Origin of the sequence: Desulfomicrobium baculatum DSM 4028 (assembly GCF_000023225.1) — a bacterium.
In the GTDB taxonomy this organism is placed as follows: domain Bacteria; phylum Desulfobacterota; class Desulfovibrionia; order Desulfovibrionales; family Desulfomicrobiaceae; genus Desulfomicrobium; species Desulfomicrobium baculatum.
Window position 1 is genome coordinate 764,785 of the sequence record NC_013173.1, and the last position, 455,268, is coordinate 1,220,052.

Sequence of the window (455,268 nt, forward strand, 5' to 3'; positions counted from 1 at the left end):
CCTTTGATGTGCCGGGCCAGTTCCAGGGAATCTCCCAGTATGTCGGCGTGCCGGACAACGTCGTCGGCCTGGTAGTGATGGGCGAGGATGCACAGCTTTTTGCCGAGCCTGGCCCTGATGGCGGAAATTTCTTTGTTCATGCATTCTCCCGGGGGCTTTGTGTCAGGCGCATGGAGAAGTCCGCAACGGGGGCGGAGTGGGTGATGGCGCCGGTTGAGATGAACGTCGGACGCAGTTCGGCCAGGGCGCGGATGTTTGCAAGCGTGACATTGCCGCTGATTTCCGACTCGATATGGGCGGGAATGAGCTTCAAGGCTGCGGCCGCGGTCTCCACCGGCATGTTGTCGAGCATGATGCGCTGGGGAGCGAGGCTGACGGCCTCGCGCACATGCTCAAGCGTGCGGCATTCCACTTCCAGGGGCGGGCAGACCTCGTAGGCGTTTCTGAGTGCCTCCACGGCGGCGGTGATGGAGCCTGCCTGGTCGATGTGATTGTCCTTGAGCATGAGCATTTCTTCGAGGTTGACCCTGTGGTTGTGTCCTCCTCCCATGCGCACCGCGTATTTCTCCAGATAGCGCTGGCCGGGCGTGGTCTTGCGGGTATCGAGCACCCGCACTCCAGTCCCTTCCACCGCCTGCACGAAGCGTCTGGTCGCGTTGGCCACGCCGGAGAGGTGGCAGATGAAATTCATGATGACCCGTTCAGCCTTGAGCAAGATGGGTGCCGAACCCTGGATGCGGGCGACCTCCTGGCCGCGGCCGACCGCATCCGCGTCCGAGGAAAGGAGGGTCACGCAGGGCCTCGGGCAGCGCATGCGTTCAAAGACGATGTCGATGAGCGGCAGGCCCGCGACCAGGGTCTCTTCCTTGGCCACGATGGACGCATGCAGCAGCGAGGAGGAGGGGAACAGGGCTTCGGAGGTCAGATCGCGCCCGTCTTCTTCCAGGGCGAGGTCCACGAGGCGGTGCAACAGGGCCAGTCGGTCGTCATTGAAATAGAGAGAAAACATGCCGGATTCCTTGCGGGGCGCGTGGTTGGTTTGGCTGTTGACTAGGAAAAGGACCACCCGTCGTCAAGCCGTAACTGGACTATATCCGGGTTGCGCTTACGAGTGCTGCGTGTCATGTTGGCGCATATGCTGTATCCAAAAGAACCAGTTGCTTTAAGCGTGCGCGAATGGGGAGTGAAATGACCTGTATCGAGCCTCTCCTGGCAAAGGTGACAAAGCCCGTCGCGCCCAGACTGCTGTGCAATGGCTTCGTCTGCTGGCTGGCTCATTCCCAGCCTCTGCCCGTCAGTTTTCTGCAGACCCTGACGGATATAGGCGGCTGGTCCTTGGCGGAAGAAAATTCGCAGACCCTGTGGTTTTTTCCGTCCTCCGAAGTCATGCTCGGCTTGGCCCGGCTTTATAACTGGGCCAGGCTTCATCCCATGGGCACGAGCGTGACCGTCTTCGAGGGCAGCCTCATTGTGGACGACAAGCTCGGGCAGTCCCTCAAGGTCAAGTCGGAGCTGCACTCTCTTTGCGTGGAATTCCCCAAGCGGCTCGTTGTGCGCGTCAGCGCGCGCATGCGGGAACTCGGACGAACCTTGACCGGCCTCTCCTTCAAGCATGTGCAGAACCCGGACGGGCTGGCCGGCGAATGGTTCGAGCTGGAAGGCAGCGAGCAGGTCAGCGTATCCTACAAGCTGAACTGGCTTTGGGTCATCCGCCCCCTGGGCGCCCGGCAGGACAAGACCTTCACCAAGGGCTGGCGGGCCTACTACGACCGTCTGGAAGCGATCTTCCAGCAGTACAAGGTTTCCTATCTGCTGGCCGAGGATCAAAATCTGGTCCTGCGCGTGGCGTCGCCGCGCGTCATGGGCGCCCTGACCTCGGAGTTGCTGGCCATGATCGACGACAAGGGATCTCCGGCCTGGCCATGCAAATACATGGCCGTGGAGATGGGCGATCAGCCCTTTACTCCGGAATTCGCGAGCAAGGTCCGCTACGTCATGGATTCCCTTGAATCCAATGCCCTGCACCTGCCCCTGGCCACGATCTTCCAGATCGCCGATTCCAGGATCATGCCGGTGGACTCGCGCGCCTCCATGGATAATTCCAAGTTGACCGACCTCTTTCAGGTCCGCTTTCATTCCAGCAAGAGCGGGCGGCGGCGCGGCAGCCTGAATATTTTTCTGCCCTCAAGCCTGATTTCCGGCGGCGAGAGTCCCTGTTTTTATTGCGGGCTGCGTTCGCACCAGCCGAGAAAATGTCCCTCACGAATGCTGCAGCCCGGGAACGTGCAGGTCACGGACATGTCCCGTTTTGCCCGCACGGATCTCAATGCCTTGCCTGCGATCCTGGCAGGGCTTGAAAAGCAGGTCGCGCCGGACATCATTCGCGGGCTGACCGGGTTGCTGGGGGAAAAGACCGACTCGGGCCTTGTTGTCCGGTCCATGTTCGAGGTCAACATGGTCTGCCAACTGCGCACCATGGCCTCTGTCTGGCGCGCCAAGGGCAAGGAGTGGCCGCGCGGCATAGAAGAGCAGCGGCCGCAAAGCGATGCGCAACTGTGGGAGGCGTTGGAGGCCATGCGCACGGGGAGTCTGGAGCGGGCCATGGAGAAGGTCGACCATGTCGTGCTCAGTTCGCCCAAGAATTATCAGCCACGGGTGCTGCTGGGCTTCATGGCCATGGAGCGCGACGAGTTCAAGCGGGCCCTCGGGTTCTGGGATGAAGCCGAGAGCCTGGCCTATACCAGCCTGCAGCGCTCCTACATTCAGCTCCTTCAAGGCCGCCTGCGGGAGGTCACGGGCGATTTTTCCGAAGCCATCCGCCTTTACGGACGGGCGCTCGGAGAATCCCCGAGGTTCAGTCAGGCGCGCTACAGACAGGCCGTCTGCCTGATCAAGTCCGGATACCTCAACGAGGCCCAGGCGCTCATCCGCGAACTGATCAAGGACAATCCCGATTACTTCAGCACCGTGCTGCTCGACACCGAACTCGAAGGAGGGCGTTCCCACCTGCTGAGCGATTTGTGGGAGATCTGGGACGATGCCAAGACCAGGTCCGCAGAGGTTATCGGCGCGGTGGAGCATCTGCCGGACCTCTTGGCCAAATGGCTGCCCTCGGATCACGATGCCTACAACATGTTCCATGTGCGTATCGAGGATCTGAACACCTACGCCGGAGTCAACAATTATGCCTCCATTGCCAAACTGCTGCGTGGCACCATCGCCATCCGCGCGGACATCCAGGCCCGGGTCAAGAAGGATATCCAGGAGCTGGCCAACCGCCGAACGGCCATTCGGGAGCGGCTCAAGAAAATTCAGCGGGAGGCGTCCTGGTTTCCTTTTCCCTCGATGCTCGGGTCTTTCAACAAACTTTTCAATTCATGCGGTGAAGGGGTGAGCCTCATCGGTCATCTTGACCTCTACGTTCCGGAAAAATTTCGGCAGGGCCACGAAGCCATGCGCCAGGCCGAACAGAACCTGGACAAACTTGAAAAAAAGCTCCTGCTGCTGCAAGGCGTGCGAAACGGCATTCTTTTCCTGCTGCTGTCCGGCAAATATCTGCTCATCTTCGAGATCATCGCCCTCATATTGGCCGGGGGCGTGTCCGTCGGGCTCTACTATCTGGCTCCGGATCAGGTCATCATGGGCCGCAACCTGCGTCAGGAACGGTGGCTGATCCTCAATATCACGCTCATCTTCTTTTCCTTTCTCGCCTTTGTGGCAACGGCCATCAAGGCCGCGTCCAACTTCGAAACCTACAAGAACGAGATTCTGGACAAGGGGGATTGATGCCCTTTGCCCGCACTCCTCATGCGTCCGTCGCCGTGTCCGCAGTGCGCAGCCCCGTGTTTTTGGCACGGCTTTTGTTCATTGCCTAGGATGCATACTCTGGTCATCAATTTGACCCGCTTCGGCGATCTGCTGCAGACCCAGCCTGTCTTCAGCGGATTGCGACGGCGGGGCGGCAGCGCGGGGCTGGTCTGTCTGGACTCTTTCAAGGGTGCGGCCGATCTCTTGCGCGATGTGGAGCAGGTCCGGGTTCTGCCCGGAGCGCGTCTTCTGGCGCAGTTGGACCGGGGCTGGCCTCTGGCCGTGGAGGAATTGACCTCCTGGCTGGACCACACGCCGCACACGCCCTTTGACCAGATCGTGAACCTCACCCCGACCCTGTCCGCCCGCCTCTTGAGCCGCGCCATGCACGACGGAGGGATAGAGGGCTTTGGACTCGATGACCATGGCTTTGGCGAGTATTCCACTCCCTGGGCGACTTTTCTGCAGGCGGCCTCCGCTCATCGCGGGTGCAGTCCTTTCAATCTGGTCGATCTGTTTCAGCGCGTGGCCGGTCTTGACCCCGGAGAATTCCGGCTGCAAACGCCGAAGGCTCCGGCGCTGGCCTGCGCGGATGCGTTGCTTGGAGACCGGGCCGAAAGGCGGGTCGCCTTTCAGCTCGGGGCCAGCCAGGATTACAGGCGCTGGCCCGTGGCCTCCTTCGTGCGGGCCGGGCGCGTGTTGTGGGCAAAGACCGGCCGCATGCCCGTGCTCCTGGGCACAGCCTCCGAGAGCCATCTGGCGCGGGAATTCATGGATCTGGCCGACTACCCCTGCACGGACCTGACCGGCCGGACAGACCTGACGACTCTGGCAGCGGTGCTGACGCGCATGGACCTCTTGCTGACCAACGACACGGGCACCATGCATCTGGCGGCAGGGCTTGGCGTGCCGGTGGCGGCGGTGTTCCTGGCCACGGCCCAGCCCTTCGACACCGGGCCGTATCTGGAGGGCAGCCTCAGCCTGGAGCCGGATCTGCCCTGCCATCCGTGCTCCTTTGGGGAGAAGTGCCCCCATGGGCTGGTTTGTCGCGATTCCATCGAAGGCGGGGCCGTCGGGGACATGCTGGCCGGGTATCTGGATCTGAAATCCTGGAACGTCGCACCAGGCTTCAAGGGAAGGGTCTGGCAGGCCCGGCGCGACGAAGCCGGATTCATGGATCTTTTTTCCGTGTCCGGTCATGAGGGGCAGGATCGCAGCCGATGGATCAGGATCCAGCGCGAGGTCTATCGTCAATTTCTTGACCAGAAACCGGGGGTGGGAAATTTTTCCTGGCACGCGTCCGATTCCGACTTCCGGGACGCCCTTGTGCGCGATCTTGAGCGCGGCGCCCTCATGCTGACCCTGGTCGAAGAGCAGGGCCGTGTTCTGGCGCTCCGTCCGGATGCGCCCATGAAGCCGAAATTTCTCGTCAACTGTCAGAATTTAGAGGACTTTTTTTCCAGTAGCCCGTCTTTTGGGATACTTGGCCCCATGTGGCGATTTCAGTCCAGAGCCGAGTCCGTGAGCATGACGGCCTTCCTGGAATTGTGCGTCCGGTATCGCGGTCTGCTCGATGTTTTCAAGCGTCGGCTCATGCTGGCATGAATGTTGATTAGTCCAGGCATACGGTAAAATTATTCCCAGTAGGCGGAGGACAGGAAAATGATCATTATAGACGGCCAGCAGAGTCCACTAGAGGTTCGGCATTTCGACAACCTCGAGCAGATCATCGAAAAAGTCATGGAAGACGTACGCATGAACAGTCGTATCGTGACCGATGTTCTGGTTAACGATGAGGCCTTTTCGGAGATCTACCCTCATCAGGCCGAGGACATGGACGCCTCGCATATCAATCGGGTGGAAATCGTTTCCGTACCCACTTCGGAAATGGCGCAGGACATCACCCGCGAACTGTACAAGGTCGTGACCCTGATGGGCAAGGCCGGTCGGCAGGTGGCGGATTTCTTCCGTCAGGCCGATGACGATCAGGCTCTGGAGCTTTACGGAGACTTGCTGGAAGTGAACCGCGATTTTCTGAACATGGTCGGCGTGCTCCGCAATGAGTTCGCCACGGACACGTCCGCGGAATTCGAAGCGTCGCTGTCGGACCTTTCGTCCCTCTTCTCGGAGATGATCGAGATTCAGGAGAACGAGGACTGGATTCTGCTCGCGGACCTGCTCGAGTATGAATACCTGCCCGTGGTCGAGAAGACCAAGAACATGGTCGCCCGCTTGCGCGAGTCGGTCAGGGCTTCGGTCAGGAAGGAAAAAAATGGCTGAGTCACGCGACACCTACGAGCACATCATGGCCCTTGGCCAGGAAGAGCTGGGGCTGATCGCAAGCCAGGATGCCGATCGTCTCGGGACGGCGGTGCGGGAGCGGGAGACAGCCATCATGGCCTTCATGAACATCGACATGGGTGAGCAGGACAAGGTTTTTCTGGAAAAGCTCAAAAACATTCAGGAAATGAATACGCACCTGCGCCATGAGGCCAGGGCCTTGCATCAGTCCTTGAAGGAAGAGCTTTTGAAGGTGCGCCAGGAGAACAAGCGGATCGGGGGGTATAAAAACGGCGCCCTGATCACGCCCCTGGGACGCCATGCCTTGAGCCGCAAGGGTTGAGCCGAGTGAGCCGCTCCATCGAAGGGGCGGCTTACCTTATCCAGATGACGCCCACCTGACGGCCGGTGACCTTGTCCCTGCGGTAGGAAAAGAACTGCGGGGACGAAGCCGTGCACAGGTCCAGGGAAAAGATGTTGCAGGCGCGGATGCCCGCGCTACGAAGCTGCTCGCGGGTCAGGCTCCAGAGATCCATGCAGCGGGTGGCCGGGTTGAAGCAGGGTTTGAAGCCGGGGTCCCACTCGGCTTCGAAATTTACGAATTCGCTCCTGCCCGGGCCAAGGCTCGGGCCGCGCACGGCCAGAACATCGGATGGATCAAGGCCGTAGGCCGCGCAGAAGTCACGCACTCCGGCAGCGGGAAAGTTGACGGCGTTCCCCCTCCATCCGCAGTGCAGTGCGCCCACATGCCGTCCGCTGCTGTCCGCCAGCAGAATGGGCTGACAGTCCGCGGTCTTGATGATCAGGGCATGGCCCGGCCGGCTGGTGCACAGCCCATCACCCTCCAGTTTTACTCCGTCAAAAAAATCATCCTCCAGATTCATGTGCATTGTCTGTCCGTGCACCTGCCTGAGTTCCTGCCAGACCTGAAAGCCCAGAGCGTTGCGCAGTTCCGCGCGGTTGGCCCGCACGGTTTGTTCATCATCGCCAACCTCCAGCGACATGTTGGATGCGGCGTAGGCGCCCGCGCCGTGACCGCCCAGGCGGGTGGTGAAGGCGCAGCGCACGTTGTCAAGGCCAGGAAAATGAAAATCAAGGTACTTCAAAGGCATTTTTACGGCTCCGCAGGGATGTGCAGGATGGATTCCGGGGTGACGACCATTTCCACGGGCCTGTCCCATGGTTCGACTGGAAGGCTTTCCAGAACCTGGAAGGCGTAGGCCGGTCCGACCAGCAAAGGGGCGCAGCCGAGGGTGGGCAAGAATCTGTCATAATAGCCGCCTCCGAAACCAAGGCGGTATCCGCGCTGGTCAAAGGCCAGGGCAGGGACAATGATGACTTCGGGCTGCGGGGCCGGGACCAGCAGCGCGCGCTGCGCTCGCGGCTCGATCAGCCCGAAGCAGCCGGGCCCCAGGTCCTCGCGGGAGGTCACGGCGTAAACATCCATGATGCCGGGGCTGCCGTCGCAGCAGCGCGGCAGCAGGATTTCGCTGCCGCGTGCCCAGAAATGGTCCAGCAGCGGCCACGTATCGACTTCGCCCCGGGCCGGCAGATACAGCATGACGCTGCAGGCGGCGCGGATGCGCTCCAGGGACAACAGGTTATCCCGGATGCGGGCGCTGTCTTCCTGCACCAGATTCAGGGGCAGATTTTGCCGACGCGTGCGCAGGGCAATCCGCAGAAGTTTTTTGCTGGGCTCTTGCATGACGTGGTGTGCTCCTTTACCATGCCGTGAAAACAGGACAATTACTCAAAGAGGGGATGACAGGCAAATGGCAAACCGCTTTTGGATAGTTTTTGGGGACATTCACGAACGCATCACAGCCGTGGAACGAATCGACAACCTTGCTCTCGCCGACGGGGTATTCCTGTCCGGAGACCTGACCAATCTGGGCTCGCGGGAGAGCGCGGGGCGCATCGTGTCCGCCGTGACGAAGATCAACCCGCGCGTCTACGCCCAGATCGGGAACATGGACACCCCGGCCGTCGAGCGGGTGCTCACCGAGCAGGGGATCAACGCGCACGGCCGGGTCGTGGACCTGGGTGATGGGGTCTGTCTGGCCGCCGTGGGCTTCTCCACTCCCACCCCGTTCGGCACCCCGTCCGAGGTCGACGAGAGTCAGATCTGCCAGTGGACCCATGACGTGCTGGAGCGGGCGGGAGCCTTTGCGCATGTCATCCTCATGGTCCACACCCCGCCCCGGGCGGACGTGGTCGACAAGCTGCCCTCGGGCGCCCATGTCGGCAGTCCGGGGGTGCGCGCGCTGATCGAGAAATACCAGCCCGCCATCGTCGTCACCGGCCATATTCATGAAGGGGTCGGAGAGGAAAGGATCGGGCGATCGCATGTGCTGAATCCCGGCGCTTTCGCCCAGGGCGGGTATGTGCGCATCGATGAGACCCCGTCCGGCCTGATGGCGGTTTTGCGGAGCGTGGCATGATCCTGCGCATGCATTCCTGGAATGTGAATGGATTTCGGGCCGTCCTCGGCAAGGGTTTTCGCGACTGGCTCGAGCGGGCCGCACCCGACGTGCTCGGGCTGCAGGAGGTCAAGGCCGAGGAGGGACAGGTCGGCGGGGATCGCCTCTTTGACGGCTATCACTGCTACTGGAACGCGGCGCGCAGCAAGAAGGGCTATTCCGGCACGGCTTGCTACAGCCGCCTTGAGCCCTTGGCCGTGCAGCGGGGCCTGCCCGACACCCGCTTTCAGGGCGAGGGGCGGGTCATTCGCCTTGAGTTCGAGAAATTCCACTATTTCAACGTCTATTTTCCCAACGGCCAGATGAGTCCGGATCGTCTGGACTACAAGCTGGGCTTCTACGACGCATTTCTGGCCTACGCCCAGGAACTGCGGCGGGACAAGCCCATCGTTGTCTGCGGGGATTTCAACACCGCCCACCGCGAAATCGACCTCAAGAACGCCAAGGCCAACGAGAAGACCTCCGGCTTTCTGCCCATCGAGCGGGCCTGGATGGATCGTTTCGTGGCGCACGGTTACGTGGACACGTTTCGCCGCTGCCATGGGGATGTGGAGGACGCCTACTCGTGGTGGACGTACCGTTTCGGAGCCAGATCACGAAATGTGGGCTGGCGTATCGATTATTTTTTTGTTTCCGAGGAACTGAGCAGCGCGGTCAGGGACGCATGGATCGAGGCCGATGTGCCCGGTTCCGATCATTGCCCGGTGGGGCTTGCGCTTGAATTGCCGTAACATGATGGACAGCTCTTACGAGAAGGATGGACGCAGGTGAGTAAACGTGACGAGATTTTGGCGGCGGCCCAGGCCCTTTTTGCCGAGTACGGCTACGCCGGCACGACCATGCGCATGATCGCCGAGCGCGCGGGGGTGGCGTTCGGGCTTGTGTCCCATTACTTCGGAAACAAGGAGAAGCTGTTTCTGGTGGCCGGGCACGAGATGATCGACGCCATGCTGCTGGGTATCAGGCGGGATATGGAGGTGGCCAAAAACGGGCTGCAGGCCGTGGATATTTTCGTGAATTCCTATCTCTCCTACACCCTGGCCAACCGGGCGACCTTTCCCACCCTGATCCGCTGCTCGCCGTTCAGTGACGACAATCCGCATCTGGATCGCCAGAAGATCGGCGTGAAGTTCGAGGAATTGATCAGGGAAATCGAGGTCAATCTGGAGCGCGGCATCGCCGACGGGACCATCGTCCAGGTTCCGGTCAAGGACTGCGCCCTCATGATCTACGCGGCCATGGTCGGGGCGGTGCGTACGGTTTTTCTCAGTCCTTTCGGACAGCCGGGACTTTTCGAGGAGACCAGGCGCTTTATCCAGCGGTCGTTACGGAGATAGGCCGTCACCGGTCTTTCTAGAAATTGAAGACCCTGGATTCGGCGGCCAGGTCGATGAGGTGCGGAGCTCCGTCGAGCTGCATGTTCGGGAAGAAGCGGGCTTCATCCATTCCCCGGTTCGTGGCGCAGGGCGTGCAGATCCCGATCCCGACCTCTTTCTGGACAAGATAGGGCAGATAGTCCCCCGGACAATCGCCGGTCACGGTCCTTTGTCCGAGATCCCTGGCCGTGTCCGCCCAGCGCACCCCTTCGTCGATGAAGAACAGGTTCACATGGTGTCCCTTGGAGTGGGCGATGCGCGCGAACTGGAAACAGCGGGTCGCCGCTTCGTTGTCGTCCTTGCCGAGAATAAACAGGAATTTGGCCATTTCATCCCCCCTTGTTTCGAATGCGCTTCACTAGAATGCTTTATTCACAAAATCAATGTTTTCAGAGAAGGACTGTTTGGAAATTGTGGTTGATTGCGTGAGTCATTCGGTGTTTCGTGGAGACGTGGTTGGTATTTCCAAACAGCTTTTCTTGGAGAAATGTCAAAAAACGGATACGCCATTTTCATGTCCATGAACAGCGGGAAAATGAAAGACAGACTGCCGTTTCGTCTGACGGCTCTAGGCATCCCCGAGCGCCTTCTGCCCGTGGTCCGTCTTTGCGTGCGGCAAATGGAAGAGGATGGGGTGCGCGGCAAGGCGTTGCGCCGTCTTTTCGGCCGTTTGGCGCAAGAGCCGGGGGCGTTCGCCGATCATCCGGTTTTGGGCGGCCTGGCCGGGATGCTTGGCGGCGAGTCGAAGCAAGGCGTGGCCGGTTCCGTGCGGGAAGTTCCCTGGCGGGTCTGGGGTGAAGGGCTGGACCCCAAGGCGGTGCAGCAACTCCGTGACGGCTGCAGCCTGCCGGTGGCCGTGGGCGGGGCGCTCATGCCCGATGCCCATGTCGGCTACGGCCTGCCCATCGGCGGGGTCCTGGCCGTGGACAATGCCGTCATCCCTTACGGCGTGGGCATGGATATCGCCTGCCGCATGAAGATGAGCGTCTTTGCCGTGTCCCCGGACCTGGTCGATTCCCATGGCGATGAGCTGGCGCGGGCCATCGAGCAGGAGACCTGCTTTGGCGTGGGCGGACAGTTCCGGGCGCGCCGGGACCATGCTGTCATGCGCGAGGACTGGGGTTTCTCGCCGGTGACGCGGCGCATGCAGGACACGGCCTGGGCGCAGCTCGGCACCAGCGGTGCTGGGAACCATTTTGTCGAGTGGGGCGTGCTGGATGTGACCCAGGCCATGCCCGGTCTGGCCGAAGGGACGTATCTGGCCCTGTTGTCTCACAGCGGCAGCCGGGGCACGGGCGGGGAGGTGGCCAAGCACTACAGCGCGCTGGCCGGGCGAATGCACCCGGAACTGCCACGCGCTCTGGGGCACCTGGCCTGGCTTGGGCTCGACACGGACGAGGGCCGTGAATACTGGGACGCCATGGAACTCATGGGCCGATACAGCGCGGCCAACCACGCCATCATCCACGCTGCCGTGGCCGGGCATCTGGGCCTGAACCCCCTCACAAGCATCGAGAACCACCACAATTTCGCCTGGAAGGAGACCTTTGACGGACGGCGGGTCATTGTGCATCGCAAGGGCGCGACACCTGCCGGCGCGGGATTTTTCGGGATCATACCAGGCACCATGGTTGATCCGGCCTTCGTGGTCGAGGGCCTTGGCAACCCGATGTCCCTGAATTCGGCGGCCCACGGCGCGGGACGGGTCATGAGCCGCAAGGAAGCCTTGAAGCGGTTTCGCAGGTCCGATGTGGAGCATGTCCTGCGTGAGCGCGGTGTGCGCCTCCTGTCGGGAGGGCTTGACGAGGCGCCCATGGCCTACAAGAACATAAGGGACGTCATGGCCGCGCAGGCCGATCTGGTGCGTATTCGCGGTACTTTTTGGCCGCGCATCGTGAAAATGGCGAAATAAGGAGAAAAGCATGGCTCTGGTCGTTCAGAAATACGGTGGCAGCAGCGTGGCCACTCCGGACAAGATCCGGGATCTGGCGCGGCGCATCGTGGCCCGGCACGAGAGCGGCGACAAGGTGGTCGTGGTGGTCTCGGCCATGGGCAAGAGCACCGACGCGCTGGTCAGCCAGGCCCGGGAGCTGGCCCAGATCCCTGATCCGCGCGAAATGGACATGCTCGTGTCGGCAGGGGAGCGCATTTCCATAGCCATGATGAGCATCGCCATAAACGGTATCAGGCCCGGCCTGGCAATGTCCTTCACCGGCTCGCAGATCGGACTGATCACCGACTGCAATCACGGGGACGCACGGGTTCTGGAGGTCAAGGGCGACCGCCTGCGCGAAGCCCTGGATCAGGGCCGCATCGCCGTGGTGGCCGGTTTCCAGGGCGTGTCCACGACACGGGAGATCACCACCCTTGGCCGGGGCGGCTCAGACACCACGGCCGTGGCGGTGGCGGCGGCCTTGGCGGCCGATGTGTGCGAGATCTATTCGGATGTGGACGGGGTCTACACCTCGGACCCGCGCCTTGCGCCCTCGGCCCGCCTTCTGGACACCGTGGACTACGAGACCATGCTCGAGATGTCCGCCGCCGGAGCCAAGGTCTTGAAGGACGACGCCGTGGAGTATGCCCGCCGTCTGGGAGTGCGCATCGCCGCCGGGTCGAGCAGTTCCGGTCTGATCGGAACCATCGTTTCCAGCGAGAACCTGAACCGCGACACCCTGCAGGCCATGGTCTACAATGACCGGCTACGCTGGGTCGCGTTCGGGGCCGGCGTGCCGCTGCCGCCGGACTGTCGCCTGTGCCAGTCCGTGGAGGGACGAAGCGTAGTGGTCGTGGACGAAAAGCACGCCGGGGCCATGGAAGGAGTCCCGTGCGTAAGTCTGTCTCTCATCGGTGCGCGCGTGGCTGCCCAGCGTGAGCGGGTCGGCGAGGTTCTGGCGCGGCTGGAGGAAGTGGGAAACCGCGTCCTGGCCATCAGCAGCACGTCCTCGAAGTATGAGATTTTTCTTGAAGATCCGCTTCCACCTGCCCAGGTTTCCGCTATTCACGACATGCTTTTCGTCTGAAGTCAGAGGGGTAGATAAGGAATTTGACCCCGCGTCCAAATTTGGTCGCGGGGTCGTTTGCTTTTAATGGCAGATCCACAAGGTCGCGGATTCGAGGTGCTTGAGCAGGTTCATGCTGACCGAGCCCAGGAGGTGCAAGGTCCTGCTTTCTCCCCGCCCCGTGCGTCCGGTGGCCAGGACTCCATATTCGCCTTCGCGGGCCACGCGCAGGATGGCCTCCGCGATGTTGCTACATGTGATGATCTTCTGATGAATGCGGCGGCTGGCAACGCCGTTTTCTTCAAGCATGCGCCGGGCCTGGGCGATGGCGTCTTCCGGGACTGCCGGAGACGAGCCGCAGGCCACGTGCAGCAAGGTGATTTCGTGTTCGGGGGCGTTTGCGAGCATGAAGCCGACATGGTCGGCACAGCGCAGGCTGGCGGGAGAACCGTCGGTGCAGAGCAGCACGCTGGATGCGGGTTTCTCGTGACTGCGGCAGATCCACAGGGGGATTTCCATGGGCGTGGTGAAGACCTGCTTGCTTACGCTGTCGTCGATCAATTCTTCCAGACGCGACAATCCCCTGCGTCCCAGGGCGATGGCGTCGTAAATGCCGGTGATGCCTTCCTGGATGATGTCGTTGGCCGTGCCGAGTTGTTTGAAGGTGATCTTCTTGTGGATGTTGGCTTTGGGGAAATGCTTGCTCACCAATAGTTCTTCGGCTCTGTCGAGGGCGGTCTGCGCCAGACTCTTGATCTGGGCTTCCCTGCGGCTTAAGTTTCCGTAATCCTGGATGATCTCCGATTCGGTCAATCCGGCCTTGGGATTGGGGGCGACGTAGAGCAGGGTCAGGTGCGGTTTCTCTTGGCCGGCAAAGAAACCGGCGACGAAGCGCACGGCTTGCAGTGAGCTGGAGTCGTCGCTAACGATCAGCAGAATATGTCTGTCCATATGTGATCCTCGCGCAGTGGGTTTAATACGCTGTAATGTAGAGCAAAGCACGGGGTCTTGCAATCGTGCGGACTTAATTTGCGTCTTTCTTGCTACTCCGCCCCGATTTGAACGACCGTTGTCTCTTTGTCCGCGACGTTGAAAGGAATCAGGCGCACCAATACCCCGTCGTTCTCGCGCTTGGGTTCAAGCAGCAGGTAGTTGCCAGGCTGCATGGCGCAAGTCAGGACGCCCTGGGTTTCCTTCCAGGGCAGGTCGTCGAGGGCGCGCAGATGCCCGTCCTCGATTCTGGTCACGCCAAAATCCTTCAAGGGCTGCACGTCGTTGCCGCCCGTGACGTGCAGAGCGCCGCTGGCCGGTGCGGCGGTCTGCATTTCCCAGAATTGCCAATCCGTCCCGTCAAAATACTCCACGCCGCCAAAATCGATTTCGCAGCGGGCCGGAACGCCCATGGTGCGCAAGGCTGCCGTGGCCAGCACCGCTTTGTCCGAATTCGAGGCGCAGAAGCCGCCCTGAAGAGTCTGCAGCGGGGTCAGGGGCGGGCCGAAGAGGGTCTGCGGCAGAATGGGGAGTTTGTCTATATCTTCCCGGATGGATTGCACTTTTCTGGCAAGGGGCAGGGCGATGGATTTCTTCACCCATGGGTGCAGCTGAGCGCGCCAGGACGACCAGGGTTCAAGGTGCAGGCGAGGTGAGAGCACGAAGCGAGTGAAGGTCTCGTCATCATAGGAAAGTCCGGCCTTGGCCGAAGCCTCTCTGGCGTCGACGGCAAGTTCGATGTCTCGGGGCAGGGTCTCGGGGTCGGCCTGTAAGAGGTCCTTGTCGTCGAGACCGGTCATCAGGGGCAAAATCCAGGGCGTGGCCGGGCCTTGCGGCTGCCGCAGCAGACGCAGCCAAAGTGGCGCGCGTTCGCCCGCCAGGGGCAGGCTTTCCTGCAGTGCGGACGGCAGGTCGCGCAGGAATGGTTCCCAGCGCCGGGCCCGCTCTTTGCGCAGCCGCGCGAGCTTTGGGCTGGTGGTGGCCTTGAAGGCGTTTTGGGCTGGGCCTGGATGAGAAAACCTGACGGACTCGGGGAGCGCGCGGGGAGAGCCTGCCTGGAGGCGGACGCGCGTTTCGTCCATGTCCCGGGTGTCGAGCAGGGTCCAGGCGAGTCCGTCTTCAGCGGCGCATGACGCGAAAAAGATGCCGGGGCCGAGGATGACCCTGGCCATGCCGTCGTCGTTGGTGACGGCCTTGGTCACGGGCCTGAATCCGCCCAGGGAATAGACGCTGAAGAAGACGTCTCGCCCGGGAGCTGGCTGATCGTCCGCCAGACGCACGCTGACCTGAACCGTCGTGCCTCGTGTATAGGCGGCCGTGTTGTCGAGCAGGGCGAAGCCGGTGCCCGTACGGTAGACTGACGGGTCCTCAGGCTGGCCAAAGGCATAGGCCACGACCTTGGCCATGCGGGGGGCTTGGGCCGCGAACCAGGTCTGGTTCAGGGCGGAGAATTCAGTCCCGCTTTCCAGGAATTTCCAGCCGTCTTTTGTCCAGGCTTCGACCCAGGCATGGTTGCCGTCGGTGTGCTGCCACCACGGAACCATGGCTTGGCGCACGGGCAGACCCACGGCGCGGGCTGCCGCCAGGAAGAGGATGTTGGTCTCCTCGCAGCGTCCGTATCCGGCGTCGAGGATGGACATGACGCCGAGGTCGCGGCGGGAGGTGGAACGATATTCAGCCCTTTGCGCGCACCACTCTCCCACGAGCGCAAGCGCTTCTTCCATGCTCCCGGCTGTGGCGCACAGCGGGGCCAGCTCCTTGAAAAGCATGGCCCGGTGGGGCTCGAAAGGCTCCTGGCTGGCGCGGTGAGGCAGGACATAGTGCAGAAATGTGTCCCAAGGCACGGTTTCGCCCCAGGGCATGGATGCACGCGCCAGGAAGGCGTAGTCCAGATTTTCGCTTAACTCGTCGGCGCTCATGGACAATCTGTCGGCCGGGGGCAGGTTGTCGAGCAGAAACCGGGCGGCGAGGGATTTGTCTGTGTCCCCGGCATACATCTGCTCGAAAGCGTTCAACTCACCGGAGTTGGGATTGGCGGCGTCGGTGATGGAGAGCGGCGTGGTGATGCCCGGACCAGGCTGCCGCCCGGCGCAGCCCCCGAGAATGGCCAGAAGGACGAGAAATGTGAGAAGTCGTGCGGTGTTCATGGGCGCAGTGTAGCGGCTAAGCAAAGGCCATGTCCAGAACGTCTTGGCTTCGTTGTGGATTTTCAGGGTTTGAGGGCCGAGGACTGTTTTTTCAAGGACCGCGGCGGTTGATGGGCGGATGGTTCCGACACGCTGAAAAATAAGGAGGCTTCATGATTTTCCCTCGTAAATCCTGGTAGACGCGCATGGGCGCGGCGGATACACAAAGGCGTTTCATAGAGGATCCACCCCAATTTCTTCAGCATTCCGGAAAATTTTCGTGTCCACCAACCGAACCATCGCCAAGAACGCCTCCATCGTCTCCGGGGCCACCATGCTCAGTCGGGTGCTTGGGCTCGTGCGCGATTTGATCATGGCCTACGCCCTGGGCGCGTCCGTGCTGGCCGACGCCTTTTTTGTCGCCTTCCGCGTGCCCAACCTGCTCAGAAGCCTCTTCGCCGAAGGGTCCCTGACCATGGCCTTCGTGCCCACCTTCGTCAAAATCCGGCAGAGCGAGGGGGACACGGCCGCCTTCACCCTGGCCCGTTCCATCCAGTTCTGGCTGCTGATCATCCTGGGCCTGCTTACGATCTTTGTTCTGCTTTTTCCCAAGGCCGTGACCCTGCTCATCGCCTCCGGTTTCGCGGCCAAGCGGCCCGAGCTTTTCGAACTGACCGCGAGCCTGGTCCAGATCTGTTTTCCCTATATCCTGTTCATTTCCGGCGTGGCCCTGTGCATGGGCATTTTAAACAGCATGGGCCATTTTCTCATCCCCGCCCTGGCCCCGTGCATCCTCAATATCGTGCTCATCGCCGCGAGTCTCCTGGCCATCAATGTCGGCGGGAACGTGGCCGTGTACCTGGCCTGGGGCGTGCTCGTGGCCGGGATCGGGCAGTGGCTTCTGCAGCAGCCCATGCTGCGCTCCAAAGGCTTTTCCTGGGTCGGGCCGGTGGAACCGACCGGCCCCGGCGTGCGCCGCATCGGCACGCTCATGCTGCCCACCATTCTGGGTTCGGCCGTATACCAGATCAATATCCTCATCAGTACGGGCATGGCCTCCTTTCTGCCCGAGGGTTCCGTGTCGTATCTCTATTACGCGGACCGGCTGTTCCAGTTCCCTCTGGGCGTCTTCGGCGTGGCCGTGGGCGTGGCCACTCTGCCGTCGCTCTCCCTTTTGGCCGCGCCGGAGAAGCGCGCCGAGTTCAAGGACACCCTGGCCACATCCCTCGGCCTGACCCTGTTCGTGAACCTGCCCGCCGCCGCCGGCCTGGCCGGATTGTCACTGCCACTGGTCGATCTGCTCTTCGGGCGCGGGGCGTTCTCCGATGCCGCCGTGCACGGCACGGCCATGGCCCTGCTAGGCTATGTCATCGGCCTGCCCGCGTTTTCCAGCGTCCGCTCCCTGGCTTCGGCCTATTATGCGCTGGGCGACACCAGGACTCCCGTGCGCGCGGCCGTGGGCAGCCTGTGCGTTTTCGTGGTCGCGGGGTACTCAGGCATGCAGGTGCTGGGGCATGTGGGGCTGGCCCTGGCCTCGTCCGTTTCGGCCTGGTTCAACGTCGTGCTGCTGGGATTTTTTCTGCGGCGGCATTGCGGAGCGTGGTTCAGGCTCAACCGCGACCTGGCCATCTCTTTTTTCCTGAGCCTCGTCCTGCTCGCGGGATGCTGGCTGAGCACCCGTTTGGGGCCCGTCTGCCTGCTTTTCATCCCCGTCTGGGTAGCCCTGTACATGGGCGCGGGGTTGCTATTGAACGTAAGCCAGGCAAGGCTTTTCGCCGACGTGCTGGGGCGGCGGTTATGGCGCAAAAGGGCCTGACTTGAACTGCGCGCTCTTTGGCGTTAGGCTTTTCGCTTCCATCCAACACACAAAAAAACAGCAGTGAGGACCACATATGATCCGCATCAATGAAAATTATACGAAACTTAAAGCCTCCTATCTTTTCGCCGACATCGCCCGCCGCGTGAATGCCTTCCAGCAGGCAAGCCCCGACAAGAAGGTCATCCGCCTCGGTATCGGGGACGTGACCGAACCTTTGCCCGAAGCCGTGGTCGCGGCCTTTCATCAGGGCGTGGACGAGATGGCCAGCGCCGGAACCTTTCGCGGGTACGGCCCAGAGCAGGGTTATGACTTTTTGCGCGAACTTATCGCCAAAGAGGATTTCCAGTCTCGCGGGGCGGATATCGCCGGGGACGAGATCTTCGTCAGCGACGGAGCCAAATGCGACACGGGCAACATCCAGGAGCTCTTTGCCGGGGACACCCGCATCGCCATCCCGGATCCGGTCTATCCGGTCTACGTCGACACCAACGTCATGGCCGGCCGTACCGGTGCCAACGTGGACGGCCGCTACGAGGGGCTCGTCTATCTCGATGGGACCATGGAGAACGGGTTCATCCCTGCCCTGCCGCAGGAGCCCGTGGACCTGATCTACCTGTGTTACCCCAACAACCCCACGGGCGCGACCATCACCAAGGCCCAGCTCAAGGCCTGGGTGGATTATGCCCGCGAGAACAAGGCGCTGATCCTCTTTGACGCCGCCTACGAGGCCTTCATCCGCGACCCCGAGCTGCCCAGGTCCATCTACGAGATCGAAGGCGCGCGCGAGGTGGCCATCGAGTTCCGTTCCCTGTCCAAGACCGCCGGCTTCACGGGCACGCGCCTAGCCTTCACCGTGGTGCCCAAGACCTGCATGGCCTACGACAGCCAGGGTAACGCGCACAGCCTGCATGCCATGTGGAACCGCCGCCACACCACCAAGTTCAACGGCGTGTCCTATCCGGTGCAAAAAGCCGCGGCGGCCGTCTATTCGCCCGAGGGCAAGGCGCAGGCCAAGGCGCTGGTGGACCATTACCTGAACAACGCGGCCATCATCCGCAAGGAAATGACCGCGCTTGGCTATGATTGCGTGGGCGGGGAGAATTCTCCGTATGTCTGGATCGACGGCAAGATGGGTTCGTGGGAGTTTTTCGACATGCTGCTGACCAAGGCCGCCGTGGTCTGCACGCCGGGCGCGGGCTTCGGAACCTGCGGGGAAGGCTACATCCGTATCTCCGCGTTCAACAGTCTGGCCAACGTCCAGGAAGCCATGGAGCGGCTGCGCTCCGTTCTGAAGTAGGATGACAGCTGCGGCCGTGGATCAGGCCCGGCGGAATTTTCCGCGCGGGCTCTCCCAGCCGGAGTCGGGTTTCCGTTTTTCCATGGACGCGCTGTTGCTGGCCGCTTTTGCCGGACGGGAGCAGGTGCGCGGCAGGGTCCTTGATCTGGGAACCGGATGCGGGGTGGTGGGGCTTGGCTTGGCCCTTGACCACCCCGATTTTTTTGGGATCGGCTTGGACCTTAATCCGGACATGCTGTGCCATGCCCGCGAAAATGCCTGTCGTCTGGGTTTCGCGGAGCGCTTCGCCCTGCTTCGGGCCGACGCGTGCGGGCCATGGGGATTTGCGCCCGAAAGCATGGATCTGGTGCTCTCGAATCCGCCGTACCGTGATCCGGGCCGGGGGCGGATCTGTCCGGACGCGGCCAGGACTTTGGCGCGTTTCGAACGCCGGGCCGAGCTTAAGGATTTTGTTCGCGCCGCCGCGTATCTGCTGCGCAACCGCAAGAGCTGCGTCTTCATTCATCTGGCCGAGCGGGTCGATGAGTTGCTGGATTTGCTGCGCGCCTCCCGGCTTCAGCCCAAGGAGGTGCTGTTCGTGCATCAGCGTCAGGATACAACGGCCCGGCTGGTGCTTGTGCGCAGCCTCAAGAACGGCGGGCCGGGCCTGACGGTGCAGCCGCCCTTGATCCTGCACGAGGGCCGGGGCGGCGAGACGCGCCTGAGCGCAGCGGCACTGTCTTTTTGTCCGCGTCTGGCTTGCAACGCAGGCTCCACAAACAGGAATTCCCGCACAAATGGCGGGAATTCCGAAAGCTCTGGAACCTGACGGGGCGCAGACCTTATTTGCTCATGCGGCCGATAATGAAGGAAATGAGGGCCGTCGCGAAAAGCAGGCCAAGGACATATTCCGTATCGAAGGCCGCCTGCAGGGTGTTGGTGATTTCGACGAAAGTGTCCTTGATGGGATAATGCTCTTCCATGGGGGTGCTCCTGCCTACATAGGCAAGACCCGTGAAGACTCCACGGGTCTTGGGTAAAGGCGGTCCGGTTTAGTTGATGTTGTCCCGGACCCAGAAGGTCAGGTTGTATTTTTCGGTCAATTCTTTCTGCAGCTCGTTCAGCGCGGACTTGTCCATGTCCATGATGCGAATGAAGACCTGGCGATAGCCCTTCTCGACCTTGTCGTAGGAGGTGAGGATGGAACTGATGCGGGCCTTGTGTCCGCGGATGCAGTCAAGCACTTCCTTCAGGCTGCCGCGCTCGTCGGTCAGTTTGATGCCGATCTGCACGCCGCCGTGGTAGATGCCGGTGATGCTTAAGAGCACGCTGTAGACCTCGTTCTGGGTCATGATGCCGACCAGTTCGTCCTTGTCGTTCAACACGGGCAGGCCGGAGATTTTCTTGTCGTGCATGATGGCCGCGCACTTCACCACCGTGTCCGTTTCCCTGATGGTCAGGGGGCTTGGGGTCATGATGTTTTTGACCTTGATTTCGGAGAGCAGGTAGTAAAGCTCGTGTACGTCAAGGGTCGTGGCCTTGGAGGGCGAGGCTTCCTTCACGTCGCGGTCGCTGAGCATCCCGAGCACCTTGCCTTTGTCGTCGACCACGGGCAGGCGGCGGATGCCTTTTTCCTTCATCAGCTTGGCCGCTCTCATCATGGAGGTTTCGGGATCCACGGTGATAACGTCCTTGGTCATCCAATCTTTTATGATCATGTTATTTCTCCTTGGAGGCGGGATGTCCGCCTTGAAGCCGTGTTGCTTTCAAGGCAGTGAAAATTGCATGTAAGTTGCTCATGCTATAATATCTTTTCGGCATTCCGTCAAAGGCTCTCTGTCGAATTGTCCACGACTTTGGCATAGAGCTCGGGGCGGCGATGAGCCAGGGCCGGGATGTTTTGACGGATGGCGGCAAGTTCGGCCAGGTCGACCGTGCCTGTGATCACACCTTCTTGATCCGCGCTTGCCAGCGTGATTTCGCCGCCAGGCGTGACGAAAAGGGAACGGCCGCCGAAGGGGAAGGCCCCCTGGTCGCCGATCCGGTTTGCTCCCAGGAGAAAGCATTGGTTTTCCAGCGCCCGGGCCGCGCAGAGCGTCTGCCAGATGTCGATGCGCCTCTTCGGCCAGGCCGAAGCCAGCAGCATGGCCTGGCAACCGTGTAGGGCCTGCACCCGGTACAGTTCGGGAAAGCGCAGGTCGTAGCACACGGAGAGGCCGAAACGGACTCCCTCGAAATCGAAACAGACGATTTCGCTGCCGGGGCTGAAGACTTCGGTTTCGTCGGCATCCGTGGCCGTGAAGAGATGGATTTTGCGGTACCGGGCCAGTATGTCGCCGGTTGGTCCGAAGGCGACCAGCGCGTTGGCCAGTCCATCCGGCCCGGGCAGGCACACGCCGCAGACCAGGCAGATGTCATGTTCCCGCGCCAGAGCCATGAGCCTGTCCCGGACCCGCGGCCACCAGTCGCGGCCGGCCAGGGCGATGGACGGCATGTCGTAGCCGAGGTCCGAGATTTCAGGGAAAAGCAGCAGGCGGCAGGAGGCTTTGGCCCCCGTCTGGACCGCAGCGCTGATCTTGTCCAGATTGCCGCTGACATCTCCTGGAAGTCCGGACAGTTGAACTGCGGCGATTTTCATGTGATACCCCTTGTTCCAACACGTCACGAATTGTGAGGAAACACATGCCCGAGTTGCATCTTGATTGTCCAGCCGGGATCGCCGGCGACATGTTCCTGGCGGCCATGGCCGATCTGGGAGTGGATCTGGCCCCGTTGCGCGCAGCCTTCGCCAAGGCCGAAGTTGATGTCGAAATCACGGCCCTGGACGCCCAGGACAAGGGCATACGGGGCAAGCGCCTGGAGATTCTCGCTCCTCATGCCCAGCCCATGCGCCATCTGGCCGAGCTGACCGCGATTGTCCGCGCGCTACCGTTTTCGGAGCGGGTCCGGGAGCGGTCCGAGGACGCCCTGATACGCCTGGCCGAAGTGGAAGCCGGGGTGCATGGCTGCGCGGTGGCGGATGTTCATTTTCACGAGGTCGGGGCCGTGGACACCCTGGTCGACGTGGTCGGGGGGTTCTGGGCTCTGGAGACGCTGGGCATACGCCGCGTGACCTGCTCCCGCCTGCCCTGGTTTTCCGGCACGGTGCGCTGCGCCCACGGGCTCATGCCCCTGCCCGCCCCGGCGACCACGGTTCTTTTGCAGGGCAAACCCGTGTACCCGACGCAGTTTGAAGGGGAGCTGATCACGCCCACCGGGGCCTTGCTCCTGGACAGGATGGTCGATGAATTCACGTCGGGTCCGGCCGGGCACCTTGAACGGACCGGGCTGGGGCTTGGGACCATGGAACTGCCCACGGTCAATGGTCTGCGACTTTTGCTTTTGGCGGGGGATGGGCCCGGGCTGGAGCGGATCATGGTGCTGGAGACCAATGTCGACCACCTCACCGGCGAGGAGATAGGCGGGGTTTTCGGAGTCTTGCTTGATGCCGGGGCGCTGGATGTGCTGTTCCTGCCCGGAGTGATGAAGAAGAACCGGCCCGGCGGGCTGTTGCAGGTGCTCTGCAAACCCGAGGACCTGGCCCGTATCCGCGACCTGACCTTTGCCCAGACCATGACCCTTGGCCTGCGCATGACCGAGACAACCCGCGCCGTGCTGCCCCGCGCCGCGTCCGTTCGGGCCACGCCCTGGGGAGAGGTGAACGCCAAGGAGACGGAAATCGAAGGGCAGCGCTACGCCCGTCCCGAATTCGAGGCCTTGCAGGCCCTGGCCAAACGTACGGGCCGGTCCGTGGCCCAGCTGCGCTACCTGCTGGGCGAGGAGTAGGCGTCAGTCTGTCCGGCCCATGACGTTCTTTTATCCTGTCGCCAACGTCCTGATCAGTATCCCCGCCCGGTGAGCAGCCGGTCCAACTGGTTGGCGAACTCCTGCCGATCCCTGGCGCCAAGGGCGGATGGCCCGCCGGTCATGACTCCACTGCCGCGCATCTCGTCCAGAAAATCGCGCATGGTCAGGCGGCTGCGGATATTGTCCGGCGTGAACAGTTCGCCCCGGGGGCTCAGGCCGAGGCCCCCCTTCTCGATGACCCCGGCGGCCAGCGGGATGTCGGTGGTGATGACCAGATCTCCGCTTCGCGCCTGCTCCACGATGGCCAGGTCCGCCTTGTCGAAGCCCGCGCCGACCTGCATGAAATCTATGAATTCCGATTTGGGGACAGGGAAGCGCGAGTTGGCCACCAGAATCAGGCGGATTTTGCGCCGTTCGGCCGCGCGGTAGAGGATGTCTTTTATGACTCTGGGGCAGGCGTCGGCGTCGACCCAGATGCGTAGTGGTGTCTCGGCCATGGGTCAGCCGGCCTGACTGTTGTAGACGCCGGGGTGGTGGGCGCGCAGGAACATGCCCGCTTCAAGGCCCGGATAGGCGCAGCGCAGCACTACCCGCATCCCGCCGTGGACCGTGGGCAGAAGCTCGCCCTCGGCGTTTTCCACGCCGTAGTCGTCCGCGCCCAGAACCGGGCGGCGCAGGCCGGGGAACAGGATTTCAAGGGGCGATCCGGTCTCGAAGCGGTGCTTGACGTCCATGACCCAGCGGTCATCTCCGGTGGGCTCGACCAGTCTGCCGACAATGTTCTTGGTCAGGGATCTGGACAGGGCCGGGAGCAGGGTCACGGGCTGGGGCGTGAAGAAGGCCGAGGTCAGGGGGCGGGTGGCCAGCTGCTGCAACTCCTCCAGGTAGAGTCCGGGGCGGAAGGTTCCGGCGGCCAGGTCGTCCAGGGCCGTGCGGTACACGTCCGTGACCTGGGCCAGGTAGGAGGGCGTCTTCATGCGGCCTTCGATCTTGAGGCTGGCCACGCCGTTGTTGCGGAACCAGTTCAGGTACTTGATGAGGCAAAGGTCCTCGGCGGCCATGACCTGGCTGAACTCCCCGCCGCACTGGATCTCCCAGGTGTCCTCGCCGGGGCGCAGGCGCTCTTCCAGACGCACGGCGGTGACCTTGTAGTCGAAGCGGCAGGGGTGGGTGCATTGGCCCAGGTTGCCCGAGCGCCTGGTCAGGTGGGAGGAGAGCAGGCAGCGCCCCGACACGGCCATGCACATGGCTCCGTGCACGAAGACTTCGAACTCCAGGTCAGGGACGTTTCGCACCATGGCCCGGATGCGGGCGGCCCCCAGTTCGCGGGCCACGTTGATGCGGCGCGCGCCCAGGTCGCGCCAGAACGCGGCCGTGGCGGAATTGGAGGTGCTTACCTGGGTCGAGACGTGGATCGGGATGTGCGGGACGCGTTTCATGGCCATGCTCATGATGCCGGGATCGGCGATGATGAGCCCGTCGACGTCGATGCCGGCAAGCTCCTCCAGATAGGCTTCCACGCCGGGCAGATGCTCCTCCCAGGCCAGCAGGTTCATGGCGAAATAGACTTTTGTTCCGCCTGCGTGAGCCAGGTTCACGGCATCGCGGAGCTGGGAGAAGGAGAAACCGTCGGTCTTGGCGCGCAGGCTAAGGGCCTGACCGCCCAGATACACGGCGTCGGCTCCGTAGCGCAGGGCCGTGGCCAGTTTATCCGGGCTTCCGACAGGGACGAGGAGTTCGGGTATTACGTGCATGGTTCAGGAGCAGAGCGGAAGTTGAAGACCGAGCTTGCTGCGCGCTTCTTTCATGCGCAGCACCAGTTCGTAGGATGGCCGCAGTCCGCCCTTGCCCCGGCCCAGGGCGATGCCCCGCTTGTTGTCGCCATGGAAGTCCGAGCCCGCGCTCTGGAGCAGGTCCAGCGTGCGACAGAGGTTCGCGTAGAAATTTGTCTGGGCCTGAGTGTGCATGGAATAGAAGACCTCCACGCCGTCGAGTCCGTAGTCCTTGAGCTCGCGCAGCACATTTTCGGTCTCGTCTTTTTCGAGTTTCAACGTGCAGGGGTGGGCCAGGATGACCGTGGCCTGCTCGTCTTTGAGGAGCTCGATGGCCTGGCGGGGCGAGAGCTTTTCCTTGGGCGCGTAGCCCTTGGTTCCCGGCCGCAACCAGTTCATGAATGCGTCCTGGAAATTGACGGCGAACCCTTTTTGCACCAGCAGTTGCGCGAAATGGGGCCGGCCGATGGACCCGCCGGTGGTGATGTCTTCCAGTTCGGCGCGGGTGATGTCCACGCCGTAGGCGTTCAGGTTCGCAATGATGTTTTCGTTGCGCGCCGTGCGCAGGTCGCTCAGGTAATCTAAGGTGGCCTGCAGGCGCAGCGGGTGCTGAGGCAGCCAGAGACCCAGCAGATGCATGCTGCCGCGTTCGAATTCAACGCTCAGTTCGCATCCCCCGATGACTTCCAGGCCGAGTTCGCGTCCGGCGGCGCAGGCTTCGGGCAGCCCGATGACCGTGTCGTGGTCGGTCAGGGCGATGGCTTTGAGGCGTGCCGCCACGGCCGCAGCAACGAGTTCCGCAGGACTCAAGGTGCCATCGGAAGCGGTGGAGTGGGTGTGCAGATCTATTTCCGGCATAAGCTCATGGGTACGGCAGGGGCCGGGTGATGACAAGGTTATTTGCCCGGCCGGATCCGGCAATAAAAAACGGCACGCGTTTAAAGACGCGTGCCGGGAATTCTCGACAGGGGGGATTATTTGAAGCGGTAGGTGATTCTGCCGCGGGTCAGGTCATAGGGAGAAAGCTCCAGCTTGACCCTGTCACCGGGCAGGATGCGGATGTAAAACTTGCGCATCTTTCCGGAGATATGTCCGAGCACCTGATGGCCATTTTCCAGACGAACCAGAAACATGGCATTGGGCATGGCTTCCTCGACGACACCTTCAACTTCGATAGACTCTTCCTTGGCCATATAAAACGAATACCTTCTCTGTTTACAGTAGTTTTTTGTTTAAAGACAGAACTCCTTACCCGCTTGATTCATAAATGACAAGGCCGGATATCCTGTTGCACTGGATGTGGCCTCGCGCAGGGCGATCGACACGTTTGTCCAGCAGTCAAAATTTTGAGGCCGGACGCGAAAGTGTGAGGAATATTTTCCTCGAAAGATGAGCGTCTTTGCGATACTGAAAAGTACGTAACCAGCTTTGTTTCGTAACGACATGGTTGTCTTTTCAAAAGGAACGGTCCCCGCATGGCTCCCAGGAAATCCCTCTTCAGGCGGCTCTCTCTTTCTCTTGGTCTCTTGAGCACGGTCATCATCCTTGTCGTTTCGACGCTGGTTTTCTTATTTCTTTCGTGGCGGGTGGGCAATCAGATGCAGGAACGGGCCGAGGACACCATCACGTTTTTGGCTCAGGCCCTGGAGACGCCGTTCTGGGCCCTGGACCGGGAAAGCGCGGCCGCAGTGGCAAAGGCCACGAGCATGGACGTCAACGTCGGCCTTCTGGAATTGCGGGACTCCCGGGGCGAAGAATGGTTCGGCTACAACACCGGCAATTCCCTCTTCATCATCCGCGAGGCCGAGGTCAGCCATGAAGGGCAAGTTATCGGCTCTATCCGCCTGGGCCTGGAGGATTCCGTTCGACAAAAGTCGTTGGCCGGCATTGGTCTTGTCGGCGGCGGCATAGCGCTGCTTGTCATTCTTGCGCAGTATTGCCTGGCCAAAAGGCTCCTGCGCCATTATTTCCAGCAGCCCTTTGCGGCTTTGGATTCCCTGGTCGGAGCCTATGCGCGCGGGAATTACACCCAGGTCGACCCCGGTGTTTACTATACGGAGTTCGAGCCGCTGGTGAATGCATTTCTGGGCATGGGGCAAACCATCGAACGGCAGGTCAGCACCCTGGCCGAGAGCGAAGAGAAATACCGGGTGATTTTCAACAATTCCCCTGTCGGAATCTTCCGCTCGACCCTGGATGGTGAGTTGCTGGAAGGCAATGCCGCCTTGGGGAACATGTTCGGCTACGCTTCACGGGACGATTTCTTGGTCTCCAGCGGGCTTCGAGTCGAACCTGTCTATGCGGATTCTTCGGCTCGCGAGGCATATTTGCGGGAGCTTTTGGCCGCTTCGGGGGCGCTGAGCAGTGAAATGAAGTTTGTGCGCAAGGACGGCACGCATTTCGAGGGGGTGCTGACCGCGTCGATTCAGCAGGACGCGGAAGGCCGTCCGGTTTTTCTGAACGGCGTGGTCGAGGATGTCAGCGCCCGCAAGAAGGCCGAGAAGCGTCTGCGGCAGTCGGAAGAGAAGTTTTCGCGTCTGTTCAGGCTTTCGCCCGACGTCATCGTTGTCATGAACATGACCGAAGGGCGGATCATCGACGTCAACGAGGCCTTCAGCCGCCTGACGGGCTTCGCCTACCACGAGGCCGTGGGCAAGACCGCACAGGAGCTTGGCCTGTACGCAGATCCTGCCATGCGCGAGTTGGTGCGGCGGCGTATGCAGACCAGTGGGCAGATCGACAACGTCGATTTTTCTCTTGGCTGCAAGGATGGAAGAACCATCTCCTGCGTGCTGTCGAGCCAGTTGCTGACAGTGGGTGACGAGTCCTGCGTCATGGCCGTGTTGCGTGACGTGACGGAATTCAAGCGCATGCAGGAGCTCATGATCCAGAGCGAGAAGATGATCTCGGTCGGCGGCATCGCGGCGGGCGTGGCCCACGAGATCAACAACCCGCTCGGCATCATCATGGTCAGCAGCCAGAATCTGGTGCAAAGGACCCGGCCGGATTTTTCCAAGAATATCGAGGCGGCCGAAAATATCGGTCTCGATATGAATCTATTCGACCGGTACATGCGGGTCAGGGGCCTGTATGACTTCGTCAAAAATATCCAGGACGCCGCTGTGCGAGCCGCGGACATCATCCGTCACATGCTTGATTTCAGCCGCCGCAGCGAATCGAGGCGCACGATTTGCGATCTGCGCACCGTCATCGAACGGGCCGCGCATTTGGCGGGGAATGATTTCGAACTCAAAAAAAGCTATGATTTCAAAAAAATAGATATTCAGTGGGAATGTGCTGAAAATTTTCCCCCCGTCAGTTGCACGGAAACCGAAATCGAGCAGGTGTTTTTGAACCTGTTTCGAAATGCGGCCCAGGCCATGGCCTCGGCCCAGCCTCAGATCATGGCGCCGCGCATCGTGGTGCGCATGAAGGCCGAGGCCGATCGCGTGGTGCTGGAGGTGGAGGACAACGGACCCGGCATGCCGCCCGAAGTGCAGCGCCGGGCCTTTGAACCGTTTTTTACGACCAAGCCGCCGGGAGTGGGGACAGGTCTTGGCCTTTCCGTGTCCTACTTCATCATTACCCGCAGCCACGATGGGCAGATGCGGCTGGAATCGCGTCCGGGTCAGGGCACGCACTTTACCATCGAACTCCCGGTCCCTGAGCCCGGTGGGCAAAAGGAGGACGAGTGCATTCACGACTCATGATCATCGACGACGAAGAGCATATCCGCAGCGCCTTGGCCTGTTTTCTGGAGGACTTTGAAGATTTTCACGTCCGTTCGGCGCATTCGGCGGAATTGGCCCTGCAGGAGTTGCGGCGGGAACAGGCGGACCTCTGCATTGTCGACATCCGCCTGCCGGCCATGAACGGGCCGGAGTTCATTCGAGTTTGCCGGGAGCAGGGGCTCTGCCGTCACCATATCCTGCACACCGGCTCCACGGACTTCCGCCTTTATGTCGACATCGAAACGCTGGGAATGTGCGATGCCGACGTGTTCCAGAAACCCTGCGACAGCATGGTCATGCTGGAGCGGATTCGCAAGGTGCTGCGCGATAGGTGAACGTGAACCCTCTTTTTTTGCATTTTTTCATTATTCCAAACAAATGCGTCATGTGCCGCAGAACGTCCGGTAGCCCGCGTCGAGCAGGCCCGGTGCGCGGTAGGACGCGTGCTCAGGCCGGTCTTCATAGGGGCTCGATAGGGCGTCCAGAAGCCGTTTCACGGGCTCGAAGTCATTTTTGAGGGTCGCCGCTTCCAGCGCCTCCTCCACGTGGCGGTTGCGCGGTATGACTGCCGGGTTGTGCGCGCGCATGAGGCTGCGCGACTGCTCAGGCGTCTCATGCTGTCGCGCCAGTCGCGCTTTCCATTGCTCCTGCCAGCGCAGAAAGCCGGGGTCGCGGAAGAATGCACCCTCGGGAGTTTCCACGGTGAGGCCGCGCAGGGTCAGGGTATAGTCCGCGCCGTTGTCCTGCATGAGTTTCAGAAGATTCTGCGCCAGCGCCGCGTCTTCGTCTTCAGCCGTGAAGAGGCCAAGCTTGTCCCGCATGCCCCGGATCCAGTGCCGTCTGAACAATGCCGGGAATTCTTCCAGGGCCTCCTGTGCCATCTGTGTGGCCTCTTCCTCTTTTTCGTGCAGCAGCGGGAGCAGGGTTTCGGCCAGGCGGGTCAGGTTCCATTGGGTGATGGAGGGCTGGTTGCCGTAGGCATAGCGGCCGTCGCGGTCGATGGAACTGAACACCGTGGCCGGGTCGTATGCGTCCATGAAGGCGCACGGTCCATAGTCGATGCTTTCGCCGCACAGGGCCATGTTGTCGGTGTTCATGACCCCGTGGATGAAGCCGACGTGCAGCCAGCTGGTCACGAGTGCGGCCTGACGCTCCATGACCGCGCGCAGCAGTTCAAGGAAGGGGTTTTCGGCCTCGGCAAGTTCCGGATAATGGCGGCGGATGGTGTATTCGGCCAGGATGCGCAGGTCGTCTGTCTTGCTGCGCGCCGCAAGGTACTCGAAGGTTCCGACGCGGATGTGGCTGCTCGCTACGCGGGTCAGCACGGCTCCCGTCTGGGTCGTTTCGCGGTACACGGGTTCGCCGGTGGTCGCCACCGCGAGGCTGCGCGTGGTCGGGATGCCGAGGGCGTGCATGGCCTCGCTGATGATGTATTCGCGCAGCATGGGACCAAGGGCCGCGCGCCCGTCGCCGCGACGGGAAAAGGGGGTCTGGCCCGAACCCTTGAGCTGGATGTCGAAACGCTCACCGCCGGGCGTGATGTGTTCGCCCAGTAAAATGGCGCGGCCGTCGCCGAGCATGGTGAAGTGCCCGAACTGATGTCCCGCGTAGGCCTGGGCGATGGGGTCCGCGCCTGTAGGGAGGCGGTTACCGGTAAAAATGGCGGCACCGTCCGGGCCATCAAGGCTGGCCGCATCAAGGCCCAGGGACGCTGCCAGTTCGGGATTAAAGAGTGCAAGACCGGGTTTTTTCACCGGAGTGGGCCTTTGGCGCACGAAGAGCGATTCCGGCAGCAGGGCGTAGGTATTGTCGAAGTTCCAGCCTTGGCCGGTGAATGAATTGTGATCTTGAGGAAACATGGCGCTCCAGTGGGCTTGGATGCAAAAATGGGGGATGCTTTTGAGAGTGATTACTGTTTTTGGCCGCCTATCGCAATGGCGACATGGCGGTGCGGGCTGGCATGGACCTTGGGAGGACGGATTTACGGCAACGGCGCAGGTCCGTCGTGATCGAAAGCGTGGATGATTGCGAAGCGAAAAAAGGGCTGGCCGGGGGTTTCGGCCGTAGCGGCCCAGGCGTTTTCCTGCCCGGGAAGAGATGTCGCCTGTGTCCGGATCCGGGCAGGGCGTTAGCCGTCCGGCCTAGTCGAAACAGAACTCCAGGGTGAATTTCCCGGCCTGACAGGAGAATGGAATGGCGATGGCCTGAGCCGAGGCGCGGTAGGAGATGGAGTGGTTGTCTCCCATGATGACCGACGGGGTAGAGCCTTGCAGCTTGAGGCCCATGCTCACCATGCCGACTCGGGCATGACCGGAGATCATGTTCGTGATTTCGCCCATGGCATCCTGCACGTCCTGTACGACATCCTCGATGGCGTCTCCGAGCATGTGCCTGACTATGTGAACGGCGGTATTTTTGTCGAAAGAGATGCAAAATGTCCCTTTTTTGTCTCCGGTGATGCCGATCAGCGCAGAGACACAACCGCAGGCGATTTTGTCTTTTTTCACATAGGGAGGCCCGGCTACAACCTCAAGAGCCGCAGTGGCGGAGAGTACATGCTTGGTTGCATTGATGAAAGGTTTGGCCAGGTCGGGGCTCATTGATCACTCCTTGGGTGATGAGAAATAGAAAATACTGTTTTGCAGGCTGCGAAATATTCTACCTTGACCAGCAGCCCTTTGTGCATCGTGTGTGAAGACCAGCATTTCAACATTCAAAATTAAAATCTTAATACTGGTGAATGTCAATAAGTCTTTCTGTAAGACAATCGAATCGTAACATGGCTCTTTGTGCTGTGGGGGATCGAGGCGTCATACGGGAGGGCGAATCGTTGCAAAAACGTTCATGGTTTTTTGCAGGGCCGATTTGATATGCCTTCGGCGAGCTGCGCATTTTTACGGTCTCGGTCTTGCGCATAAGAGAATTCAGCGGCGATCGCGAAATTCGAATGTCCCTAAGCCTCAATCTTATGAGAAAGTACTGCGAAAAGTCCTGAGGCATGATGAAAAGTCATGAGCAGGTGCCCGTTTGGGCAGAGGGCTTGTAGCGCCGGGGGCTTTTTTTCGCGGAGTTGGGACAGCCTTTGGCCCCCAAATTTCAGGGGGCGCCTTTTGCGGTGAAGCGTATCATTTGCTGAAGGTCATTGAATATGAATCAGGTTTGACTATTTCTCCCGAAGCGCTGTAAGAAGTGAATATGATTCCCCACGTTTGTCGCCGTCAGACAGTTGCTCTCGCTGTTTGCCAGGGAATCGCGGTGCTTGTGAGCAATAATTATGGAGGTTTACAGCATGAATAGCCAAAAGTGGTTTTTCAGAACTCAGGTGTGTTGGCCGATTCTGGTCGCCTATCTCTTCCTCGCGCTCATTCCTTCCAACGCCGATGCCTTCCTGGCGCAAAGCCGCCTGTCTTCGGGCGAGATCATTTCCGAGCGAAGCGCCGATATCGCTTCCATCCAGACCGCTCTGGAGAATAAGGTCGTGACCCAGCGACTGGCGGATTACGGATTGACCCCGGATGAGGTGAACGCGAAACTCGGTTCGCTTTCCGATGAGCAGCTGCACCAGCTGGCCAGCCTGTCAGGTGACGTGGGCGGCGGTATTGTCGGTGCGGTCGTCGCGGTGCTGGTGGTCATTTTGCTGGTGGTCCTCATTCTGCACTTCAGCGGTAAGCGCATTGTCGTCAACTAGGCAGCGTTGTCTGCTGGGACTGATGGCGGTGCTTGTGATGGTGGGGTGCGTGCAGCGCCCCGCTTTTCAGCCGGATCGGGAAATAACCGCCCGCACGGTGCGCCTGGAAGTGCCCTTTATCCCCCAGACCCAAAACAACGACTGCGGTCCGTCAGCCTTGGCCGCCGTGCTGGCGTTCCATGGCCGGGACGTGTCCCTGGATGAGGTGACGCGACGCGTCTTCACCCCGGTGCTGGAGCGGACGCTGCTTCCGGACATGGAGAACTACGCCAGGTCGCTGGGCTTCTCGACCCGCTCCGGTCGCGGGGATCCGGTCCTGCTCCGGGACTGGATCAACGCAGGCAATCCCGTTATCCTTATGCTCAACATGGGCGGAAGGATGTTCAGCCAAGGCCATTACGTGGTGGTGTATGGTCATGATCCGGACGGATTCCTGATGCATATCGGGACCAGAGCGGAGATGTACCTGCCGGACCAGGCGCTGCTTGAGGGCTGGGAGCCCATGAACCGTCTTTACCTTGTCGTGGAGTGAACCGTGCGTCGTGCATTCTTTCTTGTCTTCTTTTTGGTCCTTGCGCTGGCCGGTTGCGCCACGCCCAGGATCGTCGTGCTTTCCGACCCGCTGGACGCCCGCGAACACAACGATCTGGGTGCCTCTTACGAGACCTCCGGAGAACTGGACCTGGCCCTCAAAGCCTATGAAACGGCCGCGGCCAAGGATCGTTCCTGGGACCAGCCGCTTATCAATCTGGGTAACGTGCATTCGGCCCAGGCTGATTGGACGCAGGCTGCGGCCAGTTACCGGCAGGCCCTGAAACGCAATCCCGAAAACTCCGAGGCCATGAATAATCTGGCTTATGCGCTCGTGAACCTGGATGAGCCGCGCGAGGCCCTGGAATGGTCCTCCAAGGCAGTGCAGGCCGAGCCCGGCAACCCGCTCTTCCGGGCGACCCTGGCCCAGGCCTTGGCGGGAACCGGCGAGAGGGAGAAGGCGCTCGCGCTCCTTGACGAAACCCTGCAAACCCTTCCTTCCGATGATCCCCTGCGTGAGAAGATAGCCGCTCTGCGCGACCAGATCGAAAACTCCGCCCCCTGAGGCTGCGTCATGGGCGTTGCTGCCTGTGCCGGGCTGTATCTTTGATGGTTATACGAAAACGCCGCCTTCCATTTGCAAAGAGAAGGCGGCGTTTTCTCGTCTTTGTCATGCCTAAAAGACTAGAATGGCAGCTTGCCAAATCCGATGAGGTCATACGCGGGTACGAGCAGGCCGAGGAATGAAAGAACAATAAGGAGTGCGCCCAATACCTTGGGTGACAGTTTTCCATACGTCACGGCCCAGACCGCGACCGTCAGCACCACAAAGGCAATCATCATGCAGCCAAGGTAAAGACTCTTGCCGATGAATGACGTTCCGTCGGGCTTGATGCCCCCGCCGGTGAAGTAAAAATACGCGGCGATGGCCAAAATGAATGCCATCATCAAGCTCAGGTTGCCCAGAGAGCGCAGGTCTTCGATTCCGTTCAGCATGCAGTACGAGATTGTAAGATACACAATGCCGAAGGGAATCAGCAATGTCGCCGTAAAAGCGTCGCTCCCAAACAGAGGCGTTGCATGAATTATCCCGCCGATACACGTTATTATGCCCACGAACCCGGCAATCGCGCCGCAGGTTTTTGCATCCCCTTGGCCAAAGTAAAAGAGTCCGATCGGAAACCACAACATGGCAATTGTCACAAGCAGTACCAAAGTCATTACTTTTTCCTCCGTCTGAGATAAATTTCTCCAATCAAGACATGCTTGAAATTGAAAAAACATGAAAACGGCCTGATCATCGCAAGAGTGTAGTAGCCCTCCTTGTTGATTTTGAAGTAAAAACCTATAATGAGTAGAATAATGCTAACATGCCATTACTATTCAATTAAATGGATTGAGCCAAAGAAGTCACCAATGAGCATGTCTGATTATGGTACTCTGAAACATAATCAAAGCTCATATTGAGCAAAATTGAGACCATAAAAAATAATATTGCATCATATTGTGTGAATTTAAATAATATTAATGTGTAATAAGTGTGCGAATATGAAATTTTTTTGAATTTAACCAGTATTGATAAGAACTTAGTAGATGGAAAATATGTTTAAAATAATGAGGAATTATTTAATTATCGGTGCCGGTGCTTAGGATAATAGGTATAGTGATGGGTCATAATGTCTCGCGGGCGTGTCATTATTATACAAGGAGTATGAATTGTGAATCGCCCCAAATTTTTTGGGACGTTGGAGCGTGCACCTTGGTGATGGCATCCACGGGCAGGTTGTCCTTTACTCGTTGGGGCATGATCCTTTGGATTTTGCCCTTTGAACCTGATTGGAAAATTTCAGCGCAGGAAAAGCGAAAAACAGAGTGTGTCTAATGTGCCTCAAATTGATTGAGCACGTTATAAATGCGCCCCGCGCCCTGGCTTTCCCGAGGACGGGGGGCAGGACGCGGGACGTTTTGCAGGGATGGCGAATCAGTTTTGCGCGCTGCTGATCAGGCGCGGCGAGGCTGAAGGCCGCGTAGGCGACGATCTCGCCGTATGGCGCGGCGTCTCCGAGTTGCAGAGCCGGGACGTACTGTGGGGGCACGCCCGCGTAAGTCACGCCTAGGTATTTTTTGCACCCGAGTCGGGTGTAGGAGCCGGGGTCGCCAACGAGGAAGATGCCTGCCGCCCCCTGCTTGCGCATCCGGTCGGCGGCTTCGCGAACACGGGCGGAGCCGATGCCCTGTTCCTGCCTGTGCGGCGGCACGCCCACCGGACGGAGCGGAAACTAGCCGCTCGCTTTGACTCTTTCGTTAAATAACGGCGCTTTATATTTCAAAAAAGTAAATGCGGGTTTCAGACCGCCTGTTGGTGGCGGGCCAGTTCGACGAGGCGACCAAGGTCCACATCGGCGCCGAGCACTCCGAGGAGCGCGCCGGAGGTGTCGAGGATGGGCGCGGAGACCGTGAGGCAATAGGCGTCGGTGGCGGCGGATCGGTAGAAGTCCGAGACATAGGTTTCCCGCTGTCCGGCAGGGTGGCGGAACCAGGGACGCTGGGACCAGTCCTTGCCGAGCCCGGTGTCGCCGTAGGCCGTCTTCACCTGACCCACGTTGTCCACGATCTGTCTGCCTTTGGCGTCGGTCACGTAGAGCAGTTCAAAGAGTCCCTGGCCCAGGGCGCGGCGCAGGGCGATTTCCACCCGGCGGCGCTCCATGGCGCTGACGTCGGCGTCGCGCACCAGAGTCTCCACGGCGCTCTTGGCCCGCTCATGGGCGGCGAAGCGCAGCCTGCCCACGGCCGCGAGCTGGCTCTCGGAAGTCTCGCTGACCTGCCGGGCATGGACGGCCAGAGTCTCGGCTTCTTTGGCCTGAGAGGCGCTGCCGTCGTGCAGGGCTACGAGGCTCTCCTGCACCGCGGCCACGTCCCGGACGATGCTCTGGCTTTCGCCGCGCAGGTCCGCGGCCAGCATGCCTCCTTCCTCGACGCATGGCCGGGCTACCCGCGCATCTTCGAGGCAGGCGCTCATGGACGCCTGCATCCGCCCCACAAAACCCTCGACCCGGCGCACGGCCTCCACCATGGCGGTGACATTCCTTCCGATTTCGTCGTTCTGTCCATCGACCCGCGTGGTGGCGTCCACGGTCTGGTGGGAGAGGGTCCGAATCTCGTTGGCGATGACGCCGAATCCTTTCCCTGCCGCCCCGGCATGGGCCGCCTCGATGGTGGCATTGAGGGCGAGCATGTTGGTGTTGGCGGCGATGTCGCGGATGGCGTGGGCAATGGAGCCGATGCCCTTGATGCGCGTCTCCACCGTGCCGACGAAGCCGAGCAGTTCGCCCATGGCGGCGGAGAGCTCATCCATGCGCAGCTCCACCTCGCCCAGACGGGCTTCCAGGCGGGCCATGTGCCCCACGGCCGCCTGCGCCATCTCGGCCTGGCGCAACGCGTGGCCGTTCACGGTGTCGGCCCGGTTGACCACTGCGGCCGTATGTTCCTCGATGACCGCAACCTGCCGCAGCCCGACCTCGGTAGTGGCCTTGAGCCGCTCCCCGAGGGCGTCAAGGGGCGATGATAAACGCTGCAAGGCGATGGCCCCGGCCACGGCGTCAAGCAACGCGGCATCGGTGCGCGTATCGGCGGCGGGTTCATGTTCTGCGGATGAATCAGCGCCCGCTTTTTGTTTTTTTTTCCAAAATTGTAAGAAAAGCATGGTCTTACCTCCTGTTGGAGCTAAGAAAGCAAGCGGTGTGCCGGAGAAATGTGGAGGTCCTGCAATGAGTGTGTGACGGGATTTGCACTCTGGGTGAAGAGATTCGGCGAATACGCAGTCTGCATCGAAAGGTGATGCAGGCAGGCGTGCTCAGGCCTGACCAAAAGTTCCATGAGCAGTGGAAAAAGGAAAAGGCCGCACGCGGCGGCCCTCCAGTTGCGAATGATTGCGATGAACGGCTTCGGCGACAGTTTCGGGTCTCAGACCTTGAAATGTCCGACCAGTGTCTGCAACTGTCCCGCCAGGTTGGTCAGATCCTCGACGTTGGTCCGGAGTTCGTGGCAACCGGACCGGATGTCCGAGGCCACCGCATCCACCCCGGCAATGTCGGTCGCGATTTTTCCGGAGGCGGAGGACATTTCCGAGGCCAGGGCGGTTGTGTCCTGGACTCCGCCAGTGGCTTCGGCGATGTTGGCGGCCAGTTCGCGGGTCACGGCGGATTGTTGCTCAATGGCCGCCGCGATGGTGGACACGAAGGTGCTCAATTCGCGGATGGCCAGCACGATCTTGTCCATGTCTGCCACGGCATTGCCCGCAGCGTTCTGGATGCCGCCGATTTTGGCCCGGATATCGTCGGTGGCGTCGGCGGTCTGTTTGGCCAGTTCCTTGATTTCATTGGCGACAACCGCGAAACCGCGCCCGGCTTCACCGGCCCGGGCGGCCTCGATGGTCGCATTGAGGGCCAGCAGATTGGTTTGGGATGAGATGCCGGAGATGGCCTCGGTGACCTTGCCGATATCCTGGGCGGAAGCGCCAAGGTCGCGCAGCAGGGCGGCGAAATTTTCGACCTGGCCCGAAAACTGGTCCGTGGTGGTGCGGGCGTGTTCGGTGTTTTCCGCGATCTCGGTGATGGTCGAGGTCATTTCTTCCGTGGCCGCCGCCACGCTGTCCAGGTTGGCGGAGGTCTGCCGCATGCTGGAAGCAACGGCGACGGTGTCCTTGCTCAACTCGTCCGCCGCCGTCGTCGCGGTGGAACTCTTTTCGGCCAGGGTATGCACGCTGCGCGTCGATGCCTCGCTGAAAGCGGTGAGGCTGCCCACGGACGCCGAGACCGTCTGTATCCCGGTGTTCAGGCTCTGGATAAGGTCGCGGGTGTTGCCGATCATGGTTTGGTACGAGCGCGCCAGGTCGCCCAGTTCGTCGCCCCGGCGACGCATTTCTTCAGGCACTTGGCGGGAAAAGTCGCCTTGAGCCAGATGGTCCGTGAAGGCAGCGCAGTCCTTGATGGGGCGGACCATGCCACGGGCGAAAAAGAGGATTCCGGGGATCATGGCCAGAGTGATGATGCCAAAGGACATTGCCATGCGCCAGAGCAACTCACGGGACATGGTGTTGACCTTGTCCACGGAGATATCGACGCCCAGCACACCGTCCTGTCGCCCGTCGGCAGTGACGATGGGCGCGTAGGCGCTGAGGAACGTTCCCCATTGGTCCTCGTAGAATTCGTTTTCAACGGACGGTTCCGTCAGCCCAAGTACGGCCTGCTGCATCAGCGGCGACACATCCTCGTAGACTTCGCCGATATGCGACTTGTCCTCCTCGCTTTCCTCCGCATCGCCGACAAAAATGACCGACCCGTCCTCCCCCTTTCGCACCGTATAGACAAAGTGGAGGTCCGAACTGTTGTCGCGAACGCGGCGCAATGCGCCAACCACCCGCGCATACGCTTCCGAGTTTTCATCCTCGGGATTGGCCAGTGCGGCGTGATCTTCCACCGGGAGGCTCATGGCCCCAAGCGCCGCATAATCGCGCACCCGAGTGCGGATGCTTTCCAATTGCTGATTGTTGGCTGTGTGATAAGAGAGCAGGACCAATAACGCAGATCCGGCAACCCACAAGGAAAAGACGATGAGGACGAGCTTGTTTCTGATGTTCATGTGTGTATTGATTGCGTTGTTGAAGTGGGTATGAGGTATTGTCTGCTTGGAAATGTATTGTAGCTGCCATGAATTGCGATTCTTGGATTATTGAGACGCATTCTTTTTTTTGATGCTTCATTTCAGTGCTCAATTTTGACGAGTATCAATTTTTAACGCTTTCATACACAGGAGAACTGAGTAAGGCAATTGTTTGTTAACAATGTATGACATGAAGTGGGTGCGAAATAATTTTTTGCGATCGTGTATGACCTCGGAGCTGTGACCGGCTGGCGCTGTCGTTATATTTATGTCGTGGTGCTGCGCCGGAAGATGAGTTCGCTTCAAGATTGGAGGAATTCTTCTCGCTTTTTCCTGTCGAGATCATCAAGGACAATGGATGACTTGGAATTGCCACAGGATGTCACGGGAAAGACGGCATCCGGGAATTTTCTGCGGAAGGGTCTGGGTAAGGAGGGGCGATGCTCTAAAAATACAAGATTCTCGATTGACGCTCGTTTCTTGGCCCTCGTCTAGTTCAGGTCGATCACTTGGTTTTGGCCGGAGATGCTGACGTCTTTTTGCGACACAAACCCGTCACCCACGATTTTCACGGAATATTCGCCGCAGGGCAGGGACGTGTTCGCAAGGTCATGGGGCAAGACGTTCTTCATGAGAACCAGCCTGCCGGACCTGCGGTTCCGCACGGTCACGCAGACGGGCCGCATGGAGGAGAAGAGGACGCTGGACACCTCGCCCGAGGTTTTCGTCTTGATGGGGAAGCATTGTGGCGGGCCGCTTTCCGGCATGTCTCCGGGCACGGAGGGATACTGCGCGGCCACATGGGGCAGGGTTTTTGATTGCGTCTTTTGACGCTGGATTTCGGCCGGGTCCGCCCCGAGGACCTCGATCTGGATGATCTGCCACTGCCGGGAACGCTTCGTGGCCCTGAACCCGCCTTCGAATGTCTCGCCCTGACCGGAAAAAGCGGTTTTGCGGATGGTCACCCGGTGTGTTTTGCCTTCATCGTTCTGCACATGAATGACCGCCTGGAAGGGTGTCCTGACCGGCCCGCCGCTGACTCTCCCGCTGACCCGCACATCCGTCCCTTTCTGCCATGCATGGACATTGGAAAAAGCATGCCCTTTGACCCGCCAGACGCCCTCGGCAGCGGCGACGGAGCAAAGAAGAAGGAAAAGGAGGGTGAAGCCGGCATGTTTCATCGGTGTCGATCCCGGTGTTGATGTTGTGCGGAAGGGCGGATCCAGAGACATTTTTGTTCGGGCTAAAAGAAGGTAGCGTGTTTCCTTCTTCGTGCATATCCGGACAGACCGGAGTTTCGTCATTTTTTGGGCGAGAATATATTAAGTGACAGGGTGTGTCATGTAGGCATTGTTACGAATCCGATCGTGCCATCCTGCGATGATGTATTCATTGCTGCGAGCATTCAGGAGTTTTTCGAGCGCGTTTTCCGGCAGAACGTGCTGGGTCCCGATGGCGAGCGCATTGCCGAAGGAGGCGGAAAGGCGGGCGGTATTTCGATACGCCCGTGGTGATAGCGACCGCGTTGTGAAGGGCTGCTTGCCATGGGACGCAAAATTGAAGGAGGGGGTTTGGCTCTATGAAGGCCGGCAGCTCAAGCCGCCAGCCCTTTTTTCAAGCAAACATGCGGCCTGTTTTCTTGCGCTGCATGCGGCCCAGAGCCAGACCGAGGAGCAGGCTGGCGCCGACGACGCCCGCGCCGGTGAGGAACCATCGGAACTGCGTGTCACCGCTCAGATCCCTGTTCTTCATCTCCAGGGCTTCCGCACGCTGCGCCGTTTCCGCCTGGAGCGCGAGGAGTTCGTCATGCGCTCTCTTCAAGTCCACATAGGCTTTTGATCCCTGTTCCAGCTCGGCATACCGCTGCTGCAAGGATGCCAGTTCCGTTTCGGCGCGGTTCAGGCGGTCCAGCAGGGCCTGGTTCTCTCCGGCCGTGGCGGAAGTCTTCTCGGTCATCTCGGCCATCTTGGCACGCAGGGTTTCAGTCTCCTTGGCAAACCGCTCCACTTGCAGGGCTGCCGGGGTCGTCCTGGTCAGATACCGCGCCAGCACCCATCCTTCCACGCCGTCGGCCCGCACAAGGGACCAGTCCTTGTCGGTCCTGAGCACTTCCACAGGTGTGCTGGACGGCAGCATCTTCAGTATCTTGTTGCTGTTGGTCGGTCCCGAGCGCAGCGTTATCTCGAAAACGTCGGTCACGTAGGCGGACTGCGCGTGAGCTACGCCCACGACCAGCAACACCGCAATTATAACCAGCATCACACATCTTCTCATATCATCCCCTTTCAGTTCACGGCCCGACAAGGCCACCTCTTTTATTGCCGTATAAGGTGACACGACTGTTCATCCCTGCCAGATCAGGCATACCGAGTCAAAAGGCATGAAAGCGATTCATCAGCAGGATCGAGGTCTGGAGAAGTTCTTTAGCGCCTAGAAAAATCAGGTTGTTACAGCCTTGGACATCCCTTCTGGCCAGCCGATGCGTTTTTGTGTTTTCGAGTTGTGTTTCTGCTGGATCAACTGCGCGGACCTGACAAACGTTTCACCGGATTGCCCATCACCAGGAACTCTTTGAACTCCTGAGATAGCCTGCTGTCCTGGGCGACGCCGTCCCAGAAATGTTCGGCTGCACGCCGCACAGCGTCATATTCTTCCTCTGTTACGACGCGCCGCTCCGGATGCTTCGGTACGAACGCATATGGAGTCAGCTCGCCGCCGCTTTTCGGAGCAAAGCCCATGGCGCACATGTCGTAGGCCGGCAGCAGGTTGAACCTGGCGCCATCAATGGCGAAGCTCAGATTGCCCAGGTGCATGTCCGTGTTGTTGATCAGTTTGCCGAAGCACCACAGGCGTTCTGCGGTGGCGAAGTGTTCGCGTGCAATTCGCCCCGCGTCGCAGAGTCGTTGCAGAACGAGGGGCCAGTTGGAGCCCGCGCCGACAAACTCCGCGTCGATTGCTGCCAGCGAGACCATGGACGTGCGTCCGTGCTCGCCTGTCCGGTCAAAACGCCGGGACTCCAGAAACAACCTGTCGCCCACTTCGAGGAGTCGTGCTTTCGCAGCCGGGAGGCCATGTTTGCGCAACGTCTCCAGCGCATGGAATTCCGTGATCATGATGTCGCGCCAGCGTCGTGCGATTTCTGTGTCGCCGGGAGGTGAAAATTTGACGATGACGTGTTCGTTGCCGTGCTTGCTGAACACCGCGAATTTCGGCTGTTCGCCCCCGGCGGAGGATCCGGGAATGTCACCGGCCATGACTTTCTCCGCCATGTGGGCATACTCCGACTCATCAACGGCTGGCGGCTTTTTGCGTACGCGCAGCGCCGACTGCTCGCCGAATATCAGGTTGCCCGGTGGGTCATCCCCATTGGAGAGGAGAAACCTGCCGATATGCTCGGTGGTCCACCACTTCGGATCGGGCGGAAAGTCTGCGAAACGTTTATGCACTTCCCGGGCGATCTGCCGCCCCAGAAAACCCTGTGGCGCCATGTCGTAGAGAAAATAGGGGAGATCGTCGTGGAGTCCGTCGCCGGATTCGCCCAGCAAGAGTGTGGGCGCGCCGGGAAGAGCTTCAACATAAAACCGCCCGCTGACCAGCGGCCGAATGTGCGCAGTTGTCGTGATGTTTCCATCGGCGTCGACCGTGAACAAGGGCAGCCTGTCGCCCCCGCCGAAAGCGTTTTTGGCCAGGTGATATATGGGCGTCCGGCCAGCGCGAACCGTGACTAGCCTGTCTGCCAGTTTCTGGAGCTGACGGGATACGGCAGCCTGCGACATCCCTGTCGCGGCTTGAATCTCCCTGGAGGACGCGGCTCCCTGTTCGAGAATTTCCGTCAGCGACAAGGGCATGTGGTTGCCTCGTATTCAGATTTGGATAAAATCATGAATAGAATAATGAATATTATAAATATAAAAAAATGTTTTAAATTGAATAGATATAATTTTTATGAATGATAATATAGATAGGGCATTGAATAATAAATATGGATGAATAGTGCTGTTGTCAAATGCGACTGATCGCAAAGGGAGAAAGGGTGGGTTTGGCCGGGCGAGAGTGATGGGTGTGCCATCATCTTTCTTGGTGCAGGTTGGAGTTGAGGGGGCTTGCCGTTACACCCGTTCATCAAGAGATGATTATTTTGTTTTTTCCACCAAGGTCAAAGGGAGATTTATTTACAACGTTTCCGAACGTACCCGAAAAATGAACGATTGGGGGAGGAATTCAGATAAGGAGTAATCAAGGATTGGGACGCTTAGCCACGTCGGCTTCCAGTAGCATGCGCACGTAGCGCGTATACGGAATCCCTTTGGCCTTGGCCTTGGCTTTTACCGCTTCCAGTAGCCCTACAGGTATGCGCATGTTCAGCGCCGCAGCCTTCGGTTCTATTTCAAATTGCATCGGCTTGAAGCCGGAAAGGTCATACTGTGACAGGTCAGCCTGTGCGACGAACTCTTCGGCCTCTGCATCGTTACGCAGGGATGGCATCTGTTTAGATTTGGTTTTCATAGTGGCAGATCTCCTTCTTGTGCATGTAGCGGGCGCTGACAGGGCGCAGTTTTGTCCATCCGTCGATTTCCCTCAGCATGAAAACGAGGAAAACATAGCGTCCAGCTTGTGTTTTCCCGATGGCCCGCATGCGCGGCTCATCGGGGCAAGGATCGGGCATTACGGCAGGTTCACCGAGCAACACCTGCTCAATTTCTTCGCGGGACACGCCGTGCTTGCCACACTTTGGCCAGTTGCCGCTATCCCAATCGAAGCCTGCGATTTTCATTTTTTAAGTATAGTCATTTGTGTAGACGGATGCAACCCAATCAGGGATTTTTTATAATCCTTGTCCATCGATATGACCTGCCGGGAAACTTCGGACCACCCAATTCTTGAGGGTTTCCCCACGGTTCAGGTTTTTCCCATACTGCCGACAGAAATGTTCTGGCGTCATGTTGTTCAGGCTTGAATGCGGACGAATGGAGTTGTAGTGCCGCCTCCATTCATCGATCACAACCCGCGCCTCGGACCGACACCGGAACCATTCCATCGACAGACACTCATCGCGAAATTTGCCGTTAAAACTCTCGTTCAAACCGTTCTGCCATGGCTTCCCAGGCTCAATCAGCGCCAGATTCAGAGACTCCCGAGCCGCCCATTTGAGCAGCGCCTTCGACACGAACTCCGGTCCGTTGTCAGAACGCAGGCTCAGAGGGACTCCACGTTCGCTGATCAGGCGGGACAGCACCTCGATCACCCGGCCCGATCTGATACTGCCGTCAAAGGACGCCTTGATTGAAACGAGCAGGCGCCGGTCTTCACGCTGCCGTTTGCTCCCTCCTGAGTTGAGTTGAGCATAATAACGGCTCCGAGACACTCCCAACACGCGGCACATCTCCTTCACTCCGTACATGGAGCGGTGCTCGGTTATGAACCCGAATATCGATGCGGGTCCGTCGAGAAGATGGCCACTGCTTTTTTTAAAATGTCACGCTCTCGCTGAAGTCGTTCGTTCTCTTTACGAAGACGCTTCAGTTCGGCTTCTGGTGATTCCGGCGCATGACTGCCCACGAAGGCTGCGTCTTGATGGTCTCGATGTTTCTGCACCCAGCCCTTTAAGACGCCATACGTGATGCCCAGACTGCGCTCGACCTCGCGGATTCCCATGCCGTCCTCGATAACCAGACGGACTGCCTCTCGCTTGAAATTAGGATCGTACTTGCGATGACTCCTCATGAACACACCTCTCGTTCCCATTAGGGTAGTTGGTGTGTCCGCTAAAGTGAAGATAGCTCACTTCGCTCTGCCCCTTCCTGATCTCCATACGGACCACCTCGGCGTTCTTGGTGGAGAGGGCAGTGGTTTTGGCGCTGGGGCAATATATCAGCAAAAGGGACCTGTTCCCGTAGCTGTCTGGAGCCGGGGGCGAATACGGGCGTCCGGACAGCGGATTCGTCAACATGACGCTTGGGGAGCTGGAGCGGCAGGTCATCCTCGACGCCATGGACGCAGTCGGCGGGAACAAGAGCGAAGCAGCCAAGCGCCTTGGCATCACGCGCAAGACGCTGCACGCAAAGATGACCACGTATGGAGAGTGAAAATTCTTCGTGCGTTACCTAAACAGGCGACCAGCCAGGATCATAAATCCTTTTCCATGTCGGTAATTATGAGTGTTCCCCCCTCTTCGACAGCTCGGAAACGGACCTTGTCCCCGGTGCGCACCCTGTCCAGCAGCGCAGCGTCCCTGACCTGAAAAACCATGGTCATGGGCGGCATGTTCAGGTCCCTGATTTCCTCGTGCCGGATGGTTATCTTCTTGTTCTCCTTGTCGATCCTTCTGACCTCGCCCCGCGTCATATCGCTTTGCGCCACCACAAGGACAGGCTCTTGCAGCACTTGGGAGGACGCGAATTTGACGGGCATAAAGAACGAAAAAACGCACAAAATCATAAGTATGAAGCACACATATCTACGCATGGCATTCCTCCTGGATCAGAGAATTTGAAAACAGGTCATTTCCCGACAACACGGATGACTCCGATCATGCCCGCCTGATAATGCCCGGCGATGAGGCAGGCAAACTCGAACTCTCCGGGCCGGTTGAAATGCCAGACGACCTCGCCTTCCCCGCCCGGCGCGACATGCGCCATGTACGCCGCTTCATGCTCCATGTTCGGGTATCTGAGCATGAGCGCCGCGTGGGCCTTGTTGTCGGCCTGCGTGCCGATGACGAACTCGTGCATCATGAGGCCTTCGTTCCTGACGACAAAACGCACGGTCTCTCCCAGCCGCACTTCGATTTCATCCGGCACGAAGCGCATGGTGTCGAGCATGCGCACCTCCACGGTCCGGGTCACGGCGGACGCGTCGCCCGCGATTCCCCATTCCTGCTGTTCGCGCAGGTCGGGCGTGGGCGATTTGTGCTCCGATTCGTGACTCCATGCCGTGCCCGCACAGAACAGCAGGATCAAGGCCGCTCGCAACATAATCATGGTCGCCTCCTTATTCGTGCCCGGCGTGGCCGGGTTTGCGCACCTTAAGCTCGATCCCGTCGCCGGGTTCCTGCGCCCTGGGCATGGATGTGCCGCCTGGCGAAAAGTCCCTCGCCGGCTCGGCCAATGCACCGCCGAATTCATAGGCCTGCGTTCCGGGCGGGTGCCTGAACCACTCGGGATTTGAATAATCGCCGCGCTTCTGGTTCCGGCGCACCTTGACCACGCTGAACATGCCGCCCATCTCGACGCTCCCGAAAGGCCCGCGGCCGGTCATCATGGGGATGGAATTGTCCGGCAGCGGCATCTCCATCTCGGTCATGTCGGCCATGCCGCGCTCGCCCATGACCATGTAGTCCGGGATCAGTGACGTGATCTTGCGCGCAAGGCCGGTGTGGTCGACGCCGATCATGGTCGGCACGTCGTGCCCCATGGCGTTCATGGTGTGGTGGCTCTTGTGGCAATGGAAGGCCCAGTCGCCCTCCTCGTCGGCCACGAATTCGATCTGCCGCATCTGGCCCACGGCCACATCCGTGGTGACCTCGTACCAGCGCGTGCCCTTGGGGGTAGGGCCGCCGTCCGTGCCCGTGACCAGGAATTCGTGCCCATGCAGATGCATCGGGTGGTTGGTCATGGTCAGGTTGCCGATGCGGACGCGGACCTTGTCATTCAGGCGCACGTTCAGGGAGTCGATGCCCGGAAAAATCCGGCTGTTCCAGCTCCACAGGTTGAAGTCGAGCATGGTCATGATCCTGGGCGTATAGCTCCCCGGATCGATGTCGTAGGCGTTCAGAAGAAAGACGAAATCACGGTCCACCTCGTCGATCAGAGGGTGCTTCGCCTTGGGGTGCGTGACCCAGGATCCCATCATGCCCATGGCCATCTGCGTCATCTCGTCGGCGTGCGGGTGATACATGAAGGTGCCGGGCCGACGGGCCACGAATTCGTACACGAAGGTCTTGCCCGGCTGGATCGCGGGCTGGGTCAGGCCAGAGACGCCGTCCATGCCGTTTGGCAGGCGCTGTCCGTGCCAGTGGATGCTGGTGTGCTCGGGCAGCCTGTTGGTCACGAAAATGCGCAGCCGGTCGCCTTCTACCACCTCGATGGTCGGCCCCGGGCTCTGTCCGTTGTACCCCCACAGATGGGCCTTGAGCCCCGGAGCAAGCTCGCGCACCACGGGCTCGGCCACGAGGTGGAACTCCTTGACGCCCTTGTTCATGCGCCAGGGCAGGGTCCAGCCGTTCAAGGTCACCACCGGATTGTAGGGACGCCCCGTCGGAGGGTGCAAGGGCGGCATGGTCTCCGGGGAGGTCTGAACAACAGCCTCCGGCAGCCCGGCCAGGGCGACGCGGGTCACGGCCGACGCGGCCAGGGCTCCGCCCGCCAGTCCCGCCGCCTGCAAAAATCGTCTTCTGGAATTCATGTTGACCTCGCTGTCTCGTCCGCAAAAAACTCAGTGTCCTGCATCGCGGGCCTCCCCTTGCGGCGCGGGGCCTGCAAGTTCGCCGCCGCCCTCGGTGCCCATGATCACGGCCTCAAGGGCCGCGTCGGCCAGCCAGAATCCCTCCAGGGCGTCAATGCCGGCCTGCACCACGCGGATCCGTTCCCTGGCGTCGGCCAGCAATTCGAAAACCCCGATGAGCATGGCGTTGTAACGGTACACGTTCTCCTCGGCCATAACTTGCTGCAGGGGGATGATCTCCTCCCGGTAGTGACGGGCGATGTCGTGGGCGGTGCGGTACGCTGAGTAGCCTTCCCGCAGCCGGGACCCGGACCCGCGCAGGGCGACTTCGAGCTCATGGCCGGCGGCCAGGGTGCGCGCGTTCATGACCTCGCGTTTCATGCCGCCCCAGTCGAACAGAGGCAGGGTCACGTCCAGCTCGTAACCGCGTCCGGTGGCCCGGTCCCCGGAGTCGTTGTCAAACACCGTGTTGTGACGCAGCCCCGCCTCCACATCGACCAGGCTGGTCACGCGGCTGAGCCCCTGGGCCTTGGCCGCGGCCTCGAATTCGGCCTGCGCCAGACGCACATCGAGGTTGCCCGCCCGCGCCGCCGAACTCACGTCCTCCGGTTGGCGCGCGGACTCCGGCAGATCGGGGAGGCGAGCAGGCAGCATGAGCAGGGGGATCTGGGATTCGGAGAGGCCCAGCTGGCGGATAAGTTCCTCCTGGCGGGCAGTCATGGCGTGTCGGGCCAGGGCGAGCTGCGTGGCCGCGTCGGCGTAGAAGCCCTGCTGCCTGACCCGCTCGATGGTGTTGAAATTGCCGGCCTGTTGCATGCGGCGAGCCAGCTCGGCAGAAGCCTCGGCAGCAGCAAAGACCTGCCGCGCATAGCCGAGGCGCTCGTTTGCGGCCACGGCCCGCACCCAGGCACCGCGCACCTCGGTGACCTGCCGCACCACATCGCGGGTCAGCCTGTGTTCTGCGGCCGCAACGCGCGATTTCGCCACGCCCTGACGCATCGGAAAGGTCAGCAGATCGAGCAGCCCGACGCTCAGAAGCCGGCCGAACTCGACCTCATCCAGAATATGGAGACGCTCGAAGGAGAAGACAGGGTTTGCCAAGCGTCCCGACTGGGCCGCATCGGCCGCGCTTGCCCAATTCCGGGCCAGCAGGGCTTGAAATGAGGGGCTGTTCACCAGGGCCAGCTGCACTGCGGCCGGTTCGCTAAGCGGCCTGGACAGCAGTTCGGACGCCCGCAGGGCCATGGCGTCGCGCTGTGCGGCGTCGCGGCCCAGTGCGAGCTGGCCGTGGGTGAAGCCTGCGGCCTGGGTGTTGGTCCTGGCCACGGACTGATCGAAGTCCACCGTGGCGCAACCGGCCAGGCCGCCCAGCAGGACAAGAAGCGCACATCCCTTGCACAGGGCTGTCATCATGTTCATGGCGCGCTCCCGTGATCATGCGCCGGTTGCGAAGCGTCAGGGCCGGATCGCGGGGCAGTTTCGGCACCTTCAGACTCCGCCGCTTCCCGCGCGTATGTTCGCCATCCGCCCACTTCCCCTACTCGTTTGTTGGACTGCTGCCAGGGAGCTACTGGTTGATGGCGGTAAGGCTGATAACTCTCGAAAACAGATTCGAAGTTCAGGGAAGAATTCCGGTTCCTGTCATCTGCATGCGTCTTCGTCACCTGACCAGCGTGCGCCGGCAAGGCCGTAATGAACAAAAACACAAGGGTCTTCGTGAATAGGGTCATGAATTCCTCCAAGGTTGCGTTTTGCTCTTCGCAATCATTACCTTCTAAAAGGAAAAATCCCAACGTCAAGGAAAGTCTTCTATTAATGCGGCTCAATGCATTCAAAAAGGCCTGTCCAACTCGTTCCGGCAAAGTAAGCCGCGCAGCTATTCAAAGGCACATGAGGTTATCGAGCACGAACACGACCATGGCCACGACGAACTCCACGTCGCCTCTGATAAATCAGCCACCAGACATCGTCACAAGCAACTTTCTCACTCCCATCCCCACTCCCCGGACGTTCACCATCAGTATAGCTATTGAGACCGCCATCAAGTTGGCCTGCTGGGGACTTTGGTTGGTAAAGCCTTGGGTAGCCGGCCTTGATTTTCCAAAGGAGCACAGCTAGGAACCATAACCATTGATTGTCGGCCCTATTTGAGAATCTTTTGCTTAACAATATGCCTTGTAATATAACTGGTTCAAATGTTTTTTCGCTTCCAGGTTAAAGTATCATGTCTGATTGTGATTGTCGTGTTTATGATGCAGCTCACCGCTGTTGGTCATCAGCATGATAATGACGTGCATTTTGTGACTACACATTCGCATTTTGGAGATTCAAGTCATGTTCATTTTGATCATTTTGGAAGATCTTCAGATCGTCTGACTGTCAATTCTTTTTTTGGATCACTTCAATTTTTCACATCCGACGGCTACATTTCTTTTTATAAGTCAGCTCCTATTTCTTCGATAGACCGCCCTCCGGAATTTTGTATTTAGTTCAAATTTCTTAGTGAATTTTAGAATTTTAACTTTAATACAGGATTTTTTATGTATCATATCTTTGCTTTTGGCAGAGATGTGTTGCTGCGCAAATTGAAAAATGTGCGGCTGCCATTTCTGGCCTTATTGTGTCTGACGCTTGTCGGTACGGATGTTCTTGCCCATGGCGTCACAACGGGGGACAAGGGGTACATCCAGGCGATCAGCGGGGTGCAGCTCTTGCCGTTCATATATCTCGGCGCCAAGCACATGGTCACGGGGTACGACCATCTTCTGTTTCTGGTCGGAGTTATTTTCTTCCTCTATCGCCTCAAGGATATCGGAATATATGTCAGCCTGTTCGCCATTGGGCATTCTTCAACATTGCTGGCCGGGGTATTCATGGGCGTGAACGTGAACGCTTATCTCATCGACGCAATCATCGGCTTGTCGGTGGTGTACAAGGCGCTGGACAACCTCGGCGCTTTTCGACGCTGGTTCGGATTTCAGCCGAATACCAAGCTCGCAACAGTCGTGTTCGGTTTGTTTCACGGGTTTGGCCTAGCGACGAAGATTCAGGATTTCGAGGTGTCGCCGGACGGCCTGCTGGCCAATCTCGTCGCGTTCAATGTCGGCGTTGAGATAGGGCAACTGTTGGCCTTGAGCGGGATACTCATTGTCATGGGATATTGGCGAGGAACATCCAGTTTCACCAGACACGCCTATTTAGCCAATGTTGCGTTGATGACTGCCGGCTTCATGCTTGTCGGATACCAGATGACAGGTTTTTTCTTCGTCGCATAAATAAGGAGTTGATGCATGTATAACACGAATATGCCCGGCAGAAATGACTTGCCGACATCAAGACAGTTGATTCGCTCTACAGTTGTTGCAATGATTGTTGCGACACTGCTGCTTATAACCACAGTTTTGCCTGCTGAATACGGCATCGACCCTACAGGTGCAGGTGAAGTGCTGGGATTGACCGACATGGGGCGAGTCAAGATGGCGTTAGCCGAGGAAATGAGGGCGGAAAAAGAAATCGTGGCGGCCATGGAAAATGCGCCTGTCATGTCTGATTATGAAGTCGAAGCGGCCCAGGATTCTTTTGCGAGCGAGGAGGATGTCAGCGCACAGGAACAGTCAGAATCGGCTCTTGTTTTAGTAGACCCCATCATCACGAAGGATGAGATCAGTATAATCCTTGATCCGGGGCAAGGCGCTGAGATAAAATTGACGATGAATAAAGGGGCTTCTGTTTCATACAGGTGGCAGTCAGATGGCCCTGTCAATGTCGATGTGCATGGAGATCCAGTTAACGCTCCGAAAGATTTTTACCATGGATACGGTAAAGGAAAGAACATCGCAAAGTCTGAAGGAACAATCACTGCTGCTTTCGATGGAAAACATGGATGGTTTTGGCGTAACCGATCTGATAAAACGGTTAAGGTCGTGTTGGAGACTGAAGGAGACTATTCCGAGTTTAAGAGAGTTATGTAGCAGAAGTATTTAGCCTAAAGCTTAAAAATTAGATAATATAAATGCCACTGAATCCAAGAGTTTCAGTGGCATTTATATTTTTATGTTGCCGAAATAAATTAATGACGTCTTTTTTGTCAGTTCTGCACGCATTCCTTGGCATGGAGCGTTGCGGAGCACGGAAATACGACCAGATCTTCAAGGTCGGCTCGGATGCCTAACCAGTGTCCGACCGGATGATCATGATGACTCGGAATCTGCACGAGAACCACTTCCCCCGTGATGAGTTTCAACGAGTACAGAATAGTCGAACCGCGGAAGGCGCGTCCGACGACTTGCGCCTTCAATGGACTGGCGTCGTCGTGCAGGATGTCTTCGGGGCGCACGAGAACTTTGACGGCGGAGTCGGCAAGGTTTTTTGCGGCGAACTCTCCGAGGGCGCAGGTGAGCGTGTGTCCGAAGACCTTTCCGTCGATGAGGGAGCCCTCGCCAACGAAGCCTGCGACCTCAGCGGACGCGGGACGGTGATAAACGGCGTGGGGCGTATCCCACTGGTGCATGGTGCCGCAGGAGATGACACCGACCCTGTCCGCCATGGCGTAGGCTTCTTGCTGGTTGTGGGTGACCAGCAGAGCCGTCGTGCCGCGCTGCTTGAGGATGGAGCGGACTTCCATGGACAGGGATTCACGCAGGGATACATCGAGGTTCGAGAATGGTTCGTCCATGAGCAGCAGCCGAGGCTCGGGGGCCAGGGCGCGGGCCAGGGCGACTCGTTGCTGCTGGCCGCCGGAGAGTTCGTGGGGGTATTTTGAGCCTGCGTCGGGCAGTCCTACGGTTTCCAGCAGGGAATCGACGGTCCGGGCTATTTGCGCGGCGTTCAAATTTGAAAGGCCGAAGGCCACGTTCCGCGCCACGGTCAGGTGCGGGAATAGGGCGTAATCCTGGAAGACCATGCCGATGCGACGGTGCTCAGCAGGTACGAAACGCGGTCCCGAGACAACCTCGCCGTCAAGGACAATGCTGCCGAACTCGATGTTCTCAAAACCCGCGATGCTGCGAAGCAGAGTCGTTTTGCCGCACCCGCTGGGGCCAAGCAGGCAACCGATCTCCCCGCGATTCAGGGAAAACGTGATGTTGTCGACCACCGGACTGGTCCCATAGCTCTTGGACAGCGCTTCCACGCGCAGGAAAGTCGTCATGATTTGTTCCGTGTTTCGGTTTTTCCGGTCAGGAGCATGATGGGTACAAGACCCGCCGCGATCAGCACCAGAGCCGGTGTCGCCGCCATTTTCCATTCTCCTTCCGATGTGAATTCGTAGATTTTCACCGCCAGCGTGTCCCACCCGAAAGGCCGCATCATGAGGGTTACGGGAAGTTCCTTCATGACGTCGACGAGCACAAGGATTGCGGCCGTGAGGATGCCGGTGCGGGTCATGGGCAGATGGACACGCCTGACGAGCGCCGCACCGTGGCAGCCCATGGTTCTGGCCGCTTCGACGACCGAGGGCGTGATGCGTTGCATGGCGCTGTCGATGGATCCAAAGCCTGCCGCCAGGAAACGGACCGTGTATGCAATGACGAGCAGGGCCAGCGAACCCTGGATAAACGGGCTCATCGGCACCCCGGTAGTCGAGGCAATGAAATCGAGCATGGTGTTGTCGATAAAGGCGGCCGGAATGAAGATGCCCACGGCGAGGATTGTCCCAGGCATGGCATAGCCGAGAGTCGCAATGCGGATGATCCAGCCCGTTCCGGGGTTGCTGCGTCTGGCGAAAGCCAGCAGGAGAGAGACGGCGGAAGTGGCCACAGCCGTCATCAAGCCGAGTATCAGCGTGTCCTTGCCAAGCTGAAGATAACTCGCGGTGTTCGGCCCCGTGGCTTTCCAGGCCCAGAGCAGGAGTTGCAGACAGGGAACGGCGAAGGCGAAGACAAAAATCAGTGACGAAAGGGCAAAGGCAAGCCATTTAGCCGCACCGGTCAGGCGCAGGTGCAGCGCAGGCGTGCCCGACCTTCCGGCTTCGGTAAAACGGAGTCGGGCTCGGAAACGTTGCTCCAAGGCCAGCATGACAAGGACGAAGGCGACGAGCACTGCGGAGAGTTGGGAAGCGGCCTTGAGTGAAAACAGGCCGAACCAGGCCTTGTAGATCGCGGTGGTGAAGGTGTCGTAGTTGAAGATTGAAACTGCCCCGAAATCGGCCAGGGTTTCCATGCAGACGAGCGTCACGCCGGCCGCGATCCAGGGCCGGGCCATGGGGATGGCCACCCGGAAAAACGCTCTTGACGGAGAGAGGCCGAGTGTCCTGGCCGCTTCCATCGCGGTTCTGCCCTGGGTCAGGAAAGCGCTGCGGCAAAGCAGGTAAACGTAAGGATAGAAAGCCATCGAGAGGATGGCCGCCACCCCGAAGACATTGCGGATGTCCACGAAGCCCACGCCGGGCAAGACTTGCCTGATCGTCGTCTGCACGGGGCCGGCGAAGTCGAGCAGGCCAAGATACACGAAGGCGTAAACATACGGCGGCACTGCAAGGGGAAGCGTCAATGCCCACGAGAAGAATTTTCTGCCCGGGTAGTCGCAAACGGTCGTGAGCCACGCAAGGCCGACGCCGAGGATTGCGGTCATGGGGATGACCAGGGCCAGCAGGGCGATGGTGTTACCCACGAGATCGGGCAGGACATGTTCGGCCAGGTGTCGCCATATGTCCTGTTCCGGGGTCAGGAAGGAATACAGGAGAACCGCGACCGGGGTTACGGCCATGGCCGCGAACACGGATGCAGCCAGGAGCGTGCCGGGAGACTGCATGCGGAAGGTGCGGAGGCGGAGGGAGAGTCCCCCCGCCTTCGTTCTCATGTTCCGATGAGGGAATGCCATGTTATTTGTAGCCGACCCGGTCCATGAGCTTGATGGCCTGGGTCTGATACTCGCCGTATTTGGCCACGTTCAGGGTGCTGGCCTTGAAGTCGCCCCATGCGGCCACTGCGGAATCGGCGGGCACGGAGGGGTTTGCAGGGTATTCCATGTTCAGTGCGGCGAACATGGATTGCGCCTCGCCGGAGGAGAGCCATTCGAGAAATTTTACGGCCTCTTCCCTGTGCTTGGCGTGGGTGGTGATACCGGCCCCTGAGACGTTGACATGGACGCCGGTCCCGGCCTGATCGGGCCAGAAAAGAGCCAGCGGAGCATCGGGTTTCTCTTTCATCAACTTTCCGAAATAATAGGTGTTTACGATGGTTACGTCGCCTACGCCGGCAGCCACGGCCTCCATGGCCTGGTTGTCATTGGCGAAGGGTGCGACGGGGGTGTTTGCGACCCAGCCGGCGACGACGCGTTCCGCTTCGGCCTCGCCGAGTTCGGCAATCAGGGCCGCCACGAGGGACTGGTTGTAGACCTTTTTGGATGTGCGCAGCAGCAGCCTGCCCTTCCATTCCGGACCTGCCAGGGCGGCGTAGGTACTCAGGTCGGCGGGCTTCACCTTTCCGGTGTTGTAGACAATGGTCCTGGCGCGTAGCGACAAGCCAAACCACTTGTTGCCCGGGTCGCGCAGGTGGTCGGGAATGTTGGCTGCAAGGGTTTCGGATTGCACGGGCGAAATTACGCCGGCCTCGCCCGCCAGCCAGAGGTTGCCGGCATCGACGGTGATCAGCATGTCGGCCGGGGTGCGTTCGCCCTCGGCTTTGAGCCGCTCAAGGAGCACCGGTTCCTTGTCGGTCACGTACTGGATCTTCACGCCCGTCTTGGCCGTGTACGCATCGAAAAGAGGCTTGATGAGCTGCTCCGCGCGAGCGGAGTAAACCACCAATTCGCTCGCCGTGGCAGGGAGGGCGGTCAAGAGGGTCAGGGCAAGGGTCAGCAGGGAGGCAATTTTTTTGTTCACGGTAACTCCATTCGGCGCTCTGCGCCTTGATTTTTGCTGTTTAGTCAAACTAATCTAAATGGTTAAAAATTAATAAAATATTTTTTTTCAATTAAATTGTTTAGCATGTTTAACTTTTATGACGCGGAAATGTCGTCATGCCATGCGTGCTTGAGGTTTATTTGTAAAAAAAGTTAGGCGATGTCAACTTTTTTAATTGCCGACAAGAATGATTTGAATCAAGCGATCTGAATTAATTCGATATTGTCAATTTGAGCGCAGCGTTAGCTGTGAGACAAGTGGCGTCGCGGCAATAAGTGCAGCGTGCTGGCAGGGTTGCGGACTCTAATCTTTTCGGTGACACCGGACCTGCGGTCATTGGCTGGCCTGAGGGTGTCAAAAGAAGCGCTGACTTTTTTTTGAGTGAAGGCATCCAGATCTTTGAAAAATGACAATAATGCACGCTTTATTTCATTTCTTATCTCAGGGAATTTGAATGTAAATAACTCCACTGAAACATTCTTTTTTACGCAATCAGTAAATTGAAATCAAAAAGTTGGTATTTTATCCGGCTCTTCAATAATATCCAGCTTGGTTTTCACTGGTTAACTTCTCCTTTTTTCGTAATAAAAAAACTACTGCACTTCGCCCTTCCCCAACTTCTGTGCCCGCTCCAACGCCTTCTTGAGTTCTACGACCTGCACCGGCTTAGCGATGTAGTCGTTCATGCCAGCATCCAAGAATTTTTCCCGGTCTCCGGCCATGGCATAAGCGGTCAGAGCGATAATGGGGATGCTTCGCTTCGCCTCCGGGGTAGCGGAACTGCGGATGAGGCGGGTGGCTTCGATCCCACCCATCACCGGCATCTGGATGTCCATGAGGACTGCGTCGAAGTCGTGCGCGCCGAGCAGATCCAACGCCTCTTCGCCGTTCCTGGCTATCGACACCGTGTACCCCGCTTTTTCCAGCAGTTTACGGACAGCGAATTGTGTCACCTCGTCGTCTTCAGCCAACAGTACCCGGCCATTGGCCGTGGCAGATGCCCCGATTTCTGCAGGGGCTTTTACGACAGCAACGCCGAGGGCCTTTCCTACGGTCACGCAGAAGCTGAAGGTCGTCCCCACTCCAGTCTCGCTTTCGACGGCCATATTCCCGCCCATGAGGGTCACGAGATGCTTGCAGATGGAGAGGCCCAGCCCAGCGCCCTGATGGCTCTTGGCGTACCCTTGGCTGACCTGAGTGAATGGGGTGAACAGGTTCTTGAGATCCTTGTCGGAAATACCGCACCCGGTGTCCGAAACCGAGAAGAAGATACGAAGCTGGCCTGGGTGTTTCGCGGGCAGGGGGTAGGCCTCGACATTGACGTAGCCGGTCGTGGTGAACTTGAAGGCGTTGCCGATGAGGTTGCCCAGCACCTGCTGCAGGCGAATGGGGTCCCCGACGATGGAGTTCGGCAGGCCCGGATCGACGTGATGCCTGAGTTCCACCCCTGACTGGACTGCCGTGGGCACGAAAAGGTCCAACACCTGGACAAGAGTTTCATGCAATCTGAAGGGTTCGGACTGGATATGCAGTTTTCCAGCCTCTACCCGCGACAGGTCGAGAATATCCGAAAGGAGCCGGTTCAAACGATTGGCTGATTGCAGGGCGAGCGTGCAGAACTGTTTTTGTTCCTGGCCTTCGGCCGAGGTTTCCAGCAACTGGAGAATTCCCATTACGCCGTTCAGAGGGGTTCGGATTTCATGGCTCATGTTGGCCAGGAATTCCGATTTGGCCTGGCTGGCCGACTCGGCGGCCTCCTTGGCTCTCTCCAACGCTTGTTCCGCATTCTTGCGGTCGGTGATGTCCTGCACCATGCCGACGGAGCGGATGACCGTGCCTAGGGCATCCCGCTCATGGACGCAGCGTTCGATCACAAAACGGATTTCTTCATCGTCCCTGCGCACGATGCGGTGCTCGATTTCGTAGCTTTCCCTGCTTTCCTCGATGGAGGAGGCATAAGCATGTTCAACGGCGGCGCGGTCGTCGGGGTGCACGATGGCCAGGAACCGCTCGTAACTAGGCTCAAAGTCTTCCTGCGTCGCGCCAAAGATGCGGTAGGCCTCGTCCGACCATGTCAGGCGGTTGTCGGTCAGGTCCAGCTGCCAGCTGCCCATGTGGCCTATATTTTGGGCCTGCTCCAGGATGGCCTGGCTTGTGCGCAGCCGTGCTTGACTCTCCAGGATGGCCGAAATGGCCTGACGGAATTCCCGTTCGATGAGGCCCAGTTCCTGGAAGGGAGCCGGCTCAGGCGGGGCGGGCTGTTGCGAGGCAGCCAGTCCGGTCATGGACTTTGAGAACTCCACGATCGGGCGTATGATCCGCAGATTCAGGGTCCGCCTTACCGAGAGGAAGAGGATCAAGAAGTAGGCGACCAGAAGGATCTCGATGGTCGCCACGATCTTGAGGGTGTCGGACATGGCCTGCCATAGGCTCGTGGACAGGATGACCTTCCACTGGTGTCCGGGCAATTGGGCGACGGTGTCGGACACGAAGCTGCGGTCCCTGAAGGCTAGGGCGCTGAACGTCTCTGCTTCGGAAGCCTCCTTGAATATGCGCCAGTCTCCTATGTTGGTCTGCTGGCGCACTAGGGCCATGTCCGGGTGCGCGATGAGGTTGCCGAATCCGTCGGTGACTGCCACCACTGTTCCGTGAAGGTCCAACGAAAAATGTTGCAGATGTTCAAGCAGGGCGTCAAGATTGAGCTCCCCGGCTATCATTTTCCCCGAAACGGTTTTCGCCCGCATGAGGATAGTCAGACTGCCCGTAGCAGAAGAATAGAGCGGCCGGGACATGGTCGAGTTCGATTCCGAAGGAAAGAGGACAGGGAAGTCCACTCCCACGAACCCAGGCGGGTGTGTGAACCGCACGATGCCGTCCGCATCGACCAGGACGATGCGCTGGAAACGGGTCAGGGATTCCTGCGTCTGCCTGATGGCTGCGTGGAAGTGGTCGGGATCGCTCCTGCCCTCAAGCCGTGCAAGTGAGGCGAGGTTCGAATGAGCATCCGAAACGAAGATGTCGAGGTAGCGGCAGAGCGCGGTCGCCAAGTGTTCGTTGGTTTCTCTGGCATTATTGACGCCTTCCGCGAGCAGGGCGAGTCCGAGAGCGAAGACGACAATGATGCATGGGACCAGCAACCATACGGCCAAGGTCCCGCGCAACAGGGAAACTGCTGGTACAGGCGCTTCAGCGGATCGTTTCATGGGTTCGGAAGTCTCTTCCGGTGAATTCGATGATGTAGTGGTCCCGGATGACATCGCCGAATTCGTCCAGGCGGAAAGGCGCGATGACGCCCGGGAGTTCCGGGAGGGTCTCCATGGCGGCCGGAAGGCCGTTGGGATTCCCTGCGGCCTTGAGCATCCCCTGCAAAAAGACCTGGGTCGCCTCGTAGGATAGGGCTGCGGCAAAATTCGAGGCATAACCGAAGCGTTGCCGGTAACGCTGCTGGAAAGACAGGTGCTCGGGCCTCGTGTTGTCTTCACTGTATCCCATGCCGAAAATCCATCCGCCACAGGCTTGACCGCAATCCACCACGAGTTCCCGGGTGGCCGCCCACATGGTGCTATAGACAGGGATCTTCAGGCTGCGAGATACGAAGGTTTTGGCCAATTTGGAGGCGTCCCGGGAGGAGAGGCTGACGAAGATCGCATCTGGAGCGAGTCGCTCGATTTCTGCGGTGATGGTTTCCCAGGATTCCAGGGAAGAGGAATGGATATTCCAATCCTTGAGCAGCGTCCCCCCGAGTCGCACGAATTCGGAACGAAAAGCATCCCTGTAAGGGCCTGAAAAAGCATCGTTGTCCATGTCGGCGACGATTATCACCGTGCGCAGCCCGGCTTTTTCAGTACCATAGCGGGCGAGGGCTCTGGCCCATTGGGCGTTTTCGCTGAGGACCCTGAAGAAGAGGTCCTTTTTTCCCGTCAGCAAGGGCGTGCTCACGGTAGGCGAGATAAGTGGCAAGCGGTGTCCCGAGGCTTGTTCGAGGGCGGCTTTGGCCACGCCGCTGGTCATGGGGCCGATGATCGCCACGGCTTTGACTGCGGCCAGCCTGTCCACGGCCTGGCGGGCGCCGTCGGGCGTATTGAGGTCGTCCTCGGCCATCAGCCGGAATGTTACTCCCGGGACTAACTCCCGGGCGTTTGCTTCTTCCAGGGCCAACTGTGCCCCGTTGCGCCCCTGGACCCCAAGGTCGGAATACTTCCCTTCCAAAGGGCCGAGAAACCCGACTGTCACTTCCGAATGGTCCGAGCAGGCCTGCAGGAGCAGGCAGAGGAGCAACACTGCGAGGCGTATGCGGGTGATGATTCCTTGTGATAGTGAGCAGGGGTACATTTTAGTTTGCTGGCTGATTGTTTCGTTGAGTTGCGGGTGTATCAGACGCTTTCAGTTCTCGTGCTTTTAAGCAGTTAACTTGGGCAAGACGATGATGTTGCTTCATACAGGGAACTATCCACCTTGAAGAGCTCTGTGCCTTTTAACTATCTTAATGGACAGGATTAATCCTGGCGAGTGAACGAACTATCGGTCTTTTGCAGCCTTTTTTGCAGTGGTGCAATAGTAGGCGTTAGGCTGAACTTATCAACTATTCTATCATCTCCGGATTTACAAACGATATTCTGTAACTCCTCTGGGATAGACCCAGGATTCTTGACTTTTTGTGCTGTTTGAGAAGATCGGGGCGAATGGAGCGATTCTCGCGTCGGGGCATGAGTGCCGACATGTCTTCCGTGGCCTGTGCAGAGGGGAATCCTTCAAAGTCGTTCTGTCCCGAGGACGAGGCCAAACTGACTCTGAAATATTTCCTGGCAACCGAAAGCGAGTTTGCGCACGCGTTGGGCTATGGCGATCATCAACGTCTTTGCGGCGTGCATAAGAATACCAGGCAGATGCATCTGCATGGTGCATACAATATGATCCATCCGGAAAAGTTGACGAGATATGAGCCGTACCGGGACTATCACAAGCGGGACAAGGTTTGCCGGGAGCTGGAGCGTCGTTTTGACCCCGGCAGGGTTCCTTATGAGAAATTCACCCAAGGAAATCCCTACGTTTGGATGGCACTAACTTGGGGAGGTTTACAATCTGAACTGAACATGGGTGTACTGGGCGCTAGGCCCTTGGACGGTGAGCGAAACCAAGGTGCCGCGTCGGGTGGCGCGGGAAAAAAGAAAGGTTTCGGGTAGTCTGTAACTACGCGAAACCTTTTTCAGATCTGGTGCCCCCACCATGACTCGAACATGGGCAAACCAGGATTAGGAACCGGTAAAAGCTCCGGGAGTTAGCCAGACACCGATCGGATTATGTTGGATTACAGGTATGTTATCATTGGAAAGGTGGCGTTTTTTCTTATAGGAATCGAACGTCCGACGTCTTGATTACGAATAAAATAAAATCAGGAAATCAGATTCTTCACTAATTGATCATTCACCTGTATATTTCACTGATTGTCCTCCCCGTCCTACACAATTACGTGTGCATTTGGTGTGCAGAATTATGAAGTGTTTAATGTGACGGATAGTGGTTGCGCACTAACACGAAGATCTTTGTCTGTGTATTCACTAGGCTTGATGGCAAGGCATTTCAGATGACGCCAAAGCTTTAGATTTGAAATTTTTTTATAGTTCGTTTCGGCCAAGCCTTCCTGTTTAAAAATTCCGGCCTCATTTCTTTTTTGCCGGTCGCTTCTTCACTTCATTCTTTTCATCAAGAATTTTCTTTAGCTCAGTAATACTTTTTGTCATATCATTCATTTTGCTTAATGATGAGGATATATCATCTTTGTTTCGCTTGATATCGTCGCTTAACATTTTGATTTTATTGGGAACATAGTAAAGTTGTATAAAAAAAATTGCTATAGAGACAAAAAGTGATATATTTAAATATGCCTTATATTCTTCTATAGGAAATGGAGAAAAAATTATAATTAATAGAGTAATTATTAATATTAGTGGAACAGTGCTAAAAAGATAAACAATTCTTTTATTGTGCAGGTCGCTATATGCATCGCACAATTTTTGCGTAACATTGTATATCTTTTCACATTCATCCAGTCTTTGTTTTATTTGTTGAATATTTGTAGCTTGAATAGATAATCCCAGGAAAAGCTCATGGGTTTGTCCGTATGTTGGAACATCCGCCAACGATGATGAATCAACGGCTTTAATCTGCGTCACGTTAAGTCTCCAACACTCATTTCTGCTACAGCCTGAATTTTAGACTTCACGATGTTAGCTATTTTTGATGTGCTAGTACGCTTTGTATAATTTTGTGCTGAATTTATATCCAACAAAACGTGCACTTTTTTCTTTTCAATACCATTCTCTGAAATCAGCGCCTCTTGGAATTGAGTTAAATTGTTTATTTGAATTCCATCAAAGACTTCTTTTTTGTTGAATTTAACAACAATTTCCTCTAATACGCCGTACTCATTTCGTAAAAATTTTTCACAAATCCATCGAGGAGGGTTTTCTGACTCTATAGAATATTGAGATATAAGCCCAATACGCCCTATTCCTGTATTTTTGAATTTCTCAATAATCTTTAATGCATATTTTGAAAATTCATCTATGCGATATTTATCAACCTTGTTTGACATGAAATCAACTCTATTTCGTGTCATATTTATTCCATATCCACATTCAGGATCAAAAGATTGAATTACGGGAACCTCTGGAGGAGCATTTTTATCATTAATAAAAGGTAAAATTGTCGGGAGTATTTTTATTTTATCATCGATTAATTTTTTCAATTCCATGTATTCGGTTAATGGGTCTCCTTCTAATACAATATCTATCAAAGCTAGTTGCAAATGCAATAATTCCATTCCATTCCCCTTTTTTTGTTCGCAATTTTGATCAATAAATTTTTTACTGATCATTTTTTCCATATGCTAACGGTAATCTACTTGCCAATTGACGCCTGGTTAATTGATCATCATGGGGCTGACGATTCATTCTGTGTTCATTTTGGTAATTTTTCCAAAGTTGAACCCAGAAACGTCTTCAATTTTAATTCGTGTATAAACGCCACCATTACTTGGTATAGAGGATCTTCCATCGCTAAAATATTGAGCATCGCGTAAGTGTATAAATTCATATTTTGATGCTGGTTCATCGGCGACTGATTTTTCATCTTTTATTAATTTTTTATCGTCTTCTGTGCTTGTATCTTTCGCACTTTCGTACAGTATTCTTGTAATTTCGTTATGTTCAAAGAATTTTTTACCACTAATTATATAGCCAGATACAACGAATCCGCCGACAATTAAGGTGATGTCAACCTCTGGAAAAGCCTCTTTTTCAGCCATATCAATTATAATGCCAAGCAAAATATCTTTCATTGAATTGCTCCTTTTTGTAGTTTTGTCGGGTTCTTATTGAAGATTTATGCGGGCAGTACGTACCGTTTTTAAATTTCCATCAATTGCTTTGAGCTTTACGATATTTCCTGAAGTCCCTCTTTCTGTTTTTTCAAAGGATATTATTTTTTGTCCGTCTAAATATGTTGTTCCAAGCCCGAAATGCTCTTTTTCGCTCAACCATGTTTCGCCTTGTATCATTTGAAACATATAGTCTCCTGGTGGAACTTTTAGTTCAATGTCATCGCCTTTTTTCACATAGATGATAACTTTCATTTTTCTTGATGCTTGGTCTAACAGAATAAACACAGTGTTTGGCGCGTCATTTGATATGACCTTGAAAGAGCATTCGCCCGCTTCTTTTGTTCTCATTTCGTATTTTGTATGAAAATTTGAAATGTTTGATTTTGGGGTTGAAGGAGTACTTGTTGTCGGGAAAGCTGGTCTGACATGATCGACTGTGGCCACATTCCGCTGGATATTGATCCCGGAAATGATGGCCACCACGGCCATGAGTCCGGCCCAGATCCAAAAGGTTGAGAGGGCTTTCTCGGGTGCTCGTTTGATTTTATTCCACGTTTTATCGAAATTGCGTTCATTGCTTGCAATTTTTTCTCTGTTGATATCATCAATTACCTTGGAGTAAATAACGCCGCACATAGGGCACTCATAATTTGGGCCGTTCTTTTCGTGGTCCAAATAACGACATTTAGGGCAAATTTTCATAGCGTTCAGTTCTGTTCAATGTAGCTGGATAGTTTCCTCTTCTTCATCAATTAAAAAATCTTGCTTTTTGTTTATCCCGTCGCCAATTATTTTTGTATTATATTCACCATACGGAAAATCAACCACAACTAAATCGTGCGGAGATATACTTTTCATCATAACTAATTTATTAGTTTTTTTATTTCGTATTACTACTGAAATTGTATTAAACGAAGTAAATAGAACTCTGCTAATTTTGCCTTCTACATTGTGTTTTTTCGGATATGATTTTTGCTCGTAACTAGTATTTACTACGTATTTATTACTCTTTTCATATTGATTTAGTTCTAGAAAACCAGTGTCTTTATTTTAAAATTCTGTTTTGATATTGTTCACTTGTTCATTTACTGCATTCCCAATAATATCAATTTGTTCAATATTCCAAATTCTTGATTTTGTGTAATATTTAAATTGACATTCAAAAAGTTCTCCTTTTCCTGAAAACCTTTGTAGTGATGTTTCGGCCCATTTTCTATATCCATTATCATTGGAAACTAATATGCGTATTTTTAAATAATCTGCATATTTACCACCTTGAATTCTTCCACTTACATGCACTGTGTTTAATTTATGAAGAACATTTACATTTGAGAGGTGGTAACCGTTTACACTCCAAATACCTTCCGCTTGGACATCATTGATCCAAATTGTCAGGAATATCAGGATCAATAATATTTGTTTCACGTTTTAGCATCCTCTCTAGGCGCAATTCGCGTTTCATGAGAGTTAAATAAATTTTTTAGCAGCAAGGGGGGGGCAAGTCTGCCTTTGGCTTTTTTCAAGGACGCGCATGGCAAATTTTATTGCTAGGTATTCTCTGTTTCTCCTAATTACAAGCCCATTGACTCTCAGGCATTGCGTCGGTCGAAAATCAAAACTCCAGTACACCAGCATTTCCAATAAAACTCACCGTCGAAACCTCTCTCTTCCCAGTCTGCAGAATTTCCGCCTTGTAAGCCCCTTTCCTGATCTCAATCTCTTCGCTTTGCCCCTTCCTGATCTCCATGCGGACCACTTCGACATTTTTTGTATCGTAAAGCGTCACGTACGTGTCCTTTTTGGCCGAAAGCGTCAGTATCCCGTATTCATCTGAGCGTGGGACTTTTTTTGTTTTTGGAAGTTCGTGGCGCTGAAAAATTTCTGGAGCTGCGGGAGTCGCGGGGGCCGTGGGCACCGGCGAGGAAACTGGTATCGATACAGATGCGCCTGGTTTATGCGTGGGCGATTTTGGTGAATTAAGGAGAACGGCCACAATCAGAAAAATCCCGATTATACCTGCCATCTTCAGCAGATCGAGTTGCCGTTCCCTGTCCGTCTCGTCCGCGCTGTTCCCGAATTTTCTGTTGAGGTTGTGAACGTGCTGTCTGGATGTCTCTCTGGATCGTTCCAGCATGGTGCCGTTTATCTTGAGCAGGATGCGCTGCACGTCGCTTTCCGTCATGAGGGGAGTGTTTTTGGTGTGGATATACCTTGGCAGCCGGCCGCTGTGGATGACGTTGTCCGGCATGTCCGTCTTGAACTCGGCGCCTCCGGTGAAAACGACCACGGGAAAGAGCTTGTCCTCTCCGATCTGGAGGAGGGATTCGAGTTCCTTGATGTGTTTATAGTTCTGTCTGAGCGGGTTCTGGAACGAATTTTTGCTCTTGCCAAATGTCTGCGTCCATTTTGGATGGTCCGGGTTCCCGAATATCCATCCGCTCATGTTTTTGGTTTCGATCACGAAGATACCATATATTGAGACGATGATGTGGTCGATCTGCGTGGTGCCGTCTGTCGTGGGAAGGGTGACGTCGTGGAATTGGCGGTATCGTTCTGTTTCGAGTTGGGTAGCGAGAGTCTGTCTGACACGAAATTCGCCAAACCATCCTTTGAAGGATTTTGATTTCAGTACCGTTTTGACAATCACGGCACTGATGATCAAAAAGAACAGCCACCCCATGTTTACCACGGCCTCACGTTCATGGTCGGAGCGGCCAAAACGGTGCTTGGCAGGAAGAGAAGTGCTGCGGGGATTTCGTATTTATTCATATGAACGGGCTGTGCACATACAAATTATTATGCATACAGAATCTGCGAATACAGTTGATTAGCAGCACATTTTAGAAGGATCAAGGGGGGATGCTGTATGACATTGAAGATAAGTCAGTACTTATTTTTGTCCCGATGTGAGACAAGATTGAATCTTCCGCAGGGATTGCGCCTGAATTGATTCAAAAAATGGGGAAAGATGCGCAGCACAAAAAAAGGTTCCGAACTGAAGTTCGGAACCTAGAGGTCCTTGGTGCCCCCACCATGACTCGAACATGGGCAAACCAGGATTAGGAAGCACTAAAGCGCTTGTTGGTGGTCCGTGCGTCGCCGAATTTGCATCGTTTCGAGAAGAGCCAAACAGCACGCTTAATCACTAAAGGTGAGTCTTTTTGCGTGTGTGAAATGAAATACTACCTGTCAAAAGTTCCTGCATAATTGCCTGCTTGAGCATACGGTTTTTTTCCCGCCGTTGCGTAAGTGTCGATATTTCTGCGTCCGAGTCCGAGAGGATTTCGACGAAGTCGGTTTGTTCGGTGCGGGGTTTGGAGTGGCGTGGCTTATGCGGGTTGATTGAGCGTTGGCGGGATGAAACCTTCCTCGGACAGCGCGCTGATGATGCCGCGCAACAGAAAACTGTTGCTGAAGCCCAGGGTGTACTGTCGTGCACCTTCCTTGATCGGCAATAACATTTTGCGTTCGACCAGCTTCCTGATCTGATACGTGCGTTGTGCCGATGTCATGCCCGGCATGGCAGGGCTCAGGTCCAAGGCCTTGGTGATGCCCGTTTGCGCTCCAATCTGAAGAATACGCGCTTCGGCCATGGTGATCAGTTCGCGTTCACGGGCAAAGGCAATGGCGGGCAGCAGTATGTTATCGGCCAGGTAGGTGAAATCAGTCAGCCGATCCACCTTGCGCAATTCATCAAGAATGCCCTGCAACACATAGATGCACCACGTTTCCAGACCGGTCGGAGTCCCGGCATCGGCTTTTTCCAGCATGGCGTAATAGCGGTCGCGGTCATTGCAGAACACGGCAGTCGGATTGAGTACCCGCCCTCCGGCCTGGACGTTGAAGCCGTATTTGATCAGCAGCGAGTATGTCAGCAGGCGCACCACACGTCCGTTGCCGTTGCCAAAGGGGTGTATCCAGCCGAAACGATGATGGGCCAGCGCCACCTTGATCAGATCGTATTTGGGAGGATGGTTTTCGTTGATGAAGGCCACCAGTTCCTGCATGTACTGCGGCACCAGCAGGAACTCTGGAGGCAGATGTTCCGACCGTGCGATTGTGACCTGTTGACGTCGGTATGCACCGGGCGAGGCGTCGCCCTCGCGTTCCAGACTGCCGACCGTGATGGCATGCAGTTCGCGGACGAAATGTTCCGTCAGCAAATGGCCTTGTTGGACGCTTTCTTCGATGTAGGCCATGGCGGCCTCGATGTTGCCCATTTCCCGCAGCTGGTCGGACGGAAGTTCCCGGGAACCTTCCAGCTTGCTTTCCACGTAATCGGCCAGGGTGGTGTGATTGCCCTCGATGCGTGCCGAACCCAGACTTTCGAGCATGTGGAAGACATGCTTGAGCTGAAAAAACATCGGAGCAGGCGTGGTGCCGACTAAGTGAAGACGGCGCAGGTGTTCCAGCTCCGTCAGCACGTCCACCAGCGGGGAATCAAACGCCGGGTTGAGCAGGCTCAAATCATAATGGCGAAATGTAGGCATGTTGAAGTACTCACGCTGCTATCTTGAATTTTCTGTTTTTCTTATAAAGAAAACAAAATGTTAACTCAAGTATTAGGTTCGAGTATCTTTAATGACGAATTTCGGTATGTTGAATCCATGCCGAAAAAACACTGGCAGAAGTTGACCTGCCGGGAAATTTCGAGCCACGCAAAACAAAAGCGGTTTACAGTTCTCGGGTGTATCCGAAAAACTGCAAACCGCTGTTTGTGCTGGTGCCCCCACCATGACTCGAACATGGGCAAACCAGGATTAGGAATCCTGTGCTCTATCCACCTGAGCTATGGGGGCAGTCCGTTGTGGAGCAAACTCATTAGGCGAGGAGGGGGGTAAAATCAAGCATATTTCATTCTTGAAAATGCTCTTCCGGGCGATTTCCTTCAAGGCGGGGCTGTCTCTTTCTTGGGGGAGGGCAGGAACGCGTTGAACATCCCTGCGGCTTTGTGTATTCTTGTTATGTTGCCTGGTTTCTCATTTCGGGAAAGGCGCGCCAACGAATCAAAACGGGTGAAAATCGATGGGTACATACGTTGCTGCTTCTGAGCCGGGTCAGGATACCTACGGGGCCACGATCTTCGATTACGCCCTGGCCGGGGGCAAATTCGTGGCTTTGACCGACGACACGGTCTTTGTGGAGTTGATCAAGTCGGTTCTGTATCACAGCATGGGGTTGTCGCGAAAATCCTTCCATCATTTCACCCGGCTCGACGACCTCTTCGAGCTCCTGCACCAGGACTCCCAGGCCCGTTTCATCATCTGTCTTGAGCGTCGCGCGGCGGAGGCGGACATGTCGCAGGTCATGGAACGCATCATGCGCCTGTGCCCCGGCGCGGGGATCATCGTCCTGACCCAGGAGGTGGACCAGTACACCACGGCGCTCCTGGTGGAGCAGGGCGCGCACAACATCATCACCAAGCCCATTTCCGTAGTCTCATTCAGCGAGAAGCTGGCCTTCACCATCGCCCCCCAGGGCAAGCTCAGCAAGCTCATCGAAAAGGGCAAGAAACTGCTCGAAGCAGGTGGATGGGGCGAGGCCCTGCTTGCGGCCGAGGATATCCTGCAGCAGAAGCCGGACAGCGCGGTGGGTTTCATGATCAAGGGCGACGCCTACCTGGGTCTCGGCATGACTTCCCGGGCCGAAGAGATGTACCAGCGGGCCGTGAAGGGCGCGGAATTGTACCTGGCCCCGCTCAAGCGTCTGGCCGTGCTCTATGAGCAGGCCGGGGACGCCGGAAAGCAGCTTGAATGTTTGCGCCGCCTGAACGAGATCAGCCCCCTCAACACGCAACGCATCCTGCACATCGGGGAACTTGAGATAGCCCGCGGCAATACCGCTGTGGCGGAGGAGATGTTCCAGAACGTGATGCGTCTGGCGCAGCGGGAGGCGGATGAATTTCTCTCCAACCTGTCGAGCAGGATCGCTGACATCTGCGCCAGTCGCGACCCGGACATGGCCATCCATTATTCCAAAAAAGCCCTTGATTTGCGGGGCGACAATATCACTGCGGCGGACATGGCCACCGTCAACATCCTCGGCATTTCGCTGCGAAAGCAGGGTAAATGGCGAGAGGCCATTGCCGAGTACCTGCGCGTGCTGGCCGTAGTGCCCGGCAGCGCGAGCCTGCTCTATAACATGGCCATGGCTTATAGCGAAGGCGGAGAAACCAAGAAGGCCCTGAACGCTCTGCAGAAAGCCCTGAAGATCGATCCCGAACTGCCCGCTTCGGGCAAGAACGTGGCCTTCAACATCGGCACCATATTTCAGAAGGCTGGTCAAAACGGGACGCAGTTTTTCAAAAAGGCCTACGAACAGGACCCCAACGACAAGGTTCTCTGGGCGGCGCTGAAGCGCTCCCAGGCCCTGCACGAGCGCAACTGACCGGTCGTTTCGGGTCCTTTGGGCAGGCTGTCTTTTTCCACACACAAGGAGTATTCATGGCTGTCCATCCTCTTGCCGGCGCATCCGTGCCGGAATCCATGCGCATAAATGTCCCCCGACTCATATCCGACTACTACACCCTGGCTCCGGACCCCTCGCAGGCGGATCAGCTTGTGGCCTTCGGCACTTCCGGGCATCGGGGCTGCGCCTTCAAGGCATCCTTCAACGAGCCCCATATTCTGGCCATCACCCAGGCCGTGTGCGAGTACCGAGCCTCCAAGGGCATCGACGGGCCACTGTTCGTGGGCATGGACCCCCACGCCCTGTCCGAACCGGCCCTGCGCACGGTGCTGGAGGTTCTGGCGGCGGCCGGCGCGGACTGCCGTTTTCAGCAGGGCTTCGGCTATACTCCGACGCCGGTCATCTCCCACGCCATACTGACCTACAATCGCGGCCGCGCCTCCGGATTGGCCGACGGCCTGGTCATCACCCCTTCGCACAACCCGCCCGAGGACGGGGGCATCAAGTACAACCCGCCCCACGGCGGTCCGGCCGGCACGGACGTCACCGGCTGGATCGAGCAGCGGGCCAACGCCCTGCTCGAAAATCCCGGCTCGGTGCCGCGCATCCCGCTGGCCCGGGCGCTGCGGCAGGGGTTGTGCCGGGAGCATGATTTCATCCGCCCCTATGTCCTTGATCTGGAAAACGCCATCGACATGCAGGCCATCCGCTCTGCCGGCATCAGCATCGGCGTGGACCCGCTGGGCGGGGCGGGGCTGCCGTTCTGGGAGCCCATCGCCGAGCACTACGGGCTCGATATCAAGGTGGTCAGCACGGTCGTCGATCCGACCTTCATGTTCATGAGCCTGGACAAGGACGGCAAGATCCGCATGGACTGTTCTTCTGCCTATGCCATGGCCAAGCTCATCGCCATGAAGGATTCCTTTTCCATTGCTTTCGCCAACGACCCCGACGCCGACCGGCACGGCATCGTCACCGCCGGGCATGGGCTCATGAACCCCAATCATTATATTTCCGTGGCCATCGACTACCTGCTCGCGCACCGTCCGGGCTGGCCGGTTGCGGCGCAGGTCGGCAAGACCCTGGTCACCAGTTCCATGGTCGACCGCGTGGTGGCGGCGCATGGACGCGGCGTGCGGGAAGTGCCGGTGGGCTTCAAATGGTTCGTGGATGATCTTTTGGCCGGGACGTGCTGTTTCGGCGGCGAGGAGAGCGCGGGCGCGTCCTTCCTGCGTCGCAATGGCGAGGCCTGGACCACGGACAAGGACGGGATTCTTTTGAATCTGCTCGCCGCCGAGATCACCGCCGTGACCGGCAAGGACCCCGGAGACATCTACAAGAAGCTGGAGTCGCGCCACGGCAGCCCGATTTACGAGCGTATGCAGGCTCCGGCCGGCATGGCCCAGAAGAAGCTGCTCTCGTCGCTTTCGCCTGAACAGGTGACTTCCTCCGAGCTTGCGGGCGAGCCCATCCTGGCCAAGATCACCCATGCCCCGGGCAATGGCGCGGCCATCGGCGGCCTGAAGGTGGTCACCAAAAACGGCTGGTTCGCAGCCCGGCCCTCGGGCACGGAGGACATGTACAAGATCTACGTGGAAAGCTTTCTGGGCCGGGACCATCTGGAGCGCATCAAGACCGAGGCTCAGGACATGGTCGACGGGGTTCTGCGGGACGTCTAACCGACCAGACAATGAACGCGAAAAAAGCCCACCTTCCGGCATGGAGGGTGGGCTTCGTTTTTTTGCGCGGGGCTACTTTTTCTTCTTGGCCCGTTCCCGGCGCAGCCAGTCGTACCAGGCATCCATGCCCTGGCCGGTAGTGGCGGAGAGGGCGAATATCTCGATGTCCTTGTTGATGGAGCGGGCAAATCCGCTGGCGCGGTCCAGGTCGAAATTGACGTAGGGCAGCAGATCGATCTTATTTAAAATCATGACCTTGGATTCGGCAAAGATGAAGGGATATTTTTCGGGCTTGTCGTCGCCCTCGGTCACGCTCAGGATGGTGACCTTGTAGTCTTCGCCCACGCTGAATTCCGCCGGACAGACCAGGTTGCCCACGTTTTCGACGACGAGGATGTCGATGCCGTCCACGCCCATCTTTTCCGTGGCGTCACGGACCATGGTGCTGTCGAGGTGGCAGCCGCCCGCGGTGTTGATCTGTACGGCCCGGGCCCCGGTGGCGGCCACGCGGCGGGCGTCGTTCTCGGTCTGGCAGTCGCCTTCGATGACGGCCATGTTGAATTCTTCCTTCAGGTCGGTCAGCGTGCGCTCCAGCAGGGAGGTCTTGCCCGATCCCGGCGAACTCATCAGATTGAGGGTCAGGATGCCTTGCGCGCTGAGCCGGGCGTTCAGTTCGGCCGCGACGGCGTCGTTGGCCTCAAGGATGTTTCGTACCACATCGACTTTCATGCTTTCCTCCACGTTATTCGGCTTCGATGTTATCTATGTAGAGTTCACGGCCGGAGATGATCTCATGTCCCAATTCGGTCGTACACTTTGGGCAGGGCATGATGACGCGTTCTTCCAGGCTGGGGCTGAATTCGTGGCCGCACTGGCGGCAGCGCACGACCATGGGCATGACCTGCGTCTCCATCTTCGCTCCGGCAAAGGGGGTGTTCATGGTCAGCATTTCAAAGCAGGTTTCAAGAGCTTCGGGAACGATGGCCGAGATCTGGCCATAAACAATCTTGAACGAGTGCAGTTTCGTAAGGCCATGTTTGGCCATTTCTTCGCCGATGATCTTGATCAGGCTTTCGGCGATGGACAGTTCATGCATGGTGACTCCGTTGGGCTTATGAGCGGCGCTCCGATGCGTAAGCCGTGTCCAGGGCATTGTCCAGAGCAATGCTTGATCGCGTCAGTGCTCCGCCTGCAAGAGTGCAGCGGAACATTTCCCAGTCCTGGTGGTTGATGATGTCGATGACGCCGCGCACATCCGGGCCGACGAGGCGCAACAGACATTCAAGATCGCTGTCCACGTCAATGAAGACGCCTTCATGCACGAAGTCCAGCACCTGTCCGCTGACCTCGCATTCATAGGCGGACAAAAACGTACGGCAATTCTTTAATTCATTCTCATCCAGTCCGGCCAGATGGCCGTAAACGCGAAAGTCATGGGGCATGGGATAGTCCTTAAGGGTCAGTCGGGAAGAATAAAGCAGGTGTAGCCTTCATGAGAGAGGACGGATACGAGGAACGGATCAGAAAATCGCCGGTCCAATATGGCGATCTTGCCTGTTCCGCCGGACACGGTCCAGGCCGGAACCTGCACCGCGATGCGGTTTTGCGCCCCTTCGTGCCAGGCGGCCTGGATCATTCCCTGGCGCAGCAAATCCTTGTCGCGCAAGAGCTGCAGCAGGGAACTGAGCGTGTCGGGCATGGCCTGGCCGAAGATCTCTTCGGGATTGCCCGGGTTCATGGCCCGGATGATTTCCAAGTGCGTGGCCACGGGAACGTAGATGGATTCGCGAGCCCGTGACGGCAGGCGGGAAAGTTCGTTGTATGCATCCAGTTCGATGATCTTGACCTGCGCCTCATCAAGCACTTCGTGCAGCCCCTGGGGCAAAGGCGGTGAGTCCGGAGTCTGTCTGGACCAGATCATGTGAATGCGTTTTTGGCCACCGCGCTCTATGATGGCCATTTGTGGAGACAAGAGGGTCACGCCGACGCCATTGCGGGAAAGCACCAGCTCTTTGCCGGCGCCCCAGAGCCGAAAATGTTTCGGAAAAGTGGAGGAGAGTTTTTCCAGCACTTCCTGCAAGCTCCAGCGGGGCGAGATGGTGCAGACCTTCATGCCCAATTTGTTGGCGTTTGCGATCCACTGGGCGTTTTTGGGCACGGGACAGAAGAGGATCTTGTCTCCCCAGGGCGCATCCAGGAGCGGGGTTTCGGACATTTTGACGACCAGCCATTCCGAGCCTGGCAGGGGGAACATGCTTTCGTCCCCCGGCAAGAATTTGAAACGCATTTGTTCCAGCACGGTTTTGACGAACGGCAGGCCGGATACGGGCGTGCGTTTTTTTTCTGCGGTGGCGTTTGTTGCGTCGGATTGACCGAAACTGTCCGCGTCGCCCGCGCTGTCCGGAGCAGTCGGGGGCGTTTTGGGCAGCACGGCCGCTGGCGCTTGCGCAGGCTCTGGCGCTGAAGGCTCAGGCTGCTTTTGCAGGGGCTGGATCGGGCCGGGGGCGCCCAGGACGGAGGCGCCCCGCGCGGAAGCGCTCCGGACGGAGGCAGCCTGGCTGGGCGCGGTGGCCTGCGTCACGACAATTTGCTCAGGTTTTGGGGACCGCTGCGCAGCAGGCGCACGGGGCGGGGCAGGCGCCATGACTTTTTCAGTCTGGTTTGTGACCGGCAGGATGATCTCCTGTCCGACGCGCAAGGTGTTGGTGTTCGGAATCTCTGGGTTGAGTTCGAGGAACAGGTCGAGATACTGGCTGTAGATCAAGCTGTTTGGCACCCCTTGCGCCTTGAGGATCTGGATCAGCGTATCTCCCGTGCGCACGACGTAGGGCGTTTTTTCGTATGATTTCGTCGCCGCCAAGGGCGGGGGGCGTCTGATGCCGGTGTCGGCTGCGGAGGACGCTTCTGGGATCTGGATGACCTGCCCCGGCATCAGCCGGTTGATGTCCGGGATGTGTGGGTTCAGAGCCGTGATGTCCGGCAGGATGCGCTGAATTTGCGTGGCGGAGTAGCCTTTTGATTCCAGTATCTTGTAGAGCCATTCGCCCTGCTTGACGATGTGCTCGTCGCCGGGTTTTTGCTCAACGCGGATATTTTTTTCAAAGAAAAGGCGCAGCGGTTTTTCTGAAAATCCCGGCTTGGTTATGCTTGTCAGGAAGCATAGAGCAAGAATAAGAAGAACTGCACGTCTCATAGTTTTCAAGCGGACCTGGTTTTAGGGACGGTTATTTCCGGTAATGGAACCAAGGATATAGCAAAAAGGATGAAGGCTGTCACTGCACTTTACGTAAAGGGATTCACCCCAGCGACTCAAAGGAGAATATCATGTATGTAGGCCTTGCCATGGACAGACACGTCCCCACCATCACTTCCGATACGCTGATTATCAAAGCGGATCGCATGATGGAGGAGAATAGACTATGGATTTTACTTGTTGTTGAAGACGGCAAGCTCAAGGGATATGTGGCCAAGGAAGATATCCGGGCTGCATTGCCATCTGGAGCGACAACATTCAGCAAACATGAAATTAATTATCTTTTATCCAGGATGACGGTAAAAGAGCTGGTGCGAAGCTCAATGCCCACTGTGACGCCTGAAACGGAAATCGAAGTCGCGGCCAAGATTATGCACGACAAGGATCTGGCCGGTCTGGCCGTGGTCGACACGAAAAACCAGCTTCGGGGCTATATCAGCCGGGGTTCCATGCTGGCCGTGCTGGTGGAGGAAATGGGCCTGGAGCTTGGCGGCAACCGTATCGTCATCGAAGCCGAGGATCGCAAGGGCCTTATGGCCGAGATCAGCAGGCTTTTTTTCGATCTGGGCGTGAACATTCTGTCCACGTCAACCTTTTTTCGCGGCAACCAGCGCTTGCTGGTCTTCCGTGTGCGCACCGACGATTCCGAAGGCCTTGAGCGCGTGCTGACGGACAAGGGATACAAGATCGCAGGGCCGGAGCGTTTTGAACAGGAATGGGCGTAGCTCCATTTTTTTTCGCCGATATTTGATTCGAACTAAAGCGAAACCGGCCACGAACAGGATGTTCGTGGCCGGTTTCGCTTTTTTGGGTACGGAGGACGGAGCTGTTATTTGATGTAGGAGCAGCAGTAGTCGGTCACTGCCAGGATTTTGAGGGAAAACCTGGCGTTGGCCGGAACTTCGAAAGCCATGCCGCCGCTGATGCGTTTCCAGGCCGTTTCGCCGGGCAGGAGTATTTCCAGTTCGCCGGACAGGATCTCCATCAGTTCCTTTTCGGCAGTCCCGAATTCGTAGTCTCCGGGCAGCATGACGCCTAGGGTTTTTTTGGATCCGTCGGGAAAAACGAGGGTGCGGCTGGTGACCTTGCCGTCAAAATAGACGTTGGCGTTCTTGAGCACGGTGACGTTTGCAAATTCAGTCATGAGTGTTCTCGCTGCGGGGTTGGGGTGTGTGTTCGATGCTGCCTTGCAGCGCATCGCTTCCTGGGTTGCGTCATCTCTGCGGCCGGGCGCGCATGATTGAAAAGGCCCGCGCGGGCCTTTCCTCACTCCAGCTTGGAGGTGATGTTGTGGTCGATCCACTGCGGGTCCCACCATTCGATGGGCTGCACCTCAATGCCGGAAACCAGCATGCCGAAGTGCAGGTGGTCTCCGCCGGCCATGCCCGTGGCGCCGGTCTTGCCGAGAACCTGTCCGCGCTGGATCATATCCCCTTTCTGCACATGGATTTCGCTCAGGTGCGAATACAGGGATTGCAGTCCGAATCCGTGGTCGATGACGACCACGTTGCCATAGATGCCCATGAATTCGGCCAGGATGATGCGCCCGGTGTTGCCGGCCGGAACGGGGGAGGCCGCGAGGGAGGCGAGGTCCACTCCGAGATGGGTCTGGTTGTCCACGGCCTTGCCGTCATACTTGTAGGTGCGGTTGTCGGCGAAAGCCGCCATGGGCGCACTGTTGGGCAGGCGGATGAACGTGTCGTCCCAGAGCTTCTGGGGCACGGTGTCCTTGCCGAGCTGGATCAGGGAGGCAACGTTTTTGGCGCGAAGCTCGGAGTTGACTTTGAGGAAAATGTCTATGGGCGACGTGGCATCGGGGTAGAGGTCCGCGAACTGCCCCATTTTGGATTGCAGAAAATTGTCGGAGATATTGATGTCGTCATGTCTGAATTTCTTCATGAGAGGTCGAAAATTGAAACCCACCGTGGATTCGTTGCCGGCCAGATCGCTGGCCACCAGGATCGGGGTGACGGCCTTGGGGTCGACGTTGAAGGGCAGGGCGAAGAAGCACAGAAATTTTCCGGGCTGATAGGGGTAGCCGGGGAAAAAGTGATCTCCCAGCCTCACGCCGCTCGTGGCCAGTTCTTCGTTGGTGCTGTAAACCACCAGGCCGGTTCCGCCATGATTGACGTTATGCTGCCCGGAAAGAACGGAAATGACGGGCGGCTTGGAGTCGATATCCAGCTGGCGCACGATCTGAGCCCGGTTGCCACGCCCCAGGCGGTGCCAGGAGGTGTCCTTGACCGTGATCGTCAAGGTCAGGGCTTCGTTCCTGAGCCCGGCTTTGGGAAGAGAGAATTCTTCGCGCAGCTCCCTGGTTCCGGCGGGCAGGGTCGTATTCATGATGTCGATGCTGTTGGTGCCCTGGGTGGCGACAACATGCAGGCTGCGCAATGCGGAATCCTTGTCCGCGGCCGTGATGGTGAACACGGTTCTGGTGCTGGCCGTGGTTTGTTCCGGGGTCAGGGAAAGAGTCGGCGGAGTCCACTCCGCCTTGACGTAATACATGGCTCCAAGGGCTCCCAGAAGAAGCAGGATGACAAGAAAGAAGGCTGAAGAGATACGGTTTTTCATACCAATGCTCGTTGTTTGAGGTCTTGTATGTGGGGATGGCGGGCTAAAGGCCGCGCAGGTCCGGATGTCAGGCGCGAAAAGGGGCGCAAAAGAACGCCGCAAGCATGATCATGCTACGGAGGCGGTTCGATTTTGGCAAGTTTCGAGGTTTTTAAATTTTGATGAGCTGATTTCCCATTTGTTTCAGCATGTTGCTGCGGGCCAGGCTTTGCCGCCAGACTTGAGGGATCTGGTTCCGGCCATACCATGCGCCGGCCAGTTGGCCGTATGCGGCCAAGGCGCGCGGGCCATGCGGGAAGCATTGAATGCTGCCCGCGGCAAAGGAATCGCTGTCGCGAAATGCGCTCATGGCCGCCTGCAGGGAGGCGGCGGCTCCAGATTCGGCTGGCCGGGGGGCATCCGAACACAGGTCGGCGATTTCGGGGCTGAGGTCTGGAAGCTGTGGCCGCAAAACCAGCGATTTGTCCGTGGAGTGCAGGGCCTCGAAAATCATGGCCGCCAGAAGCCGGCAGGCGTCCAGGCTCTGGCGGGATGAATGCGTGGTGGCGGTGGAGTTGACGCAGGCATCAAGCATTGTTTCCCGGGAATCCGTGAAATACATGACCACCGGCGCCACCCGGGCCAGACAGGCATCGCCCTGGGCCTGGCTCTCGTCCAGTGGATTCCAGGTGCGCTCGAAGCGCAGTATGGCCTGTTTGACGGTTTCGTCTATGAAGTCGCAGGTCTCGGTGGAACTCAGGTAGCCGTAGCGCAGCCAGCTCGTGTAGCGGACCATCTGATCGCGCTGGTCGACGCCGCCGATTTCGAGCAGGCTCTCGACTAGGCTGAGCGCCATGGACGTCCCATCGCCCCAAAGACCTGGAATGAGCGGCGCATTTTCGGATACACTGGCGGGGTTTGATCCTGCCAGCGCCTCGCAAACCGCGAGGCCGACCAGACTGCCGAGGGCCTTGTCCGAATCAGGCCTTGGCACGGTCAAGCTCCTCCTGCTCGTATTTGCGCTGCACTTCATCGTAGGCGTCGGCCAGTTCGCGCAGAATGGCCAGGGATTGCTGCGCCTCCAGCAGATCGAGCTTGCGGAGGGCGAACCCGGCGTGGATGATGACGTAATCGCCAAGGGCCGCCTCTCCGTCGAGGAGCATGAGGGAGGCTGTGACGAAGGTTTCGCCTTCGCCGACGCGGCATTGGGCGACGCCGTTTTCGATGGATTCAATTTTGGCAGGAATGGCCAGACACATGATGACTCCTTAGTTCGGGGTGCAGGTTCCGCCGACGGATTCGATTTCGCGGATGACGGACTCTATCATTACGGGCATGGACGAGACAGCCGCCGGCGAAAGTTCCAGGGCCATGGAATCGTAGTCGAAGGGCTCCATGCCGATGACCACGGCTTCGGGACGGTTTCCGACAATTTCGCACATGCCCAAGGTGTCGACAAGGTCGGTCTGATGCATGGAGTCGCGAAAGGCCAGGCTTTTACGCAGATCTTCGCCCAGGAGCCGGTAGACGGAGCCGGGCTTGTCGTCGCAGAGGACCGCGTCGCAGACGATCAGGTAGTCCGATTCGAGGATCGGCCCCATCAGTTTGGTGCCCAGGGTGCCGCCATCCATGAGGGTGACGTTGCTTGAGAATTTGAATTTTTCCTGCATCTGTTCAATGCAGCGCACCCCGATGCCCTCATCGGTGAAAAGAATATTGCCCACGCCAAGAACGAGAATGCGTTTTTCTGTCATGAACGTATCCATGTTTGAAGAATTAAAAAGAAATGCTACGCAAATTTGTGGGTTGCTTCAAGACAGGAAAGGGCCCCGATTTCGGGGCCCTTCATTTTTTTACAGGATCTTGAACTTGCGGACCTGATTGGTCTTGGAGTCGATGACGTGCACGCCGCAGGCGATACACGGGTCAAAGGAGTGCACGGTGCGCAGAATTTCCACCGGGCGTTCGGCATCGGCGATAGGCGTCCCGATGAGCGCTTCTTCCACTGCGGACATTTTGTTGTTGGAGCAGCGCGGTCCGAAGTTCCAGGTCGAGGGTACGACGAGTTGGAAGTTTTCGATCTTGCCGCCCTTGATCTTGATCCAGTGACTGAGCGCACCACGGGGAGCATTGACATAGCCCACGCCTTCGGCTTCGTCGGGCATGGTCCAGTCCTGGTAGATCTTGGTGTTGCCGCTCTTCACGTTCTCGGCCAGTTCGTTGACCCAGTCCATGAGCTTGTCGGCGATGACCTTGGTCTCGATGCCGCGAGCGGCCGTGCGTCCAAGGGTGGAGAAGAGAGCCGGGGCGCCGACGCCAAGATGACCGAGCACATAATCGACCAGCTTCTTCACTTCCGGATGTCCCTTGCCGTAGGCGATCAGAACCGTGGCCAGGGGGCCGGTTTCCATGGATTCGCCATTGTAGCGGGGGGCCTTCATCCAGGAATAGCGGTCGCGGTCCTCGTAGCTGGTGTACTGCGGCTCGGTCACGCCCGTGTATGGGTGGTGGGCCTTGTCGCCCTGATACCAGCTGTGGCGGACATGTTCCTCGATCAGCTTGGGATCGAAATTGCCGACTCCGGCGATGTTGCGGTTCATGATCACGCCCTGGGGAATCCAGCGGCTGTTCATGTCGCTGTCGACGGCGGGGAATTCGCCGAAGCTCAGGAAGTTGGTGGTGCCGCCGATGCCTGCCCAGTCCTTGTAGTAGGACGCCACGGCCAGCAGGTCCGGGATGTAGCATTCGTCGATGAACTGCTTGGTTTCCTGGAACAGGCCGACGAATTCGGCGATGCGTTCATCGGTGAGGCTTTCGTAACAGGTCACGCCGCCGACCACGGTGAACTGGGTGTGCGGGTTCTTGGCGCCGAAAACGGCCATGGCGCGGGCGGCCTTGACCTGCAGGTGCAGGGCCTCAAGGTAGTGCGCGGTGGCGATGAGGTTGACTTCCGCCGGCAGATAATAGGCTTTGTGTCCGCCCAGGAAGTAGGCGTTGGTGAAGATGCCGAGCTGGCCGGAATCGACCAGACCCTTGACCTTGTCCTGTACGGCTTTCAAATCTTCGGCCTTGGTCACGCGGGTCGAGATGGAGTTGGCGATGGACGCGGCCTTTTTGGGGTCGGCGGTCAGCGCGCCGGTGACATCCACCCAGTCCAGGGCGTGCAGGTGATAGAAATGCACGATGTGGTCATGCAGAAACTGGGCTGCCAGCACCAGGTTGCGGATAAGACGCGCGTTGTCGGGCAGATTCTTGTCCACGCCAACGGCATTGTCCACGCAACGGGTGGAAGCCAGGGCATGGGTGTAGGTGCAGACGCCGCAGGAGCGCTGGGTGAAATGCTGCGCATCGCGGGGATCGCGGCCTTTGAGGATCAATTCCAGTCCACGGAAAAGCTGGGAGCTGGACCAGACGTTGGTGACCTTGCCCTGGTCCACTTCGACTTCGATTTTGAGGTGCCCTTCGATGCGGGTAACGGGATCCACGATGATGGGTCCCTTGAAGGTTGTATCCATTGGGGTGGCGATAACACCCGGGGCTTGGTTGGGTTTGCAACCGGACATATGTACTCTCCTCTGATTTCAGTAAATGTTGAGCCTTGAGCAACAGCCTTCTTATGCTTCTTCGTAGAAGGGGGAAGCGGCGTCCCAGAAATCGGGTTCACTGCAGCCGATACATGGGTGGCCAGCCTGAACCGGCCAGTTCGTCTGGTTGAACTTGACCTTGGGGCAGTTGTTGTAGGTCATGGGGCCTTTGCAGCCGAGCTGGTACAGACACCAGCCCTTGCGGGCCTCTTCCGAATCAAAGGAGGGCGCGAACTCGCCGGCTTCGTAGTGGGGCAGGCGCTCGCACTGTTCGTGCACGGTTTCGCCGAAGAACATGATCGGCCGGTTGATGGAGTCCATTTCCGGGATGGCCAGGTTGTGGGTCAGGAGATGAACGATGGTTCCAACCAGGTTGTAGGGATTGGGCGGACAGCCGGGGACGTTGACGGCGTTGACGCCCAGATGCTTGAGTGCGTCGTTGACGCCCTTGGCTTCGGTCGGATTGGGGCTTGCGGCCTGAACGCCGCCGTAAGTGGCGCAGGTTCCGTAGGCGATGGTGGCGAGGGCTTTGGGCACGATTTCGGAGTTGATTTCAAGCATGGTGCGGCCACCTACCATACCGTAGATTCCGTTGTCCTTGGTCGGAATGCCGCCTTCAACGACACACAGGAAGCCGTTCGGGTTGTTTACGGCCTGATGCAATGCTTCTTCAGCTTTGTGACCAGAGGCAGCCATGAGGGTTTCATGGTAATCAAGGCTGATAGTGTCCAGAATCAGGTCGTCGATAAAGGGACGAACAGCGCGGAGAATGGATTCGGAGCAGCCTGTGCATTCCGCGTTATGCAGCCAGACCACGGAAGGACGCGTGGGAGAAGTCAGCGCCAGGGCGATTTTGTTGGCAAATGACGCCTCCATACCCATGACCGCAGCGATTGTGGTGCAGAACTTCATGAAATCTCGGCGGGAGACCCCACTTTTTTCCAACCGCTCTACGGCCCCGGGTTTGCCTAAACCTACAGAAACCTTCATAACACACCTCCATCAGTGTATGAATAAAAGACAGGTAACAATTGTTGTTGACCTGTCATGTCCACAATCAGCAAGGATGTTCGTCGAATTCGTGTTGTTGACCCGTGGTGTCCACAATCAGCAAGGATGTCCGGTGAATATTTCCTTTTCTTTCCCGTTACATGGCTCTGTATGGGAGGTCAATACGTAGTCTAAAAAAAATGATGTAGTATCACAGTTTTAGATATAGAAGGCGCCACGCATCACCGTGGCTGATTTGAATCCGTTGATGTTATTATTTCGATATGCGTGTTACCCGCGAGCAAGGAGTTCTCTCACGAAAGACGTGCGGATTACATTTTTTTATTTTCGTTATTTCGGCAGGTTGAGAGATTCTGTCCGGGCACGGGGGCGAAGGGATGGTCTTGGAATTGCCGGGAAAGGCTTTTCCCATTCTTGAACTTAGGCAAAAGCCTGCGTAGGGATATGATTGTCGTGCCACGATGGACCCCGCGCGCGTCCGTCAATCCCGTCGGAAGGAGTTGCCGTATGGACAAGCAGATCATTCTTGATGCCTTCATGTTTCGCCATGCATGCAAGGAATTTGACCCGGATATCAAGATTTCCGAAGAGGATTTTCTGTTTATCCTGGAAACCGCGCGTCTGTCTCCGAGCTCCTTCGGGTTTGAGCCGTGGCAGTTTCTGGTTGTCCAGGACATGAACTTTCGCATGAAACTCCTGCCCCACACCTGGGGTGGCAAGGGGCAGATTCCTACGGCGAGTCACTTCCTGGTTTGCCTGGCCATGAAAACGCCCCTGCTCAAGTTCGACAGCCTCGGCATCGCGGATTTCATGCGTCAGATCCAGGAATTGCCCGAGGATCGCATCACCGCGCGCACGGAATATTACGCCACGTTTCAGCAGTCGGATTTTCGTCTGCTGGACAACGACCGGGCCATGTTCGATTGGGCCGGCAAGCAGTGTTACATCGCCCAGGCCAATATGATGACGGCTGCGGCATTGATAGGAATCGACTCCTGTCCCATCGAAGGTTTTGCTCAGGACAAGGTGGACGAGGTGCTGGCTGAGGATTTCGGCGTGGATTTGAACGAGTTCGGGGTGGCCTACATGCTCGCGTTCGGGTATCGGGCCAAGCCTCCGAAGCGAAAGACGCGCAGGCCTCTGGAACAGATGGTCCGCTGGTTCTAGGTATACACTACATGTTGAAAGAAGAGAGCACAGTGGCTGAAGACTACAGCATCGCGGATGTTTCAAAATACTGCATGGCCACGGACCTGGGGCTTGAGTGCGTCTGCTCGAAGCGGTCCACGGTCAAGGTGGGCACGGGCAACACGGTCAAGAAGGAAGACAGCACCCTCTATTACTACGCCAAGCAGATTGATGACGAGCTCCTGGCCCTGCAGTCGCTCAATTCCAATTGGGCGCCTTCGGGTCCGGCTCTGGAAGTGACCATGCTTGAGCTGATCACCCAGTATCAGCCGGAAGTGGACATGTTTCTGAAGCAGGTCAAACCCGTCATCCAGAAAATCGCCAAGGCCGTGGCCAGGGGCGACCGGCACCGCAATAACGGGGAGCCCTATTCGGCCGCCATGGAGTACAACAACGCCCTGGGTCTGGATGAAAAAAACGTCCGGGCCTTGTTCGGTCTCGGGCTTACCTATCTGCAATACAATCAGCACGACAAGGCCCAGGCGGTTTTCGAGCAGCTCATCGCCCTGGACGGGTTTGCCTCGGCCGAATACAAACACCTCTTCAACCAGTTCGGAATAGAGCTGCGCAAGCAGGACATGCTGGATCAGGCCTGCCGTTATTATTCCCGGGCCATAGAGGTCTGCGCCACGGACGAAAACCTGTATTTCAACTTGGCCAGGGCCTTTGTTCATGGCGGCCGGGTCGGGGAGGCGGAAAATGCCCTGGAGAAGTGCCTGCGCATCAATCCCGGGCATGAGGAAGGGCGGAAGTTCAAAAAGTATCTTTGTTCCTTGTCGCTCAGTTGATCAGTGTCCCGTGCGGAGCTCGTAAACACCCACGCCCAGCAGCAGCGAGAGCATGATCAGGCCCGAGCCGGTCACGCCCATCCATCCGAAATGCTTGAACCCATGTCCCATGACCGTGATTCCCGCCGACCCGCCAAGATAATACCATAATATATAGAGCGAATTGGCCCTGCCTCGGCTGCAGGAGAGCTTGCGGTTCATGCTTCCCACCGCTGCGGCATGGATGGCGAAAAATCCGGCGCAGGCCATCCCAAGGCTCAGGCAGATCGTGACCAGGCTGGGCACATGGCTGAGCAGAAGCCCCGCCGCAAGGATGAGCGAGCCCAGGATCATGGTCAGGCCGTTGCCGAAGCGGTTGCTGAACGTGCCGGACAGGGGCGCGATGATCACGCCGACGATGTAGGTCAGGTACAAGAGGGTGATGAGGTTGGTGCCGGCCGAAAATGGCGGGGCGCTCAGGTAGAAGGGCAGATAATTGAAGGTGGCCCCGAAAACGAAGAGCGCCCCAAAGCCGACGGCAAAGGTGCGCAGCATGTCGGCCCGGCGCATGAGCTCAAGATAGCCCGGCCCGGTCCGGGTCACCTCGCCCGGCCGTTCTTCCCGGGGTAAGAGCAGAACCGCCGCCAGCGCCGTGGCCAGGACCATGACCGAGGCGGTGACGAAGGCGTAGCGCCAGTGCAGGGGCGGGTGCAGCCATCCGCCCAGCAGGCGGCCGCCCAGACCTCCGACCACGGTGGCGGAAACATAGGAGCCCATGACCACGTTCAGGCGCTCCACCGGCAGATTTCTGGCCAGATAGGTGGCCAGGCAGGTGGTCAGGGCCGGAATGAAGAGCCCTTGCAGCAGGCGCAAGGCGATGATGACATCGATGTTGTCGACCACGGCGCAGGCAATACCCGCTCCGGCGACCACGGTTCCGCCCAGGACGATGAAGGGTTTGACCGGGTACATGTCGGCCAGGCGTCCGAAGACCAGGGTCGAGAACGCCACGCCGAGGATGACCATGGACACGGTTTGGGCCGCCTTGGCGATGGAAATGCCGAACTCGGCCTGCAGCACCGGCAACACGGGCTGCACCAGATAGATGGTGGTGAAGCTGGCCGAAACCAGGGCGAAAACGAGAGCTTGCAAAGCCAGGGGCGAGATGCGCTTCAAGGCCAGGGTCATTGCGGTGCCGGGTCTCGCAGCCACATGTGCACGTGGGGGATGCCCGCTTCTTCAAACTCCTCTCCGCAGGCGGTGAAGCCGTGCCTGCGGTAGAAACCCGTGGCCCTGGTCTGGGCATGAAGCTCGAATCTGGAAAAGCCGTCTTTGCGGCACTGGTCCAGCATGAATTGCAGGAGCTTTGCGCCCACTCCCCGGCCTCGCCAGGCGCGGCGCACGGCCAGACGTTGAAGGAAGGCCCGGTCGCCCTGGTAGCGGATGCGGCCGCAGGCCACGGGCTCGCCGTCTATTTCCCCGATAACGTGCACGGCCGCAAGATCGTTCCCGTCCATTTCATCGGCATGCGCGATGCCCTGTTCCTCCATGAAAACGATGGCCCGGACCATGAACACCTGGAGCAGGCCGTCTAGTGTGTGTACGCGTTTGAACATGAACTTTCCTGAGCGCCGGGCTGCTCTGCCCGGCGCGGTATCGGCTATTTATCCGGCGCGGTCGTCTGGTTTGCCGGGAGCTGCGTTTGCGCCGGGGCTTCCAGCGTGGCATTGCTTTGCTGGCTTGAGAAAAGCGGGAATGCGTTAACAAATATCCGCTGGATGTAGCCCTTGTCCCAGGCCATCCCGAGAGCCATGAAAAGGGCCAGCACCACGGCCCATTTCTTCCACGGCGTCTTTTTTTCCGCAAAGGGGTCGACCGTTGACCGCTTGGCGCCCACGGGCAATTCGGCCAGCGTGGTCAGGGTGGCTCCGAAGGGGATGTTGATGCGCGCCTTGGTGTTCACGGCCCATCCGCCGGCATCGAGTATGGGGGCCAGATTGCGCTGGCGGAGTTTCAAATAGGCGATGATCATGGACGGACCCGAAATCATGAGGATGATTCCGCCGATGACCAGCGGCATCTGCCATATGGCCATGTTCAGAAATCCGCTCATGACCGAGGCCATGGCCGTGCCGATGGCACCCAGGGCCAGGCCGATAGCTGCGAAAATGCCGGCGAATTTGCCCACGTCGAAAGGCGTCGGGGGCTTGGCAGGATCGGCGCCTGTCCCGATGCCGGACAGTTTCGATCCGGCGGCCGCATCCACTGCGCTGTCCTTGGCCGCGGCGAATTTCGCGATCTGCTCCCCGATCATGCGGCCGAAGCGCTTGTAGGGGGAAAGGAACGCCTGGCGCACGCTGATGGGGTGTTCGATGATCTTGATGATGGTCGCATCCCAGTCTTCGCCGGTGCGGTCATAGAAAATGCCGTTGCGGCCGACCATGAGGTTGTCGGAGTCGCCGCCGGTGAAGGCCGCCGCGATGTGCATCTGTTCCGTGCTGCCTCGCCGCGTGCAGCGGCAATAGGTGAGATAGGTCTGGCTCAGGACGGCCAGGGTGGCATGCGTGTCGGGATTGGCCACGCGCACGCAGAGTTCGCAGGCCCGGCCGTCCAGATACAGGGTGCCCGCCTGGAAGATGGCCTTGCGGTCTCGGGCGTAGAAATCGCGGAACGCTACGAAGTTGTTGAGCAAAACAACAAGATCTCGGGTGAAGTGCACAAGGCGCGTCACCCCTTCAAAACTCTCCACCTGTTCGGCCAGGCTCAAATCCTCGGCGATGATTTTTTCCAGTTCCTTGCGGCTGTCGCCATCAAGAAGGTCCTGAAGACGCCGGCTATCCAGGCTTTCCACCTCTGCCCCGGCCTTGGCGGCCAGCCAGGCCTCGTGCGCCTCAAGAGTCGATTTGATCCTCTCCCACTGAGACTGCTCCAGGGTATCCACATCGCCGAAAAGCGGGATAACCACCAGGGTCTTGAATGTCGCCAGGGCCTGCGCCCAGGCGGGATTGACGCCTGTCTCAAGGGGCAGCGGGCGACCCGCCTCGATTCGCGCCAGCGGGAAGTGCTCCAGATCCGTGTCCAGACGCAGTTCATGGGGCGATATGGCCTCGTAGGCGAGCAGCGCGGGGTTCAGGGCGTCCTCGGCCTTGGGATCGAAGGCGGCCAGATCGCAGCGGATGAAATAATCACCGAGCTTGACCCGCAAGCTGTTGACGATCTCCCGCGCCGCCGTGGTGTTTTCCCCGAAGGGCAGGATCGTCTGCGCATTTTCCTGCGCCTGGCGCAGCCACTCCACGTAGAGGGCGGCGGCCTGATAGAACGCCTCGACCTGCTCTGCCGAGATGCCTGGCGCGCCGCCGCGATCCTGCACGCTGCCTACGCAGGTCATGATTTCTTCGATGAGAATTTGCGTGGCCTGATCGCGAGCCGAAATGGGCGTGATCACCCCGTCGCCGTTGAAGGGGGATTCGTGCAGCAGGGCCTCTGTGCCGGCCACGTGCTCGATGGTGATGGCCTCCGCTCCTTCCTGCCCCAGAAAATTCTGGATCTGCCTGGCTGAGGCCAAAAGCCGCCGACCTTCAGGGATGGAATCGTCGATGGCTGCGAGCGGCAAGGAGGAGCTTCCGGCCATAACCGGACGAAGGTCGCGCAGCATCGTACAGACCCAGTCCACGGCATCCAGGATCTCGGGGACCCTGACCCGCCCGTCGTCATTGGTGTCGAGCATGGCCAGGGTGCGCGGATCGAATTCAAGCCCGTCGACCGGACAACTTAAGGCCGCCCACAGCTTCTGATCCAGTTCGCGCAGATGTAAAAGGTCTTCGGCGGTGTCGAGCCGGACCTGGTCAAAACCGCCGAGGCGGAAAAAACGCCAGCGGTGAGAGGAAGGCGATCCTGTGTCCATGCAGTGCTCCTTGCGTGACGACATTCGGGGTGCGACGGTGCGGATATTTCTTACGCTCAACACGGAGCCGATATCAAGGACGAAGTCCGTCATACGAGGAGCGTATACCCCTGTCGTGAAGTTTGAGGCCCGTGGCCGACAGCCTGTTTTCGCGGGTGCGGATTCAACCGTGAAGAATGCGTGTCAGTGCGGCTATCTTGCCCCGGATATCGGCGGCGGCCGTGATTTCGGTGACCAGCGCCATGCAGCGGGCGCCGTGGGCGGCCACCTCGGCGAGGTTGTGCTCCTTGATTCCGCCGATGGCGACAAAGGGCAGGTTCAGATTGCCCGCAACGAAATCCAGGTATGCAAAGCCCACGGGCGCGCACACGTCTTCCTTGGTCTGGGTCGCGAATATCGGTCCTACGCCGATGTAATCCGCCCCCCGGGCTTCGGCCGCAAGGCCCTGTTCCGGGGAATGGGTCGAGAGGCCGATGGCCATGTTTTCGCCCACCAGGCTCCGCACGGCCTCAAGCGGCAGATCCTCCTGCCCCACATGCACCCCGTCGGCTCCGACCAGCAGCGCCAGATCTATGTCGTCATTGACGATGAAGGCCGCGCCCGCCTCGCGGGTCATGGCGCGCAAGTGCAGGCATTCCTCGTATTTGAGTCCCATCTTTTTCGTCTTCTCGCGGTATTGGATGATGCGTATTCCGCCGTCCAGCATGGCCTGGACCACGTCCGCGTTGCGGCGTCCAAGGGAGAATTTCTCAGCTGTCAGGCCGTACAGGCCGCCGATCCGCATCAAGCTGGTCACAAGCTCGCGTCCGTTCATGTCCGATCCTTATAAAGAGTGTGAAAATGCTTTAGAATCAGGTCGGCCTGCATGGCCGCCGCCATGCCCACGCCGGGGGACATGGGCGGATTCGGGATGTCGCACGGCGTCCTGTGGTCGCCGACAATGACGAGGCCCGGCCGCACGGTCCTGACCGTCATGCTCCCGGCGCGGCCGAACCCGCCGATCCCCGATGCGCCGACCACCAGCCGGACTAAGCCCGTCATGGTCTCGACGATGAGCTTCTTGGCGCGCGGGTCGTCCACGGCCTCGACCACGGCGTCGCAGGATCCGAAAAGGGCGGGCATGTTCTCGGCGTTCACGTGAAGATGATGGGCCGTGATCCTGGCCGCCGGATTTATGGCCAGCAGGTTGTCCCGCAGGGCCAGGGCCTTGGGGCGTCCGACCTGCGCCAGGACGAAATGCTGGCGGTTCAGATTCGAGGGTTCCACCGAGTCCGCGTCGGCCAGAATCAGATTCGCGAATCCGCAGCGGACCAGATGCACGGCGCAGTTGGAACCGAGCCCCCCAGCTCCGATGATTCCAATCGTTACGGAGCGCAGGAACGTCAGGAAGTCCTCGTCCAGATAGCGCCCAAGGCCGTGCTCGAAGGTGTTCACGCGCTCCCCTCCAGCGGCTCCCAGTCTTTGAAGACGGCCTGGTATCCGCGAGCGCGCAACGACTCCTTCATCTCGTCCACGCTGCGCGCATCGGAGATCTCGAACTGCCCGGTTTCGGCGGGTTTGGCGTGCCCGCCCACGGCGGTGCTGACTCCCGCCGACATGCGCGTCACGCCCAGCGGCAGGATGTTGTCGCGAAAATCCGGCGCTTCACGGGTGGAGATGGTGATGGACAGGCGCGGCAGGAAGATGCGCAGGGCGGTCATGGCCTGCACCAGTTCCCGGTCGGAAACAATGCACGCCGGTTGAAACGCTCCGGCATGGGGGCGCATGCGCGGCAGGGACACGGCCACATCCACGCCGGGGTAGCGCTTTTGCAGCCAGGCCGCGTGCAGGCCGGTGGCGTAAATTTCCTGCCGCCAGTCGGTCAGGCCCAGCAGCGCGCCGATGTTGACCACGCGCATGCCCGCCTCGGCTCCGCGTTGCGGGGTGTTCAGGCGGAAGGCATAGTCCCGCTTGGGTCCGGCCGGGTGCAGCTGGGCATAAAGGACCGGGTCGTAGGTTTCCTGAAACACGGTCAGGCCGTCCACGCCCGCCTGCACCAGCCTCGCGTAATCAGCCGTTTCCATGGGATAGACTTCCAAGGAAATGGACGGAAACAAGGGGCGCAGGACCCGCACGCACGCTTCCAGATACTCAACGCCCGCCTTGCGCGGGGCCTCGCCGGTCAAAAGGAGCAGATGCTTCAGGCCCGTGGCGGCGATGGCCTGTCCTTCCGCCCGGACTTCATCGAGGCTGAGCTGGGTGCGCGGGATCGTGTTCGGGGCCGCGAACCCGCAGTAGCGGCAGTGGTTGGCGCAGTGGTTGGAGACGTAAAGGGGAGTGAAGAGGCTGATGGTGCGGCCGAAATTGCGCAGGGTCAGCGCATGGGCGCGTCTGCCCATGGCCTCCAGATGCGGGGCCGCCGCCGGGGAGAGCAGGGCCAGGAATCCGGACGCGTCGACGCGCTCCTGGCCGACAACGCGGCGCACGTCATTCCCGCGCACGGCCTCGAAATGCGGCTGCAGGGGCGTTTGGCTCAGGCGCAGGGCCTCGGGCAGGAAGCTCATGATGCGCCTTCCGTCTGGTCCAGAAATCCGGTCAGGGGCGAGGAAGCCTGCGCCAGGGTGGCGACGGCTCCGGGCCCGGCCAGCCAGGCTTCGCGGCCCGCGGCCACTGCCCGCCCGAAAGCCCGTCCCATGAGCACGGGGTCCGCAGCCGTGGCGATGGCCGTGTTGACCAGGCAGGCCGCCGCCCCCATCTCCATGGCCTGGCACGCCTGGCTGGGAGTGCCGATCCCTGCGTCGACAATGATGGGCAGCTCCATCTCCTCGATGAGGATGCGGATCATCTCTTCGGTTCGAAGGCCCCGGTTGGTGCCGATGGGCGCGCCCAGAGGCATGATCGCCGCCGCTCCGGCGTCTGCGAGGGAGCGGGCCACATAGAGGTCGGGGTTCATGTACGGCAGGACCACGAATCCCTCATTGGCCAGGATTTCCGTAGCCTTGGCAGTCTCATAGCCGTCGGGCAGGAGGTAGCGGTTGTCGGAGATGACTTCGATCTTGACCCAGTTCCCGCAGCCCATGGCCCTGGCCAGACGGGCAATGCGCACGGCCTCGTCGGCGTTGCGCGCCCCGGAGGTGTTGGGCAACAGGGTCATGTGGGGCGGGATGTGGCGCATGACGTTGTCGGCCTTGCCATCCAGGTCCACCCGGCGCAGGGCCACGGTGATGACCTCGGAGCAGGAGGCTTCGCACACCGGCGCGATGAGCGCGTCGTTTCCGTACTTGCCCGTGCCGGTGAAGAGGCGGCTGCCAAGGCGCTTGCCGCCGATTTCGAAAATATCGGTATGATTCATGTTGGTTCTCGCTGTTTGCGGTGTGAAGGATGTGCAGCTCGCCAAGGCCGGGACAGGGTCAGCCTCCGCCGACAAAGCTCAGCAGTTCGAGCCGGTCGCCGGCGCTCAGGCTGGTGGACTCGAATGTATCGCCGGGTACGATGTTCTGGTTCAGTTCGGCTACGACCACGGATGGATCGAGGTTCATGGAAAGGAGCAGCTCGTGCAGGGTCCGGCCGGGCTCGATATCCTGCGTGCGTCCGTTGACGGTGATGTGCATGGTTGCCTCCGCGTTGTGGTGCAAGCGGGAGGGGGGGCGCAAAAAGAAAACCGCGCCGGGGAGGGCGCGGTTCGATGAATGGGTGTTTTCCGGAACCAGCTTCCCTACGGCAGCATGATCTGCGTCAGGTCGTAAGGGTCGGGAACGTGTCCCCTCTCAGCCCATCGGGCTCCCCCAGCTTGTGAGGTCGGACGATATGCGGATTGGGCGGGGTTGTAAAGGTGGCGGGGGAGGCGGACAAAGCCGAGATAGTTTGTTGCGAAGACAGATCAGGCAGGCCAGGCAGGTCAGGCGTGGCGTTGCGGGGTGTTTCGGACAAGGGCCGCCGAAACTCCCTCTCCGGCCTCGTAGAGTTCAGCCGTCGCCCCTCTGAACAGCGGTCCGTGCTTCGGGCGGGACGCGACGACTGAACAAACGAGGCCTGGATCGGTCAGACAGTCGGCGGCCCTTGCCCGAAACACCCCGCAACGCTGCCGTACGTTTGAGGCTCCGTCGTTGCGTTGTAAAGACAGGACTGTTTTGGTGTGAAGCGGGAGCGGGGTGACCGGGCAGAGGCGGAGCCTCGGCCCGGTACCGATTACTTGGCGTATTCGTAGCGCTTGGTCACGCGGTCTGAGAGTTGGGCGTAGGCGAATCCGGCCTGGCGGGATTTGGTGAAACGTTCTTCGGCTTCCTGACTGCACATGTCGCAGCCCTGGACCGGGACGTGCAAGCCTAGAGATTTTGGCGTCTTGGCGGTTTCGCTCTCGACGACGAGGAGGCCCGGACAGTGCGGACAGTCCTTCAGGCGCTCGACCTGGGTCTCGGTGATGTCATCGGTGTCGTAGTAGATGGAGCGGCGGCGCACGAAATATCCGCTTTCACGCACGGCCTCCGAGGGCCGGGGGTTGAAGTAGACCTCGGGCAGCTGGTCGCACAGGGCCGCGAGATAGTCGATGGTGGATTTCTGTTCGCGGATTTTTTCGCGGTCCAGGTCAGGTTCCTGCACGGCGGAGAAATCCACCCCGGCCAGGGCCAGGCTGATGCCCAGATTGACGTAGGGCAGCGCTCCCTTGATGGCGTACCCGCCTTCGAGCACGGCGATGTCCGGTTTGAGCATCTGAGTCAGCTTCGCATACCCCTGGGCCGTGAAGTTCATGTTGGTGATGGGGTCGGAGAAGTGGTTGTCCTGTCCGGCGGAGTTGATGATCAGGTCCGGCTTGAAGTGATCGAGGATGGGCATGACGATGCGTTCCACGGTCATGAGATACCCTTCGTCCGAGGTGCGCGGGGGCATGGGCACGTTGATGGTCCGGCCCAGGGCCTTGGGGCCTCCGGATTCCGAAGGGAAGCCCGTGCCGGGGTAGATGGTGCGGCCGTCCTGGTGCAGCGAGATGAAAAGCACGTCCGGGTCATGCCAGTAGATGTCCTGGGTGCCGTCGCCGTGGTGGCAGTCCGTGTCGATGACGGCCACGCGCAGGTTGCCGTAGTGCTCGCGGATCCACTCGATCATGACCGCTTCGATGTTGATGTTGCAGAAACCCCTGCTGCCGTGGACCGTACGCATGGCGTGGTGTCCGGGAGGGCGGACCACCGCGAAGGCGCGTTGCCTTTCCTTTTGCATGACCAACTGGGCGGCGCGGATCACGCCCCCGGCGGAGATGAAATGGGAGTCGGTGCAGACCGACTGCACGCTGGGGAAACAGAAGTGGGCGCGCATGATGTCTTTTTCCTCGGCCACCAGGGGGCGGTATTCGCGGATGCCCTCGATGTCGAAGATGCCCTCTTCCCGGAACTGGTCCTGGGTGTAGAGCAGACGCTCCTCCCGCTCGGGGTGGGTGGGGGAGATGGCCCAGTCGAAGGCCGGGAAGAATATGATGCCGAGGCTTGATTGTGCGGTGAGCATGGTCCCTCCGTTCAGGATGCCAGGGTGGTGATGACGCCGGGGCGCATCTGGCAACGGACGCGGATGTTGCGGCCGATGGTGTAGTGTCCTTCGACCATGTTGAAGGCGTCGGCCTGGATGACCTGGATGTCGCCGTCCTCGGCCGGAATGCCCTGGCGGTCCAGTTCGGCCCGCAGCAAGGTGGTGGCGTCGTGCACGGCCTCTTCCAGGGTGTAGGTGCGCTTGACGGTCTTGTGAATGCCAAGGCCCGGCACCGTGAAGCTGCCGCGCGAGGTGTCCACGGTCAGGACCAGGGACTGGGTCGGCCGGGTCAGGCACGCGCCGATGGCGTTGGCCACCTCGGCGTGCCTGGGGGCCACCACGGGCAGGCCGAAAGTTTCTTCCAGGAGCGGGGCCATGGCCACGGCCGGCCCGCCGATGACCAGGATGCTTGCGGGGCGCACCACCCGGTCCTCCAGAATTTCCTGGATGGTGTAGACCGGACGGGCATTGATGGCCGTCAGGAAAGCGGAAACCCTTTTCTTCAGGATGTCCATGGCCAGGCTGACAGCCTGTTCGGCGCACTCGCGGGCGGAGAGGCCCTGGATCATGGCCACTTCCTTGATGCCCTTGGCCGAACGTTCGCGGTCGCCGAAGGAGGCGTGGCCGAGGACGTTCATGGCGTCCATGAGCGCCGGGGCGGGGCCGCCGGCAGCCATGCACGGGCCGTGGCGATCGGGTCCGACCCGCAATTGGCCATCGCGGGAGCTGATGAACGAGTCTCCGCCGATGCCGATGGATTCGACCTTGAGTGCCCGCACCAGGGTCGGGTGTTCGCCGATGGAGATGCCGTCGCGCTCAAGCAGGGGCACGCCGTCGAGCAGTACGGCCATGTCCGTGGTCGTGCCGCCGATGTCGAGGATCAGCGCGTCCTCGGTCACCGGAGAGGTGCTGAGGATACCCATGACCGAGGCTGCCGGGCCGGAAAAGATGGATTGCACCGGAATTTCCCGGGCCAGCTTGAGCGGCATGGTCCCGCCGTCGGCCTTGACGATGTTGATGTCGGCCTGAATGTTCAAGTCTTTGAGGCTTTGCTCCAGGGCGTCGGCAAAGGCGTTGAAGGTGCGCCATACGGCGGAATTGTAATAGACGGTGCTGATGCGCCGCCCGAAATTCAGCGATTCGGACACGCGGTGTCCCTGGGTCACGAAATCGCCTTGAGGGGCGAGGGCCTCGGCAATAACCGTTTCCTGTTCCGGGTTGCGGGTGCAGAACTTGCCCACCACCCCGTAGACGCGGATGCCTTCTTCGCGGCAGCGCGCGGCCATGGGTTTGATCTGATCCACCCGGGCCTTGGCGGAGATGGCTCCGCGATGGTCAACGCAACCGGACAGGATATGGTACTGACTGCCCAGCGCGTAAGCGTTCGCGTCTATTCCCGGTCCGGGAATGACGAACATGCCCACTTTCTCGGTGTGGCCGGTGACGATGGAGTTGGTGGACAGGGTAGTGCTCAGGTTGATGGTGCGGATTTCCGCGCCTTTGCAATCTTTCAGGATGGCGCACAACGCCTCGGTGATGGTCGCGAGCAGGTTGTCGTGATCCGTGGGGACCTTGGCCATGGCTTCCACCCGGCCGTCCCGGATGCAGACGCCGTCCGTGTGGGTTCCTCCGACATCGATTCCGATAAGCATAAGTCCCATCCTTGGGCTGACTGTTGGCTGCGACGGTTGCTGCGGCTCCCGGAGGTCTCAGCGGTTCTTCAATGATCTTGAGGCTGAGGCTTCGGGCTTGTGTTTTTTCCAGGTCTGTCGCACCCCCGGAGCGGGAACAAAAAGGCGGGGCGCAGGCAAGAAACACAAGTTGCTTTTTCAAGTTGCATATTTACCGGACTGAAGACGAAGCGCAAGCAGAATTCAGTAAAAGGAGGGAAATCATGGATAAACAGTTGGTGAACGGTTTTTTGGCCTGTGTCCGGCAGGCAGGCGGCGTGGTGCGTACGCAGTGGAACGACGCCAAGGAGATCACCTTCAAGGGGCGCATCGACCTGGTCACCCAGACCGACCTGGCCGTGGAGAAGCTGCTGCTCGCGGGCTTGCCGGCATTGCTTCCCGGGTCCACTGTCCTGGCCGAGGAATCGCATGAGTCCCTTGATCCCGGCGCGTTGACCTGGATCGTGGATCCGGTGGACGGCACCACCAACTACGCCCACGGTCTGCCCATCGTGGCCGTGTCCGTGGCCCTGTGGAAGGATGGGCAGGTTGCCCTTGGCGCGGTCTATGTGCCTATGCTTGAAGAACTTTTTTGGGCCGTGCGCGGCCAGGGTGCGTTTTTGAACGGAACGCGCATCGGCGTCAGCACGGAAGGGAATATGCAGAATTCCCTCATCGCCACTGGGTTTCCGTATTCCTTCTATACCGAGGTGGATCAGATCTGCCTGCGGCTGCGGCGGGTGCTGCTGGCCTCCCAGGGCATCAGGCGTCTGGGTTCGGCGGCCGTGGATCTGGCCTATACGGCCTGCGGACGGTTCGAGGGTTACTACGAGACCGGGCTCAAACCCTGGGACACGGCGGCCGGATGGCTCTTGGTGGAAGAAGCAGGAGGGACGGTCAGCGGACTGGACGGCGACTACGGTCTTGGCGGCCACATGATCGTGGCCACCAACGGCTCCATTCATAATGAACTGCTGGCCTTGCTCCGGCTTGAGGGCGCAGCGGACTGCGCCTGCTGATCAGATGCCGACTTTCAGGGAAGAGGAAAGCGGGATGAGGTCTCCCTTGGAGTTGTAGAGCGATTCGTTTTCCGCACCTTCGCCGAACGTATCGTTGTCCTGGGCCGGGTTCCTCTGTTGTCTCTTCTTCTGGTGTCCCGTGTCCCAGGACAGCTGGCCTTCCCGCCATCTTCCCTGAGCTTCGGGTTTATCCACGCGTAAACTCATCTTCGCCTCCTCGGCCTTCCTTGGCCACGGGTATTGCGTCAAAAGGGGCGTCCATGCCCTGTATGAGGTATCGGACGATTGGCGAAAAACTTGAATATCGGGCGCAAAAGAATGCAAAAGGCCCCGGATGCAGGCATCCGGGGCCGGATTGCGGGGATTCCCCGCAATGAGCGTCATGTTCCATGCCTCATCCCAGATCATCAAGGATGGTGCCCCGGCCCGTATAGGTGGGCATGAGCACATCCTTTTGAAATGAGTATGAGTCCTGATTCCTGTTCTGATGACGGTGAGTGTTTGCGTTCATGGTGTCGAGCGTCTTGGTGACCACGGCCGCCCCGAATGTTTCCTTGTCAAAGGGCTGGGCATTCGAGGCGCTGCCGCCGTTCATGTAGTCGAGGGTCTTCCCGACCACGGCGGCTCCGAAGGCCTGCTTTGCGTAGCCCCGGGAATTGCCCCCGGAGATCCCATCTATGTCCATAACTCCTCCCTTTATTTCAGAACATGACGCCTGATCAAATCTATCGGTAGAAATACATGAAAACTTGAGGTCGGGAAAGGGGAGAGTGAAAAGGGGTGGATGCCTGCTGACCGCAAAGTCCCTGCTGGACCTTGGCCCTGAGGCGGCTGATAAGAAATAGTCAGGGAGATTTCGAGCAGAATTCGGACAGGGACTCCTGCTCATTCACGAACGTTCCGTCCACCGCAGAGTCATCGCCGCGAAGCCGGGAATCTCTCTTGTTTCAGCCCGTGAACCAGCGCAGTCCCGGCATGCCGGGCAAGAGGCCCTGGCGGGTGCAGTGTTCGCCGAAGAGGGCGAGCCCGGCCTGTTCCCGGGGGCCCAAGCCGTAGCCCATGGCCCGCCAGTAACGCAGCAGGTCCGGGCTGGTCAGCCAGTCGGGTCGGTCGGGCAGGCGGGACAGGGTTTCGAAATGGCTGTCCAGTTCGGCGGTTATGTCCCCGATATGTTTCTGCAGGAGGGCCAGAAGTGCGCGGGTGGAAGCAGGCAGGCCCCGGCGCACGATCCAGACCGCGAAGACAAAGGGCAGCCCGGTCCAGGTCGACCACTCGGTGGCCAGATCGTAAATGTGGTAGCCTGCGGGCGGATGCACGAAATGGCGCAGGGCCAGGTTGCCGATCTCAAGGAACGGCCGCCCTCTGGCCAGGCCAGCGCCGGGTTCGACCTCCTGCCACTGCGTTTCGGGCAGCCCCCATTTTTGGGACCAGAGAACTTTCAAGAGGGCCGTGGACGTGGCCGAGGCCCCGGTCAGGCAGACCGGGCCGGGATGGCGGGCCAGCCATGCGGGCAATTCGTCCAGGGGGGCCGGGGAAAGAAAGAGGACGCTTTGGACTTCGGCCTGCGCGCAGATGGAGGCGCCGGGCAGCAGTTCATAGCGCTCGGCATGGAGCAGATACTCGAACGAAGAGGACGGGGAAATGTCCAGTCCGCCTGTGGCCAGGGCATCGTTCAGCTGGCTGGGGTGGCCGGGCTGATAATGAAAATCGGGACCTTCCGGGCACATGTCCGCCAAGAGTTGGAAGATATGCCACATGTTGAGATAGTCGATTCTGCCGATTTGAAGTGTCATGATGCATAAAAAAGGCGGGGTCGTCCCCGCCTTGATGGTCTTGAGATGAACGCCTGGCTTACAGCTGAGCCATGAGGGTGGCGCGGATGTCGTCGATGGAGCCTTCGCCGTCAAGTTCAATGTACTTGAAGCCGAACTCCTTGGACAGGTTCTTGTAATAGTAGGATGCCGCCAAGGTGCCGGTGGTGGCGTCGTAGTAGATGTTGTGGCGCTTGTCGATGGCATCTTCGTCCTGGTCGTCGGCGCGGGCGGTGAGCTCGCCGCCGCAGACGCGGCATACATCGCCGTTGGGCTTGATGGCGTCGATGAAGATGTTGTTGGGGTGGTTGTTGTCGTTCTTGCAGAGGCGGCGACCCATGATGCGGTTCTTGGCCACTTCGCGGGGCAGGAGGATTTCAATGACGAAGTCCAGCTTAACGCCGTCGGCCTGCAGTGCTTCCCACAACTTCTGGGCCTGCACGATGGAGCGGGGGAAGCCGTCCAGCAGCCAGCCGTTGGGGCTGGAATTCTTCAGTACGTCGAGAACCATGGGGATGGTGATGTCGTCAGGAACGAGTTCGCCACGATCGATGAAAGCCTTGGCCTTCATACCCAGTTCCGTGCCGCCGCCGATGTGCTTGCGGAAAATCGCACCGGACTCGATGTGGTCCAGATCGTACTTCTTCTTCGCCAGGGAGCCCTGGGTTCCCTTGCCGCTGCCGTTGGGTCCGAAAATCAGAATATTCAAGGCGTAAACCTCCTGTAAAAAATTTCACAAAATACTATAGCCAGCCCTTGAGGCTGTCAATGAAAGATCGGAAGCGTGCTTGTCAGGACTCATCGGCGTGCGTAGAGTCTGTATATATTCGTAGCTAACGGGGGACGCATGGGACTTTTGGATGAATGGGGAGACGCTTTGGTGGAAGAGGGGCTGCGCGAGGCGGCGGACACTTTTTTCGGGGCCAGGACGGCTCTTGATGAAGAGATCGCTTTTTTCGAGTCTCAGGTCGCCAGGCTCAAGACCCAGGCTGAGGACATCCGCTCCTGGTTCGCGGGACTCAATTGCCTGCTTGGGTCCGAGTCTGGAACTCGGCTTGTTTTTGATTCCCTGGGCGTTACCCTTGACGATCCTGCTCTCTACACGCACCAGGTTTGCAGCCTGCAATTCCGCAGGCCGCGCAGCTTCACCCGCAAGGGCCTTTTTGCCAAAACCGTGTGGGAAATCTACGAACCTCTGGCGCGTATGATCGAATCCTACATGCACGGGACCCCCTATTCCGACTCGCTTCATCCCGGCCGGGTCATGATAACCGTAAACCACGACCATCTGCGCAAGTTCTGCGACGAGATCAACACCCGCATTGCAAGCGTCAACGAATCCAACCGCCCGTCCGAATCCCTGGCATTTGCCAAACGCATGGATCAGACCCAGATGTTCAAGGAGTCCGTGACCGGCGGCGGAGGGCAGGCCTGGACCCTGGATCGCGATCTGGCATACGTGCCCATGGTGTTCGAGGACTTCGGTCTGCCCGCGTTTCCGGATCTGCCTCTGGACTCCAAATCCCGCGCGGTGCTCGAAGAATGCTGCGCGAAGATTTTCAGCACTCGGCGAGACCATGTGGACGCCATCCTGGACGAAGTCTTCGACCCGCAGGATAAGACGGTCTGCGTGCTTGACCGGAGCGGTCAGTAGTCCGGGACGGTCCCTGATCATTTTGTTCAGCATCGCCCTGTGTAACCCGTAAAATTTGGTCCGTAATTGTGTTTTCGTCTAAAGTCTGACAAGTGATGCTATGACTTGTGATTCTTTTAACTGTTCGGACCGCGAAATAGAGGAGGCGGCAATGCAGGTGAAAGCGAGCGAACTCTTGGCGAGGATCAGGGAAATGTATCCGGAGATCGAGAAGAACGGCATCCAGACATCGTGTTTTTACGACGAAAAGACCGAAGCTTGGTTGGTGGAATTCACGCACGACGAACACTCCCTGGAAACCCATCTGGACAAGAAGGATGTCGAGGACTGTCTGGCCGGGAAAAAATGCATTCACATGGGTGTTCAGATCGGTCGATTCGTGGAAAGCTATTGTCTCAAAGATGACGTCTGCCCGACCGGCATCCAAAAATAATTTAGCGTCTGGTTTTTTGAGGCGTCGGCGTGATTCATGAGGCTGGCGTGGCGGGAGACTGGGGCAGAAGGATTGGTCCAGGGCAAAATGGGTCGCGATCCTTGGCGATGTCCAGGCCCAGGCCTGAAACTACCGCCGGGCAACCGCCGCATGTCGCCACGATGGCGCATTCCCGGCAGGCTTCGCTTCGGGTGCGGTAGCTGACGGCTGCTTGCCCGTCGTAAATTTCGCCAAGAGACGCGGCGGCAATGTTTCCGATAAGTGAAGGGAATTTTCGGCAGGCATGCACTTCTCCGTCCGGAAGCAAGGCCATGAAATTAAAAGCCGCTCCACAGCCGAATCCGGTGCAGCCCCCGAAGAGTGGTTGTCCTGTGGCGGCCAGATGCGCGTTGAGCATGTTGTCCTTGAAAGATAAGACACTGAGTCGTGAGGCGGACTCGCAATACCGTGCCGCAAAGTCTTGAAATTCAGCGGGACTTGGCAGGGCAAGAGCCGCTCCTCTTCCCACCGGGGAGAGCCGGTTGAAGGCCAGACCCCAGACTTTCACTTCCAATAATTCCGCCAAGGGCAGCACCTGGTTCATGTTATCCCGCGTCAGAGTAAGCATGATCTGTCCTTGGACATGGACAGCCCGCAGTATCTCAAGAAAGTTCATGACGCGCTGGAAATGCCCGTGGCCACGGATGGAATCGTTGTGTGCGGGCAATCCTTCCAGGCTGACCTGAAAGTATTCCGGCCGGGCGATTTTTAAGATCGAGTCCATCGTTTCCCTGGTGGTCGGATTCCCGAGGATGGCCACGGCGAAACCCTTCCGGGCTGCACGTTCGTAGACTTCCAGAAATCCGGGGTAGAGCAGGGGATTTCCTCCGGAAAAACTTATCTGGCCGCGAACGTGTCGATCCCGGCAAAAGGAATGGAAATCATCGATCACATCCAAAGCTTTGTCCACGGCCATATTCGCTCGGGCGCTGCGGTCGTAGCAATGACGGCAAAACAGGTCGCAATCCTGGGTGATATGCCACTGCAGGGTGAAGACTTCCGCGCTGAGATGTTCTTCCGGGATGGAAAGGCTGTCGGAAAAATCCTGGCGTTTGCGTCGTATGAGTGATGCGGGAGAAAGGAGAATGCCTTTGTCGACGGCTTTTCCGAGAAGAATGTCGACAAGGCCGGGCGTAACGTTGGCTTCTGTTTCCGCGCTCGAGGGATCCACCCCGTCTGTGATAATTTTGATTGCGGCGAGATCTTCAGGCTTTGCCACGGCAACAGTAACTTTTTGCATGCCTCTATTTTTCCACACCATGATCATTTCTTGACCATGCACCGGACATCTCTCTGTGCTCAGTCCGTGAATAACGTCAACACATCCCGAAGTATGCAGCACGCATAATTCAAGGCTCGGATTCACAATAATGCCATCAGCCGGTCCTGGCTGGTCAACCGTCTTCGACGCGACCTTCTCCATTGCAAGTTCCAAAGCACAGATGTCCGGGAGAAAAAAAGGGGCCAAGCCTTCCCGCGAAATCTCCGCAATAGCCGTGAGGAGCGTTCCTGCACTCTTGCTGTGGGCTGCCTCAAGATTTGAGAGTGTTTCCGCATCGAGAAATGATGCTGTCACTGGATAAAGCGTATGCAGTGCCGCTTGGTTCATGGTCTTTCCTGTTCTGTGAATAGTGCCAGCAGAGTTTCCGGGCTAACTGGTTTATTTGGATTTCATCAATAAATGACAGGGGGAGCCATGCAGCTCCCCCTTATTTTCCAAGTGATACGGTGTTACTGTTTTTTGGGTGTATCGGTGCTCCCGGCACCGGTTTTTGCTCCACCACCGCAGCCACTTCCACCGGGAACGGTTTTCGTGGAATTTCCGTCCGATTCATTTCCATCACTGCCACCGGCAGCGGGTTTTGAACTCCCACCTCAGCCACTCCCGGAAGCCACTGCGTTGACCACGCCTGCCGAGGCACTGGCCAAGAGTGCCGCAAGGCAGCAACCGGCCAGAACTTTTTTCAAATCATTTGCGTCCATTTTCCCTCCTTTGTGAACAATAGCTCACGGTTGGCATTGCAAACACCGATGACTCTTGAGGAGTTTTATAGATAACAGCTATCCGAACTGCGCCAGAAGCGTCAACACTTGGTACAAAATAGAGTTGAAAAGAGCATCTTCTAGCTGACTTTTCCTGTTTTACTGATAATTATGAGCTTGTTAGCAGTTTTTATCAAGAAAATGAGAACTGGCGGGTTCGTTCACGGAAATTTGGCAAGCGCTCAACCCTTTTTTAAGGTCAGGGCTGATCTGTGAGGGTGACCTGCTTGCACAACCGCCTACCGCATCCACCGCTTGCGGTGGTACCTGTACAGTCCCAGTTCCAGCACGATGAAGAGGACGATGGGCACGGCCAGGAAGACCAGGGTGATAAGCGCCCCGAGGCCGCGGTTGGAGGACGTTATGAGCGGGAAGAGATAGCCCGTGAAGGACGCGACGCTTCCGCCTCCGATCAGGAAGACCAGGAAATATTCGGAAAACGCCACCAGAAAGACCACGCTCGCGCCCGCCGCCATGGCCGGGAGGAGCTGCGGCATCTCCACTTCCAGAAAGACTCGCCATTTCGACGCGCCCAGGTTGCGGGCGCAGACTGCGTACTCGCGGCCCATGAGGGTGTAGCCCGTGGTCAGGGCGCGCAGCATGTACGGGTAGCTGATCATGGACAGGACCAGGATCACGCCGGGCGTGGTGTCGGCCAGGCCGATCTTGATGAAGATGAAGTGCAGGCCCATGGAAAAGGTCATGGCCGGAACCAGGGCCGGGAGCAGGAGCAGGCCTTCGAGCAGGTTTTTGCCGGGGAATGAACGGAAGGCCAGCACCTGTGCGGGCAGGATGGTCATGGCCAGGGTCACGGCCACGGTCGTCAGCGAATAGCCGAGCGAGCTGGCCAGCGCCGTCAGAAACGGTTCCGGGCGGGCTGCGAGGAAGCGAAATCCGTCAAAAGTCAGCTCCGGCCAGAGATCCGGAAAGCGCCAGCCCGGCGCACCGGCCTGCAGGATCAGCACGACGACCGGCAGCAGGAAGAGAAGCGCCAGAACGATGATGGTCGGCGCGTGTTTCACAGTTTGCGCCTCCAGCCGTCGAGGTAGGCGGCGAAGCGGTTGTAGAGCATGGCGAAGAGGGCGGCGAAGACGAACATGAGCGTCAGGATGGCCATGGCTTGGGGGCGCTGGCTCAGGTCGCGCTGGAAGAAGATGTCGAACACCCTGATGGAGAGCATACCGGGGTGCGACTCCCCGAGCACGAAGGGGATGTCGAAGGAGCCGAAGGCGTACAGGAAAAGGATGATGAAGGCGCTGTGCATGGCCGGCAAGAGGCGCGGCAGGGTCACGGACCAGAAGGTGCGTAAGGGGCCGGCCCCGAGCATGCGCGCGGTCTGGATCAGCCGGATGTCGAAGCCGAAGAGCACGGCACCGATCAGGAGCAGGGCGAAGGGCACGCCCTTGAGCAGAAAGGCCAGGATCATGCCCAGGCCGCTGCCGGTGTGCAGGATGCTGGGAAATTCCTCCGGCGAGGAGATGATCCCTGTCTGGAAGAGAACCGAGGCCACAAGGCCGGTCCGGCTGAGCAGCAGCAGGACCAGGAAGGCCACCGCCACGTGGGGCAGGATGAGCCCGACTTTCGAAACCACACCCACCCTGCGCAGGCCGGGCGGCATGCGCCATAGTGCCAGTGCCAGGACGGTGCCGCCCAGGACCGAGCCCGCCGCCGAAAAAAAGGCCACGGACAGGGACAGACCAAGAGATTGCCGTATGCCCTGATCCTGAATCAGGGTCTGGTAGTGTTCAAGAGTGCCTTCCCCTGATCCCAGCGGCAGGAAAAGGCCCAGGCTCTGGGCCAGGGTCAGGGCCAGACCCGCGCAGAAGAGGGCGCAGTAGGGCAGCAGCAGGGGGAGAAGACCGTGGACGATCCCGCGTTTCATGAGCAATGCCTGCTAGTGCCCGAGGATGATCGTGTCCCAGTCCCGCTCCAGAAGTTCCAGATATTCGGAAGCGATCTCCGGCACGGCGACCGCCGACAGCGCATCCGCGCCGAGGGTGGCCGCGCCCAGGTCCACCGCGTCGAAGGCCTGGCGCTGCGCCTCGTCCAGCTTCCCGATCTCCAGGGCGGGCAGGTCGCCCCAGTTTTCGGGCTTGAACTTGGAGAGCTGGGCTTCGGGGCTCATCAGGAAATTGGCCAGGACCATGGCTCCGGCCTTGTTCGGGGCGTTGAAGGGAATGGCCGTGAAGTGGGTGTTGAAGATGGCCCCCTCGGCCAGGACAAAGGTCTTCGCCGTGTCCGGATAGGTCTTTTCCAGGATTTTCATCTGGGCGTGGGCCGGGTGATAGGACATGGCCATGTCGATCTCGCCGCGTGCAAACAGGGTGTCCAGGGCGGCAGCGTCTTTGGGATAGGTCCGGCCTTCCTGCCACAGATAGGGTCCAAGCTCACTGAGCCAGGCAAAGGTGAGGGGAGCGTTTTTGGCGTAGAGGTCGGGGTTGAAGCCGTCCATATATTGTTCGTGGCCGCCGGTGGTGGCGTAGAAGATCTGGCGCAGAAAGGCCGAGCCCGTGAAGTCCGGTGGCTGCGGGTAGGTGAAACGTCCCGGATTGGCCCTGATCCAGTCCGCAAGCTCGGCCAGCGTGGCCGGCGGGGTGGGCGTGCGCTCCGTGTCGTACTCGAACACGAACTGGGCCCGGCCATAGGGCGCTTCAAACCCGTTCACGGGGAAACCGAAATCATGGGCCGATTTCTGCGGGTCGTACCAGGCCGTGAAATTGGGCAGCCTGTCCGTGAAGGGGCCGAAAAGCACCCCGGCCTGCATGGAGTTCTTGAAGTTTTCGCCGTTGATCCACAAGAGGTCCATGGTCCCCGTGTCCTTGCCCGCGACCTTTTCGGTCAAGAGCTTGTTGACGAAGACCGGCGCGTCCATGGGCACGCGCACCACGTTTATGTCGAACAGGCGTTTCATTTCCCCGGCCACATAGGTGTCGACCCACTGGTTGATCTGGGCGCTGCCGCCCCACATGTGCCAGCGCACCTCCGTGCCGCGCGCGAGGTTTTCCAGACTCGCGTAGTCCTGCCGGAGCACGGACTCCTCGGTCGGAGCCTCGGAACACCCGGCGGTCAGGGCCAGGAAGAGGGAGAGAAAAAATATTACGCGCATGAATCCTCCGGGAAAGAGTCGCCCATGATCGGCGGATATTGGTTTGAGACGTGGACGCGCACCCTGTCGCCGGGCTGGGCCATGGGTTCCAGGGCGTAGATCACAAGCTCCTGATCCAGGACGCGCACGGTGTAGGAGAGATAGTGGCCCGCGAAGTGCGCGGCGGTGACGGTGCCGGGTCCGTCCGCATCCCTTTGCAGGCGCAGGGCTTCCGGTCGCAGCCAGCAGGTTGCAAGGCCCAGGTGCCGGGCCAGGGAATGGCCGATGGTGTTGACCGGACCCAGAAAGCGGGCCGTGTCCATGTCCACGGGCCGCCGGTAGACCTCCAGCGGCGGAGCGAATTGCCGCAACCTGCCCCCGAGCATGACCCCGATGCGGTCGGACATGGCCAGGGCCTCCTGCAGATCATGGGTCACGCAGATCGTGGTGATGCCGAAAGCGCGCTGGGTGGAGCGGATGAAGAGGGCCGTCTCCATTTTCAGGTTTCGGTCCAGGTTGGCGAAGGGCTCGTCCAGGAGCAGCAAGGATGGTTCCAGGACCATGGCCCGGGCGATGGCCACACGCTGCTTCTGCCCGCCCGAGAGCTGTGCCGGGTAGGCGCCGGCCCGGTCCTCAAGGTGAAAATAGCCAAGCAAAGGCATGACCTTGTCCCGGATGGCGGCCTTGGACAGTCCGCGCGTTTTCAGGCCGAAGGCGATGTTCTGGAACACCGTCATGTTCGGGAAGAGCACGTAGTCCTGAAAGACGAGGATGGCCTGTGGCTTTTCCCCTCCGCCCAGATGTCCGACCGTTCCGCTGTCTGGGGCCTGCAGCCCCGCGATGATATGCAGCAGTGTGGTCTTGCCTGCGCCCGAGGGGCCGACCAGGGAGACGAGGCTGCCCCGTTCCACGTCGAAGCTCACGCCTTCAAAGACCGTGTCCGTGCCGAAACGTTTGCCCAGGGCCTTTACCCGTAGCAGGACATCCATGGGTCCGTCAGCGTCCAAGAGCCTGGAAATGACGCATGAAGCGGCGATCGATGTAGTCTTTAAGTAAAAATCCCAGCCAGTTGCAGAAGATGAATCCCCCTTTGCTGAAGATGGCCGTGTCGTCGCCCATGTTGAACAGAAGCAGATATTTTCCGCCGGGATCGAAGCGCTGCATCCTGGTCCCGTTCAAGGCGGCGCGCACGTTGCGCAGCAGGACCGGGTTTTCGCGCACCGCATAGACGCCGACCTTGTCCAGGGCTTTGGGCTCGAAGTCGATGCAGTCGCCGCCGCCGAAAATTTCGGGGTGCTCCACGCTTTGCAACCATTCGTTGACCAGGAGCCCGCCCGTGATGCCGGTGGGCAGCCCGGAGTCGGCGAAGATGCGCGAGGGCCTCACACCCGTGGCCACGAAGATGAGGTCGGGGTGGTGGTGCTTTTGGCCCTGGACGATGACGCCATTACTGATTTCGTCCACATAGCCGTCTTCGTTGATCTCGATGTTCTGGCGGGCAAAGGATTCGCGGGCCAGTTTTCCGATTTTTTCCGGAAAGCGGCCAAGCAGTTTCCGGCCGGCGAAAAGGGTGATGCGCGGCTCGTGCCGCCCTTTGAGTTTGGCCAGCTTGCGCACGTTGCCGGCGATTTCAAGGGCGGCCGGACCGCCTCCGACCACGGCCACATGAGGCCGGGTGCGCGTGGCGCAAAGCGAGATCACGGCCCGCTGCGCCTCCTGCAGGCGTTCGATGGGCTTGACCGTGAACACGTTCGAGGTGTCGCCGTGGATAGTGTCGAAGGGGATGAAGCTGCCCGCGTTGCAGGACAGCACATCGTAGTCCATGATCTGGCCGGAAGCCAGGGTGACCTGGCGTTGGTCGGCGTTTATGCGCACGACTTTGTCCCGTACGAAGCTCCCGCCCATGCCCTCGACCACATGGCGGGTCGCGAAACGGATTTCGGCCGGGGTGTAGGTCGTGCCGAGCATGCCCGGCCCCATGCCGGAGTAGTAGTGGTAATCGGAGGGCTGGACGACGGTGACTTCGTGTCCTTCCCGGATCAGATCGCGCATGTGGGCCAGGATGGTCATATGTGCATGGCCGCCGCCGGCCAGAAGCAGTTTCTTACCCATGGTCTTCTCCCGTGGTGATATTTCGGAACAGGCAGGTCGCTTGCCCATGTTTAACCATAATCCCTAGGCGGATGCAATGATCTGACGGGGTTTCCCCTGCCGTTATCGGGCGCGAAGATGAGGGCCGCGCTTCAATCCCGGACTGACTCGCCAGGCGAGTACCAGGCGTCGAAGAGCTGGCGGGCGATGGTCTCGGTAGAGGGCAGGGCGAACTCTCCCGAGGCCAACAAGGCCGGGATTTTATGGCGGGCAAACCAGCGGGCGTCCTCGAGTTCGGTTTTATCGATATGAATATCCGTGGTCGTGGCGCGGGCATGAAAGCCGAGCATGAGCGATCCGGAAAACGGCCAGGGCTGGGAGGAAAAATAGCGCACATCGCAAATCTTTATGCCGGTTTCCTCCATGACCTCGCGCAGGACCGCGTCCTCGGCGCTTTCGCCTGGCTCCACATAGCCGGAGAGGGCCGAATAGACCCGGGGTTTCCAGGTGCTCTGGCGGCCGAGCAGGCATTTGTCGCCATGGATGCCCGCGTGGTGCACCAGCACGATCATGGCCGGATTGACGCGCGGGAAATGCTGCGCGCCGCACTGGGGGTTTGTGCAGGTCTGCGCCAGGGAGCCGGGCCTGATCGCGGTCGGGTGGCCGCAAAGACTGCAGAAACGCGCCAGGCTGTGCCAGCCCGCGACGGCGCGGGCGTAACCGAGCAGGGCGGCCATCTGATTAGGCAGCGCCGCCGCGTGCTGACGCAGCGGCACGAAGACGCCCAGGCTGCCCAGACACTGCGTAGTGCTCGCCGGCAGTCGCTCGATGTTGATGGCGAAGTAACGGCTGCTCCCGTCTTCGCCCAGCAGCATGGCCTGCAGGTGTCCCTGGTCGCATTCTCCCAGCATTTGCGCGGCGAGCAGCAGCGGTTCATTCCGGGCCGCGTCGAAAAGGATTTCGTCTCCCCTGACCACGACATAGAGGGCGCGGCCCGAGGTCAGGCCCCAGTCCGGCGCGTCGGGGCAGGGCAAGGGTTTGCGGTTCAGGATCAGCCCGGCAAAGGTGTTGAGGGCAGAGCGGGAGTAATTATCCATGAGGCACTCGGATGGGCGGCTTTGTGTTCGGCGCGGGTTGTGCGCGGGGCGTGTTCAGCGTTGTGCCCTGCTTTTGAACCTGCGGCAATAGGTGCAGTGGCGGCAGACCTCCTCCACCAACTGCCCGGCCGCGAACCCTGCGGCCATGGCGCGGGCTCTGGGCGAATCCAGGATGTCGGCCAGGGGGGCGTCATGGAGATTGCCGAGCGCGATGCTGCCGTCCGCGTCCAGGCAGCACGGGCAGACCGTGCCGTCGGCCAGGATGGCGCAGTGCGTGGACAGGGCGTGGCAGAAACCGTGTTCACGCTTCTGCGTGGTCAGGTCGCCCGGCCAGTCAAAGATCGTATCCAGGTGCAGATAGGCGCGGCCCGCGAGCCTGGCGCTCTTGCGTCCCGGCGGGAGGTGCGGAGTTTCGCAGCCAAGGCTTGCCGCGATGCGTGCCAGTACCGCCGAGTTGAAATCGCTGCGCGCGGGAGCGTGAAGGTTGTTCAGGGTCCAGAGACGAAAATTGATGTAGAGTTCGGGCCGCAGGCTGAGCGCCTGTCTGCTGAACTCCAGGATCGCCTCCAGGGTGTCGTGATCGAGGCCATCGACCCGGCGCAGGGACTGCATGGAGAAGTTGATCTGCCGCAGAGCCCGGTTTTGCAGCAGGCCCGATTTTTCGGGCAGCAGGGTGGCGTTGGTGGTCAGGTTGACCTGTATCCCGGCGTTCGCGCACAGGTCCATGATTGTCCCGAAATGCGGATGCAGGAGCGGTTCGCCGAGAACGTGCAGGCAGACCTGCCCTGTCAGCGGGGCGATCTGCCGCAGGACCTGCTCGAAAAAGGCCGGATCCATGCTCGCGGGGCGCCGCGTGGTTCCGGCGCAGAAATCGCAGCGCAGGTTGCAGATGTTTGTGATCTCCACATAGACCCGCTGGAAACGCAAGGCAGGATCGTTGGTCATATGGTCCTTCGGCTCCACCCGGATGACGGGGATTTGCGGCTGTACGCGCCACTCCTTCGGGACAAAAAAGCCCCCGTCGCGAAACGGGGGCCAGGAGTGACGGCATGAACCCGCCCAGCTTTGGGCGCGGCGCGGTTGTCTTTACAGGGTGTAGAGTTCGTCTCCCGAAAGGATGCGCACGCTGTTCTTCTGCAGCACTTCGATGGCCTGGTCCGTGCGGTCGAAGCGGAAGATGAGGATGGCGTTGCGTCCGCTTTGGGTCACGAAGGCGTACATGTACTCCACGTTTACGCCGCCGGCGTTGAGCATCTCCAGGATGGTGTGCAGCCCGCCGGGACGGTCGCCCACCTCGGCGGCCACGACGTTGGTGCGGCCTACGGTGAACCCCTTGGCTTTGAGAACTTCCTTGGCCTTTTCGTTGTCGGTCACGATGAGGCGTAGGATGCCGAAATCGGAGGTGTCGGCCAGGGACAGGGCGCGGATATTGATCTGGTTTTCGGCCAGGGTCTTGGTCACTTCGGCCAGGCGGCCGGCTCTGTTTTCCAGAAAAACGGAAATCTGTTCAACTTTCATGATTCCTCCCGGTCTGGGGTGGGGGCGCGGGATTGGCGCCAGCCCTCTTGTTTACGAGTTGCGCAGGTCGATGATGCGCTTGGCCTTCCCCTCGGAGCGTTCAATGCTCTGCGGTTCGGACAGGGTCACCTTGGCGGTGACGCCCAGGAATTCCTTGATATTTTTTTGTATCTTGGCTTCGATACGCTGTAAATGCCTGATCTCGTCCGAGAAGAGTTTTTCGTCCACTTCCACCTTAACCTCAAGCATATCGAGGCTGCCCTGGCGGGTCAGGATGAGCTGGTAATGCGGGGCCACGCCCTGGGTTTCAAGCAGGATGGTCTCGATCTGCTGCGGGAACACGTTCACGCCGCGAATGATGAGCATGTCGTCGCTGCGGCCCTGGATGCGGGAGATGCGCCGGTGCGTGCGGCCGCAGCGGCAGGGGATGGCCTCGATGCGCGTGATGTCGCGGGTGCGGTAACGGATGAGCGGTTGGGCTTCCTTGGTGATGGTGGTGATGACCAGTTCGCCGGATTCGCCCAGGGGGAGCTGCTCGCCCGTTTCAGGGTCGATGATCTCGATGAGGAAATGGTCTTCCCAGATGTGCAGCCCGTCCTGGGCGTCGCAGCACTCCATGCCCACGCCCGGACCCATGATCTCGGACAGGCCGTAGATGTCGAGGGCTTTGATCTGGAGCTTCGATTCGATCTCCGAGCGCATCTTTTCGCTCCAGGGTTCGGCCCCGAAGATGCCCGTGTGCAGCTTCAGGTCTTCGATGCTCATGCCCGCCGCGAGGATGGATTCGTACAGAAAGAGGGCGTAGGACGGGGTGCTGCACAGGATGGTCGAGCCGAAGTCGCGCATGAGCATGACCTGGCGCCGAGTGCCGCCGCCGGAGATGGGCAGGATGGTCGCGCCCAGGCGCTCCACGCCGTAATGCATGCCGAGGCCCCCGGTGAAGAGGCCGTAGCCGTAGGCATTGTGCACGATGTCGCGGCGGCTGGCTCCCGCGCACATGAGCGAACGGGCCATCAGCTCGGCCCAGGTATTCACGTCGCGCTGGGTGTAACCGACCACGGTGGCCTTGCCCGTGGTGCCGGAGGAGGCGTGCACGCGCACGACGTTGTCGCGGGGCACGGCGAAGAGGCCGAAGGGGTAGTTGTTGCGCAGGTCCTGTTTCTCGGTGAAGGGCAGGTACTTGAGGTCGTCCAGGGAGCGGATCTGCTCCGGCCGGATGTCCATCTCGTTGAACCTGTTCTGGTAGAACGGTACGTTGTAATAGACTTTTTCAACCATGGCCTTGAGCCGCGTGAGCTGCAGGGCCTCCAGTTCTTCCCGGGGCATGGTTTCGTTGGAAACGTCGTAAAGCATGGTTCGACCTCCAGGTAAAAAAATAAAAAAAGCCGCGAACAAGGGGCTGTTCACGGCAGTTGAATCATTCGCGCGGTTGGCGCTACACCGTGGCCCCTTCTAAGGGGCTTCTAAATATCGGGAAAAGGGCTGAATCGATAATATACTGCATTGCAGATCTATGCCTTGACCCGTCGCATTCGTCAAGGTTTGCCTCATTGCCCTGCATGGAGAATTGACGTAGAAAATATGAGTTTGAGCGATAAAATAGCATATGGAGTGTAAGCGAACCTTATGGAAGAAAAGATTGAACAGATAGTGACCTGGCTTTCGGACAAGAAGGGAACCAACATCAAGGCCCTTGACGTGCGGGGGTTTTCTCCGCTGACCGAGACCATGATATTTGTCACGGCCAGATCGGCCAAGCATGCCCAGTCCCTGGCGGACGAGGTCATGCAGAAGCTGGCGGAAAAGAAATGGGAGTTTTTCGGCGTCGAGGGCATGCAGGCCGGCCAGTGGGTGCTGGTCGATTGCAACGACGTCATCGTGCATGTTTTCCAGGACGAGATGCGTTCCATGTATAATGTCGAGGGGCTCTACTCCAAGGCAGAGGCCATGGAATTGCCGGCAAGCGTCACGGCCGGGGAAGGAAAATGAAAAAGCCCTGCGTGCTGCTCATCCTCGACGGCTGGGGCAAAGCCGCTCCAGGCCCGGGCAACGCGGTCAGCCTGGCCCATACCCCGCGCATGGACGCCCTGCTCTTTGGTCGCCCCAAAGGGGAACTCAAGTGCATGGGCCGGGACGTGGGTCTGCCTGACGGCCAGATGGGCAACTCCGAGGTCGGCCACCTGAACCTCGGAGCCGGGCGCATCGTCTACCAGGACATCATGCGTATCAATCTGGCCATCGAGGACGGTTCCCTGGCCGTCAATCCGGTGCTGGCCGATCTTGCAGCCAAGACCAAAAAAGCCTCCGGCCGGGTGCATCTCATGGGCCTGGTCTCCGACGGCGGGGTACACAGCATGCAGAGCCATCTCGTGGCTCTGATTCAGGCCTTGAGTAATCAGGGCGTTGCGGACATCTGCGTGCACGCCTTTCTGGATGGCCGGGACACCCCGCCGCGCAGCGGACTGGGCTACATCGAGGAACTGGAGGTCGATCTGGCCCGCATGGGTGCGGGACGCATCGCCACGGTCTCGGGGCGCTACTACGCCATGGACCGCGATCAGCGTTGGGAGCGGGTCGAACTGGCCTATGCGGCCCTGACCGAAGGGCGGGGCCTGCCGGCGGCGAGCGCCGCCGAGGCTGTGAGAGACGCCTACGCGAGCGGCGAGAACGACGAGTTTGTCAAACCGCGCGTGGTGATCGCTGACGGTCAGCCTTTGGGCCTGATCCGGGACGGCGACGCCGTGCTCTTTTTCAATTTCCGGGCGGACCGGGCGCGCGAACTGACCAGAGCGCTGACCGAGGACGAGTTCACCGGTTTTAGCCGGCCGCGAAAACCCATCGTGTCGGCCTTCGCGACCATGACCCGCTACGACAAGAATCTTGACCTGCCCGCACTTTTTCCGCCCGTCAGCCTAGACCGCATCCTGGGCCAGCTTGTTTCAGAGCGGGGCATGCGCCAGTTGCGCACGGCGGAAACGGAAAAATACGCCCATGTGACCTATTTTTTCAACGGCGGCCAGGAAACGCCTTTTCCCGGCGAAGACCGCGAGCTGCTGCCCTCGCCCAAGGATGTGCCCACCTACGACTTCAAGCCGGAGATGAGCGTGTACAAGGTCACGGACACTCTCGTCGGCGCTCTGGAATCGGGAGAATATGATCTGGTGGTGTGTAATTTCGCCAACCTGGACATGGTCGGCCATACCGGAGTCATCCCGGCGGCGGTCAAGGCCTGCGAAGCCGTGGACCAGTGCCTGGGGCGGGTCATGGACTGCGTGGCACGGCTGGGCGGCACGCTCCTGGTCACGGCGGACCACGGTAACGCCGAAGACATGCTGGACGAGCAGGGCAACGTGAAGACCTCCCACAGTTTGAATCCTGTGCCTTTCGTCTACGTCGGACCGGGAAACTTCAGGGTGCGCGACGGTCGCCTGGCCGACGTGGCGCCGACCATCCTGGGTATTCTGGGGATTGAGAAGCCTGCGGAGATGACCGGGGAGAGCCTGTTGCTGCCGCTCTGATCTGGAATTGCGTGTAAGAACAAGCCCTGCAAAACGGGAAGCGAACCGCCGGGAAACCGGCGGTTTTTTTTGGGGAAAAGGCGCGGTTTTTGTTTGTTTGGAGTGGAGGGGCGGGTCGGTCCGGGCAGGCCGCTTCGAAACTCCCTCGCGGGCCTCGTAGGGCTGAATCGTTGCGTGCAGGACGTGAATGGGGTGCAATGCGAGCGGCAACGATTCCGCCAACGATGCCTGGCTCGGTCAAACAGTCGAATCGGCCTGCCCGGACCGACCCGCCCCTCCATGGCACTTTGGTGGAGCTTAAAGATCCGCCAAAAGCCACTCAAACTCCCCTCCTGCCAAGGAGGGGTGCCCGAAGGGCGGGGTGGTTGCTTCTTCAGAAGGTAGGGGTTCTGCGAAATATCAATGAAGAAATGGTATTGGAGTTGGGTCATCCCCGCGAAGGCGGGGAGCTTTCTCATTTTTTTTCAGTAGCTTTCTCTCACTCTTCCAGGGCGATGTAGTTTTTCGGGTCAAAGCGCGGGGTGCAGACGGCCAGGAAGATGAGGTCGAAGGCGCCGGTGCAGGTGATGCGCTGTCTGCACCCGGCAGGAATGACGACCACGTCGCCGGGGGCAACGTCTTGCGGCGGCAGGTCGCCGATTTCCACCAACCCCGTACCTTCAAGGATCACGTAGCGCTCCAGCGTATCGCGCAGGGCGTGCCAGGCCGTGGTGCGCCCCGGTTCGACCCGGGCGCGGGCCAGGGACGCGGCCGGGTCATGGTCGCCGTTGGAGAGTTCGGTGATGAAACACCCTTCCCGGAAGTAGTATTCGCTCTGTGGAGCGTGCTTCAGAATGCATGGCTGCATGGCTCACCTCAATATGAAGCCGCTGATTTTGAGGTCTTTGGCCCAGGTTTTCCATGGCCCGCTCAGGAAGCTGGCGGTCATGGTCTTGGGGTTGAACAAAACTTTCGCGTCAAGGTCCAGGTGGCATTTGCGGTCAAAGTTGGTGTGACTGAAGCGCAGGGTCCAGGTGCCGTCGGCGTTGGGGCAGGCTTCTTCCACGTAGCCAAGGTGGCCGGTGGGCATCTTGCGGCGCGTGTTGACGCCAATGACCATGATGGATCCGGCCTTGGGGATGGACGTGGTGGCTTTGCTCTTGCGCGCGCACTCGAACCATTCCACGGGGCCGGTGTCGCCCAGGCGGCAGGTCATGATGCCGCTGCGGCAGCGGGCGTAGGGCACGCATTGCGGCTGGCAGCGGCCGGTCACGGTCTTGCCCTTTGAATTTTTGGCCGTCTTGCCGGGCTGGAGCTTGAAGCAATCCGCACGGTCCTGGTCGGAACTCACTGTCTCGCATTCACGACAAGGGGGCGCTTCGGCGGACTCAGGCTTGGGCTGGGGTTTGGCCTGCGGCGTCACGGACGGTTTGGGGATTTTCGCAGCCGGCGGAGCTTGGGGGATATTCTTCACGCTGTCGCCGTGCATCCGGGCGGGTTGCGAAGGCTGGGGGACGGTCTTTGCGCAGCCAAAGAGCATCGACAGGAAAAAGACGAGGAAAAGCGGAACCGCTTTGGCGGAAAAAGGCATCGGAAACTCCTGAGGCGGGGGTGTGATTGTCGGGCCTGATTATGCGCAAGGCAGAACCGCGTCAATCGGGTTCCGGTCAGGTTCCGGGAGGATTTTGGACAAAAAAAAGCCCGTCGGTGACGGGCTTCCTCATGATCGAACAGTCCGCTTAGTAGCGGGGGCGGCTCTCACGGGGCTGAGATTCGTTGACTTTCAGGGTGCGGCCCTGAAGATCGGTGCCGTTCACTGCCTGGATGGCCTTGCGGGCGCCTTCGTCATCCATCTCGACAAAACCGAAACCGCGGGAGCGGCCGGTGGCGCGATCTTCGATGACGTGAGCAGAGGTGACTTCGCCGTACTGGGAAAACAGGGACTTCAGGTCGGCATCGGTGGTCGACCAGGACAGATTTCCAACATAGATGTTCATAGACTAGACTATAACTCCGAAAAAAAAAGGTAAGAAAAATGCGGATATTTCGGCTGGAAACAGCTACCAGCTGGTCCGCACCAGCGCCACGTTCACTTCCCATGAAATGGCATGACGCTTCAAGACTGTTTGATTAGTTAGTAGTGAGCTGTTCGCCTGTCAATATTTTTTTAGGATTGCAACGTGTGTGGCCGGACTCAAAGAGGGCCCATGATTGAACCCCGGGTCATTCCGGGCGGGTGCGAAGGGAGAAAAGGCTGAAGCAAACGCGGCCCTTGCGTGCGCAAAAAGAATCGCCGGGAAGGGAACTCTTTGTTTTTTCAGCTTGATTCGTGTGCATCCGCGAATTTTTGCACCACGGTGCCGACCAGGATGAAGGCCAACCCGACCAGGGTGGAAGCGTAGATGGTCTCGCCAACCAGGAAATGAATTATGAAGAGCGACAAAAACGGAGCCAGATAAATCAGGTTGCTGACCTGCGCCGTAGTCCGCGACAGGCGCAGGGCCGACATCCAGAGTACGAAGGTCACGCCCATCTCGAAGACGCCGATATAGACCGCGCCCAGAAACCCCGGTCCGTTGGGGATCAGCGAAATGCCGGACAGGAGCGCCCACGCCCCGGTGTAGATCGTACCGCAGCAGAAATTGAGCAGCAGGCGCAAGGTCGGGTCCAGGGTATCCCTGACTCCGAAAATCCAGAACAGGGCCCAGATCACCGTGCTGCCCATGGCCAGGGCAAAGCCCAAGGGGCTTTCCATCTCAAATCCCAGCAGGTCGCCGTGGGTGGAGATGATGAGCGCTCCGAGATAACCGAGGCCCATGGCCAGAATCTGCAGGCCGCGCAGGCGCTGCCCAAGGAGCGGTATGGCCAAGAGGCTCATGGTGATGGCCCAGGTGTAGTTGATGGCCTGGGCTTCCTGGGCGCGGAGCAGGTCGTAGGCGCGGATCAGCACGAGGTAGTAGAGGAAGGGGTTGAGGCCGCCCAGGAACAGCGAGAAGCGGGCTTTCTTGAATGTCAGCCGTGACAGTTCTCCCATCCTTCCCTGGAGGACCAGGATCAGGAGCAGGACCAGCACCGAGGTCAGACTGGCGTAGAAGAGCAGCGGCTCCGGCCCGAGGTGGCGTAGCGACAGCTTGAAGGCCGTGGCCACGGTCGACCACAGGCAGACCGCTGCAAGTCCGCAAATATACGCTTTCTTCTGGTTCTTCTGCATTTCCATGGGGGCCGGTGATGTGTTGCGGTTTTTGAAAAATGAATATACCGGTGTACATGTCACAATGCTGCAAATCATTCGGCATTTGGAAGTGTTGTGCCGCACAATGAACTGGTTTTGACCCACTTGAAAAAACAGGTCGGTCTGGGCGGTTCATGGTTACTTGTGGGGGAACCTGAATTTTTGTCAAACGTTTTCATGAGGATGAACAACATGCTGAAACGCGCTGCTTTTGTGATCGCCTGCCTCCTGTGCATGGCTGCCGGTCCGGCCCTGGCCGAGGAAAAAGTCCTGTTGAACGGCATCGACGCCAACTATCCTCCGTTCGCCTACGTCGATCAGAGCGGCAAGCCCAGCGGCTTCGACGTGGACGCGGTGGACTGGATCGCGGCCAAGATGGGCTTCAAGGTCAAGCACGTGCCCGTGGACTGGGATGGCATCATTCCCAACCTGCTGGCCAAGAAGATCGACTTCATCTGCTCCGGCATGACCATCACCGCCGAGCGTTCCGAAAAGGTCAACTTCACCGCACCCTACTGGGAAGTGAAGAACGTGTTCGTGACCAAGAAGGATTCCGCGCTCAAGGCGGAGGAAATCTATGGCAAGGAAGTGACCGTGGGCATGCAGGCCGGCACCTCCGAAGCCAAGTGGATGGCCGACGAGAAGGAAAAGCAGGGCTGGAAGTTCACCATCAAGCTGTATGATTCCGCTCCCATGGCCATCGAAGACCTGGTCAACGGCCGCCTTGATGCCGCCGCCATGAACTATCCCCCGGCCCGCGACGCCGAGAAGAAACGCCCCGTGCAGATCGTCGGCATTTTCGGCGAGGTCGAGCCTTTTGGCGCTGCCGTGCGCAAGGAAGACAAGGAACTGCTCGACACGCTGAACAAGGGCTTCGAACTGCTCAAAGCCGATCCCTACTGGGAAGAGCTCATCGCCAAGCACCTGAACAAGTAGTCCGACCGTTTTTTGAAACCTCGGGAAGGCCTGGCAATGCCCCGGCCTTCCCGTTTTTTTGCCAAGCCACGCCAAGGATTCAGCCCTGATCATGAACGAAACCGTCACCGTCCTGCTGGACGCCATGCCATATGTGCTGCAGGGCGCGACCGTCACTGTGATCGCAGTGGTCGGCGCAATGTTTTTGGGCCTTTTTATCGGCGTGCCTCTGGCCGTGGGGCAGGTTTACGGCCCGTGGGCGGTGCGGACGTTGTGCGGCCTTTACGTATGGTTTTTTCGCGGCGTGCCGATTCTGGTACTGCTTTTTCTTTTCTACTTCGGGCTCTTCAACCTTGTGGGGCTCAATCTGAACGCAGTGGCGGCGGCCATCATCGTGCTCGGCATGACCAGCGGAGCCTATCAGTCACAAATTTTTCGCGGCTCCATCCTGTCCCTGTCCAAAGGCCAGCTGAAAGCGGCTCGGGCCCTTGGCATGTCGGACGGCCTGGCCATCCGTTCCATCATCCTGCCGCAGGCCTTGCGCCTGTCCATCCCCGGCTGGTCCAACGAGTATTCCATCATATTGAAGGATTCGGCCCTGGCCTTTGTGCTCGGGGCGAGCGAGATCATGGCGCGGACGCACTTCGTGGCTTCGCGGACCTATCAGCACCTGCCTATGTACGTCAGCGCGGCAGTGCTTTATTTCTTATTGACCTGGGCCGGGGTCATTGCCCTGCGCGCCCTTGAAAAACGTTTCAGAATAAAGGGTTATGTGCATTAATGGTGAATACGAACACAAGAAATCCGCTCATGCGGGTGCAGGGCATCTCCAAGGTTCTGGGCGGGCGCGAGATACTCAAATCCGTGAGTCTTGATCTTTATGAAGGCGAAATGAAGGTGCTCATCGGTCCCTCGGGGGGCGGCAAGAGTACGCTCTTGCAATGCATGAACTATCTTATCGTGCCCGACCGGGGCGAAATCGAGCTGGACGGCAGGCGCGTGGATCCGCGCAAAGCGCGCGAGCTGTGCGAATTTCGTCAGCAGGTGGGCATGATCTTCCAGGATTTCAATCTTTTCGACCACCTGACCGCCTCGGAAAACGTCAGCATCGCCCTGCGCAAGGTCAAGGGCATGAGCCGCGCCCGGGCCAAGGCCCGTGCCAAGGCCGAGCTGGAGCGCGTCGGCCTGGCCGACAAGGGGCATCTCTATCCGGCGGAGTTGTCCGGCGGGCAGAAGCAGCGCGTGTCCATCGCCCGCGCCCTGGCCATGGATCCCAAGGTCATGCTGCTGGACGAGCCGACCTCGGCCCTGGATCCGGAATTGGTCAGCGAGGTGCTGACCGTCATTCGCGGGCTGGCCCAGAACGGCATGACCATGGTCATGGCCACGCACCAGATGGGGTTCACCCGCTCCCTGGCCGACGAGGTGCTTTTCATGCAGGAAGGCAGGATCATCGAGCAGGGCAGCCCCAAGGATCTTTTGGCCGAGGGGTCGGGCACCCGCACCCTTGATTTCTGCTCCCAGATTCTCGATGTCGAGGGCGCCTGCGCATGAACGAGGAGTTCATCTTTCTGCTGGAGCGCCTGGTGCCCGCACTGAACAAGGGGGTGCTGGTCAGCCTGCAACTCATCGTGCCTTCGGCCATTCTGGGCATTTTTTTCGGAGTGGTGGTGGGCGCGTGTCGGGCTTTCGGCGGCGGCGTGCTGCGCGCCCTGGCCAACGGTTACGCCGCGCTTTTCCGGGGTACGCCGCTGGTCATCCAGCTTTTCATCCTCTATTTCGGCCTGCCGAACGTGGGTATCTATTTTCAGCCCTACACGGCGGCCGTGCTCGGCTTCACCCTGTGCAGCGCGGCCTACCATTCGGAGTACATCCGCGGCGGGCTGCTTTCCATCAAGCGTGGTCAGGTGCTGGCGGCCCAGGCGCTTGGTTTCTCAACCTTCACGACCCTGATCTGGATCATCATCCCCCAGGCCTTTCGCCGGGCGTTGCCCGGTTGCGGGAACGAGATCGTGTATCTGATCAAGTATTCGTCCCTGGCCTACGTCATCACCTGCTTCGAGCTGACCGGCCAGGCCAAGATCGTGGCCAGCGAAAGCTTTCGCTTCAGCGAGGTCTTCATGGTCGTGGGCGTCTATTATCTGATTCTGGTCAGCGTGGCTTCCTATGGTCTGCGCAGGCTGGAAAAGAGACTGGAAATTCCCGGCTTCGGCCATTAGTCTGCCTCACGTCCCGGCGTCATTTCTCGCGGTCGGCCTTTGTCGACCGCTTCCGTTCCCGGCCCGTGCATGGCCGGGAAGAAAGCATACAATCTATCCATATTCGAGGTTATTATCATGAGCGACGAACCAAATAAGATTATCTATTCCATGCTGAAGGTGTCCCGGTTTTACGACAAGAAGCCGGTCATAAAAGACATCTCCCTGTCCTTTTTCTACGGAGCCAAGATCGGCGTGCTGGGTCTGAACGGCTCGGGCAAGAGCTCGCTCCTCAAGATCATGGCCGGCGTGGACAAGGAGTACAACGGGCAGATAGTCATCTCCCCCGGCTATTCCGTGGGCTACCTGGAGCAGGAACCGAAGCTGGATCCGGAGCGGACCGTGCGCGAGATCGTGCAGGAGGCGGTGCAGGAAACCGTCGACCTCATGCAGGAGTTCGAAGACATCAACGCCAAGTTCGCAGAGCCCATGAGCGACGACGAGATGGACGCGCTCATCGCCCGTCAGGCCGACGTGCAGGAAAAGCTCGACGCTCAGGACGCCTGGGAACTTGATTCCAAACTGGAAATGGCCATGGAGGCTCTGCGCTGCCCGGAACCCGAGACAAAGATCGGCGTTTTGTCCGGCGGCGAGAAGCGCCGCGTGGCCCTGTGCCGCCTGCTGCTGCAAAAGCCCGACATCCTGCTGCTGGACGAACCCACCAACCATCTCGACGCCGAGACCATCGCCTGGCTTGAGCATCACCTCCAGCAGTACCAGGGCACCATCATCGCCGTGACCCATGACCGTTATTTCCTGGACAACGTCGCAGGCTGGATTCTGGAACTGGACCGTGGCGTGGGCATCCCGTGGAAGGGCAACTATTCGTCCTGGCTCGAGCAGAAGCAGAACCGCCTGGCCCAGGAGGAAAAGGAGGAGAGCGCCCGCCAGCGAACCCTGAAGCACGAGCTTGAGTGGATCAACATGTCTCCCAAGGGCCGTCATGCCAAGGCCAAGGCCAGAATTTCGTCCTACGAGAACCTGCTCAACCAGGAGACCAAAGACAAGATCAAGACGCTGGAACTCTTCATTCCTTCAGGTCCGCGTCTGGGCGACGTGGTCATCGAAGCCGATCATGTGAAGAAGGCGTACGAGGACAAGCTGCTCATCGAAGACATGAGCTTTGCCCTGCCTCCGGGCGGCATTGTCGGCGTCATCGGTCCCAACGGCGCGGGCAAGACCACGCTTTTTCGCATGATCTCCGGCCAGGAGAAGCCCGACAGCGGGGAGATCCGTCTCGGTCAGACCGTGAAGCTGGCCCATGTGGAGCAGGACCGCGATGTGCTGGACCCGAAGAAATCCGTCTGGGAAATGGTTTCCGGCGGCTACGACACCATCAATATCGGAGGCCGCGACATCAATTCGAGGGCCTATGTCAGCAAGTTCAACTTTGCCGGGCCGGATCAGCAGAAGACCGTCGGCATGCTCTCCGGCGGCGAGCGCAACCGTCTGCACTTGGCGCTGATGCTCAAAAAAGAGGCCAACGTACTGCTCCTCGACGAACCGACCAACGACCTGGACGTGAACACCATGCGCGCCCTGGAAGAGGCTCTGGAGAATTTTGCCGGATGCGCGGTGGTCATTTCCCATGATCGCTGGTTCTTGGACCGCATCGCGACCCACATCCTGGCCTTCGAGGGCGACAGCCAGGTGGTCTGGTTCGAGGGCAACTATTCGGAATATGAGAAGGATCTGAAGCGCCGCACCGGAAACACCCTGACGGTGCCGCGCCGCATCCGCTACCGTCAGTTGACTCGCTAGCATGACGTGATGAACCCGGCCCGGAATAATTCGGCCCGGGTTCTTTTCAATTGTGGCGGGTAGTGGTACTTATGTGAACCAGTGATGGCATACTCAATTTTGTCCATGAGGAGAATATGATGAATACACAAAGTCTTGCCTGTAAAGTGCTAATGCCTGCATACGGCATCATCGTGGCCGGCAGTATTTTAGAGAATCTGCTCCTTGGCACTGACTGGTTTTTGCTCGGTTCGGTGATTGGATTTTTATGGCTTGCGGCGGGCTTGGTCGGTCTGACGCTGGCCGTGCGCGAGTTGAGAAAAGGCGAGGGCTACATGCTGGTCGAGTCCGGTCCCTTCGCCTGGAGCCGCAACCCGATCCTGGCCGCCAATCTGCTTGGCATAATGCCTGGGCTTTGCCTGGTCCTGAACACCAATTTGGGGATTCTGGGCATTGCTGTCGGAATTTTCCTTTTTTTCAAAAACGTTGGAGCCGAAGAATTGGAACTCGAAGACCAGTTCGGCGAGACCTATCAGGCTTACCGCGAACGGGTCAGCCGTCTGCTTCCCCTTCCGTCCTGTCCGGAAAATTGATCCCTGCACGTTAACGGCAGCCTTCGGGTTGCCTTTTTTTTCAAGAAAAAAGCGCCCTCGGGGGGCGCTTCGTCAGGATCATGTCTGCTTTTTCTCAGCGGGATAGAACCAGCTGCATTGTGCTGATCTTCTGGATCTGTTTTCCGTATTCCCTGATTTCCTGCAGATCATAGCTGTCGTCCTGCACAGCGGATGCGACATGTGCATTGGCTTTTTGCAAAGTGGCCATGGCCTCATGAATCCGTGCGCCAATGGCGTGGACGCGGACACGAGATTCCTGCGCCAGCACGAAAGCTTTCACCGCCTTGCTCCTTTCGAGCAGGGAGTACGTGTCTTGGCTGTCGATAATGGCCGCAGAGATGATTTCAAGTTTCATGGCCGTGTCTGCATAGGCTTGCAAATAGCTGAGGGAAGATTCGCCCAGGGAAAAGTCGGCCTGCAGTCTGTTTGTAAGAGACGTTACGGAATCCGCAAAGGCCAGTACAATACCCTTGATGGTTTCGGACTTTCTGCGTGCTGTCCACGGGGCATCAAGTCCCCGTGTGACGTTTTGCACGGCTTCTTCCTGGGCGCGGGTCAGTTCCGGCCCCAATGTCTCGGTGATGTTGTCCAGAAAAACCCGTGCTGACCTGCGTACCATCTCGGTGCGATCATCCGCTGCAAGGCGTATGAGCAGGTCGCCGTACATGCGCAGCGATTTGCAAGCGGCAACGCGCATGGCCGTTGTTTCGGCAAGGGCCGATTCGTCGTAGGCCCAGTTGTCTGTATTTTTTGATGTGTCGAGGAGCACGAGCAGCGAGTTCATTTCGATGACTTCGCTACGCATGGAGAGGAACTCGGATTCGCTCATGCGCCCGACTCTCTCCGTGGCCAGGCCGAAGCTCTCCATGGCGTTGCGTTGTGTCGCGTTTGTGGCGCAACCGGAAAGGAATGCGCAAACAGTGATGCACGCGATCAGCATATATTTCATGTTACGATCCCTTGAGCGGTAAGGCTGTCTTTAAAGGCATAATTTGCCAGATAAACAGCAGTTCTCATATACATGGTGTGTGCGCTTGAATCAAGGGTGTAATCAAAATAAATGTTGTCATACATTTTTTTATGATCTGAATTTGATTGAAATCTCTCTGAGCTTATATCAAGGACGTGCCCGGTTCATTTGCATGCAGCGTTACAAATTCCGCGATTTTATGGGATGTGGATGTGTAATATATTCGTATTACATAGCGCAGGAGACCGTTGTCGGATGTAGATTTGCAATGGAAGTCACGGTGGGGCTTCGCTTGACGTGACGAAATGCCCGCGATCAGGTTTCAATGATGAATTGCACACGCTCGGACGCAAAGCGCGTTTCACAGAACTCTATGGGCCATTCTCTGGGGTCGACGTTCACGCTCTCCGTGACGAGTACAGGTCGGGTTTTGGCCTGGCGCAGCATGCGGGCTTCTCTGGCCGTGGGCAGGCGGCTTGAGATGTGCGTGCTTTTGCGGCGGTAGTCCATGACCCCGTAATGGCGCAGCGCCTGGGTCACGGAACCTGTCTCGCGAAAATGTTCTGCCAGACCCGGAAAGCGGGCTTGAGGGAAATGAGCGCTGGCCAGGCAGATGCGCGCCCCGTCGGCCTCGCCGAGGGTTTCGAGCACGACGACGGGCTCGCCTTTTTCCAGTTCCAGCGCCCTGGCAACCTCAGTCGTGGCAGGAATGACGCCGGACGAGATAAGCTCCCCGCGCGGTTTTCGTTCCTGGCGAAGCAGGTTCTCGTGGAAACGGGTGCGCGCGCCCACCGCGTAGTCGATGACCTGTTCGCGCACGAAGCTGCCGCTGCCCTGTTCCGTGCGAATCAGCTCCTTTTCCGCGAGGAGCGTCAGCGCCCGCCGCACCGTGTGGCGGTTGACCCCGAAGCGTTCGGCCAGTTCCTGCTCTGTGGGGAGTTTGCTGCCGGGCGGCAACTCGCCCTCCTTGATCCTGAACTCCAGCCAGTCCTGAATCTGCCGCCACAGGGCCACCCCGTTTCTGCGTTGTAACTCCATCGCCGCCTCCCCGAATGCAAATTGTCACAGAATGCTGAGACTTCAATCCCAGTCGAAAGACATAGATGTCTATACAAATTTTCATATTGTGGAGTTTTCGTGATGTCAACTGAAGAGACAACGCGGCAGGAGTGGATGGCCGCCCTGGCCCTGGCCCCGGAAGCCCGGTTGCGGGATGCCTGGAACGGTCTGGACGCGCAGCCGCAGTACAAAATCGTGCGCGGGCCGGAAACGGGACTGGTCATGGTCAGGGCCCGGACCGGCAACACCGGGGAGCGGTTCAACCTGGGCGAGATGAGCGTGACCCGCTGTACGGTGGCCCTGGACCAGGGAGTCATGGGCCACGCCTTCATCGGCGGTCTCTGCCATGAACGCGCCCGTCTGGCGGCGGTGTTCGACGCCTTGCTGCAACTTCCTGAGAGGTGCGAGGAACTGCGCCGCACGCTGATCAGTCCGTTGCGACAGGAACGGCAGGCGCATCTGGCCAGGCGGCGGGACGAGGTGCGTCCGAGCAGGGTCGATTTCTTCACCCTCGTGCGGGGGGAGGAATGATGCTGCAATCCATTCCCGCCGGTTTTGCCCGCCCGGTTTATGAAAGCCAGGGCACGTTCCGCGCCATCCTCGAAGCCATGTCCCGGCCAGGCAGCCTCGTGCCACTTCCCGTTCAGGCCGACGGGCCGCGTGGCTGGAGCGGCGGCATGGCCTCCGTGGTCCTGACCTTGTGCGACATGGACACCCCGGTCTGGCTCGACGCCCAGGCAGCCACCGACGACGCCCGGCGTTTTCTGCGCTTTCACTGCGCGTGCCCGCTGACCGACGCTCCGGCAAAGGCTTCCTTCGCCGTGGTCTTGAGCCACGCGCTCATGCCGTCGCTGGACGTGTTATCCTTGGGCAGTTCCGAATATCCCGAACAATCGACCACCGTGCTGCTGGCCACGGATTTTGATGCCGCCCCGGGCGAAAGCATCAGCGTCATGGGGCCGGGAGTGGACGGGGAGGAGCGTCTGCCCCTTTCCTGGCTTCCTCCCGGGTTCGTTGCCGACTGGCGCGGCAACGGCCGTCTTTTTCCCCGGGGCGTGGATTTGATCCTTGTCGGCCAGGCCCATGTCGTGGGCTTGCCCCGGACCCTTAAAATGGAGGACCGGCCATGTATGTAGCTGTCAAGGGCGGCGAGAAGGCCATTGCCGCCGCGCACAGGCTGCTGGCCCGGGAGCGGCGCGGCGACGAGTCCGTGCCGGAAATTTCCCTGGAGCAGATCCGCCAGCAGCTGTCCCTGTCGGTGGACCGGGTCATGAGCGAGGGCTCCCTTTACGATCCGCACCTTGCGGCCCTGGCCGTGAAGCAGGCGAGGGGCGACCTGATGGAGGCCATCTTTCTGCTGCGCGCCTACCGCACGACCTTGCCGCGCTTTGGCTACGCCCTGCCCATGGACACGTCACGGATGCATGTTCGCCGCCGCATTTCCGCGACGTTCAAGGACGTCCCTGGCGGTCAGCTGCTCGGACCGACCTTCGACTACACCCATCGTTTGCTTGATTGGGGCCTGGCCGGGGCACAGGAGCAGGAAGGGGGAGTCCCGGTGCCGACGGAGATCGACGAAGCGACTAACACGCGTGGCACGCCCGGCACGCCGAACATGCCGCGCGTGCTCGATGTGCTGGGCCGCGAAGGCATCATCGAATCCGAGGGCCGGGGCGACGATCCCGAACCGGGCGACCTGACCCGCCACCCCTTGACCCTTCCCGCCGGACGCTCCATGCGCCTCCAGAATCTGGCCCGCGCCGACGAGGGCTTCCTGCTGGCCATGGGCTATTCCACCCAGCGCGGCTTCGGCAATTCCCATCCCTTTGTCGGTGAGATCCGCATGGGCGAGGTGGAAATCGAATTTGTGCCGGAAGAACTGGGTTTTTCCGTGACCATCGGCGAGATCACCCTGACCGAGTGCGAGACCGTGAACCAGTTCATCGGCTCCGGCGACGCCCGCTTCACGCGCGGCTATGGCCTGACCTTTGGCCAGGGCGAACGCAAGGCCATGAGCATGGCCCTGGTGGACAGGTCGCTGCGCGCCGGGGAGCTGGGCGAGGAGGTGCGCGGACCGGCCCAGGATCAGGAATTTGTCCTCTACCACAGCGACAACGTCGAAGCCTCGGGCTTTGTGCAACATCTGAAGCTGCCGCATTACGTTGATTTCCAGTCCGAACTGGCCCTGGTGCGCGGGTTGCGCAGGGACGCCGCAGGCAAGGAGGAAGACCATGAACGCTGAAGCCATGCCCGGATACAACTATGCATATCTGGACGAGCAGACCAAGGGCATGATTCGCCGTGCAATTTTAAAGGCCGTGGCCATCCCCGGCTATCAGGTCCCCTTCGGCAGCCGCGAGATGCCTCTGCCTTACGGCTGGGGTACCGGCGGCATCCAGATCACGGCCGGCATCATCGGTCCTGATGACGTCTTGAAAGTCATCGACCAGGGGGCCGACGACACGACCAACGCGGTTTCCATCCGTTCCTTTTTCGCCAGAACGGCGCAGGTGGCCACAACCACCGCCACGGAAGAGGCCACGGTCATCCAGACCCGGCACCGCATCCCGGAAGCGCCGCTCAAATCCGGCCAGATTCTCGTCTATCAGGTGCCCATCCCCGAACCTCTGCGCTTCATGGAGCCCAGCGAGTCCGAGACGCGGACCATGCACGCTTTGGAGGAATACGGGGTCATGCACGTCAAGCTCTATGAGGACATAGCCGTACACGGCCGCATCGCCACCAGCTACAACTATCCCGTCAAGGTCGAGGGTCGCTACATCATGTGCCCATCCCCCATCCCCAAATTCGACAATCCCAAGATGGACGACTGCTCGGCCCTGCAGCTTTTCGGCGCAGGACGCGAAAAGCGCATCTACGCCATCCCGCCCCACACCAGGGTGAAGAGCCTGGATTTCGAGGACCATCCCTTCGAGATCCAGGCCTGGGACGAAGCCTGCGCCATCTGCGGATCGCGGCAGAGCTTTCTCGACGAGATCATCACCGACGACCGAGGTGGACGCATGTTCGTCTGTTCGGATTCGGATTACTGCGCGCGGCGCGTGCGTGAGCAGGAGGATAAGTGATGGATGATGAACTGCTTCGCGTCACGGGTCTGACCCGCTACTACGGAAACCGCGTGGGCTGCCGCGACGTGAATTTTACCCTCTGGCCCGGCGAGGTACTGGCCATTGTCGGTGAGTCGGGTTCGGGCAAGTCCACGCTTTTGAGCCTTTTGTCCGGACGGCTGATGCCCACCAGGGGGGAGGTGTCCTACCGGGACCGGGACGGCCGCTGGCTGTCCCTGGCCGAACTGTCCGAGGCCGACCGCCGCCGCCTGCAGCGCACGGACCTGGGCGTCGTGCACCAGAATCCGCGCGACGGGCTGCGCATGCGCGTCAGCGCCGGAGGCAACATCGGCGAACGGCTCATGGCCTTGGGAGATCGTCATTATGGGCGGATCCGCAGGGCGGGCCTGGACTGGATGGAGCGGGTCGAACTGGACCAGGCCCGCATCGACGATCACCCCTCGGCCTTTTCCGGCGGCATGCAGCAGCGCTTGCAGATCGCCCGCAACTTGGTCACGGAGCCGCGCCTCATTTTCATGGACGAGCCCACCAGCGGCCTTGACGTCTCAGTCCAGGCCAAGCTCCTGGACCTGTTGCGCCATCTGGTCTCGTCCCTGGGGCTGGCCGTGGTGCTGGTCACCCACGATCTGGCCGTGGCCCGCATCCTGGCCCATCGCATGATGGTCATGCGCGGCGGCGAGGTCGTGGAGACGGGCCTGTCCGATCAGGTTCTGGACGACCCGTGCCACCCGTACACCCAACTTCTGGTCTCATCCATTCTGCAAGCGTGAGGCATCCATGAATATTCCCATGATTTCCATTCGCTCCCTGGCCAAGACCTTTGTCCTGCACACCCAGGGCGGGACATGCATCCGAGCCTTCGACGGCGTGGATCTCGACGTCGCGGCCGGGGAGTGCGTCGCCCTGCACGGCCCCTCCGGCGCGGGCAAGTCGAGCCTGCTGCGTTCCATCTACGCCAACTACCGGCCCACAACGGGCAGCGTCGTTATCAGTCATGACGGGGACGGTGTGGACATGACGTCCGCCCAGCCCCGTACGGTTCTCGACGTGCGCCGCCGCACCCTCGGCTATGTCAGCCAGTTCCTGCGCGTCATCCCCCGCGTCTCCTGTCTCGACCTGGTGGCCGAGCGCCTCGCCGCCATGGGCGTGGGCCTGGATGAAGCCAGGGACAGGGCCGGACGGATGCTGGCCCGCCTGAACATCCCCGAGCGCCTGTGGTCCCTGGCCCCGGCGACTTTCTCGGGCGGCGAGCAGCAACGCGTCAACATCGCGCGCGGCTTCATCCGCGACTATCCCATCCTGCTCCTCGATGAGCCCACGGCTTCCCTGGACGGAGAGAACCGAAGCACCGTCGTGGACATGATTCTCGAAGCCAAGAAACGAGGCGCGGCAGTGGTGGGCATCTTTCATGACGACGACGTGCGCGGGCGGGTCGCCAACCGCTGCCTGCTGCTGAACAGACCGGAGTAAGCCATGAGTGAAATGATCCTTGCCAACGCCCGCATCGTCCTTGAGGGCGAGACTGTCCTCGGTGCCGTGAGCGTCCGTGACGGCCTGATCCACGATGTCTCCCCCGGCGCGAACGCTTGTTCCGACGCCGTCGATTTCGGTGGCGACCTGCTCATCCCCGGACTGGTCGAGCTGCACACCGACAACCTCGAAAAGCTGCTCGTTCCCCGGCCCGGCGTGCTCTGGCCCTCGGCCCGCGCCGCGCTGCTGGCCCACGACGCGCAGCTCATCAGCGCCGGTATCACCACCGTTCTCGACGCACTTTCCTGCGGGCAATACTACGAGAAAAGCGACCGTCGCACCATGCTCGACCTGACCCTGACCGCCCTGGATGAGTTGCGGCCTACCGGCTTCCTGCGCGCCGAGCATTTCCTGCACGTGCGCTGCGAAATCTCCGACCCTGACATGCCGCGCCTCTTCGAACCCTTCCGAAACATGGACGACGTGCACCTTGTGTCCCTCATGGACCACACCCCCGGCCAGCGCCAGTTTGTCGACACGGACGCCTATCGCACGTATTACAGCAAGGACCGGCAGTGGTCGGACCAGGAATTCGAGGCCGAATTGACCCGCATGCAGGAGGCGCAGACCCGGTTCGCCGGAGCCCACGCCGAGGACATCCTGAGCTGGTGCCAGGCTCGCGGCGTTCCCGTGGCCAGCCACGACGACGCCACGCCCAGTCACGTGGACTGGGCCCACGGCCAGGGCATCGTCATCAGTGAATTTCCGACCACCATGGACGCCGCGCGCCGCGCCTGCGAACTGGGACTTTTGACCCTAATGGGCTCGCCCAACGTGGTTCGAAACGGCTCCCATTCCGGCAACGTGTCCGTGCGCGAAGTGGCCAAGGCCGGACTCCTGGGTGGCCTGTCCTCGGATTACGTCCCGGGGAGCCTCCTGCACGCCGCCTGGATCCTGCACGCCGAAGTGGATCTGCCCCTGCACGAGGCCATGGCCCTGGTCACGCTCAACCCTGCCCGCGCCCTGGGCCTTCATGACCGAGGACGCATCGAACCCGGCCTCAAAGCCGACCTCGTGCGCGTCCACATCGACCGCGACCTGCCGGTGGTACGCCGGGTCTGGCGGGATGGGGGGCGGGTGTATTGATGGTGTAACGGATTCCAGGGTGCGATACATCGTAGGGGCGAAAATTTTTTCGCCCCAACCCATGGAATCACGAAAATTTTCCGCCAACAACGACCACGGCGGAACGCCCGTAGGGGCAGGCCCCCGTGCCTGCCCAATTTTTGGCGCACGGGAAGGATGACCACATAGGGCCGGAAGAAGGGCGGCCACGCAGGGCCGCCCCTACGATGTCGATATCATGGCGTTGATCCGGTACCGGAATCCGGGGGCGACACGTTGTAGGGGCGAAAAATTTTTCGTCCCTACGGATAACATGGGAAAATTTTTTATTGTTCTGCAACAGGATTCTTATGTCAAAACTGATCTACATCATGGGGCCTTCAGGCTCCGGCAAGGACTCTCTCATGGCCGAGGCCCGTCTGCGGCTTGCCGCCGAAGCTCCCGTCGTCTTCGCGCATCGCTACATCACTCGTCCGGCAGATGCGGGCGGGGAGAATCATGTCGCCCTGAGCCGGGCCGAATTTCAGCTTCGCCTGTCGCGCGGCCTTTTCGCCCTGTCCTGGGAAAGCCACGGTTTTGCGTACGGCATTGGCCGGGAAATCGACATCTGGATGGAGTCGGGATTGAGTGTGGTTGTGAACGGTTCGCGCGGGGCGTTGTCTGCGGCGCTTCAAGCCTACCCGGAGCTGCTGCCCGTGCTGATCGATGTGCCCGAGCACATTTTGCGGGAACGGTTGGGCGCGCGAGGCCGCGAAGATGCCGGGGAAATCGAGGCCCGGCTGGTGCGGGCGCGCATGGCCGTGGTCGAAGCGCCCGAGCTGGTGCGTTTCGACAACTCCGGCCCCTTGGCCGAACGTGGCCAAGCCCTGGCCGGACTGATTCTTGAAACCACCATAAGCGGCAGGAAATCATGACCATGCTCTCCCCTGAACCGACCATCCACCCCACGGCCATCGTCGTTGACAGCACCCTTGGCGCATGGACCGAGATCGGCCCGCAGACGGAGATCATTTCCTCCACCGTAGGCGACTATTCCTACCTGTGCGACCGCTGCCACGTCATGTACACGCAGGTCGGCAAGTTCTGCTCCATCGCCAACCACGCCCGCCTGAATCCGAGCAACCATCCGACCTGGCGAGCCACCCAGCACCACTTCACCTATCGCAGTTCCAAATTCGGCATGGGCCCAGATGATGACGAGTTCTTCGCCTGGCGCAAGGAACACCCCGTGGTGCTCGGGCATGACGTCTGGATCGGACACGGAGCCCTGATCATGCCCGGCGTGACCGTGGGCACGGGGGCGGTGGTGGCCTCGGGCGCGGTGGTGACCAAGGATGTGCCGGACTACGCCATCGTGGCCGGAATCCCGGCCAAGCCCATCAAGTACCGCTTTCCCCGCGAGATTCAGGGAAAACTCCTGACCCTGGCCTGGTGGGATTGGAAACATGAACGGCTGACGGCGGCCTTAAGGGATTTTCGGGAATTGGGTGTTGAAGCTTTTATCGAAAAGTACGCGGGGTGAGAGGGGAAGAGGCATGGATGCTCTCTTTGCCGGTCATTCCTTTCCAAGGGCCTCCAAATCGGCGAGATCCTTCTTTCTTCCGGATGCTCTCTTGTTTTGAATGTATTGATTGAGACCTATGAAATACACCCGAACATCACCGTATTTTCCTTCTTCACGGTTGTTATATGCATCTTCCCAGGAAACTCCGGATATGGATGTCATGATGTCAACCCGGACTGGAGGATAGCCCAGCTGAATAATATTGTTTGTATTTGTAAAATCTTCCAATTTAAGGCCGGCTGAACCGAATCCAAAGTCGCTCAGAGCCTTTAAGATAAGGGACGCGTTCTTTGAATCTGATTTGACGAATATGTCGATATCTCCTGTATATCTCGGTGCGCCGAAATATGCCAGCGCGTATCCGCCGACTATGAGATATTGCACATCATGGGCGTTGAATAATTCGAGCAACTCTTTGAAGTCGTTCTGTAGTTCCATGCGCTTGTCTCCTTAAAAATTCAACTGCCGACAACCTTTCCTCTTGAGTTCTGCTCAGCCAATATTTCAGATCATCCATCAAATTGTCGTCTTTGATATTCTTTATCTGTACAATTTTCTTTATCATACTTTTCTTTTGAGCTGACGTTTCAGAGGGATCTGTAGATATCACACCTATGCCCGATTTTCACGACCATGACGACGAGCTCCTGATCCTTGATTTCATAGACGATTCGATATGTTCCCTGTCTCACCCGGAATCGCTCCTGGCCGGACAGTTTTTCGCTGCCGCTTGGCCTGGGATCATCCGCGAGTCCTTCGATGCGTTTCAAAATACTCTGCACATCACGTTTGGGGATCTGACGCAAATCCTTGGCCACGGACGCTTTGAAGCTCAGACTATATTTTGTCATGAGCCTTGAGGTCGTTCAAGAGTTCTTCATAGCTCATGACCGGTTCCGCCAGACGGTGCTCGAACGCCGCCAGATCCTCCTGGTCTTCGGCCAGGGCCGCCCGGACGGCGTCGTTGACGAGATCGGAGAGCGAACGGTTGGAATGTACGGCTTTAAGGCGCAGGGCCGCGTGCAGTTGCGGGTCGAAATAGATGGTGGATCGTTTTGTTGCTTCGGACATGGTGGTCACCTCAGTAAATCATCATGTCGTCATAATGTCATGACGTCAAGGGCGTGCGTGTAGTGCTGGGCTTGCGATGAACACTGTTACCGAAGGAAAAGCCGATCAGCCTTTCAGTTGGAGTGGGAAACGCCGCAAAACGGTAAAGGGTTCTTGTAAACATGCTTGACGAAACACGCAGATCTCCCGCACCGGGACGGGCCTGTGCAGTACGGGGGCGAGGAGGGGGATGAGCGCGGTGTGGAGGCGTTCGCGCTCGCCTGGGTCGTGGATGCTGCCGGTCAGGGTCAGGTGGAAGCGCATTTCTTCCAGTACGTAGGGGTAACCCCAGAGTCCGAGCAGGCGCTCCTGGTTCGGGGTCAGGCCTTTGGCGCGGCGACGGGCGAGCTCCTCGGGGTGGGGAGGGCGGCGAAAAGGGTCCGGGACCGTGACGCAGATGCGGGCCAGGTCTTCCAGTTCCGGGCATGGCGCGGTCGGGGTCAGGGCGAGGAAGGAGCCGATGCGTGCAAGCTCAAGTCCGGGCAGGTCGAATGATCGCATCCTTGAGGCGATCATGGCCGTGTTTTCCAGCAATTCCGTTTCATCATGCGACTCGGCCAGAAAGAAGGGCGGCTTCAAGGTGGCGTGCAACCCGTAGTGCCTGGGCGAGGCGGTCAGCTCGGCCAATCGCGCGGGCTCGATGCCCGGGATGGATGGCTGCTTCAGGGCAGCTCCCGTGCGTGCGCAGCGGCCCAGGATGGCCGAGCAGACGCTTTCGAGTTCGGACCCTTCAGACGGCGCGAAGTATATGGCGTAACGTGCTTCGGACATGTTCACATCATGCGGATCGAGATTGTTTCGTTATCATAACTTTCCCCAATTGATGAGGTGCAGGGGGCGCGCCCCCTGCCCGCCGGAGGCATGCCTTCAGTCTTACATCACCTGCCTGCCTTCGCGCCACACTGCAACAACCACGGGCACGTCGTCCACCATCCTGACGCGCAGGAGATCGGCGCGTTTGCCGGGGAGCAGTTTGCCCCGGTCGCTAAGCCCCAGGGCGCGGGCCGGATTGGCGGTGACGGTGGCCAGGGCCTCGTGCAGGGGCATGCCCAGGCGCTGGGCCATGACAAAGGGCGCCTGCAGGAGGCTGGCCGGCATGTAGTCGGAAGAGAGAATGTCCACCAAGCCGTCGGCGGCCAGTGCCAGGGCCGAGATGTTGCCCGAGTGGGACTCTCCGCGCACCACATTGGGAGCGCCGAGGACCGTGGCCAGGCCAAGTTCCCGCGCCTTGGACGCGGCCTCGCGGGTGGTGGGAAATTCGGCGATGCCCATGCCCAGGCGGGCTGTCTCTTCCACGTGTTCCACCGTGGTGTCGTCGTGGCTGGCCAGGGGCAGGCCCCGCTGTGCGCAGAGGCTCAAGATGCTGGTCCGATTCGGTTCGGCGTGGCTTTTCTGCACGGCGCGCAGGCGCTCGATCTCGGCCAGGAGTTCCTCGTCGGTCCATTTCTTGTCGGCGTGAAAGGAGCGGTACTTCTCCAGGTCGCTCCACTGCCGCTGGCCCGGGGTATGGTCCATGATGGACACCAGGCGCAGGAGGTGGTGGTCCATGACGGAGGAAAACATTTCCACCACGGCCCGGTCGGCCAGTTCGCAGCGGATGTGCAGCAGGTGTTCGGCGCGCAGCAGGTTGTTATTCCTGGCCAGGGCCAGAGCTTCCAGGGTGGCTGTGAAAATTTCGCGGCGCATGCGCTTGGCGCTGAATTCGCCCGCGCTGACCGCGTCGAGGACCGTGGTGATCCCGGCGCCGACCATGTGGGTGTCGTGGGCCATGATGGCCGTGAGGCTGGTCGGCCAGCGCACCCCGGAGCGGGGCAGGAAGTGCTTCTCGATGTTGTCGGTGTGAATCTCGACCAGGCCGGGCAGCAGGTAGTCATCCCCGAAATCGAGAGCTTCGGGGATGGCCGTGGGCGAGTCGATTTCTGTTATGAGACCGTGCCCGGCCCTCAGAGATCCGTAGACAACACCGTCTGGCGTGACCAAACGGGCATTGGTGCAGCAGAAAGATGGCATGATGGTGTCCGGTTCAGACAAAGAGTTTGCGCAGGCGCTGGGAAACAAGGTCGATGGCGGTCACGGAGATGATGATGAGGATCATGATGGCGCAGGTCTGGGCGAAATAGAAGCCGCGGATCATCTCCCACAGAACGACGCCGATGCCGCCCGCCCCGACGATGCCGAGCACCGTGGCCGAGCGCACGTTGGATTCGAAGCGGTACAGGGAATAGGAGATCCACAAGGGGAGCACCTGCGGGATGACGCCGAAGATGACTTCTTCGATCACGGTCGCGCCCGTCGCGCGGATTCCTTCCACTGGCTGGGGGTCGATGGCTTCCACGGCCTCGGAAAAAAGCTTGGCCAGCACGCCGGTGGTGTGCACCCAGAGCGCCAGCACACCGGCAAAGGGCCCCAGACCCACGGAGACCACGAAGAGCATGGCGAAGACCACTTCGTTGATGGCCCGGCATGCGTCCATGACGCGGCGGACGGGTTGGTAGATCCACCAGGGCGCGATGTTTTCGGAACTGAGAATGCCAAAGGGCACTGCGCAGATCACGGCCAGGAACGTGCCCCAGACTGCGAGGTGGAAGGTTACGATGATCTCATCGAGGTAGAGTCTCCATTCGGAAAAATTTGGCGGAAAAAAATCACCCGCCAAGGTGGCCATGTTACCTGAGTCTTTGATCAGGTCCATGGGGCGCATGTCCGCGCCTCCCCAGGACCAGGCCAGAATGGCCATGACAATGGCCCAGCCCGTCAGTTTGGTCAGGGACGACTGCACGCTGCGGGGTGGGCGATTATCGACAAGAATCGTGTTCTGAGCTGTCATGAATGCATCCTTGGATGCGGCCGGCTTGTTATGTCCGGCCGCATAGCGTGGCAGAGATGTCTAGATTTTGGCTTTGATGGCGTCGAGCTTGGCGTCGATTTCCGCGAGGGTCTTGGTCTTTTCTTCGGCGGATATGGCCGTATCGCCTTCAACCTTGACGCGCTTCTTGAAGAGTTCGAGCTGGCGGATGGGGAGAAGCTGGTCGTTGTTGGATTCCTTGAACGGAGCCCAGCCCAGGGCCTTCAGCACGGCGACTTCGCTTTCCTTGCCGGTGGTGCCGTAGGTCATGAGAAAATTCTTGAGCTTGGCCTTGGTGGCTTCGGGCAGATCCTTGCGCCAGACCAGCGGATCGCTGGGGATGAGCGGGGAGGTCCACACGACCTTGATCAGGCCGCGCTTGTCGGGGTGGGTCACGTTCAGTCGAGCCAGGTTTTCGCTGTTGTTGGTGGCCACATCGACCTGCTTGTTGGCCACGCTCAAGGCGTTGGTCTCGTGGTTCGCGGAAACCACGTTCTTGAAGATCTTCTTGGGATCGACCTTGTTCACCGCGAACACGTAGTAGCTGGGCACGAGAAAGCCGGAGGTGGAGTTGGGGTCGCCGTTGCCAAAAGAGAGGGAAGCGGCGTTCTTGAGCACGTCTTCCAGTGAGTTCAGCGGGGAATCCTTGTGCACGATGAGGTGGGAATAGTATCCGGCTTCTCCGTCGGCGGGCACGGTCTGGGCGAAGATTTGACCATCGGCGCGGTCCACGGCTTCCATGGCGCTTTTGTTGCCGTACCAGGCCACCTGCACCTTGTTGAAGCGCATGCCTTCGATGATTCCGGCATAGTCGGAGGCGAAGAACGCGTTGATTTTTAGTCCGGTGGCCTTTTCCATATCGGAAAGGAAAGGCTGCCAAATGGTTTTCAGGTTCATGGAAGCTTCGGTGGAAATGATGCCGAAGTTGATTTCTTTCATCTCGGCGGAAGCGGTCTGGACGCCAAAAAACGCCAGTAGGATGAACAGGCCACATAGTTTGCGAAACATTTTCTACTCCTTTGAAGTGCGGATGGTCGTTATGCCGCGGCAGGTGCCGGGGCGGGTTGGTTCTGGTTTCTTCCAGGCTGCTGGCGCATGGCGTTGTCCACGGCGGGAGAGAAAAGCTCCTCGGTTTCCGATCCGTAGATTTCTTTCAAAAAGGATGGGGTCAGGGCGGTACTGGGGCCGTCATAGACAACGCGACCCTGACGCAGGGCGATGGTCCGGGGGCAGTAGCGGATGGCGTATTCGACCTGATGCAGGGAGACCACGACGGTTATTTTGTCCTCGCGGTGGATCTGGGCCAGGATGTCCATGACTATGCGGGATGATTCGGGATCAAGGGAGGCGATGGGTTCGTCGGCGAGCAGGACCTTGGCGCGCTGCGTCAGGGCCCGGGCAATGGCCACACGCTGCTGCTGACCGCCGGACAGGGTCGAGGCGCGCTGCCAGGCTTTGCCTGCCATGCCGACCCGGGCCAGGGACTCCATACCCAGGCGGCGTTCCGATGGTGGAAAGAGGTTGGAAACGGACCGCCAGGTAGGCACCCGTCCCAGAGTGCCCATGAGCACGTTGGTCATGACCGAGAGGCGGTCCACCAGATTGAACTGCTGGAAGATGACCCCTACCTCGGTACGCACCTTGCGGGCATTCTTGGAGAGTCGTCCGTCGCGCTGCATGATGCGGTTCAGCACTTCAATCTGCCCCCCGCTATCCGTGTCGCAGCACATGAGTCCGCAGATATGGCGCATGAGGGTCGATTTGCCCGAACCGGAAGAGCCGATGAGGGCGACCATCTCGCCGCTCTCCACGGTGGCGTTGATATTGTCGAGTCCCTTGGAGTTCTTGAAAGTCTTGGTCAGCTGTTTGATCTGGATCATGATGTTTCCTCGCGTTTTGCTTTTACTAGGAAACATCTGTGACGGGAGCGTGTCCGGCCCATGACAAGTCTGCCTCAAGTGGTCTAGACAACTTGCTGTTTTGTCTTGTGTTTTTCCCGTGCTCCTCGTTGTCTGAACCGCTCTTGGCCGCTGCCGGATTTCAGGATCGGCAACGAAAAGCGAAAAACCGCGCGCAGCAAGCAGCGCGTCGGCGAAAGTGAAATTAAAGTCTTAACATGTTGAAATAATTAATACTCTGTTCGGGGTTGCCCGCTCTCGCTTATTGCCTTACTTCCCGGATCAGGTGTGTATGTTCGTTTTTTTTCCGGGTATAGCCGCATTCTTTTTTTAAGGAGCGGCAGGTACCCGTCTCCACTGTCAATCCCTTTGAGGCCCTGGTATGTCGCACAAGTTGATACGAAAAGATGTCGCTCCGGTTTACGACAGGATAGTCGCCAATTTTTTACAGAACCAGAACGGATCTTTTTTTCTGGTCACCAATGACGAGATATTCGTGCGTACCATGCGCGGAGCATTGCGCACCATGGGGCTGAACTACGATTCTTTATCCGTAGCCCATGTTTCTTCCGATATTTGGAAAAAGTGCAGGGACCTTTTGGAAGAAAGGTCGCAAGTGGTCATGTTTATCGAATCGAAAATCAATGGAAGATCGAATGTTTTCGACTTTAAGTCCTTGAAGGACAGCTTTGGAAACAGGCTGAAGATAATATGCATAACACCTGAAGTTTCAGAAGAGCATGTATCTTTTATTGCTGAAAACGATGTTGATTCAATAATAGTCAAACCTATTTCAATAAACAACATAATACAAAAAATAGCATTTGCTATAAAGCCTTCCAATATTTTTCAAACTGAAGTCGAGAATATTAAGATTTTGATAGAGAAAAAAGAGTATGATCAGGCTCAATTAAAAATTGATATTCTTCTTGAAGAGAAGCCGAGTAGTTCTATATGTATGATTTTGAAGGGTGATATTGCCAGGAAGAATGGTGATATAAAAAATGCAGAAATATACTATAAAGAAGCTGTAAAGGAGTCTAGGCTTAATCTGAAGCCTTTGCAGAAGCTTGCGGATTTGTATGAAGAAATTGAAGAGTCAAAGGAATATATCAAATATCTTCTGCTCATGGATAAGATTTCTCCTTTGAACCATAAACGTAAAATCAATATCGGCGAACAGTACAGCAAGACCGGCGAGGACGAGAAAGCCAAGAAATTTTATTCTGATGCGGTAAATATCGTGCGCTCGCAGGCCAACGATATGCTGGCCTCCACGCTCATGGATATTGGCGTGAAGCTGCGTGAGGTGAACCCCGAGCAGAGCATCCTGTTCATGAATCAGGCCCTTGAGACGAAGGGTGCCGACATGACCCGCGAAGATTTGTGGATGGTCATCGAGATGGGGGTGTCGCTGCGCAAGAAGGGTGACTGGAAGGGCGCGGTGCAGACCTACCAGCAGGCGCTGAACGTGATTCCCAACGAAGCGGGACTGCACTACAATATGGGCATGGCTTATGCGCAGGGTAAAGAGCATTACAAGGCCGTCTGCGAGTTCGAAAAGGCGATAGCCGCTTCTTCGGACATTCTTCAGGAATCGCCGCTTATCCCTTTCAATATCGGAATGGTCTATTTCCAGATGAACCGATTGCAGGAAGTGGAGCGGTTCATGAAAGCAGCATTGAAGTGCGATCCGAATTTCGAACGTGCCAAGACGATTCTCGGAAAAATAGGCTCCAAAGCGGAGTGATGCCAGGTTTTCCGGCGAGTGTTGCCGAACCGTTTATGCAGTCGGTGGCGATGCGTTGCTCAAAAACAGTCTATCACGGCGAATGGATTAATTTTCAGCCATGGTCAGATTCACCCAGAGAAGAGGTCAAAACGGTCTTTCGTGAATTCCAGCCGGTCTCGCCATAATGCATGTGCGTTTCAGGATTTACCGACTTGCGCATACTGCGGTATCTTGTAAGAAAGCGCATCCACCACGAACGGTTTTCGGCACACGTTGGCCGGACTTTCGTCGCTAAACTGTCATCCTGCATGGCCCTGCAGGGCCTAAACGGTGCACATGCCACTATCACCATCGAGTTTTGAAGATCCCCACGACCTGTTGATGGGCGCTCCCATCGGCATATTCACGTCCTCGCCCGAAGGCCGCTACCTGTCCGCGAATCCGGCCATGGCCCGGATTTTTGGCTATGCGTCGCCCCAGGCCTTGGTCGCTGCATCCGCAGAGGTTGGAACGGGCAGCCATGCCGATTCTGCCGAGGGGGGCGCGTTCCTGCGGCTTCTGGACGTTCAGGACGAAATTTTCGACCGGGAAACCCGTCATCTGCGCCGGGACGGTTCCGAGGTCTGGGTGTCCACCAGCGCGCGGGCCGTGCGCGACAGCTCCGGAAAAACGCTGCATTTTTTGGGTTTCGTCACGGAGATCACGCCCCGCAAGCAGGTCGAGGCGGTCCTGGCCCACGAACGGAACCTGTACCGCGATCTTGTCGCCTCGCAGCCTGCCGGAGTGTACAGGTTGCGCGTTTTGGCCCAAAAGCCATGGGGCCCGGAAGAGTGGGTTGAAAAGCTGGAATCCAACTACACGCTTGAAATGGTCAGCGACCGGTTCTGCGAAATCCTGGGCGCGACCCGGGAAGAGTGCCAAGCTAACGCGAGTATCGTGATCGAGCGCATGCATTCCGAGGACAGGGCGGATTTCGTGGCCAGGAACGTTCTGGCCGTGGAGTCGCTGTCGCGCTTCACCTGGGAGGGACGGATCGAGAGCGCCGATGGGGATCGCTGGGTCCACTTCGAATCCGTGCCCAGGTCCCTGGACAACGGGGATGTGCTCTGGACCGGCATTCTGCTGGACATCTCCGGGTTCAAGCAGGCCGAGCGGGCATCGGACCAGAGGGCCCGTGAGCTGGCCGCTCTGCATGAGTTGAGCATGGTCGTCAGTTCCTCGCTGTCCCTGGACCAGATCGTGGCAGCCTCGGTGCGCGTGGTCCGGGAGACCACGGGTTCCGACATGGTCTATCTGTTCCTCCGGCAGGGAGAGCGTCTGCTGCTTCAGGCAGTGTGTCCGCAGGATTCGGAAATGTTGCTGCATGAAGTTCATGAACACCGGGTCGGGGAGTGCTTGTGCGGGCTGGCGGTGCTGGACGGCGAGCCGCAGTACTCCAACGACATTCTCAGCGATGACCGCTGCACCAGGCAGGAATGCAAGGAGGCCGGTATCCTGTCCTTCGCGGCGCTGCCGCTTCGCGACGGCCGGGATGTCATCGGCGTCATGGGACTGGCTTCCCGCACGCCCAGGGATTTTCATCCCCAGTCCGAATTTCTGGAGACCCAAGCCCATCAGGTGTCTATCGCCCTGGTCAATGCGCGCCTCTATGAGAAGGCCAACCAGGAGCTGGACAACCGCATCCAGGCCGAAAAGACCTTGCGAGAGCGTGAGGAATTCATCCGCACCGTGCTGGACAATCTGCCCGTAGGCGTGGCCGTGAACACGGTTTCTCCGGACGTCAGGTTCGAGTACATGAATGAGCTCTTCCCCAGGTTTTACGGAACGACCAGGGAGTCTATCACCGCCCCCGAGGGATTCTGGGAGGCCGCGTATCCCGAACCGGAATTCCGGGGAAAGATTCGCGGGATGGTCACGGCAGGCTGCGCCAGCGGGAGCCAGGAGCGCATGTGCTGGGCTGATGTGCCCATCATGCGGCAGGACGAGACCCGCTTCGTCACCGCCCGCAACATCCCGCTGCCGGGCACGAACCTGATGATTTCGACGGTCTGGGACGTGACCGAACGTAAGCAGGCGGAGCAGGCCATGGCCAGGGCCAAGGATGCGGCCGAGTCCGCCAGCCAGGCTAAAAACGAATTCCTGGCCAACATGAGCCATGAGCTGCGTACCCCCTTGAACGGCGTCATGGCCATGATGCAGCTCTTGGAGATGACGCCTTTGAACGGCGAGCAGACGGAGTACGTGCATCTGGCCAGAAAGTCGTCCGAGCGGCTGACTCGCCTGCTGAGCGATCTGCTGGACATCTCGCGTATCGAGGCCGGCAAGGTCGAGATACGCGAGGAGGCGTTTGCGGTTCAGGAGCTGCTCCAGTCCGTTTCCGAACTGTTCAACACCAGCGCGCAGAGCAAGGGCGTGTCTCTGGAGCTGTCGACGGATCCTTCCGTGCCGCCCAGGCTCAAGGGTGACGCGGCCAGGCTCAGGCAGGTGCTTTTCAACCTGGTGGGGAACGCCCTGAAATTCACGGACCAGGGCTTCGTGCGCGTGGAGCTGACGGCGCTTCCCCCTAGGGGTCTGGAACAGTGCCGCATTCTGTTTTCCGTGATGGATACGGGCATCGGCATCCCTTCGGAAAAACAGCACGATCTGTTCACCCCCTTCTTCCAGGTCGAAGGCGCCTACACTCGCAGGTACCAGGGCGCCGGGCTGGGATTGGCCATAGTCAGGCGGCTGGTCGAGCTCATGGGCGGACATATCACTCTGGACAGCATTTTCGGAGAGGGGACGGAGGTCCACGTCGCGCTGCCGCTGGGCCTGACCGAGAGCGAGGCGGACGCCTTGGCGAGCGCCGAGGATTTTGAACCCCTGCCCGTCATGCGCGTGTTGCTGGCCGAGGATGAGCCGATCAACGCCCTGGCCGCGAGCAGGATGATCAACCGGGATGGACATGAGGTTATTGTGGCCGAGAACGGGCGGCAGGTCCTTAATCTGCTCGAAGAACGGGAGTTCGACTGCATCCTGATGGACATCCAGATGCCGGTCATGGACGGTGAGGAGACAACCAGGGCGATCAGGTCCTCCGGCAAGGCCTATGCAAGCATCCCCATCATCGCCCTGACCGCCTACTCCATGAGCGGAGACCGCGAGAAGTTCCTGACGGCCGGAATGAACGACTATCTGTCCAAACCGTTCAAAATCGAGGAATTACGCAGGACTTTCAGACGTTGCGCAGGCATTGCGGGCCGAGGGACCGGGTAATGCACCGCACTGGCAGACGTTAAACAATTTTTGAAACATCGTCTTTTATCTCAGGTTGTTCTGCCGGAACGTGGGAGATTGCGTAGCAGGGTAGCCGGTCCTCACAGCGATTGCAGGTACGCCTTGGTGATCCACTGGTCGCCGTCCTCCTCAGTCAGGTTTTCGAGACTGGCGAGGGGTTTGCCCAGATAGTGTTCCGAATAGGCTCGGACATATGCGTCGCGGTCCATGTTCTGCCGCTCGCAGAGTTGGCGGAAGATGCTGGCCTGGATTCTGTTGATGAGCATGGATTCTCCGTTGGTGGTGCGGCCTGCTGACGCGCTCACGGCCCGGAACTCACGGTCATCCGGGACGTGAGCGCGTTTGTGTCGTCCGGGTGCTGATTTTCAGCAGATTCCGCCGTCCAGGCATTCCTGATGCTTGGCCAGGGCCTGCACTTCGCCTTGGGTCAAGGGGCGGCCTGTGCGGTGGGCGCGTTCGCGGATGGTGTCGACCATGTTGCCGATGGAGTGTAGCGGTCCTTTAAGGCCCACCTGGCGCAGCATGGTCCTGACCGCTCCCCGTCCGGCCTTGGCGCCGAGGGCCAGGATGCGTTTGGCTCCTGTCTGGGCCGGGTCGTAGGGTTCGAACAGGGCCGGGTTTTTCAAAATGCCGTCGACATGCAGGCCTGATTCGGCCGCGAAGATGTCGCCGCCGGACATGGGCCGGTTGCGGGCCACCGGAATGCGGGCGTATTCGGCCACCAGATCGCATAGAGCGCGCACCAGATTCATGTCGTAGATATCGTAGCCCTGCACCAGCCGCAGGTGTCCGGCCACTTCCTCCAGGGCCGAGATGCCCGAGCGCTCGCCAATCCCCAGCACCGAGACATCCGCCCAGTGCGCGCCCGCCTCCAGGGCCGTGATGGCGTTGGCCGTGGCCATGCCGAAATCGTTGTGGCAGTGGATGGCGATCTCCATGTCCACGCTTTGCGCAAAGAAGCGCACCAGTTCGGCGATGCGGGTCGGGGTCATGACGCCAAGCGTGTCGGCCAGGCGGATGCGCGCGGCGCCGAGCTCCTTGGCCATGCGGGCCATGGACAGGGCGAAGTCCTGATCGGCTCGGGTCACGTCCTCGAGGCCGATGCTGATGCGCCGGATGCCGCAGGAGTGGGCCAGCCCCACGGTCTCGCGCAGCATGCGGGTCAGGCCGTCCCGGTCCGTGCGCAGCCGCTCGGCGATATGCAGGTCGGAGACGGGCAGGCCGATATTGATCGTATCGATGCTAAGGCCCGCAGCCCTGTACACGTCCACGGTGCGGCAGGGCGACCAGACGCTCAGGTCGCAGGTCACGCCCCTGCCCCGTAGCGCCTTCACCACTTCATCCAACCCCTCCTGGCCCATCCAGCCGATCTCTATCTCTTCCACGCCCATGTCCGCGATGCGGCCGGCAATGCGGATCTTGGCTTCCTGCGGGATGCTGGTCCCGAACATTTGCGCCCCTTCCCTGAGTGTCGTGTCGATGAGCATGCGTCCTCCCGTGTTTGCTTCAATCAATGCATGGTCCATTGCATGGTCGATGCCACGAAGGTGAATTTCTCCATTATGCTGAATTTTAAGCCTTTGTCTTAGACGCATGGTCGCACGACAGGGCTGACGATAGTGTGTCTTCCTACATTTTTGTCTTTGTGGTTTGTGTAGGTTGGTGGGCGTGGGGCAAGTCGTGTTTCGTAAATAAAATGAATTATTTTGAAGTGTTAAGTTCGTTTGCAAATTTTGGCACGCCCGTTGCCCTAGGGTGATTCAGGAACGGCGCACAACTACACCAAAAACTCTCACATAAAGGAGCACACGTCATGAGGAAGATCGCAATTTACGGAAAGGGCGGCATCGGCAAATCCACCACCACGCAGAACACCGTCGCGGGCCTGTCTGAACTCGGCAAGAAGATCATGGTTGTCGGTTGCGACCCCAAGGCCGACTCGACTCGCTTGCTCCTCGGTGGCCTGGCCCAGAAGTCTGTTCTGGATACCCTGCGCGACGAAGGCGAAGACGTTGAACTGGCCGACATCCGCAAAGCCGGCTTCAACGGCACCTGGTGCGTCGAGTCCGGCGGACCCGAGCCGGGCGTTGGTTGCGCCGGCCGCGGCATCATCACCTCCATCAACATGCTTGAGTCCCTTGGCGCCTATCACGAGTCGGAAGCCCTGGATTACGCGTTCTACGACGTTCTGGGCGACGTTGTGTGCGGCGGGTTCGCCATGCCCATCCGCGATGGCAAGGCCGAAGAGATCTACATCGTCTGTTCCGGCGAGATGATGGCCATGTATGCGGCCAACAACATCTGCAAGGGCATCATGAAGTACGCCGAATCCGGCAGTGTGCGTCTGGGCGGATTGATCTGCAACTCCCGCAACGTCGATAACGAACGCGAGATGATCGAAGAGCTGGCCAAGAAGATCGGCACCCAGATGATCTATTTCGTGCCCCGCGACAACGACGTGCAGCGCGCCGAGATCAACCGCATGACCGTCATCGAATGGAACCCCAAGGCTCCCCAAGCCGATCACTACCGCAACCTGGCCAAGGCCATCGACCAGAACACGAATTTTGTTGTTCCGAAGCCTCTTGAAATCCAGGAATTGGAACAGCTCTTGATGGATTTCGGCCTGCTCGAAGCCGTGTAACGCCCGGTACCCTGAAAACGAACCCACGTTTCCAAATCAATAATTCAAGGAGAGAAAACATATGATCATGGTCAGAGCAATCGTACGTCCCGAAAAGTCCGATGACGTCCTCGCAGCCCTCATGGATGCGGGCTTCCCGGCGGTGACCAAATATTCCGTGGCCGGTCGCGGCAAGCAGCGCGGCATCAAGATCGGCGAAGTGACCTACGACGAGATTCCCAAGACCATGCTCATGAGCGTGGTCAAGGCCGAGGACAAGGACTTCGTCATCAGCGTGATCATGAAGGCCGCCCGCAGCGGCGCCAAGGGCGCTTTCGGCGACGGCAAGATTTTCGTCAGCGAAGTGGGCGACGTCTACACCATCAGCTCCGGCATCTGTGACAGCGCCCCCGCAGGAAGCGCCCCCGCAGGAGCATAGCCATGAAAGAAGTGATCGCGGTCATCCGCATGAACATGATGAACAAGACAAAGAAGGCTTTGCAGGACGCGGGCGTGGTCGCTTTCTTCGCCCACGAGGCTTTCGGTCGCGGCAAGGGCCTGGTGGACGTGAAGCCTCTTGAGGGAGCCAGAAAGGGCATCGAGGAAGCGGTGGCCGTGCTGGGGGAAAAGGGCAAACTCTACCCCAAACGCATGCTGACCGTCGTGGTCACCGATGATCTTGTGCCCGAAGTGGTCAAGGTCATCACCGACACCAACAAGACCGGCCAGCCCGGCGACGGCAAGATTTTCGTTTTGCCCATGATCGACGCGGTGCGGGTCAGGACCGGAGAAAAGGGCGCCAAGTCCATTGAATAGAGCCGGTTTCATCTCTTGAAACCAGGACACACGAAGGAGAACATCATGTCATCAGCTGCAAAAAAGCTCGTCAACTGGACGCCCACCGACATCAAGGCGGACATGCTCGCCAAGTATCCGCCCAAGGTGGCCAGAAAGCGCGCTTCCCAGATTCTCATCAACGAGGCGCTCGGCAACGAAACGCCTGAAATATCGGCCAATGTGCGCACCATCCCCGGCATCATCACCATGCGCGGCTGCACCTACGCCGGATGCAAGGGCGTTATCCTCGGGCCCACCCGCGACATCGTCAACATCACCCACGGCCCCATCGGCTGCGGCTTCTACTCCTGGCTGACCCGCCGCAACCAGACCGACGCATCGGCCGAGGGCGCGGAAAACTTCATGCCATACTGCTTTTCCACGGACATGCAGGACCAGGACATCATCTTCGGCGGCGAGAAGAAACTGCAGGCCGCCATCCAGGAAGCCTACGACCTCTTCCATCCCAAGGCCATCGCCATCTTCGCGACCTGTCCCGTCGGCCTCATCGGCGACGACATCCACGCCGTGGCGCGCAAGATGAAGGCCAAATTCGGCGACTGCAACGTCTTCGCCTTCAGCTGTGAAGGATACAAGGGCGTCAGCCAGTCCGCCGGCCACCACATCGCCAACAACAAGATCTTCAGCGAAGTGGTGGGCGAGAACGATGCCGAGAAGCCCGGCCAGTTCAAGATCAACCTCCTGGGCGAATACAACATCGGCGGCGATGGGTTCGAGATCGACCGTATCCTTAAAAAATGCGGCATCACCAACATCTCCACCTTCTCCGGCAACTCGACCTACGACCAGTTCGCCTCGGCCCACAAGGCCGACCTGTCCGCGGTCATGTGCCACCGCTCTATAAACTACGTGGCCGACATGCTTGAAACCAAGTTCGGCATCCCGTGGATCAAGGTCAACTTCATCGGCGCCAAGTCCACGGCCAAGTCCCTGCGCAAGATCGCGGAATATTTCGGCGATCCGGGCCTGACCGCCCGCGTGGAAGAGGTCATCGCCGAAGAAATGCCCGCCGTGGAAGCCGTCATCAGCGACGTGCTGCCCCGCACCACGGGCAAGACGGCCATGCTCTTCGTCGGCGGCTCCCGCGCCCATCATTACCAGGACCTCTTTGCCGAGATGGGCATGAAGACCCTGGCCGCCGGTTACGAGTTCGCCCACCGCGACGACTACGAAGGCCGCCACGTCATCCCGAATTTGAAGGTCGATGCCGACAGCCGCAACATCGAGGAAATCGAGGTCGAGGCGGACGAGAAGCGTTACGCCCCGCGCAAGACCTCCGAAGAGATGGCCAGGCTCGAAGCCGCCGGTTTGAAGTTCAAGGAATACGAAGGCCTGATCCCGGACATGGACCACCAGACTCTCGTTATCGACGACCTCAACCAGTACGAGGCCGAAAAGCTGGTCGAGATCGTGAAGCCCGACATCTTTTGCGCAGGCGTCAAGGAGAAGTTCTCCATCCAGAAGCTGGGCATCCCCATGAAACAGCTGCACAGCTACGATTCCGGCGGTCCCTATGCGGGATTTCAGGGCGCGGTCAATTTCTATCACGAAATCGACCGTCTCGTGAACAGCAAGGTCTGGAGCTACATGAAGGCCCCCTGGCAGGAAAGCCCGGAACTGTCCGCCACGTACGTGTGGGAATAAGAGGAAACAATCATGCTACTGAGACATACACCCAAAGAAATAAAGGAACGCAGCGCCCTGGCCATCAATCCGGCCAAGACCTGTCAGCCCATCGGGGCCATGTACGCGGCGCTGGGCATCCACGGCTGCCTGCCGCACTCCCACGGCTCCCAGGGCTGCTGCGCCTACCACCGCAGCGCCCTGACCCGGCACTACAAGGAACCCGTCTCGGCGGCCACCAGCTCTTTCACTGAAGGCGCCTCGGTCTTCGGCGGCGGCGCGAACCTGGTTTCGGCCATCGAGAACATCTTCACTGTTTATGAGCCCGACGTCATCGCCGTGCACACCACCTGCCTGTCCGAGACCATCGGCGACGACCTGCCCCAGATGACCGACAAGGCCAAAAAGAGCGGCAAGGTGCCGGAAGGCAAGCACGTCATATACGCCAACACCCCCAGCTACGTCGGCTCCCACGTCACGGGCTTCTCCAACATGGTCAAGGGCATGGCCAAGGGCTTTGCCGTGAACACCGGCAGGAAGAACGGCCGCGTGAACATCATTCCCGGTTGGGTCGAACCTTCCGACATGGAAGAAGTGAGGCGTCTGGCGACCCTCATGGGCCTTGATATCATCCTTTTCCCCGACACCTCCGGCGTCCTGAACGGCGCCCTGACCGGCGAGTACAAGATGTTCCCCGATGGCGGCACCCCGGTCGCGGACCTCGTGGCCGCAGGCGACGCCATTGGCACCCTGGCTCTTGGGGAATGGTGCTCGGCCGATGCGGCGCGCTGGCTCGATACCCAGTGCAAGGTGCCCTGCACGGTGCTGGACATGCCTTTTGGCCTCAAAGCCACGGACCGCTTCATCGACACCCTGCGCAAGGTCGCTGGGGTCAGCGTGCCCGACACCGTCGCCTTCGAGCGCGGCCAGCTCGTGGACCTCATCTCCGACATGCACCAGTACTTCTACGGCAAGAAGGTGGCCCTGGTCGGCGACCCCGACCAGGTCATCGCCCTGACCGAATTCCTGGTTTCGCTGGACATGAAGCCCGTGCACATCGTCACCGGAACCCCCGGCAACAAGTTCGAGAAGCGCATCGACGAGATCACGGCCGAGGCCGGCTACAAGGCCAACGTGAAGGCGGGTGGGGACATGTTCCTCCTGCACCAGTGGATCAAGAACGAGCCCGTCGATCTCATCATCGGCAACACCTACTGCAAGTACATCGCCCGCGATGAGGACATCCCTTTCCTGCGCTTCGGCTTCCCCATCCTGGACCGCGTCGGCCACCAGTACTTCCCGACGGTTGGCTACAAGGGCGGACTGCACATGCTGACCAGGATTCTCGATCTTATCCTGACCCGCACGGATCGTGATGAAACAGAAGAGAAGTTTGAACTTGTCTACTAGATACCTGGCGGCGGGGCGACCCGCCGCCTCATAAAGGATCACGACCATGACGTATCCCCCTCCACAAGCACACCGCCCTTTGGTGGCCGTGGCCAGCAGTACCGGCAAGACCGTCGACATGCATCTCGGCCAGGCCAGTGAGTTCAGGATCTATGGCCGCGATCAGGGCATGGTCGGGCTCATCGGGACCAGGCCCGCTCCGGCTCCCGGCGGTGGAAGCATTCGCTGGGAAGGGGTGGCCGAGGTCCTGAGCGACTGCACCTATCTGCTGGTTGCGAGCGTGGGGCCAAAACCCGTTGCGGCTCTTGCCGCCCAAGGCCTCACTGTCATCGAGGCCGAGGGCTTTGTGCTCAGCCTGGTGCGTCAGCTCTATGGCGCTACGGATTGAGGCTCAAAAAAACATTTCAAAATAGTTGGAGATAGAAATGGCGATTCCAGAAAGACAGATCCTCGTGTGCCAGAGCTTTCGCGTCGGCGGCGATCCCAAGGGCGTGTGTTTCAAGCAGACCGACGGCTTCCTGCAGTACCTCGAAGAAGAGATCCTGGCCCGGGGGCTCGATATCCTGATCACGGCCACGGGCTGCATGAAGCTGTGCGAGAAGGGGCCGGTCATGGTCGTCCAGCCCGACAACTGGTGGTTCGGCGGCGTCAGCAGCGAAGAAGCCATCGACGCCATCCTGGACGGGATCGAGGCGGGCGAGCCCTGCGCCGAGTATCATCTGGGCTAGGCCCGGCATGACCGATTGAATTTCGATCATCCCGAATCCGCCGAAGGGTCTCCTCCCTCGGCACTTCGGCGGATTCGGGACGGCGAAGAGACACGGATTGAAAACGGAATGAAGCGGGCACGAACCGCGGACGGATTTTTAGGCAGCCAGGTCATCAAGGCCGCCCCAAGGAGCACACCATGAACAAGACCATACTCGAAGAACGAAAAAGCCAGATGCACCGCATCGGCGAAGAGCCTTTCGCCATGGCGTGCGATCGCCCCAGCCTGGCCGGCGCGGTCAGTCAGCGGGCCTGCGTGTTTTGCGGTTCACGGGTGGTGCTCTACCCCATCGCCGACGCCCTGCATCTCGTGCACGGGCCCATCGGCTGCGCCACCTACACCTGGGACATCCGGGGCGCCATCTCCTCGGGTCCGCAACTGCATCGGCTCAGCTTTTCCACGGATCTGCAGGAAATGGACGTCATCTTCGGCGGCGAGAAGAAGCTCGAAGCATCCCTGCGCGAACTCATCAGCCTGCACAGCCCCAAGGCCGCCTTCGTCTATTCGACCTGCATCGTCGGCCTCATCGGTGACGACATGGAGGCCGTGTGCCGCCGCGTCTCGGCCGACACGGGCATCCCGGTCCTGCCGGTCATGAGCGAGGGCTTCAAGGGCAACAAGCGCGAAGGCTACGCCGCCGCCTGCAAGGCCATGTTCCGGCTGGTCGGCACGGGCGACACCACGGGCATCTCGCCCATGAGCGTGAACATCCTGGGAGATTTCAACCTGGCGGGTGAGACATGGATTGTGCGCGAATATTTCAAGAGGATGGGAGTGGAGGCCGTGGCCAACATCACCGGCGACGGGAGGGTGGACGACATCCGGCGCTGTCACGGCGCGGCGCTCAATCTGGTGCAGTGCTCCGGGGCGACCATGGAACTCGCCAAGATGATGGAGGAAAAATACGGCATTCCCTACCAGCGGGTATCCTACCTTGGCGTGGAGGACATGGCCGATTCCCTCTACAAGGTGGCCGATTTTTTTGCGGACAAGGACCCGGACATCAAGGCCAAGACCGTGGCCCTGGTGCGCGAGGAACTCTCCGTGCTGATGCCGAAGCTGGCCGAGCTGCGTCGCGATCTCGAAGGCAAGAAGGTGGCCATGTATGTGGGCGGGTCCTTCAAGGCCTTTTCGCTGATCAAGGCCTTCCGGCATCTCGGGATGCGGGTCGTGGTCGTCGGCTCCCAGACCGGAACCGAGGAGGACTACAAGGAGCTGGCCGCCATCTCCGACCCCGGGACCATCATCGTCGATGACGCCAACCCGCTCGAACTGGCTCAGTTCATCAAAGAGAAGGACGTGGACGTGTTCGTCGGCGGGGTCAAGGAGCGGCCCATCGCGTACAAGCTGGGGGTGGGGTTCTGCGATCACAACCACGAGCGCAAGATCGCGCTGGAAGGCTTCATTGGCATGTATAATTTTGCAAAGGAAATCCACGCCTCGGTCATGAGTCCGGTCTGGAAGTTCATGCCCCGTCGCGCTGCCGGCCGCGTGACCTGCACCACCAAGGAGGCCGTCAATGGCTAACACCTACGTTTCCACCACCAATGCCTGCAAGATGTGCACGCCCATGGGCGCGGCCCTGGTCTTCAAGGGCATCGAGAACGCCGTTCCCTTTCTGCACGGCTCCCAAGGCTGCGCGACCTACATGCGCCGCTACATCATCAGCCACTACCGGGAGCCCGTGGACATCGCCTCCTCTGCCCTGGGCGAGAAGAGTGCGGTGTACGGCGGCGGGCCGAACCTCAAGAAAGGCATCTTGAACGTCATGCGCAAGTACGACGTGGACCTGGTCGGCGTGGCCACGACCTGCCTGACCGAGACTATCGGCGATGATGTCGGCCGCTACCTGTACGAATTTCGTGAGGAATTTTCCGATCTGCCGCTGCCTGAGCTGGTTCATGTGGCCACGCCCAGCTACTCGGGCACGCACATGGAAGGCTGGCACGCGGCCGTGCGCTCCCTGGCCGATCAGGTGGTCAAGGACAAGGCCCCGGATCACGGCGGGGTGAACCTGCTGCCCGGCTTCCTGTCCCCGGCGGATTATCGATATCTCGGCTCTTTGGGCGAGAGGGCGGGCGTGCGCTTCACCATGCTCCCGGATCTGTCCCGGACCATGGATGGAGTGATCTGGGACGATTACCATTCCCTGCCCGACGGCGGGACGCCCGTGGCCGAGATCCGGGCCATGGGCGGGGCGGCCGGAAGCATCGAGTTCGGCATGTCCGGTGGACTTGCGGAATCGGCCTCCGGAGTGCTGGAACGCAAATTCGGTGTCCCGGCGCGAAAGACCATGATCCCCATCGGCCTGCGGGCCACGGACAGGTTTATGGATACTTTGAGCGAATTCGCGGGCTGCGACATGCCCGAAAAGGACGCATTTGACCGGGGCAGGCTCCTGGACGCCATGGTCGACGGGCACAAGTACATTTTCGGCAAGCGGGCCGTGGTTTACGGCGAGGAGGATTTCGTCATCGCCATGTGCTCCTTCCTGGGCGAGATCGGCATCCAGCCCGTCCTGGCCGCCACGGGCACCCAGAGCGACCGCTTCGGCAAGGCCCTGATCGAAGCTCTGGGCGATGTCTGCGTGACCATGCCGGTCATCAGAAGCGGCGCCGATTTCAAGGACATCGAGGAAGAGGCCGCAGAGCTCGCTCCCGACCTCTTGGTCGGACACAGCAAGGGCTACAAGCTGGCCCGCGCGGCGAACATCCCGCTCATCCGGGTCGGCTTTCCCATCCACGACCGCTTCGGCGGTCAGCGCATCCTGCATGTCGGTTACGAGGGGGCGCTGTCGCTCTATGACATGCTGGTCAATGCCGTTCTGGAAAAAAGTCAGGATGATTGTCCGGTCGGATACGGCTATCTCTAACATGCACGCATAACACGAATGGGAGGACGCCATGTCCGAAGCAAAAGATAGATCACAGCATCCCTGTTTCAATAAAGAGACGTCCGGTTCCTGCGGGCGGGTCCATCTGCCCGTGGCTCCGGGCTGCAATATCCAGTGCAACTACTGCAACCGCAAATACGACTGCGTGAACGAGTCCCGTCCCGGCGTGACCAGCGCCATCCTGCCTCCGGACAGGGCGGTGGAGTATCTGGACGAGGTCCTGAAAAAAGAGCCGCGCATCACCGTGGTCGGCATCGCCGGACCCGGCGACCCCATGGCCGAGGCCAAGCGCACCCTTGAAACCATTGAACGGATCAACGCCAAATATCCGAACATGCTCTACTGCCTGTCCTCCAACGGGCTGGCCCTGCCCGAGCACGTGGACCGTCTGGCCGAACTTGGCGTGACCCACGTCACCGTGACCATGAACGCCGTGGACCCTGAGATCGGGGCCAAGATCTATTCCTGGGTGCGGGTCGGCAAGGTGGTCTACCGGGGCGTGGAAGGCGCGAAGATACTGCTCGAGCGCCAGCTGGAATCCATCCGGCTCTTGAAAGCCAAGGGCATCACCGTGAAGGTGAACAGCATCATCATCCCCGGCGTGAACGACCATCATCTGATCGAGGTGGCCAAGGTCGCGGCCAGCCTGGGCGCGGACATCCAGAATCTCATTCCGCTGCACCCGACGGCGGACACTCCGTTTGCCGGGGTGGAGGAGCCGACGAAGGAGCTCATCCACGAGCTGCGGGCCAAGGGCGGCGCGCTCGTGCCGCAGATGACCCACTGCAAACGTTGCCGGGCCGACGCCGTTGGTCTTTTGTGTTCGGACCGCTCCAGCGAACTGATCCCGACCCTGAACAACCTGGCCTGCGGGTCCAAGGCGGGGACAAAACCTTATGTGGCGGTGGCCACGCGTGAAGGCATGCTCGTCAACATGCACCTGGGCGAGGCCCCGAGCTTTCAGATCTGGGCGCCGCAGGGCAAGGGCGCGCGCATGATCGAGGAACGGCGGGTGCCGGAAGTTGGCTGTGGACCTGAACGCTGGCATAAGCTTGCCGAAGTCCTGCATGACTGTTCCCTGGTCCTGGCCGAAGCGGTCGGAAAGCAGCCCAAACAGGTTCTGGGCGAACACGGCATTACAGTGCTTGAATGCACAGGGCTCATCGCCGACATCGTGACGGAACATTTTCAGGGAGGAGACATCTTGCGCTACAAGACGCGTAGCCACAAGGCTGGATGCGCAGGTATGGGGGGCGGCTGCGGCTGAGTGAAGTTTTGAGATGCGTGAACGCTATCGGCGGCAGGGAGTCCTGTCGCCATTTTTGTTTTCAGGCAAGCGAAGGGTGGACTTATCTTTTGAAACTATTTTGATGAAATATGATAATAGAATTTGATTCATGCGTTCCGCAGACGTGTCCGCAGCTGTCGCAGCGTAAACCTTGGAGCACTGTTGTATTGTACAGTATGATAAGGTGGCGAGTTGTCAGTTTGGCGAAGCGGCAGCTTCATAAGCCTTCCTTTGATTTTTATCTGTTTGTGGTTGAAATATGGGGGTGTTGCATGTATGCTAAAATCAGATTTGTAACTGATTCGCATTTATCGCTTTAGGCCTACGATGTGTTTTGTAATGATAACCATTTGAATATATTGTGTTTATTTTGGCTTGCTCGCCAAGTCGGTACTTGACCGCTACGTACTTGAACCGTAAAGGCAAGGCCCATGACGAAAAGATACGCTGCTAAATTTTTGTTCGTATTGGTAATATATGCCCTGATCAGCGGATTGGCCGGAATCGGTTTTTCCGCTTTTGCGTCTTCGGGGACTCACGTTTTTCGGGGAGCGGTTGCGCCCAAGCCCAAGATCCAGGCCGTTGCGGCAGACAGCCAGATTGCGGATCGGGCTGAACCCGACACGCCTGCTCAGTCCGTTCCGGCAGCATCCCCCGCAAAGGCTGCGGCATCGAAAAAGAAGACGACCACGCCCGCGCCCGATGTGGTCAAGAAAACGGCCAAGACCGCCCCAAAACAAACCGACGCCGCGCCAAAGGCTCCGGCGGTAAAAGCCAAAAAATCCGCCGTGGACAAGACCAAATCGGCGAAGCCTGCCGTGAAGCCGGGCACGTCCAAGGATTTGTTGCTGAACGCGCAGGCCGCATTGCTGATCAACATGTCCACTGGCGACGTCTATTATGAGCACAACCCGGACAAGACCATTGCGCCGGCATCGATCACCAAGCTCTTGACGTTGTACATTATCCGCGAAGCCCTGGCCCAGGGCAGGCTTTCGCAGGCGACCCCCATTCCCGTCAGCGCCGAGGCGGTCAAGACCGGCGGTTCGCGCATGCGTCTCAAGCGCAATGAAAAGGTCCCGCTTGGCGAGCTTATCAAGGGTATCAGCGTGGTTTCGGCCAACAACGCCTGCGTGGCCGTGGCTGAATATTTCGGCAAGGGCGATCCTTCCAAGTTCGTGGCGCAGATGAACGAAAAGGCCAAGAAGATCGGAATGGTCAACAGCCGCTTCAAGAATCCCAACGGCCTGCCCGCCTCGGGGCAGCTCTCCACCGCTCGGGACATCGCCAAGCTGTCCGTGGCCTATCTGCGCACTTTTCCCGAATCGCTGAAGGTGCATTCCATGACAAGCCACACCTTTCACGGCGCCACGCATCGCAACGCCAACACGCTGCTTCGTACATACAAGGGCGTGGATGGGCTCAAGACCGGCTTTGTTTGCGACGCCGGATACAACATCACGGCCACGGCCAAGCGCGGCAAGACCCGGCTTGTCGCCGTGGTGCTCGGTGCCCAGAATTCCGCCGTGCGCCAGCGCGAGACGGCCAGACTGCTTGATTATGGATTTCGGCGCGCGGCCGATGAAGAGAAGCTCGCCAACAAAACCTCGGCCGCGGCCAAGAAACCAAAAGCCTGACCAGTCAGCGGTCTTGCCACACGTAAAAAAAGGGATTTCGGAATCCCTTTTTTTACGTGCGGTGTCCGGCGTCCGGGCCGGGGTGATTTTGTCCGGAGCGGCTTGGAAGAGGGGGTCAGGATTGGCCGTCCACCGCCTGTTTGAGGGGGAGCAGTTCGTCGAATTCGACTCCGATGTAATAAAGCCCCATGAGGGAACTGTCGTCGACTTGCCCCCAGCGCACGGTCCCGTGCACTTCCTCGATGGCCTCGAAGCGTTCGAACCCCGTGTTGGCAGCCGCTACGATGACCCTGTCTCCCATCGTGAAATTATAGTCGGCTTCGATGAGCAAACCGCCGCGGCCGATGTTTATGATCCGTGCCGAGACGACCATGTCGGTCTCGGTTTGCGGGATGATCCTGCAGGGGAGCAGACAGCCGTAGCGCTTCCATTTTCTGTTTTTCTGCATCTCATGAACCATGGGAAGATCCTCGTGGGGTGGGAAGCTTTTTTGCGAAAAGGTAAAATTTCTAGCTCCATAGAGGAAGCGCGGAGACAACACAAGGAGAATGGCCGCGATTATTGCTCGGTCAGCACCATCCTGCGCGGCAGTTCGCGTTCCAGGGCGATCCCCACATGGTAGACGTTTTGACCCGAGGATGCCGTAGACTGGCTCCAGCGCACCGTACCGATCAGAATCTCGGCGAATTCAAAGAGCAGGGCGTCGTACTCGTCCTCCAGGGTGATGGCCACACGTTCGTTGGCGATGAACCCTTGTTCCGTCGCAAGCATGACTCCGCCCGGACTCAGGTTGATGATGCTGCCCGGGGCCGAGTTGCGGCTATCGCCTTCGTAGCTGATCTTGCACGGCACCGTTATCGGTTCGCGGTCCCAGCGGCGCTTGTTTTGATCCATTTTTTCCTCTTCGCGTTGGATTGGCTTTATGCAACATGAAGGTTCAGGATTGTTCCGTCAAGTATTGTCGATAACAAAATGCTTTGCTTCACTTTATTGCGAATGTTTCTTAAATTGATTGTGCACGTGAATTCTGTCTATCTATATATCGCCATAATTTCGGAAAAAGGGATGTCAGAAAAGACAATCTATGAATGTCGCAGCATCCACGTTGCGAATGAAGTCACCGACCGGTACATCCTCCAGGAGCTTTGACAGGTCGCCCCGCTCATGACGGCAGCCCGCAAGCAGGGACTCAAGTTCGCTCACTGCTCGCGCGCCGAAGAAATCCCCGAAAATTCTGGCCTGTTCGATGCGGCCGTGCTGCACATCCAGATGGACTTCCACAACGCCGCCCTCGGTACGTGTGCTTCGCGTGAATCCGTAATTGGGCGATGATCCGAAATTCCAGTCCCAGGTGCCGTATTTTGATTCCACGAGCTCGTTTATGGCTGCTTCCTCATCGGTGCGCAGGCCCGGCAGGTTCTCCGATTCATGGCCTGAGATATGGGCCATGACGCGGTGGACAAAGGTCTCCACATCGATGGGTTCAGGCAGGTGGCTTGAGATGTTGGTGACCCGCTTCGTGACGCTCTTGACCGCCTTGTCCGCGTATTTGACCGGGTTGACCTTGAGGGCTCCGGACAGGTCGGCCATCTGGGACGAGAAGAGGAGCGTGCCATGGTGCAGAACGCGGTCCTTTTCCAGGAGTTGGGCATTGCCGGAAAATTTTTGTCCGTCGATGACCAGATCGTTGCGGCCTTCAAACTGGCAGTTCACGCCCATGGCTTGCAGGGCCTCCATGATCGGAGCCGTGAAGCGATGGAAATCCAGATGCCTGGATTGCTTCCCGAGTTGGATGAAGGTGAAGTTGACGTTGCCCAGATCATGAAAAACCGCCCCTCCACCGGTCAGGCGCCGAATGACCGAGATGCCCCGTTCACGCACGAACTCCTCGTCGATCTCGGAAACCGTGTTCTGGTTGCGCCCGACGATGACGGCGGGTTCGTTGCGCCAAAGCATGAAGATGTCCGTGTCCGTATTGCGCAGCAGCCATTCCTCGGCCGCAAGGTTGAAGGCCGGGTTGGTGCAGGTGTTGTGGATGAAACGCATGGGTTCTCCCGGAGAGGTGGTTTGTTTCGTCAATGCGGAGTAAGAAATGAGTTTGTTGTGATCGGCAGGCAATATGGGGGAAGCCGAATCTGGTCAATATGGGGGCCTGTGTTCTGGTCGCGGCGCGTGTTTCAGACAGGTCCGGTCGTAAACGTGCCGGGCAGAGGTGCTTTTAAAATAGATAATCGATAATGTTGTATTTAGTTTAATATGCTGTTTTGAAAGGATATTTATTGACTTGGTCGACTGGGCTCCGCGTTTCGTTCCACTGTGCGGGTCGCCTGAATGCTGGACAATACAAGGGGATGGAGACTATGGCACTAAATCTGCTTAAAAGAAACCCCATGTCCCGGAAACAAACGCTTTCAGTGGATACATTGTATCAATTTGGATCACTCGTCCGTGCGGATGGTGTGTCAAAAAGGTTCATTGTGCCCACGGCGTTTTTTCGGGGCGGGATTCATGTCAACCGGACGGTTCGCCGTTCTTTACCGCAAGTTGGGTATGTCCATGCAAATCTTTGATCTTGCCACTGCCGACCTTGAGTTTGTCGCCGAGGTCGAAGCCCGCAGCCACCAGAAAATCAGGAACTGCTACCAGTGCGGCAATTGTACGGCCGGATGCCCGTATACATTCGCCTACGATTATTCGGTCAGTCAGATCATGCGACTGATTCAGACCGGACAAAAGGAAGCAGTGCTGAAAAGCAGGTCCCTGTGGCTGTGCGGCTCCTGTCAATCCTGTACCACGCGCTGTCCGAACATGATCGACGTCGCGCTGATCATGGATGTCTGTCGGCACATGGCCCGGGAAGCCGGGTACGCCACGGAGCGTTCCGTGAAGATTTTCGCCGACTCGTTTTTGGCCTCGGTCGAGCGCCATGGCCGCGCCTATGAGCTGGGTCTCATGACTGCGTACATGACGCGCTCCGGCCGCGTATTCACCGATGTCGATCTGGCACCGCAGGCTCTCATGCGCGGCAAGTTGCCGTTCAAACCGCACCAGATTCAGGGACGCGAACAGGTGGCCCGCATTTTCGAGCGGTTCCGCAAAGGAGGCGACAATGTTTAAAATCGCGTATTATCCGGGCTGTTCCGGCCAGGGCACGTCTCTGGAATACGACAGCTCCACCCGCGCGGTCTGCAAGGCTCTGGACGTGGAACTGGTGGACATTCCGGACTGGAGCTGCTGTGGTTCCTCCCCCGCGCACACCGTGAATCATGTCCTGTCCGCGGCCCTGTCCGCCCGCAACCTGGCCCAGGTCGAGGTCATGGGCATGGACAAGGTGACGACGCCCTGTCCCAGCTGCCTGACCAACCTGCGCACCGCCGCCCACAAGATGGAAGACCCCGGGTTTCGTTCCAAGGCCAATGCGCTCCTCGATGTGCCCTGCAATGGCCATGTGGACGCCCAGTCCGTCTTGCAGGTGCTGGCCGAAAACGTGGACCCCGAACTGATCAAGTCAAAGGTCGTAAAGCCCCTGACCGGAATCAAGATCGCCTGTTATTACGGTTGCATCATGAACCGTCCTCCGGAGCTGATGCGCTTCGACCACCACGAAAATCCCATGGCCATGGACAATCTGATGACCGCGCTCGGGGCGGAGGTCGTGCCGTTCCCGCTCAAGGTGGAGTGCTGCGGCGCTTCGTACGGCATACCGCGTAACGATATCGTGATGCGGCTGTCGGGCAAGCTGCTGGACGCCGGGCGCGATGTCGGCGCGGACGCCTTCGTGACCGCCTGTCCCTTGTGCCAGATGAACCTGGATCTCAGGCAGGGCCAGATCAACCGCGCCCTGCACGAGAAATTCAGGATTCCGGTATTCTATTACACCCAACTCCTTGGCTATGCTCTGGGATTGGACCGCGCCGTGCTTGGCTTTGAAAAGCTCTGTGTCGATCCGAGACTCGCCCTGGGCAAGATCAAACAACCGGCGCAGGCCAGGTAGGGAGGACGCGATGCGAATTGGTGTTTTTATCTGCCATTGCGGCAGCAATATTGCCGGAACCGTGGACTGTCCGTCCGTTGCGGCGACGGCCCTTACCTACCCGGACGTGGTTTTCTCCACCGACACGATGTATGCCTGTTCCGAACCCGGACAGGATGCCATCATCCAGGCCATCAAGGACAAGAATCTCGACGGCGTGGTCGTGGCCTCCTGCACCCCGCGCATGCACGAGCCCACTTTCCGCCGGACCGTGGAGCGCGCGGGCCTGAACCGTTACATGTTCGAAATGGCCAACATCCGCGAGCATGTCTCCTGGATCGGCAAATCAAAGGATTTGAACACGGGCAAGGCCGCCGAGCTGGTGCGCATGGCCGTGGAAAAACTGCGCCGCGACAAGCCGCTGATCCCCAAACGCTTCGAGACGGTCAAGCGCGTGCTGGTCATCGGCGGCGGCGTGGCCGGCATCCAGGCGGCGCTGGACTGCGCGGACGGCGGTCAGGAAGTCATCATGGTCGAGCGCGAGCAGACCATCGGCGGCAAGATGGCCAAGCTGGACAAGACCTTTCCCACGGTGGACTGCTCGTCCTGCGTTCTGGGCCCCAAGATGGTCGACATCGCCCAGCATCCGAACATCACCCTGTATGCCTGTTCCGAGATCGAAGCTGTCGGCGGGTACGTAGGCAACTTCCAGATCACCATCCGCAAGAAGGCGACCTACGTGAACTGGAAGGACTGCACGGGCTGCGGCCTGTGCGTGGAAAAATGCCCCAGCCGCAAGTTTCCCGACAAGTTCAACGAAAACCTCTGCAACGCGCCTTCCATCAACATCCCGTTCCCGCAGGCCATCCCCAAGAAGGCGGCCATCAACGCCGAATCCTGCCTGATGTTGACCAAGGGCAAGTGCGGCTTGTGCGCCAAGGTCTGCCCGGTCAAGTGCATCGATTTCGAGCAGCAGGACGAGCTGATCAACGTGGATGTCGGCGCCATCGTCGTGGCCACGGGTTACGACCTTTTCGATTGGCACAAGTATCCGCAGTACGGCGAAGGGCGCTACCCGGACGTGGTCACCTCCATGCAGTACGAGCGCATGCTTTCGGCTTCCGGCCCGACCGGCGGACACGTCAAGCGCCCCTCCGACGGCAAGGAGCCCAAGAACGTGGTCTTCATCCAGTGCGTGGGTTCGCGCGACAAGTCCGTGGACCGTCCGTACTGTTCGGGCTTCTGCTGCATGTACACGGCCAAGCAGACCATCCTGACCAAGGACCACATCCCCGATTCCCAGTCCTACGTTTTCTATATGGACATCCGCTCGCCGGGCAAGCTCTACGACGAGTTCGTGCGCCGGGCCATGGAGGAGTATGGGGCGCAGTACGTGCGCGGCCGCGTGGCCATGATCTATCCCAAGGGCGACAAACTCATCGTGCGCGGCGCCGACACCCTGGCCGGCACGCAGGTGGAGGTTCCCGCCGACTTGGTCGTTCTGGCCGTGGGCGCGGAATCGGCCAAGGGTGCGGTACAGCTGGGCGAAAAACTGCGCGTGGCTCCGGATCAGTACGGATTCTTCGTCGAGAGCCATCCCAAACTCAAGCCCGTCGAGACCAACACCGCCGGTGTGTTCCTAGCCGGCGCCTGTCAGGGCCCCAAGGATATTCCGGCCTCCGTCAGTCAGGGCAGCGCCGCCGCTTCCAAGGTTCTGGGCCTTCTTTCCAAGAAGGAACTGGAATCCGATCCGGCCGTGTCCAGGGTCAACCCGGCGCGCTGCGTGGGTTGCGGCAAGTGCATCCAGACCTGTCCGTTCGGAGCCATCAAGGAAGTCCAGGATCGCTTCGGCAATCCCAAGGCCGAGGTCATCGACACGGTCTGTCAGGGCTGCGGCATCTGCACGGTGACCTGCCCCCAGGGGGCCATCCAGCTCGAGCATTTCACAGATAACCAGATCCTCGCGGAGGTGAACGCCTTATGCCCGCCCAAGATGTTCGCGAATTACGAATAGTCGGCTTTCTTTGTAACTGGTGCTCCTATGGCGGCGCGGACACCGCAGGTGTGTCCCGCTTCACTCAGCCCACGGACCTGCGCGTCATCCGCGTACCTTGTTCGGGCCGTATCGACCCGCTCTTCATCGTCCGTTCGCTCATGAACGGCGCGGACGGAGTGCTCGTGTCCGGCTGCCACCCGCGTGACTGCCACTACGCCGAAGGCAACTTCTATGCCCGGCGCAGGCTCGAAATGCTCAAACGCTTCCTGCCCATCACCGGCATCGACGCGCGGCGTTTCGAATACACCTGGGTTTCGGCTTCGGAAGGGCAGCGCTGGCAGCATGTGGTCACGGAGTTCACGCGCCGTATCCATGAGCTCGGGCCCGCGCCGACCTTCAACCCGGCTTCCGAGGCGGACTGGAACACGCTGGCCGTGCAGGCCGGCCAGGGGCAGACGTGCCCGTGTCACGGATAGATTTGCAATAACAGGAGGACATATGTCCCAATTGGATGATCTCAAAAATGCCATCAAGAGCCACCTCGGCGAGCTTGAGTGCGTCATCGGCTGGGAGCAGGGTTATGACCCGCTTCACGCCACGCCGCTCTTCATCCGCACCGAGGCGGATCTGGACCGGCTTATCATAGGCCCCCTGGCCGTGCACAATCTGGTCACCTATTTGACCGGGTTCAAGGGCAAGAAGATTGGAGTGGTGGTCAAGGGCTGCGACAGCAAGAGCGTGATCCAGCTTTTGAATGAAAATCTGATAAAACGCGACGAGGTCGTCATTTTCGGCCTGTGCTGCGACGGCGTGGTCAGCCAGCGCAAGATCCGCGCGGCGCTGCCTGCCGATCCGGGCTTCGTGGAGTCGGTGGATATCGGCGGGGGCGACCTCAAGATCACCGTGGCCGGTCAGGCCGCGACCTTGAAACTCTCCGAAGTTCTGGCCGACAAATGCCTGATCTGCGCCACGCCCGACGCCATCATCTCCGATGTGCTGATCGGCGCGCCGCATACTCCGACCCCGGCCGCGAGCCTGGCCTGTCAGGACGAATTCGAGGCCAAGTCTGATGCCGAGAAGCTCGCCTTCTGGCAGGAAACCATGAGCCGCTGCATTCGCTGCTATGCCTGCCGCAACGCTTGCCCCATGTGTGTCTGCCGCGACCACTGCATAGCGACCAGCCGCGACCCCTTGTGGATCAGCCAGGACAATTCCCCGGCCGAGAACATGATGTTCCAGATGGTGCATGTCTCGCATCTGGCCGGACGCTGCACGGAATGCGGTGAATGCGAGCGGGCCTGTCCCGTGGACATCCCGCTCATGCTGCTGCGGCGCTGGATGAACAAGCAGGTCAAGGACGTGTTCGAACTGCAGGCAGGCATGGCTCTGGAACAGACCCCGCCTCTCTTGACCTTCAAGGTCGAGGAAGAGCGCATCAACGAGCGAGGCTGGTAATGGAACGATTCATAACAAAAGAGAACCTCATCCGTTTGGCCGAGGAGCTGTCCGCCACCTGCCGCGTGCTTGCGCCCGTGGCCGGCTGCGGCACTGTGACCTTCCGTCGTTTTTTGCCGGGGATGGTCCTTGATCTGCATTCGCGCATGGCGGCGGTGTCGCCCAAGGCCGCAACCTTCCCGCAGACCGAGACCCTGCTGACTGTCAAGCGCGAGATTCCGGAGAAGAAGCCGGAAATCACCGAGACCCTGCCCGAGGGCAAGAGCGTGGTCATCGGCTGCCGCCCGTGCGGGGCGCGCGGCAAGCTTATCTTCAACCCGGTCTATGAGACGGACAAGACCAAGGACCCGTACTATATAACGCGCCGGGACAACACTGTTTTCATCTCCTTGGCCTGCGACCGGCCCGAGACGACCTGCTTCTGTCACAGCGTGGGCAGCGGTCCGGCGGACCCGGACGGCTCCGACGTGCTCCTGACCCTGGTGGGCGAGGGCTATGTGGCGCGTTCGGTCACTCCCGCAGGGGAAGATGTCCTGAAGTCCGCCCTGTTCACGGACGCCGGCGACAAGGGCAAAGAGGCCGACGCCAAGAACGCCAAGGCGCGCGAGATGATGGGCGAGGCCCACGATTACGTCTCCGCCCCGGCCAAACTGCTGGCCCGTTTCGACGACATGGACTTCTGGGCCGCCCAGTCGGCCAAGTGCATCTCCTGCGGAGCCTGCACCTACATGTGTCCGACCTGCTACTGCTTCAACATCACCGATGACGACCTTGGCCTTGAAAGCCGCCGCATCCGCAGCTGGGACAACTGCATGTCCCACACCTTCACCCTGGAAGGCAGCGGCCACAACCCGCGCCCGACCAAGGCCCATCGTCTGAAAAACCGCGTCGGGCACAAGTTCAGCTACTATCCGGACCTGCATGGGGGCGTCATGGCCTGTTGCGGGTGTGGCCGTTGCATCAAGCAGTGCCCCGCCGGAATCGATATCCGGCAGATCGTGAAAGCAGCACAGGAGTACTCCGAATGAATGCCAATCCCTATCTCCCGGACATGGCCACCATTGTCGAAGTGATCCAGGAGACGCACAACATCAAGACCTTCCGCATCGTCATCAACAACGAAGAGCGCATGAAGGCCTTCACCTTCCGGCCCGGCCAGGTCGGGCAGCTCTCGGTCTTTGGCGTGGGCGAATCGACCTTCGTCATCAACTCCTCCCCGACCCGCAAGGACTACCTGCAGTTCAGCGTCATGCGCGTGGGCGAGGTCACCACCCGCCTGCACCAGCTGCAGCCCGGCGACCAGATCGGCGTACGCGCCCCCTTGGGCAATTCCTTTCCGCTGGAGGATTTGAAGGGCAAGAACATCGTCTTCGTCGGCGGCGGCATCGGCATGGCCCCGCTTCGGACCCTGTTCACCTACATGCTCGACAACCGTAAGGACTACGGGGATATCACGCTCCTTTACGGCGCGCGCAGCCCCGCCGACCTGACCTACAAGGCCGAGCTGCCGGAATGGACTGAGCGCAAGGACGTCAACACCGTGTTGACCATCGACAACCCGTCCGACGGCTGGGAGCACAAGGTCGGCCTTATCCCCAACGTGCTGCTTGAGATCAATCCTTCGCCCAAGAACACGGTGGCCGTCACCTGCGGCCCGCCCATCATGATCAAGTTCACCCTGCAGGCTTTGAAGAAACTTGGTTTTGAGGACGAAAACATCCTCACCACCCTGGAAAAACGCATGAAATGCGGCGTGGGCATTTGCGGCCGCTGCAACATCGGCACGAAATACGTGTGCATGGACGGTCCCGTCTTCACCTATGCCCAGCTCAAAGAGCTGCCCTCGGAACTTTAGGAGGTTTTATGGCAGGAATATTCAAGGCTACCGACATTCTCCTGGCCGCGCAGGAAGTCGAGACCCGTGGCGAGGTCTTCTACAACCGCCTGGTCGAGACCACCACCGAGCCCAAATTAAAAGACCTGTTCTCCTTCCTGGCCAAGGAGGAGACCAAGCACCGCGAGATCTTCGCCAAGCTCTATGAGCGGGTAGGGCAGGTCGAGCTTCCGGCCTGGGCCGAGGAGGACGAGTATGTGGACTACCTGAAATATCTGCTCGATTCCCACACCCTGTTCCGTCTGGGCGACGTGGCCCATCTGAAGACCTTCATGGGCACGGCGAAGGAAGCCATCGAGACGGCCATGGGTTTTGAGAAGGACACCATCATGTTTTTCCTGGAGATGCGCGAATTCGTGCCCGAAGGGGAGAAAAAATTCGTTCAGGCCTGCATCGACGAGGAGCGCACGCATTTGCGTCTTCTGACCGGAATGCTGCGAAAATAAAAGTACACGGCCATCCTCTTGGGGGCTTTCGGGTGCGAATCCGAAAGCCCCTTTTTTTTGTATTTTATACCCCTGAACCTGCTCGGTCGCCAAGACTTCACGTTGCACTAACGTTACAATTCGGTTACATTTTTGAAGGACGGAACGGGGGCAGGGGAGGGGGCTTGGCGGTTCAAGCCAAAACGCCTTTTTTGCGTCGTCGCGATCAGGGAAAATCCGTGTTGTGGACGCGAGGGCCGGATACCGGCTTTTCCGCGAAAAGGCGTTTTTGGATTTTTTTTTGTTCGAAAGTGAACAGACCCTTTCCATAACGAATGTGAATGTGGAGCGGACGCCCTGTCGCCGGCTCCAGTCGATATGGCCGCGTCTGAGTCGGTTTTGCCTAGAATTGGCTGGCGCATGCGCCATGATAATAAACAATGTAACAAGGAGATGATCATGCAGAAGGGTTTCTTGGGCTTTTTGGCTGCGGTGCTGATCCTGGCCTTCGCGGGCCTCGCGTTTGCGGAGGAATGTTCCAATCGCGGCATACTGGACACCATGTATTGCGACAACGACAAGGATCTGGTTGCCGACAACGCGCCTGCCGGCGAATGCAAGGATCCTTCGACTCTGGTTTTCACCTACACCCCGGTGGAAGATCCCGCCGTGTATCAGGACCTGTTTGCGGACTTCCAGGCGCACATCAAGAAGGTCACGGGTAAAGACGTGATTTATTACACCGTGCATTCCAACTCGGCCCAGGTCGAGGCCATGCGCTCCGGCCGCCTGCACATCGCTGGCTATTCCACCGGCCCCACCGGCTTTGCCGTGAATCTGGCCGGTTATGTGCCCATCGCCGTCAAGGGCGACGAAAAGGAATTTCAGGGCTACAATCTGATCGTCATCGTCAAGAAGGACAGCCCCATCCAGACCATGGCCGACCTCAAGGGCAAGAAGGTCGCGCACACCTCGCCCTCGTCCAACTCCGGCAACCTGGCACCCCGCGCCTTGTTCCCGGCCCAGGGCATAGTGCCCGACGAAGATTACACTGTCGTCTACTCCGGCAAGCATGACCAGTCCGTACTGGGCGTGGTGCATGGCGACTATGACGCCGCCCCCGTGGCTTCCGACGTTTACGAGCGCATGCTGCGCGCCGGCCGTGTCGATGAAGGTGCCGTTCGGATCATCTTCACCAGCCCCCGTTTCCCCACGTCGTCCTTCGGCTATTCCAGCCAGCTGTGCCCGGAACTGGTCGAGAAGATCAAGGAAGCGTTCTTCTCCTATCGCTACACCGAAGAGATGAAGAAGGCCTTTGACGGCGCGGATCGTTTCTTCCCCATCACCTACCAGAAGGATTGGGCGGTCATTCGCGACATCGCCGAAGCCACGGGCGCAAGCTACAATGAAGAAGGCCTGCAGGCCATGATCGCCAAGGAAAAGGCGGACGCGGAAAAGAAAGCCAAGAAGCAGTAACCCAATACAAGGCATTATCGTGACGTCACCACACAATAGCGGGAACGGGGGGAATGCCTCCCGTTCCCTGATCGTAAAGGATCTGGTCAAGGCTTACGTGCCGGGCAAACCGGTACTCAAAAACATCTCTTTCGAGGTCCGTGGGCGTTCCACGGTGGCCATCATCGGCCCTTCCGGAACGGGCAAGAGCACGCTCCTGCGCTGCATCAACCGCCTCATCGACCCGACCAGCGGCACCATCACCGTGGCCGGACACGAAATCACGCGGCTCTCGGGCAAGGACCTGCGTCTGGCCCGGCACCATGTGGGCATGGTCTTTCAGGAATTCAATCTGGTGGAGCGCCTCTCGGTCATCGAAAACGTGCTCTGCGGCCGGCTCGGGTTCGTGCCGGTCTGGCGGGCCTGGCTGCGCAAGTTCGAGCCGCACGACATCGACCGGGCTTTCGAGCTCATCGACATGGTCGGGTTGAGCGAGTTCGCCACGGAGCGGGCCGACGCCCTGTCCGGCGGGCAGCGCCAGCGCGTGGGCATTGCCCGGGCCGTGATGCAGAACCCGGACGTGATCATGGCCGATGAGCCCACCTCGTCCCTTGATCCCAAAACCTCCGTCGAGATCATGGGCCTTTTGAACGATTTCTCCAAGGCGCACGACATCCCGGTGCTGATCAACATTCATGACGTGAATCTGGCCAAACGCTTTGCGGACCGGGTCATCGGCATGTCGCTGGGGAGCATCGTGTTCGATGGTCCGCCTGCGGATCTGACCGACGCGCATCTCAAAGAGATCTACGGCGGCGAGGACTGGTTGTCATGAGCGCGGCCATCACCAGAAGAGCCTTCAAGCCCAATTGGCTTGCGCGGCTGGGGTGGCTCGCCGTGATCGGGTATTGCGTGATCGCATTCTGGTCTCTGGACATCACCTGGGACCGTTTTGTGATCGGCCTTGAGAATGGCGCAAAATTCCTGGGCAGCATGATTCCGCCCAATTTCGAGCGCTGGAAGCTGTTGCTGGGCAACCTTCTGGAGACACTTGAAATCGCGGTGATTGCCTCGGCTTTCGGCGTGGCGCTTTCCCTGCCCATCGGCCTGGCCGCGTCGCGCAACCTGATGCCGACCTGGGCGACCTGGCCGGCCCGGATTGTCATTGCGATCTGTCGCTCGTTCCATCCGGTCATCTTTGCCATCCTGTTCGTGAAGGCGGTGGGATTCGGCCCTCTGGCGGGCATCCTGACCCTGGTTTTCGCGTCCATCGGGTTTATCGGCAAGCTCTTCGCCGAGGCCATCGAGGAGATTTCCCTCAAGCCGGTGGAGGCCTGCCGGGCGGCCGGAGCCCCGTTCATGAGCGTCATCCTGTATGCCGTGCTGCCGCAGGTGCTGAACCGTTTCATCGGCTTCGCAACCTACCAGTTCGACGCGAACATCCGCAATTCGACCATGGTCGGCATCGTCGGCGCGGGCGGCATCGGCGGCACCCTGTTCGCGGCCTTCCAGCGTTTCGATTACGATTTCCTGGCCGCCATTCTCATCTCCATCATTGTCCTCGTCATGCTCGGCGAGTATCTCGCATCCATAGTCAAGGCGGTGTTCAATGACTAGTCGCATCTGGGAACGCTTTACCCCGGCCCAGCGCCTGGCGCGGTTCACCATCTATCTGGCTGCGGTCATCGCCCTGGTCGTGTCCATGCGCACGGTCCAGATCGTCCCCGAATTCCTGTACGACGCCCCGACCCAGATGGCGGACATGTTCGAAAGGATGTGGCCGCCGGACTATGCCTATTATCCGGACGGCGTGCACGAGGCATTGGTTGAGAGCATGCACATCGCGGGCATGGGAACGATTCTGGCGCTGGTGATGTCCCTGCCCGTGGCGCTGCTGGCGGCCAAGAACATTACCCCCGTCCCTGCCCTGAACTGGCTGGCCAGGCTGATCCTCGTGTCCTCGCGTTCGGTGAACACGCTGGTCTGGGCGATCCTGTTCGTGGCGGTCTTCGGCCCCGGCGCCCTGGCCGGAACGATCGCCATCGGATTCAGGTCCATCGGCTTTTGCGGCAAGCTTCTGGGCGAGGCCCTGGAGGAATGCAACAAGGGGCCGGTGGAGGCCCTGAAGGCGGCGGGAGCGCCGTGGCCGAGCATCTTCCTGAAAGCCTACTGGCCTCAGGTTTCCCCGGCCTTCTGGGGCATCACCCTGTTTCGGTGGGACATCAACGTGCGCGAGTCGGCGGTCATCGGCCTGGTCGGCGCCGGCGGAATCGGAATGGCCCTGGATACGGCCATCGACCTGTTCCGCTGGACCCAGGTCTCGCTCATCCTCCTGTGCATCTTTGCCGTGGTCATCGTGGCCGAGATCGTGGTCACCAAGATCCGGCAGAAAATCATCTAACATCCAGCGCATAACTGCGAAAAAAACCGCGTCACGGTAAAGCGAGAGCTTTTCGTGACGCGGTTTTTTTTTGTTTCACGCCGGGCGTGACCGCACCTTTTGTATCGTTGCCAAAGGCCGCGCATGGGCGCGGGGTTAGAAATCGAGTTGCCCCTGATCGCTCAGAAAGCTCATGGTCGTGTGCCTGCGTTTTCCACTTTCCAGATACACCACGCTGTAGAAGCCCTTGGGCAGGACAATGTCCCGCACGCTCTTGCCCTTTATCTCGAAGGGGCCGAACTCCTTACAAGTCTGCTGGTTTTTGAACCACAAGACAAGGGGGCGCGGAGAGGTGACGACGAGCCTGCCCTGATCGAACGACTCTTTCGTGCTTTGGGGAAGGCTTTTGCCCGCGACTTCGGCTTTAGGCTTGGGGAGTGTCGCAGTGGGCGATGGCGCGTCCTGGTGTTTTTCACCGGAATGCGCATCCGTATCCGGGGATGTGGCATTCACATCCAAATGCGCTGCCGCGGTGGCGGAGGAGTTTGCTTCGGGTTCCGGTTCAGGCGTGGATGCCGCATCGTCATTGGACTGGGAGAAGACCGGGGACGCGGGTTCGCCTTCGATCGCGTCGGCCCTGGACGCCTCGACTGACGGCAAGATGTCCTTTAGCGCAGGACTGGTATGATTGCCGCTATTTTTGGGTTGCCCCACCATGGGGGCGGGGGAATCAGCGGCATTTCTTGCAGCTGGTGCGGGTGCTACGGAGGCTTCGGGTTCGGCACCGGCTGTCTGCCCTGTTTGGATGAACATATGTTCCATCCTCAAGAGGCCTTGTCTGTGGGCAATGTATCCCGTGTAGCCGGCAATGAGTAAAACAGTCACCGCAAGTTGCGGGATGCTCGGTTTCCAAAGAATCTTATGGGGTTGGTCCGCTGGTGCGGCCTCGGACTCATCCGGAATAAAGGAATAGAGTCGGCCGCATTTGGGGCATTCGCCGGAAAAGAGCTCAAATTCTTCCAGGCTTGGCTGGTGGCCGCACCTGGTGCAAATAGGGCGATTTGAGTTCGGCTGCGGGCGAGACATATCGGAGTCGTTGTGGAGTCCGCCTGTAGCGCTGAGTCGCGGCCCGGTTTGGGAGCTTACCAATGCAGACAATTTTTCGATCAGCACATGGATCTTGTCCGCAGGCAGTGGGTCGTCGTGGGCCAGGATGGCCTGCACCAGGTTTCCGGCCTCGACAACCAGCGCTGCGCGAACAGGGCCTGTAATCCCGACGCTGGCCCGGCTGAAGCACAGCACCGGACAGGGGCGCACTCCGCCTGTGTACTGTAAATCCAAGTGTTTGGTCAGTTTTTGGGTCTGGTTCCAGCAATGGGTCAGCATGTCCAGTAGGAATGGCCATCCGTTGAGGCGCAGAGACTCGCCCGTGGCCGTGATATTCCCGAGATGGCTTCTGGTCTTGATCAGGAAGAGCCCGTTCGGGCCGATGACGGCGTGGTCGAGCTGGGTGCCTTCGAAATGCAAATTATGGAAGACATGGTACTCGTCGGGGAGTTGCCGCAACGCTTTGTTGACGATCTGGGCTGCCCGGGCGTTTGTCTGTGAATGCGAGAGATAGTGCGAAAGGGTCAGGCCAAGCTCTTCGAAACGCAGGATGGCCGCTATGAAGAACACGGCAAAGAAGGCGGTGATCCATGGCTGGTTTTGGTTGAACGCATACAGGCCTGCCGCCGCCAGCATCAGGACGAAAAGCAGGGGCAGGACAAGGCGCAGCAGGATGTCTTTGCGCCGGGCGCTGGCCCGGGTGATGCTACTGTGAACCGCGCTGCCGTGTATATGAGCCATGACGCCTCTGCATGATCTTGCGTTACGGGGTGCTGAACGCTCGGACTTTAAGCCCGAGATCGGGAATCATGTCAAGCGCTGCGAATGTAAGACAAAATTGCGTAACGCATCGGAGCGGGCACCCGTGGCGGTTACGCATGCGAGGCCATGACGCGGACATGCGTCGCGAATGCAGGAGCGATGGGGCTATTGCGTGAGCCGGGCAAAACCGCCCCCGGTCATACGGGCCAGATCCGCCGGGGCGATTTCAATGTCCAGGCCGCGACGGCCGCCGCTGACCAGGATGGTCGCATGAGCGGTGGCCGAGGCGTCGACGAAGGTGCGCAGCCGCTTTTTCTGCCCCAAAGGGCTGACCCCGCCCAGAACGTACCCCGTGGTCCGTTCCACCAGGGACTTGTCGGCCATGGCCGCCTTCTTGGCCCCGGCGGCCTTGGCCAAGTGCTTGAGGCCGAGCATCGCCTCCACCGGGATGACGGCCACCACCAGTTCCCCGCCGAGGTCTGCGACCAGGGTCTTGAAGACGCGCTCCGGATCGACGCCGAGCTTTTCGGCGGCTTCAAGGCCATAGGAGGCGCATGCGGGATCATGTGCGTATTCGCGCACGACAATGTCGATTTTCGCTTTTTTGGCGGCGTTTATGGCGGGTGTCATGGGGGTGCGGCTACAAAGACGCGCGGCAAAAGTCCAGTCGGGAATTGCGGGGAAGGCGCGGCGCGTCCCGGTCAGGGGATGCGCCGCGCCTTATGGCCGATCGCGGTCTAGATCGCGGCCTGCGCCGAGGCCAGGATATATTCCTTGATGTCGTCGATGGTCACAACGGGCAGGTCGTGGCGTTTTCCGAATTCCTGAATCTGGGGCATGCGGGCCATGGTGCCGTCTTCGTTGGTCACTTCGCACAAGACGCCGCAGGGCTTGAGGCCTGCCAGGCGCATGAGGTCCACGGTGGCCTCGGTGTGCCCCTCGCGTTCCAGCACTCCTCCGGGCCGGGCCCTGAGCGGGAAGATGTGTCCGGGCCGGTGCAGATCCCCCGGCCGGGCGTCATCGGCGATGGCGGCCTGCACCGTGCGCACGCGGTCGGCGGCGGACACGCCGGTGGTCACGCCCGTGGCGGCCTCGATGGAAACGGTGAACGCGGTCTGGTAACGGCTGGAATTGTTGTGGACCATGGGCGGCAGCTCCAGGGCGCGCGCCTTGTCCTCGGGCAGGCAGAGGCAGACGATGCCGCTGCATTCACGGATGAGCATGGCCATCTGGGCCGTGGTCAGGGACTCGGCGGCGAAGATCAGGTCGCCTTCGTTTTCGCGGTTTTCGTTGTCGGTGACCAGCACCCCCCGGCCTTGTTGCAAGGCCGCAAGGGCGCGTTCGACCCGGACGCGGGGAGGGGTGTTCTCGAAATTCTCTGAAGTCTGATTCACGGTGGTTCTCCTTGGAATTGAGCGTGAATCAGGGCGCGGCAAAAAACCGTTCACGCCCGTGAACGGCGGCCGTCTTCTCTTTCATCCGGACTGTCACCGTCGGCTCCGGCTTCTCACCGGATCTGCTGACCTTCCGGACCCCCGGAAGCGCTCGCGGGCTCCCCGCCAAAAAACGGGACACCGCCGGTGGGGAATTGCACCCCGCCCTGAGAAGCGGGCACAATGCGCGGTGAGACGCGCGGTGTCAACGGTCCGAATACCGCAACTGACCTTGTATGACAAAATGGCAAAACTCGCCCATTGCCTCGCGCACGGGAAGGGGGTAGGGTGCTTTAATAGAGAACATGCCACAAGGACTTTCCCTTGTGGCTTTTTTTTCCCGCAACGTTACTTTAAAGGATCGATTATGACAGAAAATCAAATACAAGCAGGCAGTTCCGTCGAATCTCAATGCAAGAAATGCAAGACCGTGACCGACCATCACGTGGTCGTCATGTCCGGTGAGAAGATCGCCAAGGTCGAGTGCAAGGTTTGTAACGCACGTCACGCCTACGTGTCTCCTACTGCCGAGCCCAAGGTCAAGAAGCCCGCCACCCCGCGCCCCAAGAAGGCTGCCCTGGCCTCCACCAAGCAGGCCCTGGCTCTGGCCGAGCAGTGGGAAAAGCTGGTCACCCCTTGCGCCAAGCCCTTGACCTACAGCATGGAGCGTACGTTTCAGATCGGCGATGTCATTGATCATCCGACCTTTGGCCTGGGTTATGTCCAGAAACTCATGAAGCCTTGCACTGCCGAAATCCAGTTCAAGGACGCCATTCGCAACATGCGCTGCGGGACATTCAAATAGGCTTCAAGGCTTTTCTCTTGCCGCTAGCTGCCTTAAACGGCCGCCTTTCCGGACTTGCGCCCTAAATAAAGATCCGCTTTTTTCGTTTCTTTCCTTCTTGACGTCGCACGAAAGGTGCGCGTAATGGAAAAATAGTGTCGTGCGCCGTGTGTTGTGCGCCGTGCGACCGCTCCACATCGGCTTCAGTTAAGGAAGCCGTTTTTTATGCTCTACGAGGAAAATATGCCCACCATGCAGAATAATGACAATATCAGAAATATCGCTATCATAGCTCACGTTGACCATGGCAAGACCACCCTGGTGGACGTCATGTTCCGACAGTCCGGAGTGTTCCGGGACAACCAGGCCGTGGATGACCGCATCATGGATTCCATGGATCTGGAACGCGAACGCGGCATCACCATCGCGGCCAAGAATTGTTCCGTGCGCTGGAAGGGCGTGAAGATCAATATCGTCGACACCCCCGGCCATGCCGACTTTGGCGGGGAAGTGGAACGCGCCCTGTCCATGGTCGACGGCGCGGTCCTGCTGGTGGACTCCTCCGAAGGCCCGCTGCCCCAGACCCGTTTCGTGCTGAAAAAAGCGCTGGACGCGAGCCTGCCCATCCTGGTCGTGGTCAACAAGATCGACCGCGCCGATGCCCGGCCGCAGGAAGTGCTGGACGAGGTCTACGACCTGTTCATCGACCTTGGCGCTGACGAGGACCAGCTTGAATTTCCTGTGCTCTACGCCATCGGCCGCGACGGCGTGGCTTCTCCGGTGCTTGAGGAACCGGGCACGGATCTGTCCTGCCTGTTCGACCTCATTCTGGAACGCATTCCCGGCCCTCGCTTCGATCCCGCCGCGCCGTTTCAGATGCTTGTTTCCGACCTGGGGTATTCCGACTACCTCGGCCGTCTGGTCATCGGCAAGATCAAGGCCGGCCTGCTTCAGGAAAAGGCCGATCTGCTGTGCATCGGCGAAAACGATCAGTACTCCTTCCGCCCGACCAAGGTGCAGGCCTACGAGGGCATGCAGCTCAAGGATCAGGCCGCCGTCGAGATGGGTGACATCGTGGTCATGGCGGGATTGAACAAGGTCGGCATCGGCGACACCATCTGCCTCAAAGAGAGCCCGGTGCGTCTGAAGCGCATCGACGTGGACGAGCCTACCGTGTCCATGCGCTTCACCATCAACACCTCGCCCTTTGCCGGTCGCGAGGGTAAGATCGTGCAGTCGCGCAAGATCAAGGACCGTCTTGAAAAAGAGGCCCTGACCAACGTGGCCATCCAGGTCGAGGAGAGCGAGGATAAGGACTCCATGGTCGTCAAGGGGCGCGGCGAATTCCAGTTGGCCATCATCATCGAGACCATGCGCCGCGAAGGCTTCGAGCTTGGCGTCGGCCGGCCCGAGGTCATCTACAAGAAGGATGGCGGCAAGCTCCTTGAGCCCTTGGAGCACGTCTACGTGGACTGCGACGAGTCCTTCATGGGCGTGGTCACGGAGAAACTGTCCATCCGCCGCGGCAAGCTCCTCAATCTGGTCAACAACGGCAGCGGTCGCGTGCGCATGGAATTTTCCGTGCCGTCGCGCGCGCTCATCGGCTACCGGGACGAATTTTTGACCGACACCAAGGGCACGGGCATCATGAACTCCCTGTTCGACGGATACGGCGAGTACCGGGGTGATTTTCCGACACGTTTTTCCGGCTCCCTGGTCTGCGACAGACAGGGCCAGGCTGTGCCGTACGCGCTCTTCAACCTGGAGCCGCGCGGCCGGATGTTCGTGCGCCCGGGCGATGCGGTGTACGAGGGCATGATCGTCGGCGAGCACAACCGCGACAACGACATCGACATCAACCCCTGCAAGGAAAAGAAGCTGACCAACATGCGCGCCTCGGGCAAGGATGAAGCCATCATTCTCACCCCCGTTCTGCCCATGACGCTTGAGATGGCGCTTAACTTCATTCGTGACGACGAGATGGTCGAAGTGACTCCGCAGAACATCCGTCTGCGCAAGATCGAGCTTTCGGCCCAGAAGCGGCACACCATGTCCGCGCGCAAGAAGAAAGTCGAAGGAAAATAGATATGCCCAAGAAAGTCCATGACGTGATCATTGTCGGCGGCGGTCCGGCAGGTTTGTTCGCGGCCTTCCACTTGGCCGAGCAGGCGAGCCTTGATGTGCTTCTTATCGAGAAGGGGCGTGATTCCCTGGTCCGCAACTGTCCCATGACCGGCGAGCAGGATTGCATCCACTGCAAGCCCTGCAACATTCTTTCGGGCATGGGCGGGGCCGGGCTTTTTTCCGACGGCAAGCTCAACTTCATACCCAAGCTGGGCAAGACCGATCTGACCCAGTTCATGAGTCTGGGCAAGGCCACCGCGCTTATCGACGAAACGGAAGGCATCTTCAACCGTTTCAACATGGACGGCAAAGTCTATCCGACCAATATCGACGAGGCCCGTTCCATCCGCAAGGAAGCGCGCAAGTTCGGCATCGATCTTCTGGTCATCAAGCAGAAGCACCTCGGCAGCGACAACCTGCCCGGTCACATCACCGGCATGGTCGAGTACATCAAGTCTAAGGGCGTGACCGTGCGCACCAAGGAGGAGGTGGTCGACATCCTGGTGACGGATGGCCGGGTGCGCGGCGTGACCACGGCCAAGGGCGAGTATCTGGCGGACAACGTCATCCTGGCGCCGGGCAGGGTCGGGGCGGAGTGGGTCGGACAGCTCGTGCAGCGTCACGGCCTGGCCGTGACCCAGCGCGGCATCGAGGTCGGCGTGCGCGTGGAAGTGCACAACGAGATCATGCAGGACCTGTGCTCCATCATCTACGACCCGACCTTTTTCATCCGCACCGCCAAGTACGACGACCTGACCCGGACCTTCTGCACCAACTACGGCGGTTTCATCGCCCAGGAAAACTATCAGGATTTCGTCTGCGTCAACGGCCACGCCTACATGGACAAGAAGAGCGAGAACACCAACTTCGCCTTTCTGTCCAAGGTGGTCCTGAACGAGCCTGTGACCGACAATCAGGCTTACGGCGAGTCCATCGGCCGCCTGGCGACCCTTATCGGCGGCGGCAAGCCCATCCTGCAGCGCTTCGGCGACCTGAAGCGCGGCCGGCGGTCCACCTGGAACCGCATCCGCAACAGCTACATCGAGCCCACGCTCAAAAAAGTCGTGTGCGGCGACATCGCCATGGCCCTGCCGGAACGCATCCTGACCAATCTGGTGGAGGGGCTTGAAAAGCTCAATCAGGTCGTGCCGGGCGTGGCCAACGACGAGACGCTGCTGTACGCGCCGGAGATCAAGTTCTTCGCCACGCAGGTGGAATGCGACGAGAATCTTGAGACGGCCATAGAAGGACTCTACGTGGCCGGTGACGGACCGGGAGTGGCCGGCAATATCGTCTCGGCCGCGGCCACGGGTCTTATTCCGGCCAAGAGCATCCTGGCCAAGGGATAATCCGTTTCTTTGGGCCCGGTGACACGAAAGAGGGGCGCTGCCGTTGCATGACGGGAGCGCCTTTATTTTTTCAGATGCCGGCTGATGAAGTCGTCGATTTCATCGAGCAGGATCGGCCTTGAAAAATGGAACCCCTGGGCATACTCGCAGCCCATCTCCTGCAGCGTGAGGCACTGGGCCTCGGTCTCGATGCCCTCGGCGACCACGGACAGGCCCAGGTTGTGGGCCAGGTTGATGATGGTGCGCACGATGACGCGGTTGGCGTGCTTGTCCAGCTGGGTCACGAAGCTGCGGTCGATTTTGAGCGTGTCGATGGGAAATCTCTGCAGGTAGCTCATGGACGAATACCCCGTGCCGAAATCATCGACCAGAATGGCCAGGCCAAGCTCCTTCATGATTCGAAGCTTCTGGATCGTGGCCTCGGGGTTGGTCATGACGTCGCTTTCGGTGATCTCGAGCTTGAGCTGCGTGGGATTGATCCGGTTGTGGCGGATGCAGCTGAACAGGTTGTGCACCAGGTCGGGGTCGGAGAATTGGCGGGCGGACAGGTTGACGGACACGCTGAGCGTATTTCCCGGGTATTTTTCGGCCCAGGAGTGAAGCACCTTGCACGACTGCTCCAGGACCCATTGCCCAATGGGCAGGATGAGCCCGGTCTGTTCGGCGATGGGGATGAATTCGCTGGGGGGGACCCAGCCCCTGTGCTTGGGCTTCCAGCGCAGCAGGGCTTCAAAACCGCTCAAGGTCGCGTTCTGGGTAATGGAGAAAATCGGTTGCAGGGCGAGGAAGAACTCGTTTTCGCTGATGGCGTTGCGCAGTCGTGTTTCCGTATCCAGTTTCTTGATGGCCTTGTCCTGCATCTCCGGCGCGTAAAACCGGAGCTGATCGAGTCCTTGTTCCTGAGCGTGTCGCAGGGCGATGTTGGCTCCCTGCAGAAAGTTTTCGGGTGAAGTGCATTCGTTGGGGCCGAAGAGCGCTCCTAAACATGCGCTGATGTGGATGGAGTGGTGCTCGATGTCCAGGGTGCGGTTCAGCGCGGACTTGATTTTCTTTATGGTGGCCGTGCCCGTTTTTTTGGAGGGCAATTCCTCCAGCAGCACCACGAATTCATCGTCGCCGAGGCGCGCTACCGTGTCCACGGCTGATACGGTATCGAGCAGGACGTGTCCGACGGACTGGAGCAGCTGGTCGCCGACGAGATGCCCGAGGCTGTCGTTGACGTCCTTGAAACGGTCGATGTCGATCTGCACGACGGCAAAAAGGTAGTCGTCGCGCACCTGGCTGCGTTCCATGGCCTGCTGGATGCGGTCCAGGCAGAGGGCGCGGTTGGGCAGGTTGGTCAGGGCGTCATGGAAGGTTCGGTGCTGCAGATGCTTTTCGGCATCCTTGCGTCTGGTGGTGTCCTCGAATATGGCGGCCACCTGGCGAGGCTGGGGACTAAAAGCGACCACGGAGAAATGCTTGTCCACAAATCCCGCGAAGCTGTCGAAACGGATGGACTCGCGGGTCAGGGCGGTCTTGGCGAGGATGTCGATCCAGTACGGTTCGACTTTCTCCGAGAGCTGACGCAGGCTGCGTCCGATAATGTCTTTCGCGGGCAGGTCGAAAAAGCTGGCAAAGGCCGGGTTGACATCGAGAAAAAGAAGATCCCTGGGTTTTCCCTTGTCGTCGGTCACGACCTCGTGCAGGGCGAAGCCGTTCAGCATGGAGTCGAAAAGAAGCCTGTACTGCTGTTCGCTTTTCTGCAGCGCCTGCGCGGCGGCGTGTTTGTAGAGGGCGATCTCGATGGCTACGTGCAGGTCCCGGGATTCCGCGGGTTTGATGATGTAGCCGAAGGTTTCCGTGATCTTGGCCCGGTTCAGGGTTTCTTCGTCGTCATGCCCGGTCAGGTAGATGATGGGAATCTGCGTGTTTTCGAGGATGGCCTTGGCCGCCTCGATGCCGTCGATGCCTCCGTCGAGAAAAATATCCATGAGGATGAGCGACGGGGCTTGCCTGGATACGGCCGCTATGGCCTCTTCGCCGGAGGCGATGATGCCCTGGACCTGGTAACCGAGTTTTTGCAGGCGCTGTTGCATGTCGAAGGCAACAATGGCGTTGTCTTCGACCAGAAGAATGCTGGCCGGAGTGGGAGAGTTGGCGGTTGGCGCAGGGTGGGTGGAGTTCATCGGAGCATTTTGCATTGGGTAATGGTTATGGTGCGTTTACGTTTTTTCGACTGTCAACGGCAAGACTTTTTATATTTTCCAGAAATTCATAATGTTGACAAGGATAAAGCGGATATTCTTTGTCCGCCAAAAAACGTCTTTTATGTCTGCTGTGTATGACAATATTGAGGCCGCCCCGCTCACAAATGCGAAAAATCAGGGGCAACGATCAGAATTTGTTGCAAATTTTTGTCAGTGATGTAGATTGATATCGTACGGACCCCTGTGTAAGAAGATCCTCCCAGCCATGATTTTTGTTTCAAGGAGTTGCCTATGTCTGCTATCGTCCGCGAAGGGAACAGTGTCACCATCACTCCGGGCCAGGACCTTGTGTCCTCCATGGTCCCGCAGTTCAAGCAGGAGCTGGCCTCGTTGTTGGCTGAATCGCCGACAGAGCTGCGCCTTGATCTGGCCGGGACGGGGATGATGGACTCCATCGGCATCGGAGTGATCATCGCAACCCATAACTCCATGAAGAAAAAAGGCGGGAAGCTGATCATTGCCAACGCTTCCGAAAATATACTCAAACTTTTCAAATCGATGCGTCTTGACCAACATTTGAACCTGGATTCGTGACGCGGCCAGACGGAGAATGCTCGCCATTAAGGCCGATGGGCATTGCAGCAGGTTTTGACGGCGGAGCAATGGGGCGAATGATCAAATTGTCCCGATGGCGTTTTTAAGAGCAACAGTGCCGGCGGACGGCTCGGCACTTGGGAACGGTGCCTGTGGGTGCGCAAGAAGGCCTCATAAATTGAAATCGACATGGAGTTCGCACAATGATGATGGATGACGAAACTCTCCAAATGTACGTGGAAGAAGCAGCTGAACACCTCGGAGATATCGAGAACGATTTGTTGGCCATTGAACAGGCCGGCGCCGATATCGATGTGGAGTTGGTCAACAAGGTCTTTCGCGCGGCGCATTCCATCAAGGGTGGCGCGGGATTTCTGGGACTGACCAAAATCAAGGACCTCGGGCACAAGATCGAGAACATTCTGGACATGGTCCGCAACCGCGAGCTTGTGCCTGAGCCGGAAGTGGTCAACATCGTCCTTTTGGCCTTCGACAAGCTGCGCGATCTGATCTCCAATGTGGCCGAGAGCAACGACGCATACATCGACGATCATGTCGCGGCCCTGACGGCGGCGGCTTCGGCCAATCTGGAGGGCGAGGAGAAGGCTTCCGTGGATCGCCTGGTCGAGGTCAAGGATCGCCGGGGCCGCGTCGTCTTCGAGGTCGCGGAGTTTGATCTGCTCCAGAACAAGAAGGGGGGGAAGAATCTCTACCTTCTCGAATTCGACCTGATCCATGACGTGCAGCGTAAGAACAAGACCATCTTCGACATCCTGAAAGGCATGGACTCTACCGGAGTGATTCTTGATCTGAAAGTCGATTTCGAGGCGGTCGGCACCCTGGAGGATGACGACTTTTCCAATCGCATTCCCTTTTTCGTCCTTTTCGGCTCCATCATCGAGGACGACATCATGCCCGCGCTCCTGGATCTTGGAGGCGAGTTCATCACGACGCTGAGCATCGACCTGCCCTCCGACCCCAAGGCTCCGGCGGCCGATTTTGCCCAGGAGCTTCTGGATCAGACCCCGCAAACCCCCGCTGAAGACCGGACGGACTCCCTGATCTCCGAGCTTTTCAGCAGGGAGACGCTGACCTCGTCCTTAAGCTCGCCCTCCAAGGACTCTGTGCCTTCGGTTCCGGCTCCTGCCGCCCCCGTCGCGCCGGCCCCGGCCCCGCAACCTGCGCCGCAGCCCGTGGCAGATGACGATGCAAGCCGCAAGGCCGATCCCAGAGCGCCCAAATCCGCCATCAGCCAGCCCGACTCCCTGCGCGTGCATGTCAGCCTGCTGGAGGACCTGATGAACCTGGCCGGGGAGCTGGTCTTAAGTCGCAATCAGCTCATGCAGGCCATTTCCTCGAATGCCATCCACCAGATCGAGGTGGCCGGACAGCGTATCGATCTGGTCACGTCCGAGCTGCAGGAAACCATCATGCTGACCCGCATGCAGACCGTGGGCAATATTTTCAACAAATTCCCGCGCGTGGTCCGGGACCTGGCCCGCACCTTGGGCAAGGAGATCGACCTGCAGCTGGAAGGCAACGATGTCGAGCTCGATAAGACCATCATCGAAGGCTTGGGCGACCCGCTGACCCATCTGGTGCGCAACTCCGCGGATCACGGCATCGAGATGCCCGACGTGCGCGCCAGAGCCGGCAAGCCGGCGCTGGGCACCATCGTGCTCAAGGCTTACCACGAGGCGGGACAGGTCATCATTGAGATCGTCGATGACGGCGGGGGGCTCGACACCGACAAGATCGTGGCCAAGGCCTTGAGCCGGGGCCTCATCACGCCGGATCAGGCCAAGTCCATGTCCGACAAGGAAAAGGCCAACCTGATTTTCCTGCCCGGCCTGTCCACGGCCGAACAGGTCACGGATGTTTCCGGGCGCGGCGTGGGCATGGACGTGGTCAAGTCCAACCTGGACCAGCTTGGAGGCCAGGTCGACATCGAGACCGAGCGGGGCAAGGGCACGACCATCCGCATCAAGCTGCCGCTGACCCTGGCCATCATCCCCAGCCTCCTGGTCTCCGTGGGCCAGGAGCGTTACGCCATCCCGCAGGTCAATGTCGACGAGCTGCTGCGCATCCCCGTCGACCAGATCACGGAGCGGGTGGAACTGGTGGGTGACGCCGAGGTGCTGCTGCTGCGCGGGGAGCTCATCCCGCTTCTCTATCTTTCCAATGTGCTCGGCCTTGACGACAACTCCTGCGAGGCGTCGAAGATGGTCGGCGAGATTTTGCGCGGCGAGAAAAGACTTGATGAAGTCCAGGAGGCCGGATGCATTTCGGCCGACGTCAACCTCGTCGTGGTTTCGGCCGGACAGTTCCGTTACGGACTGGTGGTCGACCAGCTCCACGACTCGGTGGAGATCGTGGTCAAGCCGTTGGGACGCCATTTCAAGGAGTGTCAGGGCTATGCGGGCGCGACCATCATGGGTGACGGACATGTCGCGCTGATCCTCGACGTGGCCGGCCTTGGCCGCCTGGGTGACCTGAGCCTGAGCGTGTCCCGCGAGAAGCAGCAGGTGACCAAGGAAGCCGAGGCCGTCACCGGCCCGGAAAAACTCTCCCTCTTCGTCTTCCGCAATACGCCGCAGGAATACTGCGCCGTGCCTCTTGACCTTGTGGCCCGGGTGGAGCTCATCGACGCCGCGGAGATCGAAGAGGTCGGCGGACGCCGGGTCATCAAATACCGGGGCGGAACCCTGCCCGTCTTCTCCCTGGATCAGGCAACCAACGTGGGCCTGCTCGACCTCACGGGCGAACTCATCGTCATCGTCTTCCTCATGGCCGGTCATGAGATAGGCCTGCTGGCCAAGCCGCCGGTGGACGCCATCGAGGCGCGGGTGAACCTCGACAGTTTCACCTTGAAGCAGCCCGGCATCAGCGGTTCGGCGGTCATTGGTGATAACACGACCCTCATCGTCGATATTTACGAGCTCATCCAGACTGTCCAGCCCGACTGGTTCGCCGTGCGCGGCAGCATAGAGATCGCCGATGACGCCGGCGAGGTCGGGGTGCCGCATCTGCTCCTGGTCGAGGATTCGGATTTTTTCCGCAACCAGGTCAGAAAGTTCATCGAGGATGACGGGTATCAGGTCGATGTGGCCGAGGACGGACTGGTCGCCTGGAACATGCTCGACGCAGAACCCGACAAATTTGACCTCGTGGTCACGGATATCGAGATGCCGAATATGGACGGATTCGAACTTGCCCGGCTCATCCGTCAGGACAAGCGTTTTTCCATGATGCCCATAGTGGCCCTGACGTCCTTGGCCGGGGATGAGGATGTGGCTAAAGGCAAGGCCGTGGGCATTGACGATTATCAGGTAAAGCTGGACAAGGAGCGCCTCCTGCAGTCCATCTACGAGTGGCTGAAGCGTTACGCCTCCTGATGGTCGCGGGTGTGGGCGATCCCCCGGAACCCGCGAGCCAGGGAATCTTTCTAAAGCGTGTACGGTGTACCAGTGATGCCTAGAGCTCTATCAAGGAGAAGTGCATGAAACAGCAGGCCAAAGAAAAGACGGGTGCCTTGCAGCTGTCCTGCTTTTACGTAGGTTCGGCCCTGTGCGGGATTGACATCAATCTCATTCAGGAGATGAACAGACAGATGGAGATGACCAAGGTGCCGCAGGCTCCGTCCTATGTGCTTGGCATCATGAACCTGCGCGGCAGGATCGTGACCATTATCGATCTGGGGCGCAAGCTTGGCCTGGCGCCGTCGAAAACCACGGAGACCAGCCGCATCATCATCGTCAATTCCCGTGATGAAAACATCGGCCTGCTGGTCGACCGCATAACCGACGTGGTCACATCCAAATGGGAAGACGTGGAGCCGACGCCTTCCAACATCAAGGGCCTCAAGGGCAAGTATTTTCGGGGCGTGCTCAAGTCCGCCCGGGATCTTATCGCCGTGCTCGATGTCGGTGAAGTGCTTTCTGACGATTAAGTCTTTTATTTCAAGGAGTCTGGATGAATCTGCGCGTTCTGGTTGTGGACGATACCATCATGTATCGCAAGGTGGTGGGCGACATTCTCGCCGAGATGCCCGGGATTGAAGTGGTCGGCACCGCCAATAACGGCAAGATCGCTTTGACCCGTATTGCGTCCTTGAAGCCGGACCTGATCACGCTGGATGTGGAAATGCCGATCATGAACGGTCTGGAAACCCTGCAGGAGATCCAGAAAAGCTACCCTGATGTGGGCGTGATCATGCTCTCCACTCTGACCAAGCGCGGCAGTGATATCACCATGCGGGCCCTGGAGCTCGGGGCCTTCGATTTTATTGCCAAGCCTGACGCCGATGTCATGCAGGAAAATGTGCAGTTGCTCCGCAACGCCATCGGGCCGAGGGTGAAAGCCTTTGCCAAGCGGCTTGAGCTTCGGTCCCTGCTCAAGCAAAGACACCGCCCCGTGACTGCGGCCGCGCCAGTATCGTCAGTTCCGCCCGCACCGACAGTGCTGGCTTCGTCCCGGCGGACAGGCAAGTCGAAGGCCGTGGCCATCGGCATCTCCACCGGCGGACCCAACGCCCTGACCAAGATGCTGCCGCAGCTCCCGAAACTTGGGGTACCCATCTTCGTGGTCCAGCACATGCCGCCTGTTTTCACCAAATCCCTGGCCGAGAGCCTGGACTCCAAGTGTCAGTACGAGGTCCGGGAAGCCGAGCACAACGAGATCGTGCGTCCGGACGTGATCTACATCGCTCCCGGCGGCAGGCACATGCGCGTGGCATCGGGCCCGGGCGGGACCAAGATCATCCAGGTCACTGACGATCCGCCTGAAAACAACTGCAAGCCCTCTGTGGACTACATGTTCCGCTTCGTGGCCCGCGAGTACGGTGCCTTGTCCACCGGCGTCATCATGACGGGCATGGGTGGCGACGGGACCCTGGGCCTGAAGGTGCTGAAAAGCTTCGGGGCCGTGACCATCGGTCAGGACGAGGAGTCCTGCGTGGTCTACGGCATGCCCAAGATCGCAGCCGAGGCCGGTGTCGTGGATGTGGTTTCACCTTTGCAGATGATCGCCTCGGAGATCATCCGCACGGTGAGATAGCTGTGCCAATACCAACAGTGGCGGCAAAATGACGACCATCACCGCTGACGAGTTCAGCGTCCTGTCCAAATACATCTACTCCATTTGCGGAGTGGCCCTGGACTCGACCAAGACCTATCTGGTCGAGACCAGGCTCAAATCCATGATGCAAAAATACGGCTGCGCCTCGTATCTGGATCTGCATGCCAAGGCCAAGGCCGATCGCAGCGGAAACATGGAAAAAGAGATCGTCAACGCCATCACCACCAACGAAACTCTTTTTTTTCGTGACGCGTCTCCTTTTGAAGTCTTCAAGCACAAGATTCTGCCGGACCTGATCGACGCCCGCTCCAAATCGGTCTCAGGCCGCAACATCCCCTTGCGCATCTGGAGCGCAGCCTGTTCCACCGGACAGGAAGTCTACAGCATCGCCATCGCCCTGCGTGAAGCGCTGGGCAACTTGAACAATTTTCAGATTTCCATCCTCGGCACTGACATCTCCGATGAGGCCGTGACCAAGGCAAGCTACGGGAAATACAATAAATTCGAGATAGAACGCGGCCTGCCGCTGCAGACTCTGAACAAATACTTCACCCTCCAGGGCGACGGGTGGAAGATCAGGGACGAGATCCGGGCAATGGCCGTCTTCAAGAAGTTCAATCTGATGAAGCCGTTTGCCGGGCTAGGCAAGTTCGACATAGTTTTTTGCCGCAATGTGGCGATTTATTTCACCCCGGCAGACAAGAAGATGGTTTTCGAGAAGATTGCCTCCGTGCTTGAACCCGACGGGTCCCTGATCATCGGATCCACCGAGTCCCTGACCGGCGTGACAGGCATGTTCGAGGCCAAGCGCTACATGCGCTCCATTTTTTATCAGCCTGTCCCCGGCTCTTCCCCGCAGACTCCCACGGGTTTCACCTATGCGCAGACACCGGTGCCGGCGTTGGCGGGGACGGCTGCCTCCGTCGTCCGTCCGCCTCTCCCTGCGCCGCGTCCGGTGCCTGTAGCCGCGCCACGCCCAACGCCACGGGCTGTCCCGGCGCCCGTTGGGGCATCTGGCGCGTCACCCGCGCCGCAGCCGGTTCCGGTCGCGCCCGCGCCGATGGAACGGCCGGTTGCGCCTGCGCCGGCAGCTGCCGTTGCCCAGCAGGCTCCCCCCAGCGAAGAGGCTCCGCGCCCTGTGGCGCCTCGTCCCACCCCGGTCCGTTCCCAGCCCGCGCAGGTGTATCGAGCAGGAGACAAATCCGAACTCAAGCGCCTGCTCATGCAAAAAAAACAAAAAGGCCAATCCTGATCCGATTCGTATTGGTAAAAGCCCATGCCTATTCTCTGGACTCCTGATATCGTCGGCGTCACGGACGCCTTTCACGCGGAGCATGATGACGCGTCCGCGATCCTTGGCGCGGGAGGGCTTGACCCGCTTCGTCCTGACGAGCGTGTCTATCTCTGCGGGCCATGCTCTTCGGTGCTTGACGTCGCCGCACACCTGGCAGGGCAGGGGGGGCTTGATCCGTGGGATTCGGTCCTGTCCACCCGGCAGTGGGCCGGCAGGGGGCAAATGCGGCGGACCTGGATTTCACGGCCCGGCAATCTTTTCGCGGCCTGGCGTCTGCCCGTTCCCCCTCTTCCCTGGCAAAACATGATCTCCGTCCTGGTCGGCTGGACCGTTTGCCTGGGGCTGGGAGAACTCGGCCTGCCTGTGCAGCTCAAATGGCCCAATGATATTCTGCTGCACGGTCGAAAGATCGGCGGAATCCTGATCGAGGAGAGAGGGGATGTGCTCATGGCCGGGATAGGGATCAACATCACCTCATGCCCCGAGGATGCGGATCTGCGCCGCGATCACGCCTGCGTCGCGGCCAGTCTCGGCGGGCATTTGCGCGGGATGACCATTTTTGACCTGTGGTTACGGCTTGTGGATTTGGGTCGGCTCCGTTATAGTACTGAACTTTCTGATTCGACCCCTCTGGAGTTTTCCCAGTTAATTGAGCCGGTTCTAGCCTATCTCGGAACCTTGGTGCGCGTTTCGGACAATCGATCATCGGTTTGCGGAACGTATGCGGGGATAGCTCCGGATGGAGGCATAGTCCTTCTCACCGGCGGCGAAAGGCGGATCGTGCATTCCGGTTCGCTGCGCCCCGAGGGCTGATTGGAAGGTCAAATATAACGCATACGGAGAAATATATGTGTTCGCAGCTTTCCCGCAGTTTTGAAGAAGTGGCCCTGGAGTTAAGGGGCAAGAAGATTCTTGTCGCCAATCGCGGCATTCCCGCCAGACGAATTGTCCGCTCCATCAAGGAAGTTTTCCATGCCGTGCCCATGATCACGGCCACGGATGTGGACAAGACCGCCCCTTTTACCTCCGGCGCCCAGGAACTCCTTCATCTCGGGGAGAACTCGCGAGCGTATCTTGACATCGACAAGATAATTTCTCTGGCCAAGGCCCGGGGCGTGGCGGCCATCCATCCCGGATGGGGCTTTGCCTCCGAGGACGATTCCTTCCCGTTGAAATGCGCCGCTGCCGGAATTATTTTCATAGGTCCCACATCCGAAGCCATGCGGCTCTTGGGCAACAAGGTGCAGGTACGCATCCTGGCCCAGAAGCTGGGCATCCCGGTGGTGCCGGGCTCGGAGGGAGCCGTCTCCGTGGAAGAGGCAAAGGTCGTGGCCACCGAAATAGGATTGCCGGTCATGCTCAAGGCCGAGGGAGGTGGCGGCGGACGCGGCATTTATGAAGTGTTCAGCGAGGACCAGTTGGCCGACGCCTTCATCAAGGCCTCGACTCTGGCCCAGGCTTCCTTTGGCAATCCGCGACTGTATGTGGAGCGTCTGCTGACCTCCATCCGGCATATCGAGATCCAGGTCATCGCCGACAAGTACGGGAATGTCTTTGCCTTTGACGAACGCGACTGCACCGTGCAGCGCAATCACCAGAAGCTGGTCGAGATCACCCCCTCCCCCTGGCCGGGCATGACCGAGGAACTGCGTGAACAGCTCAAGGAATATTCGCGGCAGCTGGTGCGCGCAGTGGGCTACCATTCCCTGTGCACCGTCGAGTTTCTGGTCGATGCCGAGGGACGTGCCTATCTCATCGAAGTCAATACGCGCCTGCAGGTCGAGCATGGCATCACCGAGTGCAGATACGGCATTGATCTGGTGGAAGAGCAGATTGCCGTGGCCTTCGGAGCCACGCTGCGCCTGACCGAAGCGAACTGCACGCCCAAGAGCCATGCCATTCAGGTCCGCGTCAACTGCGAAGATCCGCAGAACAATTTTTCGCCCAACGCCGGCCGCATCACCCGCTATCTGTCTCCGGGCGGTCCCGGAGTGCGCGTGGATTCGTGCGTTTGCGGCGGGTATGATTTTCCTTCCCAGTACGATTCGGCGGCATCGCTGCTCATCGCCTACGGCCCGCAGTGGGACAAGGTGCTTGGAATCATGGAAAGGGCCCTGGATGAATATATCATCGGCGGGATCAAGACCACCATCCATTTCCATCGCCAGATCATTGCACACCCACGGTTCCGCGCCGGCGAGTATGATACCAAGTTCGTCTCCAGCGCTCCGGAGCTCATGATCTACATGGACAAGGAGTCCGAAGCCGTGCGTCTTTCACGGCTGGTGGCCGAAATTTCCGCTCATGGGTACAATCCCCACGTCAAGCTTGGGGAGTATCGGACCAGGGACGGCAAGCGCATGGACGCCTTCAAACCATCCTTGCCGGGCGTCGAACCGGAATATTACGAATATCCCTATCCCCGTGGAGACAGGGACGCGATTCTTGCCTATATCCGCGATTCCGACCATGTCCATTTTTCGGACACGACCACCCGCGACATCACCCAGTCCAACTCTGGCAACCGTTTTCGGTTGGCCGAAGATCGCATCATCGGGCCCTATCTTGACAACTGCGGGTTTTTCTCCCTGGAGAACGGCGGCGGGGCGCATTTTCATGTCGCCATGCTGGCCAACATGACCTACCCGTTCAGCGAAGCCCGGGAATGGAACGAGTTCGCGCCCAAGACATTAAAGCAGATCCTCATCCGCTCCACCAACGTGCTCGGCTACAAGCCGCTACCACGCAATATCATGCGCCGCACCGGCGAGATGATCTGCGAGCATTACGATGTCATCCGCTGTTTCGACTTTTTGAATCATATCGAAAACATGCGCCCCTTTGCCGAAGTGGCCCTGAATTCAAGGAAGAACATCTGGGAGCCGGCCATCTCCCTGTCCTACGCCAAGGGCTTTGACGTGCCCCATTATCTGGGCGTGGTGCAGGAGATCATCGACATGACCGCCCAGGTCGCGGGCTGCTCCAAGAAGAAGGCCGAACGCCTCATCATCCTCGGCCTCAAGGATATGGCCGGAGTCTGCCCGCCCGTGTTCATGACCGAGCTGGTCTCGTCCATCCGCAAAAGCTATCCTGAACTGGTCGTCCATTCGCATCGTCACTACACCGACGGCCTCTTCGTGCCGGCGGTGGCCGCGGCGGCCAAAGCCGGCGCGCATATCGTGGATACGGCCATCGGCGCTTCCGTGCGCTGGTACGGACAGGGCGAGGTCCTCTCCACGGCGGCTTATATTGAAGAGCTTGGTCTTAAAACCAATCTCAACAAGGACATGATCCGCACCACCGGTTTCGTGCTCAAGCAGATCATGCCCTATTACGACCGCTACACCGCCCCGTACTTCCAGGGTATCGACTACGACGTCATCGAGCACGGCATGCCCGGCGGCGCGACGTCCTCGTCCCAGGAAGGGGCCATGAAGCAGGGCTATATCCATCTTTTGCCTTTCATGCTCAAATTCCTGGCCGGAATCCGCAAGATCGTGCGTTATCACGACGTGACCCCGGGTTCCCAGATCACCTGGAACACGGCCTTCCTGGCCGTGACCGGTGCCTACAAGCGGGGAGGGAGGCGCGGCGTGCGCAAGCTCCTGACTGTGCTCGATCAGGTCGTGACCGTGCCCGAGGAAATGCTCTCGGAAGAAACCCGCGCCGAGCGCCTCAATATCTATCAGGATGCCAACGACGCTTTCCGCGACCTGCTGCTGGGCAAGTTTGGTCGTCTCCCCCTTGGTTTTCCGCCGGACTGGGTCTATGAATCCGCTTTCGGCCCGGAATACCGGGACGCCATTTCCCGGCGCACTGAGTCTTCTCCCTTGACGACCTTGCTGGACATCGACGTGGCCAAGGAACAGCAGAGCTTGACCGAGCACATCGGGCGGGTTCCCACGGAAGAAGAATTGGTCATGTATCTGAGCCATCCGGGCGACGCGCTGAACACCATTAAGTTCGTGGGCAAATACGGAGACTGCAACCGCCTGCCTCTGCATGTCTGGTTCGAGGGTCTCAAAGCCGGCGACGAGGTCATGTTCAAAGACAGTCAGGGCAAACATCATGTCCTTTCCCTGCAGCATATCTCGCGTCCGGACGATCATGGCATGAGCCTTGTTTCCTATTCTCTTGATTCCGAGTCTTTTTCCATGCAAGTCAAGGTGGCTGAAGCCTCCGGCAAGGATGATTCCGGCGTGGAGATGGCCGATTCCCGCAATCCGTATCATGTGGGTTCACCGTCCAGCGGCGACCTGTGGGTCGTGCACGTCAAGCCCGGCGATTTGGTCAAGAAAGGTGAGGAGCTTTTCAATATCTCCATCATGAAGCAGGAGAAATCCATTCTTGCGCCAGTGGAAGGCATGGTCCAGCGCGTGCTTAAATTTGCTGATTACCAGGAAGATAAAAAAATGGTACCGGTCAAGGAAGGGGAGCTTCTGGTCGAGCTTGTGCCCGCTCCCCGTAAATGCCCGACCTGTGCGGCACCGGTGACCAGGGATGATTTCAAGTTCTGCCCGTCTTGCGGTCAGAAGGTCTAGGGCAGGCCCGGGCGTCTGTTCTTTTCTGTCAAGAACTTTTGCATATATTTTTTTCGTGTCATGAAGGTCCAGTTTTGTTGACGTACAAACGCGTCTACATGTACCCCAAGCCCAGTTTTTTTCCGGGCGATCACATTTGATTTCGATTTGCGCACGAAAGAGGAGGAGAAGATGGCTGAGAGCGACAAGAAGAGTTCCAAAAAGAAAGCCGATACGCCTGCGGAGGTCGCAACGCCTTCGGCCAGGATAGAGCAGATTCAAAAGCAGCTCGTCCTGACCGGCAAGGACATCGTGACCATTGGCGAAGATGCCGAGCTTCTGGTCGGCGGCAAGAACTACAACACTGCCATCATCAGCACCATTGAAGGCATCCGGGCTCCGCAATTCAGAGCCATCTCCTCCATCGCCTTCCATAAGCTTCTCGATGAGACAAAGGTCAACGCCGCCCTGGTCCGCACTTCGGTGGACAGGGCGTACGATTCCATGGACTGGACAGATGCCGAGATCAACAAGGATTCGGAATTTCTGCAGAAGTTCGTCCGCAAGATCGCCCTTGATGTGAAGGAGGCCGCCAAGAAACAGGAAGGCACCTTGATCCGCCTGCGTACCTTCATCAACAACGTGGTGGAAGGTTTCGCCGTTTCCCCCGAGGGCATTGATCAGCTGCGCAAAAGGTCCGTGCTTGTGCAGGCCGCCATCCTGTCCGTGGATCTCCCCAAGGATGTGGCCGAAGCCGTGCGCGGAGCCTACCTTGAGATCTGCAAGGAAGCGGGCCTGGAGAACGAACCGGTTGCCGTACGCTCCTCCGCGGCCGGCGAGGACAGCCGCAAGAAGGCTTTTGCCGGACTGCAGGACACGTACCTCAATATTGTCGGCGAGAATTATGTCGTGCAGGCCTATCACTGGGACTGTGCTTCCGCCTACAACCTGCGCTCCATGACCTACCGGCGCGAGGCCATCCTTGATGCCGTGGCCAAGGCCGAGCAGACCGGCGATGACCAGATCGGGATCAAGGCCAAGCAGGAGTGGGCCATCGAGAACACCTCCCTGTCCGTGTGCATCATGCGCATGATCAACCCGGTCATTTCCGGCACGGCCTTCTCCGCCGACACGTCCACCGGGTGCCGGGGCACGTCGCGCCAGGATCTCGTGTCCATCGACGCCAGCTACGGCCTGGGCGAGGCCGTGGTCAGCGGCCTGGTGACCCCCGACAAGTTTTACGTGTTCCAGCGCGAGGACGGTCAGGAGATCGTCATCCGCTACATGGGCTGCAAGGACAAGCGCATTGTCTACAAGGAATCCGGACGCGGGACCAAGGTCGAAACCGTGGCCGAGGACATGGCTTTTAGGTGGTCCCTGTCTCTGGCTCAGGCCGAGTCCGTGGCCAAGGGCGTGCGCTGCATCAGCAAGGGCTACGGCGGAATGATCATGGATTCGGAGTTCTGCATCGACCAGTGGGATCGCCTCTGGTTCGTGCAGGCCCGTCCCGAGACCCGCTGGAATGAAGACCTTGAGCATCATCCCCACACCATTTTCATGCGCCGCAAGGAAGTGGATCCCGAAGCCGCCAAGCATGCCGAAGTGCTGCTCGAAGGCAACGGCGCATCCCGTGGCGCGGGTCAGGGTTCGGTGCGGTATCTGCGTTCCGCCCTGGAACTGAACAAGATCAACAAAGGCAACATCCTGGCCGCCGAGCGTACCGATCCCGACATGGTGCCCGGCATGCGCATCGCCGCGGCCATCATGGCCGACGCCGGCGGTGACACCAGCCACGCCGCCATCACCTCCCGCGAGTTGGGCATCCCGGCGGTCATCGGCATCAAGCGTCTGGAAAAACTGCGCACCCTGGACAACCACGAAGTGACCGTGGACGGCTCCCGGGGCAAGATTTATCGGGGCCTTTTGCCGCTCATCGACGTGGGCGGCGAGATTGATGTCAGCAAGCTGCCGGCCACCAAGACCAAGGTCGGCCTGATTCTGGCCGACGTGGGACAGTCCCTGTTTTTGTCACGGCTGCGCGATGTGCCTGATTTTGAAGTGGGCCTGCTGCGCGCCGAGTTCATGCTCGGCAATATAGGCGTGCACCCCCTGGCTCTTGAAGCCTACGATCTGGGCACCCTGGAAACCGTGGTCGGCACCAAGCTCGAAATTCTCGAGAACGACCTGACCAAGATCGTTTTTGAGCAGATGGCTGCGGGCATCGTCTCCCTGGACATCAAGCTGCGCAGTTACGTGGGCATCGTCACCGGACTGGCCCGCAAGATGGAAGAGCTGACCGAGCGGGAAGGGGCCAAGGGCACCGACGAGGTGCTGGCCATCCACCGCCAGTTGCGCGAACTGGACAAGAAGCTTGACGAACATCTGGAGTTCGCCACCCAGCGTTTTGAAGTGCTCAAGACGTCCCATAACCTCAAGGACCATGTCGCGGTCATCATGGGCTATGCCGACGAGCTGGAGCTTTTGGGGACCGATCCCCGGTCCCAGCGCCGCCGTTTGGAGATTCAGGACGCCATCGCCAAGGACATGGCCCGCATCGAAAGCGATCCGGTCATCGTCAGCACCATGGAGAAGATCTCCGCCATGCGCGAAGACGTGGCCAAGAAGGTCGGCCTGCAGCAGGAAATGGACACCGTCCGCACCCTGCCTGAGAAAATCCAGGAGATTCTCAAGTCGCGCGGCTATCGCAGCGGCAAGGAACTTTACATCCAGAGCCTGGCCCAGGGCCTGGCCCTTTTCTCCATGGCCTTCCACGGAAAGACCATTGTTTACCGCACCACGGACTACAAGACCAACGAGTATCGCAATCTGCTCGGCGGCCTGCTCTTCGAGGGGCATGAAGACAACCCCATGCTCGGATATCGCGGCGTTTCCCGCAACATCCACGACTGGGAACTTGAGGCCTTCAAGCTGGCGCGCGGCGCATTCGGCGGCGGCAACCTGCACCTCATGCTGCCCTTTGTGCGTACCCTGGAAGAAGCGCGGTCCATGAAACGGTATCTGGGGCAGGTGCACAACATTCATTCCGGCGACTCGGGCCTCAAGATCATCCTCATGTCCGAGATCCCGAGCAATGCCGTGCTCGCCAAGGAATTCATCAAGGAGTTCGACGGGTTCTCCATCGGCTCCAATGACATGACCCAGCTTGTGCTTGGCACGGACCGTGACAACGCCCGACTGCGCCACATCTATGACGAGGAAGATCCGGCCGTGGTCTGGGCCATCCTGACCACCATCTTCACCGGTCAGAAGTTCGGCAAGAAGGTCGGCTTCTGCGGGCAGGGCGTGTCCAACTCCAAGATCATCCGGGGCCTGGTCTGCATTGCCGGAATCGTCTCTGCTTCCGTCGTGCCGGATACCTACCAGCAGACCAAGTTCGACGTGGCCGAGGTGGAAGCCGAAAACATTCCGCTCGCGGGCCTTGGCGCGTGGCTCAAGGAACAGCACCTGGAGCGCCTGCACATGCTTTTGGCTGAAAATCGCTACGAGCACATTTTGAAGAAGAATACCTCCGGTCCCGACCTCATGGATTGGTATGAAGGGGAGCTGGCCCGCCTGCACGAACAGCTGCAGTCCAATCTGGGCAGCGTGAAGGAAGATTTCTATCGTCAGGAGCTGGCCTCTTTTCGCAGCATCTTCCACAAGCCGGTCATCTATTCCAACTGGGATTGGGAGACCACGGTTCTTGATGCCTTGCATCAGGCCGGATTCTCGGGCTTTGACGAGCAGGTCGAAGCGCTGGCGACTCAACGCGAAAACATCTGGTAAAACGGGGGCGGCGCAAGCCGCCCTTTTTCATTTATGCACTGGCAATCCATTCCCGTTACCGTGACCCGCAGTCTTCGCGCCCGCAAGGTCTGGCTCAAAATGCGTTCCTGTCAGGGGATCGAGGTTGTGTTGCCATACCGTGTCTCGGCCTCCGAAGTGCCTTCCATTCTGGAGCGCCACCGGGCCTGGCTTCTTGAGCGACTGAGCGAACTTACGGACAGGGGGGAGGCGCCGGGGCAGAACCCGCTTCCGGACGAAGTTCGGCTTGATTTTCTGGACCGCCGATTTCCCGTACGTTATGAGGAAGGCTCCCGCGCCGAACTGCATGCAGGCGAGCAGGGCCTGAGCGTGTTCCTGCCGTCCGGAAAGGTCGGGGCCGGAGCCACCCTGCTGCAGATGTGGTTGGTGGACCTGGGCAAGACGCATCTGATTCCATTTTGCAGGGAATTGGCCGCACATCACGACGTGCCCATCGGCGGCGTGCAGGTGCGCAATCAGGGCGGGCGCTGGGGCAGCTGTTCGGCCCGACTCACGATCAGCCTCAACGCCAAGCTGCTCTTTTTGTCCGCGCCCCTGGTGCGCAATGTCGTCCTGCATGAGCTCTGCCATGTGGCGCACCGCAATCACGGCCCGGCGTTTAAAGCCGCCCTGCGTACGCTCGACCCGCTGACCGACGCCCACGAGGGGCAGATGCGAAAAGCCTGGGAGAATCTTCCGGCCTGGACCAAGTGGCGGCGCGGGGATGGGACGGTTTGATAGACGTTTGTTCGTCGTCACGCACAGAGAATGGAGGAGTGATGAAAAAGCTATTGTTCGCGTTACTGCTGGCCGGTCTTTTCGGATGCACGCAGGAAGCCCAGAATCAGCTGGGCCGGTCCATCCAGAACTGGACCGGGACCAATGGAGTGCTTGAAGTCTATTCCGGCGACACGCTTGTGCGCCGGTTTGTGAAGATCGACAAACTCTCGACGGCCTACGGCACCTCCGACAGCCAGGCCCGGGGCTACCGTTTCGGATACGGGGTTGCCGATGAGAACCTGGACGGTCTGGCTGGCCCGAATGAAAAAAAGGTCTATTTCGAGGTTTCGGAATTTTCGACCTACGTTTTTTACGAGCAACCGTAGGGGCCGGCCCATGTGCCTGCCCAATTTCGGCGGGCGAAGAAGGGCGGCCACGTAGGGCCGCCCGTACGGGATTGTGGCGTTGATGTGATTATTGATTCGGGCGATACATTGTAGGGGCGAAAAATTTTTCGCCCCTACGAATTTTCCGCCAGATCATTCCGTAGGGGCAGGCCCCCGTGCCTGCCCAATTCCGGTGTGCAGCCCGGGCGACCTACGGCGGCCGAACATGGGGCGGCCACGGAGGGCCGCCCCTACGGAATTCACGCAAATTTTCCGCCCGCGCGAAGAGGCCGAAACCCGAGGCAGCATATGCCCGCTCCGCCTACGCCTTTTGCAACGCCAAACCGGCCAGGGCCGCGACGCCCCAGGTTAGGCAGTCCTCGTCCAGATGGAAACAGGCGTTGTGCAGGCCGCCCCGGCCGTCTTCGGAGCAGTGGCCGCAACCCATGAAGATGAAACAGCCTGGAACTTTGTTCACGTAGTACGAGAAATCCTCTCCCGCCATGACCGGCTCGATCCCCGCATCAACGTTGTCCGAGATGCCCTGCAGCACCTTTACGGCGCGGTCGGTGCTCGACGCATCGTTGACCACCACCGGATAGCCCCGTTGGTAATCCAGTTCCGCCCGCACGTTCATGCTCGCTGCCAGGCCGGAGACGAGTCTTTGCATTTCTGCTTGCACCAGGTCCCCGGTGCTCTCGTTAAGAGTGCGCACCGTGCCCTGCAGAAATGCCGTGTCCGGGATGATGTTGTAGCTGCTCCCGGCCTGAAAGCGGGTCACGCTCAGGACTGCCCGTTCATGCGGCGCAACCCGGCGGGAGACGATGCCCTGCAGGGCGGCGACCAGATGGCTGCCGGCCAGGATGGGGTCTATGCACTGGTGCGGGGCCGAGGCGTGTCCGCCCTTGCCGTTGAGCGTGATGGAAAAGACGTCCGGCCTTGCCATGAGCGGGCCTTGACGCGTTCCGAACCAGCCCGTGGGCTGTCCGGGCCAGACATGCAGACCGTAGACCTCGCTCACGCCGTCAAGGCATCCGGCTTCTGTCATGGCCTTGGCCCCGCCCGGCTGGAATTCCTCGTTGGGCTGAAAGAGAAAGCGGATTCCGGCGTGTGATGTCCTGCCCCGGCCGCACGCCAGGCGCGCGGCGCCCAGAAGCATGGCCGTGTGCGCATCGTGACCGCACATATGGCCCTGGCCTGAAATCTCGGAGGCGAACTCGAGTCCGGATTCTTCCTGGATCGGCAGCGCGTCCATGTCGGCGCGCAGGGCAATGCGCGAGCTTCCCTTTTGGCCATGAAGGTCGGCCACGATCCCGCCACCCACGTCTTCGCGCACGTTCAGATCGAGCTTGGCAAGTTCACGCAGCACCAGCGCCCTGGTCCGGGGCAGGTCCGTCCCCACCTCGGGGAAGCGGTGCAGTTCACGGCGGATGGCGCGTACATAGTCCAGTTCTTCGCGGCTGTGGGCCAACAGGTTTGTGATCATTTCAACGCCTCCGCGATGGTGATGGAAACGACTCCGATGTCCGTGCGCCATGTCCACCCGATCCGGTCCCAGAATCTGCGCCCTGACTCGTTGTCCGTGAACAGGAAAGCGTGGGCCTTTTCCAGGCCGAGGGCGTCCAGCACCTCAAGGGCGCGTCCGATCAATTGACGCCCGACGCCCCGGTGCCTGAAATCATCGTGCACGCAGAGGTGGTGCAGATATCCCCTGCGCCCGTCATGACCGGCCAGGACCGTGCCGATCAGAAGCCCGTTTGCCCAGGCGCACTGGCTGAGGCCGGGATTACGCTCCAGATAGGACTGCATGGCCTCTGCTCCATCGGCTGCGGACAGGCCGATGCCGGGGGTGTCCTGCCACAGCGCCATTGCCGCGGCGTGGTCGTTTATAGACATGGGAGATATACGTATGTGCTGCATGATGATGTCCTTTGAACTGCCAAGTCGCGAGCAGAAATAATTATTCATTGTGCGTATTTTGAAGGCGGGGAGCAAGCGTCTATTCGTATTCAAGCCTGGTCTGTTTTGGACCGGCCATTGTCATTTTTTACTGATTCCCTTACGAAAGCCGGAGCGGGCAATCGTCCGTAACCATCAAAGTCAAAGCCCCATGGGAGGAAGATCATATGCGATTTTTAGATGAATTGAACGTAAGCGGCAAACGGGTTCTCATGCGCGTCGACTACAACGTGCCCCTCAAAGGAGATGCCATTGTCGACGACAACCGCATCAAGCAGAGTTTACCGACTCTTAATCTGGCCCTGGATAATGGCGCGTCTTTGGTGATTTGCTCGCATCTCGGCAGGCCCAAGGGCGCCCCTGCGCCGGAATTTTCCCTCAAGCCGGTGGCCGTGCGTCTGGCGGAATTGCTCGGACGCGAGGTGCGCATGGCTCCGGACTGCATCGGGCCCGAAGTCCAGGCCATGGCCGAGGCGCTCAAGCCCGGCGAAGTCCTGCTGCTTGAAAATCTGCGCTTTCATCCCGGCGAGACCAAGAACGATCCGGACTTCAGCCGGGAGCTGGCCAAGCTGGGAGAGGTCTACGTCAATGACGCGTTCGGCGCTTCCCATCGCGCTCACGCTTCGGTGGTCGGCGTGACGGAATTCATCAAGGATTGCTGCGGTGGACTGCTGCTCAAGAAAGAGTGGCAGTACCTGGGCGAGGCGCTGGAAGATCCGGCGCGTCCATTCGTGGCCATCATCGGCGGCGCCAAGGTTTCTTCCAAGCTCGGCATTTTGAAAGCGTTGCTGGAAGAGGTCGACTCCATGATCGTGGGCGGAGCCATGGCCAACACGTTCCGCAAGGCCCAGGGTTTCGAGGTGGGCACGTCCCTGGTCGAGGACGATCTGCTCGAAGAAGCCATGGCCATCATGGTCGAAGCGCGGGAAAAGGGCGTCAAGTTTTACCTGCCCGTGGATTTCATTCTCGGCACCGACCCCAAGGGCGGCATCGCCTCGGGCGTGCGCACCTATCAGGATATCCCGGCCGATGAGATGATCCTGGACACCGGGCCCGCTTCGCACACGCTTTTCGCCGAGGTCATCAAGAACGCCGGGACCGTGATCTGGAACGGACCCATGGGCGCCTTCGAAAATCCGGCCTTTGCCCAGGGTTCCATCAATCTTTGCCGGGTGGTGGGCGCCGTTTCGGGCATGACCATTCTTGGCGGCGGCGACACCAACGTCATCGTGGAGAAACTGGGCATGGCGGACAAGTTTTCCTTCATTTCAACCGGAGGCGGTTCATTTTTGGAGTTTTTGGAAGGCAAGGAGCTGCCTGCCTTCACCGCCCTGGAGAATAAGTCATGAAAAAACTGCTCATGGCCGCCAATTGGAAGATGTACAAGAGCGTGGAAGAGGGCGTGGCCACGGCCAGGGAACTGGTCTCGCTGCTCGACAAACTGCCCGAGGACAGGGAAGTGCTCGTCTGCCCGTCTTTTATCATGATGCATTCCGTGTGTCCCATTCTTGCGCAGAAAGCGGGATGTTACGCCGGAGCCCAGAATTTCTATCCCGCTGCCCAGGGGGCTTTTACAGGTGAAGTCGCGCCTGAGCAGCTTATGGGCCTGGGCTGCACGCATGCCCTGGCAGGACACTCCGAGCGCAGGCACGTCCTGGGCGAAATGGATGAGCTTATCGGGCGCAAGGTGGCATTTGGACTGGATGCCGGGCTCAAGATGATCCTGTGCATCGGCGAGACCATTGTCGAGCGGCGACTGGGACAGATCGAGGAAGTTTTGGCGCGCCAACTCGAAAGCGGGCTGGCCGGAGTGCTGTCCACCGCCACTGCACAGAACTTGGCTGTGGCCTACGAGCCGGTCTGGGCCATCGGCACGGGCGAAGTCGCCGGACCCGATGAGATTCTGGCCGCGCATGCCTTTGTGCGTGCCACGCTCACGTCGTTGTTGCCCAAAGAGGGCGCTCAAATCCGCATTCTTTACGGCGGTTCCGTCAAGCCGGACAACGCCGCGACCATCATCCGCCTTGACAATGTGGACGGTGTGCTGGTAGGCGGCGCAAGTCTCAAAGCGGACAGTTTCAGTCAGATCGTGCTCGCATAATTTAGGAGGTATTTTTTTGAACTCCCTGATGATAACCATACATGTCATTGCCTGTGTCACCCTTGTCGTTCTCGTCCTGCTGCAATCCGGCAAAGAGGGCATGGGAATAATCTTCGGTGGTGGCGGCGGATCTGTTTTCGGATCCACCGGTGCCGGTAATTTGCTCAGCAAATTGACTGCCGGAGCGGCGACCGTGTTTTTTCTGACCTCCATGATTTTCACGTATGTGAGCACGCAGAAGCACACTTCCCCCAAAGAATCCATCGTGATCGACATGCCCGTGACCCAGACTCCCGCCGCTCCTGCCGGAGTGACGACGGCCCCTGCCGAAGAACCTGCAGGCCAGGAAAAAAATCAGTAAAAAAATGCTGGACAAACTGGTTGAGCGTCGCTAAAGACTGCTTCTCCGGTTTGCGGGATTAGTTACGCAAATTTGAATGCTTAGATGTCGAAGTGGTGGAATTGGTAGACACGCTATCTTGAGGGGGTAGTGGGATTTCCCGTGGGGGTTCGAGTCCCCCCTTCGACACCATCTAAAAAGATAAGCCGCTGAAGTATAACAACTTTGGCGGCTTTTTCTTTTGTCTAAAGGTCCATATAGGCCCGCCCGTACAGTCTGCTGGTACAATCTCGAAGGCGGTAGGTATGGAAAAGGGTCAAGTTTCGGGTGGTGCGGCTGAGAGTCTTAGTGGTCACGGTCGGAAAACTCGGAAGCGTGGAAGGTCTTACTTTGGATATATCGTTGAGCGGGGCAGTTCCTTGCACTTCAGAATCAGTGTGCCAAAACAGTTACGGCAAGCTATCGGTAAAACTGAGATTAGACTGTCGCTGGGTTCAATAGCATACACGGAAGCGCGTCCTAGGGCGTACTTACTAGCTTCGCGTATCAATATGCTGTTCAGATTTATAGCTGGTAAAATGAAGGAAGGAAAACAGTTGGATAAATCCAAGTTAAATTCACTGATGCCTAAATTATTGAATTGGGATTTAGATTATAGAGAGTCATTATTAGTCAATGACTACTGCGGTGAAAGTAAAGAAGATCTTGCACGTGCTTTTAATGAGTATGGGAAAGAGTACTCTGATAGAATATACACGAGTAATGAAATTGATGGATCAAGTGTATTTGATTGTATATACGGTAGTATAGATGATTCAGATAGGGATATTAAAGATGTAAAACATAAATCTGTAAAATCAATAGTCAGTGAAATGGGTTGCAGTGAGAGTCTTGCGTCTGAAATGTTTGATACTTTCGAGGATGAAATTCGGACTAAGGAGAGTAAAGTTGACGGTAATGTGTTTCAAGCTAGAGGCTATTTTGATAGGGTAAGCTCTATAGCATTAAAGCATACGGCCAAAAAGGTTGATGGTAGTTTTGATATTAATGCAGCACATAAGGAATTGTCGCAGTATTTTCTAAGGTCAAGCGAAGTCGAATCGCCATTAATTTTTGGTGTCGCGCAAGATGTTGTTAGGTCTGATTCTGATACCTCACTGGGAGCGTTGGTACAGCAGTATGTAGAGAAGCTAGACAGATCAGCGGGGAAGGCTAATAATAAGCATGGTTCAAAATTTAAACGTCGTGGGTTAATAGAGCTGTCTCTTATTGTTGGTAAGAATGCTAAGGTATCTAATTTGACAATAGATATTATAGAGTCCTACGCAGATAAGTTGAAATATATACCTACACGGCTAGATATTGAAAGCATGGAGTATGATATAAATGAGTATGGAGTTAGTAGGTACGCTAGCGAAGCGCTATCAAATAAGACAATAAGTAAAAGATTAATAGATACAAGGGTGTTTATAGATTGGTTGGCTGGAAATAGATATATAGGCAAAGATCATGCTGAATCGTTAATGGCGATCATAGGTAGCGGTGTTAAGGAATGCAAAAATCAAGTTGACAAAGAAGGAGGTTCGCCTACTCGCCCTTATAGCATGGATGAGTTGTCCGGCCTTTTTAACATTGATAGTTATTTGAGGTGGTCTAAGAGCAAAGCTTATTGCTTTTGGGCTCCTCTGATTGCATTGTTTACTGGTATGCGTATGGGCGAAATAATGACGCTTAGGCGAAAGGACATAAAGTGCACGCCAGATATGTTAGATTGTCTAGTTCAGGCGAATAAAAAGTCAAATCACAAGCAAAAAGATGGTATCTACTATATTGATTTAACATCTACCAAAGAAAAAGACCTTAAGACTAAAAGCTTGTCTGTATATAGGCCAGTGCCGATACATTCATTTCTTATAGAAATTGGACTGCTTGATTTTGTTGACAAATTTAGTCGTGAAGAATTTATATTTAGAGATGGACTTATGAATAATGCTGGACATGAAAACGACTATTCTCGTCAATTTTTGAATAGGTATAAATTAACTGATAGGTTTATATTGCATCGTCGATCACTTGGTATTGGAAGAATGAAAGGAGAAACAGAAGGTGATATGCTGGACTTTCATTGTTTTAGAAATACAGTAATAGCAAGAATGAAAGAATGCTATGTTAATCCTGAAGTGAGATGCGAAATATCAGGACACAGTACTGGGGAAGAAGGGACTAGTAATAATGAAAGTCACAATGGATATGGTGGTAAGTTCTCTGTCGAACAGAAGTTGAAGGACGGCATTATGAAGCTGGACTTCCATGAGCAAATACCAGACTTGAGGCTATTAGCTCAAAGCAAGTGGGCAAAGGGTGGAGTTAAAAAGCGAAAGTAGAGGTTATCTTTCCTCTGTGATCATTGAGATTTTCGCCACCGCATTTCCACAGTCGGTTTGTTCAATCTTTAACAACTTGGGATTGAGACTTTAAAAAAAACTGTTTTGAAATTGAAATAGCTAAACCTCTAACTACCTGATTTAATAGCGTTCAAAGTTGGAGGTATGTCCTGGCTAGGGTTTTGCTCTCGGACGCACGAGAGGGGGCATTCTGTGCTTAATATGGCTATCTCCGATCCGCGACAGGGGAGCACCTGCAACCGGACGGGGTTGAGTAGGGGAGCCTTCAGAAAATAGCGGCCCTTGTCCGTGGCCTACTTCATTCCCACCCTCACAAGCTGCTTTATCTCTTTTGTCAGCTCATGGAGCTAGCTGTAATTTGCAAGTATTTATCGGCTAGCGCGGAGAATAGGTTACTTGAGCTGCCATACACGCATACAAGACAAACAAGTGCTTGAGGCAATCCCCCTAGTTTAATGGAAGATTTCCGAACAAGCGAACAATTGCGCCGTGTTGAACATTAAGCGAGCCAACGTTGAGACTTTGAAAAGATCGGCTGTGCGGCTGTGAGAAAATAACACCCCCAGCCGAATGTTCGGTCCCGTCGATGGAAGACCGCCTTGACCCCATTCCGTGGGAACTAGGTGGCATGTGGAGCCCCAAGAGCATCCACGGACCGAGCCGAGTAAGGCCGGTTCCGGGGTCGCTGAAACTGTGTCCTGTAGATGGTGGAGTGTGATGAAAAGAATAATATGTCACGGCGATATTGCCGCTAGCGTAAGCAATGGCGGTTTTGTTCGCTTTCCAAAGTACCTCATGCTGAATACATATGATCGGTTGCCAGGTCTTGATAATGCTACGTGGCAAGCCATGTCTCTGGCTAGCAAGTCTGTGTTCCCAGTAATGCTATATTTCAAATATATTAGTGAAGAGTTTAAAATAGCAATACCTAGCCAAGATACGCTCTGTAAGTTATCAGGAATAGGTAGCCGAAACACGATTATGAAAGCGTGTAACGAACTATGTAACCTTGGAATTTGCAACAGACTTAGATATATGGCGAACAATGGACATATGGCTCATGGTTACGACATAAGCTTGGAACTCGAAATGCATGCCGAAAAGAGATTCATGCCGCTTCCGAAGTATGTTATCAAGAATGGGTTATGGGCAAAGCTAGGAGGCACGCGTGTAGCACAAGCGTTATATTGGGCGATGCGCTCGTTTGTGGGCCAATCTAGTGATGCTGAAGTTCTAGTCTGTAACGCAAACCGGAAGGAGCTATGCGAAAGAGCAGGCATTTCAGTAACAAGCTTCTATGCGGCAGAAGCGGCACTAGTCGATTTTGGCTTTGTGCTGCCTGGATGAGGTGTGCAAAATTTGAGCAGAGAGTGTGCAAAATCTGAGCACTATTAAAAGTTGTGAAACAACTTAAGAACTAGCCGCTCCCCTGTTCGGGTTCGGCAAATCGTTTTTGAATCTATCACGGGCGTGCATAACTTAAGTAATGAGCACAATGTGACACCTCGCCCGTAATGACATCAATCTTCTCTCAAAGACTCACCCTTACGGCCTACGCTTCAAACTACACCCTCCCAAGACTAGCAACCTAAACAACGCAAGGAATATATACGGCCTAGCGATGTTTACTTAATAAGCTGACCCTCATGTCAGGCCGTTAACAGCGGCTTGCTATCGAATCTACAGTTATACCTTGAGGCTAGTGTCAGAAATCTACTACATTTCGACACTATCACAGCCCCAGGATAGACCCCTGTTTACGGTGTAAGATAAGTTGGTTTCCCGCTAACTTGACACGCTGTCAGTAACTCTATAGAACTATCTGACACAACACGCCACAATGGAGGCTATCAAATGACGGGTCAGAATGTAGGGTACATGAGAGTTAGCACCACTGTTCAGAGCACCGAACGCCAGCTTGATAAGGTGGATCTGGATCAAGTGTTCACGGATAAGCTATCAGGCAAGGATACAGCCAGGCCCCAGCTCGACGCATGTATGAACCATCTACGCAAGGGCGATACCCTACACGTGCATAGCATAGACCGACTAGCCAGGAACTTGCTAGACCTGCAACGCCTGGTGGAAGAGCTGACGGCCAAGGGTGTGACTATCAAGTTTCACAAAGAAGCTCTCACCTTCAACGGGGAAGAGAATGCTATGTCAAAGCTCATGCTCCAGATGATAGGAGCGGTGGCCGAGTTCGAGCGTAGTCTAATCAATGAGCGAAGAAAAGAAGGTGTAGCCATAGCGCAAAAGAAGGGTGTGAAGTTCGGTAGGCCATCGAAGCTGACAGATGACCAGATGAAGGCTATACTAGCGAAAGTGGATGCTGGACAAAATAAGAAATCTATTGCTATGGAATTTGGTATCTCAAGGGCTTCCGTTTACGATATTATTAATAGAGATCACTCATAAGTCTTATTTGAGGAAACAAATGAACCCTGAGTACGTTCCTTTGCTAGCTGCTTTTATTGGCGCGATTGTTGGCGCTATTACTTCAATCGCATCGATATGGATGCAATCATACATTAATGCTAAACGAGAGCGAATTAAACAGTCTGTGAGCTTGGCTTTAGAGAGCTACAAGTGTGAGATTAGTGTTGCGCAAAATTCTAGATCAGGAGGTTATATTCATCCAATAGCTGCATATCTGCATTATCATATGGGTCTTATGAAGTTAGTTAATGACGATAAGGTGACGGCTGATAATTTAAAAAAGCTAAGGGATAAGAATCAAGAATTGTTACTTGCATTAAAAAGTGAAAAAGAAAGAACACGAGATAAGGTGTAGTTTGTCTCATCACTCATGATGTGACAAACCTAGAACCTATCCCCCCCCCCTACCCCCATGGGGACCACCTACCCCCCGCACCCGTACGTGTATGGTGATATCCTTCCGAGCGTATTTCACGCCAGACTGTTTTGCGGTATTTGTCGAATCTTATTTTAGTTGTCTGTGAGTATATGAGGGTCACGTTGGCGGTGACTGTTGCGCATGTTGTATAGTAATCATAATGCGTGAGCAAAAAAAAACCCACTGAAATGGGCAGTGGGCAAGACTTTTCATCGAGGCTTAGTTCAACAAATGAATTTCATAATGTGTGCAAAGATGTCTTGCCCGTGTCCGCTAGCAATAAAGACAGCTGCTACAGCTACTTCTCTGCTACAAGCAATTGATAGTTTTTTACCTTTGTGATCATATTGTATCGATAATCCAATGCCCATTGTTTTGTCACAAGGGCCACAATATTCTGTGTAAGCGTCGTCTATGCTTATACGTTTCTTTGTATTCATGTTGCCTCGTATAGTAACTTCAAACAAGAAGTCTTAGTTCCCGCTCTCCGTTGCTATCGATGATGGATAGCCTTGTGTCATCCCTTTTTTCAATAGAGACTGCAACAAGGCCGAGTTTAATGAACCTTCTCAGAAGATCAACAACAGATGTCCCATTTTCATCTGCAATAGATTGAACTTCATCAAAGAGGGCCTCTGGAATATTGAGATTGTAGCGTTTGTTTCTGGGTTTTTCCTTTGAAACAGTGCTTACTTCTGTAATCATGCGTTCGAGCATATACGCTCCCTGTAGTCCTATAGTTTAGTAGTTGTAAGTAGTAGTTGTTAAAAAAAAGTTGTAAAATAGTAGTAAATAATTAGTGTAAAAAATAAAGTAGTAGTTAAGTGTTGTGGTGAGTGTATTTGCTCCACTAGTTGGAAATTGCGTAGATGTTAAAGAAGATATTTTGAGCGATAAATCTGCTTGTATCTCATTGCATTTGGTTCAAAATCTAAATGATACAACCTCCGCAAATTAAACATACGGCCTCCTGAGTTAAAAGGTTGAAAGAAGTTTGACTCGGCTACCCTGTGATGATGCTTTGTAGCGATGAGCAAGCACTACCTATGTGCACATGATATGTCAAGCGTGTGTCATAGTTTTGCGCCAATAATGTGTTAATTGTGTGGGCAGGAGGGGCGGATACCGTCAAGAGGATAGGGATTGATTTTCATATTGAATATGCAAACATGCTAAATAATTCATAAGTTCGGATGATTGATCTTTGTCTAATCTAGAATCTTCGTAATTTGGTGGCAGCAGTGCTGTTTAATGGCGAGGTTAATTGTGTTCCTTGGTATATTCGCTAAGGGTATTATTGCTTAAGAGCACAAGGGTGCGAATCAATGCTGCTAATGCGAAGAATAGGCTTGCAGTATGTTATCATAATATGCTATATAAGCATGCAATAAATCTTGATGAAGTCGAATAACGGCGGTTGGAGGAATGTTTAATGAATGAGATCTTTGAAGCGATAAAAAATCGCATCAGCAATCCTGTATTCGGTTATTATGTGATAGCGTTTTCTGTCGCAAACTGGGACTCATTATTTTATGCAATTGTAAGCAATAACGATGTTATCGATAGAATTGATTATTTTAAAGCACATGCTGACTTGTCTACGTTGGTTTATTATCCACTTGTGTGTTCGATAATAATTGCACTTTCTCATCATTGGATAATATTATTTGTTGAATATTTAAATCAATATCCAATGTTGAAATTATTATATATTAAAGAAAAACTCATTCATAATACAGCAGTACTTCATAATAATTTAGAATTACAAAGGAATAAATTGCTTGCCGAAGCGGAAAATACATTAATTGAAAGAGCAAGAAATTATGAAAATATAGAGGATATAAAAAATGAAGACATTAAAAGCGCACTAAAAAAAGAAATAGATGATTTACGTGAGCAATATAAATATCTCAGCAAAAATAAAGCTGAAAATCAGTCACAGTCAAAATATAGAGAAATGATGGATGCAGCAAATGATTATAGGTCTAAGGCTGGCATGGCGAATATTGCTAGGGAAGATAGAGATAAATATGAGCGCATGGCAATGAATTTAGAGGAGGAGGCGTACAACCTACTATTGCCCGATAGCCGTTCGAACAATGTCAGCAAAAGAATACGTAGGATAGCCTAGTTCTTCAGCGAATAGCCCCCCCCCCGCAGGACCACCGACCCCGGGACCTGTGCGCATATAGTGGGGCTGCTTCACAGATTTTTTGAATCAAAGCCTCTGGAATTATCAACACACCACATTGCCCTTAGCCGTTTAGTCGCAGAGCTGATATTCCGCATTGTGTACTAAATTTGTCCGAAAGGAGGGCTTAGGAAACACTAGGTAACTGAACCTTATTGTGGTGTCATAACTGGCTAAATGTTTTTATTATCAATAAGTTCAGGGTGTTAAATGTGAAACATCATGTGAAACATTAACGTGCCGCGTTTACAACCGGCAAACTGAGTGATAAAATATTATTTTGTTGTGAATTTAAGCTGGTACGTTCTGCTGGTACAATCATCCCGGAAGGCTACGGAGAGGCGAGAGATTTAGTCAATAAAAGTCCAATACTTCAGCAAGATAGCTATCAAAGTGTGTTCGAGTCCCCCCTTCGACACCATCTAACCATAAGCGTTTGAGATCACAACAAACGCCTGATTTTAAAAGCTCTCATGCTTCCAAGTGTTACACAAAGCTGTTACACAAGAGGCATGAGAGCTTTGTCTTTATGTAACCATCTTCAACGCCGTGGCTCATCCGGGAACTATTATTTCCGGGTTCGCATCCCATCCGACATCTTGGAGGTTTATGCCCCCAAGAAAGAGATCGTCTTCAGCCTCAAGACCAAAGACCCCAAGGAAGCCAAGGCCCGATGCAGGGTTGAAGCTGTCCGCATTGACCAAGAGTTCGACGAGCACCGTAGGCGGCTTGAGCTTGAGCGTCAGCAGCAGGAACAGCTTGCCCAGGCTCAAGGGGTAGGGGTGGCTTCATCCCCGGCGGCTCCTCTCACTGATCTTGATTCCATTCCCGACTACGAACTGGACAGGCTTGCCGTTCTCTACCTGCACGAAGTCCTGGCTCATGATGAGCAGGAGCGGACGGCTGGAAGTTCGGAGGCCCGGAAGGAGTGGGAAGAGAACCAAGAGTTCCTTCGCCAACTTCATGAACAGAAGGGAATGCCCTTCACACCTGAATCCTTCCCAACTCATGGTGTTGGCCTATCTCCGTCAACTATCCAACGTAAGCGTGAACGTGCACGGCTCTTCCTCCAGGCAGGAGGGAGCTACCTTGCCAGCGGCGATATCTCCATCATCCATGACAGGGCCTTGGCCTTCCTCGCTGCTCATGACCTCAAGGTTGAAGATCAAGTCGGTTCCCTTGCCTTCCGGCGGCTTTGCCTTTCGCTGATTCAGAAGGAGATGGATGCCCAGGAGGCCATTCTCAAACGGCTTGATGGTCAGTGGATACCAACGCCTCCGGCAAGCCAGAGCGTTGCTTACAGCGGCTCTCAAAGCGCGACTGCTGGACTTGTCATAGGTGCTCCCGTGGTTCTTCAAGTGAATGGCCAGGGACAAATCGTACAAGCCCAGACGCAAGAGGCTTCCATGATTCCATCGGAGGACAACCCCTGTCTGTCCACAATATGGGAAAGCTACCTCAAGGAGAGGAAGCCAGCACCTAGCACCATTAAGAATTTTGAAGGTGCTGTCCGTCGCTTCATTGAGCTTGTTGGCGATCTTCCGGTGAAGGCTGTCACGAAGTCCCACTTCAGACAGTACAAGGACGCCTTGCTCAAGTTTCCCGTTAGGCTCCCCCATTCCGTCCGCAAGAAGAGCATCCAGCAGGTCGTTGCCTTCGTGGAGAAGGAACGGCAGAAAGGGACGGCCTTTGAATTGCTGAACTCTAAGACGATCAACAACAAATACCTTGGAGCATTGAAGGCGATACTGGCCCATGCCGTGGACAACGGATTCATTGATGACAACCCCGCCAATCAGATCAGGGTTACCCACGATGCCGACAAGCACGGCGATAATGAACCGGCAACCCTACCGTACACGGAAGAAGAACTGAACGTCCTGTTCTCATCATCGTTCTTTGTCCCTGGCCAGGAGTGCAAGTTCAAGAAGCGGATGAAGCGTGACGCTGTGCTTGACTATCGGTGGCTTCCCATAGTGGCCTTGTTCACTGGGGCTAGGCTTGAGGAGATTGGCCAGCTTGATGTCGCTGATGTCATGGAAGAGGATGGAGTGAAGTTCTTGTTCATCCATGCCGACCAGAGCACCGAACGGCGACTCAAGAACAAGTCCTCCCGGCGCAAGGTTCCGATCCATCCCCGGCTTGTGGAGCTAGGCTTCCTTGAGTTCGTGAAGTTGAGGAGTAAGCAGGGAGCGATTAAGCTGTTTTCCACGTTGAAGGAGATGGGCGGGGCCAGGAAGGACAAGAGGACCGATGCCTTCTCCAAGTGGTGGAGGCGGTACACGGAAGCGATCGGCGTGAAGACCGGGAAGCAGAAGACCTTCCATTCCTTCCGGCATACATCCAAGAGGGCCTTGAGGAACGCAGGGGTTGATCCAAGCCTGACCGACGCGATCCACGGGCATACGAACAAGAGCATCTCGGCTCACTACGGCAGGGACAAGGACGGTATGGGGTATGCCTTGCCGGTGCTCCTTGAGGCGATCAGTAGGGCTACAATGGATCGGGTAATAATTCATAACCCAGAGGGAAACTAAGCTCATTTCATTGTCTTTATCAATATGGAGGGAGGTTGTATGTACTTTCGTCTGAGATGGAATAATGATGTTTCTTTAGATCTTCATGGTGAGCCAAGTCATTATATTTATGAGTATGTCGGTGATATAGTTGTGCATTCCGAGTGTGACTTTGGTAAGAATTGTCAAATAGTAGGGAAGTTCGAGTGTAGTTATGTGAATTCAGATATTGCCCTTAATGAGGGAATTGATTTCTTTGAACTGTTTGATCATTCATCGGAATTGATGGCATATTATGAATATATTTTTGATATGGATGATGGTGGGATTAAAGATGACATTAATGCGTTATTTAATGATGAGATTTTTGGACTAAATTTATTAGTGATCTCAAGGCTTGAGATCTTGCCTGATTTCAGACGAAATAATCTAGGGCTAAAGGTTATGGACTTTGTTGTGAATAGATTTGGATCAGGGGCTGGTCTCGTATTAATAAAGCCTTATCCTTTGCAGTTTGAATCTGAGCGACTTCATCATGATGATTGGTACAAAGAATTAAAATTAGAGTGTCTGTCCTCAGATCAAAGTTGTGCATTTCGCAAATTGAAAGATTACTACAGTAAAATTGGTTTTGTTGAAATCCCTGCTACTCCGTTTATGGGAAGAATTCCCTGATAATGCTGCGTAGTCGGGGAATGCTTGGTGGATCTTGAGTTTCCGTGAACATGTCAAATCGTCGGTTTTAACTATCTGATATTTAGAACAAATTGAATATATTGCCCTTTTAGAGTTACTGGTCTACCGAACTTTGAACAATCGGGAAGACGAATTGAACGATGACGGATATCTTATCCCAGGCGGAACGCTCAGTTCTGATGTCGAAAGTGAAGAGCACGAACACAAAGCCGGAGCGGATTCTTCGCTCTGGACTTCATCGGCTCGGCTTCAGATATCGCCTTAATTATAAAGCACTCCCTGGAAAGCCTGATCTGGTATTTCCAAAATATAAAGCTGTTATATTTGTACATGGATGTTATTGGCATAGGCACGTTGGGTGCAAACATGCAAGTACGCCAAACACAAACGTAGATTTTTGGAATTTAAAATTTTCTGAAAATATTAATCGCGACAAATTTGTTGAATCAGAGTTAATGAAAATGGGATGGAGGTTTCTCATAGTGTGGGAATGTGAATTGAAAAAGAAAAAAATTGAGACCATTATAAATGCAGTGCTCTGGTTGGATTCAAATGTTGTTTCTCTAACCGATGCTGAGAGTATAATTAAAGAAATTAATGTTTAATCACAAAAAATACTGTAAATTATAGTTATATATTTCAAACAAGATGATAGCTAGAGATTTTGATAAGTAATTCGAGGAAATATGAAAAAGTTTACGGTAATTGATCTATTCTCTGGTGCAGGCGGTATGAGTTACGGTTTTTTTAAACACGAAGCCTTCAAGATTATTGCTGCTGCTGATGCAGAACTAGGAAAGCCTAGCGCTGGAAACGGGAAACTACAGTGTAATACCACATATCAAAAAAATATTGGTATAAATCCTGTCAATTGCGATCTTTCAAAAATTGATCCAAAGAATCTTAAAAAAATTTTAAAGTTGAATAATAACGATAAGGTTAATATTTTATCTTGTTGTCCACCATGTACTGGGTTCAGTAGGGCAAATCCAAATAACCATCTTCAAGATGATAGAAGAAATAGCCTAGTTCGGCGTTCGGCAGAGTTTGCATCGGAACTATCTGCTGATATCGTTGTCATGGAGAATGCACGCGAGTTGATTAGGGGTAATTTCAAACATCACTATGAATGGTTTAGAGAATACCTTGAGTGTCATGGATATAATGTTTTCGGAAGAACATACATGCTTTCTCGATTTGGCCTTCCGCAAATTCGAGAGAGAGCTATTGTTATTGCTGCGAAGCAAAACCTTCCTCTCTATACTCTTGAGAGCTTGTGGGATGGTTGGGGGGTTGTTGATGAGGCGATAACTGTCCGCAAAGCTTTTAGTGCTATCTCGCCAAGTGCGGAAGGACAAAACCAGTACCCCAACTTTTCTTCTAGAATAGTTCGTAAAAGAATAGAAGCAATCCCTCTAGACGGCGGGTCATGGATGGATTTGATCAGTAGGCCTGACGCTGACGATCTCCTTACAGGATCTATGAAGAGGATCATCAAGTTAAACAAGTTTGGGTCATATCCCGATGTGTACGGGAGAATGGCGTTGAACAAGCCAGCTCCCACAATAAAGCGCGAATGCTCCCATATTGGGAACGGTCGGTACGCTCATCCTATTGAGCACCGCTTGTGCTCTGTAAGAGAGATGGCAATTCTTCAAGGTTTCCCTAATGATTTTCAATTTAATGGTGCATCAATTTCAAACTTATATAGACATATTGGTGATGCAGTCCCTCCCCTGGTTTCTTACCAACTAGCCAACCTGTGCCATTGGATGCTAACAGGTATCCAGCCATCCGTAGCAGACGCAATACTGCCAGAAACAAATCTTCAGCAATCAGATATTGTGCGTAAAAATCATCAGGACATAGTGTATGCCTAATATTAATATCCAAGCGACTGAAGCAGAGGAACGAAGAATTAACGAATTTATCTCCGCTTTGAGGACGCCGTGTTCTGCTATCATGCATCCAGAATCACCTTTTAATTCTCAAGAATTTGAAAGCGAATTCAGGTCAAAACTATTAACGCATCATTGCTTTATGGGATCTCCATTGTACATGGAAAGTTTTGACTCAGCATTTGTTGCAGCATGTAGGCGTGCTGGTTATACAGTTGAATTTGCGCCTGAAGGGCAAAGATTTTGGGATATAGAGCTTGGTAACCGAAGAATCAGTTTGAAGTCCAGCAAGGCTCAGAGCCTTCGCGAGAACAAGCTCCACATAAGTAAGCTCACAGAGGCTGCATGGATTCAAGATTGTAGGACAGCGTCTACAAGGCAAGAGCGAACATTTGAGTTATTTAATGAATATTGTAATGAGGTTGATTCAATTATTCAACTTAGGTATTTTAAAAGACAAAATAAATATGAACTCGTCGAATTTCCAGTAAGACTATTCAATCCGATATTGGAGCTTGATAGGTCTCATTTTTCAACAGATGGACCTACAATTAATATTCCAATTGGTGCTGATCCGCCAGATTTTACTCTAAAGATTGACCGCTCTGATGCAAAAATTACAATAGCTAATATCAACAAAGAGCGCTGTTTAGTACATGGAACGTGGCAACTCTAGCTTTTTAATTTTTATATTTCCATATTTGACGAACCTATTTCTTGACAAATAGAATTAATGAACGCTTATTTTTTGTCGTTAATTCTGGAAATGAGATTCTTAACAGTTGATGCATACCATATTCCACCTCTGGCTGTAGAAATGCATCTTCTGTTAAGTTCCTCAGCTATCCCTTTTAAGCTGGTGATTCCCCCGGCTTGAATATTTCTGACCACATCGACAAGCTTCCCCGCACGTTCATCTGCATTACGCTTCACCGCCTCCACCCCTAGCTCATTCCCGTACTGCCGTAGGTGAGCGGCTCCATTCGGACAGCCCAACTTCACGCCCCGTTCTTTGGCGGCGGCAAGAGCGGCCTTGGTCCTAGCCGAGATGGCCTTCCTTTCCTCCTGCGCTACAAGAGCCATGATGCCCACGGTAAGCTCGTTGGCTGTCGGCATGTCGGTGGCGATGAAGCGAACCCCGGCCTCCTGAAGGCCCAGCAGGAAGTGGGCATTGCGTGACAGGCGGTCCAGCTTCGCGATCACAAGCGTGGCTCCTGTGAGGCGGCAATGGGCCAGGGCCTTGTTCAACTCTGGCCTGTCGTTCTTCTTGCCGCTCTCAACCTCTACGTATTCAGTCAACAGGGTCCAGTTCCCGCCGTTTAGGTAGCCGGTGACAGCCTTCCTCTGTGCCTCAAGACCAAGCCCTGACAGTCCCTGTTTGGCGGTGGATACCCGCAGATATGAGATGAACCTCCCTTCAGCCATGTCCTTTTCTCCTGATTACAAATCTCGCTTACGTTCGTTAGGAGGTTTTGTAAGAGAGAATGAAGGGACAGTCAAGTGTCAGGGGAGGGGTTGTCATAATGACAATACCTGGGCCGAGGAAGACAGGAAAGGAGAGTTCCACAGCGATGGCCCGGCCCGTCTTGGGCAGGTTCCTCCTGCCGTCGGAACAATGGGTGTGATCGCTTTTGGTCATGAGGATGAATAGGCCCTTGCCAACCATACGCCGACCCTGCCACGGGGGACACTTGATCATCTCTCTACGATATATGGGCTTTCAGATTTTTTGATCAAAACCCTCCGGGTGGAGGATCTGCATGGTCATTTCCACCACGCAGGTCTTGCCATCACGGGCAGTTGTTAAGATTTCCTTAATAACTGACGCGAGTACCGGGTCGGCTTTGATCTGGGAGCCATCAGGAAGCATCGTAGCGATTTCCGCTACGGTGGTCTTCTTGTCACCATCAGCGGAAGGTATGTCGATTATCGACACCCCTTGGAAAGTACAGCGGCCTCCATGATCTTGGCGAACTTCCATTTCGATAATCGCAACGGAACTCGATGGGCATCATGGTGTAGCTGCGGCTATGAATGGAGCCGGGTAGCTGCGTTTCGATTTCCACAACGCAGGTCTTGCCATCACGAGCAGTCGTTCGGATTAACCAAACAACGGAACCATGCGTCCAACGCACGGAAGCCTTCGGCACGGTAGAGGTTCAGCTTGGCCTGGAGTTCAGGGGCAACCTTCTTGATGGTGAAGAGCCACTCAGAAAGGAACTCGATGGGGAGCATGACGGTCTTGTAGTTCTTGCCGTCACGGGCAGTTGTAGCGATTTCCGCTACGACTGACGCAAGCACCCGATCTTCCTTGATCTTCACAAGCTGGGCTTGCCAAGTGATACCCAAGGCATCACAGACATGGCGGGGCGAGAAGTAGCACTTGTTGTCCTGGGTGATGGTAGCCAGGATGTTCCCGGCGCCACGGGTGGCTGGAGGTCAAAGGTGCGAAATCAGCACCTTTAAGTAATTCTAGGCTGTTACGATGGGCTGGAGGTCAAAAGTATCGAGTCGATACCTTTGTGTAATTCCAGATAATTACCGACGAGGCGGCCTCCCCGGCGAAGCCCATAGCCAGCAGGGTGAATCCGTCATGGTCAATGAGGTACATACGGTACTGCTGGCCGTTCTGTGGATGGGTGTAGGAGGTCTGCCGAAAATTCGGCAGTCCTTTGTCGATCAGCTTGCGAATGTCATTCATGTCATGCTTGTGTTCCTTCACGAAAGTCTTGGCTTCCATCCGGTTGAACTCTGCGATGTATCGCTCCTTGAACTCGGCGGCTCTCGCCCCGGTGAATCCCATAGCCAGGAAGGTGAACCCATCACGGGTCATCAGGTACATGGGGGACATGCGCTTGACGGGACCAGCCTGAATCTCAATTTCCGTCAGCGCAAAATTGCGCCCACGAAAATCTTCAGAGCAATCAAGGTTTTGAATGGCCTTGAGTACATCCTTGTGCATCTTCCCGAAAACCTCGGCCACCTTGAGGGAGGTGGTCATGGGTAATTTCGGCCAGTCGCATCGGTATATTCACTGACGTTAAAATTGACGCCAGCTTGGACCTCGGTCTCCGTAAGCTGAAAATTCAGCTTTCTAAATTCTTCAGAGCAATCAAGGTCTTCCTGTGATCAGTGTGGCCTATTCCTCTTTCATCCCAGGATGTTACCGCTTGTATCCGCCAAAACGAGCCTCATATTTCGCTTCTAGGGCCTGTCTGGAGAGTTTGGAATGTTTCGATATGACTTGAAGCTAGAGGCGCTCCTATGGCCATTTACGGGTCAAATAGGGGTATGTCTCTGCTGGGCTAGGAATGGCTTGGGTTAGCGACTGCCTCGGTAGGAGCCTCTGTGAGGGGACGGAATGATGTTCATCAATGATTAATGGGACATCGAATCTCTATACCAGGAAATATGGCTCGATGGCCGATATGGGATGCCTGACTTATTATGCACGGTCAAGCATAATACGAAAAAAGGGGAGGCCATATGAGCACCCCGTGGTGAGTGTGGTGTTCACATGACCTCCCCCATGACGGAAGGCAAGGTGATTAGACGTACAGGCTCCCATTGTTCAGTGCTTCTTTAACGCCATGGCTGACAAGCTGTCTGACGAAGGAGGGAGGAAGATCGAACTTCACTGCCGTCTTGATGATGGCCTCTTGCTTTGAGGCTTCCCGCTTGTGCTTCGAGATGCCGGGATAGTAATTATGTTCAGTCAGTAGATCATAATATCTCAAGGCGGGTAAGGCGTTCTCCCTGATCGTTTTGTGGAGACTAGAGACTAGGCCTTCTGGAAGTTCTTCCTGTCCCTTCAAGTACCCGCCGTGTTTGCGGATGGAGGGGAGGACTTCACTGGTCACCCACTTCTTGAACCGCTTGGCTTCCGCTTTGCGGGACCGGAGGATCAGGGAGTAGAGGCCAGACTCGTTGATGATGGTGACGTTTCCATTCGGATTGGCGGTCAAGCTCGGATTATTGATCAGAGCTTTCTCATCCTCATCGAGATACTTGGTAGCATCACTGGGATTGGCGAACCCAAGGACATCACAGACATCCTTGGCGATGAACCAGGGGTCACCGTTCTGGTCGGTGACACGTACGTTGAGAGTCCGGCCAGTGGTCAAAGAGAACTGGAAGGTGGTGATGATGTTGTTCATGGTGTGTGTAGTCTTCCTATCGGTAAAGCCCGTGTGAAGCCCCATCCATGTCAGCCACCAGCCCCCACTACACGGGGGAACTGACATGGCAACACACGGGCTTTACGGATATGGCTGGTTAATGGGGCAAGGCCTTGGGGAGGCCCATTTACTTTGACACGAGGTAGGGGGGGGAGAACATGAGGAGGGCATATGTCAAACATGAGATCTATGTGTGCTCATGTAGTAGGGGAGGGTGACCTCATAGGTATGATATGGGCCGACCTCATATTTGTACTAGGGCTTGGTGATGATCATCGTTGATCATAGACCATCATGGAGGAGTTCGGCCCTATAGGTGAAATAAGAGGCTTCACCAACGGAGCGCATGAAGATAAAGCAAGAAGTGGTGAGCTTGAAGCCTGTAGTGTTCATAGGCTTCTTTGGCTAGACACTCTTGGGATAGTGAGTAGATTCTTCCATGTTAGTGGTCATCAATCATGGATCATCATTGAGGAGGTCGTCCCTATTGGTTCAACTACAGGAGTAGATAAAGGCTCTCCATATGATTCAACCAGAAGATGACTTACAGGGAGACATATGGTACATCTTTAGTTCAACCTGTAGGTTCACTTATTGTTCTTATAGCTTATTAAGAAAGACTATTAAACAAGATCACTTATAGTCAAAGCATTAAGATCACCTATGGTTATCTATTAGTATTAGCTATTAGTTTGACTTTGGCCCCCCCCTACCCCCCCAAAGCTGTCAAAGGGCCTCTGCGGCGTTTTATGACAGCACGTCAGGCGATCCATACAGCCCCCCTATTCTGTATGGTCGTTGCTCCTGACGGGGCGTCCCAGGGCTTGGCCAGTAGGTGGCCATATCGCGATCTTCAGGGATGGTAGGCTCCCTGAACCCAGGACGTAGGCAAGCCAGTTCGCGTGAGTTCCGCTTGATGGCCTGCCTTGATTTGTGTGTGGTCGTGGCTGTTGTTGATCGAGGCCACGCCCTCGCTGTTGTTTGTGGTTGTCTTGGTTGGTGGCGGTGTGTGCGCTCGTATGCGTCTTGACCTTGGTTAGGCTCTAATAGTGCAACTTAATCGAAAACCCTTGGCGGCCTTGGGTTTGCTGGCGGCAGGTCGCCTCCTAAATCCAGTGTTAATTACCCTTGATCATGGATTAACCAAGTACAGGTCTGCATTTTCAGCCATCCCGTGACTGCTTGGCAGGAGCCTCACGAGCTGTTGTGCTTTATCGATAGTGGGTGGTGATTAACCGGCCTGTGGCTCTAATAGTGCTGGGTAATTGAAAACCCTTGCCAGTCGTGATTTTTCGGGCGTCGTCTTTTTGCTTAAGGGAAGTTGAGTGCAAGGTGTAGGAGGTCTCCTCAAAATTTAGGACACGGGGGACTCTTTAAAATTGAGGAGTCCGCCTTCTCGCTCCAGCGAGTGCCGATCAGGACGGCTAGGAATGGTGATGCTCTGCCTTGACATCTGGCCAGGGAAAACACCAAAGAGGGGGGCAGGGGGAGAGCGGGAAAGATCATACCGCAAACTGTTACACAGACCGAGTGAAACACTGGCTTGAGAGTAAGTAAAATCAGATAGTTAGTGTCGAAAATTGCCAATCCCCCCCTTCGACACCATCTAAAAAGATAAGCCGCTGAAATGTAAAAATTTCAGCGGCTTTTTCTTTTTGCAGTTCTGGTTTGAGACGGCTCGTCATGAATCTGGAAGTCCGTTTAGGCTGGGTCGGGTTGAAATCGCCGCGTAGAGGAGTTCTTGCTCCGGCGTTGCGCAATATTCTTCCAGAGGGTACGGATGAACAGCTTGGGGGATTTGCGGCTGAATGGGTATGCGCATCGTCGGGATGTAGATGAAGATATTGCTGTTGGCGGCATTGTTGCGGGAAATTTTTAACTTCCATACCGCCACGCTTCATGCAGGGATCATGAGGGCTTTGAAGTCGTTCTCCTGGAAATTCTTGTTCATTCCGCGTTGATTGGCCGTGCGAAAGAATGCTTCACTATCCAAATGCTCGTTGCAATGCGTATAACTTAGATGATTTAAATGGTGTGAGATGAAGAAATATTTGACGCGAATTTTTATTTTCTTGGCTGCAATAATTTTTTCATTAGCAATAGTTTTTTTGTATCTGCTGCCGACATCTGCTGATGTTATTGATGAGAAGGAATCACCGTATCAGACTATTTTCATCTCAGAGGCTAATGGAATACGTAGAATGCATGTCGGGTCGTTGTTGGATAGATCAAGTGCCATGGATTTGAAAGACCCGTTTCGGCACGTTTATGAGTACACGGCAATGATGATGCTGGTGTCCGGCTATGTGGATGCGCCGAAAAAAATTCTCGTGGTCGGACTTGGCGGCGGAACCGTCACTCGTACCCTCCGGATGATCTACCCCGATGCGGAAATCACGAATGTTGAATTCGACCCCGAGATCGTCGCCATGGCCCGGCAGTATTTCGGGTATGCGGAAGACGCAAAGATGAAGCTTGTGGTGGAGGATGCCCGGCGCTGGCTGCGGAGAACCACAGAGCAGTTCGATATGATTTTACTCGACGCCTATCACGGAGGCTATATTCCTTTTCATCTGACCACGCGCGAGTTTCTGGAGATTGTCCGTGAGCGGCTCTCGCAGGGCGGGGTAGTCTGTGCGAACACCTGGGTCAGTCAGGCCCTTGCCGATCGTGAATCGGCAACGTATCATGCGGTTTTTGGTGGATTTCATCACTATATTGGCAAGTTGTCGACAAATCGAATTGTTGTGGCCGCGCCCGGCGGCCTGCCTTCTCCCGAGGCGGTGCGTAACAGGCTTGCGGAGTTGGAAGCCACGCGCAAGCCGCAGCGTCTCGATTTGAAGGGCATGTTCGAGAACCATTTCGCACCGAATCCGACCTGGCCCGACGGTACGAAGGTTTTGACCGACGATTACGCTCCGGTTAATCTTTTGAAGGATGGTACATAGCATGCGACATGCCTTCGATTTCCTCGTCTACAGCGTGGCTTTTCTGTCCGGCGGGGTACTGCTTGGGCTGGAAATTGTAGCCAGTCGGATACTGGCCCCGTATTTCGGCAATTCTGTCTATGTCTGGGGAAGCCTGATCAGCGTCTTTCTGTTGGCCCTCAGTATCGGCTACTGGCTCGGAGGGGGACTGGCCGACAGACGCCCGAGTCTGGTGGTACTGGCCAAGATACTGTCCTCTGCCGCGGTCTGCATTCTGATTCTTCCGCTCGTCTATCTGCCGGTCGGTAGGTATGTCGCGGATCTGGGGCTTGAATTTCGGTTTTCCGTACTCCTGATCAGCGTGCTGTTCTTTTTGGTGCCGTCGGTGCTCATGGGCATGGTTTCGCCTTTTGTGATCAAATTGAGCGCTACTGGGCTGGACGAAATAGGCCGAACGGCTGGTCGGGTGTATGCAATTTCGACTTTGGGAAGCATTTCCGGAGCCATCGCTGTTTCATTTTTTTTCATTCAATGGCTTGGAACTCGTGCCATAGTCGTTGTTCTTGGTCTTATTCTCTTGTTTCTCGCCGTAATCTGTATGGCTTATGAAAGAAAATTTCGTGATTCAATATAATAAGACATGTAATTAGTTATTCCATGCTGGCATTGCCGGATTTTGAAGTGTTGAATTCCCGAATAAAAATTTCCCAAAATGCAATGAAAAGTGCAGCCACCAAGGGTCCCAGAACAAATCCGTTCATTCCAAACAGTGAAAAACCTCCAAGCGTCGAAAGCAGAACGATATAGTCAGGCAATTTTGTATCGCGTCCAACCAGAAGCGGTCGCAGAATATTATCTGCCAATCCGATAACGCCGGCTCCATATGCTACCAGGATCACTCCGTGGGACAACTCGCCAATAGCGAACAGGTAAATAGCGACAGGCCCCCAGATCAATCCGGCTCCAATGACTGGTATTAAAGAAAGTAGAGTCATCACGACTCCCCATAACAACGCTCCGTGAATATCGAGTACCCAGAAAATAAATCCTCCCAAGATTCCCTGAACGGCTGCAACAAGCAGATTGCCTTTCACTGTCGCACGCACTACTTCGGCAAACTTGTTAAAAAGCAAATACTCACGCTCATTCCCCAAGGGTAAGGCACGAACAAGTGTCGCTACAAGTTTGTCACCGTCTCGAAGCATGAAAAAAGCCATATAAAGCATCAATCCAAGAGCTACAAAAAACTGTAAAGTTCCCTGTCCAAGCGCAAGCGCATTTTGAGCGATATAACCACTAGAAGTGAGAGCAAAATCAGAAAGTTGTGCCTGAATGCTATTGATATCCAGATCAAATCGATCGAAAAAGTTTTTTATGCTTGGAAAAGCTGTTTGAACTTTATCAATACGATCTGCAATATCAAATTCTCCGCTTTTGAGACGGTTGTAAAGACTTGCTCCTTCTCGAAAAAAGGAGATGATAACAAACAATGAGGGGATGATGCCGATTACAAAGCAAATCAATAATGTCCCCAGTGCCGCCAGATTGGGTTTTGGTTTCCCCATCCTGAGGAGCCGTTGGTACATAGGCGAAAAAATCAGACCGATGATGCAGGCCCAAAAGATCGCTCCCCAAAAAGGCAAGAGCAAGAGCAAAAAGAGCAGACTCACAAGCACAAGCGTCATGAGAAATGTGACTTTTTCCAGGTGGACCTGCTCTGATCTTTGATTATGACGCTTCGTATCCATCGTATTCAACTCCTTGATTAATCACTTACTGTACAGAGCAACAAAATCACATCCGGTTTTCGTAAACCGGTTTCCAAACCGGGAGTCCTCTCTGTCCACGCCTGTTGGTGGAAAAACATTCTGGTCAGGTAGGTCGTATCTCCCGCGTGACAATTATGGCTCTGCGATGCAGGGCGAGGATCGGTTCAGTTCTTCGATGTTCATGTGGGCATGATTTTTTTCTCGTGTACGTCAGCCAGTCTGCTGGCCAGAATTTTATCGGCCCGGTTGCCATCGAGGTCAACGACTTCAAGCCTCCATCCTTCCCACTCGACCGCATCACTCGTGCGAGGAACGCTGCCGATAAGCCACATCATCATGCCGCTCAATGTGTTGTACCGTCCTTTGTGCTCTTCGGGAACGAATTTTAAATTGAGTCGATCCTTGAGTTCCGGGATGGGAATGAGACCGTCAAGAAGCCATGAGCCGTCTTCGCGCTGTACGCCCCAAACGTCCTCTGGATCGCGTGTTTTGAACTCGCCTGTGAGCGCTTCAAGAACATCTTGCAGTGTGATGAGACCCAATATTTCTCCATATTCGTCTATGACAAAAACCATTTGAACGCCGGATTCGCGGAATTGTTCCAGCAATTTTATGCCTGTAAGGGTTTCCGGCACAAAAATAGCGGGTTGCAGGTAATCTTGGATGTTGCTTGATTCGCCTTTTATTCGTTGTTTGAGCAATCGCTTTGCGGTGATGATCCCAACAGTATTGTGCAATCCAACATGGCAGACAGGATATCTGGAATGGTCGGAGCTCATCAGATTTTCCAGGCTGCTTTCCAGTGACTTGTCTATGTCGAGATAGATGATCTCGCTGCGTGGCGTCATCAGTGAAGCGATTTGACGATCATCCAGTCGGAACACATTGCGCATTATTTCATGCTCTTGCTTTTCGATCAATCCGACCTGCGATCCTTCGGCCAGCATGGAGTGGATATCTTCTTCCGTGAGGTTGGCGCTGTTCAATTCCTTTTTTCCCAGGAGTCGTAGCAGACCGTCAGTGGAAACGGAGAGCAGGAAGACAAACGGGCGTGACATGGCGGCCAGCACCGAGATCGGTTTGGCCATGAATGTTGCGATGCCTTCCGCATGAAACTGGCCAATTCTTTTCGGCACCAATTCGCCAACAACAATCGAAAAGTATGTGATAACCACGACGACAAGAGTGGTTGCAGTTATCGAGCTGGTTTTTCCATCAAGACCAAGCTGGGTGAGCATGCCGGCAAGAGGGCCGGCCAGCGCGGATTCACCCACGATGCCGTTCATGATTCCGATGACGGTGATCCCGATTTGGACAGTGGAAAGAAACTGCGTGGGATCTTCCGCCAGGCGCATGGCGACAACCGCGGACTTGTCGCCGTCTTCAGCCAGTCGTTGAAGGCGGCTTTTACGTGCCGTCACAAGGGCTATCTCGGACATGGCGAATACGCCGTTGAGTATGATGAGAGCTGCTAATAGCGCAATATTCATGCTTTTTCTCCTGAACCCGTAGTATGGCCTTCATGGTCGATAGTAAACTATCTCAGGTTTGGGCGGGTCTGGAAAGAGCCAGGCAGGTCACGTCTTCCATCCGGGGCGCAAACGGGCCAGCATGATTCACATCTTGACCTGAAGCGCAATGTCAAACCCCAGGTTCATTGGTTTGGACTTGACATGAACAGATATGTCGAGGAATAGGAGTTTTTATTAACGAAGTTTGTTTCGCGAATAAATATGCGCACAGGCGTTGCCTCTGACGACAAGCCCACACTCAACCATTACGGAAGGATACTCATGCCCATCACACCTCCGCCGTCCTCATGGACTTTTTTGACCAATCACACACATGTCCTGTTCTGTCTGTCCCGGGATCCGGGCATGCGCATGAAGGACATTGCCAGCGAGGTCGGCATCACGGAGCGTGCCGTCCAGCACATCGTTGCAGACTTGCGTGCCGCCGGTTACCTGATCGGGTCGCGCGAAGGCCGACGGGTCACGTATACCATCCTGCGCGACCAGCGTCTGCGCCATCCTTTGGAGAGCGGCTGTTGCATTGGCGACGTCCTTGAGGTTTTGGAACGCTTTACGGAAGCTTCAAGATGAAATGGGTTGTTCTTTGCGCAGGATGTCTGACCCAGATGATACTTGGAGGCATTTACGCATGGAGTGAGTTTGTTCCGCTTCTGACAAACGAATATGGTTTAACATCAAGTCAGTGTGGCCTCATTTTTGGTGCCACTATTGCGGTTTTTACCAGTGTCATGATACCCGCAGGGCGTTTTTTGCAGCGTCATGGAGCACGTTTGACAGCGACAGTCGGCGCAGTGCTTTTTTCTGGGGGATATCTGGCGGCATCGTTGTCACAAGGAAACTTCTTCCTGCTGTTCCTGAGTCTCAGTGTGATCACGGGAGCCGGAATCGGATTCGGATACATCTGTCCTCTGACGGTCTGCATGCAATGGTTTCCGAATAAAAAGGGGCTCGTGACCGGAGTCTCGGTTGCTGGCTTCGGGGCAGGCGCCATCCTTCTGAGTGGCGTGGCCGAACATCTTCTCGTGACCCGCGACATGGACGTGATGCATGTTTTTCGCTTTGTCGGCCTTGGCTCTGGCGCAATCGCACTATGCAGCGCCCTGCTGATGCGCGAGCCACAGCCGGACAGCCACATCCAAAGCCACAATGCTCCAGTCAGGCCAGTTCTTGATTTCAACTTGCTGACTTCGCGAAACTTCCTGCTCCTGTGCCTTGGCATGTTTTGCGGAACCTTCGCGGGGCTGCTGGTAGTGGGAAATCTCAAGCCCATTGCCTTATCCTTGGGACTCGGGAGTTCGACCGCCACTCTGGCCATATCGGTCTTCGCCCTGGGTAATGCTATCGGCAGGATAGGCTGGGGACAGGTTCACGATCGTGTCGGTTCGCGTCTGGCCATTTTTCTTTCTCTGGCTTTTTTGGGGTTGAGCATGCTGCTCTTATTGCTGCCCCCTGTGCCCTCGCTGGTGCAAGCCGCCGTGCTGTTCACTGGTATCGGATTTGGCGGTTGCTTTGTCGTTTATGCAGCCTCCATAGTCGATCAGCTTGGGATAGATTTGTTTCCCCGGCTTTATCCCATTTGTTTCCTCTGGTACGGTCTTGCAGCACTTATAGGTCCGCCGCTGGGGGGCATTGTTGCTGATGCGACCGGATCGTATGGAATATCCATTGCGATGAGTGCGTTGTTCGTCTTGATCACAGCGCCGCTGACGTGGTTCTTGTTCCAAAAGAAAACGCTTGTAAGGTTATGATTTTCTGTTGAGTCATTATCTAACGTTATTTATATGGAAAAATTGAGATTTTTTTACGATAATTGATGTATTTATAAATCAATTTATTTTTGAAATGATGTGAATTAAAATTTTTTCTTGTTCATGTGTTTTGTAAAATGCCGTTTTATTTTATAAGGAGTTTATTTATGAGTATTTTGAATCTTCTTGATCAAATGTTGCAGTCAGGTCAGGGAGCATTGCAAAACGCTGGAAATCGCGGGCATGCTCCAGCGCAGGGAAATCCTTTGGGTGCCCTGCTCACGGGAGCGGGAGGCGGCGCTTTGGCTGCCGGTACAATCGGGGTGCTCATGGGCAGCAAAAAGGCGCGAAAGATCGGAGGTTCGGCGTTAAAATACGGCGGTCTCGCAGCGCTCGGCCTGGTGGCCTACAAGGCTTTCAACACGTGGCAGCAGAACAACTCATCCGCAGTTCAGATACCGCAGCCCCGGACGGTTGACAGGATTCCAGCTGCCGAAGCCGAATTTCATGGAAAGGCGGTTCTTCGGGCGATTATCGCGGCTGCGAAGGCGGATGGTCACATTGACGATCGTGAACGGCAATTGATCGACCAGAGTATCGCGCAGTTAACCGATGACCGGGAACTGCAGTTTTGGGTTGACCAGGAGCTGCGCAAGCCCATGGATCCCGCTGAAATCGCGACTTCCGCCACAACTCCAGAGATTGCCGCTGAAATGTATTTGGCCAGCCTGCTGATGGTGGACGAGGAAAATTTCATGGAGCGTGCTTACCTGGACGAGCTGGCTCGCCAGCTGAAGTTTGATCCGTCCTTTAAGCTGGAGCTGGAGCGTCAAGCCAGGCAAGCACAAGGTTGATTTGTTCATGAATACAAATTGGTATGGTTTTTTGGCAGCAAATACAGACTGAAGAGATTCCCCCGGAGGTGATTCGTGAGCAAACAAGATGACCAGTATACATCGGCCGGCCCCCAAGGGAAGGGGATGCCGGCCTCTGTGCAGCTTTTTCCTCTAACGCATAAGCAGGGTCGGGATTTTTGCGGAGCGCAGCAGGTCTGATGTCTTGCTCCCGAAGAACAGGTTGCGCAGTGGGGAATGGCTGTATGCGCCCATGATCAGCATATCGATTTCCTGATCACGCACGTATTGGGCGATGATGCTCTCCGCATCGCCGGGGATAAAAGCGTCGGTCACCTCGAATCCTGCCGAATCCAGTGTCGTCTTGGCCCATTCTTCAGCTTGGTCGTGTATAGACCGCAAAAAAATGGGGAACGGGTGGATTTTGGTTGTCATCGTAGGCGAGAAAATATTTCTCGACGAGATTGGCCCGCACGAAGCCGTCGATTTCGCTCCGGTCCAGGGCAATGGGGAATGTCTGCGAGTGGTCTCCAATCTCCCGGCTACGGCACGACACCACGATTTCTCCTCCCGGCGCGACCAGTTCCGCGATGGCGCTCAGTGCTCTGGCGCGGTTTGGGCCGGAGAGGATCTGGATGGTGTTGCATTCGTACACGAGGTCGAAACCGCGCAGCCAGTGGACGGGATGGTCGAACAGGTCGGCGACGAGGTAGTCCACGGAACTGTCGGGGTAGCGCCTGCGGCACATGTCGATGGCCGAGGGCGAGATGTCAAAAGCCACAACCGCGTAGCCGCGCTCCCGCAGCGCCTCGGCGTCGTCGCCCAGACCGCAGCCGACCACGATCGCGCGGCGGCCGGACTGCCGGGGATGGCTGTCGACCCAGTCAAGAAGCAGGGGATTGGGCTCAAGGTCTGCCCAGTAGACCTTTTTGATCTCGCCGTCGGCCTGCGCGTAGAACTCCTCGAACCAGCCGTCCGGGTCGCCCTTGTCGGCGTATGTTTTGGCCATCAACTGCGTTGCGAGCTTGGGGTTGTCCAAGGGCGTCTCCGTGATTGGCCCGCCAACTGGCAAGACCGGCGTTTGGGATACCATAGTTCTATATGGGCCGTGGACATGGACATCAAGTGCCACAGGTTCCAGCCAAGCGCGTAGGGTGAACGAATCACGATATTATATCGGCACGGCCAGGGCAGTGGCGGTTGGTGAAGTCCTTGTTCATGTAAGCGTGCCAACCGTGCGTCTTTTTCAGGGCAGGGCGTAAGACACCTTGTTCTCATTGATGAGGATCCAGCCTTTGCTCTGCATTTCGGCCAAGAGCGACGTGAGCTCCTCATCGGCGAGCTGCTTCTGGAACAGGGCGCTGATGGTGCTGGAGAGCGTCTTGATGGTGCGCGGCTTGGCCGCTCCACGCTGCTTGATGTTGGAGACAATCACCTCGATCTTCTCTGAAGCGGATTTGGCGTTGGAGGCCTTGAGCAGGGGAATGTCGGCAATGGAACTGGAACGTGCGACCGAAATCTTGTTGCTTCGAAGATGCTGGATCAGCGGGTCAAAGCCCGTGTCCTTGGAAATAACGTGGAAGTAGGCTGTCTGATCCTGGGCGGCCAACTGGCCGACATAGAAGGCGATATGGAAATCCAGGGCATTGGATCCGTTGCCGGAAATCTTTACGTACTCGGCCCGCGTGCCCATCTTCTGGATCGCGGCCGCGAGGACGAAGGGCAGCTTCGTCTGGCTCGCCCCGACAAACAGGAGAATCTTGAAGTGCTCGGCATCCAGTCCGGCCAGCGCGTCGACGTGGACGTTTTCGTAGTCGATGAGGACATAGTTCGTGCGCAAAATACTTCCCCCTTCATGATGATGTCTGTGAGCGGGTGCTTATTTATTCGAAGCAGTTAAGAAGCAGCGTGCGGTACCATTTTTAGCCGCCTTTTCTGTTATCTTCGAACATTTCGACAGGCATCGGATAGTCCAATCTCCACGTCATCTTGATCGGTCTGTCACTCTCGAATTTGATCAGCTGCACCGGCCCCAGACACGTGAAAGGGGCGGTGGCACCGTTTCTTTTTTTCTGTCCGCGGGCAAAGATGAGAATCGTGTACCCTCGGACCTTGTGGTGGATCAGGTTCTGGCCGTCAGTGTGATGCTGAGCGGTGTTGGACTGGGACTCCCAATGCAGCAGCTCACGACTGATCGGGTAGTCTGCGTACATGGTGCTTGGTGAAAACTCTTTTTCTGTTTTTTGGAAGGTCACAAGCAGGGCGTAGGTTTTGATTTCCGCAAAATGTAGCACGCCTACGCCGGCCTTACCGGCTGATTCCAAATTCGCCTTGCCGAGGGCCGCTTGGATCTCCTTGATGCCGTAAAAGGCATGCAATTCCAGTGGGCAGGCGTAGGGAAGCTGCATGCTTTGGCCTGCTGCATTGCTGGCTTCCTGCGACCATGCCAATATCTCATCCAGATCCGCGCAGATCGTCGGGTTTGCCGCCAATCGCGAGAAGGCCTCCTCAAGTGACGCAATGTCAGCTTTATCCCCTCTGTCGCCCCAGATACGATAGTAAATAAGGAAGGCCGAATCACCGGCCAGAGATACGGCCTCATTAATATTTTCCTCCCTGATCTTGCTGAGAATCTGGCGATAGAGCGCGGCTTCATGAGGGCCGCTGATGAATGCTGCGCGAATCAACGCCTTCTTCAACCTGTTCAAATCGGGATCGGTGGGGATCGGCCCCAGTTGTGCTTTTGCCTTCCAGCCGCTCCATGTTTCCCTGGCCAGCAGCACCTCCGGTTCGTAGTCGTGGTATCGGATGAAGTTGCCGAAGGTCAGGTCCTGATCCGTCTCGTGAGTGAAAGACTGCAGCCGCTCGGGCACTTGAACGGCAAGGCGCCTCAGGTTCTCCCGGATGTTTTCCAGAACGTATTCCCTCGAAAGCCGGTCAAGCTGGATTGAGCAGCCAGCCGGTAGATGCGGGAAATCGAGTTCCACTTCCTTGTCGATGGCAAAACGATGCCTTGGAAGGAGAGCCTTGAATTTGCTGTCCGCGCGGAACCGGCGGTGCGCTTGGCCGACAAAATCGAGGACCGTTAGGCAGTCTTTTTCCGGGGCGTGGCGCAGCCCGCGTCCGAGCTGCTGAAGAAAGACGGTCAGGCTCTCGGTCGGACGCAAAAAGAGGATCGTATTGACCTCGGGCACGTCCACGCCTTCGCTGAGTTTGTCTACCGTGAACAGGAACGTGAGCGCGCCATTTTTCAGTTTGCTCAAAAGGTCAGCACATGCGTGTCCATCCAGGCCGGAGACAAAGGCTGCGGAAGGCAGGCCGCGCAGACTGAGTTGGTCGGCCATGAACTGCGCATGCCGAATCGTCACACAGAACCCGATTCCTTTGAGGGTGTGCAATTCGGGTTCATAGCGATGCAGGGCGGATATGATCGTTTCCACGCGTTGCTGGGCGCGGACCTGACCCAGGACGTAGACATTTTCAAGTGCGGATTCATTGTAACGGCCATTGTTCCAGAACTGGTCGCCATTGATGGCAATTGGATCGGAAACGCCGAAATAATGGAAAGGGCAGAGAAGTTTTTCTTCCAAGGCCTCGGGAAGGCGGATTTCTGCAGCAAAGCGATTGCCAAAATCTGCCGCCACGTTGCCGCCATCCATGCGTTCCGGGGTTGCAGTAAGACCGAGCAGAACCTGTGATTCGAAGTGGTCGAATATCGGTCTGTAACTGTTGGCGACACCGTGGTGGGCTTCGTCTATGACGATATAGTCGTAAAAACTTGGGCCAACGAGTTCCCATAGTCGTCGTGTTGAGAGCATGTTGATGGAGCAGAACAGATGCTCCATACGGCCTGCCTCATGGGCACCGACCTGCAATTCTCCGAAATTCTGGTCTCGCAAGACCTGACGGAACGTTGCCAGGGCCTGCTGCAGGATTTCCTGCCGGTGAGCCACGAAGAGTAGTTTCGCTTGGCGGCCGTTTTCTTCATAAAACCGCTTGAAGTCGAACGCGGTGATCACCGTTTTGCCTGTGCCCGTGGCGGCAATCACGAGATTCTTCCACCGGTCGTGAAGAGATCGCTCCCTGTGCAACGCCTCAAGGATGCGTTCCTGGAAAGGATGGGGGCAAAGATCGAAAAAGATTGCCGGAGCATCACTCTGCGGGTTTCTCGCCCGCGCAATGGCTGTGCGAAATGGTGCCGGGTTCTGCGGGTCGAAGGGAATGAACTCGCGGCTATTCCAGTACGTCTCAAACTCGATCGAGAATTTTTCCAGGATATGACCCATGTCTTGAGCGGTAATCTTGAGATTCCACTCCAGGCCGCTGGTGATGGCGGCATGTGACATGTTGGCCGAACCGATGTAGGCCGTTGAAAATCCGGTATGTCGCAGGAAGTGATATGCCTTTGCGTGCAGTCTGGTGCGCTCCGTATCGTAGGAAACGCGCACCTGCACGTTTGGGAGAGCTGCAAGCCATTCCACCGCCCGGGCATCTGACGCCCCCATATATGACGTGGTGATCACGCGAACCGGAATGCGCCGTGCACGCAAATCCTCAAACGAGGCCATCAAGAGGCGAAGCCCGGACCACTTGATGAACGAGAGCAGAATATCCACGCCATCTGCCGAGCGCATTTCCTCATTGAGTTCATGGGCAAGCTGCGGTTCCTGGGGTGAGCCTGTAAAAAGACTGCTTTCCGAGAGGGACGTATGCGGGCGGGGAATGCCGGGTTGGCCAAAGTTGGGCGGGGTAATTTCAAGAAGAAGAGGTTTTAGTTCCGGAACGAGGCAATGCTTCCGCAGATGCTCCTTGCCCGGTTGGCTGGCGACCTGCGCGAGGATTTCATTGCATAAGGCCAGCCGTCGTTGAGGGTCCGATTCTTCGCGCAGAGCCTGCTCCAGCACTCTGGCCACAAAGGAGGCATAACGACTTGGTATCTCTTCCTGATCGATCTTGCCGAAGATCGTTCGCAGTTCCGGATGCCGATTCAACGATTCGCGCAGCAGTTCATCAAGAAGCGCGTCGTAGATGCCTGGCGCCGGGTGTTGCATCAGGCGGTTCCGCCGTTTGTGGACATGTACGCCGTGACTACCGGAATATCCGCTTCGGCCCAGTCCAGGGTGTGCAGTTGGCTTGGCAGCAACCAGAGTAAGGCGGCGTGTTCATGAAGGACAATTTCGCCTTCTTCAATAGTGCAGACGAAGGGGTAGAGGGTGATTGTGAATGTTGGATACTGATGAGTGCTTGCAGGAAGGCTACGTCCAATGCGGGCCTGAATCCCGATTTCCTCTAGCAGTTCGCGGCGCAGGCATTCCTCGGCTGTTTCGCCGGGATCAATCTTGCCGCCAGGGAATTCCCACTTGTGGGGCATGTTCATAACGGCACTGCGCTGGGCCGCGAGCACGCGCCCCTCACGTTCGATGATGGCGCATGTAACGTGAATGTGTTTTTTCGTAGAGGGGGGATTATTGTCCATATATAGGGCATTCAGTGATATAGGTTGAGCTGCGTCTTCATTTGGCAAGGACTGGCTGAAGCCACTTTTATTGCCAGAGAAAATAAGCCCTAAGTATGCAGAACTGTCAAGAATAATAGGCTGTAAGACGATTGAATGGCGTATGCTTCAGTAGAAATAAGCTTTTGGTACTGTCATATATTTTTTGGCTCAGCGCTGGTGTGGATCGGCACTTCTGCTGCAGAAAGGTCGACGCGATCATCACCCAAGCTTGTACCGCTGCCGGTGCCACGCCAGATTATCCGTCGCCGGGTAGTAGCACTCCCTCTCAGGCATGATCATGGGCCGGTTCGCAAACTGCTGGATATGCCCTGGAAGGTTGCCGTCGCGCGTTATCGAGCGGGCGACGATTACTTTGAAGTCGTCGTCGAATCCCACCAGCCCGCTGTCGAAAGTCCAGTGGCAGAGCTTGCACAGGGCCAGGCCGTTGGTGGGGCTGTCATCATGGGAGACGGCCCAGTCCTTGATGTGGGCGGCGTCCACCACCGTGCGACTGTCCGGGGAAATGATGCGGATGCCGCACAGGGCGCAGCGGTGATCATAGACCTTGACGATGACCCTGCGGAATGCCTGGTCGCGGGCGGGTTTCTCCACGGCTTTTTCGTAGAGAGCGGGGGTTTCCCGCAGGAGTATGTCGGCATAGTCGAAGGCTGACAACTGGGTGTTGGCCAGGTCGAGCAAGAGTTTTTCCAGAACTGGGGCAAAGCTGCGGCGGATGAGATTCAGCCGGGCTGTCGCGCGTTTTTGCGGGTTTTTGAGATGCTCAAAAAATCCTTCGTTCAGGGATGCGAAGGCGTACCGCTCCCGCACGTTCCTCCAGGAGGACGGTTCAGTTGCCAGCAGTGTTTTTCCGGGGATCGGATGCAGCGTCCAGAACCCGTCCGTTCGGAGATAGAAGAAGGGCAGGTGAAGGCTCGGACGTAGGCGGTCGGGTAGGATGGCGTTCCAGTAGAGCATGAACGCGTCGGTCAGGTCGTCGTCGGGCACGATCCGGTTTTCCGTGATCCTGCCGGCATCCATGAGGTCGAGCACGGCCAGGAGCAGGAAGGGCTTGTACGGAGCCCGGCCAAAGGTTTCTGTCGGCCAGGTTGCTCTGTTGGTGTCCTGCCGGATGGCCGGGAACGCGAAGGATGGCATTTGCATGGGGCTTTTTATCGCCCATTTTAGGAAATGTCAGTAGGGAAGCTCAGAGTATTCAAGCTTTTGCACCCTATATGTCACTGGTCGGATGTGAACAAAATACCTCTCCCTTGATGCAACGACAGATTGAGGCCATCTCGGTCTTGATACCCCATTCCAATACCCCCACAGAGGTGAGACGCAAGAGGTAGTCTAAAACGTACTGATGCAATTTTATGAGTAATAATCAAAGGATCTCAGGTGGATAGCAATAAAAAAGCCCGGAAATCCGGGCGTTTTTTGTGTGCATGGTGGGCCAACCAGGGGTCGAACCTGGGACCATCCGGTTATGAGCCGGGGGCTCTACCAACTGAGCTATTGGCCCTCTCGTGAGGAGCAACGGTTGTTAAGTCCTACTTCGCTTCTTTGTCAAGAAGTGTGCGGCGTCTCTCTTTGACGTGGCTGATGGCCGCGCGTCCGGCCAGGGCTCCCTCGCCCACGGCCACGCTGATCTGCAGAAAGCGGCCCACACAGTCTCCGGCCGCGAAAATACCGGGGACATTGGTGCGCTGTTCACGGTCCGTTTCGATGAACTGACCGTTGCGTATGAGGCCCAGGCTGTAGGCGAAGTCGCTGGAAGAGGCCTGCCCCATGGCTATGAAGAGGCCCTGGGCGTCGATCTGTTGTCCTGATTCCAGTTGGGCTGTTTCGAGCCCGATTTCTCCGGCCAGGGTGACGATCTTGCCTTCCAGGACGGGGATCTTGTTTTCTTCCAGACGGTAGAGGAAGTCTTCGCTGATAGCCAATTCCTTGCCCTGGGAACAGATTGTCACATTCGGGGTGTACTGCAGCAGTTCAAGGGCCTGGTTGGCGGCGAAGTTTCCTTCCCCGACGACCAGGACCGGTTTGCCGCGCATGAAGAAGCCGTCACAACTGACGCAGTAGGACACTCCCTTGCCTTCATAGTCGCCCAGATTCGAGATGCCGGGTCTGATGCGGGACACGCCGGTGGCCAGGATGATGGACGCGGCTTCGATCTCCTCGTCCTCGGTCTTGGCCACGAAAGCGCCTGTATCGTTTTGATGAATGCCGAGCACCCGGTCGCAACGGATATCCGCTCCGAACTTGGCGGCCTGTGCTTTGCCTCGCTCGATCAGCTCCTTTCCGGTAATGGTCTCGGTGAAGCCGAAATAATTGTCTATTTCATAGTCGCCGGCAACTTTTGGGGCGCATCCCAGAATCAGGGTGCGCATGCCGGCCCGTGCCGTGTAGATGGCGGACGAGAGGCCTGCGGGCCCTTGTCCTATGATGAGGATGTCAACGCTTTCCATAATGATTCTCCTTTGCTTGTGGCAGGTCAGATAAGAACGGACCAAGCGCGAGGCAATGCGTATTTCAAATTTTGCAGTGACACTCTGCCAGACAGTGGTGCAGGGCCTGCCCAAGGGTGACCATGTCGACCGGTTTTGATATGATCCGGCACACTGCGTGGTGTGAACAGACGATGTTCCCGAGCGGCGAGGCCGTGGCCAGCATGATGCGCAGGGCCGGATTGACCTTTTGCGCCGTCGCGCAAAGCATATCAAGGCTGTTCAAAGGGCCGTCTTCGGTCAGGATGAGATCGAACCGCATCGGCTCTTCCTGCACAAGTTCGCACCCGTGCGCCACGCTGTCGGTCTGCCAGATCTGGTAACCGAGTTTGGTCAGGCAGGAACTGATGGTGGTGCGTACCTCCGGATGTGACTCGATGACCAGGATGCGTTCCGCATTGCCCCGAATGTTCGGAATCGAAAGACACTCGGCGCAGGTCGGGATTTTACTGCGGCTGACCGGCAGACAGACCCTCGCTGTGGTGCCGCCTGCCTGGTTTCGGGAGAAAAGCAGCTTGCCGCGCAGTGTCTTCACGATCTTCTGCGTGACAAAGAGTCCAAGCCCGGTCCCTTCGTCTCTGGGCTTGGTGGTGAAGAACGGCTCGCACAGCCTCGGCAGGTTCTCTTCAGGTACGCCCGGCCCGTTGTCGCTCACGCTTATGACCATGAGCATGCTTTCGGGATCGGTGATCATGATATCCGGCTGCTGGTCGTCATATGCCGTGGCCGAGATCTCGATGCACGGCTCTTCGGTGCCTGCGAGGGCATGGATGGCGTTGTTGGTCAGATTCATGAGAATCTGCTGCAGATGGACCGGGTCGCCAAAAAGCGTGCCCAGAGTGTGGTCCACCCGGGTCTTGATCTCGATGCGCGAATTGGTGGTGCCCCGGATGATGTCCAGGGTTTCCAGCATGGTGTCGCGCACGGAAAAATGGGTGAATTCCTCGTGCATCTTGCCGGTAAAATGCAGCACGCTGCGAATGAGCGAGGTGCCGCGCTGGCAGACGCGCAGAATGCGCTCCAGGTCTTCCTGGTCCGGGGTGTCGCTTGCCGCGACGGAACCGCGAATGAGTTCTGTGGAGAAAACGATGGAGGACAGGATGTTGTTGAAATCGTGGGCCATGCCGCCGGCAAGGGTGCCGATGATGCCCAGCTTTTGCTGCTTTAGAAACTGCTGCTCAAGTTCACGGTTGGCCTTTTGCAACTCCAGGGTGCGTTGCTGCACCTGGCGTTCGAGGTTGAGCTTGTAGTCCTCGTTTTCGCGGATCAGCGCGGCCCGTTCCAGTGCCTTGTCCACGGCGTGCAGGAGGACCGTGGGCGAGACGATGGGCTTGACCAGATAGTCCCAGGCACCGAGGCGCAGGGCCTCCACCGCTTCATCAAGGCCTCCTTCGCCGGAAACCACCAGCACGGGAGTGTGGGGCGTGACGCCGGAGAGCCTGGATAATAGTTCCAGGCCGTTCATGACCGGCATCTTCAGGTCGACGATGAGCAGGTCCGGCCCGTGGGCCTGGAACATGTCCAGGCCTTCCTGCCCGTTGCCGGCCTGCAGGATCGTAAAACCCCGGGAGCTGAGGCTCGCTCCGGTGGTGGCGCGGATGAACGGATCATCGTCCACCACCAGAACGGTTGTCGGGCGTTTGGGCTGCGAAGCCGGCATGTCAGAACTTGTAGCCGATCATGCGCAGGAATTTTGTGCGCTTGTCCTTGTCTTCGTCGGTTTCGACTCCTTTGGATGCAAAACCGTCGACCACGCCGAGGATGCCCCGGCCCTGATCCGTCTGGGCCACGATAACCTGAACCGGGTTGGCCGTGGCGCAAAAGAGGCGCACCACTTCGGGCACGTTCTGGATGGTGTTGATCACGTTGACCGGGAACATGTCGCGCATGAACAGGATGAAGCTGTGTCCGGCGGAGAGGGCCAGCGCGTTGTCGCGGGCCAGTTCGATCAGTTCGGGATCCGTGCCCGAGGTCCGGACCAGGCAGACATCCGAGGCCTCGCAAAAGGCCAGGCCGAACTTTGCGCCGGGCACGGTGTTGACCATGGCCTCATGCACGTCTTCCACGGTCTTGATGAAGTGGGACATGCCCAGGATCAGATTGAGGCCGTGCGGGTTTTTGATGGGTACGAGCGTAAGCTCCATCTTCATCTCCTAAAAAATGTTGCGGACCGCTATTTTTGGACGCGCGACGAGCCGTCGTTGGCGCGCAGTACGCGCACTCTTTCGCCGGCATAGAACTCCTGGTCGGCTTCCTGAACCACGCTCAGGATTTCGCCCGTATCGAGTTCCACCATGATCTCGAGTGCGTTCTTCTTGGTCACGCCTTCCTCGGCCATGGCTCCGACAGCTGCGCCGCCCAGCGCGCCGACTACCGCGCCAAGCACCTGGCCCCGGCCGCCGCCGACCATGCTGCCGAGCACGCCGCCGGTCACACCGCCGCCCACTGCGCCGACACCGCTCTTCGTGCCTTCAATCTGCACGGCTCTGACCGATTGCACGGTGCCGTAATTGACCCGCATTTCCTGCCTGGCCTGGTCGCGAGAATAGACCTGTCCCGAACGGCTGGAGGCGCAGGAAGTCAGCAAGCCGCTGCTTGCGATCAGAAAGAGGCAAAGAATGAGCAATGTTTTGTTATGGCGCATAGTAAGCTCCTGGGTTGCAATTTGAAACGGGGGTTCTCCGATCCACGCACTGGAAAAGAGTCCTGAAGCCAATCTATAGTGGTTTGGCGATGGGGGTCAAGGATTCGCCGCGCAGGGTATACCCGGTTTATTGATTGAGCGTTCCCGACAGTGCACTTTGCGCGGTGCGATCGTGGGGTTTCAGCGCTTCAAGAAGGACCGCTTCGGGATCGGCAATGTTTTTGGCGCGCAGCACCTTCAGGAACTTTTCGTAGAGAGTGTCCAGATCTACATACTGCGCCACGGATTTGTATTCGGGCATGGTCAGCACGGAAGAGTAGACGGGCAGATTGTCCGCGTCGTGACCGTTCAAGACCACAAGGGAGAATTTGCGCCCTTCAAGTTCGAAATCCAGTTTGAATTCCTTGATGTCGGTGTTGGTGATGGTATTCAGGTTCGAGATTGATTTGGCCCGGGCGAAGATGCCGGAGATGATGCGCAGGCTGTCTTTTTTCATCTGGGCCAGAGCTTCGCGCTCGGACAGCTCGATCAGCAGGATGGACTTGTTCAGCTCGTAATAGATGTCATCGAAAATATTGTTGTTCTTGAGTTCGTCGTAGAGCGCCTCGAAGTCGGCGTGGTTGATCCTGCGGAAATGGGACATGTCCGGCCGCTCGTTTTCCACGGCCTCGAAATCATCGCATACATAAGGCACGATGGATGTGGTCTCGTAGAGATAGAATTCAAGGCCGATGGCCCCTTCCTCTTCCAGGATGGCAGATACCGACAGATCGGCCAGCAGCGTGCCGCCGTCGATTTCCAGGCCGTAGTCGGCGTAGGTCTGGCGCAAGCGGGGGTCGGAGGCCTCGATGACGTAGTTGTAGATGGGGTAGGCCAGACCGTCCTGGTCGTGGATGGCCAGCTCCTTCCAGGAAGCGAAACGGGTCGCGACCATGTGCTGAAAAATCTTCTTTATAAACTTCTTCATGCACATCGTGAAGAGTTTGAGTTCCTTGCCACGTACGGTCGGTTCTTCTGATTCCCTGGTGGTAGGCAGCTCTTCGAAATCTTCATCTCTCTTCATGCGGGTCCTCGTTTTTCCTTGCGTTCGCCATATGCTTTAGCCAGCCCCCCGTGGGATGTTTCCCGGTAGAGGCTCGGCAGGTCGTGTCCTGTCTCTTTCATGACTCGCACCACTTCGTCAAAGGGGATGCGGTGGGAGCCGTCCGATAAAAGCGCCATGTGCGCGATGCTCACGGCCTTGGAGGCGGCCATGGCGTTGCGCTCGATGCAGGGTATCTGGACCAGCCCCCCCACGGGGTCACAGGTCAGTCCCAGGTGATGCTCAAGCCCCATCTCGGCGGCATACTCGATCTGGCGGATGGTGCCGCCCATGAGTTGGGCGGCGGCCGCCGCGGCCATGGCGCAGGCCGAACCGACCTCGCCCTGGCATCCGACTTCGGCCCCGGAGATGGACGCGTTTTTCTTGATGATCACGCCGATCAGTCCGGCTGTGGCCAGAGCCTGCAGGATGGACCGGGGGCGTAGCCCCATGATTTCATGCAGGTAGCGCAGCACCGAGGGCAGCACTCCGCTGGCTCCGCAGGTCGGGGCAGTGACCACGGTCCCGCCGGAGGCGTTCTCCTCGGACACGGCCAGCGCGTAGGCGGCCAGCAGGCCGGTGCGGCGCATCTCCAGTCCGCCGAGCAGGGTTTTCTGGTGGTAGGAGCTGGCCTTGCGGGCCAGGCCCAGGCCGCCTGGCAACACTCCTTCAGTGGTCAGGCCGCGTTCCATGCAGTCCCGCATGGCGTTCCAGATGTCTTCCAGGAAGATCCAGATGTCCTCGCTCTCGTGGCGGGACACGAATTCCCAGTAGGTGATTCCTTCTTCGGCGCAAAGATCCATGATTTCCGTCAGGCTTTGCAGCGGATAGACTTGTGGCGTGGCGAAGGTTGAGCCCCTGTCGCGCAGGGCGCCGCCGCCGATGCTGAACACTGTCCAGCTGTCGATTACGTGTCCGTTTTCGTCCAGGGCCGTAAAGTCCATGGCGTTGGGATGCTCGGGCTGTTGCCGGTCATGGGCCCAGACGATTTCGACGGGGAAGGGGGCCAACGCTTCCCGGATGGCCTTGTCGGTAAGGTGCCCCTTGCCGGTGGCGGCCAGACTTTCGTACAGGACCACCTGGAACGACGCCGCGCCGCGCACGCGGGCCCGGAACTGCTCGGCGGCGAGTTTGGGGCCCATGGTGTGGCTGCTGGAGGGACCTGCGCCAATTCGATATATTTCCCGGATGGATTCCATCCGCACCTCGCCACGTGGAAATTTGGTATTGACTGTCCGAAAAGGCCTGGGTCATGAAGTCCGTCACGGACGCTGGTCCTTGGACTAGCCGCCCCGCACACATCCGTCAACAAGGAGCCCCGATGAACAAGCCGGAACTCGAGTTTCCCCTGCACTGGGAATATAAAATAATCGCCACGCGGACTGATGCGGCTTTCGCGGCCATTTGCGCTACGATAACCGCCCACGGCTTTGCCGAAACACCGTGTGCCAGCAACGTTTCCCGCAACGGGTCGTATGTGACCTACACCGTGCGCATGCGCATCGAAAGCCGAGAGCAGCTTGACGGCCTGAGCCGGGCCTTGTCGGATTGCGAGGGAGTGAAGTACCTGCTTTAAGGTGAATACTGATCGGTGAAAGGGAAGTGGCAGAGACAATTTTCGATTCAGTCTTTTAAGACTGATTTTTTCTTGATAATCCATATTTTACAATTCAGCATTTTTTCCTCTTGACTGCCCACAGGGAAACTCGTAGAAGCCTCTTCGTTGTCGGCGCGAAACATGTTTTGAAGGCTAATGCCTTGACATGCTTTGCATATTCCGACTCGCGGGCCAATAGCTCAATTGGTAGAGCATCTGACTCTTAATCAGCAGGTTCAAGGTTCGATTCCTTGTTGGCCCACCAGCGCACCCACGGGGTTGCGGAAATACTTTCCGCAACCCCTTTTTGTATTTTGGGCTTGGTAAATCGGGAGTTGGAGCGGCTTGCGGCGAAAAGGCGTGAAATCGCGGGTCGATCCGGTGTCGGATACAAAGAAAAAGGCATGTGATTGCGGAGAATTGCCGCGCACCACATGCCTTTGCGTTCATCGTGAACCGGGGTCGTCCGGCCCGGCTTCTATGCCTTCGTTCGACTCAATCTCGGCAACAGCAGCAGCACCAGTGAACTCGTGACCATGCCGACCAGCGCCATGGTCAGGATCTTGTTGTCCCAGGGCAGGGCGATGAACCACATGGCCGTGGCGCCGCACACAAAATAGGTGAACATGATCAGCGAGGCCGCAGATCCCGCGTCGTTCTTGACCTGTTCGAGCAGGAAGTTGCTGCTCGGGGGGCGGGTCAGCCCCAGGCTCATGGTCATGGCCGCCATGGGCAGGGCCATGCCCCAGGGGCCGAGTCTGGAGCACAGGGCCAGGATCGTGGCGAAGATCAGAATCCCGGCATAGCCGATGAGGATGATGCGAAAACCCGGAATGCGCTTCAGCAATCGTCCGCAGATCCAGAATCCGAGCATGAGCGCGGCGGAATTGAAGGCGAAGAAGTAGCTGTATTCCTGTTCGCTCAGACCGAAATAGGTCACGAAGATGAAGGACGACCCGCCGATGAAGCAGAAAAGCGGGGTCATGCCCAGGGCGATGAGGGTGCACAGGGTCATGAAGCGTGGGTTGCACATCAGCCTAACGTAGCTGCCCATGACCTGGCCGAGGGTGCGCGTCGTGGCCGGGGCGGGTTCCTTGAGTCTCAAGACCCCGCAGATGGCCAGGGCGCCAAGGAGCATCTGGGCGTAGAAGATGGCGGACCAGTGGGCGAAGGTGAGCATGAGGCCGCCAAGCACCGGCGCGAGCATGGGAGCCAGGGACACGATGACGGCCATGTGCGCCAGGGCCCGTTCCCGCTCCGCCCCTACGAAATAATCCTTGGTCATGGCCAGGGACAGGGTGGAGGCAGAGGCCGCCCCCATGCCTTGCAGGACGCGTCCGACAATGAGCGCCGTAGGGCTTTCCGCTCGGGCGCAGACCAGACATGCCAGGATGTAAAGGGAAATACCGCCCAGGAGAACGGGCTTGCGGCCATAACGGTCTGAAAGCGGCCCGTAGAAAAGCAGAGCCAGGCTGAAGCTGACGAAAAAACCAACCAGGGTCAGGTTGATGATCGTCTCGGTGCTACCCCAGTCCGTGGTTAGGGAGGGGAGTGCCGGCAGATACATGTCCGTGGACAGGGGCGGAAAAGCCGCGAGCAGGGCCAGAATGAGCAGGGCGCGTATTTTTAGGGGGGCTGGTATTGTCATAATGATTTTTTTGTTGGTTTGAGGGGCTCGCCTACTCTCCGCGTGCGGGGCAGGCAAGCAAAACTCCAATGGATTTTTTTTGGTTTTTTGCGTGCGAAGAACGGTTGGCCCTTGGGCGGAACAATCTCTGCACTACGGTGATGCAGCAGGAAGATTTTTCCCGGAGGTATCACATGAGCATCGCACCCCTGGCCGCTCTCGGCATCGCCAAGACGGCATTTTCCATCATCGGTTCCCTGGCCGACGCAATGAAGCGTCCCTCGGCGGAATCCACCGGTTCCGCCATGGTCGCGGCCGCGCCGCAGGAATCCTTGTGGCATCAGATCGGCAAGGAAGTGGACTTGAGTTCCATGACCAAGGATGACCTCGCCAAGGTCTCGTCGATGCTCTACGACAACGGACTCATCAGCCTGCGAGACCACGCCACGATGACTTTCGATCCAAGCTTCGCGGGTTCCTCGAACCTGCTGACGGCGGCGGACGGGTCGGGCCGCGTGGACTGGATGGCGGAGTTTCAGGCTCGTTTGGCCAAACACCAAAAAGAGGGCGATACCCAGTCCGCTGCCCAGGATGGGCGCGTGCTCGACATCCTGTCCCGACTGCAGGCCGGAGCCAAGGGCGTCACTTCGATCCGGGTCTGACCCGGCAAGGTTTTCCCGTTTTTCATTCCGGCTTCGTCAGCCGCGTCCTATTCCTTCACGTGGAGATTCCCCTCGCCTGCGCCGGCAGTCCGGCTCCAAATCCGGGCCAGGGCGACTCCCGTCAAATTCTGCCACAGGCTGAAAATTGCTCCCGCCAGGGCCGCCGTCGGGCCGAAAAACGTTCCGGCCAGGGCCACGGCCAATCCTGAATTCTGCATCCCCACTTCAATGGAAATCGTACGGGCAGTGATGGTCCCGCCTCCCAGCATGCGTGTTCCCCAAAATCCGCAGATATAGCCCATCGCGTTGTGCAGGATGACCGCGAGCATGATCAGCGCCGGAAATTCCAGAATCGTTTTTTGATTGAGGGCCACCACGCAGGCGATGACGGCGGAGATGGTGACCACCGAGATGGATGGGAAAATTTGGATCAGCGGCTTCAGCCGCTCGCGCAGCAGATGGCGCAGGATCAGGCCGTCCAGCAACGGAAAGACCACGATCCAGAACACGGAGCGGACCATGGCCCAGAAATCCACGTCCACCCGTTCTCCGGCCAGCAGTTCCACCAGGGCCGGTGTGGCCAGAGGCGCAATGAGGGTGGAGAGAAGGGTCATGACCACGGACAACGGCACGTCGGCCCGCGCGAAGTAGGCGATGACATTGGAGGCCGTGCCCGACGGGCAGCACCCGACCAGAATGACGCCCACGGCCGCCTCGGGCGGCAGGCGCAGCGCCAGACAGAGGGCCCAGGCGATGAGCGGCATGATCAGGTACTGGAGTCCCACGCCGAGCCCCGCCGTCCGCCACTCACGGCCCACCCGCGCGAAATCGCCGAAGTCCAGGGTCAGGCCCATGCCGAACATGATGATCCCAAGCCCCAAGGCGATGTGCGGCTTGATCCAGGCGAAAAGCGGTGGATGAAAGAGGGCCAGCAGGGAAAATCCCACGGCCAGGGTCAGGAAATTGCGTTCGATCCATTGTGCCAGGGTGCGCAGCATGAAGGGCTCCGAAGTTCGTGTTCGCGGTGGGTGAGTGTGGTCCCAAAAGGCGTGGAGAGTCAACGGGATGCAGAGAAAGCGGGGGAACGGCGCGGGCCGGGCGCATGGCCCATCCGTTGAGGAAAGCCCGCCGCAAGGTAACGACTGCCCCGGAAATGCCCCGGGGCCGCCGGTTATCTCCAGTCTTTGCGCGGCGCAGTGGTGACGAGCTGAATGCCGGCCTGATAAAAGCCGGACCAACCGTCCGCGTCTTTTTTGCACCAGCGGATGAAGCCTGTCAGGAAGCTTGGGCTATCGTAGTCGATTGTTCCTCTGATCTCGTCGGCAAGGTAGATGCTCACAGGTACATCGTCGACGGCAACCTCGCGATCCAATTCCAGCAGGAGTCCGTCCGGGCTTTGATTGATGATCCTGGCCAGGCAGGGGCTGGGCAGTGATGGGGATACGACGGCGCAGCGCTGCAGGCTTGCAGTCCTGTTGAACTTTCTGTTTTCCGGCATGGAATGCTCCGAATGTGGGAGTTGCGAAAAATTATGTCTGTGATGCGGCCAAAAACTGCTTCTCAGCAAGCCATCGTGAACGCGATTTATTTGCGCGACATATCCGTTATTTTGCACAATGCCAATAGGTTGCTTGAAATTATCCGGACAGAGGGGGGACGGGCGCATGCGCAGGCGTGGGCGGAGTCCGGGTCGCGTTGGCGCGTTACGCGTGTTTCCGGGCAAAAAAGCGAAAGGGCGTGGACGCATCGGGAGTGATGCGCCAACGCCCCTTGCATGCGCTGGCCTGATTGTCTGCCCTAAACCTCGGCGTTGAGCTGAGTCGAGGCGTCATCGACAGGGGTGGCGCCAGTTTCGACTCCTGAACTCAGATTTTTGTATATATCCAGAAACTTCGAATAGGCCGCGCCGTTGCCCCGAGGTTCGCTCAGCGGAGGTAGCTGCTGTGCCGCTGTCGCATCGCTCTGCAATGTGCCCAGGCTTTCGCTGAACCAGTCTGAAAGGTCCTGCAAGGCGGTTTTGAAAGTCGTGCCCTCTGCAGATTGCTCAAGGCCTTCCTCCAACGCATCGCCCCCCTCCTCGCTCAATGTCGCGGCAAGCTGTTCCGCAGTTTGATCATCGGGGCTCGGCGCATCGCTATCTTCCTGAAGCTCGGCCAGTTCCTGCTCGTCAGGGGCAGGCTCTTCCACGACGGGCACTCCGGCAAACGCTCCTCCAAGCTTCTCAAGGAAGCTTGAGAACGTGGCGTTTATGCTTTCCAGGGTTGTGGACAGGGGCGTTTGCGACGCCTTGTCTCCTTCAAGCAGAAGTTGGATTTCGTCTGCGAAGGACTCGGCCAGTTCCTTGTCCTGCGCGGACAGGTCATACTCTTCTCCAAGTGTACCCGCCTTTGCCGCAAGATCGTCAAGCAGGCCAGGAACCGCGCCTTCAAACGCTTTTGCCGCGTTCTGGGCTGCCGCTTGCTGGAGTTCGTCGTGGAAGTTGATGCGCAGGCGCACGTCCGCGACGCCGCTGAAGTGTCCTTCCTGCAGGAGACGGAGCACTCCTTTCGAGCCTTCCGGGCCGGTGGCCTCGGCCGGTGCCGTGATTTCGTTCTTCCTAGCCTGCGACGCCACTTCCTGCGCGGCAGTGCGCGCTTCGGCGTGTTTGGGCTTGGCGTTCATCCAGGCTTGCTGGACATGCTGATTGTCTGAGGCGTGTACATTCATGATGCTGCTCCTTGAAAAGGTGCCTGATGCCGTTCTTATCGGCGATTCGGCGAGAAATCTTTACCTCTGTGGCCTCCATTGCTGCAAAGAGCATGCTAAGCGCGGAGTGATTGCGCCCTCCCTTATGGCCGATCCACCGGCCATGTCCGGACTGTCCGGAAATTGGAGGCGCTGCGGGTCGGGCAACGTCGATTGTCCTCTGCACGTTTACAATACCCGCTTCATCGGGTAGGGCCGCTCTGCATCTTTTGCCTGATGGATTGATACAGGATTCCGAGAGCCGCCTCTTCAAAGCACGAAGCGTCTTTGTGCCAGTATCAGCTAGCCCTGTGTGCATGGTTGCTGCGCTTCCAGTGTTTCATTGCATCAAATTTGGATATTTTTCACTCGATAATATATTATTTTTTTTAAAATATGGGTTCTGAAGAGACAAGGAGAATGGGAATATGAGCATGGAGTTGAACAAGAAATACGGGCTTTTTACCGCCATCGCCATGGTCGTGGGCATCGTCATCGGCAGCGGCGTCTTCTTCAAGGCGGAAAAAATTCTCACCGCCACCGGGGGCAATCTGCCGCTGGGGATTCTGGCCTGGATCATCGGCGGGTTCATCATGATCTCCTGCGCCTACACATTTTCGCTCATGGCTACTAAATACGAGCGCGTGAACGGCATCGTCGACTACGCCGAAGCCGCCATGGGCAAGAAATACGGTTATTATGTCGGCTGGTTCATGGCGCTCATCTATTACCCGACCCTGACCTCGGTTTTGGCCTGGGTCTCGGCCAGGTATACGGCCGTGCTGTTCGGGTGGGACATCACCGGAGGCGAGTGCATGACCATTTCCGGTTTCTTCCTGGTGGCGAGCTATGCCTTGAACGCCCTGTCGCCAGTGCTGGCCGGAAAATTCCAGGTCACGACGACCGTGGTCAAGCTGATCCCGCTTTTGCTCATGGCTGTGGTCGGCACGGTGTTCGGCTTGGACAACGGCATGATCGTGCAGAATTTTACCACCTCCGTCACGGAAGTCGATCCGCTCATTGCCGTGTTCACCGCCGTCGTGGCCACGTCTTTCGCATACGAGGGATGGATCATTGCCACCAGCATCAACGCGGAACTCAAAGACTCCAAGAGGAATCTTCCCCTGGCTTTGATGGTGGGCACCTTCACGGTCATGGTCGTTTATATATTATACTACGTCGGCCTGGCAGGGGCGGTCACCAATCAGACCCTGATGGAAGGCGGTCAGGAAGGGGCGAAGCTGGCTTTCGAGACCGTCTTTTCAAGCCTGGGCGGAACGCTCATCTTCGTTTTTGTCATCATCTCCTGCCTAGGCACCCTGAATGGCCTGATGCTCGGATGCACGCGCGGCATCTATTCCATCTCCGCCAGAAACCAGGGTCCCAACCCGTTCATGTTCAAACAGATCGACAATGCGACCAACATGCCCACGAACTCCGCCGTTCTGGGCCTCCTGTTGTCCGCGTTCTGGCTGGTGTATTTTTACGGGGCGAATCTCACCACACCGTGGTTCGGCTTTTTCTGCTTCGACCCTTCGGAACTGCCCATCGTGACGATCTATGCCCTGTATATCCCCATTTTCGTGGTCTTCATGAAAAAGGAATCCGACTTTTCGGTATTCAAACGCTACATCATGCCCTCTTTGGCCATATTCGGCAGCCTGTTCATGATGTTTGCCGCCTGCTTTTCGCACGGCATGGCCGTTGTGGCGTATCTTGCCATCTTTGGAGTGGTGATGCTGGGCGGGGTGTTCTTTTCGCGGGAGCGCGAGTTGTAGCGTTCGTTTTCGGAGACTTTTGTTTCACAGATAAAAAATGCCGGGCGGCTGCGTGATTGCAGCCGCCCGGCTTCGTTTTTTAGCGGGCGTTCGTTCAGCTCAGCGCAGCTCCACCGCCCATTTCTCAAGCTCGGGCACGGTGTCCACGATCTTCTCCTTCAGCAGAAAATCCGCGAACCGGGTGTAGCGTTTGTGGTCCAGAGCTCCAGGCCGCAAGGCGAAGCGGGGCAGGGTGTCCTTCCAGGCGCGGCGGTTCAGTTCGTCGTCGAGGCTGGCGCGGTCCCCGGAGACGAAGAGCTTCCAGCTCTCGTCCGGATGGTTGATCAGGTACTGCACCCCTTCCTCAAGCGCGTCGACAAAGGCGCGCAGTTTCGGGTCGGAAAGTCTGTTCGAGGCGGCGACGAGGATCAGTTCGTCGTAGGCGGGCACGCCGTATTCCTCGACAAAAAAGGCCTTGCCGGGGCGGCCCTCGATGTCCATCTGGTTCAGTTCGAAGTTGCGGAACGCACCGATGACGGCGTCGGTCTGGCCCGTGAACAGGGACGGGGACAGGGAGAAGTTGACATTGACCAGTTTCACGTCACCGAGGGCCAGGCCTTCTTTCTCAAGCATCACTTTCAGAAGCGCGGTCTCGAAGCCGCCCACGGAATAGCCGATGGTCTTGCCCTTCAGGTCCGCGATGGACTTGATGGGGCCGTCTTTGAGCACGACCAGCGAATTGAGCGGCGTGGCCACGAGGGTGGCGATACGGGTCAGCGGCAGGCCTTCGCTGACCTGCATCTGGTGCTGATGCTGGTAGGACACGGCGATGTCGGCCTGTCCGGCGGCCACGAGCTTGGGCGGGTCGTTGGGGTTGGAGGGGGCGATGAGCGTAACGTCCAGGCCGTGGTTTTTAAAGAAGCCTTTTTCCAGGGCCACAAAGAGAGGAGCATGGTCGGGGTTGACGAACCAGTCCAGGAGCACGGTCAGCTTTTGGGCGTGGGCCGAGGTGGCGCAGAGGAGGATGGTTGCAAGGAAGAGGGTGATTTTTTTCATTGGGTTATCCTTGGGTTGGGCGCGGGGCGCCGTGGTTTGAAGAATGGGAAATGGTTTGCAGCAGTGCGGCCGCGTTCCGGTTCGATTCGGGCCGGGGCCGCCAAAACTCCTTCACCGGCCTCGTACTGTTTTCCCGTCGCTGCTGCCGAACAAAAGGGCGTGCTTCGGGCGGAAGGCGACGGGAAAACAAACGATGCCTGGCTCAGTCAGACAGTTGCCGCCCCCGGCCCGAATCGAACCGGAACGCGGGGACCGGGGCTGAAATAGTGAAGATCGGATTCATTGGATTCCCTGTTTCGGCTGCCAGAAGACCAGCTTGTCCAGCAGGCGGTCGATCAAAAAATAGAGGGCCAGGGACGTGACCGCCAGGACGGTCAGGGCCGCGAACATGACGTCGATCTGCATGCGGGCGTTGGCGTGGAGCATGTAGAACCCAAGCCCCGCGCTCGACCCGACCCACTCCCCGACCACGGCTCCGATGGGCGCCACGGCCGTGGCCACGCGCAGGCCCGAGGCGAAGGCGGGCAGGGCCGAGGGGATGATGATGGTGCGCAGCACGGCCAGGGGCTTTGCTCCCATGATGCGGGCCAGTTCCAGCAGGTCGGGTTCGGTGCGCTGCATGCCTGAGTAGAAGGACGAAGCCACCGGAAAAAAGATGATCAGCACCGCCATGCCCACCTTGGACGCCATGCCGTAGCCCAGCCACAGCACCAGGATCGGAGCCAGGGCAAAGACCGGGATGGCCTGGCTGACCACCAGCACGGGCAGCATCCAGCGCTTGAGGAGCGGCGAGAGGATCATGATTAAGGCCGCGCCCGTGCCAAGGATCGTGCCCAGGGCCAGGCCCAGCAGGATTTCCGTGAGGGTCGTGCCCAGATGGGACAGGAGCAGTGGAAATTTGTCGAGCAGGGCATGGCCGACGGGCAGCGGTCCGGGCAGGATGTAGGGCGGAGCCCCGGTCAAAGTGACCAGGAGTTGCCACAGGAGGAGCAAGCCTGCCGTCAGGATCAGGGGGCGCAGGATGTTCATGCCGCCTCTCCGTTCATGAGCCGTTTGAGCAGACTCGCATACAAGGCGGTCACTTCCGGGTTGCCTGCTTCTCGCGGGGGGAGGGCGGCGGGCTCGATGATTTCGAGCACCCGCACGGGCGCGCCGCCGAGGACGACGATGGTGTGCCCCAGACGCAGCGCCTCCATGGGATCGTGGGTGACCAGCACCACGGTCGCCCCCACGGTCAGGCGCGCGGCCAGGTTCTGCAGCCGCACGCGGGTCAGGGCGTCAAGAGCGGAAAAGGGCTCGTCCATGAGGATGACGGGCCGCTCCTCCATGAGCGTGCGCAGAAGCGCCCCGCGCTGGCGCATGCCCCCAGACAGTGCCGTGGGCAGCTTGTCTTCGTAGCCGGTCAGGCCCGCTTCCCGGATCAGGGCCAGGGCCTTGGCGCGTTTTTCGTGCGAAAGTTCGCCCCGCAGACGCGCCCCGAGGAGGACATTGTCCAGCAGCGTGAACCAGGGCAGGAGCAGGTCGTTCTGGCTCATCCAGGCTACTGTGCTGTCTGTTGTCGGCTCGAAACGAATCCTTCCCTTGAAATCAAGGTTCGGCGATCCGGCCATGAGCTTGAGCAGGGTTGACTTGCCGCATCCGCTCGGTCCCAGGATGCAGGTCGTCCTGCCGCCCGCAAGCGTCAGGGTCAAATCCGCGAAGAGCGGCTGGCCGGCGAAATCGAGGCTAAGGTCCTCAAGGACGATGTCCGGGGCGGTCTGCATGGGCGTGGAGAGTTGCACGGTTACTCGAAGAACCGGTAGAAGTGATGCACCGGCCCGTGGCCCCGCCCGATGACGTACGCGGCTCCGGCCCGGATGGCCCCGCTTATGTACTCCTTGGCGTGGCGCACGGCCGTCTCCACATCCTCGCCCCTGGCCAGGTTCGAGGCGATGGCCGAGGACAGGGTGCAGCCCGTGCCGTGGTTGTTGCGGGTCGGGATGCGCACGCCCGGCAGGGTCACGACGCGGCCTTCGGGGCCGAGGTAGAGGGTGTCGTCGCTGTCGCCCGATTCCAGGTGCCCGCCTTTGACCAGCACATTCTCGCAGCCCATGGCCGCAAGCTCCGTCAGCGCCTCCATGGCCGCTGCCTGGGTGGCGATCTCCCGGTTCAGCAGCACCGAGGCTTCGGGCAGGTTCGGCGTGATGAGCGTGGCCAGGGGGATGAGCTCGCTTTTCAGGGCTTCGATGGCCTCGTCCTGCAACAGCTTGTCCCCGCTCTGGGCGACCATGACCGGGTCGAGGACAATGGTCCCCACCCCGTGCCGGATCAGGCCCTGCGCCACGGTGCGGATCAGTTCCGGGGAAAAGAGCATGCCGATCTTGACCGCGTCGGCTCCGATGTCGCCGAGCACCGCGTCCATCTGCGCGGCCACGAAATCAACCGGCACGGGGTGGATGCCGGTCACGCCCAGTGTGTTCTGGGCGGTCAGGGCGGTGATGACGCTTGCTCCGTAGCAGCCGTGGGCCGCGATGGTCTTGAGGTCGGCCTGGATTCCGGCCCCGCCGCCGCTGTCGGACCCGGCGATGGTCAATACCCGGTGATATGTGCGCTGGTTCATGGGTGTTCCTTGGCTCGGCGAATGATGGTTTTGAGTTCTGCGGCTGCTCGCTTCGGGTCCGGGGCCGAGATGATGGCCGAGACCACGGCCACCCCGTCGCATCCGGCGCGGATGACCTCGGTCGCGTTGCCGGGGCCGATGCCGCCGATGCCGACCAGGGGCAGGGACACGGCCGCGCGGATGAGGGCGACGCCGTCAAGGCCCAGCGCCGGGGCAGTATCGGTCTTGGTCGGGGTGGCGAAGACGGGGCTGATCCCGACATAGTCCGCGCCTTCGGCCTGCGCGCGCACGGCGTCGTCCACGCATTCGGCCGAGATGCCGATGAGCATGTCCGTTCCGACCAGTCGGCGGGCGTCGGCGATGAGCATGTCGGTCTGGCCCAGGTGTACGCCGTCTGCGCCCACGGCCAGGGCCACGTCGAGGCGGTCGTTGATGATCAGCGGAATGCCGGTCCCGGCCAGCAGTTCCCGTACGGCCCGCGCTTCGGTCACGAACTGCCGCGTCGAGCACTCTTTTTCGCGCAACTGCACGCAGGTCACGCCCCCGGCCACGGCGGCGCGGACGATGTCCACGGTGGAGCGGCCCAGGGACAGTCTCCGGTCCGTGACCAGGTACAGGGACAAATCAGGCATGGTGTTCCTCGCGGATGCGGCAGCCTTTGGCCAGGTCTTCGGGGGAGAGATTGTAGAGGGCGTCCAGAAGATGGATCTGGAAGGAGCCGGGACCGTCGGCGATGTTGCCGGCCCGTTCTCCGGCCAGCCCGAAGAAGGCCAGGGCAGTGGCGGCGGCGGAGACGGGATCCGGGTCCACGGCGTGGAAGGCTCCGACCAGGGCCGTGGCCGAACAGCCCGTGCCCGTGACGTAGGGCATGAGCCTGTGCCCGCCTTCGATGATCAGGGTGCGATGGCCGTCGGTGACAATATCCGTGGGGCCGGTGATGGCCAGGGTCGTGCCCAGTTCGCGGGCCAGGGCGCCGGCCGCTTTGGCCGCGTCCTCGATGGAGTCGGTGGAATCCACGCCCTTGGTCGCGGAGCCCTGTCCGGCCAGGGACAGGATTTCCGAAGCGTTGCCGCGCACTACGCTGACCTTTGTCCAGGCCAGGATGGATTTGGCGGTTTCGGTGCGAAGCCCGGTCGCCCCGGAGCCCACCGGGTCAAGGATGATGGGCTTGCCCAGGGCCGAGGCCCTGCGTCCGGCCTTGAGCATGGCCGCGACCCACACGTCGGTCAGGGTGCCGATGTTGAGCACCAGCGCCCCGGCGTAGGCGACCATTTCTTCGACTTCGTTCTCGGCATGGGCCATGACCGGCGACGCGCCGCAGGCCAGGAGCACGTTGGCGGTGTAGTTCATGACCACGAAATTGGTGATGTTGTGGATCAGGGGCTTGGAACGCCTGATGGCTCGCAGATTTTCGGCTGCTTTTTGGGACAGATCGGACATGGGATACCTCACACGAAGAGTTGTGGAGGCAGCGGAGGCGAGGAATGGTTTGCCGGCGATTGCGGCCAGTCTTGCAATTCCCTTCGCTGGCATGATCCAGATCAGGTTCAACGGGTATCATCTCAGGCTCCTCGCCACCCCTGCAAAAACTCGTCATTGGCTAGGATAAGCGGGGGGAGGTGTCAAGACAGGCGTGCGCCGACGCTGAATTACGCGGGCAGTTTTTTATGTATGACAACAGAATGGAGTTTTATGCGGCCTTGTGCCATGTTCTTACTGATGCGGCTGAACTTGTGGAACAGAAGTAATGACGCGTCCTTTACAAAAATTCAGCCGGCGCCGGAGTTGAGATATGATCCTGTCTGAGAAAATCGCCTTGGCCAGATCGCGGATGGTCGAGGTGCTGGAGCGTTTCGGCCCCGGCGCGGCCGTGGGCTGGACCGGCGGCAAGGACTCCACGGTGGTGCTGGCCCTGTGGAGGGAACTGCTCGCGGCCAAGAGGCTAGGTGCTCCTGTGCGGGCCCTGAATCTGGACACGGGCTGCAAGTTTCCGGAGGTGCTCGCCTTTCGCGACCGGCTGGTCCGCGAGTGGGATCTGGAACTGCACATTGTCCGGCCCGGCGTCGATCTGTCCCGCTACCCGCTGGCTGTCGACCCGGTGGCCTGCTGCGGCGATCTGAAGATCCGTCCTTTGAATGAGGCCGTGCGGGGCTTGTCCATCCCGGCGCTGTTGACGGGGGTGCGCGCCGACGAGAATCCGGACCGGGCGGACCGGCCCTGGCTGGAAGATCACGGCGACCGCGTCCGGGTTCTGCCCATTCTGGAATGGACGGAACTGGACATCTGGACCTTCATGACGCGCGAGTCCATCCCCTGGTGTACGCTCTACGATCAGGGCTATCGGTCGCTTGGTTGCATGCCCTGCACCTCCCGTTCGGGCCATGGCGAGCGTTCGGGCCGCGACGCGGCCAAGGAGGAGCGCATGGGGCAGCTCAGAAGCCTGGGATATTTTTAGGCTTGGTCCTGCCCGGTCAGGGCTTCGAGGACGCTGATGTCGGGGATGCAGATGACGCCGCGCCCCTTGAGCTGGATGGCGTTTTCCTTGGCCAGGGCGTTCAGCAGCGAGGAAACTGTCTGACGGGAGGAGCCGATGATGGTGGCCATCTGCTCGGTGTTCAGCCCCAGGGAGACCATGCCTCCGTCGGAGCAGCCGCCGCATCCCTTGCACTCCACGCAACGCGGCATGCGCCGGGCTTCGTAGACCAGAAATTCGATGAGTCGGTTGCGTACATCCTTGAAGGCCAGGGTGTCGATGACGGAGATGGCGTGCGAGAGAAGGTCGCCAAGCACATGGATCATGGCCGAGTTGAAGCTCGGCATGGAGCCGAGGTAGCGGCGGACTTCGGGTACCCCGGCGATCAGGATCTCAAGCTCGTCCAGGGCCTGCACAAAGGCTCTGGTGTGCGTGGCGTAGACATCCCCGCAGTCGAGCATGGCCATGGTGAATTCCTTGTCGCGATAGGCGAGGTACACGCGGGCCCGGCCCCTGGTCACGATGAATATCTGGTCCCCGGACTTGGGTTCGAAGGCCAGCACTCCCTTTGCATACTTTCGGGAAATGAAGAGCTTGCGCAGAGGGGCCATCTCCGGGCGGTCAAGGTCCTGCAGCAGCGTGGTTTCGGTCAGGCGCATGATGAACTCCGGCTTTCGATCCTGGAAAAGTCGGTCTTGACGGGGGACTCGGTGCGAGTGTCCCGTCTTTTTCCGGATTCATGCTGGCTTCCCGCCCTTGTGTCCAGCGCCGAAGGCCAGGTGTCTTTCACACCCTTCAGGAATTTTTACCCATTGACGCGAGCAACCGGGCGCAGGCCGCATCGACAAGAGGGCCATCGGCCAGATTAAGGACGCTGGCCTGGGCCAGTTGCCGCTCGACCAGGCTCGGCAGGATCGGCAGGTGCACCACGTTGTCCGGCAGGCCCGTCATTTTCGGAAGTTCGGGTTCGCCCATGCCGCGATTGACCGCCAGAACCTGCCGCGTCAGTCCCAGTTCACCGGCCAGCGCGCCCACTCTGGCCGCTGTCTCCAGCGACCGGCGGCTCGGTTCGCTGACCACCACCAGGGCGTCCACCCCGGCCACGGTCCCGCGCCCCAGATGCTCCACGCCCGCTTCCAGATCCACCAGCACGTAATTTTCCTCCTGCAATACCAGATGGGCCAGCACGGACTTGAGCAGAGCGTTGGCCGCGCAGGCGCAACCGTCGCCGGCCCCGGTGATGGAGCCCATGGTCAGGAGGCGCTTGCGGCCCGGCCGGATGCCCCCGGCGGCGGTGACGGGCAGTTCCACGCTGAGTTCACCCGGCAGGTCGGACACATCCGGGTTGAGGCGCAGATAGCCGCCACCGATGCGCTCGCGGACCAGATCCTCGCGCGCGTTCAAGGGCACGGGCAGATCCTCGGGTCCAAGCCCGCAAGCCTGGCCGAGGCTCAGCGCCGTGTCCGCGTCCACCAGCAGCACGTCGTGTCCCTGCCTGGCCAGATAGTCTCCAAGCCAGGCGCATAAGGTGGTCTTTCCCACCCCGCCCTTGCCCGCGAATGCGATCTTCATGCGATTCTCCTTACAAAAGGGGGAAGTCTGCGCTTCCCCCTTTTCGTCCATTCGATTCGTTGGCTAAGCCGGCCAGCCCAGGGCCACTCGCTTGGCCTTGATGCGTTCATCGATCAGTTCTGCCGCCTGCAGTGGGCCGGGCTCTACCGCAAAGCATGCCCCGAAGACGTCATCGAGACCTTTCAGCGCCAGGGTCGTGATCATGGAACTGCCCAGGATGTGTGGCGGGAGCCCCAGGTGGGTGTAGATTCCGCTGGCCACGGCGTAGAGGCCGATGGCCGCCGCCTTTTCGGAGTACCATTCGGGCGCGCTGGCCGCCACGGGCAGGTCGCTGATATCAAGGCCCGCATAGTTGGCCAGTACCGCGCAGATGTGCAGGATGCGCGAGTTGTCCACGCAGCTGCCCACATGCAGCACCGGCGGGATACCCAGGGCCTGGCAGATTTCCGCCAGACCGGCCCCGGCCCGTGAGGACGCCTCAGGTTCCAGAAGCCCGGCCTTGCCCATGGCCACGGTGGCGCAGCCCGTGGCCAGCACCAGGATGTCGCGTTTGATGAGCTCCTGGGCCAGGTTCACATGCACATGGTCGTGCTTGAGCTTGGGGTTGTTGCAGCCCACGATTCCGACCACGCCGCGCACCTTCCCGGCCTGCAGGGCCTGGATCAGGGGCTCGGGCGTACCGCCCAGGGCGCCGAGGATGGCCTCGTTGGAGAAGCCGGAGGTGATGGACATGGGCTTGGACGGAATCTCGACCTTGTCCGGGTCGCGGAGGGAGTAGGCTTCGATGGCCATGAGCACGGCTTCACGGGCCTTTTCGCGGGCGTTGTTATAGTTGAATTCCATGTGGATGCCACCGGGGAACTTGGCCTTGTCCGAGGTGGAGACGAACTTGGTGTGGTAGCATCCGGCCACGTTCACGAGGCTCGGCATGATGCACTGGTAGTCCACGATGACCATCTCCACCGCGCCGGTGACGATGGCCAGCTCGGTCATGAGGTGGTTGCCGGCCATGGGCACGCCCTGGCGCATGAGCAGCTCGTTGCCCGTGCAGCACAGGCCCGCGATGTTGATGCCCGTGGCTCCGGCCTCTTTGGCCTTGGCCAGGATCGCGGGTTCGCGGGTCGCGGCCAGGATCATTTCCGAAACGATGGGGCTGTGGCCGTGGACCAGGATGTTGACCTGGTCCTCGCGCAATACGCCCAGATTGACGGTGGATTTGACGGGTTTGGGCGTGCCGAAGATGATGTCCGAGACTTCGGTTGCGATCATGGATCCGCCCCAGCCGTCGCCCAGGGCCACGCGGCCGGCGTGCAGGCAGATGGAGACCGGGTCGCAGTCCACGCCCATGTGCGTGCGGTGGAGCATCTCCACGCAGTCGCGGTCGATGCCGCGCGGCGTGCAGCCGAAACGCTCCCAGAGATCCTTTCGTTTCTGGGGTGCGCGGCTGCTGAAGGCCACGTTGTGGGAGCGGCACCCGTAGTCCTCGAAGAAGAGGTTTGCCAGGGCCTTGGCCCGTTCCTGCACCGACAGTCCTTCGACATCTATGCCCAGTTCCTTGCAGATGCGTTCAAGCTTGGCTTCGTCGCGGATGCCGTAGTCCGTGGTCTTGCCCTCGCCGATCGCAGCCAGGGTTTCAAGCAGGTCCCGGCCATGATCCGAATGCGCGGCCGCTCCGGCGGCCACAAAGCGGCCGAAGTTGCGGGCCACGGTCAGATCGGCATCGGCTCCGCACACGCCGAGCATTTTCTTCGGTCCCTTGGGATTGATGCGGCAGGGGCCCATGACGCACTTGCTGCACGTCAGGCCTTGTTCGCAGAAGGTGCAGTGCGGCGTCTGGTCTTTGAGTCGGTCCCAGACGAGGTTCACCCCCTCGCGTCCGGCCTTGGCGATCATTTTCTGGGCGTCTTCCCAGGGGCTCAGATCCGAAATTTCCCTTTCTTTGGCCATGCGTGCCCTCCTTCTCGTTTTATGGCTTGCGCCAGGTCCTGGGTGATGGGAGCTGTATTGCCGCCGTGTGGCGGTCCGACCGGAATGTCCTAGCCATAGCATGATTTTTTGTCTGTCGCCTAGCTGACAGCGGGGGGTAATTTTCGGATTTCCCGTCCTTGGCTTTGAAGACCAAATTCATTACGCTCCCCCGCCATGACCCAAAACGATCCATCCGTACTTTTTCCGCGCGTAAGGACCCGCTCCCTCTCTGTGGGCGGGGTGGGCATTGGCGGGGACAACCCTGTGCGCGTGCAGTCCATGACCAACACGGATACTCGTGACGTCGACGCGACCCTGGCCCAGATCAAGGCCCTGGCCGGGGCCGGCTGCGAGATCGTGCGTCTGGCCGTGCTCGATCTGGAAGCGGCCATGGCTCTCAAAACCATCTGCGCCGCCACGCCCGTGCCGCTCATCGCGGATATCCACTTCGATTCCCGTCTGGCCGTGCAGGCCGTGGAGGCGGGCGTGAAGGGCCTGCGCATCAATCCCGGCAACATCGGCGGGCCTGACAAGGTCGATCGGGTGGTCGACGCAGCCCGCGCGGCCGGCGTGCCCATCCGCATCGGCGTGAACAGCGGCTCCGTGGACAAGGAACTGCTCAAAAAACACGGCGGCCCGACCCCTGCGGCCATGGTCGAGAGCGCCTTGGGACATGTGCGGTTGCTGGAAGAGCGCAAGTTTGGGGACATCAAAATTTCGCTCAAATCCTCAAGCGTTTTGGGTACGATCGCGGCCTACCGGCTCATGGCGAAGACCGTCGATTATCCGTTGCACATCGGCGTGACCGAAGCCGGTACGGCCATGCGCGGGGCGGTCAAGTCGTCCGTGGGTCTCGGGATTCTGCTGGCCGAGGGCATCGGCGACACGCTGCGGGTTTCGCTCACCGCCGATCCCGTGGAGGAAATGCTCGTGGCCTGGGAGATCCTGCGCGCTTTGGGCCTGCGCTCCAGAGGCCCGGAGATCGTATCCTGCCCGACCTGCGGCCGTACGGAGATAGGGCTCATCGAACTGGCCAGCGCCGTGGAAGACAGGCTGCGCGGGGTGGAGGACGTCTTCACCGTGGCGGTCATGGGCTGCGTGGTCAACGGGCCGGGCGAGGCGCGGGAGGCGGACATTGGCGTGGCCGGTGGCCGCGAGTCGGGCCTCATCTTCCGCAAGGGCGAGGTTGTGCGCAAGGTCAAGGGCCGGTCGGAGCTCTTGCCCGCCTTCATGGAAGAGCTGGAAAAATTTCTGGAGGAGCGGCGGGGCGTCGCATGAAAGCGCGCCAGCTGATTCCGGCTGATGGAAATGCCTGCCGCACGGGGGTGAGACATGTCTGGTAAGGACTTTCAGGACCGCGCCGTCGGGGCCATCATGGGCGCTTTCATCGGGGACGCCCTGGCCCTCGGACCGCATTGGTACTACAATCTGGACGACCTGCGCCGCGACTATGGCGACTGGATCACCGGCTACACCGACCCGAAGCCTGGCCGCTATCATGCAGGCTTGCGGGCCGGGCAGCAGTCCCAGGCGGGATTCATCCTCGAACTGACGCTGGCCTCTCTGGTGGAGCGCGGCGAGTATGATGCCGAGGATTTCTGCCAGCGCATGGACTATGAGCTGTTTTCCCTGCTCGACGGCACGCCCGTGAGCGGACCGGGGAGCTACACCAGCCAGTCCATCCGCGAGGCCTGGCGGCGGCGCGTCAAGCAAAAGCTGCCGTGGGGACAGACCGCGGGACAGGCCGACACCACCGAGGCCATCGAGCGCACCCTGGCCATCGCCGTGCGCTACGCCCTTGATCCCGCGCAGCTTGCCACGGCCGTGGCCGGTAACGCCGCCCTGACCCAGGCCGATGACCTCGTCCTGTCCCTGACCGTGGCCTTCGGCACCGTGCTCGGGCAATTGGTGCAGGGGCATCCGCTGGACACGGAGATTTCCGACCGGCTCATGAAGCTGGTCAAGACCGGGGAGCTGCCGTTTCACGCCGTGACCCGCGAGAACCTGCAGCCGCCACGACCGGGTGATCCCGATCCGCCGCGCGCCGGGCGTTTCGCGTCTCCTGACGCGCTCCTGTCCCCTGCGTACATGGCCGCCGCAGCTGCGGACCCAGGCGTCCGCATCGAACCGGCCTGGAAGGTCTCTCTGGTCTATGGCATGCCCTGCGCCATCTACCATCAGCTGCCCGCTGCATATTACTTGGCGGCGCGCTTCCGTGACGACTTTGAATCCGCCGTGCTCCATGCCGTGAACGGCGGCGGACAGAACCAGGCCCGCGCCATCCTGACGGGCGCCCTGGTCGGGGCTCAGGCGGGATTTTCCGGCATTCCCTGGCGCTTCACCGACGGCCTTGCGCGAGGCACCGACTTGCTGGAGCTTGCGGAGAGGCTGGCGGAGCAGGCGGCGGGGGAGGGCCGTTGAGTACTAGCCTTTTCCAATACGGTTCCCTTTTGGGAAAGATCAAGTCTCGTATCCGCTCGGCACAGGCGAAAGCGGCGCTTTCCGCTAACGCGGAGATGATAGCCATGTATTGGGACATCGGGCGGATGATCCATAATCGTCAAGTTGAAGAGGGGTGGGGGGCGGGCGTCATTCCTCGGCTGGCTGCGGATTTGAAAAATGAACTGCCTGAAGTTAAAGGATTTTCTGAACGAAATTTGAAGTACATGATTCGTTTCGCTCGAGAATACGGTACGGACCTTGAGGATGGGTTTCTTTCTTCGCGGGCAATTGTGCAGCAGCCTGCTGCACTTTTCGCAGAGGGCGATGATCGAGGACCGATTGTGCAGCAGGTTGCTGCACAATCGGAAATGCCCCTTGCCGTCATATTGGGACTGCCGTGGTTTCATCACATAGCCCTTTTTGAGAAGATCAATAATTAATTTACCTATATTCCATTGAGGAGACATTTCATGCTTTTCAGCAAATTCTACGTGCCCACCCTGAAGGAAACCCCGGCCGAGGCCGAGGTGATCAGCCACAAGCTTCTGCTGCGCGCGGGCATGATCCGCAAGCTGACCAGCGGCATCTACACCTACATGCCGCTTGGCCTTCGTGCCATCAACAAGGTCGCAAACATCGTGCGCGAGGAGATGAACCGGGCCGGGGCCCAGGAAATCTCCATGCCCATGGTGCAGCCGGCCGACCTGTGGCAGGAGAGCGGGCGCTGGGATTTCTACGGCAAGGAGCTCCTGCGCCTCAAAGACCGTCACGGCCGCGACTACTGCCTCGGACCCACGCACGAGGAGGTCATCACCGACCTGATCCGCGGCGAGGTCCGCTCCTACCGTCAGCTGCCCATCAATCTGTACCAGATCCAGACTAAGTTTCGCGACGAGATTCGCCCTCGCTTCGGCCTCATGCGCGGGCGCGAGTTCATCATGAAGGACGCCTATTCCTTCGACAAGGACGACGAGGGCGTGAACGCCAGCTACCAAGCCATGTACGACGCCTACACCCGCGTCTTCACCCGCCTGGGCCTGGAATTTCGGGCCGTCAGCGCGGACTCCGGCGCCATCGGTGGCAGTTTTTCCCATGAGTTCATGGTGCTGGCCGACACCGGCGAAGACACCCTGGCCGTATGTACATCCTGCTCCTACGCCGCCAACCTGGAGAAGGCGGAAACCAAGGCTCAGCCCATGTGCACAACTACCTGCGCCGCGTACGAGCAGGTAGCCACTCCTGGCAAGCACACGGTGGAAGACGTGGCCGGATTCCTGGCCGTGGCCATGACCCAGGTCATGAAGACCCTGCTCTTTGACGTGGACGGCAAATCCGTGGCCGTGCTGCTGCGCGGCGACCGCGAAGTCAACGACGTGAAGCTGAAAAATCTCCTCGGCGCGACCAGCGTCGAGCTGGCCACCCCGGAACAGGTCGTGGCCTGGACCGGCGCGCCCGTGGGCTTTGCCGGACCGGTAGGACTTACGGTCGACGCCATCTACGCGGATCACGAGATCGCGGCGGGCACGGACTTTGTCTGCGGAGCCAACGCCGCCGACGCGCACCTCATCCACGTCGACCCGCGCCGCGACATCACCCTGTCCACGGACGCCGCCCCCACGGGCTACGCGGACCTGCGCTCCATCACCCTGGACGACCCCTGCCCGGCCTGCGGCGGCTCCCTGACCATGCCCAAAGGCATCGAGGTCGGCCACGTCTTCAAGCTCGGCACCAAGTACTCCAAGTCCATGAACGCGACCTTCCTGGACGAGAACGGCAAGGAACAGGTCATCATCATGGGCTGCTACGGCATCGGCGTCAGCCGCGTGGTCGCGGCCTGCATCGAGCAGAACAACGACGCAAACGGCATGATCTTCCCGCCGTCCATCGCACCCTTCGAAATCACCATCCTGGCCATGTCCACCAAGGACGAAAAGGTCATGGCCAAAGGCCGCGAAATCCACGACTGGCTCGAATCCCAAGGCATCGACACCCTGTTCGACGACCGCGACGAACGCCCCGGCGTGAAGTTCAACGAAGCGGACCTGCTCGGCTCCCCCATGCAGATCGTCATCGGCGGCAAGGGGCTCGAAAAGGGCGTGCTGGAGGTGAAGAACCGCAAGACGGGCGAGAAGAGGGAACTGCCCGTGGCCGATTGGCAGAATGCGGTTCTGGAATGGCGCAAGGAAGTGATGAAGGAGTGGGGTCTGGCATAACCTGCCGCCATAAGGAGTCGGGCTGTTGCGCCACTGTCGCAACAACCCGGCCCAACGGACATCATTTACACATGCACATCTTCTCCGTCCGTACCCTCACCCAAGCCATCAAGGATGTCCTTGAAGGCGAATTCCCGTTCGTCTGGGTCCGGGGACAGGTTTCCAACCTTTCTCGTCCGCCGTCCGGGCATGTGTATTTTTCCCTCAAGGACGATGACGCCACCTTGAGCGTGGTCTGGTTCAAGGGGGCGCAGCCCAAGGGTTCCGTGGACGGTGGCGAGCGGGTCAATCCTGTTACCGGCGAGGTGGAGAGCGGGGAGCCTTTTGCGCTGTGCGATGGGCAGGAAGTGCTCGTGGCCGGGCGCATGAATGTCTATCCGCCGCGCGGGGCCTATCAGCTGGTGGCGGAGTTGGTGCAGGGGCAGGGCTTGGGCGAGCTGGCCGTGGCCTTTGAGGCCATGAAGGCCAAGCTTGCCGCCAAGGGCTATTTCGATCCGGACCGCAAAATGGTCCTGCCGCGCAATCCGCGCCGCGTTGCCGTGGTCACGGCTCCCCAGGGCGCGGCCTTGCAGGATTTTTTGCGCATCGCGGATGACCGGGGCTATGGGGCCACCATTCGGGTCTATCCGAGCCTGGTGCAGGGCGAGAGCGCTCCGGCGCAGATTGCCGCCGCCCTGGACCGCGCCGACCGGGACGGGTGGGCCGAGGTCATCGCGCTCATTCGCGGCGGCGGGTCCCTCGAAGACCTGTGGGCCTTCAACACCGAGCCCGTGGCCGAGGCCGTGTTCCGGGCGCGGCTGCCGGTCGTGTGCGGCGTGGGGCATGAAGTGGACACGAGCATAGCCGATCTGGTGGCGGACCAGCGCGCGGCCACGCCGTCGCATGCGGCGCAGATTTTGTGGACCGAACGCGGCGTGCTGCGTCAGCAGGCCGACGAAATTTTTCTGGCTCTGACGCGCGGCATGGATCGCCTGCTGGACCTGCGCGAGCGCGACCTGCAGCGCCATGCGCAGGGTCTTGCCTGGCATTCCCCGGCCCGGCGCATCGAGCGCGGCGGCTTTGAACTGGAGCGCCTGGCTGGCCGTCTGCGGCAGGCCATTCGCACGCAGGTGGAAAGCCGCGCCGCGACCCTGGTGCGTCTGGAGGATCGGATGTATCGATCCTTTGGCCCGGCCGCGATGCTGTCGCTGCGTTCGGAACTGGACAGGGCGCAAGGGGCCCTGGAACAGGTCGGAAGCCGCTTCGTGCGTGTCCGCCTGGAGAGTCTGCGCGGAGTCGAGGGCCGTCTGGCCGCCCTGGACCCTGCGGCCCCGCTGGCGCGTGGATACGCGCTGGTCCGAGGTTCGGCCGGTTTTGTTCGTTCGCGGGAGGATGTGCAGGCGGGGGATGAGATCCGGGTGCAGGTGGCGGACGGAGAATTTTCAGCGGAGGTGCTGCCATGACGTTTGGGCGAGTTCTTTTTTTCATGCTTTTGACCCTGTTCCTGTCAGCCATGCCCGGCCCGGGCTTGCATGCGGCGCAACTGCGCCTGGAATGTCCGGAAGTCATCGGAATCGGCCTGCCCTTCGTGGTCAGGGTCGAGTCCGACGAGCCTCTGGACAGGCTGCGCGTGGAGTGGGCCGGGAAGACGCTTACCGTACCCGGGGCCGGAAAGAAGGCTGTTGAATTTCTGCTCGGAACGGACGTGCTCAAGTCCAGGCCGGGCTCTGAGACCCTGCGCATCCTCAAGCTTGGCCTCAGTCCTCTGGCCGTGCAGACTTCCATTCTGGTCGAGCAGCGCGACTTTCCCGAGCAGCGTCTGACCGTGCCTACGGAAATGGCCAGCCCCCCTGCGGCAGTGCAGGAGCGCATCGCGCGCGAAAACGCCGAGATACGCGCAGTCCTGAACACGGTGTCCCCCGACAGCCATCTCATTTTGCCGCTCATGCGGCCTGTTCCGGGCGAAGTCAGCAGTGATTACGGCCTGAAGCGTTTTTTCAACGACATGGAGCGCAACCCGCACCGAGGACTTGATCTGCGGGCCGCGTTGGGCGATCCCGTACGGGCCGCCGCGCCCGGGCAGATCGTGCTTGCGGCGGATCATTATTACGGCGGCCGATCGGTTTTTCTCGACCACGGCCTGGGCGTGTTCACCGTTTACATGCATCTGGACGATATAAAGGTTCGTCAGGGCGACATGGTCGAGGCCGGGGAGATTCTCGGACTGGCAGGCCAGACCGGGCGGGTCACGGGGCCGCATCTGCACCTGGGCCTCTACGTGCTCGATCTGGCCATGGACCCGGCGGCCCTTTTTTTCGCGAAACAAAGCCAATAAACAAGGCGTGACATGGCAAAAGCACAACAGACTTTCGAGAAACGGCTGGAACGGGTCCGTGAGATCACGGCTCTGCTTGAAAGCGGGGACCTGCCCCTGGAGCAAGGCGTGAAGCTTTTTCAGGAAGGGGTGGCTCTCTCCAAAGAATGCGCGGCGGAACTGGAACAGGCCCGCATCATCGTCGAGAGCGCCGGTCAGGAGTCCTCGGCCCAGAACGGAATGGCACCCGGAGACGAGGCATGAATCCACAGGAAATGAAGGCCGAACTGGGGGTACTGGGCGCTCTGGTGGAATCGCGCCTGGCCACGATATTCGCGGATGGTCGCAGCCCGTCGCCTTTGGTCGCCTCTATGGAATATTCCCTCATGGCCGGCGGCAAGCGCTTGCGCCCGGTGCTCTGCCTGGCCTGGGCCGAACTGGCGGGGGGTAGCGTGCACGCGGTGCTCGATTTCGCCTGCGCTATCGAGTGCATCCACACGTATTCCCTCATCCATGACGATCTGCCGGCCATGGACGACGACGACCTGCGCCGGGGCAAGCCCTCCAATCACAAGCGGTTCGACGAAGCCACGGCCATCCTGGCCGGGGATGGCCTTTTGACCGAGGCCTTCACCCTGGCGTCGTCCCTTGAACTGCGGCCGGAGAGGATCCTCAAGGCCGTTTTTCACCTCTCGACTGCTGCCGGTCCGCGTGGCATGGTCGGCGGTCAGGTTTTGGACATGGGGCTGACCGGGAAATCCGCAAGCCTGCCGCAGCTGCGTGAGATGCACGCCAAGAAGACCGGGGCGCTGATCGAGACGTCCTGCGTCACGGGCTGCGTTCTCGGCGGCGGAGACGACTCCGAACAGGCCAAGGCCTCGGAATATGGGCGGGCCATCGGTCTGGCCTTTCAGGTCACGGACGACATTCTGGACGTGATCGGAGACGAGGCCGCGCTCGGCAAGCCTGTGGGGAGCGACGTGGCCCAGGGCAAATCGACATATCCGGCCCTGCTCGGCATCGATCAGAGCAGGGTCCTGGCCAGACAGAGCGTGGACCAGGCCCTGGCCGCCCTGGCGGGATTTTCCCATCCTCGCGCCGATTTTCTGCGGGCCGTGGCCCTCTATATTTTGGATAGAACGCATTAGGAGCATCAATGACTGAGCAAACCCTGCAGGAACTTTTTCCCATCCTGGCCGCCATCAAGAATCCCGGCGACGTGCAGGCCATGGATGAAAAGGAACTGACCAGGCTTGGCGAAGAGATTCGCCGCATGATCATTCAGACCGTGTCCACCACGGGCGGGCATCTGGCCCCGTCCCTTGGCGTGGTGGAACTGACCATGGCGCTGCTGCGCGTCTTCAACCCGGCCCGCGACCGCATCGTCTGGGACGTGGGGCATCAGGCCTATGCCTACAAGCTGCTGACCGGCAGGCTCGGGCGCTTCCACACCCTGCGTCAGTTGGACGGAATCAGCGGCTTTCCCCGCATCTGCGAGAGCCCCTTCGATCATTTCGGCGTCGGCCACTCCTCGACGTCCATCTCCGCCGCCCTGGGCATGGCCGCCGCCCGCGACCTGGCCCATCAGGATCACAAGGTCGTGGCCGTCATCGGCGACGGCTCCATGACCGCCGGGCTGGCCTACGAGGGCCTGAACCAGGCCGGGGGGCTGGGCAAGAACATGGTCGTGGTCTTGAACGACAACGAGATGTCCATTTCGCGCAATGTCGGGGCGCTGTCGTCTTTCCTCAGCCGCAAGCTGTCCAAGCGCTGGGTGCAGCGCTTCAAGAAGGAAGCCGAATCCATCATGCGCCAGATCCCGAGGATCGGTGACGATCTGGCCGAATACGCCCGCCGCAGCGAGGACTCTCTCAAAAGTTTCTTCACCCCCGGCATGCTTTTCGAGGCTTTCCGCTTCACCTACATCGGCCCCTTGCAGGGGCACGACATGCGCATGCTGACCAATGTCTTTCAGCAGACCCGTGAACTGGAAGGCCCCATTCTGGTCCATGTCCTGACCAAGAAGGGCAAGGGCTACGCGCCGGCCGAAACCAATCCGACCTTTTTTCACGGGGTGGGCTGCTTCGAACCCGAGACCGGGGCGGCCCGAAAGTTCGCGGACTGTCCGCTGCCCAGCTACACCGAGGTGTTCGGTTCCACGCTGTGCAAGCTGGCCGAAAAGGACGAGCGCGTTGTGGCCATCACCGCCGCCATGCCCGAGGGCACCGGGGTGAGCTGCTTCGCGGACAGGTTTCCGGAACGCTTTTTCGATGTCGGCATCTGCGAGCAGCACGCCGTGACCTTTGCCGCCGGGCTGGCCTCGCAGGGCATGAAGCCCGTGGTGGCCATCTATTCGACCTTCATGCAGCGTTCCTACGACCAGATCGTGCACGACGTCTGCCTGCAGAACCTGAACGTGACCTTCTGCCTGGACCGGGGCGGCCTGGTCGGCGAGGACGGGGCCACGCATCACGGCGTGTACGACCTGTCCTTTCTGCGCCATATCCCTGGGCTGGTGGTCATGGCTCCGCGCAACGAACCCGAGCTGCAGCACATGCTGGCCACGGCTCTGGCCCATGAAGGCCCGGTGGCCTTGCGATATCCGCGCGGAGTGGGCGAGGGAGCGGCCCTGGTCGAGACGCCGGAAATTCTTCCCCTCGGCCGGGGCGAGTTGCTGCGCGAGGGATCGGACGGAGTCATCGTGGCGCTGGGCAGCCGGGTCAACCCTGCCCTGGAGGCGGCGCGGATGCTGTGCGAGGAGACAGGCAGGGAAGTGGCCGTGTTCAACGCCCGTTTCGTCAAGCCGTTGCCCGAGGAGCATTTGCTGGCCTTGGCCGCCTCGCAACCCTTTATGCTTCTGGTCGAGGAGAACGCCCTGCCCGGAGGCTTCGGTTCCGCCGTGCTTGAGCTTCTGGCTGACCACGACGCGCTTTCCAGCCTGCGCGTGAAGCGGCTGGGCGTTCCGGACCGCTTCATTGAACACGGCAGCCAGAAGGAACTCCGGGCCCGGGTCGGCATCAATAGGGACGGGATTTTGAATACGTTGCGGGCGCTGGTCCGCTGATATCCTGCAGGAACTGCCTTCGAAAACCGTTGTCATGGGCTACTTTCCGCCCAGTGCTTCGAAGCCGGAGATGACGTCGAACAGTTCCTCGTCGATGTCGCTCTGGCGTAAACGATGAAATGCTGCGTTGAGGCCCTCCAGCAATTCATCGATGTTCTTGTCGGCGCGCTGCATCGCCGACAGGCGACTCGCATTTTCGCTCGCAAGGGATTCGGCGCACGCCCGGAAAAGCGAGACGAAAAGATATTCGCGAATGAGCGCCCGCAAGGTCGACGTGCCGCCACCCATGATTTCGGGCAGGTTTTTCGTCGGCCAGGGGAGTTCGGCCAGCTTGCGTCGCCAATTTTCGTCCAGCGGGAGCAGCCGCTGATTGACGGGCGCGTAAACCGCCCCGGAGGTGGGGCGGTTGTAGAAGAGGTGGAGTTCGGTGACTTCCCCCCGCTTGCGATGCCTCTCGCTCTCCACGAGAATTTGTCCTACGAGCGGCGTGATGCCTTTGACGGAGCCCGGCACGGTGAAGAGTCCCGTCGGCGGCAGGCCCGCATCCGCCAGACGCGCATGAATGCGTTCACCGACGGCCCAGACCTGGGGGGTGCCCGGTAGCGCCGCCATCGTCTTGACCGCGTAATCGGCGACCACATCATTGAACTGGCCCACCAGACCCTGGTCCGAACCGAACACGACCGCGCCAACCACGTCCGAAACCGCATGTCCTTTTCGTTCTGCACTCATTGGCACCGGTTCCTTCTGTCGGAAGCATGTGCCCAGCCCCAGTTCCACGGTATGATAGTAATCGGCCAACGCCCGCACCGATTGTTCGTATTGCCCAATGCTTGAGGCGGCTACGGCTTTCATGGTGCGAACGACGGATTGGAGGTCTCCGGCGGTGCTGATCTTTCGGCGCAGGTTCGCCACTGTGTCGCTCATGACTTCTTCCCGATTCCGGACGCGGCCTCGGGTTTCACCTCCGTCCGGACTTCAGGCCGAGACCCCTGCGGTTTGGGTTCGGGCTTCGACTGCGGTCCGGCCTTGACTCCCAATGGTGCATCTTCTTTGGTTTCCGAGGCCTCCTCGAGTTCTTCTGGCCTGGCTTCAATTTCTGAACCCGGCCCAGGCTCAGTTTTCCTGTCTCCGATTTTTCCCTGACCTTTCTTTTGCTCGACCTGGAAGCGCGCAAGGGAGTTGTGGGCGATTTGAATGATCGCTTCACGATCCGCGTCGCTTAATTTTTCGGCGGAATACAATCGCTCGATCACCTTGGGCGGGATATCCGCAGCCGCTTCCTGCACGGCATTTTCCGCTTCCGTCATCTGCTCAAGCGGCACAAGGTCGAACAGTTCCGCGGTCAAGGCGAGCAGCACGGCGATTTGCGCAGGCACCGAGACCGGGGTGGATTCCTGCTGTTTGAGGCAGGCCCTGATCCGCCGCCCGTGCTCGAGGATTTTGCGGGTGTCTTCATCCAGGCGTGCTCCGAACCGGGAAAAGGTTTCGAGCTCCTCAAACTGTGCATAAGCGAGCTTGAGATCGCCCGCCACCGCGCGATAGGCCGCCCGTTGCGCTTTGCCGCCGACGCGCGAAACGGACTTCCCCACATCGACCGCAGGCAGCACGCCCAGTTCGAACAGCGACGGAGAGAGGTAGATCTGACCATCCGTGATGGAAATCAGGTTGGTCGGAATATAGGCGGAAATGTCCTGCGCTTCGGTTTCGATGACAGGCAGAGCGGTGAGAGAGCCGCCACCGGCCTCTTCGCGCAGATGCGTCGCACGTTCGAGCAGTCGCGAGTGGATATAGAAGATGTCGCCGGGGAACGCTTCGCGACCGGGCGGACGGCGCAGCAGGAGAGAGAGTTCACGGTAGGCGCGCGCGTGATGGGTGAGGTCGTCGTAAACAATCAGCACATCCCGGCCCGCTTCCATGAAATATTCCGCGATGCTGGTCGCGGCGTAAGGGGCGATGTACGCGAGGCCCGGGGGGTCGTTGCCTTCGGTCACGACAATGACGGTGTACTCCATCGCGCCATTTTTCTGCAAGGTTGCCACGGCCTTCGCCACGGCGGACGCACGCTGACCGATGGCGCAGTAGACGCACAGGACATCCTGGTCGCGCTGGTTGAGGATTGTGTCCATGGCAATGGCGGTCTTGCCCGTCTGGCGGTCGCCGAGAATCAGCTCGCGCTGGCCGCGCCCAACGGGAATGAGCGCATCGATGACCTTGAGGCCGGTCTGCAGGGGTTCCGTGACGGGAGAGCGGTCCATGATGGGCGGGGCAGTGCGCTCGACGGGCAGGCGACGGTTTCCGGCCACTGGCCCGTTGCCGTCGAGGGGCCGACCGAGCGGGTCGATGACGCGTCCGAGCAGACTATCGCCCACGGCCACGTCCATGACCCGGCCCGTACGCCGGACTTCATCTCCCGCTTGGAGATGCCAGTATTCGCCGAGCAGGACGACACCGATTTCGTCCTCGTCCACGTTGAACGCAATGCCGGGCACATCGCCGGGAAACATCACCAGTTCATCATAGCCCACACCGGGAAGACCCGACACCTTGGCGATGCCGGTGGCGACACTGGTGATCGTGCCCACCTCCCGCAGCGTCAGTTGCGGCGTGAATGTTTCCCGCACGTGGCTTATGTTGGAGAACACGCTGTCGAAAACGTCCTGAAGGCTCTCTGATTTCATGCTCATTGGCTCTTTGTTACGGGCCAGGGTTCTTTTGGCCCGGGTTCTTCCCCGTCTTCGGATTTGTGTTGGGCGCTGGGCTCGGTTCTCTCTTTGAGAAGTTCAGCGACGCCCATTTCCAGCGATGAAAGGTAATCCTCGATGCTCCAGGCCACCTTCTGTCCATTTGTGCTCAGCTCAATGCCGCAGATCAGGTCCGGCCCGGTCTCGAAGCGGACCTGAACTTCCGCCGCGAAGGTTTCATTAAGCGCATCGTGTATGGCATTGTGCTGCTCCGCAGGCAGGTCGTAGGCGCTGCGCACCAGTGCGGGGCTTGGACCTGCAAGGGCCTTGGCGAGGGCTTCCTTCGCCTGGCCGTCCAGCTCTCGCAAGCGGCGAATGAACGCCTCGACCAGACGCTCCTCCAAACTCGTCGTGGCAAGATCCGTCAGCGTTTTTCTTGCGATGGCGAATACTTCCTGCCGAGTCCGGCGGCTGATTGCTTGACGTAAACCGTGTGCTTCGTCTCTCAGCGTTTCCTGTCGCCGGGCTCTCAAGGTGTCGGCCGCTTCCCGTGCCTCGTCGAGGAGCCGTTGACGTTCGGTTTTCACCTCGTCCATCGCTTTGTTGAGCAGCGCGGCGCGTTGCCGGTCGAACTCCTCGTTTTTCTGCTGAAACTCGTCGCTCTGTTTCCGGGCTTCGGCCTTTCTCCTGTCGGCGTCCGCGAGTTTGTCGGCGATCCGCTTCTCCCGCTCTTCGATGGCGTGAAGGATGGGCTTGTAAAGAAAGCGTTTCATCAACCACATCAGGACCAGAAAGTTGAGCGTCTGCGCTCCGACCGTGAACCAATCGATGATCATGGTCTTACTTCCCCGCCATTTGGGCGATGGCATAATTCCAGAACGGGTTGGCGAAGATGAGAATCATCGAGACCACGAAACAGTAGATGGCTGTGGATTCGATCATCGCCAGGCCCACGAACAGGGTCCGGGTGATGGTGGCGGAGGCATCGGGCTGCTGTGCCAGTGACGTCAGCGCCGTCGCGACCGCCTTCCCCTCCGCCAGCGCAGGTCCCATGGTGCCGAAACCGGTGGTGATGCCGGCGATGATGATTGATGCCACTGCGATAATAGTCATGCTGTCCATAGGTTCTCCTTTTTTTGGAGGTGTTCATGCTTCACTGTGTTGCCCTGGGTTCAGGCCTGGGTTTGCGAATTCGTATGGCGGCCGCGATGTAAACCGCGGCGAGGATGCTGAAGATGTATGCCTGCACCATGCCGGTGAGCAGCCCCAGCATGGTCATGACGATTGGGAAGAGGAAGGGCGTGATCGTGATCAGGATGGCGATAATCATCGCCCCGCTCATCATGTTGCCGAACAGACGGACGGCCAGGGCCAGCGTGCGCGAAACTTCGCTGATAATGTTGAAGGGCAGCATCATGATCGTCGGTTTCATATAGGACTTGAGATAGTCGCCTAGCCCCTGCTCCTGGATGCCAAAGAACGGCACCGCCACGAACACGCACAGCGCGAGCGCAACTGTGGTCGAAAGTGAACCGGTCGGCGGTTCGTAACCGGGAATGACGGTGCAGAGGCTGGCTGCGGCAACAAAAAGGAAGAGCGTGCCCAGGAAGTCGAGATATTTCCGCGGCTGACTGAGGCCGATCTCTTCAATCTGTTTCTCGATGCCGGTGACGACGATTTCAAGAAGGTTCTGCCAGTGGGTGCGTGTCAGGTCCGTGGAAAGTCTGCGCGTAATGATTTTCGAGCCAATGGCCATTACGAGCATCAGTCCCCACGTGAATGCAATGGTGGCGTTGAGTTTGAGAAAGCCGTATTGCCAGAATATGATTTCATCGGGGCTAAGACGCATGTCCGGCCTCCTGTGCCAGGCAAGCCGGCTTTTCCACCGTTCTGGTGAGCCGCGTCACGACAAGGCGCGCAATGAAAAAACCAAGGAGGCACATCAGCAGCCTGCCCAGATGACCGCCCGCGATAAAATGGAACCCTGTCAGGGTAATGCCCATTCTCAGCAACAGGCTGGCGAAGAACCAAAACGCCGGCCGCTTGGACGAAACGCCTTTCCTGACCGTCCACCAGAGGCCGCCAAAGAACAGCCCGCCGAGCAAAACGCCCGCCGCCAGCGCCAGGACCAGTGTCAAAGTTTCATTCATCATTGTCCTCCTTTCCCATTTCCCTGTTTTCCTTGGCCACCCAATGCCAGGCGTTAAAACAGCCGACCGTGAGCCCGGCCACAATCAGCGCCAGGGTCCAGGAATGGCTTCCCGGATGCCGATGGTCCAGCCAGATGCCGAGCGCCGCGCCGAGCAGCGTTGGAATCACCACCGACCAGCCTACAAGCCCCATCATGCCCAGGCCAAACCAGACGCCCGGCGTGGGGTTGCGCCGCGCCTTGAGCTTGCGCGCCGCCTTTGCGCCGACCTCCCGACTGAACGTGGTGCGGTCATCCTTGCTTTTGATTTCCGGTTTTTCACTCATGATGAAACTCCGCCAGGCGGCGGATGAAACCGCTCTCCATTTTTGCCATCACCGAGCGGACGACCTGCTCGCGTTCGTTGATGTCCAGAAACTCCTGCTCCACCGTTTCGCGCAAAAGCGCCAAGTCCTTGCCTCCGACCGCGTTACGCACAGAGACAAATACGTCAGGCCCCGTCTTGACCAGCCCTCCTTCATCGACGGCTACGTAAACCTCGCCCTCGGCTTCGTTTTCGTAGACCAGAATCCCGGGTGCGAGGGCCGCGACGCAGTCGAGCCGGTGCGGCAAGAGTCCAAGCGACCCTTCGCGGGTCTCTGCGACGATGCGGGAAACGCCGGTTTTCTCGGCAAAGATTCCAAACGGCAGGAGAATTTTAAGGCGCATGAATGTCGGCTGCGGCATCTGGGTCCTCCGGTTCAGTTTGTTGGTGCTGTTCGGATTGTGTTGTGGCCGGGGAACCGTTGGCCGGCTTCAGGTCGGCCTGCGCCGCAGGCTTGGCTGCCGGTTTTCCGGGAGAGGCTTTTTTCTTCACTTCGCCAATCGCTCCGATCATGTAGAGGGCGCTCTCTGGGTAGTCCTTGAACTCATCGCGCAGGATTCGTTCGCAGCCATCGAGCGAGTCATTGAGACTGACGAGTTTTCCCTTGATGCCGCTGAACTGTTCGGTGGCGAAAAAAGGCTGTGTGAGGAACCTCTCCAGCCGTCGGGCGCGGGCGACCACCCTGCGATCCTCCGAAGAAAGTTGCTCCATGCCGAGCATGGCAATGATGTCTTTGAGCTGTTCATATTGCGCGAGCGTCCGCCGGATTTCCTGCGCCAAACCGTAATGCCGTTTTCCGACGATGCCGGGTGTGGCCATCTTGGAGCTGGATTGCAGCAGGTCGACAGCCGGGTAGAGTCCTTCGCTGGCCTGCTTGCGCGAGAGCACGATGGACGCCGAGAGATGCGAAAACGTGTGCACCGCCGCCGGGTCGGTCAAATCGTCCGCCGGCACATACACCGCCTGGATGGATGTGATGGCCCCGGCGTCGGTGTTGGCGATGCGTTCCTCCAGTCGCGACAGCTCGGTGCCCATGGTCGGCTGATAGCCCAGACGCGATGGCATCTGGCCCATCAGGCCGGACACCTCCATGCCGGCCTGGATGAACCGGAAAATATTGTCGATGAGCAGCAGCACGTCGCGATGTTCGTCGTCGCGGAAATATTCGGCCATGGTCATCGCCGCATGGCCTACGCGAAACCGGCTACCCGGCGGTTCGTTCATCTGTCCGAACATCATCACCATGTTCGGCAGTACGCCGGCCTCCTTCATCTCCCGGTACAGTTCCTCGCCTTCGCGACAGCGCTCGCCGATGCCGCAAAAAATGCTCACACCCTCGTGGTGCCCGATCATGTTGTGAATCATTTCGGTCAGCAGTACCGTCTTGCCCACACCCGCCCCGCCGAACAGGCCCGCCTTGCCACCGCGCTCGATTGGCACGAGTACATCGATGACCTTGATCCCGGTCTCGAAAATCTCGGATTTGGTGGAACGCCGGGCCAGCACCGGCGGGGCACGATGAACTGTGCGCCATTGGATATCCGTCGGCGGCGCCTGGCGGTCGATGGCGTTTCCGAAAACGTCGAACATTCGCGAAAGAATTCCCTTGCCGACCGGAGTTTTCAACGGCCCCCCCGTGTCTTCCACCGCGACCCCGCGGGCAAGACCCTGGGTGGGTGTCAGCGCGATGCCACGCACGCGATGTGCGTCCAGCTGAGCCAGAACCTCAATGGAAATTTTCCCCTCATGCGCATGCAGAAGTGAGTAGATGGGGGGCAAATGGGCATCGAAACGTATGTCTACGACACTGCCACGCACAGAGACCACTACGCCGCTGTTCGCATGGCCGGTATGAACACTCATACGGAAGCTCCTTTAGTTTCCCATGACGCGGAGTCCATTGGGAACCGCCCGTCGACCCAATCACGGAACCTGGACACGTCGGTCTCCGAAATTCCTTTCAAGCCGTCATGTTCGGCAGACACGCCTGTGAATGTGGTTTTCCCTCCTTCGCGCACAAGGCAGGTTCGGATTCAAGCATTTCGCGCACGCGCGTTATTTGCGTGTTTATCCTCGTGCGGTCATGCTTGGCCTCAAGGGTGCGCCCGGCCAGTTCGGCGATCCATTGAACCTGATCGAGAAGAGCCCGCCTGCGCTGTGGGGTGGTCGTTAAACCGGCAAGAGTCAAAATGGCGTCGATCATCCGGGACATGATGACGAAATTGCCTGAGGCATTGCCTCGAATCTGGTCGAAGGATTCGGTCAGCAGACTTTCAAAGCCGGGGCCCCTTGCAATCACGCGCAGCCGTTCTTCCCCGTAGCGGTACAACGACGTGATTCGCCGGGGCGCCAGACGGGCCAGGATCACCGTCAGATAGTCCACGCACATCACGGCTGTTGTTGTGTCGTTGATGCCGGGGGAGAGTGCTTTCAAGGCCACATCCACGATCTGTCTGATGCCGAAGGCAGCGTCCTGCTCCACCGTGCGGTGGCGACTGATGGTGAACGTTGCCTGCAGGGCGGCAACCGTCTCCTGGTCCAGCGGGTCCCGCAGAGCGAGCGAGACCAGCGCGGTGTCCCGGACAACGAACTCGCCGATGCCGCGCTCCATCCGCACGATGGTGTCCATGTCCTGCGCCACGCGCATGAGCGCGTCGTTATCCACGATCTGGATGTAGCCGCTCTTCCCGGCCAGGACGGTGCGCCAGCTCCTTTCAGCCAGAAGATCCGGCGACGGGTCGTCAATGCTGTCGGCAGGTTCTTGTCCGGGGTTTTCCGGGAAAAGCCGCTCTATGGCCTGGACAGTTTCGCTGGCGACGGAAGCGATGATATTGGACGCCTGGATCGAAGAGGCGATGTAATGAATGAAGAACATGAGGGCGCCCACTCCTCCGAGCGCCAGCACAAAACCAAAGAACACCGCCAGGCTTGGAACAAATGCTCCCTCATCGCCGCCGCGAATGGTGCGCAACACGATCAGGCTGTAGGTGAAAATGCCGGCGAAGATGCCAAGTACGACCTGCGTAACGCGGCTGCGCATGAAGTTCCGCAGGATTCGCGAGGAATACTGGCTCGATGCCAGCGCCAGCACCACAAGGATCATGGAGAACGTGACTCCCACCACGGTCATCATGGAACCGGCAATCGTGGACATCATCCCGCGTGCGCCTTCCACACCGGCCCCGAACAGGCGTGGCCACCGGGCCAGCCACAGGTCGCTGCCGGCTGAGTCCGCTTCGACCAACGCTACCGCCAGGGCTATGCTGAATACGACAATGAGCGAAGGCACAAACCAAAAGCTCGACCGCAGATTGCTCCAAAGTTGCCTTAATTTATTCATGAGTCAGATCCCACTTCCCGTTACGGATTTTTGTCATGTTGAATGGCATGATGATGGAGTTGCTGTTAAAAGTATCTTGAGTTTTTTCACACCCTCATATTTTTTAAATATTTGCGATGTAATGACATGAGCAATAAGTGTTCCTGTGAATTATATTATTTTGTTTTAATGAATAAGCTAAATTAATTATTAAATTTTTTGAAATGGAAATATTGTGCATTAAATCCGTTTGTTTGATCCGCGATATGTTCTGTATCCGCAATATATCACAGCCGTTCAGGACAAGCGTCGCTTTTGTCGTTTTATCCTGAGGGAAAACCACTGCCCGGTTCAGAGCTGGAAATGGAGTGGTGCCAGGGTGGGCCGGATCATCTTGCGGAGCACGGCAGCCAAAAGGAGTTTCCTGTCAGCCTGGTCTCGATGGGGACGGAATTTTTGCGGCTTGTGCATCATGTTGAACTGGGCTCCGCGGTCCCCCCCCATACGCTGAAAAGCCCGGCATGAATCGGGCTTTTCAACGTGCAAACGTTCTTGGCGGCCGCCGCCGGGGGCTGCGGACCGCTTGATCCTACTTCTTGACCACCATGACCGAGCACGGGGCATGTGAAACAACCTTGCTTGAAACGCTGCCGATGAGGAAGCGTTCCACCGCGCCCGCTCCCTTGTTGCCGATGACTATGAGGTCGATTCCGTTTTTCTCGGCATACTCGACAATAGCATCTGCCGGGGAAGCACTCTCTTGTGCGATGACGTTTACCTTAGCGTCGGCAGCTTGAGCCTGGTCCTTGATCCGCTGTATGGTTTCCTGGACGCCTTGGCGGATTTTATCCAGAAAATTTCCCGAAACTTCTCCAAGATACAGATTGTTGAAAGGAGCAGTGGAAATGGTCAGGGCCGTGAGTTCCGCATCTTCCTTGGCCGCAATTTCCATTGCTTTCTTGAGCACCAGAGTTGCGTAGGTCGATTGATCGAGAGCCACCAGAATCTTCATTTTTTCATCCTCCTTTTATACGGGTTTCTTTAGTCCTCCATGCAAGGAAATATCACATCTTTTGTAGCAAGCGGTGAAAAGGCGAATTGGAGCGGGTTGAACTGCCGGGTGTTGAACAGGCGATGTTTATTGAAAACATAACTCTCCCCTCGATCTTTGGCAACGTTTGGGTAAAACCGAACCGCTTCGAAACGATTGTTCAGGAAATCAGCGGGCTGGGATGCATCGAGGCGGGCGGTAACTGCGTAAAAGGCCCGGAAAATCCGGGCCTTTTACGCAGTTAGAGGGGTTGGTTGACAGGGTGCTTGATGAAGGTCCCTTCGTGGTATTCTTTGAAGGCCAGTTCGAGTTCGGCCTTGGTGTTCATGACGATGGGTCCGCGCCAGGCGATGGGTTCGCCCAAAGGGCGGCCGCTGATCAGCAGGAAGCGGATGCCTTCCGGGCCCGCTTCGACGGCCAGCGAGTCTCCGGGGCCGAAGAGGACCAGGTCGCGGTTGGCCACCGCTTGGCCCTCCACCGCGCCCGCGCCTTCGATGACGTAGATGAAGGCGGTGTGGTTATCGGGCAGGGTGTGGGTGAAACCGGTTTCGGCGGGGACGTCGCAATCCAGATACCTCGGCTGGATGACAATATCGTCCATGGGGCCGTGCACGCCCTCGACCTGTCCGGCAATGACCTTGATCCGCGTGCCGTCGGCAAGAGTCGTTTGTGGGATCTGCGCAGCGGTCAGTCCACGGTAGCGTGGGGCCATCATTTTTTCGGCAGCCGGCAGATTGGCCCAGAGTTGAAAGCCGTGCATGGAACCGTTCGGGTCGCCCTTCGGCATCTCTTGATGGACAATGCCGGAGCCTGCGGTCATCCATTGCACGTCGCCGCTGGAGATGATTCCCGTATTGCCCAGACTGTCGTCGTGCTCGACATCTCCCTTGATGACATAGGTGATGGTCTCGATGCCGCGGTGCGGATGCCAGGGGAAACCGCGTTTGAAATCCTCGGGTTTGTCGGACCTGAAATCGTCGAATAAAAGGAATGGATCGAATTCAGGGGCCTCGTAGTAACCGAAAATCCGCCGCAGCTTCACGCCCGCTCCTTCGGTCACGGGTTCGCCCTTATATATGGCCTTGATCGCTCGTCGCATGGTCGCTCCTGGTAATGGCGTTTCCGCGTGTCGCGCCGGTTCGAATAAACGCCTGCTTCGCACGGATTGTCATGAGGGTCAGTTTCTGCGTGGTCCTGGAACCTGGAATATTTTTATTTCGGTCTTGTCTGGCTGCTTGGTGACCAGATATTTGTGTCTGTTCACCGCCCGTTCGGTCAAAAGCAGCATGATGTCCGGCAGGTCCGACTGGGCGTGCATGCGGTTGAACCCCTCGTCGTCCCGCAGTCTCTTGGTAACTTTATAGCCTTGCTTTCCTTTTGGATCGAGAACCACGTCCCCGGGTTGCACCTCGACCTGATCCCCGATTGCCCTGGTCAGGAAGTCAAAGATGGTGCGTTCGTAAAATTTTTTCACGTCTTCCGTAGACTCGGCCGCGTCGATCTGGCTGCGGTAATGCGGCTCCACTTCACGTTGCTGCGCTTTGAAAGACAATTGTCGTGTCATGCTGACCTCCATTAAAAAGTGAAAGAACCGGTTTGAAAAACTGCCTTAACCAGGTTCACGCAAGGGTATTCGCAAAAAAGAGGAGGATATTCGGGGAGTCTGTGCATGGTGGTGAAAATTCAATTTACTGGTTTATTCAAACCATAGCTCGCAGGTGAATATTTGGCAATGCCGGGCCGAAATGAGTTACAAACTCTGCTCTTTCGGTTGGTTAGGGGCCTGATCCGCAGAGCTTGCTTCGCGGATCAGACGGTGTACGCGGTTTCGATGACTGTCTGGAAAGCCGCACGGGAACAGCCGGATGAAGCCGGCAGCGATGCCCGCAGGCCTGGCTGGTTGCGTGAAAGCCCAAAAAAACATAGATTATTGTTATGTCGGATTTCAGCCACATACGTTCAATTTCGCTTTAGCCAATGGACAAATTATGGAATATTCAAAAATTTATAGATTTTTCGTGTTCTTTTTCGGAGCATTTTTCATTGTTTCAGGAATTGCTTCTGCAAGCGAGCATGTGTTGCCTCCGTTGGAAGCGCAAAAACTGATTGAAGCGAACAAGGATAATCCACAGTTCATCATTATTGATTTACGGACAAAAGCTGAATTTGATGATGCTCATATCGAAGGCGCAAAACTTGTTCCTTATTATGCAACGAATTTTAAAAGAATAATTTCTCAAATGGATAGAGAATCAAAAATTCTTCTTTATTGTCAAAAAGGCAGGCAAAGCCCACTTGCTTTGAAAGCTTTGGAAAAGTTGCGATTTTCGGATATGTATATTTTGGATGGTGGGTTTGACGAGTGGATCAATGCGGGGCTGCCGACAGCGTATACTTCTTTTTGAATTGGATATTTTAAATATTTTTAAATATATATAAATACGTTACTGCACAAAAAACGTCATCTTCTTATTCAAGAGGATGACGTTTTTTTGTGCAGTAATCTTATCTTGTTCAGCGGTCCGTTGTCGTCATGGTCTTGAGGTGCGTCGGCTGTCTGACTGAGCCAGGCATCGTTTGTTGAATCGTTGCCTGATGTGCTGTTCGGGTTTTCCGCACTGCACGCAACGATTCAACTCTACGAGGCCGGAGAAGGAGTTCCGGCGTAACTCAAGACCATGGCGACAACGGACCTTGAGGCGCCGAGCACGTGGTTTGGAAAACGCAAAGATTAAAACACAAAACTTAAAACATTAAAACCTATTACAATAACTGCCCTTGAAAGTCTGACTGGTCGTGTAGTTGTCGTATTCAGTCCGTCAGGGGAAAGGGAAGATCCGGCACGGCCCATTGCTTGGGCGCGTTCGTGAACGGGCAGGTGAAGGCCAGGCTTCTGGCCACAAGCTGCAGCTCCTGCACCTGTCTGGTGCCGCGACCGTAGCGCGGGTCGCCCATGACGGGATGTCCCAGGCCGTTCAGGTGGCGGCGGATCTGGTGTTTGCGGCCTGTGTCGATGCGGGCGAGGAGCAGGGTCATGTCGGAGGCGGGGTCGCTTTGGACAACATGAAAGCGAGAACGCGCCTCTTTGCCATCCAGGGGCTCGTTAACCTCGATGTCGGTCCAGTCCGGAATGCCGCGCACGATGGCCGCATATTCCTTGACTACCGCGCCTTGGCGAAAAAGTTCCCCCAGTTTGGCGGCTGCCTTGCCGTCGTGGGCCAGGAGCATGATCCCGCGTGCTTCGCGGTCCAGGCGGTGGACCGGGTGCAGCTCGTTTCTGGAGCCGAGCTTGGCCTGGGCCAGACGGGGCAGGGTGCAGTGGTCCGCGAAACGCGTGCCCTGGGACAGGACTGCGGCAGGCTTGTTCCAGACGGAATAGTGCTTGGCCTTGGCAATGAGTTCCGGCTGGGCCGGAACCAGGGCCAGCAGGGCGGGATCGTAATTGATCTCCAGGCGTTCGCCGGGTTTGACTTCCGCGGAGGCCCGCCGCAGCCGGGACGTCGAGCGTCCGGGGCGGGACCACCACACGCCGCCCTTGGCCATGCAGTCCTTGATGCGGGCCTTGGGCAGCCCGGTCAGGCGTGCCAGGGTGTCGCAGGCCGGGGCGGCTTCTTCGACGGTGAAGGTGCTGGAAAAAGTTTCGGGTGTTGTGTGCATCAGGGTTTCCCGAATCCGGGTCCGAACCTGTCGACGTGCAGTTCCCCGCCCGTGGCCCAGTTTTCGCGTTCGAATTCATGTAATTGGATGGAGACAATGTCTGGCGGAAGATCCAGGGTTTCGGACACTGCCCGGGTGACTTCGGCCACGAGTTTGCGTTTTTGTTCGATGCTGCGGCCCTTGGCCATGCGGATGCTGATAATGGGCATGTTATTTTTTCGCCGGCAGGTAGGGCAGGTAATCCTCGCGCACGGGGGAGAATACCTCGATGGCCAGGCAGGTTTCGTGGATGACCGCGCCGTGCTCGACTCCCGGGGCGATGCACCAGCTGTCGCCTGGGCCGAAATGGTGCTCCTGGGTGCCTATTGTCATGGTCATATGCCCAGAGACCAGATATCCGGTCTGTTCGTGCATGTGCGAATGGACCGGGAGGAATGAGTGCTCTTTGAGTTCGAAACGGGCCATGAGGGTCTTGTCTCCATGGACCAGGGTGCTGACACTGATGCCCGGGATGAGCTCGTGCCAGGCGGTATCATCGTTCTTGGTGATCATATGGGTGCTCCTTTGGTGCTCGTGACGCATGTGTGTATCCGATCGATTATGACTTGACAAACGTTCAGTGCGTGGGGCAGTGCTTTTCTTCATGAATACTACGGCCAGCAGCGTTTCCCTTCTTTGGTGGCGGCATGAAATACATGCCGTGGGATGCGTCTTGGCCTGAAATCCGTCAAAGGATAAGCAAAATACCAACCGCGGCAGTGCAGACTGACCGCGGTTTTTTTTTATTCGAACCCCAAGGAGACTCCTCATGACCATGCCCACAGCCGACGGTTTTTTTGGCACCTACGGTGGACAGTTCGTCCCCGAACCGATCAAGGACATCCTGAACGAACTGGCCGAGGCCTTTGAGCGTTACCGCAATGATCCGGATTTCATCAAGGAATACGAATACTACCAGAAGCAGTTCACGGGCCGTCCCAATCCGCTCTACTTCTGCGCCAACCTGACCAGCCGCTGCGGCGGGGCCAAGATCTACCTCAAACGCGAGGACCTGAACCACCTCGGCGCGCACAAGGTCAACAACACCATCGGCCAGATTCTGCTGGCAAAACGTATGGGCAAGAAGAAGATCATCGCCGAGACCGGCGCGGGGCAGCACGGCGTGGCCACGGCGGCCACCGCCGCGCTCATGGGCATGGAGTGCACCATCCACATGGGCGCGGTGGATGTGGAGCGCCAGAAGCTCAACGTCTTCCGCATGCAGATGATGGGGGCCAGGGTCGTGCCCGCCGAGAGCGGCCAGAAGACCCTGAAGGAGGCCGTGGACGAGGCGCTGATGTCCTGGGTTCAGGATGCCCAGAATACCTACTATCTGCTCGGCTCCGCCGTGGGTCCGCATCCGTACCCGCTCATGGTGCGGGAGTTCCAGTCCATCGTCGGTCGGGAAGCCAAGGCCCAGATCCTGGAGGCCGAAGGGCGCCTGCCCGATTACTGCATCGCCTGCGTGGGCGGCGGTTCCAACGCTATGGGTCTTTTTTCCGAGTTCATTCCGCACAAGGAAGTGCGGCTTGTCGGCGTGGAACCCGCAGGCCGGGGACTGGGATACGGGGAGCACGCGGCCACGTTGTGTCTGGGCGAACCGGGCGTCATGCACGGCTTCAACTCATACATGCTCAAAGACGAAACGGGCGAGCCCGCCGAAGTCTATTCCATCTCCGCCGGGCTCGACTACCCCAGCGTCGGCCCCGAACACGCTCACTTGAAGGACCTGGGCCGCGCCGAATACGTGCACGCCAGCGACAAGGAAGCCCTGGACGCTTTCTTCCTGCTCTCACGCACCGAAGGCATCATCCCGGCCCTGGAATCATCCCACGCTCTGGCCCACGCCCTGCGCATCGCACCGACGCTCTCCGCGGACACGATCATCATCGTCAACCTGTCGGGACGCGGCGACAAGGATGTGGATCAGATCGAGCGCATGGTTGAAAGCGGCGAAATCGTGCCTCCGGTCCTTTAGAATACAGCGGCCCGGTCGATTACCCGACCGGGCCGTAAGTCCATACATTCGCGCGGGTGTTCCCCGCCTGGTGCTCAGCCCACCAGCCCCAAGGGCACGCCGACTTCGGCCTGGGTCAGGGTGTCGGCCAGACCGAGTTTGTCCAGTTCCTTTCTGAAAGCATCCACGTTCTGCTCCAGGGCCGGGAACGTGCCCCAGTGCATGGGCAAAACCTTCTTGCACCGCAGCATCATGGCCGCCAGGGCCGCCTGGGCCGGGTCCATGGTGAACACGCCGCCGATGGGCAGAAGGGCCAGGTCGATCTTGTAGAGTTTGCCCCACAGGGCCATGGACGAGAAGACTCCCGTGTCCCCGGCGTGGTAAACCGTGTATCCGTCCTCCAGACGGATGATGTACCCCACGGGCACGCCCGACTCGCAGGAGTGGTGGGCCTGGGTCATGGTCACGCTGATGCCTTCGTGGGAAACTGTGCCTCCGATGTTGAAGCCGATGCCGTTCAAGATCTGGCTGCCCGGCAGCCCCTGGGCCTTGAGCTTGGCGGCCAGTTCCACGATGCAGCCCAGGGTTGCGCCGGTGCGTTTGCAGATATCCAGCGCCTGGCCCACATGATCATCGTGATCGTGGGTGACCAGGATCAGGTCGGCCTCGATGTTCGCCGCCGCGGCCTTGGCTGAAGGGTTGCCGTCGAACCAGGGATCGACGAGAATGGTTTTTTGATTGGATGTGATGGCGAAGGCCGAGTGGCCGTGCCAGGTCAGTGTGTTCATGCTGTCTCCTTCAAGTGTGTTCGCCCGCAAGGGCGATGTGCAGTTCTTCGAGAATGCCGCCTGTTGTCAGCAGCAGGCTTTCGGCCTCCTGACGCAGGTTTTCGGGGCTCGCGCCGGCGCGGGCCGATTCCTCCACTTTTTTGGCCGCGAGGCCTTCCTCGGTCAAGCCCATATTCAGTAGCACGCCTTTTATGCCGTGGGCATGGTGCATGAGTTTGTCCGCTGCGGCGGCTTCCAGGCAACTTTTAAGGCCCTGTTCGTGCGTGGTCAGGGTCTCGGCCAAGCTGTGGATGAGCGGCATGGCTTCTTCGCGGTCAAGTTCGTACTGGGCGCTCAACGCGGCCAGCATGCGCTCGACGTAGCCGGTTGCGCCGGACGCTGGTGCCGCCTGCTGTCCGGAAAACGTCGGGATCGGATCTGACGGCGTTTCGGGCTGGTCCGGGTTTTTCTCCGGCTCGGGGGGAGAGTCGAGGGTGTCGCTGAAGCGGCTCAGCACCGCGTGCACTTCCTCCAGACGCAAGGGCTTGGTCAGGTAGCCGTCCATGCCGATGCCCAGACAACGTTCCTTGTCTTCGAGCAGGGCGTGAGCGGTCATGGCCACTATGGGTGTGTAGGTGCCGTGTACCTTTTCGCGTACGGCCCTGACCAGAAAACTGTCGTCCATGTCCGTGGGCGCGGGCAGGCCCTGTTCGCAGGCGCGGATGATGCCCGTGGCCGTGAATCCGTCCATGACCGGCATCTGCAGGTCCATGAAAATGAGGTCGTAGGCGCGTCTGCTGATCATGGTCAGCACGTCCAGGCCGTCGCTGGCCTCGTGCACCGTGTGTCCCATCTTGCCGAGCAGCAGTCCGGCCAGCTCCCTGTTGGTGGACACGTCGTCGACCAGCAGAATTTCAAGCGGGCGCAGCCGGGGCAGACTCCGCTCCGTGGGTTGATTGTCCGGCAGGTGCAGGCGCAGGCCGAAAACCCGGGCCAGGGCGCGCAGCAATTCGTCCTGGAGCAGGGGTTTGGTCAGCACGGCCTTGACCTGTCCCGCGCCGGAAGTGATCGACGTGTCGCCAAGCTGGGTCAGCACGATGCTCGGGAGCTCATGCAGGGCTCCGCCCGAAAGCATGAGTTCCATGCAGGCAAAATCTCCGAAATCCGTGTCCATGATCGCAAGGTCGACGTTTTTTCCGTCACGGCCCATGCATTCCATGCAGTCCGCGTCCTCGGTGTCGAGACCCCAGAAGGCGAGCAGTTCCTTGACCTGGGTCCGGATCAGCGGGTTGTTGGCCACGACCAGCACCGTGGCCGCGTGGTCGAAGATCTGGGCATGGGCCGTGTCCGGTAATGAAACCTGGCCCAGGCGTGCGTGAAATTCAAAGGCGCTGCCTTGTCCGGGAGTGCTCTGGACGAAGATGTCGCCGCCCATGAGCTGCACCAGCTTGCGCGAGATGGAAAGCCCAAGGCCCGTTCCGCCGTAAACTCGGGTGGAGGAGCTGTCCACCTGGGTGAAGTCCTCGAAGATGGTCCCGAGCTTGTCCGCCGGAATGCCGATGCCGGTGTCCTCGATGCGAAAGCGGACCACGCAGTCGTCGCCCGCTTTCGGCTCCACCTGACAGGAACAGCAGACATGGCCGGAGGGAGTGAACTTGAGGGCGTTGCCGAGCAGGTTCATGAGCACCTGGCGCAGGCGGATGGGGTCGCCCTGCATGTGTCGGGGCATGTCCGGAGGCAGGCGACAGATCAGTTCCAGCCCTTTTTCGGCGGCCGTGAGCCCGAGGGTGCTTACAGTTCTCTCGACCTCGGCGCGCAGGTCGAAGGGGCGTACTTCCAGTGCGAACTGGCCGGCCTCGATTTTGGAAAGATCAAGGACCCCGTTGATGAGATTGAGCAGGGACTCGGAGGCGTTCTTGACGATGGTCAAGGCGCGGTGCTGCTCCGGCGTGACTTTTGTGTTCAAGACGACGTCGGTCATGCCGATGATGGCGTTCATGGGGGTGCGGATTTCATGGCTGAAGTTGGCCAGAAATTGCGATTTCATCCGGCTTGCGGACTCGGCCTGCTGCTTGGCCCTGTCCAGTTCCGCGACCAATTGCGTCAGTCCGGCCGCGTCTTCGTGCTGAAGATTCAGGGCAAGACCTCGTTCATCAAGACGGCTTTTGAGTTCGCGAAGCTCTTTTCGGCACGCGCGGAGTTCAGATTCAAGATCGTGTGCGCTGGATTTTTGGCGAATGCTCATGAAATTCGGGTTCCCCTTGATGGGTCGTTCGGGAGGTGCTTTGTTCCGCTTGTCGGATTTTGCCACGGGTGCGCCGCGAGATGTTATTTTTCAGGTACCAGAATTCGTGTCCGTGTCCAAGCGGCCCCTGCTTGCCGTTCCGGGAGGGGAGACGTGCCGGGTGCCGGAGCCTCCCAGGAGAACGTGCGGCCGTGATGGTGAAAATTATGGCATGGAATTGATTTTCTTTTTCTTCTTTCTTGGGTAGTGTCGGTGTTGTCAAATGCGGACGTTTTAAAATGATGGATGTTTGCCGGCCATGAAGAGATCAATCCGTTTTTTCTGTCTGTTATGTATTCTTTTCGCATCCTTTCCACTGGGGCATCTTTTTGCCGCAGAGCATTCGGTGAGTGTCCACCGTGTCGCCGCAGGGGATAGCATCCGTCAGCTATTGCTGAAATACGGCTGCATCACCTCCATGGGCGAGTACGCGAAGGTCCGGGATGTTTTTGCGAGGCTCAATCCCGGAATTTCTCATTCCGCGCTCCTGGCTGCGGGAGGCGATGTCTCCGTGCCCGTGTTCGTGAAAAATTCGGGCACGACCTGTCTCTCTTTCGCGGAACAGCGCATCGTGCGCGTGGAATTCGAGTCCCTGGCCTCCGCCGAGCGGGTGCGCATCTATCTGGACGGTCCCGTGCTGCCCGACGTGTTCACGTTGAAGACAGCCCTTCCGGTCCGGCTGGTGTGCGACTTCGACGGCGTCCTGCCCATGGCCGACCTGCCCAGAGAAATCCTCTGTGAGGGTCGCATGGTGCAGAAAATCAGAGTCGGGCACGAAGACAAACCGTTCAAGCGCGCCAGGATCGTGCTTGATGTCGTTGAACCCCTGATCGGCCGCATCGAGCAGGAATTTTTTGAACAGGAAAGCCTTTTTACGATAACGGTTTTTGAAGAGTCTCCTAAATGAGGTTTTGATTCCGCGCCGCGAAACCCCTCAAGCATTTTGTCCGGCGCTTCTTCATAAGGATAATCTCATGTACGTCGCAGTCCCACCTCTGGAGATAGAAACCCGCTCCCTGGCCATTATCGACGCAGAGGTCCCGGAACCTCGGCCTTTTGCAGGGGAGCAGTGGGTTGTCGCCCGGCGGATGATCCATACCTCTGCGGATTTCGATCTGCTCTCGCACATCCGCTTTCACCCTGACGCCATCCAGGCCGGCAAAAGCGCATTACTGGCCGGAGCCGACATCGTGACCGACACCCGCATGGCCCTGTCCGGCATTCCGGTCCGGCGGCTTGAGCCGCTTGGGTGTCGCGTGCGGTGCCTGATCGATGATCCCGCCGTGGCCAAAAGGGCTAAAAGCGAAGGCGTGACCCGCGCCTGGGCCGCAGTGGACGAAGCCATGGCGCATGGCGGGGCGGACATCTTTGTCATCGGCAATGCGCCGACGGCCCTTTATCGCCTCCTGGACTGGATGGAGCGAGGAGCCCGTCCGCCCAAACTCATCGTCGGCATGCCTGTCGGTTTCGTGAATGCGGCGGAATCCAAGGAACTGCTCCTGGCCCAAGACGCCATCCCCTACATCACCATCGCCGGGCGCAAGGGCGGCTCAAGCCTCGCGGCCTGCGTGATCAACGCCCTGCTCAAACTGGCGCGGGAGAAGTCGGGCGTCTGAGGCAAGATGGTCTGAGCATGACAAACCAAAGCCCCCGCATGAACAATCACGCGGGGGCTTTTTCGCATCGAATTTGAAGAAGCGTCGAATTTGAAGAAGGGGAAGATTTTGCTATTTGTGGAAAACGGTCCGCTGTCGGCAGGGTCTTGAGACCCGTCGGAACTCCTTCTCCGGCCTCGTAGAGTTGAATCGTTGCGTGCCGGGCGGAAAATCCGGGTGATCCGTCAGGCAACGATTCAACAAACGATGCCTGGCTCAGTCAGACAGCCGACAGTTCTCAAGACCCTGCCGACAGCGGACCTTGAGGTGCTGAGTAGGTGACGAGGAAAGGCAAATCCGAAATTGAGAACCTAAAACTTCAGTTTCCTAAACTTCTTCAACAATAGTCAGCTTCATGTCGAGCACTATATCCTTGATTCTGTCCTCAAATCCCCGCATGTGGCCTGAGCGCAGGTGACTTTCCAGCGCCCTGCGGCTGGTCCATTTTTCCAGCACCGTGACCCGGTCCGGGTCGAGGGGCTGGAAATGCAGCCCCATGTCCACGTCCCGGGCCGGGAAGTAATCGACGCAACCGGGTTCCTGACGGACCAGGACGGCCAGATCGCGGAATTCCCGCAGGAAGACAGGAGCGGTGCCGGGTCTGAGGGTGACATGGGCCACGACATGGATCATTTGGCCCCCTTTGTCGCGCCGGCCCCGCTCAACAGATAGACGCCGAATATGACGGCCACGCTGCCGGTCAGGAAGCAGAAAAGGCCGACCCCCGCCTTGAGCAGAAAGAGGGGCATGTAAAGGTTGCGGTAGAGCAGGGATTGCGCAGGGTCGTCCGGATCGACCAGCGCGGCCACGGGCCGCTTTTCCTCCTGCGCCGCACGCAGGGACAGGTGCAGGTCCTTTTGCGGACATTCATCTCCGATGCATGAGAATTGTCCCTCAAAGGCGCGTCCTTCGAACTCGTAGCGGTAGTCGACCAGGGTCTGGTTGCCCAGCGCCTGGTCCTCGCTGGAAAAATGATCCACGGAAACGAGTTCGACAGTGATCGGCGTCCATGATGCGGCGGCCTGATGAACCAGGGCGCTTTGTCCGGCATCCAGCAGGAAGCGGGTGCCGAGGATGACAAAAGGGATGCCCAGCACGAGCAGAATCATTTTGCGCAAGGTGGAAAACATGCACTAATCCTGCGGGTCGAAGCCGATTTTGCGGATCGCCTCTTTGACCTGGTCGAGATTGATCTCGGGCGCGGCGTCGAAGCTGGCCTGGCCGGGGGTGAGGGTCACGGTGATGTTCGAGATGCCGGGCGTTGCCTCAAGCAGCCTGGTCACGGAACCCGTGCAGTGGGCGCATGACATTCCTGAAATTTTGATAACTGGCATGGGTGCCTCCTTTTTTTGCGACCATGGCCGAAAGAGTCGTGGAAGGCAACGTTTGCAGACACTGGACAGAACGGTGCGTTCTGGGACAAGTGATACGGAAAACATCTAACAAGGGCATGTCATGCTTTTTCGCAATTCGAAATTACGACTGAACCGCCGGAGCTTAAGCTCGTCCGTGGCGGATGAATATTGGAAACGGTATCGCATCAAATTGAAAGACAAGGCCGCCGTGGCGGGCATCGCACAAGCCGGAGATCTTGTGGTCCGCACCCTGAACATGATCGGCGTCCACATTGCTCCCGGAATCACGACCGATGCACTGAACACCCTGGTCCACGACTTCACTCTGGAACATGGGGCAGTGCCTGCCCCCCTCGGCTATCGGGGATTTCCGAAGAGCACGTGCGTATCCGTCAACGACGAGATCTGCCACGGCATCCCCGGCCCGCGCGAGCTGCGCGAGGGCGACATCGTCAACGTCGACGTGACCAGCATCAAGGACGGCTGGTTCGCCGACGCCAACCGCACGTTTTTCGTCGGCGAGGTCTCGCCCGAGGCCAGAAGGCTGGTGGACGTGACGGCGCAGTGTCTGGCCCGCGGCATCGCGGCCGTGCGTCCGGGGGCGACCCTTGGCGACGTGGGCCATGCCGTTCAGAGCCATGCCGAGGAGGCCGGGTATTCCGTGGTGCGTGAACTCGTCGGCCACGGGGTGGGGCACGCCTTTCACGAACAGCCCCAGGTCAACCACACCGGGCGTCCCGGCCTTGGCATCGTGCTGGTGCCGGGCATGGTCTTCACCATCGAGCCCATGATCAACCAGGGCGGCCTGGCCATCCGGCGGCTCGATGACGACTGGACCGTGGTCACGGCCGACGGCTCCCTTTCGGCCCAGTTCGAGCAGACCGTGCTGGTCACCGAGAAAGGGGTGCGTAGTCTGACTCCGTATCCGCTCTGATTTCACGTTATTTTCGGTAAGACGAAAGGAAGACCCGCGCCTACGGATGGCCGTGAGCGCGGGTCTTTGTTTTTAGAGAGGCCGGGAAGCCGTCTTCCCGGCCAGCCGATGGAGGAGGGCCTTCTGGACTAGGCCTTGCTTCTGGAAGTCGAGCCGAAGAGCTTGGCGAACATGGCCTTGCGGTTCATGAGCCCAGGCGTGGTGGCTGCGGCCACCGCAAAGTCGTGAAACTTCTGCGGTGCCATCTGGTAGAGGTAGATGACCCTGGTCGAATCGGCGTCGCCCAACACCGCGTCAGGGAATTTCTTCTGCACCTCGGCCAGACGTTTTTCAGCCAAAGCCAACATCTCGTCCCGATCTCCGAAGTTCATTGTTCCGGTCGGGCAGGCCTGCACGCAGGCGGGTTTGAGGCCGTTCTGCACACGGTCAAGGCACATTGTGCACTTGGTCATGACCTTGGTGGCCGCATCCTGACGCGGAATGTTGTAGGGGCAGGCTTCGCGGATTTCATCGAAATCAGGCAAATCCTTGGTTTTTTCAGTGAAGGTGATGGCGCCGGTGACCTCGTCCTGCAGAATGGCCGTGTCGTCATAGGCATCGGCGGTCATTTTGCAGGGGGGTTCGGTGCAATGCCGGCACTGTTCCGGAAAGAAGAGCCAGGCGGCCATGAAGCCCTTGTCGTCGGCAACTTCTTTCATGTGCACGGTTTTATAGGTGATGGCCGAAACATCCATGGGGTTCTGGTGCGACCCATGGTTTCTGGTCTGCTCGGCCGGGAGTTTGTTCCACTGCTTGCATGCGATCTGACAACCGCGGCAGGCCGTACATTTGGTCAGATCGACGAAGAATGATTTTCCTGACATATTGGCTCCTTACGCTTTCTTCACGTTGACCATGAAGGCCTTGGTTTCCGGGATGCCGGTGTTCGGATCGCCGACAGCAGGAGTCAGCAGGTTGGCCGCATCCCCGCCGTCCTTGGGCCAGACCCAACCGTAGTGCCAGGGGATACCCACGACATGGACAGGGTTGCCCATGACGTCAAAAGGCTTCAAGCGCTTGGTGACGATGGCGATGGCCCAGAGCTGTCCGCGCGGATTCTCCAGAATGACCTTTTCGCCGTTCTTGATCCCTTTGAGTTCAGCCAGTTCCTCGCTCATTTCGCAGAACATCTGCGGCTGGGCTTCCGTCAGCCAGGGCAGCCAGCGGGTCAGTACGCCCGTCTGCCAGTGCTCGGTGACCCGGTACGAGGTGCACACGAACGGGAAGCGCGGGTCGCAGGTGGTGCGCTTGTGAGCGTCTTCGGCAAACATGAGGGCCGTGGGGCTGTTGAGCTGCGTGGAGAAGGGATGCTCGGTGACCGGACATTCCAGGGGTTCGTAGTATTCGGGCAACGGACCGTCGTTGAGGCCCGGGCCATAGATCTGTCCCACGCCATGCTTCTGCATGATGAAGGGATACTTGGCGCCTGCGTCTCCGCCGCCATCGACCACGTCGATGAGCCACTTCTTGTTCGCGCCGTCCCATGCCAGGACAGGCTTCTGCGGTGCCCAGGGTTTGCCGGTCATGTCGACGGAAGCCCTGTTGTAGATGATGCGGCGGTTGACCGGCCAGGACCAGGTCCATCCGGGGAAGAGGCCGATATTGGCCTGTTCCGGGGTCTGGGTCTTGTCGCGGCGTTCGGACATGTTGCCCTTGTCGGTGTAGGAGGCGGTGTAGATCCAGTTACCGGCGCAGGTCGAGCCGTCGGCCTGCAGCATCACGAAGCTCGGAACCTGGCTGCCCGCTTTGTACACGGTTTCCTTGCCGTCAGCGCCCTTGATGGTCGTGTCTTTCAGGAAGTAACCGTTGATGAGCTTTGCGACCTTGTGCGGATCGAAAACGTGTCCATCGCCCCAATCGTCGACGTTGAGGCCGAGGACCGGATCGGGGAACGCGCCCTTTTCCTTCTCGTACAGCTCGCGGATTTTGAGCGCCAGTTCATAGATGATGTCGCCGTCGGGCTTGGACTCGCCCATGGGCTTGGGACCGGCGTAGCGCCACTGCATCCAGCGGCCGGAGTTGGAGATGGAGCCTTCCTTTTCTACCGAGACCGAGCAGGGCAGGAAGAAGACTTCGGTCTTGATCTTCTTGGGATCAACGCCCGGGCCCTTCCAGAAGGAACCAGTCTCGTTCTCGAACAAGTTGACGTTGACCATCCAGTCCAGCTTGGACAGGGCTTCGCGGGTCTTGTTGGAGTCCGCGCCACTGGCGGCGGGGTTCATGCCCCAGGCGAAGAAGCCCTTGAACTGGCCTTTGAGCATCTTATCGAAGAGTACCAGCCAGGAGGCATTCTGTCCTACATCGAGCTTGGGCATCCAGGTGTAGGCGGTGGGCAGGTCGGCTTCCTTGTAGAAGGACTTGAGCAGGCTGGCTAAGTACTTGGGTTTGTGCTGCCACCAGTTGACGCTCTTGGGGTCCTTGCTGACCGGAGTGTTGGCCTTGTTGTAGTCTTCCAGGGTCGCCCAGTTGGCACGCGGGGTGGCCATGTAACCGGGGATGATGTGGAAGAGCAGGGCCTGGTCGGTGGAGCCCTGGACGTTGGATTCGCCGCGCAGCGCGTTCACGCCGCCGCCGGCCACGCCCATGTTGCCCAGCAGCAGCTGGATGATGCTCATGGCGCGTATGTTCTGCACGCCGACGGTGTGCTGGGTCCAGCCCATGGCATACAGGATGGTGCCTGCCTTGTCCGGTTTGCCCGTGGCGGTGTACGCCTTGTAGAAGGCCAGCAGCTGGTCTTCGGGAGAACCGGAGATGGCGGAAACTTTCTTGGAGTCGTAACGCTCGTAGTGTTTTTTCAGGATCTGATACACGCAGCGGGGATCTTTCAAGGTCATGTCCCGCTTGGGCACGCCGTTCTCGTCCATTTCAAAGTCCCAGGACTTCTTGTCGTACTTGCGTCCAGCCTCGTCGAAGCCGGAGAACAGGCCGTCCTTGAAGCTGAAATCCTTGGAAACGAGAAAAGAGGCGTTGGTATAGTGGAGAACGTATTCCTTCTGAGTCAGGTCATTGTCCAGAATGTACTTGATCATGCCGCCCAGGACACCGATGTCGGAGCCCGACCGCAGGGGAACGTACATGTCCGACTTGGAGGAGGTGCGGGTGTAACGCGGGTCGACGTGAATGACCGTCGCGCCTGCTTCCTGCGCCCTGGTGACCCATTTCCAACAGATGGGGTGGTTTTCGGCAGCGTTGCTGCCCATTATCAAAATGCAATCACTGTTCTTGAAGTCGATCCAGTGGTTGGTCATCGCGCCGCGTCCGAACGACTCTGCCAGAGCCGCAACAGTTGCGCTGTGTCAAATACGGGCCTGATGCTCTATGTACGTTAGCCCCAGACTGCGCAGGAAGGCCTGGTAGATCCAGCATTCCTCGTTGTCCATGGCGGCCGAGCCGACGGAGGCCAGGCCTTCGGTGCGGTTGACGACTTCGCCCTTGGCGTTCTTTTCGGTGAAGGATTCGTCACGGACTTTCTTGACGCGCTTGGCGATCTCCGTGATGGCCCAATCCCAGCTCTTTTCTTCCCACTTGTCGCTGCCGGGTGCACGGTACTGCACCTTGGTGATGCGCTGGGGATTTTCCGCCAGCTGGTAAATGGCCGCGCCTTTGGCACAGAGGGCGCCTTCGTTGATGGGATGATCCGGGTCGCCTTCGATGTTTATGGCGCGCCCTGTTTTCTCGTCGGTGGTGACGATGAGTCCGCAGCCTACCGAACAGTAGCAGCAGACCGAGGTGGTTTCCTTGCCTTTGCGCAAGCTCAAAAGCTGAGCATGGGCCTTGGTCGGCGCCAGGTCAAACCCGAGGCCCCCGAAGGCCGTGACCGCTGTCGCAGCGGCCGTGAGTTTGACGAATTCTCTTCTTCCCAGTTTCATGCAGTTCCTCCTGACAATGTTTCTGGTGTTTACCTACCACGAATTTCCCGGCCGAGGCGCAATTGCAGCCACCGGCCCGAAGGGAGAACGGAATCGAACCTCAGAGGTGCCACGGGCCGGGCTACCCTGCTTCCAATTATCCTCACGCGGACGCGTCTGGTCAGAACCGGACGAAGGTCAAAACCAAGTCCGGAAAAGGGCAGCATGGACTGCGTCCGGGAAGGTTTTGATTCCTGCGTGAAAGATGTGGATACTTTCGATGCGTTTTCCGATTTTTTCATGTTTATGCATATGCATGAAAAAAAGAAGCATGTGCAAGAAGATTCTTAATCCTCAAAGTCCGGCACCATGGCGCAGAGATATTCGGCCAGGATGGAGAATATATCATCGTTCTTGTGATTGTAGCGGAATTCCAATTCCTTGATGTAAAGCGGGAAGTTTCTGGGAGAGATGCCTTTCAAACGTCTGAACCAGTCCTTGGAGAAGGACCAGAATCCCTTGGAGGAATCTATGAACAGTCCTTTGTCGGCGTGGCGGATGTTGTAGATTGCGGACAGATGACTGCCACCGACCAGCAGCGCCGCGTACTGCTTGAAGCGGTCCGTGTAGATGATTTTGCCCAGACTGGCGGTCTTCAGATGAAAGTTCATCTTGAAATGGATGATGCTGTCCCCGTCAAGTTCGGGAATGAGGTCGGCGAATACGTGCGGGCCGCGTTCCACGATGCCGAAAACGGGCATGCGGCCACCGGTCTTCGTGCTCATGTCCAAATGGAATTTTCCGGATTTCGAGAAATCAAGGCCCTCGATGGAGCGGATGATCAGGCGTGCGTCCAGGGAATGCGCCAGGATGGCCATGCGCAGGGTGGTCGCCGCCTTGTAGGCGGTGTTGTAGGTGATGCCGAGCTGTTCCGCCATGCGGCCCGTGGGCACCTCCAGTTCGAAGAGTTTGATGAGGCGCAGCCATTGCTGGGCGGAAAGATTGCCGTTGTTTATGAAGCGCTGGCTGAAGTCGTGAAAGGTGTACGAACAGCGGGAGCAACGCCGCTTGCCGTCCCGCAAGGAATAGAGTTTGCGGCTGCGGCATTTGGGGCAAAATCGTTGATGGTTTTTCCAGCAAAATTGCAACATAAACTTTTTTGCTGAATTTTCATTTTTTACTATATTTTCAAAATCTTGAAAATTCATTTATGAAAAATCCTGTGCAAAATTGTGGGTAATAACGATTATGTGCTTTTTGACGGATATCTTATTTAGACAAGATATGTTTGGATTAGATTCTGTCACAAAAGACATAACGCCTCGTGATCACAAGGAGGAAACTCATGGTTTTGCACAGAATACAGCCCTTGCTCCGCGAGAGCAAGCCTCGGAGTTTCAGTGGCGCATGCTGTTTTTTTTAGCTAATCAAGATCCGAGCATATAACGATTTCCCCAAGGAGGCTGATGTGCGCGGAGGATTGCGGATTCTTCTTTTGGCGTTGTGCGCGTTGTGGCTGGCGTCCTGCCAGGATGCGGAGGTCCAGATTCCTCTCGCCCCGGTTCAGCTCGGAGTGACCGATAGCGAAGTCATTTTCGGGTCTTCCCTGGCCTTGCAGGGGCACGCCGGATATTTGGGGCAGGAAACGCTGCGCGGAGCAATGAGTTATTTGCAGCACGTCAACGAACAGGGCGGAGTGCATGGACGGACAATACGTGTCATCACCCGAGACGATTCCTACGATCCGCCGAAGTGCCTGGAAAACACCCAGCGTTTTCTCATCGAGGATCAGGTCTTTGGGCTTTTCTGCTATGTGGGCACCCCGACCACGGTCAAAATCCTGCCTTTGGTGGAAGAGGCGCAGGTTCCGCTGCTAGGTATGTTCACCGGGGCCAATGCGCTGCGCGAACCCTTCATGCCTTACCTTATCAATGTTCGCGCTTCGTACTATCAGGAAACCAACGCTGCGGTGGAGCATCTGGTGCAGGATCTCAAACTGACCCGCATCGCGGTCTTCTACCAATACGACGCCTTCGGCTTCGACGGTCTGACCGGTACGGAACTGGCGCTCAAGCGGTTTGGACTGGAGCCCGTGGCCAGAGGAAGCTATGTGCGCGGCACGCATGACATCAGCGAGGGCCTGCAGCGTATCCGAGAATCCGGGGCCGAGGCCGTGGTCATGATCGGCACATCGGACCCATGCGCGAACTTCATCAGAAAATCTCTTGAAAACGATTACGCACCCATTTTTTACATGGTCTCCTTTGTGGGCGCCAAGGAGTTGTCGCGCAACCTCTTGCAGTCCGAGACGAGTCGTGTGGACGTGATCATGTCCCAGGTCGTGCCACCGCCCCTGAGTCGCGACGGCACCGTGGCTGAAAGTGCAAAGGAATTCGCGCAGTTGCTGGAGAAATATTTTCCTGGCGAGGAGCCAAACTTTGTCGGGTTCGAGGGGTATATCAATGCCAAGGTCCTCGTGGAGGGACTCCGGCGGGCCGGACGGGATTTGAGCCGCCAATCCTTTCTGGAGGCCATCACCTCCATGACGGATTTTTCTCTGGGCGGTGACGTCGGGCTGACTTTCGGCCCCCAGGATCATCAGGGCATGGACAAGGTCTACTTCACCCGCCTGCGTGAAGGCCGGTTCATACTCCTCGACGATTGGACGCAGCTTGTCAGGGAGGGGCGCCGATGAAGCCGTACGCACGCATTTCGCTCAAGAACAAGATATTCGCCTCCATCCTGGCCGTTATCCTCATCATCAGCGTGACCATCGCGCTCCTGGCCCGCTGGATCCTCATTTCCGGACTGACCAAGGAGCTGGAGCTGCGCGGTATTGCAGTAGCCCACTCCATTGCCGAACGAGGCGGCGGGTTTGTTCTCGACAAGAACTATTCGGAGTTGCTCAGCCTCATTTTCGAAGAAGCGCGCCTGCGGGAACGCCAGCACATGATCAATTACATCTTCGTGCTCGATCGCAGCGAAAAGGTTCTCTCCCACACCTTCACGGTGCCTTTTCCCGGCCCCTTGAGCACTGCCAACCCGGTGCTCGAAGGAAAAATGAACAGCGTGCGTCTGGTCGCGGTGGGAGCGCAGACCTCCTACGACATCGCCGTGTCGATGAACGAGGGCCTGTACCGCATTGGAACGGTGCACGTGGGCCTGAGCAAGGAGCATATCGACAAACTCGTTTCCAAGCTCAGATTCATGTTCCTGGGGTTCATATCGGCGGTCATCATCATCATCTTTTATGTCAGCCATCGCATTTCGCGCTACATAACCAGTCCGATTTCTCGCCTGACGAACATTTCGGATGAACTCAGCCGGGGAAATTTCGATGTGCATCTGGACCTTGGCGAGGACCTTGACTGGGCGGTGACCAACTGCCCGGCCTACAAGGACACCAACATGCCCTGCTGGCATTTTGATGAACAGGGGCGCAAATCCCTCAAATCCAAGGGCAAGACCGGCCAGGTCTGCGCGACCTGTCTCTTCTATCGCAAGCGGGAGGGGGACGAGGTCATCCAGCTCGCCGACTCGTTCATGAGCATGGTCTGGTCCATCCGTCTCTACCGCAAGCGTCTGCAGGAATCGGAGATGAAGTACCGCTCCCTCTTTGACTCCGGCCCCGACCCCATTTTTGTCGTGGACTGCAACACGGACCGGATACTCGACGCCAACCCCAGAGCCGAGGAGCTGTACGAGTATTCCAAGGGCGAACTGCTGGGCGTGTCTTTCATGGTGCTGGGACACGACCAGGTCCGGGAATGCCTGAACTCTCTCAATGAGGCGCAGACGAACAGCGGCTGCGTCTATTATCCGAAGGTGCTGCACTACAAAAAGGGCGAACGCCCCTTTTACGTCAACATGCACGCCTGCCCCATCAGCTACGGGGGCACTCACGCCATGATCGTGGCCGTGACCGACATCACCGAGATGATGGAGAAGGACGCACAGCTCGTGCAGGCGGCCAAGATGAAGACTCTGGGCGAAATGAGCGCGGGCATCGCCCACGAGATCAACCAGCCCTTGAACGCCATCAAGATGGGCAGCGAGTATCTGAACCTGCTCATCGAGCAGAACCGGCAGGTGACCGAAACCCAGATCCGGGACATGGCCACGGAAATCAGCCAGCAGGTGGACCGGGCCACGGACATCATCAACAACCTGCGAGCCTTCGGCAAAAAGTCCGGACTGGTCATGGAGCGGGTGGACATGAACGAGCCCATCCGTGGGGTGCTGTCCATCATCGGCCGTCAGTTCTCCATCCAGCGCATCACCATCCGCCTGGAGCTGGGCGAGGGCTTGCCGTACATCAAAGGGCACAACAACCGGCTGCAGCAGGTTTTTTTCAACCTGCTCAACAACGCCCGTGACGCCATCCAGGAGAAGATGGAAAATGAGCCCGGCATGTGGGGCGATATCCTGGTGCGTACCTATACCCAGGACGGCCGCGTTTTTGCATCCTTTGCAGACAACGGCCCCGGCATAGCCGATTCGGTCCGCAATAAGATCTTCGAGCCTTTTTTCACCACCAAGCAGACCGGCAAGGGCATGGGGCTCGGCCTCGCCATAACATATGGCATTGTTCGGGATTATGGCGGAATCATTACTATTGACAGCCAGCCGGGTCAGGGGACAACGTTCATCTTAAGTTTCCCGAGCGTCGAAAGTCATCAGGCGCTTGAGCATAACGCAAGCCGAGTGGACGAGAACCCGGCACAACCCAGCGAGATATCCTAATGACGCAAGACAAAATCCTGGTCATCGATGATGAGAAGGCAACGCTCAAAATGTTTCGGCTTTTTCTGGATGTGTACGGATTCGACATCTTTACGGCAGAATCCGGGGAAGAGGGACTGGACGTTTTTGACAGGGAAAAACCCGATATCGTCCTGACCGACATCAAGATGCCCGGCATGGACGGGATCGAGGTCCTGCAACAGATCAAGAAGCGTTCGCCCGCCACGGAGGTCATCGTCATCACCGGGCATGGCGACATGGATCTGGCCATTCAGGCCCTCAATCTGGACGCGGCCGATTTCATCAACAAGCCCATCCAGCGTCAGAGCCTTGAACAGGGTCTGTCCCGGGCCAGGGAACGGCTCAAGCTGGCCAAGAGCCGGCAGAACGAGGTCAGCGTCAGTCGGCAGGGCCGGGCGCTGGTCATTGAAATCCAGGGCAGCGTCAGTTCCCATAGCGAACCGTATCTGCGCGAAGCCTACGCCAAGGCCCAGGAGGCCAAGGTGCAGCGCATCGTGCTGCATTTCGACCCCAACACCTCCGTAAACGGGGCCGGTATCGCCATTTTGACCCAGCTTGTGCTGGAGAGCGAAAAGGACGGTATTGAGATTGTGATGGCCGGACTTTCCGAAAATTTCCGCAAGGTTTTCGGCATAGTGGGCCTGACCCGCATGATTCAGATTTTCGACAGCCTGGATCAGGCCTGCGCCTAGGCTTTTTTTCGGCCCGGGGCCAAGGAGTTTTCATGACAGGTTTTATCCGAATCGCATTGTGTCTTTTTCTTTTCTTTGCGGCCCAGCCCGCCCTGGCCGCTCCGCCTGCCACGGGCGACACCATGCCCGAACTGATCCTGCCCGTCCCCTTCGATCCGGCCGGACAGGAGATGCTTGGCCTGCAGGGGAAATCGACCTTTACCCTTGCGGACCTTGACGCCGAACTCATTTTTATCGAGATCATCGGCGTGTATTGCCCGCAATGCGTGAAGCAGTCACCGGGCTTCAAGACGCTTTTCAACAGGCTTGGCAAAGGCAAGCTCAAAGGGCGGGTGGCCATGTTCGGCCTGGCCGCCGGCGGGACGGACGCCGAGGTCAAGCAGTTGCTGGCTACGGGGCAGTATCTTTTTCCTGTCGTGAGCGATCCCGACTACGTGGCCCACAAAGTGCTGGGCGAACCGCTTACGCCCTACACCATCATCTGCCGGCCGGACGGAAGCGTGGTTTACGACCACCTCGGAGTCATTCAGGACATTGACGCGCTGTACCAGCAGATCAAGACACTGCTCGACTGACCGCGGAGCGGGAGATGACGGTTCAAACCGATAGCGATGCCGATCGCGCCAGATACCAGTTTCAGATTCTGTTCGAGACGGCTGCGGAGCTGAGCGGGGCGCGTTATCCGCACAAGATCCTGGAGGCCTTTTTACTCTCGGCCCAGGGCGGGGTGGGCGCCAGGGGCGGTTTTGCGGCTATTCTGGGGCAGAGCGAATTTCAGCTCATGACCCGCTCCAGCCTCTCAAAAAGCCTTACTCCGGAGTATGCGAAGGTGCTGCGCGAGCATCTGGACGCTCTGGGCGAGGAGCGCAAATCCTCTTTTTTCGTGCCTTCGCTGCAGGGCGAACTCTGCCCCGGAAAATGCGAGCTGCTCCTGGTCTGTCCTCTCGATGACGGCCAGGATGGTGTGCTCGGTCTGGAAGAGAGCCTCGCCGGGCGTCCCTACGACGAGAATGACAAGCAGCTCGTAGCGGGTCTGGGCACCCTTTTTCAGACCAGCCTCAGGTTCTCGCTCTATGCCACCCGTGTCGAACTGCTCAACGCCGAGCTGACCAAGCAGAACGATACCCTTGATCGCCAGATTTATCATCTGAGCGCCCTGCGCGACCTTTCCGGAGAAATCCTGCGCGTGGACATGGCCGAGGTCATGTCCACGTTTCTGCTGACCCTGCTCGGGCACTTCGCCCGCCCCCAGGGCCTTCTCCTGCTGCATGATCGCACCTCGCGGCAAATCCATGAAATTTCCAGCGGCCTGAAAGCAAAGCCGGGCCTTGGCGAGCAGGACGTGGGCAGGCTGTTTTTTCTGTGTCTGGCCGGAGTCCGCGAGAAGCATCTGCAGCCCCTGCAGGTCGAGCCTGTCGAAGACATGGGCGGGCTGGCGGAGGTTGCGCTGGGTTTTGCTCCTGACCGGGGCTACCTCTTCATGCTGCGCGAAAACATGTACGGAGTGCTGCTGTTGGGGCAGAGTCTGGGCGCGACGGTTCCCGCCGAGGACGGCCTCCTGCAGGCTTTTGTTTCCCAGGGAGTCCTGCATCTCAAGAATGCCGACTCCTTCAGGACCATCATGTCGCTGAATGATGACCTGGCCAGGCAAAACGAAGAGCTGCGCCGCACCATCGACGAGCTGACGACGGCCAAGGACCACATCAGCATGCTTGAGGCCGCGGGCAGACGAATCGCCGGCATCGTGCACAGCAAGGCCGAGAGCCTGACCCGGGTGCGCCTGTTCGATTTCTTCCTCATCCTCGTTTTGAGCCTCGGCCTGGCGCTCGCGTTCAACCAGCAGAATCCGCGCGGGATCGTCCTCATCGAGGCGCCCGGCCCTGAAATTCCGTTCGTCACTCTGGACGAGGCTCTGGAGCTCATCGCAAAAGAGGACGCGCTCCTTGTCGATGCCCGCCCGCGTGAGTTCTACGAGCGCGAACATGCGCAAAAAGCCGTCAATGTTCCGGCGCAGCTTTTTGATCTGGTCTACATGATGCAAATGACCGCAGAGGACCCTGAGCGGCCCATCGTGGTCTTCGGACGCAGCGTGAGCCGTCGCTACGATCGGATCGTGGCCGCGAAATTCCTGGGCAGGGACCATGAGCGGGTCTATATCGTCAAGGACGTTCCGCCCTTGGCCCTGGACGGAGGCGCGCAATGATTTCACGCTTGAAGGCTCTCCTGACCCACCCTGTCCTTGCCCTGCTCCTGCGCCTCTATCTGGCCGGGGTTTTCATTTACGCCAGCCTGCACAAGATCAATTTTCCTGCTGAATTCGCGGACAACATCGCCGGTTATCTCATTGTCCCGTATTGGCTGATCAATCCTCTGGCCGTGTTCATGCCCTGGCTGGAGCTGGTCTGCGGGCTTTTTCTGCTGGGCGGCGTCAGGGTGCGGGCGGCGAGCCTGCTCATCGGCGCAATGCTGGTCATGTTCACCGTGGCGGTGCTGGTGGCCCTGATTCAGGATACGCCCATCGGTTGCGGCTGCTTTCAGAGCGTGGGAGAGCCCATCTCCTGGTGGACGGTGCTGAGGGATCTGGCCTGGCTGGCCATGGCCGCGCATGTTTATTTTTATGACCGGCTGGTTCACCTGGACCGGCTCTTCATGCTCAAACCGGAGGAACTTGGGCTGTGATGAAAATACTGCCGTTTCTGATGCTGCTGCTCTGCCTGTCCTGCTCCTCCCGGCCCGATCTCGCCGGGCGCTACGAGGCGTCGCACACAGGACCCAGCGGGCCGGTGAACGCGGTCATGACTCTTGCCGAGGATGGCAGCGGAAAATGGGAGATCGAGGGCGAGGTGCTGCCTTTTTCCTGGTTCGTGCGCGCCGGGGCGATCAACGTGCACACCCGTGACGGCGCGGTGGTCGAAGGCGTGCTTGAAGGCGACAACGTGCGTCTGGACGTGCCGGGGGTTGGAAAGCTTGATTTCGTTCGCGGGAAATAGGTGTTTTCAGCGGCCTTGCAGCTGCTCCAGGTCGGCGGGGTAGTTGACGTTGAAGAAAAGGCGCCGCTCGTCTTCATTGTAGATCAGCGTATGGCGGAGTTCGGCCGGGATGAGACGGCTGAGCTTGAAGATTCCCCTGGCCACGCCATCCTCCAGCAAGGGCAGGGATTCGGGTTCGTAGATCGCGACCAGGTTTTCGATGAATCCCGAATCCTTGAGCTGCCAAGTCGTCAGCACGCAATCGTGTGGACGCTTTTCGCGGGCGTCCATGAGTCGTTCGATGATGCTGTCCTCCATGAAAGGCAGGTCGCAGGCGAGGACGAAAATCGGTTTTTCAAATTTTCGCAGCGCCGTGATGATGCCTCCGGCGGGTCCTATGCGTTCCGTCTCGTCGGTGATGAAAGGCCAGGGGCTATCTGTTGCAGGGGCATGCCGGCAGGAGACATAGACCTGGTCGATATGGCGTTGCAGCAGCGTGGCCGTGCGGGTGAGCAGGGTCTGCCCTTCATGCACGACACGGGTCTTGTCCTGTCCGAGCCGGGAAGATTTTCCTCCAGCGAGCACCAATCCGATCATGATTTTCCCTGTACCGCGATCCGCAGCCGGAAGGCAGCGGGTGAGGCATTTTTTTGGTTTACAGCTTGAGCCAGGGAGGCCGCGATCCGGTTCGATCCGGGTCGGGTTCGCCAAAACTCCTTCAGCGGCCTCGTACTGTTTTCCCGTCGCTGCTGCCGAACAAGCGGATGCGCTTCGTGCGAGAGGCGACGGGAAAACAAACGATTTCAGGCTCAGTCAGACAGTTGCCGAGCCCGACCCGGATCGAACCGGATCGCTGGGACCGGGCGTTGGTCGGGTTAAGGCTGTTGTATAGATGCTGTCTGTCTAGCGCTCTTAGAATCCCCAGGCCGAGAGGGTGGGGCGCTTGTATTTCTTTTCCCGTGCCGCCACGTCAAGGCTCAGGGATTCCAGGTCGTCCACCAGGGGCAGTGTTCTGCGGTCCAGATTTCTAAAATCCGTGAGCTTGATGTACAGATTGCAGGTTTTGCAGGCGTTGATGCGCACTCCGGGCTCTTCATCGGATTCATAATATTCGAGCTTGGCCATGTCCTTTTCCAGACAGAAGGGACACTGCAGCCGGGGCGCGTGATATTCTGCGTGGCAGAATCCGCAGATATTGTATCTGAATCCTTCCTTTTCGCGCAAATCCGACATGATCGGCAGGCTTCCGCACAGGGGGCAGTGTCCGTGGTCCCAGGACTGCGAAAGGTCGGTCCGGGCCTCCAGGGCGATGGCGGCGCGTTCCAGGGACGGGGTCATGGCCGCCTGCACGAGCATGGGCAGGATGCGCGGCGCGGAAGGAGTGGCGGCGGTCCAGGTGGAGAAAAAACCTTCGTCGCCATTCAGATGCGCCTGCATGGCCAGGTCCAGATCCAGGGATTTGTCCGCGATGGCTGCGGTGATTGCCGTAGCGGCTTCGCCGAGGGCCGGGCTGACCGATTTCGCCAGCTCCAGAAATTCGTTGAAAAGATCAAGGCTCTGGCTTTTATCAAAGGGAAAATTGGCTCTTTCGAGCAGCGGCGCGCCCTGGCTGTGCTGAAGCGGATCGGCGATTTCCTGTGTCGCGGCGGCGGGAACCTGGGCCTTGTCCCGGGCTTCGAGCTGGCGGGTGTAGATCTTTTCGACCAGATCGATCAGTTCCACGGGCAAAAAGCCGCGTTTTCTGCACGAGTCGATTTTCTTGGCAAGCAATTCCTGGGCTTTTACAGCTTTGATCATGGGCATTCTCCGTTGGTGAAGGGCGAGGTGTGAATCCGGGCCGGAACCGTTCCTAACGTGTCTTTTGACACATCACAATGCTTGTTTTGTATCTGGCTTTGATTTAACAAAATATGTGTTTGAATTTTAATCACATCATCCTCATCACAGGAGGAGGAATCCATGACCGAGTCCAAAGTTGAGGGCACCTTGACCTTGCGTTTGCATGTCTGGTTCGAGCGGGACGAAAAAATTTTTCTGGGCATCGGCCGGGCTCTTTTGCTGGAGAAAATCGAGGAGTGCGGGTCGCTCAGGCAGGCGGCCACGGACATGAAGATGTCGTACCGGGCGGCCTGGGGGAAACTCAAAGCCGCCGAGGAGAGCATCGGCAAGCCTTTGGTGCAGAAGATCAAGGGCAAGGGGCAGCGCTATGAGCTTACCCCCGTTGGGCGTCAGCTTGCCAGGCAGTTTCTGCAGCTGCAAAGCGACATCGAGACCTACGCCAAGGGCAAGGCCCAGGATATCTTTGGCGAGGAAGTGCAGTATTACGCCGACGCCTACCCGGAAACCAAATTATCATCTTTATAAGGCGGATTACGAATGGATCATGGTTTTTTCCGGGTGATCACTCCGGCCCGGTTTTGTGAGTTGCTGCGCGGTTTCGCGCCCGTGGGCTCCGAAATCTGTCCCCTGGAGGACTGTCTGGGCCGCGTCCTGGCCGAGGACATCCTGTCCGCCGAAGACATCCCCGCCCTGGACCGCTCCTGCATGGACGGTTACGCCGTGCGTGCCGCGGACACTTTTGGCGCGAGTGAGGGCAATCCCGCCTATGTGGAGCTTGCCCGCAGCGCGGCCATCGATGAAATTGTCAGTCGCCCTCTGAACTCCGGGGAATGCATGGGCATCGCCACCGGCGGGAGCCTTCCGCCCGGCGCGGACGCCGTGATCATGGTCGAGCATACCCAGATGCTCGGGGATACGACCGTTGAGATCCGCAAGACCGTGACCCCCGGCGAAAATGTCATGCTGCGGGGCGAGGATGTGGGCCAGGGACAGGTGGCCGTACCTGCCGGTCGGCGTCTGCGTCCGCAGGATGTGGGGCTCATGGCCGCCATCGGCCGTCTTTCGGCAACGGTTTTTCGCCAGCCTCGGTGCGGCATTGTCTCCACGGGCGACGAGCTGGTTCCTGTCGACAGTTTGCCCAGACCCGGGCAAATCCGGGACGTCAACTCCCACACCCTGGCCTGCATGGCCCGGCAGGCGGGAGCCCTGGGCTGTGTTCACGGGTTGGTCCCCGATGTGCGCGAAGTGCTGCGGGAGGCCCTGGCCCAAAGTATGGAAAAGAATGACGTGGTCTTCATCTCCGGCGGCAGCTCCATCGGGACCCGGGATCTGACCATAGAGGTCCTGGAATCCTTTGCGGACAGCGAAATCCTGGCCCACGGCGTGTCCATCAGTCCCGGCAAGCCGACCATTCTTGCCCGCGTCGGGGGCAAGCCGGTGCTTGGGCTCCCCGGTCAGGTCACCTCCGCCCAGATCGTCATGCTGGTTTTCGGGCAGCCGCTTCTGGTGCATCTTGGGGGCGATGCGGGAGCCTTCGATCCCGGACGCATGATCCTGCGCCCGGCCAAGCTCGGGGCGAATCTGTCCTCCAAACCCGGCCGCGAAGACTATGTGCGGGTGCGGCTTGAAGAGCGGGACGGGGAGTGCGTGGCCATGCCCCGGCTCGGCAAGTCGGGGCTGCTGCGGACCATGCTTGATGCCGACGGGCTGGTGCGGCTGCCTGCCTCCCTGGAAGGCATGACGGCCGGACAGGACGTGGATGTCTGGATATTCTAACCTGTGAAAAAATAATGAAAAAAAGAAATATATATTTAAAGACGTTGCCTGTTCCCGAAGCTCTGCGGCTGACCATGGAAGCCCTTGACCGGGACCGGCTGGTCAATCGGGAAACAATCCCCTCGCACCAGGCCTGCGGCCGGGTCACGGCGCAGGCGGTGTACGCGGTGTGCTCCTCTCCGACGTTTCACAGCGCGGCCATGGACGGCTACGCACTCAAAGCCGAGTCTACCTTTGCCGCTCGCGAAGGACGGCCCGTGCGGCTGCTCAAGGGCAGCCAGTGCGCGGCCGTGAACACGGGGCACCCTCTGCCCGAGGGCATGGACGGGGTGCTCATGATCGAGAAGGCCGTGCGCGACACCGATGACGCCATCGAGCTTGAAACTCCGGTCTTCCCCATGCAGCACGTACGCCGCATCGGTGAGGACATCGTGGCCACGGAGCTGCTTCTGCCGCAGAACAGGCTGCTGTCCCCCTACGACGTGGGCGGGCTGCTCAGTGCCGGCATCTGGGAGGTGCCGGTCTGGGAGCAACTGCGCATGGCCTTCATCCCCACCGGCGACGAGGTCCTCGACTTCGCCACGCGCCCAAGCCCGCGTCCGGGCCAGGTCATCGAAAGCAATTCCCAGGTCTTCGCAGGCCTGGCGGCCGCCCAGGGGTGTCTCTTCACCCGCGTCGATCCGGTCCCGGACAATGAGGAGGCTCTGACTGCGGCGGTGCGCGAGGCCGTGAACGGCCCCAACCATGTGATCGTCATCGGAGCGGGCTCCTCGGCCGGTTCCAAGGATTTTTCCCGCTCCATCATCGAGAGCCTCGGGCGGGTACTGGTGCATGGGATCGATCTCATGCCCGGCAAGCCGTCCATTCTGGGCGTGGCGGGCGGCAAGCTGATCGTCGGCGCGCCGGGGTATCCGGTCTCGGCGGTGGTCTGCTTCGAAGAACTGCTCATTCCGCTTTTGTCCTGGCTGTCCCGCAAGACGCCGCCTGTCCGGGCGGTTGCAACGGTGGAGCTGTCCCGCAAGGTGCCCTCCAAGCTTGGCACCGAAGAGCTGGTCCGCCTGGCCATCGGCCGGGTCGGGGAAAAGCTGGTGGCCACGCCCCTGGGGCGCGGGGCGGGCATGCTGACCACCCTCATTCGCGCCCAGGGCGTGACCCGCATCCCGGCGGACAGCGAGGGGGCCGAGGCCGCCTCCATGGTCCGGGCCGAGCTGCTTGTCCCGGAAGCGGAGCTGGATCAGACCCTGGTCGTGGTCGGCAGCCACGACAACATCCTCGACGTGCTTGGCAACGAGCTGATGGGCCTGGCCCGGCCGGTGCGCATCGCCTCCAGCCATGTGGGCTCCATGGGCGGCCTCACGGCCCTTAAAAACCGTTCGGCGCTCATGGCCGGCACCCATCTTTTCGACGAGGACAGCGGGGATTTCAATTTTCCCTTTTTCCGCAAGTACCTGCCCGGACTGAGCGTGGCCTGCGTCAATCTGGCCATCCGTCATCAGGGGCTCATCGTGGCCAAGGGCAACCCCCAGGGCATCACCGGAGTCGAGGATCTGGTCCGGCCCGAAGTGCGCTTCATCAACCGTCAGCGCGGCGCCGGAACGCGCATCCTGCTCGACTATCACCTGCGGCAGGCCGGGATTGGCCCGGAGCAGGTGAACGGGTACGAGAAGGAGGAGTTCACGCACATGGCCGTGGCCGTCAACGTGCTGACCGGAACGGCCTCCTGCGGATTGGGTATTTTCGCGGCCGCGAACGCCCTGGGGCTTGATTTCGTACCCCTGGCCAGGGAGCGCTACGATCTGGCGTTTTTGCCGGAACTTGCGGACTGGAAGATCGAAACGGCGCTGGAACTGATCCGCTCCCGAGTCTTCAAGGAGCGGATCGAAAAGCTGGGCGGCTACGAGACCACGCTCACCGGCCGCATCATGGAGCCGGGTCAGGGGCTGGGGTAGCAGGCTGGCCCAAAACGGCGATCTGCTTTGTCACTGCAGAAAATCCAGCCCCTCACGTATATCAGAATACGCTTCGGGCCTGGATTTTCTTTGTTCCTCGCATCTCACCATTTTGGAACAGCCTGACAGCCGTTTTTTGAACAATCAGCTAAACCCTTCTTTTTCCTTGACGCTGGAAAGTGGTTGAAGTAGCTGCATGATCCTCGCGGGCGGGAGTAGCTCAATGGCTAGAGCATCAGCCTTCCAAGCTGAGGGTTGCGGGTTCGAGTCCCGTTTCCCGCTCCACGAGAAAATGGCGGCATAGCCAAGCGGTAAGGCAGAGGTCTGCAAAACCTCCATTCTCCAGTTCAAATCTGGATGCCGCCTCCATAGAAATGCGGGAGTAACTCAGTGGTAGAGTGCAACCTTGCCAAGGTTGAAGTCGCGAGTTCAAATCTCGTTTCCCGCTCCAGATTTTTAGGCCGGTCCTAGGCTGGCTCATATCAATGACAAACCCTCGTCGTAATTTTCGACGAGGGTTTCTTTTTTCTCAGACCAGTTGAAACGCGAGACAGGATTTCCTTCGACCATAATGGAAGCGGAGAGCAGATGGGCGTTCCCATTTGCCCTCCGGATCTGTGCTATTATCAAATTGCTGCAAACAGATCGTCAGACCCTTGCCAAGACCGCAAATATTCATTTATGGTTATAAGTGACTTTGTTGACGAATGCACAATCAGTAAGGCTGTCTGAATGATGTAATATTCAAAAATAAAAGGTTTTTTTTGCCAGCAAGGCAGGGAGATATGTCTATGAGTGCAAAATCAAATACAAAAAAAGATCATCACAAAGATCCTGTCTGCAATATGGTTGTATCAAGTGATTCCGAATTCCATACCCATCATAAAGACAAAGACTATTATTTTTGCAGTGCTGATTGCTTGAAAAAATTCAAAAAACATCCGGATAAATATCTGGATCAGCAGAACGTGGAAGGTCAAGAGGCACGCCGCGAGGAGAGCCTTTACACATGCCCCATGCATCCTGAAGTTCAGCAACCGGAACCTGGAAATTGCCCCAAATGCGGGATGGCTCTGGAGTCGATGAGCGCACCGGCGGCCTCGGCCCAAGCCGAGTACACATGCCCCATGCATCCCGAGGTAGTACAGGATCATCCGGGTAGCTGCCCCAAATGCGGGATGGCACTCGAACCAGTTGAAACATCCGTCGGCGATGAAAAGAATGAAGAACTCGTCTACATGACCCGACGATTCTGGGTGTGCTCCGCGCTCACTCTACCTGTGTTTTTCCTGGCCATGATAGCCGATATGGTCCCCGCCTGGCTGCCGGATTGGCTTTCAATGCAAGCGGTCCAATGGATCGAGTTCGCGCTTGCTACTCCTGTTGTGTTATGGGGTGGCTGGCCCTTTTTTGTGCGTGGCTGGCAATCTCTTTGGTCCTGGAACCTCAATATGTTTACGCTGATTGCGCTGGGTGTCTCTGTAGCCTGGGGGTATAGTGTTGTAGCCTTAGTGTTCCCACATCTTTTTCCGCCGGTCATGCAGCTGGAACATGGTTTGGTCGCTGTCTACTTTGAAGCAGCAGCCGTGATTACGACTCTGGTCCTTATGGGGCAAGTGCTCGAATTGCGCGCCCGCTCACGAACTAATACGGCCATTCAGAAGCTGCTTGGCCTTGCTCCGAATACAGCCCGCATCGTGAACGACGACGGAACCGAAGAAGATCTTCCGCTTGAGAAGGTAAAATCCGGCGATACCTTGCGGATCCGGCCGGGCGAGAAAATCCCGGTGGATGGTACGGTCATCGAAGGTGAAAGTAATGTCGATGAATCCATGGTGACCGGAGAACCGGTTTCGGTCCCAAAATCAAAAGATGACAAACTCATCGGCGCGACGGTGAATGGAACCGGCAGTTTGCTGATGCGGGCGGAAAAAGTCGGCTCCGATACTCTGCTGGCGCAAATCGTAAAAATGGTGGCTGATGCACAACGCACGCGAGCGCCCATTCAAAAATTGGCGGATATTGTCGCAAGTTACTTTGTCCCTGCGGTGGTCGGCGTGGCCGCGCTCGCTTTTATTGTCTGGTGGGTGTGGGGCCCGGAGCCGCGTCTGGCGCATGCTGTTGTGAATGCTGTTGCTGTGCTTATCATCGCCTGTCCGTGCGCATTGGGGCTTGCCACGCCAATTTCTATCATGGTGGGAACGGGGCGCGGCGCTCTGGCCGGAGTCTTGATTAAAAATGCCGAAGCACTGGAGATTATGGAAAAAATCGACACCCTGGTGGTGGATAAGACCGGCACGCTAACCGAAGGCAAGCCCAAGCTGGTTGCCGTGCAGGCGGAAACAGGATTTAGCGAAGATGAAATATTGCGCATGGCCGCCAGCCTCGAACGCGCCAGCGAACATCCTTTGGCAGAGGCTATTGTGCGTGGAGCGGAAGAAAAGGGAGTTGAGTTGGTCAAGGCCAACAGCTTTCAGTCGATTACCGGTAAAGGCGTCACCGGCGAAGTGGATGGGCACAAGGTAGCTGCCGGGAACATAAAATTATTGGAAGAGCAGGATATCAGTACGGGAGACGTATCTCAGAAAGCGGATAAACAACGCGTCAAGGGGATGACGGTCATGCTGATTGCTATTGACGGCCAGGTAGCAGGTTTAATCGGCGTCGCTGATCCCGTCAAAGCCGCAACAGGTGAAGCCATTCGCGATTTGCATGCCGAGGGTATTCGGATCGTCATGCTTACCGGTGACAGTAACGCCACTGCAAAAGCAGTTGCCGACCAACTGGGGATCGATCAGGTGCATGCTGAAGTTTCTCCTGAACAAAAAGCTGAAGTAATTAAAAAGCTCCAAGCAGAGGGCCGCATCGTCGCCATGGCTGGTGATGGTATTAACGATGCCCCGGCATTGGCGCAGGCCCATGTCGGTATTGCCATGGGCACAGGTACAGATGTGGCAATAGAAAGTGCTGGCATCACTTTAGTCAAAGGAGATTTGCGGGGAATTGTCAAAGCCAGACGGCTGAGTCGGGCCACCATGAGTAATATAAGGCAAAATTTATTCTTTGCGTTTATTTACAACGTAGCTGGCGTTCCGGTTGCGGCAGGAATATTGTATCCGTTCTTTGGAATACTGTTATCGCCAATGATTGCGGCTGCTGCAATGAGCTTCAGTTCGGTGTCCGTGATCACTAATTCACTCAGGCTTACACGCGTAAAGTTGTAACTAACGAACCATGATGCCAATATTTCAATCGGAACGGTTCAGGAATAAAAAAAGCTCCCGAAAGGGAGCTTAGAAGTGTCGAATGCAAGAAGTTTATATCTCGCCCATGGAGTAGCGCAATCTGAGTTCGTTCAGGATGGCGTTCTCGTAGTGCATTGATGGCGGTTCTTCGTGTTCCGCAGGCTCGAGATAACGGTCGAGCATCTGACTTTCTTCCCAGAAATCGAGCAACTCGTCGTTGCCGAGGATCTTGAGCTGGTCTTCCAGGGTGAAGGGATCCTCATTGGGAAGGAATCGTGCCATGAACTGCTCCTTGGGAGTGAGTGGTGAACGGTTGCGTACGCGTTGACCATTACGCACCCGTTTCAGACCTGTCCACCAAAATGTCCGGCCTTGGCAGACTGTTTTTGGCGGAGCTTTTGCCCTGCGTGCAAGTGCTTGACCTTGCCTCTCTTTTGGGCAACGTAAAATGACTTGGCGTGGGCTGGTGAAGCATCCGCCCGAACGTATTGGAGGCTCAAAGCCGCTCCTTACCGGGGGCGGCTTTTCCCCGTTCCTTTCAACTTCAGACCGGTCGAAACGTGATCATCCCCCAAGCCTTGCAGAAGCTCATCGACGGATCAGAGCGTCAAACCAGAATCTTCAAAAGCGGTCCCGCTTCGCAGATGTTTCTGGCTCAGGCGTTGATTGAAAAGGGCCACAATGTCGTGCTGGTGCTGCCGCCAAGCGCGGATCTGCCCTTGTACGACTCCCTGGCGCGCCTCTTTTCGCCTGCGGACAGAAACCTTTCCTTTTGGGAGCGGCGCTGGCTGCGTTTTCCCCATTATTCAGTGGAGGACCCACGTCGTTCCCCTTGGCCGGAACGCTGGCGGACCCTTTTTGCCCTGACGCAGAAAAAGCGGGGACGCGGGGTGCTCCTGCCGCTTGAGAACCTGATTCAGAAATGGCCGCACCCGGAACTCTTGCAGCGGGAGCATCTGAATCTGTCGGAAGGCGAGGAGATTTCCCAGGAGGATCTCCTGGAGACTCTGGTCAACTGGGGGTATGCACGCGTTTCCATGGTCACCGCCGTTGGCGAGACGTCCCTGCGCGGCGACATCATGGATATTTTTTGTCCCGGCTACGACCACCCGCTGCGACTGGAATTTTTCGGCGACACCCTGGAGCGCATCCGGCTTTTTGAACCCATGTCCCAGCGGTCTCGCGCCGAACTCAAATCCCTGACAATTCTGCCCGTGGCCGGATGCATAGGTGCCGACACATACAAGGAAGAAGCCCGGAGCATGTTCGACGGATGGTTGCGGCTGGGTGAGATTGCAAAGCCTGCTCGCGCGGGGCTTGAAAAGGAGCTGCTGCAGGTCCATCCGCATTTGCCGCCGAGCATGTACTACCCTCGGACCGTCGGCCTGGAGGCCTGGCTTCCCGAAGGGAGCGTCTTCATCATGGCCGAGGCCCAGGATTTGCGGACCAAGCTCGACGAGACAAGCTGGGCCTGGCAGAATTATTTTCGCGACGACGAGCGGCAGTGGCCCCGGCACGGCCTGATCCAGACTCCGGGCGACGTGCGCAAGACCTGGGAGGACAGTCGGCAGATTCTCTGCGAGAGTCTGGTCATGGGGGTGCGCGAAGAAGGGCTGGACCTGCCTGAAGAGGGGGTAAGTTCGTTCGAGGAACTTTTCTGGACCCCGGAAAGCCGCTCCCGGCCATGGCGGGCGCTGATGCAGGAACTTGCCGTCTGGCGCAGAACCTACGCCCAGACCATTTTTTGTTTCCATACCGAACAGTCCCGCAAAAAATTTCTGCAGCTCGCGGCCCAGGACGACCATGTGCTCAAAACCGAGTACGATGCCCAGGGCAAGGGAATCTTCGCCCTGGTCGGGTCTTTGGGACATGGCATGCGCCTGCCTTGGGCCGAAATCCAGATTCTGCCCGAGTCCGTGCTCCAGCCGGGGGCTCCCAAGGCGCAGCGTAGCGCAGGCAAGGCATTCAAGGGTCTCGATGCCTTTGACGAGCTTGAAAGCGGCGATCTTCTGGTTCATCGCGATTATGGCCTGTGCCGCTTTGGCGGCTTGCATCGCATCAAGTTCGGGGACGTCGCCAACGATTACCTGCTGCTGCAGTACGACGGTGAGGACCGGCTCTATCTGCCGGTGGACCGTCTGGGGCAGGTGCAGCGCTACAAGGGGCCCGACGGCGCGGCCCCGGCTCTGGACCGTCTGGGCAGCGCGGCCTGGAGCAAGGCCCGCGAGCGCACTCGCCAGTCCATCGCCAAGATCGCGCGCGACCTGGTCGAGATGTACGCATTCCGCAAGATCGCCAAAGGTTTTCAGTACAATCCCATCTCCGAGCTGTATTGGGAATTCGAGGCCAGTTTCGGCTTCGAGGAGACGCGCGATCAGGAAAAGGCCATCGCCGACGTTCTGGCCGACATGGAAAAGCCCGAGCCCATGGACCGGCTGGTCTGCGGCGACGTGGGCTTCGGCAAGACCGAGGTGGCCCTGCGCGCGGCTTTCAGAGCGGTCCTGGACGGCAAGCAGGTGGCTCTCTTGTGCCCGACCACCGTTCTGGCCGAACAGCATTTCCAGACTTTCCGGCAGCGCATGGAGCCGTTCTCCATCACCGTGGGGCTCCTGAGCCGCTTTGTGCCTGCCGCCGGACAAAAACGCACCCTTGAAGCCGCGCGCCGCGGCCAGGTGGACGTCCTCATCGGCACCCACCGCATGCTCTCCAAAGACGTGGAGTTCGCCAATCTGGCCCTCCTGATTCTCGACGAAGAGCAGCGGTTCGGCGTCAAGCACAAGGAGCGCATCAAGAAAATGCGTTCGACCATCGATGTCCTGACCCTGACCGCCACGCCCATCCCGCGCACCTTGCAGCTCTCCCTGTCCGGGATCCGGGGCCTTAGCGTCATCGAGACCCCGCCGCGCGATCGCAAGCCGGTGGAGACCTCATTGCTGGAACGCGATCCGGCCCAGCTCAAGGTCATCCTGGAGCGCGAGCTGGCCCGGGGCGGCCAGGTTTTCTGGGTCTACAACCGGGTGCAGGGACTAGAGCGGGTGGTGGAGTTCGTGTCCTCCCTGGTTCCCGGTGCGCGGGTCGGCATGGGGCATGGCCAGATGAAGGCCCACGATCTGGAAGAAACCATGCACAAGTTCTGGCATGGCGAGCTCGACGTGCTGGTCTGCACGGCCATCATCGAGTCGGGCCTTGATTTTCCCCGCGCCAACACTCTCATCGTCGACCAGGCTCAGCTTTTCGGGCTCGGCCAGCTGTACCAGCTGCGCGGCCGGGTAGGGCGCTCCAGCGAGCAGGCCTACGCCTATTTCATCATCCCCGACCTGGACCGCCTGCAGGAAACCTCGCGCAAACGCCTGAAAATCATCCTCGACATGGACTACTTGGGCGCGGGCTTCAAGGTGGCCATGGAAGACCTGCGCCTGCGCGGAGCCGGCAACATCCTCGGCGAGGCCCAGTCCGGGACTATCGGCAAGGTCGGCCTCGACCTCTTTTTGGAAATGCTTGAGGAAGAGGTGACCAGATTGCGCGGCGGAAAGGTCGAAACGGAGATCGAGCCGGAGCTCAATCTCGGCTTCCAGGCCCTCATTCCCGAAGAGTACGTGGCCGACGGCAAGGAACGCCTGCATTATTACAAGGCCCTGTCCTCCTGTCACGACGAGGGGGCCATCGTCGAAATCGTGGACGACATGCGCGACCGCTTCGGCTCTCTGCCCGAGGCGCTGAAGACCTTTGTGGCCGTGCTCATGATCAAGATTGACGCACGCAGGCTGGGCGCGGTGCGGGTGGACCTGTTCGAGGACCGGGCGCTTATCCACTGGGACGAAACCCGGCATAATGTCGACCTCTCCAAGCTCATGGGTTGGGTGGGCGAAAATGCCGCCTGCGCCCGGATTTTGCCACCGGCCAAGCTGGAGCTGCGCCTGCCTGCCGCGGCCTCGCCGACCCATGCCATGCATGGGTTGAAAGACCAGCTGCTGGTGCTCAGAGAGCGGATCAAGCTGTGACGGACCTCGCCGGGAGCTTCCCAAGTTTGAACTGGACTCGGTCTGCGCTGAAGGGTAGTACCTTGTGCGCATTGTCAACTTCTTCGCAAGCTGCCAAGTGGTTTCCGGGATACCGGATTTGCCTGCTCCGGAATATTTCATGCGGGGCAAATGGTCTTGCGAGGTTCCTTAAAAAAAATGAGACCTGATTTATGAAAAAATTCGGTGTTCGTGCTGTTTTGACGTTTTCTCTTTTCTTTGTTCTCGCAGGCCTTGGACAGGCTGCGCAGTTGGTTGATCGCATCGTGGCCGTGGTCAACGGCGAGATCATCACTTTTCAGGACCTGCAGCAGCAGATCCGCCTGAGCGTGGGCCAGACCCCTGATCCTGCCACAGCCGAAAAAATCGCCCCGCAGGTGCTCGACGGCATGATCGACGACGTCATCCTGCGCCAGGAGGCCCAGCGGCTTAAAATCGAAGTCTCCGATTCCGAGGTGGATAACGAAATTCGCCAGTTCAAGGCCCGCCGCCGTTTGAGCGAAGAGGATTTCGAACGCACATTGCGTCTCCAGGGCCTGACCCCGGAACAATTCAAGGAACGCAGCCGTGAAGACATCACGAAGCACAAGATGCTCGGCTACATGGTGCGGCGCAAGGTCGTGGTCACCCAGGAAGAGATTGACGCGTACATGGAGCAGAACCGCTCTGAATTGACCACTGAGCGCATCGTGGATGTGCAGATGCTCGTGCTTGTGGATGAGGAACGCGCCAATTCCCTCTGGAAGTCCTTGAGCGAGGGGGAGGTCAGCCTGGAGGAGGCGGTGGAGCGTTATTCCATCGGTCCCAAGGCCGAAAATGGGGTCATGCGCGATGTGAGCTGGCGGGAATTGGCCGAGCCCTGGCGCGATGGCCTGCGGAATTTGAGCGCGGGCGAGCTGAGCAAACCTTTTCTGGTCCAGGACAAATGGGTTATCTTGAAGCTGCTGGACCGTCGGGACGGCGTGCGTCAGGAAGATGCCGCCGTGGAAGAAGAGGTGCGGGAAGCGATCATGCGTCCCAAACTCGAAGAGCGCTTCAAGGAATACATGAATGGATTGCGCAGCAAGGCCATCATCCAGAAGAAGCTTTAATTCTGCGTTTCGACAAACCATCCATGGAGTTTCCAGCATATGGATTTGATTGAGATCGGAACCGCGTTGCGCGAAGGCCGCGAACAGAAGGGGCTGACAGTCGAGGCGGTCGAAGAGAAGACCAAGATAGCCCCTTCCGTCATTATCGCGCTGGAAGAAGGCAACAGCGCACGATTTCCTCATGCAGTCTATGCCAGGGGGTTCGTACGGAGCTATGCCATGCTGCTGGGCCTGGATGCGCAGGAGTTGTGCGCTCATTTCAGCCGTGAATATCCTGTGCCCAAGGATACCGACCAGCCGGATTCCCATGCGCCCCAGATTCACGTCAAAATGCACGATTCAGGCAATGTCGTGGTCACCGTGCGCATTGTCGCGATTCTCGGCATTCTGATCCTCGGAGCCCTCGGCTGGTATGTTTTCGATCATTATCGTTCACGGGCCTCCGAGGCACCCGCCCCGGTGGGAGAGCAGACGGCGCCTCCCGCCCCCCCCGCGGAAGTCCTGCCGTCCGGATCTCTGCCTGCTCCATTGACCCAGATGCAGGAAGTGGCGGCCACGCCGGCAGAACAGCCCGCAGCGAACATGACCGCGAGCAACGCCTCTGAAGAAGCGCTGAACGCGACAGCGGGAGTTTCGTCTTTTGCCGCGACAGAGGCCGTCCCGGGACAGGACCCGGTCGCCGCGCCGGAACCGGTCGTCGCAGCGGAACCGGCCGCCCAGACGGAAACGGTCACTGCATCCGCGGCATCCGCCGGGGAGCGTACTATGCGCATCGTGGCCCATTCCGCGAGTTGGCTGCAGGCACGGCCGGACGACAGGATTCTGGATTATTTTTTGCGCAAGGGCGAAACGACCACCATCACCTTCAGCGAGTCCCTGAGCATCAAGTTCGGCAATGCGGGCGGGGTCAAGCTTGAACTCGACGGCCAGCCCTATCCTTTCGAGGGAACACTCGGCGAGGTCAAGACCCTGGTCGTGGAGTAGGCGCGGCAGGCGCGGGTCCGGGGATGCCACATGGAATTTTCTGAGAAGGTCCTGGTGCTGCGGGTGGGCACTTTTCGAGAAGCGGACTGCTGGGTCCGTTTTTTTTCTCCCACTCACGGCCTCCTGACCGCTTTCGCCTTTGGAGGACGCCGTAGTCGCAAGCGTTTCTGCGGTTGTCTGGACCAGCTCAGTCTGGTCCATTTTCGTGTCAGCCAGGGGAGGCAAGAGTATTTGTGCCTGCAGGAAGGCACGCTCATCAACGGCTTCGGGGAGCTGAAACGCGATCTCAAAAAGCTCGGCATGGTCAGCAACTGCGTACGTTTTTTCGAATCCCTGCCATTCACTCCCGACGGGTACGCCCCTGCCCACGAGCTGCTGCTGGAGACTCTGGAGGCCCTGGACGAGGAGCGGCCGGGGTCATGGTTCATCCCGCTCATGTTCCGCGCCAAGATGGCCTTCTCCCAGGGCTACCAGCCGGATCTGCAGCGGTGCCGGCAGTGCGGCGGGCCTCTTGACGCCCATCACCGTGCCGTGTTCGCCGTGCAGGAGGGCGGGCTTTACTGCCTGCGCTGCCCTTCCGGCGGCGGAGCCAAAATTTCCACTTCCCGCGAAACCCTGAGCCTGCTTTTTCGCCTTGCCCGCTCCGGCCCCAAGGAATGGGCGGACTGGGTGCCTTCGGCCCGGGTGCGGGAGGAATGCGTCCATCTGGTGGACGCCTTTGTTCAATGTCATCTTGGCCTGACCTGCGAAGGCAACCGCTTCGTGCGGAGCTGAGCGGAATGGATCCCTTTTAAGGAGCTGTGCATGAATTTTCAGGACGTGATTACCAACCTGCAGCGTTTCTGGGCCGATCAGGGCTGTGTGCTGCAGTTTCCATACGACATGGAAGTCGGGGCGGGAACGTTCAACCCGTCCACTTTTCTGCGGGTGCTGGGGCCAGAGCCGTGGAAGGTGGCCTATCCCGAATCCACCCGCAGGCCCACGGACGGCCGCTACGGCGAAAATCCGAACCGTCTGCAGCACTATTTCCAGTTTCAGGTCATTCTGAAACCGTCCCCGGCCAATGTCCTGGAACTGTACCTGGACAGCCTCGGCGTTCTTGGCATCGACAAGCATGTCCACGACATCCGCTTTGTCGAGGACGACTGGGAGAGCCCGACGCTTGGCGCCTGGGGCCTGGGCTGGGAAGTGTGGCTGAACGGCATGGAAGTCACGCAGTTCACCTATTTCCAGCAGGTCGGCGGCATCAATCTGGAGCCCATCAGCTGCGAGATCACCTACGGTGTGGAGCGGCTGTGCATGTACCTGCAGGAAAAGGAGTCGGTCTACGACCTGGCCTGGAACGACCATGTGACCTACGGACAGGTCTATCACCAGGCCGAGGTGGAGCATTCCAAGTACAATTTCGACCACTCCGACCAGGACATGCTGCTGGGGTTCTTCAACTCCTGCGAGGCCGAGAGCGCGAAGCTGTGCGAAGCCGGCCTGCCTTGGCCCGCCTATGATTTCTGTCTGAAATGCTCCCACACCTTCAACCTGCTGGATGCGCGCGGCGCGATCTCCATCACGGAGCGGGCCAAGTACATTGCGCGGGTGCGGGCCCTGGCGTCGAACGTGGCCAGGCTTTACGTGGAGCAGCGCGAGGCGATGGGGCATCCGCTCCTGAAATCCTAACCGTCCCCCCTTTTTTCGGGGTTTTAGATAGGGAGTTTTTATGAGGCATTTTGTTCTTGAAATCGGCGTGGAGGAAATGCCGGCGCGTTTCCTGCCCCTGCTGGACCGCGAGCTGGCGGATCGTTTTTCAGCCCTGCTTTCCGAAGCGGGCCTTGCGTATGGCCGTGTCGCCACGGCCTCCACCCCTCGGCGGTTGGTGGTGGACATTACCGGCCTGTCCGCTGTGCAAAAGACCGAGGAGATCGTCGTGTCCGGGCCCCCGGCGCGTATCGCCTTCGATGCGGACGGCAATCCGACCAAGGCGGGCCTGGGCTTCGCCAAGTCCCAGAACGTTGAGTTCGATCAGATCTACGTCGAGAAGACGGACAAGGGCGAGTATCTGGCCCTCAAGAAAACCGTGGGCGGGCGCACGGCCGGTGAGATTCTGGCTGAAACCTGCATGGCGATCCTGCCGAACCTCACTTTTCCCAAGAAAATGCAGTGGATGGGCAAGGAATGCACTTTCGGGCGCCCGGTGCGCTGGATTCTGGCCATGCTTGACGACCAGATCGTGCCCTTCGCCTTTGCCGGACTGACCGCGTCCAACCAGACCCGTGGTCACCGGGTCATGGGTCCCGGTCCGTTCACTGTGCCCCATGCCGACGAATATGCCCGGATTTTGAACGATCAGGGCAAGGTCATTCTGCATGCGGCCGACCGCAAGCAGGCGATCAGGGCCGAAGGCGACCGACTGGCGGCCGAGATGGGCGGCAGCGTGGAGTGGCTTGAATCCCTGCTCGATCAGGTCGCCAATCTGGTTGAAACCCCACGCGCCATGCTTGGCGGATTCCATGAGAAGTTTCTGGAACTGCCCGCCGAAGTGCTGCTGACCAGCATGGAGACGCATCAGAAGAGCTTTGGCCTGCGCGGCGCGGACGGAAAGCTGTTGCCGTACTTCCTGACCGCCGCCAATATCGAGTCCCGCGAACCGGCTTTGGTGCGCAAGGGCTGGGAGAGGGTGCTGCGCGCCCGCCTGGAGGACGCCCGCTTTTTCTGGGAGGCCGACTGCGCCGCGACCTTCGATCATTGGCTGGACAAGCTGGACAAGGTCATTTTCATCGGTCCGCTTGGCACCATGGGCGACAAGACGCGCAGGCTGGAAAAGCTGGCCGCCTTCATCGCCTCCCGTGTCGCGCCGGAACTTGGCGAGTCCATGAGGCGCGCCGGGCGGCTTTCCAAGGCCGATCTGGTTTCGGAGATGGTCTACGAGTTCGACGACCTGCAGGGCAAGATGGGCGGCATTTACGCCCGGCGCCAGGGCGAGAGCCAGACAGTGGCCGAGGCTCTCTATGAGCAGTACCTGCCCGCCGGACAGGATTCGCCCCTGCCTTCGAGCAAGGCCGGAGCCATCTTGTCCCTGGCCGACAAACTCGACAACCTGGCGGGCTGTTTCGGCCTCGGCATGATGCCCACGGGCGCGGCCGATCCCTACGCCTTGCGCCGCAACGCCCTTGGCGTGTGCCGCATCATTCTGGAAATGGGACTGCAGGTCGACATCGAGGTTCTGCTGCGCGAGGCGCAGAAAGGCTATGCGGGCGTGACCTGGAAGTTCGGCGAGGACGAAGCCCTGGAAAAACTCATGGATTTCTTCGGGCAGCGTCTGCGCGCCTACTGGAACGGGCAGGGCATCCCGACCCTGGTCATCGAGGCGGCCATGGCTCCCGGTTTCACGGACATTCATGACACCTGGCTGCGGGTTCGCGCCCTGGCGGAGTTCAGCCGCGAGGATGATTTCGAGGCTTCGGTTCTGACCTTCAAGCGTGCGGCCAACATTATCCGCAAGCAGGCCGATCAGGATCTTTCGGGCGCAGTGCGCGAAGATCTTCTTGAGGTCGATGCGGAAAAATCGTTTTGGGCCACCTTGCAGGGGATCGAGCCTGTCTGGGCGGAACTGGCGGCCACGGCCGACTATGCGCAGATGCTGTCCCGTCTGCGGGTGCTGCGTCCGGCCGTTGACGGATTCTTCGACGGGGTCATGGTCATGTGCGACGACCTTGCGTTGCGCACAAATCGCTTGAATTTGCTGTATCGATTGGTCAACACCCTGGGGCGTGTTGCCGATTTTGGTAAATTTCAGGTCTAGACCGTCTCAAGGCTTGACAGCGCTAGGCCGCTTCGGCTAATGACGCCGGATTGCAGAGGCATCTTGATGCTGATAGAAACACGCGTTTAATTTGAGAAGGAGTTATATTTTGGCTAATCACAAGTCTGCCCTGAAGAGACACCGCCAGAGCCTGAAGGCTCGCGAGCGCAACAGAATGATGAAGACCCGGGTGAAGAACGCCACAAAGGCCTTGCACGCCGCCATCGCGTCCAACGATAACGAAGCCGTCGCAAACGCCCTGAAGAACGTCACCTCCATTCTGGACAAGGCCGCGAGCAAGAAGATTGTTCACTGGCGCACCGCAGCCAGAAAGATTTCCAGGCTCTCCGTGGCCTCGAACAAAATCTAGTCCCTCTACGCCTTCACTTGAGTCAAAAAAGCCCGTCATGATGCTGCATGATGGGCTTTTGTATTTCTGGGGGAATAGGTCTTCTAGGATCCATGAGACCCATGAAACCTATGAAAAGCCCAAGAATTGACACTGCTGTGCGATCGGGTTATCGATTATCGTTCAACAGCCCTTTTCTTTGTTTTTTCTTCAAAATTTCCGGAGGTTTCCATGAACGCGGCAAAATGTGTCGTTGCTCTTGTCGCCTATCTGCTGACTTGCGTGCCGGCTTTTGCGGCCGATGCCATCAAGATCGGCGCCATTCTTTCCGTGACCGGCCCGGCGTCCTTCCTGGGAGAACCCGAGAAAAACACGCTGATCATGCTTCAGGATCAGCTTAACGCCGCCGGCGGCGTGAACGGGCAGCAGGTCGAGGTCATTGTCTACGACGATGAATCCGACGTGAACAAATGCGTCATGGCCGCCAAGAAGCTCCTTGATCAGGACCAGGTTGCCGTGGTCATCGGACCCAGCATTTCCGGCAACACCCTGGCCATCTCCAAGTTCTTTTCCTCCGCCGAGGTGCCGCTTGTTTCCTGCGCCGCCGCCGAGAAGATCGTGCGTCCCGTAGACCCCTGGGTGTTCAATACGCCGCAGCTGGATCGCCACGCCGTGACCAAGATTCTTCTGGACGCGAGGGCCAAGGGGTTTTCACGGCTCGCCATCCTGACCGTATCCGACGGCTACGGCCAGGCCGGACGCGGCGTGCTGAAGGAGCTCATCCCGGCTCAAGGGTTCGAGCTTGCGGCCGATGAGGTCTACGGACCCAAGGATACGGACATGACCGCGCAGTTGACCAAGATCAAGGGCGCCGGCGCGGACGCCATCATCTGCTGGGGCACAAATCCCGGCCCGGCGGTGGTCGCTCGCAACCGTGTGCAGCTCGGTCTGGGCATACCTCTGTACATGAGCCACGGGGTGGCTTCGAACAAGTTCATCGAGCTCGCCGGAGATGCCGCCGAAGGGCTGGTGCTGCCCGCCGGCAGGCTGGTGGCCGTGGACCAGGTGCCGGCCGATCATCCCCAGAAGGCGGTGCTGGAAGCGTATGTTGCGGGTTACACCAAAACCTACGGCACCCAGATTTCCTCTTTCGGCGGCTATGCCCACGATGCCTTCGCTCTGGTCATGGAAGCCATTGCCAAGGGTGGGTCCGCAAAATCCGCCGATATCCGCGACAATCTGGAAAAGATTTCAGGCTTTGCGGGCACCTCGGGCGTTTACACTTATTCTCCCGAGAATCATAACGGCCTCGACGAGTCCGCTTTTATTATGGTCACTATCGAAAATGGCGGCTGGAAGGTCGCGAACTAAAACGCATAAATGATCAAAAAGCCGGTGGGATTCAGGTCCGCCGGCTTTTTTCATGTGAGAAAATGGATCCATCCAGTCTGCTGCAATATCTGATCACGGGACTCACGCTGGGCAGCACCTACGGGCTGACCGCCCTGGGGTTCACCATCATCTTCAATACCACTGGCGTGATCAATTTCGCCCAGGGTGAATTTGTCATGCTCGGCGGGATGATGAGCGTCTACTTCATGCACTCGCTGGGCTTTGGCGAGCCTGCGGCCGTGGTGCTGGCCGTCCTTGGTGCGACTATGGTCGGCGCCCTGGTGGAACGGCTGGCCATCCGTCCCGTGCGGGACTGTCCGGCCATCAATCTGATCATCATCACCATCGGTGTCTCCATCCTTATCAGAGGCCTGGCCATGCTGCTGTGGGGCAAGGACACGCATGTCCTGGAACCCTTCTCCGGCAATCAGCCGATCATGTTCCTGGGCGCGGCCATCATGCCGCAGGCCATCTGGGTCCTGACCATTAGCCTTTTTCTGCTCGGGGCCTTGAAGCTGTTTTTCTCCGGCACCATTCACGGCAAGGCCATGCTGGCCTGTTCGTATGATACCAAGGCCGCTTCACTGGTCGGCATCGGCGTGCAGCGCATGGTCCTTTTTTCCTTCATGATCTCCGCCCTGGTCGGAGCGGTGGGCGGCGTGATCCTGGCCCCCATCACCATGACCTCCTACGATGTCGGCATCATGCTTGGACTCAAAGGTTTCGCGGCCTGCATCCTGGGCGGGCTCGGCAACCCGTTCGGGGCGGCGGCAGGAGGCGTGATCCTTGGCGTGCTGGAATCCCTTGGCGCGGGGTTTGTCTCTTCGGCCTATAAGGACGCACTGGCCTTCGTCATTCTGCTGATCCTTCTTTTCGTCAAACCCTCCGGGCTGTTCGGCCTCAAAGACTCCAAAAGGGTGTGAAGTGTCATATCGTAAGGACATGATCTGGCTGGCGGCCTTTTTCGGAGTGCTCATGCTGGCTCCGACGCTGCTGCCCAACAACTACTACCTGACCATCCTCATCCTGGGCTGTCTGCACGCCATGAACGCCGTGGGGCTGTGCCTGCTGGTCGGGCATGCCGGACAGATATCCCTGGGACATGCCGGGTTCTACGGGCTTGGCGCATACACGACTTCCTATCTGAGCACCACTGTGGGGCTTTCGGTAGGCCTGTCCATGCTGGCGGGTGTGGGCCTGACCGCGATCGTCGCCGTTCTGGTCGGCCTGCCTTCGCTCAAGCTCAAAGGGCATTATCTGGCCATGGCCACGCTGGGATTCGGCATCATCCTGTCCATTCTCTTCACCGAAACCGTGGACATCACCGGGGGCCCGTCGGGGTTCGTGGGCATTCCGCGTTTGTCCCTCTTCGGCTGGGAGCTGCGCAAGGACGTGACGCTTTTTCGCCTCGTGGCCGTGATCCTGTGCCTTTTCGTCTGGCTGTCCTTCAACCTGCTGCACAGCCGTGTCGGCCGGGCGCTCCGCGCCCTGCACACCTCCGAGCGGGCAGCCGAGGCCATGGGCGTGGACATCGCCAACTACAAGCTTTTGGTCTTTGTGCTGTCCGCCGCTTTTTCGGGCTTCGCCGGAGTCCTCTACGCCCATTACCTGACCTTTATCGCGCCGTCGTCTTTTGGCTTCATGTTCTCGGTGGAGCTTATCGTCATGGTGGTGCTGGGCGGCATGATCAGCGTGCCGGGGGCCATCGTCGGGGCTTTTTTCATCACCGTGCTGCCGGAATTTCTGCGCGCTTTTGAAAACATCGAGGTTTTGCTCTTCGGGGCCATTCTGGTGCTGTGCATGATGTTTTTGCCCGACGGCATGGCCGGGGGCTGGAACAGGCTGTGGGCCTGGGGCAAGGCACGGCTTTCAGGGGCTGTTCATGGATAGCGTGATTCTCGGCTGCAGCGGCGTCGCTGTGCGTTTCGGCGGGGTGCAGGCCCTGGCCGACATCCATTTCGAGGCCGTGCAAGGACAGATCACGGCCATCATCGGTCCCAACGGAGCGGGCAAGACCACGCTCCTGAACGTCATCTCGGGCATGGTCACGCAGAGCCATGGAACCCTGACCTTCGAAGGCCGCGACATCACGGTCCTGCCGGCGCACAAGCGGGCCTGGGGCGGGATGGTGCGCACCTTCCAGAATCTGGAGATTTTCTCCAACATGACTGTGCTTGAAAATGTGACCATGGGTTGCCACGGGCGATTGTCCCTTCCGGCCTGGCACAGCCTCCTGCGCACACCGAAATCCAGGCGCCTGGAGAATGAGGTCCGCCGCGAAGCCTTTGAAGCGCTTGAATTCGTGGGCATGGCCGATCTGGCCCAGGCCACGGCCAAGGATCTGGCCTTCGGCAAACAGCGCTTGCTCGAACTGGCGCGGGCCCTGGCCGCACGGCCCAAGCTCCTGCTCCTGGACGAGCCTGCGGCCGGGCTCAACATCGCCGAAACCCAGCTTCTGGCCGACCTGATCCTGCGCATCCGCGACACCTACAATTTGTCCGTCATTCTGGTCGAGCACGACATGGAACTGGTCATGCGCATCAGCGACGCCATTCTGGTGCTGTGCTTCGGGCAGACCATCAGCCGAGGCACTCCGGCGCAGGTCCAGAAAGACCCCAAGGTCATCGCCGCGTACCTGGGTGGGGACGAGGACTGATCATGCAGCCCACCCTTCTTTCACTCAAGAATATGGACGTTTTTTACGGCCGCATCCATGCCGTGCGCCGAGCCACCCTACACGTGCGCCAAGGCGAGATCGTGGCGCTCATCGGCGGCAACGGCGCGGGCAAGACCACCATGCTCTGCACCATCTCCGGTCTGATTCGGCCCGGGCAGGGCAGCATTCTTTTCGGGGACACGGATCTGGTGCATCGCAGTCCGGAGCAGATCGTGCGTGCCGGGATCTCCCATGTGCCCGAGGGGCGGCTGGTTTTTAGTCCCTTGTCCGTGGAAGACAACCTGCGCCTCGGGGCCTACACTCGATCCCGGTTTCGGCAGCGGGCAAGCATCGCCGAGGATCTGGAGATTATGTTCGCCATGTTTCCGGTGCTACGCGAACGCCGCACCCAGGCAGCAGGGACATTGTCCGGCGGGGAACAGCAGATGCTGGCCATCGGCCGGGCGCTGATGGCCAGACCCCGGCTTCTCCTGCTGGACGAGCCGGGCATGGGGCTTGCCCCACTGGTGGTCAAGGATATTTTCCGGCATATCGTGGAGTTGCGGGATCGCCTTGGGCTGACCGTGCTCCTGGTGGAACAGAATGCCCGCAGCGCGCTCAAAATCGCCGACCGGGGCTATGTGCTGGAAAACGGGCGGGTCATCCTGCAGGGCACGGCCGACGAACTGCTGGCCAACCGTGATGTGCAACGGGCGTATCTTGGTCGGGAACTGGAAGAATAGGGGGAGGCAAGATGTACTGGCAGAGCGAATATGAATGCATGGAGCGTGGGGAGCTGGAACTCTTGCAGCTGGAGCGGTTGCAGGCCACCCTGAACCGCGTGGCCCGCAATGTGCCGCTGTATCGCAAGCGTTTTGCGGAACTGGGCATCGACCCCTATGACGTGCAGTCTTTAGAGGACGTGAAACGCCTGCCTTTCACCACCAAGGACGATCTGCGCCAGAACTATCCGTACGGCCTTTTCGCCGTGCCCCTGCGCGATGTCGTGCGCATGCAGGCTTCCACCGGCACCACGGGCAAGCCTACGGTGGTGGGGTACACCTCCGGCGATGTGCGCCGCTGGTCCGAGCTGGCGGCCCGCATCCTCACGGCGGGCGGGGTGACCAAGGACGACGCCGTGCAGATCGCCTTCAACTACGGCCTTTTTACCGGCGCTTTCGGCGTGCATTCCGGCGCGGAACTCATCGGCGCGTCGGTCATTCCCAGTTCCGGAGGCGACCCGCGCCGCCAGATTTCCATCATGCAGGACTACCGCACCACGGCCCTTGTCTGCACCCCGAGCTACGCCCTGCATCTGGCCGACACTCTGGACGAGATGAACATCAACAAGACCGCGCTCAGTCTGCGCTTCGGCCTGTTCGGCTCCGAACCCTGGACCGAGGAGACGCGCCAGGAGATCGAGACCCGGCTCGGCATCCAGGCCACGGACAATTACGGCCTGAGCGAAATCACGGGCGTGGCCGGGGAATGCCTGGAACGGGCCGGTCTGCACATCAACGAGGACCATTTCCTGGCCGAGATCGTGGACCCGCAGACCGGAGAGGTCTTGCCTGCCGGAGCCAAGGGCGAGCTGGTGCTGACCACCCTGACCAAGGAAGCCTTCCCCCTGATCCGGTTCCGCACCGGAGACCTGACCACGCTCACCGACGCCCCCTGCGCCTGCGGCCGGACGCTGAGGCGCATGACCCGTATTCCCGGCCGCAGCGACGACATGCTCATCATTCATGGCGTGAACGTTTTTCCGGCCCAGATCGAGGCGGTCATCTCCGGCACGGGACTGACCGATCCTCATTACCAGATCGTGCTGGACCGGGTCGGGCACATGGATCTGGCCACCATCATGCTCGAAGCCCCGGAATCCTTCTGCACGGACTCCATCAAGATATCCCAGCGCATCGTCGAAAACGTGCGTATCCGACTACAGACGGAGCTGGGTGTGGCTTTTGAGGTCCGGCTGGTGGAACCGAGGACCATCGAGAGAAACAACGGGAGCAGGATCGTGGATCGTCGCAAGATGTGACCGTATCGAAAATCTCACCGAAAACGCTTCCGGTCGGTCTGTAAGCCGTTCACGATTATGTCGATAAGTTAGAGTGGCTTAACTTTCTGTTTTTTTTAAGTATTTTTTGAATATTGTGAGGGACTCGTTCAGCAAAGGAGCATTTTGCTTCGTGAACCCCGGGGTGTTCTGAGCCCTTAAGAGCTTCTGGTAACGATATCGTACTGTTTAGGATTCGGATACTATGAAAAGTGACATCACCATCTTCGAAGAAGCGAAAATTCGACGTGTTTACGATGAAAAAACAGAAATCTGGTTCTTTTCAGTGGTAGACATTATCAGAGTGCTTACCGACAGCCCCGACCCTGGTGCTTACTGGCGGAAGATGAAGCAGCGTCTCAAAGCTGAAGGAAGTGAAACCGTGACAAATTGTCACGGGTTGAAACTGACAGCCGAAGACGGCAAGCAGCGGTTGACTGACGTGGCCGACGCAGAAACGCTTTTGCGTCTGGTTCAGTCCGTTCCCAGCCCAAAAGCGGAGCCGATAAAGTTATGGCTCGCCAAGATTGGCTATGAGCGCATGCAGGAAATGGCCGACCCGGAAATTGCCCTGAATCGTTCCCGCGATTTATGGCAAAAACATGGTCGGTCTGAAAAGTGGATTGAGCAGCGCATGCTCGGGCATGAAACGCGAAACAAGCTGACAGATTACTGGAAAGATCACGACATCAAGGACGGCCAAGAATATGCCATTCTGACGAATATTATTCACCAGGAGTGGTCTGATCTGAGCGTGAAACAGCATAAGACTCTGAAGAGGCTCAAGTCGCAAAATCTTCGTGATCACATGACTGAAGCCGAACTCATTTTCACCGCCCTTGCCGAACTCTCTACCCGTCAGATTGCGGAAAGCATGAACGCGACCGGCCTTGAAGAAAACAAGGTTGCAGGGAAGCATGGCGGCGGTATCGCGCGGCAAGCCAGAAAAGAACTGGAAGAAAAAACGGGGCGTAACGTCATCAGCAGCGAAAGCGGGCTTATGCCCGGTATTGAAGAATAGCCGGTTGAGATCCAGAAAGCGCACATTCCCAAGCCCGGCGCAGGCCTTTTCCAGTTCGGTTCGCCCTGTCCCAAAGCCGCAGAAGACAAAATCGATGTCCGCTCCATGTTCGGTGCAGATTCGAGCTGCGTTCGAGAGGATCGGTCATCGACCGGCGCAAGATGTAGAGCATTCTCTGTCCCGAAAACAACACGCCCCTGGCCGCTTGGTCTGGGGCGTTTGTGCGTGGAGACGAGTGGCGAAGATGCGCGAAATCAGTCAGGCCCTGTCCTGTTTCCCGAGCCCAAGCAGTTCAAGAATGCTCAAGATCACGAAGCGTGGATTGTGAAGAAGGTGGCGCTTCCATAGCCGACGCGGTTCCACGCACAGGCGGAACAGCCATTCCAGGCCACGGTCCCGCATCCATGACGGAGCCTGCGGGATCGCTCCGGCATGGAAATCAAATGCCGCGCCTACACCGAGCATCACGGCCTGCACGCGTCCCTTGTGCTGGTGCATCCACCTTTCCTGCTTTGGGCAGCCAAGGCCCACAAAGAGAATGCGAGCGCCGGAGGCGTTGATGTCCCGGACTGTTGCCTCGTCTTCATCCGACGTCGGTTCCCGGAAGGGCGGGCTACAGGAATAGGTGACACAGAGGCCGGGAAATTTTTGTCGCACGTTTACGATCAACGCGGCCAGCACATCAGAAGACGCGCCGTAAAAGCCCACCGGGACCTCCTGCATGGCGGCGGCTTCCAGCACCCGCAGCGTCAGGGTCGGTCCATAGACCCTGTCTTTCACGTCATGTCCCAGCAATTTCAAAATCCACACAATCGGCATGCCGTCCGGCGCGGCCAGATCCGCGCCGTTGACCTCTGCCTCGTAGGCGGGATCGTCGTATGCCTCCATGACCATATGCACGTTGGCCAGGCAAACAGACCGGCTTTCAGCCCTGACCGCCCAGCCAAGAATCAGGGCGGTGGCGTCGCGGTAGGTGGTGGGGTGGATGATTGTGCCGAGGATGGTGGGGGGAATGGATGGACGCATGGTGGCAGGTTTTAGATTCTATGTTCAGATAACGTGGTCAATTTTTTTCAAATTTAGGGAAATGGAAATTGTGAATTGTATTCTGATAACAGAGCCAATTCTGTAACTCTATACGGTTTGATACGTATATGATTTATCGAATTTTGCCACGACTGTCGCTCAACTTGAGGAAAATGATATCAGAGGCGGGACTGCGCAGGTTCTGTCTTTTCATTTTGCGCCCTGCTCTCGATCAGGCCCGATTCATGGAAGAGGGACGGAAAAACCCCCGCCGCAGTGCGCGACGAGGGTTTTTCAGAGCCATTGTCAGGTTATCTTATGCCCAGGGGGCAGATCACGATTTCCAGGAAATCTCGATCTCCAGCTTGGTCTTGGTGCCGCCGTCCTTTTCCTTTTGTTCCACGCTGTATTCGAGTTCCACATCCTTGGGCACAGTCACCGTGACGGGGCCGTCCTCGGTCTTGAATTCGAACTGGCGGCGGGAGAGGCCTTCCGCGACTTCCTTGAGCAGCATTCCAGCCATATAAGCCAGGCGGGTCTCTTCAACTTCGATGATTTTTTTCTTGTCGGACATGTTTCCTCCGGGTTCTTTTCGGGATTTATTGTCTATTGGTCATTCCATTAAAGATATTCCGGAACCGGGAAAGTCAAGGTCACGCATTCTGTGTGACCGCATCGTCACATTCGGCCCGCGCTTATTTCTTCTCCAGTCCGATTCTGTACTGAAAGTAAACGTCCTTCATGCTCGTGTAGTGATCAAAGGATTCTTCCTTGATGCTCTTGTAGGCCGGAAGGTTGGCCGAGGCCGTGTTGGCTTTGTCATGTCCGATCAGAGCGTATTTGGCGCTGTCCGGGGTCACGAGTGAAAAGGGGTGTACAAAGGAGTCCGCAACGGAGCCCACTGCGTCACGCAGAGTGGTCGGCCCGAGGATGGGCAGTACGAGATAGGTGCCTGAATCCAGCCCGTAAAAGGCCAGAGTCTGGCTGAAATCTTCGGGTGAAGACTGCAGGCTCGGCATGTTGTGCGTGATGTGGAAAAGACCGCCCACGCCGAACACTGTGTTCAGGGCAAACGACGCGGTCTCTTTGGCCATCTTGTCGAATTTGAATTGCAGCAGGGCGTTTATAAGACGGACGGGATACCCGAGGTTACGGTAAAAGTTGCCGAATCCGGCGCGGATGTCCGGGGGGAAGAATCCGGTGTAGACCGTATCGATGGGTGAGAAAACGTAGGTTATGAATCCGTCGTTAAACGAAAAAACTCCCCGGTTGAAACCTTCCAGAGAGTCGGGATAGCCCCCGTTTTCCGCTGCATCATAGCTTTCCTCATATTCCTGCTCCGCTGCGACGTCTTGATTCAGGGAAGAACCGGCTTTCTTGCCGGCGCAGCCCTGTAGCAGAATGAGGCCCAAGGCCAGACAGAGCAGTAGAAGACGCTTATTCATTGGTTTTTTCCCTTAAAGTGGCAATGAGTTTATCGGGCGAATTGTTTTGCAGAATGCTCCGGAATTGGGAGCGGTAGTTTTTGATCAGGCTCACGTTTTCCACAGAAACATCGTAAACCTTCCACGAAACATCTTTTCTGATCATGTAGTAAATGATCGGAATGTTCAAACTGGGGGACGTGACTGTTGTATGAACTTCAGCAAGAGTATCTGATTTGATGATTTCCTGGTTGTAATTCACCACTTCGCCATTATAGGTAATGGATTTTTTGAGATAGACCTGCTTGATGAGTTTCAGGAACAGGGGTTGGAATTCTTGTTGCTGCTCGGGAGTGAAAATTCTCCAATATTGTCCAAGGGAACGCTTGGAAAGCTCTTCCGAGTCGAAAAAATTGTCGACTACGGCTTCAATCTGGCGCAACTGCTCAGTTTTATTTGTTTCCGACTCATATTCAGGAGACGCCAGAATGCTCAGCACTTTGTCAATGTTGGCGCGAATGTAACTTGTCGGGTTGTCCTGCGACAGCGCTGTAGCCGGCAGGAGCAGGATAAAAAGAAGAAACAGTACTCTCATTTGTCGACACTTCCGAATACATATTTTGAAATCATTTCCTCAATATCGAGGGCAGCCTGTGTATCCATGAGGACCTCTTTGTCCTTCAAGAGCACGTCGTCGGCTCCGGGAATGATGCTCACGTATTTGTCGCCGATGAGCCCGCTGGTCTTGATCGCCGCCGTGGAGTCAACGGGAATGCCTACGGCGTTTTCAATGCTCATGGTGATTACCGCCTGGTACAAGGTCTGGTCCAAAGAGATGCTCGACACTTTGCCCACCGCCACGCCGGAAATCTCCACGTTGCTGCCGGCCCTGAGTCCGTTCACAGCCGTGAATTTGGCGGTGATCGTGTAGGAGTCGCCGGAAAAAAAAGTCGTGTTCGCCAGGGTCATGGCCAGATAGGCGGTGCAGACCAGACCTATGATGATAAAAAGGCCAATGGAAAGATGCAGAGAGGAATTGTTGGTCTTCATACGTACTTCTTGGATGTTGCAAGTGCTTCCTGAATGGCCGAATAGGCGGTCAGTTCTTTGTCTGTCAGCGCTCCGCCGATTTCGACCTGAAGTCTGTGTTTGTGACAATATGTTTCAATGGTCAGGTTGGTGAAGTATCCCTCAAGTTGATTCAGAAACATCTCAAGGGTCGACTCGTCTTCTGTTTTGTACGCCAGAACCAGGATTTCCTTGGAAAACATGCCCGCGCAAGCGTCACTCGGCAGAAAGGTTTGCACGAATTTGGCCAGGTTCTTGATGAAGGCGTGTGCCAGCAGGTCGCCCTTGTAGTCGATCATGGTTCGCATGCCCAGGAGTCTGACCGTGACCAGGACAAGCTTTTCACCGTCTTTGGCTTCGGCCCCGAAGGCCTCGATTTTGCGCATGAGCGAGAGCCTGTTGTGTAGGCCTGTCAATTCGTCGATGAGCATCTCGTGACCATGCGTATAGGTGTAAAGCCCCGGATCCGAGGATTGTTCGAGGGCCACGGGCGAGCCGGAAAAGATGATCCTGCCCTCATCGAGGATGTTCACGGTATGGGCGATGTAGAAAATGTCCGGGATGTCGTGGGTGATGATCACCGCCGTGAAATTGAGCTGTTCATGGTAGCGGTGGATCATGGAGAAAACCGTCTTCTTGCGGATGGGGTCGAGGCCCGTGGTCGGTTCGTCGAAGAAGATGATCTCCGGTTCGGTGACCAGCGCGCGGGCCAGGGCCACGCGTTTCTGCATGCCGCCTGAAATCTGTTTCGGGTACATCTGAGCCACTTCGGCCAGTTCGAGCTGTTCGATGCGGGAGCGGACCTTGTCTTCAATGTCCGCCTTTCCGAACGTGAATTTTTCCCGCAGGGGCAGGGCGATGTTTTCGAACACGGTCATGGAATCAAAAAGCGCGTTGTTCTGAAACATGTAGCTGCAACGGTTCTTGATGGCCGAAAAGTCTTTTCGCTTCATGGTCGAATAGGGAAGCCCGTCAAAAATGATCTCTCCGCTGTCGGCAGTGATCAGCCCGATGATGTGTTTGACCAGGACGCTCTTGCCGCCGCCGCTTTTCCCGATGATGGCAGTGATTTCGTTTCGCTGGATGTCAAAGGTCGCGCCCCGCAGAATATCCCTGCCGCCGAACGCCTTTGAAATGTTGCGAAGCTGAATGAGAGGAGTTGTGCTGCTCATGGGTCACATCAAAAAGGATGTTATGACGTAGTCCGAGACCAGTACGTAAACGCATGACTGGACAACGGCGGATGTTGTTGAGTTGCTGACGCCTTCGGCCCCGGCACTGGATTGGTTCTGGTGCGTGTAATATCCGCAGTAGCAGGATATGGTGATGACGATAAAGGCAAAGACGAAAGATTTTATGAACCCTCCGGTCACGTCGGACAGGAGCAGGCTCGATTGGATCTTGCTGAAAAAGATCCCCGAACGGGAGCTTAAGAGCACGGAGGAAAAATAACCGCCCAGGATGCCGACACAATCAAAAATTGCGGTCAGGAGCGGAAAACAGATCAGCGATGCGATGATCTTGGGCGTGACCAGATAGCGCACCGGGTCCACGTCCATGGTCGAGAGGGCGTCGATCTGCTCGGAGATGCGCATGATGCCGATCTCGGCGCTGATGCTCGACCCGGCCCGGCCGATGAGCATAATCGCCGTCAGCACCGGCCCGAGCTCGCGCACCAGGGACAGGGCTACGGCAACGCCGAGCATTCCTTCGGCGCTGAACTTGATCAGGGTGTAGTAGCCCTGCAGTCCAAGGACCATGCCTGTGAAGAAGGCCACAAGAATTATGATATTCAGGGATTTGAAGCCGATGAAATATATGTCGTAGAGGATTTTGGGTATGAGCCTGCGTATATGGATCATGCCCAGGACAGCCGTGAGAGAGAAGACTCCCCACTGACCCACGTTTTTGATGATACCGAGTGATGTTGCCCCGAGCAGTGCGGGGATGGCCAATATGTTTTTCATGCGTCCGTCATGCCGGCATGGAAGCTTTCCATGTAGCGTGCGATGGCGAAAGCCACGGCGTCACTATTTTCCGGAGTTGTAATGTATTTGTCTTCATCGTCCAGAAAAGCGTCTGCGACTTTGAAGGGCATCTGCACCAGCTCAAGCATGTCCCTGTCGTTGTGGTCGTTGCCGATGGCCGCGCTGGGAGCCCCGTGCAGGCCGTAATGATCGACAAGGTGCTTTATGCCCGAGGCCTTGGAGACATCCGCCGCAAAGATTTCGATCCACACGGACTGTCCGTCAAGCGGGGATGTGGCCCTGATGACGCTGTGACGTGCAAGTTCCCGGCAGATACGGTCATGCATTGCCGCATCGCTTCCGTCAACGATAACCACGATCTGGGACGCGGCGCGCGCATCGGGGACGCTTGTTTTTTCCTGGCTGTGGCTGGCGTACAGGGCCAGGCGTCGATCAAAATCCGCGACGTTCTTGTGCCCCCTGTGGTACGCGAAGCGATGATTGTGCGGAAAATCCTCGTGCACCATGAAGCTCAGGCCCTGTCCATGTAAAAAAAGACAGATGTCCTGCACTTCCTGGCCAGACAGGAATGCGGAGCGCAGAACGTTCTGCGTGGGCCAGTTCACGATCTGGTTTCCGGTCGAAAGAATCAGGTAATCTGCCGGAAAATCATCCGCAAGACAGGATTTGGCCGAATACAAGGAGCGGCCCGTGGCGATGACGCGCATGATTCCCTGCTCGCTCAGGCCCCTGAAGGCCTTCAGGTCGCCTTCGGAGATGCGGCCGCCACGCAACAGGGTTCCGTCAAGATCGCTGACGAATATTCCACGATATGGGCCTGTCATATCAGTTCAAAGCTGCTCATGGACACGGGGGCGTTCAGGCTCGGGAGCACCCGTTCCAGAAAAACCCCTTCACGTTCCGGAAAATTGTGACCGAAGGTGGCCCGGATGGCCATGGAGACAAACTGCACGGCCCGGTCCAGTGATAAAGGCAGGGAATCGCCCTGCAACAGTGAACCTGTTATCACACTGGCGAAAATATCTCCAGTGCCAGGGTAACATGCAGGAATATAAGGGCATGCAACCTTCCAGAAACGATTTGCATCCTTGTCGAAGGCCACGACCGACGTCCCCCTGCCGTGCTCTGCAGGGACGCTGGTGATGATGACGCAACGCGGGCCCAGATCGCTTAAGGCCCGGGCCCAGGCCTTTATCTCTTCGGTGCCGGAGATGGCCAAAGGACCGGCCTTGCCCAGCAGCAGTGCCGCTTCGGTGATGTTCGGGGTGATCACGTCGGCCGAGGCGACGAGGCTGCGCATGCCGTCGACCATGGATCTGTCCATGGTGTCGTAGAGCTTGCCGTCGTCTCCGAGCACCGGATCGACCACGACCAGGGTGGAGTCGGTGCGGAATGTCCTTATGAAATCTGTGACGATGTCGATCTGTTCCGGCGAACCCAGAAATCCGGAGTAGATTCCGGCAAAGGACAGGGACAGCTCTCGCCAGTGGTCGATGATGTGCCGCATGTCCGAGGTCAGGTCGCGGAAATGAAAATTGGAGAAACCGCCCGTGTGGGTCGAGAGGATGGCTGTCGGCAGACTGCAGACCTGAATTCCCAGGGCTGAAAGAATGGGGATCACCGCCGAGAGTGACCCCCCTCCAAACCCGGAAAGATCATGAATCGCTGCAACGCGTTGGATCACGGAATGCAATGCCGAAGCTCCATAAAAAGACGTCCAATCCGTTCGGGACGAACCGACTGTAGTCTTTCTTTAAGGTGTGCCGCGAGCAATTGCGTCAAAACGGCCCCTCATGTCAACGATTCTAACCGTTGAGATAGTCCAGCAGACCTTTTCCAGCCTTGAAAAAAGGCATTTTCTTGGGCTTGACCTGCACTGACTCCCCGGTTTTGGGGTTGCGGCCGATGTATCCTTCGTATTGCTTGATCTTGAAACTGCCGAACCCCCTGATTTCAATCCTGTCTCCGCGCAGCAACGCGTCGCGCATGGAGTCGAAAAAGCTGTCCACAATGGTGGATGCTTCATCGTTGGAAATCTTGATTTTCTCTGCAAGGGACTGAATAAGTTCGCTTTTGTTCATTGTTCGCTCCAGATTGCGATTCGTGAAAACTCATGATCCTCGAAGGGATGGGTCATGGACGCCGGGGTAATCGTTCCAGGCAGACCGGGTCAGGTCCAAAGCAACGGCTTGGGGTAAAAGACGCGATCCGCCGTGAAAATTCAGAACTTCATAATAAAAATCAAGAACTATGGGAAGTTATTCTCTTCATGTTCTCAAAAAAAAATCAATTGACGACACGATCCTGGTCGCGCTTGGCCTTGTCCTTCCTGCCGGCAAGGGTTTGGCCGAATCATAAATCTTCTTCTATTTGATATTACAGCCTAATCTTAAAAAAGACAATTCACTTCTTGAAAAGTGTGCACAAAAAAATGAGAGCGCAAAAAAGTCTCCCCGGCAGGCGTGCTGCGCAAAGGGAGGCGTAAGTCGGTCAGCGGTTTGCAGGTACCAGAGCGATTTTATTTCTTTTTGCGGCCCGTCTTTGTCTTGCCGGGACGGGGAAGGGGCCTGGAATTGCGCGAAGGAGCAGGGCATCGGCCGGGACAGCTTTTCGGGTGAGGTTCGCGCTGCGTGTCCTTTGGACGTTTGGCGCCTCTGTCCTCAGGCGGGAGCAGGATGCGATGTTGGCGCAGCCGCTCTTCGTCGGTGCGCGGCACATGGACGGACTTTCCTTCCGGGGTGATGCCCGCATGGTACATGGCCGTGGCCACTGCTCCGGGGATGGGGATGAAGCACTGCACCTGTTTGGGCTTCCAGCCCCGGCTGCCGAGCCAGCGGGCAAGGGCGTGCATGTCGTCGTCGGTGGTGCCCGGGAAGGCGCTCATCAGGTAGGGGATGACGTATTGCTCCTTGCCCGCGCGCTTGGATTCGCGGTCAAAGATCGTCAGAAATTCCTCGAAGACGCGGTTGCCGGGCTTGCGCATCAGGCGCAGCACATGGTCGCAAACATGCTCGGGCGCGATTTTCAGCTGCCCGCCCACGAATTCGCGCAGATAGCCCCCAAGGGCGTCCATGTCTTTCAAGGCCAGGTCGAAGCGCACGCCGCTGGCCACGCGCACTCCGCGCACTCCGGGCGTGCGGCGCAGGGTGCGCAGCAGATCGAGGTGCGCTTTCTGGTCCATGCGAAAGTGCGGACAGACGGTCGGAGTCATGCAACTGGGGCGCTTGCAGGGCTGTCCTTCCTTGGCGCAGCTTGCCCCCCACATGTTGGCGCTGGGGCCGCCGACATCGGAAACATGGCCCTTGAAATCCGGGCTTGCGGCCATGCGCCGGACCTCGTCGAGGATGGAAGCCCGGCTGCGCGAAGCGATGCGCCGACCCTGGTGCAGGGCCAGGGTGCAGAACGAGCACCCTCCGCCGCATCCTCTGTGGCTGGTCACCGAGTCGCGGATCATCTCTTCGGCCGGGATGGGCAGAAGATAGCCGGGATGAGCCTTGCGGGCGAAGGGCAGGGCGTAGATCGTGTCCATTTCCGTCGTGGTCAGGGGCGTGGCCGGTGGCGCGACAAGGATGGCGCGGTTGGCGACGCGCTGCACGGCCCAGTCCGTGCCGTCATGGACCTGCTTTTCGAGCAGCAGCGTGGCCCGCATCAGTTCCTTGGGATCGGCGAGCATGTCTTCGTGGCTCGGCAGCTCGATTTCAGCTGGAAAATCCTCGCCCACGGTCACGGTGCCGGGGATGCCCAGGATGTCCCGGCCCGCCGCGAGCCGGTCCGCGATGCTCAGGATGGCCCGCTCTCCCATGCCGTAGACCACGGCGTCGGCCTTGGCGTCGAGGAGGATGGGCTTGCGCAGGGCGTCGGTCCAGAAATCGTAATGCGTGATGCGGCGCAAGGATGCCTCGATCCCGCCCAGGATCACGGTCAGGCCGGGAAAGGCGCGGCGCAGCAGGTTGGTGTAGACGATGCACGCCCGGTTGGGCCTGGCTCCGGCCCTGCCGCCCGGTGTGTAGGCGTCTTCGGAGCGTTTTTTGCGAAAGGCGGTATAGTGGGCCAGCATGGAGTCGATGGCCCCGGCCGAGACCCCCGCGAACAGGCGGGGGCGGCCCATGGCGAGCAAATCCTCCGGGCCGTCCCAGCGCGGCTGGGTGATGATCCCGGTGCGCAGTCCGTGCGCCACCAGCGCGCGCCCGAGCAGGGCCATGGCAAAGGATGGGTGGTCCACATAGGCGTCGCCGCTGACCAGGAGCACATCGAGTTCATCCCAACCGAGCGCATCCATTTCGGCGCGGGTCATGGGCAGGAATTTGGGCTGGGGCAGGGATTTGCTGGAAAAAAGGCTCATGGTTCGGGCCTATAGGCTCCCGGAGTCATGTGGGCAAGAACAAAAAAGGCGGCCCGGAGGCCGCCTGAGACTGTGTCTGCTCTGCGCGTGATGCAGCTGGATAGGACGTTAGGCATCCGGAGCGCCGGGAGCGGCGTCCAGTTCCGGGTTCATGCCTTGGCCCATGCCTTGGCGCATGCCGCGCTGGCCGAAGTCGCCGTGGCCGCGTCCACCCATGCCTCTGCGCTCATCCATTCCAAAACCCATGGGCAGATCAATGCCAATTTCCTTGCTCACCCGGGATTGCAGGGCCTCGCGCCTGGTCTGCGCCTGGGCGCGCAGGTCGCTCAACTCGCCAACCAGGGCGGTGATGGTTTCGGGCTTGGTGTTGGGGTTGACGGACAATGTTTTGAGCAGGGTGCGCTTCTCCCACATGGCATTTCGCATGGGAGTCATTTCTTTGCGGTGTTCGTCCAAAATGTTCTTAAGCTGGTCCTGCTTTTCCTGGGTCAGCTGCTGCACTGCGGGGTTCTGATTCCAGCCCGGGCAATCGCCGCGCATTCCCTTGCCGCGCATGGGACCGGCGAAGGTCAGGGTGCTGAGTGCGATGATGCCGAAAATGGCCAGGATTGCGATGGTGGTCGTTCTTTTCATGAGATCCTCCGAATGGTTTTGAGTGCCGATTGTACCAGAGAGGATATCAAGTGCCGTGCCAGAGTGGCTTTTAATATCTAACTATTTGTTTTATTAAATGTTTAAATGATTAACGCGGTGTTTGCCGCGTTTTGGGCCCCGTGGCGACGGATAGAATCTGACCACCTGCTGTCCGGGGCTGGTCAGAACCTGACCAGTTTCAGGACGAATGCAGTTTTGGATTGTTCCGGTGGCGATTCGTGTCGCGCAGGGTTTTCTTTTCCAGGTTGCGGCGCATGGACTCCGTCAGGTCGACTCCTGTCTGGTTGGCGATGCAGGTCAGAACAAACAGGACATCGGCCAGTTCGTCGCCCAGATCGTTTTTCTCGTTTTCCTTGAAACTTTGATCCCCGTAACGGCGGGTCATGATACGGGCCACTTCGCCGACCTCTTCCATCAGAATGCCGAGGTTGGTCAGTTCGGAAAAATAGCGGACCCCGATTGTTTTTACCCAGGCATCGACGTCTTCCTGCAATTGATTGAGACTCACGAAACGCTCCTTTTCGGCCTGCCTACGAAATCCTGCCCAGGGTGGCAATGCGTCCGTGGCGGATGCATTTTCAAAGTCCGCTTCGGTCAGGCAGGGTATTTGCTAGAAGTGGGCTTCGTTGATAGTTTTCATGTTTACGGATCATCAACAGACCGCAAGGCGTGCCGGGCATGTCTTGCTTCAAGGACGGCGCGGGCAATGCAGAATCAGGCTCCCTTTTCGACATCCATTTTCTGGCGACGGCGCGGCCTGGTCCTTTTTGTGCCGGCGGTGCTGGCGGCCGTGATCCTGATCTGGTTCGCCTTGCAGGGGCGGGCGCGGGAGCAGCGCACCATCGCCCGCATTCTGACCACTCAGGGCGAGACATTGATCCGGTCCGTGGAGGCCGCCCGCCGCATGGGCATGCGGGGTCAGGAGGGGCGGCAGTTTCGCCTGCGATTTCTTATGGATGAGATGATCCGGCAGGGAGATCTGCGCTTTTTGGGACTGGTCGATGCCCAGGGGAGGTTCGAGGCCTTGAGCGAGGCCGAGCCCGGCAGCGGCGTCGCAGCGGAAGCGCTGACCGCCTTGCCTGCCTCCTTCGAGCCTGCGTGGTCGATCATCCGGCCTGGCGAGGAGCCGCTCTTTGTGGTTTATCGCTACTCGCGCCCACCCCGGCGCACCATGCAAGGGGGCATGGAACACAACACGTTTCCGCATCCACCCGGAGAGCGCACGCTTATTGCCGTGGGCCTTGACGCCTCGCTCTATCTGCGCGCCGTGCGCAAGGATGTCTTGACCTTGGCCATGGCCGGCGGTCTTGGTCTGGCCCTGGCCTTTGCCGGGGCGGTCACGCTTTTCTGGCGGCGCAAGGTGGCAGGTCTCGAACGGGAGGTGGCCAGGCAGGAACGCCTGGCCGCGCTCGGCACCCTGGCTGCCGGAGTGGCCCACGAGATCCGCAATCCTTTGAGTTCCATCAAGGGGTTTGCCACCTATTTCGGCGCCAAATTCAAAGCCGGGACGCAGGACCGGGAGTTGGCCGAGGTCATGATCGGCGAGGTCGACCGCTTGAACCGGGTCGTGACCGAACTTCTGGAGCTGACCCACCCTTCGGAGCTGCGCCTTGCGCCCACCGTTGTGTCCGATCTTGTCCAGCACGCCCTGAAACTCGTGGAGGGAGATTGCCGCAGCAAGGGCATTGCCGTGCAACTGCGCATCGCGGAGCTCGAAGCGCTGCCCCTTGATCCGGACCGCATGCTGCAGATCCTGCTGAACCTGTTCCTGAACGCCATCCAGGCCATGCCGCAGGGCGGCACCCTGACCGTTTCCGCCCAGCGCGTGAAGGATCGGCTGGAATTGCGCGTGGCCGACACGGGCCACGGAATCCCTGCGCAGGATCTGGACAGGATTTTCGATCCGTACTTCACTACCAAAAATCAGGGTACGGGCCTGGGGCTGGCCACGGTGCGAACCATGATGACGGCCCATGGCGGCCAGGTGCGGGTAACTTCCGAGCCGGGGCAGGGCACGCAAGTGATTCTTGATCTGCCTTTAAAAGGAGAACGCCGATGACGGCGCGAATTCTGGTGGTTGATGATGACCGGGCCCACATGACCATGCTCGTGGCCATGCTCGGCAGCTGGGGATATGAGGTCGATACGGCGGATGACGGAGCCATGGCCGTAGCCAGGGTGCGCGAGCGGGCCTACGACGTGGTCCTGACCGACGTGCGCATGGCCGAAGTGGACGGGATAGAGGCCCTGCGCAGGATCAAGAGCTACAATCCCTACCTGCCCGTGCTGATCATGACCGCGTATTCTTCCGTGGACGTCGCGGTCCAGGCCCTGAAAGCCGGAGCGCTGGATTATCTGCACAAGCCGCTTGATTTTGAGGAACTGCGCTTGGGCCTTGCGCGGGCATTGGAGCAGGGCATGGCCCACCGTTCGGCGCAGGCCCCAAGCGGCGAGGCTGACCCGGTTTCGGAGATGATCGGCGACTCGCTCCCCATGCGCGAACTCGCCGCCATGATCCGGGCCGTGGCGCCGTCCGAAGCTTCAGTCCTCATCTTGGGCGAATCCGGCACGGGCAAGGAATTGGTGGCCAAGGCGCTGCATGAGGGGAGCCCGCGCAAAGCCAGACAACTGGTCACGGTCAATTGTGCGGCGCTCGCGGAAAATCTGCTGGAGAGCGAACTCTTCGGGCATGAAAAGGGCGCGTATACAGGGGCGCAGCGACAGCGGGACGGGCGGTTCGTGCAGGCCGACGGGGGCACCCTCTTTCTGGACGAAATCGGAGAGATGGCTCCCGCGCTGCAGGCCAAGCTTCTGCGCGCCTTGCAGCAGGGAGAGGTGCAGCGTCTGGGCAGCGACAGATCCATCCGCGTCGATGTACGGGTGCTCGCCGCCACCAACCGCGATCTGGAGGCCGAGGTGCGCGATGGCGGTTTTCGCGAGGATCTGTACTACCGCTTGAACGTCATCGCCCTGCGCGTCCCCGCTCTCAGGGAGAGGCCCGAGGACATTCCGCTATTGGCCCGGCATTTTTTGCACCGTTTTGCGCAGCGCAACCGCAAGACCTATCGCGGTTTTACGCCCAGGGTCATGGACCTGATGCTGCATTACGACTGGCCGGGAAATGTGCGCGAGCTGGAAAATGTGGTGGAGCGCGCCGTCATTCTCTCGCCCGGTGAATTTGTCACGGAGAACGACCTGCCCGCAAATATGCGCGGGGCTGAAAAGCCGGTGAATGGTCCGGCGGTGGGCCTGTCGTTGGAGGACGCGGAGCGTGAGGCGATTGCACGCACTCTGGAGCAGGTGGGCAACAACAAGAGCGAGGCCGCGCGCGTGCTGGGGGTGACGCGGGTCACCCTGCGCAACAAGATGAAGAAGTTTGGGCTGGATTCGTAAGGGTGCGGCCTAATAGCGGTCCGGCGCGTAGCGCCTGGCCGGCAGACCCGTAGCCAGTTCCAGCTCCAGCTGTTGGACCAGAAGTCCCGGCTGCCCGTAGGGCTGGTGAGCCAGACATGAACCTTCCGGCGAGACCAAACTGGTGGCTGAATCCTGGAAGTTCAGGGCATAATTCACGCTGGCGAAATAGATGCCGTTTTCAACGCTGCGGCAGACCATGGCCATCTCGTAATAGGGCCCGTCAGGATCTCCCCATCCCTGGGAGGTGCGTCCGGCCGTATTGCTGCCCGTGCATTGGGGATGAAAGACGATCTTCGCCCCTCGGCAGGCGGCCCAGCGCACGGTTTCCGGATAGCGCCATCCCTCGTGGCAGATGGCCACGCCGAATTTGACCCCATTGATTTCAAAAATCTGCCGTCCCCTGCCGGGAATATAAAGTCCTTCTTCGCCCGGGTCGAGTTGGGTCTTGCACTGTCGCCCCATGATCTTTCCTTCGGGCGATATGACCTGCACCAGGTTGTAGCGGCCCTGCTCCGAAGGCCACTCCATGGGCAGGATGACCCCCAACTCGTGGCTGGCCGAGGCCTTGCAGACCTGATCCAGAGCGTCACGCAGTTCGGCTTGTTCGCACAAGGGGATGGAAAAATGCTGCCCACGCATTCCGGGCAGATAGGCTTCGGGAAAGCAGAGCAGGTCCACATCGAAAGATGCGGCCTGGTCCATGAAATCGAGGATATTCTGAAGCGACTGCTCCAGGGACTCGGGAACGGGGGCGGTGGCAAGTCCGATGCGCATGAATGATCCTTGGATGAGAAGAAGGATTGCATTAATGGAGGCGCATATAACGTGGAATATTTAAAAATTCAAGTACGTAGGTAGGGGTGATCGGTATGGGGTTTGAAGAGAATGCGTACTTAATTATGCTCAAGAGGGTGATGACGGCCAGGTGTTCCAACCCGTTCTCGGTATTGGTCGCCGTGAGCACCACAGAGCCATGATCTTCCAGATGGTCGACCAAGGTTGACCTCAAAAAATCTTCATCTTCCGCGATCAAAATGACAAGCAAGACAGATATGCATTCTCCAGGGATTTGGATGGTCTGTCTTACATGTATCGTTGCCAAATGCGTGACCTCGGTTTTGCGCGAAATAATCGAAAAATAATTCCTCGAAGTGAAAGCACGTGCTGCTCTCTACCGTCTTGTCCCATGGCATTGCATCACGAATGCGGTACTCCCTGTCCGTTGTGAACATGTGTAGTGTTCTCAGTGGATCAGCATGATATAGTGCGCAATAAGTTGCTCGGTTGTATTTTAAATCTTTCAGTCGTCAATCTTAAGTCATAACCTCTGGGTATCAATGAAAAAGAATGTATTGTATCCGGTCAGCGGCATGCATGGACAGACAAGCGGTGCAAAGGTGGGCGCGGGTGGCTGCTCGCCGTACAGGGCTTTGTACATTCCATTTGCCGAGAAAGTGATGCAGGCTTTGTGAATTTTGATACAAGGTGTTTTGCCGGACTCAAGCGGCATTTCGATTCACCGTAACCAGGGAGGACACCTTGCCAACCGTATCCATCAACAGTCTGGATCATGAAAAGTTTCAGGATCTGGTCAGAAGAAAAAGAATTGTATCCGTGATCCTGAGCACTCTCATGCTGGTCATTTATTTTGGTTTCATTCTGGTCCTGGCCTTCAGAAAAGAGCTCCTCGCGATAAAAGTCGGCGAGCACCTGACCATGGGCGTTCCCGTTGGACTTGCGGTCATCATTTCGGCCTGCGTGCTGACAGGCATTTACGTCACCTGGGCCAACAGCGCGTACGACGATGCGGTGACAAGCATTGTCGGCAACATGAAGGAGAAATGAGATGAATGAGTTTACCTCCTCCATCGGACAACCCAACGCGGTTTCCATCGGGTTCTTTCTGGTCTTCGTGCTGGCCACTCTGGTCATCACCTATTACGCAGCCAAACGCAGCAAAACCGCCTCACAGTTTTACGCCGCCGGCCGATCTGTCACGGGGCTCCAGAACGGCATCGCCCTGGCCGGAGACTACATGAGCGCGGCGTCCTTTCTGGGCATCGCGGGCCTCGTGTCCCTCAAGGGCTATGACGGCCTCATCTATTCCATCGGATTTCTCGTGGGCTGGCCGATCATCATGTTCCTGATCGCCGAGCCGCTGCGCAACCTGGGCAAATACACCTTCGCCGATGTGGTTGCCTATCGCCTCAAGCAAAAACCCATCCGCATCGCGGCGTCCTGCGGCTCGCTCATGACCGTGGCCTTTTATCTCATCGCCCAGATGGTCGGTTCCGGCTCGCTGGTGAAGCTCATGTTCGGGCTGCCCTATGAAGCGGCTGTCGTCGTCGTGGGCGTGATCATGATCGCCTACGTGCTTTTCGGCGGCATGCTGGCCACGACCTGGGTGCAGATCATCAAGGCCGTCCTGCTGCTGGGTGGAGCTTCCATTGTGGTTTTCATGGTCCTGGCACAATTTGACTACAACCCGGTCAATCTTTTCGATGCCGCCGTGCTCAAGTATGGCGCCAAAGTTCTGGAACCGGGCGGTCTGGTATCGAACCCTTGGGACGCCCTTTCGCTTGGCATTGCGCTCATGTTCGGAACGGCCGGACTGCCGCACATCCTGATGCGCTTCTATACCGTGCCCGATGCCAAGGCCGCACGTAAATCGGTGCTCTATGCCACCGGCCTCATCTCCTATTTCTACATTCTGACCTTCATCATCGGCTTCGGCGCCATGGTGCTGGTGGGACAGGACGTGATCGCCGGGTTCGACAAGGGCGGCAACATGGCGGCTCCGCTGTTGGCCGAAGTCACGGGTGGCATCATGTTTCTGGGATTTATCGCGGCGGTTGCATTTGCGACGATTCTGGCCGTGGTAGCGGGCCTGACCCTGGCCGGGGCCACGACCTTTTCCCATGATCTGTACGCCAACGTGTTCCGTACCGGGCGTTCCACAGAGGAAAACGAAGTGAAGATGGCCAAGCGCGCCACCGTCGCCCTGGGGATTCTGGCCATCGGGCTTGGTATCGCCTTCAAGGGGCAGAACGTGGCCTTCATGGTCGGCCTGGCCTTTGCGATCGCGGCCAGCGCCAATTTCCCGGCCCTTTTGCTCTCGATCATGTGGAAGCGCTTCAGCACGGTCGGCGCGACGGCGAGTATTGCCGTGGGAGCGGTTTTGGCGGTAGGGCTCATCATCATAAGCCCCACGGTGTGGGTCGATGTGCTCGGCAATGCCCAGGCCATTTTCCCCTGGAAGAATCCGGCCCTGATCTCGCTGCCTGCCGCCTTTGCCGCGGGCTGGCTCGGTTCGGTCCTGGTTCCTGACGAGGGCGCCGAGGCCAGATACGAGAACCAGCGCGTGCGCAACTACCTCGGAGTGGGCGCTGAATAAACGCGGGAAAGGCATGGTGGCCGGACCTGGCGGCCACCAAATTGCGAGGTCTTATGTCCTCAGATGTGCATTTTTGCCGGGATTTTCTGCGCAAGGTCTACCCCTTCAGCCTGCTCTCGGCGGAGACACTTGAAGAGTTGCTGCCCGCCGTGCGCGTGCGGCAGCTTCCGGCGCGCGAGATGTTCGTTGAACCCGTGGTCGGAGTTGTCCTGCACGGCGCAGTCCATCTGACTTCCCAGGGAGTTCATTTCGAGCGGATCATGGACGGCGATGCCTTTGGCTTCGAGTCCGTTGTTGATGTGCGTCTGCCCTTTCTGGAGGTGCGCGCCGAGGAGGACACCTCCTTTTTGGCCATCGGGCTTGAAGCTTTCAGGGCAATGCTGGACGGGGAAAATGCGCTCAAGGCATATTTTGTCCGCAAATGCGAGCGGCTTGCGATGCTGCTCGATGCGTCGCGCTTGCGGGGGTCCGAGCTGGAAACCGATCCATTCCTGCGCCTCGCCGTGGGAAGCATTGGCCTCAATGACCCGGTTTTTGTCCCTGCCTCCATGTCCGCTTCCGAGGCGGCGCAGACCATGCGCGAGCGCGGCGTTTCCGCCTGCCTAGTCGGCGATGCGGCTCAGGTTGCCGGGATTCTCACCGAAAAGGACGTGGTCGCCCAGGCCGCGCGCGGAACGCTCGATGTCAGGGTGGGGGAGATGATGACCGCCGGGCTTATCACCGTGGGCGGCGAGGAGCTGGTGTTCGAGGCGTTTTCAACCATGATCCGCCACGGCATACGCCGTCTGGTCGTGGTCGATGAGAACGAAAAGCCGCGCGGCCTGCTCCAGGAGCGGGACATGCTCTCGGCCCGGGGGGAGAATCCGCTGCATCTGTCGGGCGAAATCGCATCGGCCCAGTCTTTTGCGGCTCTGGCCCAGTGCTTTGAGCGTCTGCGCCTCATGGTGCTGCGCAGCGCCGCCGAGAGGATCGGCGCTGAAAAAGTGGGCCGGTTCGTGGCCCATATCCACGACCAGATCTTGGTCCGCGTGGCGGGGCTGGTCATGGAGGATCTGGGACGTGGGCCTCGGGAATTTTCGCTCATGGTGCTCGGCAGCGAAGGGCGCAGGGAGCAGTTTCTGGCCACGGACCAGGACAACGCCCTGGTCTTTTCCGATGAAGGGGAAGACGTGGACTATTTCGCCGCCTTTGGGCAGCGCTTTGTGCGTGCTTTGGTGGAGATAGGTTTCCCACCCTGTCCCCACGGAGTGATGATCGAGAATGCGCTCTGGCGGCAGTCATTATCCGCGTGGCGGGACAGCATCGACGCCATGATGCGTGTTGTCGACGCGGACGCGGTGCTGCGCCTGACCCAACTGGCCGATTCCCGGCATATTTTGGGGGCGCCCCGGCTCTGCGAGCGTCTGCGGGAACATCTCTTCAGGCAGGTGCGCGACACTCCGGTGCTGCTCAAGTACATGGCCAGGGAGGCTCTGCGTTTTTCTCCGCCCATGGGCTTTTTTCACAATCTCGTGGTCGAGAAGAGCGGTCCGGCCAAAGGCTGCCTTGATCTGAAAAAGGGCGGGATTTTTCCGCTGACCCAGGGCATCAAGACCCTGGCCCTGGAGCATGGGCTACACGAGACGGGAAGCATGGAGCGCCTTCTCAGCCTGCGCCGGGAAGGCGTCTTCTCCGAGGCAATGGCGGCCAATATTCATGACGCCTTTGATTTTTTCCAGAGCCTGCGCCTGCGCGTCCAGGCCGCCGGTGTGCGTGCGCGGCAGGCTCCGGACAATCATGTCCGTATCGATCTCCTGGCCGCGCTCGAACGGGAGCGGCTCAAAGACTGCTTTGGGGTGGTCATCGATTTTCAATCCTTTCTGCACACCAAGTTCGGGCTGCACCTGATTTCTTGAAGATCGTCCATGCGTTGCGGCTTTTTTCTTTTCGGAAACGAACACGTACTGTTGACTTATGAATATGAATGCACAATATTTCTAGCTGCCCATGTTTTTCACGGGGCGGCTTTTTTTGCCATCGAGCGAGGATAACCGTGAGTTCTTCCGCACACTGCATGAGTCCTGAGTTGCTGTCTGTTCTGGAGCGTTTTGATTTTTCGGCCTGCATGGTCTGCGGGTCCTGCGCCAATGGCTGTCCAGTCACGGGCACGCCGGGCATGGCCGGGTGGGATACGCGCAAGGTCATGCGCATGCTGGCCAACGGCCTGGTCGACGAGGTCGTTGCGTCCGATTTTCCCTGGCTGTGCACGGGCTGCGGACGCTGCGCCGGGGTCTGCCCTGCGGGCATCGACATCCCCTCCGTCATGGGCCACATGAAGAGCCTGCGTCCGCGCGAGGCGGTGCCGGGCTCCCTGCACAAGGGCATGGCCAACAATCTGGCCACGGGCAACAATCTGGCCATCAGCCGCGAGGAGTACCTCGAAGGCATGCGCGATCTGGGCGCGGATCTGGCCGAGGAATGCCCCGGCTTTTACGTGCCGGTGGACCGAGCTGGCGCGGACATCCTTTTCTTTCCCAATTCCAAGGAAGTGTACGGCGATTTCGAGGACCAGTTCTGGTGGTGGAAGATTTTCTATGCCGCCCGCGAAAACTGGACCGTGCCCTCCGAGGGCTGGGAGGCCGTGGACTGGGCGCTCTTCACCGGCAACTACGACGCCAATCGCGAGCTGGCCCGGCGCAAGATCCGGTACATGCAGGATCACTCCATCGGGACCATGATCATGCCGGATTGCGGAGGCGGTTCCTACGGCTGCCGCAAGGGCATGAGCGCTCTGGTGGCGGAGAACCCGAGCGACTGTGTGGGCTTTGTCTATCTGTACGACTATCTCCTGCAGCTCCTCCGTTCGGGCCGCATCCGAGTGGACAAGAGCGTGCACCAGGGCAAGCGTTTCACCTATCATGACTCCTGCAAGCACGGCCGTGAGCTGGCCGCGCACTATGGACGCGGCTTTTTCGACGAGCCGCGCGAGATCGTGGCGGCCTGCGTCGATGATTTCGTGGAAATGACCCCGACGCGGGAGAAGAATTTTTGTTGCGGCGCGGGCGGCGGCATGTGGCCCATGCCCTTTGAACAGCAGTCGGCCTGGCACGCGCGCTACAAATATCAGCAGATCAAGGATTCGGGCGCGGACGTGGTGGTCGTGGGCTGCTCAAACTGCCGCGACCAGATCATGCGCCGCATCCCCAAATTCTATCCCGACTGCACCTACGAGGTGAAATACATCTGGCAGCTGGTGGCCGAGGCCCTGGTCATCGAACCGTGGGAAGCCGAGCGCATCGCCACGGCGCAGGCCGAGGCGCGGGAGCAGTGGGAGCGGCTCGGGATGGAGCCGCAAGAAGAGTAGCCCGGCTTGGCCGGGCTTTGGCCTATTTCTCGAACGCCTTGATCAGGTACGACATGCCGATGATCGCGGTGCCCTGGGCGCACGCGTCGAGGATGTCGCTGTCCTTCCAGCCCATTCCGCGCAGAGTCTCCATTTCCTTTTCGTGCACGGCTTCCTTGGCCAGAACTTTGCGCACCACGTGCAGCAGGGCGTTTTCGGCGTCGGAAAAGACTTCAACGGGCACGCCTCTGGAGAGGTTGTCCATGTCCTGAACGCTGAGGCCGCTTTTGGTCAGCCAAGTCCGGTTCAGGATCTGGCAGTGGTCGAAGCAGGCCTGACTTGCGGCCAGAAACCGAATCGCCGCCAGCATGGGAAAGTTCAAGCGCTCATGGCCCATGAAGTATCTGATCTGCTCGAACTGCAGACCAAGCATTTCAGGACTCGCGCTCAAGAGTTGCAGAGGCGCGGGGACTTCCGTGCGACCCAGAAAATGGGCGTAAATCTCAGCCACGCCGTCCGTGGCCTGTCCGGGTTTTTGATAATCCAGAAGGAACATGGGGCACCTCAGTAATAGACCGGTCGCCTAGTTGGAGGTTGAAAAAAAGATGCCGGGCGGCATCCGATTCAAGCCAGCAGGACTTGAAACACCATCGTCTGAAAATTGTCCAAGGGTTCCGGTCCGGCCGCCGCCTTCATGCGCAGGAGCGCCCCTTGCCAGGCCGAAATGATGAATCGGGCCGTGGCCTCGGGTTCCAGTCCGCTCGCCAGTTTACCGCGCTCCGACGCCTGTTTCAGGACAATGGTCACGGCCTTGATCAGGTTTTCCAGGCTCTCGTGGAGTTTTTCGCGGAAGGCAGGGTTCACGTCGCCCATTTCCTGGGTCAAGTTGCCCAGAGGGCAGCCCTTGATGAATCCTTCGCGCTCAAAATTGTCCCGAAACCAGAGGAAAAACCGGGCCAGCCGCTCCAGCGGCGCCTGACTCTCGTCTCGCAGAATGGGACCGGCCTGATTCGCGAGCTCGGCGCGGTAATGGTCGATGAGGGCAAGCCCGAATTCTTCCTTGCTCTTGAAATAGAAGTAAAAAGAGCCCTTGGGCACTCCCGCCTCGGAGAGGATCTCCTGCAAGCCAGTAGCAGTGTACCCCTTGTGGTGAACAAGGCGGCCTCCGACGTCGAGGATGTGTTCGCGAGTGGTGTGTGACATGGGGATGGTAATAGACCGGTCGTCTATGGTGTGTCAATATGTGGTGAGCGAAAATTCATGGCAGACTGATTGAACTTGGATGGGTGCCGATCACCAAGCGTTTCTTGTTTTTCAATGATAAAGGAAGCGCTTGCTGCTTCCGCAACTTTTATTGTAGCGACGTTTTCGAAATAAGTTCCAAAGTTCCAGTTCGGCGAAAGGGCTGGAGATGGCAAAATTCAAGATTTAAGATCTGTCCTTTGCTCCTACTAGGTTCATTTGTATTCAAGACAAAGAATGGCTAACAAAAGACATTAGCATGTTCATCATACGTTTCTCCACCCTGAAAAGAGAATGAGATGAAGAAAAGAGCCAGAATACTTTTCGAAAAGTCATTAGACTCCCTTTTGTTGTCAATCGAGCACTTCAATCGACCTTGGGATAGGGGCCGCCCAGAGGTGGTTTTGATACTGCTTGATCGGTCTTATGAGCTTCTATTGAAAGCAATAATTTTGCATAAAGGGGGAAAAATTAGAGAGCCATTTGCGAAAGAAACTATAGGGCACGAAAAATGCGTTAGGAAATGTCTAACAGAAGAGCAAGTAAAATGTCTGAATGAAGAACAAGGGTTAACAATTCAGATAATCAATAGTTTTCGTGACGCAGCTCAACACGATCTTGTCGAACTGTCCGAGCAAGAGCTTTACATGTATAGTCAGGCTGGTCTTACTCTTTACAGGGACCTAATAAAAAGCGAGTTCCAGGAGAACTTAAAAAACTATCTTCCGGAGAGAGTGCTCCCCATTTCGGTAGAGCCGCCCAAGGATCTGCATAGCATGATAGATGCTGGGTTTGCTGAGGTAAGAGAACTGCTAAAACCACGATCAAGAAGACAAATCGAGGCTAAGGCTAAATTAAAATCATTGGCAATTGTTGAAGCTTCACTTGAGGGCATTCGCTCGCTGACCTGCCGGGAAACTTCGGACCACTCAATTCTTGAGAGTTTCCCCACGGTTCAGGTTTTTCCCATACTGCCGACAGAAATGTTCTGGCGTCATGTTGTTCAGGCTTGAATGCGGACGAATGGAGTTGTAGTGCCGCCTCCATTCCTCGATCACAACCCGCGCCTCGGACCGACACCGGAACCATTCCATCGACAGACACTCATCGCGAAATTTGCCGTTAAAACTCTCGTTCAAACCGTTCTGCCATGGCTTCCCAGGCTCAATCAGCGCCAGATCCAGAGACTCCTGAGCCGCCCATCTGAGCAGCGCCTTCGACACGAACTCCGGTCCGTTGTCAGAACGCAGGCTCAGAGGGGCTCCACGTTCGCTGATCAGGCGGGACAGCACCTCGATCACCCGGCCTGATCTGATGCTGCCGGCAACGTCTATAGCCAGGCATTCCCGCGTGTATTCGTCTACCACAGTCAGGCATTTGATCTGCTGACCATTGGCGCAGGCGTCATAGACAAAGTCGTACGCCCACAGTTCGTTTGCTCCCATCGGCAGTTGCGGTCTCGGGCGGGACGCCGCCACTCGTTTCCGAGGCCGCTTCCTGGGCACCTGCAACCCGGCCTTGGACCACAGGCGGAACGCCTTGTCGGCGCCCATGACATGCCCCAGACGCTCCATGAACACGTTGATCCGGCGATATCCAAAGCGCGGATACGTCGCAGCCAGATCTGTCATAGCCGCCATCAGTGGCTTGTCCCGGGCCTCCAGCCGTGACTCGTAGTGGAGCGACGACCGGGAAGTGGATAACAGCGCACACGCCCTGCGTTGTGAAAGTCCGCGACTCCTGGCGTATGCCACCTGGAGGCGTCGGGCGGGTGCGCCTACCACTTTTTTGCGGCGATCTCCTTCATGACCTCGATTTCGAGGTCCCGTTCCGCAAGGATCTTCTTCAGTCGCGTGTTCTCTTGTTCCAGCAACCGCAGCCGCTTCACGTCATCGGCGGACATGCCGGCAAACCGCTGTCGCCACGTATAGATCGTCTGCTCGCTGATTCCATGCTTCTTGGCCACCTGGGCCACCGGACTGCGGTCAGCTTCGCGCAGGATGCCCACCATCTGCTCTTCGGAAAATCGTCCCTTTTTCATCAGTTCCCTCGTGGTTGAGGGGGAACCTATCTCAAGTTTCGACTGGTCTGAAAAGTGCCGGGCAGGTCAGGATCGGGCGTTCCGCTTTGGGATAGATGTACCCTTCAGGCAGGACGCCGAGGCGAAGCATCTCGGCCAGCCAAGCCGCATCACTGGCGTCGTCGCTGTGCTTGAGCCCAGAATACTTCTGGATGGCCGCCGGATTGGCCAAATGCACCCGATACCCTTCGTCCATCAAAGCATCGACGATCCAATACCAGTTAAAAGTCGACTCGATAGCAATTCCTTGGACCTGCTCTCGATAGGCAGCAAGCGGATGCAAAATTGCCTGGACATCGTTAGCAAGTTTTCGTTTTTCAATGATCTTTCCTGCACTATCGACCACAGACAAGAAATTTGAATTTGAATGCAAATCGATTCCTGCGTATATAGCCATTGGACACCTCCGATACGAGTGTTTGCCAACTCCTATATAGCAGAGGAATCGGTCACCTGCTATTTTCGGAGGTGTCCTTTTGTATGGTTATCAGATCTGTAAAATCAGATCTGTAAAATCAACCCTGCAGACCGGTTTGGATTTGTGGTACTTCTTGGTTATGGGCATACTCTCCTCCTTTGGTTTGTCGGCAAAAGGGCCGTTTCGGAATGCTTCACAGCGTTGACCCATTGCAGGGCAGGCAGACGCGGACAGTGGTAGCGCCGGGTTTCGAACAGTCCAGTTCGACGTCGCCGCCCATGGCCCTGGCCATCAGTCGGGCCGAGTAGGTCCCGAGGCCCATGCCCCCCTTCTTGCCGGATGTGGCGTACTTCTCGAAAAATTCGTCCCGCAATTCGACCGGCACTTCGCCGGCATTGCAGATGATGACGTAGCAACCGCTCAGCCGTTCAAGTGATACGTTCACCTCGCCTCCACTGGGCGACGCCTCGATGGCGTTCCGAACAAGATTGGCCAGTATCGCATAACACATGAGCGTCTCTCCACGGACCACGAAGGGGTCGTCCCACATCAACGGCCAGCCCTCCCGCTCCAGTTCCAGGCACACGTTGAGCTGACGCAGCAGGCTGTCCAGTTCGGTCCTGATGTCCCGCAGAATCCGGGCCAGATCGACGGCGACGGGATTGAGTTCATAATATCCTTCCTCCATCAGGAACAGGCGCTGGGAAAGGAGGATCATGTCCAGCATCCTCTGCGCCGAAACCATTATCAGCCTGACTGTTTCCAACTGACTCTGGGTCAGGTTCGATTCAAGCCGCAACACCTGAGACAAGCTGATGACGGCATTCAGAGGGGTCAGAAGGTTGTGCCTGGAGATGCGGTCCGCTTCTTCGAGCCCTATCCGGTTCGGCCGGGAGTTCCTGTCCCGCTGATTCCGGGAGCCTTCTTGGTCGGACGGCTCAGGAGTTGTCAGTGTCCGTGTTCTGGTTGTCTTGTTCATGTTCGCTCCCTTGATAATTGATAAGGAATACTGACGCAGGTCCGCATGGCGGATTCTCCCGGTCGGAACTTTTCATGAACGTGAAAATACTGAGAACCAAGGGCAGGGCAATACGAATTGAATGCAGGTTGCATCATGGGGAAATACTGTCATCGCGGTTTTGTCTTTTCATCCGTGAGGGCCATCAGATACGCGCCCAGCGTAACCTTCTTGCCGACAAGTCTCAGCTTTTTCCGGATGGACGCGCGATAGAAGTTCGCCGTAGTCACGGACAATCCGAGCGCGACGGCGATTTCCTTGCTGGTCATGCCGGAGCGGACCATGTCCGCAACCCGGATTTCGTTTCCGGTCAGCGTCCTGTATTCATCATTGAGGATGCGGGCGAACCCGGACGTGATATCTTCAAGAGCCTTCACGGCGGAATCCAGATTGTGCGCCGCCTGCGACGAAAGGTTCTCGCCGCGTACGGCAGCCAGATACGGCGTCACGAGCATGCGCATGTTGTCGAGCACGCGGCGCTCCATCTCCAGGCGGTCCTGCTCGCGTTGTTCAAAGACTACGCGCAGCGCCACGTGCATGTCCTTGAGACGGGCGGTGGTGGCGTTGAAATCCTTCTCCAGGCGTTTGCGGTCCGTTATGTCCAGACCGACCGAGATAATCCGCTTCGCATCGGCGATCTCGATCAGTTCGCCGCTGATCAGCATCGCGGCGAGGCTTCCATCCCGCCTGCGAAGCGCCGTCTCGAAATTCCGTACGGCTCCGTGCCGTTTCAGCAGAGAGGCGTAGCGCGCCCTTCGTTTCGGGCTAGCCCATATTTCCAGGTCGGTCGTGCTTTTCTGCAGGGCTTCTTCCCTGGAATAACCCATGCTTTGCTCGAAAACATCGTTCACTTCCAAAAGTTTTCCATCCTCGATGGCGCAGATGATGGTGGCCATGGGAAGGGAATTGAACAGCGTGTGGAACTTAACCTCGCTCTCCAGCAGCATGCGTTCCGCCTGCTTGCGTTCGGTGATGTCGCAGAACGTGACGACGATTAGGTCGACATCTCCCAGACGCAACGGAAGGGCCGAAGTGCTGACCCAGGTAACCCCGCCAGCCGTATTCTTGATGCCCATTTCGACGTTCTCTACAAGCCGGTTCTCTTCAACTGCCAGCATGCAAGCGAACTCCGCAGGCGGCATGGACGAGCCGTCGGGACGGATCATTTCCCTTTTCGGCCCATGAGCGTTCCGCGAATGCCGCTTTGAGCCGGGCATTCCCAGCAATGTGCTGGCGAACCCGTTGGATTCGATGATGCTCCCGTGGCGGTCAAAGACGGCAACTCCTACGCGGAAGGTATTAAGCAAAGCGCGATATCTTTGTTCGGTATCTTCAAGGCTCGCCGTGCCAGCCTCGTGGTCCGCCAGTTTCTGCCGCGTTTGGTGCAGTTCGGCTAGAAACTGCGTCCTGGATTTCTCGAAATCACGCATGCGCGCCCCTGTCTATGCCTGGTTGAGGATGTTTGAAGAGAATGCCCGTCACTTGAAACTGCAAAGCAGGAAAGGCGAGATCGTGAATGCTGAATGTCCGACTCCATTCCCCCTCTATGATCGCCGTCTTGCGGCCATGCTTGTGCATATGCGCTGATTCCAGGCAGAAAAGTACCAAGCCCATAGCGCACTGAGAAGGCGCGATTCAAGAAATAATTTCAGAGAGTTGAATGATACGTAGACAGTTGTCCTGTTTTGTTGACGGACGAGTAGGTAAGTCGCAGGCGTTGGCTAGGCATCGATACCTATCAATTTTGCGGCAGTCATGCCTACAACGCATCGTTAAATGGGAAATGGGGGTCAGGTCTCTCGAAACGGGGGTCTCTCGAAACGGGGGTCAGGTCTCGCGTTGACTTATAATCGTCCTTCATTTATGAGGCATCCATGGCCAGACCTTTACGCATCGAATTCCCCGACGCCTGGTACCACGTCATGAACCGTGGACGCAGGCATGAAGAGATCTTTCTGGATTCCAGGGACTATCAGGCATTCATCGATCTGCTCAAAGCCGTCTCGGAAATGTTCAACGCTCAGGTCGCGGCATATGCCCTGATGCCCAACCATTACCATCTGCTTCTGCGTACTCCCGAGGGCAACATCAATCGCATCATGCGCCATGTCGGCGGCGTGTACACGCAGACCTTCAATCGGCGGCACGATCATGACGGCCAGCTCTTTCGCGGTCGATACAAGGCCATTCTGGTGGACGAGGATGAATACCTGCTCGGCCTTGTCCGCTACATCCATCACAATCCTCTCAAGGCCGGCATTGTAACGGCGCTCAAAAATTATGAGTGGATCAGCCACAAAGGGTATCTTTCCGACGATGACGCATGGGCGTGGCTGTATCGCGAGCCTGTTCTGAAGAGGTTTTCCAATCATCTGGACGAGGCTCGGAGCGGATATCTCCACTTTATGGCCCATGACGATGACGAGAAAGTCGAGCAAGCTTTTTCCAGGATGAATTTGCCTGCGGTCCTGGGCGGAAAGGAATTCATCAGAAAGATAAAGGATCGTTTCTTTACGGCAAAAACGAATCGCGAAGTGCCCACCGCAAAGCATCTGGCTCCGTCTGATCAGGAAATCATGACGGCTGTCCTCGCAGTTTACGAAGTGGAAGATGCGACGCTCTTCATCTCCAGGCGCGGCTCCACGAATGAACCCCGCGATGTGGCAATTTATCTGCTGCGCACTCTCTGCGGACAACCTCTTCAAAGAATTGCCGAATCCTTGTCAGTGCGCAATTACAGCACCGTCAGCACCACCTTGACCCGCGTTGAACGACGACTGGCAGAGGATGCGGAATTCAAAAAGAGATTGGAAAAGGTGCGGGCGGTGTTAAAGAAAAGTCAACGCGAGACTTGACCCTCAATCTGACCCCCAATCCCCAAAGTCAACGTGAGACGTGTTCCCCACTTAGCGGTTTCCCTTGATCTAGCGTGACCAGCCTCGTCATATATGGCGTATTTGTTGGATTTGGCAGGTTGCGTTGCGAACTTTCTCTGCTCATTTGCTCTGTCTCTACATTTAGTCCCTTATAATCAGCATGTTGTGAATATTAATGTCTGCGACCTTCTCCGGCACGGGTGTTGCGAGAAGCTCGGCAGGCGGGGTCATGTATGCTTTTTGGCGCTTGAGTGTTCAGTTGCAACAAAATGGCGCAGAGTTTTAATTGCAGCGAAGAAAGCAATTCTAACTGGTGCAGCTATCTTTATGGAATCTTCCCTGGTCCGGATTTGGTCTGGATCGTGGTTGTGAGCAACGGCATTCTGCATGAAATAGTATATTCCAAAAGATCCAATTGGTGGCGCAACCTCTAACTGGAGGGAGTTTTATGAAACAGATATTCAAGGTTTTTTGTCTCATCCTTATGCTTGCGGTCGTTTTTTCCTTGGCCGCGTGTCAAGACGAGGGTCCCGCAGAAAAAGCCGGTAAAACAGTTGACGAAACGACTGAGAAAATCGGTGATAAAATGGAAAGCGCGGGTGACGCAGTCGTCAAAAGTGCTGAAAATGCTGGTGTTTACATGGACGACACCGCAATTACAGCCAAGGTCAAAGCGGATATTTTGCAAGATCCGCTCCTGAAGGTGTTTGAGATTGACGTCGTCACGACGGACGGAGTGGTGAAATTGGGCGGCATGGTGGATTCAAAGGCAAGTATCGACAGGGCGACGGAAATAGCGCGTAGCGTTAAAGATGTGAAGTCAGTGCAGAATGATTTGCTGATTAAGGAATGATGGATTTGTATTTCGTATTATATTTGTACGAAGATATTCTGTTGCCATGCTGTTGAGAATCCGTGTTTTTTCCAGGAGAGGAAGAATGGAAATCAAATCGAAATTTAAAAGTTCATTACTCATGTTGTGCATATTTTTGTGCATTGGAAGCGTCGCACACGCTGAAACAGAATTGAAAGTACTGGGAACAAGTCCGTTTTCGCAATACGAGTTGAAATCCGTAGATGATTTGCGACAGATGGTTGAGAGCTTACGCTCAGATTTGAAGAATGGCTTTGAAAGGGTTGGCGCTGCGGATTTGTTCGAGGGGTTTTTGACCCAGGTCAATCAGGGAAATGTTGACACCATCGAGGTCCAGCCTGGCCAAAAAATGCAATGGATGATTTTCAGGAATGCAAGAGCGGTCAAGGTGATTACGGACTTGGTTTGGGCCGGTGATGAACCGTTCACGGCATATCAGCTTGATGTCGACAAGTCCGGAACCCGGTATTCGTTCATCATACCCGTCATCTGCGGCAATGTTGCTTTAGCCCAGGCAAGCACAGTTCCTGCCTCTGCCGCGGCGCCGATGCCTGTCGCCGCTCCCCAAGAGACTGCGACTCCTGTGTCTCCGCCAGCGGTCGTCGAGCCCGACAAAGGGCATTTTGTCGCGGATATCGGTGTGATGTATATGGATGAGCCGGTCACCTATCTGCCGGTTCGCGTCGGGTATGACTATTGGTTTTGCGATTATTTCTCGCTCTTGGGACTGGTCGGATATGCTCCGGTCATCCATGGCAAAGGCGGAATTGATGACGGCGCGATAATGGCCGATCTGCTAGGTGTTTTCCGCTATGGGCGAATGTTTCTCGGTGCGGGTGCGGGTTACTGGCATTCCGATCTGAGTGAGCATGTGGACGGTATCGCAGAGCTTGGATATATTATTTTCGGCGAACCGGCGGAGCAAAATGTGTCTCTTTTCGTTGAAGGCCGGTCGGCATTTGATGAATTTGATCATTTAGAAAAGGGCCGTATCGGCGCAGGCGTGCGTTTTCAGTTCTGATACAGAGGGAAACACAAGCGAAACGTGCTATCGAGGGGGTTAAGGTCAAACGGTCTTAACCCCCTCTTTCTTTTCCGACTTCAGTTCGGGACGCCCTCGGAAACTGCTTGGCGAATCATGTCCCCGGCATCCCCCGGAGCCATGGGTTTTGAGAACATGTAGCCTTGGGCGCGGTCGCAGTTGATGGATTGCAGGCGCTCAAGCTGCTCCTGCGTCTCCACGCCTTCGGCGGTGACTCTGAGGCCCAGGCTGTGGGCCATGTCCACGATGGAGCGGACGATCTCGGCGTTCTCCTTGGGCGTGTCCGTGCCGCTGATGAAGGAACGGTCGATCTTGAGGATGTCCATGGGAAACTGGCGCAGGTAGCTCAAGGAAGAGTAGCCGGTGCCGAAATCGTCCACCGCCAAGAGCACGCCGATCTCCTTCAAGCGGCGCAGCTTTTCCGCTGCGGCGGCGGGGTCGAGGATGATGGCGCTCTCGGTGATTTCCAGCTTCAGGCGCGGCGGGGCGATGTCGTTCTCGCGCAGCGCTCTTAAGATCATGTCGACCAGGGTGTGCTGGGCGAACTGCTTGCAGGAGAGGTTGACGCTCATGGTCAGGCCGTATTCGGCGGTCCCGCTCTCGTCGTCCCAGCTTTTGAGCTGCCTGCAGGCCGCGTTGACCACCCACTGTCCCAGGGGCACGATCAGCCCGGATTCCTCGGCCAGGGGAATGAAGCGGTCGGGCATGATCATGCCGTGCTCCGGGTGCCGCCAGCGCACCAGCGCCTCGAACCCTTCGAGTTTGCCGCCGTCGACATCGAAAATCGGCTGATAGTGGAGTTCGAGGCTATTTCCTTCGATAGCCCTGCGCAGCTCGTTCTCCATGTTGATGACCTCCAGCACCTCCTGGCGCATACGGTTGTGGAAAACGAGATGTCCGCGTCCGCGCTCCTTGGCCTTGTACATGGCGATATCGGCGTCCCGCAGGATGTCCTCGGCCCCTGCGCAGTCGCGCGTTTGCAGCACGATGCCCACGCTGGCCCCGGAGACGATCTCCTTACCGTTCCAGAGAAAGGCGCGGCGCACCTCGTTCTGGATGCGGCTGGCCACAGAGATGACCTCCTTGTTGGTCCGGAATTCTTCGAGCAGGATCGCGAACTCGTCTCCGCCCAGTCTGGCCACGGTGTCCACGCTGCGCACGCACGACTTCAGGCGCGAGGCGATTTCCACCAGCAGGGCGTCGCCGGCCTGATGTCCGAGGGAATCGTTGACCCATTTGAACTTGTTCAGATCGATGAGCATGGCGGCGAAGTGATAGTCGGGCCGCCTTTTTGTTCTTTCCACGGCCCGTCCGAGGCGTTCCCGGAAGAGGGAGCGGTTCGGCAGGCCTGTCAGGGAATCGTGGAAGGCCTGATGGGTGATCTGCCGCTCGAATTCCTTGCGTTCGGAGATGTCCTGGTAGATCCAGAAGATGTTGGTGATCTCGCCGCCGATGCGCACCGGATGACCCAGAAGGTTGACCGGGACGATGTCGCCCCGACTGGTCCGCCGGAGCGTCTCCCGCTGCACCGTCTCGCCGTCGAGGATGCGCTGGCGGATGCTGTTGATCTCGGACAGCTGTTCCTCGGGCACGATGAAGAGCCTGTTGTCCTTGCCCAGAATCTCGGCGCGCTTGTAGCCGAAAAGGGTCTCGAAGCCGCCGTTGACTTGGGCGATGCGGCCCACGGTGTCCACCAGGGCGATGGCCAGGGGGGAATCCTCGAACAGCTGCCCGAAGAGGGCCATCTGCCGGTCCAGGGCCTGCTGCATGGCGCGGCGTTGGGTGATGTCCATGACCGTGCCCTCGTAGCAGACGACATTCCCCGCCGCGTCCTTCACTGCCCGCGCATTCTCCGAAATCCAGATAACGGAGCCGTCCTTGCGGCGTATGGCCGATTCGAAGTCAAAAATCTCCTCCTTTTCCCCCAGCAGCCTGATGAACTCCTCCCTGCGGCCAGCTTCGACATAGAGCTGGCGACTGATGTCGTCGTAGTGGCGCATGAGTTCGGCCGGGCTTTCAAATCCGTAGATTTTCGCCAGCGCCGGGTTGGCCTGCAGGTAGCGCCCATGGGGGGTGGTCCGGAACATTCCCTCGACGGCGTTTTCAAAGATGCCCCGGAAGTTCTCTTCGGCCTTGCGCAGCTCGTTCTCGTAGCGCTTGCGTTCGGAGATGTCGCGGAAGGTGCCGATGAAAAAGTCTCCCTGGCGCCCGCTCGACTGCGTGATCACCGCCTCAAGTGTCACCTGAGAGCCATTGGCCCTGCGCCCCGTGACCTCCACCTGATTGCTTGAGCGCATGGCGTGCAGCAAAGAGGCTTCGTTGTCGCCTGAACCGGGAATTCCCCAGGCGGGCAGCAGCTCGGGGATGGTCATCCCTTCCAGACGCAGGGCGGGATGCCCGAAGATGAAGCTCGCGCCGGGGTTGGCGGAGATGATGCGCAGCGTGTCCGTGGTGAAGACAATGATTGCGTCGGCGGCGCTTTTGACGATGGCTTCGGTCTTGGAGACGGCGTCGTGCAGGGCGTCCAGCACGTGGTTGTAGCGGTGGGCGATATGCCCGACTTCCGTGAAGGGTTCCTCGGGGGCGCGCAGGCTGAAATCCCTGGTGGCGGCCTGCCTGTCGAGAATTTCGAAGAGGTCGTGGATGTCGGTGTGCGCACCGTGCTCGCTCACGTTCAGCCCTGTATCCTCGTCCTCGGGAGCCACGCGCAGGGGGAACAAGGGGTCAATGAATCTGAGCACGACAAAGGGCACCACGAAGGCTACGCCAAAGGCGGCGAAAATGCCCAGGCATTGCACCCAGAGCTGTCCAGTCATGCTCAGCCCGGTTTGCAGTACGGCCGGGTCGCCGAAGAGAGCCACGGCGAGGATGCCCCAGATCCCGCACCCCAGATGCACGGGTACGGCGCCGACGGCGTCGTCGATCCGCAGGCGCACCAGCAGCAATTCACAACCGAGACAAACCGCGCCTGCCACCAGGCCGATGCACACGGCGTCGAAATTGCTCACGGCATGGCAGCTCGCGGTCACGGCCACGAGGCCGCCCAGGACGCCGTTGACGAGATACGTGATTTTGGGCGTCCGGGTGGCCATCCAGCCCAGCAGCATGTTGCTTGCGCCTCCGGCGATCCCGGCCAGCACGGTGCGCACGATGATGTGCGGCACGGTCTGGTTGAGCGCGAGGGTGGAGCCGCCATTGAAGCCGAACCAGCCCAGCCAGAGCAGGAATGCTCCGAGAACGGTCAGGGGCAGGTTGCCGGCGTTAATCTCGCGCGGCGGGCCGTCCGCCGGAAATCTGCCCTGGCGCGGCCCGACCACGAGTAGCGCCGCCAAGGACAGCCAGCCGCCAACGCCATGCACGACCATGGAACCCGCGAAATCCACGAAGCCCATCTCTCCGAGCCAGCCCGTCAATTGGCCTGCGTCCATTCCATGCCATGCCCAGTGTCCGAAAAGCGGATAGACAAAAAGGGAAAAGACGAGGGCGACGATGAGGTAGGAGGAGAAGCGCATGCGCTCGGCCACGGCGCCGGAAAAAATCGTCGTGGCCGTGCCGCAGAACATGACCTGGAAAAAGAAGAACGCCGCCTTGAAGCCTGTCGCGTCCTCCAACGTGGGGGCAAAACCCGTGGCACGAAAATACTCCCACGAAATATCCCCGAACATGAGTCCGAAACCCAGCAGCCAGAACACGCCCGCCGAAAGTACAAAATCGGCAAAATTCTTGATGGCCACGTTGATGGAGTTTTTCGATCGGGTCATTCCTGATTCAAGGCACATGAATCCGGGTTGCATCAGAAATACCAGGGAGGCAGAGATGATTATCCACAACATGTCAACATTGTTCATTTTTTAAGTCACCTTGTCAGTTTTCGAGCGGGGGAGTCGCGGCCCAGGGCCGAACGGGGCAAGGTGCTGAAAAGCAAGGATGGGACCAGTGCGGCAAATATTATTTAACATGCTAGAATGACAATACTTTTAAATTTCGATTCGGCCTTTCTTGCGCATGCGGGTCCTGGATGCTGAGCGGTATGCGTTATTTTTTACAAAAGGGTTAAATTATTGGAATTTATTTCGCGCCAATTGTGGTTTGGGCGAATCATCGATGTGACGAAGGAGCCCGCCGGTCACAGGGGAACGTGAAAGTGCGTCAGAGGAGTCCCGGCCCGCCTCTTGCCCCGTACGGGGTTTTGCCCTAGGTTTGCGCCCCTAGCGTTCAATCCATCAGCAGGGTTTTCCATGATTCATCCGACCATTCTCTCCCTTATCGGGGCCACTCCCGTTGTGTATCTGAACCGCGTCTTTCCGCATCCGCGCATCCGCCTGGCGACCAAGCTCGAAGCCCAGAATGTGGGCGGGTCCATCAAGGACCGCGTGGCCCTGGCCATGATCGAGGCGGCCGAGGCGTCGGGCGAGTTGACGCCGGACAAGACCGTCATCGAGGCCACCAGCGGGAACACCGGCGTGGGGCTGGCCATGGTCTGCGCGGTCAAGGGCTACAAATTGACCCTGCTCATGCCCGATTCGGCCTCGGAGGAGCGAAAGCGCATCATGCGTGCCTTCGGAGCGGAGCTGCGGCTCACTCCCGGCCGTCTGGGTACGGACGGTGCCATTGAGGAAGCCTATCGTCTGGCCCGCGAAGAGCCGCAGACCTACGTGCTCATGGACCAGTTCAACAATCCGGCCAGCATTGCCGCGCACTACATGGGCACGGGCCGCGAGATCATCGAGCAGACCGAAGGGCGGGCCACCCATGTAGTCATCAGCCTCGGCACCTCGGGCACGGCCATGGGCATCGCAAAACGCATGAAGGAATCGGCCCCCGGCATTCAGGTCGTGGCTGTGGAGCCTTATGCGGGGCACAAGATTCAGGGCCTCAAGAACATGCAGGAATCCTATCCGCCCGGCATCTATGACAAGCGCGCCCTGGACCGGATCATCCATGTCGAGGATGAAGAGGCCTTTGCCTGCGCGCGTCAGTTGGCGCGGGAAGAGGGGATATTGTCCGGAATGAGCGCGGGAGCGGCCCTGGCCGGGGCGTTACGTATCGCCAGGGAGCTGGACGAGGCCGGGGAAGAGGGGCTCATTGTTTTCATCTGCCCCGACACGGGGGAGCGCTATCTTTCGACCACGCTTTTTTCTCCCCTTGCCCGGCACGGTCTCGGGGTGCGTAGCGTAGCCACGGGTTGCCTGGAATGTCTGGGCAGTCCTGCCGGCGGGCACGCGCTGTTCACGCCGGGGCCGAGCCTTGACGACCTGGGCGAGCTGGATGTCTGGCGGCGCATTGTCTGGCTGGACGTCCTGGCCAAGGCCCTGGTCGAGCGGGGGCAGAGCGTGCGCCTGGCCGTGGGCCTGGCGGACATGGATGACCGCGCCCTGGCGGCGGCCCGGGAGGCCAAGATCGGGTTGCAGGATTTCGGGCTGCGGGCGCGGGAGTTCATGCTCGCCCACGCGAAAGCCCTGGGTGTGTCGGATACGGTGCTCTTTCCTCTGGCCGGAGCCAGTCAGGAGCGCGCCCTGGGCCTTGCACGCAAGCTGCTGGTCAAGGGGCAGGCCTACGAGAAGCTCCGGTCCGTCTATTTCGACGTGACCCGGGACAAGACCTACGGGCAGATCTCGTGCGTGGACACGGCGGGCATGAATCTGGGTTATACCGTGGATCTGGCCGACTATGTGAAGGATAATCCGGCCGACTTCACGCTCCTCAAGAGGGCCACCTTGCAGGACCTCAAGCTCGGTGACGTGATCGAGACCGAATGGGGCAAGGTCCGGCCGAGCTGGTTTCTGCAATTGGCGGCCACCGCCCTGGACGCCCTGGGTTCGGTCTCGGTCATGTTCGCGGCCGAGTCGCATCGCTTTCCACATCTGGACAATTTCAGCGCCATCTGGAGCGCCGGGGCCGGGGTGCGTCCCATGGCCTGGATGGTGTCCCAGCCCGTGACCCCGCGTGAGCCGGGTGAGGCGGTGCCCTCGCTCGCGGAAGCCCTCGAAATCGCGGGCACAGGACCTGCCCTGCGGCTGTGGCTGCTGTCCGCGTCCTACCTCAAATCCCTGGCCTATTCGCCGGAAAGTCTTGTCATGTGGGTCAAAAATCAGAACCGGCTACAGGACGCCTATGTGTCTGCATCTCTGGGCGGCGCTGGAACGGGCGTATCCGCGGAGCTTGAGCAGGCGATTTACGACCTGAAAACCGCTTTTGCCACGGCCCTCGACGACAATCTTGATCTGGCCCATTTTTGGCCGGCGCTCTTTGCCTTCGCCAAGACCGTCAATTCCCGGGCCGGAAAGATGAGCACGGACGAGGCCGCGCTAGTGGCCGAGCAGCTTCTGGCCTGCGACCGGGTGCTGGGTTATCTGGATCACGCGCGCCTGCCGCTGGCTGAAAAATCCTGGCCGCGCGAGGCTGCCGATCTGGTCGGGCGTCGCGAGGAGGCACGCAAGGCAAAGGATTTTGTCCGGGCCGACGCGCTTCGCGCGGAGTTGGCAGGCATGGGCCTTCGGCTTGAGGATCATCCCGCCGGAGTGCGTCTTTTCCGAAGGACATGAAGACGCTCGGCCGGGAGATTTTTATGGGTTGCCGTGATGCTGAAAGTGATTTTTGACGCTTTCCGAAGCTTCAAGGATTTTGGCTTCAATTTTTTTGTAGGCTTCTTCGATGCGCTGCACGTCTGAGGCAGAGTAACATGCCGACTCGAGTTCTTTTGCCACCCTGTTTATCTCGGTAGCGCCGATCATGAGTGATGACCCTTTGAGGCTGTGTGCGAGGCGCAGGCATTCCTTGATGTTTTTGGCCTTCAAATAGGATGAGTAGTCGGAGATGAAAGTCGCACCGTAGCGGGGAAACTCACGCAAGATGCTGAAAAACGCGGATTCGTTCCCCAGGAAATTAGCCAGGGCCAAAGACATGTCAAAGCCCTTGATTTTTACGGTCTGAGCAGTGACCGCTTCGGGCAGTTCTTCATTTTTTTGGGTGGAGAAGAAAGACATGACCTGAGCTTTGTCCAAGGGCTTGTGAAAGATTCGAAGCGTGTTTCCCGCCTGTATTTTTTTCAATACGGCTTCCGGTTCTTCACCCGTCAGCAGAAAAATTCTATCTTCCGCGGCGGCGCCGCTTTCCTGCAGGAGCCTCGCGAGGTCTATGCCGTTCATGGAGGGCATGTACAGGTCGAGCAGGATCAGGTCGTAGTGATTTGCTTTTGCAAGGCATATCGCCCGACCAGCGTCCGCAGCATGGTGGACCGTAACCCCAAGGTTTTCCAGAATTTCGGAGGTGACGCAGCGGCATATTTCGTCATCATCAACCAAAAGGACCGTTTTTCGGGGACAGGACAAATTGCTTTCGTGCATTGATACGCCTTTCTGTTCGGGAAGCCCCGCGATTGTTCTTGCAGGAGTCGTTTTACGGGGTTCGACTGTTCAGGTTGTTGAAGATCCGGTTCATTCAAATGCGTGCCACGTCGTCTTAGTCTTCCGGCAAGAAAAGACTCCCGTGGCGCAACTGGTTGCTGCTGTTGATGCCGAGCTTGCCCAGAATGTTGGAGCGGTGTTTGTCCACCGTCTTTATGCTGATGAAGAGTGATTCCGCGATTTCCTTGCTTTTCCAGCCATCTATGATATGCCTAACAATTTCTTTTTCGCGGGCGGTGAGGTTTTTCATGGGCGGCAGGGCTTTGCGTTGCCGGTTCACAAGAAGGTAGTCCCGGACAATAACCTTGGCCAGATGAGGACTGATAAACAGACCGCCCTCCAGGGCATAGTGCACGGCCAGGAAAAGTTCATCCGGGTTCGCCCCTTTCAGAACATAGGCATTGGCGCCATGTTCCAGTGCCTCGAAGATGAAGTCGTTGTCGTCGCTGGCTGTGAGTACAATGACTTTCACGCTCGGCTCGATTTGCCTGATCCTTTGCAGAACTTCCGTACCGGGAATATCCGGAAGGCGCAAATCAAGCAGAATCACGTCCTGCTTTTTCATTTTAAATGATCGCAGCGCGTCTTTTCCATTGGCGACGTCATCGTCGATCACGTACTCGCCATGCAGGTCGATCATGGATTTGAGCCCCATCCGCAGCAGATGGTCGTCCTCGACCAGTAGAATTCTTTTTTTTGTCATGGGCGTGTTCCTTATGTTTTTGTCCGGGTTGCGCCTTGTCTTTTCAATCGCGAAAAGCCATGCCCGCAAACAAGCGCCCCCGCATGGGTAGGCAAACGTGTTTCCATCAGGGCGCCCCCTTTTTTTTTCAGGTGGTTGGAAATGCGTAAATTCCTTCTCCAAGGGGGGGGGACGCATTTTTACCTAAGATTTTTACAGCGCCTATTAATGAGTTCTCCTCTTTATTTTAATAGACATCGCGCAGTATTTTTTACTTACAGATGCTTAGGCTCTTTTTCGCGTGTGAAGATGGATTGCGGAATTCAGGGCGGGACGAATGCGGGCGTATTAAATGATTTTGTCCATAAGGATGGATAGGTACGCTGAGTGGGGCCTTGCCGAGGACGCAGGTACCGGTCTGGTTATCCTTCGTACGCAGATAGCGTTCGTGGCCAGGAAAAAACTGTGCATAGCACGAGGGCGGCATCACATTTGCCACCAGGTTCGGCATTGCGGAGGGTTTGACTTTGGGCGGTGGCAAGTCCAAAAAAAAAGCCGCGAGGGGCGGCTTTTTTCGGGAGGATCGCAATGAGTTATTTGCGTGAACTTTTATTGATTGTTTCCACAAGTTCCGCAGCGACCTGGATTTCGACATCCTGCTGGTCCTGTTCGTCGATAAGCTGGGATTTGGGCCATCTGCACCTGTGATAGGATATGGTGGCTTTTTGCGACAACTGCTCGATCTTGGTCAGCATGATGCCCATCGCTTCCTGTGTTATGATGAAATGTCCACATTCGGAACATTTGGGGGCTGGAACATCTTCGAAGCAAAACAGGTGGTTACGGCATTCCATCTGGTAGGAGATGGTTTCATCGGTGACACTGTCGCTTCCGCATTTCTGGCAGATCATGGCATCCTCGTATGGTCTAATTTGAATCCGAAATAATCGTTCCTTATAAGTATGTTTTTTTGCTTTGGCAAATAATTTTTTTTCTGCTGAAATTGCAGTACACTCGAATTTTCAGTTTTATGTGAATGCCTCCGGCTTGCGGCGGATGGCTGTTTTGGTTTGAGAATTGCACATAGTTTGAATTAACTCTGGAGGAATCATGAGCAAAATAGGCTGGGTCGGAATCGGTGTCATGGGGCGTTCCATGTGTGGTCACCTGCTTGCGGCAGGTCATGAGGTCAAGGTCCATACGCGCACCAAGGCTTCCGGCCAAAGCACCATCGCCGCTGGAGCGCAGTGGTGCGACACCCCTGGCGATGTCGCTAAGGGGTCGGAATTCGTGTTCACCATCGTCGGTTATCCGGCCGATGTGAGAGCCGTGTATCTGGGTGAGGGCGGGCTTGTGGATCAGGCCGCGCCAGGGGCGGTGCTTGTGGATATGACCACCTCCGAGCCGGCTCTGGCCACGGAGATTTATCAGGCGGCGCGGGCTCGTGGAGTGGCCGCTCTGGATGCTCCGGTCTCCGGCGGCGATCTCGGTGCGCGCGGCGCAAGCCTGGCCATCATGGTCGGCGGTGAGCAGGAGCCATTTGACCGGACCCTGCCCCTGTTCGAGAAGATGGGGAAGAACATCCGCCTCATGGGCGCTCCCGGTGCCGGTCAGCACACCAAGATGAGTAACCAGATTCTCATCGCCGGGACCATGATCGGAGTTGTGGAATCCCTGCTCTACGCCGTGAAGTCCGGTCTGGACGTGGACGACGTCATCGACGTCATCGGCAGCGGGGCGGCCGGGTCCTGGTCCATCAACAACCTGGGTCGTCGGATCGCCAAGGATGACTATGATCCGGGCTTTTTCATCAAGCACTTCGTGAAGGACATGGGTATCGCCCTGGCCGAAGCCCGCAAAATGGGCATCGCCTTGCCCGGCCTTGCCCTGGTCGAACAGCTTTATATCGCGGCCATGGCGCAGGGATTGGAAAACATGGGCACTCAGGCTCTCTATATCGCGTTGAAGAATTTAAACGCTGTAAGATAGATTTTGTTGAAACGGTTCGTCAAAGATCCATATATCTTTGACGAACCGTTTCAATTTTTGCATTGAACTTTTTGGAGATCGCGTGCGGAATATATTTTTTTGTCTGCTCATGTTTTTATTCATCCCTCATGCTTTTGGTCAGGATGAAAAAAAGATTAATGTATTGTACATAAATTCTTACCATAACGGATATGAATGGTCCGATAGTATATTCGATGGCGTGCGCGAAAAATTCAGGAGTAGCGGGAAGAATATTTATCTTCAGATAGAATATATGGATTCGAAGAGATACTCTGGAGAAAAAATTAATGAAATACTTTTTAATTACTATAAGTTTAAGTTCAAAACGACGCATTTTGATCTTATCGTCACTTCTGACAATAATGCTTATGAATTTATTTCAGAGCACGGCGAGGATCTTTTTCCCAATGTTCCCATCGTTTTTTGCGGAATCAATGACGTGGAGGCTGGGCAGGTGCCCATGCGTTCACGCATGACCGGAGTGCTGGAAGAATTCGAAGTGCCGTGGAATATCGAACTGGCGCTTCAATTTCATCCGGGAAAGAAGCGCCTGGTGGTCATCGGTGATCAGAGCATGACCGGGGTGGCCATTGCCAATCAGGTCCGGGCGCAGGTTCCCGGCCTGCCCAAGGAGATCGAGGTCGAATTTCTGGATGAGTTCACTCTCGACGAATTGGTGGCAAAAGTGCGTTTCGCTTCTGCCGACAGCATCTTTTTCTTCATCCCCTTTTACAAGGATGTGGGCGAGGCCGTGTATTCGGCCCAGGATCTGCTTGAAATAGTATGGCGGGAAACGGGCGTGCCGCTCTACAGCGCCTGGGAGTTTTTGCTCGGCCACGGCATGGTGGGTGGAAAGATGATCAGCGGATTCAGCCACGGCCAGGCCGTGGCGGAGATGGGGCTGCGCATTCTGGACGGCGAATCCCCGGCCGACATTGAAATATCCATCAGTCCGGACGATCCGCCCAAGTTCGACTACCGCGTCCTCATGCGCCTGGGCATCAATCAGAACCTGTTGCCCGAAGGCAGCATCCTCATCAACGAGCCTTCCCCGTTCTATTCCATCAACAGGCACCAGTTCTGGACCATCATCATAAGTCTGGTCATCTTGTCGCTGGTGCTCATCCTGCTGGTGATCAACATCTGGGAGCGCAAGCAGATCGAGGTGCGGATCAAGAACCAGCTCTCGTTTCTGCGCACCCTCATGGATACGCTGCCCATCCCCATCTATTTCACGGACCGCAGCGGAGCCATCGCTGGAATAAACCGGGCGTTCGAGCACTGGTTCGGGGTCAGCTGGGAGCATGACAAGGGTTTCGAGTCCCAGGAGCTGGCGCTGGTCGAGACGCGTTTTGCGCCCCTGCTCGACCTGCGCATGGATTCCTACGAGGCCCAGATCCGGCACGGCGACGGCACGTTGCGCCCGGCGGTGCTGCACAAGGCCACCTACGCCGACGCCCAGGGTGAGAATGCCGGGATAGTCGGCGTCATCTACGACATCTCCGATCGCAAGAAAGCCGAGGACGATCTGCGCGCAGCCGAGGAAAAATACCGCACCATTTTCGAAAATTCGGCCCTGGGCATTTTTCAGACCACGCCCGATGGCTCCTGGATGGTCGCAAACCCTGCCCTGGCCAGGATGCTCGGCTACGCGAGCCCGGAAGCGCTGATCGCGGGCAATCCGAATATCTCGTCCCTGTATTTTCAGCAAAGCGATCGGGAGAGGGTTGTCGACCTCTACCAGCAAAACAGAGGCAGTGTGGAGTTCGAGGTTCTTTTCCGCACCCGTGCCGGCGAAATCATTACCGCCAATCTGAACGCCCGTGCCGTGCGCGGATGCAATGACGATTTCTGCCATTTCGAGGGATTCGTGGAGGACATCACGGACCGCAAGGCTGCGGAGCTGGCTCTGGCCGCATCCGAGGCCATGTTGCAGCTGGTCCTTGATACCATCCCCCAGCTTGTGCACTGGAAGGATCGCGAATTGAGAATCATCGGCGCGAATCGAAATTTTCTGGCGCATGTCGGCCAGACCGAACTTTCGGTCATTTACGGCAAGAAGTACGCCGAGGTTGTGAGCTATGCCCATGAGGTGGAGCAGATTTCCAGGCTCGACCAGGAAGTGGTCGAGACCGACGAGCCGCGATTTCGACTGCGTCTGGAGACGCGCAACCTGGCCGGCGAGAACATGTGGCTGCTGGTCAACAAGGTGCCCCTGCACGGACCGCACGGGGAGGTGGTGGGTATCCTCAGCACTGCCGAGGACATTACCCAGACCATGAACCTGGAAAAACAGCTGCTACAGTCTCAGAAAATGGAGGCGATCGGCACTCTAGCCGGAGGAATCGCCCATGATTTCAATAATATATTGACATCGATCATGAACTCTACCGAACTCGCCATGGAAGATATCCCCGAAGACAGCCTGAACTGGAAGGATCTGGAGCGCTCTCTCAAGGCCGCTGTTCGCGGCAGCGGTCTGATCAAGCAGATTCTGACTTTCAGCAGGCCAACCCAGGAAGGATTTCTGCCCACGGACCTGCGTGAGGTCGTCAGTGAAGCCGTGGCCCTCATTCGCGTGTCCATGCCGCGCAACATCACGGTCCTGGCCGAAATTGAAGACGACCTGCCGCTCTGCCTGGCCGACCCGACACAGGTTCATCAGATCGTCATGAACCTTGCGACCAACGCATTTCAGGCTTTGGGCGAGGGCGGCGGCAATATTTCCATCCGCTTGAGCAAAATGATCTTGGACCGCGATGACGCGCAGCTCGGCAATCTTGTCCCGGGAGTCTACAGCAGGCTGTGTATCGAAGACGACGGTCCCGGCATCGACGAGGATATCCAGGACAAGATCTACGATCCGTTCTTCACCACCAAGGGCAAGGGCGAGGGGACCGGCCTGGGGCTGGCCGTGGTGCATGGAATCGTGCGCAACCATGGTGGCGAAATCAGGCTCGTCAGCACTGCGGGTTTCACCCGCTTCGACATCCTGCTGCCGACCATGAACGAGCTGTGCCTCCTGCCCGGCGAGTGTGCGGGCGCTCTGGCCATGGGCAATGAGAGGCTGGCCTTCATCGAGGACGACGAGGACCAGTTGCTGCTCATACCCCGTGTTCTTGAGCAGCTCGGCTATGAAGTGCATTCCTTTCAGAATCCTGCCGAAGCCGTCTTCACTCTTTGCGAGGAGGGCTTGCCTTTTGATCTGGTCATTACGGATTTTGACATGCCCGGCATGAACGGCTTCGATGTTGCAGGAATTTTGCAAGAGCGTCGGCCTGATTTGCCGGTGATCATGGTTTCCGGGAGAAAGCAGGCCGAGGAATTTCTGGGCCAGGCCGGAAACATCAAATTTTTCCTGAGTAAACCGTACAATAAGGACATGCTCGGACGCGCCATCCGCGATGTTCTGGACAAGGAAGCATAATGGCCAGGATACTCATTATCGACGATGATCCGCAGGTTTGCGAGACGCTGCAGAGCCTGAATTTGCGTCTTGGGCACGAGTGCCTCGCGGCCCATACCTTGAAGGACGGGCTGGCCTATCTGGGACGCATGGAGTTCGACCTTGTCTTTCTCGATGTGCGTCTTCCCGACGGCAACGGCCTGGAAGCGCTGGGCCAGATTCGCAACCACGAAGCTCCGCCCGATGTGATCGTATTGACGGGCCAGGGCGATCCCGACGGCGCTGAATTGGCGATCCAGGGCGGGGTTTGGGACTATCTGGTCAAACCCTCGCCCATCAAGCAGATTAAAGAGACCCTGAATCGCGCCCTGGCGTACCGTCAGGAGAAAAAAGCCATGGGCCAGGCAATGGCTCTGGATTTGAAAGACGTGGTGGGGGAGAGCAGCGTCATGCGCCAATGCTACGAACGCATTGCCCAGGCCAGCGGGTCGGACTCCACCGTACTGGTCACCGGAGAGACGGGAACCGGCAAGGAGCTGCTGGCCCGCACCATCCACCGCAACAGTCTGCGCTCGGCGCGGGCTTTTGTTGTCGTCGACTGCGCCTCCCTGACCGAATCCCTGCTTGAGAGCATTCTTTTCGGCCATACCAAAGGCTCGTTCACCGGCGCGGCGCGCGACAGGACAGGGCTGGTCAAGCTGGCGGATCAGGGTACGCTTTTTCTGGATGAAATCGGGGAGTTGCCGCTTTCGGCGCAAAAAACCTTCTTGCGTGTCCTGCAGGAGCGCCGCTTCAGGCCGGTGGGTTCAAACCAGGAACTGGAAAGTGATTTCAGGCTCATCTCGGCCACGAACCGTGACCTTGCGGTCATGGTCAAGGCCGGTGAATTCAGGCAGGATCTGTTCTATCGCATCAACACCATCCAGCTGCATCTGCCCGCCTTGCGCGAACGCGAGGAGGACGTGATCATCCTGGCTCGCCACCATATCGACAAACTGTGCCGGCAAAGAAACATACCGATCAAGGAGATGGATCCGGAGCTGGTCGAGATGCTCAAGCGATACGACTGGCCCGGCAATGTACGCGAACTATTCAATACCATTGAACAGGCGTTCGTGCTGTCGGGGGCCGAGAAAACGGTCTATGCCCAGCACCTGCCCCAGGCAGTGCGTATTCGGGTCGCCAAGACCAAACTGGGTAAAGGGAGAGCTGATGGGGAAGCGGGGCCGGAGGATGCGTTGGATGAAGTGGAGGAGGCCCTGCCCACATTGAAGGACTTCAAAACGTCCAAGGAAAGGGAATACCTGCTTCGGCTCGTGGGCAGCCACGGCAAGGATATTCAGAAGATGCTGGCTGTTTCAGGGCTTTCCAGGTCGCACCTTTACGCCATGCTCAAAAAGCACGATATCGAAGCCTAATAGTCCTGTTCTTCGTCCTGCTCTTTTCCGAGCCAGTATTCTTTCCAGGAATCAACAATATATTCCGTCTTGACCAGGACGCTGTCGCCGTCGTTGATGCGTTGCTTTTGCATGGATGTCAGCAATTGTGACAACTGCATCGTTTCGTTTTGCGACAATCCTCGAATCACGCCATTTTTTGTTATGCTTTTTCCTTTCATGTTAGACCTCCCATTAACTCTATATATAGCAGTTTTAGCCTTCTTGGCAAGCTGCTTGGTTACTTTGATGTGCAAAATTGCTGCCAACGCCTGTGTGGTTTGGTGTTTCCGCAGTTTGTGACGCTGGAATAAACTCGTTTTTCCAATACGTTGCCGTCGAGAACTGCCTCCTCGTATCGATTTCGGAGCGCACTGTTTCATCTGCGTTATTGTGCACATTTGAAACACCGGACGCGTCAGGATGATACGATTTGTGCAATTTTGAAACAGCTGTGGTTCCCGGAATCGAGGCTGTCCAGAGCCCCGCATGACGACTCTGAATCGAGACTGAAGAAAAATGGTTGTTTAGTCAACCAAATTGTAATACACTTAAAAGATCAGTTCGTGTCCGGAAAATCGGACGGAAACATGGGCCTGACACCTCAGGCGATCCCCCGTTGAGGGGTGGGAAAGGCGTGAATCGTGGAAGTGTGGGGCAATCTTTGTTCGGAGATCGCATTATTGAGGGAAGCCGATTTCTTTTGTCCGGAAAAATGGACGCCGGTTTGAAATTCTCTTTTTTGACCATTAACCAGCCATTTAAGCGCGTTAACCGGATTGAAGTTGTATGTTTGCATTCCCGAACTAACGTGCTATTTCCACGGAAAAATATATATTGTCTTTTTTTTCAGACAAACCGGAAGGGGGGCTATGACAAATATGATCAGTGTCTCATAAGTTTTCTTTATTTCAATTGGTTAGGTAGTTTTTGTTGAGTGGCACAAAACTTGTTTAAAGCGAGCCGAAGCACGAGAAACGTTGCGAAATCGCTTGAAAACAACAACTTGGCTTTTAGGAGAAGATACATGGCTAAAAATATGAAAACCATGGATGGAAATACCGCCGTCACCCATATCGCTTATGCGATGAGCGACACGGCAGCAATTTATCCGATCACCCCGTCCTCGACCATGGGAGAGATCGCTGATGAATGGGCCGCGCAGGGGCGACTCAATATTTTTGATCAGAAGGTCATGGTTCGCCAGATGCAGTCCGAGGCCGGCGCTGCCGGTGCGGTGCACGGCTCCCTGGCCGGTGGCGCGCTGACCTCCACCTTTACCTGTTCCCAGGGCCTTTTGCTCATGATCCCGAACATGTACAAGATTTCCGGCGAATTGCTTCCCGGCGTCTTCCATGTCAGCGCACGCGCCGTTGCCGCGCATGCCCTGTCCATCTTCGGCGATCATCAGGACGTCATGGCCTGTCGCCAGACCGGTTTCGCCATGCTGGCTTCCAGCTCCGTGCAGGAATGCATGGATCTGGCTCTGGTCGCGCACCTGTCTTCCATTGAATCGAGCATCCCCTTCCTGCACTTCTTCGACGGCTTCCGTTCTTCCCATGAAATTCAGAAGATCGAAGTCATCGACTACGAAGACATCAAGAAGGTCGTCAATCACGAGGCCATCGCCGAATTCCGCGAGCGCGCCATGAGCCCGGCCAATCCGTCCATTCGCGGCACCGCCCAGAATCCGGACATTTACTACCAGGGCCGTGAAGCTTCCAATGTCTACTACGATCAGCTCTCTTCCATCGTGGTCGAGCAGATGAAGAAGGTCACCTCCATCACTGGCCGTTCCTACAAGCCTTTCGACTATGTCGGCCACCCGCAGGCCGAGCGCGTCATCGTGGCCATGGGATCTTCCTGTGAAACCATCGAGGAAGTGGTGCGCCACCTCCTGGCCAAGGGCGAGAAGGTCGGCCTGGTCAAGGTCCGCCTGTATCGTCCGTTCCTGCCCGAGTACTTCCTGCAGGTTCTGCCCGCCACGGCTTCCGTCATCACCGTGCTCGACCGCACCAAGGAGCCCGGCGCCAAGGGCGATCCGCTCTACAAGGACATCTGCACCGCCTACATGGAACGCGGCGAAATGCCCGAGATCGTCGCCGGCCGCTATGGCCTCGGCTCCAAGGAGTTCACCCCGGCCATGGTCAAGGCCGTGTATGACAACATGATGGTCGCTCAGCCCAAGCATCACTTCAACGTCGGCATCGACGACGATGTGACCCACACCTCCCTCGACGTGCCGGCCTTCGCCGACACCACCCCGGCCGGCACCGTGCAGTGCAAGTTCTGGGGCCTGGGCTCCGACGGCACCGTCGGCGCCAACAAGGAAGCCATCAAGATCATCGGCGACAACACCGACATGTACGCCCAGGGCTATTTCGCCTACGACTCCAAGAAGTCCGGCGGCATCACCGTGTCCCACCTGCGTTTCGGCAAGGAGCCCATCCAGTCCACGTATCTGGTCAACGCCGCAGACTACATTGCCTGCCACAAGGCCAGCTATGTGCACACCTACGACGTGCTCGACGGCATCAAGGACGGCGGCACCTTCGTCTTGAACTCCAACTGGACCGCCGAGGACATGGAGAAGGAACTACCCGCATCCATGCGCCGCACCATCGCCAAGAAGAACCTCAAGTTCTACAACATCGACGCGGTCAAGATCGCGGCCGAAGCCGGCCTTGGCAACCGCATCAACATGGTCATGCAGACCGCTTTCTTCAAGCTCGCCAACGTCATGCCCTTCGAAGAGGCCGTGGCTCTCTTGAAGAAGGCCATCAAGAAGGCCTACGGCAAGAAGGGCGACAAGATCGTCAACATGAACATCGCCGCCGTGGATCAGGCCTCCGCCAATCTGATCGAGATCAAGGTTCCGGCCGCCTGGGCCGACGCCGCCTGCGAATGCGCAACGGATCAGGATGTGCCTGATTTCGTCAAGAACGTCATGCGTCCCATCCTGGCCCAGAAGGGCGACAGCCTGCCTGTCTCCGCTTTCGAGCCCGATGGTCTGTTCCCTGTGGCCACCTCCCAGTTCGAGAAGCGCGGCGTGGCCATCAACGTGCCCGAATGGATCGCAGCCAACTGCATCCAGTGCAACCAGTGCTCCTTTGTCTGCCCGCACGCGGCCATCATCCCCGTGCTCTTGACCGAAGAAGAGATGGCCGACGCTCCCGAGACCTTCGAGACCCTCGACGCCATCGGCAAGGAATTCAAGGGCATGAAGTTCCGCATCCAGGTCAACGCCCTGGACTGCATGGGCTGCGGTAACTGCGCCGACATCTGTCCGGCCAAGAACACCGCCCTGGTCATGAAGCCCCTGGAGACCCAGACCGGACGCGAAGTGCCCAACTACGACTTCTCGGTCACCGTTCCTTTCAAGGACAACCTGACCCGCCGTGACACCGTCAAGGGCAGTCAGTTCCAGAAGCCGCTGATGGAATTCTCCGGCGCCTGCGCCGGTTGCGGCGAGACCCCGTATGTAAAAGTCATGACCCAGCTCTTCGGCGAGCGCATGATCATCGCCAACGCCACGGGCTGCTCCTCCATCTGGGGCGCTTCCGCTCCGACCACTCCGTACACGGTCAACGCCGATGGTCATGGTCCTGCCTGGGGCAACTCCCTGTTCGAGGATGCGGCCGAATTCGGCTACGGCATCCAGATGGCTTATGCCCAGCGTCAGGCCAAGCTGGCCGACCTGGTCGCCAAGGCCCTGGAAGGCGAACTGCCCGAAGATCTGGCCGAAGCCTTCAAGGGTTGGCTCGAAAATCGCGCCAACGCCGAAAAATGCAAGGAATACGGCGACAACGTTCGTGACATCCTGGCCTTCATGCACCGCGACGAACTGCTCGACGCCATCTATGAGCGCGAAGAGCTGTTCGCCAAGAACTCCTTCTGGATCTTCGGCGGTGACGGATGGGCTTACGATATCGGCTATGGCGGGCTGGATCATGTTCTGGCCTCTGGCGAAGACATCAACGTTCTGGTGATGGACACGGAAGTGTACTCCAACACTGGCGGACAGTCCTCCAAGGCGACTCCGCTTGGTTCCATCGCCAAATTCGCTGCCGCAGGAAAGCGGACAGGGAAGAAGGATCTCGGACGCATGGTCATGAGTTACGGCTATGTCTACGTGGCCACGGTTTCCATGGGCTACGACAAGCAGCAGCTCCTCAAGGCCCTGCGCGAAGCGGAAGCCTACCCCGGACCGTCCCTGATCATCGCCTACGCTCCGTGCATCAACCAGGGGCTTCGCAGAGGCATGGGCAAGACCCAGCTCGAATCGAAGCTGGCCGTACAGTCCGGCTACTGGCCGCTGTACCGCTTCAACCCCTTGTTGTCCGAAGAGGGCAAGAATCCGTTTATCCTGGACTCCAAGGCTCCGGACGGAAGCATCCAGGAATTCCTGGCCAGCGAAAACAGATACGCTCTGCTCGAAAAGATCGCGCCCGAAGACTCCAAGAGACTGCGGACCCAGATCGAGCAGGATTATCTGCAGCGTTTTGAAATGTACGAGTACCTTGCCAAGCAGGAGCCCACGGCGGGCAAGGCGGCTTCCGCTCCTGTCACCGTATCTGCTGCGGCGGGCGAGGGTTGTACATTGACGGCGACGGCGGAGCATGCGGGGGCGAATAAGCCCGGCTTGCCCTGCGATGACGGCCGCGCCGGCAAATAGGTAAAGGCAAGCTGCCGGCCCGAAAGGGTGGGGTCCCTTTCGGGCCGGCGGTCCATTCATCAGTTTTATTGGAGGGAGATATGTCAATTACTGTCTTGGCAATGGTGGCTCTGTTGCCCATTCTGGTGGCTCTTGTTCTGATGGTCGGCATGCGCTGGCCGTCTACGAAAGCCATGCCCCTTGCGTGGCTTGTGTGTGTCCTCGGCGCAATTCTCGCGTGGAATCTGCCCGTCGGTTATGTCGCGGCCTTGTCGCTTCAGGGTATTGTGGTCGCCATCGGCGTTTTGATCATCGTCTTCGGCGCGATCATCATCCTGTACACCCTGAAATATTCAGGTGGCATGGAAACCATTCAGTACGGCATGCAGGGCATCAGCCGTGACAAGCGCATCCAGGCCATCATCATCGGCTTCATGTTCGCGGCCTTCATCGAAGGCGCGGCCGGTTTCGGCACGCCTGCCGCCCTGGCCGCTCCGCTCTTGCTGTCCCTGGGCTTCCCGCCCTTGGCCGCAGCGGTCATCTGCCTGGTCTTCAACTCCTTCCCCGTATCTTTCGGCGCGGTCGGAACACCCATCCTGGTCGGCTTGAAGTTCCTCGGACCGTTGGCTACAGGCGCGGTCGAGGCCGGCACCGTCGGTTTGAACTTCACCGATTTCGGTTCCTTCGCCAAGGTCATCGGTCAGTGGGTTACCGTCATGTACGGTCCCATGATCTTCATCCTGCCCATCTTCATGCTCGGCTTTCTGACCCGCTTCTTCGGCAAGAACAAGTCCTGGAGCGAAGGCTTTGCCGCCTGGCAGTTCTGTGTTTTCGCCGCCGTGGCCTTCATTGTTCCTTACCTGACCTTCGCTTGGCTGGTCGGACCTGAGTTCCCGTCCCTGATCGGTGGTCTGGTTGGTCTGGGCATCATCGTTGCCGGCGCCAAGGCCGGTTTCTGCGTGCCCAAGGAAAGCTGGGATTTCGGCCCGCAGTCCACATGGGACTCTGACTGGACCGGCACCATCGCCACGTCCACCAACACCGAGTTCAAGCCCCACATGAGCCAGTTCAAGGCATGGCTGCCCTACATCCTGATCGGCGCCATCCTGGTCGTGACCCGTATCCCCGAACTGGGCCTCAAGGCCGTCCTGGCCGCCCAGAAGCTGCCTTTCAACGACATCCTCGGCTACAAGGGCGTTTCAGCCTCCATTGATTATCTGTACCTGCCCGGCACCATTCCTTTCATGCTGGTCGCGCTGCTGACCATCCTGATCCACGGCATGAAGGGCGAAGCCGTCAAGCAGGCCTGGACCGAATCCTTCGTCAAGATGAAGGCTCCGACCATCGCACTGTTTGCCGCCGTGGCCCTGGTTTCCATCTTCCGCGGTTCCGGTGTTGCCGATGCCGTCCTGAACCCCAACAACTACCCCTCCATGCCTCTGGCCATGGCCAAGACCGTTGCCGCTTTCGCGGGTAACGCCTGGCCGATGCTGGCCTCCTATGTCGGTGGCCTGGGTGCGTTCATCACCGGCTCGAACACGGTCTCCGACCTTCTGTTCGCGGAATTCCAGTGGGGCGTGGCCCAGCAGCTCGAACTGCCCCGTCAGATCATCGTGGCCGCCCAGGTCGCCGGTGGCGCCATGGGCAACATGGTCTGCATCCACAACATCGTGGCTGTCTGCGCCGTGACCGGCCTCATCGGCCGCGAAGGCATGATCTTGAAGCGCACCTTCTGGCCCTTCATGCTCTACGGCATTGTCGTGGGCATCATCGCCACTTTGATGAGCTTTGTCTTCCTGCCTCACCTGTTCTAAGTTACCAGGCGGTCCCGAAGGTTCGCGCAAGGCTTTCGGGACCGCATTTCATGAGAATCCATAAGAATCTCACGCAAGGAGAGAATAATGATTTCGACGAGTCTGCTCACTGAGTTCACAAACCTGCTGGGCAAAGAAAATGTCCTCGAGAGCGAGTCCGACCGGCATTCCTATTCATACGATGCCGCAGTGCTTGACGCGGTCATCCCGGAGCTGGTTTTGCGTCCGACAAACAGCGAGCAGCTGGGCAAAACCGTGGCTCTGTGCAACGAGAACAAGCTGCCCATGACCGTTCGCGGCGCCGGCACCAACTTGAGCGGCGGCACCATTCCCACCAAGGAACATGGCGTCGTCATTCTGACCAACGGTCTCAATAAAATTTTGGAAATCAACGAACAGGACCTCTACGCCGTGGTTCAGCCCGGCGTGGTCACCGCCAAGTTTGCGGCCGAAGTGGCCAAACGCGGCCTGTTCTATCCGCCGGATCCGGGCTCCCAGGCTGTCTCCACCCTGGGCGGCAACGTCAGCGAGAACGCCGGCGGCCTGCGCGGACTCAAATACGGCGTGACCAAAGACTACGTCATGGGCGTCAATTTCTGGAACGCCGAGGGCGAATACATCAAATCCGGCGGCAAGACCGTCAAATGCGTCACGGGCCTCAATATCGCCCAGCTCATGGTCGGTTCCGAAGGGACCCTTGGCGTCTTCGACGAGATCATCCTGAAGCTCGTTCCGCCGCCAGTCGCCTCCAAGGCCATGCTCGCCGAATTCGACGACATCGCCAAGGCTTCCGAAACGGTCGCGGCCATCATCGCCAACAAGATCGTACCCTGCACCCTTGAGCTTCTGGACAATGCGACCATCAACTACGTCGAAGACTTCACCAAGGCCGGCCTGCCGCGCGACGCCGCAGCCATTCTGCTGATCGAGGTCGACGGCGGGCATATCGCCCTAGTCGAGGACGACGCCGAGAAAGTGGTCGAAATCTGCAAGAAGCACGGCGCTCGCCGTGTACAGATGGCCAAGGACGCCGCCGAGAAGAACAAGCTCTGGGAAGCCCGCCGCAACGCGCTGCCCGCTTTGGCCCGCGCCCGTCCGACCACCGTGCTCGAAGACGCCACCGTGCCGCGCAGCCAGATCCCGGCCATGATCACGGCCATCAACAATATCGGCGCCAAGTACAAGCTGCAGATCGGGACCTTCGGCCATGCCGGTGATGGAAACCTGCACCCGACCATCCTGACCGACAAGCGTGACAAGGAAGAATTCCATCGCGTGGAGCAGGCCGTTGACGAGATCTTCGACGTGGCCCTGTCTCTGGGCGGCACCCTGTCCGGCGAGCACGGCATCGGTACGGCCAAGTCCAAGTGGCTGGAGAAGGAAACCTCCAAGGCGACCATCATTTACTCGCGCAGGCTCAAGAAAGCAGTGGATCCCAATTACCTGCTCAATCCCGGCAAAATCATCGGAGGCTAGTCATGACTGCAGACGTACATCAACTGGCCAAAATGCTGCATGAACTCGACGACCAGATGGTCGCGTGCATGAAGTGTGGCATGTGCCAGGCGGTATGCCCGGTGTTTGCCGAAACCATGAATGAGGGGGATGTGGCCCGGGGCAAGATCGCGCTCCTGGAAAACCTGTCCCATGAAATGATCAAGGACCCCGAAGGCGTTCAGGAAAAGCTCAACATGTGCCTCTTGTGCGGCTCATGCGCGGCCAACTGTCCCAGCGGCGTGAAAGTGCTGGACATCTTCCTGAAAGCCCGCGTCATCGTGAATACGTACATGGGCTTGCCCGCAGTCAAGAAGGCCATTTTCCAGGGTCTTTTGACCAAGCCCGGCGTGTTCAATTCCGTGATGGACCTGGCTTCCAAGTTCCAGGGCGTGTTCACCAAGCCCGCCAACGAAGTCATCGGATCGTCCTGTTCACGTATCGATCTGGCTGCCATCGAAGGCCGCCATTTCATGCCTCTGGCCAAGAAGTCCTTGCGCAAGCTGGAGCCGTCCCGCAACACCCGCCCTGGCAAGAGCGGATACCGCGTGGCCTTTTTTCCGGGCTGCGTCATCGACAAGATATTCCCGCATGTCGGGCAGGCCGTGCTCAAGGCTCTGACGCATCATGAGGTTGGCATCTACATGCCGACAGGGCAGGCTTGCTGCGGTATCCCGGCTCTGGCTTCGGGCGACAAGGGGTCTTTTGACAAGCTTGTGAAGCGTAATCTGGAGATCTTTGAAAAAGAGAACTTCGATTATCTGCTCACTGCCTGCGCGACCTGCACGGCGACCATGCATGAACTGTGGCCGCTCATGTCCGGGGACAAGACCCAGAGCATGCAGGATCGCATCGCGGCCATGTCGGCCAAGGTCATGGACGTGAACCAGTTCATGGTTGACGTGCTGAAGGTCTCCATGCCTGTCAGCGGACACGGGACCAAGGTCACGTATCATGATCCCTGTCACCTCAAAAAATCCATGAAGGTTTTTGAACAGCCCCGTGCGCTCTTGAAGTCCAACCCGAACGTGGAGCTTGTTGAGATGGCCGATGCGGACCGCTGCTGCGGTTGCGGCGGCAGCTTCAACCTGCAGCACTACAGCGTATCGAAGAGTATCGGCGACCAGAAACGGGACAATATCGTTGCTTCCGGAGCTCAGGTAGTGGCCACAGGATGCCCGGCGTGCATGCTGCAGATTTCCGACATGCTTTCACAGCACAAGGATCAGATCGCAGTCAAACACGTCATGGAAATCTACGCGGAAACGCTTTAATAAGACATGGCGTCGGCGCAAAGGGCTTTGGCCCCGGCGTCGGCGCCTTTTCGATTAATAAGGCAGTTGGTTGAAATTCCGGTAAAAAAAAGGCATTGACTAATCGTTCTCTTTTTTTCACAAATAAGCGGATTGTGTAACCAACCAATTTGACGGGTCGCCGCGAATCACTCACGGTGCGCGCCCCAGAAGAAACCGGCTTTCAAGGGAAGCACTATGGCCAGAAATCTATACATAACGGCAACGGAATCTCGAAGCGGAAAATCAGCCATCGTTCTGGGCGTCATGCAAATGCTCCTGCGCGACATTCGTCGGGTCGGTTTTTTCCGGCCCATCATCAATGATGTTCCCGACCGCAAGGACCACGATATCGACCTTGTCCTGTCCCAGTTCTATCTGGGCCTGCAGTACAGCGAGACCTACGCGCTGACCATGCAGCAGGCCAAGGAACTGGTCAACGCGGGCCAGCACTCCCTGCTCATTGAAAAGGTCATCAACAAATACAAGGAACTGGAGAGCAAGTGCGATTTCGTGCTGCTCGAAGGCACGGATTTCGAAGGAACGAGCCCCGCGTTCGAGTTCGACATCAACGCAGACATCGCCGCCAATCTGGGCAGTCCGCTCCTGGTCATATCCAACGCCTGTCAGAAGACCGAGCACGAGATCATAAGCTCGACCAAGCTTGCGGTGGAATCTTTCGCCGACAAGGCCGTGGACATTCTGGGCGTGGTCATCAACCGCACCGACGTTCCGGACCGCGAAGCACTGCGTATCGCCCTCAAGAAGTCCATGAACAAGCCGGACACCCTGCTCTACATCATCCCCGAGGTGGCCATTCTGGGCAAGCCCACGGTGGGCGACGTCATGAAGTGGGTCGGGGCGGAAGTGCTTTATGGCAAGGAGAATCTGGGCGCGCAGGTCGACGATATCGTCGTGGCCGCCATGCAGATCGAAAATTTCCTGAATTACATTGAACGCGGCAGCCTCGTCGTCACCCCCGGCGACCGCTCGGACATCGTCGTCAGCAGCCTGGCCTCGCGGCAGTCGTCGTCCTATCCCGACATTTCCGGCATCCTGCTGACCGGCGGCATCCGTCCCGGCAAGAGCGTGGACCGGCTCATCGAGGGCTGGACCGGCGTGCCCGTGCCCGTGCTGCTCGGCAAGGAGGCCACCTTCCAGACCGCGCGCCGCCTCTACAACATGTACGGCAAGATCGAGCCGGGCGATCAGAAGAAGATCGCCTCGGCCCTCGGCGTGTTCGAAGAGAACGTGGCCACGGATGAGCTACGCCAGCGCCTCGACACCCGCAAATCGACCAAGGTCACTCCGCAGATGTTCGAATACGGCCTCATCGAGAAGGCCAAGAAGCACAAACAGCATATCGTTCTGCCTGAAGGCGGCGATGACCGCATCCTGCGTGCCGCCGATATCCTGCTGCGTCGCGGCGTGGTCGACCTGACGATTCTGGGCGACCCCAAGTCCATCGCTTCCATGACGTCACAGCTCGGTCTCAGCCTGACCGGCGTGAACATCGTCGACCCGGGCGTTTCTCCCGATTACAACGATTATGTCTCCACCTTCATGGATTTGCGCAAGAAAAAGGGCGTATCCAAGGAAGTGGCCTGCGATTGCATGGTCGACCCGACCTATTTCGGCACCATGATGGTCTACAAGGGCCAGGCCGACGGCATGGTCTCCGGCGCCATCAATACCACAGCCCACACCATTCGTCCGGCCTTCCAGATCATCAAGACCAAGCCCGGCGCGTCCATCGTGTCGAGTGTGTTCCTGATGTGCCTGAAAGACCGTGTCCTGGTTTTCGGCGACTGCGCCGTGAATCCCAACCCCACTGCGCCGCAACTGGCCGAGATCGCCCTGAACTCTGCCGAGACGGCCCGTATTTTCGGAGTTGAGCCGCGCGTGGCCATGTTGTCGTATTCCACCGGCGATTCCGGGGCGGGAGGAGACGTGGACGTGGTCATCGAGGCGACCCGCATCGCTCGCGAAAAGGCTCCGAGCCTGCTTCTTGAAGGCCCGCTGCAGTATGACGCGGCCATCGACCCCGAAGTCGGCGCCAAGAAGCTGCCGGGCAGCCAGGTCGCGGGCCGGGCCACGGTCTTCATCTTTCCGGATTTGAACACCGGCAACAACACCTACAAGGCCGTGCAGCGCGCCGCCAACGCCGTGGCCATCGGGCCGGTTCTACAGGGTCTCAACAAGCCCGTGAATGATTTGAGCCGTGGCTGCTCCGTCGCCGACATCGTCAACACCGTGGCCATCACGGCCATTCAGGCCCAGGCCGAAAAAGGTTTAATATAGCGAGGATATTATGAAGATATTTGTAGTCAATTCCGGGAGTTCCTCCCTCAAATACCAGCTTCTCGACATGGACAGCGGCGTGGTCATGACCACCGGCCTGGTGGAGCGCATTGGCGACGCCATGGGCAAGGTCAGCCAGAAGTCCTGGCCGGGCACCGAGCGTGAGGCCGAAGTCGAGCGCGAAGTGGCTTTCCCCGACCATCGCGCGGCCATGCACACCGTGGTCGAGCTGGTCACCGGCGCGGACACGGGCGTCATTGCGTCCTCCGCTGAAATCGACGCCATCGGGCACCGCGTTGTCCAGGGCGGCGAGACCCTGTTCAAGAGCACGCTCATCGATGACGATGTGGTCGAGAAGATCCGCGAAAACTGCCACCTGTCCCCCCTGCACAATCCGGCCAACCTGGTCGGCATCGAGGTCGCCCGCGAGCTTTTCGCCGGTGTGCCGCAGGTGGCCGTGTTCGACACCGAATTTCATCAGACCATGCCGGCCGAAGCCTTCATGTACCCGATCCCCTACGAGCTCTATGAAGAACTGAAAATCCGCCGTTACGGCTTCCACGGCACCTCGCACCGCTATGTCGCGCAGCAGGCGGCCGCCATGCTCGGCAAGGCCGAAGATGATGTGAATCTGGTCACCCTGCACCTGGGCAACGGCTGCAGCATGGCTGCCGTGCGCGGCGGCAAGTGCATCGACACCTCCATGGGCCTGACCCCTCTGGCGGGGGTTATGATGGGCACCCGCAGCGGCGACATCGATCCCGCTATCCTTCCTTTTCTCATGAAGGAGAAGGGTCTCTCCATGGATGAGGTCGACTCCATCCTGAACAAGCAGAGCGGCCTCAAGGGCATCTGCGGCATGAACGACATGCGCGACATCCACGCCGCGGCGGAAAAGGGCGACAAGAAGGCTGCCCTGGCCGTGGACATGTTTGTCTACCGCATCAAGAAATACATCGGCGCCTACTACGCCGTGACCGGTCCCCTGGACGCTCTGGTCTTCACCGCCGGCATCGGCGAGAATGACGAGATTGTCCGCGCCCGTGTCTGCGCAAATCTCGAGCATCTGGGTATCAGCATCGATCCCGCCCGCAACGCCGGACGCAAGAAAGTCGCCACGGCGGTACAGGCGGACGGCAGCAAGGTTGCCATCCTCGTTATCCCCACTAACGAGGAGCTGGCCATCGCCAAGGCCACGTTAAGCGTCCTGAAGTAGAAAAAAAGTCCCTCCCCCTCCTTGTACCCCCCTGGAAACTGTTTCCAGGGGGGTCATTTTGTTTCAAGGCCTGCGGCTTGATTTTGGCCGCGCTGGGAAGTGCTTGATATGAGTTGTTTTCTTCAGCATGTTGTGCCAGCAGGTAGCATGTGGCGTTGAATGGTGACAATTTTGGGCGGAGTACGCCTGGAGGCTGAGTGAAAAAGTTTTTGTTTTTTTTGATCGTCCTTGCCCTTGGAGCTTATGCGGGAGCCGCATACATGTTCGGAGGCCAGGCTCGGGAACAGTATTTTTCAGCTTTGGAGAAATATGAGCGGTATGGCTTTTTCTCACTTGCCAACCAGAGCTACGAGCGCGGCTTTTTCACCTCCACGGCGCAGACCGTGGTCGAGCTGAGAGTCCCCGAGGGGCTGGCCGATTCAAACGCAAATGAGACAGTGAGTTTTGTCGTCAGCCATGACCTGCGCCATGGTCCCTTGACCGGCGAGGGCGCGGACTTTTTTCGCAAGCCGGGACTTATGCGGGTTGTCAGCACTGTCGAACCCTTGGCCACAGACCAAATGTCGCAGGGCCTTTTCAGCCGGATTCCCGAGTTGGCGCAGGCCACGTCGGAAGTCCTTGTCGGTTTTGACGGCGAGGTCGCGGGCGATGTGCTCGTTCCCGCCATCGACCGGACCATCGATGGCGAACATGTCGTCTGGGGCGGTCTTGCCCTGCAGGGCGAATATGTTCCCTTGACCCGCTCCGTGCGCGGCGAGGTGACCATGCCGAGCCTGATGGTGAAGACCGGGGACGGCACCATGGAACTTGAGGCCCTGTCGTCCGATTTCGATCTGGTCGAGGTCCTGCCGCTTGTCTATGCAGGGCAGGTTGACGCCGGCATTTCGGCCATGAACTTCATCCCGGCGGAAGGGGACGCGGTCCGCGTCAGGAATCTGCGCATTTCCTCCAACAGCAGCTGTGACGGTTCTCTCTATAATTACGCGCAGGTCCTTGGCGTCGAAAGCGTAAGCGTGAGCGGGGCGACCTATGGTCCGGCTTCCTGCGAACTGGCTGGCAAGAACATCGACGCGGCAGCCATGAGCGAATTCCAGATCAGCCTGCAGCAACTCTACCACTCCATGACCGATACGGATTCAGAAATATTTTTTGATCAGGTCGGCGAACTCTATGCAGGCCTGTTCACCAAAATACTGGCCGGAAAGCCGGAGCTGCATATGCCGCTCCTGCAGGTGACCACGCCCATGGGTGAATTCACGGGTGCATTTTCAGTCAAGCTGCTGTCCCCGGTCGCGGATACGACGCTCAATCCCCTGTTGTTGCTGCAGCATCTTGAAGCCGATGCGAAGATGGCCGCGCATGAGGAGCTGCTCAAGGGCCTGTTGCGTATCGCTTTGGAAAAAGAGCACGTTGAAGGAGATCTTGAGACCGTGGTGCAGCAGCGCTACGCTGAGCAGATCGAGCCGCTGCTGGCACGCAATCTGATCGTGCGCGAAGACGGCAGCATCAAGACCCAGGCCATGTTCTCCCAGGGCAGGTTGACTGTGAACGGTCAGGACATGCCCCTTTTCTGACAAGCGGACTGACACGAAGCTTCTTCAAGGATGCCGATTCTTACATACCTTACGGACACAGGCACAGGTGGACGCAATGATCCTGAACGAGGCCTCTGAGGGAGCATTTATACCCGAGAATCCGCGCATGCTCGAAAAACTTCGGGAGCGGCAGCTGGAATTTCTCGTCACCAACTCGCGGGTTTCCATAGCTGCGAACGTGTTCAACGGGAGCCTCTTCCTGGCATTTCTCTACGGCCATCTGCCGACCTTCGAGCTCTTGTTGTGGTATGGCGCCCTCGTTCTTTTCTCCGTTCCGCGTCTGCTCGTCGTGTTCTTCTTCCACCGGCTGCGTGCGCGGCTGTCCGTGGTGCAATGGTCGCGGGTTCTGGCCCTTGGCACCTTGTGCTCCGGGATCATCTGGGGGCTGTCGGCTCCCCTGTTTTTCGCCAAGCTCCCCCCTCTGGGACAGGCTTTCCACATCCTCCTCGTAGGGGGGACGCTGACGGGTGCGGCCGTCTACCTCGCCCACCTGCTGCCCAACTTTGTGCTCTTCGCCATCCCCCAGGCGCTGCCCATGCAGATCATTCTGATGACCCAGGCCGGAGATCCGTTCTTCCGGGGCATGGCCCTGCTATTCTTCATTTTCACCGCCATGATGTTCATCATGGCCTTCAGGACCAACCGCCAGTTCGCCAGGTACACCCTGCTGCAGCTGCGCAACGACGCGCTCATGGAGAAGCTCAACGAGAGCGAATACCTTTTCCGGACGCTGACGGAACATTCCTCCATGGGCGTGCTGCTCCTCGACGACGGGCGAGTTCTCTACGCCAACCCGGCCGTCGAGGCAGCAACCGGATACGGGCTCGACGAGCTCATGGGCATGATGATCCGGGAGATCGTCGACCCCGAGCATCGCGGCGTAGTCGACCAGAGTACTCCGGGCTCCGTAGGGCAAGCCATCGGGCGGTCCGAGTTCAGAATTCGCCGCAAGGACGGCACCGTGCGCTGGGTCGAGTATGTTCCGGCCCTGGTGGAGTTCCAGGGCCGCAAGGTCGTCCTCGGGGCCTGCGCGGACATCACTGACAGGATGCTGGTGCGTCAGGCCCGGCAGGAGAACGAGGAGCGCTACAGGGTGCTGTTCGAGACCGCCAGTGACGCCATGTACGTGGTGGGCCTTGATCCGGAGGGTCGGCTCGACCTCTTCCGCGACGCCAACGTCCAGGGCTGCGCTGCCCTGGGCTATTCCCTGGAGGAACTGCTGCGTCTGGGACCCAGGGACATGACTCATCTCTACGAGCTCAAGCACGCCGGCGAGCTGCAGCGGCGGCTGCGCAGCGACGGCTGCGCCGTGTACGATGCCCGCCATGTCTCGCGTGACGGACGGTTCTTCCCCGTGGAGGTCAGCGCCAAGCTCTTCAGCCACGAAGGGAAGCAGGCCGTGCTGTGCATTGCCCGCGACATCAGCGAACGCAAGGAGGCCGAGCTCCGGCTTGAAGCCGCCAAGAAGCAGGCCGAGGTGGCCAATCAGGCCAAGAGCGAGTTTCTGGCCAACATGAGCCACGAGATCCGCACCCCGCTGAATGGTCTGCTGGGCATGCTGCAGCTCGTGCGCATGGGCGACCTGGACGCCGAGCGCAGCCAGTACCTCGATGTGGCCATGAATTCGGGCGAAGGTTTGCTGGCAGTCATTAACGACATTCTCGACCTGTCAAAAATCGAGTCCGGGAAGTTTGAACTCGCGCCTGTGGATTTCAACGTGCACGCCCTAGTCCAGAGCGTCGGCGAGACCTTCCGCTTCCCTGCCCGCAGCAAGGGGGTGGAGCTGATCGTCGAGACCGATGCGGACATGCCCGTGTTCATCCATGCGGATCAGGTGCGGATTCGCCAGATCCTCTACAACCTCGTGGGCAACGCAGTGAAATTCACGCTCGCGGGGGAGATACGCATCAGCCTTTCGATGCCATTCCAGACGGGCAACAGGGGGCAGATGGAAATTCGTGTGGCCGACACTGGAGTGGGCATTCCGCTGGACCAGCAGGCAGCGCTCTTCGAGCCCTTCGTCCAGGCCTCCACGGCGCCCAAGACCCGTGGTTCGGGCACGGGACTGGGACTGTCCATCGTCAAGCGCATCGTCGGGTTCATGGGCGGCAGGGTCCGCCTCGACAGTACTCCCGGGGAGGGGACCACGTTGACGGTGAGCGTGAAAGTCGGGATCTGCTCGCAGGCGCCGACGGAGGAGCTGCCTTGCGCCTTCGAGCAGACCTGTTGCCCCGTGGCCGGATCCGGGTTGCGAATTCTGGTGGCCGAGGACAACAGCGTCAACCAGCTCATGATCGTCAAGCTCCTGGAGAAGCTCGGCCATACAGCCGTCTGCGCCCATGACGGGCAAGAAGCCCTGGAACTCCTGAGCCTTGCGCCCTACGACTGCGTCCTCATGGACATCCAGATGCCCGGCCTGGACGGTACCGAGGCCACGCGCATGATCCGCCGCAGGGCTTTGTCCGGCATCGACCCGGACGTCCCCATCATCGCCCTGACCGCCTACGCCCTGTCCGGTGACCGGGAGCGTTTTCTGGCCATGGGCATGAGCGGATATCTCTCCAAGCCGGTCTCCATGGCCGGCCTGTCCGCCGCACTGAGCGGCATCGTTCCGCTCGCCCGTGAGAGGGTCACGGTCTCCTGACTCGAGTGCCGGGGCTTGCATCGCGGGCGGCATTACTTCATGCTTCGTCGTTGAAACGTGACCGCGCCGTAACCGGGAGATTTCATGTTCCGCTTCATTCACGCCGCAGACATTCATCTGGACAGCCCCCTGCGGGGCCTTGAGTCCTATCCCGACGCGCCCGTGGAGCAGATCCGGGGCGCTGCGCGGCGGGCCTTCGACAATCTGGTCAATCTGGCCATCGAGGAGAGGGCGGCCTTCGTCCTTTTGGCCGGGGATCTCTTCGACGGGGACTGGAAAGACTACAACACCGGCCTCTATTTCACCCACCGCATGGGCCGCCTGCGCGAGGCTGGCATCCGGGTCTTTCTGGTGTCCGGCAACCATGACGCGGCCAGTCCCCTGACCCGCGCCCTCAGCCTGCCGGACAACGTGACCCTTTTCTCCCACAAGAAGCCGGAAACAAAGACCATTGATGAGCTGGGCGTGGTCATCCACGGCCAGAGCTTCGCCGGGCGCAGCGTGACCGAGGATTTGAGCCGCGCCTATCCGCAGGCCCTGCCCGGTCTGTGCAACATCGGCCTGCTGCACACCAGCCTGACCGGCCGCGCCGGGCATGAACCCTATGCCCCGTGCACGCTGGAAACTCTTGTCTCCAAGGGGTACGATTATTGGGCGCTGGGGCATGTGCACCAGCGCGAGGTCGTGCATGTCCATCCGTGGGTGGTGTTTTCCGGCAACATCCAGGGGAGGCATATCCGCGAAGCCGGTGTCAAGGGCTGCCAGCTGGTGACCGTCGAGGATGGGCGGATCACGGATGTGGATTTTCGCGAGCTCGACGTGCTGCGCTTTGCGCTCTGCCGGGTGGAGCTGAACGGCTGCGAGAGCCTGGACCTGGTCACGGACCGGGTGCGCGAGGCCATGGAGCGTGAGCGGCAGGGCACGGATGGCCGCCCTCTGGCTGCGCGCGTCATCCTTGAAGGCAAAAGCTCCCTGCATGAGCAGATACATCGCAACGAGGAGAAGCTGCGTGAAGAGTTCCGCGCCGTGGCCGCGGACCTTGGCGATGTGTGGCTGGAAAAATTCCGCATCGCGACCAGTCCGTTGGCCGAAGGCCCGCTTGCAGGGGATACGCCCCTGACCGGACTTATGCAGGCCGTGGCGGAACTGCGTCTTGATTTTGTGTCGCTGACGGAGCTGGTGCCGGAATTCGAGGCTCTGCGCTCAAGACTGCCCGCCGATCTTTTGGGGGAGAATGATCCCTTCAACCCGGACGAGGAGGGGCTGGCCGTGGTGCGCGATGAGGTCCGGGACGTGCTCATGGCCAGACTGGCGGAGGGCGGCCATGATTATTAAGCGCCTGGAATTCAAGGCTTTTGGTCCCTTCAGCGATCGAGGGCTGGATTTTGATTCGGCGCTGCCCGGCCTGCATATCGTGCACGGCCCCAACGAGGCCGGGAAATCCAGCGCCATGCGCGCCCTGCAGGCGCTTTTTTTCGGTTTTCCCCTGCGCACCGGCGACAATTTTCTGCACCCTTACGACCAGCTCCTGGTCGGCGGCTGCCTGCGTCACGCAGACGGCGGCGAACTCTGTTTCTTCCGCCGCAAGAAAAACAAGAACGATCTTTTCGACGCGAAGGATCAGCCTCTTCCCTCCGACGCTCTCGCTCCTTTCCTGCAGGGATTGGGGCAGGATCTTTTTGCCAGCATGTACGGGATCAACCACGAAACCTTGGTCCAGGGCGGGCAGGGCATCCTCGATCAGCAGGGCGAGGTGGGACAGGCCCTGTTTGCCGCCGGGGCTGGCTTTGCCTCCCTGAAATCCGTTCTCGCCGGGCTTGACGCCGATGCCGACGAGCTTTTCCGGCCCCGCGCCGGGAGCAAGGCCATTACCCAGGCCCTTGGCCATTACAAGGAATTGCAGGTCCGCCTGCGCGGCGTCAGTCTCGGCAGCCAGGAATGGCAACGGCAATGCGCCTCCCTGGCGCAGGCGGAAGACGAGCTGCGGCTGCTCACGCAGCGCAGTCAGGACCTCAGGCGTGAACTTCACCTGCTGGAAAGGCTCAGCCGGTCTCTGCCTTTTCTGACTCAGCGGCGTCTGTATCTGGAAAAACTTCAAGTGATGGGTGAAGTTGTGCCTTTGCCGGAGGATTTCGGCATGCAGCGCCGTCGGCTCGAAGAAGAATTGCGGGCCGCGCGAGCCAGGCTCCACGGCACGCAGGAGCGCCTGACCGAGTTGCACGACAGGCAGGCGGCGGTTGGCCTGAACAGGGGCGTTTTGAATCTTGCCGACGATATCGAAGACCTGCATCTGCGCCTGGGCGAATACCGCAAGGGGCTGCTGGATCGGCCACGCCTCGAAGGCATGCGCATCGCCTTCAAGACCGAGGCTTCGAACCTGCTGCGCCGCATCAGGCCGGACCTGGATGTCGAGCAGGCCGAAAGCCTGCGGCCCGGCCTGGCCAAGCGCAAGACCGTGCAGGCGCTGGGGCAGCGGCATGAGGCCGTGCGCCAGGAGGTCCGGCAGGCCGAGGATCGCTTGCGGGAAGTGCGCCGTGAGTTGGGCGGCAGGCAGGCGGAGCTGGCCTCGCTGGGCCAGCCTGTCGACGCCGTATCCCTGCTGCGGGCTGTGAACGAGGTGCTTAAAAAGGGCGATCTCGACGCCGAACTCGGGTCGCGCCAAGACGATCTGCTGCGCATCGAAACCGGCTGTCAGGCCGCCTTGCAGAGGCTCGGGCTTTGGAACGGAACCCTTGAGCAGGCGCTGTATATCGCCCTGCCCCTGCCGGAAACCGTGAACGAGTTCGAGGCTGCGCTGCAGTCGGCGGACGAGGAGCTGCGGCTGCTCTCCTCGGAAGAGGACAGGACGGTCCAGGCTTTGACCGTCCTACACAGGGACCTTCGCGCCATCGAGCACGCCGCCGTGGTGCCCTCCGAGACGGAGCTTCAGGCCTGCCGCGCCCGCCGCGAACAGGGCTGGACGCTTTTGCGCAGGCAGTGGCTGGACGGGGAAGACATGGCAAAGGAAAGTTCTCTCTACGCCCCAGATCATCCCTTGCCCGAGGCCTATGAGCACAGCGTGACCCTGGCCGACCGGACCGCGGACCGGATGTACCGGGAGGCGGATCGGGTTCAGAAGCATGCCCAGCTCCTGGCCGGGATCGAAGCCGCAGAGGCCGCGTTGGCCGGGCTGCGGCAAAGACGGGAAGCTGCGCAGGCCGCGAACGAGGAATTGTTTGCCCGCTGGCTTGAGCAATGGGCCGGGGCGGGGATCGTTCCCCGTGGTCCGCGCGAGATGCGGGCCTGGATCGTCAATTTCGAGGCCTTGCGCTTGCAGGTCGAGGAGCTGGGCAGGGCAAGGGCCGAGATCAACGCCAAGCAGCGGGGGCGGCAGGAACTGCGCGCGTTGCTGGACCAGGAGCTGGCCCTGGTCGGTGAAGGGGCGGAGCTGCCCGGAGCCGGGCTGGGGGAGGCGCTGCGCAGGGCCCAGGCCGTGGCCGAGCGGCTCCGCGACGGCAATGCCCGGCGCGAGACCCTGCAAAAAGCCGTGCGTGAACTGGAGGCGGCGGCGGAGCGGGCCGAAGCGGGCCTGGAGACTGCCCGGCGTAACCTGGAGGAATGGCGGGCGGCCTGGGAAGAGGCGCTTAGCTTCATGGGGCTGTCCGGCAACTCCTCTCCGGCCGAGGCCGCCGATTATGTGGACACGGTCCAGGAATGCCTGGCCAAGCTGCATGAGGAGTCCGAACTGCGCAAGCGTCTCAAGGGCATCGATCGCGACGGACAGACCTTCGAGAATCGGGTGCGCGAACTGGCCGCGATGGTCGCTCCGGACGCGGCCCGGCTCGATGCGGCCCTGGCCGTGGCGCAGATGAAGGGCCTTTTGGGGCAGGCCGTGCGGGAACACGCGGTCTGGTCGCGGCAGGAAGAGGAAATTGCCGCCCTGGACAGGCAGGCCCTCGTCGACCGGGAGGAATTGCGGATTCTGGAGGAGGGCAGGGCCGCGTTGCGCGCCCAGTCGCGCTGCGACGACGACGAATGCATGATCCTGGCAGAAAGGCGTTTTGCGGACTATGCCCAGGTGCGGAGCAAGCTCGACGAGGTCGAGTCGAACCTTGCCGCCATTGCCGAGGGCGGCACCCTGGATGATCTGGAAGCCCTGGCGGCCGGACAGGACGCCGACGCCCTGCCCGGAAAGATCGCGGCCTTGCGCATGGAGCTTGAAGAAGAGATCGAGCCGCGCATCCGTCCTCTCGCGGAAAAGGTCGGGCAGGAGAAGAACGAACTGGCGCGCATGAACGGCGATGACGCCGCCGCCCGCATCGCCGAGGAAATGCAGGAGGTGCTGGCCCGCATCTCGCGCATGACCGACCGCTATATCCGGCTGAAGCTCGCCTCCAGGGTGCTGCGGGCGGAGATAGAGCGTTTTCGGGCCGCCAACCAGGGGCCGCTTTTGGCCATTGCCTCCGATCTGTTCGCGAAATTGACTTTGGGCTCTTTTGCCGGTCTGCGGGCGGACATCGACGAGGCCGACCGGCCCGTTCTCATCGGCGTGCGTGCAAACGGTTTGCTGGTGAAGGTCGAGGGCATGAGCTCCGGGACCAGGGATCAGCTCTACCTGGCGCTGAGGCTGGCCAGCCTGGAGCTGCGTTCAAAAACCACGGAGCCGATGCCGTTCATCGTTGACGACATCCTGATCAATTTCGATGAAGAACGCTCCCACGCGACTCTTGAAGTGTTCGCCGCCATGGCCGAGCGCACCCAGATAATCATGTTCACCCACCAGGCCCGCATTGCCGAACTGGCTCATTCCCTGGGCCGGGAAGACCGGGTGTTCGTGCACGGGCTGTAGGAACCGGAAATGGATAACGTTTCTTCCTGGTCAAGTCGGTGGGCGCGCGGGCGGGGCTGGCCGGAGCCGGAGGGTCGACTGTTTGACCGATCCTGGCATCGTTTGTTTCTCCGCTGCTGCAACGTACGCAGCGCAGGCCGATGTTCACTGCACGCAGCGGGGAAAGATTACGAGGCCGGTGAGGGAGTTTCGACACTCCGGCTCCGGCCAGCCCCGCCCGCGCTCGGAGACAGTGTTGAGGTAAGTGCTGTCTTCTCCTCTTCTTTATAGTTTTCCCGCCTCAACCCGCATCCCGTCCTTCAGCGTATCCGGCGGGTGGAGGATGACCGTTTCGCCTTCGGCCAGGCCTTCCCGCACCTCTGCTTCCAGTCCGTTCTCACGTCCGACGGCAAGTTTTCGCAATACCGCCTTGCCCCCTTCGAGCACGAAAGCCCGCCATTCGCCGCCGTGCCGGAAAAGGGCGCCTGTGGGCACTTGCAGCACGTTCTCCCCCTGCCAGGTCACGATGCGGGCCTGCACTCCGTAGCGGTCTCCCAGCAGCACTCCCGGCGGCGGGGCGTCGACGAGCTCGGCCCGCACCGTGACCCGTTGCTCCTCCACGCCGATGGCCGAGACCTTGGTGAATCCGCCGGGTTCCACCACCGTGATCCTGGCCGCAAGGCTGCCTTCGCCGCCCCAGTGCTCGATGCGGGCGTGCGCTCCGGGAGCAACCGCCACCGCGTCCGTGGACAACAGTTCGATTTCGATCTCCAGGTCACTTGGGTCGCCCACTTCCATGATGGGCGTGGACGCGGTCACGGCGCGGGCGTTTTCCTCCATGACGGCCAGCACGTATCCGTTCACCGGGGCCAGGATGGGCACGCTCTCGCCGTTCTCCGGTATCGCGCCCTTGGTCAGCACGGCCCTGGCGGCTGCGGCCTCATGTTCGGCCACCTGCAAGGCAAAGGCCGCGGCCTGCACCCCGCGTTCCAAAACTCGAACCTGATTTTCGGCCCGGTCCCATTCCTGGCGAGCCACGGCCCCGCTTTGAAGCAGCGCGTCCATGCGCCCAAGCTCCGTGCGGGCCAGTTCCAGGCTCACGCCCACGCGCTGGGCCTCGGCCCGTCGGGCCTTGACTGCGGCCTCGGTCGCGTCCACCCGTGCCAGGGCCTCGGCTCTGGCACGCGAATTCAGGAAGGTCGAAGCCTCCGGAGTGAGCACGGCCAGCACGGAGCCGGCTTCCACACGCGCCCCGGCGCGGAGCTCCACGCGCTGCAGGTGTCCGGCCGTGGGCGGGTAGACAAGGTAGCGGCTGTGGATGCGCGTCTTGCCCTCCTCGGTCACGCTGACGGTCATGGGTCCCTTGGCCACGGAGGCTGTCTGCACGGGCAGGGGGCTTGGCCAAAATCCGTAGGCCAGCAGGGCGGCCAGGATCAGGAGAACGGGGATGAGGATGCGCCACGGTCGGCGCTTGCGTGCGGTGTTCATTCGGGAGCCTTCAGCACGGAGAGCAGTTGCAGGTTTTTGATGCGGCGGCCGACCACCAGAAAAGACGCCAGGGAGGATGAGAGAACGATGAGCACGGCCGTGGCGTAGGCGCGGTCCGTCAGCACCAGCGGCATGCGCACGGACTCGGTGTTGGCCGTCATGACCAGGATGCGGGCCAGTTCGGTCCCGATCCACAGGCCGGGCAGCAGGGCCGCGAGGGTCAGCACCGCGAGTTCGGAAAGCAGGACGACCGTAGTCTCGGCCTCGGAGAAGCCCAGTACGCGCAGCGTGGCCAGGTCGCGGGTGCGTTCGGACAGGGCGATGCGCGCGCCGTTGTAGACCACTCCGCAGGACACGATGATGGCGAAACCGAAATACACGGCCTGGACCACGCCCATCATGTCGCCCATGGCCGACTGGAAGCTCTCCCGCGCCGAGGAGGTGAACACGGCCGAGGCGATGGCTGGAGTGTCCGACACCTCGTGCAGAAAACGGTCCCGGCGGCTCTCGTCGAGGACGAGATGCGCCCCGCTTATGACCCGTTCCTCGCCCATGAGGCGCCCCAAGGCGTCAAAGTCCATGTACGCGCCCACCCCGGCGAAATCGGTGATGGTCCCGGCCACGAACGTTTCAAGCACGGGACGCCGTCCTTCCTGGACCTCGATGCGCACCGGGTCGCCGGGGACGAGTTCCAGCACCTCGGCCAGCTTTTCGGACAGCAGCAGGCCCGACAGGGGCAGGTCCACGGTCCGGCCTTCGGCGTCGAGGAGGAGGTTCAGGCGCGCTCCTGGCAGGCGGCCGGTCAAACCGACGCGGCGTTCGAGCAGGCCGCTGACGATGCGTCCCTGCACCACGCGGAAGGGCTCGGCATGCATGACTCCGGGCATGGCGGACAATGCGTGCAGGGCGGACGGGGAGCCGGGTTCGATGAGAGTCACGGTGGCATCTTGGCGCTGGGCCAGGCGCCACTGGAAGTCCATGAGGTAGTCGATGCCGTCGCCCATGGCCCCGGGCACGATGGGGATGGCCGTGGCCATGGCCAGGCCCAGGGTCGTGAACAGGGCCTGCCAGGGTTTGCGCTCCAGGTTGCGCAGAGCCATGCGCTGGGTCGGGGAGAGCAGGCGCAAGAGGCCCATGCGTTCCAGCAGCGACGGCCCGAAATGCGCCGGAGGCTCCGGTCGCATGGCCTCGGCCGGAGGCAGGCTCACGGCCTGACGCACCGCGCCCAGCACCCCCGCGAAGGACGCCCCGGCGCTGGCGGCCAGGGCCAGGCCCAAAGCCCACCAGTCGGGCCTGAAGACAAGGTTCGGGAACTGGAAGAAGCGGTGGTAGATTTCCACCAGATTTTGTCCCAGCCACAGACCGACCACGGAGCCCAGCAGCGTTGCGGCCAGCACCGCAGCCAGGGCGAACTGGAAATAGTGCCAGCCCACGGCCGCCGAGGAGTAGCCGAAGGCTTTCAGCTGCGCGATCTGCTCGCGTTGCAGGCGCACCAGCCGTGTCAGGGCGGCGCTGGTCATGAAGGCGGCGATGGACAGGAATATGACCGGGAAGGCGATGGCGAAGCCTTTCAGCATGGCGATGCGGTCGTCGATGAGCTTGGTCGAGACGTGTTCCGAGCGGTCGAAGGCCACCAGTGCGCCATACGGGGCCAGGATGCGGTCCAGTTCTTTCTTCACGGGCCCGGTTTCAGCTCCCGGGGCCAGGGTCAGGATGACGCTGTTGAAGGCTCCGCTCAGGTCGTAGGCTTCGGCCAGAGCGCCCTCGCTCATCCAGAAGGTGCCGTAGCGGCGGCTGTCGGGTACGGTCTCGCCGGGCCTGGTCTCGTACACGAACTCGGGCGAGATGCCCACGCCGACGATGCGCAGCGTGGTCCGCGCCCCGTGCATGGTGGCCTCCAGGGTGTGACCGGGCATGAAGCCGTGGGCCTTGGCGAAGGGCACGCTGACCACGACCTCGTGCGCGCTGTACGGCTCGGGCAGGCGGCCCAGGCGCAGGTGCAGGCGATTGACCTCGGTCTCCCGGCCGTCGGGCAGGGACAGCACCAGCCCGTCGCCGGGTTCGCGCAGGCCGGGCAGGTGCAGGGTCAGGGTGCCCTTGATCCGCGTCTCCAGAGCCGCCGTGCCATCGATCATCCTAAGGCGCTGCTTGATGGCGTTCGGTGCGCGTTTGAGGTCGCAGAAGACATCCGACAGCAGGTGTGAAGAGTAGTATTTGTCCCGCGCGGTTTCCAAGGACATGACCAGTCCGCGGGCCATGATCATGACCATGAGCCCGCAGGCCATGACCAGGGACACCGCGGCCATCTGCCCCTTCATGGACCACAGGTCGCGCCGGAGTTTCACGTTCAGGGCGCTCACCAGACCAGCTCTTCCGCCCGGCGGCGGGTCCCGTTGGTCCGGATGTCGGTGATGCGGCCGTCAGAGAGCAGGATGACGCGGTCGGCCATGTCCGCGATGGCCACGTTGTGCGTGATGACCACGGCCAGGGTGCCAAGATCCTCGTTGATGCGCTCGATGGCCGTGAGCACCGTGATGCCGGTGCGCACATCCAGGGCGCCGGTGGGCTCGTCGCAGAGCAGCACGTCGGGGTTCTTGGCGATGGCGCGGGCGATGGCCACGCGCTGCTGCTCGCCGCCCGAGAGCTGGGACGGGAAATGGTCCAGCCGGGGCTCAAGGCCCACCAGGGACAAGGCTTCGGCCGGGTCCATGGGATTGTCCGCGATGTCGGTGATGAGCGCCACATTCTCGCGGGCCGTGAGGCTGGGGATGAGGTTGTAGAACTGGAAGATGAAGCCGACGGACTCGCGGCGGTAGGCGGTCAGGGTTTTCTCGTCGGCGTGGGTCAGGTCCCGGCCACGGTAGGACAGAGTGCCGCTGGTGGGGGTGTCGAGGCCGCCCAGGATATTGAGCAGGGTCGACTTGCCGCTGCCCGACGCGCCCAGGAGCACAACCAGTTCGCCCGGAAAAAGGTCCAGGCTGACCCCGGCCAGGGCCCGCACTTCGACGGCCGCGCCGGAATGATAGACCTTGGTCAGGTCTTGGGCGCAGAGGAGGGGGGAGGGTTGCGGCGTGGTCATGCTGGAACTCCGTGTATTTGGTACGGAATTACTGAAGCACAATGGGGGGTGGAGGTCAATTTTTGAGGATTATGATTGTGCAGGATGAAGGGGCTTGAAGAAGAATTTGGGGCTGTGCAGGGCGTCGCATTCCGGTTCGCTCCGGAAAGGTCTCTCGAAACTCCTTCGCGGGCCTCGTAAGGTTTACCCGTCGCGTGCAGGGCGATTGAGCGTGGAAAAGTGGGGGGCGACGGGAAAACCAACGATGCCTGGCTCAGTCAGACAGTCGAGAGCCCTTTCCGGAGCGAACCGGAACGCTTGGGTTTGAGTAATTGGTGATGGGAATCAGTTTGGCAGGTGTGGGAGCCGCTAGGCACGAACTGGAGCGTTTTGGTTTGAGTAATGGTGGTGGAAATCGGTTTAACAGGCATGGGAGACGCCCGAGGCGTTCAGGCCGCTTTGGCTTGAGTCATGGCGTTGAAAATCATTATAGCAGGCATGGCAAGCCGCCAAAATCATTCCGCCAGTGCGTCAAGGGCCGTTGTCGATGTGGTCCTCAGCCTCGTCGGCTGTTTGACTGAGCCAGGCATCGTTTGTTGAATCGTTGCCTGGAGGGCTGTCCGGATTTTGCGCCCTGCACGCAACGATTCAACTCTACGAGGTCGGTGAAGGAGTTCCGGCGGGGCTGAGGACCGCATCGACAACGGGCCGCGTCCCGCACATCTCAAAGTTTATGAAGCTCCAACGGGGGTTAGAGCCACAAAATTTACTGCACGTGACAGCTGTTGCAGGCCAGGGGGGCGTCGCTGGGGCCCTGGCGCTTGAGCTCGCGGTGACAGCCCACGCAGCTCTTTTCCTTGTCCTGGGTGGTGTGGAAGGTCCGGTAGACCGAGGAAACTTCCGTGCGATCCTTGATGTTGTCGTGACACCCTTCGGTCATGCAGCTTTCGATGGTGTAGGTGTCGGCCACGGTGTGGTGGCACTGCTGGCAGGCGATATCCATGTGTGAAGCATGATTGAAGGTCACATCCCCTTTCTTGGGCGTGTAGCCTTCAAATTGCTGCGGGCTCATGGTCACGCTCTCGGGAATCTCGAAAGTTTCGCTCAGGGCGATCGTGGCGCTGCCAAAAAGTATCAGTCCTACCAGGGCCAGCGTACGAAGACGGTTCATCATTTCCTCCTTGAATGTTCCAGATCTGGTTCCCGTGACCCTTTTTTCATCTTCCACAGGGGGAAATAAAAGAGTCAGGGCGTCCCTCGGGTTGATTTTTTCCCTTATATTCTTACCTGCTGGAGGGCAAGGACTCAAATGTGAACTTTGTCACGAAGAGGCCCCTCACGCGATATTTCCATTTAACCCGGCGGGAAGGCTATTCTTCGCCTTGACAGGAGGCGGGCTGCAAGTAGGACATTCCCGTGCCTGGCGATCTTGTCTCGCCTTGCCGCTGTGTCTGCCGCAGTCGATGCCGGCGGCGTTCACCATTTTTTTCAAGGAGTCCCCATGGCAGATCCCCAGCCTTTGGAACCTCTGGTGCAGATGGATATAGTCAAGGTTACGGCCGCCGGTTTCGCGCAGGAGACCGATGTCGTGGCCACGGAAGTGCCCGTGACCATCATGGCCGGTGCCACGGAGATCGCCACCCTGATGTGCACGCCCGAACATCTGGACGATCTGGCCCGGGGCTTTCTGCATACCTCCGGGCTGCTTGGCAATCCGGACGATTTTTTGTCCTGCGAAGTCGATCCGGCGGTTTGGGCCGTGAACGTGCGTCTGGCCGTGGCGGTAGAGCCGGAGCAGCTCTCTCGCCGCACCTTCACCTCCGGCTGCGGCAAGGGCGTCATGTTCGCCAGCGCTCTGGAACTGGCAGGGAGCGATCCGCTGCCCGCCGGGTTCACTTTGCCCGCCGGGCGCGTGCAGGAGCTTGCCAACTGGTTTCGTCGCTATTCGGACCTGCACCATGCCACGGGCGGCGTGCACACCGTGGCCCTCAGCGCAGAAGGAGAGGACCCGGAGCTGATCCGCGACGATGTCGGCCGCCACAACGCCGCCGACAAAGTCGTGGGACGGGCCCTGGCCCAGGGCGTGGACCTTGCGCGTACGGTCATGATCACCTCGGGGCGCATCTCCTCGGAGATCGTGCACAAGGGCAGAAGGGCCGGTATTCCCGTGCTGGTTTCCCTGGGCGCGCCGACCCACCAGGCCGTGCTCTTGGCCCGGGACATGAACCTGACCCTCATCGGGTTCGCACGCCAGAACCGGTTTTCCATTTTCTCGGCTGCGGAGCGAATCCTGTGAACAGGCGTCCGACTCGGGGTGTGGCCATGCGATTTGCGGTGGTGGCCGCCTTGTCCATCATGCTGCTGTTCTCGGCTGCGTGCCGGGCACAGGACGAGCGGCTGCTCGAACCCTCTGCAGCCGCCGATCTCATGCGCGTGAACCGGGACAATCCCGATTTTCTGATCCTCGACGTGCGCACCGCGCAGGAATTCGGGCAGGGCTCCATTGAAGGAGCAGTCCTGCTTGACTACTACGCCTCGGATTTTCGGGAACGTTTCGCGCAGCTGGACCGCGATGCGACCATCCTCACATACTGCCGCAGCGGCAATCGCAGCTCGCACGTGCTGAAAATGGCTGATGATCTCGGATTCAAGAATGTGTATGACCTGCGCGGCGGGATTCTGGCCTGGAGAGAAGCTGGATTGCCCTTGATCAAGTGAAGCGCGAACCCGGGAATTGTTCCGGGTCCGCGTGCGTGGTTCGGAAAAACGGGATTGTTATAACGTGATGACTTTGTCGGCCACCTGCTGGCTGGTGACCACGTCGAGCATGTTGGTGACCTGGCCGACTTCCTTCTGATCCATGAGCTTGAAGAACTCCAGACAGGTGCCGCAGACCAGAATGGACACGCCGGCTGCTTCGAGTTTTTTGAGCGCCTCTATGGCCGGGTTTGTCGCCGTGGCCAGCTTCACCGCGCCGTTGACCATGATGATGCGCCACAATGCCTCGCCAAGCTCCGGCAGGGTGTTCAGGAAATTGCCCATCAGCCGGGAGCCCAGCGTGTCGTCTCCCTGTCCCACGGTGTCGGAGGTCAGAAAGACCAGAATCTTTGCGGTGCCGCCCTGTTTGGGCTCTGCTTGCGCCGGTGGCGTCTGAACGGCAGGGGAGGCGTCCGCGGAACCAGCCTGCGAGGCCTTGATGGTCCACAGTTTCCCGTCCTTGTTCGTCTCGTCTACGCGCATGCCCTTGCTGGCCAGATAGCGGCTGACGTTGTCCATGGCCGCCTCGTTGTCGACGATGACTTCCATTTTTTGAGGCGTTTGCTCGTCCAGAAGCCGCTTGCAACGCAATACGGGGTTGGGGCATGGTTCGTTTTCGCAATTGAGGACGATGGGCATGGTGAGACTCCCTTTTTTTTTTTCGGATGATTGACGCGACCGCGTGATCTGGTCAAATCGTTTAAACCTATACATTTTTTATCTTTCCATCGAAAAAATCGATTCTATTCCGATCCGATAAGGAGTTGCATGGTGCGGGTTCCCGTTTCTCCCAGGTTTTTAGGCACCGCTTTGGCCTGGCTTGTGCGTCTGTGGCACCTGACCCTGCGTGTTGAGCGTATCAATACCGCTGTCTTCACGGACCCGCAGCTTCGCGCCAGGCGGCCCGTGATCATGCTCTGGCATGACGAGATTTTTCCGCTCATCCCGGCCCATGCCGGTGAGCGTATGGCCTGCGTGGTCAGCCAGAGCAAGGACGGGGAAATCCTGGCTGCGGCGCTGAAGAGTTTCGGCTTCATGAGCGTGCGCGGCTCCAGTTCGCGCGGCGGCATGCGGGCCCTGATCGCGGCCAAGCGGGTCATGGACGAGCAGGGCGTGGGCGTCATTTTCACCGTTGACGGGCCGCGTGGTCCGCGCCACAAGGTCAAGCCCGGAGCGCTCTTTTTGGCCAGGCTCGCCGGTTCGCCCATTGTGCCGGTGCGGGCCGTGATGAGCCGGGCAAAAGTCTTTCATCGCGCCTGGGATAAATTTCAATTGCCGTGGCCGTTTTCCAGATGCACCATCATTTACGGCGATCCCATCGTCTTGCCCGATCCCGGAGATGATCCTGCGGAAATGCAAAGGCAGTGTGAATATCTTGAACAGATCATGAACTCTCTTGGAAAAAACGCGTGAGACATATAGCCTACAATGCTTTTTTGCCCTTGGGCACGTCCTTATCGCTTGCGCGGTTGCATGCCCTCGGGAACGGAATCGGCAAACTCATCTGGGCCGTTTTGCCTTCTCGGCGCAAAGAAACCACGGTCTGCATGCAGGAACGCCTCGGCCTGGATGAGCGTGAGGCCAGAGCGATGGCCAAGGCCAGTTTTCAGCACAGCGCCTGCTCCTTTCTGGAGCTTTTTCACGCCCGCTACATGGACCACCGCTTTTTGGAAGAGCGCATCGAATACGAAAATCCGGATCTCTTTGTCCGGATGGGCTCCACATTGCGACCTGTCGTGGGCGTGACCGGGCATCTTGGATGCTGGGAACTTTTAGGCGGAGTGCTCAAGCGCTTCAATACCAAGACCGATTGCCAGGTCGTGGCCCGTTTGCCCAAGGACGTCGCTCTGGCCGACCTCTTGATGCACATGCGCACTCAAAGCAAAATCCGGGTGCTGCCCCATCGCGAGGCCGCGACCGAAGCCCTGGGAAAACTGCGTAGCGGTGGACTCTGCGCATTTCTGGTCGACCACAACTGCAAGAGAGCCGAGGCGCAGTTCCTGCCCTTTCTGGGCAAGGTCGCCGCAGTGAACAAGGGGCCGGCCATCCTGGCCTTGCGCGCCAAGGCCGAGGTCTGGCCCTTTTTCCTCATTCGTCTGCCCGAGGGCCGATTCCGGGCCGTGACCCTGCCTTGCCTGGATACGGCGACGCTTGAAGGCAGCAGGGCGGAACGCATCGAACAGATCTGTCGTTTTTATACCGAAGCCGTGGAAAAGATGGTGCTGCGCTATCCGGAACAGTGGTTCTGGATGCACAGACGCTGGAAAACGCGGCCCTGACCGGATTTTTCCTACAAGACGAGGTGAATATGCCCATGAACAGCCTGCTGCATGCCGCCCGGGGCGAGGCCCCTGTGGATTTGCTGGTTCGTAACTGTCAGGTGGTCAACGTCCTTTCCGGGGAGATTCATCCTGCAAGCGTTGGCGTCAAGAACGGGACCATCGTTGGTTTCGGCGAATATGAGGCTCTTCAGGTCGTCGATGCCTGCGGGCGATACCTCTGCCCGGGGCTGATCGAGGGGCACATCCACATCGAGTCCACCCTGCTCGATCCCGTCCGCTTCGCGCAGGTGGCGGCGGCCCACGGCACGGCCGTGGTCGTCTGCGACCCGCACGAGCTGGCCAATGTCCTCGGACTGGACGGAATCAGGTGGCTGCTTGAGATCACCCGCGACCTGCCCCTTGATATCCGCTGCATGATGCCTTCCTGCGTGCCGGCCACGCACTTGGAGACCGCCGGAGCGACCATCACCGCCCAGGACATCGCGGCCATGTTCAAGGAATATCCGGATCGCATCCTGGGCCTTGCGGAGATGATGAACTATCCCGGCGTATTATATCAGGACCCGCAGGTCATGGGCAAACTCGTCGCGGCCGGGGACCGTCCCGTTGACGGGCACGCCCCGGGTCTTTCGGGTTTCGACCTGAACGCGTACATCCTGGCCGGGCCGGGCAGCGACCACGAAGCCTGCCATCTGGACGAGGCCCGGGAAAAGCTGCGGGCGGGCATGCATGTCATGATCCGCGAGGGCAGTTCCGAAAAGAATCTCTTCGACCTGCTGCCGCTCATAAACGATTTCAACAGCCAGAACTGCTCCCTGGTCACCGACGACCGCCACTGTGACGACCTCTTGCGCGACGGACACTTGGACCACACCATCCGGCTGGCCGTGAGCCGTGGCCTCTCGCCCTTGCGGGCCATCCAGATGGCTTCCATCAACACCGCCCGCTATTTCGGCCTGCGCCGCAGGGGGGCCGTGGCGCCGGGCTACCGGGCGGATTTTGTGCTGCTTGATGACCTTGAGTCGTTTTCCATTTTTCAGACATATCTGGACGGAAAGGTGATAGCGCCCGCTTCCTGGCGGCCCGCCGCGACGGACCTTGTCGTGACACGAAGTGTGCACCTGGGCGAGACTGGACCGTCCTGCCTCAAAATGCCCGCCCCGGCTCCCGGGAAGAAAGTGCGCGTCATCCGTACTGTCCCCGGGCAGATCGTGACCGAAATGGACATGGTTCGGCCGTTGGTTCAGGATGGCCGGATCATGGCGGACCCCGAAAGCGATGTGGTCAAGCTGGCCGTCTTCGAGCGCCATCACGGCAGCGGCGGCGTGGGGCTCGGACTGGTGCGGGGCCTGGGACTGAAAAGCGGTGCCATCGCGAGCACCGTGGCCCACGATTCCCACAATCTGATCGTGGCCGGCGTCTCGGACAGCGATATGCTCCTGGCCGTGCGCGCCCTGGCCGACTGCGGCGGGGGATTTGTGTGCGTGCGCGACGGCTGGGTGCTCAACCTGGTGCCCTTGCCCCTGGCCGGGCTGATGAGCGATCAGGATCCCGAAATCATTGCGACCGGGCTGGATCACTTGAACGCCAGTGCTCGCGAACTCGGCTGCCCGGAAAACATCAACCCTTTCATGCAGCTCTCTTTTCTTTCCCTGCCGGTCATCCCAAGGCTTCGCTTGACGGACAAGGGCCTGGTGGATGTGCAGGACTTCGCTTTTACGCCGCTATCTGAATAATTTCCTGCGGTTGCTGGTTGTGAGAGAGTTATTTTCCCAGTGATCCTCATTGTTCCTTTAAATGCATTTCGGAGAGAATATGTGGTATCGTCTCAGCCTGACCTGGAAGGTGCTTTTGATCATCCTCTGTGGTCCCATCGTGCTGGCCGTCATCATGGCCTATCTGCACATCAGCGACATCCAGGAGGCGGCGATCAACGGGCGTCTCAAAGAAAGCCGGTCCGTGGTCATGATGGCCGAATCAGTACGCGAGGACATGGCGCACAAGCATAAGGTCGGCGTGCTCCGGCCCCTCGACGAACTGCGTGATGATCCTGCGAAGCTGCTGCAGGCCGTGCCCATAGTGACAGCCATGAACACGGCAGCGGCCAAGGCGGCGGAGGCGGGCTACGAATTCAGAGTGCCCAAGGAGAATCCGCGCAACCCTAAAAACGAGCCTGACGCTTTGGAGAGGGAGGTCCTGTCCGAGTTCTCGCGCACGGGACTGCCGGAAAAAGTCATCGTCGAGAAGGACAGGCTGCTGTATTTCAAACCGATCCGTCTTTCCGAAGACTGCTTGTACTGTCATGGCGACCCCAAAGGTGAAAAGGATCCGACGGGCGGCGTGAAGGAAGGCTGGAAGGCGGGCGAGGTGCACGGAGCCTTTGTCATCATCTCTTCCCTCAAGGAAGCGAACGAAGCCGTGACCATGGCCGCGCTCAGCGTGGGGGGATGGACTTTCGGCATTTTGGTCCTGCTCGGTTTTTGCGGGTGGATGCTGGTCAGGGCCAACCTGCTCAAGCCCCTCAAGGCCACCGGCGATTTTTTGGAGCGCATGGCCACCGGCGACATGAGCGGGCAGGTCGAGGTTCGCAGCGGCGACGAGCTGGGTCAGATGCAGATGCATTTGAACAAAATGGCCGGCAGTCTGAGAGGCATCGTGACCGACATTGCCGAAAGGGCCAAAGTGCTCATGGGGTCTTCGGTCGAGCTTGAGACCATGTCCGACGGACTGCTCAGAAACGCCGAAGAGCTGTCGCACAAGTCCAACACCGTGGCCACGGCTTCGGAAGAGATGAACGCGAACATGAACACCGTGGCTGCCGCCATGGAACAGGCTTCCATCAATGTGGGCACCGTGGCTACCGCAGCCGAGGAGATGAGTTCGACCATCCACGAGATCGCCGGAAACACGGACAAGACCCGCGAGGTGACCATGCGGGCCGTGGACAAGGCCACCTCCGCTTCGGAGCGCGTCGATAAACTGGGGATCGCGGCCAGGGAGATCGGCAAAGTCACCGAAGCCATCAACGCCATTTCCTCCCAGACCAACCTCCTGGCGTTGAATGCCACCATCGAGGCTGCGCGGGCCGGAGACGCGGGCAAGGGATTCGCCGTGGTGGCCAATGAGATCAAGGAACTGGCCAACCAGACCGCCACGGCCACCGACGATATTCGGCAGCGCATCGAGGGCATCCAGAGTTCCACCGCCGCCACCGTGGAGGAGATTGCCCAGGTCATGGCCGTCATCGGGGAAGTGCGCGACTTCGTTGCCACCATTGCCGCCGCCGTGGAACAGCAGTCCGCCGCCACCCGCGAGATTGCCGAGAATGTCGGCCAGGCGTCACTGGGCATCCAGGAAGTCAATGAAAACGTGGCTCAGGCCTCCACGGTCACCGGCGAAATCGCCAAGGATATCGTGCAGGTCAGCGAAGCATCCGGACAGATCTCGGGCAACAGCACCGAACTCAAGCAGAGCTCCGAGAACCTGTCCCTTTTGGCCGAGGCCCTGGAACAGCTGGTGAAGAAGTTCAAGCTTTAGGAAGAACGTTTATCGTGAGTTGTTTTTTCAGACGCGCCTTTCGGGGCGCGTTTTTTTATTGTGATGCCTTGGAGAGAAGAGGGGGAATGGTTGGCTGGGCGGCCGCGTTCCGGCTCGTCCCGGTCAAGGCCCGCCGAAACTCCTTCGCGGGCCTCGTAGAGTTTATCCGTTTTGCGGCAGCGCGGGAGGCCGGGGCAATACGACCGGCAACGGATCAACAAACGATGCCTGGCTCAGTCAGACAGTCGGCGAGCATTGACCGGGACGAACCGAAACGCTTGGTTCAGAGTTTTGGGCAGTATTTTTGTTCTGCTGTGCTGGAGGACGCATTTTTTGAGGCCACAGCATAAAAAGATTTGACAAGATATTAACTTTTGTTAATTATCCGCACATGAAATTTGACGACTTCTTCCAGAGGGTGGCCAAGACCACGGGTATCAGCACTCAAAAAGAGCTGGCCGGTTTGCTTGGCATCGAGCCGGCCGCCATCACCATGGCGAAAAGCAGGGGCGTGCCGAAGTCCTGGGGACTCAGCATCGCCGCAGCGTTCGGGGTCAATCCGGTCTGGTTGAAGACGGGCTCGGGGCCGGTTTATCAGAATGAGCAGGCGAGCACCGTGCTCGTTCCCAAGGTAGCCGCCAAGGCCTGCGCCGGAGGCGGTTCGTTCGAGCTGAGCGATATGATCGTCGACGAGTTGCCGTTTGACCGCTCTTGGCTGAGCAAAAAGGGCAACCCCGGGCGCATGGTCGCCATGGAAGTCATTGGCGACAGCATGTCTCCGGAGCTGGAACCGGGCGACAACATCCTTATCGACCAGAGTCAGAATCAGGTTGCGGACAACAATCTCTATGTTGTCGGCCTTGCGGACAACATCCAGGTCAAACGCGTGCAGATCCGTCCTGGCCTGGTGGTTCTGTTCAGCACGAATCAGCGTTATTCACCCGTCACCCTTCAAGGCGACGAGATTGATACTCTTCGAGTCATCGGCCGTGTTTTGTGGAGCAGCCGGGCGTACGCGTAAGAATTTTTTTTGTCGGGCTGGTTAACATAAGTTAATTCTCAATAAAGAGGGGGCATTCCATGCAACAGCGATTTTGTGAATGTGGACATCCGGTTCTGGTGGCGTACGTGATCACGAAAAATGGAATTCTGCACGTGTACCGGATCAATGCTCGCTTCGGTTCCCCGATGCGCTGTCCTGCGTGCGGGAAGCATGTGGATATCAACGAATTGAGATAGGCGCGATTATTTGGGCTGGTCGTGAGGGGTATGACGCCACATTCCGTGCGTGTCTTGAGGGGCATTCGAAAGGGCAAGAAAAAAGGAGCAAACAGTGTTTGCTCCCTTGTTTCTCAAATGGTGCGCCCGGCATGATTCGAACATGCGACCTACTGATTCGTAGTCAGGCACTCTATCCAACTGAGCTACGGGCGCGTCGAGAAGTCGGTGTCTATGGACAAGTAGGCTGAATGTCAACAGTTTTGCTTGAAAAAATCATGGCTGTGGCATTTTTTTGAGCTTGTCCGGTTCATTTTATGAAGATCGCCTTGTCCGGATGGTCTGATCGGGTTTTCACGGCTGCTCCGGTGCCTGACAGGCGTTCCCTCCTGCCGGGCATCAGGGGAAATATCGTGCTCCACGGGGTAAAACCCAGCGGAAGTTGCCCATTCATCCGGCACATCTTTCAATCCGCAGCCAGGAGCGCATCTTCATTTTCCTCTTCAAGCGGCAATGAAAGAAGGACTGAAGACTCGGCGATGGGCATCTCCTGGACACTTTGCAGCTTGCGGCCGATGACCCGCGTCCTGACTTTGGCCTTCTCGATGGTCTCGGACGCCTGATGGATTTTTTTCTGCACCGCATCCAGAATCTCGCCGTACTTGCCCCATTCCGTCTTGACGGCGCCCAGCAGATTCCAGACTTCGCTGGAGCGTTTCTGGATGGCCAGGGTGCGAAAGCCCATCTGCAGACTGTTCAGAATGGACCACAAGGTCGTGGGCCCGGCGATGACGATCCTGCAGTCGCGCTGAATGCTCTCGGCCAGTCCCGGACGCCGGATGACCTCGGCAAACAGGCCCTCGATGGGCAGGAAGAGAATGCCGAAATCGGTTGTGCTTGGGGGGCTTACATATTTGTCGCGGATTTCCTTGGCGCAGGATTTGACCCGAGTCTCCATCTGTTTTCCCGCACTTTCTATGGCCTCCAAATCGCCGCGATCCTGAGCTTCGAGCAGGCGCTGGTAGTCTTCGATGGGAAATTTTGCGTCGATGGGCAGCAGGACGGGCGCTTCATTGTCCTGGCCCGGCAGCCTGATCGCGAATTCGACCCGCTCCTGGCCGCCTTTTGTGGCGACGTTCTTCGCATACTGCTCGGCGCTGAGCACCTGCTCCAGAAGAGCGCCAAGCTGCACCTCGCCCCAGGTTCCGCGCGTCTTCACGTTGGTGAGGACTTTTTTGAGGTCGCCGACACCCGTGGCCAGGGACTGCATCTCGCCAAGGCCTTTGTGGACCTGCTCAAGGCGCTCGCTGACCTGCTTGAAGGATTCCCCCAGCCGCTTTTCCAGAGTTCCCTGAAGTTTTTCATCGACTGTCTGGCGCATGGTTTCAAGCTGCCTGGCATTGTCTGTCTGCAGCATGTGCAGCCTTGTCTCCACGGTGCTGCGGACCGTTTCCAGTTTGGCGGCGTTGGTTTCGGAGAGGGTGGCGATGGCGGCGACCATGGCATCCAATTGCGATTTTTGCGTTTGTCCCAATTCGCTCACGGTCTTGGTGGTGGTCTCTGAAATGCCGCTTAAGGTGACCAGTATTTCCTCCCGTAACGCTTTGGAGTTGGCGGAGGATTGCTTCCCGAGGCTATCGAGTTGAGTCAGGTTCGCTGTGGCGAACGAGGCGAAATTTTGCGCCAAAGTGTCGAGCTGCCTTGATTGCGCGCAGCCGGCGTCAAAAATTCTCTGCATGAGATTGCCGCCCAGTTCCTTGAATGCGACGATCACCTCGCGGCGTTGCTCAAGCAGCAGTCGTCCGGTTTCATCCCGGTTTTGGCTGATCTCGTCATGCAAAATCCGTTCGGTCCGTTCCAAGGACTTTTCGATGGCATCCAGCCGGGCGCTCTGGAGCAGGGTGTTTTTTGACGTGCGCAGCATGAAGGCCAGCAGCAGGAGCAGCGTGAGAGCGGGGAGCGCGATGGGGGCATAGAGGAGGAGTTCGTGCACGAGAACCTCGGGAATTTTTTACTGGTCAAAATTACAGAGCTGCGTCGTTGACAAGATTGCAGACATCCATTTGTGCAGGTTCTTTTTTGATTTTATCTCGGCCGTAGGGGGGCAAGATCGATCTTCACTGACCGGATTTAAGGATATATCCGAGCCAGACATCCCTGTTGCCGAGCAGGGATCGGCTTCGCGAATGTTCAAGGATAGTCAATTCCTGCCGGTCGAATTCCCGCCGCAGTTCCGAATCCGACCAGAGCTGGAAAACCCGCCCGTCCTCGCTCTTTTCGCTTCCGCCCCAGGCTTTCATGCTCAGATACATGATCCCGCCGGATTTGAGCATGCGCATGACGCTGCGCAGCGCTTGCGGGAACTCGGGTTTAGTGAGGTGGACCAGCGTGCCGATGAGGAGGATGCAGTCGTAATGGATGGGGGGCTGATATTCGAACAGGTCCGCGATGGAGACCGGGCAGTCCGAATGCTCGCTGGCCATGATCGCCAGGGACGGGGAGCGTTCCAGTCCTGATGGTTTGAAGCCCTTGCCTTTGAGCCATTTGAGGTCCCGCCCCGAGCCGCAGCCGATGTCGAGGATCGTGCTGCCGGCGCGCAGGTGACGCAGCAGGGGCGTGAGGATGGGAGCCGGGTCGACGCGGTTGGTGCGTTCGAAGTAGGCGCGGGCGTTTATTTCGTAGAAATCAGGCATGGGCAGGTGACTTTTGAAGGATAAGGTGTGGATGACTTTTTGAAAAGTCCCGAACTGTCGGGTGTATGGAGTCTTGTAGCGCAGGTGGTGCAAAAAGTCACCATAAGCAATTCCCGCGGAACGTGGCGCGTCTTGTGGTCATCGGACTGACCAGGCAGTTTGTACCGGCGGCGTCCCGGGTCTTGAGAGCCTCAGTTCGCATGTGCGATGTTTACAAGGTCCGGTTCAGCGGCGGCATTGCGCCGTCCGCTGAACCGGTTGAAAGCTTGGGGTTTTCCGTCCTCAGCCGTGAATTCTTGTATGCATCGTTGCCAAGGATCAGGCCAGATCGAAACGGTCGAGGTTCATGACCTTGGTCCAGGCTGCGACGAAATCCTGCAGGAACTTCTCCGTTGAGTCCTGGCAGGCATAGACTTCGGCGATGGCCCGCAGCTGGGAGTTGGAGCCGAATAACAGATCGATGCGGGTGCCGGTCCATTTCAGCTCGTCCGTCGAGCGGTCATGGCCCTCGAACACGCCTTCAGCTCCTTCTTTCGGCTTCCACTCCGTGGCCATGTCCAGGAGGTTCACAAAGAAGTCGTTGGTCAGCGCTTCCGGCCGGTTGGTGAAGACGCCGTGCGGGGACTGCCCGAAGTTGGCGTTCAGGGCGCGCATGCCACCCACAAGCACCGTCATCTCGGGCGCGGTCAAGGTCAAGAGCTGTGCCCGGTCGAGCAGCAGTTCCTCCGCCGGGACGGAGAATCTGGCTTTGAGATAGTTGCGGAAGCCGTCCGCAACCGGTTCCAGGACGGCGAAGGCTTCCACGTCGGTCTGTTCCTGCGAGGAGTCCGTTCGCCCGGGGCTGAAGGGTACGGCCAGTTTGTGCCCGGATTTTTCGGCGGCCTGCTCAACGCCTACGCAGCCGCCCAGGACGATGAGGTCGGCCAGGGACACCTGCTTGCCGCCGGTCTGCGCCGTGTTGAAGTCCTCCCGGATTTTTGCCAGGGCCTGCAGGACGGTCTTGAGCTGCTCCGGCTGGTTCACCGCCCAGTCCTTCTGCGGCGCAAGCCGGATGCGCGCCCCGTTGGCCCCGCCGCGTTTGTCCGAGCCCCGGAACGTGGACGCGGACGCCCAGGCCGTGGTGACCAGTTGGGGGATGGTCAGTCCTGAAGCGAGGATCTTGGTCTTGAGCGTGGCGATGTCCCCCGCGTCGATCAGCTTGTGCTCGACCTCGGGCACCGGGTCCTGCCAGATGAGCTCCTCGGCCGGAACATCCGGGCCGAGATAGCGCGAGCGTGGGCCCATGTCCCTGTGCGTCAGCTTGAACCACGCCTTGGCAAAGGCCTGCTCGAATACCTCCTGGTTCTGCAGATAGCGCCGTGAGATGGGCTCATAGATCGGGTCGAAGCGTAGCGACAGGTCCGCCGTGCTCATCATGGGCCGGACTTTTTTCGACGGGTCGTGGGCGTCCACGACCATGTCCTCGGGCTCCACGTCCTTGGCCAGCCACTGATGCGCTCCGGCGGGGCTCTTGAGCAGCTCCCACTCGTATTTGAACAGCACCTTCAGGTAGCCCATGTCCCATTTCGTTGGGTTGGGCTTCCATGCGCCCTCGATGCCGCTGCTGATGGTGTCGCCACCCTTGCCGCTGCCGAAGCTGCTCTTCCAGCCCAGGCCCTGCTGTTCGATGGGCGCGGCCTCGGGCTCAGGGCCGACGTGCGTGGCCGGGCCCGCGCCATGGCATTTACCGAAGGTGTGTCCACCGGCCACCAGGGCCACGGTCTCCTCGTCGTTCATGGCCATGCGCGCGAAGGTTTCCCGCACATCACGGCCCGAGGCGACGGGGTCCGGATTGCCGTCCGGGCCTTCGGGGTTGACGTAGATGAGGCCCATCTGCACGGCGGCCAGCGGGTTCTCCAGATCCCTTTCGCCGGAGTAGCGGCTGTCGGGTTTGTCGCTCGTTGCCAGCCATTCCTGTTCCGCGCCCCAGTAGATGTCCTGTTCGGGTTCCCAGACGTCCACGCGGCCGCCGCCGAAGCCGAAGGGCTTGAGTCCCATGGACTCGATGGCGCAGTTGCCGGCGAGGATCATGAGGTCGGCCCAGGAGATCTTGCGGCCGTATTTCTGCTTGATGGGCCACAGCAGCCTGCGCGCCTTGTCGAGGTTGACGTTGTCCGGCCAGCTGTTCAGCGGCGCCAGGCGCTGGGAGCCGGACCCGGCCCCGCCTCGACCGTCGCCGGTGCGGTAGGTGCCGGCGCTGTGCCAGGCCATGCGGATGAAAAACGGCCCGTAGTGGCCCCAGTCGGCAGGCCACCAGTCCTGGGAATCGGTCATGAGGGCAACGAGATCCTTTTTCACGGCGTCAAGGTCGAGCGTCTTGAACTCTTCAGCGTAATTGAATTTTTCACCCATCGGGTTGGACAGGTTTGATTGCTGGTGCAGGATATTAAGGTTCAACTGGTTCGGCCACCAGTCACGGTTCGTCTTGCCGCCGCCCGCGCTGGGGTTGGTTCTTCCCGTGACAGGACACTTGCTGCCATCGCTCATTGTCGCACTCCTCTAGGGGTTCGGGTTTATACTTTGCACAGCTTCATCGAAAACAGGTGTCCGAAGCGGTTGTCACGCATGGCGATTCGTAACCGCTGGAAAATCAATGATTCAAATTCCTATTATCAAATTCTGAAAAAAAAGTCTTCACCTGAGTCGCGACCATATCATCGCGACACACACTTTGGGGAATTATTGTGGAGGAACGACCTGGAATGGATCCCTGAAATCGAGGGGTGGGCGCCGGGTCGAATGAAGATTCAAAAAGGGTGAGGAAAGTGCCTGGGTATGGTGAATTTAGGAAATCAATACCGAGGGTGGCGCTTAAGCGTTTTGTAACCTCGAAAAAAACGGCCTGTGCTTCAGCGCAGCGGCCGTTTGGGAGTGACAGAAAATTCGGCACTGAGAGGCGGAAACTCTCCTATCCTTCGTTTTTGTGCTTGTTCACATCCTCAATGCCGCTTGCGGCGCAGGAACAGTTTTTTCGATTCCGAAATCAGAATAATCACCAGGGCGCCAACGACGCAAGAACCCAGTTCCTCCAGTCGCAGCGGCGTGGTGCGAAACACGGTGTTGAAAAACGGGACATAAATAATGATCAACTGCAGGCTCAAGGTGACGCCAATGGCCATGAGCAGCACCGGATTGCCGAGCCAGGATCGCGAAAACAGCGATTGCGTTTTTTTGCGCACGCACAGCGCATAGGCCATCTGGCAGAACGTCAGCATGGTGAAGACCATGGTCTGCCAGGCCGTTGAGCCTTCTCCGCCGTCCCAGAACCAGTACCCTGTCCCCACCGAGATCAGGCCTACAATCAGGCCCATGACGAGAATCTGCCAGCCCAGCCCGCGCGCGAAAATGCCTTCCTGCGGATCGTAGGGCGGCCGGTTCATCACATCGCGCTCGGCTTCTTCGAACCCCAAGGCCACGGCCGGTACGCCATCGGTCACCAGATTGATCCATAAAATCTGAATCGGCAGCAAGGGCAGCGGCATGCCCATGAGCGGCCCGGCAATCATGACAACGATTTCACCTGCGTTGCCGGTGAGGATGTACCTGACGAATTTGCGGATATTGTCGTAAATGCGGCGGCCTTCTTTGACGGCGGCGACGATGGTGGCGAAATTGTCGTCCAGCAGGATCATATCGGAGGATTCCTTGCTGACGTCGGTCCCCGTAATTCCCATGGCCACGCCGATGTCGGCGGATTTCAGCGCCGGCGCGTCGTTGACGCCGTCGCCGGTCATGGAGACGATCTCGTGCTGTGCTTGCAGCGCGTCGATGATGATCATCTTATGCTTTGGAGAGACGCGCGCAAACACGGAAACATCCTTGATTCGGGCCGCGAGCGCATCGACGGTCATCGCGTCCAGATCCTTCCCGGTCAGGACCGTATCAAGAGTGGTCAGCCCCAAATTCTTGGCGATGGCGACAGCCGTCAGGGGATGGTCGCCGGTGATCATGATCGGACGAATCCCGGCCTGCTTGCACAGCCTGACGGACTCAATCGCCTCGGGACGCACCGGATCGAGCATGCAGACCATGCCCAGAAAAACCAGATCGTGCTCATAGCGGTCCGGTTGATCCAACTCGTCGACATCCAGCAGCCGATAGGCCAAACCAAGCACCCGGAGGCCGTTTTTTGCCATGGCGGTGTTTTCGGCTGAAATCTCCGCTTTTTTTCTTTCGTCAAGCGGGTGGACGACGCCGCTGACGAGAATCCGGCCGCACGCCTCGATCAATCCATCGGTGGCCCCCTTGACCAACACCAGATGATCGGCTTGCGCCTGATCTCCGGCGGCAAGAACAGGGTGCAACGTTGCCCTCTGGGAAGACGAAGGCAGGGCGTGGACGGTGGACATGCGCTTGCGCTCGGAATCAAAGGGCAGTTCGCGCACGCGCGGCAATATGGCCTGCAGATCGCGCTGGACCAGTCCCGCCTGGTGGGCCGCAAGCACCAGTGCGCCTTCGGTGGGATCGCCGAGAATGCCGTTTGGCGCACTTTCGTCGATGACTGCATCGTTGCACAGCGTCCCGGTCAGCAAGAGCAGACCGAGATCCGCATCCTCGCCGTGTCGGGCCGCCGCCTCACTCAGGGTATAACGGCGATCCGGCAGGACCACGTCCGATACGGTCATTTTATTCTGCGTCAGCGTGCCGGTTTTGTCGGAACATATCACGGTCACTCCGCCTAGGGTTTCCACGGCCGGGAGTTGCCGGATGAGCGCATTCTTTTTGAGCATCTGCTGCGCGCCCAGGGCCAGGGCGATGGTCACGACTGCCGGCAGGCCTTCGGGGACGGCGGCCACCGCCATGCTGATGGCAGTCATGAATATTTCCTTGACGCCCGCGCCCTGCAGATAGGTCATGCCGGCGACGATGACGATCAGCACCCCGGCGGCCATGGCCAAGGATCGGCCGAGCTTCGCCAACCGCTCCTGCAGCGGAGTTTGTTCGTCCTCCACGTCCTGGAGCATGGTGGCGATTTTACCCAATTCGGTCTGCATGCCGGTGGCGGTGGCCACGGCTTCGCCGCGCCCGTAGGTCACCACCGTGCCCCTGTAGATCATGTTTTTGCGGTCGGCCAAGGCAAGCTCGGCGTCCGGCAGTTCGCCGGTATCTTTGTCCACCGATTCGGATTCTCCGGTCAGAGCCGCTTCCTGGACTTTGAGATTTGCGGCGACGATCAGTCGGGCATCGGCCGGGACGATGTTTCCGGCTTCGATGAGCAGGATGTCTCCGGGCACCAGGTCCTTGGCCGAAATCTGCTGCTCTGCGCCGTCGCGCCGCACCCGCACGTTGGGCACCGTCATTTTCTTGAGGGCCGCCATGGCGTTTTCGGCCTTGAACTCCTGCCAAAACCCCAGCAGCGTATTGAGCACCACAATGACAAAAATCACGATGGCATCGATATATTCCTGCAGTGCCGCCGAAATGACCACGGCTGCCAACAGAATCAGGATCATGACCTCCTTCACCTGTGCCAACAGAATCCGCCAGGGCTTTTTCCTTCCCTTCTCGATTAATTCGTTGGGGCCGTATTGGTCATAGCGGCGGCCCGCTTCTTCTGAAGCAAGGCCCATCTCGGACGATTGCAGTTTCTGTACGACCGCAGCTTGGCCAAGCTGGTGCCAGTTTGTTGTTATATCTTTATTTTCATTCATGAATTTTTCCTTTTCGGATTCGCATTCAGCCAGCCACGGGCCACCGCTTCTAGCTTTTTCGACTCCCATCCAAAGTAATCTTTGTTCTTTTCATCTTTCTGGCGCATCGGTTTATGCCGAAATACGATGTCCGGATACAGCTTCTGATGTTCCAGATTATAATGCCACGCGAACGTATCGATGGCCAGCACAGTTACGGGAAATTTGTAAGAGTCGGGACGAGGTCCGGTAAGATGAAGAGTTCGTCTTCCAACGCCTCAACCAGTTCTGCCTGAGACAGATTGCGAACATTGGACGTGGTGAACACCCGGTGCAGAAATCCGGCCACCAACGGTGCATGATGGGCGCACAGGAGTCGTCAGGCCGTGCGCTTCTGGTGGAGCAATTTTAATGTGGCGTAGTTCTGTGCCATATCGTCAGCTCAGGGTTAGTTGTCCCTTTGTTGCTCCATCCACGGGAGGCCCTTGGCGGTCAGGCGGTATTTCTGCAGGCGGCTGTTGGGTTTGTGGGGATGGTCATTTCGATCAGGCCGTCGGTCAGGGCCGGTTTGAGGTAGCGTGCGCGAAAGGATTTGCGGTCCGAGAGGCTCATGGAGAATGCAGTGTCTCGCGGTCCATCTCGCCCTGGAGCGCCGCCAGCAGTTCGCCGACTTGGGGGCTGACTGAGGGCTGACTTGGGGGGTGGGTGGTATCCAGGCTCATGTCTCGTCACCTGCCTCCAACTGCTTCATCATCCGGTCGAAGTCGCTTTCAAACAGCCGGTCCTGCACGATGCGGTATTTTTCGAATTCGCTTTCGGCATGGGCCTTGGCAATTTTGGCAGTCACCTTACCGACATCCTGCAGGATTTCGCGGTCGGTGTAGCCCACGGCGATAATGGCGGGAAGCTTGTAGTGTTTGGTGTTGTAGCGTTTGCCGTCGGCGGCAGTTATTCGAAAATTTCGAATAACTGAATCTTCCTGCAACTCACTGTCGGAGAACACCTTTTTCAGGTGGTAGTTGATGGTGTGGGTTTCCACATCATAAAGCGTTCCCATCATTTTCTGGGTCAGCCAGATGCTTTCGTCGGCGTAAACCGCCTCGACGCCATCCGTGCCGGTGGCCGCGACAAAGGTCAGGTATTCCGCTGCCGAAGAGCGGAGGAGGGAAAGCCCATTCTTCCTGGAATTTTTTGGATTTTTGCTCATTCGTGCCCCTTTGATCTGTCCACGCGAAGGCAGCATGTCATATTCCCTTTTGAGCCAACAGCACATTCTTGGACCAGCCGAACTTGCGGGTCATGCGAATGTAGAACTCCCGCTCCAAATGATCCTTGCAGCGCTGAAGGATGACCAGATTGTGGCTCCAGCCGATTTGTGCAACCAGTGGTTGCACTCGTTCGTCATCGCGGTAGAGCAGGTAAAATTCCCGCATGTAAAAAACGTTGCGCCGGGAAAACCCGCTGATGCCGGGGAACTCGGATCGCAGATCCTGGGATAGCTGGTCTGCTATGGACGCGCCGTGTTCGGCGTCCGCCTGCCGCTCCACGATCAGTCGGCTGATATCCCCGTACAGACCGACCAACTCCTTGTTGACCGCCTTGAGGGCTTCGTATTGAGCGGAGCGGATGCGCTCTTTGATCTCGGAAAGCAGATGCGGGTAATCGCCCGGTTTTGCCATATCCTGCTTGCGGCGGGTGTCAGTCGGTTTCATCCATGTTCCCCTTGGCATCGATTGCCTCACCCAACATCTGTATCAGCCCAAATACCCCTTTTCACCTTTTCGGATCAGGCCGTGCACAGCAAGGCTCTGGGCGACGCGTTCAATTTTTGCGGCGGATGCGCCTTTGATCCCAGCCGCGATTTCATTCGTGGTGGCCTCGCGGCCAAATGAATTCCGCGATATCCACCATGGTTTTTCCTGGTATTCAAGACGTTACTTCATGCCCGAGTTTCGCGAGTGGAATGACCGGAACATGGAGTGCACCATGTACCCTGGGCTGAGCCGCGGTATTGCTTCACACTGCTCATGGAGCGCTGGCTATAGATGTGCTCACACAGATGTCGCAGATGGGTCTAGCCAGATGCGCGCATCGCAAGTGCTGGAACTGGGGCTCGTGATCGTCACAAGACGGTGCGGCAGAAATTGTGGGAAAGGTGCAGCAGGTAGCCAAGTCCGAATAAATGACGGAATATAAGCGGTTGTCCATGCCAGGCCTTGCCGTCGGGCGAGTTTTCTGGGATAAATCCATAGGTTAGGTATGTAGTTTTCTGATTTTCCTGAGTCATATACGTACGTAGTTTCGGATTCCCAAACGACATAAGGGCTGCCAATGGACGATATCTTCAATCTGCAAAAACTGACATCCGCAATATCGGCCTCCATGGTCATGGCTTCATCGGAGAGCCTTGACGGCGTGATCAATCGTGCTCTTGATAGTATGCTCTCTTTCCTTGAGATCGCCCGCATTGGGTTGCTTGCGGTCGATGAAAGCAGCCCGGTGATTAATGTCGATTATGCGAGTTATGCCAAAGACGCTCCCCATGTTTCGAAACAGATCAACCTGGCGGCCTTGTTTCCATGGACCTACGATCTGGTCATCGGCAGAGGGCAAACCATGGTCATGGCCAGCCTGGACGACCTGCCGTCCGAAGCCGAGGAAGATCGGCGGTCGCACACGATGCTTGGCAACAAATCCGCCTTGATTATCCCTCTTTTCATCGGTTCCAGGGTGCATCACCTGCTGACTCTGGACGCCCGCAAGACAGAGCGCGACTGGCCCGAGGAGGTCGTCGTCCAGGGCCGGCTGCTGGGCGAAATTTTTGTCAGCGCCCTGCAACGCCGTGAGGCGGAATCCAGCCTGCGACGCACCAAAGAACGGCTCGATATTGCGGCGCTTTCGGCGGAGATCGGGTTGTGGGAACTCAATCTGGATACCGGCAGCTTGTGGGCCACACCCAAGGCCAAGGAGCATTTCGGGTTTGATCCGGACACGGAATTGACTTTGTCACGGTTGCTGGACGTGATCCATCCTGAAGACCATGGGCTGATCAGCGCCAAGGTGGAGGAGTCGCGCCATACCCGCGAGGAACTCATGGTGGAGTACCGTGTTCGGGCCGGGGACGGATCTTTGCGCTGGATGATCTCACGCGGTCGGAGCCTCTGGGAGAATGGGCATGCCGGCCTCCTGCTCGGGGTTACCGTAGATGTCACGGCGCGCAAGGAGATGGAACTGCAGCTTCAGACGCACATACGGGAGATCGAGAGCCTCAAAGTGAAGCTGGAAAGGGAGAACCAGTATTTGCGCCTGGAGGTGGCGGCGGCCGAGGGACAGGGGGAGATTCTGGGCTCCAGCGAAGCCATGCGAGCCATCATGTCGCAGGTCAGGATGGTTGCGCAGACCGGGAGTACGGTGCTTCTGCAGGGGGAAACCGGAACGGGGAAAAATCTGGTCGCAAGCACCATCCATCGTTTGAGCGGTCGCGGTAAAAAGGCCATGATCAGGGTCAACTGTGCCGCGCTGCCTGGTCCTCTGGTCGAGAGCGAACTGTTCGGTCGCGAGAAGGGCGCCTACACCGGGGCACTGAGCCGCCAGGCCGGGCGTTTCGAGCTGGCGGACGGCTCCACCCTTTTTCTCGACGAAATTGCCGAAATGTCTCTCGAAACCCAGGCCAAGCTGCTGCGCGTGATTCAGGACGGCGAGTTCGAACGCCTGGGCAGTTCCAAGACCATCAAGGTCAATGTGCGGATCATTGCGGCCAGCAACAGGGATCTGGCCAAGGAAGTCGAAGCGGGGCGCTTTCGTGGCGATCTCTTCTACCGGCTGAATATTTTCCCCATCCGAGTTCCCCCGCTGCGGGAACGTCCCGAGGATATTCCGCAACTGGTCATGGAGTTCATCAGGGAATTCGGCGATCGCATGGGCAAGCGGATTCTGCGCGTCGCCCACAAGGATATGCAGCTGCTGACAAACTACTCCTGGCCCGGCAACATCCGCGAGCTGCGCAACGTGATCGAGCATTCCCTCATCATCACCCCCTGCGACACCTTGGTATTGCAGCGTTTAACTGCCAGTCCGGAATTTCATGATGCGGACGCATCCCTTGAGGAGGTCGAACGCAGACACATCCAGGCCGTTCTCAAGGCGACAGGCGGCAGGATCAAGGGCTTTGGCGGGGCGGCGGAGCGTCTGAGGATCAACCCCTCAACGCTCTACTCCCGCATGCGCAAGCTCGGCATCGGCTTTAAACAACCTTGATCCGGGGCGATATTTCGCACCGAATACGAGATATCACCTTCGCCCAGGGCGCATCCACCCTCGCCAACCGTTTCATTACATTCACATTGTCTTAATTATCATAAAGTTAAGATACAAACGAGCGCACCTGTCCCTTTGGTGCGCTTTTTGTATTTTATCCCTCCATGATAATCTCTCTCATAAAAATATATCCGGCCACGGGGCATGCCGCGGATATTATCGATGTGTTTCAGTCTGTGAAGGTGCTGCTTGCATCCGTGCCCGACTGTCTGCACGCGACTGTTTCCATCGAGGGCGATGAGAACGGCGCCATTTTCTATCTGGAGAAATGGCGGTCACGCGAAGCACTCGACGACCATCTTCGCTCCAGTACCTATATGATGGTGCTGGAGGCTTTGGAATTTTCCTGCAAGAATCCAGAGGTGTCATTCTTCGACGGGGTGGAGGTTGGAGGTCTTGATGTTGTGGAAATTGCGCGATCCGTTACTGCTTCGTTTTCTTGAAATTTAATGTAGATTATTTCAATTTTAATTGTGCAAAACGTTGCAAATTTAACTTTTGGAGGATGATATGAATTTTATTTCCCGTTGTGCTGTGAGTTTTGCGATCATGTCGCTTTTTTTCGTCACCCTTGCGGCGCAACCGTCCAGTGCCAAGAGCGCGGCTGAAATCAACCAGGAAGTCGATGTGGCGTTGAACCATCTTTACGCGACCTCGCCCGCCGCGGTTGAATTGTCCAAGGTCGCCAAAGCCGTCCTGGTCTTTCCGGGTATCGTCAAGGGCGGATTCATCGTGGGTGGTCAGTACGGTGAAGGCGCTCTGGTCCAGGGCGGCAAGAAAGTCGGGTACTACAACACCGTCGCCGCTTCCTACGGCTTGCAGGCAGGGTTGCAGAAGTTCGGGTATGCCCTGTTTTTCACCGACGAGGCTTCGCTCAAATATCTTGAGAACAGCGACGGCTGGGAACTGGGTGTCGGGCCGACCATCGTCATCGTCGACGAGGGGCTCGCGCGCAATCTGTCCACCTCCACGGCCAAGGACGGGATCTACGCCTTTTTCTTCGATCAGAAGGGGCTCATGGCCGGGCTCGGCATCCAGGGCACCAAGGTCACCAGAATCAATCCGTGATCGGGTGTTTCCGGATTTCCTGCGAATTGAAAAAAATGTTGCTCGGGGGATTGGTCGTTCCGCGAAAAGAGAGGGTAAGGGCATGAAGGCTTGGCGACGATTTCTATTGGCGGTGATGCTGTGCGCGGCTTTGAGCGTGACGGCGGCTGCGGCTTCCGATGATCAGGGCTGGCCGAGGGTTTTTCAAAAGGACGGCAAGGAATTGACCGTCTATCAGCCCCAGGTGGACTTCTGGCAGGATTACAAAGTCCTGCATGCCCGTTTCGCCATTGCCGTGAAGACCGGGGCCAAGAAAGAGGAAAAGTACGGCGTGGTGGAAACCGAGGCCCAGACCGTGGTCGATCAGGATGCCCGCACTGTGGCGCTGATTCCGAAGAGCCGGGAACTGCGCTTTCCCAACACTTCGGACTCCGAAGCCGCGGCCCTTAAGGCCGTGGCCGACGAACTCTACCCTCCCGGACAGGCTCTGGTCGTGTCCCTGGACCGCATCCTGGCCTATCTTGATCCCGAGAAACAGCCGCAGCAGCCGCCGGTGGAACTCAATTACGATCCGCCCCGCATATTTTTCAGCGATGAACCGGCCATTCTGGTGATGTTCATGGGCGAGCCGCAGCTCAAGCCCGTAGCCAAGGACATGCCGGCCCTCATGTTCGCCGTGAACACGAACTGGGACGTGTTCTACGACACCACAAGCCAGCGTTATTTCCTGCTCGACGGGGATGCCTGGCTGACCACAGGCGATCTTGCGCAGGGGGCATGGACGGCGACCTCGGAATTGCCCGAGGGTCTGACCAAGCTGCCTGCGGACGAGAACTGGGCGGACGTGCGCGCGCAGGTTCCCGGCAAGACGTATCAGAACCCGCCTCGGGTCTTCGTCAGCACGGAGCCGGCCGAACTTGTCCTCACCCAGGGCGAGCCAGCTTTTAGCCCGATCCCCGGCACGAAGCTCATGCGCGTGGCGAATACGGATTCGGACCTTTTCCTCAGCACCCCAGGCAATGTCTATTACCTGCTCGTGGCTGGCCGCTGGTTCCGGGCCACCAGCCTTGACGCGGCCTGGACGCCCGCCAGCGCCGACCTGCCCGCCGATTTTGCCCTCATTCCGGACAGCGATCCCGCTGCCCATGTCAAATCCTCGGTTCCGGGCACCGTCGAGGCGCAGGACGCCATCCTGCTGGCCTCCATCCCCAGGGCCACGGAAGTTGCTGTGGACCAGGCTCCGCAGTCAGCGGCCGTCTATGACGGAGAGCCCAAATTTGCCACGATTCCGAGTACCACGGTGCAGTACGCAGTCAATTCCCCGCAGCAGGTCTTTCTTGTAGATGGCGGATATTATTGGTGCTCCCAAGGAACGTGGCTGACCAGTTCCAGCCCGAGCGGACCGTGGACTTTCTGCACCACGGTTCCGGCGGCCATCTATTCCATCCCTCCGTCCCATCCTTCGCACAACGTGACCTACGTCACCGTGCAGAGTTCGACCCCCAGCACAGTCGTCTATACCCAGACCGCAGGATACAGCGGCGAATACGTGGCCGCCACCGGCGTGCTCATGTTCGGTGCAGGGATACTGGTTGGCGCGCTCATCGCCGACAATTGGAACGACGATCATCATTATTACTATCCCCCGTATCCCGTTCCGTATTCCTACGGGTGCGGGGCGCGGTACAGCTATGCCTACGGCGGTTACTACCGCGGCGCCGCAGCCTATGGGCCCTACGGCGGAGCCGGGGCAGCGGCCAGATACAATCCTGCCACGGGAACCTACTCACGGGGGGCCTATGCCTACGGACCCGGCGGCAGCGTCTCGGCAAGGCAAGCCTACAACCCCTATACCGGCGCCAGGGGCGGCGCGCTCCGCGTCGACACGGACTACGGCTCCGCAGGTCGCGGGGCTGCGTACAACCCGAGCACCGGCACTGCCGTGCGCGGCGGATATCGCAGCAACGACCAGGGCACGGTGGGCGGCATCAAGACCAACAGGGGCACCGGGGCCGTGGGCTGGGATACCGAGAACAGCCAGGGCGCGGTGGTCAAGGGCAGGGGAGACAACGTCTACGCCGGCAAGGACGGCACGGTGTACAAGAGAGACGACTCCGGCGAGTGGAGCAGCAACAGTGGTTCGGGCTGGGACTCCGTGGATAAGCCGGAGCGCGCGTCCATGAGTTCGCAGTCCGCCGGAGAGTCTGCCGGGGCAAAGAACAGGCCGGCGGTCTCCACGACCCAGACAAGCCAGACCAAGGCCGCCAGCGGACAGGCAACGAAGGCCCGCCCCGCGCAGACAGCGCAGACAACCCAAGCCCGCCCCACGCAGACTGCATCCAAGCCCCAGCCTTCCGCGACCACCAGGGTCGCGCCACGCGAGTCGACCCGAAGTCTGGAATCGCAGGCGTCGGCGCGGCAGCGCGGGAACCAGCTGACGCATCAGGTCGGAACGCAGCGGCAGGCCGGGGGCGCAGGCCGTGTTCAGCGCAGGTAGAACTTTGAGGTGCAGGTCTTAGGTTTTGTGTCCACTGCTTGAAAAATCAACCAATAAAGGAGCTTATATGAACAAGATTATCGTTGTCGCCCTGCTGTTGTCGCTGTGTGCCTGTGCCGGGACCGGCAAAAACACGTCGACCGATTTCAATCCCGCCGACCATTTTCTGGGCAACGACTATAAGCTGTTGCAGGCCAAACCCGAGCTGAATGGCGGCCTTGGATGGCGCAGTCCCCAGTTTGTCGCCGAAAATTATACGGCCCTCTACATCGAGCCTGTGACCCTGTGGCACGGCGAGGACATGGCCAAGGAATCCGGACTGGCCATGGAAGATCTGGAGCTGCTGGCCACGTATTTTCATGACGTGCTGAGCAAGGTTCCCGATGGCCACAAGCTCGCCCTGGCCGCCCAGCCGGGACCCGGCGTCATCACCGTGCAGGCGGCGGTGACCGAGGTCGAGGCCAGCAGCCCGGTTTCCAACGCGCTGACCTCGGTCGTTCCGTTCGGCGTCCTGTTCTCCGCCGGAAAACAGGCAGCCACCGGCCAGGCCGTTGGTGTCGGCAAGTGCGCAGTGGAAGTGAAGTTTGTCGATTCCGTGACCGGCGAGAAGCTTGCCCTCTTCGCCGAGACCAAGGTCGGAAAGAAGTACAGCACCTCCGGGTTCACCAAGACCGGTCAGACCGAGGAGGCCATGGAAGAATGGGCCGCCCTGATGAAGGAACGCATCAGCGTTCTGTGGGGGAAGTAAGCCGATCGTGCAACCTCTGTCCGGGTTCGCCCGGACAGAGGAATAAGACGTTCCGAGCCAACAGATCCCAACTGAAGAGGACATCATGAAAAAGGTTACTGCAATTCTTGCGGCCACGATGGCCTGCCTCGCCCAGACTGCTTTCGCCGGAAGGATCTATCTGTACGAAACAGGCCTCCTCGACGTGGAGCGTGGCTCTTTGGCCGGTAGGCTGCAGGGGAACTACGGACCCAGCGCCATTCATCTCATCAACCTGGCCATCGCGTACAGGCTCTGACGCAGGAGTTTTCATGCATTCTGCAGTACGATCTCTGTTCTTGACGGCTTTTGTGGCTGTGGTGCTTGCAGCGTTCGTTCCGGCGCAAGGCTTGTGTGAAGACGCCGATCAGGCTGCGGAGCTGGCCAAAAAACTGGCCAACCCTATCGCCAGCCTGATCAGCGTGCCTTTGCAGTTCAATTATGACGAAAATTACGGGCTGAGTGACGACGGAGAAAAATTCTTCATCAACGTTCAGCCGGTCATTCCCATCAGCCTGAGCGATGACTGGAACCTCATCTCGCGCACCATCCTGCCGCTGGTTCACCTGAACGACATCCCCCCCGGAAATGACGAGTCCGGACTGGGCGACATCACCCAGAGTCTCTTCTTTTCGCCTGCGCAGCCGACCAGCCGTGGCATCATCTGGGGCGCGGGCCCCGTGCTTTTGCTGCCCACGGCCACGGATGAGCTGCTCGGGTCCGAGAAATGGGGCGCAGGGCCCACTGCCGTGCTCCTGAAACAGAGCGGGCCGTGGACGGTGGGGTTTCTGGGCAACCATATCTGGTCCTTTGCGGGAGAGGACGATCGCGCAGACATCAGCGTATCGTTCCTGCAGCCGTTTGTGGCCTACATCACGAAAACGCACACGACTTTCTCCCTGAACACGGAATCGACCTACGACTGGGAGGCCGAGCAGTGGTCGGTGCCGATCAACTTCCAGGTCAGCCAGTTGCTCAAGATCGGCGGCCAGCCGATCTCCATTGGCGCGGGTGTGCGCTACTGGGCCGAATCGCCCGATGCCGGGCCGGAAGATTGGGGGGCGCGCCTGTCCTTGACGTTTCTGTTTCCGAAATAGACCGGAGAGCATTCAGGACAGACGGGGAGCGGCCGGATTTTCATGCCATCCATGAAGGAGATTTGAGTGATGAAACGATACCTGATTACTATCGCAGCAGCTGTGATGGTCCTTTTTGTGGTCATTCCAAGTTTTGCCTCAGAACTGGTGACGGTGGACAATTTCGTCCGGGCGGAGACCGACATGACCCTCGACCGCTATGTGAAGCTGGGTGCTTTCGGGAAGTTCATACACATTCGCCAGCCCACGCCCATCGACAAGCAGGACATCGTCCGCATGAATCGCGACACGCTTTATTCGGTCGGAGTTTTTGACCTCACCGCGCCGGTGTCCATTATAAAGCCGAATTCAGCAGGACGCTTCCAGTCGATGATGGTCATCAACCAGGACCACTCGATGCTGCCGATCGAACATGGCGCATCGACGTTCGCATTCACACAGGATCAGATCGGGACGCGCTACGTGATTGTCCTCTTCCGCACATTCGTTGACGCGAATGATCCGTCGGACATCAAAGCAGCCAACGCCCTGCAGGACAAGATCGCAGTGCGGCAGGAGAACCCAGGAAGGTTCGAGATCCCGGAGTGGGACGAGGCGACACTGAAAAAGGTCCGCGACGCGATCAAGGTTCTTGCGGCGACCCGAACCGATGCCTCTGGCATGTTCGGTGACAAAGCAAAGCTCGACCCGGTCAGCCACCTGCTGGGCACGGCCTACGGCTGGGGCGGAAATCCCGAAGAAGCCGCCATGTACGACAACGTCGTACCGGACAAGAACGACGGCAAGACACCCTACGCTGTAACCGTGAAGGACGTGCCGGTGGACGGCTTCTGGTCCATCACTGTCTACAACAAGGACGGGTACATGGAGAAGAACGACCAGAACGTCTATTCCTACAACAATGTGACTGCTCAAAAAAACGCAGACGGGAGCATCACGATCAATTTCGGCGTCGGATCAGGCGCAATCAACAATCTCCCGATAACTCCAGGATGGAACTATATTGTGCGAATGTATCAGCCGAAGCAGGAGCTCATAAGCGGGTCGTGGAAATTTCCTAAGGCACAGCCTGTGGTGCAAGCCGTTGGGATGTTTTCATTGAGCAACTGGTGAAGTGAACATGCGCAAATCAATGCATAAGTCAGAGGTGTTATCTCCTGTGCCGCAGGCCCTGACTCCGGGCGTGCACCTCATGGCCAAGCCTGCCGGGCCGGACTGCAACCTGCGCTGCGACTACTGCTTCTATCTGGAGAAAGAGGTGTTTTTCCCCGGCGTCAAGCGGCCGCGCATGACGGACGAGGTGCTTGAAGCCTACGTGCGTCAGAGCGCCGCGGCCAACCTGGGCACGCCGGGGGGCCTGCTTTTCAGCTGGCAGGGTGGGGAACCGACGCTCATGGGGCTGGATTTTTTCCGCCGGGCCGTGGAGCTTGAGCAGAAATACTGCCAGGGCCAGGCCTTCGAGAACACCCTGCAGACCAATGGGACGCTGCTGACCGACGAGTGGTGCGAGTTTTTGGCTCAAAACAAATTTCTGGTGGGACTCAGCCTTGACGGCCCGGACTTCGTGCACGACCGCCACCGGCGTGATGCGGCGGGGCGGGGCACCTTCGAGCGGGTTCTGCGGTCGCTGAAGCTCCTGCAGAAGCATGGCGTGGACTACAACGTCATGGCCACGGTCGGCCGTGAGAGCGCCCGGCATCCACTTGAGATCTATTCCTTCTTCAAGGACCAGGGCGTGCGCCACGTCCAGTTTTCGCCCATCGTGGAACGAGAACCGGATGAGAGTGCGCGGGCGCTGGGGCTGAACCTGGCCACGCCGCCCTTGGCGCGGCACAAAAGCAGTTCCGCCGTCACGCCTTGGAGCGTCGAGCCGGAGAGCTTCGGAGACTTCCTGGTCGCCATTTTCGACACCTGGGTCCGCCACGACGTGGGCTCCATGTTCGTCATGAATTTCGAATGGGCCCTAGCCAGCGCCCTGGGCGAGGAGGGCGCGGTCTGCACCATGGCCCGCCATTGCGGCAACGCCTGCATCGTCGAGCACAACGGGGACGTCTATGCCTGTGACCATTTCGTGTACCCGGAATACAGGCTGGGAAACATTCTGACGGGCGACGTCGCCGCCATGGTTGCGTCGAAGAGGCAGCTTGAATGGGGGCGGCGCAAGGAATCGGCGCTGCCCAGGCAGTGCCTGGAATGCCCGGTCGGCCGGGTTTGCCGGGGCGGATGCCAGAAGCACAGGTTCGTCGAAACCGAGTCGAAAGAGGCGGGTCTCAATTATCTCTGCCCTGGATATTCAAAGTATTATAATCACATAGGTAAGTACATGGTCGGATTCCGCAAGCTCGCGGAGCTGGATTTTCCGCCCGAGCGGATCATGGGGGCCATCGACGCGCCGCTTTTGCTCCCGGCCTCGGAGAAGTCCGGCAACCAGCCGGTGTTGTTGTGGATTCGCTGACCTGAACATGAATTTTGCACTATAAACTAAAGGAGATTCATTATGGCTACACCACGAAGGGCGCTGACCGCCCTGGGCGGCCTGGGCATGGCCCTGGCCGCGTTCTTCATGCAGCAGCCCGTCGTCGCCCTGGCGCAGCAGGCGTCGGATGGCCTGGACCGTACGGTTCTGCCCATAACGGAGCCAAAGCGCGAGAGGTCCAAGGAAATCGATGCGAGCAAAGCCATTGCCCCGCCCAGGTTTGCCGTCACGCCTCCCAAGGGTGCACCCAACGTGGTCGTCGTGCTCATCGACGATCTCGGCTTTGCCGGGACCAGCGCCTTCGGCGGGCCCATCGACACGCCCACCTTCGACCGCATCGCCGGTGAAGGCGTGTATTACAACAACTTTCACACCACGGCGGTCTCCTCGCCTACGCGGTCGGCCCTCAAAAGCGGTCGCAACCACCACGTCAACAACATGGGCGGCATCACCGAGATGGGCACGGCTTTTCCCGGCAACACCGGGCAGATCCCCGGCGAAGTCGCCCCGGTTGCCGAGATGCTGCGTCTGAACGGATACAGCACCGCCGCCTTTGGCAAATGGCACGAAACCGCAGCCTGGGAGACCAGCGTGTCAGGGCCGTTCGATCGTTGGCCGACTCGCCAGGGCTTCGACAAGTTCTACGGGTTCCTGGGCGGCGAGACCAACCAGTGGGCACCGTTCATCTATGATGGCACCCATCAGGTGGAACTGCCTGATGATCCTGACTATCATTTTATGACTGACATGACCGACCAAACCGTGGCCTGGATCAAACATCAGAAGGCCCTGACCCCGGACAAGCCGTTTTTCGTCTATTTCGCCCCCGGAGCGGTTCATGCGCCGCATCATGTGCCCCAGGAATGGATTGCCAAGCAGAAGGGCAAGTTCGATCAGGGCTGGGATACGCTGCGCGAACAAATTCTGGCCCGGCAGATTGAGCGCGGCGTGGTGCCCAAGGGCACGAAGCTCGCCCCCAAGCCCGAGGCGATTCCGGACTGGAACTCTCTGTCCGATGATGAAAAGCGCCTCTTCAGCCGCCAGGCCGAAGTCTTTGCGGCTTTTCTGGACATGACCGACTATGAGGTAGGTAGGGTGATCAAGGCCCTGGAGGAGACGGGCCAACTTGACAACACGATGGTCATCTTCGTTTACGGCGACAACGGCACCAGCGCCGAGGGCGGGCGTAACGGCATGTTCAGCGAGATGACGTATTTCAACGGCGTGCAGGAAACCGTGCCGGATATGCTCAAATTCATCGACAAGTGGGGCGGCCCCGAGACCTATCCGCACATGGCGGCCGGTTGGGCCGTGGCCCTCGACACTCCGTACCAGTGGACCAAGCAGGTTGCCTCGGACCACGGGGGAACCAAGGTCGGCATGGCCATCCGCTGGCCCGCCGGTATGAAGGCCAAGGGTGAGCTTCGCAGACAGTTTCACCATGTCATCGACGTGGCTCCGACCATTTTGGAGGCCGCCAATCTGCCCGAACCAAAGACTGTCAACGGTGTCGAGCAGTATCCCATGGACGGCGTGAGCATGGTTTACAGCTTCGATGACGCCAAGGCCCAGGAACGGCACACGACCCAGTACTTCGAGATGTCCGGCAACCGCGCCATCTATCACGACGGTTGGTTTGCACGGACCATCTTCAAGGCGCCTTGGGAAGCCAAGCCCCGCCGTGACGTGGCGGACGATTCCGCATGGGAACTCTACGACACTCGCACCGACTTCAGCCTGATCAATGACCTCTCAAAGCAAAACCCGCAGAAGCTTAAAGAAATGCAGGCGTTGTTCCTGGTGGAAGCGGAGCGGAATTTTGCGCTGCCCATGGAAGGCCGCATCTTCGAGCGTCTCAATGCGGAACTGGTAGGGCGCCCCGACCTGATGGCCGGCCGGACGTCCATCACCCTGGCCGGTGGCATGACCGGCATGGGTGAAAACGTGTTCCTGAACATCAAGAACAAGTCCAAGACCGTCACCGCCGAGATCGAGGTGCCCGAAGACAAGGATGCCAACGGCATCATCATTGCCCAGGGTGGTCGTTTCGGCGGCTGGGCCATGTACGTCAAGGACGGTGTGCCAGCCTACGACTACAATTTCCTGGGCATGGAGCGTACGACCGTAACCGGGACCGAGAAGCTTAAGGGCGGAAAATACACGCTGCGCTTCGAGTTCGCCTACGATGGCGGAGGGTTTGGCAAGGGCGGGATGGGAACGCTTTATGTGAACGACAAGAAGGTCGGAGAGGGTCGCATCGAGCGCACGCAGCCAATGATATTCTCCGCGGATGAAACCGCCGATGTGGGCATCGACCTGGCGACGCCGGTGGTGGAATCCATCGGGGCGGAAGCGAGGTCCCGCTTCAACGGCCGGATTCAGAAGGTGACAGTGGAAGTCAAGGCCGCAAAGCCTGCAGAGAAGGCCGAAGCCGACGCCGCAGCTACCCTCCTGGCCCATAAGAAGGCCCTGGCGGATTAGACGAATCATGCAACGGGCAGGATCGGGGCTAACCCGGCCCTGCCCGTTGAACAGTTTCGGAGTTCTTCCCACGCAAGAACAACGCAGCCCGCATGGCCAGCAGACAGGAGCCATATGCCTTCTTCCAGAAATAGCGGTCTCATTTTACTGGAGCGCTCGCATCGGATTCCGCGCCATTTCCGCCCTGGCTTCCTGATGAAGTTCGGCAACGCCATACGACAGTGGCAATGGGGCGGGATTTTGCTCCTGTTCATTGCCGCCTTGAGTCTGACCGGCTGCGCCACGACCATGGGCGTTCGTCCTGGCGATCCCCGCGACATCTACGGCCAGATTTCGGTCAGCGCCATCAGCGCGGACGAGTGCAGCCATTTTTCCCTTGATGTTCTCAGTCGCTTCGATCTGGTGGATGCGTTCAGCAAAGACCCCGGTCCGGTGCTCACAGCGCTGCACAAAGAAGCCGTCAGGGACTACCGCACCGACACGGTCTTTGCCCTGGCGGAACTGAGCTATCTGGCCGGGATGCGTGCGCGCAGCAAGGGGCCGGGCGCGTCCAATCCGCTTTTCTTTGCCTCGGTCTTCTATGCCTACCAGTATCTTGTCGGCGGTGATGGGCACACGCCTCCCGACGCGCATGACCGCCGCTTCCGTCTGGTCTGCGACCTGTACAACAGCGCCCTGGCCGAAGCCTTGACCGATGCGGACGGCGTCATGCGCATCGCTTCCGGCAGGGTGGTCACGAATATCGGCCGCTTCGGCTTTGACCTCGATGGGTCGCATTTTCAACAGAATTTGGGAGAAATTGAGCGGTTCGTGTCCGCCGACCGCATCATCGTGCAGGGCTTCAGCCGCAGAAACCGGGATGCTGGCCTGGGTGCGCCGGTCATTGCCGTGCAGAAGAAACCCGAAGGGGCCCCGGCCTTCCGGTCCAGTCCGGCCACGGTCTTTCTGCGTTTCGCCTTCACACTGCAGGAGCTGGGCAAAGGTGACGGCCAGGCCACGTTGGAGCTTTATTCAGCTTTTGAAAATACGCAGGTCGAGCTTGGCGGCAAGCCCGTGCCCCTGGAGCGCGACACCACGGCCCAACTGGCCTACCAGATCGATCAGCCCTATGTTCAGTCTTTGGGTGTCCGTGAGTTTCTGTTCGGGACCAGCTTTATCAAGGCGGGCATTTTTCCCTTGCAACCCCACGACCCGGGCAAGATTCCCCTTGTTCTGGTTCACGGCACCTTCAGTAGCCCGGTCGCCTGGGGGGAAATGGTCAACACCTTGCACGCCGACCCCGTCATCGCCAAGAAATTCCAGATTTGGAACTTCTTCTACGACAGCGGCAAGCGCATCGGAATCTCCTCCCACGAGCTGCGGGACGCCCTAAGCCGTAAGATGCGCGATCTCGATCCCGAAGGCGTTAATCCTGCACTGCAGCGCATGGTCGTCATCGGCCACAGCCAGGGCGGCCTGCTGACCAAGATGACCGCCACGGATACCGGGGATGCCTTTGTGCGTTTGGCCACGGGAAAACCCCTGGCCGAGCTTGAACTGTCAGCGGAGGACCGCGCTGAGGTCGAGAGGGAGTCCGTGTTCACGCGCCTGCCCTTTGTCAGCAGGGTAGTATTCATTTCCACGCCGCACCGGGGGAGCTTTTTGTCTCAGAACTGGGTCCGTAGCCTGGTGCTCAAGGTGCTGACCCTGCCCAAGGATGTCCTGCAGTCCACCGCACGACTCATGGACACCGTGACACGACTGGGCGTGAATAAAGAGGCCGTCGGCGAGATGGTCGGCACCAGCAGTCTCGACGTCATGTCCCCCAGGAACCCGATCCTGCATACCCTGGCAGACATCCCCTTGGCTCCCGGAGTCAAGGGGCACTCCATCATCGCCATCGACGGCGACGAGACTCCTCCCGACGGCGACGACGGCGTGGTTAAATACACCAGTGCGCACGTGGATTACGTGGAATCGGAATTCCTGGTCCGCCACGGCCATTCCTGCCAGAGCCACCCGCTGGTCATTGAGGAGGTACGCCGGATTCTGCTCGAACATCTGCGGGAGGGCCGGAATCTGGATTGAATGTGCAATGAGATTTCGCGGAGGTGCGTTTCCTGTATGCCGGTCCCTAAAAATTTCCCGGACGTCGGGATCGTCGCACGGATGTGGATGGACATGGCGATACGCATTTTTGAGTGAATGCATGGCGGAACACGAACCATCTCAACAAAAGGGGAAAACATCATGAGAAAAAAGATTGTGCTGCTTATGCTAGCAGGACTCCTGGCGCTTCCTGTGCTGGCCGGCGCGGGGGTGACGGAGAAGCAGTTTGAACTCACGAACACCCAGGATCTGATCGACCTGTGCACCGCGACAGCAGACGATCCGCTCTACAACCATGCCGTGAACTTCTGCCACGGGTACCTTGTGGGCGCGTTCCAGTATTACGCGGCCGCAGCGGCGGGGCCCAACGGGGTCAAGCTGGTCTGCTACCCGGACAAGCATCCGACACGCAACCAGGTCATCGACATGTTTGTCCAGTGGGCCAAGGCGCATCCCGAATACATGCAGGAGAGGGCCGTTGAAACGGAGTTCCGGTTCCTGATGGAGACGTGGCCCTGCAATAAGTGACACTCATGCTCCTCGGCCTGAGACTCTTGTCGGGGGCGTTACTGGCGCTTGATTTCAAATGGAGCGCAAAGGAGAAACCCATGAAAAAAACTCTTCTCGTCATGACGTTGATCATCGCAATTTTTCTGTCGGGCTGCTCGGGCATGTCGGATACCCAGCAGCGCACCCTGAGCGGCGGCGCCATCGGTGCCAGCGCAGGAGCCATTGTCGGGGCTGTCGCCGGCAACACGGGCATGGGCCTGGCCATTGGCGCGGCTGCGGGTGCGGCGGGCGGATATCTGTACGACCAGCATGAAAAATCCAAGGAATCCGCCTACAAGGACGGCTACAACGCCGGGCAGAAGGCCAAGTAGGAGCATCGAGAGCCACGGCTGCGCCCTCTAAAGGATGACCTTCCGGTCACTTTTCGGGTGGAGCCGTGGTTCGGCGGAGTTTAGTCGGCCGATTTTCAGAATCTTGCAACCTCAACGTCAACAACAGACAGGAACCTTACCATGATCGACACGAATTCTTTTTGTTCGCATCGGAGCATCGCGCTGTGCGCGCTTCCCTTCGCTCTTTTGTGTTTTCTCTTTCTCGCGCCGGTGCAGGCGTCGGCCTCCAGCGCCACCGTATATGTCGAAGGCGTGCCGGGCGGCGTCATCGTGCACACTGAGGAAGTCACCGCCAAAGTCATGGAAATTGACCATGCGAAACGCACCGTCACCCTCCAGTCCCCCGATGGGGAAACCTTTGCCGCAAAAGTCGGCGAAGGGGCCGTCAATTTCGACCAGGTTGCCGTGGGTGATATGGTCAACGTGACCTTGACCGAGGAACTCGTCGTGTTTCTCGACGAGGAGGGGGCCGCTCCGGTTGATTCGTCATCAGCGGCTCTGGCCACTGCCCCTAAGGGCGCGCAGCCCGGCGGGCTCGTTGCCGCGACAAACCAGGTCACAGGCACGGTCACGGCCATCGATCATGAGCAGCGCACCGCCACATTGCAGTTTAAGGACGGCAGCACGAAAACACTGCCTGTGCGCGACGATATCGACCTGACCCTGCGCAAGGTCGGCGACCAGGTGGTGTTTCGTCTCACCGAGAAGCTCGCGATCTCCGTCGAGAAGCCCTGAGCGGGACGTCCTGCGCAGGCAGCCCTGGATTTCGTCCAGGAAGCAGTCGCTCAAAGTCAGCAAAGTACCCAGGTCGTGAGTCAAACCAGGCTCACGACCTTTTTCCCCGATGAGGAAGTTGGACATTGTAAACATGCAGCCATGAGTCCCATTCGGACCGAGGTGCGCCATGACCGCCGAACAGATCAGGCTTGATGAATCGCGTGAAAAAGGTGTTCTTTGGAAAAAATGGGGGCCGTAACTTTCGGAGCGGCAGTGAGGGACGGTCCGGGAGGACTACAGCGAAAACGGCGACGCCTGGAATTTTTTCACCCACGACCATGCCCGCTCCCGCGCCTACCGCTGGGGCGAGGACGGCATCGCCGGCATCTCCGACGACAGGCAGCGGCTGTGCTTCGCCCTGGCCCTGTGGAACGGGCGCGATGCCATCTTGAAGGAGCGCCTCTTCGGGTTGACCAACAGCGAGGGGGACGGAACGCGGTACATCACCGTGCTCAATTTCTCCGGCGAAAGGTCGCAGGCGCGTGTCCATCTGCCTTGGGAAGATCTGCGAGGAGGGATGTGGCGCTTGAATGACCTGCTTGCCAGCGAATCCTTCGACAGGAGCGGGGACGAGATGCTGGACGGGGGGTTGTTCGTGGACTTTGGGCCCTGGCGCTTCCACCTGCTTGAGGTGCTGCCCGGCTGACGCGGCCCCGCAGAATGCGGGGATGGGATTGTGCTGCGGACATTGTGCCGGTCGGACCCTTGCGGGGCCGACCGGCACAACTCGTTATGGTTCTTACTTTTTCTTGTAGACGCCCTTCAGCTCGGCTTCCATGCGTCGGTTTTCGGCGCGGCCTTCTTCAGTGTCGTTACTGGCGACGGGCTTGCTCTCGCCGTAGCCACGGGCTGAGAACAGGCTGCCGTCCAGACCGAAGTTTGTGACCAGATAGTCCCGCACGGCCTTGGCGCGGCGCTCGGACAGCTTCTGGTTGTACTCGTCTGCGCCCTTGGAGTCGGTGTGCCCGGCGATTTCCACAACCGTGAAGGACTGCTGCTGCTTCATGTACGCGGCAAAATCAGCCAGTTCCTGGTGGTACGCGGGCTTGATGTCGGATTTGTCGAAATCGAAGTTGACCTTGAGCCGGATGACTTCGGGGATCGGGCAGCCGTCAGCATCGACAGCCAGTCCCATGATGGTGTCAGGGCATTTGTCAACGCAGTTGTTCACGCCGTCGCCGTCGTCGTCCAGGGAACAGGGATCCACGCCGCCGGCAACGTCGTAGAAGACGTCCCTGACGAACTTCTGCATGGCCGCGTCATCGGCCAGCTGCGCCGCGGACACGCCGACGCCGCAGGGCTTCAGGGCGGTGATGGAATCCAGCAGGGGCTGGTTGCCATTCACGGAATCGGCGAAGCTTACGGTATGGAAGCACACGTTGTATTTTTCAGCCAGGGCTGCGGCCACTTTCAGGGAATCTTCCCCGGCATTTTCCCGACCGTCGGACACGATGATCACGGCGTTGCGGCCGGATGCGCCCTGCAGCGTCGGTTCCAGGGCTTGCAAGGCGACGCCCAGCGGGGTGGGGTCGCTGCCGATGAGGGTCGGCACCTTGGCGATGGACGCGCCGTAGGACGCGGGGGCGTAGAGTTCCAGAGCCTGAAGTTCACTGTACGGCGCGGCGGTGCTCAGCGCGCCCTTGTAACCCAGTTCCGGGATCATGGTGTTCATGCGCTCCAGGATGGATTTGGCCAGGACGATCTTTTTCGTCTTGGTGCCCACATAATTTTCGTCCATGGAGCCCGAGCGGTCCACGAGGATGATGAAGTTGTCGACTTTCTTGACGTAGTCTGCTGCGGCGAATGCAGATGACGCAGCAATGGTGAACAGGATGAAGGCTGAAAGTAGTATTTTTGTGAATTTCATGTATCGTCTCCGTTTAAAATTTTATCTTGACCAAAAAACGCGTGCTTTTTGTGATCCAATGTTGTGAAAGAGAATATTTTTTAACAAATTATTATTATTAAAATTTCCTCCTATTGTTTAAAATTTTTCTATTGATGATCTAATACATAACTATTATTGGTATTGCTTGTCAGAGAGGGCTCTCGAAAATTCGGGCCAGTGTTGACCGACGTGGCGCTTTGCAAGCGTCCCCTCCAGGCGCAGGCAGTGGAGTGGTTTCATAGTGCCAGATTGCGTATTCTATGAATCCGATGATTACAAATACTAGCAATATTCAAGCCAGTTGCGTCAGGCTTTTCAGGGTGACATCAAGCTGCCGTCTGTGCAAAAAACTATGCGAACACTCTGCGGATATGTTGGTATCAAAACTCTCGCCGCCCAATGGTTCATGGACGCGCAGGCCCATCGTCAACCGGGCCACGAGTGCTGGATGCCATGTGTCCGTTTTCCCAAAGTGGACTCTGGCCATCGGGTTTTCACGAATTTCTGATGATCGCGGGTATTACATATCGCCTTGTGGGCGAGATATCGCCTTGACACGGATCGAGGACACGGATTGAGTATGTATACGATGATAAACCTCCTCCCGAGAGCTGCATGAAGCCGACGATGCAAAGTTCATTTTACGACTACCACAAGCGGATCTCCGAAATATCCGCCAGAATGGTCAAGGCCTCGAAGGCGGAACTCGATGACGAGATTCAGCGATCACTCAAAGAGGCATTGCAGCCGCTGGGCGTGGATCGCGGGGGGCTTCTCCAGGTTTTCGAGGATTCGCCGATCGTTCACATCGCGTATGCTTGGTATGATGACGGATTGGAGCCGGTCTCAAAGGACATCAATCTGGCGGAGAGATATCCCTGGGCCTACCAGCACATCGTTGTCCAGGGAAAGACCTGGGCCATGTCATGCCTTGGGGATCTTCCGCCCGAAGCCGATGTCGACCTGCGATCATATCGTCTGCTGGGATCCAAGTCGGTTCTGAGCATCCCATTGTTCTTGGGCCAAAAAATCGATTATATCCTCACGGTCAACGCCCTCAAAGAGGAACGGGACTGGCCCGAAGAGATTGTCGTGTATCTGCGCCTGCTCGGAGAGATTTTTGTGAGCGCCTTGCAGCGGAGAGTTGACGACTATGCCCTGCTTGAGGCCAAGGAACGTCTTTCCTTGGCGGTGGAATCCGCAGGAGCCGGCATTTTGGATCTTGATCTTGAAAGCGGCGTCTACTGGACTACCGACAGGGCCCGGGAGATACTCGGCTTGGATTCCGGGCTGAGCGTCAAGTTCGAGAATACCCTGAAATTGATTCATCCCGACGACAAGGCCATGTTCCAGAAGGTCATGGGCGAAGTCATCAGCAAAAAAGGGCAGGGCAGCATCGAATACAGGATCGTGTTGCCGAACGGACAAATCCGCTGGCTGCGAAGGTGGGTGCGTTATCATGAGGGGTTCCCAGCGGGACGCCCCAGGCTTTTGGGGATCACCCTGGATGTGACTGAGCGTCAACAGATGGAGCTGAAACTCAGGGCGCAGCTTCAGGAAATCGAACGCCTGCACGGCCAACTGGAGGAGGAAAACTCCTACCTGCGCAACGAGGTGATGTCCTGTCGGGAGCGGAAGAATCTGCACAACTTCGGCGAACGGATGCAGGAGGTTTTGATCAAGGTCGAGCAGGTGGCCAGTACTGAATGCACCGTTTTGATCGAAGGGGAAACCGGGACCGGCAAGGAAGTGCTCGCGCAGGCAATCCATCAGAGCAGCCCTCGGTCACATCGGATGATGATCACGGTCAATTGTGCCGCTCTGCCCGCCGCCTTGGTGGAGAGCGAGCTTTTCGGACGCGAGAAGGGGGCGTTTACCGGAGCGCTAAGTCGGCAAGTGGGACGCTTTGAACTGGCTCAGGGCTCCACTCTGTTTCTCGACGAGATCGGAGAGATGCCGCTTGAGACGCAGGCCAAGCTGCTGCGGGTGCTCCAGGAGGGGGAATTCGAGCGCCTCGGGAGCCCAAAAACCATCAAGGTCGATGTACGGGTCCTCGCCGCCAGCAACCGCGACCTGGCTGTGGAAGTTTCCCAGGGGCGCTTTCGCCGCGACCTCTATTACCGTCTCAACGTCTTTCCCATTCTCCTGCCACCGTTGCGGGAACGCCGCGAAGACATACCGCAGCTGGTTTGGGAGTTCATCAGCGAATTCGGGGACCGGATGGGGAAAAAAATCCGCCGTATCGCCAAGAACGACATGGAGCGTCTCAAGGTCCATGCATGGCCCGGAAATATACGCGAACTGCGCAATGTCATCGAACATGCCATGATCGTCACCAAAGGGGATACGCTAGAGCTTGCGCACTTGCTGGTGAACGCTCCTCAAGATGAGCCGGTTGTGACTCTCGAAGAGATGGAGCGCCGGCATATCCAGAGGATTCTCAAGGTCGCCGGAAACCGGGTCAGGGGTTCGGGCGGTGCTGCGGAGCTGCTGGCCATCAACCCCTCGACCCTTAATTCGCGGATGCGCAAGCTCGGCATCAAAGCCAGGCCTGTCTGAGGCGTCACTGCAAAAAGACGTCATCCCCGCGAAGGCGGGGATCCATGTCTTTTTAACCGTCTGAAAAGAATGGATTCCTGCTTTCGCAGGAATGACACTCAGGGTCTTTCGCGACTTTTTGCAGTAGTGTCTGTCTGAGCCTGTGGTGTGATATTTCAACGAAAAGGCGACATATCGTCTGGCGTGTCTCTCCCCTTTCCTCCTGAGTCTCTTCAAATTCTGCAATAACTACCAAATATTAAAGACCTTAGCGTCTCTTCCGGGCGGCGCGTGTCTTTGGCACTGATCATGAATATCTTCAGTCCATGATCATCTCCATCATCAAGATCTTCCCGGCTGCGGGACGAGAGGGCGTCGTCATGGATGTCCTCGACTCGTTGAAGGGACCTGTTTCCGCCCAAGCCGGCTGCCTGGGGTGTTCGGTTTCGGTGGAGGTGGGGGAGGGAGAAGCGATCTGCTACACTGAGCGGTGGAGTTCCAGGGAAGCTCTCGATTGGCACCTCAGCACGCCTCTCTACATGCGCCTGCTGGAAGTCATGGAGTGCTCGTGCCGGCCTCCTGAGGTCGAATTTTTTGAAGTAGCCGATGCCCTTGGCATTGAACTGGTCGAGCAGATCAGGAATCCCAAAGGTGAAAAGTGACAAGCCGAGGGGCGTAAATAACGCTCAAGTACAGGGAGAATTTTATGAGAAAGTCAGCGCGAATTTTATGGAACCTGCTCGTGGTCATCAGCTTGTTCTTGATCCCTGCTTATGCATCGAAAACGGCAGAGCCACTTGTGTCAGCAAGCGGCGAACCCCACATGTTGGCAATAATTGATGCGTTAACGAAACTTGCCTACGAGGGCGGGACGATGCCCCTTACAACCACGCCGGTAGTTGGAAAGCCTGAGCGGCAGTACCAATCCGTCTTCATGCCGGGGACGGAAACGCTGGACGCCGGCGAGATGAGGGTGACCATCCTCGGCAGTGGAGACCCCTTCGTCAAGAAGGGCCAGTCATCGGCCTCCGTGCTCATCGAAGTGGGAAATGCGGAGCGCGACTTCTTCTTTTTCGATCTTGGGTCAGGCTCACTGGCCAATTTCAACGGGCTCAAACTCCCCGTGACCGCGACAACGAAAGTGTTCCTGACACATCTTCATGCGGATCATGTCGGCGACATGCCGACCCTTGTCTGGAGTCTTGCCAAGGCCGGGAGATCCGTTCCCGTCGAGGTCTGGGGTCCCTCCGGCGCGACCAGGGAGCTTGGCACCCTCGCATATGCAGAGCACCTGCTGGCGGCCCATGCCTGGGATACGGCCTCCTTGAGCGAACATCCTTCCGGACGATCCGGCGCGCGCATGATCGCAACAGAATTTCCGCATGACACGCCGACAGTAGTTTACGAGCGCAACGGCGTAACCATCTCGTCTTTCCCCGTGAAGCACATTCTGCCCGGCCCCGTCGGGTATCGCATCGATTACCAGGGACGCTCGGTGGTCTTCACCGGTGACACGATGCCCACCGAGACCACCTTGGAGGCATGCAAGGGCGGCGTGGATCTTCTCATCCACGAGTCCTTTCCCTCGGCCTCGGTTTTCGCGAAAAAAGCCAATATCCCGTTGGAGCAAGCGGAGATAGTCGTCAACCATTCGCACACCAGTCCCGTCACGGCCGCAAAGGTTTTCAAGGAAGCGGGTGCCCGCATGTCGGCGATATGGCACCTCGTCGTAGACCATGACACGGTGGGACCGGCATATCAGGAAATTCGCAGTCAATTCGACGGCCCTGTAACCATCGCGCAGGATCTCACCGTCTTCAACATCACGCAGCAGGCTGTCGTCACTCGCCAGGCGATCATCGACCCGGTCGCCTGGCCAGTTCTTGGCAAGTAATGTTACTGTATCAGCAGACGTGTCTGAAAAGAGCCTTGATTCTCTAGGGAGGTTTTGCCGGGATGATGAAAACAAAAACTATTGCCAGGTTGGCGACCCTGATCCTCGCGTTGATCGTGCCGCTCCAGGTGCAGGCAATGCCCTATGCCACCCCCGAGACCTGGGGGGGAGACCTTATGTCGCGTCCCCGCCTCACCGGAGACTGGGGGGGACTTAGGGACGCCATGGCCAAAAATGGAGTGGTGCTCGACCTGGACACCTATTGGGTGCCGCAGACCATCACCAGCGGAGGGAAAGACCAGGAGAGCGGGTCCTGGGGCAACGGGATAGCCACCCTCAACGTGGATACGCAAAAAGCGGGGCTTTGGCCGGGTGGATTCCTGAAAGTCCAGACCGTCAGCAGCTTCGGCGACAGCATCGCAACCGATACGGGTGCCATGGTCCCGGCCAATATATCCTGGATGCTGCCCACCCTTGATGAGGAGACCGGCCTGCAGGAATTCACTTACACGCAGTTCCTCAGCCAGCATTTAGGGGTGTCACTGGGTAAGATCAACTCCATCGCGCCGACCAATGTGCTCCACGGCGACTACACCAAAGGATTCCTGAACGCGGGGCTGAACCTGCCGCTGGCCTTGGCCATGGTGCCGCTTTCGGCCTATGGCGGAACCGTCCTCTTTCTGCCCAACCACGATGTCACTCTGGCAGGCATGGTCCTGGACGCGAGCGGCACCATCGATAACGACAAGCTGGGCGATGCCTTCAAGGACGGCGTGATGGCCCTGGGCAGTGCGGATCTGAAGGTCAGGCCGTTCGAACTCCCCGGTCATCAGAATCTGACGTTCGCCTGGAGCAACAAGACCCGCATTTCTCTTGTCCAGGACCCGTCCAACATTGGGCGTCTGCTCCTGCAGGAACGCTTTCCGCGGCTTGGGAACCCGGGATCGCCCCTCTACCATATCCTTGAAAGGCGTGCTCCCGAGCTGCTGGTTCCGGCCGAGCCTCTGAACACGGAGAAGGAAACCTGGGCGGGCGTCTACAGCTTCGAGCAATTTCTCTGGCAACCCGCGGGCGATCCGCACCGCGGCATTGGAGTCTTTTTCAGCGCCGGCGTAAGTGACGGCAAGGCCAATCCGATCAAATACAGCTTTTCCCTGGGATTGGTCGGCAAGGGCGTCGTGCCGGGCCGGCCAATGGACGATTTCGGGATCGGGTGGGCGCGCACGGAGTTCAGCGACGACTTTGTGCCCTTCCTGCGTGACAGGTTTAACCTCGGTCTTGATCACGAAGATGCGATCGAGGTCTACTACAATGTTTCGGTAACGCCCTGGCTCAACGTCAGTCCGAACTTCCAGTTCATTTCTCCGGCCCTGGACAAGACGTTGGATTCGAGCGGAAATTTCAAAAATCTGGATGATATCTACATGGCTGGCGTGCGTATCGGGGTACGGTTTTGAACTTTCCCGGCTGAGGCTCTACAGGCAATGTGGTCGTCAATATTCATCAACAGGGAGACAACATGCGTAAGGTACATCTGGTAATGCCTTTTTTTGTCTTGCTTCTTGGCTGATCGTTTTTTTCCGGGTCCGCCCAGGCCGCAACCGCTGCTGAAATTGACAAGGCTGTCAATCTGGCTCTGGAAAAGCTCTATGCGAGCACGCCAGCGGCTGCCGAACTGGCCAAGGTCAGCAAAGGGGTGCTGGTCTTTCCGGATGTCGTTAAAGCCGGGCTGATCGTCGGCGGGCAGTATGGCTAAGGGGCGTTGCGGGTCAACGGCAAGACCGTCGGGTATTACAACACTCTGGCCGCTTCCTACGGGCTTCAGGCCGGAGCGCAGACCTTTGGTTACGCCATGTTCCTCATGAATGACAGCGCCCTTGATTACCTGAAGAGGAGCCAGGGATGGGAAGTAGGCGTCGGCCCCACTGTGGTGATCATGGATGAGGGATTGGCCAAAAGCCTGACCACTTCGAGCGACTGTAGCTTTGCCATCGCGGTGTTGAAAACTGGCAAGGTTGAACCGGAGTGTTTTGGCGACACACAAGGCGCGTGAATTTCTAAGTCCAATAATGCTTGGGTGGTGCGTATGGACAACGGGCTTGAGAGCTCCGCGAAGATCCGTCGCGATGTCGCGGTCACAATAGCCATTAGCGACGCCATATCGGAAGATCTGGCCGCAAGTGCTTAGTTCGCGGTGTGCGGTTTCAAAAGCTCCCCTGGCTTCAATCCTGCGAAGGATCACAAGGAGTTCAGGGGCAAGCATGGATCGGAAAGAGCGAAGGCCGAGCCCTGTGAAGATATTCTTTTCAAGGCCCCTCAAGATGCGCCTGGCATGCCCTGGAGTCCAAACATGGACTCGTGAGGAGTGCCATTCACGAGCGATTTCTTCGAAGGTTCTCGAATTAAGAGATTGCTCGACTTCAAGCGCTTTCGAGACCGCTGCAGGATCAAACCCTTCCGCTAGAATCGCCCGCTTTTCGAGAGTTTTCGAACGCGCATCAGCAAGAGAAACCTCGGGCCAAGCGCCGAAAGAAAGGCGTTTTCCTTGCCGTTAAAACGGTATTTCCAGCGCCAAAGTTTAGAACCAGTGGGAGAAATTTCGAGGTAAAGCCCTTTTTCGTCGAACATCCGAACGGGTTTTTCAGCGGGCTTTGCGGCTTTGATTTGTGCAATGTTTAGTGGCATCTGGGTACCTCTTGGGGGCATTTTGACGAGGAATTCACGAAGAATTCACGCGATGCCCCCATCGATGCCCCCAGAAGGTGGAGAGTTCAAGAGCAAAACTGAGAGGAGTTGCGCATGGCGACTTGCAGGAAAGCTAGGAGTGACGGTTGTTTCCTGGAGAGAGGGCACAAAAAAAGCCCACTTTCATGGGCTTGTTTTTGTTACGTGGTGGAGCCGGGGAGAATCGAACTCCCGTCCGAGAATGCTCCGCGCAAAGCTTCTACAGGTTTAGTTCAGGTTTTGCTTCTCGCTCCACGGTTAGCCCCTGAACGGGCTTCCTTGGCGCCAGCCCGGAATTTGTCTCGCGATTGGTCATCCAGACAGTAACCTTTCGCCAGCCTGATGGGGTTTGCCACCCGGATACGGATTATCAGACATCCACCGCACGGATGTGACGACCTTGGTCGTCATGCAAGGGTTACCTATTTACTAGGCAGCCATTGCGTAGTCATAATTGTCATTGGCAATTATGTTTCTGCTGGGTTTTGACGAGGACCTCCCAGCACCTCGACCTGCAACTTTGGCCTCATCATCCCCGTCGAAACCAGGGCGGCCCCTCAAAGAACTATCATATAATTTAAGACCGTTTGCCGCAAAGGCAAGCGCTTTTGAAAAACATGAAGAGCGCGATCGAGAACATGTATCCCGGGTCCTGTCAAGTTCGGCCCGTCGGCAATTCCCTTGCCGTCCGTGAAATGATCCGCAGGTCAATGCAGTCCCGGCCTGTGGGGAAGCTTCCGGACGTTCGTGTTCTGGTAGGCTGGAGGATTGATCCTGTTCAAACGTGCATGCATTGTCCGTCAAATGTCATTCAATTTTCATGCATTGATATTTCTTTCAGAAAATCCTGAGCAGCCTCTTCCAAGGATTTAATATTTCTGTTCAAATTATCCACATCATTGTTGTTGCATGCAACTTCCATTTCCTTGGCAAGATGCTGTAAGATATCTGCGCCCATATTCGCAGCCGCGCCGCGGACACTGTGAGCGTGGAGCGCGGCAGAGGCCATGTCTTTGGCGTTCAGGCTTTTTTTTAATCCCTCTATCCGCAAGGGAAGGTCTTCTAAAAAATATGTAAGGATTTCCTTTGCCAGATGCTCATCGCCCAGGAACCTTTCAAGCATGGTTTCCTTGTCCCAGATGAGAAAATTTTCGTGCTCAATTTTGTTCATATAACGGCCTTTTGTCTTGTGTCGTCATTATTTTGTTGTTGAGTGGCAGCGATTTGCACATCGATCCAAGATGGCATGAGCGGCCCAGAATCAGAGATTTCATCTTTTTTAGGAGTAGCTTTATTTTCATTTCCGACCGCAGAGCTGCCTGCGGCAGCGATGCGGCACAGCGGCAGGAATCCGTCGTAATTGTCGATGGTATGGTAGCCACGTGTTTTTGAGCAAGATATTTGTATGACAAAATCGCGGTCGCAGAAGAAATATCGGCCTTATTACGGCTTTTGAGGGGAAGAGCAGGCGGGTGACGCAAGGCATGTAAGACAGAAGTGCCGTTTTTGTCGTGCAAAGTCCGGGCGTTTGGCCCTGGTTGGCGCGAATTCTGCCTAGCGGCGTGGAAATCTTGGATGTTCGTGGATTCGGTCTCAGCGGCCGGGTGGTTGCGGCCATGGTTATGCGAGAGGGCGACGGTGCACGAAAAAAAAAAGGGTTTGCTGAATAATCAGCAAACCCTTGATTTTCTGGTGCGCCCGGCATGATTCGAACATGCGACCTACTGATTCGTAGTCAGGCACTCTATCCAACTGAGCTACGGGCGCGTCGAGAAGTCGGTTACTATGTACAAGAGGCTTCATCGTCAAGCAGTTTTTTCTCAAATTTCATTTTTTTTCATGCGGCCCCCAGCACCCGTTTCAAATGCTATTTCCCTGCCCCTGCCTTGACAAGACCGGGGGAGTGTCCAACTTGTTTGCTTTATTCACGCGCCGTTGAAGAGCGCACCCAAGAAGGAAGAAATCATGCAGGAAATGCGCGGAACAACAATTCTGGCGGTCAAGGATGACAAAGGCGTCTCCGTGGCCGGTGACGGACAGGTCACCCTGGGCCAGGCCATCGCCATCAAGCACGGGGCCCGCAAGGTTCGGCGTCTGTACCGGGATCGCATCGTGTGCGGTTTTGCCGGGTCTACGGCCGACGCCTTTACGCTTTTTGAAAAATTTGAAGCAAAGCTTGAAGAATTCGGCGGAAACCTGGTCCGCTCCAGCGTCGAGCTGGCCAAGGACTGGAGGAGCGACAAGTATCTGCGCCGTCTGGAGGCCATGTTGTTGGTGGCCGACGCCGAGAACATCCTCATGCTCAGCGGCACCGGAGACGTCATCGAGCCCGACGACGGGGTGGCCGCCATCGGCTCCGGCGGGGCCTACGCCATGTCCGCGGCCCGGGCATTGCGCCGCCATACGGATCTGTCCGCCGAGGATATCGTGCGCAAGTCCATGGCCATCGCCGCCGAGATCTGCGTCTACACCAACGACCATATCATCTTTGAAACCGTGACCAGGAACTCCTGATGAATACCTTGACCCCACGTGAGATCGTGTCCGAACTGGACAAATACATTGTCGGCCAGACCCAGGCCAAGCGCATGGTGGCCATCGCCCTGAGAAACCGCTGGCGTCGTCGTCAGCTCGATCCCGAGCTGGCCGAGGAGATCGCGCCCAAGAACATTCTCATGATCGGCCCCACGGGCGTTGGCAAGACCGAGATCGCCCGCCGCCTGGCGAAACTTGCCGGTTCGCCCTTCATCAAGGTCGAGGCCACCAAGTTCACCGAAGTGGGCTATGTCGGCCGCGACGTGGAATCCATCATCCGCGACCTGATGGAGATCGGCGTCAACCTGGTCCGCCAGGAAGAAGAGGCCAGCGTGCGCATCAAGGCCGAGGTTTCGGCCGAAGAGCGCCTGCTGGACCTGCTGCTGCCTACCAAACCCCTGGAGTCGGCCGGAATCGATTATATCGGTCCCGAATCCCAGGCCGAAGGCTCCACCCGCGAGAAGCTTCGGCAGCTGTGGCGGGCGGGCAAGCTCGACGACCGCATGGTGGAGGTGGAGGTTGCCACCGGGGGCGGCGTGCAGGTCATGGGCGTTCCGGGCATGGAAGGCATGGAAATGCAGATGCAGGACATGTTCTCCAAGGTCTTTCCCAAGAAAAAGAAGACCAAGAAGGTGGCGGTGAAGAGCGCCTACGATATCCTCATCCAGTCCGAATGCGAGCGCCTCATCGATATGGACAAGGTGCACGAGACCGCCCGCGAAAGGGTGCAGGAATCAGGCATTGTCTTTCTGGACGAGATCGACAAGATCTGCGGCGCGAACAGCTCCGGCAAGGCCGACGTATCGCGCGAGGGCGTGCAGCGCGACCTCCTGCCCATCGTCGAAGGCAGCACCGTCAACACCAAATACGGCATGGTCCGCAGCGATCATATCCTCTTCATTGCCGCCGGGGCGTTCCACATGTCCAAGCCCTCGGACCTGGTGCCCGAGTTGCAGGGACGCTTCCCCTTGCGCGTGGAGCTTTCGGCCCTGACCAAGGAGGATTTTTACCGCATCCTGACCGAACCCAAAAACGCCCTGACCGTGCAGTACAAGGCGCTTCTTGGCACCGAAAAGGTCGAGATCACCTACACCGACGAGGCGCTGCTCGAAATCGCCCGCTTCGCCCAGAAGATCAACGAAGAGACCGAGAACATCGGCGCGCGCAGGCTCTATACCATCATGGAGAAAATCGTTTCTGACCTGTCCTTCGACGCTCCGGACATGGAACAGGCCACTGTGACCATCGACAAGGACTATGTGGCCAAGGCCCTGCTAGATGTGCAGGAAGACCGGGATCTTACGCGCTACATCCTGTAGGCTTTGCCACTTTGCGCAGCTGAAAAAGGGACGTTTGCTTATTTGCGGGCGTTCCGTTTAACCTCGGCGTCATTCCCGCGAAGGCGGGAATGACGCCAGTTGAAGCACACCGGTTGGATCCTGCACCGCCCCAGCGTCCCGGGTTGGTCCGGGGCAGGGTCGCCGACTGTTTGACTGAGCCAGGCATCGTTTGTTGAATCGCTGCCTGGCGTGCTGGCCGGATTTTTCGTCCTGCCGGCAGCGATTCAACTCTACGAGGCCCGCGATGGAGTTTCGGCGGTCCCTGCCCCGGACCAACCCGGGACGCGGCCGCACAGAGATTCCATCTTTTCGGTTCATTGCCTCGGACCGCAAAACCTCATTCATCATTGTGCTTGAACTTTTCCCCCCGCCTTGCCAAAGTACTCCATCACGCCGTCGAGCCGGCATCATTCCCCACCATTCACGTCCACGAGGGAGCCATGTCACAAGAAGCTTTGAGAGCCGCCTTTCTTCTGGAGGCGCTGCCTTATATCCGCGAGTTTTACGGCCAGACCATCGTCATAAAATACGGCGGGCACGCCATGAAGGACGAAGCCCTGCGCAAGAGTTTCGCCCTGAACATCCAGCTGCTGCGCTATATCGGCGTCAACCCGGTCATCGTGCACGGCGGCGGGCCGCAGATCGGGAACATGCTCAAGCAGCTCGGCATTACCTCCGAGTTCCGCCAGGGCCTGCGCGTCACCGACGAGGCGACCATGGACGTGGTCGAGATGGTGCTGGTGGGCAAGGTCAACAAGGAGATCGTCAACCTCATCAATACCCAGGGCGGGCGGGCCGTGGGCCTGTCCGGCAAGGACGGGCGCATGATCTGGGCCCAGAAGCTGGAGATGGCCGTGGAGCGCGCCGACGCTCCGCCCGAGATCATCGATCTGGGCAAGGTCGGCGAGGTCGTGGCCGTGGACACTTCGGTCATCAGTTCCCTGCAGGCCGCCAATTTCATTCCGGTCATCGCCCCGGTGGGCGTGGACGAAGAGGGCAACACCTACAACATCAACGCCGACTCCGTGGCCAGCGCCGTGGCCGTGGCCGTGGGCGCCAAGAAGCTCATCCTGCTGACCGATGTGCCGGGCGTGCTGGACAAGAAGGGCGAGCTCATCTCCTCCATGACCCTGCATCAGGCCGTGCATGCCCTGGAGCAGGGTGTTGTCACCGGGGGCATGATCCCCAAGATCAAGTGCTGCCTCGAAGCAGTGGACGGCGGCGTGTCCAAGGCCCATATTCTGGATGGAAGGGTGGAAAACGTCATTCTGCTTGAGATGTTCACCCAGGGCGGCATCGGTTCGGAAATCACGAGCAAATAGTCACGGCTCGCGCCTTCAGGAAGCCCGGCCCTCCATGCGTGTGACGGCCGGGCTTTGTTGCGTCCGGCGGCATGCTTGAGGAATCTGCGCTGGATTCTTCTTGCCAACATCCCCGGCACTCGGCAAAGCCTTGGAAAGTCATTGCAATCTTGGGGCAAGCCGGGCGTGGGCAACGCACCGGAGCCTTGCGGCGGCCGGCATGGAGGTGTTTGTGCGCATTGTTCTTGGCATCCTGATCCTGCTTTCCTTTCTCGGCGCTCTTGACGACTGGTGGCGCAGTCCGGTCCTGCTTGTTCTTCCGGTCCTGGGCGTGGTCTGCTTTGTCCTTGCGTCCCGGATTGCCGCGCAGGACAGAAAAATAAGGGAACTGGAAAAGCTGCTCCGTGCACAATTCCGGGAACAGAAGGCCTCGGCGGACAGCTCTTCCATGGGGGCCGCAGCACATGCCGCTGCGACGACTGCTTCCGCTCGGAGCGCAAGCGGGCGGCAATTTGCCGCCCCTACCGTTGGTGAGGCCATTTTCGGATGGAACGAAGGGGGGGATTCCGGCGAGAGCTTTGTTTTTTCAGCCCAGGAAGAGGCCACGCCCGCAGCCCTGTCGCAGTCGGTTCGCGAAGCGAAGCCTGCGGCTTTGGAGTGGATCGCCAGCGCCTGGTCGCAGGCCAGGGACTGGATCACCGGCGGAAATCCCGTGGTCAAGGTCGGGCTGGTGGTGCTTTTTTTCGGAGTGTCCTTTTTGCTCAAATACGCTTCCGATCACAGCCTGTTGCCGGTGGAACTGCGCATGACCGGGGCTGGAATGCTGGGCATCGCGCTGCTGGGTCTGGGCTGGCGACTGCGGCGCAGCAATCCCGTCTATGCCCTGCTGGTGCAGGGAGGCGGGGTGGGCGTGCTGTACCTGACCATTTTCGCGGCGGCCCGTTTTCTGGAGATGATCCCGCCGCTGTGGGCGCTGATCCTCATGTGCGCGGTGGTGGTTTTTTCCGGAATTCTGGCCGTGGCGCAGAATGCTGCGGCGCTGGCTGTTTTCGGCGCGGCGGGCGGATTTCTGGCCCCCATCCTGCTGTCCACGGGCCAGGGCAGCCATGTGCACCTGTTCGGCTATTACGCGCTTTTGAACCTGGGCGTGCTCGGCATCGCCTGGTACAGAACGTGGCGGGTGCTCAACCTGCTCGGGTTCGTCTGTACGTTCGGCATCGGGGCCTTGTGGGGCGCCCGGTATTACTCGCCGGAATATTTCCCGACCACCGAGCCCTTCCTGATCCTCTTTTTCCTCATGTACGGGCTCATCTCCATCCTCTTCGCCCGCGCAAGCAGCGGTTTGGAGCGCATCCGGCTCGACAGCGCCCTGGTCTTCGGCCTGCCTCTGGCGGCTTTCGGCCTGCAGATGGGGCTGGTTCGGGACATGGAAATGGGCGCGGCCTTCAGCTGTCTGGGGCTGGCGCTGTGGTACATTTTGCCCCTCAAGCTCTTTTGGAAGAAGAGCGGCTGTCTTGGGCTCCTGGCCGAGGCCCATCTCGCCCTGGGCGTGATTTTTCTCTCCCTGGCCGTGCCCATGGCCCTTGATGCGTCATGGACCGCTTCCACCTGGGCGCTGGAGGGGGCGGGAATGATCTGGCTTGGGCTGCGGCAAAGACGTCTCATCACCAGAATCTTCGGCTTGCTGTTGCAGATTGGCGCGGCGCTGGCCTTTGCGGCTTCGCTGTCCCTGTGGTCGTTTAATCTGGACAGTGGACATCTGCTGGCCGGGCTCTTTCTGGGTCTGGGGGGCTTTTTTTCGAGCTGGATCTACTGGAACATTCCTGAAGCGCGGCTGTCCCGCGAAGAACCGTTGCCGCTGGCCATGGGATTGTGGGGTGCCGCGTGGTGGTACGGAACCTGGTTTTTTTGGGCCGCGGACCAGGCTCATTCGGAACTGATTTCCCTGGCGGCGATCCTGGCCGCTCTTGGGGTCTGGGCTGCGCTGCACAGGAAGATCACGTGGCCCATGCCCCGCTATCTTGCGCAGTTCACGGTCGTGCTGCTGCTTTGCTGCGCCATGCTTTGGGACAGACATCCTGGTGCGGACTGGGGATGGATTGGCTGGCCGCTTGCCTTGCTGGCTCAGTTCGCGATGCTTTTTGCCCTGGATGAAAAGTGGGATGAGCGGGTGCGTGGATGGGTGCATACACTGAGCGCGCTCTTGGTCTTCGTGCTGGCCCTGCGTGAAGCGCATTGGCAGGCCTTCCACGTCATAAAAAACGGAAGCTGGGCCGATGCCGCCGCAGCCGTGACCGGGGTCCTGCTGCTCATCGGCATTGTTTTCCCGCGAGCCGCCTGGCCCCTGCGCCGGCATTTTGTCGCCTATCTTCGCGCCGGGGGCGCCCTGGCGGCAGTCCTTGCATTGTGGTGGGCCGGAGCCTGTTTCGCCAGCGGCAACCCTCGTCCCTTGCCCTATGTCCCGGTCCTGAACCCCCTTGATCTGACCCAGGCCCTGGTGCTTGTCACCCTGGCTGTGTGGGCGCGCAAGTCCATGGTGTACGACGTGCTGCGAATCCGCCGTACCGAGCGACTTCTGCCTGGCATTCTGGCGGCGTGGGCCTTTGTCTGGATGAACGTGGTCGTGGCCAGAACGGTTCATTTTCTGGGCGATGTGCCCTATGCGATAGATTCCATGTTCCGCTCCGACGTGCTGCAGGCCGCGTATTCGGTGCTCTGGTCCATGGCGGCGGTGGGGGCCATGCTCTTTGGTCGGCGACGCGTCCTGCGACAGCCCTGGCTGGCCGGGGCGGGGCTGCTGGCGGTTGTGGTCGGCAAGCTTTTTCTGATCGATCTGGACGGGCGCGGCACGGTGGCGCGTATTGTTTCGTTTCTGGGAGTGGGACTGCTCATGCTTGTAGTGGGCTATTTTTGTCCGCTGCCGCCCAAGGGGGAGAATTCATGATTTTCATTGTGCTGCTCGCTGTATTAGTGCCTTTTTCCGCCCTGGCCTCCTCGCCCATGGATTTTGCCCGGGGCTATCTTCTTGAGACGCAGGAGGAGTTTGCCCTGCAACGCCTGGAGCTTCCTTTTGAAGTCTACAACGCCAGCGTGCGCGCCGATCTTGGAGATCTGCGCGTATTCAACGCCGAGGGCGCCGAGGTGCCCATGCACCTGCGCCGCAGTGAGGCAAGGCCGGTAGCGGCGCAAGAAGTCCCTCTGCATCTGTTTCGGGTCTCAAGCCGCTCCGAGGGCGGCCAGGATTACGACGTTCGCCTGCAGGTGCGCACCAGTGACCATGGTGCGGTTCTGGAAACCCGGATGACTTCGCTTCCTGCGGGAACAGATCAAGCCCTGCTGCTCGACGCTTCCGCCGGCACGGAAGCCCTCGCCGCGCTGCGTTTCGAACTGGGAGCCTCATCGTCAGCCTTTATCCGCGTCGACGTGCGGGGCAGCGACGACCTTTTTTCCTGGCGTACGGTCGGAAGCGGCGTGCTGGCCTTCATGGAACACCAGAATGGGCGCATCCTGCAGAACAGGATCATGCTGGATGGCAAGCGCTGGAAATATTATCTTGTGACGGGGCAGGCCGATCTTTCGCTTCTGGAAGCGGCCTTTGCAGAGAAGATCAGCAGTGATTCAGGCTTGACCCGCCGCTTCGCGCCTTTGCGCGGTGTGCGGGCCGGGGACGGTACGTATGAGTATGTTTTGCCGCCTGCCTTGCCGGTGGATGTGCTGGACCTGGCGGATGTGGAGAATGCGGTGCTCGGCGTGAAAGTGCTGGTGCCTTCGGGAGACGAATGGCGCAGCATCGGGGCGGGGTCGCTTTTTCGTATGAACGTCGACGGCCAGTTGCTGGCCGGTCCGGGTCTTGCGCTGCGCGGACCGCATGAGCGTTTTCGGATTGTGATGCAGGGTGCGCCGGTGCCTTTGCGCGTCGGGTGGCTGCCCCATGAGCTTGTCTTCATGCCGCAAGGGGCCGGGCCGTTCACGCTGGCCATGGGCAACCCCTCCATCAAGCGCACCCCGGACATGCTGGCGGCCATGCTTGAGGACAATCAGATCGGGGCAGTGCGGCTGGGCACCGCCACGATCGCTGAGCCGGTGGTCCTGGGCGGCGAGGAACGGCTGCTGCAGGAACGAAGTTACACCAGGTTTGTGCTGTGGACGGTTCTTGGCCTGGGGGTGATCCTGCTCGGGTTCATGGCATGGCAGTTGATCGCAGCCCTGGATCACAAAAAGTGAACGCCGGGCGCTGATCGGCACGGCAACGAAACAAACAGTTTTATCGACCTCAGTTCAGGGTCGCCTGTACCAGGCGCACATTGCTCATCACGTCGTTTATCAGCCCGGGACTCAGCAGAATCTCCCGGGCTTCCTGTTTTGATATGATCTCGCGGAAGCTGGGGTCGAGTTGATCGAGTTTGCGTACGTCGTCGAGCAGGGAGCCGTTGGGTGAGATGAGTTTGGCCACCTGGTTGGCCAGGAAAAGGACGGTCAGGCTCTTGGCCTGCTGCCCGTCGCATTCGAGTTGCGAGACAGGCAGCAGCGCGGGAAGGTGATGGCCAAGGACCAGGGTGCGCAGCTGAGCCGGGATGCCCCCGCTTCTGGCCATGATCTGGGCGGCCTGGATGTGGGTGGCCATGAGACGCTCGTATTCACGGTCCAGGCTTTGGGGATATACTTCATCCTCGTCGGGGTCCTTGACCAGCAGGATGAGCACCAGCTTGCCGATGTCGTGCATCAGTCCCGCCGTGTACAAGGTGCCGCTGTCGAGATCCTGCCTGGCCCTGGCCATGTACGAGGCGGCAATGGCGGTGGAGTTCATATGCTGCCAAATGGCCTTGAACATGCGTTGGTGCTCGGGATTCTTGTATAGTGAATAGGGCATGACGCCAAAGGCGATGAGGTTTTTCAGATTGTTCAGGCCCAGGATGTTCACTGCGGTGTGGATGGATTTGACATCCGTGGCTACGCGGAAAAACGGGGAATTGATGGTTTTCAGCACGCGAGAAGAGAGCAGTGGGTCGCGGGTGACCAGATCCCCGAGTTCCTTCATGCTGACGTCGGGGTTGTCGATGGCGGCCAAGGATGAGTGCAGTGTGCCGACCTTGTCGAAAGCCTTGACCAGATTCGAGATCGCGGTTTGAGCCAGGGCGGATGGCGGTTCGTAGACATGGGTCATCTGGTTGCCGGTGGAGGACTGCGTGCCGGAGTAGATGTGATCCAAGGCGCGGATTAAGACCGATTCCCATTCATTGAACGCGCTTTGTTCATCGGCGGCCAGATTTATCTTTACGGGATCATGATTCTCTCCAACAATGGGTTCCAACTGCGGCTTGCGCGAGACATAAAAATACATAAGCGCTGCAAGGGTAAGCAGCGCAGGTATGACAAATATGTATGACATATTTTTCCTCATATGAAAAGAATTTATGCAGTTTCTTTAAACACGAGGTTGTGTGATTGCAATGAATTTTATTACGCATCACAAAAACTACGAAGAAGGTAGGAATAAGAGTTGAATCGATTTGCATGCCAATAAAAAAGCCTCCGGTGAAGGAGGCTTTTTTATTGGTTCATTGTGTGGGATCAGAGTCCGGCGTCGTCCACAAGCTCCATGCTTCTGGCTGCGCGAACCTCGTCGAGGCGTTCTACTGGTGTGGTTATGGGCGCATTTTGAATCGATGCTGCATCGGTATCGACACGGCCAAGTATTTCGATCAGATCATCGACGAATCCGTCCAGGGTTTCCTTGCTTTCCGTCTCCGTGGGCTCGAACATCAGGCATTCCTTGACGATGAGCGGGAAGTAGATGGTCGGTGCGTAGTGTCCCTTGTCCAGCAATGCCTTGGCCAGATCCAGGGCGCGTACGCCCTTTTCGGCCTGTTTCGCGGCCGAGGCGACGAACTCGTGCATGCAGATGCGGTCGTGGGGGATTTCAAGGACATCTTCCAGGCGCTTGCGCATGTAGTTGGCGGCCAGAACCGCGTTTTCCGAGGCGCGCACGATGCCTTCGCGCCCTAGGCGCAGTATGTAGGCATAGGCTTTCAGGATGACCCCGAAGTTGCCGTAGAAGGGCGCGATGTAGCCGATGGATTTGGGGTAGTCGTAGTTGAGGTAGTACTGGCCGTCCTCAAGTTTGACCACGCGCGAAACGGGCAGATAGTCCACCAGACGCTGACTCACGCCCACCGGACCGGAGCCGGGCCCGCCTCCGCCGTGAGGGGTGGCGAAGGTCTTGTGCAGGTTCAGGTGCACGACGTCGAAGCCCACGTCGCCGACACGCATCTTGCCCATGATGGCGTTCAGGTTCGCGCCGTCGTAATACAGCAGTCCGTCCACGCCGTGGACCAGCTTGACGATGCGTTCAAGGCCGCACTCGAACAGCCCCAGGGTGTTGGGGCAGGTCATCATCAGGCCCGCCACCTCGTCGTCCAGCACCTTTTCCAGTTCGTCGGGATCGATCATCCCGTTTTTGGATTCAATGGACACGACGTCGTATCCGGCGATGGCCGCCGAGGCCGGATTGGTGCCGTGGGCGGAGTCGGGCACGATGATCTTGGTCTTTTTGTTGCCCTTGTCGTTGTGGTAGGCGGCCATGAGCATGACGCCCGTCAGTTCGCCGTGGGCGCCGGCCATGGGCTGCAGGGTGAAGGCGCTCATGCCGGTGATCTCGGCCAGCAGCTGCTCGGTCTCGTACAGCACTTCAAGGGCGCCCTGGGTCATATGCCCGGCCCCTTTAAGCTGCGGGATGAGCGGGTGCACGGAGGTGAATCCGGGCTGGGCGGCCACGGCCTCGGTGAATTTCGGGTTGTACTTCATGGTGCACGACCCGAGGGGATAGAAATTGCTGTCCACGCTGTAATTGAGGCGCGAAAGCCTGGTGAAATGACGGATGACGTCGATTTCGGACAGCTCCGGGAGTTTCGGGGCACTGCCGCGCAGCAGGTGCGCGGGGATGTCGCCTTCCGTGTTGCCCCTTGGCTCTTTGGGCCACACGCCGGCGCGGCCTTTGGCTGAATCTTGGAAAATGGTTTTCACAGGGCACCTCCAATCAACTCGGCCAGGATGCCGATACACTGCTTCGTGGTTTTTTCGGTGCAGGCCACCAGGAGGTGGTTGTCCATGCCCTGGTAATAGCGACCCAGGGGAAAGCCGGGCACGAACTTGTAGTCCAGGAGCTTGTCGATGACCTCGTAAGCCCGCACGGGCAGTTTGACCGTGAATTCGTTGCCGAAGGGCTGGTTGAGGACGCGAACGCCGGGCAGACGCTCCAGGCGGTTCGCTGCGTAATGGGCGCGCTCGATGCCGGTCTGGGCGGTTTTCTTCAGGCCCTGGGGGCCGAGGAGACTCATGTACATCAGCGCCCGCAAGGCGCACAGCGCCTGGTTGGAGCAGATGTTGGAGGTGGCCTTTTCGCGGCGGATATGCTGCTCCCGGGCCTGCAGGGTCAGCACAAAGCCGGTCTTGCCGCTCTTGTCCACGGTGCGTCCGACAATGCGGCCGGGCATCTGGCGGATAAGCTGCTTGTTGCAGGCCATGATGCCGAGGTACGGGCCTCCGAAACTTAAGGGCAGTCCCAGGCTTTGTCCTTCGGCCACGGCGATGTCCGCGCCCATTTCGCCCGGAGTCTTGAGCACGGACTGCATGATCGGGTAGGTCGAGATGATGGAGACGATCTTGTGCTCGTGGGCCTTGGTGAACAGGGCCGTGAAATCCTGGATCGTGCCGAAGAAGTTGGGGTTCTGGACAATGACCGCGGCCGTGTCGTCGTTCAGGGCTGCAAGCAGGGCGTCCACGTCCGTTTCGCAGTTCCGGTGGGGGATGGTCACCAGATCGAGCTTCAGGTTTGAGGTGTAGCTGTCGAGCATGACCCGGTAGATGGGGTTGACGCTCTCGGAGATGACGATGCGCGTGCGCTTGTTCTGGCGAACGGCCATCATGATCGCTTCGTAGAGCGCCGTGCCCCCGTCATAGAGGGAGGCGTTGGCGTACTGCAGGTCCAGGAGGCGCGCCACGGCGGTCTGGTATTCGAAGATGGCCTGCAGCATGCCCTGGGAGGCTTCGGCCTGATAGGGGGTGTAGGCGGTGTAGAACTCGCCCCGGCTGCAGAGCGCGTCCACGGCGCTCGGAATGTAGTGATCGTAGAATCCGGCCCCCAGGAACGAGGTCAGGTCCGTGTGGTTTTTGGCCGCCGTCTTTTCGAGCTTCTGGCGGACGTCCATTTCGCTCAAACCCTCGGGCAGGTTCAGTTCGGCGGCCCGGAATTTTTTCGGAATGTCTTCGAACAGGGCCTCGATGCTGTCCACGCCGACGGTGGCCAGCATTTCGCTCTGTTCGGCAGGGGTATGCGGTATGAAGGGCATGTCGCCTCCGGATGATGGGCTGCGTCCATCCGGCCGGAGGCGATGAGTTCAAGCGGAAAATGGTGAACGTTCGCGCAGCGGAAGGGCAGCCGGATGATAAGGGTTAGTGCGCTTCGGCGGCGCACAGGGCCGCGTAGGCGTCGGCGTCGAGCAGTCCTTCGGGCGCGGCGGAGAGCCGGACCTTGAACAGCCAGCCCGTGCCGAAGGCGTCCTTGTTGACCAGTTCGGGCGCGTTTTCCAGTTCCGTGTTGACTGCGGTGACCTCGCCGCTGACCGGGGAGTAGATCTCGCTGGCGGCCTTGACCGATTCCACGGTTCCGATCTCGGCGCCGGCCTCGGCCTGGTCGCCAGGCTGGGGAAGTTCGACGAAAGTCAGGTCGCCGAGCTGTTCCTGCGCGAAGTGGCTGATGCCGACTACGGCTTCGTCGCCTTCGATTTTGACCCATTCATGGGATTTTGCGTATAGAAGTTCCTTGGGATTCATGACAGCCTCCAGTGTTGAATTTTGGAGATTCGGTGCTGGATCGTTTCCAGCCCCTTGAGTTCGCGCTGACATAAATATATTGCCACGAAAGCGCAATAAAGAGATGACGGG

At 58.5% G+C, this 455,268-nt stretch carries 412 protein-coding genes, 9 tRNA genes, 1 other RNA gene, 2 pseudogenes and 3 riboswitches (1 of these 427 only partly in view); of the genes and pseudogenes, 208 read left to right on the forward strand and 216 right to left on the reverse strand.

The genetic code is table 11. The features are described 5' to 3' along the window. Both nadA and nadC read right to left on the reverse strand, forming a co-directional pair. Positions 1 to 140: the start of a quinolinate synthase NadA gene (gene nadA, locus DBAC_RS03525; RefSeq protein WP_015772910.1), read on the reverse strand. The gene continues 874 nt to the left of window position 1, outside the view; 140 of the gene's 1,014 nt are visible here — the first part of the coding sequence; its start codon is at positions 138 to 140; its stop codon lies off the left edge, out of view. Continuing rightward, complete coding sequence (gene nadC / locus DBAC_RS03530; RefSeq protein WP_015772911.1) at positions 137 to 1,009, reverse strand: carboxylating nicotinate-nucleotide diphosphorylase; 873 nt, start codon at positions 1,007 to 1,009, stop codon at positions 137 to 139. The genes nadA and nadC overlap by 4 nt, the downstream gene beginning before the upstream one ends. Positions 1,010 to 1,188: 179 nt before the next feature. On the opposite strand from nadC, the gene DBAC_RS03535 reads away from it, so the two are divergent. From DBAC_RS03535 to DBAC_RS17600, 4 genes are all read left to right on the forward strand, one after another. Continuing rightward, complete coding sequence (locus tag DBAC_RS03535; RefSeq protein ID WP_015772912.1) at positions 1,189 to 3,786, forward strand: tetratricopeptide repeat protein; 2,598 nt, start codon at positions 1,189 to 1,191, stop codon at positions 3,784 to 3,786. 90 nt (positions 3,787 to 3,876) lie between these two features. Further along, on the forward strand, positions 3,877 to 5,412 hold the full coding sequence (locus DBAC_RS03540; protein ID WP_015772913.1) for a glycosyltransferase family 9 protein: 1,536 nt from the start codon (positions 3,877 to 3,879) through the stop codon (positions 5,410 to 5,412). A gap of 57 nt (positions 5,413 to 5,469) precedes the next feature. Next, positions 5,470 to 6,087, forward strand: a complete 618-nt coding sequence (locus DBAC_RS03545; protein WP_015772914.1) for a DUF8043 domain-containing protein — start codon at positions 5,470 to 5,472, stop codon at positions 6,085 to 6,087. Further along, positions 6,080 to 6,430 (forward strand): hypothetical protein, encoded by a 351-nt coding sequence (locus tag DBAC_RS17600; RefSeq protein WP_015772915.1) that lies wholly within the window; start codon positions 6,080 to 6,082, stop codon positions 6,428 to 6,430. Before DBAC_RS03545 ends, DBAC_RS17600 begins: the two co-directional genes overlap by 8 nt. Before the next feature lie 31 nt (positions 6,431 to 6,461). On the opposite strand, the gene DBAC_RS03555 is transcribed toward DBAC_RS17600, so the two are convergent. After that, a complete protein-coding gene (locus DBAC_RS03555; protein WP_015772916.1) occupies positions 6,462 to 7,199 on the reverse strand; it encodes a purine nucleoside phosphorylase YfiH/LACC1 family protein in 738 nt (245 codons plus the stop codon). Between the two features lie 2 nt (positions 7,200 to 7,201). Then, positions 7,202 to 7,792 carry a 5-formyltetrahydrofolate cyclo-ligase gene (locus DBAC_RS03560; protein ID WP_015772917.1) on the reverse strand — a complete coding sequence of 197 codons (591 nt, stop codon included), beginning with the start codon at positions 7,790 to 7,792 and terminating at the stop codon, positions 7,202 to 7,204. 67 nt (positions 7,793 to 7,859) lie between these two features. On the opposite strand from DBAC_RS03560, the gene DBAC_RS03565 reads away from it, so the two are divergent. From DBAC_RS03565 to DBAC_RS03575, 3 genes are read left to right on the forward strand one after another with little or no spacing between them, the layout of a single operon-like run. Continuing rightward, a complete protein-coding gene (locus DBAC_RS03565) occupies positions 7,860 to 8,528 on the forward strand; it encodes a metallophosphoesterase family protein (protein WP_015772918.1) in 669 nt (222 codons plus the stop codon). Further along, a complete protein-coding gene (locus tag DBAC_RS03570) occupies positions 8,525 to 9,298 on the forward strand; it encodes an exodeoxyribonuclease III (RefSeq protein WP_015772919.1) in 774 nt (257 codons plus the stop codon). Before DBAC_RS03565 ends, DBAC_RS03570 begins: the two co-directional genes overlap by 4 nt. 36 nt (positions 9,299 to 9,334) lie before the next feature. After that, positions 9,335 to 9,904: a TetR/AcrR family transcriptional regulator gene (locus tag DBAC_RS03575; protein ID WP_015772920.1), complete on the forward strand. Its 570-nt coding sequence runs from the start codon at positions 9,335 to 9,337 to the stop codon at positions 9,902 to 9,904. 16 nt (positions 9,905 to 9,920) lie between these two features. On the opposite strand, the gene DBAC_RS03580 is transcribed toward DBAC_RS03575, so the two are convergent. Further along, on the reverse strand, positions 9,921 to 10,271 hold the full coding sequence (locus DBAC_RS03580; RefSeq protein ID WP_015772921.1) for a DsrE family protein: 351 nt from the start codon (positions 10,269 to 10,271) through the stop codon (positions 9,921 to 9,923). 159 nt (positions 10,272 to 10,430) lie between these two features. Here DBAC_RS03580 and DBAC_RS03585 point away from each other — a divergent pair, with 159 nt between their 5' ends. Both DBAC_RS03585 and DBAC_RS03590 read left to right on the forward strand, forming a co-directional pair. Further along, entirely contained in the window at positions 10,431 to 11,855 is a 1,425-nt protein-coding gene (locus DBAC_RS03585) for an RtcB family protein (RefSeq protein ID WP_015772922.1), read from the forward strand. 10 nt (positions 11,856 to 11,865) lie between these two features. Next, the gene (locus DBAC_RS03590) at positions 11,866 to 12,963 is read left to right on the forward strand and encodes an aspartate kinase (RefSeq protein ID WP_015772923.1); all 1,098 of its coding nucleotides are present in this window, start codon (positions 11,866 to 11,868) and stop codon (positions 12,961 to 12,963) included. Between the two features lie 63 nt (positions 12,964 to 13,026). Here DBAC_RS03590 and DBAC_RS03595 read toward each other — a convergent pair whose 3' ends face one another. After that, positions 13,027 to 13,893 (reverse strand): universal stress protein, encoded by an 867-nt coding sequence (locus DBAC_RS03595; RefSeq protein WP_015772924.1) that lies wholly within the window; start codon positions 13,891 to 13,893, stop codon positions 13,027 to 13,029. Positions 13,894 to 13,985: 92 nt separating this feature from the next. Continuing rightward, entirely contained in the window at positions 13,986 to 16,079 is a 2,094-nt protein-coding gene (locus tag DBAC_RS03600; protein WP_043810309.1) for a transglutaminase domain-containing protein, read from the reverse strand. A 259-nt stretch (positions 16,080 to 16,338) separates the two neighbouring features. On the opposite strand from DBAC_RS03600, the gene murJ reads away from it, so the two are divergent. The 3 genes from murJ (at position 16,339) to DBAC_RS03615 (ending at position 19,982) form a co-directional block, all read left to right on the forward strand. Continuing rightward, complete coding sequence (murJ, locus tag DBAC_RS03605) at positions 16,339 to 17,874, forward strand: murein biosynthesis integral membrane protein MurJ (protein ID WP_015772926.1); 1,536 nt, start codon at positions 16,339 to 16,341, stop codon at positions 17,872 to 17,874. Between the two features lie 76 nt (positions 17,875 to 17,950). Beyond that, the gene (locus DBAC_RS03610) at positions 17,951 to 19,174 is read left to right on the forward strand and encodes an LL-diaminopimelate aminotransferase (protein ID WP_015772927.1); all 1,224 of its coding nucleotides are present in this window, start codon (positions 17,951 to 17,953) and stop codon (positions 19,172 to 19,174) included. Between the two features lies 1 nt (position 19,175). Beyond that, positions 19,176 to 19,982: a tRNA1(Val) (adenine(37)-N6)-methyltransferase gene (locus DBAC_RS03615; protein WP_015772928.1), complete on the forward strand. Its 807-nt coding sequence runs from the start codon at positions 19,176 to 19,178 to the stop codon at positions 19,980 to 19,982. Between the two features lie 13 nt (positions 19,983 to 19,995). On the opposite strand, the gene DBAC_RS19200 is transcribed toward DBAC_RS03615, so the two are convergent. The 3 genes from DBAC_RS19200 to DBAC_RS03625 all read right to left on the reverse strand — a co-directional run bounded on the left by DBAC_RS19200 (position 19,996) and on the right by DBAC_RS03625 (position 21,791). Next, entirely contained in the window at positions 19,996 to 20,136 is a 141-nt protein-coding gene (locus DBAC_RS19200; protein ID WP_015772929.1) for a hypothetical protein, read from the reverse strand. A gap of 69 nt (positions 20,137 to 20,205) precedes the next feature. Next, positions 20,206 to 20,871 carry a CBS and ACT domain-containing protein gene (locus tag DBAC_RS03620; protein WP_015772930.1) on the reverse strand — a complete coding sequence of 222 codons (666 nt, stop codon included), beginning with the start codon at positions 20,869 to 20,871 and terminating at the stop codon, positions 20,206 to 20,208. 107 nt (positions 20,872 to 20,978) lie between these two features. After that, on the reverse strand, positions 20,979 to 21,791 hold the full coding sequence (locus DBAC_RS03625; protein WP_015772931.1) for a carbon-nitrogen hydrolase family protein: 813 nt from the start codon (positions 21,789 to 21,791) through the stop codon (positions 20,979 to 20,981). A gap of 44 nt (positions 21,792 to 21,835) precedes the next feature. Between DBAC_RS03625 and larC the strand changes: the two genes are divergently transcribed. Further along, a complete protein-coding gene (gene larC, locus DBAC_RS03630; protein WP_015772932.1) occupies positions 21,836 to 22,978 on the forward strand; it encodes a nickel pincer cofactor biosynthesis protein LarC in 1,143 nt (380 codons plus the stop codon). Positions 22,979 to 23,031: 53 nt separating this feature from the next. On the opposite strand, the gene DBAC_RS03635 is transcribed toward larC, so the two are convergent. From DBAC_RS03635 to infA, 4 genes are all read right to left on the reverse strand, one after another. Next, positions 23,032 to 23,496, reverse strand: coding sequence for a YaiI/YqxD family protein (locus DBAC_RS03635; protein WP_015772933.1), 465 nt, complete (start codon positions 23,494 to 23,496; stop codon positions 23,032 to 23,034). A 3-nt stretch (positions 23,497 to 23,499) separates the two neighbouring features. Continuing rightward, positions 23,500 to 24,753 (reverse strand): peptidase U32 family protein, encoded by a 1,254-nt coding sequence (locus tag DBAC_RS03640; protein WP_015772934.1) that lies wholly within the window; start codon positions 24,751 to 24,753, stop codon positions 23,500 to 23,502. 3 nt (positions 24,754 to 24,756) lie between these two features. Next, the gene (locus tag DBAC_RS03645; RefSeq protein ID WP_015772935.1) at positions 24,757 to 25,629 is read right to left on the reverse strand and encodes a PHP domain-containing protein; all 873 of its coding nucleotides are present in this window, start codon (positions 25,627 to 25,629) and stop codon (positions 24,757 to 24,759) included. A 116-nt stretch (positions 25,630 to 25,745) separates the two neighbouring features. Next, the gene (gene infA, locus DBAC_RS03650) at positions 25,746 to 25,964 is read right to left on the reverse strand and encodes a translation initiation factor IF-1 (RefSeq protein ID WP_015772936.1); all 219 of its coding nucleotides are present in this window, start codon (positions 25,962 to 25,964) and stop codon (positions 25,746 to 25,748) included. A gap of 282 nt (positions 25,965 to 26,246) precedes the next feature. Between infA and DBAC_RS17605 the strand changes: the two genes are divergently transcribed. Together DBAC_RS17605 and DBAC_RS03665 are read left to right on the forward strand one after the other, a co-directional pair. Beyond that, a complete protein-coding gene (locus tag DBAC_RS17605; protein ID WP_015772937.1) occupies positions 26,247 to 28,481 on the forward strand; it encodes a PAS domain-containing sensor histidine kinase in 2,235 nt (744 codons plus the stop codon). Next, the gene (locus DBAC_RS03665) at positions 28,463 to 28,837 is read left to right on the forward strand and encodes a response regulator (protein ID WP_015772938.1); all 375 of its coding nucleotides are present in this window, start codon (positions 28,463 to 28,465) and stop codon (positions 28,835 to 28,837) included. The genes DBAC_RS17605 and DBAC_RS03665 overlap by 19 nt, the downstream gene beginning before the upstream one ends. A 48-nt stretch (positions 28,838 to 28,885) precedes the next feature. On the opposite strand, the gene DBAC_RS03670 is transcribed toward DBAC_RS03665, so the two are convergent. Both DBAC_RS03670 and DBAC_RS03675 read right to left on the reverse strand, forming a co-directional pair. Next, positions 28,886 to 30,361, reverse strand: a complete 1,476-nt coding sequence (locus DBAC_RS03670) for a protein adenylyltransferase SelO (RefSeq protein WP_015772939.1) — start codon at positions 30,359 to 30,361, stop codon at positions 28,886 to 28,888. Positions 30,362 to 30,643: 282 nt separating this feature from the next. Further along, on the reverse strand, positions 30,644 to 31,102 hold the full coding sequence (locus DBAC_RS03675; RefSeq protein ID WP_015772940.1) for a chemotaxis protein CheX: 459 nt from the start codon (positions 31,100 to 31,102) through the stop codon (positions 30,644 to 30,646). 689 nt (positions 31,103 to 31,791) lie between these two features. On the opposite strand from DBAC_RS03675, the gene DBAC_RS03680 reads away from it, so the two are divergent. The 3 genes from DBAC_RS03680 to DBAC_RS03690 are packed head-to-tail and all read left to right on the forward strand — an operon-like array spanning position 31,792 to position 33,286. Next, entirely contained in the window at positions 31,792 to 32,190 is a 399-nt protein-coding gene (locus DBAC_RS03680; protein WP_015772941.1) for a PA2779 family protein, read from the forward strand. Positions 32,191 to 32,212: 22 nt separating this feature from the next. Then, complete coding sequence (locus DBAC_RS03685; protein ID WP_050762031.1) at positions 32,213 to 32,722, forward strand: cysteine peptidase family C39 domain-containing protein; 510 nt, start codon at positions 32,213 to 32,215, stop codon at positions 32,720 to 32,722. A 3-nt stretch (positions 32,723 to 32,725) separates the two neighbouring features. Then, positions 32,726 to 33,286 carry a tetratricopeptide repeat protein gene (locus DBAC_RS03690; protein ID WP_015772943.1) on the forward strand — a complete coding sequence of 187 codons (561 nt, stop codon included), beginning with the start codon at positions 32,726 to 32,728 and terminating at the stop codon, positions 33,284 to 33,286. A 119-nt stretch (positions 33,287 to 33,405) separates the two neighbouring features. Here the strand turns inward: DBAC_RS03690 and DBAC_RS03695 are convergent, their stop codons facing one another. After that, positions 33,406 to 33,942 (reverse strand): AmiS/UreI family transporter, encoded by a 537-nt coding sequence (locus tag DBAC_RS03695; protein ID WP_015772944.1) that lies wholly within the window; start codon positions 33,940 to 33,942, stop codon positions 33,406 to 33,408. Positions 33,943 to 34,694: 752 nt separating this feature from the next. Here DBAC_RS03695 and DBAC_RS19205 point away from each other — a divergent pair. Further along, complete coding sequence (locus DBAC_RS19205; RefSeq protein WP_153304563.1) at positions 34,695 to 34,838, forward strand: hypothetical protein; 144 nt, start codon at positions 34,695 to 34,697, stop codon at positions 34,836 to 34,838. 230 nt (positions 34,839 to 35,068) lie between these two features. Here the strand turns inward: DBAC_RS19205 and DBAC_RS03705 are convergent, their stop codons facing one another. From DBAC_RS03705 to DBAC_RS03745, 9 genes and pseudogenes are all read right to left on the reverse strand, one after another. Continuing rightward, positions 35,069 to 36,424 (reverse strand): methyl-accepting chemotaxis protein, encoded by a 1,356-nt coding sequence (locus DBAC_RS03705; RefSeq protein WP_015772945.1) that lies wholly within the window; start codon positions 36,422 to 36,424, stop codon positions 35,069 to 35,071. Between the two features lie 260 nt (positions 36,425 to 36,684). Continuing rightward, positions 36,685 to 38,361, reverse strand: coding sequence for a methyl-accepting chemotaxis protein (locus tag DBAC_RS17615; protein WP_015772946.1), 1,677 nt, complete (start codon positions 38,359 to 38,361; stop codon positions 36,685 to 36,687). A 512-nt stretch (positions 38,362 to 38,873) separates the two neighbouring features. Continuing rightward, positions 38,874 to 39,563 carry a hypothetical protein gene (locus tag DBAC_RS03715; protein WP_015772947.1) on the reverse strand — a complete coding sequence of 230 codons (690 nt, stop codon included), beginning with the start codon at positions 39,561 to 39,563 and terminating at the stop codon, positions 38,874 to 38,876. A 433-nt stretch (positions 39,564 to 39,996) separates the two neighbouring features. Continuing rightward, positions 39,997 to 40,641 carry a TIGR04211 family SH3 domain-containing protein gene (locus DBAC_RS03720; RefSeq protein WP_015772948.1) on the reverse strand — a complete coding sequence of 215 codons (645 nt, stop codon included), beginning with the start codon at positions 40,639 to 40,641 and terminating at the stop codon, positions 39,997 to 39,999. A gap of 257 nt (positions 40,642 to 40,898) precedes the next feature. Beyond that, positions 40,899 to 42,230 (reverse strand): type II toxin-antitoxin system HipA family toxin YjjJ, encoded by a 1,332-nt coding sequence (gene yjjJ / locus DBAC_RS03725; RefSeq protein ID WP_015772949.1) that lies wholly within the window; start codon positions 42,228 to 42,230, stop codon positions 40,899 to 40,901. A 388-nt stretch (positions 42,231 to 42,618) separates the two neighbouring features. Then, entirely contained in the window at positions 42,619 to 42,888 is a 270-nt protein-coding gene (locus tag DBAC_RS03730) for a BrnA antitoxin family protein (RefSeq protein ID WP_015772950.1), read from the reverse strand. After that, entirely contained in the window at positions 42,872 to 43,156 is a 285-nt protein-coding gene (locus DBAC_RS03735) for a BrnT family toxin (protein WP_015772951.1), read from the reverse strand. The genes DBAC_RS03730 and DBAC_RS03735 overlap by 17 nt, the downstream gene beginning before the upstream one ends. A gap of 51 nt (positions 43,157 to 43,207) precedes the next feature. Beyond that, a pseudogene (locus DBAC_RS03740) lies at positions 43,208 to 43,648 on the reverse strand (integrase core domain-containing protein); the annotation flags it as partial. A 149-nt stretch (positions 43,649 to 43,797) separates the two neighbouring features. Beyond that, on the reverse strand, positions 43,798 to 44,106 hold the full coding sequence (locus DBAC_RS03745; RefSeq protein WP_015772953.1) for a transposase: 309 nt from the start codon (positions 44,104 to 44,106) through the stop codon (positions 43,798 to 43,800). Positions 44,107 to 44,330: 224 nt separating this feature from the next. Here DBAC_RS03745 and DBAC_RS19755 point away from each other — a divergent pair, with 224 nt between their 5' ends. Next, a complete protein-coding gene (locus DBAC_RS19755; RefSeq protein ID WP_081434344.1) occupies positions 44,331 to 44,468 on the forward strand; it encodes a helix-turn-helix domain-containing protein in 138 nt (45 codons plus the stop codon). A 40-nt stretch (positions 44,469 to 44,508) separates the two neighbouring features. On the opposite strand, the gene DBAC_RS03750 is transcribed toward DBAC_RS19755, so the two are convergent. Genes DBAC_RS03750 through DBAC_RS03765 form a run of 4 tightly spaced genes read right to left on the reverse strand, consistent with a single transcriptional unit; the run spans position 44,509 to position 48,243 of the window. After that, on the reverse strand, positions 44,509 to 44,847 hold the full coding sequence (locus tag DBAC_RS03750; protein ID WP_015772954.1) for a copper-binding protein: 339 nt from the start codon (positions 44,845 to 44,847) through the stop codon (positions 44,509 to 44,511). Positions 44,848 to 44,882: 35 nt separating this feature from the next. Continuing rightward, on the reverse strand, positions 44,883 to 45,362 hold the full coding sequence (locus DBAC_RS03755) for a cupredoxin domain-containing protein (RefSeq protein WP_015772955.1): 480 nt from the start codon (positions 45,360 to 45,362) through the stop codon (positions 44,883 to 44,885). Between the two features lie 10 nt (positions 45,363 to 45,372). Then, positions 45,373 to 46,785, reverse strand: coding sequence for a multicopper oxidase family protein (locus DBAC_RS03760; protein ID WP_015772956.1), 1,413 nt, complete (start codon positions 46,783 to 46,785; stop codon positions 45,373 to 45,375). A 30-nt stretch (positions 46,786 to 46,815) separates the two neighbouring features. Then, a complete protein-coding gene (locus DBAC_RS03765) occupies positions 46,816 to 48,243 on the reverse strand; it encodes a TolC family protein (RefSeq protein WP_015772957.1) in 1,428 nt (475 codons plus the stop codon). A 1,121-nt stretch (positions 48,244 to 49,364) separates the two neighbouring features. Here DBAC_RS03765 and DBAC_RS03780 point away from each other — a divergent pair. Together DBAC_RS03780 and DBAC_RS03785 are read left to right on the forward strand one after the other, a co-directional pair. After that, the gene (locus tag DBAC_RS03780) at positions 49,365 to 50,099 is read left to right on the forward strand and encodes a HupE/UreJ family protein (protein WP_015772959.1); all 735 of its coding nucleotides are present in this window, start codon (positions 49,365 to 49,367) and stop codon (positions 50,097 to 50,099) included. Between the two features lie 15 nt (positions 50,100 to 50,114). Continuing rightward, positions 50,115 to 50,795: a hypothetical protein gene (locus tag DBAC_RS03785; RefSeq protein WP_015772960.1), complete on the forward strand. Its 681-nt coding sequence runs from the start codon at positions 50,115 to 50,117 to the stop codon at positions 50,793 to 50,795. A 116-nt stretch (positions 50,796 to 50,911) separates the two neighbouring features. Here DBAC_RS03785 and DBAC_RS03790 read toward each other — a convergent pair whose 3' ends face one another. The 5 genes from DBAC_RS03790 to DBAC_RS03810 form a co-directional block, all read right to left on the reverse strand. Beyond that, positions 50,912 to 51,973, reverse strand: a complete 1,062-nt coding sequence (locus DBAC_RS03790; RefSeq protein WP_015772961.1) for an ABC transporter ATP-binding protein — start codon at positions 51,971 to 51,973, stop codon at positions 50,912 to 50,914. Then, entirely contained in the window at positions 51,970 to 53,574 is a 1,605-nt protein-coding gene (locus tag DBAC_RS03795) for an ABC transporter permease (protein ID WP_228644929.1), read from the reverse strand. Before DBAC_RS03795 ends, DBAC_RS03790 begins: the two co-directional genes overlap by 4 nt. Positions 53,575 to 53,644: 70 nt before the next feature. After that, positions 53,645 to 54,646 carry a Fe(3+) ABC transporter substrate-binding protein gene (locus tag DBAC_RS03800; RefSeq protein ID WP_015772963.1) on the reverse strand — a complete coding sequence of 334 codons (1,002 nt, stop codon included), beginning with the start codon at positions 54,644 to 54,646 and terminating at the stop codon, positions 53,645 to 53,647. Between the two features lie 614 nt (positions 54,647 to 55,260). Beyond that, complete coding sequence (locus DBAC_RS17620) at positions 55,261 to 57,870, reverse strand: response regulator (RefSeq protein WP_015772964.1); 2,610 nt, start codon at positions 57,868 to 57,870, stop codon at positions 55,261 to 55,263. Next, complete coding sequence (locus DBAC_RS03810; protein WP_015772965.1) at positions 57,854 to 58,999, reverse strand: ABC transporter substrate-binding protein; 1,146 nt, start codon at positions 58,997 to 58,999, stop codon at positions 57,854 to 57,856. The genes DBAC_RS17620 and DBAC_RS03810 overlap by 17 nt, the downstream gene beginning before the upstream one ends. 386 nt (positions 59,000 to 59,385) lie before the next feature. Here DBAC_RS03810 and DBAC_RS03815 point away from each other — a divergent pair, with 386 nt between their 5' ends. Beyond that, positions 59,386 to 59,850 (forward strand): relaxase/mobilization nuclease domain-containing protein, encoded by a 465-nt coding sequence (locus DBAC_RS03815; RefSeq protein WP_015772966.1) that lies wholly within the window; start codon positions 59,386 to 59,388, stop codon positions 59,848 to 59,850. A 477-nt stretch (positions 59,851 to 60,327) separates the two neighbouring features. Here DBAC_RS03815 and DBAC_RS03820 read toward each other — a convergent pair whose 3' ends face one another. The 8 genes from DBAC_RS03820 to DBAC_RS03850 form a co-directional block, all read right to left on the reverse strand. Beyond that, complete coding sequence (locus tag DBAC_RS03820) at positions 60,328 to 60,840, reverse strand: hypothetical protein (RefSeq protein ID WP_015772967.1); 513 nt, start codon at positions 60,838 to 60,840, stop codon at positions 60,328 to 60,330. After that, positions 60,837 to 61,544, reverse strand: a complete 708-nt coding sequence (locus DBAC_RS03825; protein ID WP_043810338.1) for a hypothetical protein — start codon at positions 61,542 to 61,544, stop codon at positions 60,837 to 60,839. Before DBAC_RS03825 ends, DBAC_RS03820 begins: the two co-directional genes overlap by 4 nt. 72 nt (positions 61,545 to 61,616) lie before the next feature. Next, entirely contained in the window at positions 61,617 to 62,006 is a 390-nt protein-coding gene (gene gvpU / locus DBAC_RS03830; protein ID WP_015772969.1) for a gas vesicle accessory protein GvpU, read from the reverse strand. A gap of 33 nt (positions 62,007 to 62,039) precedes the next feature. Then, positions 62,040 to 62,684, reverse strand: coding sequence for a hypothetical protein (locus DBAC_RS03835; RefSeq protein ID WP_015772970.1), 645 nt, complete (start codon positions 62,682 to 62,684; stop codon positions 62,040 to 62,042). 414 nt (positions 62,685 to 63,098) lie between these two features. Beyond that, positions 63,099 to 63,473: a hypothetical protein gene (locus DBAC_RS18695; protein ID WP_143890783.1), complete on the reverse strand. Its 375-nt coding sequence runs from the start codon at positions 63,471 to 63,473 to the stop codon at positions 63,099 to 63,101. Between the two features lie 187 nt (positions 63,474 to 63,660). After that, on the reverse strand, positions 63,661 to 64,728 hold the full coding sequence (locus DBAC_RS17625) for a nuclease-related domain-containing protein (protein ID WP_015772971.1): 1,068 nt from the start codon (positions 64,726 to 64,728) through the stop codon (positions 63,661 to 63,663). 649 nt (positions 64,729 to 65,377) lie between these two features. Continuing rightward, positions 65,378 to 66,538, reverse strand: coding sequence for a Fic family protein (locus tag DBAC_RS03845; protein WP_015772972.1), 1,161 nt, complete (start codon positions 66,536 to 66,538; stop codon positions 65,378 to 65,380). Positions 66,539 to 66,769: 231 nt separating this feature from the next. Then, positions 66,770 to 66,847, reverse strand: a tRNA-Arg gene (locus DBAC_RS03850). A 226-nt stretch (positions 66,848 to 67,073) separates the two neighbouring features. Between DBAC_RS03850 and DBAC_RS03855 the strand changes: the two genes are divergently transcribed. Beyond that, positions 67,074 to 68,435 carry a tetratricopeptide repeat protein gene (locus DBAC_RS03855; RefSeq protein ID WP_015772973.1) on the forward strand — a complete coding sequence of 454 codons (1,362 nt, stop codon included), beginning with the start codon at positions 67,074 to 67,076 and terminating at the stop codon, positions 68,433 to 68,435. Between the two features lie 56 nt (positions 68,436 to 68,491). Beyond that, on the forward strand, positions 68,492 to 70,135 hold the full coding sequence (gene pgm / locus DBAC_RS03860; RefSeq protein ID WP_015772974.1) for a phosphoglucomutase (alpha-D-glucose-1,6-bisphosphate-dependent): 1,644 nt from the start codon (positions 68,492 to 68,494) through the stop codon (positions 70,133 to 70,135). 72 nt (positions 70,136 to 70,207) lie between these two features. Here pgm and hypB read toward each other — a convergent pair whose 3' ends face one another. Genes hypB through DBAC_RS03880 form a run of 4 tightly spaced genes read right to left on the reverse strand, consistent with a single transcriptional unit; the run spans position 70,208 to position 73,328 of the window. After that, complete coding sequence (hypB, locus tag DBAC_RS03865; RefSeq protein WP_015772975.1) at positions 70,208 to 70,864, reverse strand: hydrogenase nickel incorporation protein HypB; 657 nt, start codon at positions 70,862 to 70,864, stop codon at positions 70,208 to 70,210. Positions 70,865 to 70,877: 13 nt separating this feature from the next. After that, positions 70,878 to 71,231 (reverse strand): hydrogenase maturation nickel metallochaperone HypA/HybF, encoded by a 354-nt coding sequence (locus tag DBAC_RS03870; protein ID WP_015772976.1) that lies wholly within the window; start codon positions 71,229 to 71,231, stop codon positions 70,878 to 70,880. A 16-nt stretch (positions 71,232 to 71,247) separates the two neighbouring features. After that, complete coding sequence (locus DBAC_RS03875) at positions 71,248 to 71,577, reverse strand: hypothetical protein (protein ID WP_015772977.1); 330 nt, start codon at positions 71,575 to 71,577, stop codon at positions 71,248 to 71,250. A gap of 17 nt (positions 71,578 to 71,594) precedes the next feature. After that, the gene (locus DBAC_RS03880; RefSeq protein ID WP_015772978.1) at positions 71,595 to 73,328 is read right to left on the reverse strand and encodes a LysM peptidoglycan-binding domain-containing protein; all 1,734 of its coding nucleotides are present in this window, start codon (positions 73,326 to 73,328) and stop codon (positions 71,595 to 71,597) included. 131 nt (positions 73,329 to 73,459) lie between these two features. Between DBAC_RS03880 and DBAC_RS03885 the strand changes: the two genes are divergently transcribed. Further along, positions 73,460 to 74,113 (forward strand): CBS domain-containing protein, encoded by a 654-nt coding sequence (locus DBAC_RS03885; RefSeq protein ID WP_015772979.1) that lies wholly within the window; start codon positions 73,460 to 73,462, stop codon positions 74,111 to 74,113. 104 nt (positions 74,114 to 74,217) lie between these two features. Here DBAC_RS03885 and ppnP read toward each other — a convergent pair whose 3' ends face one another. From ppnP to DBAC_RS03920, 7 genes are all read right to left on the reverse strand, one after another. Continuing rightward, positions 74,218 to 74,532 (reverse strand): pyrimidine/purine nucleoside phosphorylase, encoded by a 315-nt coding sequence (gene ppnP, locus DBAC_RS03890; RefSeq protein WP_015772980.1) that lies wholly within the window; start codon positions 74,530 to 74,532, stop codon positions 74,218 to 74,220. Positions 74,533 to 74,654: 122 nt separating this feature from the next. Then, positions 74,655 to 75,962 carry a M23 family metallopeptidase gene (locus DBAC_RS03895; RefSeq protein ID WP_015772981.1) on the reverse strand — a complete coding sequence of 436 codons (1,308 nt, stop codon included), beginning with the start codon at positions 75,960 to 75,962 and terminating at the stop codon, positions 74,655 to 74,657. 151 nt (positions 75,963 to 76,113) lie between these two features. Continuing rightward, positions 76,114 to 76,935 (reverse strand): ADP-ribosylglycohydrolase family protein, encoded by an 822-nt coding sequence (locus DBAC_RS03900; protein ID WP_015772982.1) that lies wholly within the window; start codon positions 76,933 to 76,935, stop codon positions 76,114 to 76,116. Beyond that, entirely contained in the window at positions 76,922 to 77,200 is a 279-nt protein-coding gene (locus tag DBAC_RS03905; protein WP_015772983.1) for a HypC/HybG/HupF family hydrogenase formation chaperone, read from the reverse strand. The genes DBAC_RS03900 and DBAC_RS03905 overlap by 14 nt, the downstream gene beginning before the upstream one ends. A gap of 9 nt (positions 77,201 to 77,209) precedes the next feature. Beyond that, a complete protein-coding gene (locus DBAC_RS03910) occupies positions 77,210 to 77,695 on the reverse strand; it encodes a HyaD/HybD family hydrogenase maturation endopeptidase (RefSeq protein ID WP_015772984.1) in 486 nt (161 codons plus the stop codon). A gap of 99 nt (positions 77,696 to 77,794) precedes the next feature. After that, positions 77,795 to 79,504, reverse strand: a complete 1,710-nt coding sequence (locus tag DBAC_RS03915; protein ID WP_015772985.1) for a nickel-dependent hydrogenase large subunit — start codon at positions 79,502 to 79,504, stop codon at positions 77,795 to 77,797. Positions 79,505 to 79,555: 51 nt separating this feature from the next. Beyond that, positions 79,556 to 80,515, reverse strand: coding sequence for a hydrogenase small subunit (locus DBAC_RS03920; protein ID WP_015772986.1), 960 nt, complete (start codon positions 80,513 to 80,515; stop codon positions 79,556 to 79,558). A gap of 528 nt (positions 80,516 to 81,043) precedes the next feature. Between DBAC_RS03920 and DBAC_RS03925 the strand changes: the two genes are divergently transcribed. Then, positions 81,044 to 81,703 carry an NAD(P)H-dependent oxidoreductase gene (locus DBAC_RS03925; protein WP_015772987.1) on the forward strand — a complete coding sequence of 220 codons (660 nt, stop codon included), beginning with the start codon at positions 81,044 to 81,046 and terminating at the stop codon, positions 81,701 to 81,703. 32 nt (positions 81,704 to 81,735) lie between these two features. Continuing rightward, complete coding sequence (locus DBAC_RS03930; protein ID WP_167320910.1) at positions 81,736 to 82,512, forward strand: tetratricopeptide repeat protein; 777 nt, start codon at positions 81,736 to 81,738, stop codon at positions 82,510 to 82,512. Here the strand turns inward: DBAC_RS03930 and DBAC_RS03935 are convergent, their stop codons facing one another. From DBAC_RS03935 to DBAC_RS03980, 10 genes are all read right to left on the reverse strand, one after another. Further along, positions 82,513 to 83,703, reverse strand: coding sequence for an MFS transporter (locus DBAC_RS03935; RefSeq protein WP_218915588.1), 1,191 nt, complete (start codon positions 83,701 to 83,703; stop codon positions 82,513 to 82,515). Further along, on the reverse strand, positions 83,676 to 84,107 hold the full coding sequence (locus tag DBAC_RS03940) for a GNAT family N-acetyltransferase (RefSeq protein ID WP_015772990.1): 432 nt from the start codon (positions 84,105 to 84,107) through the stop codon (positions 83,676 to 83,678). Before DBAC_RS03940 ends, DBAC_RS03935 begins: the two co-directional genes overlap by 28 nt. A 44-nt stretch (positions 84,108 to 84,151) precedes the next feature. After that, positions 84,152 to 86,395: a hypothetical protein gene (locus tag DBAC_RS03945; RefSeq protein ID WP_015772991.1), complete on the reverse strand. Its 2,244-nt coding sequence runs from the start codon at positions 86,393 to 86,395 to the stop codon at positions 84,152 to 84,154. Positions 86,396 to 86,558: 163 nt separating this feature from the next. Continuing rightward, positions 86,559 to 87,209, reverse strand: a complete 651-nt coding sequence (gene thiE, locus DBAC_RS03950; protein ID WP_015772992.1) for a thiamine phosphate synthase — start codon at positions 87,207 to 87,209, stop codon at positions 86,559 to 86,561. Next, positions 87,206 to 87,829 (reverse strand): sulfur carrier protein ThiS adenylyltransferase ThiF, encoded by a 624-nt coding sequence (thiF, locus tag DBAC_RS03955; RefSeq protein ID WP_015772993.1) that lies wholly within the window; start codon positions 87,827 to 87,829, stop codon positions 87,206 to 87,208. The genes thiE (DBAC_RS03950) and thiF overlap by 4 nt, the downstream gene beginning before the upstream one ends. Further along, positions 87,826 to 88,938: a 2-iminoacetate synthase ThiH gene (gene thiH / locus DBAC_RS03960; protein WP_015772994.1), complete on the reverse strand. Its 1,113-nt coding sequence runs from the start codon at positions 88,936 to 88,938 to the stop codon at positions 87,826 to 87,828. Before thiH ends, thiF begins: the two co-directional genes overlap by 4 nt. Further along, on the reverse strand, positions 88,935 to 89,726 hold the full coding sequence (locus DBAC_RS03965) for a thiazole synthase (RefSeq protein WP_015772995.1): 792 nt from the start codon (positions 89,724 to 89,726) through the stop codon (positions 88,935 to 88,937). Before DBAC_RS03965 ends, thiH begins: the two co-directional genes overlap by 4 nt. 58 nt (positions 89,727 to 89,784) lie before the next feature. Beyond that, the gene (gene thiS / locus DBAC_RS03970) at positions 89,785 to 89,985 is read right to left on the reverse strand and encodes a sulfur carrier protein ThiS (RefSeq protein WP_015772996.1); all 201 of its coding nucleotides are present in this window, start codon (positions 89,983 to 89,985) and stop codon (positions 89,785 to 89,787) included. An 84-nt stretch (positions 89,986 to 90,069) separates the two neighbouring features. Next, a riboswitch (TPP riboswitch) is annotated at positions 90,070 to 90,171 on the reverse strand. A 391-nt stretch (positions 90,172 to 90,562) separates the two neighbouring features. Beyond that, on the reverse strand, positions 90,563 to 91,870 hold the full coding sequence (locus DBAC_RS03975) for a histone deacetylase family protein (protein WP_015772997.1): 1,308 nt from the start codon (positions 91,868 to 91,870) through the stop codon (positions 90,563 to 90,565). A gap of 11 nt (positions 91,871 to 91,881) precedes the next feature. Beyond that, complete coding sequence (locus DBAC_RS03980; protein ID WP_015772998.1) at positions 91,882 to 93,543, reverse strand: hydantoinase/oxoprolinase family protein; 1,662 nt, start codon at positions 93,541 to 93,543, stop codon at positions 91,882 to 91,884. Between the two features lie 242 nt (positions 93,544 to 93,785). On the opposite strand from DBAC_RS03980, the gene DBAC_RS03985 reads away from it, so the two are divergent. Next, entirely contained in the window at positions 93,786 to 94,580 is a 795-nt protein-coding gene (locus tag DBAC_RS03985; RefSeq protein ID WP_015772999.1) for an inositol monophosphatase family protein, read from the forward strand. Here the strand turns inward: DBAC_RS03985 and DBAC_RS03990 are convergent, their stop codons facing one another. The 4 genes from DBAC_RS03990 to DBAC_RS04005 all read right to left on the reverse strand — a co-directional run bounded on the left by DBAC_RS03990 (position 94,581) and on the right by DBAC_RS04005 (position 97,100). Beyond that, positions 94,581 to 94,787: a hypothetical protein gene (locus DBAC_RS03990; RefSeq protein WP_015773000.1), complete on the reverse strand. Its 207-nt coding sequence runs from the start codon at positions 94,785 to 94,787 to the stop codon at positions 94,581 to 94,583. 187 nt (positions 94,788 to 94,974) lie between these two features. Next, positions 94,975 to 95,265, reverse strand: coding sequence for a hypothetical protein (locus tag DBAC_RS03995; RefSeq protein WP_015773001.1), 291 nt, complete (start codon positions 95,263 to 95,265; stop codon positions 94,975 to 94,977). A gap of 262 nt (positions 95,266 to 95,527) precedes the next feature. Beyond that, positions 95,528 to 96,373 (reverse strand): menaquinone biosynthetic enzyme MqnA/MqnD family protein, encoded by an 846-nt coding sequence (locus DBAC_RS04000; protein ID WP_015773002.1) that lies wholly within the window; start codon positions 96,371 to 96,373, stop codon positions 95,528 to 95,530. A 58-nt stretch (positions 96,374 to 96,431) separates the two neighbouring features. Continuing rightward, positions 96,432 to 97,100 (reverse strand): adenylate kinase, encoded by a 669-nt coding sequence (locus DBAC_RS04005; protein ID WP_015773003.1) that lies wholly within the window; start codon positions 97,098 to 97,100, stop codon positions 96,432 to 96,434. A 138-nt stretch (positions 97,101 to 97,238) separates the two neighbouring features. On the opposite strand from DBAC_RS04005, the gene DBAC_RS04010 reads away from it, so the two are divergent. Together DBAC_RS04010 and DBAC_RS04015 are read left to right on the forward strand one after the other, a co-directional pair. Next, positions 97,239 to 98,045 (forward strand): hypothetical protein, encoded by an 807-nt coding sequence (locus DBAC_RS04010; RefSeq protein ID WP_015773004.1) that lies wholly within the window; start codon positions 97,239 to 97,241, stop codon positions 98,043 to 98,045. A gap of 151 nt (positions 98,046 to 98,196) precedes the next feature. Then, positions 98,197 to 98,478 (forward strand): hypothetical protein, encoded by a 282-nt coding sequence (locus tag DBAC_RS04015; RefSeq protein WP_015773005.1) that lies wholly within the window; start codon positions 98,197 to 98,199, stop codon positions 98,476 to 98,478. Positions 98,479 to 98,512: 34 nt separating this feature from the next. Here the strand turns inward: DBAC_RS04015 and sbtM are convergent, their stop codons facing one another. The 11 genes from sbtM to DBAC_RS04065 form a co-directional block, all read right to left on the reverse strand. After that, entirely contained in the window at positions 98,513 to 100,126 is a 1,614-nt protein-coding gene (gene sbtM / locus DBAC_RS04020) for a thio(seleno)oxazole modification radical SAM maturase SbtM (RefSeq protein ID WP_015773006.1), read from the reverse strand. A gap of 122 nt (positions 100,127 to 100,248) precedes the next feature. Next, positions 100,249 to 100,500: an SbtA family thio(seleno)oxazole RiPP natural product precursor gene (gene sbtA, locus DBAC_RS19280; RefSeq protein WP_074448727.1), complete on the reverse strand. Its 252-nt coding sequence runs from the start codon at positions 100,498 to 100,500 to the stop codon at positions 100,249 to 100,251. Positions 100,501 to 100,799: 299 nt separating this feature from the next. Beyond that, entirely contained in the window at positions 100,800 to 101,582 is a 783-nt protein-coding gene (locus DBAC_RS04025; RefSeq protein ID WP_015773008.1) for an ABC transporter permease, read from the reverse strand. Beyond that, the gene (locus tag DBAC_RS04030) at positions 101,579 to 102,442 is read right to left on the reverse strand and encodes an ABC transporter permease (protein ID WP_015773009.1); all 864 of its coding nucleotides are present in this window, start codon (positions 102,440 to 102,442) and stop codon (positions 101,579 to 101,581) included. Before DBAC_RS04030 ends, DBAC_RS04025 begins: the two co-directional genes overlap by 4 nt. A gap of 12 nt (positions 102,443 to 102,454) precedes the next feature. Then, positions 102,455 to 103,666: an ABC transporter substrate-binding protein gene (locus DBAC_RS04035; protein WP_015773010.1), complete on the reverse strand. Its 1,212-nt coding sequence runs from the start codon at positions 103,664 to 103,666 to the stop codon at positions 102,455 to 102,457. Next, positions 103,657 to 104,634 carry an ABC transporter ATP-binding protein gene (locus DBAC_RS04040; protein ID WP_015773011.1) on the reverse strand — a complete coding sequence of 326 codons (978 nt, stop codon included), beginning with the start codon at positions 104,632 to 104,634 and terminating at the stop codon, positions 103,657 to 103,659. The genes DBAC_RS04035 and DBAC_RS04040 overlap by 10 nt, the downstream gene beginning before the upstream one ends. Positions 104,635 to 104,641: 7 nt before the next feature. Then, positions 104,642 to 105,757, reverse strand: coding sequence for an NAD(P)/FAD-dependent oxidoreductase (locus DBAC_RS04045; RefSeq protein ID WP_015773012.1), 1,116 nt, complete (start codon positions 105,755 to 105,757; stop codon positions 104,642 to 104,644). A 131-nt stretch (positions 105,758 to 105,888) separates the two neighbouring features. Beyond that, positions 105,889 to 106,833, reverse strand: coding sequence for an NAD(+) diphosphatase (gene nudC, locus DBAC_RS04050; protein ID WP_015773013.1), 945 nt, complete (start codon positions 106,831 to 106,833; stop codon positions 105,889 to 105,891). A gap of 54 nt (positions 106,834 to 106,887) precedes the next feature. Then, positions 106,888 to 107,778: a radical SAM/SPASM domain-containing protein gene (locus DBAC_RS04055; RefSeq protein ID WP_015773014.1), complete on the reverse strand. Its 891-nt coding sequence runs from the start codon at positions 107,776 to 107,778 to the stop codon at positions 106,888 to 106,890. 141 nt (positions 107,779 to 107,919) lie between these two features. Next, on the reverse strand, positions 107,920 to 108,351 hold the full coding sequence (locus DBAC_RS04060; RefSeq protein ID WP_015773015.1) for an ACT domain-containing protein: 432 nt from the start codon (positions 108,349 to 108,351) through the stop codon (positions 107,920 to 107,922). Positions 108,352 to 108,402: 51 nt separating this feature from the next. Further along, positions 108,403 to 109,704: a phenylacetate--CoA ligase family protein gene (locus tag DBAC_RS04065; protein ID WP_015773016.1), complete on the reverse strand. Its 1,302-nt coding sequence runs from the start codon at positions 109,702 to 109,704 to the stop codon at positions 108,403 to 108,405. A 273-nt stretch (positions 109,705 to 109,977) separates the two neighbouring features. Between DBAC_RS04065 and rsfS the strand changes: the two genes are divergently transcribed. After that, positions 109,978 to 110,340 (forward strand): ribosome silencing factor, encoded by a 363-nt coding sequence (rsfS, locus tag DBAC_RS04070; RefSeq protein WP_015773017.1) that lies wholly within the window; start codon positions 109,978 to 109,980, stop codon positions 110,338 to 110,340. Next, positions 110,337 to 111,869 carry a 2,3-bisphosphoglycerate-independent phosphoglycerate mutase gene (gene gpmI / locus DBAC_RS04075; protein ID WP_015773018.1) on the forward strand — a complete coding sequence of 511 codons (1,533 nt, stop codon included), beginning with the start codon at positions 110,337 to 110,339 and terminating at the stop codon, positions 111,867 to 111,869. The genes rsfS and gpmI overlap by 4 nt, the downstream gene beginning before the upstream one ends. A gap of 478 nt (positions 111,870 to 112,347) precedes the next feature. Here gpmI and DBAC_RS04080 read toward each other — a convergent pair whose 3' ends face one another. The 4 genes from DBAC_RS04080 to DBAC_RS04095 form a co-directional block, all read right to left on the reverse strand. Then, positions 112,348 to 112,716, reverse strand: coding sequence for a cupin domain-containing protein (locus DBAC_RS04080; protein ID WP_015773019.1), 369 nt, complete (start codon positions 112,714 to 112,716; stop codon positions 112,348 to 112,350). Positions 112,717 to 112,719: 3 nt separating this feature from the next. Beyond that, entirely contained in the window at positions 112,720 to 113,439 is a 720-nt protein-coding gene (locus DBAC_RS04085) for a CHAP domain-containing protein (protein WP_015773020.1), read from the reverse strand. Between the two features lie 148 nt (positions 113,440 to 113,587). Further along, entirely contained in the window at positions 113,588 to 113,845 is a 258-nt protein-coding gene (gene rbp, locus DBAC_RS04090; protein WP_015773021.1) for an RNA-binding regulator, read from the reverse strand. A gap of 320 nt (positions 113,846 to 114,165) precedes the next feature. Further along, positions 114,166 to 115,065: a DMT family transporter gene (locus DBAC_RS04095; protein WP_015773022.1), complete on the reverse strand. Its 900-nt coding sequence runs from the start codon at positions 115,063 to 115,065 to the stop codon at positions 114,166 to 114,168. A gap of 207 nt (positions 115,066 to 115,272) precedes the next feature. Here DBAC_RS04095 and DBAC_RS04100 point away from each other — a divergent pair, with 207 nt between their 5' ends. The 6 genes from DBAC_RS04100 (at position 115,273) to DBAC_RS17630 (ending at position 120,586) form a co-directional block, all read left to right on the forward strand. Then, positions 115,273 to 116,016 (forward strand): ABC transporter substrate-binding protein, encoded by a 744-nt coding sequence (locus tag DBAC_RS04100; RefSeq protein ID WP_015773023.1) that lies wholly within the window; start codon positions 115,273 to 115,275, stop codon positions 116,014 to 116,016. Between the two features lie 91 nt (positions 116,017 to 116,107). Next, positions 116,108 to 116,776 carry an amino acid ABC transporter permease gene (locus DBAC_RS04105; protein ID WP_015773024.1) on the forward strand — a complete coding sequence of 223 codons (669 nt, stop codon included), beginning with the start codon at positions 116,108 to 116,110 and terminating at the stop codon, positions 116,774 to 116,776. Next, the gene (locus DBAC_RS04110) at positions 116,776 to 117,549 is read left to right on the forward strand and encodes an amino acid ABC transporter ATP-binding protein (RefSeq protein WP_015773025.1); all 774 of its coding nucleotides are present in this window, start codon (positions 116,776 to 116,778) and stop codon (positions 117,547 to 117,549) included. The genes DBAC_RS04105 and DBAC_RS04110 overlap by 1 nt, the downstream gene beginning before the upstream one ends. Then, positions 117,546 to 118,214: an amino acid ABC transporter permease gene (locus DBAC_RS04115; protein ID WP_015773026.1), complete on the forward strand. Its 669-nt coding sequence runs from the start codon at positions 117,546 to 117,548 to the stop codon at positions 118,212 to 118,214. Before DBAC_RS04110 ends, DBAC_RS04115 begins: the two co-directional genes overlap by 4 nt. A gap of 117 nt (positions 118,215 to 118,331) precedes the next feature. Next, a complete protein-coding gene (gene ettA / locus DBAC_RS04120) occupies positions 118,332 to 120,014 on the forward strand; it encodes an energy-dependent translational throttle protein EttA (RefSeq protein WP_015773027.1) in 1,683 nt (560 codons plus the stop codon). A gap of 116 nt (positions 120,015 to 120,130) precedes the next feature. Continuing rightward, positions 120,131 to 120,586: a methyltransferase family protein gene (locus DBAC_RS17630; RefSeq protein WP_143890787.1), complete on the forward strand. Its 456-nt coding sequence runs from the start codon at positions 120,131 to 120,133 to the stop codon at positions 120,584 to 120,586. Between the two features lie 94 nt (positions 120,587 to 120,680). On the opposite strand, the gene DBAC_RS04130 is transcribed toward DBAC_RS17630, so the two are convergent. Together DBAC_RS04130 and phnF are read right to left on the reverse strand one after the other, a co-directional pair. Further along, on the reverse strand, positions 120,681 to 121,556 hold the full coding sequence (locus DBAC_RS04130) for a hypothetical protein (protein ID WP_015773029.1): 876 nt from the start codon (positions 121,554 to 121,556) through the stop codon (positions 120,681 to 120,683). A gap of 336 nt (positions 121,557 to 121,892) precedes the next feature. Further along, positions 121,893 to 122,615: a phosphonate metabolism transcriptional regulator PhnF gene (gene phnF, locus DBAC_RS04135; RefSeq protein WP_015773030.1), complete on the reverse strand. Its 723-nt coding sequence runs from the start codon at positions 122,613 to 122,615 to the stop codon at positions 121,893 to 121,895. A 102-nt stretch (positions 122,616 to 122,717) separates the two neighbouring features. Between phnF and phnG the strand changes: the two genes are divergently transcribed. The 9 genes from phnG (at position 122,718) to DBAC_RS04180 (ending at position 129,842) form a co-directional block, all read left to right on the forward strand. Next, positions 122,718 to 123,167 (forward strand): phosphonate C-P lyase system protein PhnG, encoded by a 450-nt coding sequence (gene phnG, locus DBAC_RS04140; RefSeq protein WP_015773031.1) that lies wholly within the window; start codon positions 122,718 to 122,720, stop codon positions 123,165 to 123,167. Then, positions 123,164 to 123,772: a phosphonate C-P lyase system protein PhnH gene (gene phnH, locus DBAC_RS04145; RefSeq protein ID WP_043810356.1), complete on the forward strand. Its 609-nt coding sequence runs from the start codon at positions 123,164 to 123,166 to the stop codon at positions 123,770 to 123,772. Before phnG ends, phnH begins: the two co-directional genes overlap by 4 nt. Further along, positions 123,763 to 124,878 (forward strand): carbon-phosphorus lyase complex subunit, encoded by a 1,116-nt coding sequence (locus DBAC_RS04150; RefSeq protein ID WP_015773033.1) that lies wholly within the window; start codon positions 123,763 to 123,765, stop codon positions 124,876 to 124,878. The genes phnH and DBAC_RS04150 overlap by 10 nt, the downstream gene beginning before the upstream one ends. Then, positions 124,868 to 125,722 (forward strand): alpha-D-ribose 1-methylphosphonate 5-phosphate C-P-lyase PhnJ, encoded by an 855-nt coding sequence (locus DBAC_RS04155; RefSeq protein WP_015773034.1) that lies wholly within the window; start codon positions 124,868 to 124,870, stop codon positions 125,720 to 125,722. The genes DBAC_RS04150 and DBAC_RS04155 overlap by 11 nt, the downstream gene beginning before the upstream one ends. Then, on the forward strand, positions 125,722 to 126,495 hold the full coding sequence (gene phnK, locus DBAC_RS04160) for a phosphonate C-P lyase system protein PhnK (protein ID WP_015773035.1): 774 nt from the start codon (positions 125,722 to 125,724) through the stop codon (positions 126,493 to 126,495). The genes DBAC_RS04155 and phnK overlap by 1 nt, the downstream gene beginning before the upstream one ends. Positions 126,496 to 126,502: 7 nt before the next feature. Then, complete coding sequence (phnL, locus tag DBAC_RS04165; protein ID WP_015773036.1) at positions 126,503 to 127,195, forward strand: phosphonate C-P lyase system protein PhnL; 693 nt, start codon at positions 126,503 to 126,505, stop codon at positions 127,193 to 127,195. A 3-nt stretch (positions 127,196 to 127,198) separates the two neighbouring features. Then, positions 127,199 to 128,341, forward strand: coding sequence for an alpha-D-ribose 1-methylphosphonate 5-triphosphate diphosphatase (locus tag DBAC_RS04170; RefSeq protein WP_015773037.1), 1,143 nt, complete (start codon positions 127,199 to 127,201; stop codon positions 128,339 to 128,341). 329 nt (positions 128,342 to 128,670) lie between these two features. Continuing rightward, entirely contained in the window at positions 128,671 to 129,234 is a 564-nt protein-coding gene (phnN, locus tag DBAC_RS04175) for a phosphonate metabolism protein/1,5-bisphosphokinase (PRPP-forming) PhnN (protein ID WP_015773038.1), read from the forward strand. Then, entirely contained in the window at positions 129,231 to 129,842 is a 612-nt protein-coding gene (locus DBAC_RS04180; protein WP_043810362.1) for an LbetaH domain-containing protein, read from the forward strand. The genes phnN and DBAC_RS04180 overlap by 4 nt, the downstream gene beginning before the upstream one ends. Before the next feature lie 33 nt (positions 129,843 to 129,875). On the opposite strand, the gene DBAC_RS04185 is transcribed toward DBAC_RS04180, so the two are convergent. The 8 genes from DBAC_RS04185 to phnC (DBAC_RS04220) all read right to left on the reverse strand — a co-directional run bounded on the left by DBAC_RS04185 (position 129,876) and on the right by phnC (DBAC_RS04220) (position 135,719). Beyond that, a complete protein-coding gene (locus DBAC_RS04185) occupies positions 129,876 to 130,322 on the reverse strand; it encodes a nucleotidyl transferase AbiEii/AbiGii toxin family protein (protein WP_015773040.1) in 447 nt (148 codons plus the stop codon). A gap of 149 nt (positions 130,323 to 130,471) precedes the next feature. Continuing rightward, positions 130,472 to 130,735: a type II toxin-antitoxin system RelE family toxin gene (locus tag DBAC_RS04190; protein ID WP_015773041.1), complete on the reverse strand. Its 264-nt coding sequence runs from the start codon at positions 130,733 to 130,735 to the stop codon at positions 130,472 to 130,474. Next, complete coding sequence (locus DBAC_RS04195; protein ID WP_015773042.1) at positions 130,722 to 130,955, reverse strand: hypothetical protein; 234 nt, start codon at positions 130,953 to 130,955, stop codon at positions 130,722 to 130,724. Before DBAC_RS04195 ends, DBAC_RS04190 begins: the two co-directional genes overlap by 14 nt. A 105-nt stretch (positions 130,956 to 131,060) precedes the next feature. Next, positions 131,061 to 131,765, reverse strand: coding sequence for a DUF1045 domain-containing protein (locus DBAC_RS04200; protein WP_015773043.1), 705 nt, complete (start codon positions 131,763 to 131,765; stop codon positions 131,061 to 131,063). A gap of 102 nt (positions 131,766 to 131,867) precedes the next feature. Next, positions 131,868 to 133,004, reverse strand: coding sequence for an alpha-D-ribose 1-methylphosphonate 5-triphosphate diphosphatase (locus tag DBAC_RS04205; RefSeq protein WP_015773044.1), 1,137 nt, complete (start codon positions 133,002 to 133,004; stop codon positions 131,868 to 131,870). A gap of 13 nt (positions 133,005 to 133,017) precedes the next feature. Continuing rightward, positions 133,018 to 133,821, reverse strand: a complete 804-nt coding sequence (gene phnE / locus DBAC_RS04210) for a phosphonate ABC transporter, permease protein PhnE (RefSeq protein ID WP_015773045.1) — start codon at positions 133,819 to 133,821, stop codon at positions 133,018 to 133,020. A gap of 60 nt (positions 133,822 to 133,881) precedes the next feature. Beyond that, positions 133,882 to 134,847 carry a phosphonate ABC transporter substrate-binding protein gene (gene phnD, locus DBAC_RS04215; protein WP_015773046.1) on the reverse strand — a complete coding sequence of 322 codons (966 nt, stop codon included), beginning with the start codon at positions 134,845 to 134,847 and terminating at the stop codon, positions 133,882 to 133,884. Positions 134,848 to 134,876: 29 nt separating this feature from the next. Further along, positions 134,877 to 135,719, reverse strand: coding sequence for a phosphonate ABC transporter ATP-binding protein (gene phnC, locus DBAC_RS04220; RefSeq protein ID WP_015773047.1), 843 nt, complete (start codon positions 135,717 to 135,719; stop codon positions 134,877 to 134,879). Between the two features lie 523 nt (positions 135,720 to 136,242). Here phnC (DBAC_RS04220) and DBAC_RS04225 point away from each other — a divergent pair. Next, positions 136,243 to 137,487 (forward strand): tetratricopeptide repeat protein, encoded by a 1,245-nt coding sequence (locus tag DBAC_RS04225; RefSeq protein ID WP_228644957.1) that lies wholly within the window; start codon positions 136,243 to 136,245, stop codon positions 137,485 to 137,487. A 318-nt stretch (positions 137,488 to 137,805) separates the two neighbouring features. Then, positions 137,806 to 140,724 (forward strand): ATP-binding protein, encoded by a 2,919-nt coding sequence (locus tag DBAC_RS17635; protein ID WP_081434348.1) that lies wholly within the window; start codon positions 137,806 to 137,808, stop codon positions 140,722 to 140,724. Positions 140,725 to 140,825: 101 nt separating this feature from the next. Here the strand turns inward: DBAC_RS17635 and DBAC_RS04235 are convergent, their stop codons facing one another. Further along, a complete protein-coding gene (locus tag DBAC_RS04235) occupies positions 140,826 to 141,011 on the reverse strand; it encodes a hypothetical protein (protein ID WP_015773050.1) in 186 nt (61 codons plus the stop codon). A gap of 99 nt (positions 141,012 to 141,110) precedes the next feature. Next, positions 141,111 to 142,232, reverse strand: a complete 1,122-nt coding sequence (locus DBAC_RS04240) for a LeuA family protein (protein ID WP_015773051.1) — start codon at positions 142,230 to 142,232, stop codon at positions 141,111 to 141,113. Positions 142,233 to 142,558: 326 nt separating this feature from the next. Here DBAC_RS04240 and nifH point away from each other — a divergent pair, with 326 nt between their 5' ends. The 11 genes from nifH to DBAC_RS17640 all read left to right on the forward strand — a co-directional run bounded on the left by nifH (position 142,559) and on the right by DBAC_RS17640 (position 153,846). Next, the gene (gene nifH / locus DBAC_RS04245) at positions 142,559 to 143,389 is read left to right on the forward strand and encodes a nitrogenase iron protein (RefSeq protein WP_015773052.1); all 831 of its coding nucleotides are present in this window, start codon (positions 142,559 to 142,561) and stop codon (positions 143,387 to 143,389) included. A gap of 61 nt (positions 143,390 to 143,450) precedes the next feature. Then, complete coding sequence (locus DBAC_RS04250) at positions 143,451 to 143,807, forward strand: P-II family nitrogen regulator (RefSeq protein WP_015773053.1); 357 nt, start codon at positions 143,451 to 143,453, stop codon at positions 143,805 to 143,807. Positions 143,808 to 143,809: 2 nt separating this feature from the next. Next, the gene (locus tag DBAC_RS04255) at positions 143,810 to 144,184 is read left to right on the forward strand and encodes a P-II family nitrogen regulator (protein WP_015773054.1); all 375 of its coding nucleotides are present in this window, start codon (positions 143,810 to 143,812) and stop codon (positions 144,182 to 144,184) included. 45 nt (positions 144,185 to 144,229) lie between these two features. Further along, complete coding sequence (gene nifD, locus DBAC_RS04260; protein WP_015773055.1) at positions 144,230 to 145,870, forward strand: nitrogenase molybdenum-iron protein alpha chain; 1,641 nt, start codon at positions 144,230 to 144,232, stop codon at positions 145,868 to 145,870. A 12-nt stretch (positions 145,871 to 145,882) separates the two neighbouring features. After that, a complete protein-coding gene (gene nifK, locus DBAC_RS04265; RefSeq protein ID WP_015773056.1) occupies positions 145,883 to 147,259 on the forward strand; it encodes a nitrogenase molybdenum-iron protein subunit beta in 1,377 nt (458 codons plus the stop codon). A gap of 46 nt (positions 147,260 to 147,305) precedes the next feature. Continuing rightward, positions 147,306 to 147,647: a NifB/NifX family molybdenum-iron cluster-binding protein gene (locus DBAC_RS04270; RefSeq protein ID WP_015773057.1), complete on the forward strand. Its 342-nt coding sequence runs from the start codon at positions 147,306 to 147,308 to the stop codon at positions 147,645 to 147,647. Between the two features lie 37 nt (positions 147,648 to 147,684). Continuing rightward, on the forward strand, positions 147,685 to 147,987 hold the full coding sequence (locus DBAC_RS04275) for a (2Fe-2S) ferredoxin domain-containing protein (RefSeq protein WP_015773058.1): 303 nt from the start codon (positions 147,685 to 147,687) through the stop codon (positions 147,985 to 147,987). Positions 147,988 to 148,166: 179 nt separating this feature from the next. Then, on the forward strand, positions 148,167 to 149,555 hold the full coding sequence (gene nifE / locus DBAC_RS04280; RefSeq protein WP_015773059.1) for a nitrogenase iron-molybdenum cofactor biosynthesis protein NifE: 1,389 nt from the start codon (positions 148,167 to 148,169) through the stop codon (positions 149,553 to 149,555). Next, the gene (locus DBAC_RS04285; RefSeq protein WP_015773060.1) at positions 149,548 to 150,900 is read left to right on the forward strand and encodes a nitrogenase component 1; all 1,353 of its coding nucleotides are present in this window, start codon (positions 149,548 to 149,550) and stop codon (positions 150,898 to 150,900) included. The genes nifE and DBAC_RS04285 overlap by 8 nt, the downstream gene beginning before the upstream one ends. Before the next feature lie 31 nt (positions 150,901 to 150,931). Further along, positions 150,932 to 152,188, forward strand: a complete 1,257-nt coding sequence (nifB, locus tag DBAC_RS04290) for a nitrogenase cofactor biosynthesis protein NifB (protein ID WP_015773061.1) — start codon at positions 150,932 to 150,934, stop codon at positions 152,186 to 152,188. 452 nt (positions 152,189 to 152,640) lie between these two features. Continuing rightward, a complete protein-coding gene (locus DBAC_RS17640) occupies positions 152,641 to 153,846 on the forward strand; it encodes a D-alanyl-D-alanine carboxypeptidase family protein (RefSeq protein WP_015773062.1) in 1,206 nt (401 codons plus the stop codon). A 115-nt stretch (positions 153,847 to 153,961) separates the two neighbouring features. Here DBAC_RS17640 and DBAC_RS04300 read toward each other — a convergent pair whose 3' ends face one another. The 3 genes from DBAC_RS04300 to lplA all read right to left on the reverse strand — a co-directional run bounded on the left by DBAC_RS04300 (position 153,962) and on the right by lplA (position 155,892). Next, positions 153,962 to 154,306: a PilZ domain-containing protein gene (locus tag DBAC_RS04300; protein ID WP_015773063.1), complete on the reverse strand. Its 345-nt coding sequence runs from the start codon at positions 154,304 to 154,306 to the stop codon at positions 153,962 to 153,964. Positions 154,307 to 154,404: 98 nt separating this feature from the next. After that, on the reverse strand, positions 154,405 to 154,740 hold the full coding sequence (locus tag DBAC_RS04305; protein WP_015773064.1) for a PilZ domain-containing protein: 336 nt from the start codon (positions 154,738 to 154,740) through the stop codon (positions 154,405 to 154,407). Between the two features lie 174 nt (positions 154,741 to 154,914). After that, entirely contained in the window at positions 154,915 to 155,892 is a 978-nt protein-coding gene (lplA, locus tag DBAC_RS04310; RefSeq protein WP_015773065.1) for a lipoate--protein ligase, read from the reverse strand. A 510-nt stretch (positions 155,893 to 156,402) separates the two neighbouring features. Between lplA and DBAC_RS04315 the strand changes: the two genes are divergently transcribed. The 12 genes from DBAC_RS04315 (at position 156,403) to phnE (DBAC_RS04370) (ending at position 167,445) form a co-directional block, all read left to right on the forward strand. Then, positions 156,403 to 156,963: a 4Fe-4S dicluster domain-containing protein gene (locus tag DBAC_RS04315; RefSeq protein WP_043811720.1), complete on the forward strand. Its 561-nt coding sequence runs from the start codon at positions 156,403 to 156,405 to the stop codon at positions 156,961 to 156,963. Continuing rightward, positions 156,956 to 157,840, forward strand: a complete 885-nt coding sequence (locus tag DBAC_RS04320; protein ID WP_015773067.1) for a CoB--CoM heterodisulfide reductase iron-sulfur subunit B family protein — start codon at positions 156,956 to 156,958, stop codon at positions 157,838 to 157,840. Before DBAC_RS04315 ends, DBAC_RS04320 begins: the two co-directional genes overlap by 8 nt. A gap of 10 nt (positions 157,841 to 157,850) precedes the next feature. Further along, positions 157,851 to 159,833, forward strand: a complete 1,983-nt coding sequence (locus DBAC_RS04325; protein WP_015773068.1) for a CoB--CoM heterodisulfide reductase iron-sulfur subunit A family protein — start codon at positions 157,851 to 157,853, stop codon at positions 159,831 to 159,833. Next, entirely contained in the window at positions 159,800 to 160,291 is a 492-nt protein-coding gene (locus DBAC_RS04330; protein WP_015773069.1) for a hydrogenase iron-sulfur subunit, read from the forward strand. The genes DBAC_RS04325 and DBAC_RS04330 overlap by 34 nt, the downstream gene beginning before the upstream one ends. Before the next feature lie 22 nt (positions 160,292 to 160,313). Continuing rightward, complete coding sequence (locus DBAC_RS04335; protein ID WP_015773070.1) at positions 160,314 to 161,270, forward strand: 4Fe-4S dicluster domain-containing protein; 957 nt, start codon at positions 160,314 to 160,316, stop codon at positions 161,268 to 161,270. Further along, the gene (locus DBAC_RS04340) at positions 161,270 to 162,298 is read left to right on the forward strand and encodes a 4Fe-4S dicluster domain-containing protein (protein WP_015773071.1); all 1,029 of its coding nucleotides are present in this window, start codon (positions 161,270 to 161,272) and stop codon (positions 162,296 to 162,298) included. Before DBAC_RS04335 ends, DBAC_RS04340 begins: the two co-directional genes overlap by 1 nt. Next, the gene (locus DBAC_RS04345) at positions 162,295 to 163,125 is read left to right on the forward strand and encodes an FAD/NAD(P)-binding protein (protein WP_015773072.1); all 831 of its coding nucleotides are present in this window, start codon (positions 162,295 to 162,297) and stop codon (positions 163,123 to 163,125) included. Before DBAC_RS04340 ends, DBAC_RS04345 begins: the two co-directional genes overlap by 4 nt. Before the next feature lie 8 nt (positions 163,126 to 163,133). Further along, positions 163,134 to 163,610, forward strand: a complete 477-nt coding sequence (locus DBAC_RS04350; protein WP_015773073.1) for a ferritin-like domain-containing protein — start codon at positions 163,134 to 163,136, stop codon at positions 163,608 to 163,610. A 438-nt stretch (positions 163,611 to 164,048) separates the two neighbouring features. Beyond that, entirely contained in the window at positions 164,049 to 165,065 is a 1,017-nt protein-coding gene (phnD, locus tag DBAC_RS04355) for a phosphate/phosphite/phosphonate ABC transporter substrate-binding protein (RefSeq protein WP_015773074.1), read from the forward strand. A gap of 19 nt (positions 165,066 to 165,084) precedes the next feature. Continuing rightward, the gene (phnC, locus tag DBAC_RS04360) at positions 165,085 to 165,879 is read left to right on the forward strand and encodes a phosphonate ABC transporter ATP-binding protein (protein ID WP_015773075.1); all 795 of its coding nucleotides are present in this window, start codon (positions 165,085 to 165,087) and stop codon (positions 165,877 to 165,879) included. Beyond that, a complete protein-coding gene (gene phnE / locus DBAC_RS04365; RefSeq protein WP_015773076.1) occupies positions 165,876 to 166,661 on the forward strand; it encodes a phosphonate ABC transporter, permease protein PhnE in 786 nt (261 codons plus the stop codon). The genes phnC (DBAC_RS04360) and phnE (DBAC_RS04365) overlap by 4 nt, the downstream gene beginning before the upstream one ends. Next, a complete protein-coding gene (gene phnE, locus DBAC_RS04370; RefSeq protein ID WP_015773077.1) occupies positions 166,654 to 167,445 on the forward strand; it encodes a phosphonate ABC transporter, permease protein PhnE in 792 nt (263 codons plus the stop codon). Before phnE (DBAC_RS04365) ends, phnE (DBAC_RS04370) begins: the two co-directional genes overlap by 8 nt. 135 nt (positions 167,446 to 167,580) lie before the next feature. Here phnE (DBAC_RS04370) and DBAC_RS04375 read toward each other — a convergent pair whose 3' ends face one another. The 3 genes from DBAC_RS04375 to ribB all read right to left on the reverse strand — a co-directional run bounded on the left by DBAC_RS04375 (position 167,581) and on the right by ribB (position 170,687). After that, positions 167,581 to 169,272: a nuclease-related domain-containing protein gene (locus DBAC_RS04375; RefSeq protein WP_015773078.1), complete on the reverse strand. Its 1,692-nt coding sequence runs from the start codon at positions 169,270 to 169,272 to the stop codon at positions 167,581 to 167,583. A 186-nt stretch (positions 169,273 to 169,458) separates the two neighbouring features. Continuing rightward, positions 169,459 to 169,923: a Cys-tRNA(Pro) deacylase gene (ybaK, locus tag DBAC_RS04380; protein WP_015773079.1), complete on the reverse strand. Its 465-nt coding sequence runs from the start codon at positions 169,921 to 169,923 to the stop codon at positions 169,459 to 169,461. Positions 169,924 to 170,030: 107 nt separating this feature from the next. Next, positions 170,031 to 170,687: a 3,4-dihydroxy-2-butanone-4-phosphate synthase gene (ribB, locus tag DBAC_RS04385; protein WP_015773080.1), complete on the reverse strand. Its 657-nt coding sequence runs from the start codon at positions 170,685 to 170,687 to the stop codon at positions 170,031 to 170,033. 69 nt (positions 170,688 to 170,756) lie between these two features. Beyond that, positions 170,757 to 170,905: riboswitch (FMN riboswitch) on the reverse strand. 188 nt (positions 170,906 to 171,093) lie between these two features. On the opposite strand from ribB, the gene DBAC_RS17645 reads away from it, so the two are divergent. From DBAC_RS17645 to DBAC_RS04400, 3 genes are all read left to right on the forward strand, one after another. Further along, a complete protein-coding gene (locus tag DBAC_RS17645; RefSeq protein ID WP_015773081.1) occupies positions 171,094 to 171,531 on the forward strand; it encodes a hypothetical protein in 438 nt (145 codons plus the stop codon). 222 nt (positions 171,532 to 171,753) lie between these two features. Then, positions 171,754 to 173,595, forward strand: coding sequence for a translational GTPase TypA (gene typA, locus DBAC_RS04395; protein WP_043811722.1), 1,842 nt, complete (start codon positions 171,754 to 171,756; stop codon positions 173,593 to 173,595). Between the two features lie 2 nt (positions 173,596 to 173,597). Further along, on the forward strand, positions 173,598 to 174,983 hold the full coding sequence (locus DBAC_RS04400) for an NAD(P)/FAD-dependent oxidoreductase (protein ID WP_015773083.1): 1,386 nt from the start codon (positions 173,598 to 173,600) through the stop codon (positions 174,981 to 174,983). 62 nt (positions 174,984 to 175,045) lie between these two features. Here DBAC_RS04400 and DBAC_RS17650 read toward each other — a convergent pair whose 3' ends face one another. Continuing rightward, entirely contained in the window at positions 175,046 to 177,151 is a 2,106-nt protein-coding gene (locus DBAC_RS17650) for a putative bifunctional diguanylate cyclase/phosphodiesterase (protein ID WP_015773084.1), read from the reverse strand. Positions 177,152 to 177,463: 312 nt separating this feature from the next. Between DBAC_RS17650 and DBAC_RS04410 the strand changes: the two genes are divergently transcribed. The 10 genes from DBAC_RS04410 (at position 177,464) to DBAC_RS04455 (ending at position 193,566) form a co-directional block, all read left to right on the forward strand. Further along, the gene (locus DBAC_RS04410) at positions 177,464 to 177,766 is read left to right on the forward strand and encodes an STAS domain-containing protein (RefSeq protein ID WP_015773085.1); all 303 of its coding nucleotides are present in this window, start codon (positions 177,464 to 177,466) and stop codon (positions 177,764 to 177,766) included. A 203-nt stretch (positions 177,767 to 177,969) separates the two neighbouring features. Next, the gene (locus DBAC_RS04415; RefSeq protein WP_015773086.1) at positions 177,970 to 181,161 is read left to right on the forward strand and encodes a hybrid sensor histidine kinase/response regulator; all 3,192 of its coding nucleotides are present in this window, start codon (positions 177,970 to 177,972) and stop codon (positions 181,159 to 181,161) included. 104 nt (positions 181,162 to 181,265) lie between these two features. Then, on the forward strand, positions 181,266 to 181,715 hold the full coding sequence (locus DBAC_RS04420) for a chemotaxis protein CheW (RefSeq protein WP_015773087.1): 450 nt from the start codon (positions 181,266 to 181,268) through the stop codon (positions 181,713 to 181,715). A 23-nt stretch (positions 181,716 to 181,738) separates the two neighbouring features. Next, entirely contained in the window at positions 181,739 to 182,821 is a 1,083-nt protein-coding gene (locus tag DBAC_RS04425; RefSeq protein WP_015773088.1) for a protein-glutamate methylesterase/protein-glutamine glutaminase, read from the forward strand. Positions 182,822 to 182,849: 28 nt separating this feature from the next. Beyond that, the gene (locus tag DBAC_RS04430) at positions 182,850 to 184,094 is read left to right on the forward strand and encodes a CheR family methyltransferase (protein ID WP_015773089.1); all 1,245 of its coding nucleotides are present in this window, start codon (positions 182,850 to 182,852) and stop codon (positions 184,092 to 184,094) included. Positions 184,095 to 184,118: 24 nt separating this feature from the next. Continuing rightward, the gene (locus DBAC_RS04435) at positions 184,119 to 184,949 is read left to right on the forward strand and encodes a biotin--[acetyl-CoA-carboxylase] ligase (protein ID WP_015773090.1); all 831 of its coding nucleotides are present in this window, start codon (positions 184,119 to 184,121) and stop codon (positions 184,947 to 184,949) included. A gap of 35 nt (positions 184,950 to 184,984) precedes the next feature. Beyond that, entirely contained in the window at positions 184,985 to 188,677 is a 3,693-nt protein-coding gene (locus tag DBAC_RS04440; protein ID WP_015773091.1) for a pyruvate carboxylase, read from the forward strand. A 171-nt stretch (positions 188,678 to 188,848) separates the two neighbouring features. Beyond that, positions 188,849 to 192,442 carry a PEP/pyruvate-binding domain-containing protein gene (locus DBAC_RS04445; RefSeq protein ID WP_015773092.1) on the forward strand — a complete coding sequence of 1,198 codons (3,594 nt, stop codon included), beginning with the start codon at positions 188,849 to 188,851 and terminating at the stop codon, positions 192,440 to 192,442. Positions 192,443 to 192,475: 33 nt separating this feature from the next. Continuing rightward, positions 192,476 to 193,198 carry a M48 family metallopeptidase gene (locus DBAC_RS17655; RefSeq protein WP_015773093.1) on the forward strand — a complete coding sequence of 241 codons (723 nt, stop codon included), beginning with the start codon at positions 192,476 to 192,478 and terminating at the stop codon, positions 193,196 to 193,198. A gap of 41 nt (positions 193,199 to 193,239) precedes the next feature. Continuing rightward, a complete protein-coding gene (locus DBAC_RS04455; protein WP_015773094.1) occupies positions 193,240 to 193,566 on the forward strand; it encodes a hypothetical protein in 327 nt (108 codons plus the stop codon). A gap of 322 nt (positions 193,567 to 193,888) precedes the next feature. Here DBAC_RS04455 and DBAC_RS04460 read toward each other — a convergent pair whose 3' ends face one another. Beyond that, positions 193,889 to 195,052 (reverse strand): M20 metallopeptidase family protein, encoded by a 1,164-nt coding sequence (locus DBAC_RS04460; protein WP_015773095.1) that lies wholly within the window; start codon positions 195,050 to 195,052, stop codon positions 193,889 to 193,891. Beyond that, positions 195,049 to 195,486, reverse strand: coding sequence for a GNAT family N-acetyltransferase (locus tag DBAC_RS04465; protein ID WP_015773096.1), 438 nt, complete (start codon positions 195,484 to 195,486; stop codon positions 195,049 to 195,051). Before DBAC_RS04465 ends, DBAC_RS04460 begins: the two co-directional genes overlap by 4 nt. Before the next feature lie 206 nt (positions 195,487 to 195,692). Here DBAC_RS04465 and DBAC_RS04470 point away from each other — a divergent pair, with 206 nt between their 5' ends. The 8 genes from DBAC_RS04470 (at position 195,693) to DBAC_RS04505 (ending at position 203,165) form a co-directional block, all read left to right on the forward strand. Then, positions 195,693 to 196,874 carry a phosphoglycerate kinase gene (locus DBAC_RS04470; protein WP_015773097.1) on the forward strand — a complete coding sequence of 394 codons (1,182 nt, stop codon included), beginning with the start codon at positions 195,693 to 195,695 and terminating at the stop codon, positions 196,872 to 196,874. Continuing rightward, the gene (gene tpiA / locus DBAC_RS04475) at positions 196,871 to 197,626 is read left to right on the forward strand and encodes a triose-phosphate isomerase (protein WP_015773098.1); all 756 of its coding nucleotides are present in this window, start codon (positions 196,871 to 196,873) and stop codon (positions 197,624 to 197,626) included. The genes DBAC_RS04470 and tpiA overlap by 4 nt, the downstream gene beginning before the upstream one ends. A gap of 16 nt (positions 197,627 to 197,642) precedes the next feature. After that, positions 197,643 to 197,987 carry a preprotein translocase subunit SecG gene (gene secG / locus DBAC_RS04480; protein ID WP_015773099.1) on the forward strand — a complete coding sequence of 115 codons (345 nt, stop codon included), beginning with the start codon at positions 197,643 to 197,645 and terminating at the stop codon, positions 197,985 to 197,987. 86 nt (positions 197,988 to 198,073) lie between these two features. Continuing rightward, positions 198,074 to 198,158, forward strand: a tRNA-Leu gene (locus DBAC_RS04485). Positions 198,159 to 198,271: 113 nt separating this feature from the next. Continuing rightward, on the forward strand, positions 198,272 to 200,350 hold the full coding sequence (locus DBAC_RS04490) for a site-specific integrase (RefSeq protein ID WP_015773100.1): 2,079 nt from the start codon (positions 198,272 to 198,274) through the stop codon (positions 200,348 to 200,350). A gap of 738 nt (positions 200,351 to 201,088) precedes the next feature. Then, positions 201,089 to 201,718, forward strand: a complete 630-nt coding sequence (locus DBAC_RS04495) for a helix-turn-helix domain-containing protein (protein ID WP_015773101.1) — start codon at positions 201,089 to 201,091, stop codon at positions 201,716 to 201,718. Between the two features lie 507 nt (positions 201,719 to 202,225). After that, complete coding sequence (locus tag DBAC_RS04500; RefSeq protein WP_015773102.1) at positions 202,226 to 202,789, forward strand: recombinase family protein; 564 nt, start codon at positions 202,226 to 202,228, stop codon at positions 202,787 to 202,789. Positions 202,790 to 202,808: 19 nt separating this feature from the next. Then, positions 202,809 to 203,165, forward strand: coding sequence for a hypothetical protein (locus tag DBAC_RS04505; protein WP_043810376.1), 357 nt, complete (start codon positions 202,809 to 202,811; stop codon positions 203,163 to 203,165). Positions 203,166 to 203,452: 287 nt separating this feature from the next. Here DBAC_RS04505 and DBAC_RS18710 read toward each other — a convergent pair whose 3' ends face one another. Beyond that, positions 203,453 to 203,668, reverse strand: a complete 216-nt coding sequence (locus DBAC_RS18710) for a hypothetical protein (protein WP_143890789.1) — start codon at positions 203,666 to 203,668, stop codon at positions 203,453 to 203,455. 19 nt (positions 203,669 to 203,687) lie between these two features. Further along, entirely contained in the window at positions 203,688 to 203,945 is a 258-nt protein-coding gene (locus DBAC_RS04510) for a hypothetical protein (RefSeq protein ID WP_015773103.1), read from the reverse strand. Between the two features lie 715 nt (positions 203,946 to 204,660). On the opposite strand from DBAC_RS04510, the gene DBAC_RS04515 reads away from it, so the two are divergent. The 6 genes from DBAC_RS04515 to DBAC_RS18715 all read left to right on the forward strand — a co-directional run bounded on the left by DBAC_RS04515 (position 204,661) and on the right by DBAC_RS18715 (position 211,205). Then, positions 204,661 to 205,359, forward strand: a complete 699-nt coding sequence (locus DBAC_RS04515; protein WP_015773104.1) for a coiled-coil domain-containing protein — start codon at positions 204,661 to 204,663, stop codon at positions 205,357 to 205,359. Positions 205,360 to 205,931: 572 nt separating this feature from the next. Further along, positions 205,932 to 207,956 (forward strand): DUF6538 domain-containing protein, encoded by a 2,025-nt coding sequence (locus DBAC_RS04520; protein WP_323740359.1) that lies wholly within the window; start codon positions 205,932 to 205,934, stop codon positions 207,954 to 207,956. 39 nt (positions 207,957 to 207,995) lie between these two features. After that, a complete protein-coding gene (locus tag DBAC_RS04525) occupies positions 207,996 to 208,610 on the forward strand; it encodes a hypothetical protein (protein ID WP_015773106.1) in 615 nt (204 codons plus the stop codon). Positions 208,611 to 208,771: 161 nt separating this feature from the next. Further along, positions 208,772 to 209,236, forward strand: a complete 465-nt coding sequence (locus DBAC_RS18235) for a very short patch repair endonuclease (protein ID WP_015773107.1) — start codon at positions 208,772 to 208,774, stop codon at positions 209,234 to 209,236. 81 nt (positions 209,237 to 209,317) lie between these two features. Next, the gene (locus DBAC_RS18240) at positions 209,318 to 210,511 is read left to right on the forward strand and encodes a DNA cytosine methyltransferase (RefSeq protein WP_015773108.1); all 1,194 of its coding nucleotides are present in this window, start codon (positions 209,318 to 209,320) and stop codon (positions 210,509 to 210,511) included. After that, a complete protein-coding gene (locus tag DBAC_RS18715) occupies positions 210,504 to 211,205 on the forward strand; it encodes a hypothetical protein (protein WP_015773109.1) in 702 nt (233 codons plus the stop codon). The genes DBAC_RS18240 and DBAC_RS18715 overlap by 8 nt, the downstream gene beginning before the upstream one ends. A 65-nt stretch (positions 211,206 to 211,270) precedes the next feature. Here DBAC_RS18715 and DBAC_RS04530 read toward each other — a convergent pair whose 3' ends face one another. The 6 genes from DBAC_RS04530 to DBAC_RS18720 form a co-directional block, all read right to left on the reverse strand. Further along, positions 211,271 to 211,954: a recombinase family protein gene (locus DBAC_RS04530; protein ID WP_015773110.1), complete on the reverse strand. Its 684-nt coding sequence runs from the start codon at positions 211,952 to 211,954 to the stop codon at positions 211,271 to 211,273. 295 nt (positions 211,955 to 212,249) lie between these two features. Continuing rightward, positions 212,250 to 212,510 carry a hypothetical protein gene (locus tag DBAC_RS04540; protein ID WP_143890791.1) on the reverse strand — a complete coding sequence of 87 codons (261 nt, stop codon included), beginning with the start codon at positions 212,508 to 212,510 and terminating at the stop codon, positions 212,250 to 212,252. A gap of 101 nt (positions 212,511 to 212,611) precedes the next feature. Beyond that, entirely contained in the window at positions 212,612 to 212,941 is a 330-nt protein-coding gene (locus DBAC_RS04545) for a phage antirepressor N-terminal domain-containing protein (RefSeq protein ID WP_081434351.1), read from the reverse strand. An 85-nt stretch (positions 212,942 to 213,026) separates the two neighbouring features. After that, complete coding sequence (locus DBAC_RS17660; RefSeq protein ID WP_015773113.1) at positions 213,027 to 213,530, reverse strand: Rha family transcriptional regulator; 504 nt, start codon at positions 213,528 to 213,530, stop codon at positions 213,027 to 213,029. A 547-nt stretch (positions 213,531 to 214,077) separates the two neighbouring features. Further along, the gene (locus tag DBAC_RS17665) at positions 214,078 to 214,686 is read right to left on the reverse strand and encodes a BRO-N domain-containing protein (protein WP_050762038.1); all 609 of its coding nucleotides are present in this window, start codon (positions 214,684 to 214,686) and stop codon (positions 214,078 to 214,080) included. 1,580 nt (positions 214,687 to 216,266) lie between these two features. Continuing rightward, complete coding sequence (locus tag DBAC_RS18720) at positions 216,267 to 216,608, reverse strand: hypothetical protein (protein ID WP_143890793.1); 342 nt, start codon at positions 216,606 to 216,608, stop codon at positions 216,267 to 216,269. A gap of 138 nt (positions 216,609 to 216,746) precedes the next feature. Here DBAC_RS18720 and DBAC_RS04560 point away from each other — a divergent pair, with 138 nt between their 5' ends. Together DBAC_RS04560 and DBAC_RS04565 are read left to right on the forward strand one after the other, a co-directional pair. After that, the gene (locus DBAC_RS04560) at positions 216,747 to 217,655 is read left to right on the forward strand and encodes a spermidine synthase (protein ID WP_081434352.1); all 909 of its coding nucleotides are present in this window, start codon (positions 216,747 to 216,749) and stop codon (positions 217,653 to 217,655) included. A 1-nt stretch (position 217,656) separates the two neighbouring features. Further along, positions 217,657 to 218,268, forward strand: a complete 612-nt coding sequence (locus DBAC_RS04565) for a fused MFS/spermidine synthase (protein ID WP_015773116.1) — start codon at positions 217,657 to 217,659, stop codon at positions 218,266 to 218,268. 16 nt (positions 218,269 to 218,284) lie between these two features. Here the strand turns inward: DBAC_RS04565 and DBAC_RS04570 are convergent, their stop codons facing one another. Together DBAC_RS04570 and DBAC_RS04575 are read right to left on the reverse strand one after the other, a co-directional pair. Further along, positions 218,285 to 219,382, reverse strand: a complete 1,098-nt coding sequence (locus DBAC_RS04570) for an AI-2E family transporter (protein ID WP_015773117.1) — start codon at positions 219,380 to 219,382, stop codon at positions 218,285 to 218,287. 200 nt (positions 219,383 to 219,582) lie between these two features. Then, positions 219,583 to 220,893 carry a hemolysin family protein gene (locus DBAC_RS04575; RefSeq protein ID WP_015773118.1) on the reverse strand — a complete coding sequence of 437 codons (1,311 nt, stop codon included), beginning with the start codon at positions 220,891 to 220,893 and terminating at the stop codon, positions 219,583 to 219,585. A gap of 303 nt (positions 220,894 to 221,196) precedes the next feature. Here DBAC_RS04575 and DBAC_RS04580 point away from each other — a divergent pair, with 303 nt between their 5' ends. From DBAC_RS04580 to DBAC_RS04590, 3 genes are all read left to right on the forward strand, one after another. Further along, positions 221,197 to 221,505, forward strand: a complete 309-nt coding sequence (locus tag DBAC_RS04580; RefSeq protein WP_015773119.1) for a winged helix-turn-helix transcriptional regulator — start codon at positions 221,197 to 221,199, stop codon at positions 221,503 to 221,505. Further along, positions 221,502 to 222,683, forward strand: coding sequence for an MFS transporter (locus DBAC_RS04585; RefSeq protein ID WP_015773120.1), 1,182 nt, complete (start codon positions 221,502 to 221,504; stop codon positions 222,681 to 222,683). Before DBAC_RS04580 ends, DBAC_RS04585 begins: the two co-directional genes overlap by 4 nt. A 167-nt stretch (positions 222,684 to 222,850) precedes the next feature. Beyond that, entirely contained in the window at positions 222,851 to 223,537 is a 687-nt protein-coding gene (locus DBAC_RS04590) for a tellurite resistance TerB family protein (RefSeq protein WP_015773121.1), read from the forward strand. A gap of 153 nt (positions 223,538 to 223,690) precedes the next feature. On the opposite strand, the gene DBAC_RS04595 is transcribed toward DBAC_RS04590, so the two are convergent. The 13 genes from DBAC_RS04595 to DBAC_RS04655 form a co-directional block, all read right to left on the reverse strand. Then, complete coding sequence (locus DBAC_RS04595; RefSeq protein ID WP_218915589.1) at positions 223,691 to 223,972, reverse strand: universal stress protein; 282 nt, start codon at positions 223,970 to 223,972, stop codon at positions 223,691 to 223,693. Further along, positions 223,914 to 224,576, reverse strand: coding sequence for a class I SAM-dependent methyltransferase (locus DBAC_RS04600; RefSeq protein ID WP_015773122.1), 663 nt, complete (start codon positions 224,574 to 224,576; stop codon positions 223,914 to 223,916). Before DBAC_RS04600 ends, DBAC_RS04595 begins: the two co-directional genes overlap by 59 nt. Before the next feature lie 207 nt (positions 224,577 to 224,783). Next, on the reverse strand, positions 224,784 to 225,377 hold the full coding sequence (locus DBAC_RS04605) for a PIN domain-containing protein (protein ID WP_015773123.1): 594 nt from the start codon (positions 225,375 to 225,377) through the stop codon (positions 224,784 to 224,786). Between the two features lie 82 nt (positions 225,378 to 225,459). Continuing rightward, positions 225,460 to 228,588 (reverse strand): DEAD/DEAH box helicase, encoded by a 3,129-nt coding sequence (locus tag DBAC_RS04610; protein ID WP_015773124.1) that lies wholly within the window; start codon positions 228,586 to 228,588, stop codon positions 225,460 to 225,462. Next, the gene (locus tag DBAC_RS04615; protein ID WP_015773125.1) at positions 228,588 to 229,013 is read right to left on the reverse strand and encodes a (deoxy)nucleoside triphosphate pyrophosphohydrolase; all 426 of its coding nucleotides are present in this window, start codon (positions 229,011 to 229,013) and stop codon (positions 228,588 to 228,590) included. The genes DBAC_RS04610 and DBAC_RS04615 overlap by 1 nt, the downstream gene beginning before the upstream one ends. 240 nt (positions 229,014 to 229,253) lie before the next feature. After that, complete coding sequence (locus DBAC_RS04620; RefSeq protein WP_015773126.1) at positions 229,254 to 230,195, reverse strand: HNH endonuclease; 942 nt, start codon at positions 230,193 to 230,195, stop codon at positions 229,254 to 229,256. A 285-nt stretch (positions 230,196 to 230,480) separates the two neighbouring features. Beyond that, positions 230,481 to 230,556 (reverse strand) — tRNA-Ile (locus DBAC_RS04625). Between the two features lie 28 nt (positions 230,557 to 230,584). After that, entirely contained in the window at positions 230,585 to 231,502 is a 918-nt protein-coding gene (locus tag DBAC_RS04630; protein ID WP_015773127.1) for an NAD(P)/FAD-dependent oxidoreductase, read from the reverse strand. Positions 231,503 to 231,566: 64 nt separating this feature from the next. After that, positions 231,567 to 233,201, reverse strand: coding sequence for a response regulator (locus DBAC_RS04635; RefSeq protein ID WP_015773128.1), 1,635 nt, complete (start codon positions 233,199 to 233,201; stop codon positions 231,567 to 231,569). 1 nt (position 233,202) lies between these two features. After that, a complete protein-coding gene (locus tag DBAC_RS04640) occupies positions 233,203 to 233,685 on the reverse strand; it encodes an adenosine-specific kinase (protein ID WP_015773129.1) in 483 nt (160 codons plus the stop codon). A gap of 29 nt (positions 233,686 to 233,714) precedes the next feature. Then, on the reverse strand, positions 233,715 to 234,185 hold the full coding sequence (locus DBAC_RS04645; protein ID WP_015773130.1) for an outer membrane lipoprotein: 471 nt from the start codon (positions 234,183 to 234,185) through the stop codon (positions 233,715 to 233,717). A gap of 127 nt (positions 234,186 to 234,312) precedes the next feature. Further along, positions 234,313 to 235,248, reverse strand: a complete 936-nt coding sequence (locus DBAC_RS04650; RefSeq protein WP_015773131.1) for a hypothetical protein — start codon at positions 235,246 to 235,248, stop codon at positions 234,313 to 234,315. Further along, complete coding sequence (locus tag DBAC_RS04655) at positions 235,245 to 236,465, reverse strand: L-serine ammonia-lyase (RefSeq protein WP_015773132.1); 1,221 nt, start codon at positions 236,463 to 236,465, stop codon at positions 235,245 to 235,247. Before DBAC_RS04655 ends, DBAC_RS04650 begins: the two co-directional genes overlap by 4 nt. Positions 236,466 to 236,587: 122 nt before the next feature. Between DBAC_RS04655 and DBAC_RS04660 the strand changes: the two genes are divergently transcribed. Beyond that, a complete protein-coding gene (locus DBAC_RS04660; protein ID WP_015773133.1) occupies positions 236,588 to 236,842 on the forward strand; it encodes an HP0495 family protein in 255 nt (84 codons plus the stop codon). Between the two features lie 210 nt (positions 236,843 to 237,052). Further along, a tRNA-Lys gene (locus DBAC_RS04665) sits at positions 237,053 to 237,128 on the forward strand. A 213-nt stretch (positions 237,129 to 237,341) separates the two neighbouring features. Here DBAC_RS04665 and DBAC_RS04670 read toward each other — a convergent pair. Continuing rightward, positions 237,342 to 238,511 (reverse strand): multidrug effflux MFS transporter, encoded by a 1,170-nt coding sequence (locus DBAC_RS04670; RefSeq protein WP_015773134.1) that lies wholly within the window; start codon positions 238,509 to 238,511, stop codon positions 237,342 to 237,344. A 173-nt stretch (positions 238,512 to 238,684) separates the two neighbouring features. Here DBAC_RS04670 and DBAC_RS04675 point away from each other — a divergent pair, with 173 nt between their 5' ends. Then, positions 238,685 to 239,152 (forward strand): hypothetical protein, encoded by a 468-nt coding sequence (locus DBAC_RS04675; protein ID WP_015773135.1) that lies wholly within the window; start codon positions 238,685 to 238,687, stop codon positions 239,150 to 239,152. A 47-nt stretch (positions 239,153 to 239,199) separates the two neighbouring features. Here the strand turns inward: DBAC_RS04675 and DBAC_RS04680 are convergent, their stop codons facing one another. The 3 genes from DBAC_RS04680 to DBAC_RS04695 form a co-directional block, all read right to left on the reverse strand. Next, the gene (locus tag DBAC_RS04680) at positions 239,200 to 240,150 is read right to left on the reverse strand and encodes a bile acid:sodium symporter family protein (protein WP_015773136.1); all 951 of its coding nucleotides are present in this window, start codon (positions 240,148 to 240,150) and stop codon (positions 239,200 to 239,202) included. A 173-nt stretch (positions 240,151 to 240,323) separates the two neighbouring features. Then, a complete protein-coding gene (locus DBAC_RS04685) occupies positions 240,324 to 240,650 on the reverse strand; it encodes a PilZ domain-containing protein (RefSeq protein WP_015773137.1) in 327 nt (108 codons plus the stop codon). A 299-nt stretch (positions 240,651 to 240,949) separates the two neighbouring features. Further along, positions 240,950 to 241,858: a hypothetical protein gene (locus tag DBAC_RS04695; RefSeq protein WP_015773138.1), complete on the reverse strand. Its 909-nt coding sequence runs from the start codon at positions 241,856 to 241,858 to the stop codon at positions 240,950 to 240,952. Positions 241,859 to 242,304: 446 nt separating this feature from the next. On the opposite strand from DBAC_RS04695, the gene DBAC_RS04705 reads away from it, so the two are divergent. Continuing rightward, positions 242,305 to 243,654, forward strand: coding sequence for an APC family permease (locus DBAC_RS04705; RefSeq protein WP_015773139.1), 1,350 nt, complete (start codon positions 242,305 to 242,307; stop codon positions 243,652 to 243,654). Positions 243,655 to 243,753: 99 nt separating this feature from the next. On the opposite strand, the gene DBAC_RS04710 is transcribed toward DBAC_RS04705, so the two are convergent. The 6 genes from DBAC_RS04710 to thiM form a co-directional block, all read right to left on the reverse strand. Then, a complete protein-coding gene (locus DBAC_RS04710; protein WP_015773140.1) occupies positions 243,754 to 244,689 on the reverse strand; it encodes an ABC transporter substrate-binding protein in 936 nt (311 codons plus the stop codon). Between the two features lie 279 nt (positions 244,690 to 244,968). After that, complete coding sequence (locus DBAC_RS04715) at positions 244,969 to 245,718, reverse strand: ABC transporter permease (protein WP_015773141.1); 750 nt, start codon at positions 245,716 to 245,718, stop codon at positions 244,969 to 244,971. Beyond that, positions 245,715 to 246,470, reverse strand: coding sequence for an ABC transporter ATP-binding protein (locus DBAC_RS04720; RefSeq protein WP_015773142.1), 756 nt, complete (start codon positions 246,468 to 246,470; stop codon positions 245,715 to 245,717). Before DBAC_RS04720 ends, DBAC_RS04715 begins: the two co-directional genes overlap by 4 nt. A 2-nt stretch (positions 246,471 to 246,472) precedes the next feature. Next, the gene (gene thiD, locus DBAC_RS04725) at positions 246,473 to 247,288 is read right to left on the reverse strand and encodes a bifunctional hydroxymethylpyrimidine kinase/phosphomethylpyrimidine kinase (RefSeq protein ID WP_015773143.1); all 816 of its coding nucleotides are present in this window, start codon (positions 247,286 to 247,288) and stop codon (positions 246,473 to 246,475) included. Next, positions 247,285 to 247,920: a thiamine phosphate synthase gene (thiE, locus tag DBAC_RS04730; protein ID WP_015773144.1), complete on the reverse strand. Its 636-nt coding sequence runs from the start codon at positions 247,918 to 247,920 to the stop codon at positions 247,285 to 247,287. The genes thiD and thiE (DBAC_RS04730) overlap by 4 nt, the downstream gene beginning before the upstream one ends. Further along, positions 247,913 to 248,728 carry a hydroxyethylthiazole kinase gene (gene thiM, locus DBAC_RS04735; RefSeq protein ID WP_015773145.1) on the reverse strand — a complete coding sequence of 272 codons (816 nt, stop codon included), beginning with the start codon at positions 248,726 to 248,728 and terminating at the stop codon, positions 247,913 to 247,915. Before thiM ends, thiE (DBAC_RS04730) begins: the two co-directional genes overlap by 8 nt. A 58-nt stretch (positions 248,729 to 248,786) precedes the next feature. Beyond that, positions 248,787 to 248,880: riboswitch (TPP riboswitch) on the reverse strand. Positions 248,881 to 249,080: 200 nt separating this feature from the next. Here thiM and DBAC_RS04740 point away from each other — a divergent pair. Further along, a complete protein-coding gene (locus DBAC_RS04740; RefSeq protein ID WP_015773146.1) occupies positions 249,081 to 249,743 on the forward strand; it encodes a phosphoadenosine phosphosulfate reductase family protein in 663 nt (220 codons plus the stop codon). Here DBAC_RS04740 and DBAC_RS04745 read toward each other — a convergent pair. From DBAC_RS04745 to cooS, 3 genes are all read right to left on the reverse strand, one after another. After that, entirely contained in the window at positions 249,740 to 250,420 is a 681-nt protein-coding gene (locus DBAC_RS04745; protein WP_015773147.1) for a Crp/Fnr family transcriptional regulator, read from the reverse strand. The genes DBAC_RS04740 and DBAC_RS04745 overlap by 4 nt on opposite strands. A 136-nt stretch (positions 250,421 to 250,556) precedes the next feature. Then, entirely contained in the window at positions 250,557 to 251,333 is a 777-nt protein-coding gene (locus tag DBAC_RS04750) for an ATP-binding protein (protein WP_015773148.1), read from the reverse strand. A 63-nt stretch (positions 251,334 to 251,396) separates the two neighbouring features. Beyond that, the gene (gene cooS / locus DBAC_RS04755; protein ID WP_015773149.1) at positions 251,397 to 253,280 is read right to left on the reverse strand and encodes an anaerobic carbon-monoxide dehydrogenase catalytic subunit; all 1,884 of its coding nucleotides are present in this window, start codon (positions 253,278 to 253,280) and stop codon (positions 251,397 to 251,399) included. A 195-nt stretch (positions 253,281 to 253,475) separates the two neighbouring features. On the opposite strand from cooS, the gene ispG reads away from it, so the two are divergent. From ispG to dxs, 9 genes are all read left to right on the forward strand, one after another. Continuing rightward, on the forward strand, positions 253,476 to 254,579 hold the full coding sequence (gene ispG, locus DBAC_RS04760) for a flavodoxin-dependent (E)-4-hydroxy-3-methylbut-2-enyl-diphosphate synthase (protein WP_015773150.1): 1,104 nt from the start codon (positions 253,476 to 253,478) through the stop codon (positions 254,577 to 254,579). Positions 254,580 to 254,633: 54 nt separating this feature from the next. After that, positions 254,634 to 255,722, forward strand: a complete 1,089-nt coding sequence (locus DBAC_RS04765) for an ADP-ribosylglycohydrolase family protein (protein ID WP_015773151.1) — start codon at positions 254,634 to 254,636, stop codon at positions 255,720 to 255,722. Continuing rightward, complete coding sequence (locus DBAC_RS04770; protein WP_015773152.1) at positions 255,719 to 256,183, forward strand: DUF1016 N-terminal domain-containing protein; 465 nt, start codon at positions 255,719 to 255,721, stop codon at positions 256,181 to 256,183. Before DBAC_RS04765 ends, DBAC_RS04770 begins: the two co-directional genes overlap by 4 nt. A 30-nt stretch (positions 256,184 to 256,213) precedes the next feature. Beyond that, on the forward strand, positions 256,214 to 257,956 hold the full coding sequence (locus DBAC_RS04775) for a proline--tRNA ligase (protein WP_015773153.1): 1,743 nt from the start codon (positions 256,214 to 256,216) through the stop codon (positions 257,954 to 257,956). Positions 257,957 to 258,027: 71 nt separating this feature from the next. Continuing rightward, complete coding sequence (gene xseA, locus DBAC_RS04780) at positions 258,028 to 259,398, forward strand: exodeoxyribonuclease VII large subunit (protein WP_015773154.1); 1,371 nt, start codon at positions 258,028 to 258,030, stop codon at positions 259,396 to 259,398. Then, complete coding sequence (locus DBAC_RS04785) at positions 259,395 to 260,270, forward strand: M23 family metallopeptidase (protein WP_015773155.1); 876 nt, start codon at positions 259,395 to 259,397, stop codon at positions 260,268 to 260,270. Before xseA ends, DBAC_RS04785 begins: the two co-directional genes overlap by 4 nt. Before the next feature lie 12 nt (positions 260,271 to 260,282). Then, positions 260,283 to 260,513 carry an exodeoxyribonuclease VII small subunit gene (gene xseB, locus DBAC_RS04790; protein WP_015773156.1) on the forward strand — a complete coding sequence of 77 codons (231 nt, stop codon included), beginning with the start codon at positions 260,283 to 260,285 and terminating at the stop codon, positions 260,511 to 260,513. Then, positions 260,510 to 261,397, forward strand: a complete 888-nt coding sequence (locus tag DBAC_RS04795) for a polyprenyl synthetase family protein (RefSeq protein ID WP_015773157.1) — start codon at positions 260,510 to 260,512, stop codon at positions 261,395 to 261,397. Before xseB ends, DBAC_RS04795 begins: the two co-directional genes overlap by 4 nt. Before the next feature lie 8 nt (positions 261,398 to 261,405). After that, the gene (gene dxs / locus DBAC_RS04800; protein WP_015773158.1) at positions 261,406 to 263,313 is read left to right on the forward strand and encodes a 1-deoxy-D-xylulose-5-phosphate synthase; all 1,908 of its coding nucleotides are present in this window, start codon (positions 261,406 to 261,408) and stop codon (positions 263,311 to 263,313) included. 39 nt (positions 263,314 to 263,352) lie between these two features. Here dxs and DBAC_RS04805 read toward each other — a convergent pair whose 3' ends face one another. The 11 genes from DBAC_RS04805 to DBAC_RS04855 all read right to left on the reverse strand — a co-directional run bounded on the left by DBAC_RS04805 (position 263,353) and on the right by DBAC_RS04855 (position 272,841). Continuing rightward, positions 263,353 to 264,240 (reverse strand): F0F1 ATP synthase subunit gamma, encoded by an 888-nt coding sequence (locus tag DBAC_RS04805; protein ID WP_015773159.1) that lies wholly within the window; start codon positions 264,238 to 264,240, stop codon positions 263,353 to 263,355. Next, a complete protein-coding gene (locus DBAC_RS04810; protein ID WP_015773160.1) occupies positions 264,237 to 265,994 on the reverse strand; it encodes an alternate F1F0 ATPase, F1 subunit alpha in 1,758 nt (585 codons plus the stop codon). Before DBAC_RS04810 ends, DBAC_RS04805 begins: the two co-directional genes overlap by 4 nt. Before the next feature lie 2 nt (positions 265,995 to 265,996). After that, positions 265,997 to 266,833, reverse strand: a complete 837-nt coding sequence (locus DBAC_RS04815; RefSeq protein WP_015773161.1) for a F0F1 ATP synthase subunit delta — start codon at positions 266,831 to 266,833, stop codon at positions 265,997 to 265,999. 4 nt (positions 266,834 to 266,837) lie between these two features. Further along, on the reverse strand, positions 266,838 to 267,119 hold the full coding sequence (locus tag DBAC_RS04820) for a F0F1 ATP synthase subunit C (RefSeq protein WP_015773162.1): 282 nt from the start codon (positions 267,117 to 267,119) through the stop codon (positions 266,838 to 266,840). A 31-nt stretch (positions 267,120 to 267,150) separates the two neighbouring features. Beyond that, positions 267,151 to 267,846: a F0F1 ATP synthase subunit A gene (locus DBAC_RS04825; RefSeq protein ID WP_015773163.1), complete on the reverse strand. Its 696-nt coding sequence runs from the start codon at positions 267,844 to 267,846 to the stop codon at positions 267,151 to 267,153. Then, positions 267,836 to 268,150, reverse strand: a complete 315-nt coding sequence (locus tag DBAC_RS04830; RefSeq protein WP_218915590.1) for an ATP synthase subunit I — start codon at positions 268,148 to 268,150, stop codon at positions 267,836 to 267,838. The genes DBAC_RS04825 and DBAC_RS04830 overlap by 11 nt, the downstream gene beginning before the upstream one ends. Beyond that, positions 268,140 to 268,472 (reverse strand): AtpZ/AtpI family protein, encoded by a 333-nt coding sequence (locus DBAC_RS04835; RefSeq protein ID WP_015773165.1) that lies wholly within the window; start codon positions 268,470 to 268,472, stop codon positions 268,140 to 268,142. The genes DBAC_RS04830 and DBAC_RS04835 overlap by 11 nt, the downstream gene beginning before the upstream one ends. Beyond that, positions 268,465 to 268,872: a F0F1 ATP synthase subunit epsilon gene (locus DBAC_RS04840; protein ID WP_015773166.1), complete on the reverse strand. Its 408-nt coding sequence runs from the start codon at positions 268,870 to 268,872 to the stop codon at positions 268,465 to 268,467. The genes DBAC_RS04835 and DBAC_RS04840 overlap by 8 nt, the downstream gene beginning before the upstream one ends. Next, positions 268,844 to 270,373: a F0F1 ATP synthase subunit beta gene (gene atpD, locus DBAC_RS04845; protein ID WP_015773167.1), complete on the reverse strand. Its 1,530-nt coding sequence runs from the start codon at positions 270,371 to 270,373 to the stop codon at positions 268,844 to 268,846. The genes DBAC_RS04840 and atpD overlap by 29 nt, the downstream gene beginning before the upstream one ends. A 97-nt stretch (positions 270,374 to 270,470) precedes the next feature. Beyond that, positions 270,471 to 271,850, reverse strand: a complete 1,380-nt coding sequence (locus DBAC_RS04850) for a DUF2254 domain-containing protein (RefSeq protein WP_015773168.1) — start codon at positions 271,848 to 271,850, stop codon at positions 270,471 to 270,473. Positions 271,851 to 272,418: 568 nt separating this feature from the next. After that, a complete protein-coding gene (locus DBAC_RS04855) occupies positions 272,419 to 272,841 on the reverse strand; it encodes a universal stress protein (protein ID WP_015773169.1) in 423 nt (140 codons plus the stop codon). 86 nt (positions 272,842 to 272,927) lie between these two features. Here DBAC_RS04855 and DBAC_RS18725 point away from each other — a divergent pair, with 86 nt between their 5' ends. Beyond that, positions 272,928 to 273,125 carry a hypothetical protein gene (locus DBAC_RS18725; protein WP_143890798.1) on the forward strand — a complete coding sequence of 66 codons (198 nt, stop codon included), beginning with the start codon at positions 272,928 to 272,930 and terminating at the stop codon, positions 273,123 to 273,125. On the opposite strand, the gene DBAC_RS04860 is transcribed toward DBAC_RS18725, so the two are convergent. After that, on the reverse strand, positions 273,122 to 273,979 hold the full coding sequence (locus DBAC_RS04860; RefSeq protein ID WP_015773170.1) for a pirin family protein: 858 nt from the start codon (positions 273,977 to 273,979) through the stop codon (positions 273,122 to 273,124). The two genes, DBAC_RS18725 and DBAC_RS04860, sit on opposite strands and share 4 nt — an antisense overlap. A gap of 78 nt (positions 273,980 to 274,057) precedes the next feature. After that, positions 274,058 to 274,444 carry a hypothetical protein gene (locus tag DBAC_RS04865; protein WP_015773171.1) on the reverse strand — a complete coding sequence of 129 codons (387 nt, stop codon included), beginning with the start codon at positions 274,442 to 274,444 and terminating at the stop codon, positions 274,058 to 274,060. Between the two features lie 301 nt (positions 274,445 to 274,745). On the opposite strand from DBAC_RS04865, the gene DBAC_RS17670 reads away from it, so the two are divergent. Then, positions 274,746 to 275,285 (forward strand): rhodanese-like domain-containing protein, encoded by a 540-nt coding sequence (locus DBAC_RS17670; protein WP_015773172.1) that lies wholly within the window; start codon positions 274,746 to 274,748, stop codon positions 275,283 to 275,285. Between the two features lie 406 nt (positions 275,286 to 275,691). On the opposite strand, the gene DBAC_RS04875 is transcribed toward DBAC_RS17670, so the two are convergent. Genes DBAC_RS04875 through DBAC_RS04885 form a run of 3 tightly spaced genes read right to left on the reverse strand, consistent with a single transcriptional unit; the run spans position 275,692 to position 277,089 of the window. Beyond that, positions 275,692 to 276,537 (reverse strand): RluA family pseudouridine synthase, encoded by an 846-nt coding sequence (locus DBAC_RS04875; protein WP_015773173.1) that lies wholly within the window; start codon positions 276,535 to 276,537, stop codon positions 275,692 to 275,694. After that, positions 276,537 to 276,746: a 2-hydroxymuconate tautomerase family protein gene (locus DBAC_RS04880; RefSeq protein WP_015773174.1), complete on the reverse strand. Its 210-nt coding sequence runs from the start codon at positions 276,744 to 276,746 to the stop codon at positions 276,537 to 276,539. Before DBAC_RS04880 ends, DBAC_RS04875 begins: the two co-directional genes overlap by 1 nt. A 1-nt stretch (position 276,747) precedes the next feature. Further along, complete coding sequence (locus tag DBAC_RS04885; protein WP_015773175.1) at positions 276,748 to 277,089, reverse strand: cupin domain-containing protein; 342 nt, start codon at positions 277,087 to 277,089, stop codon at positions 276,748 to 276,750. 256 nt (positions 277,090 to 277,345) lie between these two features. Here DBAC_RS04885 and trpB point away from each other — a divergent pair, with 256 nt between their 5' ends. Continuing rightward, on the forward strand, positions 277,346 to 278,554 hold the full coding sequence (trpB, locus tag DBAC_RS04890) for a tryptophan synthase subunit beta (protein ID WP_015773176.1): 1,209 nt from the start codon (positions 277,346 to 277,348) through the stop codon (positions 278,552 to 278,554). 74 nt (positions 278,555 to 278,628) lie between these two features. On the opposite strand, the gene DBAC_RS04895 is transcribed toward trpB, so the two are convergent. Together DBAC_RS04895 and DBAC_RS04900 are read right to left on the reverse strand one after the other, a co-directional pair. Then, positions 278,629 to 279,321 carry a metal-dependent hydrolase gene (locus DBAC_RS04895; protein WP_015773177.1) on the reverse strand — a complete coding sequence of 231 codons (693 nt, stop codon included), beginning with the start codon at positions 279,319 to 279,321 and terminating at the stop codon, positions 278,629 to 278,631. A gap of 10 nt (positions 279,322 to 279,331) precedes the next feature. Continuing rightward, entirely contained in the window at positions 279,332 to 281,545 is a 2,214-nt protein-coding gene (locus DBAC_RS04900; RefSeq protein WP_015773178.1) for an ATP-binding protein, read from the reverse strand. Between the two features lie 298 nt (positions 281,546 to 281,843). On the opposite strand from DBAC_RS04900, the gene DBAC_RS04910 reads away from it, so the two are divergent. Together DBAC_RS04910 and DBAC_RS04915 are read left to right on the forward strand one after the other, a co-directional pair. Continuing rightward, a complete protein-coding gene (locus DBAC_RS04910) occupies positions 281,844 to 282,491 on the forward strand; it encodes an AMIN domain-containing protein (RefSeq protein ID WP_015773179.1) in 648 nt (215 codons plus the stop codon). A 67-nt stretch (positions 282,492 to 282,558) separates the two neighbouring features. After that, a complete protein-coding gene (locus DBAC_RS04915) occupies positions 282,559 to 283,200 on the forward strand; it encodes a precorrin-8X methylmutase (RefSeq protein ID WP_015773180.1) in 642 nt (213 codons plus the stop codon). Positions 283,201 to 283,566: 366 nt separating this feature from the next. Here the strand turns inward: DBAC_RS04915 and DBAC_RS04920 are convergent, their stop codons facing one another. From DBAC_RS04920 to DBAC_RS04930, 3 genes are read right to left on the reverse strand one after another with little or no spacing between them, the layout of a single operon-like run. Then, a complete protein-coding gene (locus DBAC_RS04920) occupies positions 283,567 to 283,872 on the reverse strand; it encodes a putative quinol monooxygenase (RefSeq protein ID WP_015773181.1) in 306 nt (101 codons plus the stop codon). Next, a complete protein-coding gene (locus DBAC_RS04925; protein WP_015773182.1) occupies positions 283,869 to 284,369 on the reverse strand; it encodes a DUF3592 domain-containing protein in 501 nt (166 codons plus the stop codon). The genes DBAC_RS04920 and DBAC_RS04925 overlap by 4 nt, the downstream gene beginning before the upstream one ends. Positions 284,370 to 284,372: 3 nt before the next feature. After that, a complete protein-coding gene (locus DBAC_RS04930) occupies positions 284,373 to 284,573 on the reverse strand; it encodes a heavy-metal-associated domain-containing protein (RefSeq protein WP_015773183.1) in 201 nt (66 codons plus the stop codon). A gap of 121 nt (positions 284,574 to 284,694) precedes the next feature. Between DBAC_RS04930 and map the strand changes: the two genes are divergently transcribed. Beyond that, positions 284,695 to 285,528 (forward strand): type I methionyl aminopeptidase, encoded by an 834-nt coding sequence (gene map, locus DBAC_RS04935; protein ID WP_015773184.1) that lies wholly within the window; start codon positions 284,695 to 284,697, stop codon positions 285,526 to 285,528. Positions 285,529 to 285,656: 128 nt separating this feature from the next. Here the strand turns inward: map and DBAC_RS04940 are convergent, their stop codons facing one another. The 3 genes from DBAC_RS04940 to DBAC_RS04955 form a co-directional block, all read right to left on the reverse strand. After that, complete coding sequence (locus DBAC_RS04940; RefSeq protein WP_015773185.1) at positions 285,657 to 286,391, reverse strand: 4Fe-4S dicluster domain-containing protein; 735 nt, start codon at positions 286,389 to 286,391, stop codon at positions 285,657 to 285,659. A 9-nt stretch (positions 286,392 to 286,400) separates the two neighbouring features. Continuing rightward, entirely contained in the window at positions 286,401 to 289,436 is a 3,036-nt protein-coding gene (fdnG, locus tag DBAC_RS04945; RefSeq protein WP_015773186.1) for a formate dehydrogenase-N subunit alpha, read from the reverse strand. Between the two features lie 326 nt (positions 289,437 to 289,762). Next, a complete protein-coding gene (locus DBAC_RS04955) occupies positions 289,763 to 290,623 on the reverse strand; it encodes a transposase (protein ID WP_015773188.1) in 861 nt (286 codons plus the stop codon). Between the two features lie 260 nt (positions 290,624 to 290,883). Here DBAC_RS04955 and DBAC_RS04960 point away from each other — a divergent pair, with 260 nt between their 5' ends. From DBAC_RS04960 to DBAC_RS04990, 7 genes are read left to right on the forward strand one after another with little or no spacing between them, the layout of a single operon-like run. Beyond that, positions 290,884 to 292,110, forward strand: a complete 1,227-nt coding sequence (locus DBAC_RS04960) for an ABC transporter substrate-binding protein (RefSeq protein ID WP_015773189.1) — start codon at positions 290,884 to 290,886, stop codon at positions 292,108 to 292,110. Next, complete coding sequence (locus tag DBAC_RS04965; protein ID WP_015773190.1) at positions 292,107 to 294,158, forward strand: ATP-binding protein; 2,052 nt, start codon at positions 292,107 to 292,109, stop codon at positions 294,156 to 294,158. The genes DBAC_RS04960 and DBAC_RS04965 overlap by 4 nt, the downstream gene beginning before the upstream one ends. Beyond that, positions 294,158 to 294,871 carry a response regulator gene (locus DBAC_RS04970; RefSeq protein WP_015773191.1) on the forward strand — a complete coding sequence of 238 codons (714 nt, stop codon included), beginning with the start codon at positions 294,158 to 294,160 and terminating at the stop codon, positions 294,869 to 294,871. Before DBAC_RS04965 ends, DBAC_RS04970 begins: the two co-directional genes overlap by 1 nt. A gap of 32 nt (positions 294,872 to 294,903) precedes the next feature. Further along, positions 294,904 to 295,446 (forward strand): TlpA family protein disulfide reductase, encoded by a 543-nt coding sequence (locus DBAC_RS04975; protein WP_015773192.1) that lies wholly within the window; start codon positions 294,904 to 294,906, stop codon positions 295,444 to 295,446. A gap of 14 nt (positions 295,447 to 295,460) precedes the next feature. Continuing rightward, positions 295,461 to 297,074 (forward strand): rhodanese-like domain-containing protein, encoded by a 1,614-nt coding sequence (locus tag DBAC_RS04980; RefSeq protein ID WP_015773193.1) that lies wholly within the window; start codon positions 295,461 to 295,463, stop codon positions 297,072 to 297,074. Next, positions 297,071 to 297,550 carry a MauE/DoxX family redox-associated membrane protein gene (locus tag DBAC_RS04985; RefSeq protein WP_015773194.1) on the forward strand — a complete coding sequence of 160 codons (480 nt, stop codon included), beginning with the start codon at positions 297,071 to 297,073 and terminating at the stop codon, positions 297,548 to 297,550. Before DBAC_RS04980 ends, DBAC_RS04985 begins: the two co-directional genes overlap by 4 nt. After that, complete coding sequence (locus DBAC_RS04990) at positions 297,547 to 297,861, forward strand: hypothetical protein (RefSeq protein WP_015773195.1); 315 nt, start codon at positions 297,547 to 297,549, stop codon at positions 297,859 to 297,861. Before DBAC_RS04985 ends, DBAC_RS04990 begins: the two co-directional genes overlap by 4 nt. A gap of 6 nt (positions 297,862 to 297,867) precedes the next feature. Here DBAC_RS04990 and DBAC_RS04995 read toward each other — a convergent pair whose 3' ends face one another. After that, complete coding sequence (locus DBAC_RS04995; protein ID WP_015773196.1) at positions 297,868 to 298,437, reverse strand: molybdenum cofactor guanylyltransferase; 570 nt, start codon at positions 298,435 to 298,437, stop codon at positions 297,868 to 297,870. Between the two features lie 315 nt (positions 298,438 to 298,752). Continuing rightward, on the reverse strand, positions 298,753 to 299,637 hold the full coding sequence (locus tag DBAC_RS05000; RefSeq protein ID WP_015773197.1) for a formate dehydrogenase accessory protein FdhE: 885 nt from the start codon (positions 299,635 to 299,637) through the stop codon (positions 298,753 to 298,755). A gap of 162 nt (positions 299,638 to 299,799) precedes the next feature. On the opposite strand from DBAC_RS05000, the gene DBAC_RS05005 reads away from it, so the two are divergent. From DBAC_RS05005 to DBAC_RS05035, 7 genes are all read left to right on the forward strand, one after another. Further along, a complete protein-coding gene (locus tag DBAC_RS05005; RefSeq protein WP_015773198.1) occupies positions 299,800 to 300,204 on the forward strand; it encodes a winged helix-turn-helix domain-containing protein in 405 nt (134 codons plus the stop codon). Positions 300,205 to 300,216: 12 nt separating this feature from the next. After that, positions 300,217 to 301,455 (forward strand): molybdopterin molybdotransferase MoeA, encoded by a 1,239-nt coding sequence (locus DBAC_RS05010; RefSeq protein ID WP_015773199.1) that lies wholly within the window; start codon positions 300,217 to 300,219, stop codon positions 301,453 to 301,455. A gap of 14 nt (positions 301,456 to 301,469) precedes the next feature. After that, entirely contained in the window at positions 301,470 to 303,404 is a 1,935-nt protein-coding gene (locus tag DBAC_RS05015; protein WP_015773200.1) for a molybdopterin biosynthesis protein, read from the forward strand. 209 nt (positions 303,405 to 303,613) lie between these two features. Further along, positions 303,614 to 303,689, forward strand: a tRNA-Gly gene (locus tag DBAC_RS05020). Positions 303,690 to 303,698: 9 nt separating this feature from the next. Further along, positions 303,699 to 303,773: transfer RNA gene (locus DBAC_RS05025), tRNA-Cys, on the forward strand. Between the two features lie 7 nt (positions 303,774 to 303,780). Continuing rightward, a tRNA-Gly gene (locus DBAC_RS05030) sits at positions 303,781 to 303,855 on the forward strand. A gap of 340 nt (positions 303,856 to 304,195) precedes the next feature. Then, a complete protein-coding gene (locus DBAC_RS05035) occupies positions 304,196 to 306,628 on the forward strand; it encodes a heavy metal translocating P-type ATPase (RefSeq protein WP_015773201.1) in 2,433 nt (810 codons plus the stop codon). 93 nt (positions 306,629 to 306,721) lie between these two features. Here DBAC_RS05035 and DBAC_RS05040 read toward each other — a convergent pair whose 3' ends face one another. Next, positions 306,722 to 306,931 (reverse strand): hypothetical protein, encoded by a 210-nt coding sequence (locus DBAC_RS05040; RefSeq protein WP_015773202.1) that lies wholly within the window; start codon positions 306,929 to 306,931, stop codon positions 306,722 to 306,724. 278 nt (positions 306,932 to 307,209) lie between these two features. Here DBAC_RS05040 and mfd point away from each other — a divergent pair, with 278 nt between their 5' ends. From mfd to DBAC_RS05110, 14 genes are all read left to right on the forward strand, one after another. Then, positions 307,210 to 310,650 (forward strand): transcription-repair coupling factor, encoded by a 3,441-nt coding sequence (mfd, locus tag DBAC_RS05045; protein ID WP_015773203.1) that lies wholly within the window; start codon positions 307,210 to 307,212, stop codon positions 310,648 to 310,650. Between the two features lie 191 nt (positions 310,651 to 310,841). After that, on the forward strand, positions 310,842 to 311,759 hold the full coding sequence (locus DBAC_RS05050) for a peptidylprolyl isomerase (protein WP_015773204.1): 918 nt from the start codon (positions 310,842 to 310,844) through the stop codon (positions 311,757 to 311,759). Positions 311,760 to 311,798: 39 nt separating this feature from the next. After that, a complete protein-coding gene (locus DBAC_RS05055) occupies positions 311,799 to 312,743 on the forward strand; it encodes a helix-turn-helix domain-containing protein (RefSeq protein ID WP_015773205.1) in 945 nt (314 codons plus the stop codon). Positions 312,744 to 312,773: 30 nt separating this feature from the next. Next, complete coding sequence (recO, locus tag DBAC_RS05060) at positions 312,774 to 313,517, forward strand: DNA repair protein RecO (RefSeq protein WP_015773206.1); 744 nt, start codon at positions 312,774 to 312,776, stop codon at positions 313,515 to 313,517. Between the two features lie 30 nt (positions 313,518 to 313,547). Continuing rightward, the gene (glyQ, locus tag DBAC_RS05065) at positions 313,548 to 314,417 is read left to right on the forward strand and encodes a glycine--tRNA ligase subunit alpha (RefSeq protein WP_015773207.1); all 870 of its coding nucleotides are present in this window, start codon (positions 313,548 to 313,550) and stop codon (positions 314,415 to 314,417) included. 40 nt (positions 314,418 to 314,457) lie between these two features. Beyond that, positions 314,458 to 316,539: a glycine--tRNA ligase subunit beta gene (gene glyS, locus DBAC_RS05070; RefSeq protein WP_015773208.1), complete on the forward strand. Its 2,082-nt coding sequence runs from the start codon at positions 314,458 to 314,460 to the stop codon at positions 316,537 to 316,539. A gap of 109 nt (positions 316,540 to 316,648) precedes the next feature. Further along, complete coding sequence (rpsT, locus tag DBAC_RS05075) at positions 316,649 to 316,909, forward strand: 30S ribosomal protein S20 (RefSeq protein ID WP_015773209.1); 261 nt, start codon at positions 316,649 to 316,651, stop codon at positions 316,907 to 316,909. A 210-nt stretch (positions 316,910 to 317,119) separates the two neighbouring features. Beyond that, the gene (locus DBAC_RS05080; protein ID WP_015773210.1) at positions 317,120 to 318,259 is read left to right on the forward strand and encodes an ABC transporter substrate-binding protein; all 1,140 of its coding nucleotides are present in this window, start codon (positions 317,120 to 317,122) and stop codon (positions 318,257 to 318,259) included. A 62-nt stretch (positions 318,260 to 318,321) separates the two neighbouring features. Further along, the gene (locus DBAC_RS05085; protein ID WP_015773211.1) at positions 318,322 to 319,203 is read left to right on the forward strand and encodes a branched-chain amino acid ABC transporter permease; all 882 of its coding nucleotides are present in this window, start codon (positions 318,322 to 318,324) and stop codon (positions 319,201 to 319,203) included. Position 319,204: 1 nt separating this feature from the next. After that, a complete protein-coding gene (locus DBAC_RS05090; RefSeq protein ID WP_015773212.1) occupies positions 319,205 to 320,170 on the forward strand; it encodes a branched-chain amino acid ABC transporter permease in 966 nt (321 codons plus the stop codon). Then, positions 320,163 to 320,936: an ABC transporter ATP-binding protein gene (locus tag DBAC_RS05095; protein ID WP_015773213.1), complete on the forward strand. Its 774-nt coding sequence runs from the start codon at positions 320,163 to 320,165 to the stop codon at positions 320,934 to 320,936. The genes DBAC_RS05090 and DBAC_RS05095 overlap by 8 nt, the downstream gene beginning before the upstream one ends. A gap of 2 nt (positions 320,937 to 320,938) precedes the next feature. Continuing rightward, a complete protein-coding gene (locus tag DBAC_RS05100) occupies positions 320,939 to 321,679 on the forward strand; it encodes an ABC transporter ATP-binding protein (protein ID WP_015773214.1) in 741 nt (246 codons plus the stop codon). A gap of 11 nt (positions 321,680 to 321,690) precedes the next feature. Next, positions 321,691 to 322,977: a phenylacetate--CoA ligase family protein gene (locus tag DBAC_RS05105; RefSeq protein ID WP_015773215.1), complete on the forward strand. Its 1,287-nt coding sequence runs from the start codon at positions 321,691 to 321,693 to the stop codon at positions 322,975 to 322,977. Positions 322,978 to 323,200: 223 nt separating this feature from the next. Next, entirely contained in the window at positions 323,201 to 324,016 is an 816-nt protein-coding gene (locus tag DBAC_RS05110; protein ID WP_015773216.1) for a BRO-N domain-containing protein, read from the forward strand. Positions 324,017 to 324,274: 258 nt separating this feature from the next. On the opposite strand, the gene DBAC_RS05115 is transcribed toward DBAC_RS05110, so the two are convergent. The 13 genes from DBAC_RS05115 to DBAC_RS05175 form a co-directional block, all read right to left on the reverse strand. After that, positions 324,275 to 325,042: a WecB/TagA/CpsF family glycosyltransferase gene (locus DBAC_RS05115; RefSeq protein ID WP_015773217.1), complete on the reverse strand. Its 768-nt coding sequence runs from the start codon at positions 325,040 to 325,042 to the stop codon at positions 324,275 to 324,277. A 334-nt stretch (positions 325,043 to 325,376) separates the two neighbouring features. Next, the gene (locus DBAC_RS05120) at positions 325,377 to 325,616 is read right to left on the reverse strand and encodes an amphi-Trp domain-containing protein (RefSeq protein ID WP_015773218.1); all 240 of its coding nucleotides are present in this window, start codon (positions 325,614 to 325,616) and stop codon (positions 325,377 to 325,379) included. A 121-nt stretch (positions 325,617 to 325,737) separates the two neighbouring features. Beyond that, entirely contained in the window at positions 325,738 to 326,487 is a 750-nt protein-coding gene (locus tag DBAC_RS05125) for an MlaA family lipoprotein (protein WP_015773219.1), read from the reverse strand. Then, complete coding sequence (locus tag DBAC_RS05130; protein ID WP_015773220.1) at positions 326,480 to 327,061, reverse strand: MlaC/ttg2D family ABC transporter substrate-binding protein; 582 nt, start codon at positions 327,059 to 327,061, stop codon at positions 326,480 to 326,482. The genes DBAC_RS05125 and DBAC_RS05130 overlap by 8 nt, the downstream gene beginning before the upstream one ends. Next, positions 327,058 to 327,516: an outer membrane lipid asymmetry maintenance protein MlaD gene (mlaD, locus tag DBAC_RS05135; protein ID WP_015773221.1), complete on the reverse strand. Its 459-nt coding sequence runs from the start codon at positions 327,514 to 327,516 to the stop codon at positions 327,058 to 327,060. The genes DBAC_RS05130 and mlaD overlap by 4 nt, the downstream gene beginning before the upstream one ends. Continuing rightward, on the reverse strand, positions 327,513 to 328,706 hold the full coding sequence (locus DBAC_RS18245; protein ID WP_015773222.1) for an ATP-binding cassette domain-containing protein: 1,194 nt from the start codon (positions 328,704 to 328,706) through the stop codon (positions 327,513 to 327,515). Before DBAC_RS18245 ends, mlaD begins: the two co-directional genes overlap by 4 nt. A gap of 3 nt (positions 328,707 to 328,709) precedes the next feature. Next, positions 328,710 to 329,501 carry an MlaE family ABC transporter permease gene (locus DBAC_RS05145; protein WP_015773223.1) on the reverse strand — a complete coding sequence of 264 codons (792 nt, stop codon included), beginning with the start codon at positions 329,499 to 329,501 and terminating at the stop codon, positions 328,710 to 328,712. After that, positions 329,498 to 330,346: an HAD hydrolase family protein gene (locus DBAC_RS05150; RefSeq protein ID WP_015773224.1), complete on the reverse strand. Its 849-nt coding sequence runs from the start codon at positions 330,344 to 330,346 to the stop codon at positions 329,498 to 329,500. The genes DBAC_RS05145 and DBAC_RS05150 overlap by 4 nt, the downstream gene beginning before the upstream one ends. Further along, complete coding sequence (locus tag DBAC_RS05155) at positions 330,343 to 331,206, reverse strand: pyridoxamine kinase (RefSeq protein WP_323740362.1); 864 nt, start codon at positions 331,204 to 331,206, stop codon at positions 330,343 to 330,345. Before DBAC_RS05155 ends, DBAC_RS05150 begins: the two co-directional genes overlap by 4 nt. Before the next feature lie 121 nt (positions 331,207 to 331,327). After that, positions 331,328 to 331,603, reverse strand: coding sequence for an HU family DNA-binding protein (locus DBAC_RS05160; protein ID WP_015773226.1), 276 nt, complete (start codon positions 331,601 to 331,603; stop codon positions 331,328 to 331,330). Between the two features lie 437 nt (positions 331,604 to 332,040). After that, positions 332,041 to 333,864, reverse strand: coding sequence for a YgiQ family radical SAM protein (locus tag DBAC_RS05165; RefSeq protein WP_015773227.1), 1,824 nt, complete (start codon positions 333,862 to 333,864; stop codon positions 332,041 to 332,043). Positions 333,865 to 333,972: 108 nt separating this feature from the next. Next, positions 333,973 to 334,497 (reverse strand): periplasmic heavy metal sensor, encoded by a 525-nt coding sequence (locus tag DBAC_RS05170; RefSeq protein WP_015773228.1) that lies wholly within the window; start codon positions 334,495 to 334,497, stop codon positions 333,973 to 333,975. Positions 334,498 to 334,696: 199 nt separating this feature from the next. Then, the gene (locus DBAC_RS05175; RefSeq protein ID WP_015773229.1) at positions 334,697 to 335,026 is read right to left on the reverse strand and encodes a nucleotide pyrophosphohydrolase; all 330 of its coding nucleotides are present in this window, start codon (positions 335,024 to 335,026) and stop codon (positions 334,697 to 334,699) included. A gap of 198 nt (positions 335,027 to 335,224) precedes the next feature. Here DBAC_RS05175 and zraS point away from each other — a divergent pair, with 198 nt between their 5' ends. Next, complete coding sequence (gene zraS / locus DBAC_RS05180; protein WP_015773230.1) at positions 335,225 to 336,577, forward strand: two-component system sensor histidine kinase ZraS; 1,353 nt, start codon at positions 335,225 to 335,227, stop codon at positions 336,575 to 336,577. Continuing rightward, on the forward strand, positions 336,574 to 337,911 hold the full coding sequence (locus DBAC_RS05185) for a sigma-54-dependent transcriptional regulator (protein ID WP_015773231.1): 1,338 nt from the start codon (positions 336,574 to 336,576) through the stop codon (positions 337,909 to 337,911). Before zraS ends, DBAC_RS05185 begins: the two co-directional genes overlap by 4 nt. A gap of 9 nt (positions 337,912 to 337,920) precedes the next feature. Here DBAC_RS05185 and DBAC_RS05190 read toward each other — a convergent pair whose 3' ends face one another. After that, positions 337,921 to 338,706 (reverse strand): carbon-nitrogen hydrolase family protein, encoded by a 786-nt coding sequence (locus DBAC_RS05190; protein ID WP_015773232.1) that lies wholly within the window; start codon positions 338,704 to 338,706, stop codon positions 337,921 to 337,923. A 765-nt stretch (positions 338,707 to 339,471) separates the two neighbouring features. Here DBAC_RS05190 and DBAC_RS05200 point away from each other — a divergent pair. From DBAC_RS05200 to DBAC_RS05215, 4 genes are all read left to right on the forward strand, one after another. Beyond that, the gene (locus DBAC_RS05200; RefSeq protein ID WP_015773234.1) at positions 339,472 to 339,777 is read left to right on the forward strand and encodes a DUF485 domain-containing protein; all 306 of its coding nucleotides are present in this window, start codon (positions 339,472 to 339,474) and stop codon (positions 339,775 to 339,777) included. A 1-nt stretch (position 339,778) separates the two neighbouring features. Next, on the forward strand, positions 339,779 to 341,326 hold the full coding sequence (locus DBAC_RS05205; protein WP_015773235.1) for a sodium:solute symporter family transporter: 1,548 nt from the start codon (positions 339,779 to 339,781) through the stop codon (positions 341,324 to 341,326). A 53-nt stretch (positions 341,327 to 341,379) separates the two neighbouring features. Further along, positions 341,380 to 343,221, forward strand: a complete 1,842-nt coding sequence (locus DBAC_RS05210; protein WP_015773236.1) for a putative nucleotidyltransferase substrate binding domain-containing protein — start codon at positions 341,380 to 341,382, stop codon at positions 343,219 to 343,221. A gap of 158 nt (positions 343,222 to 343,379) precedes the next feature. Then, positions 343,380 to 344,669 (forward strand): (Fe-S)-binding protein, encoded by a 1,290-nt coding sequence (locus DBAC_RS05215; protein ID WP_043810455.1) that lies wholly within the window; start codon positions 343,380 to 343,382, stop codon positions 344,667 to 344,669. A gap of 22 nt (positions 344,670 to 344,691) precedes the next feature. On the opposite strand, the gene DBAC_RS05220 is transcribed toward DBAC_RS05215, so the two are convergent. Then, positions 344,692 to 345,204: a carboxymuconolactone decarboxylase family protein gene (locus DBAC_RS05220; protein ID WP_015773238.1), complete on the reverse strand. Its 513-nt coding sequence runs from the start codon at positions 345,202 to 345,204 to the stop codon at positions 344,692 to 344,694. A gap of 68 nt (positions 345,205 to 345,272) precedes the next feature. Next, a complete protein-coding gene (locus DBAC_RS05225) occupies positions 345,273 to 345,851 on the reverse strand; it encodes a TetR/AcrR family transcriptional regulator (RefSeq protein ID WP_015773239.1) in 579 nt (192 codons plus the stop codon). Between the two features lie 338 nt (positions 345,852 to 346,189). Between DBAC_RS05225 and DBAC_RS18730 the strand changes: the two genes are divergently transcribed. Continuing rightward, the gene (locus tag DBAC_RS18730; RefSeq protein ID WP_174263012.1) at positions 346,190 to 346,903 is read left to right on the forward strand and encodes a DUF3644 domain-containing protein; all 714 of its coding nucleotides are present in this window, start codon (positions 346,190 to 346,192) and stop codon (positions 346,901 to 346,903) included. Here DBAC_RS18730 and DBAC_RS05230 read toward each other — a convergent pair. From DBAC_RS05230 to DBAC_RS05250, 4 genes are all read right to left on the reverse strand, one after another. After that, positions 346,820 to 347,931 (reverse strand): IS3-like element ISDba1 family transposase gene (locus tag DBAC_RS05230; RefSeq protein ID WP_092194752.1). Its coding sequence is split into 2 segments (ribosomal slippage): positions 346,820 to 347,682 and positions 347,682 to 347,931, totalling 1,113 coding nucleotides; the frame shifts between segments, so codons are not numbered across the junction. The genes DBAC_RS18730 and DBAC_RS05230 overlap by 84 nt on opposite strands. Positions 347,932 to 347,962: 31 nt before the next feature. Next, positions 347,963 to 348,367: an IS110 family transposase gene (locus DBAC_RS05240; RefSeq protein ID WP_015773240.1), complete on the reverse strand. Its 405-nt coding sequence runs from the start codon at positions 348,365 to 348,367 to the stop codon at positions 347,963 to 347,965. Positions 348,368 to 348,581: 214 nt separating this feature from the next. Continuing rightward, positions 348,582 to 349,367, reverse strand: a complete 786-nt coding sequence (locus DBAC_RS05245) for a sensor histidine kinase (protein ID WP_015773241.1) — start codon at positions 349,365 to 349,367, stop codon at positions 348,582 to 348,584. 149 nt (positions 349,368 to 349,516) lie between these two features. Further along, the gene (locus DBAC_RS05250) at positions 349,517 to 350,836 is read right to left on the reverse strand and encodes a PAS domain S-box protein (protein WP_015773242.1); all 1,320 of its coding nucleotides are present in this window, start codon (positions 350,834 to 350,836) and stop codon (positions 349,517 to 349,519) included. A gap of 444 nt (positions 350,837 to 351,280) precedes the next feature. On the opposite strand from DBAC_RS05250, the gene DBAC_RS05255 reads away from it, so the two are divergent. From DBAC_RS05255 to DBAC_RS05265, 3 genes are all read left to right on the forward strand, one after another. Continuing rightward, complete coding sequence (locus tag DBAC_RS05255) at positions 351,281 to 352,261, forward strand: transposase (protein ID WP_015773243.1); 981 nt, start codon at positions 351,281 to 351,283, stop codon at positions 352,259 to 352,261. Between the two features lie 469 nt (positions 352,262 to 352,730). Next, positions 352,731 to 353,135, forward strand: coding sequence for a BON domain-containing protein (locus DBAC_RS05260; protein ID WP_015773244.1), 405 nt, complete (start codon positions 352,731 to 352,733; stop codon positions 353,133 to 353,135). Between the two features lie 85 nt (positions 353,136 to 353,220). Further along, positions 353,221 to 354,177, forward strand: coding sequence for a hypothetical protein (locus tag DBAC_RS05265; RefSeq protein ID WP_015773245.1), 957 nt, complete (start codon positions 353,221 to 353,223; stop codon positions 354,175 to 354,177). Between the two features lie 80 nt (positions 354,178 to 354,257). On the opposite strand, the gene amt is transcribed toward DBAC_RS05265, so the two are convergent. Next, on the reverse strand, positions 354,258 to 358,046 hold the full coding sequence (amt, locus tag DBAC_RS05270) for an ammonium transporter (RefSeq protein ID WP_015773246.1): 3,789 nt from the start codon (positions 358,044 to 358,046) through the stop codon (positions 354,258 to 354,260). Between the two features lie 390 nt (positions 358,047 to 358,436). On the opposite strand from amt, the gene DBAC_RS05275 reads away from it, so the two are divergent. Continuing rightward, positions 358,437 to 360,743 (forward strand): cysteine synthase, encoded by a 2,307-nt coding sequence (locus tag DBAC_RS05275; RefSeq protein WP_015773247.1) that lies wholly within the window; start codon positions 358,437 to 358,439, stop codon positions 360,741 to 360,743. Positions 360,744 to 360,764: 21 nt separating this feature from the next. On the opposite strand, the gene DBAC_RS05280 is transcribed toward DBAC_RS05275, so the two are convergent. From DBAC_RS05280 to DBAC_RS05295, 3 genes are all read right to left on the reverse strand, one after another. Beyond that, the gene (locus tag DBAC_RS05280) at positions 360,765 to 361,544 is read right to left on the reverse strand and encodes a response regulator (protein WP_015773248.1); all 780 of its coding nucleotides are present in this window, start codon (positions 361,542 to 361,544) and stop codon (positions 360,765 to 360,767) included. A gap of 115 nt (positions 361,545 to 361,659) precedes the next feature. Beyond that, the gene (locus DBAC_RS05285; RefSeq protein WP_015773249.1) at positions 361,660 to 362,307 is read right to left on the reverse strand and encodes a response regulator; all 648 of its coding nucleotides are present in this window, start codon (positions 362,305 to 362,307) and stop codon (positions 361,660 to 361,662) included. Positions 362,308 to 362,879: 572 nt separating this feature from the next. Continuing rightward, positions 362,880 to 363,197 carry a hypothetical protein gene (locus DBAC_RS05295; protein ID WP_015773250.1) on the reverse strand — a complete coding sequence of 106 codons (318 nt, stop codon included), beginning with the start codon at positions 363,195 to 363,197 and terminating at the stop codon, positions 362,880 to 362,882. A gap of 199 nt (positions 363,198 to 363,396) precedes the next feature. Between DBAC_RS05295 and DBAC_RS05300 the strand changes: the two genes are divergently transcribed. The 3 genes from DBAC_RS05300 (at position 363,397) to DBAC_RS05310 (ending at position 369,120) form a co-directional block, all read left to right on the forward strand. Further along, entirely contained in the window at positions 363,397 to 364,275 is an 879-nt protein-coding gene (locus tag DBAC_RS05300) for an NAD(P)-dependent oxidoreductase (protein WP_015773251.1), read from the forward strand. Positions 364,276 to 364,756: 481 nt separating this feature from the next. After that, positions 364,757 to 367,723 (forward strand): hybrid sensor histidine kinase/response regulator, encoded by a 2,967-nt coding sequence (locus tag DBAC_RS05305; protein WP_167320912.1) that lies wholly within the window; start codon positions 364,757 to 364,759, stop codon positions 367,721 to 367,723. Then, a complete protein-coding gene (locus DBAC_RS05310; RefSeq protein ID WP_015773253.1) occupies positions 367,723 to 369,120 on the forward strand; it encodes a sigma-54-dependent transcriptional regulator in 1,398 nt (465 codons plus the stop codon). Before DBAC_RS05305 ends, DBAC_RS05310 begins: the two co-directional genes overlap by 1 nt. On the opposite strand, the gene DBAC_RS05315 is transcribed toward DBAC_RS05310, so the two are convergent. Then, positions 369,117 to 369,320 (reverse strand): hypothetical protein, encoded by a 204-nt coding sequence (locus tag DBAC_RS05315; RefSeq protein ID WP_015773254.1) that lies wholly within the window; start codon positions 369,318 to 369,320, stop codon positions 369,117 to 369,119. The two genes, DBAC_RS05310 and DBAC_RS05315, sit on opposite strands and share 4 nt — an antisense overlap. A gap of 845 nt (positions 369,321 to 370,165) precedes the next feature. Here DBAC_RS05315 and nifJ point away from each other — a divergent pair. The 10 genes from nifJ (at position 370,166) to DBAC_RS05365 (ending at position 390,976) form a co-directional block, all read left to right on the forward strand. Beyond that, positions 370,166 to 373,813, forward strand: coding sequence for a pyruvate:ferredoxin (flavodoxin) oxidoreductase (nifJ, locus tag DBAC_RS05320; protein ID WP_015773255.1), 3,648 nt, complete (start codon positions 370,166 to 370,168; stop codon positions 373,811 to 373,813). 80 nt (positions 373,814 to 373,893) lie between these two features. Then, on the forward strand, positions 373,894 to 375,606 hold the full coding sequence (locus DBAC_RS05325; protein WP_015773256.1) for an L-lactate permease: 1,713 nt from the start codon (positions 373,894 to 373,896) through the stop codon (positions 375,604 to 375,606). An 87-nt stretch (positions 375,607 to 375,693) separates the two neighbouring features. After that, positions 375,694 to 377,082 carry an FAD-binding oxidoreductase gene (locus DBAC_RS05330; RefSeq protein WP_015773257.1) on the forward strand — a complete coding sequence of 463 codons (1,389 nt, stop codon included), beginning with the start codon at positions 375,694 to 375,696 and terminating at the stop codon, positions 377,080 to 377,082. 2 nt (positions 377,083 to 377,084) lie between these two features. Next, the gene (locus tag DBAC_RS05335; RefSeq protein WP_015773258.1) at positions 377,085 to 378,374 is read left to right on the forward strand and encodes a (Fe-S)-binding protein; all 1,290 of its coding nucleotides are present in this window, start codon (positions 377,085 to 377,087) and stop codon (positions 378,372 to 378,374) included. Between the two features lie 216 nt (positions 378,375 to 378,590). Next, positions 378,591 to 380,693, forward strand: a complete 2,103-nt coding sequence (gene pta, locus DBAC_RS05340; protein WP_015773259.1) for a phosphate acetyltransferase — start codon at positions 378,591 to 378,593, stop codon at positions 380,691 to 380,693. Between the two features lie 10 nt (positions 380,694 to 380,703). Next, a complete protein-coding gene (locus tag DBAC_RS05345; protein ID WP_015773260.1) occupies positions 380,704 to 381,909 on the forward strand; it encodes an acetate kinase in 1,206 nt (401 codons plus the stop codon). 197 nt (positions 381,910 to 382,106) lie between these two features. After that, on the forward strand, positions 382,107 to 383,483 hold the full coding sequence (locus DBAC_RS05350) for a YdgA family protein (RefSeq protein WP_015773261.1): 1,377 nt from the start codon (positions 382,107 to 382,109) through the stop codon (positions 383,481 to 383,483). Positions 383,484 to 383,610: 127 nt separating this feature from the next. Beyond that, positions 383,611 to 386,148 carry a PAS domain S-box protein gene (locus tag DBAC_RS17675; RefSeq protein ID WP_167320913.1) on the forward strand — a complete coding sequence of 846 codons (2,538 nt, stop codon included), beginning with the start codon at positions 383,611 to 383,613 and terminating at the stop codon, positions 386,146 to 386,148. A gap of 84 nt (positions 386,149 to 386,232) precedes the next feature. Beyond that, a complete protein-coding gene (locus DBAC_RS05360; protein WP_015773263.1) occupies positions 386,233 to 387,483 on the forward strand; it encodes a metallophosphoesterase family protein in 1,251 nt (416 codons plus the stop codon). After that, a complete protein-coding gene (locus DBAC_RS05365; RefSeq protein WP_015773264.1) occupies positions 387,473 to 390,976 on the forward strand; it encodes an ATP-binding protein in 3,504 nt (1,167 codons plus the stop codon). The genes DBAC_RS05360 and DBAC_RS05365 overlap by 11 nt, the downstream gene beginning before the upstream one ends. Positions 390,977 to 391,240: 264 nt before the next feature. Here the strand turns inward: DBAC_RS05365 and DBAC_RS05370 are convergent, their stop codons facing one another. The 4 genes from DBAC_RS05370 to DBAC_RS17680 all read right to left on the reverse strand — a co-directional run bounded on the left by DBAC_RS05370 (position 391,241) and on the right by DBAC_RS17680 (position 396,675). Beyond that, complete coding sequence (locus DBAC_RS05370) at positions 391,241 to 392,443, reverse strand: efflux RND transporter periplasmic adaptor subunit (protein ID WP_015773265.1); 1,203 nt, start codon at positions 392,441 to 392,443, stop codon at positions 391,241 to 391,243. Next, a complete protein-coding gene (locus DBAC_RS05375; protein WP_015773266.1) occupies positions 392,440 to 394,803 on the reverse strand; it encodes an ABC transporter permease in 2,364 nt (787 codons plus the stop codon). The genes DBAC_RS05370 and DBAC_RS05375 overlap by 4 nt, the downstream gene beginning before the upstream one ends. Further along, the gene (locus DBAC_RS05380) at positions 394,800 to 395,522 is read right to left on the reverse strand and encodes an ABC transporter ATP-binding protein (protein ID WP_015773267.1); all 723 of its coding nucleotides are present in this window, start codon (positions 395,520 to 395,522) and stop codon (positions 394,800 to 394,802) included. The genes DBAC_RS05375 and DBAC_RS05380 overlap by 4 nt, the downstream gene beginning before the upstream one ends. Before the next feature lie 745 nt (positions 395,523 to 396,267). Next, positions 396,268 to 396,675 (reverse strand): cytochrome c3 family protein, encoded by a 408-nt coding sequence (locus DBAC_RS17680; RefSeq protein WP_081434357.1) that lies wholly within the window; start codon positions 396,673 to 396,675, stop codon positions 396,268 to 396,270. 327 nt (positions 396,676 to 397,002) lie between these two features. Here DBAC_RS17680 and fdhD point away from each other — a divergent pair, with 327 nt between their 5' ends. Next, a complete protein-coding gene (gene fdhD, locus DBAC_RS05390; protein WP_015773269.1) occupies positions 397,003 to 397,797 on the forward strand; it encodes a formate dehydrogenase accessory sulfurtransferase FdhD in 795 nt (264 codons plus the stop codon). A 26-nt stretch (positions 397,798 to 397,823) separates the two neighbouring features. Next, a complete protein-coding gene (locus DBAC_RS05395; protein ID WP_043811792.1) occupies positions 397,824 to 398,219 on the forward strand; it encodes a rhodanese-like domain-containing protein in 396 nt (131 codons plus the stop codon). Between the two features lie 57 nt (positions 398,220 to 398,276). Here DBAC_RS05395 and yedF read toward each other — a convergent pair whose 3' ends face one another. Continuing rightward, complete coding sequence (gene yedF / locus DBAC_RS05400; RefSeq protein ID WP_015773271.1) at positions 398,277 to 398,897, reverse strand: sulfurtransferase-like selenium metabolism protein YedF; 621 nt, start codon at positions 398,895 to 398,897, stop codon at positions 398,277 to 398,279. 129 nt (positions 398,898 to 399,026) lie between these two features. On the opposite strand from yedF, the gene DBAC_RS05405 reads away from it, so the two are divergent. From DBAC_RS05405 to DBAC_RS05430, 5 genes are all read left to right on the forward strand, one after another. Then, positions 399,027 to 399,671, forward strand: a complete 645-nt coding sequence (locus tag DBAC_RS05405) for a lysophospholipid acyltransferase family protein (protein WP_015773272.1) — start codon at positions 399,027 to 399,029, stop codon at positions 399,669 to 399,671. Then, positions 399,668 to 400,537: a lysophospholipid acyltransferase family protein gene (locus DBAC_RS05410; protein WP_015773273.1), complete on the forward strand. Its 870-nt coding sequence runs from the start codon at positions 399,668 to 399,670 to the stop codon at positions 400,535 to 400,537. Before DBAC_RS05405 ends, DBAC_RS05410 begins: the two co-directional genes overlap by 4 nt. A 29-nt stretch (positions 400,538 to 400,566) precedes the next feature. After that, entirely contained in the window at positions 400,567 to 402,276 is a 1,710-nt protein-coding gene (ade, locus tag DBAC_RS05415) for an adenine deaminase (RefSeq protein WP_015773274.1), read from the forward strand. A 79-nt stretch (positions 402,277 to 402,355) separates the two neighbouring features. Further along, positions 402,356 to 404,077: a methyl-accepting chemotaxis protein gene (locus tag DBAC_RS05420; RefSeq protein ID WP_015773275.1), complete on the forward strand. Its 1,722-nt coding sequence runs from the start codon at positions 402,356 to 402,358 to the stop codon at positions 404,075 to 404,077. A gap of 391 nt (positions 404,078 to 404,468) precedes the next feature. Beyond that, entirely contained in the window at positions 404,469 to 405,098 is a 630-nt protein-coding gene (locus DBAC_RS05430; RefSeq protein ID WP_015773276.1) for a LexA family transcriptional regulator, read from the forward strand. Between the two features lie 336 nt (positions 405,099 to 405,434). On the opposite strand, the gene DBAC_RS05435 is transcribed toward DBAC_RS05430, so the two are convergent. From DBAC_RS05435 to DBAC_RS05470, 9 genes are all read right to left on the reverse strand, one after another. Further along, positions 405,435 to 405,511, reverse strand: a tRNA-Arg gene (locus DBAC_RS05435). Between the two features lie 250 nt (positions 405,512 to 405,761). Next, positions 405,762 to 407,288, reverse strand: a complete 1,527-nt coding sequence (locus DBAC_RS05440; RefSeq protein ID WP_015773278.1) for a DNA recombination protein RmuC — start codon at positions 407,286 to 407,288, stop codon at positions 405,762 to 405,764. A gap of 124 nt (positions 407,289 to 407,412) precedes the next feature. Beyond that, positions 407,413 to 407,988 (reverse strand): class I SAM-dependent methyltransferase, encoded by a 576-nt coding sequence (locus tag DBAC_RS05445; protein WP_043811799.1) that lies wholly within the window; start codon positions 407,986 to 407,988, stop codon positions 407,413 to 407,415. A gap of 318 nt (positions 407,989 to 408,306) precedes the next feature. After that, positions 408,307 to 410,514 carry a catalase/peroxidase HPI gene (gene katG / locus DBAC_RS05450; protein ID WP_015773280.1) on the reverse strand — a complete coding sequence of 736 codons (2,208 nt, stop codon included), beginning with the start codon at positions 410,512 to 410,514 and terminating at the stop codon, positions 408,307 to 408,309. A 452-nt stretch (positions 410,515 to 410,966) separates the two neighbouring features. Then, positions 410,967 to 413,678, reverse strand: coding sequence for a cation-translocating P-type ATPase (locus tag DBAC_RS05455; RefSeq protein ID WP_015773281.1), 2,712 nt, complete (start codon positions 413,676 to 413,678; stop codon positions 410,967 to 410,969). Positions 413,679 to 413,871: 193 nt separating this feature from the next. Then, positions 413,872 to 414,030: a DUF3375 family protein gene (locus tag DBAC_RS20015; RefSeq protein ID WP_353740021.1), complete on the reverse strand. Its 159-nt coding sequence runs from the start codon at positions 414,028 to 414,030 to the stop codon at positions 413,872 to 413,874. 119 nt (positions 414,031 to 414,149) lie between these two features. Further along, a complete protein-coding gene (locus tag DBAC_RS20020) occupies positions 414,150 to 414,269 on the reverse strand; it encodes a Fic family protein (RefSeq protein WP_353740020.1) in 120 nt (39 codons plus the stop codon). A 106-nt stretch (positions 414,270 to 414,375) separates the two neighbouring features. Further along, positions 414,376 to 414,864, reverse strand: coding sequence for a virulence RhuM family protein (locus tag DBAC_RS05465; RefSeq protein WP_081434490.1), 489 nt, complete (start codon positions 414,862 to 414,864; stop codon positions 414,376 to 414,378). Between the two features lie 37 nt (positions 414,865 to 414,901). Further along, positions 414,902 to 415,369, reverse strand: coding sequence for a DUF1016 N-terminal domain-containing protein (locus DBAC_RS05470; protein WP_228644932.1), 468 nt, complete (start codon positions 415,367 to 415,369; stop codon positions 414,902 to 414,904). Between the two features lie 619 nt (positions 415,370 to 415,988). On the opposite strand from DBAC_RS05470, the gene DBAC_RS17685 reads away from it, so the two are divergent. The 15 genes from DBAC_RS17685 (at position 415,989) to DBAC_RS19490 (ending at position 432,751) form a co-directional block, all read left to right on the forward strand. Then, the gene (locus DBAC_RS17685; RefSeq protein ID WP_015773282.1) at positions 415,989 to 417,914 is read left to right on the forward strand and encodes a sigma-54 interaction domain-containing protein; all 1,926 of its coding nucleotides are present in this window, start codon (positions 415,989 to 415,991) and stop codon (positions 417,912 to 417,914) included. Positions 417,915 to 418,078: 164 nt separating this feature from the next. Next, complete coding sequence (locus DBAC_RS05480; protein ID WP_015773283.1) at positions 418,079 to 418,417, forward strand: antibiotic biosynthesis monooxygenase family protein; 339 nt, start codon at positions 418,079 to 418,081, stop codon at positions 418,415 to 418,417. A gap of 67 nt (positions 418,418 to 418,484) precedes the next feature. Next, complete coding sequence (locus tag DBAC_RS05485; protein ID WP_015773284.1) at positions 418,485 to 419,042, forward strand: lipid-binding SYLF domain-containing protein; 558 nt, start codon at positions 418,485 to 418,487, stop codon at positions 419,040 to 419,042. A gap of 82 nt (positions 419,043 to 419,124) precedes the next feature. Then, the gene (locus tag DBAC_RS05490) at positions 419,125 to 421,518 is read left to right on the forward strand and encodes a RodZ family helix-turn-helix domain-containing protein (protein ID WP_015773285.1); all 2,394 of its coding nucleotides are present in this window, start codon (positions 419,125 to 419,127) and stop codon (positions 421,516 to 421,518) included. Between the two features lie 67 nt (positions 421,519 to 421,585). Beyond that, positions 421,586 to 422,266, forward strand: coding sequence for a DUF3313 domain-containing protein (locus tag DBAC_RS05495; RefSeq protein WP_015773286.1), 681 nt, complete (start codon positions 421,586 to 421,588; stop codon positions 422,264 to 422,266). A gap of 85 nt (positions 422,267 to 422,351) precedes the next feature. Further along, positions 422,352 to 422,543: a hypothetical protein gene (locus DBAC_RS05500; protein WP_015773287.1), complete on the forward strand. Its 192-nt coding sequence runs from the start codon at positions 422,352 to 422,354 to the stop codon at positions 422,541 to 422,543. Positions 422,544 to 422,556: 13 nt separating this feature from the next. Next, complete coding sequence (locus DBAC_RS05505) at positions 422,557 to 423,381, forward strand: hypothetical protein (protein ID WP_015773288.1); 825 nt, start codon at positions 422,557 to 422,559, stop codon at positions 423,379 to 423,381. 69 nt (positions 423,382 to 423,450) lie between these two features. Further along, the gene (locus DBAC_RS05510; protein ID WP_015773289.1) at positions 423,451 to 424,494 is read left to right on the forward strand and encodes a DUF1214 domain-containing protein; all 1,044 of its coding nucleotides are present in this window, start codon (positions 423,451 to 423,453) and stop codon (positions 424,492 to 424,494) included. A gap of 19 nt (positions 424,495 to 424,513) precedes the next feature. Then, complete coding sequence (locus DBAC_RS05515) at positions 424,514 to 425,836, forward strand: anaerobic sulfatase maturase (protein ID WP_143890800.1); 1,323 nt, start codon at positions 424,514 to 424,516, stop codon at positions 425,834 to 425,836. Positions 425,837 to 425,878: 42 nt separating this feature from the next. Further along, the gene (locus tag DBAC_RS05520) at positions 425,879 to 428,338 is read left to right on the forward strand and encodes an arylsulfatase (RefSeq protein WP_015773291.1); all 2,460 of its coding nucleotides are present in this window, start codon (positions 425,879 to 425,881) and stop codon (positions 428,336 to 428,338) included. Between the two features lie 114 nt (positions 428,339 to 428,452). Continuing rightward, complete coding sequence (locus DBAC_RS05525; RefSeq protein ID WP_015773292.1) at positions 428,453 to 430,405, forward strand: esterase/lipase family protein; 1,953 nt, start codon at positions 428,453 to 428,455, stop codon at positions 430,403 to 430,405. 162 nt (positions 430,406 to 430,567) lie between these two features. Continuing rightward, positions 430,568 to 430,954: a Rap1a/Tai family immunity protein gene (locus DBAC_RS05530; protein WP_015773293.1), complete on the forward strand. Its 387-nt coding sequence runs from the start codon at positions 430,568 to 430,570 to the stop codon at positions 430,952 to 430,954. Positions 430,955 to 431,034: 80 nt separating this feature from the next. Next, positions 431,035 to 431,307 (forward strand): YMGG-like glycine zipper-containing protein, encoded by a 273-nt coding sequence (locus DBAC_RS05535; protein ID WP_015773294.1) that lies wholly within the window; start codon positions 431,035 to 431,037, stop codon positions 431,305 to 431,307. Positions 431,308 to 431,448: 141 nt separating this feature from the next. Next, a complete protein-coding gene (locus DBAC_RS05540) occupies positions 431,449 to 432,063 on the forward strand; it encodes a hypothetical protein (protein ID WP_015773295.1) in 615 nt (204 codons plus the stop codon). A gap of 430 nt (positions 432,064 to 432,493) precedes the next feature. After that, positions 432,494 to 432,751: a hypothetical protein gene (locus DBAC_RS19490; RefSeq protein WP_218915592.1), complete on the forward strand. Its 258-nt coding sequence runs from the start codon at positions 432,494 to 432,496 to the stop codon at positions 432,749 to 432,751. 93 nt (positions 432,752 to 432,844) lie between these two features. Here the strand turns inward: DBAC_RS19490 and DBAC_RS05550 are convergent, their stop codons facing one another. After that, positions 432,845 to 433,972: an OmpA family protein gene (locus DBAC_RS05550; protein ID WP_015773296.1), complete on the reverse strand. Its 1,128-nt coding sequence runs from the start codon at positions 433,970 to 433,972 to the stop codon at positions 432,845 to 432,847. Between the two features lie 636 nt (positions 433,973 to 434,608). Between DBAC_RS05550 and DBAC_RS17690 the strand changes: the two genes are divergently transcribed. From DBAC_RS17690 to DBAC_RS05570, 4 genes are all read left to right on the forward strand, one after another. After that, positions 434,609 to 436,552: a sigma-54-dependent Fis family transcriptional regulator gene (locus DBAC_RS17690; protein WP_015773297.1), complete on the forward strand. Its 1,944-nt coding sequence runs from the start codon at positions 434,609 to 434,611 to the stop codon at positions 436,550 to 436,552. Between the two features lie 305 nt (positions 436,553 to 436,857). Next, positions 436,858 to 437,193, forward strand: coding sequence for a putative quinol monooxygenase (locus DBAC_RS05560; RefSeq protein WP_015773298.1), 336 nt, complete (start codon positions 436,858 to 436,860; stop codon positions 437,191 to 437,193). Positions 437,194 to 437,405: 212 nt separating this feature from the next. Next, the gene (gene gntH, locus DBAC_RS05565) at positions 437,406 to 438,425 is read left to right on the forward strand and encodes a guanitoxin biosynthesis MBL fold metallo-hydrolase GntH (RefSeq protein ID WP_218915593.1); all 1,020 of its coding nucleotides are present in this window, start codon (positions 437,406 to 437,408) and stop codon (positions 438,423 to 438,425) included. Positions 438,426 to 438,487: 62 nt separating this feature from the next. Then, positions 438,488 to 439,882 (forward strand): carbohydrate porin, encoded by a 1,395-nt coding sequence (locus DBAC_RS05570; RefSeq protein WP_015773300.1) that lies wholly within the window; start codon positions 438,488 to 438,490, stop codon positions 439,880 to 439,882. Here the strand turns inward: DBAC_RS05570 and DBAC_RS19285 are convergent. From DBAC_RS19285 to DBAC_RS05590, 5 genes and pseudogenes are all read right to left on the reverse strand, one after another. After that, positions 439,846 to 440,892, reverse strand: coding sequence for a tyrosine-type recombinase/integrase (locus tag DBAC_RS19285; RefSeq protein WP_435050781.1), 1,047 nt, complete (start codon positions 440,890 to 440,892; stop codon positions 439,846 to 439,848). The two genes, DBAC_RS05570 and DBAC_RS19285, sit on opposite strands and share 37 nt — an antisense overlap. A 21-nt stretch (positions 440,893 to 440,913) precedes the next feature. Continuing rightward, positions 440,914 to 441,131 (reverse strand): annotated as a pseudogene (locus tag DBAC_RS05580) (Arm DNA-binding domain-containing protein); the annotation flags it as partial. 184 nt (positions 441,132 to 441,315) lie between these two features. Beyond that, positions 441,316 to 441,706: a transfer-messenger RNA gene (gene ssrA, locus DBAC_RS18265) on the reverse strand. A gap of 254 nt (positions 441,707 to 441,960) precedes the next feature. Continuing rightward, positions 441,961 to 442,320 (reverse strand): Hpt domain-containing protein, encoded by a 360-nt coding sequence (locus tag DBAC_RS17700; RefSeq protein ID WP_050762044.1) that lies wholly within the window; start codon positions 442,318 to 442,320, stop codon positions 441,961 to 441,963. A 519-nt stretch (positions 442,321 to 442,839) separates the two neighbouring features. After that, positions 442,840 to 442,916 (reverse strand) — tRNA-Arg (locus tag DBAC_RS05590). Positions 442,917 to 443,114: 198 nt separating this feature from the next. Here DBAC_RS05590 and hslV point away from each other — a divergent pair. The 5 genes from hslV (at position 443,115) to DBAC_RS05615 (ending at position 450,549) form a co-directional block, all read left to right on the forward strand. After that, the gene (gene hslV / locus DBAC_RS05595; RefSeq protein WP_015773301.1) at positions 443,115 to 443,663 is read left to right on the forward strand and encodes an ATP-dependent protease subunit HslV; all 549 of its coding nucleotides are present in this window, start codon (positions 443,115 to 443,117) and stop codon (positions 443,661 to 443,663) included. Beyond that, a complete protein-coding gene (gene hslU / locus DBAC_RS05600) occupies positions 443,663 to 445,003 on the forward strand; it encodes an ATP-dependent protease ATPase subunit HslU (protein ID WP_015773302.1) in 1,341 nt (446 codons plus the stop codon). The genes hslV and hslU overlap by 1 nt, the downstream gene beginning before the upstream one ends. A gap of 461 nt (positions 445,004 to 445,464) precedes the next feature. Then, on the forward strand, positions 445,465 to 446,346 hold the full coding sequence (gene argB, locus DBAC_RS05605; RefSeq protein ID WP_015773303.1) for an acetylglutamate kinase: 882 nt from the start codon (positions 445,465 to 445,467) through the stop codon (positions 446,344 to 446,346). A 211-nt stretch (positions 446,347 to 446,557) separates the two neighbouring features. Then, positions 446,558 to 449,269, forward strand: coding sequence for a DUF2339 domain-containing protein (locus tag DBAC_RS05610; RefSeq protein WP_015773304.1), 2,712 nt, complete (start codon positions 446,558 to 446,560; stop codon positions 449,267 to 449,269). Beyond that, positions 449,266 to 450,549, forward strand: coding sequence for a DUF3999 domain-containing protein (locus tag DBAC_RS05615; protein WP_015773305.1), 1,284 nt, complete (start codon positions 449,266 to 449,268; stop codon positions 450,547 to 450,549). The genes DBAC_RS05610 and DBAC_RS05615 overlap by 4 nt, the downstream gene beginning before the upstream one ends. Positions 450,550 to 450,598: 49 nt before the next feature. Here DBAC_RS05615 and DBAC_RS05620 read toward each other — a convergent pair whose 3' ends face one another. The 4 genes from DBAC_RS05620 to gcvH form a co-directional block, all read right to left on the reverse strand. Continuing rightward, positions 450,599 to 451,714, reverse strand: coding sequence for an HDOD domain-containing protein (locus DBAC_RS05620; protein WP_015773306.1), 1,116 nt, complete (start codon positions 451,712 to 451,714; stop codon positions 450,599 to 450,601). Between the two features lie 182 nt (positions 451,715 to 451,896). After that, positions 451,897 to 453,348, reverse strand: coding sequence for an aminomethyl-transferring glycine dehydrogenase subunit GcvPB (gene gcvPB, locus DBAC_RS05625; protein ID WP_015773307.1), 1,452 nt, complete (start codon positions 453,346 to 453,348; stop codon positions 451,897 to 451,899). Further along, positions 453,345 to 454,673: an aminomethyl-transferring glycine dehydrogenase subunit GcvPA gene (gcvPA, locus tag DBAC_RS05630; RefSeq protein ID WP_015773308.1), complete on the reverse strand. Its 1,329-nt coding sequence runs from the start codon at positions 454,671 to 454,673 to the stop codon at positions 453,345 to 453,347. The genes gcvPB and gcvPA overlap by 4 nt, the downstream gene beginning before the upstream one ends. Before the next feature lie 103 nt (positions 454,674 to 454,776). Further along, on the reverse strand, positions 454,777 to 455,157 hold the full coding sequence (gene gcvH / locus DBAC_RS05635; protein WP_015773309.1) for a glycine cleavage system protein GcvH: 381 nt from the start codon (positions 455,155 to 455,157) through the stop codon (positions 454,777 to 454,779). Between the last annotated feature and the right edge of the window lie 111 nt (positions 455,158 to 455,268).

What these genes read in the sequence shown, in the direction of transcription:
- DBAC_RS05245 (WP_015773241.1), bottom strand. Translation starts at nt 349,367, where the DNA reads ATGAACAAGACAACCAGAACACGGACACTGACAACTCCTGAGCCGTCC.
- DBAC_RS05315 (WP_015773254.1), bottom strand. Translation starts at nt 369,320, where the DNA reads ATGAAAGGAAAAAGCATAACAAAAAATGGCGTGATTCGAGGATTGTCG.
- DBAC_RS05185 (WP_015773231.1), top strand. Translation starts at nt 336,574, where the DNA reads ATGACGGCGCGAATTCTGGTGGTTGATGATGACCGGGCCCACATGACC.
- DBAC_RS04595 (WP_218915589.1), bottom strand. Translation starts at nt 223,972, where the DNA reads ATGACAACCAAAATCCACCCGTTCCCCATTTTTTTGCGGTCTATACAC.
- DBAC_RS03590 (WP_015772923.1), top strand. Translation starts at nt 11,866, where the DNA reads ATGGCTCTGGTCGTTCAGAAATACGGTGGCAGCAGCGTGGCCACTCCG.
- DBAC_RS03735 (WP_015772951.1), bottom strand. Translation starts at nt 43,156, where the DNA reads ATGAAAATCGCAGGCTTCGATTGGGATAGCGGCAACTGGCCAAAGTGT.
- DBAC_RS03680 (WP_015772941.1), top strand. Translation starts at nt 31,792, where the DNA reads ATGAATAGCCAAAAGTGGTTTTTCAGAACTCAGGTGTGTTGGCCGATT.
- DBAC_RS04745 (WP_015773147.1), bottom strand. Translation starts at nt 250,420, where the DNA reads ATGCGCCTGACCGAAACCACGCTGCTGCAGGACCTTGACCGCCCGGAG.
- DBAC_RS17635 (WP_081434348.1), top strand. Translation starts at nt 137,806, where the DNA reads ATGCCACTATCACCATCGAGTTTTGAAGATCCCCACGACCTGTTGATG.
- DBAC_RS03790 (WP_015772961.1), bottom strand. Translation starts at nt 51,973, where the DNA reads ATGACGACTTTCCTGCGCGTGGAAGCGCTGTCCAAGAGCTATGGGACC.
- DBAC_RS04685 (WP_015773137.1), bottom strand. Translation starts at nt 240,650, where the DNA reads ATGCCGGAAAACAGAAAGTTCAACAGGACTGCAAGCCTGCAGCGCTGC.
- DBAC_RS04865 (WP_015773171.1), bottom strand. Translation starts at nt 274,444, where the DNA reads ATGACACGACAATTGTCTTTCAAAGCGCAGCAACGTGAAGTGGAGCCG.
- DBAC_RS03785 (WP_015772960.1), top strand. Translation starts at nt 50,115, where the DNA reads ATGTATAACACGAATATGCCCGGCAGAAATGACTTGCCGACATCAAGA.
- DBAC_RS05325 (WP_015773256.1), top strand. Translation starts at nt 373,894, where the DNA reads ATGTCAATTACTGTCTTGGCAATGGTGGCTCTGTTGCCCATTCTGGTG.
- nifD (WP_015773055.1), top strand. Translation starts at nt 144,230, where the DNA reads ATGTCATCAGCTGCAAAAAAGCTCGTCAACTGGACGCCCACCGACATC.
- tpiA (WP_015773098.1), top strand. Translation starts at nt 196,871, where the DNA reads ATGAAAAAACTGCTCATGGCCGCCAATTGGAAGATGTACAAGAGCGTG.
- DBAC_RS03995 (WP_015773001.1), bottom strand. Translation starts at nt 95,265, where the DNA reads ATGGACATAGATGGGATCTCCGGGGGCAATTCCCGGGGCTACGCAAAG.
- DBAC_RS04740 (WP_015773146.1), top strand. Translation starts at nt 249,081, where the DNA reads ATGATCCTGTCTGAGAAAATCGCCTTGGCCAGATCGCGGATGGTCGAG.
- DBAC_RS05085 (WP_015773211.1), top strand. Translation starts at nt 318,322, where the DNA reads ATGGATCCATCCAGTCTGCTGCAATATCTGATCACGGGACTCACGCTG.
- nadC (WP_015772911.1), bottom strand. Translation starts at nt 1,009, where the DNA reads ATGTTTTCTCTCTATTTCAATGACGACCGACTGGCCCTGTTGCACCGC.
- DBAC_RS05105 (WP_015773215.1), top strand. Translation starts at nt 321,691, where the DNA reads ATGTACTGGCAGAGCGAATATGAATGCATGGAGCGTGGGGAGCTGGAA.
- infA (WP_015772936.1), bottom strand. Translation starts at nt 25,964, where the DNA reads ATGGCCAAGGAAGAGTCTATCGAAGTTGAAGGTGTCGTCGAGGAAGCC.
- DBAC_RS04925 (WP_015773182.1), bottom strand. Translation starts at nt 284,369, where the DNA reads ATGTTTTCCACCTTGCGCAAAATGATTCTGCTCGTGCTGGGCATCCCT.
- DBAC_RS04560 (WP_081434352.1), top strand. Translation starts at nt 216,747, where the DNA reads ATGAAGAAATATTTGACGCGAATTTTTATTTTCTTGGCTGCAATAATT.
- DBAC_RS04320 (WP_015773067.1), top strand. Translation starts at nt 156,956, where the DNA reads ATGTTTAAAATCGCGTATTATCCGGGCTGTTCCGGCCAGGGCACGTCT.
- yjjJ (WP_015772949.1), bottom strand. Translation starts at nt 42,230, where the DNA reads ATGCCCTTGTCGCTGACGGAAATTCTCGAACAGGGAGCCGCGTCCTCC.
- DBAC_RS04505 (WP_043810376.1), top strand. Translation starts at nt 202,809, where the DNA reads ATGAACCCTGAGTACGTTCCTTTGCTAGCTGCTTTTATTGGCGCGATT.
- DBAC_RS03880 (WP_015772978.1), bottom strand. Translation starts at nt 73,328, where the DNA reads ATGAGACGTGCAGTTCTTCTTATTCTTGCTCTATGCTTCCTGACAAGC.
- DBAC_RS04375 (WP_015773078.1), bottom strand. Translation starts at nt 169,272, where the DNA reads ATGGCTCATATACACGGCAGCGCGGTTCACAGTAGCATCACCCGGGCC.
- katG (WP_015773280.1), bottom strand. Translation starts at nt 410,514, where the DNA reads ATGAGCGATGGCAGCAAGTGTCCTGTCACGGGAAGAACCAACCCCAGC.
- amt (WP_015773246.1), bottom strand. Translation starts at nt 358,046, where the DNA reads ATGAACAATGTTGACATGTTGTGGATAATCATCTCTGCCTCCCTGGTA.
- DBAC_RS04065 (WP_015773016.1), bottom strand. Translation starts at nt 109,704, where the DNA reads ATGCTTTACGACGTTTCCAACGAAACCATGCCCCGGGAAGAACTGGAG.
- DBAC_RS04200 (WP_015773043.1), bottom strand. Translation starts at nt 131,765, where the DNA reads ATGTCCGAAGCACGTTACGCCATATACTTCGCGCCGTCTGAAGGGTCC.
- phnH (WP_043810356.1), top strand. Translation starts at nt 123,164, where the DNA reads ATGATGCTGCAATCCATTCCCGCCGGTTTTGCCCGCCCGGTTTATGAA.
- DBAC_RS05115 (WP_015773217.1), bottom strand. Translation starts at nt 325,042, where the DNA reads ATGCGTCCATCCATTCCCCCCACCATCCTCGGCACAATCATCCACCCC.
- DBAC_RS03915 (WP_015772985.1), bottom strand. Translation starts at nt 79,504, where the DNA reads ATGTCCGGTTGCAAACCCAACCAAGCCCCGGGTGTTATCGCCACCCCA.
- DBAC_RS17680 (WP_081434357.1), bottom strand. Translation starts at nt 396,675, where the DNA reads ATGATGAACCGTCTTCGTACGCTGGCCCTGGTAGGACTGATACTTTTT.
- DBAC_RS04765 (WP_015773151.1), top strand. Translation starts at nt 254,634, where the DNA reads ATGTCTGGTAAGGACTTTCAGGACCGCGCCGTCGGGGCCATCATGGGC.
- DBAC_RS04035 (WP_015773010.1), bottom strand. Translation starts at nt 103,666, where the DNA reads ATGCGCGTAATATTTTTTCTCTCCCTCTTCCTGGCCCTGACCGCCGGG.
- recO (WP_015773206.1), top strand. Translation starts at nt 312,774, where the DNA reads ATGGAATTTTCTGAGAAGGTCCTGGTGCTGCGGGTGGGCACTTTTCGA.
- DBAC_RS04060 (WP_015773015.1), bottom strand. Translation starts at nt 108,351, where the DNA reads ATGAAAGTTGAACAGATTTCCGTTTTTCTGGAAAACAGAGCCGGCCGC.
- DBAC_RS03645 (WP_015772935.1), bottom strand. Translation starts at nt 25,629, where the DNA reads ATGCCGGAAATAGATCTGCACACCCACTCCACCGCTTCCGATGGCACC.
- DBAC_RS04675 (WP_015773135.1), top strand. Translation starts at nt 238,685, where the DNA reads ATGAGCATCGCACCCCTGGCCGCTCTCGGCATCGCCAAGACGGCATTT.
- DBAC_RS17655 (WP_015773093.1), top strand. Translation starts at nt 192,476, where the DNA reads ATGCACTGGCAATCCATTCCCGTTACCGTGACCCGCAGTCTTCGCGCC.
- DBAC_RS05485 (WP_015773284.1), top strand. Translation starts at nt 418,485, where the DNA reads ATGAATTTTATTTCCCGTTGTGCTGTGAGTTTTGCGATCATGTCGCTT.
- DBAC_RS03535 (WP_015772912.1), top strand. Translation starts at nt 1,189, where the DNA reads ATGACCTGTATCGAGCCTCTCCTGGCAAAGGTGACAAAGCCCGTCGCG.
- DBAC_RS04500 (WP_015773102.1), top strand. Translation starts at nt 202,226, where the DNA reads ATGACGGGTCAGAATGTAGGGTACATGAGAGTTAGCACCACTGTTCAG.
- DBAC_RS05205 (WP_015773235.1), top strand. Translation starts at nt 339,779, where the DNA reads ATGAATGAGTTTACCTCCTCCATCGGACAACCCAACGCGGTTTCCATC.
- DBAC_RS03720 (WP_015772948.1), bottom strand. Translation starts at nt 40,641, where the DNA reads ATGCTGGTTATAATTGCGGTGTTGCTGGTCGTGGGCGTAGCTCACGCG.
- DBAC_RS04235 (WP_015773050.1), bottom strand. Translation starts at nt 141,011, where the DNA reads ATGCTCATCAACAGAATCCAGGCCAGCATCTTCCGCCAACTCTGCGAG.
- DBAC_RS04885 (WP_015773175.1), bottom strand. Translation starts at nt 277,089, where the DNA reads ATGATCACCAAGAACGATGATACCGCCTGGCACGAGCTCATCCCGGGC.
- DBAC_RS17640 (WP_015773062.1), top strand. Translation starts at nt 152,641, where the DNA reads ATGACGAAAAGATACGCTGCTAAATTTTTGTTCGTATTGGTAATATAT.
- DBAC_RS04875 (WP_015773173.1), bottom strand. Translation starts at nt 276,537, where the DNA reads ATGCACACAACACCCGAAACTTTTTCCAGCACCTTCACCGTCGAAGAA.
- DBAC_RS04565 (WP_015773116.1), top strand. Translation starts at nt 217,657, where the DNA reads ATGCGACATGCCTTCGATTTCCTCGTCTACAGCGTGGCTTTTCTGTCC.
- DBAC_RS04940 (WP_015773185.1), bottom strand. Translation starts at nt 286,391, where the DNA reads ATGTCAGGAAAATCATTCTTCGTCGATCTGACCAAATGTACGGCCTGC.
- DBAC_RS04510 (WP_015773103.1), bottom strand. Translation starts at nt 203,945, where the DNA reads ATGCTCGAACGCATGATTACAGAAGTAAGCACTGTTTCAAAGGAAAAA.
- DBAC_RS04880 (WP_015773174.1), bottom strand. Translation starts at nt 276,746, where the DNA reads ATGCCCATTATCAGCATCCGCATGGCCAAGGGCCGCAGCATCGAACAA.
- DBAC_RS03635 (WP_015772933.1), bottom strand. Translation starts at nt 23,496, where the DNA reads ATGGCCGAGACACCACTACGCATCTGGGTCGACGCCGACGCCTGCCCC.
- gvpU (WP_015772969.1), bottom strand. Translation starts at nt 62,006, where the DNA reads ATGAAAGATATTTTGCTTGGCATTATAATTGATATGGCTGAAAAAGAG.
- DBAC_RS03540 (WP_015772913.1), top strand. Translation starts at nt 3,877, where the DNA reads ATGCATACTCTGGTCATCAATTTGACCCGCTTCGGCGATCTGCTGCAG.
- DBAC_RS05455 (WP_015773281.1), bottom strand. Translation starts at nt 413,678, where the DNA reads ATGAATGAAAATAAAGATATAACAACAAACTGGCACCAGCTTGGCCAA.
- DBAC_RS04345 (WP_015773072.1), top strand. Translation starts at nt 162,295, where the DNA reads ATGAATGCCAATCCCTATCTCCCGGACATGGCCACCATTGTCGAAGTG.
- DBAC_RS03585 (WP_015772922.1), top strand. Translation starts at nt 10,431, where the DNA reads ATGTCAAAAAACGGATACGCCATTTTCATGTCCATGAACAGCGGGAAA.
- phnC (WP_015773047.1), bottom strand. Translation starts at nt 135,719, where the DNA reads ATGATCCAGATCAAACAGCTGACCAAGACTTTCAAGAACTCCAAGGGA.
- DBAC_RS04915 (WP_015773180.1), top strand. Translation starts at nt 282,559, where the DNA reads ATGTACGTCGCAGTCCCACCTCTGGAGATAGAAACCCGCTCCCTGGCC.
- DBAC_RS05310 (WP_015773253.1), top strand. Translation starts at nt 367,723, where the DNA reads ATGGCCAGGATACTCATTATCGACGATGATCCGCAGGTTTGCGAGACG.
- DBAC_RS04315 (WP_043811720.1), top strand. Translation starts at nt 156,403, where the DNA reads ATGCAAATCTTTGATCTTGCCACTGCCGACCTTGAGTTTGTCGCCGAG.
- DBAC_RS04130 (WP_015773029.1), bottom strand. Translation starts at nt 121,556, where the DNA reads ATGAAATATATGCTGATCGCGTGCATCACTGTTTGCGCATTCCTTTCC.
- DBAC_RS05395 (WP_043811792.1), top strand. Translation starts at nt 397,824, where the DNA reads ATGCGATTTGCGGTGGTGGCCGCCTTGTCCATCATGCTGCTGTTCTCG.
- DBAC_RS04750 (WP_015773148.1), bottom strand. Translation starts at nt 251,333, where the DNA reads ATGAAGATCGCATTCGCGGGCAAGGGCGGGGTGGGAAAGACCACCTTA.
- gpmI (WP_015773018.1), top strand. Translation starts at nt 110,337, where the DNA reads ATGAAAAAGCCCTGCGTGCTGCTCATCCTCGACGGCTGGGGCAAAGCC.
- DBAC_RS04525 (WP_015773106.1), top strand. Translation starts at nt 207,996, where the DNA reads ATGTACTTTCGTCTGAGATGGAATAATGATGTTTCTTTAGATCTTCAT.
- xseA (WP_015773154.1), top strand. Translation starts at nt 258,028, where the DNA reads ATGCACATCTTCTCCGTCCGTACCCTCACCCAAGCCATCAAGGATGTC.
- phnE (WP_015773045.1), bottom strand. Translation starts at nt 133,821, where the DNA reads ATGACAGCTCAGAACACGATTCTTGTCGATAATCGCCCACCCCGCAGC.
- DBAC_RS04415 (WP_015773086.1), top strand. Translation starts at nt 177,970, where the DNA reads ATGATGATGGATGACGAAACTCTCCAAATGTACGTGGAAGAAGCAGCT.
- DBAC_RS19205 (WP_153304563.1), top strand. Translation starts at nt 34,695, where the DNA reads ATGGCGAATCAGTTTTGCGCGCTGCTGATCAGGCGCGGCGAGGCTGAA.
- DBAC_RS05465 (WP_081434490.1), bottom strand. Translation starts at nt 414,864, where the DNA reads ATGAGCAAAAATCCAAAAAATTCCAGGAAGAATGGGCTTTCCCTCCTC.
- thiE (WP_015773144.1), bottom strand. Translation starts at nt 247,920, where the DNA reads ATGCCTGATTTGTCCCTGTACCTGGTCACGGACCGGAGACTGTCCCTG.
- DBAC_RS05275 (WP_015773247.1), top strand. Translation starts at nt 358,437, where the DNA reads ATGATTCATCCGACCATTCTCTCCCTTATCGGGGCCACTCCCGTTGTG.
- DBAC_RS05050 (WP_015773204.1), top strand. Translation starts at nt 310,842, where the DNA reads ATGAAAAAATTCGGTGTTCGTGCTGTTTTGACGTTTTCTCTTTTCTTT.
- DBAC_RS04705 (WP_015773139.1), top strand. Translation starts at nt 242,305, where the DNA reads ATGAGCATGGAGTTGAACAAGAAATACGGGCTTTTTACCGCCATCGCC.
- DBAC_RS05505 (WP_015773288.1), top strand. Translation starts at nt 422,557, where the DNA reads ATGCATTCTGCAGTACGATCTCTGTTCTTGACGGCTTTTGTGGCTGTG.
- DBAC_RS03640 (WP_015772934.1), bottom strand. Translation starts at nt 24,753, where the DNA reads ATGCACGTAATACCCGAACTCCTCGTCCCTGTCGGAAGCCCGGATAAA.
- DBAC_RS03940 (WP_015772990.1), bottom strand. Translation starts at nt 84,107, where the DNA reads ATGTTCAAACGCGTACACACACTAGACGGCCTGCTCCAGGTGTTCATG.
- DBAC_RS04910 (WP_015773179.1), top strand. Translation starts at nt 281,844, where the DNA reads ATGAAGAGATCAATCCGTTTTTTCTGTCTGTTATGTATTCTTTTCGCA.
- DBAC_RS05215 (WP_043810455.1), top strand. Translation starts at nt 343,380, where the DNA reads ATGAGTCCTGAGTTGCTGTCTGTTCTGGAGCGTTTTGATTTTTCGGCC.
- DBAC_RS04030 (WP_015773009.1), bottom strand. Translation starts at nt 102,442, where the DNA reads ATGAAACGCGGGATCGTCCACGGTCTTCTCCCCCTGCTGCTGCCCTAC.
- DBAC_RS05360 (WP_015773263.1), top strand. Translation starts at nt 386,233, where the DNA reads ATGTTCCGCTTCATTCACGCCGCAGACATTCATCTGGACAGCCCCCTG.
- DBAC_RS04515 (WP_015773104.1), top strand. Translation starts at nt 204,661, where the DNA reads ATGAATGAGATCTTTGAAGCGATAAAAAATCGCATCAGCAATCCTGTA.
- DBAC_RS05515 (WP_143890800.1), top strand. Translation starts at nt 424,514, where the DNA reads ATGCATAAGTCAGAGGTGTTATCTCCTGTGCCGCAGGCCCTGACTCCG.
- DBAC_RS04920 (WP_015773181.1), bottom strand. Translation starts at nt 283,872, where the DNA reads ATGATCCATGTCGTGGCCCATGTCACCCTCAGACCCGGCACCGCTCCT.
- DBAC_RS03705 (WP_015772945.1), bottom strand. Translation starts at nt 36,424, where the DNA reads ATGCTTTTCTTACAATTTTGGAAAAAAAAACAAAAAGCGGGCGCTGAT.
- DBAC_RS17700 (WP_050762044.1), bottom strand. Translation starts at nt 442,320, where the DNA reads ATGAACAAAATTGAGCACGAAAATTTTCTCATCTGGGACAAGGAAACC.
- DBAC_RS05480 (WP_015773283.1), top strand. Translation starts at nt 418,079, where the DNA reads ATGATAATCTCTCTCATAAAAATATATCCGGCCACGGGGCATGCCGCG.
- DBAC_RS03670 (WP_015772939.1), bottom strand. Translation starts at nt 30,361, where the DNA reads ATGTTTCCTCAAGATCACAATTCATTCACCGGCCAAGGCTGGAACTTC.
- DBAC_RS03985 (WP_015772999.1), top strand. Translation starts at nt 93,786, where the DNA reads ATGGATAAACAGTTGGTGAACGGTTTTTTGGCCTGTGTCCGGCAGGCA.
- DBAC_RS04995 (WP_015773196.1), bottom strand. Translation starts at nt 298,437, where the DNA reads ATGATCGGATTGGTGCTCGCTGGAGGAAAATCTTCCCGGCTCGGACAG.
- DBAC_RS03695 (WP_015772944.1), bottom strand. Translation starts at nt 33,942, where the DNA reads ATGACTTTGGTACTGCTTGTGACAATTGCCATGTTGTGGTTTCCGATC.
- DBAC_RS04495 (WP_015773101.1), top strand. Translation starts at nt 201,089, where the DNA reads ATGAAAAGAATAATATGTCACGGCGATATTGCCGCTAGCGTAAGCAAT.
- DBAC_RS05100 (WP_015773214.1), top strand. Translation starts at nt 320,939, where the DNA reads ATGCAGCCCACCCTTCTTTCACTCAAGAATATGGACGTTTTTTACGGC.
- DBAC_RS04655 (WP_015773132.1), bottom strand. Translation starts at nt 236,465, where the DNA reads ATGGAATCCATCCGGGAAATATATCGAATTGGCGCAGGTCCCTCCAGC.
- DBAC_RS04695 (WP_015773138.1), bottom strand. Translation starts at nt 241,858, where the DNA reads ATGAATGTACACGCCTCAGACAATCAGCATGTCCAGCAAGCCTGGATG.
- nifB (WP_015773061.1), top strand. Translation starts at nt 150,932, where the DNA reads ATGTCCGAAGCAAAAGATAGATCACAGCATCCCTGTTTCAATAAAGAG.
- phnE (WP_015773076.1), top strand. Translation starts at nt 165,876, where the DNA reads ATGAGCGCGGCCATCACCAGAAGAGCCTTCAAGCCCAATTGGCTTGCG.
- DBAC_RS05300 (WP_015773251.1), top strand. Translation starts at nt 363,397, where the DNA reads ATGAGCAAAATAGGCTGGGTCGGAATCGGTGTCATGGGGCGTTCCATG.
- DBAC_RS03905 (WP_015772983.1), bottom strand. Translation starts at nt 77,200, where the DNA reads ATGTGTCTGGCCATTCCTGCCAAAATTGAATCCATCGAAAACGGCGTC.
- DBAC_RS19200 (WP_015772929.1), bottom strand. Translation starts at nt 20,136, where the DNA reads ATGGAAGAGCATTATCCCATCAAGGACACTTTCGTCGAAATCACCAAC.
- DBAC_RS04630 (WP_015773127.1), bottom strand. Translation starts at nt 231,502, where the DNA reads ATGGAAAGCGTTGACATCCTCATCATAGGACAAGGGCCCGCAGGCCTC.
- DBAC_RS04850 (WP_015773168.1), bottom strand. Translation starts at nt 271,850, where the DNA reads ATGAATAAATTAAGGCAACTTTGGAGCAATCTGCGGTCGAGCTTTTGG.
- DBAC_RS04150 (WP_015773033.1), top strand. Translation starts at nt 123,763, where the DNA reads ATGTATGTAGCTGTCAAGGGCGGCGAGAAGGCCATTGCCGCCGCGCAC.
- DBAC_RS04015 (WP_015773005.1), top strand. Translation starts at nt 98,197, where the DNA reads ATGCAGGTGAAAGCGAGCGAACTCTTGGCGAGGATCAGGGAAATGTAT.
- nifJ (WP_015773255.1), top strand. Translation starts at nt 370,166, where the DNA reads ATGGCTAAAAATATGAAAACCATGGATGGAAATACCGCCGTCACCCAT.
- DBAC_RS04410 (WP_015773085.1), top strand. Translation starts at nt 177,464, where the DNA reads ATGTCTGCTATCGTCCGCGAAGGGAACAGTGTCACCATCACTCCGGGC.
- DBAC_RS03925 (WP_015772987.1), top strand. Translation starts at nt 81,044, where the DNA reads ATGGACAAGCAGATCATTCTTGATGCCTTCATGTTTCGCCATGCATGC.
- DBAC_RS04195 (WP_015773042.1), bottom strand. Translation starts at nt 130,955, where the DNA reads ATGTCCGAAGCAACAAAACGATCCACCATCTATTTCGACCCGCAACTG.
- DBAC_RS04670 (WP_015773134.1), bottom strand. Translation starts at nt 238,511, where the DNA reads ATGACAATACCAGCCCCCCTAAAAATACGCGCCCTGCTCATTCTGGCC.
- DBAC_RS04460 (WP_015773095.1), bottom strand. Translation starts at nt 195,052, where the DNA reads ATGATCACAAACCTGTTGGCCCACAGCCGCGAAGAACTGGACTATGTA.
- zraS (WP_015773230.1), top strand. Translation starts at nt 335,225, where the DNA reads ATGCAGAATCAGGCTCCCTTTTCGACATCCATTTTCTGGCGACGGCGC.
- hslU (WP_015773302.1), top strand. Translation starts at nt 443,663, where the DNA reads ATGAATACCTTGACCCCACGTGAGATCGTGTCCGAACTGGACAAATAC.
- DBAC_RS04805 (WP_015773159.1), bottom strand. Translation starts at nt 264,240, where the DNA reads ATGAGCGACACAGTGGCGAACCTGCGCCGAAAGATCAGCACCGCCGGA.
- DBAC_RS05405 (WP_015773272.1), top strand. Translation starts at nt 399,027, where the DNA reads ATGGTGCGGGTTCCCGTTTCTCCCAGGTTTTTAGGCACCGCTTTGGCC.
- DBAC_RS04975 (WP_015773192.1), top strand. Translation starts at nt 294,904, where the DNA reads ATGACAGGTTTTATCCGAATCGCATTGTGTCTTTTTCTTTTCTTTGCG.
- DBAC_RS05530 (WP_015773293.1), top strand. Translation starts at nt 430,568, where the DNA reads ATGAGAAAAAAGATTGTGCTGCTTATGCTAGCAGGACTCCTGGCGCTT.
- DBAC_RS05330 (WP_015773257.1), top strand. Translation starts at nt 375,694, where the DNA reads ATGATTTCGACGAGTCTGCTCACTGAGTTCACAAACCTGCTGGGCAAA.
- DBAC_RS05055 (WP_015773205.1), top strand. Translation starts at nt 311,799, where the DNA reads ATGGATTTGATTGAGATCGGAACCGCGTTGCGCGAAGGCCGCGAACAG.
- DBAC_RS04820 (WP_015773162.1), bottom strand. Translation starts at nt 267,119, where the DNA reads ATGGACAGCATGACTATTATCGCAGTGGCATCAATCATCATCGCCGGC.
- DBAC_RS05535 (WP_015773294.1), top strand. Translation starts at nt 431,035, where the DNA reads ATGAAAAAAACTCTTCTCGTCATGACGTTGATCATCGCAATTTTTCTG.
- DBAC_RS04980 (WP_015773193.1), top strand. Translation starts at nt 295,461, where the DNA reads ATGACGGTTCAAACCGATAGCGATGCCGATCGCGCCAGATACCAGTTT.
- gntH (WP_218915593.1), top strand. Translation starts at nt 437,406, where the DNA reads ATGCCCCTTACAACCACGCCGGTAGTTGGAAAGCCTGAGCGGCAGTAC.
- DBAC_RS04620 (WP_015773126.1), bottom strand. Translation starts at nt 230,195, where the DNA reads ATGCAAATGCCATCCTTCGCGTTCCCGGCCATCCGGCAGGACACCAAC.
- DBAC_RS05265 (WP_015773245.1), top strand. Translation starts at nt 353,221, where the DNA reads ATGGAAATCAAATCGAAATTTAAAAGTTCATTACTCATGTTGTGCATA.
- DBAC_RS04010 (WP_015773004.1), top strand. Translation starts at nt 97,239, where the DNA reads ATGGGACTTTTGGATGAATGGGGAGACGCTTTGGTGGAAGAGGGGCTG.
- thiD (WP_015773143.1), bottom strand. Translation starts at nt 247,288, where the DNA reads ATGAACCAGCGCACATATCACCGGGTATTGACCATCGCCGGGTCCGAC.
- DBAC_RS04205 (WP_015773044.1), bottom strand. Translation starts at nt 133,004, where the DNA reads ATGCCATCTTTCTGCTGCACCAATGCCCGTTTGGTCACGCCAGACGGT.
- xseB (WP_015773156.1), top strand. Translation starts at nt 260,283, where the DNA reads ATGGCAAAAGCACAACAGACTTTCGAGAAACGGCTGGAACGGGTCCGT.
- DBAC_RS17630 (WP_143890787.1), top strand. Translation starts at nt 120,131, where the DNA reads ATGATGAATACACAAAGTCTTGCCTGTAAAGTGCTAATGCCTGCATAC.
- DBAC_RS04335 (WP_015773070.1), top strand. Translation starts at nt 160,314, where the DNA reads ATGTCCCAATTGGATGATCTCAAAAATGCCATCAAGAGCCACCTCGGC.
- DBAC_RS04840 (WP_015773166.1), bottom strand. Translation starts at nt 268,872, where the DNA reads ATGCCGCAGCCGACATTCATGCGCCTTAAAATTCTCCTGCCGTTTGGA.
- DBAC_RS05520 (WP_015773291.1), top strand. Translation starts at nt 425,879, where the DNA reads ATGGCTACACCACGAAGGGCGCTGACCGCCCTGGGCGGCCTGGGCATG.
- DBAC_RS05015 (WP_015773200.1), top strand. Translation starts at nt 301,470, where the DNA reads ATGAAAAAAAGAAATATATATTTAAAGACGTTGCCTGTTCCCGAAGCT.
- DBAC_RS05005 (WP_015773198.1), top strand. Translation starts at nt 299,800, where the DNA reads ATGACCGAGTCCAAAGTTGAGGGCACCTTGACCTTGCGTTTGCATGTC.
- DBAC_RS05080 (WP_015773210.1), top strand. Translation starts at nt 317,120, where the DNA reads ATGAACGCGGCAAAATGTGTCGTTGCTCTTGTCGCCTATCTGCTGACT.
- nudC (WP_015773013.1), bottom strand. Translation starts at nt 106,833, where the DNA reads ATGGATAATTACTCCCGCTCTGCCCTCAACACCTTTGCCGGGCTGATC.
- DBAC_RS03620 (WP_015772930.1), bottom strand. Translation starts at nt 20,871, where the DNA reads ATGATCATAAAAGATTGGATGACCAAGGACGTTATCACCGTGGATCCC.
- DBAC_RS03855 (WP_015772973.1), top strand. Translation starts at nt 67,074, where the DNA reads ATGGGTACATACGTTGCTGCTTCTGAGCCGGGTCAGGATACCTACGGG.
- phnE (WP_015773077.1), top strand. Translation starts at nt 166,654, where the DNA reads ATGACTAGTCGCATCTGGGAACGCTTTACCCCGGCCCAGCGCCTGGCG.
- map (WP_015773184.1), top strand. Translation starts at nt 284,695, where the DNA reads ATGCTTTTTCGCAATTCGAAATTACGACTGAACCGCCGGAGCTTAAGC.
- DBAC_RS17600 (WP_015772915.1), top strand. Translation starts at nt 6,080, where the DNA reads ATGGCTGAGTCACGCGACACCTACGAGCACATCATGGCCCTTGGCCAG.
- DBAC_RS04830 (WP_218915590.1), bottom strand. Translation starts at nt 268,150, where the DNA reads ATGATGAATGAAACTTTGACACTGGTCCTGGCGCTGGCGGCGGGCGTT.
- DBAC_RS04455 (WP_015773094.1), top strand. Translation starts at nt 193,240, where the DNA reads ATGAAAAAGCTATTGTTCGCGTTACTGCTGGCCGGTCTTTTCGGATGC.
- DBAC_RS05160 (WP_015773226.1), bottom strand. Translation starts at nt 331,603, where the DNA reads ATGAACAAAAGCGAACTTATTCAGTCCCTTGCAGAGAAAATCAAGATT.
- DBAC_RS05620 (WP_015773306.1), bottom strand. Translation starts at nt 451,714, where the DNA reads ATGTCATACATATTTGTCATACCTGCGCTGCTTACCCTTGCAGCGCTT.
- DBAC_RS18710 (WP_143890789.1), bottom strand. Translation starts at nt 203,668, where the DNA reads ATGAATACAAAGAAACGTATAAGCATAGACGACGCTTACACAGAATAT.
- DBAC_RS03750 (WP_015772954.1), bottom strand. Translation starts at nt 44,847, where the DNA reads ATGCGTAGATATGTGTGCTTCATACTTATGATTTTGTGCGTTTTTTCG.
- DBAC_RS04275 (WP_015773058.1), top strand. Translation starts at nt 147,685, where the DNA reads ATGGCGATTCCAGAAAGACAGATCCTCGTGTGCCAGAGCTTTCGCGTC.
- DBAC_RS05525 (WP_015773292.1), top strand. Translation starts at nt 428,453, where the DNA reads ATGCCTTCTTCCAGAAATAGCGGTCTCATTTTACTGGAGCGCTCGCAT.
- rbp (WP_015773021.1), bottom strand. Translation starts at nt 113,845, where the DNA reads ATGAACATCTATGTTGGAAATCTGTCCTGGTCGACCACCGATGCCGAC.
- DBAC_RS05570 (WP_015773300.1), top strand. Translation starts at nt 438,488, where the DNA reads ATGATGAAAACAAAAACTATTGCCAGGTTGGCGACCCTGATCCTCGCG.
- DBAC_RS05210 (WP_015773236.1), top strand. Translation starts at nt 341,380, where the DNA reads ATGTCCTCAGATGTGCATTTTTGCCGGGATTTTCTGCGCAAGGTCTAC.
- DBAC_RS04185 (WP_015773040.1), bottom strand. Translation starts at nt 130,322, where the DNA reads ATGGAACTACAGAACGACTTCAAAGAGTTGCTCGAATTATTCAACGCC.
- ade (WP_015773274.1), top strand. Translation starts at nt 400,567, where the DNA reads ATGCCCATGAACAGCCTGCTGCATGCCGCCCGGGGCGAGGCCCCTGTG.
- gcvPA (WP_015773308.1), bottom strand. Translation starts at nt 454,673, where the DNA reads ATGCCCTTCATACCGCATACCCCTGCCGAACAGAGCGAAATGCTGGCC.
- mlaD (WP_015773221.1), bottom strand. Translation starts at nt 327,516, where the DNA reads ATGAAGACCAACAATTCCTCTCTGCATCTTTCCATTGGCCTTTTTATC.
- DBAC_RS04540 (WP_143890791.1), bottom strand. Translation starts at nt 212,510, where the DNA reads ATGGAAGTTCGCCAAGATCATGGAGGCCGCTGTACTTTCCAAGGGGTG.
- DBAC_RS04900 (WP_015773178.1), bottom strand. Translation starts at nt 281,545, where the DNA reads ATGAGCATTCGCCAAAAATCCAGCGCACACGATCTTGAATCTGAACTC.
- nifE (WP_015773059.1), top strand. Translation starts at nt 148,167, where the DNA reads ATGAACAAGACCATACTCGAAGAACGAAAAAGCCAGATGCACCGCATC.
- pta (WP_015773259.1), top strand. Translation starts at nt 378,591, where the DNA reads ATGGCCAGAAATCTATACATAACGGCAACGGAATCTCGAAGCGGAAAA.
- glyS (WP_015773208.1), top strand. Translation starts at nt 314,458, where the DNA reads ATGAGGCATTTTGTTCTTGAAATCGGCGTGGAGGAAATGCCGGCGCGT.
- DBAC_RS04645 (WP_015773130.1), bottom strand. Translation starts at nt 234,185, where the DNA reads ATGCGCCATAACAAAACATTGCTCATTCTTTGCCTCTTTCTGATCGCA.
- DBAC_RS04795 (WP_015773157.1), top strand. Translation starts at nt 260,510, where the DNA reads ATGAATCCACAGGAAATGAAGGCCGAACTGGGGGTACTGGGCGCTCTG.
- DBAC_RS04585 (WP_015773120.1), top strand. Translation starts at nt 221,502, where the DNA reads ATGAAATGGGTTGTTCTTTGCGCAGGATGTCTGACCCAGATGATACTT.
- cooS (WP_015773149.1), bottom strand. Translation starts at nt 253,280, where the DNA reads ATGGCCAAAGAAAGGGAAATTTCGGATCTGAGCCCCTGGGAAGACGCC.
- larC (WP_015772932.1), top strand. Translation starts at nt 21,836, where the DNA reads ATGCCCGAGTTGCATCTTGATTGTCCAGCCGGGATCGCCGGCGACATG.
- typA (WP_043811722.1), top strand. Translation starts at nt 171,754, where the DNA reads ATGCCCACCATGCAGAATAATGACAATATCAGAAATATCGCTATCATA.
- DBAC_RS03870 (WP_015772976.1), bottom strand. Translation starts at nt 71,231, where the DNA reads ATGCATGAACTGTCCATCGCCGAAAGCCTGATCAAGATCATCGGCGAA.
- DBAC_RS17685 (WP_015773282.1), top strand. Translation starts at nt 415,989, where the DNA reads ATGGACGATATCTTCAATCTGCAAAAACTGACATCCGCAATATCGGCC.
- DBAC_RS03795 (WP_228644929.1), bottom strand. Translation starts at nt 53,574, where the DNA reads ATGCAGTCTCCCGGCACGCTCCTGGCTGCATCCGTGTTCGCGGCCATG.
- DBAC_RS04650 (WP_015773131.1), bottom strand. Translation starts at nt 235,248, where the DNA reads ATGAAGAGAGATGAAGATTTCGAAGAGCTGCCTACCACCAGGGAATCA.
- lplA (WP_015773065.1), bottom strand. Translation starts at nt 155,892, where the DNA reads ATGCGTTTCATCCACAACACCTGCACCAACCCGGCCTTCAACCTTGCG.
- atpD (WP_015773167.1), bottom strand. Translation starts at nt 270,373, where the DNA reads ATGAGTGTTCATACCGGCCATGCGAACAGCGGCGTAGTGGTCTCTGTG.
- DBAC_RS05240 (WP_015773240.1), bottom strand. Translation starts at nt 348,367, where the DNA reads ATGGCTATATACGCAGGAATCGATTTGCATTCAAATTCAAATTTCTTG.
- DBAC_RS04100 (WP_015773023.1), top strand. Translation starts at nt 115,273, where the DNA reads ATGCTGAAACGCGCTGCTTTTGTGATCGCCTGCCTCCTGTGCATGGCT.
- DBAC_RS05120 (WP_015773218.1), bottom strand. Translation starts at nt 325,616, where the DNA reads ATGTCCGACAAGAAAAAAATCATCGAAGTTGAAGAGACCCGCCTGGCT.
- nifK (WP_015773056.1), top strand. Translation starts at nt 145,883, where the DNA reads ATGCTACTGAGACATACACCCAAAGAAATAAAGGAACGCAGCGCCCTG.
- DBAC_RS05110 (WP_015773216.1), top strand. Translation starts at nt 323,201, where the DNA reads ATGAAAAGTGACATCACCATCTTCGAAGAAGCGAAAATTCGACGTGTT.
- DBAC_RS04570 (WP_015773117.1), bottom strand. Translation starts at nt 219,382, where the DNA reads ATGGATACGAAGCGTCATAATCAAAGATCAGAGCAGGTCCACCTGGAA.
- DBAC_RS18245 (WP_015773222.1), bottom strand. Translation starts at nt 328,706, where the DNA reads ATGAGCAGCACAACTCCTCTCATTCAGCTTCGCAACATTTCAAAGGCG.
- DBAC_RS03910 (WP_015772984.1), bottom strand. Translation starts at nt 77,695, where the DNA reads ATGACAGAAAAACGCATTCTCGTTCTTGGCGTGGGCAATATTCTTTTC.
- DBAC_RS04680 (WP_015773136.1), bottom strand. Translation starts at nt 240,150, where the DNA reads ATGCTGCGCACCCTGGCACAATGGATCGAACGCAATTTCCTGACCCTG.
- phnD (WP_015773074.1), top strand. Translation starts at nt 164,049, where the DNA reads ATGCAGAAGGGTTTCTTGGGCTTTTTGGCTGCGGTGCTGATCCTGGCC.
- DBAC_RS04985 (WP_015773194.1), top strand. Translation starts at nt 297,071, where the DNA reads ATGATTTCACGCTTGAAGGCTCTCCTGACCCACCCTGTCCTTGCCCTG.
- hypB (WP_015772975.1), bottom strand. Translation starts at nt 70,864, where the DNA reads ATGAAAGTCGATGTGGTACGAAACATCCTTGAGGCCAACGACGCCGTC.
- fdhD (WP_015773269.1), top strand. Translation starts at nt 397,003, where the DNA reads ATGGCAGATCCCCAGCCTTTGGAACCTCTGGTGCAGATGGATATAGTC.
- DBAC_RS04000 (WP_015773002.1), bottom strand. Translation starts at nt 96,373, where the DNA reads ATGACACTTCAAATCGGCAGAATCGACTATCTCAACATGTGGCATATC.
- DBAC_RS04105 (WP_015773024.1), top strand. Translation starts at nt 116,108, where the DNA reads ATGAACGAAACCGTCACCGTCCTGCTGGACGCCATGCCATATGTGCTG.
- DBAC_RS17650 (WP_015773084.1), bottom strand. Translation starts at nt 177,151, where the DNA reads ATGAACTCCACCCACCCTGCGCCAACCGCCAACTCTCCCACTCCGGCC.
- DBAC_RS03990 (WP_015773000.1), bottom strand. Translation starts at nt 94,787, where the DNA reads ATGAGTTTACGCGTGGATAAACCCGAAGCTCAGGGAAGATGGCGGGAA.
- DBAC_RS04970 (WP_015773191.1), top strand. Translation starts at nt 294,158, where the DNA reads ATGACGCAAGACAAAATCCTGGTCATCGATGATGAGAAGGCAACGCTC.
- DBAC_RS18730 (WP_174263012.1), top strand. Translation starts at nt 346,190, where the DNA reads ATGAAGAAAAGAGCCAGAATACTTTTCGAAAAGTCATTAGACTCCCTT.
- hslV (WP_015773301.1), top strand. Translation starts at nt 443,115, where the DNA reads ATGCAGGAAATGCGCGGAACAACAATTCTGGCGGTCAAGGATGACAAA.
- DBAC_RS05540 (WP_015773295.1), top strand. Translation starts at nt 431,449, where the DNA reads ATGATCGACACGAATTCTTTTTGTTCGCATCGGAGCATCGCGCTGTGC.
- DBAC_RS05560 (WP_015773298.1), top strand. Translation starts at nt 436,858, where the DNA reads ATGATCATCTCCATCATCAAGATCTTCCCGGCTGCGGGACGAGAGGGC.
- DBAC_RS17660 (WP_015773113.1), bottom strand. Translation starts at nt 213,530, where the DNA reads ATGACCACCTCCCTCAAGGTGGCCGAGGTTTTCGGGAAGATGCACAAG.
- DBAC_RS05345 (WP_015773260.1), top strand. Translation starts at nt 380,704, where the DNA reads ATGAAGATATTTGTAGTCAATTCCGGGAGTTCCTCCCTCAAATACCAG.
- DBAC_RS03595 (WP_015772924.1), bottom strand. Translation starts at nt 13,893, where the DNA reads ATGGACAGACATATTCTGCTGATCGTTAGCGACGACTCCAGCTCACTG.
- DBAC_RS03570 (WP_015772919.1), top strand. Translation starts at nt 8,525, where the DNA reads ATGATCCTGCGCATGCATTCCTGGAATGTGAATGGATTTCGGGCCGTC.
- rsfS (WP_015773017.1), top strand. Translation starts at nt 109,978, where the DNA reads ATGGAAGAAAAGATTGAACAGATAGTGACCTGGCTTTCGGACAAGAAG.
- phnF (WP_015773030.1), bottom strand. Translation starts at nt 122,615, where the DNA reads ATGGAGTTACAACGCAGAAACGGGGTGGCCCTGTGGCGGCAGATTCAG.
- DBAC_RS04825 (WP_015773163.1), bottom strand. Translation starts at nt 267,846, where the DNA reads ATGCGTCTTAGCCCCGATGAAATCATATTCTGGCAATACGGCTTTCTC.
- thiM (WP_015773145.1), bottom strand. Translation starts at nt 248,728, where the DNA reads ATGTCCGATCTGTCCCAAAAAGCAGCCGAAAATCTGCGAGCCATCAGG.
- DBAC_RS05370 (WP_015773265.1), bottom strand. Translation starts at nt 392,443, where the DNA reads ATGAACACCGCACGCAAGCGCCGACCGTGGCGCATCCTCATCCCCGTT.
- DBAC_RS04180 (WP_043810362.1), top strand. Translation starts at nt 129,231, where the DNA reads ATGACCATGCTCTCCCCTGAACCGACCATCCACCCCACGGCCATCGTC.
- DBAC_RS04045 (WP_015773012.1), bottom strand. Translation starts at nt 105,757, where the DNA reads ATGGGTAAGAAACTGCTTCTGGCCGGCGGCGGCCATGCACATATGACC.
- DBAC_RS03565 (WP_015772918.1), top strand. Translation starts at nt 7,860, where the DNA reads ATGGCAAACCGCTTTTGGATAGTTTTTGGGGACATTCACGAACGCATC.
- DBAC_RS03765 (WP_015772957.1), bottom strand. Translation starts at nt 48,243, where the DNA reads ATGAACATGATGACAGCCCTGTGCAAGGGATGTGCGCTTCTTGTCCTG.
- DBAC_RS03885 (WP_015772979.1), top strand. Translation starts at nt 73,460, where the DNA reads ATGTATGTAGGCCTTGCCATGGACAGACACGTCCCCACCATCACTTCC.
- thiH (WP_015772994.1), bottom strand. Translation starts at nt 88,938, where the DNA reads ATGAGCTTCCTGCCCGAGGCCCTGCGCCTGAGCCAAACGCCCCTGCAG.
- glyQ (WP_015773207.1), top strand. Translation starts at nt 313,548, where the DNA reads ATGAATTTTCAGGACGTGATTACCAACCTGCAGCGTTTCTGGGCCGAT.
- DBAC_RS04435 (WP_015773090.1), top strand. Translation starts at nt 184,119, where the DNA reads ATGCCTATTCTCTGGACTCCTGATATCGTCGGCGTCACGGACGCCTTT.
- DBAC_RS04855 (WP_015773169.1), bottom strand. Translation starts at nt 272,841, where the DNA reads ATGAAGATTCTGGTGGCTCTCGATCAATCGACCTACGCAACTCTGGTG.
- DBAC_RS05445 (WP_043811799.1), bottom strand. Translation starts at nt 407,988, where the DNA reads ATGCCTGATTTCTACGAAATAAACGCCCGCGCCTACTTCGAACGCACC.
- DBAC_RS03730 (WP_015772950.1), bottom strand. Translation starts at nt 42,888, where the DNA reads ATGAAAACCAAATCTAAACAGATGCCATCCCTGCGTAACGATGCAGAG.
- DBAC_RS05470 (WP_228644932.1), bottom strand. Translation starts at nt 415,369, where the DNA reads ATGAAACCGACTGACACCCGCCGCAAGCAGGATATGGCAAAACCGGGC.
- DBAC_RS05335 (WP_015773258.1), top strand. Translation starts at nt 377,085, where the DNA reads ATGACTGCAGACGTACATCAACTGGCCAAAATGCTGCATGAACTCGAC.
- DBAC_RS04810 (WP_015773160.1), bottom strand. Translation starts at nt 265,994, where the DNA reads ATGAAATCAGAGAGCCTTCAGGACGTTTTCGACAGCGTGTTCTCCAAC.
- DBAC_RS04270 (WP_015773057.1), top strand. Translation starts at nt 147,306, where the DNA reads ATGACGTATCCCCCTCCACAAGCACACCGCCCTTTGGTGGCCGTGGCC.
- DBAC_RS04660 (WP_015773133.1), top strand. Translation starts at nt 236,588, where the DNA reads ATGAACAAGCCGGAACTCGAGTTTCCCCTGCACTGGGAATATAAAATA.
- DBAC_RS03975 (WP_015772997.1), bottom strand. Translation starts at nt 91,870, where the DNA reads ATGCTCACCGCACAATCAAGCCTCGGCATCATATTCTTCCCGGCCTTC.
- DBAC_RS05550 (WP_015773296.1), bottom strand. Translation starts at nt 433,972, where the DNA reads ATGAAATTCACAAAAATACTACTTTCAGCCTTCATCCTGTTCACCATT.
- DBAC_RS04325 (WP_015773068.1), top strand. Translation starts at nt 157,851, where the DNA reads ATGCGAATTGGTGTTTTTATCTGCCATTGCGGCAGCAATATTGCCGGA.
- DBAC_RS04095 (WP_015773022.1), bottom strand. Translation starts at nt 115,065, where the DNA reads ATGGAAATGCAGAAGAACCAGAAGAAAGCGTATATTTGCGGACTTGCA.
- DBAC_RS03920 (WP_015772986.1), bottom strand. Translation starts at nt 80,515, where the DNA reads ATGAAGGTTTCTGTAGGTTTAGGCAAACCCGGGGCCGTAGAGCGGTTG.
- DBAC_RS17690 (WP_015773297.1), top strand. Translation starts at nt 434,609, where the DNA reads ATGAAGCCGACGATGCAAAGTTCATTTTACGACTACCACAAGCGGATC.
- DBAC_RS04465 (WP_015773096.1), bottom strand. Translation starts at nt 195,486, where the DNA reads ATGCAGCACATACGTATATCTCCCATGTCTATAAACGACCACGCCGCG.
- DBAC_RS04575 (WP_015773118.1), bottom strand. Translation starts at nt 220,893, where the DNA reads ATGAATATTGCGCTATTAGCAGCTCTCATCATACTCAACGGCGTATTC.
- DBAC_RS03615 (WP_015772928.1), top strand. Translation starts at nt 19,176, where the DNA reads ATGACAGCTGCGGCCGTGGATCAGGCCCGGCGGAATTTTCCGCGCGGG.
- DBAC_RS04110 (WP_015773025.1), top strand. Translation starts at nt 116,776, where the DNA reads ATGGTGAATACGAACACAAGAAATCCGCTCATGCGGGTGCAGGGCATC.
- DBAC_RS17625 (WP_015772971.1), bottom strand. Translation starts at nt 64,728, where the DNA reads ATGGGGTGGCTGTTCTTTTTGATCATCAGTGCCGTGATTGTCAAAACG.
- DBAC_RS04710 (WP_015773140.1), bottom strand. Translation starts at nt 244,689, where the DNA reads ATGAAAAAAATCACCCTCTTCCTTGCAACCATCCTCCTCTGCGCCACC.
- DBAC_RS17620 (WP_015772964.1), bottom strand. Translation starts at nt 57,870, where the DNA reads ATGAAACGATCCGCTGAAGCGCCTGTACCAGCAGTTTCCCTGTTGCGC.
- DBAC_RS04490 (WP_015773100.1), top strand. Translation starts at nt 198,272, where the DNA reads ATGGAAAAGGGTCAAGTTTCGGGTGGTGCGGCTGAGAGTCTTAGTGGT.
- DBAC_RS04635 (WP_015773128.1), bottom strand. Translation starts at nt 233,201, where the DNA reads ATGCCGGCTTCGCAGCCCAAACGCCCGACAACCGTTCTGGTGGTGGAC.
- DBAC_RS05130 (WP_015773220.1), bottom strand. Translation starts at nt 327,061, where the DNA reads ATGAGAGTACTGTTTCTTCTTTTTATCCTGCTCCTGCCGGCTACAGCG.
- thiE (WP_015772992.1), bottom strand. Translation starts at nt 87,209, where the DNA reads ATGAACGGACGCGAGCTTGTGACCAGCTTGATGCGGATCGGCGGCCTG.
- DBAC_RS05040 (WP_015773202.1), bottom strand. Translation starts at nt 306,931, where the DNA reads ATGGCACGATTCCTTCCCAATGAGGATCCCTTCACCCTGGAAGACCAG.
- DBAC_RS04580 (WP_015773119.1), top strand. Translation starts at nt 221,197, where the DNA reads ATGCCCATCACACCTCCGCCGTCCTCATGGACTTTTTTGACCAATCAC.
- phnN (WP_015773038.1), top strand. Translation starts at nt 128,671, where the DNA reads ATGTCAAAACTGATCTACATCATGGGGCCTTCAGGCTCCGGCAAGGAC.
- DBAC_RS03545 (WP_015772914.1), top strand. Translation starts at nt 5,470, where the DNA reads ATGATCATTATAGACGGCCAGCAGAGTCCACTAGAGGTTCGGCATTTC.
- DBAC_RS04300 (WP_015773063.1), bottom strand. Translation starts at nt 154,306, where the DNA reads ATGGTTCATGAGATGCAGAAAAACAGAAAATGGAAGCGCTACGGCTGT.
- DBAC_RS05285 (WP_015773249.1), bottom strand. Translation starts at nt 362,307, where the DNA reads ATGACAAAAAAAAGAATTCTACTGGTCGAGGACGACCATCTGCTGCGG.
- DBAC_RS05095 (WP_015773213.1), top strand. Translation starts at nt 320,163, where the DNA reads ATGGATAGCGTGATTCTCGGCTGCAGCGGCGTCGCTGTGCGTTTCGGC.
- DBAC_RS05250 (WP_015773242.1), bottom strand. Translation starts at nt 350,836, where the DNA reads ATGCGTGATTTCGAGAAATCCAGGACGCAGTTTCTAGCCGAACTGCAC.
- DBAC_RS04815 (WP_015773161.1), bottom strand. Translation starts at nt 266,833, where the DNA reads ATGATCATCGATTGGTTCACGGTCGGAGCGCAGACGCTCAACTTTCTG.
- DBAC_RS04835 (WP_015773165.1), bottom strand. Translation starts at nt 268,472, where the DNA reads ATGAGTGAAAAACCGGAAATCAAAAGCAAGGATGACCGCACCACGTTC.
- DBAC_RS05260 (WP_015773244.1), top strand. Translation starts at nt 352,731, where the DNA reads ATGAAACAGATATTCAAGGTTTTTTGTCTCATCCTTATGCTTGCGGTC.
- DBAC_RS04530 (WP_015773110.1), bottom strand. Translation starts at nt 211,954, where the DNA reads ATGGCTGAAGGGAGGTTCATCTCATATCTGCGGGTATCCACCGCCAAA.
- DBAC_RS20020 (WP_353740020.1), bottom strand. Translation starts at nt 414,269, where the DNA reads ATGAGCCTCTCGGACCGCAAATCCTTTCGCGCACGCTACCTCAAACCG.
- DBAC_RS05380 (WP_015773267.1), bottom strand. Translation starts at nt 395,522, where the DNA reads ATGACCACGCCGCAACCCTCCCCCCTCCTCTGCGCCCAAGACCTGACC.
- DBAC_RS04170 (WP_015773037.1), top strand. Translation starts at nt 127,199, where the DNA reads ATGAGTGAAATGATCCTTGCCAACGCCCGCATCGTCCTTGAGGGCGAG.
- DBAC_RS04115 (WP_015773026.1), top strand. Translation starts at nt 117,546, where the DNA reads ATGAACGAGGAGTTCATCTTTCTGCTGGAGCGCCTGGTGCCCGCACTG.
- DBAC_RS05510 (WP_015773289.1), top strand. Translation starts at nt 423,451, where the DNA reads ATGAAACGATACCTGATTACTATCGCAGCAGCTGTGATGGTCCTTTTT.
- DBAC_RS05035 (WP_015773201.1), top strand. Translation starts at nt 304,196, where the DNA reads ATGAGTGCAAAATCAAATACAAAAAAAGATCATCACAAAGATCCTGTC.
- DBAC_RS03600 (WP_043810309.1), bottom strand. Translation starts at nt 16,079, where the DNA reads ATGAACACCGCACGACTTCTCACATTTCTCGTCCTTCTGGCCATTCTC.
- DBAC_RS05490 (WP_015773285.1), top strand. Translation starts at nt 419,125, where the DNA reads ATGAAGGCTTGGCGACGATTTCTATTGGCGGTGATGCTGTGCGCGGCT.
- argB (WP_015773303.1), top strand. Translation starts at nt 445,465, where the DNA reads ATGTCACAAGAAGCTTTGAGAGCCGCCTTTCTTCTGGAGGCGCTGCCT.
- DBAC_RS17615 (WP_015772946.1), bottom strand. Translation starts at nt 38,361, where the DNA reads ATGAACATCAGAAACAAGCTCGTCCTCATCGTCTTTTCCTTGTGGGTT.
- DBAC_RS04590 (WP_015773121.1), top strand. Translation starts at nt 222,851, where the DNA reads ATGAGTATTTTGAATCTTCTTGATCAAATGTTGCAGTCAGGTCAGGGA.
- DBAC_RS04470 (WP_015773097.1), top strand. Translation starts at nt 195,693, where the DNA reads ATGCGATTTTTAGATGAATTGAACGTAAGCGGCAAACGGGTTCTCATG.
- DBAC_RS04350 (WP_015773073.1), top strand. Translation starts at nt 163,134, where the DNA reads ATGGCAGGAATATTCAAGGCTACCGACATTCTCCTGGCCGCGCAGGAA.
- DBAC_RS03580 (WP_015772921.1), bottom strand. Translation starts at nt 10,271, where the DNA reads ATGGCCAAATTCCTGTTTATTCTCGGCAAGGACGACAACGAAGCGGCG.
- DBAC_RS04425 (WP_015773088.1), top strand. Translation starts at nt 181,739, where the DNA reads ATGAATCTGCGCGTTCTGGTTGTGGACGATACCATCATGTATCGCAAG.
- DBAC_RS05305 (WP_167320912.1), top strand. Translation starts at nt 364,757, where the DNA reads ATGCGTTCACGCATGACCGGAGTGCTGGAAGAATTCGAAGTGCCGTGG.
- DBAC_RS04445 (WP_015773092.1), top strand. Translation starts at nt 188,849, where the DNA reads ATGGCTGAGAGCGACAAGAAGAGTTCCAAAAAGAAAGCCGATACGCCT.
- DBAC_RS05170 (WP_015773228.1), bottom strand. Translation starts at nt 334,497, where the DNA reads ATGAAAAGAACGACCACCATCGCAATCCTGGCCATTTTCGGCATCATC.
- DBAC_RS04440 (WP_015773091.1), top strand. Translation starts at nt 184,985, where the DNA reads ATGTGTTCGCAGCTTTCCCGCAGTTTTGAAGAAGTGGCCCTGGAGTTA.
- DBAC_RS04860 (WP_015773170.1), bottom strand. Translation starts at nt 273,979, where the DNA reads ATGCGACGAGCGATCAAGGCCATATATAAGGGCGAACCCGTGACCGAA.
- DBAC_RS03810 (WP_015772965.1), bottom strand. Translation starts at nt 58,999, where the DNA reads ATGTACCCCTGCTCACTATCACAAGGAATCATCACCCGCATACGCCTC.
- DBAC_RS03745 (WP_015772953.1), bottom strand. Translation starts at nt 44,106, where the DNA reads ATGAGGAGTCATCGCAAGTACGATCCTAATTTCAAGCGAGAGGCAGTC.
- DBAC_RS04340 (WP_015773071.1), top strand. Translation starts at nt 161,270, where the DNA reads ATGGAACGATTCATAACAAAAGAGAACCTCATCCGTTTGGCCGAGGAG.
- DBAC_RS05010 (WP_015773199.1), top strand. Translation starts at nt 300,217, where the DNA reads ATGGATCATGGTTTTTTCCGGGTGATCACTCCGGCCCGGTTTTGTGAG.
- DBAC_RS03835 (WP_015772970.1), bottom strand. Translation starts at nt 62,684, where the DNA reads ATGTGCGGCGTTATTTACTCCAAGGTAATTGATGATATCAACAGAGAA.
- DBAC_RS04430 (WP_015773089.1), top strand. Translation starts at nt 182,850, where the DNA reads ATGACGACCATCACCGCTGACGAGTTCAGCGTCCTGTCCAAATACATC.
- DBAC_RS04640 (WP_015773129.1), bottom strand. Translation starts at nt 233,685, where the DNA reads ATGGAGCTTACGCTCGTACCCATCAAAAACCCGCACGGCCTCAATCTG.
- DBAC_RS03755 (WP_015772955.1), bottom strand. Translation starts at nt 45,362, where the DNA reads ATGATTATGTTGCGAGCGGCCTTGATCCTGCTGTTCTGTGCGGGCACG.
- DBAC_RS04040 (WP_015773011.1), bottom strand. Translation starts at nt 104,634, where the DNA reads ATGGATGTCCTGCTACGGGTAAAGGCCCTGGGCAAACGTTTCGGCACG.
- DBAC_RS18240 (WP_015773108.1), top strand. Translation starts at nt 209,318, where the DNA reads ATGAAAAAGTTTACGGTAATTGATCTATTCTCTGGTGCAGGCGGTATG.
- DBAC_RS03555 (WP_015772916.1), bottom strand. Translation starts at nt 7,199, where the DNA reads ATGCCTTTGAAGTACCTTGATTTTCATTTTCCTGGCCTTGACAACGTG.
- DBAC_RS04520 (WP_323740359.1), top strand. Translation starts at nt 205,932, where the DNA reads ATGAGAGCTTTGTCTTTATGTAACCATCTTCAACGCCGTGGCTCATCC.
- DBAC_RS17665 (WP_050762038.1), bottom strand. Translation starts at nt 214,686, where the DNA reads ATGAACAACATCATCACCACCTTCCAGTTCTCTTTGACCACTGGCCGG.
- DBAC_RS17645 (WP_015773081.1), top strand. Translation starts at nt 171,094, where the DNA reads ATGACAGAAAATCAAATACAAGCAGGCAGTTCCGTCGAATCTCAATGC.
- DBAC_RS04080 (WP_015773019.1), bottom strand. Translation starts at nt 112,716, where the DNA reads ATGCAGCCATGCATTCTGAAGCACGCTCCACAGAGCGAATACTACTTC.
- DBAC_RS04420 (WP_015773087.1), top strand. Translation starts at nt 181,266, where the DNA reads ATGAAACAGCAGGCCAAAGAAAAGACGGGTGCCTTGCAGCTGTCCTGC.
- ispG (WP_015773150.1), top strand. Translation starts at nt 253,476, where the DNA reads ATGACCCAAAACGATCCATCCGTACTTTTTCCGCGCGTAAGGACCCGC.
- DBAC_RS18715 (WP_015773109.1), top strand. Translation starts at nt 210,504, where the DNA reads ATGCCTAATATTAATATCCAAGCGACTGAAGCAGAGGAACGAAGAATT.
- DBAC_RS04085 (WP_015773020.1), bottom strand. Translation starts at nt 113,439, where the DNA reads ATGCCTTTTTCCGCCAAAGCGGTTCCGCTTTTCCTCGTCTTTTTCCTG.
- DBAC_RS03780 (WP_015772959.1), top strand. Translation starts at nt 49,365, where the DNA reads ATGTATCATATCTTTGCTTTTGGCAGAGATGTGTTGCTGCGCAAATTG.
- DBAC_RS04155 (WP_015773034.1), top strand. Translation starts at nt 124,868, where the DNA reads ATGAACGCTGAAGCCATGCCCGGATACAACTATGCATATCTGGACGAG.
- DBAC_RS04400 (WP_015773083.1), top strand. Translation starts at nt 173,598, where the DNA reads ATGCCCAAGAAAGTCCATGACGTGATCATTGTCGGCGGCGGTCCGGCA.
- DBAC_RS04305 (WP_015773064.1), bottom strand. Translation starts at nt 154,740, where the DNA reads ATGGATCAAAACAAGCGCCGCTGGGACCGCGAACCGATAACGGTGCCG.
- DBAC_RS05295 (WP_015773250.1), bottom strand. Translation starts at nt 363,197, where the DNA reads ATGATCTGCCAGAAATGCGGAAGCGACAGTGTCACCGATGAAACCATC.
- ppnP (WP_015772980.1), bottom strand. Translation starts at nt 74,532, where the DNA reads ATGACTGAATTTGCAAACGTCACCGTGCTCAAGAACGCCAACGTCTAT.
- DBAC_RS04895 (WP_015773177.1), bottom strand. Translation starts at nt 279,321, where the DNA reads ATGAACACACTGACCTGGCACGGCCACTCGGCCTTCGCCATCACATCC.
- DBAC_RS19755 (WP_081434344.1), top strand. Translation starts at nt 44,331, where the DNA reads ATGACGCTTGGGGAGCTGGAGCGGCAGGTCATCCTCGACGCCATGGAC.
- thiS (WP_015772996.1), bottom strand. Translation starts at nt 89,985, where the DNA reads ATGCACATCACCGTCAACGGACGCACGCAGGATATCGAGCCCGGCCGG.
- ybaK (WP_015773079.1), bottom strand. Translation starts at nt 169,923, where the DNA reads ATGACACCCGCCATAAACGCCGCCAAAAAAGCGAAAATCGACATTGTC.
- DBAC_RS03610 (WP_015772927.1), top strand. Translation starts at nt 17,951, where the DNA reads ATGATCCGCATCAATGAAAATTATACGAAACTTAAAGCCTCCTATCTT.
- DBAC_RS04610 (WP_015773124.1), bottom strand. Translation starts at nt 228,588, where the DNA reads ATGCAACACCCGGCGCCAGGCATCTACGACGCGCTTCTTGATGAACTG.
- DBAC_RS17675 (WP_167320913.1), top strand. Translation starts at nt 383,611, where the DNA reads ATGCTCGAAAAACTTCGGGAGCGGCAGCTGGAATTTCTCGTCACCAAC.
- DBAC_RS17670 (WP_015773172.1), top strand. Translation starts at nt 274,746, where the DNA reads ATGAAGCCGGCAGCGATGCCCGCAGGCCTGGCTGGTTGCGTGAAAGCC.
- DBAC_RS04285 (WP_015773060.1), top strand. Translation starts at nt 149,548, where the DNA reads ATGGCTAACACCTACGTTTCCACCACCAATGCCTGCAAGATGTGCACG.
- DBAC_RS04930 (WP_015773183.1), bottom strand. Translation starts at nt 284,573, where the DNA reads ATGCCAGTTATCAAAATTTCAGGAATGTCATGCGCCCACTGCACGGGT.
- DBAC_RS04715 (WP_015773141.1), bottom strand. Translation starts at nt 245,718, where the DNA reads ATGAACATCCTGCGCCCCCTGATCCTGACGGCAGGCTTGCTCCTCCTG.
- DBAC_RS05365 (WP_015773264.1), top strand. Translation starts at nt 387,473, where the DNA reads ATGATTATTAAGCGCCTGGAATTCAAGGCTTTTGGTCCCTTCAGCGAT.
- DBAC_RS05165 (WP_015773227.1), bottom strand. Translation starts at nt 333,864, where the DNA reads ATGAGCCTTTTTTCCAGCAAATCCCTGCCCCAGCCCAAATTCCTGCCC.
- DBAC_RS05280 (WP_015773248.1), bottom strand. Translation starts at nt 361,544, where the DNA reads ATGCACGAAAGCAATTTGTCCTGTCCCCGAAAAACGGTCCTTTTGGTT.
- DBAC_RS04225 (WP_228644957.1), top strand. Translation starts at nt 136,243, where the DNA reads ATGCGCGGAGCATTGCGCACCATGGGGCTGAACTACGATTCTTTATCC.
- DBAC_RS05500 (WP_015773287.1), top strand. Translation starts at nt 422,352, where the DNA reads ATGAAAAAGGTTACTGCAATTCTTGCGGCCACGATGGCCTGCCTCGCC.
- DBAC_RS18720 (WP_143890793.1), bottom strand. Translation starts at nt 216,608, where the DNA reads ATGAAGCGTGGCGGTATGGAAGTTAAAAATTTCCCGCAACAATGCCGC.
- DBAC_RS17605 (WP_015772937.1), top strand. Translation starts at nt 26,247, where the DNA reads ATGGCTCCCAGGAAATCCCTCTTCAGGCGGCTCTCTCTTTCTCTTGGT.
- DBAC_RS03980 (WP_015772998.1), bottom strand. Translation starts at nt 93,543, where the DNA reads ATGCTTATCGGAATCGATGTCGGAGGAACCCACACGGACGGCGTCTGC.
- DBAC_RS04785 (WP_015773155.1), top strand. Translation starts at nt 259,395, where the DNA reads ATGACGTTTGGGCGAGTTCTTTTTTTCATGCTTTTGACCCTGTTCCTG.
- DBAC_RS03895 (WP_015772981.1), bottom strand. Translation starts at nt 75,962, where the DNA reads ATGAAAAACCGTATCTCTTCAGCCTTCTTTCTTGTCATCCTGCTTCTT.
- phnG (WP_015773031.1), top strand. Translation starts at nt 122,718, where the DNA reads ATGTCAACTGAAGAGACAACGCGGCAGGAGTGGATGGCCGCCCTGGCC.
- DBAC_RS05615 (WP_015773305.1), top strand. Translation starts at nt 449,266, where the DNA reads ATGATTTTCATTGTGCTGCTCGCTGTATTAGTGCCTTTTTCCGCCCTG.
- DBAC_RS03845 (WP_015772972.1), bottom strand. Translation starts at nt 66,538, where the DNA reads ATGCCTACATTTCGCCATTATGATTTGAGCCTGCTCAACCCGGCGTTT.
- yedF (WP_015773271.1), bottom strand. Translation starts at nt 398,897, where the DNA reads ATGCCCATCGTCCTCAATTGCGAAAACGAACCATGCCCCAACCCCGTA.
- DBAC_RS04190 (WP_015773041.1), bottom strand. Translation starts at nt 130,735, where the DNA reads ATGACAAAATATAGTCTGAGCTTCAAAGCGTCCGTGGCCAAGGATTTG.
- DBAC_RS04240 (WP_015773051.1), bottom strand. Translation starts at nt 142,232, where the DNA reads ATGCTCATCGACACGACACTCAGGGAAGGGGCGCAAATGTTCGGGACC.
- DBAC_RS04055 (WP_015773014.1), bottom strand. Translation starts at nt 107,778, where the DNA reads ATGACCAACGATCCTGCCTTGCGTTTCCAGCGGGTCTATGTGGAGATC.
- DBAC_RS05420 (WP_015773275.1), top strand. Translation starts at nt 402,356, where the DNA reads ATGTGGTATCGTCTCAGCCTGACCTGGAAGGTGCTTTTGATCATCCTC.
- DBAC_RS04965 (WP_015773190.1), top strand. Translation starts at nt 292,107, where the DNA reads ATGAAGCCGTACGCACGCATTTCGCTCAAGAACAAGATATTCGCCTCC.
- gcvH (WP_015773309.1), bottom strand. Translation starts at nt 455,157, where the DNA reads ATGAATCCCAAGGAACTTCTATACGCAAAATCCCATGAATGGGTCAAA.
- pgm (WP_015772974.1), top strand. Translation starts at nt 68,492, where the DNA reads ATGGCTGTCCATCCTCTTGCCGGCGCATCCGTGCCGGAATCCATGCGC.
- DBAC_RS04255 (WP_015773054.1), top strand. Translation starts at nt 143,810, where the DNA reads ATGAAAGAAGTGATCGCGGTCATCCGCATGAACATGATGAACAAGACA.
- DBAC_RS05220 (WP_015773238.1), bottom strand. Translation starts at nt 345,204, where the DNA reads ATGTTCCTTCTGGATTATCAAAAACCCGGACAGGCCACGGACGGCGTG.
- DBAC_RS03945 (WP_015772991.1), bottom strand. Translation starts at nt 86,395, where the DNA reads ATGGACACAGGATCGCCTTCCTCTCACCGCTGGCGTTTTTTCCGCCTC.
- DBAC_RS03675 (WP_015772940.1), bottom strand. Translation starts at nt 31,102, where the DNA reads ATGAGCCCCGACCTGGCCAAACCTTTCATCAATGCAACCAAGCATGTA.
- dxs (WP_015773158.1), top strand. Translation starts at nt 261,406, where the DNA reads ATGACTGAGCAAACCCTGCAGGAACTTTTTCCCATCCTGGCCGCCATC.
- DBAC_RS03965 (WP_015772995.1), bottom strand. Translation starts at nt 89,726, where the DNA reads ATGAATCATACCGATATTTTCGAAATCGGCGGCAAGCGCCTTGGCAGC.
- phnD (WP_015773046.1), bottom strand. Translation starts at nt 134,847, where the DNA reads ATGTTTCGCAAACTATGTGGCCTGTTCATCCTACTGGCGTTTTTTGGC.
- sbtM (WP_015773006.1), bottom strand. Translation starts at nt 100,126, where the DNA reads ATGAACCAAGCGGCACTGCATACGCTTTATCCAGTGACAGCATCATTT.
- ettA (WP_015773027.1), top strand. Translation starts at nt 118,332, where the DNA reads ATGAGCGACGAACCAAATAAGATTATCTATTCCATGCTGAAGGTGTCC.
- DBAC_RS03560 (WP_015772917.1), bottom strand. Translation starts at nt 7,792, where the DNA reads ATGCAAGAGCCCAGCAAAAAACTTCTGCGGATTGCCCTGCGCACGCGT.
- DBAC_RS05190 (WP_015773232.1), bottom strand. Translation starts at nt 338,706, where the DNA reads ATGCGCATCGGACTTGCCACCGCCCCCGTTCCCGAGTCCCTGGAGCAG.
- DBAC_RS05495 (WP_015773286.1), top strand. Translation starts at nt 421,586, where the DNA reads ATGAACAAGATTATCGTTGTCGCCCTGCTGTTGTCGCTGTGTGCCTGT.
- DBAC_RS18235 (WP_015773107.1), top strand. Translation starts at nt 208,772, where the DNA reads ATGACGGATATCTTATCCCAGGCGGAACGCTCAGTTCTGATGTCGAAA.
- DBAC_RS04250 (WP_015773053.1), top strand. Translation starts at nt 143,451, where the DNA reads ATGATCATGGTCAGAGCAATCGTACGTCCCGAAAAGTCCGATGACGTC.
- nifH (WP_015773052.1), top strand. Translation starts at nt 142,559, where the DNA reads ATGAGGAAGATCGCAATTTACGGAAAGGGCGGCATCGGCAAATCCACC.
- DBAC_RS03760 (WP_015772956.1), bottom strand. Translation starts at nt 46,785, where the DNA reads ATGAATTCCAGAAGACGATTTTTGCAGGCGGCGGGACTGGCGGGCGGA.
- DBAC_RS05255 (WP_015773243.1), top strand. Translation starts at nt 351,281, where the DNA reads ATGGCCAGACCTTTACGCATCGAATTCCCCGACGCCTGGTACCACGTC.
- DBAC_RS04775 (WP_015773153.1), top strand. Translation starts at nt 256,214, where the DNA reads ATGCTTTTCAGCAAATTCTACGTGCCCACCCTGAAGGAAACCCCGGCC.
- phnK (WP_015773035.1), top strand. Translation starts at nt 125,722, where the DNA reads ATGGATGATGAACTGCTTCGCGTCACGGGTCTGACCCGCTACTACGGA.
- DBAC_RS03875 (WP_015772977.1), bottom strand. Translation starts at nt 71,577, where the DNA reads ATGCCCCATGACTTTCGCGTTTACGGCCATCTGGCCGGACTGGATGAG.
- DBAC_RS05125 (WP_015773219.1), bottom strand. Translation starts at nt 326,487, where the DNA reads ATGAATAAGCGTCTTCTACTGCTCTGTCTGGCCTTGGGCCTCATTCTG.
- DBAC_RS04955 (WP_015773188.1), bottom strand. Translation starts at nt 290,623, where the DNA reads ATGAATTTTCAAGATTTTGAAAATATAGTAAAAAATGAAAATTCAGCA.
- DBAC_RS05225 (WP_015773239.1), bottom strand. Translation starts at nt 345,851, where the DNA reads ATGTCACACACCACTCGCGAACACATCCTCGACGTCGGAGGCCGCCTT.
- DBAC_RS03825 (WP_043810338.1), bottom strand. Translation starts at nt 61,544, where the DNA reads ATGATCAGTAAAAAATTTATTGATCAAAATTGCGAACAAAAAAAGGGG.
- DBAC_RS05430 (WP_015773276.1), top strand. Translation starts at nt 404,469, where the DNA reads ATGAAATTTGACGACTTCTTCCAGAGGGTGGCCAAGACCACGGGTATC.
- DBAC_RS03685 (WP_050762031.1), top strand. Translation starts at nt 32,213, where the DNA reads ATGGCGGTGCTTGTGATGGTGGGGTGCGTGCAGCGCCCCGCTTTTCAG.
- DBAC_RS05150 (WP_015773224.1), bottom strand. Translation starts at nt 330,346, where the DNA reads ATGACAGGCCCATATCGTGGAATATTCGTCAGCGATCTTGACGGAACC.
- DBAC_RS05000 (WP_015773197.1), bottom strand. Translation starts at nt 299,637, where the DNA reads ATGATCAAAGCTGTAAAAGCCCAGGAATTGCTTGCCAAGAAAATCGAC.
- DBAC_RS04615 (WP_015773125.1), bottom strand. Translation starts at nt 229,013, where the DNA reads ATGGACAATAATCCCCCCTCTACGAAAAAACACATTCACGTTACATGC.
- DBAC_RS03715 (WP_015772947.1), bottom strand. Translation starts at nt 39,563, where the DNA reads ATGAAACATGCCGGCTTCACCCTCCTTTTCCTTCTTCTTTGCTCCGTC.
- DBAC_RS03815 (WP_015772966.1), top strand. Translation starts at nt 59,386, where the DNA reads ATGTCTTCCGTGGCCTGTGCAGAGGGGAATCCTTCAAAGTCGTTCTGT.
- DBAC_RS03625 (WP_015772931.1), bottom strand. Translation starts at nt 21,791, where the DNA reads ATGAAAATCGCCGCAGTTCAACTGTCCGGACTTCCAGGAGATGTCAGC.
- DBAC_RS04330 (WP_015773069.1), top strand. Translation starts at nt 159,800, where the DNA reads ATGCCCGCCCAAGATGTTCGCGAATTACGAATAGTCGGCTTTCTTTGT.
- trpB (WP_015773176.1), top strand. Translation starts at nt 277,346, where the DNA reads ATGACCATGCCCACAGCCGACGGTTTTTTTGGCACCTACGGTGGACAG.
- DBAC_RS05145 (WP_015773223.1), bottom strand. Translation starts at nt 329,501, where the DNA reads ATGAAAAACATATTGGCCATCCCCGCACTGCTCGGGGCAACATCACTC.
- phnL (WP_015773036.1), top strand. Translation starts at nt 126,503, where the DNA reads ATGAATATTCCCATGATTTCCATTCGCTCCCTGGCCAAGACCTTTGTC.